At 70.3% G+C, this 447,323-nt stretch carries 463 protein-coding genes and 11 pseudogenes (2 of these 474 only partly in view); 275 read left to right on the top strand and 199 right to left on the bottom strand.

Annotated elements, in window-relative coordinates; all coding sequences use genetic code 11:
- On the top strand, positions 1–781 hold the 3' portion of the coding sequence (locus tag QRX50_RS04310) for a hypothetical protein (protein WP_285970675.1). 302 nt of this gene lie to the left of the window's left edge; only the last 781 of its 1,083 coding nucleotides appear in the window; the start codon falls outside the window, past its left edge; it ends in the stop codon at positions 779–781.
- A gap of 85 nt (positions 782–866) precedes the next feature.
- Here QRX50_RS04310 and QRX50_RS04305 read toward each other — a convergent pair whose 3' ends face one another.
- Positions 867–1,475 carry a chorismate mutase gene (locus QRX50_RS04305; protein WP_285970674.1) on the bottom strand — a complete coding sequence of 203 codons (609 nt, stop codon included), beginning with the start codon at positions 1,473–1,475 and terminating at the stop codon, positions 867–869.
- A gap of 721 nt (positions 1,476–2,196) precedes the next feature.
- On the opposite strand from QRX50_RS04305, the gene rpoB reads away from it, so the two are divergent.
- The 3 genes from rpoB to QRX50_RS04290 all read left to right on the top strand — a co-directional run bounded on the left by rpoB (position 2,197) and on the right by QRX50_RS04290 (position 10,510).
- A complete protein-coding gene (gene rpoB / locus QRX50_RS04300; RefSeq protein WP_285970673.1) occupies positions 2,197–5,700 on the top strand; it encodes a DNA-directed RNA polymerase subunit beta in 3,504 nt (1,167 codons plus the stop codon).
- 86 nt (positions 5,701–5,786) lie between these two features.
- Positions 5,787–9,698: a DNA-directed RNA polymerase subunit beta' gene (locus QRX50_RS04295; protein ID WP_285970672.1), complete on the top strand. Its 3,912-nt coding sequence runs from the start codon at positions 5,787–5,789 to the stop codon at positions 9,696–9,698.
- A 173-nt stretch (positions 9,699–9,871) separates the two neighbouring features.
- Complete coding sequence (locus QRX50_RS04290) at positions 9,872–10,510, top strand: zinc ribbon domain-containing protein (RefSeq protein ID WP_285970671.1); 639 nt, start codon at positions 9,872–9,874, stop codon at positions 10,508–10,510.
- Positions 10,511–10,519: 9 nt separating this feature from the next.
- Here the strand turns inward: QRX50_RS04290 and QRX50_RS04285 are convergent, their stop codons facing one another.
- The 4 genes from QRX50_RS04285 to QRX50_RS04265 all read right to left on the bottom strand — a co-directional run bounded on the left by QRX50_RS04285 (position 10,520) and on the right by QRX50_RS04265 (position 14,750).
- Entirely contained in the window at positions 10,520–12,016 is a 1,497-nt protein-coding gene (locus tag QRX50_RS04285) for a hypothetical protein (protein WP_285970670.1), read from the bottom strand.
- Positions 12,017–13,174, bottom strand: a complete 1,158-nt coding sequence (locus tag QRX50_RS04280) for a hypothetical protein (RefSeq protein ID WP_285970669.1) — start codon at positions 13,172–13,174, stop codon at positions 12,017–12,019.
- A 16-nt stretch (positions 13,175–13,190) separates the two neighbouring features.
- Positions 13,191–14,078 (bottom strand): YbaB/EbfC family nucleoid-associated protein, encoded by an 888-nt coding sequence (locus QRX50_RS49385; protein ID WP_353074085.1) that lies wholly within the window; start codon positions 14,076–14,078, stop codon positions 13,191–13,193.
- Between the two features lie 183 nt (positions 14,079–14,261).
- Positions 14,262–14,750, bottom strand: coding sequence for a GNAT family N-acetyltransferase (locus QRX50_RS04265; protein ID WP_285970667.1), 489 nt, complete (start codon positions 14,748–14,750; stop codon positions 14,262–14,264).
- Between the two features lie 141 nt (positions 14,751–14,891).
- On the opposite strand from QRX50_RS04265, the gene QRX50_RS04260 reads away from it, so the two are divergent.
- The 40 genes from QRX50_RS04260 (at position 14,892) to QRX50_RS04065 (ending at position 39,853) form a co-directional block, all read left to right on the top strand.
- Positions 14,892–15,050, top strand: a complete 159-nt coding sequence (locus QRX50_RS04260; protein ID WP_220246074.1) for a hypothetical protein — start codon at positions 14,892–14,894, stop codon at positions 15,048–15,050.
- Between the two features lie 383 nt (positions 15,051–15,433).
- Positions 15,434–15,808, top strand: coding sequence for a 30S ribosomal protein S12 (rpsL, locus tag QRX50_RS04255; RefSeq protein ID WP_003102113.1), 375 nt, complete (start codon positions 15,434–15,436; stop codon positions 15,806–15,808).
- Complete coding sequence (gene rpsG, locus QRX50_RS04250; RefSeq protein WP_007031033.1) at positions 15,808–16,278, top strand: 30S ribosomal protein S7; 471 nt, start codon at positions 15,808–15,810, stop codon at positions 16,276–16,278. The genes rpsL and rpsG overlap by 1 nt, the downstream gene beginning before the upstream one ends.
- A gap of 63 nt (positions 16,279–16,341) precedes the next feature.
- Positions 16,342–18,441: an elongation factor G gene (gene fusA / locus QRX50_RS04245; protein WP_285970666.1), complete on the top strand. Its 2,100-nt coding sequence runs from the start codon at positions 16,342–16,344 to the stop codon at positions 18,439–18,441.
- Positions 18,442–18,567: 126 nt separating this feature from the next.
- Positions 18,568–19,761: an elongation factor Tu gene (tuf, locus tag QRX50_RS04240; RefSeq protein ID WP_086675505.1), complete on the top strand. Its 1,194-nt coding sequence runs from the start codon at positions 18,568–18,570 to the stop codon at positions 19,759–19,761.
- Positions 19,762–20,171: 410 nt separating this feature from the next.
- Positions 20,172–20,477: a 30S ribosomal protein S10 gene (gene rpsJ, locus QRX50_RS04235; RefSeq protein WP_003102098.1), complete on the top strand. Its 306-nt coding sequence runs from the start codon at positions 20,172–20,174 to the stop codon at positions 20,475–20,477.
- 31 nt (positions 20,478–20,508) lie between these two features.
- Complete coding sequence (gene rplC / locus QRX50_RS04230; protein WP_285970665.1) at positions 20,509–21,165, top strand: 50S ribosomal protein L3; 657 nt, start codon at positions 20,509–20,511, stop codon at positions 21,163–21,165.
- Positions 21,162–21,851 (top strand): 50S ribosomal protein L4, encoded by a 690-nt coding sequence (rplD, locus tag QRX50_RS04225; RefSeq protein ID WP_285970664.1) that lies wholly within the window; start codon positions 21,162–21,164, stop codon positions 21,849–21,851. The genes rplC and rplD overlap by 4 nt, the downstream gene beginning before the upstream one ends.
- Complete coding sequence (rplW, locus tag QRX50_RS04220; RefSeq protein ID WP_220246080.1) at positions 21,848–22,159, top strand: 50S ribosomal protein L23; 312 nt, start codon at positions 21,848–21,850, stop codon at positions 22,157–22,159. Before rplD ends, rplW begins: the two co-directional genes overlap by 4 nt.
- 15 nt (positions 22,160–22,174) lie before the next feature.
- Entirely contained in the window at positions 22,175–23,011 is an 837-nt protein-coding gene (gene rplB, locus QRX50_RS04215) for a 50S ribosomal protein L2 (RefSeq protein WP_285970663.1), read from the top strand.
- A gap of 18 nt (positions 23,012–23,029) precedes the next feature.
- Positions 23,030–23,311 (top strand): 30S ribosomal protein S19, encoded by a 282-nt coding sequence (rpsS, locus tag QRX50_RS04210; protein WP_153035997.1) that lies wholly within the window; start codon positions 23,030–23,032, stop codon positions 23,309–23,311.
- 31 nt (positions 23,312–23,342) lie between these two features.
- Positions 23,343–23,762, top strand: a complete 420-nt coding sequence (rplV, locus tag QRX50_RS04205) for a 50S ribosomal protein L22 (protein WP_220246082.1) — start codon at positions 23,343–23,345, stop codon at positions 23,760–23,762.
- Entirely contained in the window at positions 23,762–24,616 is an 855-nt protein-coding gene (gene rpsC, locus QRX50_RS04200; RefSeq protein WP_285970662.1) for a 30S ribosomal protein S3, read from the top strand. The genes rplV and rpsC overlap by 1 nt, the downstream gene beginning before the upstream one ends.
- Before the next feature lie 3 nt (positions 24,617–24,619).
- A complete protein-coding gene (rplP, locus tag QRX50_RS04195; RefSeq protein ID WP_091618501.1) occupies positions 24,620–25,039 on the top strand; it encodes a 50S ribosomal protein L16 in 420 nt (139 codons plus the stop codon).
- The gene (rpmC, locus tag QRX50_RS04190; RefSeq protein WP_220246084.1) at positions 25,039–25,284 is read left to right on the top strand and encodes a 50S ribosomal protein L29; all 246 of its coding nucleotides are present in this window, start codon (positions 25,039–25,041) and stop codon (positions 25,282–25,284) included. Before rplP ends, rpmC begins: the two co-directional genes overlap by 1 nt.
- Complete coding sequence (gene rpsQ, locus QRX50_RS04185; RefSeq protein ID WP_220246085.1) at positions 25,281–25,559, top strand: 30S ribosomal protein S17; 279 nt, start codon at positions 25,281–25,283, stop codon at positions 25,557–25,559. The genes rpmC and rpsQ overlap by 4 nt, the downstream gene beginning before the upstream one ends.
- A 73-nt stretch (positions 25,560–25,632) precedes the next feature.
- Positions 25,633–26,001, top strand: a complete 369-nt coding sequence (gene rplN, locus QRX50_RS04180; protein WP_004558867.1) for a 50S ribosomal protein L14 — start codon at positions 25,633–25,635, stop codon at positions 25,999–26,001.
- A 3-nt stretch (positions 26,002–26,004) separates the two neighbouring features.
- Entirely contained in the window at positions 26,005–26,319 is a 315-nt protein-coding gene (rplX, locus tag QRX50_RS04175) for a 50S ribosomal protein L24 (RefSeq protein ID WP_204091700.1), read from the top strand.
- 1 nt (position 26,320) lies between these two features.
- Positions 26,321–26,884 (top strand): 50S ribosomal protein L5, encoded by a 564-nt coding sequence (gene rplE, locus QRX50_RS04170; RefSeq protein ID WP_285970661.1) that lies wholly within the window; start codon positions 26,321–26,323, stop codon positions 26,882–26,884.
- A 4-nt stretch (positions 26,885–26,888) separates the two neighbouring features.
- Entirely contained in the window at positions 26,889–27,074 is a 186-nt protein-coding gene (locus QRX50_RS04165; RefSeq protein ID WP_220246087.1) for a type Z 30S ribosomal protein S14, read from the top strand.
- Between the two features lie 110 nt (positions 27,075–27,184).
- The gene (rpsH, locus tag QRX50_RS04160; RefSeq protein ID WP_220246088.1) at positions 27,185–27,583 is read left to right on the top strand and encodes a 30S ribosomal protein S8; all 399 of its coding nucleotides are present in this window, start codon (positions 27,185–27,187) and stop codon (positions 27,581–27,583) included.
- A 16-nt stretch (positions 27,584–27,599) separates the two neighbouring features.
- Entirely contained in the window at positions 27,600–28,139 is a 540-nt protein-coding gene (gene rplF / locus QRX50_RS04155) for a 50S ribosomal protein L6 (protein WP_285970660.1), read from the top strand.
- Positions 28,136–28,543, top strand: a complete 408-nt coding sequence (gene rplR / locus QRX50_RS04150; RefSeq protein WP_285970659.1) for a 50S ribosomal protein L18 — start codon at positions 28,136–28,138, stop codon at positions 28,541–28,543. The genes rplF and rplR overlap by 4 nt, the downstream gene beginning before the upstream one ends.
- Positions 28,544–28,574: 31 nt before the next feature.
- On the top strand, positions 28,575–29,222 hold the full coding sequence (gene rpsE, locus QRX50_RS04145; RefSeq protein ID WP_155548876.1) for a 30S ribosomal protein S5: 648 nt from the start codon (positions 28,575–28,577) through the stop codon (positions 29,220–29,222).
- 1 nt (position 29,223) lies between these two features.
- Entirely contained in the window at positions 29,224–29,409 is a 186-nt protein-coding gene (gene rpmD / locus QRX50_RS04140; RefSeq protein ID WP_020643215.1) for a 50S ribosomal protein L30, read from the top strand.
- Positions 29,406–29,852: a 50S ribosomal protein L15 gene (rplO, locus tag QRX50_RS04135; protein WP_285970658.1), complete on the top strand. Its 447-nt coding sequence runs from the start codon at positions 29,406–29,408 to the stop codon at positions 29,850–29,852. Before rpmD ends, rplO begins: the two co-directional genes overlap by 4 nt.
- Before the next feature lie 649 nt (positions 29,853–30,501).
- Positions 30,502–31,809: a preprotein translocase subunit SecY gene (gene secY, locus QRX50_RS04130; RefSeq protein WP_285974356.1), complete on the top strand. Its 1,308-nt coding sequence runs from the start codon at positions 30,502–30,504 to the stop codon at positions 31,807–31,809.
- A complete protein-coding gene (locus QRX50_RS04125) occupies positions 31,806–32,360 on the top strand; it encodes an adenylate kinase (protein ID WP_285970657.1) in 555 nt (184 codons plus the stop codon). Before secY ends, QRX50_RS04125 begins: the two co-directional genes overlap by 4 nt.
- 44 nt (positions 32,361–32,404) lie before the next feature.
- Positions 32,405–33,181 (top strand): type I methionyl aminopeptidase, encoded by a 777-nt coding sequence (map, locus tag QRX50_RS04120; RefSeq protein WP_285970656.1) that lies wholly within the window; start codon positions 32,405–32,407, stop codon positions 33,179–33,181.
- Between the two features lie 319 nt (positions 33,182–33,500).
- The gene (gene infA / locus QRX50_RS04115) at positions 33,501–33,722 is read left to right on the top strand and encodes a translation initiation factor IF-1 (RefSeq protein ID WP_004558881.1); all 222 of its coding nucleotides are present in this window, start codon (positions 33,501–33,503) and stop codon (positions 33,720–33,722) included.
- A gap of 37 nt (positions 33,723–33,759) precedes the next feature.
- Entirely contained in the window at positions 33,760–33,873 is a 114-nt protein-coding gene (gene rpmJ, locus QRX50_RS04110; RefSeq protein WP_004558882.1) for a 50S ribosomal protein L36, read from the top strand.
- A gap of 204 nt (positions 33,874–34,077) precedes the next feature.
- Positions 34,078–34,458 (top strand): 30S ribosomal protein S13, encoded by a 381-nt coding sequence (gene rpsM / locus QRX50_RS04105; RefSeq protein ID WP_285970655.1) that lies wholly within the window; start codon positions 34,078–34,080, stop codon positions 34,456–34,458.
- On the top strand, positions 34,455–34,640 hold the full coding sequence (locus tag QRX50_RS04100; RefSeq protein ID WP_285970654.1) for a hypothetical protein: 186 nt from the start codon (positions 34,455–34,457) through the stop codon (positions 34,638–34,640). The genes rpsM and QRX50_RS04100 overlap by 4 nt, the downstream gene beginning before the upstream one ends.
- A gap of 18 nt (positions 34,641–34,658) precedes the next feature.
- Positions 34,659–35,066, top strand: a complete 408-nt coding sequence (gene rpsK, locus QRX50_RS04095) for a 30S ribosomal protein S11 (RefSeq protein ID WP_004558885.1) — start codon at positions 34,659–34,661, stop codon at positions 35,064–35,066.
- 23 nt (positions 35,067–35,089) lie between these two features.
- Positions 35,090–35,695 carry a 30S ribosomal protein S4 gene (rpsD, locus tag QRX50_RS04090; RefSeq protein ID WP_285970653.1) on the top strand — a complete coding sequence of 202 codons (606 nt, stop codon included), beginning with the start codon at positions 35,090–35,092 and terminating at the stop codon, positions 35,693–35,695.
- 118 nt (positions 35,696–35,813) lie between these two features.
- Positions 35,814–36,887 (top strand): DNA-directed RNA polymerase subunit alpha, encoded by a 1,074-nt coding sequence (locus QRX50_RS04085; RefSeq protein ID WP_285970652.1) that lies wholly within the window; start codon positions 35,814–35,816, stop codon positions 36,885–36,887.
- A 43-nt stretch (positions 36,888–36,930) separates the two neighbouring features.
- On the top strand, positions 36,931–37,497 hold the full coding sequence (rplQ, locus tag QRX50_RS04080; protein ID WP_285970651.1) for a 50S ribosomal protein L17: 567 nt from the start codon (positions 36,931–36,933) through the stop codon (positions 37,495–37,497).
- A gap of 73 nt (positions 37,498–37,570) precedes the next feature.
- Complete coding sequence (gene truA / locus QRX50_RS04075; protein WP_285974355.1) at positions 37,571–38,407, top strand: tRNA pseudouridine(38-40) synthase TruA; 837 nt, start codon at positions 37,571–37,573, stop codon at positions 38,405–38,407.
- A gap of 11 nt (positions 38,408–38,418) precedes the next feature.
- Positions 38,419–39,057, top strand: coding sequence for a class I SAM-dependent methyltransferase (locus QRX50_RS04070; RefSeq protein WP_285970650.1), 639 nt, complete (start codon positions 38,419–38,421; stop codon positions 39,055–39,057).
- 121 nt (positions 39,058–39,178) lie between these two features.
- Positions 39,179–39,853: an alpha/beta fold hydrolase gene (locus QRX50_RS04065; RefSeq protein WP_285970649.1), complete on the top strand. Its 675-nt coding sequence runs from the start codon at positions 39,179–39,181 to the stop codon at positions 39,851–39,853.
- 58 nt (positions 39,854–39,911) lie between these two features.
- On the opposite strand, the gene QRX50_RS04060 is transcribed toward QRX50_RS04065, so the two are convergent.
- Together QRX50_RS04060 and eccE are read right to left on the bottom strand one after the other, a co-directional pair.
- Positions 39,912–40,631, bottom strand: coding sequence for a hypothetical protein (locus QRX50_RS04060; RefSeq protein WP_220246102.1), 720 nt, complete (start codon positions 40,629–40,631; stop codon positions 39,912–39,914).
- On the bottom strand, positions 40,628–41,866 hold the full coding sequence (gene eccE / locus QRX50_RS04055) for a type VII secretion protein EccE (protein WP_285970648.1): 1,239 nt from the start codon (positions 41,864–41,866) through the stop codon (positions 40,628–40,630). Before eccE ends, QRX50_RS04060 begins: the two co-directional genes overlap by 4 nt.
- Positions 41,867–42,460: 594 nt before the next feature.
- On the opposite strand from eccE, the gene eccB reads away from it, so the two are divergent.
- The 3 genes from eccB to QRX50_RS04040 are packed head-to-tail and all read left to right on the top strand — an operon-like array spanning position 42,461 to position 45,551.
- Entirely contained in the window at positions 42,461–44,044 is a 1,584-nt protein-coding gene (eccB, locus tag QRX50_RS04050) for a type VII secretion protein EccB (RefSeq protein ID WP_285974354.1), read from the top strand.
- Positions 44,045–44,097: 53 nt separating this feature from the next.
- A complete protein-coding gene (locus QRX50_RS04045) occupies positions 44,098–44,427 on the top strand; it encodes a hypothetical protein (RefSeq protein ID WP_285970647.1) in 330 nt (109 codons plus the stop codon).
- Entirely contained in the window at positions 44,424–45,551 is a 1,128-nt protein-coding gene (locus tag QRX50_RS04040) for a WXG100 family type VII secretion target (protein WP_285970646.1), read from the top strand. The genes QRX50_RS04045 and QRX50_RS04040 overlap by 4 nt, the downstream gene beginning before the upstream one ends.
- 67 nt (positions 45,552–45,618) lie before the next feature.
- On the opposite strand, the gene QRX50_RS04035 is transcribed toward QRX50_RS04040, so the two are convergent.
- Both QRX50_RS04035 and eccD read right to left on the bottom strand, forming a co-directional pair.
- On the bottom strand, positions 45,619–47,253 hold the full coding sequence (locus tag QRX50_RS04035) for a S8 family serine peptidase (protein WP_285970645.1): 1,635 nt from the start codon (positions 47,251–47,253) through the stop codon (positions 45,619–45,621).
- Between the two features lie 8 nt (positions 47,254–47,261).
- Positions 47,262–48,629, bottom strand: a complete 1,368-nt coding sequence (gene eccD / locus QRX50_RS04030; protein ID WP_285970644.1) for a type VII secretion integral membrane protein EccD — start codon at positions 48,627–48,629, stop codon at positions 47,262–47,264.
- Between the two features lie 404 nt (positions 48,630–49,033).
- Here eccD and eccCa point away from each other — a divergent pair, with 404 nt between their 5' ends.
- The 5 genes from eccCa (at position 49,034) to QRX50_RS04005 (ending at position 56,453) form a co-directional block, all read left to right on the top strand.
- Entirely contained in the window at positions 49,034–53,044 is a 4,011-nt protein-coding gene (gene eccCa / locus QRX50_RS04025) for a type VII secretion protein EccCa (RefSeq protein ID WP_285970643.1), read from the top strand.
- A 58-nt stretch (positions 53,045–53,102) separates the two neighbouring features.
- The gene (locus QRX50_RS04020) at positions 53,103–55,166 is read left to right on the top strand and encodes a type VII secretion-associated protein (RefSeq protein ID WP_285970642.1); all 2,064 of its coding nucleotides are present in this window, start codon (positions 53,103–53,105) and stop codon (positions 55,164–55,166) included.
- Positions 55,167–55,176: 10 nt separating this feature from the next.
- Entirely contained in the window at positions 55,177–55,542 is a 366-nt protein-coding gene (locus QRX50_RS04015) for a hypothetical protein (protein ID WP_285970641.1), read from the top strand.
- A 244-nt stretch (positions 55,543–55,786) separates the two neighbouring features.
- Positions 55,787–56,110: a WXG100 family type VII secretion target gene (locus QRX50_RS04010; protein WP_220246110.1), complete on the top strand. Its 324-nt coding sequence runs from the start codon at positions 55,787–55,789 to the stop codon at positions 56,108–56,110.
- A 58-nt stretch (positions 56,111–56,168) separates the two neighbouring features.
- A complete protein-coding gene (locus QRX50_RS04005; RefSeq protein ID WP_220246111.1) occupies positions 56,169–56,453 on the top strand; it encodes a WXG100 family type VII secretion target in 285 nt (94 codons plus the stop codon).
- Positions 56,454–56,584: 131 nt separating this feature from the next.
- Here QRX50_RS04005 and QRX50_RS04000 read toward each other — a convergent pair whose 3' ends face one another.
- Entirely contained in the window at positions 56,585–57,385 is an 801-nt protein-coding gene (locus QRX50_RS04000) for a DUF4333 domain-containing protein (RefSeq protein WP_285970640.1), read from the bottom strand.
- Between the two features lie 22 nt (positions 57,386–57,407).
- Positions 57,408–58,298, bottom strand: coding sequence for a hypothetical protein (locus QRX50_RS03995; protein ID WP_285970639.1), 891 nt, complete (start codon positions 58,296–58,298; stop codon positions 57,408–57,410).
- A gap of 277 nt (positions 58,299–58,575) precedes the next feature.
- On the opposite strand from QRX50_RS03995, the gene rplM reads away from it, so the two are divergent.
- From rplM to QRX50_RS03950, 9 genes are all read left to right on the top strand, one after another.
- The gene (gene rplM, locus QRX50_RS03990; protein WP_220246114.1) at positions 58,576–59,028 is read left to right on the top strand and encodes a 50S ribosomal protein L13; all 453 of its coding nucleotides are present in this window, start codon (positions 58,576–58,578) and stop codon (positions 59,026–59,028) included.
- Between the two features lie 14 nt (positions 59,029–59,042).
- The gene (rpsI, locus tag QRX50_RS03985; RefSeq protein ID WP_434533237.1) at positions 59,043–59,564 is read left to right on the top strand and encodes a 30S ribosomal protein S9; all 522 of its coding nucleotides are present in this window, start codon (positions 59,043–59,045) and stop codon (positions 59,562–59,564) included.
- A 259-nt stretch (positions 59,565–59,823) separates the two neighbouring features.
- Positions 59,824–61,161, top strand: coding sequence for a phosphoglucosamine mutase (gene glmM, locus QRX50_RS03980; protein WP_285970638.1), 1,338 nt, complete (start codon positions 59,824–59,826; stop codon positions 61,159–61,161).
- Positions 61,162–61,295: 134 nt separating this feature from the next.
- Positions 61,296–61,607, top strand: a complete 312-nt coding sequence (locus QRX50_RS03975) for a hypothetical protein (protein WP_285970637.1) — start codon at positions 61,296–61,298, stop codon at positions 61,605–61,607.
- Positions 61,604–64,225 (top strand): hypothetical protein, encoded by a 2,622-nt coding sequence (locus QRX50_RS03970; protein ID WP_285970636.1) that lies wholly within the window; start codon positions 61,604–61,606, stop codon positions 64,223–64,225. Before QRX50_RS03975 ends, QRX50_RS03970 begins: the two co-directional genes overlap by 4 nt.
- Before the next feature lie 23 nt (positions 64,226–64,248).
- On the top strand, positions 64,249–64,707 hold the full coding sequence (locus tag QRX50_RS03965; protein ID WP_285970635.1) for a hypothetical protein: 459 nt from the start codon (positions 64,249–64,251) through the stop codon (positions 64,705–64,707).
- Positions 64,708–64,816: 109 nt separating this feature from the next.
- Positions 64,817–65,122: a hypothetical protein gene (locus tag QRX50_RS03960; protein ID WP_285970634.1), complete on the top strand. Its 306-nt coding sequence runs from the start codon at positions 64,817–64,819 to the stop codon at positions 65,120–65,122.
- Positions 65,119–66,465 (top strand): hypothetical protein, encoded by a 1,347-nt coding sequence (locus tag QRX50_RS03955; RefSeq protein WP_285970633.1) that lies wholly within the window; start codon positions 65,119–65,121, stop codon positions 66,463–66,465. Before QRX50_RS03960 ends, QRX50_RS03955 begins: the two co-directional genes overlap by 4 nt.
- A complete protein-coding gene (locus QRX50_RS03950) occupies positions 66,452–66,856 on the top strand; it encodes a hypothetical protein (protein ID WP_285970632.1) in 405 nt (134 codons plus the stop codon). Before QRX50_RS03955 ends, QRX50_RS03950 begins: the two co-directional genes overlap by 14 nt.
- A gap of 534 nt (positions 66,857–67,390) precedes the next feature.
- On the opposite strand, the gene QRX50_RS03945 is transcribed toward QRX50_RS03950, so the two are convergent.
- Positions 67,391–68,221 (bottom strand): dienelactone hydrolase family protein, encoded by an 831-nt coding sequence (locus tag QRX50_RS03945; RefSeq protein WP_285970631.1) that lies wholly within the window; start codon positions 68,219–68,221, stop codon positions 67,391–67,393.
- A gap of 56 nt (positions 68,222–68,277) precedes the next feature.
- Positions 68,278–68,862 (bottom strand): dihydrofolate reductase family protein, encoded by a 585-nt coding sequence (locus QRX50_RS03940; protein WP_285970630.1) that lies wholly within the window; start codon positions 68,860–68,862, stop codon positions 68,278–68,280.
- A gap of 210 nt (positions 68,863–69,072) precedes the next feature.
- On the opposite strand from QRX50_RS03940, the gene glmS reads away from it, so the two are divergent.
- From glmS to tsaE, 8 genes are all read left to right on the top strand, one after another.
- On the top strand, positions 69,073–70,935 hold the full coding sequence (gene glmS, locus QRX50_RS03935) for a glutamine--fructose-6-phosphate transaminase (isomerizing) (protein ID WP_285970629.1): 1,863 nt from the start codon (positions 69,073–69,075) through the stop codon (positions 70,933–70,935).
- A 13-nt stretch (positions 70,936–70,948) separates the two neighbouring features.
- Complete coding sequence (locus QRX50_RS03930) at positions 70,949–72,430, top strand: NAD(P)H-hydrate dehydratase (RefSeq protein WP_285970628.1); 1,482 nt, start codon at positions 70,949–70,951, stop codon at positions 72,428–72,430.
- An 85-nt stretch (positions 72,431–72,515) separates the two neighbouring features.
- Positions 72,516–73,319: a DeoR/GlpR family DNA-binding transcription regulator gene (locus QRX50_RS03925; RefSeq protein WP_285970627.1), complete on the top strand. Its 804-nt coding sequence runs from the start codon at positions 72,516–72,518 to the stop codon at positions 73,317–73,319.
- Positions 73,309–74,772 carry a xylulokinase gene (xylB, locus tag QRX50_RS03920; RefSeq protein ID WP_285970626.1) on the top strand — a complete coding sequence of 488 codons (1,464 nt, stop codon included), beginning with the start codon at positions 73,309–73,311 and terminating at the stop codon, positions 74,770–74,772. Before QRX50_RS03925 ends, xylB begins: the two co-directional genes overlap by 11 nt.
- Positions 74,773–74,775: 3 nt before the next feature.
- Complete coding sequence (locus tag QRX50_RS03915; RefSeq protein ID WP_285970625.1) at positions 74,776–75,879, top strand: ABC transporter ATP-binding protein; 1,104 nt, start codon at positions 74,776–74,778, stop codon at positions 75,877–75,879.
- Between the two features lie 42 nt (positions 75,880–75,921).
- Entirely contained in the window at positions 75,922–77,040 is a 1,119-nt protein-coding gene (gene alr, locus QRX50_RS03910) for an alanine racemase (RefSeq protein WP_285970624.1), read from the top strand.
- Positions 77,037–78,128: an alpha/beta fold hydrolase gene (locus tag QRX50_RS03905; protein ID WP_285970623.1), complete on the top strand. Its 1,092-nt coding sequence runs from the start codon at positions 77,037–77,039 to the stop codon at positions 78,126–78,128. Before alr ends, QRX50_RS03905 begins: the two co-directional genes overlap by 4 nt.
- Before the next feature lie 29 nt (positions 78,129–78,157).
- A complete protein-coding gene (gene tsaE / locus QRX50_RS03900; protein ID WP_285974352.1) occupies positions 78,158–78,586 on the top strand; it encodes a tRNA (adenosine(37)-N6)-threonylcarbamoyltransferase complex ATPase subunit type 1 TsaE in 429 nt (142 codons plus the stop codon).
- Between the two features lie 429 nt (positions 78,587–79,015).
- Here tsaE and QRX50_RS03895 read toward each other — a convergent pair whose 3' ends face one another.
- The 3 genes from QRX50_RS03895 to QRX50_RS03885 are packed head-to-tail and all read right to left on the bottom strand — an operon-like array spanning position 79,016 to position 82,370.
- Positions 79,016–79,603, bottom strand: coding sequence for a short chain dehydrogenase (locus QRX50_RS03895; protein WP_285970622.1), 588 nt, complete (start codon positions 79,601–79,603; stop codon positions 79,016–79,018).
- Positions 79,604–79,635: 32 nt separating this feature from the next.
- Positions 79,636–80,952, bottom strand: coding sequence for a carboxyl transferase domain-containing protein (locus tag QRX50_RS03890; RefSeq protein WP_285970621.1), 1,317 nt, complete (start codon positions 80,950–80,952; stop codon positions 79,636–79,638).
- Complete coding sequence (locus QRX50_RS03885) at positions 80,949–82,370, bottom strand: acyl-CoA synthetase (RefSeq protein ID WP_285974351.1); 1,422 nt, start codon at positions 82,368–82,370, stop codon at positions 80,949–80,951. Before QRX50_RS03885 ends, QRX50_RS03890 begins: the two co-directional genes overlap by 4 nt.
- A gap of 156 nt (positions 82,371–82,526) precedes the next feature.
- Between QRX50_RS03885 and tsaB the strand changes: the two genes are divergently transcribed.
- Genes tsaB through tsaD form a run of 3 tightly spaced genes read left to right on the top strand, consistent with a single transcriptional unit; the run spans position 82,527 to position 84,717 of the window.
- Positions 82,527–83,192, top strand: coding sequence for a tRNA (adenosine(37)-N6)-threonylcarbamoyltransferase complex dimerization subunit type 1 TsaB (tsaB, locus tag QRX50_RS03880; protein ID WP_285970620.1), 666 nt, complete (start codon positions 82,527–82,529; stop codon positions 83,190–83,192).
- The gene (gene rimI / locus QRX50_RS03875) at positions 83,189–83,671 is read left to right on the top strand and encodes a ribosomal protein S18-alanine N-acetyltransferase (protein ID WP_285970619.1); all 483 of its coding nucleotides are present in this window, start codon (positions 83,189–83,191) and stop codon (positions 83,669–83,671) included. Before tsaB ends, rimI begins: the two co-directional genes overlap by 4 nt.
- Positions 83,671–84,717, top strand: a complete 1,047-nt coding sequence (gene tsaD, locus QRX50_RS03870; RefSeq protein WP_285970618.1) for a tRNA (adenosine(37)-N6)-threonylcarbamoyltransferase complex transferase subunit TsaD — start codon at positions 83,671–83,673, stop codon at positions 84,715–84,717. The genes rimI and tsaD overlap by 1 nt, the downstream gene beginning before the upstream one ends.
- Positions 84,718–84,741: 24 nt before the next feature.
- Here tsaD and wecB read toward each other — a convergent pair whose 3' ends face one another.
- The 3 genes from wecB to QRX50_RS03855 all read right to left on the bottom strand — a co-directional run bounded on the left by wecB (position 84,742) and on the right by QRX50_RS03855 (position 87,476).
- A complete protein-coding gene (gene wecB / locus QRX50_RS03865) occupies positions 84,742–85,887 on the bottom strand; it encodes a non-hydrolyzing UDP-N-acetylglucosamine 2-epimerase (protein WP_285974350.1) in 1,146 nt (381 codons plus the stop codon).
- 630 nt (positions 85,888–86,517) lie between these two features.
- Positions 86,518–86,691: an LAXTG motif-containing small protein gene (locus tag QRX50_RS03860; RefSeq protein ID WP_285970617.1), complete on the bottom strand. Its 174-nt coding sequence runs from the start codon at positions 86,689–86,691 to the stop codon at positions 86,518–86,520.
- Positions 86,692–86,711: 20 nt separating this feature from the next.
- Positions 86,712–87,476: a choice-of-anchor protein CoaP gene (locus tag QRX50_RS03855; RefSeq protein ID WP_285970616.1), complete on the bottom strand. Its 765-nt coding sequence runs from the start codon at positions 87,474–87,476 to the stop codon at positions 86,712–86,714.
- Between the two features lie 374 nt (positions 87,477–87,850).
- Here QRX50_RS03855 and xrtP point away from each other — a divergent pair, with 374 nt between their 5' ends.
- Both xrtP and QRX50_RS03845 read left to right on the top strand, forming a co-directional pair.
- Positions 87,851–88,363 carry an exosortase P gene (xrtP, locus tag QRX50_RS03850; RefSeq protein WP_285970615.1) on the top strand — a complete coding sequence of 171 codons (513 nt, stop codon included), beginning with the start codon at positions 87,851–87,853 and terminating at the stop codon, positions 88,361–88,363.
- Positions 88,364–88,416: 53 nt separating this feature from the next.
- A complete protein-coding gene (locus QRX50_RS03845; protein WP_285974349.1) occupies positions 88,417–89,745 on the top strand; it encodes an XrtP-associated glycosyltransferase in 1,329 nt (442 codons plus the stop codon).
- A gap of 48 nt (positions 89,746–89,793) precedes the next feature.
- On the opposite strand, the gene QRX50_RS03840 is transcribed toward QRX50_RS03845, so the two are convergent.
- From QRX50_RS03840 to QRX50_RS03815, 7 genes and pseudogenes are all read right to left on the bottom strand, one after another.
- Positions 89,794–91,713: an N-acetylmuramoyl-L-alanine amidase gene (locus QRX50_RS03840; protein ID WP_285970614.1), complete on the bottom strand. Its 1,920-nt coding sequence runs from the start codon at positions 91,711–91,713 to the stop codon at positions 89,794–89,796.
- A gap of 406 nt (positions 91,714–92,119) precedes the next feature.
- On the bottom strand, positions 92,120–92,269 hold the full coding sequence (locus tag QRX50_RS03835) for a hypothetical protein (RefSeq protein ID WP_285970613.1): 150 nt from the start codon (positions 92,267–92,269) through the stop codon (positions 92,120–92,122).
- Between the two features lie 262 nt (positions 92,270–92,531).
- Positions 92,532–92,897 carry a class I SAM-dependent methyltransferase gene (locus tag QRX50_RS03830; RefSeq protein WP_285970612.1) on the bottom strand — a complete coding sequence of 122 codons (366 nt, stop codon included), beginning with the start codon at positions 92,895–92,897 and terminating at the stop codon, positions 92,532–92,534.
- A 350-nt stretch (positions 92,898–93,247) separates the two neighbouring features.
- A pseudogene (locus QRX50_RS03825) lies at positions 93,248–93,586 on the bottom strand (arsenate reductase/protein-tyrosine-phosphatase family protein); the annotation flags it as partial.
- A gap of 301 nt (positions 93,587–93,887) precedes the next feature.
- Positions 93,888–94,118 (bottom strand): annotated as a pseudogene (locus QRX50_RS49380) (hypothetical protein); the annotation flags it as partial.
- Positions 94,084–94,323 carry a hypothetical protein gene (locus QRX50_RS03820; protein WP_285970611.1) on the bottom strand — a complete coding sequence of 80 codons (240 nt, stop codon included), beginning with the start codon at positions 94,321–94,323 and terminating at the stop codon, positions 94,084–94,086. The gene QRX50_RS03820 and the pseudogene QRX50_RS49380, both read right to left, overlap by 35 nt.
- On the bottom strand, positions 94,320–94,670 hold the full coding sequence (locus QRX50_RS03815) for an ArsR/SmtB family transcription factor (RefSeq protein ID WP_285970610.1): 351 nt from the start codon (positions 94,668–94,670) through the stop codon (positions 94,320–94,322). Before QRX50_RS03815 ends, QRX50_RS03820 begins: the two co-directional genes overlap by 4 nt.
- A gap of 85 nt (positions 94,671–94,755) precedes the next feature.
- Here QRX50_RS03815 and arsM point away from each other — a divergent pair, with 85 nt between their 5' ends.
- The 4 genes from arsM to groL all read left to right on the top strand — a co-directional run bounded on the left by arsM (position 94,756) and on the right by groL (position 98,319).
- The gene (gene arsM / locus QRX50_RS03810; protein ID WP_285970609.1) at positions 94,756–95,487 is read left to right on the top strand and encodes an arsenite methyltransferase; all 732 of its coding nucleotides are present in this window, start codon (positions 94,756–94,758) and stop codon (positions 95,485–95,487) included.
- 26 nt (positions 95,488–95,513) lie between these two features.
- A complete protein-coding gene (locus tag QRX50_RS03805; RefSeq protein WP_285970608.1) occupies positions 95,514–96,095 on the top strand; it encodes a cadmium resistance transporter in 582 nt (193 codons plus the stop codon).
- Positions 96,096–96,308: 213 nt separating this feature from the next.
- A complete protein-coding gene (groES, locus tag QRX50_RS03800; protein ID WP_009072407.1) occupies positions 96,309–96,602 on the top strand; it encodes a co-chaperone GroES in 294 nt (97 codons plus the stop codon).
- Positions 96,603–96,699: 97 nt separating this feature from the next.
- Positions 96,700–98,319 (top strand): chaperonin GroEL, encoded by a 1,620-nt coding sequence (gene groL, locus QRX50_RS03795; RefSeq protein WP_285970607.1) that lies wholly within the window; start codon positions 96,700–96,702, stop codon positions 98,317–98,319.
- A gap of 81 nt (positions 98,320–98,400) precedes the next feature.
- Here groL and QRX50_RS03790 read toward each other — a convergent pair.
- Positions 98,401–99,115 (bottom strand): annotated as a pseudogene (locus QRX50_RS03790) (SDR family NAD(P)-dependent oxidoreductase).
- Between the two features lie 163 nt (positions 99,116–99,278).
- Here QRX50_RS03790 and QRX50_RS03785 point away from each other — a divergent pair.
- Genes QRX50_RS03785 through QRX50_RS03775 form a run of 3 tightly spaced genes read left to right on the top strand, consistent with a single transcriptional unit; the run spans position 99,279 to position 100,349 of the window.
- Positions 99,279–99,536 (top strand): hypothetical protein, encoded by a 258-nt coding sequence (locus QRX50_RS03785; RefSeq protein WP_285970606.1) that lies wholly within the window; start codon positions 99,279–99,281, stop codon positions 99,534–99,536.
- A complete protein-coding gene (locus tag QRX50_RS03780) occupies positions 99,503–99,949 on the top strand; it encodes a nucleotidyltransferase family protein (RefSeq protein ID WP_285970605.1) in 447 nt (148 codons plus the stop codon). Before QRX50_RS03785 ends, QRX50_RS03780 begins: the two co-directional genes overlap by 34 nt.
- Positions 99,950–99,986: 37 nt before the next feature.
- On the top strand, positions 99,987–100,349 hold the full coding sequence (locus tag QRX50_RS03775; protein ID WP_285970604.1) for a PadR family transcriptional regulator: 363 nt from the start codon (positions 99,987–99,989) through the stop codon (positions 100,347–100,349).
- Positions 100,350–100,506: 157 nt separating this feature from the next.
- Here the strand turns inward: QRX50_RS03775 and QRX50_RS03770 are convergent, their stop codons facing one another.
- Entirely contained in the window at positions 100,507–101,247 is a 741-nt protein-coding gene (locus QRX50_RS03770) for an SDR family NAD(P)-dependent oxidoreductase (protein ID WP_285970603.1), read from the bottom strand.
- Positions 101,248–101,339: 92 nt separating this feature from the next.
- On the opposite strand from QRX50_RS03770, the gene QRX50_RS03765 reads away from it, so the two are divergent.
- A complete protein-coding gene (locus QRX50_RS03765; protein ID WP_285970602.1) occupies positions 101,340–101,996 on the top strand; it encodes a TetR/AcrR family transcriptional regulator in 657 nt (218 codons plus the stop codon).
- A 6-nt stretch (positions 101,997–102,002) separates the two neighbouring features.
- Here the strand turns inward: QRX50_RS03765 and QRX50_RS03760 are convergent, their stop codons facing one another.
- The gene (locus QRX50_RS03760) at positions 102,003–102,323 is read right to left on the bottom strand and encodes a WhiB family transcriptional regulator (RefSeq protein ID WP_220246148.1); all 321 of its coding nucleotides are present in this window, start codon (positions 102,321–102,323) and stop codon (positions 102,003–102,005) included.
- Positions 102,324–102,552: 229 nt separating this feature from the next.
- Between QRX50_RS03760 and QRX50_RS03755 the strand changes: the two genes are divergently transcribed.
- The 5 genes from QRX50_RS03755 (at position 102,553) to QRX50_RS03735 (ending at position 107,046) form a co-directional block, all read left to right on the top strand.
- Positions 102,553–103,455 (top strand): MerR family transcriptional regulator, encoded by a 903-nt coding sequence (locus QRX50_RS03755; protein ID WP_285970601.1) that lies wholly within the window; start codon positions 102,553–102,555, stop codon positions 103,453–103,455.
- Positions 103,456–103,464: 9 nt separating this feature from the next.
- Complete coding sequence (locus QRX50_RS03750; protein ID WP_285970600.1) at positions 103,465–104,322, top strand: hypothetical protein; 858 nt, start codon at positions 103,465–103,467, stop codon at positions 104,320–104,322.
- 131 nt (positions 104,323–104,453) lie between these two features.
- Positions 104,454–105,050 (top strand): response regulator transcription factor, encoded by a 597-nt coding sequence (locus tag QRX50_RS03745; RefSeq protein WP_020662719.1) that lies wholly within the window; start codon positions 104,454–104,456, stop codon positions 105,048–105,050.
- A gap of 433 nt (positions 105,051–105,483) precedes the next feature.
- Positions 105,484–106,056, top strand: coding sequence for a sigma-70 family RNA polymerase sigma factor (locus QRX50_RS03740; RefSeq protein WP_220247347.1), 573 nt, complete (start codon positions 105,484–105,486; stop codon positions 106,054–106,056).
- Entirely contained in the window at positions 106,057–107,046 is a 990-nt protein-coding gene (locus tag QRX50_RS03735; RefSeq protein WP_285970599.1) for an anti-sigma-D factor RsdA, read from the top strand.
- Between the two features lie 369 nt (positions 107,047–107,415).
- Here QRX50_RS03735 and QRX50_RS03730 read toward each other — a convergent pair whose 3' ends face one another.
- Positions 107,416–107,811: a DUF5319 domain-containing protein gene (locus QRX50_RS03730; RefSeq protein ID WP_285970598.1), complete on the bottom strand. Its 396-nt coding sequence runs from the start codon at positions 107,809–107,811 to the stop codon at positions 107,416–107,418.
- 129 nt (positions 107,812–107,940) lie between these two features.
- Between QRX50_RS03730 and guaB the strand changes: the two genes are divergently transcribed.
- Positions 107,941–109,452: an IMP dehydrogenase gene (guaB, locus tag QRX50_RS03725; protein WP_285970597.1), complete on the top strand. Its 1,512-nt coding sequence runs from the start codon at positions 107,941–107,943 to the stop codon at positions 109,450–109,452.
- A 208-nt stretch (positions 109,453–109,660) separates the two neighbouring features.
- Positions 109,661–110,158: a hypothetical protein gene (locus tag QRX50_RS03720; protein WP_285970596.1), complete on the top strand. Its 498-nt coding sequence runs from the start codon at positions 109,661–109,663 to the stop codon at positions 110,156–110,158.
- On the opposite strand, the gene QRX50_RS03715 is transcribed toward QRX50_RS03720, so the two are convergent.
- Complete coding sequence (locus QRX50_RS03715) at positions 110,061–111,338, bottom strand: MFS transporter (protein ID WP_285970595.1); 1,278 nt, start codon at positions 111,336–111,338, stop codon at positions 110,061–110,063. The two genes, QRX50_RS03720 and QRX50_RS03715, sit on opposite strands and share 98 nt — an antisense overlap.
- A 181-nt stretch (positions 111,339–111,519) precedes the next feature.
- Here QRX50_RS03715 and QRX50_RS03710 point away from each other — a divergent pair, with 181 nt between their 5' ends.
- Positions 111,520–112,659: a GuaB3 family IMP dehydrogenase-related protein gene (locus tag QRX50_RS03710; protein WP_285970594.1), complete on the top strand. Its 1,140-nt coding sequence runs from the start codon at positions 111,520–111,522 to the stop codon at positions 112,657–112,659.
- Between the two features lie 63 nt (positions 112,660–112,722).
- Here QRX50_RS03710 and QRX50_RS03705 read toward each other — a convergent pair whose 3' ends face one another.
- On the bottom strand, positions 112,723–113,373 hold the full coding sequence (locus QRX50_RS03705) for a GNAT family N-acetyltransferase (protein ID WP_434533236.1): 651 nt from the start codon (positions 113,371–113,373) through the stop codon (positions 112,723–112,725).
- Positions 113,374–113,482: 109 nt separating this feature from the next.
- On the opposite strand from QRX50_RS03705, the gene QRX50_RS03700 reads away from it, so the two are divergent.
- Genes QRX50_RS03700 through QRX50_RS03685 form a run of 4 tightly spaced genes read left to right on the top strand, consistent with a single transcriptional unit; the run spans position 113,483 to position 118,028 of the window.
- Positions 113,483–115,189, top strand: coding sequence for a GMC family oxidoreductase (locus tag QRX50_RS03700; protein WP_285970593.1), 1,707 nt, complete (start codon positions 113,483–113,485; stop codon positions 115,187–115,189).
- 16 nt (positions 115,190–115,205) lie between these two features.
- A complete protein-coding gene (locus QRX50_RS03695; protein WP_285970592.1) occupies positions 115,206–115,898 on the top strand; it encodes a maleylpyruvate isomerase N-terminal domain-containing protein in 693 nt (230 codons plus the stop codon).
- A gap of 56 nt (positions 115,899–115,954) precedes the next feature.
- A complete protein-coding gene (locus QRX50_RS03690; RefSeq protein ID WP_285970591.1) occupies positions 115,955–116,515 on the top strand; it encodes a hypothetical protein in 561 nt (186 codons plus the stop codon).
- Positions 116,516–116,570: 55 nt separating this feature from the next.
- Positions 116,571–118,028 (top strand): FAD-binding oxidoreductase, encoded by a 1,458-nt coding sequence (locus QRX50_RS03685; protein ID WP_285970590.1) that lies wholly within the window; start codon positions 116,571–116,573, stop codon positions 118,026–118,028.
- A gap of 15 nt (positions 118,029–118,043) precedes the next feature.
- On the opposite strand, the gene QRX50_RS03680 is transcribed toward QRX50_RS03685, so the two are convergent.
- The gene (locus QRX50_RS03680) at positions 118,044–118,412 is read right to left on the bottom strand and encodes a MarR family winged helix-turn-helix transcriptional regulator (RefSeq protein WP_285970589.1); all 369 of its coding nucleotides are present in this window, start codon (positions 118,410–118,412) and stop codon (positions 118,044–118,046) included.
- A 50-nt stretch (positions 118,413–118,462) separates the two neighbouring features.
- On the opposite strand from QRX50_RS03680, the gene QRX50_RS03675 reads away from it, so the two are divergent.
- From QRX50_RS03675 to QRX50_RS03665, 3 genes are all read left to right on the top strand, one after another.
- Positions 118,463–118,603, top strand: a complete 141-nt coding sequence (locus QRX50_RS03675; RefSeq protein ID WP_285970588.1) for a hypothetical protein — start codon at positions 118,463–118,465, stop codon at positions 118,601–118,603.
- Positions 118,604–118,729: 126 nt separating this feature from the next.
- Positions 118,730–119,362, top strand: coding sequence for a hypothetical protein (locus QRX50_RS03670; protein WP_285970587.1), 633 nt, complete (start codon positions 118,730–118,732; stop codon positions 119,360–119,362).
- Complete coding sequence (locus QRX50_RS03665; protein ID WP_285970586.1) at positions 119,359–119,742, top strand: MFS transporter; 384 nt, start codon at positions 119,359–119,361, stop codon at positions 119,740–119,742. Before QRX50_RS03670 ends, QRX50_RS03665 begins: the two co-directional genes overlap by 4 nt.
- Here QRX50_RS03665 and QRX50_RS03660 read toward each other — a convergent pair.
- Together QRX50_RS03660 and QRX50_RS03655 are read right to left on the bottom strand one after the other, a co-directional pair.
- A complete protein-coding gene (locus QRX50_RS03660) occupies positions 119,723–121,168 on the bottom strand; it encodes an aldehyde dehydrogenase family protein (RefSeq protein WP_285970585.1) in 1,446 nt (481 codons plus the stop codon). The two genes, QRX50_RS03665 and QRX50_RS03660, sit on opposite strands and share 20 nt — an antisense overlap.
- A 74-nt stretch (positions 121,169–121,242) precedes the next feature.
- Complete coding sequence (locus QRX50_RS03655; RefSeq protein WP_285970584.1) at positions 121,243–122,277, bottom strand: zinc-dependent alcohol dehydrogenase family protein; 1,035 nt, start codon at positions 122,275–122,277, stop codon at positions 121,243–121,245.
- A 136-nt stretch (positions 122,278–122,413) separates the two neighbouring features.
- Between QRX50_RS03655 and QRX50_RS03650 the strand changes: the two genes are divergently transcribed.
- Positions 122,414–123,025, top strand: coding sequence for a rhomboid family intramembrane serine protease (locus QRX50_RS03650; protein ID WP_285970583.1), 612 nt, complete (start codon positions 122,414–122,416; stop codon positions 123,023–123,025).
- A gap of 55 nt (positions 123,026–123,080) precedes the next feature.
- On the opposite strand, the gene QRX50_RS03645 is transcribed toward QRX50_RS03650, so the two are convergent.
- Positions 123,081–123,629: a DinB family protein gene (locus tag QRX50_RS03645; protein ID WP_285970582.1), complete on the bottom strand. Its 549-nt coding sequence runs from the start codon at positions 123,627–123,629 to the stop codon at positions 123,081–123,083.
- A gap of 130 nt (positions 123,630–123,759) precedes the next feature.
- Here QRX50_RS03645 and guaA point away from each other — a divergent pair, with 130 nt between their 5' ends.
- Entirely contained in the window at positions 123,760–125,316 is a 1,557-nt protein-coding gene (gene guaA, locus QRX50_RS03640; protein WP_285970581.1) for a glutamine-hydrolyzing GMP synthase, read from the top strand.
- A 63-nt stretch (positions 125,317–125,379) separates the two neighbouring features.
- On the opposite strand, the gene QRX50_RS03635 is transcribed toward guaA, so the two are convergent.
- On the bottom strand, positions 125,380–125,592 hold the full coding sequence (locus QRX50_RS03635) for a hypothetical protein (RefSeq protein WP_285970580.1): 213 nt from the start codon (positions 125,590–125,592) through the stop codon (positions 125,380–125,382).
- Entirely contained in the window at positions 125,585–126,892 is a 1,308-nt protein-coding gene (locus tag QRX50_RS03630) for a PspC domain-containing protein (protein ID WP_285970579.1), read from the bottom strand. Before QRX50_RS03630 ends, QRX50_RS03635 begins: the two co-directional genes overlap by 8 nt.
- Before the next feature lie 125 nt (positions 126,893–127,017).
- On the opposite strand from QRX50_RS03630, the gene QRX50_RS03625 reads away from it, so the two are divergent.
- Both QRX50_RS03625 and QRX50_RS03620 read left to right on the top strand, forming a co-directional pair.
- Complete coding sequence (locus QRX50_RS03625; protein WP_434533235.1) at positions 127,018–128,430, top strand: ATP-binding protein; 1,413 nt, start codon at positions 127,018–127,020, stop codon at positions 128,428–128,430.
- A gap of 7 nt (positions 128,431–128,437) precedes the next feature.
- Positions 128,438–129,145 carry a response regulator gene (locus QRX50_RS03620; protein ID WP_285970578.1) on the top strand — a complete coding sequence of 236 codons (708 nt, stop codon included), beginning with the start codon at positions 128,438–128,440 and terminating at the stop codon, positions 129,143–129,145.
- Positions 129,146–129,158: 13 nt separating this feature from the next.
- On the opposite strand, the gene QRX50_RS03615 is transcribed toward QRX50_RS03620, so the two are convergent.
- Positions 129,159–130,073 (bottom strand): DMT family transporter, encoded by a 915-nt coding sequence (locus QRX50_RS03615; protein ID WP_285970577.1) that lies wholly within the window; start codon positions 130,071–130,073, stop codon positions 129,159–129,161.
- A 104-nt stretch (positions 130,074–130,177) separates the two neighbouring features.
- On the opposite strand from QRX50_RS03615, the gene QRX50_RS03610 reads away from it, so the two are divergent.
- Positions 130,178–131,080 (top strand): LysR family transcriptional regulator, encoded by a 903-nt coding sequence (locus QRX50_RS03610; protein ID WP_285970576.1) that lies wholly within the window; start codon positions 130,178–130,180, stop codon positions 131,078–131,080.
- Positions 131,081–131,093: 13 nt separating this feature from the next.
- On the opposite strand, the gene QRX50_RS03605 is transcribed toward QRX50_RS03610, so the two are convergent.
- The 7 genes from QRX50_RS03605 to QRX50_RS03575 form a co-directional block, all read right to left on the bottom strand.
- Complete coding sequence (locus tag QRX50_RS03605) at positions 131,094–132,224, bottom strand: serine/threonine-protein kinase (RefSeq protein ID WP_285970575.1); 1,131 nt, start codon at positions 132,222–132,224, stop codon at positions 131,094–131,096.
- Between the two features lie 13 nt (positions 132,225–132,237).
- Positions 132,238–133,875 (bottom strand): serine/threonine-protein kinase, encoded by a 1,638-nt coding sequence (locus tag QRX50_RS03600; protein ID WP_285970574.1) that lies wholly within the window; start codon positions 133,873–133,875, stop codon positions 132,238–132,240.
- Positions 133,876–134,087: 212 nt separating this feature from the next.
- Positions 134,088–134,744 carry a mucin-associated surface protein gene (locus QRX50_RS03595; protein WP_285970573.1) on the bottom strand — a complete coding sequence of 219 codons (657 nt, stop codon included), beginning with the start codon at positions 134,742–134,744 and terminating at the stop codon, positions 134,088–134,090.
- A 529-nt stretch (positions 134,745–135,273) separates the two neighbouring features.
- Positions 135,274–137,502, bottom strand: coding sequence for a hypothetical protein (locus QRX50_RS03590; RefSeq protein WP_285970572.1), 2,229 nt, complete (start codon positions 137,500–137,502; stop codon positions 135,274–135,276).
- Positions 137,503–137,838: 336 nt separating this feature from the next.
- A complete protein-coding gene (locus tag QRX50_RS03585) occupies positions 137,839–138,144 on the bottom strand; it encodes a hypothetical protein (protein WP_285970571.1) in 306 nt (101 codons plus the stop codon).
- Positions 138,145–138,207: 63 nt separating this feature from the next.
- Positions 138,208–138,504, bottom strand: coding sequence for a chorismate mutase (locus QRX50_RS03580; RefSeq protein ID WP_220246175.1), 297 nt, complete (start codon positions 138,502–138,504; stop codon positions 138,208–138,210).
- A gap of 164 nt (positions 138,505–138,668) precedes the next feature.
- Positions 138,669–139,103, bottom strand: coding sequence for a DUF1707 SHOCT-like domain-containing protein (locus QRX50_RS03575; protein WP_285970570.1), 435 nt, complete (start codon positions 139,101–139,103; stop codon positions 138,669–138,671).
- Positions 139,104–139,228: 125 nt separating this feature from the next.
- Here QRX50_RS03575 and pcrA point away from each other — a divergent pair, with 125 nt between their 5' ends.
- Positions 139,229–141,649, top strand: a complete 2,421-nt coding sequence (gene pcrA, locus QRX50_RS03570) for a DNA helicase PcrA (RefSeq protein WP_285970569.1) — start codon at positions 139,229–139,231, stop codon at positions 141,647–141,649.
- Positions 141,650–142,327: 678 nt separating this feature from the next.
- Here the strand turns inward: pcrA and QRX50_RS03565 are convergent.
- A complete protein-coding gene (locus QRX50_RS03565) occupies positions 142,328–143,011 on the bottom strand; it encodes a M23 family metallopeptidase (RefSeq protein WP_285974346.1) in 684 nt (227 codons plus the stop codon).
- Between the two features lie 1,077 nt (positions 143,012–144,088).
- On the opposite strand from QRX50_RS03565, the gene QRX50_RS03560 reads away from it, so the two are divergent.
- From QRX50_RS03560 to purH, 7 genes are all read left to right on the top strand, one after another.
- Positions 144,089–146,404 (top strand): hypothetical protein, encoded by a 2,316-nt coding sequence (locus QRX50_RS03560; protein ID WP_285970568.1) that lies wholly within the window; start codon positions 144,089–144,091, stop codon positions 146,402–146,404.
- Between the two features lie 117 nt (positions 146,405–146,521).
- The gene (gene sucC, locus QRX50_RS03555; protein ID WP_285970567.1) at positions 146,522–147,691 is read left to right on the top strand and encodes an ADP-forming succinate--CoA ligase subunit beta; all 1,170 of its coding nucleotides are present in this window, start codon (positions 146,522–146,524) and stop codon (positions 147,689–147,691) included.
- A 1-nt stretch (position 147,692) separates the two neighbouring features.
- A complete protein-coding gene (sucD, locus tag QRX50_RS03550) occupies positions 147,693–148,580 on the top strand; it encodes a succinate--CoA ligase subunit alpha (protein WP_285970566.1) in 888 nt (295 codons plus the stop codon).
- Positions 148,581–148,790: 210 nt separating this feature from the next.
- Complete coding sequence (locus tag QRX50_RS03545) at positions 148,791–149,492, top strand: DUF5336 domain-containing protein (protein WP_285970565.1); 702 nt, start codon at positions 148,791–148,793, stop codon at positions 149,490–149,492.
- Between the two features lie 315 nt (positions 149,493–149,807).
- A complete protein-coding gene (locus QRX50_RS03540) occupies positions 149,808–151,490 on the top strand; it encodes a cell division protein PerM (protein ID WP_285970564.1) in 1,683 nt (560 codons plus the stop codon).
- Positions 151,491–151,567: 77 nt separating this feature from the next.
- A complete protein-coding gene (purN, locus tag QRX50_RS03535) occupies positions 151,568–152,185 on the top strand; it encodes a phosphoribosylglycinamide formyltransferase (RefSeq protein WP_285970563.1) in 618 nt (205 codons plus the stop codon).
- Positions 152,182–153,744: a bifunctional phosphoribosylaminoimidazolecarboxamide formyltransferase/IMP cyclohydrolase gene (purH, locus tag QRX50_RS03530; protein WP_285970562.1), complete on the top strand. Its 1,563-nt coding sequence runs from the start codon at positions 152,182–152,184 to the stop codon at positions 153,742–153,744. The genes purN and purH overlap by 4 nt, the downstream gene beginning before the upstream one ends.
- Before the next feature lie 40 nt (positions 153,745–153,784).
- On the opposite strand, the gene QRX50_RS03525 is transcribed toward purH, so the two are convergent.
- Together QRX50_RS03525 and QRX50_RS03520 are read right to left on the bottom strand one after the other, a co-directional pair.
- A complete protein-coding gene (locus QRX50_RS03525; protein ID WP_285970561.1) occupies positions 153,785–154,291 on the bottom strand; it encodes a GNAT family N-acetyltransferase in 507 nt (168 codons plus the stop codon).
- 117 nt (positions 154,292–154,408) lie between these two features.
- Positions 154,409–155,566, bottom strand: coding sequence for an epoxide hydrolase family protein (locus tag QRX50_RS03520; protein WP_285970560.1), 1,158 nt, complete (start codon positions 155,564–155,566; stop codon positions 154,409–154,411).
- A 254-nt stretch (positions 155,567–155,820) separates the two neighbouring features.
- Between QRX50_RS03520 and imuA' the strand changes: the two genes are divergently transcribed.
- The 4 genes from imuA' (at position 155,821) to QRX50_RS03500 (ending at position 162,515) form a co-directional block, all read left to right on the top strand.
- Positions 155,821–156,543 carry a DnaE2-dependent mutagenesis accessory factor ImuA' gene (gene imuA', locus QRX50_RS03515; RefSeq protein WP_285970559.1) on the top strand — a complete coding sequence of 241 codons (723 nt, stop codon included), beginning with the start codon at positions 155,821–155,823 and terminating at the stop codon, positions 156,541–156,543.
- A 331-nt stretch (positions 156,544–156,874) separates the two neighbouring features.
- A complete protein-coding gene (locus tag QRX50_RS03510) occupies positions 156,875–158,443 on the top strand; it encodes a DNA polymerase Y family protein (protein WP_285974345.1) in 1,569 nt (522 codons plus the stop codon).
- 83 nt (positions 158,444–158,526) lie between these two features.
- Positions 158,527–161,862: an error-prone DNA polymerase gene (locus tag QRX50_RS03505; RefSeq protein WP_285970558.1), complete on the top strand. Its 3,336-nt coding sequence runs from the start codon at positions 158,527–158,529 to the stop codon at positions 161,860–161,862.
- Between the two features lie 65 nt (positions 161,863–161,927).
- Complete coding sequence (locus tag QRX50_RS03500; RefSeq protein WP_285970557.1) at positions 161,928–162,515, top strand: pentapeptide repeat-containing protein; 588 nt, start codon at positions 161,928–161,930, stop codon at positions 162,513–162,515.
- 188 nt (positions 162,516–162,703) lie between these two features.
- On the opposite strand, the gene QRX50_RS03495 is transcribed toward QRX50_RS03500, so the two are convergent.
- Entirely contained in the window at positions 162,704–165,907 is a 3,204-nt protein-coding gene (locus QRX50_RS03495; RefSeq protein WP_285970556.1) for a glycohydrolase toxin TNT-related protein, read from the bottom strand.
- Positions 165,908–166,141: 234 nt separating this feature from the next.
- Here QRX50_RS03495 and QRX50_RS03490 point away from each other — a divergent pair, with 234 nt between their 5' ends.
- Both QRX50_RS03490 and QRX50_RS03485 read left to right on the top strand, forming a co-directional pair.
- Positions 166,142–166,999, top strand: a complete 858-nt coding sequence (locus QRX50_RS03490) for a bifunctional methylenetetrahydrofolate dehydrogenase/methenyltetrahydrofolate cyclohydrolase (protein WP_255638649.1) — start codon at positions 166,142–166,144, stop codon at positions 166,997–166,999.
- A gap of 2 nt (positions 167,000–167,001) precedes the next feature.
- The gene (locus QRX50_RS03485) at positions 167,002–167,307 is read left to right on the top strand and encodes a DUF3017 domain-containing protein (protein ID WP_285970555.1); all 306 of its coding nucleotides are present in this window, start codon (positions 167,002–167,004) and stop codon (positions 167,305–167,307) included.
- 67 nt (positions 167,308–167,374) lie between these two features.
- On the opposite strand, the gene QRX50_RS03480 is transcribed toward QRX50_RS03485, so the two are convergent.
- Both QRX50_RS03480 and QRX50_RS03475 read right to left on the bottom strand, forming a co-directional pair.
- On the bottom strand, positions 167,375–168,559 hold the full coding sequence (locus QRX50_RS03480) for an MFS transporter (RefSeq protein WP_285970554.1): 1,185 nt from the start codon (positions 168,557–168,559) through the stop codon (positions 167,375–167,377).
- Positions 168,560–168,752: 193 nt separating this feature from the next.
- Positions 168,753–169,076 carry an ArsR/SmtB family transcription factor gene (locus tag QRX50_RS03475; RefSeq protein WP_285970553.1) on the bottom strand — a complete coding sequence of 108 codons (324 nt, stop codon included), beginning with the start codon at positions 169,074–169,076 and terminating at the stop codon, positions 168,753–168,755.
- A gap of 108 nt (positions 169,077–169,184) precedes the next feature.
- Between QRX50_RS03475 and QRX50_RS03470 the strand changes: the two genes are divergently transcribed.
- Positions 169,185–170,384 carry an MFS transporter gene (locus tag QRX50_RS03470; protein ID WP_285970552.1) on the top strand — a complete coding sequence of 400 codons (1,200 nt, stop codon included), beginning with the start codon at positions 169,185–169,187 and terminating at the stop codon, positions 170,382–170,384.
- Here the strand turns inward: QRX50_RS03470 and QRX50_RS03465 are convergent.
- The gene (locus QRX50_RS03465) at positions 170,381–170,563 is read right to left on the bottom strand and encodes a DUF1918 domain-containing protein (protein ID WP_285970551.1); all 183 of its coding nucleotides are present in this window, start codon (positions 170,561–170,563) and stop codon (positions 170,381–170,383) included. The two genes, QRX50_RS03470 and QRX50_RS03465, sit on opposite strands and share 4 nt — an antisense overlap.
- A gap of 74 nt (positions 170,564–170,637) precedes the next feature.
- Between QRX50_RS03465 and QRX50_RS03460 the strand changes: the two genes are divergently transcribed.
- The 4 genes from QRX50_RS03460 to QRX50_RS03445 all read left to right on the top strand — a co-directional run bounded on the left by QRX50_RS03460 (position 170,638) and on the right by QRX50_RS03445 (position 173,110).
- Positions 170,638–171,282 carry a spermine/spermidine synthase domain-containing protein gene (locus QRX50_RS03460; protein WP_285970550.1) on the top strand — a complete coding sequence of 215 codons (645 nt, stop codon included), beginning with the start codon at positions 170,638–170,640 and terminating at the stop codon, positions 171,280–171,282.
- Entirely contained in the window at positions 171,276–171,842 is a 567-nt protein-coding gene (locus QRX50_RS03455; RefSeq protein WP_285970549.1) for a hypothetical protein, read from the top strand. The genes QRX50_RS03460 and QRX50_RS03455 overlap by 7 nt, the downstream gene beginning before the upstream one ends.
- Positions 171,832–172,410, top strand: a complete 579-nt coding sequence (locus QRX50_RS03450) for an HhH-GPD-type base excision DNA repair protein (protein ID WP_285970548.1) — start codon at positions 171,832–171,834, stop codon at positions 172,408–172,410. The genes QRX50_RS03455 and QRX50_RS03450 overlap by 11 nt, the downstream gene beginning before the upstream one ends.
- 175 nt (positions 172,411–172,585) lie before the next feature.
- Positions 172,586–173,110, top strand: coding sequence for a hypothetical protein (locus QRX50_RS03445; protein WP_285970547.1), 525 nt, complete (start codon positions 172,586–172,588; stop codon positions 173,108–173,110).
- Here the strand turns inward: QRX50_RS03445 and QRX50_RS03440 are convergent.
- Genes QRX50_RS03440 through QRX50_RS03430 form a run of 3 tightly spaced genes read right to left on the bottom strand, consistent with a single transcriptional unit; the run spans position 173,107 to position 174,620 of the window.
- Complete coding sequence (locus QRX50_RS03440; protein WP_285970546.1) at positions 173,107–173,706, bottom strand: class I SAM-dependent methyltransferase; 600 nt, start codon at positions 173,704–173,706, stop codon at positions 173,107–173,109. The two genes, QRX50_RS03445 and QRX50_RS03440, sit on opposite strands and share 4 nt — an antisense overlap.
- Positions 173,707–173,738: 32 nt before the next feature.
- Positions 173,739–174,101: a DUF2203 domain-containing protein gene (locus tag QRX50_RS03435; protein ID WP_285970545.1), complete on the bottom strand. Its 363-nt coding sequence runs from the start codon at positions 174,099–174,101 to the stop codon at positions 173,739–173,741.
- Positions 174,102–174,134: 33 nt separating this feature from the next.
- The gene (locus QRX50_RS03430) at positions 174,135–174,620 is read right to left on the bottom strand and encodes a hypothetical protein (RefSeq protein WP_285970544.1); all 486 of its coding nucleotides are present in this window, start codon (positions 174,618–174,620) and stop codon (positions 174,135–174,137) included.
- Positions 174,621–174,849: 229 nt separating this feature from the next.
- Between QRX50_RS03430 and QRX50_RS03425 the strand changes: the two genes are divergently transcribed.
- Together QRX50_RS03425 and QRX50_RS03420 are read left to right on the top strand one after the other, a co-directional pair.
- Positions 174,850–176,073, top strand: a complete 1,224-nt coding sequence (locus QRX50_RS03425; RefSeq protein WP_285970543.1) for an NADP-dependent isocitrate dehydrogenase — start codon at positions 174,850–174,852, stop codon at positions 176,071–176,073.
- A 236-nt stretch (positions 176,074–176,309) separates the two neighbouring features.
- On the top strand, positions 176,310–176,624 hold the full coding sequence (locus QRX50_RS03420) for an SH3 domain-containing protein (RefSeq protein WP_285970542.1): 315 nt from the start codon (positions 176,310–176,312) through the stop codon (positions 176,622–176,624).
- Positions 176,625–176,654: 30 nt separating this feature from the next.
- On the opposite strand, the gene QRX50_RS03415 is transcribed toward QRX50_RS03420, so the two are convergent.
- The 3 genes from QRX50_RS03415 to QRX50_RS03405 form a co-directional block, all read right to left on the bottom strand.
- Positions 176,655–177,212, bottom strand: coding sequence for a permease (locus tag QRX50_RS03415; protein ID WP_285970541.1), 558 nt, complete (start codon positions 177,210–177,212; stop codon positions 176,655–176,657).
- A gap of 115 nt (positions 177,213–177,327) precedes the next feature.
- Positions 177,328–177,897 (bottom strand): TetR/AcrR family transcriptional regulator, encoded by a 570-nt coding sequence (locus tag QRX50_RS03410; protein WP_285970540.1) that lies wholly within the window; start codon positions 177,895–177,897, stop codon positions 177,328–177,330.
- 42 nt (positions 177,898–177,939) lie between these two features.
- Positions 177,940–178,680 carry an MBL fold metallo-hydrolase gene (locus tag QRX50_RS03405; RefSeq protein WP_285970539.1) on the bottom strand — a complete coding sequence of 247 codons (741 nt, stop codon included), beginning with the start codon at positions 178,678–178,680 and terminating at the stop codon, positions 177,940–177,942.
- A gap of 41 nt (positions 178,681–178,721) precedes the next feature.
- Between QRX50_RS03405 and QRX50_RS03400 the strand changes: the two genes are divergently transcribed.
- Positions 178,722–179,537 carry an exodeoxyribonuclease III gene (locus tag QRX50_RS03400; protein WP_285970538.1) on the top strand — a complete coding sequence of 272 codons (816 nt, stop codon included), beginning with the start codon at positions 178,722–178,724 and terminating at the stop codon, positions 179,535–179,537.
- A gap of 118 nt (positions 179,538–179,655) precedes the next feature.
- On the opposite strand, the gene QRX50_RS03395 is transcribed toward QRX50_RS03400, so the two are convergent.
- Positions 179,656–180,375: a chitinase gene (locus tag QRX50_RS03395; protein WP_285970537.1), complete on the bottom strand. Its 720-nt coding sequence runs from the start codon at positions 180,373–180,375 to the stop codon at positions 179,656–179,658.
- 177 nt (positions 180,376–180,552) lie between these two features.
- On the bottom strand, positions 180,553–180,690 hold the full coding sequence (locus QRX50_RS03390; RefSeq protein WP_285970536.1) for a hypothetical protein: 138 nt from the start codon (positions 180,688–180,690) through the stop codon (positions 180,553–180,555).
- Between the two features lie 147 nt (positions 180,691–180,837).
- Between QRX50_RS03390 and QRX50_RS03385 the strand changes: the two genes are divergently transcribed.
- The 7 genes from QRX50_RS03385 to yhjD all read left to right on the top strand — a co-directional run bounded on the left by QRX50_RS03385 (position 180,838) and on the right by yhjD (position 184,561).
- Positions 180,838–181,167 carry a hypothetical protein gene (locus QRX50_RS03385; protein WP_285970535.1) on the top strand — a complete coding sequence of 110 codons (330 nt, stop codon included), beginning with the start codon at positions 180,838–180,840 and terminating at the stop codon, positions 181,165–181,167.
- 116 nt (positions 181,168–181,283) lie between these two features.
- Positions 181,284–182,306 carry a tryptophan--tRNA ligase gene (gene trpS, locus QRX50_RS03380; RefSeq protein WP_285970534.1) on the top strand — a complete coding sequence of 341 codons (1,023 nt, stop codon included), beginning with the start codon at positions 181,284–181,286 and terminating at the stop codon, positions 182,304–182,306.
- A gap of 43 nt (positions 182,307–182,349) precedes the next feature.
- Positions 182,350–182,484, top strand: a complete 135-nt coding sequence (locus tag QRX50_RS03375) for a hypothetical protein (protein WP_285970533.1) — start codon at positions 182,350–182,352, stop codon at positions 182,482–182,484.
- 23 nt (positions 182,485–182,507) lie between these two features.
- Positions 182,508–182,729 carry a hypothetical protein gene (locus tag QRX50_RS03370; RefSeq protein WP_285970532.1) on the top strand — a complete coding sequence of 74 codons (222 nt, stop codon included), beginning with the start codon at positions 182,508–182,510 and terminating at the stop codon, positions 182,727–182,729.
- A gap of 88 nt (positions 182,730–182,817) precedes the next feature.
- Entirely contained in the window at positions 182,818–182,979 is a 162-nt protein-coding gene (locus QRX50_RS03365) for a hypothetical protein (protein WP_285970531.1), read from the top strand.
- Positions 182,980–183,492 carry an AAA family ATPase gene (locus tag QRX50_RS03360; RefSeq protein WP_285970530.1) on the top strand — a complete coding sequence of 171 codons (513 nt, stop codon included), beginning with the start codon at positions 182,980–182,982 and terminating at the stop codon, positions 183,490–183,492.
- Between the two features lie 55 nt (positions 183,493–183,547).
- On the top strand, positions 183,548–184,561 hold the full coding sequence (gene yhjD / locus QRX50_RS03355) for an inner membrane protein YhjD (RefSeq protein WP_285970529.1): 1,014 nt from the start codon (positions 183,548–183,550) through the stop codon (positions 184,559–184,561).
- Between the two features lie 7 nt (positions 184,562–184,568).
- Here yhjD and QRX50_RS03350 read toward each other — a convergent pair whose 3' ends face one another.
- On the bottom strand, positions 184,569–185,792 hold the full coding sequence (locus QRX50_RS03350; RefSeq protein ID WP_285970528.1) for a D-alanyl-D-alanine carboxypeptidase family protein: 1,224 nt from the start codon (positions 185,790–185,792) through the stop codon (positions 184,569–184,571).
- Between the two features lie 43 nt (positions 185,793–185,835).
- Here QRX50_RS03350 and QRX50_RS03345 point away from each other — a divergent pair, with 43 nt between their 5' ends.
- Positions 185,836–186,090 (top strand): SCO4848 family membrane protein, encoded by a 255-nt coding sequence (locus QRX50_RS03345; RefSeq protein ID WP_285970527.1) that lies wholly within the window; start codon positions 185,836–185,838, stop codon positions 186,088–186,090.
- Between the two features lie 229 nt (positions 186,091–186,319).
- On the opposite strand, the gene QRX50_RS03340 is transcribed toward QRX50_RS03345, so the two are convergent.
- The 5 genes from QRX50_RS03340 to sdhC form a co-directional block, all read right to left on the bottom strand.
- Entirely contained in the window at positions 186,320–187,306 is a 987-nt protein-coding gene (locus QRX50_RS03340) for a hypothetical protein (protein WP_285970526.1), read from the bottom strand.
- A 112-nt stretch (positions 187,307–187,418) separates the two neighbouring features.
- On the bottom strand, positions 187,419–188,189 hold the full coding sequence (locus QRX50_RS03335) for a succinate dehydrogenase iron-sulfur subunit (RefSeq protein WP_285970525.1): 771 nt from the start codon (positions 188,187–188,189) through the stop codon (positions 187,419–187,421).
- Positions 188,189–189,943, bottom strand: coding sequence for a succinate dehydrogenase flavoprotein subunit (gene sdhA, locus QRX50_RS03330; RefSeq protein WP_285970524.1), 1,755 nt, complete (start codon positions 189,941–189,943; stop codon positions 188,189–188,191). The genes QRX50_RS03335 and sdhA overlap by 1 nt, the downstream gene beginning before the upstream one ends.
- 50 nt (positions 189,944–189,993) lie before the next feature.
- Positions 189,994–190,410 (bottom strand): succinate dehydrogenase hydrophobic membrane anchor subunit, encoded by a 417-nt coding sequence (locus QRX50_RS03325; RefSeq protein ID WP_220246220.1) that lies wholly within the window; start codon positions 190,408–190,410, stop codon positions 189,994–189,996.
- Between the two features lie 2 nt (positions 190,411–190,412).
- A complete protein-coding gene (gene sdhC / locus QRX50_RS03320; RefSeq protein WP_285970523.1) occupies positions 190,413–190,856 on the bottom strand; it encodes a succinate dehydrogenase, cytochrome b556 subunit in 444 nt (147 codons plus the stop codon).
- 692 nt (positions 190,857–191,548) lie between these two features.
- Here sdhC and QRX50_RS03315 point away from each other — a divergent pair.
- From QRX50_RS03315 to QRX50_RS03290, 6 genes are all read left to right on the top strand, one after another.
- Complete coding sequence (locus QRX50_RS03315) at positions 191,549–192,694, top strand: BMP family lipoprotein (RefSeq protein WP_285970522.1); 1,146 nt, start codon at positions 191,549–191,551, stop codon at positions 192,692–192,694.
- A gap of 78 nt (positions 192,695–192,772) precedes the next feature.
- Positions 192,773–194,338 (top strand): ABC transporter ATP-binding protein, encoded by a 1,566-nt coding sequence (locus tag QRX50_RS03310; RefSeq protein ID WP_285970521.1) that lies wholly within the window; start codon positions 192,773–192,775, stop codon positions 194,336–194,338.
- The gene (locus QRX50_RS03305) at positions 194,338–195,435 is read left to right on the top strand and encodes an ABC transporter permease (RefSeq protein ID WP_285970520.1); all 1,098 of its coding nucleotides are present in this window, start codon (positions 194,338–194,340) and stop codon (positions 195,433–195,435) included. The genes QRX50_RS03310 and QRX50_RS03305 overlap by 1 nt, the downstream gene beginning before the upstream one ends.
- A gap of 20 nt (positions 195,436–195,455) precedes the next feature.
- Positions 195,456–196,712: an ABC transporter permease gene (locus tag QRX50_RS03300; protein ID WP_285970519.1), complete on the top strand. Its 1,257-nt coding sequence runs from the start codon at positions 195,456–195,458 to the stop codon at positions 196,710–196,712.
- Positions 196,712–197,101 (top strand): cytidine deaminase, encoded by a 390-nt coding sequence (locus QRX50_RS03295; RefSeq protein WP_285970518.1) that lies wholly within the window; start codon positions 196,712–196,714, stop codon positions 197,099–197,101. Before QRX50_RS03300 ends, QRX50_RS03295 begins: the two co-directional genes overlap by 1 nt.
- Entirely contained in the window at positions 197,098–198,414 is a 1,317-nt protein-coding gene (locus tag QRX50_RS03290; protein ID WP_285970517.1) for a thymidine phosphorylase, read from the top strand. The genes QRX50_RS03295 and QRX50_RS03290 overlap by 4 nt, the downstream gene beginning before the upstream one ends.
- A 320-nt stretch (positions 198,415–198,734) precedes the next feature.
- Here the strand turns inward: QRX50_RS03290 and QRX50_RS03285 are convergent, their stop codons facing one another.
- Positions 198,735–199,862 carry a PA containing protein gene (locus QRX50_RS03285; RefSeq protein ID WP_285970516.1) on the bottom strand — a complete coding sequence of 376 codons (1,128 nt, stop codon included), beginning with the start codon at positions 199,860–199,862 and terminating at the stop codon, positions 198,735–198,737.
- Between the two features lie 211 nt (positions 199,863–200,073).
- On the opposite strand from QRX50_RS03285, the gene QRX50_RS03280 reads away from it, so the two are divergent.
- Positions 200,074–201,165, top strand: coding sequence for an adenosine deaminase (locus QRX50_RS03280; protein WP_285970515.1), 1,092 nt, complete (start codon positions 200,074–200,076; stop codon positions 201,163–201,165).
- Positions 201,166–201,277: 112 nt separating this feature from the next.
- Positions 201,278–202,492, top strand: coding sequence for an MFS transporter (locus tag QRX50_RS03275; RefSeq protein WP_285970514.1), 1,215 nt, complete (start codon positions 201,278–201,280; stop codon positions 202,490–202,492).
- A 195-nt stretch (positions 202,493–202,687) separates the two neighbouring features.
- Here the strand turns inward: QRX50_RS03275 and QRX50_RS03270 are convergent, their stop codons facing one another.
- Positions 202,688–203,935, bottom strand: a complete 1,248-nt coding sequence (locus QRX50_RS03270) for a SatS C-terminal domain-containing protein (RefSeq protein WP_285970513.1) — start codon at positions 203,933–203,935, stop codon at positions 202,688–202,690.
- Between the two features lie 155 nt (positions 203,936–204,090).
- On the opposite strand from QRX50_RS03270, the gene QRX50_RS03265 reads away from it, so the two are divergent.
- Both QRX50_RS03265 and QRX50_RS03260 read left to right on the top strand, forming a co-directional pair.
- Positions 204,091–206,595 (top strand): DEAD/DEAH box helicase, encoded by a 2,505-nt coding sequence (locus QRX50_RS03265; protein ID WP_285970512.1) that lies wholly within the window; start codon positions 204,091–204,093, stop codon positions 206,593–206,595.
- 93 nt (positions 206,596–206,688) lie between these two features.
- On the top strand, positions 206,689–206,820 hold the full coding sequence (locus tag QRX50_RS03260; protein ID WP_285970511.1) for a hypothetical protein: 132 nt from the start codon (positions 206,689–206,691) through the stop codon (positions 206,818–206,820).
- A 15-nt stretch (positions 206,821–206,835) separates the two neighbouring features.
- Here the strand turns inward: QRX50_RS03260 and QRX50_RS03255 are convergent, their stop codons facing one another.
- Both QRX50_RS03255 and QRX50_RS03250 read right to left on the bottom strand, forming a co-directional pair.
- Positions 206,836–207,462, bottom strand: a complete 627-nt coding sequence (locus QRX50_RS03255; RefSeq protein ID WP_285970510.1) for a hypothetical protein — start codon at positions 207,460–207,462, stop codon at positions 206,836–206,838.
- A gap of 55 nt (positions 207,463–207,517) precedes the next feature.
- Entirely contained in the window at positions 207,518–207,664 is a 147-nt protein-coding gene (locus QRX50_RS03250) for a hypothetical protein (RefSeq protein ID WP_434533234.1), read from the bottom strand.
- A 370-nt stretch (positions 207,665–208,034) separates the two neighbouring features.
- On the opposite strand from QRX50_RS03250, the gene QRX50_RS03245 reads away from it, so the two are divergent.
- Entirely contained in the window at positions 208,035–208,649 is a 615-nt protein-coding gene (locus QRX50_RS03245) for a LysE family translocator (protein ID WP_285970509.1), read from the top strand.
- Between the two features lie 217 nt (positions 208,650–208,866).
- On the opposite strand, the gene QRX50_RS03240 is transcribed toward QRX50_RS03245, so the two are convergent.
- Positions 208,867–209,850 carry a sugar-binding transcriptional regulator gene (locus tag QRX50_RS03240; RefSeq protein ID WP_285970508.1) on the bottom strand — a complete coding sequence of 328 codons (984 nt, stop codon included), beginning with the start codon at positions 209,848–209,850 and terminating at the stop codon, positions 208,867–208,869.
- 131 nt (positions 209,851–209,981) lie between these two features.
- On the opposite strand from QRX50_RS03240, the gene QRX50_RS03235 reads away from it, so the two are divergent.
- The 4 genes from QRX50_RS03235 to QRX50_RS03220 are packed head-to-tail and all read left to right on the top strand — an operon-like array spanning position 209,982 to position 214,087.
- Positions 209,982–210,986, top strand: coding sequence for a zinc-dependent alcohol dehydrogenase family protein (locus tag QRX50_RS03235; RefSeq protein WP_285970507.1), 1,005 nt, complete (start codon positions 209,982–209,984; stop codon positions 210,984–210,986).
- Positions 210,979–212,319 carry an ABC transporter substrate-binding protein gene (locus QRX50_RS03230; RefSeq protein ID WP_285970506.1) on the top strand — a complete coding sequence of 447 codons (1,341 nt, stop codon included), beginning with the start codon at positions 210,979–210,981 and terminating at the stop codon, positions 212,317–212,319. Before QRX50_RS03235 ends, QRX50_RS03230 begins: the two co-directional genes overlap by 8 nt.
- Positions 212,316–213,254: a carbohydrate ABC transporter permease gene (locus QRX50_RS03225; RefSeq protein WP_285970505.1), complete on the top strand. Its 939-nt coding sequence runs from the start codon at positions 212,316–212,318 to the stop codon at positions 213,252–213,254. The genes QRX50_RS03230 and QRX50_RS03225 overlap by 4 nt, the downstream gene beginning before the upstream one ends.
- Entirely contained in the window at positions 213,251–214,087 is an 837-nt protein-coding gene (locus QRX50_RS03220) for a carbohydrate ABC transporter permease (protein ID WP_285970504.1), read from the top strand. Before QRX50_RS03225 ends, QRX50_RS03220 begins: the two co-directional genes overlap by 4 nt.
- A 54-nt stretch (positions 214,088–214,141) precedes the next feature.
- Here QRX50_RS03220 and QRX50_RS03215 read toward each other — a convergent pair whose 3' ends face one another.
- On the bottom strand, positions 214,142–214,723 hold the full coding sequence (locus QRX50_RS03215) for a TetR/AcrR family transcriptional regulator (protein ID WP_285970503.1): 582 nt from the start codon (positions 214,721–214,723) through the stop codon (positions 214,142–214,144).
- Between the two features lie 47 nt (positions 214,724–214,770).
- Here QRX50_RS03215 and QRX50_RS03210 point away from each other — a divergent pair, with 47 nt between their 5' ends.
- On the top strand, positions 214,771–215,571 hold the full coding sequence (locus tag QRX50_RS03210) for a class I SAM-dependent methyltransferase (RefSeq protein ID WP_285970502.1): 801 nt from the start codon (positions 214,771–214,773) through the stop codon (positions 215,569–215,571).
- Position 215,572: 1 nt separating this feature from the next.
- On the opposite strand, the gene QRX50_RS03205 is transcribed toward QRX50_RS03210, so the two are convergent.
- From QRX50_RS03205 to QRX50_RS03190, 4 genes are all read right to left on the bottom strand, one after another.
- Positions 215,573–216,421: a 4Fe-4S domain-containing protein gene (locus tag QRX50_RS03205; protein ID WP_285970501.1), complete on the bottom strand. Its 849-nt coding sequence runs from the start codon at positions 216,419–216,421 to the stop codon at positions 215,573–215,575.
- 119 nt (positions 216,422–216,540) lie between these two features.
- Positions 216,541–217,746 (bottom strand): cytochrome P450, encoded by a 1,206-nt coding sequence (locus QRX50_RS03200; protein WP_285970500.1) that lies wholly within the window; start codon positions 217,744–217,746, stop codon positions 216,541–216,543.
- Between the two features lie 10 nt (positions 217,747–217,756).
- Positions 217,757–218,953, bottom strand: a complete 1,197-nt coding sequence (locus tag QRX50_RS03195; protein ID WP_285970499.1) for a cytochrome P450 — start codon at positions 218,951–218,953, stop codon at positions 217,757–217,759.
- 10 nt (positions 218,954–218,963) lie between these two features.
- Entirely contained in the window at positions 218,964–220,175 is a 1,212-nt protein-coding gene (locus QRX50_RS03190) for a cytochrome P450 (RefSeq protein ID WP_285970498.1), read from the bottom strand.
- A gap of 200 nt (positions 220,176–220,375) precedes the next feature.
- Here QRX50_RS03190 and QRX50_RS03185 point away from each other — a divergent pair, with 200 nt between their 5' ends.
- Together QRX50_RS03185 and QRX50_RS03180 are read left to right on the top strand one after the other, a co-directional pair.
- Positions 220,376–221,008 carry a TetR/AcrR family transcriptional regulator gene (locus tag QRX50_RS03185; RefSeq protein ID WP_285970497.1) on the top strand — a complete coding sequence of 211 codons (633 nt, stop codon included), beginning with the start codon at positions 220,376–220,378 and terminating at the stop codon, positions 221,006–221,008.
- A gap of 221 nt (positions 221,009–221,229) precedes the next feature.
- Positions 221,230–221,799: a DUF4232 domain-containing protein gene (locus QRX50_RS03180; protein ID WP_285970496.1), complete on the top strand. Its 570-nt coding sequence runs from the start codon at positions 221,230–221,232 to the stop codon at positions 221,797–221,799.
- A gap of 70 nt (positions 221,800–221,869) precedes the next feature.
- On the opposite strand, the gene QRX50_RS03175 is transcribed toward QRX50_RS03180, so the two are convergent.
- Genes QRX50_RS03175 through deoC form a run of 3 tightly spaced genes read right to left on the bottom strand, consistent with a single transcriptional unit; the run spans position 221,870 to position 225,157 of the window.
- Positions 221,870–222,718, bottom strand: a complete 849-nt coding sequence (locus QRX50_RS03175; protein ID WP_434533233.1) for an aldehyde dehydrogenase family protein — start codon at positions 222,716–222,718, stop codon at positions 221,870–221,872.
- A 28-nt stretch (positions 222,719–222,746) separates the two neighbouring features.
- Positions 222,747–224,180 carry an aldehyde dehydrogenase family protein gene (locus tag QRX50_RS03170; RefSeq protein WP_285970494.1) on the bottom strand — a complete coding sequence of 478 codons (1,434 nt, stop codon included), beginning with the start codon at positions 224,178–224,180 and terminating at the stop codon, positions 222,747–222,749.
- A 2-nt stretch (positions 224,181–224,182) separates the two neighbouring features.
- Positions 224,183–225,157: a deoxyribose-phosphate aldolase gene (gene deoC, locus QRX50_RS03165; RefSeq protein WP_285970493.1), complete on the bottom strand. Its 975-nt coding sequence runs from the start codon at positions 225,155–225,157 to the stop codon at positions 224,183–224,185.
- Between the two features lie 396 nt (positions 225,158–225,553).
- Here deoC and QRX50_RS03160 point away from each other — a divergent pair, with 396 nt between their 5' ends.
- Positions 225,554–226,876: an alpha/beta hydrolase gene (locus QRX50_RS03160; RefSeq protein WP_285970492.1), complete on the top strand. Its 1,323-nt coding sequence runs from the start codon at positions 225,554–225,556 to the stop codon at positions 226,874–226,876.
- Positions 226,877–226,984: 108 nt separating this feature from the next.
- Here QRX50_RS03160 and QRX50_RS03155 read toward each other — a convergent pair whose 3' ends face one another.
- Positions 226,985–227,611 (bottom strand): DUF1707 SHOCT-like domain-containing protein, encoded by a 627-nt coding sequence (locus QRX50_RS03155; RefSeq protein ID WP_285974344.1) that lies wholly within the window; start codon positions 227,609–227,611, stop codon positions 226,985–226,987.
- Positions 227,612–227,718: 107 nt separating this feature from the next.
- On the opposite strand from QRX50_RS03155, the gene QRX50_RS03150 reads away from it, so the two are divergent.
- Entirely contained in the window at positions 227,719–228,165 is a 447-nt protein-coding gene (locus tag QRX50_RS03150) for a protein-tyrosine phosphatase family protein (protein WP_285970491.1), read from the top strand.
- Here QRX50_RS03150 and QRX50_RS03145 read toward each other — a convergent pair.
- The gene (locus tag QRX50_RS03145) at positions 228,149–228,388 is read right to left on the bottom strand and encodes a DUF397 domain-containing protein (protein WP_285970490.1); all 240 of its coding nucleotides are present in this window, start codon (positions 228,386–228,388) and stop codon (positions 228,149–228,151) included. The two genes, QRX50_RS03150 and QRX50_RS03145, sit on opposite strands and share 17 nt — an antisense overlap.
- Complete coding sequence (locus QRX50_RS03140) at positions 228,385–229,254, bottom strand: helix-turn-helix domain-containing protein (protein ID WP_285970489.1); 870 nt, start codon at positions 229,252–229,254, stop codon at positions 228,385–228,387. The genes QRX50_RS03145 and QRX50_RS03140 overlap by 4 nt, the downstream gene beginning before the upstream one ends.
- Before the next feature lie 25 nt (positions 229,255–229,279).
- On the opposite strand from QRX50_RS03140, the gene QRX50_RS03135 reads away from it, so the two are divergent.
- The 4 genes from QRX50_RS03135 (at position 229,280) to QRX50_RS03120 (ending at position 232,101) form a co-directional block, all read left to right on the top strand.
- Entirely contained in the window at positions 229,280–229,573 is a 294-nt protein-coding gene (locus QRX50_RS03135) for a hypothetical protein (protein ID WP_285970488.1), read from the top strand.
- A 5-nt stretch (positions 229,574–229,578) separates the two neighbouring features.
- Entirely contained in the window at positions 229,579–230,202 is a 624-nt protein-coding gene (gene upp, locus QRX50_RS03130; protein ID WP_285970487.1) for a uracil phosphoribosyltransferase, read from the top strand.
- 103 nt (positions 230,203–230,305) lie between these two features.
- On the top strand, positions 230,306–230,866 hold the full coding sequence (locus tag QRX50_RS03125; RefSeq protein WP_285970486.1) for an RNA polymerase sigma factor: 561 nt from the start codon (positions 230,306–230,308) through the stop codon (positions 230,864–230,866).
- On the top strand, positions 230,863–232,101 hold the full coding sequence (locus QRX50_RS03120; protein ID WP_285970485.1) for a hypothetical protein: 1,239 nt from the start codon (positions 230,863–230,865) through the stop codon (positions 232,099–232,101). The genes QRX50_RS03125 and QRX50_RS03120 overlap by 4 nt, the downstream gene beginning before the upstream one ends.
- Here QRX50_RS03120 and QRX50_RS03115 read toward each other — a convergent pair.
- From QRX50_RS03115 to QRX50_RS03105, 5 genes and pseudogenes are all read right to left on the bottom strand, one after another.
- Positions 232,088–232,939 carry an SAM-dependent methyltransferase gene (locus QRX50_RS03115; RefSeq protein ID WP_285970484.1) on the bottom strand — a complete coding sequence of 284 codons (852 nt, stop codon included), beginning with the start codon at positions 232,937–232,939 and terminating at the stop codon, positions 232,088–232,090. The genes QRX50_RS03120 and QRX50_RS03115 overlap by 14 nt on opposite strands.
- Positions 232,940–232,950: 11 nt before the next feature.
- The gene (locus tag QRX50_RS03110) at positions 232,951–233,328 is read right to left on the bottom strand and encodes a class I SAM-dependent methyltransferase (RefSeq protein ID WP_285970483.1); all 378 of its coding nucleotides are present in this window, start codon (positions 233,326–233,328) and stop codon (positions 232,951–232,953) included.
- Between the two features lie 33 nt (positions 233,329–233,361).
- A pseudogene (locus QRX50_RS49375) lies at positions 233,362–233,517 on the bottom strand (hypothetical protein); the annotation flags it as partial.
- A gap of 70 nt (positions 233,518–233,587) precedes the next feature.
- A pseudogene (locus tag QRX50_RS49370) lies at positions 233,588–233,668 on the bottom strand (hypothetical protein); the annotation flags it as partial.
- 92 nt (positions 233,669–233,760) lie between these two features.
- Positions 233,761–234,384: a TetR/AcrR family transcriptional regulator gene (locus QRX50_RS03105; protein WP_285970482.1), complete on the bottom strand. Its 624-nt coding sequence runs from the start codon at positions 234,382–234,384 to the stop codon at positions 233,761–233,763.
- Positions 234,385–234,597: 213 nt separating this feature from the next.
- Between QRX50_RS03105 and QRX50_RS03100 the strand changes: the two genes are divergently transcribed.
- From QRX50_RS03100 to hisS, 12 genes are all read left to right on the top strand, one after another.
- Positions 234,598–234,999, top strand: coding sequence for a MerR family transcriptional regulator (locus tag QRX50_RS03100; protein ID WP_220246259.1), 402 nt, complete (start codon positions 234,598–234,600; stop codon positions 234,997–234,999).
- Positions 234,996–235,976, top strand: a complete 981-nt coding sequence (locus QRX50_RS03095; protein ID WP_285970481.1) for an aldo/keto reductase — start codon at positions 234,996–234,998, stop codon at positions 235,974–235,976. Before QRX50_RS03100 ends, QRX50_RS03095 begins: the two co-directional genes overlap by 4 nt.
- A gap of 80 nt (positions 235,977–236,056) precedes the next feature.
- On the top strand, positions 236,057–237,058 hold the full coding sequence (locus QRX50_RS03090; protein ID WP_285970480.1) for an aldo/keto reductase: 1,002 nt from the start codon (positions 236,057–236,059) through the stop codon (positions 237,056–237,058).
- Positions 237,059–237,215: 157 nt separating this feature from the next.
- Complete coding sequence (locus QRX50_RS03085) at positions 237,216–238,772, top strand: NAD(P)-binding domain-containing protein (protein ID WP_285970479.1); 1,557 nt, start codon at positions 237,216–237,218, stop codon at positions 238,770–238,772.
- 3 nt (positions 238,773–238,775) lie between these two features.
- On the top strand, positions 238,776–239,819 hold the full coding sequence (locus QRX50_RS03080; RefSeq protein WP_285970478.1) for an alpha-hydroxy acid oxidase: 1,044 nt from the start codon (positions 238,776–238,778) through the stop codon (positions 239,817–239,819).
- A gap of 5 nt (positions 239,820–239,824) precedes the next feature.
- Positions 239,825–241,228 (top strand): cytochrome P450, encoded by a 1,404-nt coding sequence (locus tag QRX50_RS03075; protein ID WP_434533319.1) that lies wholly within the window; start codon positions 239,825–239,827, stop codon positions 241,226–241,228.
- Positions 241,225–242,508: a cation:proton antiporter gene (locus tag QRX50_RS03070; protein WP_285970476.1), complete on the top strand. Its 1,284-nt coding sequence runs from the start codon at positions 241,225–241,227 to the stop codon at positions 242,506–242,508. Before QRX50_RS03075 ends, QRX50_RS03070 begins: the two co-directional genes overlap by 4 nt.
- An 87-nt stretch (positions 242,509–242,595) precedes the next feature.
- Positions 242,596–243,243 carry a response regulator transcription factor gene (locus QRX50_RS03065; protein ID WP_285970475.1) on the top strand — a complete coding sequence of 216 codons (648 nt, stop codon included), beginning with the start codon at positions 242,596–242,598 and terminating at the stop codon, positions 243,241–243,243.
- Between the two features lie 2 nt (positions 243,244–243,245).
- Entirely contained in the window at positions 243,246–244,424 is a 1,179-nt protein-coding gene (locus QRX50_RS03060) for a sensor histidine kinase (protein WP_285970474.1), read from the top strand.
- Between the two features lie 22 nt (positions 244,425–244,446).
- Entirely contained in the window at positions 244,447–244,848 is a 402-nt protein-coding gene (locus QRX50_RS03055) for an amidase family protein (RefSeq protein WP_285970473.1), read from the top strand.
- A gap of 56 nt (positions 244,849–244,904) precedes the next feature.
- Entirely contained in the window at positions 244,905–245,288 is a 384-nt protein-coding gene (locus tag QRX50_RS03050; protein WP_285970472.1) for a hypothetical protein, read from the top strand.
- A gap of 30 nt (positions 245,289–245,318) precedes the next feature.
- Entirely contained in the window at positions 245,319–246,614 is a 1,296-nt protein-coding gene (gene hisS, locus QRX50_RS03045; RefSeq protein ID WP_285970471.1) for a histidine--tRNA ligase, read from the top strand.
- A gap of 294 nt (positions 246,615–246,908) precedes the next feature.
- On the opposite strand, the gene QRX50_RS03040 is transcribed toward hisS, so the two are convergent.
- The 8 genes from QRX50_RS03040 to QRX50_RS03005 all read right to left on the bottom strand — a co-directional run bounded on the left by QRX50_RS03040 (position 246,909) and on the right by QRX50_RS03005 (position 254,042).
- Entirely contained in the window at positions 246,909–247,703 is a 795-nt protein-coding gene (locus QRX50_RS03040) for an alpha/beta fold hydrolase (RefSeq protein ID WP_285970470.1), read from the bottom strand.
- Positions 247,700–249,367 carry an FAD-binding dehydrogenase gene (locus tag QRX50_RS03035; protein WP_285970469.1) on the bottom strand — a complete coding sequence of 556 codons (1,668 nt, stop codon included), beginning with the start codon at positions 249,365–249,367 and terminating at the stop codon, positions 247,700–247,702. The genes QRX50_RS03040 and QRX50_RS03035 overlap by 4 nt, the downstream gene beginning before the upstream one ends.
- Complete coding sequence (locus QRX50_RS03030; protein ID WP_285970468.1) at positions 249,360–249,989, bottom strand: TetR/AcrR family transcriptional regulator; 630 nt, start codon at positions 249,987–249,989, stop codon at positions 249,360–249,362. The genes QRX50_RS03035 and QRX50_RS03030 overlap by 8 nt, the downstream gene beginning before the upstream one ends.
- A gap of 125 nt (positions 249,990–250,114) precedes the next feature.
- Entirely contained in the window at positions 250,115–251,263 is a 1,149-nt protein-coding gene (locus QRX50_RS03025) for an amidohydrolase family protein (protein ID WP_285970467.1), read from the bottom strand.
- 2 nt (positions 251,264–251,265) lie between these two features.
- The gene (locus tag QRX50_RS03020; RefSeq protein WP_285970466.1) at positions 251,266–252,369 is read right to left on the bottom strand and encodes an MAB_1171c family putative transporter; all 1,104 of its coding nucleotides are present in this window, start codon (positions 252,367–252,369) and stop codon (positions 251,266–251,268) included.
- Positions 252,366–252,890 carry a hypothetical protein gene (locus QRX50_RS03015; RefSeq protein ID WP_285970465.1) on the bottom strand — a complete coding sequence of 175 codons (525 nt, stop codon included), beginning with the start codon at positions 252,888–252,890 and terminating at the stop codon, positions 252,366–252,368. Before QRX50_RS03015 ends, QRX50_RS03020 begins: the two co-directional genes overlap by 4 nt.
- Positions 252,887–253,291, bottom strand: a complete 405-nt coding sequence (locus tag QRX50_RS03010; RefSeq protein WP_285970464.1) for a helix-turn-helix domain-containing protein — start codon at positions 253,289–253,291, stop codon at positions 252,887–252,889. Before QRX50_RS03010 ends, QRX50_RS03015 begins: the two co-directional genes overlap by 4 nt.
- A gap of 298 nt (positions 253,292–253,589) precedes the next feature.
- Positions 253,590–254,042: a flavodoxin family protein gene (locus tag QRX50_RS03005; RefSeq protein WP_285970463.1), complete on the bottom strand. Its 453-nt coding sequence runs from the start codon at positions 254,040–254,042 to the stop codon at positions 253,590–253,592.
- 52 nt (positions 254,043–254,094) lie between these two features.
- On the opposite strand from QRX50_RS03005, the gene QRX50_RS03000 reads away from it, so the two are divergent.
- The gene (locus QRX50_RS03000) at positions 254,095–254,451 is read left to right on the top strand and encodes a hypothetical protein (RefSeq protein WP_285970462.1); all 357 of its coding nucleotides are present in this window, start codon (positions 254,095–254,097) and stop codon (positions 254,449–254,451) included.
- Here QRX50_RS03000 and QRX50_RS02995 read toward each other — a convergent pair.
- Both QRX50_RS02995 and QRX50_RS02990 read right to left on the bottom strand, forming a co-directional pair.
- Complete coding sequence (locus tag QRX50_RS02995) at positions 254,411–256,042, bottom strand: phospho-sugar mutase (RefSeq protein WP_285970461.1); 1,632 nt, start codon at positions 256,040–256,042, stop codon at positions 254,411–254,413. The two genes, QRX50_RS03000 and QRX50_RS02995, sit on opposite strands and share 41 nt — an antisense overlap.
- A gap of 4 nt (positions 256,043–256,046) precedes the next feature.
- Entirely contained in the window at positions 256,047–256,586 is a 540-nt protein-coding gene (locus QRX50_RS02990; protein ID WP_285970460.1) for a TetR/AcrR family transcriptional regulator, read from the bottom strand.
- Positions 256,587–256,675: 89 nt separating this feature from the next.
- Between QRX50_RS02990 and QRX50_RS02985 the strand changes: the two genes are divergently transcribed.
- Both QRX50_RS02985 and QRX50_RS02980 read left to right on the top strand, forming a co-directional pair.
- Positions 256,676–257,608 carry a TIGR03564 family F420-dependent LLM class oxidoreductase gene (locus QRX50_RS02985; protein WP_285970459.1) on the top strand — a complete coding sequence of 311 codons (933 nt, stop codon included), beginning with the start codon at positions 256,676–256,678 and terminating at the stop codon, positions 257,606–257,608.
- Positions 257,599–258,744: a glycosyltransferase gene (locus QRX50_RS02980; RefSeq protein WP_285970458.1), complete on the top strand. Its 1,146-nt coding sequence runs from the start codon at positions 257,599–257,601 to the stop codon at positions 258,742–258,744. Before QRX50_RS02985 ends, QRX50_RS02980 begins: the two co-directional genes overlap by 10 nt.
- A gap of 41 nt (positions 258,745–258,785) precedes the next feature.
- On the opposite strand, the gene QRX50_RS02975 is transcribed toward QRX50_RS02980, so the two are convergent.
- From QRX50_RS02975 to QRX50_RS02965, 3 genes and pseudogenes are all read right to left on the bottom strand, one after another.
- Positions 258,786–259,571 carry a purine-nucleoside phosphorylase gene (locus tag QRX50_RS02975; protein WP_285974343.1) on the bottom strand — a complete coding sequence of 262 codons (786 nt, stop codon included), beginning with the start codon at positions 259,569–259,571 and terminating at the stop codon, positions 258,786–258,788.
- Positions 259,572–259,688: 117 nt separating this feature from the next.
- Positions 259,689–259,937, bottom strand: a pseudogene (locus QRX50_RS02970) (abscisic acid-deficient protein Aba4 family protein); the annotation flags it as partial.
- 495 nt (positions 259,938–260,432) lie between these two features.
- The gene (locus QRX50_RS02965) at positions 260,433–261,383 is read right to left on the bottom strand and encodes a hypothetical protein (RefSeq protein WP_285970457.1); all 951 of its coding nucleotides are present in this window, start codon (positions 261,381–261,383) and stop codon (positions 260,433–260,435) included.
- Positions 261,384–261,498: 115 nt separating this feature from the next.
- Here QRX50_RS02965 and QRX50_RS02960 point away from each other — a divergent pair, with 115 nt between their 5' ends.
- The gene (locus QRX50_RS02960; RefSeq protein WP_285974342.1) at positions 261,499–262,125 is read left to right on the top strand and encodes a MerR family transcriptional regulator; all 627 of its coding nucleotides are present in this window, start codon (positions 261,499–261,501) and stop codon (positions 262,123–262,125) included.
- Positions 262,126–262,129: 4 nt separating this feature from the next.
- Here QRX50_RS02960 and QRX50_RS02955 read toward each other — a convergent pair whose 3' ends face one another.
- Positions 262,130–263,854 (bottom strand): serine/threonine-protein kinase, encoded by a 1,725-nt coding sequence (locus QRX50_RS02955; protein ID WP_434533318.1) that lies wholly within the window; start codon positions 263,852–263,854, stop codon positions 262,130–262,132.
- 224 nt (positions 263,855–264,078) lie between these two features.
- Between QRX50_RS02955 and QRX50_RS02950 the strand changes: the two genes are divergently transcribed.
- The 5 genes from QRX50_RS02950 (at position 264,079) to QRX50_RS02930 (ending at position 271,474) form a co-directional block, all read left to right on the top strand.
- A complete protein-coding gene (locus tag QRX50_RS02950; RefSeq protein ID WP_285970456.1) occupies positions 264,079–265,944 on the top strand; it encodes a methylmalonyl-CoA mutase subunit beta in 1,866 nt (621 codons plus the stop codon).
- Between the two features lie 82 nt (positions 265,945–266,026).
- A complete protein-coding gene (gene scpA / locus QRX50_RS02945; RefSeq protein ID WP_285970455.1) occupies positions 266,027–268,195 on the top strand; it encodes a methylmalonyl-CoA mutase in 2,169 nt (722 codons plus the stop codon).
- A gap of 3 nt (positions 268,196–268,198) precedes the next feature.
- On the top strand, positions 268,199–269,203 hold the full coding sequence (gene meaB / locus QRX50_RS02940; RefSeq protein WP_285970454.1) for a methylmalonyl Co-A mutase-associated GTPase MeaB: 1,005 nt from the start codon (positions 268,199–268,201) through the stop codon (positions 269,201–269,203).
- Between the two features lie 460 nt (positions 269,204–269,663).
- Positions 269,664–269,978 carry a hypothetical protein gene (locus QRX50_RS02935; RefSeq protein WP_285970453.1) on the top strand — a complete coding sequence of 105 codons (315 nt, stop codon included), beginning with the start codon at positions 269,664–269,666 and terminating at the stop codon, positions 269,976–269,978.
- Between the two features lie 194 nt (positions 269,979–270,172).
- Positions 270,173–271,474, top strand: coding sequence for an amidohydrolase (locus QRX50_RS02930; RefSeq protein ID WP_285970452.1), 1,302 nt, complete (start codon positions 270,173–270,175; stop codon positions 271,472–271,474).
- 396 nt (positions 271,475–271,870) lie between these two features.
- Here the strand turns inward: QRX50_RS02930 and QRX50_RS02925 are convergent, their stop codons facing one another.
- Positions 271,871–272,323 (bottom strand): gamma-glutamylcyclotransferase family protein, encoded by a 453-nt coding sequence (locus QRX50_RS02925; RefSeq protein ID WP_285970451.1) that lies wholly within the window; start codon positions 272,321–272,323, stop codon positions 271,871–271,873.
- Between the two features lie 131 nt (positions 272,324–272,454).
- Here QRX50_RS02925 and QRX50_RS02920 point away from each other — a divergent pair, with 131 nt between their 5' ends.
- Positions 272,455–273,858, top strand: a complete 1,404-nt coding sequence (locus tag QRX50_RS02920; protein ID WP_285970450.1) for an NAD(P)H-quinone dehydrogenase — start codon at positions 272,455–272,457, stop codon at positions 273,856–273,858.
- 81 nt (positions 273,859–273,939) lie between these two features.
- A complete protein-coding gene (locus tag QRX50_RS02915) occupies positions 273,940–274,434 on the top strand; it encodes a hypothetical protein (protein ID WP_285970449.1) in 495 nt (164 codons plus the stop codon).
- Between the two features lie 209 nt (positions 274,435–274,643).
- Here the strand turns inward: QRX50_RS02915 and QRX50_RS02910 are convergent, their stop codons facing one another.
- Entirely contained in the window at positions 274,644–274,922 is a 279-nt protein-coding gene (locus QRX50_RS02910; protein ID WP_285970448.1) for a hypothetical protein, read from the bottom strand.
- Here QRX50_RS02910 and QRX50_RS02905 point away from each other — a divergent pair.
- The 3 genes from QRX50_RS02905 to QRX50_RS02895 all read left to right on the top strand — a co-directional run bounded on the left by QRX50_RS02905 (position 274,915) and on the right by QRX50_RS02895 (position 276,876).
- Complete coding sequence (locus tag QRX50_RS02905) at positions 274,915–275,280, top strand: hypothetical protein (protein ID WP_285970447.1); 366 nt, start codon at positions 274,915–274,917, stop codon at positions 275,278–275,280. The two genes, QRX50_RS02910 and QRX50_RS02905, sit on opposite strands and share 8 nt — an antisense overlap.
- A gap of 98 nt (positions 275,281–275,378) precedes the next feature.
- Positions 275,379–275,987, top strand: a complete 609-nt coding sequence (locus QRX50_RS02900) for a class F sortase (RefSeq protein ID WP_285970446.1) — start codon at positions 275,379–275,381, stop codon at positions 275,985–275,987.
- A gap of 94 nt (positions 275,988–276,081) precedes the next feature.
- A complete protein-coding gene (locus QRX50_RS02895; RefSeq protein ID WP_285970445.1) occupies positions 276,082–276,876 on the top strand; it encodes a VOC family protein in 795 nt (264 codons plus the stop codon).
- 92 nt (positions 276,877–276,968) lie between these two features.
- Here the strand turns inward: QRX50_RS02895 and glpK are convergent, their stop codons facing one another.
- Both glpK and QRX50_RS02885 read right to left on the bottom strand, forming a co-directional pair.
- Positions 276,969–278,474, bottom strand: a complete 1,506-nt coding sequence (gene glpK, locus QRX50_RS02890) for a glycerol kinase GlpK (RefSeq protein WP_285970444.1) — start codon at positions 278,472–278,474, stop codon at positions 276,969–276,971.
- A 49-nt stretch (positions 278,475–278,523) separates the two neighbouring features.
- Positions 278,524–279,474, bottom strand: coding sequence for an MIP/aquaporin family protein (locus tag QRX50_RS02885; RefSeq protein ID WP_285970443.1), 951 nt, complete (start codon positions 279,472–279,474; stop codon positions 278,524–278,526).
- Between the two features lie 155 nt (positions 279,475–279,629).
- On the opposite strand from QRX50_RS02885, the gene QRX50_RS02880 reads away from it, so the two are divergent.
- Entirely contained in the window at positions 279,630–281,342 is a 1,713-nt protein-coding gene (locus tag QRX50_RS02880) for a glycerol-3-phosphate dehydrogenase/oxidase (RefSeq protein ID WP_285970442.1), read from the top strand.
- Positions 281,343–281,419: 77 nt separating this feature from the next.
- Here the strand turns inward: QRX50_RS02880 and QRX50_RS02875 are convergent, their stop codons facing one another.
- From QRX50_RS02875 to QRX50_RS02845, 7 genes are all read right to left on the bottom strand, one after another.
- A complete protein-coding gene (locus tag QRX50_RS02875; RefSeq protein WP_285970441.1) occupies positions 281,420–281,950 on the bottom strand; it encodes a GNAT family N-acetyltransferase in 531 nt (176 codons plus the stop codon).
- A 100-nt stretch (positions 281,951–282,050) separates the two neighbouring features.
- The gene (locus QRX50_RS02870) at positions 282,051–282,668 is read right to left on the bottom strand and encodes a response regulator transcription factor (protein WP_285970440.1); all 618 of its coding nucleotides are present in this window, start codon (positions 282,666–282,668) and stop codon (positions 282,051–282,053) included.
- Positions 282,665–283,891, bottom strand: coding sequence for a sensor histidine kinase (locus QRX50_RS02865; RefSeq protein ID WP_285970439.1), 1,227 nt, complete (start codon positions 283,889–283,891; stop codon positions 282,665–282,667). Before QRX50_RS02865 ends, QRX50_RS02870 begins: the two co-directional genes overlap by 4 nt.
- Before the next feature lie 71 nt (positions 283,892–283,962).
- On the bottom strand, positions 283,963–284,349 hold the full coding sequence (locus QRX50_RS02860) for a DUF1707 SHOCT-like domain-containing protein (RefSeq protein ID WP_285974340.1): 387 nt from the start codon (positions 284,347–284,349) through the stop codon (positions 283,963–283,965).
- 19 nt (positions 284,350–284,368) lie between these two features.
- Complete coding sequence (locus QRX50_RS02855; RefSeq protein ID WP_285970438.1) at positions 284,369–284,965, bottom strand: DUF1707 SHOCT-like domain-containing protein; 597 nt, start codon at positions 284,963–284,965, stop codon at positions 284,369–284,371.
- 54 nt (positions 284,966–285,019) lie between these two features.
- Complete coding sequence (locus QRX50_RS02850; protein ID WP_285970437.1) at positions 285,020–286,819, bottom strand: acetyl/propionyl/methylcrotonyl-CoA carboxylase subunit alpha; 1,800 nt, start codon at positions 286,817–286,819, stop codon at positions 285,020–285,022.
- 93 nt (positions 286,820–286,912) lie between these two features.
- The gene (locus tag QRX50_RS02845; RefSeq protein ID WP_285970436.1) at positions 286,913–287,203 is read right to left on the bottom strand and encodes an SAV_915 family protein; all 291 of its coding nucleotides are present in this window, start codon (positions 287,201–287,203) and stop codon (positions 286,913–286,915) included.
- A 50-nt stretch (positions 287,204–287,253) separates the two neighbouring features.
- On the opposite strand from QRX50_RS02845, the gene QRX50_RS02840 reads away from it, so the two are divergent.
- Positions 287,254–287,991: a hypothetical protein gene (locus tag QRX50_RS02840; protein WP_285970435.1), complete on the top strand. Its 738-nt coding sequence runs from the start codon at positions 287,254–287,256 to the stop codon at positions 287,989–287,991.
- A gap of 78 nt (positions 287,992–288,069) precedes the next feature.
- On the opposite strand, the gene QRX50_RS02835 is transcribed toward QRX50_RS02840, so the two are convergent.
- The 5 genes from QRX50_RS02835 to QRX50_RS02815 form a co-directional block, all read right to left on the bottom strand.
- Positions 288,070–289,395 carry a dicarboxylate/amino acid:cation symporter gene (locus QRX50_RS02835; RefSeq protein ID WP_285970434.1) on the bottom strand — a complete coding sequence of 442 codons (1,326 nt, stop codon included), beginning with the start codon at positions 289,393–289,395 and terminating at the stop codon, positions 288,070–288,072.
- A 91-nt stretch (positions 289,396–289,486) separates the two neighbouring features.
- Positions 289,487–290,116 carry a Maf family protein gene (locus QRX50_RS02830; RefSeq protein ID WP_285970433.1) on the bottom strand — a complete coding sequence of 210 codons (630 nt, stop codon included), beginning with the start codon at positions 290,114–290,116 and terminating at the stop codon, positions 289,487–289,489.
- 495 nt (positions 290,117–290,611) lie between these two features.
- On the bottom strand, positions 290,612–292,237 hold the full coding sequence (locus tag QRX50_RS02825; protein ID WP_285970432.1) for a DHA2 family efflux MFS transporter permease subunit: 1,626 nt from the start codon (positions 292,235–292,237) through the stop codon (positions 290,612–290,614).
- Positions 292,218–292,838 (bottom strand): PadR family transcriptional regulator, encoded by a 621-nt coding sequence (locus tag QRX50_RS02820; RefSeq protein WP_285970431.1) that lies wholly within the window; start codon positions 292,836–292,838, stop codon positions 292,218–292,220. Before QRX50_RS02820 ends, QRX50_RS02825 begins: the two co-directional genes overlap by 20 nt.
- 271 nt (positions 292,839–293,109) lie before the next feature.
- Entirely contained in the window at positions 293,110–294,420 is a 1,311-nt protein-coding gene (locus tag QRX50_RS02815) for an MFS transporter (RefSeq protein ID WP_285970430.1), read from the bottom strand.
- A gap of 98 nt (positions 294,421–294,518) precedes the next feature.
- Here QRX50_RS02815 and QRX50_RS02810 point away from each other — a divergent pair, with 98 nt between their 5' ends.
- Positions 294,519–295,130: a TetR/AcrR family transcriptional regulator gene (locus QRX50_RS02810; RefSeq protein WP_285970429.1), complete on the top strand. Its 612-nt coding sequence runs from the start codon at positions 294,519–294,521 to the stop codon at positions 295,128–295,130.
- Positions 295,131–295,224: 94 nt separating this feature from the next.
- Here QRX50_RS02810 and QRX50_RS02805 read toward each other — a convergent pair whose 3' ends face one another.
- Both QRX50_RS02805 and QRX50_RS02800 read right to left on the bottom strand, forming a co-directional pair.
- Positions 295,225–295,440, bottom strand: coding sequence for an acyl-CoA carboxylase subunit epsilon (locus tag QRX50_RS02805; protein ID WP_285970428.1), 216 nt, complete (start codon positions 295,438–295,440; stop codon positions 295,225–295,227).
- Positions 295,441–295,448: 8 nt separating this feature from the next.
- Positions 295,449–297,083: an acyl-CoA carboxylase subunit beta gene (locus tag QRX50_RS02800; RefSeq protein WP_220246313.1), complete on the bottom strand. Its 1,635-nt coding sequence runs from the start codon at positions 297,081–297,083 to the stop codon at positions 295,449–295,451.
- Between the two features lie 70 nt (positions 297,084–297,153).
- On the opposite strand from QRX50_RS02800, the gene QRX50_RS02795 reads away from it, so the two are divergent.
- On the top strand, positions 297,154–297,960 hold the full coding sequence (locus QRX50_RS02795; protein ID WP_285970427.1) for a GNAT family N-acetyltransferase: 807 nt from the start codon (positions 297,154–297,156) through the stop codon (positions 297,958–297,960).
- A 21-nt stretch (positions 297,961–297,981) separates the two neighbouring features.
- On the opposite strand, the gene QRX50_RS02790 is transcribed toward QRX50_RS02795, so the two are convergent.
- On the bottom strand, positions 297,982–298,398 hold the full coding sequence (locus QRX50_RS02790; RefSeq protein ID WP_285970426.1) for a MarR family winged helix-turn-helix transcriptional regulator: 417 nt from the start codon (positions 298,396–298,398) through the stop codon (positions 297,982–297,984).
- 81 nt (positions 298,399–298,479) lie between these two features.
- Between QRX50_RS02790 and QRX50_RS02785 the strand changes: the two genes are divergently transcribed.
- Together QRX50_RS02785 and QRX50_RS02780 are read left to right on the top strand one after the other, a co-directional pair.
- Complete coding sequence (locus tag QRX50_RS02785) at positions 298,480–299,073, top strand: flavodoxin family protein (RefSeq protein ID WP_285970425.1); 594 nt, start codon at positions 298,480–298,482, stop codon at positions 299,071–299,073.
- A gap of 96 nt (positions 299,074–299,169) precedes the next feature.
- Positions 299,170–299,443 (top strand): annotated as a pseudogene (locus QRX50_RS02780) (imine reductase family protein).
- Here QRX50_RS02780 and QRX50_RS02775 read toward each other — a convergent pair.
- Positions 299,417–300,115, bottom strand: a complete 699-nt coding sequence (locus tag QRX50_RS02775; protein WP_285970423.1) for an NAD(P)H-dependent oxidoreductase — start codon at positions 300,113–300,115, stop codon at positions 299,417–299,419. The pseudogene QRX50_RS02780 and the gene QRX50_RS02775 overlap by 27 nt on opposite strands.
- A 70-nt stretch (positions 300,116–300,185) precedes the next feature.
- On the opposite strand from QRX50_RS02775, the gene QRX50_RS02770 reads away from it, so the two are divergent.
- Positions 300,186–301,169 (top strand): GlxA family transcriptional regulator, encoded by a 984-nt coding sequence (locus tag QRX50_RS02770; RefSeq protein WP_285970422.1) that lies wholly within the window; start codon positions 300,186–300,188, stop codon positions 301,167–301,169.
- Positions 301,170–301,330: 161 nt separating this feature from the next.
- Here the strand turns inward: QRX50_RS02770 and QRX50_RS02765 are convergent, their stop codons facing one another.
- From QRX50_RS02765 to QRX50_RS02730, 8 genes are all read right to left on the bottom strand, one after another.
- On the bottom strand, positions 301,331–302,203 hold the full coding sequence (locus tag QRX50_RS02765) for an NBR1-Ig-like domain-containing protein (RefSeq protein ID WP_285970421.1): 873 nt from the start codon (positions 302,201–302,203) through the stop codon (positions 301,331–301,333).
- Between the two features lie 68 nt (positions 302,204–302,271).
- Positions 302,272–303,249 (bottom strand): TolB family protein, encoded by a 978-nt coding sequence (locus QRX50_RS02760; protein ID WP_285970420.1) that lies wholly within the window; start codon positions 303,247–303,249, stop codon positions 302,272–302,274.
- Positions 303,246–304,475 (bottom strand): MFS transporter, encoded by a 1,230-nt coding sequence (locus QRX50_RS02755; RefSeq protein WP_285970419.1) that lies wholly within the window; start codon positions 304,473–304,475, stop codon positions 303,246–303,248. Before QRX50_RS02755 ends, QRX50_RS02760 begins: the two co-directional genes overlap by 4 nt.
- 66 nt (positions 304,476–304,541) lie before the next feature.
- Positions 304,542–305,408 carry an alkaline phosphatase family protein gene (locus QRX50_RS02750; RefSeq protein WP_285970418.1) on the bottom strand — a complete coding sequence of 289 codons (867 nt, stop codon included), beginning with the start codon at positions 305,406–305,408 and terminating at the stop codon, positions 304,542–304,544.
- Between the two features lie 149 nt (positions 305,409–305,557).
- Positions 305,558–306,295: a class I SAM-dependent methyltransferase gene (locus QRX50_RS02745; protein ID WP_353074084.1), complete on the bottom strand. Its 738-nt coding sequence runs from the start codon at positions 306,293–306,295 to the stop codon at positions 305,558–305,560.
- A 72-nt stretch (positions 306,296–306,367) separates the two neighbouring features.
- Complete coding sequence (locus tag QRX50_RS02740) at positions 306,368–306,694, bottom strand: VOC family protein (RefSeq protein WP_285970417.1); 327 nt, start codon at positions 306,692–306,694, stop codon at positions 306,368–306,370.
- Positions 306,691–306,840, bottom strand: coding sequence for a ribbon-helix-helix domain-containing protein (locus QRX50_RS02735; RefSeq protein WP_285970416.1), 150 nt, complete (start codon positions 306,838–306,840; stop codon positions 306,691–306,693). Before QRX50_RS02735 ends, QRX50_RS02740 begins: the two co-directional genes overlap by 4 nt.
- 42 nt (positions 306,841–306,882) lie before the next feature.
- A complete protein-coding gene (locus tag QRX50_RS02730) occupies positions 306,883–307,809 on the bottom strand; it encodes an AraC family transcriptional regulator (protein WP_285970415.1) in 927 nt (308 codons plus the stop codon).
- 82 nt (positions 307,810–307,891) lie between these two features.
- Here QRX50_RS02730 and QRX50_RS02725 point away from each other — a divergent pair, with 82 nt between their 5' ends.
- The 3 genes from QRX50_RS02725 (at position 307,892) to QRX50_RS02715 (ending at position 309,275) form a co-directional block, all read left to right on the top strand.
- Positions 307,892–308,602, top strand: a complete 711-nt coding sequence (locus tag QRX50_RS02725) for an SDR family NAD(P)-dependent oxidoreductase (RefSeq protein ID WP_285970414.1) — start codon at positions 307,892–307,894, stop codon at positions 308,600–308,602.
- An 80-nt stretch (positions 308,603–308,682) separates the two neighbouring features.
- Positions 308,683–309,009: a hypothetical protein gene (locus QRX50_RS02720; protein ID WP_285970413.1), complete on the top strand. Its 327-nt coding sequence runs from the start codon at positions 308,683–308,685 to the stop codon at positions 309,007–309,009.
- On the top strand, positions 309,006–309,275 hold the full coding sequence (locus QRX50_RS02715) for a hypothetical protein (protein ID WP_285970412.1): 270 nt from the start codon (positions 309,006–309,008) through the stop codon (positions 309,273–309,275). Before QRX50_RS02720 ends, QRX50_RS02715 begins: the two co-directional genes overlap by 4 nt.
- Before the next feature lie 19 nt (positions 309,276–309,294).
- On the opposite strand, the gene QRX50_RS02710 is transcribed toward QRX50_RS02715, so the two are convergent.
- Both QRX50_RS02710 and QRX50_RS02705 read right to left on the bottom strand, forming a co-directional pair.
- Positions 309,295–310,224 carry a hypothetical protein gene (locus QRX50_RS02710; RefSeq protein WP_285970411.1) on the bottom strand — a complete coding sequence of 310 codons (930 nt, stop codon included), beginning with the start codon at positions 310,222–310,224 and terminating at the stop codon, positions 309,295–309,297.
- A gap of 450 nt (positions 310,225–310,674) precedes the next feature.
- A complete protein-coding gene (locus QRX50_RS02705) occupies positions 310,675–311,751 on the bottom strand; it encodes a C40 family peptidase (RefSeq protein WP_285970410.1) in 1,077 nt (358 codons plus the stop codon).
- 164 nt (positions 311,752–311,915) lie between these two features.
- On the opposite strand from QRX50_RS02705, the gene QRX50_RS02700 reads away from it, so the two are divergent.
- The 6 genes from QRX50_RS02700 to QRX50_RS02675 all read left to right on the top strand — a co-directional run bounded on the left by QRX50_RS02700 (position 311,916) and on the right by QRX50_RS02675 (position 316,119).
- Positions 311,916–312,725, top strand: coding sequence for a biotin--[acetyl-CoA-carboxylase] ligase (locus QRX50_RS02700; RefSeq protein WP_285970409.1), 810 nt, complete (start codon positions 311,916–311,918; stop codon positions 312,723–312,725).
- Between the two features lie 89 nt (positions 312,726–312,814).
- A complete protein-coding gene (locus QRX50_RS02695) occupies positions 312,815–313,408 on the top strand; it encodes a PH domain-containing protein (RefSeq protein WP_285970408.1) in 594 nt (197 codons plus the stop codon).
- Between the two features lies 1 nt (position 313,409).
- Entirely contained in the window at positions 313,410–314,351 is a 942-nt protein-coding gene (locus QRX50_RS02690; RefSeq protein WP_285974339.1) for a hydroxymethylglutaryl-CoA lyase, read from the top strand.
- Positions 314,352–314,659: 308 nt separating this feature from the next.
- Positions 314,660–314,914 carry a GNAT family N-acetyltransferase gene (locus tag QRX50_RS02685; RefSeq protein ID WP_285970407.1) on the top strand — a complete coding sequence of 85 codons (255 nt, stop codon included), beginning with the start codon at positions 314,660–314,662 and terminating at the stop codon, positions 314,912–314,914.
- A 120-nt stretch (positions 314,915–315,034) separates the two neighbouring features.
- Entirely contained in the window at positions 315,035–315,862 is an 828-nt protein-coding gene (locus QRX50_RS02680) for a TNT domain-containing protein (RefSeq protein ID WP_285970406.1), read from the top strand.
- The gene (locus QRX50_RS02675) at positions 315,859–316,119 is read left to right on the top strand and encodes a hypothetical protein (RefSeq protein WP_220246333.1); all 261 of its coding nucleotides are present in this window, start codon (positions 315,859–315,861) and stop codon (positions 316,117–316,119) included. The genes QRX50_RS02680 and QRX50_RS02675 overlap by 4 nt, the downstream gene beginning before the upstream one ends.
- Before the next feature lie 69 nt (positions 316,120–316,188).
- Here the strand turns inward: QRX50_RS02675 and hisN are convergent, their stop codons facing one another.
- Entirely contained in the window at positions 316,189–316,977 is a 789-nt protein-coding gene (gene hisN, locus QRX50_RS02670; protein WP_285970405.1) for a histidinol-phosphatase, read from the bottom strand.
- A 42-nt stretch (positions 316,978–317,019) separates the two neighbouring features.
- Here hisN and QRX50_RS02665 point away from each other — a divergent pair, with 42 nt between their 5' ends.
- Both QRX50_RS02665 and QRX50_RS02660 read left to right on the top strand, forming a co-directional pair.
- On the top strand, positions 317,020–317,721 hold the full coding sequence (locus QRX50_RS02665; RefSeq protein ID WP_285974338.1) for a response regulator transcription factor: 702 nt from the start codon (positions 317,020–317,022) through the stop codon (positions 317,719–317,721).
- Between the two features lie 15 nt (positions 317,722–317,736).
- Positions 317,737–319,020, top strand: coding sequence for a sensor histidine kinase (locus tag QRX50_RS02660; protein ID WP_285974337.1), 1,284 nt, complete (start codon positions 317,737–317,739; stop codon positions 319,018–319,020).
- 217 nt (positions 319,021–319,237) lie between these two features.
- Here QRX50_RS02660 and QRX50_RS02655 read toward each other — a convergent pair whose 3' ends face one another.
- The 4 genes from QRX50_RS02655 to QRX50_RS02640 all read right to left on the bottom strand — a co-directional run bounded on the left by QRX50_RS02655 (position 319,238) and on the right by QRX50_RS02640 (position 323,626).
- Positions 319,238–320,071, bottom strand: a complete 834-nt coding sequence (locus QRX50_RS02655) for an NAD(P)H-binding protein (RefSeq protein ID WP_285970404.1) — start codon at positions 320,069–320,071, stop codon at positions 319,238–319,240.
- 220 nt (positions 320,072–320,291) lie between these two features.
- A complete protein-coding gene (locus tag QRX50_RS02650; RefSeq protein ID WP_285970403.1) occupies positions 320,292–320,816 on the bottom strand; it encodes a GtrA family protein in 525 nt (174 codons plus the stop codon).
- 37 nt (positions 320,817–320,853) lie between these two features.
- Positions 320,854–321,357 (bottom strand): GtrA family protein, encoded by a 504-nt coding sequence (locus QRX50_RS02645; RefSeq protein WP_285970402.1) that lies wholly within the window; start codon positions 321,355–321,357, stop codon positions 320,854–320,856.
- 10 nt (positions 321,358–321,367) lie between these two features.
- Complete coding sequence (locus tag QRX50_RS02640; protein ID WP_285970401.1) at positions 321,368–323,626, bottom strand: sigma-70 family RNA polymerase sigma factor; 2,259 nt, start codon at positions 323,624–323,626, stop codon at positions 321,368–321,370.
- Positions 323,627–323,892: 266 nt separating this feature from the next.
- On the opposite strand from QRX50_RS02640, the gene QRX50_RS02635 reads away from it, so the two are divergent.
- The 7 genes from QRX50_RS02635 to purE all read left to right on the top strand — a co-directional run bounded on the left by QRX50_RS02635 (position 323,893) and on the right by purE (position 332,055).
- Positions 323,893–324,735, top strand: coding sequence for a GGDEF domain-containing protein (locus QRX50_RS02635; RefSeq protein WP_285970400.1), 843 nt, complete (start codon positions 323,893–323,895; stop codon positions 324,733–324,735).
- Between the two features lie 104 nt (positions 324,736–324,839).
- The gene (locus tag QRX50_RS02630; protein WP_285970399.1) at positions 324,840–326,240 is read left to right on the top strand and encodes a glycosyltransferase 87 family protein; all 1,401 of its coding nucleotides are present in this window, start codon (positions 324,840–324,842) and stop codon (positions 326,238–326,240) included.
- Positions 326,215–327,378: a glycosyltransferase 87 family protein gene (locus QRX50_RS02625; protein ID WP_434533232.1), complete on the top strand. Its 1,164-nt coding sequence runs from the start codon at positions 326,215–326,217 to the stop codon at positions 327,376–327,378. The genes QRX50_RS02630 and QRX50_RS02625 overlap by 26 nt, the downstream gene beginning before the upstream one ends.
- A gap of 59 nt (positions 327,379–327,437) precedes the next feature.
- Entirely contained in the window at positions 327,438–329,057 is a 1,620-nt protein-coding gene (locus QRX50_RS02620) for a helix-turn-helix transcriptional regulator (protein WP_285970398.1), read from the top strand.
- A 102-nt stretch (positions 329,058–329,159) separates the two neighbouring features.
- Positions 329,160–330,302, top strand: a complete 1,143-nt coding sequence (locus tag QRX50_RS02615) for a flavin-containing monooxygenase (RefSeq protein WP_285970397.1) — start codon at positions 329,160–329,162, stop codon at positions 330,300–330,302.
- Positions 330,303–330,352: 50 nt separating this feature from the next.
- The gene (locus tag QRX50_RS02610; protein WP_285970396.1) at positions 330,353–331,537 is read left to right on the top strand and encodes a 5-(carboxyamino)imidazole ribonucleotide synthase; all 1,185 of its coding nucleotides are present in this window, start codon (positions 330,353–330,355) and stop codon (positions 331,535–331,537) included.
- Positions 331,538–331,557: 20 nt separating this feature from the next.
- Positions 331,558–332,055, top strand: coding sequence for a 5-(carboxyamino)imidazole ribonucleotide mutase (gene purE, locus QRX50_RS02605; RefSeq protein ID WP_285970395.1), 498 nt, complete (start codon positions 331,558–331,560; stop codon positions 332,053–332,055).
- 1 nt (position 332,056) lies between these two features.
- Here purE and QRX50_RS02600 read toward each other — a convergent pair whose 3' ends face one another.
- Positions 332,057–333,721 carry a class I adenylate-forming enzyme family protein gene (locus tag QRX50_RS02600; RefSeq protein ID WP_285970394.1) on the bottom strand — a complete coding sequence of 555 codons (1,665 nt, stop codon included), beginning with the start codon at positions 333,719–333,721 and terminating at the stop codon, positions 332,057–332,059.
- Between the two features lie 115 nt (positions 333,722–333,836).
- Here QRX50_RS02600 and QRX50_RS02595 point away from each other — a divergent pair, with 115 nt between their 5' ends.
- Entirely contained in the window at positions 333,837–334,994 is a 1,158-nt protein-coding gene (locus QRX50_RS02595) for an acyl-CoA dehydrogenase family protein (RefSeq protein WP_434533231.1), read from the top strand.
- Between the two features lie 47 nt (positions 334,995–335,041).
- Here the strand turns inward: QRX50_RS02595 and QRX50_RS02590 are convergent, their stop codons facing one another.
- A complete protein-coding gene (locus tag QRX50_RS02590) occupies positions 335,042–335,716 on the bottom strand; it encodes a helix-turn-helix domain-containing protein (RefSeq protein WP_285970392.1) in 675 nt (224 codons plus the stop codon).
- A gap of 132 nt (positions 335,717–335,848) precedes the next feature.
- Between QRX50_RS02590 and QRX50_RS02585 the strand changes: the two genes are divergently transcribed.
- Positions 335,849–336,160: a hypothetical protein gene (locus tag QRX50_RS02585; RefSeq protein WP_285970391.1), complete on the top strand. Its 312-nt coding sequence runs from the start codon at positions 335,849–335,851 to the stop codon at positions 336,158–336,160.
- 131 nt (positions 336,161–336,291) lie between these two features.
- The gene (locus QRX50_RS02580) at positions 336,292–336,981 is read left to right on the top strand and encodes a tetratricopeptide repeat protein (protein ID WP_285970390.1); all 690 of its coding nucleotides are present in this window, start codon (positions 336,292–336,294) and stop codon (positions 336,979–336,981) included.
- On the opposite strand, the gene QRX50_RS02575 is transcribed toward QRX50_RS02580, so the two are convergent.
- Positions 336,978–337,820: a helix-turn-helix domain-containing protein gene (locus QRX50_RS02575; protein ID WP_285970389.1), complete on the bottom strand. Its 843-nt coding sequence runs from the start codon at positions 337,818–337,820 to the stop codon at positions 336,978–336,980. The two genes, QRX50_RS02580 and QRX50_RS02575, sit on opposite strands and share 4 nt — an antisense overlap.
- Positions 337,821–337,924: 104 nt before the next feature.
- On the opposite strand from QRX50_RS02575, the gene QRX50_RS02570 reads away from it, so the two are divergent.
- Positions 337,925–338,941 (top strand): aldo/keto reductase, encoded by a 1,017-nt coding sequence (locus QRX50_RS02570; protein WP_285970388.1) that lies wholly within the window; start codon positions 337,925–337,927, stop codon positions 338,939–338,941.
- Between the two features lie 69 nt (positions 338,942–339,010).
- On the opposite strand, the gene QRX50_RS02565 is transcribed toward QRX50_RS02570, so the two are convergent.
- Positions 339,011–339,556 carry a QsdR family transcriptional regulator gene (locus QRX50_RS02565; protein ID WP_285970387.1) on the bottom strand — a complete coding sequence of 182 codons (546 nt, stop codon included), beginning with the start codon at positions 339,554–339,556 and terminating at the stop codon, positions 339,011–339,013.
- 83 nt (positions 339,557–339,639) lie between these two features.
- Between QRX50_RS02565 and QRX50_RS02560 the strand changes: the two genes are divergently transcribed.
- From QRX50_RS02560 to QRX50_RS02550, 3 genes are all read left to right on the top strand, one after another.
- A complete protein-coding gene (locus QRX50_RS02560) occupies positions 339,640–340,422 on the top strand; it encodes an alpha/beta fold hydrolase (protein WP_285970386.1) in 783 nt (260 codons plus the stop codon).
- A 125-nt stretch (positions 340,423–340,547) separates the two neighbouring features.
- Positions 340,548–341,336 (top strand): alpha/beta fold hydrolase, encoded by a 789-nt coding sequence (locus QRX50_RS02555; protein WP_285970385.1) that lies wholly within the window; start codon positions 340,548–340,550, stop codon positions 341,334–341,336.
- 145 nt (positions 341,337–341,481) lie between these two features.
- Complete coding sequence (locus QRX50_RS02550; RefSeq protein WP_285970384.1) at positions 341,482–342,357, top strand: esterase/lipase family protein; 876 nt, start codon at positions 341,482–341,484, stop codon at positions 342,355–342,357.
- Here the strand turns inward: QRX50_RS02550 and QRX50_RS02545 are convergent.
- The gene (locus QRX50_RS02545; RefSeq protein WP_285970383.1) at positions 342,350–342,841 is read right to left on the bottom strand and encodes a GNAT family N-acetyltransferase; all 492 of its coding nucleotides are present in this window, start codon (positions 342,839–342,841) and stop codon (positions 342,350–342,352) included. The two genes, QRX50_RS02550 and QRX50_RS02545, sit on opposite strands and share 8 nt — an antisense overlap.
- 100 nt (positions 342,842–342,941) lie before the next feature.
- On the opposite strand from QRX50_RS02545, the gene QRX50_RS02540 reads away from it, so the two are divergent.
- Both QRX50_RS02540 and QRX50_RS02535 read left to right on the top strand, forming a co-directional pair.
- Complete coding sequence (locus QRX50_RS02540) at positions 342,942–343,367, top strand: hypothetical protein (protein WP_285970382.1); 426 nt, start codon at positions 342,942–342,944, stop codon at positions 343,365–343,367.
- 115 nt (positions 343,368–343,482) lie between these two features.
- Entirely contained in the window at positions 343,483–344,322 is an 840-nt protein-coding gene (locus QRX50_RS02535) for a DUF1206 domain-containing protein (protein ID WP_434533230.1), read from the top strand.
- A gap of 3 nt (positions 344,323–344,325) precedes the next feature.
- On the opposite strand, the gene QRX50_RS02530 is transcribed toward QRX50_RS02535, so the two are convergent.
- Positions 344,326–346,182 (bottom strand): elongation factor G, encoded by a 1,857-nt coding sequence (locus QRX50_RS02530; RefSeq protein ID WP_285970381.1) that lies wholly within the window; start codon positions 346,180–346,182, stop codon positions 344,326–344,328.
- Positions 346,183–346,434: 252 nt separating this feature from the next.
- Here QRX50_RS02530 and QRX50_RS02525 point away from each other — a divergent pair, with 252 nt between their 5' ends.
- Entirely contained in the window at positions 346,435–346,875 is a 441-nt protein-coding gene (locus QRX50_RS02525; protein WP_285970380.1) for a DoxX family protein, read from the top strand.
- Positions 346,876–346,934: 59 nt separating this feature from the next.
- Here QRX50_RS02525 and QRX50_RS02520 read toward each other — a convergent pair whose 3' ends face one another.
- From QRX50_RS02520 to QRX50_RS02510, 3 genes are all read right to left on the bottom strand, one after another.
- Positions 346,935–347,636: a TIGR03089 family protein gene (locus tag QRX50_RS02520; protein WP_285970379.1), complete on the bottom strand. Its 702-nt coding sequence runs from the start codon at positions 347,634–347,636 to the stop codon at positions 346,935–346,937.
- Positions 347,637–347,658: 22 nt separating this feature from the next.
- Positions 347,659–349,002, bottom strand: coding sequence for an LCP family protein (locus QRX50_RS02515; RefSeq protein WP_434533229.1), 1,344 nt, complete (start codon positions 349,000–349,002; stop codon positions 347,659–347,661).
- Between the two features lie 64 nt (positions 349,003–349,066).
- On the bottom strand, positions 349,067–350,596 hold the full coding sequence (locus QRX50_RS02510) for an LCP family protein (RefSeq protein WP_285970378.1): 1,530 nt from the start codon (positions 350,594–350,596) through the stop codon (positions 349,067–349,069).
- Positions 350,597–350,734: 138 nt separating this feature from the next.
- Here QRX50_RS02510 and rfbB point away from each other — a divergent pair, with 138 nt between their 5' ends.
- Together rfbB and rfbD are read left to right on the top strand one after the other, a co-directional pair.
- On the top strand, positions 350,735–351,727 hold the full coding sequence (gene rfbB, locus QRX50_RS02505) for a dTDP-glucose 4,6-dehydratase (RefSeq protein ID WP_285970377.1): 993 nt from the start codon (positions 350,735–350,737) through the stop codon (positions 351,725–351,727).
- A 42-nt stretch (positions 351,728–351,769) separates the two neighbouring features.
- Positions 351,770–352,654: a dTDP-4-dehydrorhamnose reductase gene (gene rfbD / locus QRX50_RS02500; protein WP_285970376.1), complete on the top strand. Its 885-nt coding sequence runs from the start codon at positions 351,770–351,772 to the stop codon at positions 352,652–352,654.
- Between the two features lie 60 nt (positions 352,655–352,714).
- Here rfbD and QRX50_RS02495 read toward each other — a convergent pair whose 3' ends face one another.
- Genes QRX50_RS02495 through QRX50_RS02485 form a run of 3 tightly spaced genes read right to left on the bottom strand, consistent with a single transcriptional unit; the run spans position 352,715 to position 357,273 of the window.
- Positions 352,715–353,800, bottom strand: a complete 1,086-nt coding sequence (locus QRX50_RS02495; RefSeq protein ID WP_285970375.1) for a glycosyltransferase family 4 protein — start codon at positions 353,798–353,800, stop codon at positions 352,715–352,717.
- Complete coding sequence (locus tag QRX50_RS02490; protein WP_285970374.1) at positions 353,793–356,306, bottom strand: glycosyltransferase; 2,514 nt, start codon at positions 356,304–356,306, stop codon at positions 353,793–353,795. The genes QRX50_RS02495 and QRX50_RS02490 overlap by 8 nt, the downstream gene beginning before the upstream one ends.
- A 37-nt stretch (positions 356,307–356,343) precedes the next feature.
- Entirely contained in the window at positions 356,344–357,273 is a 930-nt protein-coding gene (locus tag QRX50_RS02485) for a glycosyltransferase family 2 protein (RefSeq protein WP_285970373.1), read from the bottom strand.
- Positions 357,274–357,291: 18 nt separating this feature from the next.
- On the opposite strand from QRX50_RS02485, the gene QRX50_RS02480 reads away from it, so the two are divergent.
- Together QRX50_RS02480 and QRX50_RS02475 are read left to right on the top strand one after the other, a co-directional pair.
- Positions 357,292–358,359 (top strand): glycosyltransferase family 4 protein, encoded by a 1,068-nt coding sequence (locus tag QRX50_RS02480; protein WP_285970372.1) that lies wholly within the window; start codon positions 357,292–357,294, stop codon positions 358,357–358,359.
- Between the two features lie 400 nt (positions 358,360–358,759).
- Entirely contained in the window at positions 358,760–359,890 is a 1,131-nt protein-coding gene (locus QRX50_RS02475; RefSeq protein ID WP_285974333.1) for a glycosyltransferase family 4 protein, read from the top strand.
- Between the two features lie 115 nt (positions 359,891–360,005).
- On the opposite strand, the gene QRX50_RS02470 is transcribed toward QRX50_RS02475, so the two are convergent.
- Complete coding sequence (locus QRX50_RS02470) at positions 360,006–360,539, bottom strand: hypothetical protein (protein WP_285970371.1); 534 nt, start codon at positions 360,537–360,539, stop codon at positions 360,006–360,008.
- A gap of 79 nt (positions 360,540–360,618) precedes the next feature.
- Between QRX50_RS02470 and QRX50_RS02465 the strand changes: the two genes are divergently transcribed.
- Positions 360,619–361,488 carry a glycosyltransferase family 2 protein gene (locus QRX50_RS02465; RefSeq protein ID WP_285974332.1) on the top strand — a complete coding sequence of 290 codons (870 nt, stop codon included), beginning with the start codon at positions 360,619–360,621 and terminating at the stop codon, positions 361,486–361,488.
- Here the strand turns inward: QRX50_RS02465 and QRX50_RS02460 are convergent, their stop codons facing one another.
- The gene (locus QRX50_RS02460) at positions 361,489–361,896 is read right to left on the bottom strand and encodes a hypothetical protein (protein ID WP_285970370.1); all 408 of its coding nucleotides are present in this window, start codon (positions 361,894–361,896) and stop codon (positions 361,489–361,491) included.
- Between the two features lie 140 nt (positions 361,897–362,036).
- Here QRX50_RS02460 and manB point away from each other — a divergent pair, with 140 nt between their 5' ends.
- Entirely contained in the window at positions 362,037–363,116 is a 1,080-nt protein-coding gene (gene manB / locus QRX50_RS02455) for a mannose-1-phosphate guanylyltransferase (RefSeq protein WP_285970369.1), read from the top strand.
- Positions 363,116–364,009: a DNA-3-methyladenine glycosylase family protein gene (locus tag QRX50_RS02450; protein WP_285974331.1), complete on the top strand. Its 894-nt coding sequence runs from the start codon at positions 363,116–363,118 to the stop codon at positions 364,007–364,009. The genes manB and QRX50_RS02450 overlap by 1 nt, the downstream gene beginning before the upstream one ends.
- 1 nt (position 364,010) lies before the next feature.
- Here QRX50_RS02450 and QRX50_RS02445 read toward each other — a convergent pair whose 3' ends face one another.
- The 8 genes from QRX50_RS02445 to QRX50_RS02410 form a co-directional block, all read right to left on the bottom strand.
- Positions 364,011–364,367 (bottom strand): hypothetical protein, encoded by a 357-nt coding sequence (locus QRX50_RS02445; RefSeq protein WP_285970368.1) that lies wholly within the window; start codon positions 364,365–364,367, stop codon positions 364,011–364,013.
- Between the two features lie 18 nt (positions 364,368–364,385).
- Complete coding sequence (locus tag QRX50_RS02440) at positions 364,386–364,718, bottom strand: hypothetical protein (protein ID WP_285970367.1); 333 nt, start codon at positions 364,716–364,718, stop codon at positions 364,386–364,388.
- A gap of 112 nt (positions 364,719–364,830) precedes the next feature.
- On the bottom strand, positions 364,831–365,184 hold the full coding sequence (locus tag QRX50_RS02435) for a GntR family transcriptional regulator (protein WP_285970366.1): 354 nt from the start codon (positions 365,182–365,184) through the stop codon (positions 364,831–364,833).
- A 13-nt stretch (positions 365,185–365,197) separates the two neighbouring features.
- The gene (locus QRX50_RS02430; protein ID WP_285970365.1) at positions 365,198–365,344 is read right to left on the bottom strand and encodes a hypothetical protein; all 147 of its coding nucleotides are present in this window, start codon (positions 365,342–365,344) and stop codon (positions 365,198–365,200) included.
- A 10-nt stretch (positions 365,345–365,354) separates the two neighbouring features.
- Entirely contained in the window at positions 365,355–365,891 is a 537-nt protein-coding gene (locus QRX50_RS02425) for an NUDIX hydrolase (RefSeq protein ID WP_285970364.1), read from the bottom strand.
- Positions 365,888–367,306 (bottom strand): coenzyme F420-0:L-glutamate ligase, encoded by a 1,419-nt coding sequence (locus QRX50_RS02420; RefSeq protein ID WP_434533228.1) that lies wholly within the window; start codon positions 367,304–367,306, stop codon positions 365,888–365,890. The genes QRX50_RS02425 and QRX50_RS02420 overlap by 4 nt, the downstream gene beginning before the upstream one ends.
- Complete coding sequence (gene cofD, locus QRX50_RS02415) at positions 367,242–368,240, bottom strand: 2-phospho-L-lactate transferase (RefSeq protein ID WP_285970362.1); 999 nt, start codon at positions 368,238–368,240, stop codon at positions 367,242–367,244. The genes QRX50_RS02420 and cofD overlap by 65 nt, the downstream gene beginning before the upstream one ends.
- Positions 368,237–368,986, bottom strand: a complete 750-nt coding sequence (locus QRX50_RS02410; RefSeq protein ID WP_285970361.1) for a GNAT family N-acetyltransferase — start codon at positions 368,984–368,986, stop codon at positions 368,237–368,239. Before QRX50_RS02410 ends, cofD begins: the two co-directional genes overlap by 4 nt.
- Before the next feature lie 48 nt (positions 368,987–369,034).
- Here QRX50_RS02410 and QRX50_RS02405 point away from each other — a divergent pair, with 48 nt between their 5' ends.
- From QRX50_RS02405 to dapC, 3 genes are all read left to right on the top strand, one after another.
- On the top strand, positions 369,035–369,211 hold the full coding sequence (locus tag QRX50_RS02405) for a hypothetical protein (RefSeq protein WP_285970360.1): 177 nt from the start codon (positions 369,035–369,037) through the stop codon (positions 369,209–369,211).
- A gap of 119 nt (positions 369,212–369,330) precedes the next feature.
- Entirely contained in the window at positions 369,331–369,651 is a 321-nt protein-coding gene (fdxA, locus tag QRX50_RS02400) for a ferredoxin (protein WP_285970359.1), read from the top strand.
- Positions 369,648–370,739 (top strand): succinyldiaminopimelate transaminase, encoded by a 1,092-nt coding sequence (gene dapC / locus QRX50_RS02395; protein ID WP_285970358.1) that lies wholly within the window; start codon positions 369,648–369,650, stop codon positions 370,737–370,739. Before fdxA ends, dapC begins: the two co-directional genes overlap by 4 nt.
- A gap of 31 nt (positions 370,740–370,770) precedes the next feature.
- Here the strand turns inward: dapC and QRX50_RS02390 are convergent, their stop codons facing one another.
- Entirely contained in the window at positions 370,771–371,391 is a 621-nt protein-coding gene (locus tag QRX50_RS02390) for a TetR/AcrR family transcriptional regulator (protein WP_285970357.1), read from the bottom strand.
- A gap of 81 nt (positions 371,392–371,472) precedes the next feature.
- Between QRX50_RS02390 and QRX50_RS02385 the strand changes: the two genes are divergently transcribed.
- Complete coding sequence (locus QRX50_RS02385) at positions 371,473–372,912, top strand: FAD-dependent monooxygenase (protein WP_285970356.1); 1,440 nt, start codon at positions 371,473–371,475, stop codon at positions 372,910–372,912.
- Positions 372,913–373,021: 109 nt separating this feature from the next.
- Here the strand turns inward: QRX50_RS02385 and QRX50_RS02380 are convergent.
- The 3 genes and pseudogenes from QRX50_RS02380 to QRX50_RS02370 form a co-directional block, all read right to left on the bottom strand.
- Positions 373,022–373,989: pseudogene (locus QRX50_RS02380) on the bottom strand (CHAD domain-containing protein).
- 121 nt (positions 373,990–374,110) lie between these two features.
- The gene (gene dapD / locus QRX50_RS02375) at positions 374,111–375,091 is read right to left on the bottom strand and encodes a 2,3,4,5-tetrahydropyridine-2,6-dicarboxylate N-succinyltransferase (RefSeq protein WP_285970355.1); all 981 of its coding nucleotides are present in this window, start codon (positions 375,089–375,091) and stop codon (positions 374,111–374,113) included.
- 28 nt (positions 375,092–375,119) lie between these two features.
- Complete coding sequence (locus QRX50_RS02370; protein WP_285970354.1) at positions 375,120–375,566, bottom strand: hypothetical protein; 447 nt, start codon at positions 375,564–375,566, stop codon at positions 375,120–375,122.
- A 43-nt stretch (positions 375,567–375,609) separates the two neighbouring features.
- On the opposite strand from QRX50_RS02370, the gene dapE reads away from it, so the two are divergent.
- A complete protein-coding gene (gene dapE / locus QRX50_RS02365) occupies positions 375,610–376,683 on the top strand; it encodes a succinyl-diaminopimelate desuccinylase (RefSeq protein WP_285970353.1) in 1,074 nt (357 codons plus the stop codon).
- Positions 376,684–376,873: 190 nt separating this feature from the next.
- Here dapE and QRX50_RS02360 read toward each other — a convergent pair whose 3' ends face one another.
- The 6 genes and pseudogenes from QRX50_RS02360 to QRX50_RS02340 all read right to left on the bottom strand — a co-directional run bounded on the left by QRX50_RS02360 (position 376,874) and on the right by QRX50_RS02340 (position 380,679).
- Positions 376,874–377,725 carry a YceI family protein gene (locus QRX50_RS02360; RefSeq protein ID WP_285970352.1) on the bottom strand — a complete coding sequence of 284 codons (852 nt, stop codon included), beginning with the start codon at positions 377,723–377,725 and terminating at the stop codon, positions 376,874–376,876.
- Positions 377,726–377,854: 129 nt separating this feature from the next.
- The gene (locus QRX50_RS02355) at positions 377,855–378,910 is read right to left on the bottom strand and encodes a chitinase (protein ID WP_285970351.1); all 1,056 of its coding nucleotides are present in this window, start codon (positions 378,908–378,910) and stop codon (positions 377,855–377,857) included.
- 166 nt (positions 378,911–379,076) lie between these two features.
- Positions 379,077–379,247, bottom strand: a complete 171-nt coding sequence (locus tag QRX50_RS02350) for a hypothetical protein (protein WP_285970350.1) — start codon at positions 379,245–379,247, stop codon at positions 379,077–379,079.
- A gap of 137 nt (positions 379,248–379,384) precedes the next feature.
- Positions 379,385–379,597 (bottom strand): annotated as a pseudogene (locus QRX50_RS50230) (proprotein convertase P-domain-containing protein); the annotation flags it as partial.
- Position 379,598: 1 nt separating this feature from the next.
- Positions 379,599–380,513 (bottom strand): annotated as a pseudogene (locus tag QRX50_RS02345) (M4 family metallopeptidase); the annotation flags it as partial.
- Entirely contained in the window at positions 380,470–380,679 is a 210-nt protein-coding gene (locus QRX50_RS02340; RefSeq protein WP_285970349.1) for a hypothetical protein, read from the bottom strand. The pseudogene QRX50_RS02345 and the gene QRX50_RS02340, both read right to left, overlap by 44 nt.
- A 306-nt stretch (positions 380,680–380,985) precedes the next feature.
- On the opposite strand from QRX50_RS02340, the gene QRX50_RS02335 reads away from it, so the two are divergent.
- Together QRX50_RS02335 and QRX50_RS02330 are read left to right on the top strand one after the other, a co-directional pair.
- Positions 380,986–381,771 carry an LOG family protein gene (locus QRX50_RS02335; protein ID WP_285970348.1) on the top strand — a complete coding sequence of 262 codons (786 nt, stop codon included), beginning with the start codon at positions 380,986–380,988 and terminating at the stop codon, positions 381,769–381,771.
- Positions 381,771–382,346, top strand: coding sequence for an LOG family protein (locus QRX50_RS02330; protein ID WP_285970347.1), 576 nt, complete (start codon positions 381,771–381,773; stop codon positions 382,344–382,346). Before QRX50_RS02335 ends, QRX50_RS02330 begins: the two co-directional genes overlap by 1 nt.
- Before the next feature lie 4 nt (positions 382,347–382,350).
- On the opposite strand, the gene QRX50_RS02325 is transcribed toward QRX50_RS02330, so the two are convergent.
- Positions 382,351–383,025: a lysophospholipid acyltransferase family protein gene (locus QRX50_RS02325; protein WP_285970346.1), complete on the bottom strand. Its 675-nt coding sequence runs from the start codon at positions 383,023–383,025 to the stop codon at positions 382,351–382,353.
- Between the two features lie 53 nt (positions 383,026–383,078).
- On the opposite strand from QRX50_RS02325, the gene QRX50_RS02320 reads away from it, so the two are divergent.
- On the top strand, positions 383,079–383,987 hold the full coding sequence (locus tag QRX50_RS02320) for a glucosyl-3-phosphoglycerate synthase (RefSeq protein WP_285970345.1): 909 nt from the start codon (positions 383,079–383,081) through the stop codon (positions 383,985–383,987).
- Here QRX50_RS02320 and cydC read toward each other — a convergent pair.
- From cydC to QRX50_RS02300, 4 genes are read right to left on the bottom strand one after another with little or no spacing between them, the layout of a single operon-like run.
- Positions 383,920–385,476, bottom strand: coding sequence for a thiol reductant ABC exporter subunit CydC (gene cydC, locus QRX50_RS02315; RefSeq protein ID WP_285970344.1), 1,557 nt, complete (start codon positions 385,474–385,476; stop codon positions 383,920–383,922). The two genes, QRX50_RS02320 and cydC, sit on opposite strands and share 68 nt — an antisense overlap.
- A complete protein-coding gene (gene cydD / locus QRX50_RS02310; protein WP_285970343.1) occupies positions 385,473–387,026 on the bottom strand; it encodes a thiol reductant ABC exporter subunit CydD in 1,554 nt (517 codons plus the stop codon). Before cydD ends, cydC begins: the two co-directional genes overlap by 4 nt.
- A gap of 11 nt (positions 387,027–387,037) precedes the next feature.
- Entirely contained in the window at positions 387,038–388,033 is a 996-nt protein-coding gene (locus tag QRX50_RS02305; protein WP_285970342.1) for a cytochrome d ubiquinol oxidase subunit II, read from the bottom strand.
- A gap of 2 nt (positions 388,034–388,035) precedes the next feature.
- Positions 388,036–389,202, bottom strand: a complete 1,167-nt coding sequence (locus tag QRX50_RS02300) for a cytochrome ubiquinol oxidase subunit I (protein ID WP_285970341.1) — start codon at positions 389,200–389,202, stop codon at positions 388,036–388,038.
- Between the two features lie 140 nt (positions 389,203–389,342).
- Here QRX50_RS02300 and QRX50_RS02295 point away from each other — a divergent pair, with 140 nt between their 5' ends.
- From QRX50_RS02295 to QRX50_RS02275, 5 genes are read left to right on the top strand one after another with little or no spacing between them, the layout of a single operon-like run.
- Positions 389,343–389,666, top strand: a complete 324-nt coding sequence (locus QRX50_RS02295; RefSeq protein WP_285970340.1) for a helix-turn-helix transcriptional regulator — start codon at positions 389,343–389,345, stop codon at positions 389,664–389,666.
- Between the two features lie 17 nt (positions 389,667–389,683).
- Positions 389,684–390,358 (top strand): permease prefix domain 1-containing protein, encoded by a 675-nt coding sequence (locus QRX50_RS02290; protein ID WP_285970339.1) that lies wholly within the window; start codon positions 389,684–389,686, stop codon positions 390,356–390,358.
- Positions 390,355–390,669 (top strand): DivIVA domain-containing protein, encoded by a 315-nt coding sequence (locus QRX50_RS02285; protein ID WP_285970338.1) that lies wholly within the window; start codon positions 390,355–390,357, stop codon positions 390,667–390,669. The genes QRX50_RS02290 and QRX50_RS02285 overlap by 4 nt, the downstream gene beginning before the upstream one ends.
- On the top strand, positions 390,662–391,129 hold the full coding sequence (locus QRX50_RS02280) for an SRPBCC family protein (protein ID WP_285970337.1): 468 nt from the start codon (positions 390,662–390,664) through the stop codon (positions 391,127–391,129). The genes QRX50_RS02285 and QRX50_RS02280 overlap by 8 nt, the downstream gene beginning before the upstream one ends.
- The gene (locus tag QRX50_RS02275; RefSeq protein ID WP_285970336.1) at positions 391,126–391,695 is read left to right on the top strand and encodes a DNA-3-methyladenine glycosylase I; all 570 of its coding nucleotides are present in this window, start codon (positions 391,126–391,128) and stop codon (positions 391,693–391,695) included. Before QRX50_RS02280 ends, QRX50_RS02275 begins: the two co-directional genes overlap by 4 nt.
- A gap of 43 nt (positions 391,696–391,738) precedes the next feature.
- Here QRX50_RS02275 and QRX50_RS02270 read toward each other — a convergent pair whose 3' ends face one another.
- Positions 391,739–392,533 carry an enoyl-CoA hydratase-related protein gene (locus QRX50_RS02270; protein WP_285970335.1) on the bottom strand — a complete coding sequence of 265 codons (795 nt, stop codon included), beginning with the start codon at positions 392,531–392,533 and terminating at the stop codon, positions 391,739–391,741.
- Positions 392,534–392,732: 199 nt separating this feature from the next.
- Between QRX50_RS02270 and QRX50_RS02265 the strand changes: the two genes are divergently transcribed.
- The 3 genes from QRX50_RS02265 (at position 392,733) to QRX50_RS02255 (ending at position 394,842) form a co-directional block, all read left to right on the top strand.
- The gene (locus QRX50_RS02265; RefSeq protein ID WP_005155393.1) at positions 392,733–392,900 is read left to right on the top strand and encodes a DUF3117 domain-containing protein; all 168 of its coding nucleotides are present in this window, start codon (positions 392,733–392,735) and stop codon (positions 392,898–392,900) included.
- 90 nt (positions 392,901–392,990) lie between these two features.
- Complete coding sequence (locus tag QRX50_RS02260) at positions 392,991–394,415, top strand: leucyl aminopeptidase family protein (protein WP_285970334.1); 1,425 nt, start codon at positions 392,991–392,993, stop codon at positions 394,413–394,415.
- Between the two features lie 175 nt (positions 394,416–394,590).
- A complete protein-coding gene (locus tag QRX50_RS02255) occupies positions 394,591–394,842 on the top strand; it encodes a hypothetical protein (protein ID WP_285970333.1) in 252 nt (83 codons plus the stop codon).
- Positions 394,843–395,252: 410 nt separating this feature from the next.
- Here the strand turns inward: QRX50_RS02255 and QRX50_RS02250 are convergent, their stop codons facing one another.
- Positions 395,253–396,146 carry a LysR family transcriptional regulator gene (locus QRX50_RS02250; protein WP_285970332.1) on the bottom strand — a complete coding sequence of 298 codons (894 nt, stop codon included), beginning with the start codon at positions 396,144–396,146 and terminating at the stop codon, positions 395,253–395,255.
- 64 nt (positions 396,147–396,210) lie between these two features.
- On the opposite strand from QRX50_RS02250, the gene QRX50_RS02245 reads away from it, so the two are divergent.
- Entirely contained in the window at positions 396,211–397,407 is a 1,197-nt protein-coding gene (locus tag QRX50_RS02245; protein ID WP_285970331.1) for an MFS transporter, read from the top strand.
- A 3-nt stretch (positions 397,408–397,410) separates the two neighbouring features.
- Here QRX50_RS02245 and QRX50_RS02240 read toward each other — a convergent pair whose 3' ends face one another.
- Positions 397,411–398,064 carry an O-methyltransferase gene (locus tag QRX50_RS02240; RefSeq protein ID WP_285970330.1) on the bottom strand — a complete coding sequence of 218 codons (654 nt, stop codon included), beginning with the start codon at positions 398,062–398,064 and terminating at the stop codon, positions 397,411–397,413.
- A 190-nt stretch (positions 398,065–398,254) separates the two neighbouring features.
- Here QRX50_RS02240 and sigE point away from each other — a divergent pair, with 190 nt between their 5' ends.
- From sigE to QRX50_RS02215, 5 genes are all read left to right on the top strand, one after another.
- Positions 398,255–398,869, top strand: a complete 615-nt coding sequence (gene sigE / locus QRX50_RS02235) for an RNA polymerase sigma factor SigE (protein ID WP_285970329.1) — start codon at positions 398,255–398,257, stop codon at positions 398,867–398,869.
- Entirely contained in the window at positions 398,866–399,549 is a 684-nt protein-coding gene (locus QRX50_RS02230; RefSeq protein WP_285970328.1) for a zf-HC2 domain-containing protein, read from the top strand. The genes sigE and QRX50_RS02230 overlap by 4 nt, the downstream gene beginning before the upstream one ends.
- A gap of 506 nt (positions 399,550–400,055) precedes the next feature.
- Complete coding sequence (locus tag QRX50_RS02225) at positions 400,056–401,579, top strand: S1C family serine protease (RefSeq protein ID WP_285974330.1); 1,524 nt, start codon at positions 400,056–400,058, stop codon at positions 401,577–401,579.
- A 103-nt stretch (positions 401,580–401,682) separates the two neighbouring features.
- A complete protein-coding gene (tatB, locus tag QRX50_RS02220) occupies positions 401,683–402,117 on the top strand; it encodes a Sec-independent protein translocase protein TatB (protein ID WP_285970327.1) in 435 nt (144 codons plus the stop codon).
- 198 nt (positions 402,118–402,315) lie between these two features.
- Positions 402,316–402,816, top strand: coding sequence for a hypothetical protein (locus QRX50_RS02215; RefSeq protein ID WP_285970326.1), 501 nt, complete (start codon positions 402,316–402,318; stop codon positions 402,814–402,816).
- A gap of 15 nt (positions 402,817–402,831) precedes the next feature.
- On the opposite strand, the gene QRX50_RS02210 is transcribed toward QRX50_RS02215, so the two are convergent.
- The 4 genes from QRX50_RS02210 to QRX50_RS02195 form a co-directional block, all read right to left on the bottom strand.
- Entirely contained in the window at positions 402,832–403,977 is a 1,146-nt protein-coding gene (locus QRX50_RS02210; protein ID WP_285970325.1) for an Mrp/NBP35 family ATP-binding protein, read from the bottom strand.
- Between the two features lie 10 nt (positions 403,978–403,987).
- The gene (locus QRX50_RS02205) at positions 403,988–404,512 is read right to left on the bottom strand and encodes a DUF1003 domain-containing protein (protein ID WP_285970324.1); all 525 of its coding nucleotides are present in this window, start codon (positions 404,510–404,512) and stop codon (positions 403,988–403,990) included.
- The gene (locus QRX50_RS02200; protein ID WP_285970323.1) at positions 404,505–405,836 is read right to left on the bottom strand and encodes a magnesium transporter MgtE N-terminal domain-containing protein; all 1,332 of its coding nucleotides are present in this window, start codon (positions 405,834–405,836) and stop codon (positions 404,505–404,507) included. Before QRX50_RS02200 ends, QRX50_RS02205 begins: the two co-directional genes overlap by 8 nt.
- A gap of 72 nt (positions 405,837–405,908) precedes the next feature.
- A complete protein-coding gene (locus QRX50_RS02195; RefSeq protein ID WP_285970322.1) occupies positions 405,909–406,808 on the bottom strand; it encodes an aminoglycoside phosphotransferase family protein in 900 nt (299 codons plus the stop codon).
- 95 nt (positions 406,809–406,903) lie between these two features.
- Between QRX50_RS02195 and QRX50_RS02190 the strand changes: the two genes are divergently transcribed.
- Positions 406,904–407,881 (top strand): slipin family protein, encoded by a 978-nt coding sequence (locus tag QRX50_RS02190; protein ID WP_285970321.1) that lies wholly within the window; start codon positions 406,904–406,906, stop codon positions 407,879–407,881.
- A gap of 10 nt (positions 407,882–407,891) precedes the next feature.
- Here QRX50_RS02190 and QRX50_RS02185 read toward each other — a convergent pair whose 3' ends face one another.
- Both QRX50_RS02185 and QRX50_RS02180 read right to left on the bottom strand, forming a co-directional pair.
- Positions 407,892–408,698, bottom strand: a complete 807-nt coding sequence (locus QRX50_RS02185) for a DUF4190 domain-containing protein (protein WP_285970320.1) — start codon at positions 408,696–408,698, stop codon at positions 407,892–407,894.
- A gap of 43 nt (positions 408,699–408,741) precedes the next feature.
- Positions 408,742–409,050 carry a DUF4190 domain-containing protein gene (locus QRX50_RS02180; protein ID WP_285970319.1) on the bottom strand — a complete coding sequence of 103 codons (309 nt, stop codon included), beginning with the start codon at positions 409,048–409,050 and terminating at the stop codon, positions 408,742–408,744.
- Positions 409,051–409,186: 136 nt separating this feature from the next.
- Here QRX50_RS02180 and QRX50_RS02175 point away from each other — a divergent pair, with 136 nt between their 5' ends.
- The 7 genes from QRX50_RS02175 to QRX50_RS02145 all read left to right on the top strand — a co-directional run bounded on the left by QRX50_RS02175 (position 409,187) and on the right by QRX50_RS02145 (position 416,317).
- Positions 409,187–410,383 (top strand): acyl-CoA dehydrogenase family protein, encoded by a 1,197-nt coding sequence (locus tag QRX50_RS02175; RefSeq protein ID WP_285970318.1) that lies wholly within the window; start codon positions 409,187–409,189, stop codon positions 410,381–410,383.
- 22 nt (positions 410,384–410,405) lie between these two features.
- Positions 410,406–410,870, top strand: a complete 465-nt coding sequence (locus QRX50_RS50225; RefSeq protein ID WP_285970317.1) for a hypothetical protein — start codon at positions 410,406–410,408, stop codon at positions 410,868–410,870.
- A gap of 222 nt (positions 410,871–411,092) precedes the next feature.
- Positions 411,093–411,614, top strand: coding sequence for a YflT domain-containing protein (locus QRX50_RS02165; protein WP_285974329.1), 522 nt, complete (start codon positions 411,093–411,095; stop codon positions 411,612–411,614).
- Between the two features lie 385 nt (positions 411,615–411,999).
- Complete coding sequence (locus QRX50_RS02160; RefSeq protein ID WP_285970316.1) at positions 412,000–413,316, top strand: ABC transporter substrate-binding protein; 1,317 nt, start codon at positions 412,000–412,002, stop codon at positions 413,314–413,316.
- Positions 413,317–413,378: 62 nt separating this feature from the next.
- Entirely contained in the window at positions 413,379–414,290 is a 912-nt protein-coding gene (locus QRX50_RS02155) for a carbohydrate ABC transporter permease (RefSeq protein WP_434533317.1), read from the top strand.
- Positions 414,290–415,132, top strand: coding sequence for a carbohydrate ABC transporter permease (locus QRX50_RS02150; protein ID WP_285970314.1), 843 nt, complete (start codon positions 414,290–414,292; stop codon positions 415,130–415,132). Before QRX50_RS02155 ends, QRX50_RS02150 begins: the two co-directional genes overlap by 1 nt.
- Before the next feature lie 3 nt (positions 415,133–415,135).
- Positions 415,136–416,317 (top strand): ABC transporter ATP-binding protein, encoded by a 1,182-nt coding sequence (locus QRX50_RS02145; RefSeq protein WP_285970313.1) that lies wholly within the window; start codon positions 415,136–415,138, stop codon positions 416,315–416,317.
- 56 nt (positions 416,318–416,373) lie between these two features.
- Here QRX50_RS02145 and QRX50_RS02140 read toward each other — a convergent pair whose 3' ends face one another.
- Positions 416,374–417,288 carry a hypothetical protein gene (locus tag QRX50_RS02140; RefSeq protein WP_285970312.1) on the bottom strand — a complete coding sequence of 305 codons (915 nt, stop codon included), beginning with the start codon at positions 417,286–417,288 and terminating at the stop codon, positions 416,374–416,376.
- Positions 417,289–417,512: 224 nt separating this feature from the next.
- Here QRX50_RS02140 and QRX50_RS02135 point away from each other — a divergent pair, with 224 nt between their 5' ends.
- The gene (locus tag QRX50_RS02135; protein ID WP_285970311.1) at positions 417,513–417,707 is read left to right on the top strand and encodes a PspC domain-containing protein; all 195 of its coding nucleotides are present in this window, start codon (positions 417,513–417,515) and stop codon (positions 417,705–417,707) included.
- 40 nt (positions 417,708–417,747) lie between these two features.
- On the opposite strand, the gene QRX50_RS02130 is transcribed toward QRX50_RS02135, so the two are convergent.
- Positions 417,748–418,461 (bottom strand): TetR/AcrR family transcriptional regulator, encoded by a 714-nt coding sequence (locus QRX50_RS02130; protein ID WP_285970310.1) that lies wholly within the window; start codon positions 418,459–418,461, stop codon positions 417,748–417,750.
- A gap of 120 nt (positions 418,462–418,581) precedes the next feature.
- Here QRX50_RS02130 and QRX50_RS02125 point away from each other — a divergent pair, with 120 nt between their 5' ends.
- The gene (locus QRX50_RS02125) at positions 418,582–420,087 is read left to right on the top strand and encodes an MFS transporter (protein ID WP_285970309.1); all 1,506 of its coding nucleotides are present in this window, start codon (positions 418,582–418,584) and stop codon (positions 420,085–420,087) included.
- A 103-nt stretch (positions 420,088–420,190) separates the two neighbouring features.
- Entirely contained in the window at positions 420,191–421,378 is a 1,188-nt protein-coding gene (locus tag QRX50_RS02120; RefSeq protein ID WP_285970308.1) for an alpha/beta hydrolase family protein, read from the top strand.
- A gap of 118 nt (positions 421,379–421,496) precedes the next feature.
- Here QRX50_RS02120 and QRX50_RS02115 read toward each other — a convergent pair whose 3' ends face one another.
- From QRX50_RS02115 to corA, 4 genes are all read right to left on the bottom strand, one after another.
- Positions 421,497–421,619, bottom strand: a complete 123-nt coding sequence (locus tag QRX50_RS02115; protein WP_285970307.1) for a hypothetical protein — start codon at positions 421,617–421,619, stop codon at positions 421,497–421,499.
- Between the two features lie 133 nt (positions 421,620–421,752).
- Positions 421,753–422,595 (bottom strand): chromosome partitioning protein ParB, encoded by an 843-nt coding sequence (locus QRX50_RS02110; RefSeq protein ID WP_285970306.1) that lies wholly within the window; start codon positions 422,593–422,595, stop codon positions 421,753–421,755.
- Entirely contained in the window at positions 422,592–423,242 is a 651-nt protein-coding gene (locus QRX50_RS02105; RefSeq protein WP_285970305.1) for a metallophosphoesterase family protein, read from the bottom strand. The genes QRX50_RS02110 and QRX50_RS02105 overlap by 4 nt, the downstream gene beginning before the upstream one ends.
- Before the next feature lie 194 nt (positions 423,243–423,436).
- Positions 423,437–424,525, bottom strand: a complete 1,089-nt coding sequence (corA, locus tag QRX50_RS02100; protein WP_285970304.1) for a magnesium/cobalt transporter CorA — start codon at positions 424,523–424,525, stop codon at positions 423,437–423,439.
- Between the two features lie 449 nt (positions 424,526–424,974).
- Between corA and QRX50_RS02095 the strand changes: the two genes are divergently transcribed.
- Positions 424,975–426,090, top strand: a complete 1,116-nt coding sequence (locus QRX50_RS02095) for a DUF2332 domain-containing protein (RefSeq protein WP_285970303.1) — start codon at positions 424,975–424,977, stop codon at positions 426,088–426,090.
- Between the two features lie 242 nt (positions 426,091–426,332).
- Here QRX50_RS02095 and QRX50_RS02090 read toward each other — a convergent pair whose 3' ends face one another.
- The gene (locus tag QRX50_RS02090) at positions 426,333–426,734 is read right to left on the bottom strand and encodes an NUDIX hydrolase (protein ID WP_285970302.1); all 402 of its coding nucleotides are present in this window, start codon (positions 426,732–426,734) and stop codon (positions 426,333–426,335) included.
- Between the two features lie 183 nt (positions 426,735–426,917).
- Here QRX50_RS02090 and QRX50_RS02085 point away from each other — a divergent pair, with 183 nt between their 5' ends.
- The 4 genes from QRX50_RS02085 to QRX50_RS02070 are packed head-to-tail and all read left to right on the top strand — an operon-like array spanning position 426,918 to position 429,221.
- Positions 426,918–427,082, top strand: coding sequence for a hypothetical protein (locus QRX50_RS02085; RefSeq protein WP_285970301.1), 165 nt, complete (start codon positions 426,918–426,920; stop codon positions 427,080–427,082).
- Positions 427,083–427,101: 19 nt separating this feature from the next.
- Positions 427,102–427,662 (top strand): PH domain-containing protein, encoded by a 561-nt coding sequence (locus QRX50_RS02080; RefSeq protein WP_220246440.1) that lies wholly within the window; start codon positions 427,102–427,104, stop codon positions 427,660–427,662.
- A gap of 55 nt (positions 427,663–427,717) precedes the next feature.
- Entirely contained in the window at positions 427,718–428,590 is an 873-nt protein-coding gene (locus tag QRX50_RS02075; RefSeq protein ID WP_285970300.1) for a PHP domain-containing protein, read from the top strand.
- A gap of 1 nt (position 428,591) precedes the next feature.
- A complete protein-coding gene (locus QRX50_RS02070; RefSeq protein WP_285970299.1) occupies positions 428,592–429,221 on the top strand; it encodes a MarC family protein in 630 nt (209 codons plus the stop codon).
- Here the strand turns inward: QRX50_RS02070 and QRX50_RS02065 are convergent, their stop codons facing one another.
- Positions 429,222–429,662, bottom strand: a complete 441-nt coding sequence (locus tag QRX50_RS02065; protein WP_285970298.1) for a MarR family winged helix-turn-helix transcriptional regulator — start codon at positions 429,660–429,662, stop codon at positions 429,222–429,224.
- An 87-nt stretch (positions 429,663–429,749) separates the two neighbouring features.
- Between QRX50_RS02065 and QRX50_RS02060 the strand changes: the two genes are divergently transcribed.
- The 4 genes from QRX50_RS02060 (at position 429,750) to QRX50_RS02045 (ending at position 432,902) form a co-directional block, all read left to right on the top strand.
- On the top strand, positions 429,750–430,589 hold the full coding sequence (locus QRX50_RS02060) for an NAD(P)H-binding protein (RefSeq protein ID WP_285970297.1): 840 nt from the start codon (positions 429,750–429,752) through the stop codon (positions 430,587–430,589).
- Positions 430,590–430,659: 70 nt separating this feature from the next.
- Positions 430,660–431,520, top strand: coding sequence for a RecB family exonuclease (locus QRX50_RS02055; RefSeq protein ID WP_285970296.1), 861 nt, complete (start codon positions 430,660–430,662; stop codon positions 431,518–431,520).
- A gap of 41 nt (positions 431,521–431,561) precedes the next feature.
- Entirely contained in the window at positions 431,562–432,107 is a 546-nt protein-coding gene (locus QRX50_RS02050) for a hypothetical protein (RefSeq protein WP_285970295.1), read from the top strand.
- A gap of 27 nt (positions 432,108–432,134) precedes the next feature.
- The gene (locus QRX50_RS02045) at positions 432,135–432,902 is read left to right on the top strand and encodes a class I SAM-dependent methyltransferase (protein ID WP_285970294.1); all 768 of its coding nucleotides are present in this window, start codon (positions 432,135–432,137) and stop codon (positions 432,900–432,902) included.
- Here the strand turns inward: QRX50_RS02045 and QRX50_RS02040 are convergent.
- Both QRX50_RS02040 and QRX50_RS02035 read right to left on the bottom strand, forming a co-directional pair.
- Entirely contained in the window at positions 432,841–434,055 is a 1,215-nt protein-coding gene (locus QRX50_RS02040) for an Rv3212 family protein (protein WP_285970293.1), read from the bottom strand. The genes QRX50_RS02045 and QRX50_RS02040 overlap by 62 nt on opposite strands.
- A 199-nt stretch (positions 434,056–434,254) precedes the next feature.
- Complete coding sequence (locus QRX50_RS02035) at positions 434,255–436,021, bottom strand: DEAD/DEAH box helicase (RefSeq protein WP_285970292.1); 1,767 nt, start codon at positions 436,019–436,021, stop codon at positions 434,255–434,257.
- 291 nt (positions 436,022–436,312) lie between these two features.
- Between QRX50_RS02035 and QRX50_RS02030 the strand changes: the two genes are divergently transcribed.
- Both QRX50_RS02030 and QRX50_RS02025 read left to right on the top strand, forming a co-directional pair.
- Positions 436,313–436,966, top strand: a complete 654-nt coding sequence (locus QRX50_RS02030) for a ferritin-like fold-containing protein (protein ID WP_285970291.1) — start codon at positions 436,313–436,315, stop codon at positions 436,964–436,966.
- Positions 436,967–437,063: 97 nt separating this feature from the next.
- Positions 437,064–437,294 (top strand): DUF3107 domain-containing protein, encoded by a 231-nt coding sequence (locus QRX50_RS02025; protein WP_220246448.1) that lies wholly within the window; start codon positions 437,064–437,066, stop codon positions 437,292–437,294.
- A gap of 287 nt (positions 437,295–437,581) precedes the next feature.
- Here the strand turns inward: QRX50_RS02025 and QRX50_RS02020 are convergent.
- Positions 437,582–437,801, bottom strand: a pseudogene (locus QRX50_RS02020) (transposase); the annotation flags it as partial.
- A 450-nt stretch (positions 437,802–438,251) separates the two neighbouring features.
- Here QRX50_RS02020 and QRX50_RS02015 point away from each other — a divergent pair.
- Positions 438,252–438,710: a pyridoxamine 5'-phosphate oxidase family protein gene (locus QRX50_RS02015; RefSeq protein WP_285970290.1), complete on the top strand. Its 459-nt coding sequence runs from the start codon at positions 438,252–438,254 to the stop codon at positions 438,708–438,710.
- Between the two features lie 89 nt (positions 438,711–438,799).
- Here the strand turns inward: QRX50_RS02015 and QRX50_RS02010 are convergent, their stop codons facing one another.
- Both QRX50_RS02010 and QRX50_RS02005 read right to left on the bottom strand, forming a co-directional pair.
- Positions 438,800–439,120: a DUF4873 domain-containing protein gene (locus QRX50_RS02010; RefSeq protein WP_285970289.1), complete on the bottom strand. Its 321-nt coding sequence runs from the start codon at positions 439,118–439,120 to the stop codon at positions 438,800–438,802.
- A 24-nt stretch (positions 439,121–439,144) separates the two neighbouring features.
- Positions 439,145–439,933 carry a TetR/AcrR family transcriptional regulator gene (locus QRX50_RS02005; RefSeq protein ID WP_285970288.1) on the bottom strand — a complete coding sequence of 263 codons (789 nt, stop codon included), beginning with the start codon at positions 439,931–439,933 and terminating at the stop codon, positions 439,145–439,147.
- A gap of 69 nt (positions 439,934–440,002) precedes the next feature.
- Between QRX50_RS02005 and QRX50_RS02000 the strand changes: the two genes are divergently transcribed.
- A complete protein-coding gene (locus QRX50_RS02000) occupies positions 440,003–440,911 on the top strand; it encodes an AurF N-oxygenase family protein (protein ID WP_285970287.1) in 909 nt (302 codons plus the stop codon).
- Positions 440,908–441,831: an alpha/beta fold hydrolase gene (locus QRX50_RS01995; RefSeq protein ID WP_285970286.1), complete on the top strand. Its 924-nt coding sequence runs from the start codon at positions 440,908–440,910 to the stop codon at positions 441,829–441,831. Before QRX50_RS02000 ends, QRX50_RS01995 begins: the two co-directional genes overlap by 4 nt.
- Here the strand turns inward: QRX50_RS01995 and QRX50_RS01990 are convergent.
- The gene (locus tag QRX50_RS01990) at positions 441,812–442,480 is read right to left on the bottom strand and encodes an alpha/beta fold hydrolase (protein WP_285974328.1); all 669 of its coding nucleotides are present in this window, start codon (positions 442,478–442,480) and stop codon (positions 441,812–441,814) included. The two genes, QRX50_RS01995 and QRX50_RS01990, sit on opposite strands and share 20 nt — an antisense overlap.
- A gap of 20 nt (positions 442,481–442,500) precedes the next feature.
- Positions 442,501–443,127, bottom strand: coding sequence for a TetR/AcrR family transcriptional regulator (locus QRX50_RS01985; RefSeq protein ID WP_285970285.1), 627 nt, complete (start codon positions 443,125–443,127; stop codon positions 442,501–442,503).
- Between the two features lie 105 nt (positions 443,128–443,232).
- On the opposite strand from QRX50_RS01985, the gene QRX50_RS01980 reads away from it, so the two are divergent.
- Positions 443,233–444,237, top strand: coding sequence for an alpha/beta fold hydrolase (locus QRX50_RS01980; RefSeq protein ID WP_434533227.1), 1,005 nt, complete (start codon positions 443,233–443,235; stop codon positions 444,235–444,237).
- Between the two features lie 31 nt (positions 444,238–444,268).
- Here QRX50_RS01980 and QRX50_RS01975 read toward each other — a convergent pair whose 3' ends face one another.
- Positions 444,269–444,484 carry a hypothetical protein gene (locus QRX50_RS01975; RefSeq protein ID WP_285970283.1) on the bottom strand — a complete coding sequence of 72 codons (216 nt, stop codon included), beginning with the start codon at positions 444,482–444,484 and terminating at the stop codon, positions 444,269–444,271.
- Between the two features lie 58 nt (positions 444,485–444,542).
- Here QRX50_RS01975 and QRX50_RS01970 point away from each other — a divergent pair, with 58 nt between their 5' ends.
- The 3 genes from QRX50_RS01970 to QRX50_RS01960 form a co-directional block, all read left to right on the top strand.
- Complete coding sequence (locus QRX50_RS01970) at positions 444,543–445,559, top strand: DUF3152 domain-containing protein (protein ID WP_285970282.1); 1,017 nt, start codon at positions 444,543–444,545, stop codon at positions 445,557–445,559.
- Positions 445,560–445,727: 168 nt separating this feature from the next.
- On the top strand, positions 445,728–446,909 hold the full coding sequence (gene moeZ / locus QRX50_RS01965; protein WP_285970281.1) for an adenylyltransferase/sulfurtransferase MoeZ: 1,182 nt from the start codon (positions 445,728–445,730) through the stop codon (positions 446,907–446,909).
- Between the two features lie 154 nt (positions 446,910–447,063).
- Positions 447,064–447,323 carry the 5' end (the start) of a TIGR02569 family protein gene (locus QRX50_RS01960; RefSeq protein ID WP_285970280.1) on the top strand. The gene runs 538 nt beyond the window's last position, so the window shows 260 of its 798 coding nt (coding positions 1–260); its start codon is at positions 447,064–447,066; its stop codon lies beyond the right edge, outside the window.

Here is a 447,323-nt window from a genome sequence, read left to right as displayed (position 1 = left end):
CGAGGACGAAGCCGAGGTCGACGCCCTCACCGGCGAGGCCGTGGACACCGAAGCTCCGGAGAAGACCGCGGGGCCGGCCCACGCCGCTCCCCGCCGCAAGCGTCGCGACTCGGGCCGTGCGAAGCCCGTGGACGTCGACGAGGCCGAGCAGGAGGCCGCCGGCGCTCCTGCCGCGCCGCCGCCGTGGGCGAGGCGGGAGCCGCGCCAGGACCGCTCGACCGCGCTGGTCGTGGTGCTGCTCGTGGTGGGCCTGGTGTTCGCCGGGGGCGCGGTGTTCTTCAAGCTGAAGTTCGACGACGTCTCCGACTCCACGAGCAATGCCGCACTGCTCGACGTCGCGAAGACGGCGCAGGTCAAGGACCAGGTCTCCAAGGCCACCGAGACCCTGTTCTCCTACGACTACAACAACATCAAGAAGACCGAGGACGCGGCCAACAGCCTGCTGGCCAACGACGACGTCAAGGCCAAGTACAACTCGCTCATGGGCGAGGTGAAGCGCCTCGCGCCGCAGCAGAAGATGGTGGTGACCTGCAAGGTCACCCGCAGCGCCGTGATCATGCTCAACGGCGACCTCGCGCGCGTGATGGTGTTCGTCGACCAGACCTCCACGCGCACCGACACCAAACAGACCACCGCCGGCTCGGCCCAGCTGCACGTCGACGCCCAGCTGCAGGGCGACACGTGGAAGATCACCGACCTCGACACGTACAAGGCCCCGGCGCCGCCCGCGGCCAAGGCGCCCGCCTCGTCGGCCCCGGCCTCGCCGCCGCCCTCGAAGTAAGTCGAAGCGAGGGACGCAGACGGCCCGGTGCCCGCTTGAGCGGGTGCCGGGCCTCCCTTGCTTTCGGCCCTCGGTGTTCGGGGCCTCAGCAGAGCGACTGAAGGGCCGTGCGCAGCGCCGTGCGGTGCAGCTCGTCGAGGTGGTCGACGACGTCGGCCGAGATCTGTGCCTCGAGCACGTCGACGCGGCACGGGGCGCCGGGCTCGCGGGCGTCGTTCGTGGCCGCCAGCTCGGTCAGCAGCGACGTCGTCAGCTCGTCCAGCTCGGCACGGATCTCGGTGAGGTCCGGGCGCGTGGTGGGCGCCTGCTCGGGGTGCGCGGTCCACCGGTCGAACAGCCCGCGCTGCACGACCTTGCTCGCGGTGATCTGGTCGGAGAAGAACGCGGCCGTGCGCTCGGGGTCCAACCCCAGCGCGAACGCGCGCGTGCGCACCGAGGCTAGCTCCTGTTCCTCGCGTGCCGGGTCGTCGATGGGCTTGTCGGTGCCGAACTTCGACGCCGCCACGCGATCGCCCACCCGTAGGCGCTCGACCACGAGGTCGCTGAGCGGCCCGAGCCGGCCGAACGCGTGGCCGGCAGTGTCCGTGACGGTCTTTTCGGATGCGGCCATGGCCTGAGTGCCTCCGACGGTGAGTGCGGCCAGCGGGACGGCGAGGATCACGGTGGAGCGGCGAGCAGTCTCGTTCCCGAACATGAGCACTCCGTCGTGGCCGGCGACCAGGATCGGATCCGATTTTAGCGGTGGGGAATTCACGAAACCCGGACAATCTCGCCGGATGGACACGCAATCGTGCCGATGTCCGATTTATCTGCCCGGACGTACCGCCGCACCCGGCTCCGCGAGCCACATACCAGCCCCGGCCCGCCGCGAGCAGCCCGCCGCCGGCCCCTCAACCGCGCGCCACACCACGCCCCCGGGCCGATTGGCCCACTCGCCCACGGCCCTGTTCGTGACGCAGGACACCGTTTGAACCCGCCCCGGAATCTCCCTCGGCCACGATTCCGCAGGTACCGGCGGGTAACCGGGATGATCATCCCGCTTGTCACCCTCCGCATGCCCCGGTCGACGCTGCGCCAACCGGTCGGACCCCCGAGTGGCATCTTGACTCGAAGGCGTCGTGGGTTCAGGCTTACTGCCAACGGTCACGGCCGGGAGCGCGAACCTTGCGGGAGGGACGCAGAACCCGGGCAGGCCGGAGGCATTGCTACAACGCCGCGAGGCAGGCTGGGCCCCATCAGGAGCGCCCCCTGGACAGACCGCGCCGTTCAAGCTAGACTGCCTCTTTGCGCTGCCCTCTTTCAGGCTGCCCGGAGCCGGTAGTTAGGATAGTGGGCACACGGCACCCCTGACAGTCGCAATGGCACCTGTTGCCATCACGGCTGCTCACCGCTCATTGTCCCCGGAAGGACGCATCTTGGCAGTCTCTCCCGCGAACCAGGCCACTGCTGCGACCACCTCGGCTGTATCCCGCTCGGAGTCCACGGGTATCCCCGGCGCGCCCAAGCGGGTCTCCTTCGCAAAGATTCGCGAGCCCCTTAACACCCCCAACCTGCTGGACGTGCAGCTCCAGTCGTTCCAGTGGTTCACCGGCGACGAGGCGTGGTTCGAGCGCCGCGTCAACGAAGGTGACGAGAACCCGGTCGGCGGCCTGGAAGAGGTCCTCAACGAGATCTCCCCGATCGAGGACTTCTCGGGTTCCATGTCGCTGTCCTTCTCCGCCCCGCGCTTCGACGAGGTCAAGGCCTCGATCGAGGAGTGCAAGGACAAGGACATGACCTACGCGGCCCCGCTGTTCGTCACGGCGGAGTTCGTCAACAACAACACCGGTGAGATCAAGAGCCAGACGGTCTTCCTCGGCGACTTCCCGGTGATGACGGACAAGGGCACCTTCATCATCAACGGCACGGAGCGGGTCGTCGTGTCCCAGCTCGTGCGTTCTCCGGGCGTGTACTTCGACAGCAGTGTCGACAAGACGACCGACAAGGACGTCTTCAGCGTGCGCGTGATCCCGAGCCGCGGCGCGTGGCTCGAGTTCGACGTCGACAAGCGCGACACCGTCGGTGTGCGCATCGACCGCAAGCGCCGCCAGCCGGTCACCGTGCTGCTGAAGGCGCTGGGCTGGACCACCGAGGCGATCCGCGAGCGCTTCTCCTTCTCGGAGACGCTGCTGGCCACCCTCGAGAAGGACCACACCGCCGGCACCGACGAGGCGCTGCTCGACATCTACCGCAAGCTCCGTCCGGGCGAGCCGCCCACGAAGGAGAGCGCGCAGACGCTGCTGGAGAACCTGTTCTTCAAGCCGAAGCGCTACGACCTGGCCAAGGTCGGCCGCTACAAGGTCAACAAGAAGCTCGGTCTCGACACCCCGTACGACACCGGCACGCTGACCGAAGAGGACATCGTCTCGGCCATCGAGTACCTGGTCCGGCTCCACGCCGGCGAGGACAAGATGACGAGCGTGTCGAACGTCGAGGTGCCGGTCGAGACCGACGACATCGACCACTTCGGCAACCGCCGCCTGCGCACGGTGGGCGAGCTGATCCAGAACCAGATCCGGGTCGGCCTCTCCCGCACCGAGCGTGTCGTGCGTGAGCGCATGACCACGCAGGACGTCGAGGCGATCACGCCGCAGACCCTGATCAACATCCGCCCCATCGGCGCGGCGATCAAGGAGTTCTTCGGCACCTCGCAGCTGTCGCAGTTCATGGACCAGAACAACCCGCTGTCGGGCCTGACCCACAAGCGCCGCCTCTCGGCGCTGGGCCCCGGTGGTCTGTCCCGTGAGCGCGCCGGCATGGAGGTCCGCGACGTCCACCCGTCGCACTACGGCCGCATGTGCCCGATCGAGACGCCGGAAGGCCCGAACATCGGCCTGATCGGTTCGCTCTGCTCCTACGCGCGGGTCAACCCGTTCGGTTTCATCGAGACGCCGTACCGCAAGGTCGTCGAGGGCCAGGTCACCGACCAGGTCGACTACCTCACGGCCGACGAGGAAGACCGCTTCGTCAAGGCGCAGGCCAACGCGCCGATCACCGACGACGGCCACTTCGTCGAGAACAAGGTCCTGGGTCGCCGCAAGGGCGGCGAGGTCGAGCTGATCGACCCGCTCGAGATCGACTACATGGACGTGTCGCCGCGGCAGATGGTCTCCGTCGCGACGGCGATGATCCCGTTCCTGGAGCACGACGACGCGAACCGCGCGCTGATGGGCGCGAACATGCAGCGCCAGGCCGTGCCGCTGCTGCGCAACCAGGCCCCGTACGTGGGCACGGGTGTGGAGCTGCGCGCCGCGGTCGACGCCGGTGACGTCCTCGTGGCCGAGCAGGCCGGCGTGGTCGAGGAGCTGTCCGCGGACATCATCACGATCATGCACGACGACGGCACGCGGAAGAGCTACGGACTGTACAAGTTCCGCCGCTCCAACCACGGCACGTGCTTCAACCACCGCCCGATCGTCGACGAGGGTGACCGCGTCGAGAAGGGCCAGGTCATCGCCGACGGCCCGTCCACCGAGAACGGTGAGATGGCGCTGGGCAAGAACCTGCTCGTGGCGGTCATGCCGTGGGAGGGCCACAACTACGAGGACGCGATCATCCTCTCCGAGCGCCTGGTGCAGGACGACGTGCTCACGTCGATCCACATCGAGGAGCACGAGATCGACGCCCGCGACACCAAGCTGGGCGCCGAGGAGATCACCCGGGACATCCCGAACGTCTCCGAGGAGGTGCTCGCCGACCTCGACGAGCGCGGCATCATCCGCATCGGCGCCGAGGTCCGCGACGGCGACATCCTGGTCGGCAAGGTCACGCCGAAGGGCGAGACCGAGCTGACGCCGGAAGAGCGCCTGCTCCGCGCGATCTTCGGTGAGAAGGCCCGCGAAGTCCGCGACACCTCGCTGAAGGTGCCGCACGGCGAGACCGGCAAGGTCATCGGCATCCGCGTGTTCTCTCGCGAGGACGACGACGAGCTGCCCCCGGGCGTCAACGAGCTGGTCCGCGTCTACGTGGCCCAGAAGCGCAAGATCCAGCCGGGCGACAAGCTCGCCGGCCGCCACGGCAACAAGGGCGTCATCGGCAAGATCCTGCCCGCCGAGGACATGCCCTTCATGGAGGACGGCACGCCGGTCGACATCATCCTGAACACCCACGGTGTTCCGCGACGGATGAACATCGGCCAGATCCTCGAGCTCCACCTGGGCTGGCTGGCCTCGCAGGGCTGGACGATCGAGGGCAACCCGGATTGGGCGAAGAACCTGTCCGAGGAGCTCTACGACGTCGCGCCGAACACGAACACCGCCACTCCGGTGTTCGACGGCGCGAAGGAAGAGGAGCTCACCGGGCTGCTCGGGGCGACCAAGCCGAACCGCGACGGCGAGCGCATGGTCAAGGAGAACGGCAAGGCGACCCTGCTGGACGGCCGCTCCGGCGAGCCGTACCCGTACCCGGTCGCGGTCGGCTACATGTACATCCTGAAGCTGCACCACCTGGTCGACGACAAGATCCACGCCCGCTCCACCGGCCCGTACTCGATGATCACGCAGCAGCCGCTGGGTGGTAAGGCGCAGTTCGGTGGCCAGCGCTTCGGTGAGATGGAGTGCTGGGCGATGCAGGCGTACGGCGCTGCCTACACGCTGCAGGAGCTGCTCACGATCAAGTCGGACGACGTGGTCGGCCGCGTGAAGGTGTACGAGGCCATCGTCAAGGGGGAGAACATCCCCGAGCCGGGTATCCCGGAGTCGTTCAAGGTGCTCCTGAAGGAGCTCCAGTCGCTGTGCCTGAACGTCGAGGTGCTCTCCAGCGACGGTGCGGCCATCGAGATGCGCGACTCCGACGACGAGGACCTCGAGCGCGCCGCGGCCAACCTCGGCATCAACCTGTCCCGCAACGAGTCGCCCAGCGTGGACGACGTCGTGCACTGACCGGTGTCGAGCGGGGACCTGCCTCCCGTGGGTCCCCGCTCCACCGCCGACCCCTCTAGCCGAAACAACCCCAAGGGGACTTAGACGTGCTGGACGTCAATTTCTTCGATGAGCTCCGCATTGGTCTCGCCACGGCTGACGACATCCGTCAGTGGTCTTACGGCGAGGTCAAGAAGCCGGAGACCATCAACTACCGGACGCTCAAGCCCGAGAAGGACGGCCTCTTCTGCGAGAAGATCTTCGGTCCGACCCGGGACTGGGAGTGCTACTGCGGCAAGTACAAGCGCGTCCGCTTCAAGGGCATCATCTGTGAGCGCTGCGGCGTCGAGGTGACTCGCGCCAAGGTGCGCCGTGAGCGGATGGGCCACATCGAGCTGGCCGCGCCCGTCACCCACATCTGGTACTTCAAGGGTGTTCCTTCCCGCCTGGGCTACCTGCTGGACCTGGCGCCGAAGGACCTCGAGAAGATCATCTACTTCGCCGCCTACGTCATCACGGGCGTGAACGCGGAGCTGCGCCACAACGACCTGCCGACCCTCGAGAACGAGATCGGCGTCGAGCGCAAGAACCTCGAGACGAAGCGTGACGCGGACATCGAGGCTCGCGCGCAGAAGCTGGAAGCCGACCTGGCCGAGCTGGAGGCGGAGGGCGCCAAGTCCGACGTGCGCCGCAAGGTCAAGGAAGGCGGCGAGCGCGAGATGCGTCAGCTGCGCGACCGCGCCGGCCGCGAGCTCGACCGCCTCGAGGAGGTCTGGACGACCTTCACGAAGCTCGACGCGCGTCAGCTGATCGCCGACGAGCTGCTCTACCGCGAGCTGGTCGACCGCTACGGCGAGTACTTCACCGGCGGCATGGGCGCGGAGGCCATCCAGAAGCTGGCCGCCGAGTTCGACGTCGCCGCCGAGGCCGACAACCTGCGCGACACCATCCGCAACGGCAAGGGCCAGAAGAAGCTGCGCGCGCTCAAGCGCCTCAAGGTCGTGGCCGCCTTCCAGGCGACCGGCAACGACCCGCGCGGCATGGTGCTCGACGCCGTGCCGGTCATCCCGCCGGACCTGCGCCCGATGGTGCAGCTCGACGGTGGCCGGTTCGCGACGTCGGACCTGAACGACCTGTACCGCCGCGTGATCAACCGCAACAACCGCCTCAAGCGGCTCATCGACCTCGGCGCGCCCGAGATCATCGTGAACAACGAGAAGCGGATGCTGCAGGAGGCCGTCGACGCGCTGTTCGACAACGGCCGCCGCGGCCGTCCCGTCACCGGCCCGGGCAACCGGCCGCTGAAGTCGCTGTCCGACCTGCTCAAGGGCAAGCAGGGCCGGTTCCGCCAGAACCTGCTCGGCAAGCGCGTGGACTACTCGGGCCGTTCGGTCATCATCGTCGGCCCGCAGCTGAAGCTGCACCAGTGCGGTCTGCCGAAGGACATGGCGCTCGAGCTGTTCAAGCCGTTCGTCATGAAGCGGCTGGTCGACCTGAACCACGCGCAGAACATCAAGTCCGCCAAGCGGATGGTGGAGCGCTCGCGCCCGCAGGTGTGGGACGTGCTCGAAGAGGTCATCACCGGCCACCCGGTGATGCTGAACCGCGCACCGACCCTGCACCGCCTCGGCATCCAGGCCTTCGAGCCGCAGCTGGTGGAAGGCAAGGCCATCCAGCTGCACCCGCTGGTCTGTGAGGCGTTCAACGCGGACTTCGACGGTGACCAGATGGCGGTGCACCTGCCGCTGTCGGCCGAGGCCCAGGCCGAGGCCCGCATCCTGATGCTGTCGGCGAACAACATCCTGTCGCCGGCGTCGGGCCGACCGCTCGCCATGCCGCGTCTGGACATGGTCACGGGCCTGTTCCACCTGACGCGTCTCAACGAGAAGGCCGACGGCGCGGGCAACGCGTACTCCTCGCCGGCCGAGGCCATCATGGCCTTCGACCTCAAGGCGCTGAGCCTGCACGCCCCGATCAAGATCCGCATCACCGACCGCCAGCCGGCCAAGGCCGACGAAGCTCGTCTCGCCGAGGCGGGCTGGGAGCCGGGCAAGATGTGGCTGGCCGAGACGACGCTGGGTCGCGTGCTGTTCAACGACCTGCTGCCGGCGGACTACCCGTTCATCAACGAGCCGATGCCGAAGAAGCGTCAGGCCGCGATCGTGAACGACCTCGCCGAGCGGTACTCGATGACGCAGGTGGCGCAGACGCTGGACAAGCTCAAGGACGCCGGTTTCTACTGGGCGACCCGCTCGGGCGTCACGGTGGCCATCTCCGACGTGCTCGTGCCCGAGGGCAAGAAGGCCATTCTCGACGAGTACGAGGGCAAGGCCGACCAGGTCGAGAAGCGGTACCAGCGTGGTCAGCTGTCCCACACCGAGCGCAACAACGAGCTCGTCAAGGTGTGGACGCAGGCCACCGAAGAGGTCCACAAGATCATGGAGACGGCGCTGCCGGACGACAACCCGATCGCGATGATCGTGAAGTCGGGCGCGGCGGGCAACATGACGCAGGTCCGGTCGCTGGCCGGTATGCGTGGTCTGGTGTCGAACCCGAAGGGTGAGTACATCCCGCGTCCGATCAAGGCCAACTTCCGTGAAGGCCTGTCGGTGGCGGAGTACTTCATCGCGACGCACGGTGCCCGGAAGGGTCTGGCGGACACGGCTCTCCGTACCGCCGACTCGGGTTACCTGACCCGTCGTCTGGTGGACGTCTCGCAGGACGTCATCGTCCGCGAGGTCGACTGCGGCACCACCCGCGGTATCTCCATGATCGTCGGCGAGGACGTCGGCGACGGCAAGGTGGTCCCCGACCAGCACGTGGAGACCAGCGTGTACGCGCGGAACCTCGCGACGGACGCGGTGGACGCCAAGGGCAACGTCGTGCTCAACGCGGGCGACGACGTGGGCGACCCGGCCATCGAGAAGCTGCTCTCCAGTGGCATCACGAAGGTCAAGGTCCGCTCGGTCCTGACGTGTGAGTCGGCGGTCGGTGTGTGCGCGACCTGCTACGGGCGTTCGATGGCGACGGGCGAGCTCGTCGACGTCGGCGAGGCTGTCGGCATCGTCGCCGCCCAGTCGATCGGTGAGCCGGGTACGCAGCTGACGATGCGTACGTTCCACCAGGGTGGTGTCGCCGGTGACGACATCACGACCGGTCTGCCCCGTGTCACCGAGCTCTTCGAAGCTCGCGTGCCGAAGGGCAAGGCGCCGATCGCGGACGTCGACGGCCGCGTGCGGATCGAGGAGAGCGAGCGGTTCTGGAAGATCACCCTGATCCCGGACGACGGGTCGGAGGAGATCGTCTTCGACAAGCTGTCCAAGCGGCAGCGGCTCGCCAACACCCCGAACGGCCCGCTGGGCGACGGTGACCACGTCAACGTCGGTCAGCAGCTGCTCGAGGGCACGCCCGACCCGCACGAGGTGCTCCGCGTGATGGGCCCGCGTGAGGCGCAGATGCACCTCACCGACGAGGTCCAGAAGGTGTACCGCGCGCAGGGTGTGTCGATCCACGACAAGCACATCGAGGTCATCGTCCGGCAGATGCTGCGCCGGGTGACGGTCATCGATTCGGGTGGCACGGACTTCCTGCCGGGCGAGCTGCCCGAGCGGACGAAGTTCGAGGCGCGCAACCGCTCGACGGTCTCCGAAGGCGGCGAGCCGGCTTCGGGTCGCCCGGTGCTGATGGGCATCACGAAGGCCTCGCTGACCACGGACTCGTGGCTGTCGGCGGCCTCGTTCCAGGAGACCACGCGAGTCCTGACCGACGCGGCCATCAACGGCCGCTCGGACCGGCTCGTGGGCCTCAAGGAGAACGTGATCATCGGTAAGCTGATCCCGGCCGGTACGGGCATCAACAAGTACCGGAACATCCAGGTGCAGCCGACCGAGGAGGCCCGGGTCGCGGCTTACGCGATCCCGTCCTACGACGACGGTTACTACACCCCGGACGTGTTCGGTTCGGGCACCGGTGCCGCTGTTCCGCTCGACGACTACGACTTCGGTCGCGACTTCCGCTGATCGTCTGAGTAGCTGAGAAGGCCCCCGTCCCGGGTTTCCGGGGCGGGGGCCTTTCTATTGGTGCCAGGTGCCTGCGCGGTCGACGTTAGCTGAGATGGATGCGTTGGGTAGTCGCATTGTTGTCGGCACTTCTACGGTCCCCGCGCCGGGGAAGCGCGCCTACCTTGGCAGCCGTGGCTGACGTCGTGCCGTTCACGGACAACTTCTCGGATATCTCCAACACCCAGGGCTACCAGTTCGAGTTCCGCTGTGAACGCTGCGGGAACGGCTACCGGTCGGCCTTCCAGCGCGACGCGGTCGAAACGGGCCGCGGTGTCCTGCGCGCGGTGGGCTCGTTCTTCGGCGGCAAGCTGCAGGACCTGAGCTATTCGGCCGACCAGTGGCGCTACGACCGCGCCACGAACTCCTCCGCGAAGGACCGCGCGCTCGCGGCCGCCGTGAAGGAGATCTCGCCGAGCTTCCGCCAGTGCCGGGGCTGCAGCGACTGGATGTGCGCGGACCAGTGCTGGAACACCGAGATCGGGCAGTGCCTGCGATGCTCGCCGAGCGTCGCGGAGGAGATCTCGCGCGCCCAGGCCTCCGCGCAACGCGACCAGATCTGGGACCGCGCCCGCGACCGCGACTGGACCCGCGACCTCGACCTCGACACCCGCGCCCACCTGACTTGCCCGAGCTGCGGCGTGAAAGCCGAGGGCGGCAAGTTCTGCGCCTCCTGCGGCTCGTCCCTGGCCCCCGCCGTCCACTGCACCGAATGCGGCAAGCCCTCCACCGCCGGCGCGATCTTCTGCGGCGACTGCGGCACCCGCCTGTAGCTGCTGTAGCTACGAGACGGTGGTTTCCTGCGCCCTGCGTAGCTTCCTGACGCGCCGGGGCGGCCTCGGCCGGTAAGTGGCCTTCGCGAGCAGCGCGCCCGCCAGAAGCGGCAACAGGCCGATGAGCAGGGTGACCACGGCGGCGAGGCTGCTCTCCAAGACCGGATGCCACCACAGCGGACCGATCTCCACGTCGACCACGGCGCCCTTGGCCGGCAGGGTGTCGATCCATTCGGTCGAGACGTCGTGGGTCTCGCCGTCGAGGACGTAGGTGCCGCGGACCCAGTCGTTGCTGCCGGTGCAGCTGCCGCGCCCTGGAGAGCAGCTGCCCGCAAAGCCTTCGTGGGCTTCGCGGACGGTCAGCTGTGTCTGGGGCGCCACGTTGGCGAGCGCGGACAGCGAGTTGACGATCGGCAGCAGCCCGATCACCGCCAGCGCCAGTGCGATCGTCGTGCGCGTGGTCAGCGACACCGAGGTGACCGGCTGCCGGTCCGCCGCCTCGCGGAAGCGGTTCACCGGCGTGCGCACGGCACCGCCGCGGCCGCCGTTCCAGGCGAGGTAGCTCGCGTCCGAGCCGGTGGTCACCGAAGCGAACCCGTGGTCACCGCCCCAGACCTCCCACACCGAGACCGGAACCGTGGCGGCCAGGATCGCGAGCCGGCGTGAGTTGCCGAACATGCGGTCCTCGGTCAGCCCACCCGACTCGCTCGTCCATACCGCGTCGCCGTGGAAGGCCACCGCGTGCACGCGGAACCACAGGTCGCCGAGGAGTAGCGCGCGGACCTCGTCGGTGAGCACGGCCGCGGCGAACTCGGGGTCCGAGGTGGTCACCGAGAACCGGCGGTCGAACTCGGCGTCGACCTCGAAGGAGTCCAGCGCCGTGTCGGGCCGCAGCCAGCCGAACGCGTTGCGGGTGATCCGGGCGTCTTCCAGCGGGGTGAAGTGCTCGGGTTCGAACGCCCCGGTCTTCGGCGAGATCGTCAGCGCCGGCACGGCGGGGATCCGCAGCTCGACCCCGGAGTAGATCGAGTCGATCTGCTCGGCGACCTTGGTGACCTCGGCGAACCGCTCGTCTTCGCGGCGCGGCGTGGTCGAGTACTCGATGCCCAGCACGCGGTGACCCTGCTGGTCGAACTCGACCGTGGTGCGCACCGGGTCGGGCTCCGGGTGGTCCAGCGGCACACCTCGGCCGAGGTGGGGGAGCACGCCGAACGTCTGGTGCCCGGTCGAGGCCGTGCGCGCGATCCACGTGCGCTGCCGCCAGCCCCGCCACGCCACGAGCGCGGCGAAGGCCACCGGGAACACGATCCACAGCAGCTGCGGCACGTTGCTTCCGGTGCCGGCGGAGAGCCAGTACAGCGACGTCTCCGAAAACGCCGCACCGCACAACACGAAACAGACCGTCGCTGCGACAGCGCTCCGCCGCTCGAACCAGTTTCCCAGCCACAGCAGGACGAACCCCAACGCGAAACCGCCGACGATGAACCACGGCTCGAACAGATCCATCTACTGGTCCATGTCCAGGTTCTCGCGGGTGTCCTCTTCGGAGTGGTAGCCGGCCGCGTCGCTGCCGCCGCGGGACTTCAGGATGTCGCGGGTGTTGTCGACCGCCTTGTTGGCGAAGTCGAAGCCGGCCTTGCCGCTGTAGGCCGAGCCCTTGTCGAGGTCGCCGATCTTGACCCCGGTCACGCCCTTGAGGGCCTCTTCGCCGCCGGCTTTGACCGACTCCTTCAGCGCCTCGACCGTCGCCATGCCGCGAGAGTTCGTCGCCGAGGCGAGCGCGCCGGTGGCGGCTTTCTCCATCCCGGGGGTCATGCCCGGGGCGCCCGACGGGGTGAGCTTGCGGCCCTGCTTGATCAGGTCGTCGGTCCACTTCGAGAGGAAGGTCATGAACTTCTGGAGCAGCTCGCCCAGTTTCCCCAGTTTCGAGGTGATCCTGGTGAACGCACTGGCCGCCTTGGCGATCGAGGCGGTCATCGCGGCGGCGACCGACGAGCCGAGGCTCACGATCGACGCGGCGAGCGCCGGCAACCAGATGTAGATCAGCCAGCTGACCAGCTCGCTGATGATCGCCTTCACGACCTCTTCGATGACGGTCATGACCATCGACCACATCTGGAGCGTCTCGCCGACCCCGCCGGTGGTCGAGCCGATGCCCTTGATGCCCTCGGAGAACTGGTCCAGCGAACTGCGGGCCGCGTTGCCGCCGTCGCCCTGCCAGGTCCGCAGCTCCTCCTTGCCCTTCTTGGCGAAGTCGTCGCCGAGCTTGACGAAGCCGACGCCGATCTCGCTGAAGTTGCCGGCCGCCTCCTTGAGCGCGGGGCCGTCGCCCGTCACGAAGTGCAGCGCGTCCTGCAACGGTGAGATCAGCTCCAGGAGCATGTTCAGGCCGTTGCTGACCAGCCAGCCGACGGGGTCGAGCGCGAAGCTCGCCACGTCCACCGCGGCGCCGGCGACGAAGCCGGCGCCGTCCTGGAGCATCTGCCCGGTGGCCGCCGCGAACTCGCCGGCGTCATCGGCTTCGCCGAAGCCCTTGATGCCTCGTTCGACGCCCTCGACGCCCTTGCCGATGATCGGCGCCTTCTTGGCGGCTTCGTTGGCGTCGTGGAGGAAACCCTCGCCCTCGTGTTCGAGCTTGACGCCGTCGGCGATGCTGTCGGCCATTTCGATCTCCCCCTGCTCAGAGCGGTCCGTCGATGTTCGCCTTGAACTTGCCGAAGGTCATGACGGTGTCCTTCTCGTGACCGTCGTAGATCTCCGCGGCCCGGTTCATCTTCCCGCCCAGCGTGTCGACGCCGGTTTTCATCAGGTCGAGCATCTGGCGGAGGTCTTCGAGCTTGCTCGTGTACGTCTGCTTCACCGCCAGCCCGATCAGGCCCCACGACTTGTCCGTGACGTCGGCCTGGCTGACGAGGTTGCCGAACTTCGTGGCCTCGTCCTTGTAATGCGGCAACGTGCCGGAGGCGTAGGTCTTCAGGATCTGGGGGTCTACGTCGTGGCTCATCGGTCCTCCTCGTGGTCCCACAGGCGCCGGACGCCGTCGTCGACGGGACGGGCTGGGGGAGGCGGCGGCGGGGCCGCGGCCGGGGGCTCGTCGCGGCGCAGGATGTCGCCGTGTTCGAGGTCCTCGTCCGTGAGCCGGCGGGGCCGGCTGCGCCTCTGCCGCTTTGGACTTCAGCTCTTCCGCCGTGGTTCCCATGGCTTCGGCCTGGGCCTCGAGGACCTGGCCGGAGACGTCGAGGCCGAAGGCGGCGCCCACGTGCGCGTCGACGATGCCGGCCTGCTGGACGGCCGCGTCGGCGACCGCGCGGTGCAGCGTCGACAGGATGGTCGAGGCCAGCTGCTGGGGCTGTTGCTTCAGGGCGTCGGCGGTGAGCCGGATGTCCTTCACGGAGCCGCCGGGGCCTGCGACGACGGTCACGGCGCGGTCGGGCGACACCGCCGTCGCCTCGAGCGCGACCACCTCGTCCTGCAGGTCGCCGACCTTCGCGAAGTTCGCCTCGGCCTGTTTGATCTTGCTCTGGAACTTCTCGAACTCGGCGACGAGCCGATCCATCTCAGCCGACACGGCGGCCCCCTCACGTGCGCATGCGGGTGTACGGACGTGCGGATTATGCCGCTTCTGTCGCGTTCGCGCTGCGAAGTCGTGAATCTTTTCCCGGAAGGGGCGGCGACGCGGCCGTGGTGGCCGGTCGTGCTCGAAAGTCCTTAGTGGACTTCACAAATCCGGTGTGGACAGTGTGGAACCGCCTCACCCGAGCGCTTTCGAGAACCAGTGCTCCGCGTACTTGTCGTCGTTGAACGGCTCGACCTCCGTGTACCCGGTCCGCGCGTACAGCGCCCGGGCCTCAACGAGGTCGTGGCGGGTGTCGAGCCGCAGCGTCTCGGCGCCCAGCGACCGCGCCGCCTCCTCGGCCGCCGCGACGAGGCGCGCGCCGCCGCCCTGGCCGCGGTGGGCGGGGCGCACGTACACCTTCGTGAGCTCGTTCACCCCGGGCCGCACCACCCGGGTGCCGGCGCAGCCGGTCACGGTGCCGTCGGGCAGGCGGGCGACGAGGAACGTGCCGGTCGGGACGACGAGGTCGTCGCCCGGCGCGTCGGCCAGGGCCTGGTCGACCTCCGTCTCCGTGGCCGGGCGGCGCCAGTAGCGGCTCGCGACGTCGGTGAGGTATTCGCGCAGGATCGCGCGCGCGTCAGGGTGATCGACGGGGATTGGCGTGATGCTCCAGTGACCGGTCACGAAATCATCGTGACCGGTTCGTCCACTGGTTAACGGATAAGTCGATCACCTGAGGAAAGCGACGTTCGATCCCCGTGTGTCACCCGTTCGTGGAAATGGGTAGCGTGCGAGCCGCAGGGAAACCGACTTGAGGAGTGCGTCATGGACGGCAACGGCACCGCCGACCGGCCTGAAGAGGGGCAGAAGGACACCAAGGGGAGCCACGCCGCGCCTGAGGGGGCCGGCGTCCACCCGCTGATCGACCTGTCGCGCGACCCCCACCCGGGGCGGCCCGACCACGCGAAGCCGGACGAGGAATAAGCGAGGAATAGCGGGGACGTCCGTCACGTTGTAAATGCCGGGACCCGCTTGGTGGGACTCAGCGCGGCTTTGGCCGCAGAGCCCTCATCTGGGGTTACGATGGGCGGTCACCGTCACTTCGGACCCCCCGCCCGGACCGGCCGTCAAGTGGCCGGGTATCTTTGGAGACCGTGCCCGGCAGGCGTCGGGCCGCTCCGCGTGCCGTACGGCATGAGCGGGGTGCTCGCGCACCCGGTTCACCGGCCTCGTCCACGTGGGGTTCCGACGGAAAACCCCTTCGGGAAAGTACCGGTCGAGAGACCGTGACGCGGGCCGACACGCCCGACCGCGGGGGCCGGTGAAGACACGAAGAAGCAGCAAGATCGCGACAGAAAGCTGGTCCATTGCCCACGATCCAGCAGCTGGTCCGCAAGGGCCGCCAGGACAAGGCTGCCAAGCAGAAGACCGCGGCCCTCAAGGGGAGCCCGCAGCGTCGTGGCGTGTGCACCCGCGTGTACACCACGACCCCGAAGAAGCCGAACTCGGCGCTGCGCAAGGTTGCGCGTGTGAAGCTGACGAGCGGCATCGAGGTCACGGCGTACATCCCCGGTGAGGGCCACAACCTGCAGGAGCACTCGATGGTGCTCGTGCGCGGTGGCCGGGTGAAGGACCTGCCGGGCGTTCGCTACAAGATCATCCGCGGTTCACTCGACACCCAGGGTGTGAAGAACCGCAAGCAGGCGCGCAGCCGCTACGGCGCGAAGAAGGAGAAGAGCTAATGCCCCGCAAGGGTCCGGCCCCGAAACGGCCGCTGATCTCCGACCCGGTCTACGCCTCCCCGCTGGTCACCCAGCTGGTGAACAAGGTGCTGAAGGACGGGAAGCGGTCGCTGGCCGAGCGCATCGTGTACGGCGCGCTGGAAGGTGCTCGCGAGAAGACCGGCACCGACCCGGTCGTCACGCTGAAGCGCGCGCTCGACAACGTGAAGCCCACCATCGAGGTGAAGAGCCGCCGTGTCGGTGGCGCCACCTACCAGGTGCCGATCGAGGTCAAGCCCGGGCGCTCCACCACGCTGGCGCTGCGCTGGCTGGTCTCCTTCTCGCAGGCTCGCCGCGAGAAGACCATGATCGAGCGGCTGCAGAACGAGCTGCTCGACGCGAGCAACGGTCTTGGCGCCAGCGTCAAGCGCCGTGAAGACACGCACAAGATGGCCGAGTCCAACAAGGCCTTCGCGCACTACCGCTGGTGATGACCGCCCGGCTGCCGATCCAAGCCATGCCGGGCCCCACGTTCGAGACAGGGGAACACTCTCGTGGCACGTGAAGTGCTGACCGACCTGAACAAGGTCCGCAACATCGGGATCATGGCGCACATCGACGCCGGTAAGACCACCACCACCGAGCGGATCCTGTTCTACACCGGGATCAACTACAAGATCGGCGAAGTCCACGACGGCGCCGCCACCATGGACTGGATGGAGGAGGAGCAGAAGCGGGGTATCACCATCACCTCGGCTGCCACCACCACGTTCTGGGCCGATCACCAGATCAACATCATCGACACCCCCGGGCACGTCGACTTCACCGTCGAGGTGGAGCGCTCGCTCCGCGTGCTCGACGGCGCCGTGGCCGTCTTCGACGGCAAGGAAGGCGTCGAGCCGCAGTCCGAGCAGGTCTGGCGGCAGGCGGACAAGTACGAAGTTCCGCGCATCTGCTTCGTCAACAAGATGGACAAGCTGGGTGCCGACTTCTACTTCACCGTGCGCACGATCGAGGAGCGCCTCGGGGCCCGGCCGCTGGTCATCCAGCTGCCGATCGGCGCCGAGAACGACTTCGAGGGTGTCATCGACCTGGTCCGCATGAAGGCGCTGACCTGGCGTGGCGAAGTGAGCAAGGGCGAGGACTACTCCGTCGAGGAGATCCCGGCCGAGCTCGCCGACCGCGCTGCCGAGTACCGCGAGAAGCTCGTCGAGGCCGTCGCCGAGACCGACGACGCCATGATGGAGAAGTTCCTCGAGGGCGAGGAGCTCTCGGAAGCCGAGATCAAGTCCGGCATCCGCAAGCTCACCGTCGCGCGCGAGGCGTACCCGGTGCTCACCGGCTCCGCGTTCAAGAACAAGGGCGTGCAGCCGATGCTGGACGCGGTCATCGACTACCTGCCGTCCCCGCTGGACGTGCCGGCCGTCGAGGGCACGCTGCCCGACGGTGAGACCCCGGCCCTGCGCAAGCCGTCTGTCGACGAGCCGTTCTCCGCGCTCGCCTTCAAGATCGCCGCGCACCCGTTCTTCGGCAAGCTGACCTACATCCGGGTCTACTCGGGCAAGGTCTCCGCGGGCACCCAGGTCGTCAACGCGACCAAGGAGCGCAAGGAGCGCATCGGGAAGCTCTTCCAGATGCACTCCAACAAGGAGAACCCGGTCGAGGAGGCCCAGGCCGGCCACATCTACGCGGTCATCGGCCTGAAGGACACCACGACCGGTGACACGCTGGCCGACCCGCAGAACCCGGTCGTCCTCGAGTCGATGACCTTCCCGGACCCGGTTATCCGGGTGGCCATCGAGCCGAAGACGAAGGCCGACCAGGAGAAGCTGTCGCTCGCGATCCAGAAGCTGGCCGAGGAGGACCCCACCTTCCAGGTCCAGCTCGACGAGGACACGGGCCAGACGATCATCGCGGGCATGGGCGAGCTGCACCTCGAGGTGCTGGTGAACCGCATGAAGTCCGACTACAAGGTCGAGGCGAACATCGGTAAGCCGCAGGTCGCCTACCGCGAGACGATCAAGAAGACGGTCGACAAGCTCGACTACGTGCACAAGAAGCAGACCGGTGGTTCCGGCCAGTTCGCGAAGGTCATCGTGAAGCTGGAGCCGCTGCAGACGACCGACGGTGCACTCTACGAGTTCGACAACAAGGTCTCCGGTGGCCGCGTGCCGCGGGAGTACATCCCGTCGGTCGACGCGGGCGCGCAGGACGCCATGCAGTACGGCGTGCTGGCCGGCTACCCGCTCGTCGGGTTGAAGTTCACCTTGTTGGATGGCGCGTACCACGAGGTCGACTCTTCGGAGATGGCGTTCAAGATCGCCGGTTCCATGGCGATGAAGGAAGCCGCGAAGAAGGCCGGCCCGGTCATCCTCGAACCGCTGATGGCCGTCGAGGTCACGACTCCCGAGGACTACATGGGTGACGTGATCGGTGACCTCAACTCCCGCCGTGGCCAGATCCAGGCCATGGAGGAGCGCGCCGGTACCCGTGTCGTGAAGGCACTGGTGCCGCTGTCGGAGATGTTCGGTTATGTCGGCGACCTGCGGTCTCGTACCCAGGGTCGCGCGAACTACTCCATGGTGTTCGACTCCTACGCCGAGGTTCCCGCGAACGTCGCGAAGGAAATCATCGCGAAGGCGACGGGGGAGTAGTTCCCCTTCGCTCGCGGGCATAAGGAACACTCCTGAACGTCCGCAGCACAGACGAGAAACCATCACCGGTTGGCAGCCACGCCGGCCAGTGAGCACAAAGCGAAATCAGTCCAGGAGGACATTCCAGTGGCGAAGGCGAAGTTCGAGCGGAGCAAGCCGCACGTCAACATCGGGACCATCGGTCACGTCGACCACGGTAAGACGACTCTGACCGCGGCGATCACCAAGGTTCTGCACGACAAGTACCCGGAGCTCAACGAGTCGCGTGCGTTCGACCAGATCGACAACGCGCCCGAAGAGCGCCAGCGCGGTATCACGATCAACATCTCGCACGTCGAGTACCAGACCGAGAAGCGCCACTACGCCCACGTGGACGCCCCCGGTCACGCGGACTACATCAAGAACATGATCACCGGTGCGGCCCAGATGGACGGTGCGATCCTCGTGGTCGCGGCGACCGACGGCCCGATGCCGCAGACCCGCGAGCACGTGCTGCTCGCCCGCCAGGTCGGCGTGCCCTACATCGTGGTCGCGCTGAACAAGGCCGACATGGTCGACGACGAGGAAATCCTCGAGCTCGTCGAGCTGGAGGTCCGCGAGCTGCTGTCCTCGCAGGAGTTCCCGGGCGACGACGCGCCGGTCGTGCGCGTGTCGGGCCTGAAGGCTCTCGAGGGTGACGAGAAGTGGGCCGAGGCTGTCCTCGAGCTCATGACCGCCGTCGACGACAACGTGCCGGACCCGGTGCGCGAGCTCGACAAGCCGTTCCTCATGCCGATCGAGGACGTCTTCACCATCACCGGTCGCGGCACCGTCGTCACCGGCCGCGTCGAGCGTGGCGTGGTCAACGTGAACGAAGAGGTCGAGATCGTCGGCATCAAGGAGAAGTCGACGAAGACGACTGTCACCGGTGTCGAGATGTTCCGCAAGCTGCTGGACCAGGGCCAGGCGGGCGACAACGTCGGCCTCCTCGTCCGCGGTATCAAGCGCGAGGACGTCGAGCGCGGCCAGGTTGTCGTGAAGCCGGGTACCACCACCCCGCACACCGACTTCGAGGGCCGGGTCTACATCCTGTCGAAGGACGAGGGTGGCCGTCACACCCCGTTCTTCAACAACTACCGCCCGCAGTTCTACTTCCGCACCACCGACGTGACCGGCGTCGTGACCCTCCCCGAGGGCACCGAGATGGTCATGCCGGGCGACAACACCGACATTTCGGTGGCGCTGATCCAGCCGGTCGCCATGGACGTGAACCTGCGTTTCGCCATCCGCGAGGGTGGTCGGACCGTGGGCGCCGGCCAGGTCACCAAGATCATCAAGTGATGTCGACGCCTCCGACCTGAGGGCACTACACCCCCGGGTCGGGGGCGTCAACTCACGTGTGCGACACTATTCAGGTTGCTCGTTCCGGGGCGGCCGAATCCCAGAGTTGCTCGATTGACTCAGCGGGTTCCGGCCGCCTCTGTACGAGCAGCCACGGTCCGTCCAGCTCTTCCTTCGGGGTGAGGCTAGCGGGCAAAGGCCAAGTGGCCGGCGGTTGTGCTTGCCGGCTCGCGGCCTCCTCACGTTGAGGAAGACCAGGCAGGACGATCCCACGGGATCCGTCTGTGCGTCGGGCGCGACACGCCCGACCGCGTGGACCGGGGACAGGGCCGTTGAACTGCTGAAACCGGGGCTCAGGCCCGGGTTGACGAGACAAGCGGCACGAGACGACGAAGGAACGAGCAGCCACCATGGCGGGACAGAAGATCCGCATCCGGCTCAAGGCCTACGACCACGAGGCGATCGACACCTCGGCGCGCAAGATCGTGGAGACGGTCACGCGTACCGGCGCCCGTGTTGTCGGGCCGGTGCCGCTGCCCACCGAGAAGAACGTTTACTGCGTCATCCGCTCGCCGCACAAGTACAAGGACTCGCGCGAGCACTTCGAGATGCGCACGCACAAGCGTCTGATCGACATCCTCGACCCGACGCCGAAGACGGTCGACGCGCTCATGCGCATCGACCTGCCGGCGAGCGTCGACGTCAACATCCAGTAGCGGCTGGCGAGCGGCGGAGAGTAAGAGACTCATGTCTGACAGGCAGATGAAGGGCATCCTGGGCACCAAGCTCGGCATGACCCAGGTCTTCGACGAGCAGAACCGGGTTGTCCCGGTCACCGTCGTGAAGGCCGGTCCGAACGTGGTCACCCAGGTTCGGACCCAGGACAAGGACGGCTACGTGGCCGTGCAGCTGGCGTTCGGCGCGGTCGACCCGCGCCGGGTGAACAAGCCGCGCACCGGTCACTTCGACAAGGCGGGCGTGACGCCGCGGCGCTTCCTCGCCGAGCTGCGTACCACCGACGCGGACACCTACGAGGTCGGTCAGGAGATCACCGCCGAGGTGTTCGCCGCCGGCGCCGAGGTCGACGTCACGGGTACCAGCAAGGGCAAGGGCTACGCCGGTGTCATGAAGCGCCACGGCTTCAAGGGCCAGGGCGCGAGCCACGGTGCCCAGGCCGTGCACCGCAAGCCGGGTTCCATCGGTGGCTGCGCCACCCCCGGTCGCGTCTTCAAGGGCCTGCGCATGGCGGGTCGTATGGGCTCGGACCGGGTCACCACGCAGGGCCTCACCGTGCACGCCGTGCGTGCCGAGGACGGCCTGCTGCTGATCAAGGGCGCCGTGCCCGGTCCCAAGGGCGGCCTGCTGTTCGTGCGCAGCGCCGCGAAGGGTGGTAACTCCGAATGACAAGCGTCGAGCTGAAGACCCCGGCCGGTAAAGCCGACGGCACCGTGGATCTCCCCGAGGAGATCTTCGACGTGCAGGCCAATGTCGCGCTGATGCACCAGGTGGTGGTGGGCCAGCTGGCCGCCGCGCGCCAGGGCACGCACGACACGAAGACCCGTGGTGAGGTCTCCGGTGGCGGCAAGAAGCCGTACCGGCAGAAGGGCACCGGTCGTGCCCGCCAGGGTTCGACCCGCGCGCCGCAGTTCGCCGGCGGTGGCGTCGTCCACGGCCCCACGCCGCGCGACTACACGCAGCGCACCCCGAAGAAGATGAAGGCCGCCGCTCTGCGTGGCGCCCTCTCGGACCGGGCCCGCGCCGGCCAGCTGCACGTCGTGACCGAACTGGTCTCCGGTGAGAAGCCGTCGACCAAGGCCGCCAAGACCGCGATCGCCGCTGTGACGCAGGCGAAGCGCGTTCTCGTGGTGCTGCACCGGGACGACGAGCTGTCCTGGGTTTCGCTGCGGAACCTGCCCGAGGTGCACATCCTCTGGGCGGACCAGCTCAACACCTACGACGTGCTGGTCAACGACGACGTCGTGTTCACCAAGGCCGCGTACGACGCGTTCGTCGCAGGCCCCGTCCGTGGCAAGGCCGTGAAGGCCTCCGCGCGGTCGGGCGAGGTTACGGAAGGGAGTGACGAGAAGTGAGCTCGGTCGCCATTCCGGACCACCGCGACATCCTGCTCGCGCCGGTCATCTCCGAGAAGTCCTACGGGCTGCTCGAGGACCACAAGTACACGTTCATCGTCCGCCCGGACGCCAACAAGACCCAGATCAAGATCGCGGTCGAGAAGGTGTTCGGTGTCAAGGTGGTCAGCGTCAACACGGCCAACCGTCAGGGCAAGCGGAAGCGGACTCGCGCAGGCTTCGGCAAGCGCAAGGACACCAAGCGCGCCATCGTGACTCTTTCGCCTGAGAGCAAGGCGATCGAGATCTTCGGCGGACCCACCGCGTAAAGGACTGAGCTGACAATGGGCATCCGCAAGTACAAGCCGACGACCCCGGGTCGTCGCGGTTCGAGCGTCTCGGACTTCGCCGAGATCACGCGCTCCACGCCGGAGAAGTCGCTGCTGCGTCCGCTGAGCGGTTCGGGCGGTCGTAACTCGTCGGGCAAGATCACCACCCGGCACAAGGGTGGTGGCCACAAGCGCGCCTACCGCGTCATCGACTTCCGTCGTAACGACAAGGACGGCGTGCCGGCCAAGGTCGCGCACATCGAGTACGACCCCAACCGCACCGCGCGTATCGCGCTGCTGCACTACGCCGACGGCGAGAAGCGCTACATCATCGCGCCGGAGAAGCTGAAGCAGGGCGACACCGTCGAGAACGGCCCGCGCGCCGACATCAAGCCCGGCAACAACCTGCCGCTGCGCAACATCCCGGTCGGCACCGTGGTCCACGCGATCGAGCTCCGCCCCGGTGGCGGCGCGAAGATGGCGCGCTCCGCCGGCGCCAAGGTGCAGCTGGTGGCCAAGGACGGGCCTTACGCCCAGCTCCGGCTGCCCTCGGGCGAGATCCGCAACGTCGACGTGCGCAACCGCGCGACCGTCGGCGAGGTGGGCAACTCCGAGCACGCCAACATCAACTGGGGCAAGGCGGGTCGTAACCGCTGGCGCGGCAAGCGCCCCACCGTCCGTGGTGTCGTCATGAACCCGGTCGACCACCCGCACGGTGGTGGTGAGGGCAAGACCTCCGGTGGTCGCCACCCGGTCAACCCGAACGGTAAGCCCGAGGGTCGCACCCGCCGCCGCAAGGCGAGCGACGCCATGATCGTCCGCCGCCGGCGTACCGGCAAGAACAAGCGCTGAGCAGGGAGGTAGAAGAACATGCCACGCAGCCTTAAGAAGGGGCCCTTCGTGGACGACCACCTGCTCAAGAAGGTGGACGCGCTCAACGAGGCCAACAAGAAGACCGTGATCAAGACCTGGTCGCGTCGCTCGACGATCATCCCGGATTTCCTGGGTCACACGATCGCCGTGCACGACGGCCGCAAGCACGTCCCGGTGTTCGTCACCGAGGCCATGGTGGGTCACAAGCTGGGCGAGTTCGCCCCGACGCGGACCTTCAAGGGTCACATCAAGGACGACCGCAAGTCGCGCCGCCGCTGAGCGGGCACGAAACAAGACAAGGGAAGTAGCGATGAACGCCCAGAACGACGCGACGGTCGAGGCTCTGCCTACGGCTTACGCGCGGGCTCGCTTCGTCCGGGACTCGCCGACCAAGGTGCGCCGGGTGATCGAGCTCATCAAGGGACGTAGCGCCGCCGACGCCTTGGCCGTGCTCCGGTTCGCCCCGCAGGCGGCCAGCGAGCCGGTCGCGAAGGTGCTTGCCAGCGCTGTGGCCAACGCCGAGAACAACCTTCAGCTGGACCCGGAGACGCTCTGGGTCAAGAACGCGTACGCCGACGAGGGCCCGACCCTCAAGCGCATCCGCCCGCGGGCCCAGGGCCGCGCGTACCGGATCCGCAAGCGGACGAGCCACATCACCGTCGAGGTGGAGTCGCGTCCGAAGGCCGACGTGAAGAAGGCTCAGAGCAAGAAGAAGGCAGGTGGCCGGTAGTGGGCCAGAAGATCAACCCGCACGGCTTCCGCCTGGGTATCACCACGGACTGGAAGTCGCGCTGGTACGCCGACAAGCAGTACTCGGAGTACGTGGCCGAGGACGTGAAGATCCGCAAGCTGCTGTCCACGGGCATGGAGCGCGCCGGCATCTCCAAGGTCGAGATCGAGCGCACCCGTGACCGCGTCCGCGTCGACATCCACACCGCCCGGCCGGGCATCGTCATCGGCCGTCGCGGCGCGGAGGCCGACCGGATCCGTGGCGCGCTGGAGAAGCTGACCGCCAAGCAGGTCCAGCTGAACATCCTCGAGGTCAAGAACCCCGAGTCCGACGCCCAGCTCGTTGCGCAGGGTGTCGCGGAGCAGCTGAGCAACCGCGTGGCGTTCCGCCGCGCGATGCGCAAGGCGATCCAGACCTCCATGCGCTCGCCGCAGGTCAAGGGCATTCGCGTGCAGTGCGGCGGTCGTCTCGGCGGTGCCGAGATGTCCCGCTCCGAGCACTACCGCGACGGCCGCGTCCCGCTGCACACGCTGCGCGCCGACATCGACTACGGCTTCTTCGAGGCCAAGACGACGTTCGGTCGCATCGGCGTGAAGGTGTGGATCTACAAGGGTGAGCTGGTCGGTGGCCTCAAGGCCCGCGAGGCGCGCGACGCCGCCGCGGCTGCCGAGCGGGCCCCGCGCCGCGACCGTGGCGACCGTCCGTCCCGTCCGCGCCGCTCCGGCGCCTCGGGCACGACGGCCACCTCGACCGAAGCCGGCCGTGCCGCCGCCGCCGCGAAGACCGAAGACGTGGCACCCGTGGCGACCGAAGCGGCCCCGGCTGCCGAGACCGCAGAAAAGACGGAGGGCTGAGACGTGCTCATCCCGCGCAGGGTCAAGCACCGGAAGCAGCACTCCCCGAAGCGCCACGGCGCCGCCAAGGGCGGTACGAAGGTCAGCTTCGGCGAGTTCGGCATCCAGGCGCTTGAGCACAGCTACGTGACTAACCGGCAGATCGAGTCCGCTCGTATCGCCATGACCCGTCACATCAAGCGTGGCGGCAAGGTGTGGACGACGATCTACCCGGACCGCCCGCTGACGAAGAAGCCGGCCGAAACCCGCATGGGTTCCGGTAAGGGTTCGCCCGAGTGGTGGATCGCCAACGTGAAGCCGGGTCGCGTGATGTTCGAGATCAGCTTCCCGAACGAGGAGACGGCCCGTGAGGCCCTCCGTCGCGCGATCCACAAGCTGCCCATGAAGTGCCGCATCGTGACCCGTGAAGGTGGTGAGTTCTGATGGCCAACGGCGCCGCCCAGGCTTCGGAGCTTCGTGAGCTCACCGCGGAAGAGCTCGTGCTGCGTCTGAAGGAATACAAGGAGGAGCTCTTCAACCTCCGCTTCCAGATGGCGACCGGGCAGCTGGACAACAACCGTCGGCTGCGCACCGTCCGCACGGACATCGCGCGGATCTACACGGTCATGCGTGAGCGCGAGCTCGGCCTGTCCGTGGCCCCCGACAGCGAGAGTGAAGGTGCCGCATGAGCGAGCCCACCACCGAGAAGCTCGCGCGCAACTATCGCAAGGTGCGCGAGGGCTACGTCGTCTCGGACAAGATGGACAAGACGATCGTGGTCGAGCTCGAGGACCGCAAGAAGCACCCGCGCTACTCGAAGGTTCTGCGCAGCACCACCAAGGTCAAGGTGCACGACGAGAACAACGAGGCGGGCGTGGGCGACCGGGTCACCCTGATGGAGACCCGGCCGCTGTCGGCGACGAAGCGCTGGCGCCTCGTGCAGGTCGTGGAGAAGGCCAAGTAAGCAGGGCTCTTCGGAGTCCTTGGTTCCGCAAGGCTCGCGCGAGCGAGAACCAGCGCGACATACAGGAGTTGACGTGATCCAGCAGGAGTCGCGGCTTCGGGTTGCCGACAACACCGGTGCGAAGGAGATCCTTTGCATCCGTGTTCTCGGTGGCTCCGGGCGGCGCTACGCGGGTATCGGCGACATCATCGTCGCCACCGTTAAGGACGCCATCCCGGCTGCCGGGGTGAAGAAGGGCGACGTCGTCAAGGCGGTCATCGTCCGCACGGTGAAGGAACGCCGGCGTCCGGACGGTTCCTACATCCGCTTCGACGAGAACGCCGCTGTGCTCATCAAGAACGACAACGAGCCCCGTGGCACCCGCATCTTCGGCCCGGTGGGCCGCGAGCTGCGCGACCGAAAGTTCATGAAGATCATTTCGCTCGCGCCGGAGGTGTTGTAAGCCATGAAGGTGAAGAAGGGCGACACGGTCGTCGTCATCGCCGGCAAGGACAAGGGCGCCAAGGGCAAGGTCATCCAGGCCTACCCGGAGCGGGACCGCGTGCTGGTCGAAGGCGTGAACCGGATCAAGAAGCACACCCGGATCACCCAGACCCAGCGTGGCGCGCAGTCCGGGGGCATCGTGACCCAGGAAGCGCCCATCCACGTGTCGAACGTGATGGTCGTGGATTCGGACGGCAAGCCGACCCGCGTGGGCTACCGCATCGGCGAGGACGGCAAGAAGGTCCGGGTCTCGCGCCGGAACGGCAAGGACATCTGACATGACCACCGCAGAGAAGATCGCGCCGCGTCTGAAGACCCGGTACCGCGAAGAGATCAAGGGCGAGCTCCAGAAGGAGTTCTCCATCCCCAACGTGCACCAGATTCCCGGCGTCGTGAAGGTCGTCGTGAACATGGGTGTGGGCGACGCGGCCCGCGACAGCAAGCTCATCGAGGGTGCTGTCCGCGACCTGTCGCTGATCACCGGCCAGAAGCCGGAGGTCCGCAAGGCCCGCAAGTCCATCGCGCAGTTCAAGCTGCGTGAGGGCCAGCCGATCGGTGCGCGCGTGACGCTGCGCGGCGACCGGATGTGGGAGTTCCTGGACCGGCTGCTCACCATCGCGCTGCCCCGTATCCGCGACTTCCGCGGTCTGTCCGGCAAGCAGTTCGACGGCAACGGCAACTACACGTTCGGTCTCAACGAGCAGTCGATGTTCCACGAGATCGACCCCGACGCCATCGACCGTCCGCGCGGCATGGACGTCACGGTCGTCACCACCGCCACCACCGACGACGAGGGCCGGGCGCTGCTGCGCAAGCTCGGTTTCCCGTTCAAGGAGAACTGAGCCGATGGCCAAGAAAGCGCTGGTCCACAAGGCCGCCAAGAAGCCGAAGTTCGCCGTGCGGGGTTACACCCGCTGCAACCGTTGTGGTCGGCCGCACTCGGTGTACCGCAAGTTCGGGCTCTGCCGGATCTGTCTCCGGGAGATGGCACACGCGGGCGAGCTGCCCGGTGTCCGCAAGTCCAGCTGGTAAGAGGCTCGAAACTATTTCCCAGTTCGCCACAGGCCCCGCCCACTGAGTTCTCCGGGATACCCGGACCCAGACAGGGCGGGGAACCAGGCGAGAAAGGTTGACAGGTCACCATGACGATGACCGACCCCATCGCAGACTTCTTGACGCGTCTGCGTAACGCGAACTCGGCGTACCACGACGAGGTCGTGCTTCCCCACTCGAAGATCAAGGCGAACATCGCCGAGATCCTCAAGCGCGAGGGCTACATCGCGGGCTACCGCGACGAGCCGGGCGAGAAGCACAAGAACCTCATCGTGGAGCTGAAGTACGGCCCCAACCGTGAGCGCAGCATCGCCGGCCTCCGGCGCGTGTCCAAGCCGGGTCTGCGGGTGTACGCAAAATCGACCGAACTGCCGTCCGTGCTGGGTGGCCTCGGCGTCGCGATCATCTCGACGTCCGGTGGCCTGCAGACCGACCGTCAGGCCAAGCGCAACAACGTGGGCGGCGAAGTCCTCGCCTACGTCTGGTAAGGAAGGGGGCACAGACATGTCACGCATCGGAAAGCTGCCGGTCGCCGTCCCTTCCGGGGTCGAGGTGACCATCAACGGTCAGCACATTCAGGTCAAGGGGCCCAAGGGCACCCTGGAGCACACCATCGCGGAGCCCATCGTCGTCGAGCGCGGTGACGAAGGCGCTCTGCTGGTGAAGCGTCCGGACGACGAGCGCACGAGCCGTGCCCTGCACGGTCTCACCCGTACACTGGTGAACAACCTCGTGGTGGGTGTGACCCAGGGCTACGAGAAGAAGATGGAAATCCACGGCGTCGGTTACCGCGTGCAGGCCAAGGGCTCGGACCTCGAGTTCGCCCTCGGCTACAGCCACCCGGTGAAGATCGAAGCCCCGGAGGGCATCACCTTCAAGGTGGAGACCCCCACGCGGTTCTCGGTGTCGGGCATCGACAAGCAGAAGGTCGGCCAGATCGCCGCGGTCATCCGCAAGCTGCGCCGTCCCGACCCGTACAAGGGCAAGGGCCTGCGCTACGAGGGTGAGAAGATCCGCCGCAAGGTCGGAAAGACGGGTAAGTGATCATGAGCGACACGACTACGACGAAGCGCAAGCCGGTCGGCAAGGACATCTCGACCCGCCGCCGCGTCGCGAAGGCCCGTCGGCACTTCCGCCTGCGCAAGAAGGTCAGTGGCACGCCGGTTCGTCCGCGGCTGGTCGTCAAGCGTTCCTCGCGGCACATCGCCGTGCAGGTGATCGACGACCTCGCCGGCCACACCCTGGTGTCGGCGTCCACCCTCGAGGCGGACGTCCGCGCGGCCGACGGCGACAAGAAGGCCAAGGCCGCGAAGGTCGGCGAACTCGTCGCCTCGCGCGCCAAGGCGGCCGGGATCTCGGCTGTGGTGTTCGACCGTGGCGGCAACGCCTACCACGGCCGCATCGCCGCGCTCGCCGACGCCGCCCGTGAGGCGGGGTTGGAGTTCTGATGCAGATGCTCGTTAATGGAAGGAATGCCTGATGCCGGGACGTACGCGGCAATTCGGCGGCGGCCAGGGCGGACCCGGCGGTCAGGGCGGCAACGACCGCAATGACCGTCGCGGTGGCGGCCGGGACCGGCGCGACAGCGGCCGTGGCGGGGCCGGCCAGGACAAGACCCCGCACCTCGAGAAGGTCGTGACGATCAACCGCGTCGCGAAGGTCGTGAAGGGTGGTCGTCGCTTCAGCTTCACCGCCCTCGTCGTCGTCGGCGACGGTGACGGCCAGGTCGGCGTCGGCTACGGCAAGGCCAAGGAAGTTCCCGCGGCCATCGCCAAGGGCGTCGAGGAAGCGAAGAAGAACTTCTTCCGCGTGCCTCGCGTCGGCGGCACGATTCCCCACCCGATCCAGGGTGAGGAAGCCGCCGGTGTCGTGCTGCTGCGTCCGGCTTCGGCCGGTACCGGTGTCATCGCCGGTGGCCCGGTGCGCGCGGTGCTGGAGTGCGCCGGTGTCCACGACGTGCTGTCGAAGTCGCTCGGCTCCGACAACGCGATCAACATCGTGCACGCGACCGTTGCGGCTCTGAAGGGTCTGCAGCGTCCCGAAGAGGTCGCGGCCCGCCGCGGTCTCCCGCTCGAGGACGTCGCTCCGGCCCGGATGCTGCGCCAGCGCGCGGGCCAGGGGGTCTGACATGACTCAGCTCAAGGTCACCCAGGTCAAGAGCAAGATCGGCACGAAGCACGCTCACCGCGAGTCGCTGCGCACCCTCGGGCTGCGCAAGATCCGCCAGAGCGTCGTGCGTGAAGACACCCCCCAGGTGCGCGGCCTGATCCACACCGTCCGCCACCTGGTGGAGGTCGAGGAGGTCCAGGCATGACGGCCATCAAGATCCACCACCTGCGCCCGGCTCCGGGCTCGAAGCGCGAGAAGATGCGCGTCGGTCGTGGTGAAGGTTCCAAGGGCAAGACCGCCGGTCGCGGTACGAAGGGCACCAAGGCCCGCAAGAACGTGCCCGCCGGCTTCGAGGGTGGGCAGATGCCCATCCACATGCGGCTGCCGAAGCTGCGTGGCTTCAAGAACCGCTTCCGCACCGAGTACCAGCCGGTGAACGTGGGCGACATCGCCCGCGTGTTCCCGGACGGCGGCAAGATCGGCGTCGAGGAGCTCGTCGCGGGCGGTCTCGTCCGCAAGGGCAGCCTCGTGAAGGTCCTCGGCAACGGCGACGTCAACGGCGTGAAGCTGGACGTCACCGCGGACGGTTTCTCCGGCTCTGCCAAGGAGAAGCTCGAAGCTGCCGGTGGTTCCGCCACCGCCAACTGAGGCAATCGCAGTACCTGACAACGACTCGGGCCCATCCAGCGCACAGCTGGGTGGGCCCGAGTCGTTTCTGCCGGGTGGCCCCGAGGGCTTGCATCCGCTGCGCGCCCACGGACGGGCTCTTGCTCCACACCCCCACGGCGGAGACAAACCCCCGCCCTCCCAGGGGGCGTCCCCGGTCCCATTCCATCGGAGAGCACCGACAAAGTCGGCCGGCCGCTGCAACTGTCCACAGGCGAGCCGAGTTGTGGACAACCGTCCTGCGCGACCCAAAGTCGATCAACATCCGGCGCGGTACCCAAGCCGGGGATCCGTTGCCCCGCAACGGAGCAACCCCCACCTTGCCCGTGCGTCCACCGTGTAGCGGCCATCGGGACACGACTGAAGACCGGGGCCGAACAGGTGATCATTTCGCCTGCGAACGGTCCAACCTGCGGCATCGCCCCAGACCTCTCGGGACCGACTGAGACGGAAAACGCACACGCGCTGCGGACGCCCCCTGTGAAGCTGTTAGAGTCGGCCACACGCTTCGGGACCAGTGTGCCCTGAGGCGTTCCTGGCTTGCCTGCCAGTGAGCTGTGTTCCCGCCGGCCTCGTGCCGGCCAAGCCGATCGTCGGTAGGACAGCCGACGACGCCGAGGAGGTCCCCCGCGTGCTCAGCGCCTTCCGCTCGGCTCTCGCGACGCCGGATCTACGCAAGAAGATCCTGTTCACGCTAGCCATCGTCGCGGTCTACCGGATCGGTGCCGCCATCCCGGCCCCGGGGATCTCGTTCTCCGCCGTGCAGGCCTGTAGCTCTCAGGCCGACCAGCAGGGCGTCTACCAGCTGCTGAACCTGTTCAGCGGTGGTGCGCTGCTCCAGCTGTCGCTGTTCTCGACCGGCATCATGCCGTACATCACGGCGAGCATCATCATCCAGCTGCTGACCGTGGTGATCCCGCGGTTCGAAGAGCTGAAGAAGGAAGGCCAGGCCGGCCAGAACAAGCTCACGCAGTACACCCGGTACCTCACGATCGCCCTGGCGATCCTGCAGGCCACCGGCGTTGTCGCGCTGGCCGACCGCGGCACCCTGTTCCAGGGCTGCCAGCAGCAGATCATCCCGGACAACAGCGTCTACTCGCTGGCCCTGATCGTCTGCACGATGACCGCGGGCACCGCGGTCATGATGTGGCTGGGTGAGCTCATCACCGAGCGCGGCGTCGGCAACGGCATGTCCGTCCTGATCTTCCTGAACATCGCGGCCCGCATCCCCACCGAGGGCGCCAACATCCTGAGCAACGGCGGCGGCATCGCCCTGGTCATGATCGTCATCTTCGGTTTGGTGATCATCGCGAGCGTCATCTTCGTGGAGCAGGGGCAGCGCCGGATCCCGGTGCAGTACGCCAAGCGCATGATCGGCCGCCGGATGTACGGCGGCACGTCGACGTACCTGCCGATCAAGGTGAACCAGGCCGGTGTCATCCCGGTCATCTTCGCGTCGTCGCTGCTGTACCTGCCGCAGCTGCTCAGCCAGCTCATCGGCGATCCGAACAGCAACTCCGGCTGGCAGTCCTTCATCCAGAACTACCTGGTCAACCAGAGCAGCTGGGTGCACATCCTGCTGTACTTCGCGTTGATCATCTTCTTCACGTACTTCTACATCACGATCACGTTCAACGTCGACGAGCGTGCGGACGAGATGAAGAAGTTCGGTGGCTTCATCCCGGGTATCCGCCCGGGCCGTCCCACCGCCGAATACCTGAGCTACGTCCTCGGCCGGATCACCCTGCCGGGCTCGCTGTACCTGGGCATCATCGCGATCCTCCCGAACTTCTTCCTGTCCCTCACCGGCAGCGGGAACAATCAGAACTTCCCGTTCGGTGGCACGGCTGTGCTGATCATGGTGGGTGTCGGGCTCGACACCGTGAAGCAGATCGAAAGCCAGCTGATGCAGCGCAACTACGAAGGGTTCTTGAAGTGACGCGAGTGGTTCTCGTCGGCCCGCCCGGCGCGGGTAAAGGTACGCAGGCGGTGGCCCTGTCGGAGCAGCTGCGGGTTCCGCACATCTCGACGGGCGACCTGTTCCGCGCGCACGTCGGTCAGGAGACGCCGCTCGGCCAGGAGGCCAAGCGCTACCTCGACTCGGGTGAGCTCGTCCCCGACTCGGTGACCAACGAGATGGTCCGCGAGCGGCTCGCCGAGCCCGACGCGAAGGCCGGCTTCCTGCTCGACGGCTTCCCCCGCAACACGAAGCAGGCCGAGGTCCTCGGCGAGATGCTGAAGGAAGCCGACTGCGCGCTCGAGTCGGTGATCCAGCTGCAGGTGCCCGAGGACGTGGTCGTGTCCCGGCTGATGGCCCGTGGTCGCGCCGACGACACCGAAGAGGTCATCCGCCGCCGCCAGCAGATCTACTGGTCCGAGACGGCTCCGCTGCTGGAGTACTACGCCGATATCCTGGTGGCTGTCGACGGCGTGGGCGATGTGCAGGAGATCTCGGACCGCGTGCTGGAAGCGCTGCGCGACCGCACGTGAATCTCGGAGGGTTGCGTGTTCTGCAAGTGCTCCGCCGTGGGCGCATGATCGAGGTCAAGACGTCAGGCGAGCTGCAGGCGATGCGGGCGGCCGGGCTGGTCGTCGCGAGGACGCTGGCCGCCGTGCGCGAGCGTGCGCAGGTGGGTGTCAGCACCGCCGAGCTCGACGAGCTGGCCGAGCAGACGATCCGCGACGCGGGGGCCGTGCCGTCCTTCAAGGGCTACCACGGTTTCCCCGCGTCGATCTGCGCGTCGGTGAACGAACAGATCGTCCACGGCATCCCGTCGAGCCGGCAGGTGCTGGCCGACGGTGACCTGATCTCGGTCGACTGCGGCGCCATCCTCGACGGCTGGCACGGCGACTCCGCCGTGACACTCGCGATCGGCGCCGTCAGCGAGAAGGACCTCGCGCTGTCCGCGGCCACGGAGAAGTCCATGTGGGCCGGCATCGAGGCCGTGCGCGCGGGCGGCCGGCTGACCGACATCTCGTTCGCGGTGCAGACGGCGGCCGAGAACGCGGGCCGCGACAACGGCGTCGAGTACGGGATGATCCTCGAGTACGGCGGCCACGGCATCGGCCGCCAGATGCACATGGACCCGTTCCTGCCGAACGTCGGCAAGCCCGGCAAGGGCCCGCGGCTCAAGGTCGGCATGGCGCTCGCGATCGAGCCCATGCTCACCGGCGGCGGCGGCGAGACCGTGGAGCTCGAGGACGGCTGGACCGTGGTCACGGCCGACGGCTCCCGCGCCTCGCACTGGGAGCACACCGTCGCCATCACCGAGGACGGTCCCTGGGTGCTCACCGCGCCCGAGCAGGACTGACACCGCCGCTCACCCCGCCGGCAATGTTCACCTGACCAGGCGATTCTCGCAGGTCGGCTCGTTTTCAGGCATACTGGAACCCTGGCGCCCCACCGTCGGCTTGTAGCACAGTTACCCCCCGTTTGGGGGTCGCGACACGAGTTGCGTACACTGTCAAGTCGGCGTACTCATCGCGCCGGTTCCTGCGCGCTCGTGAACTCTCGCGAACACTCGGAGTCGGGGTGGAGTGTGCCGGAGCAGCACCCCAGTAAGCAAGGGACTCGAGCTCAAACCGATCACGCTGTGTGCATCAAGCGTGCATTCAGGGATTGCGGAGGACATGGCTAAGAAAGACGGGGCCATCGAGGTCGAAGGCCGCGTGGTCGAGCCGCTCCCCAACGCGATGTTCCGCGTCGAGTTGGAGAACGGCCACAAAGTTCTTGCCCACATCAGCGGCAAGATGCGGCAGCACTACATCCGCATCCTGCCCGAGGACAGGGTCGTCGTGGAGCTTTCGCCCTACGACTTGTCTCGTGGTCGCATCGTCTACCGCTACAAGTGATCACGAAGAGCTGAGAAGAAGCAGGAGAGTCGGAGACGTGAAGGTCCAGCCGAGCGTCAAGAAGATCTGCGACAAGTGCAAGGTGATCCGCCGCCACGGCCGGATCATGGTGATCTGCGAGAACCTGCGTCACAAGCAGCGTCAGGGCTGAGCACCGCACTCCAGCAGAGTGGATTGACGGCTACACACCCTCCCCGCACCTGCCGGGCCGCGTGAGCGGTCCGGTTCACCCCCGGACTTCAGGCCGGGGCCGGGACACCCGCAGCGCAAGCCGCGGGCACGACAGGCGAGTCGGTTCCGGAACCGGACGGGGAGAAGACCTGAAGACGAAATCGAAGAAGGAGCTACAGCGCCCATGGCACGACTCGCTGGCGTAGACCTCCCCCGCGAAAAGCGGTTGGAGATCGCGCTGACCTACATCTACGGCATCGGCCGTACGCGCTCGAAGCAGATGATCGTTGCTGCCGAGCTCAACGCGGACACCCGCGTGAAGGACCTCAGCGATGAGGACCTCATCAAGCTTCGTGACTACATCGACGAGCACTTCAAGGTCGAGGGTGACCTGCGTCGCGAGGTGAACGCCGACATCCGTCGCAAGATCGAGATCGGCACCTACCAGGGCCTGCGCTGGCGTCGTGGTCTGCCCGTCCGCGGTCAGCGGACCAAGACCAACGCCCGCACCCGCAAGGGTCCGAAGAAGACGGTCGCCGGCAAGAAGAAGGCTGGCAAGAAGTGAGCGTCAAGGGCAAGAAGGTCGTGCAGATGGGCGGCGGGAACCGTCGCGGCACGGCTTGTGTCTCGCCCAAGGCGCTCTACGCCCGCCCGATGGCGCTGCGGAACCTGTACACCGACGCCGGATCGATCATCCGACGCGGTCAGGCCGAAGCGGTTGCCGCTCACCAAGAGAACGCGCGCTAACAGGAGAACCCTCAGAACATGCCACCGAAGTCTCGTACTGCGGCGGGGGCCAAGAAGGTCCGCCGCAAGGAAAAGAAGAACGTCGCGCACGGTCACGCGCACATCAAGAGCACGTTCAACAACACCATCGTCTCGATCACGGACCCCACGGGCGCCGTGATCGCGTGGGCGTCGAGTGGTCACGTGGGCTTCAAGGGCTCGCGTAAGTCCACCCCGTTCGCCGCGCAGATGGCCGCCGAGAACGCTGCCCGCAAGGCTGCCGAGCACGGCATGAAGAAGGTCGACGTCTTCGTGAAGGGCCCGGGTTCGGGCCGCGAGACGGCGATCCGCTCGCTGCAGGCCGCCGGTCTCGAGGTCGGCACCATCCAGGACGTGACCCCGCAGCCTCACAACGGCTGCCGCCCGCCCAAGCGGCGCCGGGTCTGAGGAACGGGGAGGAGTAAGAAGAAATGGCTCGTTACACCGGCCCCGCGACGCGTATTTCGCGTCGCCTCAAGGTTGACCTCATCGGCGGCGACCAGGCTTTCGAGCGTCGCCCCTACCCGCCGGGCCAGCACGGCCGCGGGCGCATCAAGGAGTCCGAGTACCTCCTGCAGTCGCAGGAGAAGCAGAAGGCTCGCTACACCTACGGCGTTCTCGAGCGCCAGTTCGTCCGGTACTACAAGGAAGCCGTGCGGCGTCCGGGTAAGACCGGTGAGAACCTGCTGCAGATCCTCGAGTCCCGGCTGGACAACGTGATCTACCGCGCCGGCATCGCCCGCACCCGCCGTCAGGCGCGTCAGCTGGTGAGCCACGGCCACTTCCTGGTCAACGGCGTCAAGGTCAACGTCCCGTCCTTCCAGGTCTCCAAGTGGGACATCATCGACGTGCGGCCGAAGTCGTTCGCGATGCTGCCCTTCGTGGTGGCGAAGGAGTCCTTCGGCGAGCGCCCCATCCCGGCGTGGCTGCAGGTCGTCCAGTCCAACCTCCGCGTGCTGGTCCACCAGCTGCCGGAGCGCGCGCAGATCGACGTTCCGGTCCAGGAACAGCTGATCGTCGAGCTCTACTCGAAGTAATCCGTGCCCAGGCCTCGTGCCTGGTCCGGATATGGGCGGCGGCGCAACAGGTGCGCCGCCGCCGCGCCATCCCTTCGACGTCATATGGCGGGCGTCGTCTGGAAAGGAATTAGGAAAAATGCTGATTTCCCAGCGGCCGGCTCTCGGCGAAGAGACGGTCAACGAGACCCGCTCCCGGTTCACCATCGAACCGCTGGAGCCCGGCTTCGGCTACACGCTCGGCAACTCGCTGCGGCGCACGCTGCTGTCGTCCATTCCGGGCGCGGCCGTGACGAGCATCCGCATCGACGGCGTGCTGCACGAGTTCACCACCGTTCCGGGGGTGAAGGAAGACGTCACCGACATCATCCTGAACCTCAAGGAGCTCGTGGTGTCCTCGGAAGAGGACGAGCCGGTCACCATGTACCTGCGCAAGCAGGGCCCCGGTGAGGTCACGGCTGCCGACATCGTGCCCCCGGCCGGCGTCACCGTGCACAACCCGGACCTTCACATCGCGGCCCTGAACGGCAAGGGCAAGCTCGAGATCGAGCTCGTCGTCGAGCGCGGCCGCGGTTACGTTCCGGCCCTGCAGAACAAGCAGGCCGGCGCCGAGATCGGCCGCATCCCGGTCGACTCGATCTACTCGCCGGTGCTGAAGGTGACGTACAAGGTCGAGGCCACTCGCGTCGAGCAGCGCACCGACTTCGACAAGCTGATCCTGGACGTCGAGACCAAGCCGTCGATCACGCCGCGCGACGCGGTCGCCTCGGCGGGCAAGACGCTGGTGGAGCTGTTCGGTCTCGCTCGCGAGCTGAACGTCGACGCCGAGGGCATCGAGATCGGCCCGTCGCCGCAGGAAGCGGACACCATCGCCGCCTACGCGATGCCGATCGAGGACCTGGACCTCACCGTCCGGTCGTACAACTGCCTGAAGCGCGAAGGCATCCACACGGTGGGCGAGCTCGTCTCGCGCAGCGAGGCGGACCTGCTCGACATCCGCAACTTCGGTGCGAAGTCGATCGACGAGGTCAAGCTGAAGCTGGTCGGTCTCGGCCTGGCGCTCAAGGACAGCCCGCCCGGGTTCGACCCGACCGCGGCTGCCTCCAGCTACGACGGTGAGGGCTGGTCGGGAAGCGTCGCCGGCATCGGTGGCGGGATTTCGGACGAGGGCCACGACGATGGCCAGGACTACGCAGAGACGGAGCAGCTGTAAGGCCGCGTAGGCCTGGAGCTGTGCAGCTGAACTAGGAGAACCAATGCCCACCCCTACCAAGGGAGCCCGGCTCGGCGGGTCGTCCGCGCACGAGCGGCTGATCCTGGCCAACCTGGCCACGCAGCTGTTCGAGCACGGCAAGATCACCACGACCGAGGCGAAGGCCCGCCGGGTGCGCCCGCTGGCCGAGAAGCTGATCACCAAGGCGAAGCGGGGCGACCTGCACAACCGTCGCCAGGTGCAGAAGGTCGTGCGTGACAAGGACGTCGTGCACAAGCTCTTCGCCGAGATCGGTCCGCACTTCGCGGAGCGCGCCGGCGGTTACACCCGCATCACCAAGACGATGCCGCGCAAGGGCGACAACGCCGCCATGGCCGTCATCGAACTGGTCGCGGAGAAGACCGTGACGTCGGAAGCCGAGCGGGCTCGCAACACGAAGTTCGCGAAGGACGAGAAGCCGGCTGAGACCGCCGTGGTCGAAGAGACCACTGCTGACGAAGCCGTCGCCGAAGAGGCCGCCACCGAGGCTCCGGCCGAGGAGACCGCCGAGACCGCTGAGGTCGCTGCGGACGAGGCTGCCGCCGACGACGCGGACGCCAAGAAGGACTGAAGTCCTGACGGCACAGTCGACACCGGACGAGCCCGCCACTCCCTCCGGGGAGGGCGGGCTCGTTCGTCTGCGTCTGGACGTCTCCTACGACGGCACGGACTTCTCGGGCTGGGCTCGTCAGCCGGGCCGGCGCACGGTGCAGGCCGAGCTGGAAGCGGCCCTGCAGCGTCAGCCACCGGGCGCGTCCGTGCCGAAGTCCGTGGTCGTCGCCGGCCGCACGGACGCCGGAGTGCACGCGACGGGTCAGGTCGTGCACGTCGACGTCGTCCCACTGGAGCCGAGCGCTCCCGGCCGTGTGCCGGTTGACGCGCACGGCATCCCGGACCTGACGCGCATGACGGGCCGCTGGAACAAGCTGATGCCCGCCGACGTGCGCGTGCTGGGTGCCCGTATCGCCCCGGCGGGCTTCGATGCCCGCTTCTCGGCCATCCGCCGCCACTACCGCTACCGCGTCTCGGATGCGCCGTGGGGCGTCGATCCGCTGCGCCGCAACGAAACCCTCGCCTGGGGTCGGCCACTGTCGACGGACGCCATGAACGAGGCCGCCGCGGACCTGCTGGGCCTGCAGGACTTCGCCGCTTACTGCAAGCAGCGCGAGGGCGGCACCACGATCCGCGAGCTGCAGCAGCTGGAGTGGACCCGGCTCGACGAGCACCTGCTGGAAGTCCGGGTGTCCGCCGACGCCTTCTGCCACTCCATGGTCCGCAGCCTCGTCGGCGTGCTGCTGATGGTCGGCGACGGCCGCCGCTCCCGCTCCTGGCCCGCCGAGGTCCTTTCCAGCGGCACGCGGGACAGCGCCGTCGCCCCGGCCCACGGCCTCACGCTCACCGCCGTGGACTACCCGCCGGACGCGGAACTCGCCGCGCGCGCCGAGCAGACGCGCAACGTCCGCTCCGCCGAGGACCTGTAGCTTCTCTCCGCGTGGGAGACACGGCAGAGCACCAGGACCAGACCAGGGCGGCCTACGACGGCGTCGTCGAGCTGTACGCGTCGCTCTTCGCCGACCGGCAGCTGGAGACGATGCCGTTCACTCGGACCATGGTCCGCACGTTCGCCGACCTGGTAGCCGCGACGGAGAATTCGCAGGTGGCCGACATCGGCTGCGGCCCCGGGCACATCACCGCGTTTCTGGCCGACCGGGGCCTGGCCGCCCGCGGCCTCGACCTTTCGCCGGGCATGGTCGAGCACGCCCGGAAGTCCTTCCCGGCCCTGCGCTTCGACGAGGCGCGCACGGAAGCCCTGCCGCTCGAGGACGGCTCCCTCGGCGGTGTGGTGGCCCACTACTCGCTGATCCACACCCCGCCGCCGGAACTGCCCGCGCTGCTCGCCGAGCTGACGCGCGTCCTGGCCCCCGGCGGCCTGGCGCTGGTCTCATTCTTCGCGACCGACGCCCCGGAGCCGGTCCGCTTCGACCACAAGGTCGCGCCCGCCTACAGCTGGCCGGTGGACCACTTCGCCGACCTGCTCACCACCGCCGGCCTCGCCGAGTCCGCCCGCCTCGTCCACGACCCGCGATCCGAGCGGGGTTTCCTCGACGCGCACCTGCTGGCCCGCCGCTAGCTGTAGCGCACGGCCGATGGCGGCGAACCGGCATCAAGGGGCGGCGTATCGGTGGTGAGCCACGCCGTGGGCGTGATGACCTGGTGTGGTCCTCCATCGCGAGCCGAGAAGGAGATTTGCCATGGCGACGTTCGTCCTCGTGCCCGGTGCGTGGCACGGTTCCTGGGCGTTCGAGTCGGTCATCCCGCTGCTGGAGCGGGCCGGTCACACCGTCCACGCCCTGACCCTCACGGGACTGCGGCCCAACGATGACGATGCGACGGTTGCGAGCGCCAACCTCGACACCCACGCCGACGACGTCGTGAGCCTCCTGGATCGCGCGCGGATCACCGACGCGACGCTGGTCGGCCACAGCTACGGCGGGATGGTGATCTCGGCCGCCGCAGACCGCGCGGGCGGCCGTGTCTCCCGTCTGGTTCACCTCGACGCGTACGTTCCGCGCGACGGCGAGTCGTGCTGGTCGTTGACCACCGAGGCGTACCGGCAGTCGTTCGTGGCCGGTGCGGCTGACACGGGCCGCGCCGTCCGGCCGCCGTCCCGCGGCCCGCACGGCGGCGATCCCCGCCGCCGTCCGCACCCCCTCGCCTCCCTGGTGCAAACGATCCGGCTCACCGGCGTCGTCGATCGGGTGCCCCGGCGCGATTTCGTGTACTGCTCAGGCTGGGAAGACCGCACTCCCTTCGCCGGACTCCGCGCGCGGCTCCAAGCCGATCCGGGCTGGCGCGTCCATGACCTCCCCACCGCCCACAATGCGATGCGGGAGGCCCCGGGCGCCGTCGCCGAGCTCCTGATCTGAAAACAGTGAAGGCCTCCTCGAAACCGTCGAGAAGGCCTTCACCCCAAGCGAAACCGGCTCAGTCGCCCCGGCGCACCGGGCCGAGCAGCTGCTGTTCCTTCTGCGTCGTCACCAGGCGCAGCGGGCGCCACAGGTTGCGGCCCAGGGCCACGACCTGGTCGTCCTTCAGGGTGGTCAGCTGGCGCATCATCTGCGGCGGCAGGCGCCAGATGCGGGCCGCCAGCTCGGCCTGGCCGGCGGGCAGGCGCTGCATCAGCACGAGGTCCGCGGCGTTGGCCGTCGCGCCGGCCTGCGGGTGCAGGTAGGGCAGGACGTAGACGGTCGTCTGCCACGGGGAACGCGGCGGGAAGAGGTCCTGCGGGGTCGGGCCGCCGTCGGTGACCACGAGCAGGGGCGCGTCCTCCGACGGGCGCGGCAGCTCGACCGGCGACAGGCGCCGGATCTGCACCAGGGGCGAGGGTCGCCCGTCGCGGTTGCCGGCGGCCTGGGAGAGCACCTGCCAGGCCGCGGGACGCCCGGTGGCCACCACCACCCACGCACCCACCGCCATCGCGCGCAGCGCCACCTGACGGGCCAGGTACAGCCCGCCCACGAGCACGATGCGCGTCGGCGTGGAGCGCAGGGCGGAGATGGTGAGCGGTTCGCCCTTCAGGCCCGAGCCGAGGACGATGCCGCCGCGGTCGCCGGAGGGGCTGATCGCGTCGAGCATCGCAGGGTCGACGGTGAACTCCGGGGCCACGCCGGGGTTCTGCCCGGCGTCGCGAAGGCGGGTGCTCATGCCGTACCTCCGATCGGCAGGGTGGCGGCGAACGCGGAGATCTGCAGGCCCCGCAACGGCGTCAGGTCGACGTCGAGCCGCTCCGAAATGGACTTGAGCCGCTGGTCGGCGGCTTCGAGCTCACGCGGGTTGCGGGCGCTCACGCGCACCACGCCGCGCAGGCCGATGCGGCCCTCGTCCGTGGCGGGCGAAATCGACATGGCGACCGTGGCCGACAGCGCGCGCACGCTCGTGAGCGCGTCGAGGCTGCCGGTGATCTTGCCCTTGGGCCAGCTCGTGATCGCGTAGCTGGAGTGCCCGATGCCGGCCGCCGTGACGCCCGTCCAGCTCTCCTGCAGCGCGACCTTCGTCGACGAGCCCGCAACGGCGGTGAGCTCCGCGGCGGAGATGCTGGCGCGCAGCAGCTCGTCCGGGTCCAGCGGCCGCGTCGGCACGCCCTGTGACTCCAGCGCGTTGCGCACGCGCGAGAGCGCACCGATCAGCGCGCGGTGGGCGCCGACGACGCCGCCACCGCGTTCCCGGATCGCCTCCGGGCAGCGGCGCGGGTCGAGACGGATCGCGATCCACGTGGTGCGCCGGGCCGCCGCGGGCAGTGGGCCGAGCACCTCCATGTACGAGCTGAGCGCCGGCGAGTCCGACGGCAGCGCCGCGGAACCCGGGTAGCTGTGCCAGATCATCTGGATCGAGTCGAGCACCACACCGCGGTCCTCGAGGCACGACGCGAGCGCCGACAGCGGCAGGCTCGGCGCGCCGCCGGCCTGGGTGATCAGCGCGGGCGTCGGCTCAACGAGGAGCACCGCCGTCCACGTGCCGTCGTTCCAGGCGAGGCCGACCTGCTGGCGCTCGTGGTCGACGCCGTGCGCCACCACGAGGTCCGGCACGGCCAGGCGCAGCAGGTTCACGCGCGCGTCGTCCGGACCCGTCACCGTGGTGTTCTCCGCGGCCAGCTCTTCGAGGCTGCTGGGCGGCGGCGGGGTCGCGACGCGGTCGTGCGAACGGAAGCGGTAGCGCAGCGTGAGGCCGAGCCACTGGGTGAACCAGCGCCCGCCCCAGCGCAGGAACGCGAAGATGAGGAAAACGGCCGCGACGCCGATGGCGATGTACTTCAGCTGCTCCATGTTGATGGCGAGCAGCACGAGCCCGATCGCGACACCCACCTCGAGGAGCACGAGGTTCGCCACGGGCAGCGGGCCGAGGTTGATGCCGCCGGACCGCTGACGTGAAGGCGGGGCCATGCGCGTCGCGGTCGCGGTGCCACCGCCCTGCGGCGAGCCACCGGAACCGGGGCCGTCAGGACCGGGACCGCCGGAACCGCCGCCAGGTCCACCAGGCCCGCCGGGTCCCCCCGGACCGCCAGGACCGCCAGGACCACCGGGTCCGCCAGGACCACCGGGTCCGCCCGGGCCGCCGCCACGGGGACCGGGACCACCGGGGCCGCTCGGACCACCGGGTCCACGCGGGACTCCGCCGGGGCCGCCAGGACCGCCCGGAACGCCACCAGGTCCACCCGGTCCGCCTGCTCTGCCCGGCCGCTGCGGCGGGCCCGGAGGACGTCCTCCGGGCGGCGGTGGCCCGGGGGGCCCTGGCGGACGTGGAGGCGTGGTGACGGACATCCGCGCGTTCTCTTCCCCTCGTGAGTGCTACGTTCCCGGAAAGCCGGTCCCGAGGTGTCCGACCCTAGCTTGAGTTGGTAGAAACCCCACACCAGACGGTCCCCGTACGGCTATCCTGCGGAACCGTACCGCGACGGGGAGGACTGTAGGTCGAGAATGCCATCAACACCCACGACTAAGTCACAGGTTCAGGCCTACAAGTTCGTCATGCGCCGGATGCAGTCGGCGCTCGTCCGCCGCGACGCGGTGATGCTTCACGACCCGATGCGCACGCACTCGCGGGCGACCGTCGTCGGAGTGATCCTCGGCGTGCTGGGTGCGGTCGTTTTTGTGTTGATCGCCCTGCTCAGCCCCGCTCCGGCGGTGCCCGCGTCGGGCGGCATCGTGATCGGTGAGCAGTCCGGCACCGTTTACGTGGTCACGGGCAATCCGCAGAAACTGATTCCGACGTTCAACCTCGCTTCCGCGCGCCTGATCCTGCTCGCGCAAACGCAGCAGGCGGCGCAAGGCGCACAAGGTGGCGCGCAGCCCGCGGGGAATGCGGCGCCGGCCGCGGCGGTGAATCCGACCGTCGTCTCCGATGAACAGCTCAAGAATATTCCGCGCGAGAAGCTGACCGGCATTCCCGATGGGCCGCAACTTCTGCCCAATAGGACCCAGCGCATAACCCCCAACTGGGCGGTCTGCGACCAGGTGGCGCTCGACACGCGGCTGCCGGATCCCGACAGCGTGAACCGCACCGACGCGACCGTGGTCGGTGGCGTTGCGAACGTCGGCACCGAACTCGACACGGGCCAGGCGCTGCTCGGCCGCGCGGACGACGGCAAGACCTACCTGATCTACCGCCTGCAGGCCACGCAGGCGCGGCCCGACGCCAACACCGTGCGCGCCGAGGTCGACCTCGGCGACAACGACCCCGTGCGGGCGGCACTGCAGTTGCCGGCCAAGGCGCGCAAGGCTTCCCAGGCGTTCCTCAACGCGATCCCCGACGTCGGCAAGCTGGTGCCGCCGGTCGTCCCGGGCGCCGGTGAGACGCCGCCGCAGGACTTCGACGGCCTCACCGTCGGCGACGTGTTCTCCACGACCCCGTCCGGTGCCCAGCCCGATTTCTGGCTGATCACCCAGACCGGCATCGAAAAGGTGTCCTCCGCGGTCGCGGACATCGTGCGCACGGCGAAGAACGGCAGCGGCAGCAGGATCACCGACCTCGGCCTGGCGAAGATCAACAACGTCAAGCTGCTGCAGCCGAACGACCCGGGCTTCGTGAACGTGGCCAACTACCCCGAGAAGGCCCCGACGGTGCTCGACGCCACGCAGGGCTCGCCGGTGGCGTGCCTGGGCTGGTCGTTCGACGTCAACAAGAAGACGGCCCACACGTCGGTGTACGTGAGCAAGGGCCTGCCGGCCGAGACGACGAACGCCGACGGCTCGAGCAAGGTCCAGAGCATCAGCAACACCGGCCCGAACGGCCTGCCGATCACCGGGTTCTACATGCCGCCGGGCTTCGGCGCCGTGGTGCAGTCGGCCACCGAGTCGAGCGCGACGTTCTTCAAGGGCCCGATCCAGCTGATCAGCGACCGCGGCCTCCGCTACGGCGTGCCGGACCAGGCGACGGCAGGCGCGCTCGGCCTGACCGACGCGCTGCCCGCGCCGGAGTCGATCATCGGCCTGCTGCCCACGGGTTCGTCGCTGAACACGCAGAACGTGATGAAGCAGTTCGACTCCGTGCCGATCGACCCGAACGCGGGTTCGTTCCAGTCGCCGCCCAACCAGCAGGCCGGGCAGCCCGCGGGGAACTGAAGCGGGCTCGCGTCCGTCACACTCGAAGACAGTCGGGTGAGCGGAGGGATGTCGTGGCAGCGGGGAACAACGCGCTGAACATCGACGGCGAAGTCGTCGGCGGCTACGCGGCCAAGGTGGCGCTGGCCGCCGACGAGCTGGACACAGCCGCGGGCGGCGTCGGTGCGGGAGCGACCACGGGCCAGGCGTACGGCGAGCTCGGTGGCCGGCTCGGTCTGGACCGGTCGTACGCGCGGGCGTCCGGTGCGTTGCGCCAGCAGCTGCAGGTGGGCGCGGCCGCGCTGCGTTCGGCCGCGGAGGCGCTGGACCAGCTCACCGCCGGCCACGCGCAGCGTGACGCCGACGCGGCGGAGCAGATCAAGCGAGCCGGGGGGCTGTCGTGACGGAGCCGTCGCTGACGTTCGTGTCCGAGCTTGCGGGTGAGCTCGGCGTGACCGACCCCGTCGAGACGTACTACCGGCCGCTCGTCGGCCGCTGGACCGAGCTCGACGAGGAAGCCCAACGCCTGCGCACCGCGGCGAAGACGGCCGGCGGCGTTTCCGCCGACCTGGCCGACGAGCTGGGCCGGCTCGACGCGTCGTGGTCCGGTGAGGACGCCGACGCGTTCGTCACCTACCTGGGTGAAATCCGGTCGGCGAGCGAAGGCGTCGAAGACGCGCTCGACGAGCTGGCGGGCGCGCTGGAGGAACTGGCCGGATCGCTGCGCAAGATCGTCGGCGATGCCACCGACGTGCTGGTGGACTCGGCCGACCTGCTGTCGGAGTCAGCGATGCTGCCCGTCGGTGGCGTCAGCCGCTCACGTACGCAGCTGCGCGAGACCGAGCAGTCGGTGAAGTCGTTGTACGACGCGGCGGAAGACGTGCTGCAGCATTTCGCCCAGCTCTGCGACGGCGTGGAGGCGCCGGCGGGGGAGCAGTCGAGCATCGCCGTGCGGCAGCACTACCCGCAGGAGCAGTTCCGGCTGCACGAAAGCGATTCCGCGTCGGTCCAGCAGCACTCAGCGGTCACCGCGGGGCCGTCCACATCGGAGCAGCCCGCGCACGAGGGCGCGGCTCAGCAGGCCGCGGTCCACACCGGTGCGGTTCAGACCGGCGCGGCTCACACCGAAGCCGCGACCGCGCCGGCCCACGCTGACGCCGACGCCACGACGCCGTCGGCCGACGACTCCGTTTCGGCATCCGCGGCCGAGGAACCCCACCAGGGCAAGCAAACCGGCTCCGACCCGCGCCTCGAACAGGGGCAGGCGGGCGTGCCGCCGATCGGGCTGCAAGAGCTCGCCCCGGCGCCCGCGCCGGCCGCACAGAACCAGTCCGGCGGCATGTCGATGATGCCCATGATGCCGATGGGCGGTATGGGCATGGGCGGCGGTGGCGGCGGCTCGCGTCAGGCCAAGAACCGCACGCCCGCCAAGCCTTCCGAGCTCCTCGGCGAACCCGCGCCGGTCACCCCACCCGTGATCGGGGAGGACCCTCAGAAGCCCGCCAAGGCCAAGAAACCCCAGAACTGACCGAAGGGGGCCGTACACCGCTTTTCCGCGGTGTACGGCCCCTTCAACGCCTTCGGGTGGGTACTGATCAGCTCGGCGGTCCGGTCGGACGGTTGCGCCGGATCGTGTGCATCACGAAGAGCGTGATCAGCAGCGCCACGACGCCACCGCCGGTGCCGGCGAGCGCGACGATCATCGGCGTCGAGCTCGTGGAGTCGGCGGGCGGCAGCACCGCCGTCTGCACCACGGGTTTCGGCTTCGCGAGCTCGCCGACGTCGTTCGGCAGGTTCGCGGTGAGCGCGGCCACGGGGTCGATCACGCCGTAGCCCACGAAGTCGTCGCGCCCGCCCGGTGCGGCCGGGTGCTGCGCGGTGGCCTCGATGCGCTGGATCACCTGGCGCGCGCTGAGCTGCGGGTACATCTGGCGCACGAGCGCGGCCACGCCGGCCACGTACGGCGAGGCGAAGCTCGTGCCCTGGATCGCCGACTGCTGGGTGCCGTCGATCGTGAGGTTCGCCAGGCCCGTGGAGCCCTGGGCCGGGTCGAGCGACACGATGTCGGTGCCCGGCGCGGCGACGCCGACCCACGGCCCGTGCACGCTGAACGAAGCGACGCCGCCGGTTTCGTCGATCGCGCCGACCGACAGCACGTCGTCGGCGAACCACGGCGGCGTGACGATCGAGCGCGGTTTGTTCGGGTCGGCCTGGTCGTTCTGCGGGCAGTCGTCGGAGACGTTGCCCGCGGCGGCGACGACCACCACGTTCTGATCGGCCGCGAACTTCACCGCGGCCTGCACTTCCTGCTCGCCCTCCTGGATGCTGCCGGTGCCGTCGGCCGCGCGGCAGTGGTCCACGGACATGTTGATGACGCTGGCTTCCTGGCGTTCCGCGATGCCGTGGATGATCTCGGCCAGCGTGTGCAGCGTGCCGGCGGTGCCTTCCTTCTGCAGCTGCCGGGTGTCGCCCTTGTCGTCCTGCTGAGGAGCGGTACCGCCGCCGACCTCGCCACCGCCGTTGCCTGGGAGCTGGCTGCCGTTCTGGCCGCTGGGCGGTGTGCCGGTGTTGCTCCCGGGCGGGCTGCTGGTGTTGCCGCCGGTGTCGCCGGTGCTGTTCTGGTCCTCGGCGTAGTTGGAGCTCAGCTGCCGGTAGGAACGGATCGTCGCGTCGGGCGCGACGCCGATGAAACCGACCTTCGGGTCCTGCGGATTGCCCGCGATGATGCCGGCGACCTCGGTGCCGTGGCCGTCGCAGTCCTGCAGGCCGTCCGGCTGGCCGTTGTCCGGCTTGGCGACGTAGTCACCGCCGCTTTCGACGCGGCCCTGGAACCACGGGTGTGGGGTGACGCCGGTGTCGACCACTGCGACGGTGATGCCCCCGCCGACCGTGCGCTTGGCGGAGCGCACGATCTGCTGCGCTTTGTCCAGCTGCAGGTAGCTCTGGCCCCACGGGATCGTTTTGATCTCGACGTTCTGTCCGAGGCTGCGCTGCACGCACTCGGTCTTCTTCTGGTAGTTCTTGTCCGGTTTGCGCTCGTCCGGAGGCAACACGGTGTCGTCCACCTGCGGCGGCGTCGCCCACGTGCCCGCGACGTCGGAGCCCTGCTGGGCCGACGCCGGCGAGACGAGCGCGAACGGTGACAGCACCCCGAGCCCGGCCGCGAGCAGGACCACGCCCGTGCGGCCACCGATCCCGAGCCGCCGGACGAACGGACGTCGTGCGCGCATCTGCTGCCTCACTTGAGGTTCAGGTGGCGCAGCGTCGTGTAGAGGTCCATCACGCCGAGCGCCAGCGGCAGCACGACCGCGATGCAGATCGCCTCGAGGATCTCCACGGTGCGCCGCAGCGGCGGCGAGAAGCGCTGGTTCGGGAAGATCACGCCGACCACGAGCGAGCCCGCGGCGACCACGATCAGGGCGCCGAACACGTACAGCAGGCGGAACTCCGCCGTGGTGGCGAAGAGCCAGCCGACGAGGATGCCGGCCGCGGACACCATGCCGGTGGTGAGCAGCGCGATGGCCTGCGCGCCGTTGGCGTACGCGCGGGCGCGCAGCAGCAGCACGAGCGTGGCGATCACACCGAGGATGACCCCGAAGTAGCCCGGCGCGGTCGCGGCGAGCACGGCGGAGACAGCCGTGGTGGCGCCACAGCCGATCATCAGGCCGGTCATGTAGTCGTGGGCGATCGCGGTGCGCTGCTCGATGGCCTGGTAGTCCGGGAAACCGGAGTCTTCCTTCAGCTCCTCCGCGGTGCTGGGCACGTGCGGCAGCGGGAGCTTGGCGAGCCAGATCGTGGCGCGCGGCAGGATCGAGATGCAGGCGAGCGCCACGGCGACCGCGCCGGCGCCCACCCCGGCCGTGGTGGCGCTGGGCACGAGCGTGGCGACGAGGAACGCGATCGCGCCGAACGCGCCGGCCGTGGCCGCGGCGATGAAGACGCGGATGCCGGCGCCGATGATGAGGATGCAGACCGCCGAGACGATCAGCACGAGCACCGCGCCCAGCAGCAGGTTCGCGCGCACCGAAAGGCCGGGCACGATGTAGAAGCCGCTCACGAACGCCAGCGGCAGACCGCCCGCGGCCGCGATCAGCACGCCCGTAGCTTCGGCCTGGTAGCCCTTCGCGAGCGTCGCGCCGACCGCCACACAGGCGATCGCGCCGAGGCCGCCGGCGATGGCCGCGCCGAGCGCGCTGCCACCGTAGAGCGAGCCGCTCATGAACAGCGCCAGCGCGGAGATGAAGAGTGCGAGGCCGCCGGCGACGTGGCCGAAGCGGCGCGCCGTCTCCTTGGTCCACGGGCGGAAGCTGTCGGGCGTCGACTCGGCGATGGCGTCGACGACGTCGTCGTACAGCGGCGGCGGCGGGTTCTCGTTGCGCTTGCGCAGCTGCAGCAGCTCGCCGTCCACGACGCCGAGCGAGGCCAGCGTGCGGCTCGGGTCGAGCGGGGCGTCGCCAAGTTTGGCCAGTGCCCAGCCGCCGTGGCGCGCGCCGCCGTCGGGCGAGGTCTCCTTGGCCATCTCCAGCAGCATCGGCAGCAGGTCGGCCACCGCGACGTCGGCCGGAAGCGCGACGTCGATCCGGGTGTTCGGTGCGACCACCGTCACCCTGCTGAATACCGTCGTGCCCGTTGCCACTAGATGCCCCCGCTCTGAAGAGTCAGCTCCCGGGGGAACTTATACCGAACCCCGGCGCCGGGATCATCGACTGTCCGAAAATCCTTGGCGAAAGTACACCGGCCGGACGACGGACGGGCGGCGCGACCAGGTGGGATCGGCCGATTCGGGTCCTCGCTGTCGGTGGTGGGTCGTACACTCCGGGGATCAGAGGAAACGGGTTCGCGGGCGAGATGCCGGACGTGCCGGTGTCCGCCGGTATCCGATGAGGGGGCAAGCGCGGTGCACTTCCGGGCGTTGGCCGGATTTCTCCGGCGACGTTCGATAGGTTGTCACGCGCGCCCGAGCGCAGGAGCCGGCCGGCAATCGTCGAGTTGGAATAGAGGGGTCCTTCGATGAGCACGCTTCAGTTCAAGAAGTCGCCGCGGCTGGCGGCGCCGCGCCCGCCGGGCGGCGAGGTGCATCTCGAGCCCCCACCCGAAGTACCCCGCACGATCCCGGGCAACATCGTCGCGAAGGCGATTCCGGGCGTCATGATCTTCGCGTCGCTCGGGATGATGGTCTTCATGTTCACGGCGGGTGGGAAGAACCCGACCACGATCATGATGAGCGGCATGATGCTGATGGGCACCGTCGGCATGCTCGCCGGCGGTGGCGGCCGGGGCGGTGGCCAGAAGAAGGCCGAAATGGACGAGGACCGCAAGGACTACCTGCGGTACCTGGGCCAGATGCGCGACCGTGCCCGCGAGGCGATGGTCGACCAGCGCGCCGCGCTCGAGTGGGTGCACCCCGACCCGCAGTCGCTGTGGTCGCTCGCCGCCAGCCGCCGCATGTGGGAACGCCGGCAGAACGACCAGGACTTCCTGCACCTGCGCGTCGGCCGCAGCTCCCACCGCCTCGCCACGCGGCTCGTGCCGCCGCAGACCGGCCCGGTCGACGAGCTGGAGCCGATCGCCACCCTCGCGCTGCGCCGGTTCGTGCGCGCGCACTCGATCGTGCCCGACCTGCCCACGCAGATCACCCTGCGCGGGTTCGCCGCCGTGAGCATGCAGGGCGAGCGCTCGCTCACGCGTGGCCTCACCCGCGCGATGCTCGCGCAGCTGGTCGCCTTCCACAGCCCCGACGACGTGATGATCGCGATCGCCACCGCGGGCCGGGCGAAGGAGGAGTGGGAGTGGGCGAAGTGGCTCCCGCACGTCCAGCACCCCACGATGTCCGACGGCATCGGCCAGCTCCGCATGATGGCCGGCTCGCTGGCCCAGATCGAGCAGTGGCTCGACGAGGAACTGCGCGACCGGCAGCGGTTCTCACGCAACGCCACGCCGGCGCCTGACCAGCCGCACGTCGTGATCATCATCGACGACGCCGAGGTCACGCGCGAAGAGCAGATCATCCTCGAGGAGGGCCTGGTCGGCGTCACGCTGGTCGACCTGTCCGACACCCTCGGGAACCTCTCGGCGCGCCGCGGCCTGCGGCTCGTGGCCGAGCCCGACCGCCTCGGCGCGCGCAGCGCCGGCGGCGTCGAGTGGTTCGGCCGGCCGGACACCCTGTCGGTGGTCGAGGCCGAGGCGCTCGCCCGCCTGATCGCGCCGTACCGCGTCGGAGGCGGTGGCGGCACGGAGGCGTCGGACGACGAGCCGTTGCTCTCCAACCCCACGCTGCTGGAGCTGCTCGGCATCCCGGGCGACCCGATGACGTTCGACGTGCAGGGCGCCTGGCGCCCGCGGCCGGTGCGCGACCGCTACCGCGTGCCGTTCGGTGTCGGCGAATACGGCCAGGCCGTCGAGCTGGACATCAAGGAAGCGGCGATGGAGGGCATGGGCCCCCACGGCCTGTGCATCGGGGCGACCGGTTCCGGTAAGTCGGAGTTCCTCCGCACGCTGGTGCTGGGCCTGCTCGCCACGCACTCGAGCACGTCGCTCAACATGATCCTCGTCGACTTCAAGGGTGGTGCGACGTTCCTCGGCCTGGACAAGGCCCCGCACGTCGCCGCCACGATCACCAACCTCGCGGGCGACCTCACGCTGGTCGACCGCATGAAGGACGCCATCGCGGGCGAGGTGTCCCGGCGCCAGGAAGTGCTGGCGAAGGGCAACTACAAGAACGTGTGGGACTACGAGAAGGCGCGCGAGAACGGCGCCGACCTCGACCCGCTGCCCGCGCTGTTCATCTGCATCGACGAGTTCTCCGAGATGCTGACGGCGAAGCCGGACTTCATCGACATCTTCCTCCAGATCGGCCGCGTCGGCCGGTCGCTGCAGATGCACATGCTGCTCGCGTCGCAGCGGCTGGAGGAGGGCAAGCTGCGTGGTCTGGACACGTACCTGTCCTACCGGATCGGCCTGAAGACCTTCTCGGCCGCGGAGTCGCGCGCCGCGATCGGCGTGCCGGACGCGTTCGAGCTGCCGTCGATCCCGGGTTCGGGCTACCTCAAGTACGACACCTCCACGATGGTGCGGTTCAAGGCGTCGTACGTCTCGGGCCCGTACCGCCCCGCCGGCATCAAGGCGGCCGGGCCGGTGGCCACGGTCGTGCGCGCGGACAAGCGCCCGCAGCTGTTCGTGCCCGACTTCGTCGAGCTGCCGCCCGAGCCGGAGCCGCAGTTCGAGCCGGTCGAAGAGGTGGCGAAGCCGAAGGAGCCGGAGGAGACCACCGAACCGAGCGAGCTCGAGGTGATGGTCGACCGGTTCATCGGCCAGGGCCCGCCCGCGCACGAGGTGTGGCTGCCGCCGTTGGACGAGTCCAACTCGCTCGACACGATGCTGCCGAACCTCAACCCCACCGACGACCGCGGCCTGTCCCCGGTCGGGTTCTTCGGCAACGGCCGGCTGCAGGTGCCGCTGGGCATCGTCGACCGGCCGTTCGAGCAGCGGCGCGACCTGCTGTGGGCCGACTTCTCCGGCGCCGCCGGCCACGCGGTGATCGCCGGTGGCCCGCAGGCCGGCAAGTCGACCATGCTCCGCACGCTGATCATGTCGATGGCGCTCACGCACACGCCCGAGGAAGTGCAGTTCTACGCCCTCGACCTCGGTGGTGGCACGCTCGCGGGCCTCGCCGACCTGCCGCACGTCGGTGGTGTGGCCGTGGCCCGGCGCGAGCCCGACAAGGCCCGCCGGATCGTGGCCGAGCTGACCACGCTCATGACCGAGCGCGAAGGCCGGTTCGGGGCGCTGGGCATCGACTCGATGACCGAGTTCCGCAACCGCAAGCGCCGCGGCGAGATCCCCGCCGAGCAGGACCCGTTCGGCGACGCGTTCCTGATCGTGGACAACTGGCGCGCCATCCGCGACGACTTCGACGAGCTCGAGGCGTCGATCACGCGGCTGGCCACGCAGGGTCTGTCGTACGGCATCCACGTGGTCATCTCCGCCAACCGGTGGGCCGACCTGCGCCCGGCGATCAAGGACATGCTGGGCACCCGGTTCGAGCTGCGCCTCGGTGACCCGACCGAGTCGGACATCGACCGCCGCATCGCGGTCAACATCCCGGCCGGGCGCCCCGGCCGTGGTCTGACCCGCGACAAGCTGCACATGCTCACGGGCCTGCCGCGCATCGACGGCTCCAGCGACGCCGAGTCGCTGGCCGCGGGTGTGGCCGACGCCGTCGCGAAGATCCGCGGCGCCTGGCGTGGCCGTTCCGCGCCGCAGGTCCGCCTGCTGCCGGAGATGATCACCTACGACGAAGTCCTCAAGATCGACTCCAAGCGCAACACGAAGCTGGTGCCCTTCGGCGTTAACGAGGACGACCTTTCGCCGGTCTACCTCGACTTCGACGCCGAGCCGCACTTCTTCGCGTTCGCCGACGGCGAGTCGGGCAAGACGAACCTGCTGCGCCAGATCGGCCGGGGGATCGCCGAGCGGTATTCGCCGCAGGAGGGCGTGATCCTCCTGGTCGACTACCGGCGCACGATGCTCGGCTTCCTCGAGGGCGACTCGCTGCTCGGGTACGCCGTGTCGTCGAACCAGCTGGACAGCATGGTCAAGGACGTGCACGGGTCGATGACCCGGCGCCTGCCGGGCCCGGACGTCACGCAGGACCAGCTGAGGAACCGGTCGTGGTGGACCGGGCCGGAGCTGTTCATTCTGGTCGACGACTACGACCTGGTGGCCACGCAGACGTCCAACCCGCTCAAGCCGTTGGCGGACTTCCTCGCCCAGGCGAAGGACGTCGGCCTGCACCTGATCATCGTGCGCCGCACCGGTGGTGCGTCGAGGGCCTCGTACGACCCGGTCATCGGCAAGCTCAAGGAGATCGCGGCGCCGGGCATGGTCATGAACGGCTCGAAGGACGAGGGCGTGCTGATCGGCAACATCCGGCCCGCCGCGATGCCGCCGGGCCGGGGTGTGATGCTCAGCCGCAAGAACGGCAGGCAGCTCGTGCAGGTGTCGTGGATCCAGCCCGACTGATTTCGGTGGCCGGCCGCGGCGTGCGCGGCCGGTGCCCGGGCGACGGCAGGAGTGACGGGTGACGGTGCGGGTCGCGGTGGACTTCGGGACCACCAGCACCTGCGTCGTCGCCTCCGTCAACGGCCGCGAGCCGCAGGTCGTGGTGATCGACGGTCAGCCGTTGATGTCGTCGGCGGTCTTCGCGGCCGCAGACGGCACCCTGTTCGTCGGCCAGGAGGCCGAGCGCCAGGCGGCTGTCGACCCGTCGCGCTACGAGCCGAACCCGAAGCGGCGCATCGACGAGGGTGACCTGCTGCTCGGTGACTCCGTGCTGCGGGTCACCGACGTCGTCCACGCCGTGCTGGGCCGGGCGGTGGCCGAGGCGCGCCGCATCGCGGGCGACGCCGAGGTCGACCTCCTCGTGCTCACGCATCCCGCCGACTGGGGTGCGATCCGCACCCGTCTGCTGCGCCAGGCCGCAGGCCGGCTGGCGCGCGAGGTCGCGCTGGTGCCCGAACCGGTGGCCGCGGCCGTGTACCACGCGGCCACCTTCGTGCCCGTCGCCCAGCCGGACGGGCGGACCGTGGAGTTCAGCGGCCGGCCCGGCGACGCGCTCGCGGTGCTCGATCTCGGGGGCGGCACGGTCGACGTCAGCGTCGTGCGGCGGCTGCCCGAGGCCGGGCGCGGGCCGGGCGCGCGTGGCGGGTTCCAGGTGCTCGCCACCCGCGGCGACCCCAGCTTCGGCGGCGCGGACATCGACCAGGCCCTGCTGGAGCACATCGGCTCGCTGGTGTCGGGCGCCGATCCGGACGCGTGGCGGCAGCTGGTCGCCGGCCGTGAGCTCGCCGCCCGGCGCCGTCGCCGCGTGCTGCGCCAGGACGTGCGCGGCGCCAAGGAGACGTTGTCGCGGCACGCTTACACCGACGTGCCGATGCCGCCGCCGTTCGCCGACGCGCACGTGACGCGTGAGGACCTCGAGAAGCTCATCGCGGCGCCGCTCGGGCGCACGGTGGAGCTGACCAGTGCGGCGATCGCCGACGCCGGGCTGCGGCCCAAGCAGCTCACCGCGATCTTCCTCGTCGGCGGCTCGAGCCGGATCCCGATGATCTCCCGTCTGGTCCACGAGCGCACGGGCGTGGTGCCCACGAGCCTCGACCAGCCGGAGACGGTGGTGGCGCGCGGCGCGCTGCGGGCGGTGCTTGTGGACCCGGACCGCACGGGCGCGCTGCCCGGCGCCTCGGCGGCGCGCTTGGCCGCTGCTCCCGGTGGTGTTCCGGCGGCCGAGCAGCGCACCGCCGTCGTGCGCCCCGGCGAGCCGCCGCGGCCGGGCGACGCGCAGGCCGAGAGTGACGGCCGCACCGAGCTGTTGTCGCGGCCCGCCGCGCCACGGGTTCAGCCGAGGCCCCAGTCAATGCCCCAGTCAATGCCCCAGCCAGTGCCGCAGTCGGTGCCCCAGCCGCCGTCCGGGCCGATCCCGGCGGTGCGCCCGGCGCCGGGCCGAGGCTTCGCGGGACCTGCGGCCGGCGGGCCGCGTCCCGCTCAGCCAGGTGGTCCAGGCCGCCCGCCGTGGCCGCCGGAGACCAGCGCCACCGGCAAGAGCCGGAAGCGGTTGTGGGGGATCGGCGCGGTCGTGGCGGTGGTCGTGGTCGTCACCGCGGCGGTGCTGTTCGTGGTCAACCGGGGCAGCGACGACCCGGCGGGGCTGCCGGGCAAGACGTTCGTCCAGTACGACTTCAGCGTCAGCGCGCCCCAGGACTGGGTCCAGACCTCCGACCAGGTCGCCGAGCGCCAGGTGATCCTGCACCCGCAGGACGCGTCGGCCGGCAACGACCTCGTGGTCGCCCAGGAGTTCGTGATGGACTACGACGCGACCGCCGACCGCGCGCAGCTCGTGAAGTCTTTGCAAGCGCAGGCGGCCAGAGATCCGAACTACAGCGCCTTCGATCCGAACCTGACGTACGGTGGCCGCACCGTGATCGGCTACCACCAGCGCAAGAGCGACCAGCTCACGGTGAACTGGTACGTGGTGGTGCAGGGGAAGATCCGGGTGCACGTGGGGTGCCAGTACGAAGCCCCCGCGTTGCGGCAACGCGTCGACACGGCCTGCGAGCAGGTCGTGCGGACGCTGAAGATCACCAGCTGAAGGAGTGCCCGTGCCGTCGGAACCCGAGTCCGCCGCGGCGGCTTTCACGCGAGCGGGGCAGGACGCGGTCACGCACGCGCGCCGGGTCGCCGGCACCGCGCTCGCCCGCAACGTCCGGCACCGCGAGGACAACCGGGAACTCTTGAAGGCCTACGCCCGCCACCGGCTCTCGGGCGGCGGGGCCGTCGAACCCACGCCGCGAGTGCTGCGCGGTGCCGCCGCCCGGTTCCGCGCGGCGTGCGGACTGCCGATGCCGCACCTGCCGACGGAGGCGGAATTGGTCCGGTCCGAGCCCGAAGTTCCGTCGCCGGCCGCACGAACGAGTGATGACGAAGAGGACTTTTCGCAGTTGCGAATCATGAGCCGGGAACCGTGAATCTCGTTCATTCCGGCTGTGCGTGTGCTAATTGCCCAGTAGGCCAAGGGTTTTGCGACTTTTCCCGCCGGCGTCACGCTCGGTTCGGCGGCGTCGGTTCCCTCGGGCGGCGTTCACGCAAGCAACTACTTGGGAAATCTCGCACCAAGGGTGAACCGAACCTGGCACTGTCTTCGTCGTAGGGGTGTACGGCGGAAACAGGACGCCGGTACGCACGACCAATGAGATGAAGGGGGTAGTTCCCATGGCGGCTGGCGGCTTTGAAGGAACTCCGGAAGAGTTCACCAACGCTGAGAACCAGGTCACCGACGTTCGCGTCGCGATGGACCAGCGGCTCTCCACGCTGCAGGGCGAGATCGAAGCCACCCGCGCGGGCTGGGACGGCGAGGCGGCTCAGGCGTTCAACAACGTCATGCAGCGCTTCGACGAGTCGGGCAAGAAGCTGAACCAGTCGCTCCAGCGCATTGCGGACCTGCTGCAGGAAGCTGGCTCCAAGTACCAGCGCACTGAAGCCGAGCAGAACGAAATCGTGAGCAGCTTCAACAAGGGCTTCGGCGTCCTCGGCTGAGTAGAGCGTCAACGTTCAGTTCATCCATTCCACACCCCGACTTTGACAGGAGTACGACATGGCACGCATCCTCGTTGACCCGGCCACGATTCACCGGGCGGCTGACGACTGCAACGCGACCACCAAGGACCTGAAGTCCTCGTTCGACCGGCTCAAGGAAGACCTGAGCAAGCTCACGAACACCTGGACCGGTGCGGCCAAGGACAACTACCTGAAGGCCCAGGCCGACTGGGACAACAGCTTCAACGACCTCACCCAGCTGCTGGCGCAGATCGCCATCGCGCTGCCGGAGATCGCCGACGGTTACACCAAGACCGACAAGGACGTCGAGAACCTCTTCTGATTCTCGGGTTCTGACGAAACCACGGCGGGCTCCGCACTTCGGTGCGGGCCCGCCGTTTTGTTGTGGCGCAGTCGGGTGCGGGGGCAAAGGGGATTCGCCGTGTCCGTTGTGGACTGGCGCGTTCCCGGCGGTCAGTGCGGCGCGCCGACCTCGTACTCGGGCTTGTTGTTGAGCACCCGCACCGTGACCTTGCGCGGCTGCCCGCCGAGCTGCAGCGTGCAGTCGAACGTGGTGCCGTTCTGAGTGGACTCACCCGAGGGGCACGCCACGTTCTTCACGTCGGGCTCGCCGTAGTTCTCCGCGAGCACGCGGGAAACGCCGTCCTGCAACGACTTCTGGTCGAGCGTGTCCCCTTGGAACGCGCCGAGCAGCCACGCCGCACCGCCGCCGATGAGCACCACGGCCACGGCGGCGCCGACGATCACCCACGGCCGCTTCGAGCGCGGGGCCTTCTTCACGGCTTCGGCGGAGAACGCGCCGAGCCCGCCGTACGTCGTCGGCTGGAACCCGCCGCCGAACGCCGCGCCCTGCTGCTGCGGCGGCACTCCCGGCACCTGCTGGGCCTGCTGCGCCTGCTGTCCGGTGGCGTAGGGCTGCTGGTGCGAGCCGGCGGCCGGGTTCGCGTACGGCTGCGGACCGCTCGCCGGATACTGCTGCGGCGCGGCGCCGGGGTACGGCTGCGGCCCGGATCCGGGGTTCGCGTACTGCTGCGGGTTGGCGTACTGCTGCCCGCCGGTGTTCGGGTACTGCGCCGGCGTTCCCTGTGACCACGGGTTTTGCTGCGGGTTTTGCGGTTGCTGCCACGCACCCTGCTGCGGCCCGCCCTGCTGCCACTGGCCCGGGTACTGGGTTTCCTGCGCGCCGGGACCGCCGGACGCGGGCGTCGCGGGTGGCTGCCACCACTGCTGCGGCTGCTCGGGCGGCTGGGTCATCGGAGGTCACCTCGGGTGCTCATCAGTTGCCCTGCAGCTGGGCGAGCCGGTTGTAGAAGTCCTGCTTCGCGGCGTCGTCCGGCAATGCGGTGATCTGGCTCGCGTCCGGCAGCTTCGGCAGGTCCTGCGCGGTCGCCTTCCCGATGAAGCGGAAGTCGTAGTTGAGCTCGATGTTGTGCCCGTCGCCGGAGAACTTGGCGGCCATCACGAACTCGCTGAGCGAACCGTCCGGCTTGAGCTTGATCGTGGTGGGGATCACGGACTTGTTCAGCTGCGGCCCCACCTCTTTGAGCAGCGAGTCGGGCAGCAATTCCACGCGCTTGTCGAGGAACTGCGAGAAGGGGACGTTCACGGTCAGCTCCGCCGAGCCGTCGGCCGAGCTCTTCGCGCCGCGCACGGCCTTCTTGTCAGCGTTGTACGAGTCGTCCACGGCGTTGGCCATCTTGCAGGCGGTGAGGACCCCGCCCCACGCGCACGGCTGGATGAGACCGGCCTCCGGCTTCGGCATCGACACCCACGCCGTCGGCTCGAGCGACTTGTACGTGGGGCCGAGGTAGACGTAGTCGAGCGTCCCGTCGGCGGGGGTGAACGTGTCGATGATCTCGTCGGGGTTCTTCTGCGACCGGTTGTGGACCACGCGGCTCTCGGGGCTGCCGGTGCGGGCCGAGGTGATCACGCTGTGGATCCACTTGTCGTCGAACTTGAAGTACGCGTCGGCGGAGTTGGTGACGTCGCGCGCGTCGAGGATGGAGTTCTCGAGCTTCGACATCGCCTTCTCGAACTTGGCGCCGACGTAGGCCGAGGCCTGGTCGCCGTTGGGCAGCGCGGTGCCGGCGCGGGCCTGCCCGCACGCGGTCGCGAGCACCAGCACGGCGCCCAGGGCGAGTGCCGCCCGGCTTGCCCGTTTCGTCATCGCTTTCCCCCGAGGTGTTCGGCTGTCCGCGCGGATCGTCTCATCTTGGCTTGTCCCGCCTGCCCGCGTGGGTGGTTCGGCGAGGTCGGCGGGTAGGGTGGGTGAGCGGTCCGAAGAGCTCGGTCACCGGAAGTATCGGTAGCCAGGCACTCCTGTTGCACCCCCGCTGCACGGTCGCGTGAGCAGGGGCGTATCTTCATATGTCGTTGTGCGTTGCGGCGCGTCAGCGCTAGGCCCGCACAGAACCCACACGCAATGTTGACGACGAGGTAGACCCTTGCCCACGTACAGCCCCAAGCCCGGCGACGTCACTCGTGCCTGGCACGTGATCGACGCCGAGGATGTCGTGCTCGGCCGGCTCGCGACCGAGGTCGCCACGCTGCTGCGCGGCAAGCACAAGCCGACTTATGCCCCACACGTGGACACCGGCGACTTCGTCGTCATCGTCAACGCCGAGAAGGTCGCGCTCACCGGTAACAAGCGCGACCAGAAGTTCGCGTACCGCCACAGTGGCTACCCCGGTGGTCTGCGCAAGCGTTCCTTCGGTGAGCTGCTCGACACCAAGCCCGAGCACCTTGTCGAAAAGGTCGTGAAGGGCATGCTGCCGAAGAACAAGCTCGGCCGCGCCATGGCCAAGAAGCTGAAGGTTTACGCCGGCCCGCAGCACCCGCACGCCGCGCAGCAGCCGCAGGCGCGCGAGATCACCAAGATCGCGCAGGTCGCGCAGTGAGTGAGGAACAGTCTGTGACCAGCACCGAGACCGAGGCCGCCGAGACCGTGGCCGCTGACGCCGTCGTGGCCACGTCGGAGACCCCCGCGGTCGGCGACGCTGTCGCGACCAGCGAGACCCCGGCTGCCCCGCGTCCGTCGCGGGCCGCGGGCGGCAACGCCCAGACCGTCGGCCGCCGCAAGGAGGCCGTGGTCCGCGTTCGCGTCGTTCCCGGCACCGGTGAGTTCAAGCTCAACGGCCGCAGCCTCGCGGAGTACTTCCCGAACAAGGTGCACCAGCAGCTCATCCGTGAGCCGCTCGTCACGGTCGACAAGCCCGACTCGTTCGACATCTTCGCCAACCTCCACGGCGGCGGCATCTCGGGCCAGGCCGGCGCTCTGCGCCTCGCCATCGCCCGCGCCCTGGTCGAGGTCGACGCCGACGACCGCCCGGCCCTGAAGAAGGCCGGCTTCCTGACCCGTGACGCGCGCGCCACGGAGCGGAAGAAGTACGGCCTCAAGAAGGCCCGTAAGGCTCCGCAGTACTCCAAGCGCTGAGTCGTGTGGGGGTTTCGTACCCCCGTGTCCCTGCCAAGGGGCAACCTCGGGAGCGCCCATCCGTCCATCGGATGGGCGCTCTCGTGTTTTCCGAGTGCTGTACTGAACGTGTTCTCTGGGACCTCATGTGTCCCATCTGCCCCACAGTGATGCATTTCGCGCGCGGTCCGCGACATTCCTGGGGTGGGGGCAGGGGCCCGGCCGGGTCGCAGCCGCCGCTAGGTTGTCGTGGTCGATTTGGACCTAGGAGGTCGTGGAGATGGCCCGACTGTTCGGCACCGACGGGGTACGAGGGCTGGCCAACGCCGAGCTGACCCCCGAGCTGGCGCTTTCGCTCGCGGCCAGCGCCGCGCGTGTGCTCGCCGCGCACGACCGTTCGCACCGCCCGGTGGCCGTGGTCGGCCGCGACCCGCGCGCCAGCGGCGAGATGCTGGAGGCCGCCGTGGTGGCGGGCCTCGCGTCCGCCGGCGCCGACGTGCTGCGCCTGGGCGTGCTGCCGACGCCCGCCGTCGCGTACCTCGTGGGTGCGCTGGAGGCCGATCTGGGCGTGATGATCTCGGCCTCGCACAACCCCATGCCGGACAACGGCATCAAGCTCTTCGCCGCGGGCGGGCACAAGCTCCCCGACAGCATCGAGGACGAGATCGAAGCCGGCCTGGGCGGCGCCGACGTCGTCCGCCCGACGGGCTCGGGCGTCGGCCGGGTGTCCGACGTTTCCGACGCGCTCGACCTTTACATCGCCCACCTGCTCTCGGCCACGCCGCACCGCCTCGACGGCCTGAAGGTCGTGGTGGACTGCGCCAACGGCGCGTCCGCCGTCGCCGCTCCCGAGGCCTACCGCCGCGCCGGCGCCGAGGTCGTCGCCCTCCACGCGGAGCCCGACGGCATCAACATCAACGAGCACTGCGGTTCGAACCACCCCGACCTGCTCCGCGCCGCCGTCGTCGAACACGGCGCCGACCTGGGCATCGCCCACGACGGCGACGCCGACCGCTGCGTCGCCGTGGACGCGTCCGGCGAGCTCGTGGACGGCGACCAGATCATGGCCGTGCTGGCCCTCGCGCTGGCCGAGGACGGCGAGCTGGTGAAGGACACGCTCGTCGCGACCGTGATGAGCAACCTGGGCCTGCACCTCGCGATGAAGGCCCACGGCATCACGGTCGTCACCACGTCCGTCGGCGACCGCTACGTGCTCGAAGAGCTGCGCGCCTCCGGCCTCGCCCTCGGCGGCGAACAGTCGGGCCACGTGGTCCTCCCCGCCCACGCCACCACCGGCGACGGCCTGCTGACCGCCCTGCGCCTCATGTCCCGCATGACCGCCACCGGCAAGAAGCTCGCCGAGCTGGCGTCCGTGATGAACCGCCTGCCCCAGGTCCTCGTCAACGTCCCCGTCGCGGACAAAGCGGCCGTCGCGGGCTCCTCCGAAGTCCGCGACGCCGTCGGCGAGGTCGAAGCCGAACTCGGCGAAGAGGGCCGCGTCCTCCTGCGCCCCTCGGGTACCGAACAGCTCGTCCGCGTCATGGTCGAGGCCCCGGCCCACTCCACGGCCCAAGCGGCGGCGGACCGACTGGCCGGTGTGGTGTCCGCGGTCTCCTGATCGTCCCGGATCGCCGAATCGCTGCGCCCGTCGTCACAGCCCGGGTACATTCCGTGTGCGAGTGCGATGGCACCGGGGACGGGTTCCGTGCGTCCTAGAGTGCTGGAACACAGGTGCTCTAGGGAGGGCGAGTGATGGCGGGCGGCCACAAGGTCGATACTGAGGCGCTGACGAGGGCCGCGAAAGCCGTGAGCGAAATGCCGCGGAACACGCTGCAGCAACCCCTCGCGGCGGTCAAAGACGTGCAGATCGTGGCCGCCGACTTCGGCGAAGCGCACGGCATGAACTTCGACCCGTACCACTCGGGTGTCCTCCGTCTGGCTGGAATGGCCGATGCGTACCTGAAGGCCTCCGACGCCTTCGCGCAAAAGCTCAACTCCGCAGGGGGTCACTACCAGGCGAACGAAGACGCTTCCGGCTCCGCGGTGAAGGCGGCGGGCAAGTGAGCGCCGGCGAGGGGGACGACGTCCCGTCCCGCCAAGAAGTCGAGGAGATCCTCTACGACAACGGCCTCGGTAAGACCCAGGCGGGGACCGACCTGGCGTGGAAGTACATCAAGTACCTCGAAGACAACGACCCGACGAAGTACGGGTTCAAGGACGAGCACGAGTTCGAGCAGTGGCGCGACCGGGTCAAGAACGACATGGCGCTCAGTGCCGATCCGCCCGAGGACGCTGACGACAACCACGACAACAACGACGTCTACGACGCCTATTCGCAGGCGAACGGCATCCACCAGAAGAACCAGGCGGACGCCCGCGCGGCCGACAAGAAGGCCGCGGACGACGCCAAGGGCAAGCTCGACGCGCAGGCAGGCAAAGCCTCGGCGACGAACGCCGGGGCGAACACGTCCGATGAGATCCTCGACCTGGGCTTGCCGGGGATGAAGACATTCGACATCTGGGTGCCTCTGTTCAACCGCGCCGTCGCCTTGGTCGGGACCTATCAACCCGCCAACAGGAACGATCTCTACAAGCTCTACGACGAACAGCGGAAGATCCCGTTCACCAAGTTCATGACGGGCGCCGATGAGTTCGCAGCGTTGAGCGGGGCCGTGGTCAACGCGTCGACCGATGTCGAAGGCCAGCTCTCGACCAACCTCGCCGACTGGCAAGGCAGCGCGGCCGACTCGGCGAACAACTTCCGGAAGAACTACACAGCCGACGCCAAGGTCGTGTCCGATGCCGCTACAAACGCGGCCGCAGCGATGAAGTCCGCGTGCGGTTCCGTCGGCAAGGCCTGCCGGGACAAGGCGAACTGGGTGATCAAGTACCGGGTCGATTCGCTCGGCCAAGTGACCGCCCCGGACCTGGACCGCATCATCCGGATCGCCGAGCTGCGCAGCAACGCCAGCCAGGACGACTTCAAACACTGCGCGAAGTTCCTGGACCAGGAATCGCAGCAGATGATCGACGACGACTCGTGCAACCTCAACGACGACACGATCAACCACATCGTCGACCAGTGCAACATCTACCTGAAGGACAACTTCGGGAAGTTCTTCGACGGGTACATCCGCGATTTCAAGACGATGTGCACCAACACCCACACCGTAGTCGACGGCTTCTGGCGTGCGCTCACCGACTTCTTCGGCCAGCTTCCGCAGGACCCGTTCTCGAACGTCGACCAGGCCGCGCCGCCGGACCCGGGCACCACCAAGCCGTCCAGCAGTAGCAGTAGCAGTGGCGGCGGTGGTGGCGGAGGCAACGGCGGTGGCGGGCTGCCCTCGGCCGGTGGCGGCGGTGGGACGCCGGCGATGCCGAAGGTCGACCTGCCGAAGACCCCGGACGCGACCGATCCGACCCTCAACCCGGTCACGCACCAGCCGCTCGAGACCGACCCCGCCACGGGCAAGCCGTATCCGATCGACCCGCGTACCGGCGAGGCGATCAAGACCGCCGAGCCCGAGACGATGACCGTCGAGCAGGGCGATCACAAGATCGCGATGACCGAGCCGGACTCCGACGGCCGCATGGGCATCACCGTCGACGACGGCACTGGGCACCCCAAGCAGTACAACCTCGACTTCGATGATCCGAAGGACGGTGCTGCTGCCGTTCCGGGGCAGCTTGGCCAGCCCGGCCAGCCGGGTCAGCCTGTCCACTCAGGACAGCCCGGGCAGCCGGGTCTTCCTGGCCAGCCCACTCCGCCTGGGCAAACCACCCCCGGCTTCGGCCCCCAGGGTCACGACGGGACCCAGTCCGCCGATCCGTCCGGCAAGACCTACGAGCCCGGCCCGGACGGCAAGATCCACATCGAGGACGGCGGCCTCAAGATCACCGCGGAACAGCCGTCGGGGCCGGACGGGCCGACCGTGGTGACCGTCGACGACGGTAGCGGCGAGCCCGTCAAGTACACCCTCGGCGACGATGACAAGCCGGACGCGCTCACGGGCACCGCTCCGACGGGCACCGACCCGACGGGCACCGCTCCGACGGGCACCACGGCGCAGCACGGGCTTCCGGACGTGCCGGGCGCCTCCCACTCGGGCGACCCGGGCGGCCCGCAGGACGGGCCCGGTCACACGGCCGGAACCGGCGGCGGGCCCGGCGGCCAAGACTTGCCGGCGCATTCGAGCGGGCAGGAATCCGTCCCGCTCCACGCGGCGGATGCCGGTCCCCAGCACGCCGCGGACGTGCCGCAGCCGGCCGGCTTCTCCGCCGACGCGGCGAGCCACGTCGGGCAGGACGGACCGGTGGCAGTCGACGACTCGACCACCGCCCAGTCGCTCACCAACCCGCTCGACAGCCACAGTGGTTTCGAGGCGCACGCGGACGACTCGCTCGGGACGAGCCCGGACGCGAGCGCGCCCCTGGGCGGTGGTGCGACCGACCCGTCGACGTCTCCGCTCGGCGCCGCGCCGACGATGGGCGACCACCAGGGCCAGCAGTCCTCCTCGATGGGGATGATGGGTGGCGGCATGATGGGCGGCGCGGGCGGAGGCGGCCAGGACCAGGAGCGGTCCTCGAGCGGGTACCGCGTCGACCGCGGACTGTTCGAATCGACGAAGTCGGGCAACCGCATCAGCGGTTCGCTCGACGATGACCCGGTGATGGGCCGCTAGCCGGAATCGGGAAGGGGAGTCCGATGAGTTCGCAGGACGCGTTGGCCGCGATGCGCGCCAAGCTCGCGACGCTGGAGGCCGAGAACAGCGCCCGGTCGGCCTTGCTCGACCGCAACCGGGCCGAGGCGGTGGCGGAGAGCAAGGAGAAGCTCGAGAAGCAGGGCAAGATTCAGGGCGAGGTGTTCGTCCGGCTGCAGGAGCGCAACCGTCGCGCGAAGGCGGCCGGCGGCTGGGCGACGGAGAAGACCGTCGGGAACCGGGGCGACGAAGACAACGACTACGGGTTCGAGGAAGACGAGGCCGAGAACGAGCGCCGCGCCGGGTTCCGCACCGTCGACGACCCCGAGGTCCGCTACGGCGGGCGGCCCGCCGCTCCAACGCCCGTGGAACAGCCGGCCGAACCGTCCGGGCGGCACCGGCGGGCGGCACACGCCGTCGACGACGACGCCGACTTCGCCGACACCAACTGGCTTGCGAACTGAGCTCTTTGTCGACTCAAGCGTTCTGACTCGCTAGATTTCCGGGGCACGGAACCGGCACCGGGCGCCGTCGGCGTGCGTCGGAGTGGGTGCGGGTCGGCGGAGTGAGGGGGTGGCCATGCCGGAGGGCAGCCACCGGGCGGATGCGGAGGCGATGCGCGCCGCGAAGGGCGTGCTCGAGGCTGCGGCCGGGCGGGTGTCCGGGGTGGCGTCGCAAGTCGCCGAGGCGGATTTCGGGCGGGGACATGGCGGGGCGTTTGCCGCGTATCGCAACGGGTTCGCCGCGCTGAGTGACGCCGTCCAGGCTTACGCCGGCGAGCTCGCGTCGTTCGGCAGCAGTCTCGACGTGGCGGCTGGGCGGTACGCGTCCGTCGAGGGCGAGCACGTCGACACCGCACGGAACACGGCGAACCGATGACCGACGCGCTGCGCGGCCCCGGGCCCGGCGGCGTCGGGGTGGCGACGTCCGACGAGGTGCTCGCGCTCGCGGCGCCCGCGCTGGACTTCTTCGCGCAGTGGGCCTCGGTCTGGAACACTTTCGCGGCCACGAAAATCGACGTCGAGCAGGACATCCGGCTGAAGTTCCAGGGCAGCGCCGGCCTCGATTTCCACAAGTTCCTCGCCGACGCCGACACGCTGGCCCACACGCGCGACACCCTCGACTCCACCCACACCGACGCGACCACCGCCACCACCGCCCTCTTCCGCGACTGGCAAAGCCCCGCCGCAACGGCTGCGCAGAGTGCGTACCGCCGCCTCCGCCCGGATGACTTGCTCGACCACCTCGCCGGCGCCGCCCAGCTCATCCCCGAGACGATGACCCACGTCTTCACCACCTTGAAGACCAAAGTGGACGAAGCGCTGAAACTTCGCACCGACTCCATCGCGGGCGCGCCTTTGCCGGTGGCGCAACGGATTGCCGCGGTGGCCCAAGGTCGCGCCGTCTCGAAGGACGAGCTGCTCGACCTCGCCGGCTGGCTCGACTCCGCCAGCCCCGGCAACGACCTCCACAACCGCCTACGCGACTGCGAACCCGGCGACAACTCCTACGCGGTCCGCGCCGCCCGGCAGTGGCTGAACGGTCCTTTCGCGACCGAGTTCAGCAGTCGCTACGCAGCGTTCCAGGGCCTCTGCGCCACGGCCGCCTCCACCATCGACGGCCATCTCCGTGCCCTGGCGGGGTTTCTGTCCGTTCCGACGGGAGCGTCTACAGTGGACTCTGCCGGTCCTGCTCTCGGCGCGCCTGCGGACTTGCCGACTCCCGCGCTGGGTGTCCCCGTCGGCTCGCCGACTCCCGGTGTCCCCGCTGACTCACCCGGTCCCGGCCTTGGCCTGCCCGTGGACTCACCGACTCCTGCGCTGGGCCTCCCCGTCGTTCCGGCCGACGTCGACCCGTCATCAGGCTCGACCTCGGGCGACCTGAACGTCCCGGACGACAGCACCACTGCCTCGGCGTCCCTGGCCGACCTGGGCGCCCACATCGTCGACCCGCCCCAAGACCAGCATCCCTCCGCGGAACTCGGCACGGCCCCTGGCGGCGACGTCACCTTCGACCCCCTCGGCCCAGGCCCCGAAACCCTCCCCGACGGCATGGACGGCTTCGGCGCCCTGTCCCTCCCCGGCCTCGGCGGCCTCGGCACCGCCCCCGGCGACCAGGCCCGCACCGCCGCCCGACTCGGCACGGACGTCTTCGACACCCGCGGCTCGGCCGGCCGCATCAGCGGCTCCCTCGACGACGGGCCCGGCGTTGACGGCCGCTGACCCGCCCGCCGCACGCAGTTTGACCGCCGCCGACCGCCTCGCCGCCGCCCGCGCGGCCCAGGACGCCGCCACCCGCGAGCACCAGGAACAACGCGCCCTCCGCGACCGCCACGTCAACTCGGCCACGGCCGACGCCACCGAGTCCCTCCACCGCGACGCCGCCACCCACGGCCGCTACCTCACCCGCGCCCAGGACCTCCAGCGCCGCCACCGCGAAGCCGGCGGCTGGCTCACCGAAAAAACCATGACCGATCGCACGCACACCATCGACCTCGCGCCGCCCGCCGACCCACCGCCCGACGAGCCCACCCCACCGACCCCGGGCCACCCCACCCGCCCCGGCCGCTTCGACGACCACGACTTCTCCAACAACACCTGGATGGTCGACTGACCCCACTCGGTCGCCGTATGAGGGCGTGAACGGTCCCTTCGTGCCCCTAGCGGCCGCGCGAGGTAGCTAACCGGCGGAAGGGTCCCCTCACGCCCCTCGGCGCTACCCGCCGTAATCAGCCGAGATGCGAGACCAGTTGCCCGTGGGCGCCACGTCGATCCGCCGGCTCGCGAACGGTCCCGTCGCGCGGCTGCCGGGTTCGCGGACGGTCCCTGTCACGCGGCTGCCGGGTTCGCGAACGGTCCCGTCGCGCGGCTGCCGGGTTCGCGGACGGTCCCTGTCACGCGGCTGCCGGGTTCGCGAACGGTCCCGTCGCGCGGCTGCCAGGTTCGCGGACGGTCCCTGTCACGCGGCTGCCGGGTTCGCGAACGGTCCCGTCGCGCGGCTGCCGGGTTCGCGGACGGTCCCTGTCACGCGGCTGCCGGGTTCGCGAACGGTCCCGTCGCGCGGCTGCCGGGTTCGCGGACGGTCCCTGTCACGCGGCTGCCGGGTTCGCGAGCGGTCCGTCACGCGGCGCCTGGCCGGGACCGACCGTCAGGCAGCCGGCTCTTCCGTCAGCTCGATCGGCGCCCGCTTCACGTCCGCGTCCAGCAGCGGCAAGTAGCGCTCCGTGCCGGTCAGGTGCGTCAGGAAGAACGCCGTGAACAGCGCCCGCGTCAGCTGTTGGGTGCGCCGGTGCGGTTTGCCGTGGAGCAGGAGCTGGCTCCAGTGCCGTCCCTCCGTCACGCCGAGGTGTGAGGACTTCCCCAGAGTGCGCAGCTGAACGGGCCCGGCCCACGCCGTGGCAATGGCTTCCGCGTGCGCCACGGCCGGCGCGACCAGGTCCTCCTCGGCCGCGAGATGCAGGCCGGGGGCGGTGATGAGCTGGGCGGCGGCCGAGGCTGACGGGAGGGTCTGGGCGGCGGTGATCGTCGCGACGGCGCGGATGCGCGGGCGCACCGAGTCGTCGGCCGCGGCGGCCTGGGCGGCGGCGAGGACGGCGGACCCACCGCCGGTGGAGTGGCCGGCGACGCCGAGCTTGGCGGGGTCGACGCTGATGCCGTCGGGGCCGAGGCGGACGGTGGTCACCACGTCGAGCGTCGTCAGCAGGTCGCTGGCCAGCAGGCGGTACGACGGCAGTGGCCCACCCTGCGTCGCGGGCGCGGCGGCGACCACGCCCCAGCTCGCGAGGTGGTGCAACAGGTGCCGGTACCGCGACGCGGGCTGCAGCCACCCGTGCCCGAACGCGATGGCCGGCAGCCCCAGCCCTTGACGGGGCGTGAACACGACGCCCGGCAGCCCGACCAGGGCCAGGTTGCCGCGCAGGACCTCGTGGGGCCCCGGGCGTGACAGCTCCGCGAGCAGTTGCTTGGGCTTGCTGGCCATGCGCGTGACCTTACTGCCCGCGCCCGGCCCCGGCCCGCCCGCCGCTCCGGGCCAGGTCACACACGCTCGTAGTACGCGATGAGCACGCCCTTCGTGGTCGCGACGCTGCGGGTGAGCGCGAACTCGGTCAGCGGAGCCGGGCCGTCGAACAGCCGCGCGCCGACGCCGAGGGTGAGCGGGTGGATCACCAGCGTGTAGCGGTCGACCAGGCCGGCCGCGTGCAGGCTGCGCACGAGCGCCGCGCTGCCGACGATCGCCAGGTCCCGGCCCGGCTCGGCCTTCAGCCGGGCGACGGACGAAACCGCGTCGCCAGGTAGGAGGATCGAGTTCTGCCACGCGTCGGCGTTCTCGAGAGTGGTCGAGGCCACGTACTTGGTGGCGGCGTCGAGGTGCGCGGTGAACGGGTTGCCGTCGTCGCGCCCCGCCCACGCGCCGATGAAGTCCTCCCACGTCCGGCGCCCGAACAGCATGTCGCCGGGCTGGTTCATCCCCCTGGCCATCTCGCGGCCGAGGACCTCGTCCTGGTACCGGTTGCCCCAGCCCCCGTGCGGGAACCCGCCGCGCGTGTCCTCGTCGGGCCGCCCGAGGCCCTGCACGGCCCCGTCGAGGGTGATGTTCATGGTGACGCTGACGGAACGCATGTTTTCTCCTCTCGGTTCACCCTCTACACGAGCGGGAACACCCCGATTCGACACAGCGCCGAAAAGCCCCGGAACCCCACGATCAGGGGCCGGCCCACCCCCACCCCACTCCCTACCGTCACCACTCGATATCCCCTGGTCAGGTGGGTTGAAAAGCCTCGGGAAGGTACCGGAGTAGGGGACTGGACATCCCTCGTTAGGCTTGTTCGCGTGTGTGGAATCGTGGGATATGTCGGACACCGGCCGGCGCTGGATGTGGTCCTCGGTGGCCTGCGGCGGATGGAGTACCGCGGCTACGACTCGGCCGGGGTGGCGGTGCTCGACGGCGCCGGCGCCCTGAGGGTCGAGCGCAAGGCAGGGCGGCTCGCCAACCTGGAGGCGCAGCTCGACGCCGTGGGCAGGGACGGCTTCACCGGCACAGCCGGCATGGGCCACACCCGCTGGGCGACGCACGGCGCGCCCGTCGATCGGAACTCGCACCCGCACCAGGACGCCTCGAAGAAGGTCGCCGTGGTGCACAACGGCATCATCGAGAACTTCGCCGCCCTGCGCGCCGAGCTCGAGGCCGACGGTGTCGAGATGGCGAGCGACACCGACACCGAGACCGCCGCGCACCTGGTCGCCCGCGCGTACAACAGCGGTGAGACCCAGGGCAACTTCGCCGCCAGCGTCGCGGCCGTGTGCCGACGGCTGGAGGGCGCGTTCACGCTGGTCGTGACGCACGCCGACGAGCCGGACACCATCGTGGCCGCCCGTCGCTCCTCGCCGCTGGTGGTCGGGGTCGGCGAAGGCGAGACGTTCGTCGCGTCCGACGTCGCCGCGTTCATCGAGCACACGCGCGAGGCCGTGGAGCTGGGGCAGGACCAGCTGGTCGTCATCACCCGCGACGGCTACGAGGTCACCGACTTCCACGGCGACGCCGCGCAGGCCAAGCCGTTCACCGTCGACTGGGACCTCTCCGCTGCCGAGAAGGGCGGCCACGAGTACTTCATGCTCAAGGAGATCGACGAGCAGCCCGAGGCACTGGCCAACACGCTGCGCGGCCACTTCGAGGCCGGCCGGATCATCCTCGACGAGCAGCGCATCTCCGACCAGGACCTGCGTGACGTCGACAAGGTCTTCGTCGTCGCCTGCGGTTCCGCCTACCACTCGGGCCTGGTCGCCAAGTACGCCATCGAGCACTGGACCCGGCTGCCCGTCGAGGTCGAGCTGGCGTCCGAGTTCCGTTACCGCGACCCGGTACTCGACCGCGACACACTCGTCGTCGCCGTGTCCCAGTCCGGCGAGACGGCCGACACGCTCGAGGCCGTGCGTCACGCCCGTGAGCAGAAGGCCCGCGTGCTCGCCGTCTGCAACACCAACGGCGCGCAGATCCCGCGTGAGTCCGACGCCGTGCTCTACACGCACGCCGGCCCCGAGATCGGGGTCGCGTCGACCAAGGCGTTCCTCGCGCAGATCGCCGCCAACTACCTTGTGGGCCTGGCCCTGGCGCAGGCGCGCGGCACGAAGTACCCCGACGAGGTCGCCCGCGAGTTCGCCGAGCTGGAGGCCATGCCGGCCGCCGTGCAGAAGGTCCTGTCCACTGTGGACCAGGTCCGCGATCTCGGTCGCCGGATCTCCGACTCCAAGGCGGTGCTGTTCCTCGGCCGTCACGTCGGGTTCCCGGTCGCCCTCGAAGGCGCGTTGAAGCTCAAGGAGCTCGCCTACATGCACGCCGAGGGCTTCGCCGCCGGCGAGCTCAAGCACGGCCCGATCGCGCTGGTCGAGGAAGGCCTGCCGATCGTCGTGATCATGCCGTCGCCCAAGGGCCGCGCGGTGCTGCACTCCAAGCTGGTCTCGAACATCAGCGAGATCCAGGCCCGCGGTGCCCGCACGATCGTGATCGCCGAGGAGGGCGACGAGGCGGTGCGGCCGTTCGCCGACGAGCTGATCGAGATCCCGGCGGTGCCGACGCTGCTGCAGCCGCTGGTGTCCACCGTGCCGCTGCAGGTGCTGGCCGCGGAGATCGCCCGCGCCCGCGGGTACGACGTCGACAAGCCGCGTAACCTGGCGAAGTCCGTCACCGTCGAATAGCGGAGGGCCCGCCGTGCAGGGAATCTGGACCACGGAACGGATTCGCGAGGCGGAGGGCAAGCTGTTCGCCGTCACGCCCGACGGCGAGCTGATGCGCCGGGCGTCGTTCGGCCTGGCCACGCACCTCGCGGGGTTCCTGGCCGAACGCACCGGCGGCGTCGCCGGGCGACGGGTCGTGCTGCTCGTCGGCTCCGGCGACAACGGCGGTGACGCCCTGTGGGCCGGCGCGTTCCTGCGCCGCCGCAGCGTCGCCGTCACGGCGGTGCTGTTGAAGCCGGAGAAGGCGCACGCCCGGGGCTTGGCCGCGTTACGCAAAGCCGGCGGCCGTGTGGTGTCCGTCGAGGACAGTCCACAATGGATCGACAAGGCGGACGTGGTGGTCGATGGCATCGTCGGCATCTCCGGCAAAGGCCCGCTCCGGCCCGACGCCGCTGAGCTGATCAAGCACGTCCGAGCGCCCATCGTCGCCGTAGACCTCCCCAGCGGCGTCGACCCCGACACCGGCGCCGTCGACGGCCCCTACGTCACCGCCACCCTCACCGTCACCTTCGGCGCCCCCAAACCCGTCCACGCGCTGGCGCCCCAGCAGTGCGGCGACATCGTGCTCGTCGACATCGGCCTGCGCCCCGAGCTCGGCGAACCCGACCTGCATCGCCTGGAGCTCACCGATCTGGCCGACCTCTGGCCCATCCCCGGCGCGGGCGACGACAAGTACACCCAGGGCGTCGTCGGCATCGCCGCCGGCTCGGCCACCTACCCGGGCGCGGCCGTGCTCGCCTCGGGTTCCGCCGTGCACGCCACCGCCGGCATGGTCCGCTACGCCGGCCCCGCGGCCGACGTGGTTCGTGGCCGCTGGCCCGAGATCGTCGCGACGGGCTCGATCACCGACGCCGGCCGCGTGCAGGCCTGGGTCGTCGGCCCAGGCATCGGCACCGGCTCGGAAGGCCGCGAAGTGCTGCGCCACATCCTCGGCCAGGGCGTGCCCGTCTGCGCCGACGCCGACGCCACCACGATCATCGCCCAGCACCCCGACGTCCTCGACGCCCGCGACCCCGACACCCCGCTCGTGCTCACACCCCACGCCGGCGAGTACGAACGCCTCATGGGCGCCCGTCCCGGCGCCGACCGGGTGAAGGCCGCCCGCGACGCCGCGAAGAAGTACAGCGCCGTCGTGCTCCTCAAGGGCCACTGCACCGTGATCGCCGCGCCGGACGGCCGCGTCGCCGTCAACACCCCGCGCGGCTCCTGGCTCGCGACGGCCGGCTCCGGCGACGTCCTCACCGGCCTCATCGGCTCACTCCTCGCCGCCGGCCTCGACCCGTGGCTGGCCGCGGCCGCGGGCGCGCAGGTGCACTCGCTCGCCGGCGCCCTCGCCGCGGACGGTGTGCCGACCTCCGCGTCCGGCCTGGTCGATGCCATCCCGGGAGCGCTCAAGCTCGTTCGGGACACCGCCGGCGACTCTGGCGTAGAAGTTATCGAGTTACCCGTTAACTAACGCGATAAAATCTGGTAAGAACGAGGTGTGAGCACTGGCGCCTCCGATCAGGTGACCCTCAACCGGGCCGACGGTGAGGTGTGCCGTGCCTAGGACCCGCCCCTCGGACGCGGCCGTGGAGCAGCGGCGCCACGACATCCTGGACCACGTCATCGAGCACGGCGAGGCGCGCATCGACGACCTCACCGCCCGCTTCGGCGTGAGCCTCATGACGATGCACCGTGACCTCGACGACCTGGCCGACCGCCGCCTCCTGCGCAAGCTGCGCGGCAAGGTCGAGGCCTACCCGGCGCTCACGATGGAGACCGCCAGCCGCTTCACGCTGCACTCCGCCGAGAAGGAAGCGCTCGCCGAGGCCGCGATCAAACACGTCGAACCCGGCCAGACGGTGTTCGTCGACGACTCCACCACGCTGTTCCCCCTGGTCGAGCGCCTCGCCGACCTCGACGGACTCACCGTGATCACCAACTCCCTGCGCGCCGCCAAGCTGCTGGGCGACGGCGTGACCGTCGTCGTCGCCGGCGGCCGCTACCACCCGGAATACGACTCCTGCTCCGGTCCCGACGTGCTGGCGCTGCTGGAACGCACCCGAGCCGACATCGCGTTCGTGTCCGTGAGCGCCGTCGCCGTCGGCCGGCTCTTCCACCCCGTGCAGGACTACGCCGAGCTCAAGAAGGCCGTGTTGCGCGCCGCGAACCGCAACGTGCTCGTGCTCGACCACTCGAAGTTCGGCCGAACCGCGACCTTCGCCCACGGCGACGTCGGCGACTACGACCTCCTGATCACCAGCGAGATCACCCCGACCGAGGAGATCGAGGCCGCGCTCAACGCCGGCACGGCCGTGGAGACCGTCGAGCACGTCGAGGAGGGGCAGCCCTATGACAGCTGAGCTGGTGGCCGGGATCGACTCGTCGACCCAGTCGACGAAGGTCGTGGTCTGCGACGCGCGCACGGGCGCCGTCGTGCGCACCGGCCGCGCGCCGCACCCCGACGGCACCGAGGTCGACCCCGCGGCCTGGTGGCAGGCCTTCGGCGAGGCCACCGACGGTGTGCTCGAGGGCGTGAAGGCCCTCGGCATCGGCGGTCAGCAGCACGGGATGGTCACCGTCGACGAGGCCGGCGAGGTGGTGCGCCCCGCTCTGCTCTGGAACGACACGCGCTCCGCGCAGGCCGCCCAGGACCTCACCGAGGAACTGGGCGGCGCCGGCGTCTGGGCCAAGTCCGTGGGGTCCGTGCCGGTCGCGAGCTTCACCGTCACCAAGCTGCGTTGGCTCGCCGAGCACGAGCCGGCCAACGCCGACCGCGTCGCGCGCGTGCTGCTGCCGCACGACTGGCTCACCTGGCGTCTGCTCGGCAAGCCCGGGCAGGCCGTGACCGACCGCGGCGACGCGTCCGGCACCGGCTACTTCTCGCCGACGGAGAACGCCTACCGCGTCGACGTGCTCGCCCACGCGTTCGGCGGCCGCACGCCCGAGCTGCCGACCGTGATCGGCCCGGCCGACAGTGCTGGTCATACAGCCGGCCACACTGAGTTCGATTTGCCAGACGGCGTGCTCGTCTCCGCCGGCACCGGCGACAACATGGCCGCGGCGCTGGCGCTGGAGCTCGCGCCCGGCGACGCCGTGATCTCCCTCGGCACCAGCGGCACCGTCTTCGGCGTGACCGAGACGGGTTCGGCCGACGCGAGCGGCCTGGTCGCCGGGTTCGCCGACGCCACCGGCCGCTTCCTCCCGCTCACCGCCGCTCTCAACGCCGCCCGCGTGCTCACCGCCGGCGCGACCATGCTCGGCGTCGACCTCGCCGAGTTCGATCGCTTCGCGCTCGCCGCCGAGCCGGGCGCGGGCGGGCTCACGCTCCTGCCGTACCTCGACGGTGAACGCACCCCGAACCTGCCTGACGCCACGGGCTCGCTCCACGGCTTGACCAGGGCGAACATGACGCCCGAGAACCTGGCCCGGGCCACCGTCGAGGGCATGCTGTGCGGCCTGGCCGCAGGCCTCGACGCCGTGCGCGCGCAGGGCATGGACGTCCGCCGCGTGCTGCTCATCGGCGGCGGCGCCCAGTCGGCGGCCGTGCGGGCCGTGGCGCCGATAGTGCTCGGTGTGCCCGTGGTGATCCCCGAGACGGGCGAGTACGTGGCCCTCGGAGCCGCGCGCCAGGCCGCGTGGGCGCTGGCCGGCACCGCCGAACCACCCGCGTGGGTGGCCGAAGGACCTGGAAACCGGCTCGTGCTGGACGAGCCGGCCGAGGCGCAACGCGCCGCGGGCAAGGAGATCCAGCGACGCCACCTCGAAGCGCGCGAAGCCGCGCACGGGGTTCCCGCGAAATTCGGAGAGGACTGACCGATGGCCACCATCACCTACGACAAGGCTTCCCGGCGCTACCCCGGCACCGAGCGGCCCGCCGTCGACGCACTCGAGCTGGAGATCTCCGACGGCGAGTTCCTCGTGCTGGTCGGCCCGTCGGGTTCGGGCAAGTCGACCGCGCTGCGCATGCTCGCGGGCCTCGAAGACGTCGACGAGGGCTCGATCTGGATCGGCGACCGCGACGTGACGCAGCTGCCGCCGCGTTCGCGCGACATCGCGATGGTGTTCCAGAACTACGCGCTGTACCCGCACATGACCGTCGCGCAGAACATGGGCTTCGCGCTGAAGATCGCGGGCCGCCCGGCGTCGGAGATCAAGCAGAAGGTGCTCGAGGCCGCGAAGCTGCTCGACATCGAGCAGTACCTCGACCGCAAGCCGAAGGCACTCTCCGGTGGTCAGCGCCAGCGGGTCGCGATGGGCCGCGCGATCGTGCGTGAGCCGCAGGTGTTCCTCATGGACGAGCCGCTGTCCAACCTGGACGCGAAGCTGCGTGTCTCCACGCGTACGCAGATCGCCGCGCTGCAGCGCCGCCTCGGCGTCACCACCGTGTACGTCACGCACGACCAGGTCGAGGCCATGACGATGGGTGACCGCGTGGCCGTGCTGTCCGACGGTCTGCTGCAGCAGTGCGACACCCCGCGCGCGCTGTACGACCACCCGGCCAACGTGTTCGTCGCCGGCTTCATCGGCTCGCCGGCCATGAACCTCGTCTCGGCGAAGCTCACGGCCGACGGTGCCGAGATCGGTGGCGCGAGCGTCCCGCTGGCGGCGTCGATCCGCTCGGCCGCCGACGGCGACACCGTGACCCTGGGCTTCCGCCCCGAGTCGCTCGAAGCCACCACCGACACCAACGGCACGCTGCCCATCAAGGTGGACCTGGTCGAAGAGCTGGGCTCCGACGCGTTCGTCTACGGCAAGCTCTCCGGCGCGCACCCCGAGATCACCGCCGAGGGCGCGTCGAAGAACGTCGTGGTCCGCGTCGACCCGCGGGCGACCCCGTCGATGGGCGACACGCTGCACCTGCGGATCCGTCCCGACGAGCTGCACGTGTTCTCCGGCACCACCGGTCTCCGCCTGCCCTGACGCACTGCCCTGTCGGACCCGCGTGGGAAACTGGTGGTCGTTATGACTGCCAGTTTCCCGCGGGCGGAGGTCGTGATCGACCTCGACGCCGTGCGCCACAACGTCGCCCTGCTGGCCGGCCGCGCCGCCGGCTCGGCCGTGATGGCCGTGGTCAAGGCCGACGCGTACGGCCACGGCGCGGTCCCCGTCGCGCGGGCCGCGGTGGAGGCGGGCGCCACCTGGCTGGGCACGTGCTCGCTCGGTGAGGCGCTGGACCTGCGCCGCGCCGGGCTGTCGGTGCGGCTGTTCAGCTGGCTCGACGTGCCGGAAGTCGACTTCGGGCCCGGCATTCTCGCCGACATCGACCTCGGGGTGAGCTCGGTCGACGAGCTGCGGCGGATCGCCACGGCGGCGCAGCAGGTGGGTCGCCGCGCTCGCGTGCACCTCAAGATCGACACGGGCTTGTCGCGCAACGGTTGCCAGCCCGCCGACTGGCCCGAGCTGGTCGCGGCCGCCGCGGCTTCGTCCGACGTGGACGTGGTCGCCGTCTGGTCGCACCTCGCGTGCGCCGACGAGCCGGGCCACCCGTCGATCGACATCCAAGCCAAGCGCTTCGCCGACGCGTACGACACCGCGCGCGCCGCCGGCCTGGACCCGCTGCGGCACCTGGCGAACTCCGCGGCCGTGCTCACCCGGCCCGACCTGCACTTCGACCTCGTGCGGCCCGGCATCGCGATGTACGGGCTGAACCCCGTGCCGCAGCACGAAGACCTGCGGCCGGCGATGACGTTCCGCGCGGCCGTGGCGCTCACGAAACGCCTGCCCGCCGGCGAGTCCGTCTCTTATGGACACACGTGGACGGCCGAGCGCGACACCACCGTGGCGCTCGTGCCCGCCGGGTACGCCGACGGGGTGCCGCGGTCGCTGTCGGGCCGCATGGACGTGTGGCTGGGCGGGCGGCGCCGGGCGGTCGTCGGGCGCGTGTGCATGGACCAGGTCGTGGTCGACTGCGGTGACGACACCCCGGCTGTCGGCGAAGAGGTGGTGCTGTTCGCCGACGGTCGCGCGGGTGAGCCGACCGCGCGCGAGTGGGCCGACAAGTTGGGCACGATCGACTACGAGATCGTCACTTCGATGTACCGGCCGCGCGTGCAGCGGCGGTACCTGGGGGAGAGGCCGTGAGCCCTTCGGCTCGGTTGTGGGCGATCGTCGGCGGTCTCGGCGCGGTGGCCACGGGCACGGCCGCCGCGGCCCTCGTCGCGGCGCAGCAACGCAGGCAGAGTGAGGACCAGTACGTGGACGAGCAGCTGGGCGAGCTGAAGCCCGACCGCACGTCCACGGTCGCGGCCGAGGACGGCACGCCCCTTTCGGTGGAGGAGATCGACCCCGAGGACGGCGGCGAGCCCGAGGTGACGCTGGTCGGCGTGCACGGATTCGCGTTGTCGCGCAAGTCCTGGCACTTCCAGCGCCGCGCCATCGCGTCGCTGCGGCTGCCGCGCGTGCGGCAGGTGTACTACGACCACCGCAGCCACGGCCTCTCCGGCGCGGCCACGGCCGAGACCAGCACCATCGAACAGCTGGCGCACGACCTCGACAGCGTGCTGCGCGTGATGGTGCCCAAGGGGCCGATCGTCCTCGTGGGACATTCCATGGGTGGCATGGTGATCATGGAGCTGGCCGCGGAGAACCCTTCGCTGTTCGAGGATCGGGTGTGCGGGGTCGCGTTCATCGCCACGGCCGCGGGCGAGGTGGGCGCGCGCGGGCTGCCGCGTTCGCTGCTGTCGAAGTACAACCCGTTGACGCGCGGCGTCGGCAATCTCGCGGGCTGGCAGCCGGGCCTGGTGGAGTTCGTGCGCGCGGCCGGCGGCCAACTGGAGCGGCAAGCCGTGCGGCGCCTGGCGTTCGGCAGCCGCGACGTCTCGCCGCGGCTGGTGGACTTCATGATTTCGATGCTCGCCGTGACTCCGGTGCGGGGCCTGGTGAACTTCGTCGACACGCTCGGCAGCCACAACCGCTACGCCGCCCTGGCGGGCCTCAAGCACACCCAGGTCCTCGTGATCGGCGGCGACTCCGACCGGTTCACGCCGTTCTCGCACGCCGAGCGCATCGCGGCCGAGCTGCCCGAGGCCGAGCTCGTCCGCGTGCGCGGCGCGGGCCACATGGTGCAGCTCGAACAGCCCGACCTCGTCACGGGCCGGCTCATCGATCTTCTGCAGCGCTGTTCCGGAAGCGCCGCAGCCAACCGGCGGAACTGGTGGTGGACACGGTGACGTTCCTTCTCGCGACCCCCGACGACACGATGGCCTTCGGCCGCTCGCTCGGCGCGTCCCTGCGCGCGGGCGACCTGGTGCTCCTGGCGGGCCCCCTTGGCGCCGGCAAGACCACCCTGACCCGCGGCATCGCCGACGGCTTGGGCGTTGGTGGCCGCGTCAGCTCGCCGACGTTCGTGCTGGCCCGCGTCCACGCCGCCGGTGCCGCGGGCGTGCCGCTCATCCACGTCGATGCTTATCGGCTGGGCGGCGACCTCGCCCAGCTCGACGACCTGGACCTCGACACGGACCTGGAGGGTTCGGCGGTCGTGGTGGAGTGGGGAGAGGGCTCGGCGGAACGGCTGTCTTCGGACTACCTGGTGGTGCGGATGTCCCGTCGGGACGACGATGTGCGCGAGGTTTCTCTTGAGCCGCACGGGTCTTGGGCGTCCCGGATGTCGGCGCTGCCGACGGCTTAGGTTCCGGCTCGCCCGGCCGCCGCGCCGGGCCCGCCTGACGCCGTCGCTCGCTCAGCGAAAGTGACAGGGCGGCGGCGGGCGCCTTGGTGGTTGGCAAGATGCCGAGTTCCGCGGCAACGCCGCCAATCGTGTGGCAAGGTCATGGCGCGAATGGCAAGCCTCACTGGTGATTGGCAAGTCTCGCCGGTGATCGACATTTCGCCGGGCCCGTGGCAAGCCCGCTGCATCCGTGCCGTGCCGTGCCGTGCCTTGGCGGGTGGCAAGGTGCCGAACTTTGCGGCAACGCCGCCAACCGTGTGGCAAGGCCAGCCCGCGAATGGCAACCCCTCACCCGTGTTCGGCAAGCCTCGCCAGCGAATGGCATCTTGCCGCGCCCGTGGCAAATCCGCTGCGATCGGCAACCAGCTCGAGCTCGCCGGGCGCCGGGCGTCAAGCGGTGATCGTCTGGCCGGAGGACGTCCCGCAAACGCACCCCACGTACCAGCGGGCGACCTCGGCGGCGGGAGTACCGACGGCGTCGCTGATACCCAGCGCAGCCAGGGTTTCGGACACCCAACCCGGGCTGACGACGTTGATCCGCAACCCCCGCGGCAGCTCTGCGGCGGCGTTGCGCACGAACCCCGCCAGACCGGCGTTGACGAGAGCACCGAGAGAACCACCGGCCAACGGAGCGGCGAACGTTCCCCCGGTGAGCGTGATGGACCCGTTGTCCCGCAAGCGGTGCAGCGCGTGCCGCGCCAACGCCACCTGCCCCGAGAGCTTGCCCCGCAACCCGTCCGCGAACTCCTCGTCACTGGCCGACGCCAGGTCCACCAGCGGCCCGCTCGCCGCGCAACAGACCACCGCGTCACCCTCAGGCACCGCGCGGAACAGCGCCTCGATCGACGACGTGTCCTCCAGATCCACCTGCACCGGCCCCCGCCGCGACGCCCGGACGACCTCGTGCCCGGCCGCTTCCAAAGCCGCGGAGACCGCGCCGCCGACGGTCCCGCTCGCCCCGACCACGATGATCTTCACGCCCCCATTCTCGCCGCGGACGCAACACCGTTTCAGGCCTCGACGATCCCCCGCGCCAAGCCGAGCTCGACCAGGTCCTGAGGCCGCAACCGCAGCTGGTCGGCCGTGGCCGGGACCTCCATCATCGGCCGCTTCAAGATCGCGGCGGCGGCCTCCGGCGAGGTGACCGAGAAGTACGCGTCCGGCGCGATCCACGTGTTGTCCGGCGCCGCGAAGGCCAGAGCGCCGCCGGAGCCGCCCTCGCCGATGACCAGGGTGGTGACGGGGACGGTCGCAGTGGCGATCGCGTCGAACAGCGAGGCGATGGCCGGGCCGGCGCCGCCCTCTTCGGCGGCGGCGTCGTTGGCGGCGCCGGGGGTGTCGACGAGCGTCAGGACCGGGATGCCGAGCCGCGAGGCCAGCCGGACGAGGCGCGTGGCCGTGCGGAAGCCCGCCGGGCGCGTCGCGGTGCCGCACTGGGCGGCGAAAGCGAGCGCACGGCCGTCGCGCCAGCCGAAGCCGCACAGGACGCCGTCGTCAACCGCGCCGGTGCGGTCGCCGCGGAGGAGTTCGTGCCAGTCGAAGTACGCGTCCACGTACTCGGCCGCGCGGGCGCGCCGGGAGGACCGGGCGGCGCGGACCGCGTCCCAGCCCGTCGAGGGCAACGACACGTCACGCAGAGCAGCCGGGGGAGGGGCCGGCGAGGAAGACCGCGAAGTCACCAGACGCAGCCACCGCTCCAGCACCGCCCCCAGCGAATCGGGGGAAACCAGCTGATCGACCTGCCCCCACTCGTACTTCGCCTCGACCGTGTAAGCCTCCGAAGGCGACGTCGCCGGCCGCACGCGCGAGCCCGCGAAACCCACCTGCGCCAGCGGGAAGCCGAGCACCACGTCGGCGCTCGCGCCCAGCGTCGCCCAGCCGCCGCCGGTCGTGGGGTCGCGCAGCACGGAGATCTGCGCGACGCCGTCCGTCCGCGCCGCCGCCGAAGCGCGCGCGATCCGCTGCAACTGGGACAACGCGCGCATGCCGTGCTGCATGCGGCTGCCGCCCGTCGCGATCAACGCCACCACGGGCAGTTTTCGCGACCGCGCCAAGGAAAACGCGGCCTCCACGCGGTCACCGGTCCGGCGCCCGATCGACCCGCCGAGGAACCCGAACTCCCACACCACCAGCACCGCGGGCGTCGCACCCACCAGCGCCTCGCCGACGACCACGGACTCCGTCTCGCCCGTCCACGCCGCGGCCGCCGCGTAGGCCTCACGGTAGCCGGGCCAGCCGAGGGGGTCGTCCACGCTGTTGTCCACATCGGACAGTTCGGTGAACCCCGTCGACACCTGCGCGATGACCTCGCGGGCGGAGGGCCTCACCCCAGCGCTCGCTTCAGGATCTTGCCCATGTCGTTGCGCGGCAGCGCATCCAGGTACCGCACGACCCGGGGCCGCTTGTGCGGCGCCAGCAGTTTCGCGACGTGATCCGCCAGCTCCGAAGCCGACGGCCGCGCACCGGCCGGCACCACCCACGCCACGATCCGCTCGCCGAGATCGTCGTCCGGCTCCCCCGTCACCGCCGCCTCGGCGACGCCCGGGTGCTCCAGCAGCGCGTTCTCGATCTCGCCGGCGCCGATCTTGTACCCGCCGCTCTTGATGAGATCGGTGGCCTTGCGCCCGACGATCTTCACGTAGCCGTCGGCGTCGCGCGTCGCCATGTCGCCGGTGCGGAACCAGCCGCCGGCGAGCGCGGCGGCCGTCGCGTCGGGGCGGTTGAGGTACTCGGTGAACAGGTTCGGCCCGCGCACGTGGATCTCGCCGACGGCCTCCAGTTCGGTGATCTCAGCACCGGATTCGTCCACCAGTCGCAGCTCGACGCCCGCCAGCGGCACGCCGACCGTGCCCGGCTTGCGCTCGCCGTCGGCGCGGACGCTGGTGTTCATCAGCGTCTCGGTCATCCCGTAGCGCTCCACGACCTGCTGCCCGGTCGCCGCCGTGATGCGCTGATGGTCGTGCACGGGCAGCGCCGCCGACCCGGACACCAGCAGCCGCGCGCGGCCCAGGGCCGAGGCCAGCTCGGCATCGTCGGCCACCGTCTCCGCGATCCGGTGGTACATCGTCGGGACGCCGAACATCATCGTCGCGCCGCTGGTCAGCTCTCGCGCGACACCCTCCGTCGAGAACCGCCCGAGGTGCCGCACCGAGCCACCCCGGCGCAGCGGGCCGAGGATCCCGAGGATCAACCCGTGCACGTGGAACAGCGGCAGCCCGTGCACCAGCACGTCGTCGCCGGTCCACGCCCAGGCGTCCTCCAGCGCGTCCAGCGTGGACGAGATCGCGCGGCGGGGGAGCACCACGCCCTTGGGCGGGCCGGTGGTGCCGGAGGTGTAGACGATGAACGCGGGCGCCTCGGCGCCCGGCTCGTCAGCCGGCACGGGCCCCGACCCGGTGAGCGGGATGTCCCGGCGTTCGAGCTCGGCCAGCCCCTCGGGAAGCGTGACGCCGGCCTCCGCCAGCACCAGCGCCGGCGTGCTGTCGGCCAGGATGTGAGCGAGCTCGCGTTCACCGATTTTCGGGTTCAGCGGCACCACGGGCACCCCCGCGAGCAGCGCGGCGACCACGGCGACGCTGGTGTGCAGCGTCGGCGTCGCCCACACCGCGACCCGGCCGGCGGGCAGCTCGCTCGCCAGGGAACCGGCGACCGCGCCCAGCTCGGCGTAGGTGAGCGCCTGGTCACCGAAGCGCAACGCCTCCTTGCCAGAGCCGGCGGTGATCGCGGGGAACAGCGGATCGGGCACGGTGAGGACCTCCTGCGGCGCGGCGTCGGCGGGCGTCTCACCGGCACCGTACCGCGCCGTGACCTCGGCCACCTGCGACGCGATTCACACGGACTCGGGGTTGCCCCTTCGGCCCGCCAGCCTGTCACTTCGAGACTGGACGTAAGCTGGGAAACCGTGCTGGTACTGGCGATCGACACCTCGACCCCGGCCGTGACCGCGGGCATCGTCGCCGTGGACGAGTCGGAACTGACCACCCGGGCCGACCGCGTCACGGTCGACCCGCGAGCCCACGGCGAGCTCATCACCCCCCACGCCCTCGCGGCGGCCGAGGCAGCGGGCGTGACCCTGCGCGACCTCGACGCGATCGTGTGCGGCGTCGGCCCCGGCCCGTTCACGGGCCTGCGCGCCGGCATGGCCACGGCCGCGGCGTACGGCCACGCGCTCGGCATCCCCGTCTACCCGGTGGGCAGCCTCGACGCGATCGCCGCCGAGGTGGTGCGCACCGACAAGCCGTTCCTCGTGCTCACCGACGCCCGCCGGCGCGAGGTGTACTGGGCCGAGTACGACGCGGCCGGCACGCGCGTGAGCGGTCCCCACGTGCAGCGGCCCGCCGAGGTCGAGACCACTTCCCGCGTGGCCGCGGGTGACGGTGCGCTGCAGTACGCCGACGCGATCGGTGTCGTGCCCATCGAGCCGCGGTTCCCGTCGCCGTCCGGGCTGGTCCGCGTCGCCCGCGAAGCGCTGTTGTCCGGCGCGACGCCCGAGCCGCTGACGCCGCTGTACCTGCGCCGCCCCGACGCCGTCGAGCCGACGGCCCGCAAGCGGGTGACCTCGCCGTGAAGCTCGACCGCCTGCGCCGCAGTGACACGAAGCGCTGCGCGGAGATCGAGCAGGTGCTCTTCCCCGGCGACGACCCGTGGAGTGCCCGCGCGTTCCACTCCGAGCTCGACCAGGGTCACTTCTACCTGGCCGCGCGCACGGACGACGGCACCGAGCTGCTCGGCTACGGCGGCCTCGCCGTGGTCGGCCGCCGCGGCGAGTACGAAGCGGAGATCCACACCATCGGCGTGGTGCCCGAGGCGCAGGGCCAGGGCATCGGCAAGGCCCTGCTGCGCGCGTTGCTCGAGCGCGCCGACGAGGTGTCGGCGCCGGTGTTCCTCGAGGTGCGCACCGACAACGACACGGCCGTCGGCCTCTACGAACGGCACGGTTTCGAGAAGCTCGGCATCCGGAAGCGCTACTACCAGCCCTCCGGCGCCGACGCGTTCACCATGGCCCGCCCGGCGCGGACCCCGGCACGAGATGAGGTGGCCGGCTGATGTCGCGCGTCATCATGGGTATCGAGAGCTCCTGCGACGAGACCGGCGTCGGCCTCGTCCGCCTGCACGACGACGGCGCGGTGGAACTGCTCGCCGACGAGGTCGCCTCCAGCGTTGAGCAGCACGCGCGCTTCGGCGGCGTGGTGCCCGAGGTCGCCAGCCGCGCGCACCTCGAAGCGATGGTTCCCACGGCCGAGCGGGCGTTCGCCACGGCCGGGCTGAAGCTGTCCGATGTGGACGCCATCGCCGTGACGGCCGGACCCGGGCTCGCCGGTGCGTTGCTGGTCGGCGTGTCGGCGGCGAAGGCCTACGCGTCGGCGCTCGACGTGCCGCTCTACGGCGTGAACCACCTGGCCGGGCACATCGCCGTGGATACGCTGCAGCACGGGCCGTTGCCCTCGCCGGTGCTCGCGCTGCTGGTGTCCGGCGGGCACACGCAGCTGCTGCGCGTGGACGACATCGCGTCGAAGATCACCGAGATCGGGTCCACTGTGGACGACGCCGCCGGTGAGGCCTACGACAAGGTCGCCCGCGTGCTGGACCTGCCTTATCCGGGTGGGCCGCCGATCGACAAGGCGGCTCGGCTGGGCAACGGCTCCGCCATCGCGTTCCCGCGCGGCATGACGGGTCCGCGCGACGCGAAGTTCGACTTCTCGTTCTCCGGCTTGAAGACCGCCGTGGCGCGGTGGGTGGAGAACGTCGAACGCGACGGCGGCGAGGTGCCGGTGAACGACGTCGCGGCTTCGTTCCAGGAGGCCGTGGCGGATGTGCTGACCGCGAAGGCCGTGAAGGCGGCGAAGGAGCAGGGGATCGGGACCATCGTGATCTCCGGCGGCGTCGCGGCGAACTCGCGGCTGTCGGAGCTGGCGGCCGAACGCTGCGCCGCGGCGGGCATCGAGCTGCGCGTGCCGCGGCCCCGGCTGTGCACGGACAACGGCGCGATGATCGCGGCGCTCGGCGCCCACGTCGTCGCGGCCGGGCGGCCGACGGCGCCGTGGGAGTTCTCGGCCAACCCCGGGCTTTCGGTGGAGGTCGTGTCGCTGTAGCTGCGGGCTTTGACGCAGGTCGATTCAGGAGTGGGCTTGCTCCAGCGTGGTTTTGACGCCGAGCAGGCGTTCGATCGCGATGGTCGCCTTCTCGGCGGCGTGCCCGTCGCCATAGGGGTTCGGCGTGGCCGCGGGACAGAGGCTTCCGGCCAGCAGCCGGGCGGCCGTGCCGGTGATCTTCGCCGGGTCGGTGCCCACCAGCCACGCACAACCTGCGTCGACGGCCTCGGCGCGTTCGGTGACTTCGCGCAGCACGAGCACGGGCGTGCCGAACGTCGGTGCTTCCTCCTGGATGCCCCCGGAATCGGTGAGCACGAGCGACGCCAGCCGCAGTGCGCGCACGAGGTCGGGGTACTCGAGCGGCTCGGTGATCGTCACGCGCTCGACGCCGCCGAGCGTCGCGGTCACCTGCGCCCGCACCGCCGGATTGGGGTGGACCGGGAACAACACCTGCACGTCCGGATGGGTCTCGACGATCCGCCGCACGGCGCTGAGCGTCTGGTTCAGCGGCTCACCCCAGGACTCGCGGCGGTGCGAGGTCACCAGCACCAGCCGTTCCCCGGCTTCCGCGATCTCCATCTCCAGCAACGCCAGCGCCGGATCGTGCGCAGGCAGGTCGCGCGCCGTGATCGCCAGCACCGCGTCGACCACCGTGTTCCCGGTCAGCACGATCTTTTCCTCGGGGATGCCCTCCGCACGCAACGCCTTCGCCGCCGCCTCGGTCGGCGCCAGGTGCAACGCCGCGATGCGCGCCACCATCTGCCGCGTGCCCTCCTCGGGGAACGGCGCGGCGAGGTCGTTCGTCCGCAGCCCGGCCTCCAGGTGCACCACCGGAATCCCCAGCCAGAACGCCGCGAGCGCCCCCGCCAGCCCCGTCGTGGTGTCGCCCTGGACGACCACCGCCGCCGGCATGAGGCTCCGCAGCTGCGCGTCCAACGCCGGCAACAGCCCGCCCACCAGCTCCGCCTGCGTCCCGCTCACTCGCGCCGGCACGTCCAGCCACGCGTCCACGCCCAGCCCGAACGGTACGAGCGCCTGCTCCACCATCCCCTGGTGCTGGCCGCTGTGCACCAACACGGGCCGCACCCCGTCGCGCCCCTCGAGCGCCACGACGAGCGGCGCCAGCTTCACCGCCTCCGGCCGCGTGCCGGCCAGCAACATCACGTCCACGTGTTCCACACTTTCGAGTGTCCCGGAAACCCCGGCCCACCGACGTTCGAGCGAACGGCCGGGTTTTTGCCGCGCCACGCACGAGGCCGCCGCGGGGTGCGGCTGCCGGGGGTCTTGAGGTGTTTGGTTGTGTGTCCTGCTTCCGCTCGCCTGGCGGCTCCGCGGTTGGCGCCGTTGCCGCGCGACCGGCGGGTGCCGGTCGCGCGAGTCCTGCCAGTTGCCTGTGCCCGCGCTGTTTGCAGCGACTGCGCCGGTGGTCGCCAAGGTGGCCTGGTTCCCCAGGTTCGTGTCCGGCCCGGGCGGTCGGCGCGGGTACCGGTGGTCCGGCACCCGGGCCACGCGCGACGCCGGTTGATGGCGGCTCCCGTTGCCATCATGTGCGCGCGCTCGTCTTGTCGTTGTCTTCCTCGGTTCATTGCTGTCGCATTGGCCCCGGAGGGCCGCTCGGGTGGCGCCGGTTCCTGCGCACAGCCGACGGTCGTGCCGCCGTTGCGGTCCGTTGTGGCCGGTCGCCCTTCACTCGTTGTTCGGTCGGTGAAGCGGTGCGCCGGGCTGCCTGCGGGAGGCGGGCAGCCCGGCGCACCGCGGCAACCGTGGGCCACCAGCTGGAGCCGGTGGCCCACGGGGCTGCTAACCGCGGGCGAGCCGCCGGTTGCGGCGGTAGGCGGCGATCACCGCGACGGTCCCGAGGACCACGAGGAGCGCGCCGATCGTGAGCCACCAGCCGACGTCGGCGCCGGTAGCGGCGAGGGTGCCCACGCCGCCACCGGCGACGCCGACGCCCGCACCTGGCATCTTGTACATCAGTCGATCACCCCGACCGCTCAGGCGACCGAGCGACGACGGGTGAACCGCAGGCCGACCGGCACGGCGACGGCTGCGAGCACGCCGAGGCCCACCCACAGGCCGGCACCCGACGCGAGCGGCATCGGCGGAGCGGCCGGGCCGCAGGTCGCCGACGACACGATGACGTCGCCGCTGCCGAGAGCGCCGACGACGCCGCCCAGCAGCTTCAGGTGCAAGGCGTTGACCGTGAGGCTGCCGTCCTTGTTCTTGATCTGCTCGTTGAGGATCAGCGTCGCCACGTTGACCGGGCCGAGGCCGACCTTGATCTGCGTGTTCGGCGCCGGGTTCGAATCGACGTCGCCGACGCTGCCCAGATCGGCCCCGACCAGCGTGGAGCTGCCCTTGACGCCTTCCTGGGTCGCGGTGCAGACGGCCTCCACGGCCTTGATCCCGACGTTGCCCAGCGCGGCCTTCAGCAGCGGCAGCCCGACGTCGGCGGTGCTCGCCTTCGCCGTGACCGCGCCCGAGTTGTCGTCCCGGACGGCCGAGGTGTTGATGACCCCGGCGGTGAGGATCCCGGCGGCGTTGGCACTGACCGTGCTGTTGCTCGTCGGACCGTCGGTGTTCGCCGCCGCCAGCGGGCCGAGCTTCACGGCGTCCGCGCCGAGCAGCTTCACGTCGACGTTCACGCCGTAGGCGGAGCCGTCACCGGGCGCCGCCGAGGCCGGAACTGCTCCGGCGAGGGCGATGCTCGCCACCACAGCGGCGAGCATCCCGCCTCGTCGCAAGAGGTGTTTCTTCACTGGTCCTCCGAATTTGTCAGAGCGAGCCGCTGCACGGACGAATCCCGCTGAACAAGAGTCGGCACGCTGATCGAATATCGGTGGCGTTGCCGGAAATGGCACACAATTCCGGGCGGACCACCGTATCGGGTGGTTTATCCGGGCCAATTCCCACGTCGGTGCGGGCATCACCCGAACAGCCTAGCAAGGTTCTCGCCATTCGTGCCGAAAGGCGCTGGGAGATCCCTGAGAAGGGGGATACCCGTCGAAAGTTCCGGCACCTGTGTCCTACGCTGGCGCCGGGGTTCGCCGTTCTTCCGAAGGTTTCCGGCTGAGAGGTCGTCGTGGCAGTAGCGAACACACCTGTGTCCCCCGTCTCCCGGTTTCCGCTGCGTATGGCGGTGCTCGGGGTGGTCGCGGTCGGCGTGGTCCTCGTGCTCGTGGAGCGGTCCTACCGCGAGCTGGAAGTGCAGCTCGCAGGCGCGATACTGAGGGTCATCACCTCATCGGGTGTTTATGTGGCCGGTAGTCGCGAATCCGTGTACTTCGGGTTGACTGGCGCTACTCCGTTCGGGTTGAGAATGACCCCGGAATGCTCTTCTGTATTCCTCTTGCTGCCACTTCTGCTCGTAACCGCGGTTCTCCTCTACTTCCGTCCGCAGAATGCACGCCGGCTGTTTCTCTCGCTGGGAATTGCCGCGATCGCCGTCATTCTCGTGAATCAGTTGCGCATTCTCACCATCGTCGGTCTGGTCCACGCACTGGGTACCGACGAGGGCTACTACTGGGGCCACACGCTGCTCGGCTCGATGGTCAGCGTGCTCGGCGGCGCGGTGTCGCTCGTGCTGTTCGTCTGGCTCGCGACCCGCAGGACGAAGGCCGAGAAGAACCAGGGCACGGCCGCGTGAACGACACCGGCTTCAAGGTCCTGCTCTCGATCACCCAGGCGTTCGCGCTGACGATGAGCGTCGCGTTCATCGTCTACGTCGCGATGATCGTGGTGCCCTACCTGCGCCGCAAACCCGCCCCTCTGGGCGACCCCGACGCGTTCGCCTGGCACTTCTTCGTGCCGTGCCGCGACGAGGAAGCCGTGATCCGCGAGACCGTGCGCTACCTGCGCACCACCTTCCGCCGCGCGCACGTGTGGGTGGTCGACGACGACTCCGACGACCGCACCGCCCGCGTCGTCCGCTCGGTGTGGCGGCGCAACGGCGGCTACGACCCCAACCTGCACCTGGTGGCGCGCAGGCGGCCCGAAGCCCGCACGGGCAAGGGCGACGCGCTCAACGCCGCCTACCACGCCCTCAACGAATGGCTCGAACCCGACACCGACCGCGACCGCGTGGTCGTGGTGGTCGTCGACGCGGACGGCCGCCCGGCCGCCAACTGCCTCGAGGTCTGCGCGGCCGAACACCTCTTCGGCGACGAGAAGATCGGCGCCGTGCAGCTCGACGTGCGCATGAGCAACGTCCGCACCCGCCCGCCGGGGCGCACCTGGTTCGCGCGCGCGTTCGGGCTGAAGCTGGCGCAGCTGCAGGACCTGGAGTTCCGCACGGCGATCGCCGCGATCCAGACCTCCCGCGGCTTCACCGGCACGATCTCCATGGGCGGCAACGGTCAGTTCACGCGGCTCGCCGCCCTCGACTCCATCGGCGGCGACGAGCACCAGCCCTGGCGCGGCTCCCTGCTGGAGGACTTCGAGCTCGGCGTCCACCTGCTGACGGCCGGCTGGCGCACAGGCTTCACCCCGGATTCCCACGTGGCGCAGGAAGGCCTGTACAGCCTGCGGCGCTTCCTCGTGCAGCGCACGCGCTGGGGCCAGGGCACGATGCAGTGTTCGCGGTACCTGCGCCGCATCTGGGACTCGCCGCACGTGTCCACTTTGGGCGCCGCGGAGATGATGTACTACCTGGCGCAGCCGTGGATGCAGCTGCTCGGCTCGCTGCTCTACCCGGTGCCCTTCATCCTCCTGCTGACCTCCACGGCCGGTGACCCGTCGCAGGTCTGGACCTGGTTCACCGGCGGCGCCTGGATCCTCTTCGCCATCTACGGCTCGTTCGGCCTGCTGCCGTTCGTGGTGTGGGGCCCGATCTACCAGATGAAATGCCTGGGCAGCAAGAACATCTTCCGCGGCCTCGGCATGGGCCTGCTGTACGCGGCCTACATCTACACCTTCTACCTCACGTCCTGGCGCGCTGTGATCCGCCTCGTGCGCCGCCGCAACGGCTGGTCCAAAACGCGGCGCAACACCGAGGTCACCAGCGGCGTGAAGGTGGCGCTGGACAGTTGAGACAGAGGAAGGGCCCCTCCGCGGAGGGGCCCTTCCTCTGTCTCAACCTCAGAAAGCCGGCTTCAGCACTACGTCATCGAGGTTCACGTACTCGACGCGGTGTCCGAACTGGACTTCCACGTACTTCATCTTCCCGCGCACCACCACGTGGTCCGACACGTCGAACGTCGTCGCCGAGTAGTACTCGGACGGAACGACGCCGCCGGCGGAGTACGTCTGGCCCGCGGCGAACGTGTACGGCATGGGGGCCAACGCTTGCGGCGCGATCCCGGCCGGGTAGGCCGAGGTCTCCGGATAAGCCCGCCCGTACACCGGAATCGTGGCCTTGCCGGGCTTCGGCGTGGCGACGAGACCGCTCGCCGGGACCACGGTGTTGCTGGGCAGCCAGCCCTTCTGGCCCAGGTACCAGATCGCGGTCCAGCTGCCCTGGCGCCCGGCCACGGCGTACTGCTGACCGGTGGCCACGCGGCTGCCGACGTCGGAAACGTCCATAGTGGACACTCCGGCGCCGTGCAGGCCGGCGTCGGACAGCAGGGGAGACGCGGCGTCCGGCGCGGTGTGCAGCACCACGGCCTCCGAACCGCGCGCGGCGCACGGGGTGCCGGAGCCGATCTTGTCGCAGCCGGTGAACACGGGCTGGTTGGCGGCGAACTTCGGCGCGATCGTCACCATCGACGAGCCGGCCCCGCCGGTGGCCTTGATCGGCGCGCCCAGCAGGTCGAAGTAGTGCGACCAATCCCAGTAGGGGCCCGGGTCCCAGTGCATGCCGGGGATCGTGGCGGGCGTGGTGCCCGGCACGTTGTCGTGGCCGATGATGTGCGCGCGGTCGAGCGGCACGCCGTAGCGCTTCGCCAGGTAGCCGACGAGCTTCGCCGACGACCGGTACATCGCCTCGGTGTACCAGGTGCCCTGCGCGGCGAAGCCCTCGTGCTCGACGCCGATGGACTTCGCGTTGACGTACCAGTTGCCCGCGTGCCAGCCGACGTCCTTGGTCGGCACGTGCTGCGCGATCAGGCCGTCCTGCGAGCGCACGGTGTAGTGCCACGCGAGGTAGGTCGGGTCCTGCGCCAGGGTGAGCGCGTCGTCCCAGTAGCCCTCGGTGTCGTGGATGACGATCGTGTCGATCTTCTGGCTCTGCGGCCGGTTCGCGATGTCGTGGTTGCCGTAGTCGCCGCCCGGCAGCTCCTGGTACGGCGCGGGCACGGACTCGCAGGCCACGGACTTCGGGCACTCGGTGGCGGGCGGGGCGTCGGTGCGCAGGCCCAGCCGCTCGGCCTGCGCCTTGTCGGGCGTGACGCCGGGGTTCGCGACGAGCGTGACGGCCTGGCCGTCGTCGGTCGTGCGCGTCTCGCCGGTGGCGATGGTGCCGTAGACCTCGTCGGCGAAAGTCTGGGCCGCCGTCACGTCCTCGGAGCCGCTGTACGCGGCGACGGCGCCGTACCAGTCCTTCGCATCTTCGCTGCGTACGCCGAGCTTGCGCTGGTCCTCGGCCAGCAGGGCCGCGCCGCCGCGGATGTTCTGCTCCGGGTCGGTGCGCAGCGTCGCCGCGTCCGTGTGCAGCAGCGCCGCGGCCTGGTCGACAGTCTGCAACCCGGGCGGGATCGCCGCCGGCTGCTGCGTCGGCTTCGGGTGCAGCGCCGGCCGGGCGTCGTCGCCGCGCGGGTCTTCGCCGTTCTGGTCGAACTCGCTGGTCACGACGCCGGCCGTGCGCAGGTCCGTGAGGTGCATCGGCCCGTAGCCGGCGGCGGTGCTGGGCGTGCCCGCGTTGTAGTCCCAGCGGGACTCCAGGTACGAGACGCCGAGCAGCACATCGAGCGGCACGCCGAATTCCTGCGCGGCGCTCACGAAGTCCTGCTGGCGCTGTTGGTTCGCCGGTTGGGCTTGAGCGGGTGCCGACGTCGCCAACGCGACCGCCAGCAACCCCGCCCCGCCCGCGACGGCCAGCCGCCGCGCAACGGAGTGGAACATCGGTGGGACCCCCAGGTGTCGGTGCTTTTCCGGCAAAACTTAACCAGAAACCGCGGCTCCCCGTAAGCCTCCGCGACGCCGCTTTCGCCCAGCGGTCGTCAGCGGCCGATCACGAGCATGAGGGAGCCGTCGAACGCGGGTTGGTCCTTGAGCGCGTGGTGTTTGGCGGCCCAGGCCGTCTCGGCGAGGTAATCCTTTTGACGACGAAACTCCGCGCTCGCTGCGTCTGCTCCGCGCCTGGCGGGGTCATGGCGTGCCGCCTCGCCGCCGACATGTGCTGCCGCCGCGCCCCACCCGTCGAGCTATCCCCAGGCTTTGGGGTTGTGGACAACCTCCGCTTCCCGACCTGCTCAGGCCCTTTTCGTCGGTGGTGGCCGATCTGCGACCCGCATTCGTTCAGCGGTCGTCAGCGGCCGATCACGAGCATGAGGGAGCCGTCGAACGCGGGTTGGTCCTTGAGCGCTTGGTGTTTGGCGGCCCAGGTCCCGTCCGCGAGATCCCGGGTGAGCTTCCGCGCGAAGCGCTTCACGGCCGCCTCGTCGACAAAGCTCCGCATCTGCTGCGTCTCCTTCGCGCCTGGCGGGGTCATGGCGTGCCGCCTCGCCGCCGACTTGTGCTGCCGCCGCGCCTCACCCGTCGAGCTATCCCCACGCTTTGGGGTTCTGGACAACCTCCGCTTCCCGACCTGCTCAGGCCCTTTTCGTCGGTGTTGGCCGATAAAATGGGACGGGGACGCCCCCTTGGGAGGGCGGGGGTTTTGCCCCGCGTGGCCGTTGGTCGGGCGACATGCGGGTTACGTCGCCCGACGGCGGCTCTTGTCAGCCGCAGTGGGATAGCCGGTTCAACCGGGGGCTGGCGGTTGGGAGCATGGAAACCGTCGCCATCGCCGCGTCGAAGCTGTTGTCCGCGAACGGAAGATCCTCCGCCGTCGCGTCCACCGCGGGCCGGTCCGCGGGCCGCAACGCCCGCATCGACGCGGACGGCTCCACCGCGGTCACTCGGCGGTCGACCGGCTCGTACGACCCCGCGCCGGCCCCGACGTTCAGCACGGTCTTCGCGTCCCCGAGCGCTTTGTCGACCGCCGCGGCGATGCGGGGGTCGGGGCTGCGGTAGCCGGTGTAGACCTTGCCGATCTCGGCGTAGTCCGCGTCGCCCGCGCTGCCGTCGGCCATCCTGCTGCTCACCCGCCGCGAGCCTAGCGATCTTCGGCTGTGCTCAGGCGGTATTCGTCCAGAAGCCCGAAAAACACGTCCAGCGGGTCCTCGGTGCCGGCGTGCCTCTCGATCGCCGCGGCCCAACCCAGCGACATCGACCAGCCGGTCCGCCCGCGCACCCACTCCGCGAACGGTCCCACCGGCTGCATCACGAACTCCTTTTCCACCCCGTGCACGTCCAGCGCCGCCCCATACCCGGCGAGGTAGGTCTGCAGCTCCCGCAACGACCCCTTCGGCACCCACATCCTCGGCCGCAGCCGGACCTGGTCGAGTAAGTCCTGCACGTCCCGGCACTCTTCGAGCAACCGCCCGCCGCCGTAGGAAAGTTCCCGGACGAGCGCCCGCACCCGGTTCCGGATCTCGTCCCGGATGACACGGACCTCGGCGAGGGTTTTGCCAGCCGGATCCTCGAGTTCCCAGTCGCGGTACGTCTTGCCGGGGAACACGGGGCAGGCGTCGCCGCAGCCCATGGTGATGACGAGGTCCGACGCTTCCACGGCGTCGATGGTGAGGATCTACGGCGTTTCCGCGGCGAGGTCGATGCCGGCCTCGGCCATCGCTTCGACCACGGCGGGGTTGAGGGCGTCGGCCGGTGCGGACCCGGCCGAGCGGACCTCGACGAGGTCGCCGCCGAGGCGCGCGAGGAACGCGGAGGCCATCTGCGACCGGCCCGCGTTGTGTACGCAGACGAACAGCACGGACCGGGTCACGGGCGAGCCTCCTGGAGTGTGCGGGGAACGCCGAACAGCAGCGCGACGAGCCCGAGGCCGACGGCGGCGCCGACGACCTGGGCGGCAACGAACGGACCGACCGAACCGGGCGAGATCCCGGCGAACGTGTGGTGAAGGCGCGTCCGACGGTCACCGTCGGGTCCGCGAACGAGGTGGACGAGGTGAACCAATAGGCGGCGCCGATGAACGACGCCACCGCCACCGGTGCGTGGTGTCCGCGTCCGGTGCGGTCGAGCCCGAAGAGCAGCACGAGCAGTCCCGCCGTCGCCACCACCTCGCCGAGCCACAGGTTTCCGGCGGCGCGGTCGTGACCGGACCACTGCGCGAGCGGGCGGGCGAAGATCGCGTTCGCCAGGACCGCGCCACCGATGCCGCCGGCGAATTGCGCGGGCACGTAGACGGCGAGATCGCGCAACGCGAACTCCTCACGACGGGTGAACCAGGCCGCCAGCGAGACCATCGGGTTGAAATGCGCCCCGGACACCGGCCCACAACACGATCAGCGCACCCAGCCCGAAAACGGTGGCCAGCGAGTTCGCCAGTAGCTGCACACCGACGTCGCGCGGCAGCTCGGCGGCCTGGGCGCCGGAGCCGACGACCACTGCCACCAGCGACACCGTCCCCACGGCCTCGGCGGCGGCCCGGCGGGCAAGCGACGTGGTCACCTTTGCGGCACGCGCAAAACAGCCGCGAGCCGCTCCATTGTGGACGGAAGCGCCCAGTAGTACACCCACGTCCCCCGGCGCTCGCAGTCGATCAAACCGGCCTGGCGCAACAGTTTCAGGTGGTGCGAGATCGTCGGCTGCGCGAGGTCGAAGGCCGGCGTCAGCTCGCACACGCACATCTCGCCGCCCTCGCGGGAGGCGATCATCGACAGCAGCCGCAGCCGCACCGGATCGCCCAGGGCCTTGAACACCCGGGCCAGCTCGGCGGCCTCAGCTTCGGCCAACGGCGCGGCGCTCAGCCCCGCGCAGCACCCCTCGCGCTGGTCGAGCAACTCCTGTATCGACATGATTCTATATTGACGTTCGCCGATCCAAGGCGCAAGGTTGTTTCCACAAACGTCGATACAAGCTGATCCAGCCAGGAGAAGCACAATGACCGACCTGCGTGAAACCGTGCGCCAGCGCTACGCCGCGGCCGCTCTCGAAGTCACCTCGGGCGGCACTGCGTGCTGCGGCCCGGCACCGGCCGAAGTCGACTTCGGCTCTGCCCTCTACGCCGCCGGCGAACGCGCCGAGCTGCCCGCCGACGCCATCGCCGCCTCCCTGGGCTGCGGCAACCCGACTGCCGTCGCCGATCTGCACCCCGGCGAGCACGTGCTGGATCTCGGCTCCGGCGGCGGCATCGACGTGCTGCTGTCCGCCCGCCGCGTCGGCCCCACCGGCAAGGCCTACGGGCTGGACATGACCGACGAGATGCTGGCGTTGGCCACCGCCAACGCCACCAAAGCCGGAGCCACGAACGTCGAGTTCCTGCGCGGCGCGATCGAAGCCATCCCGCTGCCCGCGGGCTCCGTCGACGTCGTCATCTCCAACTGCGTGATCAACCTGTCCACCGACAAACCCGCCGTCTTCGCGGAAACCTTCCGCGTCCTCAAGCCCGGCGGGCGGATCGGGGTCTCCGACGTCGTCGCCGACGACACCCTCACCCCGGCCCAGCGCGCCGAACGCGGCGACTACGTCGGCTGCATCGCGGGCGCCCTGTCCTTCGCCGAATACCGCGCCGGCCTCGAGACGGCCGGCTTTACCGACGTCCAGCTCACCCCCACTCACCCCGTCGCCGACGGCATGCACTCCGCGATCGTCCGCGCCACCAAACCCGCCTGACCGACCGGGCTGGCATCGTCGCGCGGGTGAACCCGAACGTCGTCGGCCAGGCCGTGGGCCTGTTCGCCGTGACCAACGTCGACGACATTCTCGTGCTGGCCCTGTTCTTCGCCCGCGGCGCCGGCCGGCCCGGCGCGACCCGGGCCGTCGTGACCGGCCAGTACCTCGGGTTCGCGGCGATCCTCGCCGTCGCCGTGGCGGCCGCGTTCGGGGTGAAGTTCCTGCCGGCCGGCTTCGTCCCGTACCTCGGCCTGCTGCCGATCGCCCTGGGGATCCGCGCCGCCGTCCAGGCCTGGCGCCACCGCGGCGACGACGGCGAACCCACCCGGTCCGGCGGCCCGCGGACCCTCGAAGTCGCCGCCGTCGCGCTCGCCAACGGCGGCGACAACATCGGCGTCTACGTCCCCGTTTTCGCCACCGCCGGCCCGGGCGGCACGAGCGTCTACGTCGTCGTGTTCCTCGTGCTGGTCGCCGCCTGGCTCGCCGCCGGCCGCCACCTCGCCGCGCGCCCCGCCGTCGCGCGGGCGCTCGCGCGCTGGGGCCACGTCGCCCTGCCCGTCGTGTTGATCGCCCTCGGCCTGCTCATCCTGACCGACGGCGCCTGGTGACGGGGTCCGAAACGCTCGTGGAACAAAACCCCCGGTCAGCCCGCTTCGTCGAGGATTCCCCCACGTCAGATGGACCCTCCTTGCAATGCTGGCACTCCCGTGGCTAGAGTGCTAATCGAACGGCCCGAACACGCCCGGCACCCGCGACGGCGGGGGTGGTAGGAGCCGTAAGTCATCCTGCCGACGCTTTCGACGACCGTGGAGGTCAACCCGGTGAGCGTGAACATCAAGCCGCTCGAGGACAAGATCGTTGTCCAGACGAGCGAGGCCGAGGAGACGACCGCTTCCGGCCTCGTCATCCCCGACACCGCCAAGGAAAAGCCCCAGGAGGGCAAGGTTCTGGCCGTGGGCCCGGGCCGGATCGACGACAAGGGCAACCGCGTGCCGCTCGACGTGGCCGTGGGCGACGTCGTGATCTACTCCAAGTACGGCGGTACCGAGGTCAAGTACAACGGCGAGGACTACCTCATCCTCTCCGCCCGCGACGTGCTGGCCGTCATCAACTGACGTCCGCTCGCAGCGCATGACGCCCCGGGCCCCGCACAAGCCGGGGGACGGGGCGTTCTTGCGTTCAAAAACCCCTGAAAGGTAAGCGGAACACGCTATGCCCAAGCAGATCAGTTTCGACGAGGACGCTCGTCGCGCGCTCGAGCGCGGGGTGAACAAGCTCGCCGACGCCGTCAAGGTGACCCTCGGCCCGCGTGGTCGCCACGTCGTTCTGGACAAGAAGTTCGGCGGCCCGACCATCACCCTCGACGGCGTGACCGTCGCCCGTGAGATCGAGCTCGACGACCCGTTCGAGAACCTCGGCGCGCAGCTGGCCAAGAACGTGGCCACGAAGACCAACGACGTCGCCGGTGACGGCACGACCACCGCCACGGTGCTGGCCCAGTCGCTGGTCAAGCACGGCCTGCGCAACGTCGCCGCCGGTGCCAACCCGACCTCGGTCGGCAAGGGCATCGAGGCCGCGGCCGAGAAGGTCATCGAGGTCCTCAAGTCCAGGGCCACCCCGGTCAAGGGCCGCGAGAACATCGCGCAGGTCGGCACCGTCACCTCCCGCGACGCCACGATCGGCCAGCTGCTCGGCGAGGCCGTCGAGCGCGTGGGCGAGGACGGCGTGATCACCATCGAGGAGTCGTCGACCCTGGCGACCGAGCTCGTGATCACCGAGGGCGTGCAGTTCGACAAGGGCTTCCTGTCGGCGCACTTCGCCACCAACCCCGAGGACCAGAAGGCGATCCTCGAGGACGCCTACATCCTGCTGTCCCGCGAGAAGATCTCGGCGCTGGCCGACCTGCTCCCGGTGCTGGAGAAGGTCGTCGAGGCCAAGAAGCCGCTGCTGATCATCGCCGAGGACGTCGACGGCGAGGCGCTGTCCACCCTCGTGGTGAACTCGCTGCGCAAGACGATCACGGCCGTCGCGGTCAAGGCGCCGTTCTTCGGCGACCGCCGCAAGGCGTTCCTGGACGACCTCGCGTTCGTCACCGGCGGCGAGGTCGTCTCCGCCGAGATCGGCGTGAAGCTCTCGGAGATCGACCTCAGCTCGCTGGGTCGCGCTCGCCGGATCGTCGTCACCAAGGACGACACCACGATCGTCGACGGCGGCGGCTCCAAGGACGCCATCGCCGGCCGCATCGCGCAGATCCGCAAGGAGATCGAGACCACCGACTCCGACTGGGACCGCGAGAAGCTGCAGGAGCGGCTCGCGAAGCTCGGCGGCGGCGTGGCCGTGATCAAGGTCGGCGCGGCCACCGAGACCGAGCTCAACGAGCGCAAGCACCGCATCGAAGACGCCGTGGCGTCGACGAAGGCGGCCGTCGAGGAGGGCATCCTCCCCGGTGGCGGCTCGGCGCTGGTCCACGCGGTCAAGGAATTGGCAGGGCTTGAGTCCGAGTTCTCCGGTGACGAGGCCACGGGCGTTCGCATCGTCCGTGACGCGCTCACCGCCCCGCTGTTCTGGATCGCGAGCAACGCGGGCCACGAGGGCGCGGTCATCGTGAACAAGGTCCAGGAGCAGAGCTGGGGCCAGGGCTTCAACGCCGCCACCGGCGAGCTCACCGACCTGATCGCGGCGGGCATCGTCGACCCGGTCAAGGTGACCCGCTCCGCGGTCGCCAACGCCGCGTCCATCGCCCGGCTCGTGCTCACCACGGAGAGCTCCGTGGTCGAGAAGCCGGTCGACGAGGAACCCGACGCCGGCCACGGCCACGGTCACTCGCACTAGTTCCACCAGCACGCCGAACCGGGGCGGTACTCCCTTCGAGGGGGTGCCGCCCCGGTTTCGTCCGGCAGGCCGGGCCTGGGCTCAGGCCGCCCAGCCGCCGTCCACATTGGTCGCCGTCCCGGTCACGAACTCGCCGTCCGGCCCCATCAGGAACGCCACCGCGCCCGCGATCTCGGCCGGCCGCGCGTAGGACCCGCGGGTGATGTGCGGCAGCTGCGCGGACGCGAACGTCGCGTCCTCGGGGTTCATGTCCGTGTCGGTCGAACCGACGTTGACCAGGGTCACGTTGATCCCGCGGTCCGCCAGATCACGCGCGAGCGCCCGGGTGAGCCCGACGAGCGCGCTCTTGGAACGGCACGCGGTCGGCGAGGGAGCTGCCCATCGACACCACCCGGCCACCACGCGACATGTGCCGGATCGCTGCCTGGGTCGTCACGATCACCGACCGCACGTTCACGCCCAGCAGGTGGTCGATGTCGTCGAGTGCCAGCTGGTCGATCGACCCGGTCACCAGCACGCCCGCGTTGTTGACCAGGATGTCCAGCCCGCCCAGCTCCTCGGCGACCCGGTCGACGGCGGCTGTCACAGCCACGGCGTCCACCGCGTCCGCCTGCACGGCCATCGCGCGCCGCCCCATCTCCTGAAGCGCGGCGACGAGCTTCTCCGCCTTGTCGCGCGACCGCTCGTACGTGATCGCGACGTCCGCACCTTCCGCCGCGAGGCGTCTGGCGATCGCTTCCCCGATGCCGCGGCTGCCGCCCGTCACGAGCGCGACTTTGCCGTCCAACGTTCCCATGTCTTCCCCTCCCCGGATTTCGCTCCACGGCCATCTGAAACGAGAAAGACGCCCGGGGGCAAGGAACGTCGGGCCGAGCGAGGGCGAACACGCTAGTGCCCGTGCCGATGTTGCCCATACTGTGGGAAATTTTCACTCCTGTCGCGCGCTCAAGGAAGCTGCCGTGAACCTCGACAACTCATTGCACCTGGACGGCGCCCGTGCGGCCTGCGAGGTCAGTACGAACGTCGAGCTCTATCGGGATCGCTTGGTTCACTTGGGTTTCGACCCCGCGGGCACCGACTGCTTCGTGCGCTGGCTGTCCGCAACCGGCGGCGTCCGGCGCACGCACGCGAACTTCGCGCGTCACCTCGAGGAAATGCTGCTGCAGAGCGCTCGTCGCGCCCGGTGCCGTGGGAGGACGCGCTGGAGGTCTTCCTGAGCCGCGTCGAAGGCAGCCGCCTGAGCTGGTTCCGCTACGGCTCCGGCGCCCTGGCCGTGCGCGGGATCGACGTCGACCCCGGCGATCTCGACTTCTCCGTCGACGACGCCCACCTCGCCGGCGAACTCTTCGAAGACCTGCTCGTCGAGCCCGTCTCCGAGTTCACGGGCTGGGTCGCCGACCGCGGCGGGCGGGCGTTCGCGGGGTGTGTCGTCGAATGGATCGCCGGCGTCCACGACACGGGCGAACCCCACGAGCAGAGCCGCACCGGCCGCCTCGACCACGTGCGCTGGCGCGGCCACGACGTGCCGGTCGCGCCGCTCGGCCTGCAGCTCGCCGTCAGCCGGCGCCGCGGCCTGGCCGATCGCGTGGGGAAGATCCTGGCGGCCGGTTTTCCCAGCGTCGTCCAGTAGTCGTCGAGTAGTCTCAGTGTGACTACTGGAGGCGCCGATGACTTCGGGAACGCGAGAGCTGTCCGTCACGGCCTACGTAATGCTCGGCATGGTCGCCCAGCTCGGCGTGACCACGCCGTACGCGGTGAAGCAGGCGTTGCGCCGCTCAATCGGGCAGTACTGGCCCATTCCGCACGCGCAGCTGTACGCGATTTCCGGCCAGCTGCAGGAACAAGGCCTGCTCGAAGGCGACCAAGAGAGCTCCGGCCGCCGCCGCAAGACCTATTACGTCACTGGAGCCGGCCGCCGCGCGTTGCGGCAGTGGCTGAGCCGCCCCGGCGCCGAGCCGGCCGAGATCCGCAGTGTGGCCTGGCTCAAGCTCGCCTTCAGTGACCTGGGCGACCCCGAGAGTCTTTCGTAGCTCGCGGTCGAACAGGTCGAGCAGAACCGCAGCCGTATCGCCCGCCACGGCGCCGCCGCCGCGTCCGACCTTGCCACGCAGCTGGGTCTCGAGCCGGACCGCGCCGCCCTCCGGTTCTGGACCGGTCTGGCGGCGCGGCCCCGGTGGCGCGGGCCGGTTACGCCGTGAAGCCGCCGTCGACGGTGATCGCGGTGCCGGTCAGGTAGCGGCCGTCCGGGCCCGCCACGTGGGACACGGTCGCGGCGACGTCCGCCGCGTCCGCGTAGTGGCCCAGTGCGATGTGCGGCACCTGGGCGGCGGAAGCGGGACCGTCGGCCGGGTTCATGTCGGTGTTCGTCGAGCCCGGGTGGACGACGGTGGCGGTGATGCCCCGCGGCCCGAGGTCGCGCGCCAGGCCGCGCGTGAAGCCGATCAGCGCCGCCTTGCTCGCCGAGTACAGGCTCATGCCCGCGAAAGGCACGCGTTCGGCCAGGTCGCTGCCGATCGAGACCACGCGGCCGCCGCGAGGGAGGTGCTTCAGCGCCGCCTGCGTGGCGACGAGCACGGCGCGCACGTTCACGGCGAGCGTGCGGTCGATGTCATCGAGCGAGAGCTCGTCGAGTGGCGCCGCGATGGAGATGCCGGCGTTGTTGACCAGGATGTCGAGCCCGCCGAGCTCCTCGGCGACGTGGTCGACGGCCGAGGTCACCGCCGCCGCGTCCGCGGAGTCGGCCTGCAACGCGAGGCCGCGCCGGCCCAGCTCCTCGATCCCGGCGACCACCTTGGCCGCCTTGTCCGCTGAGCGTTCGTACGTTATCGCGACGTCGGCGCCGTCCTCGGCCAGCCGCTTCGCGATCGCCGCGCCGATGCCCCGGCTACCGCCGGTGACCAGTGCGACCTTGCCGTCAAGCGATCCCATGTGAAAGCCTTTCTGTATCGATGGATACATAAAAGAGCCTGTACCGTGGGCTCGTCAAGTTTTTCTGTATCGCTCACTAAAGAAGGTGGTCCATGTCACCGCGAGGCCGGCCCCGCGCCTTCGACCGAGAGCACGCCCTCACCCAGGCGATGTTCGTGTTCTGGGAGCGCGGCTACGAGGGCACGTCGCTGGCCGACCTGACCGGCGCCATGGGCATCAACCCGCCGAGCCTGTACGCGGCCTTCGGCGGCAAGGAGGCGCTGTTCCGCGAAGCGGTGGAGCGCTACGGGGAGACGTACGGCAGCCACACACCCCGCGCGCTGCGCGAAGAGTCGACGGCGCGCGCGGCGATCGAGGCGATGCTTCGCGACAACGCCCGCTCGTACGTGGACCCCGCACACCCATCGGGCTGCATGGTCGTGCTCGCCGCCACGAACTGCTCGCCCGCGAACGGGGGCGTCTGCGCTCACCTCAGGGCGCAGCGCGAAGAGGTGCGTGACCTGGTCCGCGCCCGCCTGCGGCGTGGCGTCAAGGAGGGTGATCTCGCCGAATCCGTCGACATCGAAGCGCTCGGCGCGTACTACGCCACGATCCTGTTCGGCCTCTCGATGCAGGCCCGCGACGGCGTCGACCTGGCCGGGCTCACCGCGATCATCGACGCGGCGATGCTGTGCTGGCCCGGCACGGACCGGGAAAACGTGGCAGGGGCGGCGTCCGAAGTGGACACCGCCCCTGTCGCGAGTTCGTGAGCGCGCTCAGCCGCCGGACATGCTCAGCGCTCGTTTGTCCTGCTTGATCAGGTTCTCCCGCTCGGACTCCGACAGTCCGCCCCAGATCCCGTAGGGCTCGTGCACGGCCAGTGCGTGCCGCCGGCACATGTCCAGCACTGGGCAGGCCAGGCAGACCGCCTTCGCCCTGGCCTCGCGGCGCGCCCTAGCCGGCCCCCGCTCGCCGTCCGGGTGAAAGAACGCCGCGCTGTCCATCCCCCGACACGACCCCTCCAGCTGCCAGTCCCACATATCTGCGTTGGGACCGGGGAGCCTGCGCGTGTCTGCCATCCTGACCGCCTCCGTCATCCGGTCGATGCCATTAGCTGCTCTGCTGTGGTGCCGATACTCCATTCGGTGCAACGGCGGTAACGTTAGAAGCGCGCCAATAGTTGTTCAAGGGCTTCGGGATGATTCAGCCGTTAGGCATCCCCCGGAATGGTGAGCAGGGGTTTTGGCTCCGGTTGCCGTGACTGTCGCGGGCCTGGATATTGGCCGGGTGGGATCCGGAGCGCGTGAAGGAGAACCCACCCTGCCGGTGGCCTCGGTCGCTCGCCGGCTCGGGGTCGCCCCGTCGACCCTCCGTACCTGGGACCGCCGCTACGGGCTGGGCCCCAGCCGGCACACCGACGGCAGGCACCGCCGCTACGGCAGCTCCGACATCGACCGCCTCGAGCTCATGCAGCGCGCCCTCCTCCGCGGCGCCTCGACGGCCGAGGCCGCCCGCTACGCGCTGCAGCAGATGCCGCGCACGGAGATCGTCCCGCCCGCCGACGAACCCGCGACGCCGGCGCACGCCGCGCCGGCCGACGGTGAGGTCCCGTCGCGCCTGGCCCGCCGCCTGAGCACGGCCGCGCTGGCCATGGACGTCGGCGCCGTGCAGCGCATGCTCGCCGAGGCCCTCGACGAGCTCGGCGTGCTCGCCGCGTGGGCGGGGGTGGTCGAGCCGGTGCTCACGGCGCTCGGCGCGCGCTGGCGCGGGGTCAGCGCAGGCGCCGAGGTCGAGTACCTGCTGGCCGAATGCGTCTACGCGGCGCTCGTGCGCGCGACGCCCGTCCTCGACGTGCCCCGCAACCTGCGTCCGGTGCTGCTCGCCTGCGTGCCGGAGGAACGCGACACCATGCCCGTCTACGCGCTCGCGGCCGCCCTGGCCGGGCGGCGGATCGGCGCGCAGCTGTTCGGCGTGCCGCTGCCCGCGGAGGTCCTGGCGGTGGCCGTGCGACGCAGCGCGCCCGCCGCGGTGGTGCTGTGGGCGCACCGGCGTGCGGTGGCGGACCCGCGGCTGTTCGCGCGCGTGTCCCGCGGCCGCCAGCGCAGCCGGCTGTTCGCGTGCGGGCCCGGCTGGGACGTCGCCACGCTGCCCGACAAGGTCGAGCTGCTCGCCGACCTGCCGGCCGCCGCGGGCCGCGTCGAGCACGTTCTTGTCGGGGCGGGGCGCTAGAAAGGTCCCGTGCCCCGAAGCTTCCTCGCCGAGCTCGCGTTCGGCGATCTCGTGCCGCCGCCGGTGCCCGTCACCGCGCCGCGCTCCGCCGCGCCCCGGCAGCGGCTGCTGGCCGCCGTCGTGCTCGGCGCCCAGGGCCGCTACGCCGCCGCGGCCACGGCGCTGGCCGATCTGCGCCGGGGCGCCGACCCCGTGGTGGCCTCACTGGCCGCGACCACACTGGCGTCGCACCGGCGTCAGCTCGGCGGGCACGTCGCCGCGCGGGCGCTGGACGGGGAGGCGCTGGTGGCCCTGGACGGTGCCGGCGGGCAGACGGACCCGGACGGCCTCGACGCGGCCGGCGCGCAAGCCGATGCCCTGCTCGGCCTGGCCGCCGACAACCTCGCCCTGGGCCGGCTCGCCGCCGCCCGGCGCCTGGCCGCCGGCGCGGCGGAGGCCGACGACCGCTGGCGCGCGACCGTCCGCGGCGGCTGGGTCGGCGCCGAGATCGCGCTCGCCGCCGGCCGTCCGCGGGAAGCGCTCGCGCCTGCGCGGCGAGCTGCGGAAGCTGCGCGAGTGCGCGGCTCGCGCCGGCACGTCGTCAAATCCGACATCGTGCTCGGAGTCGCACTCGCGACGGCCGGGGAACCGGACCAACGCGCTACTGCACTCGACGTCGTCACAAATGCCGCCATGACCGCCGAGAAATACGAACTCTATTCACTTATTTGGGTGGCGACACGCGTGGCGGCCGATCTGGACCCCGGACACGCCGAGAAGTATCGATTCAGAAGCCGCGAAGTGTTGCACGCAGTGTTACGACACGCAGATCCTTGCGTGATGCGGATCGCAGAGGATTCACCGTGGGTACCTCGGGAGCCCGGTTGAGCCCTCTGGAAACGCCGTTCCGGCATCCGGGCTAAGAAACTTCAAAAAAAGCCACCGGATCGTGTCAAGGTTCGGGCTAAAGCGTCCGATAGGGGAAGTGGAATGTCACCCGGCTGCAGGAAGGAAACCCCGTGACGACGGTCTTGATCTGCGACGACCGACGCAGTGTCCGCGAAGGGCTCACCCGTGTGATGTCCGCGGTCCCAGGGGTCAGTCGCATCGACTGCGTAGCGCACGGTGACGAGCTGCTGGCCCGGTACACCCGTCAGCCGGTCGACGTCGTGCTGGTCGGGACGCAGCGCGCGGTCCCGACGGGCGTCGAAGCCACGCGGCGGCTCGTCTCCGCGAACCCCCAGGCGAACGTCATCGTCTTCGGTGCCCCCGACGACGCCGGCAGCATCGCCGCCGCCATCGCCGGCGGTGCCCGTGGCTACCTCCGCTGGGACGCCTCGCGCCCCGAGCTGGTCGCCGCACTGGCCCACACGCTCGCCAGCACCTCCGTGCCGGCGCCGCGCCAGCCGTCGGACCCCGGCGTGCAGCTCACCGAGCGCGAGCTGCAGGTGCTGCGCGGCATGAGCCAGGGCAAGAGCAACGGCCAGATCGGCCGTGAGCTGTACCTGTCCGAGGACACGGTGAAGACGCACGCGCGGCGGCTGTTCCGCAAGCTCGGCGTCCGCGACCGCGCCCAGGCCGTGGCCCACGGTTTCCGCCGTGGCCTCGTTTCCTGAAGCCGCATAACCGCCAAACCACGCTCCGCGTGACAGGTTGTCCGTTCTGACGCCACGGTGACGACGGGCCAGGGTTGCCGCCCTGGCCCGTACCTGTGTCCTCGGTCCCGGCTCTCCGGCCAGGACCTGTGGCATCGATATCAGATGTGTCACCTGTCACGTTCGTCGCCTTCGTCCCCACCGCTCGGGCAGGCTCCCAGCCGGCGCCACCCTCCCGGGCAGCAAGCCGTATCCCGCAGGTCAGCCGCTCGTTGGTCCTCTGATCGACGTGTGCGGTGCGGCCGGGTCCACGACGCGGCTCGCCGGTGACCACCTCTGGCGGTTGTCGGAGAGGTCGCCGACGGTACGGTAACTGTCACCGGCGGGCGGGAAACGATGACCACGCGCCGGATTCTTTGCACGCCTACACGTAACACTGGGACTGTTGTCTGCGATGGCCAATGTGGGGGATGGACTGGATGAGCCGGTCGCCGCTGCCGTAGAGGGAGATCCTCAGGCGGTGGACCGGCTACTGGCGGCCATCCGCCCCCTGGTAGTGCGGTATTGCCGTGCTCGGGTTGGCAGGCAGGAGCGTTCGTTCGCTTCGGCAGACGATGTTGCGCAGGAGGTGTGTCTCGCGGTGCTCACGGCATTGCCTTCGTACCGTGAACAGGGCCGCCCGTTCCTGGCTTTCGTCTACGGGATCGCCCAGCACAAGGTGGCCGACGCGCACCGCGCGGCGGCCCGCAACCGGGCTGAACCAGTGGCCGAGGTCCCCGACGAGGTCGAGGTCGGGGTCGGCCCGGAACAGCGCGCGTTGCAGGGTGAGCTGAACGAGCGGATGGCACAGCTGCTGCAGGTGCTCCCCGACAAACAGCGCGAGATCGTCGTGCTGCGTGTCGTGGTGGGCTTGTCGGCGGAAGAGACCGCGGAGGCCGTCGGGTCGACCCCGGGTGCCGTTCGAGTGGCCCAGCACCGAGCGCTTGCTCGCCTGCGTAAGGTGCTCGCCGCCGAGGAGGTGATCTGAGTGACCGATCACGACGACGATCGTGACCTGTCGCCGTCCGCGTTCACGAGCGGCATGACGGCCTACGACCCGGAAGCCGACGGTGACCTCACGGCCATCCAGGCCGACGACGCACTGCTCGACGCGCTCGGAGGCACGGACCCGGCCATCGCCGACGGGCTCGGCGACCAGGAGCTCAACGCGCTGCTGCTGGCCTGGCGCCGCGACATCGACAGCGAGCCGCTGGCCGAGCTGGTCGACGTCGACACCGCCGTCACCACCGTGAAGACGGCTTCGCTGGCTCGCAAACGCGCCGACCGCAGCCGCCGGCGCCGCATCCTGGTGCCGGTCGCCGCCGCGTGCGCCGCGGTGGCCATCGCGTTCGCCGGCACCGGCCTCGCCGCCCGCGACGCCCAGCCCGGCGACACGCTGTGGGGCCTGACCAAGGTCCTCTACACCGACCACGCCCACTCGGTCGAAGCCGCCGCCGCGGCGAAGCTCGACCTCGAGAAGGCCAACCTCGCCCTGGCCGACAACCGCCTCGCCGACGCCCGCAAAGCCCTCGACGACGCGCAGGCCGCCTTGAACCAGGTCACCGACGACGAGAACCGCGACCAGCTGCTCGAGCAGCACCGCCAGCTCGCCGCCCAGCTCGGTGGCCCGGTCACCCCCACCACGGGGGGCCAGAACTCGTCGAACAACCCGTCCACGCCGCCGCCGGTCAACAACCCGGCCAACACGGCGTCGCAGCAGTCGAGCGGCCAGCCGACGTCCCTGCCCGGCACCGGCAGCGGCAGCACCAACCCGCCGGACACGAGCAGCGTCACCCAGCCGCCGCCGCCTCCGCCGCCGCCGGACACCACCACCGTCACGCCGCCGCCGTCCACCACGCCCACCGATGTCACGGGCAACGACCCCGGCAGCGGCGGCGGTAGCCCGCGCAACGAGTCCAACGAGTCCTCGGAAAGCGGGGGCGTCGGCGGGCAGAACATCTCGCCGGAGAACCCGTAGGACCTCGCTTCGAAAACGCCCTGGCTCCGGCCGGGGCGTTTTTTCGTGCGCGGGTGTTGTCGGCTGAGTGCGGCGGCCGGTTGTCCACAGGGGTGCCGAGTTGTGGACAACTTCGCCTCGGGCATGGCGTGAACAGCGGTTTTGTCGGAGGTGGCCGATAGACTGGGCTGGGGATGGCCCCCTGGGGAGGGTGGGGTCCGCCTTGCCGCCCGCGTCTGGTCAGCAACCCGAGCCCCCACCTGCAGCGGCAAGCCCGAGAACCGCAAACGGCCCCGGCGATCCGAAGATCACCAGGGCAGTTCGGCCCACCCCACCGAGACGAAAACGGCCCTGGTGAGCAGTCTCACCAGGGCCGTTCAACCGTAAAACTCAGTACGCGCTCTCGTTCGCCGTCACGCCGTCGGCGAAGCCGCGGCAGTAGTCCCAGCTCACGTAGTCGCCGGGGTTCGGGTCGAAGGCCGGCTCGTGGGGGCGCATGCGGCCGTCCGCGAGGAGCTGTTCGAGGCTGGCGCGCAGGAGGTGCCAGTCGTGATAGTGGGGTTCGTCGCATTCGCCGCAGTCCACGACGATGCCGCGGACGCCGCGGGGCTCCAGGAGGGCCTGGTACACAGCCAGGTCGGAGAGGTCGGCCAGCAGCTCGGTGCGTTCGTCCGGGCTGATGGGCTCGTCCAGCTGGTCTTCGGGATCGAGGAACGCCCGGGCCGGATCGTCCGGGTCGTCCGCGAAGGGGTCGGGGGGCAACACGTCGTGCGGCACGGCGTGCACGGTACCCGCCGTGTGGCGCCCGTCCCCACCCGCCCGGGTCAGGGGCGGAGCCCGGATATCATGAGGGGAAGGCTCAGCCAGCCCCTCGGCCAGATCGCTCACCCCCGCCAGGAAGGCCCTTCGCCCGCTATGACCAGCGAAAGCATCACCGCCCCCGTGCCCAGCAAGTTCGCGATGCTGGGCCTGACCTTCGACGACGTGCTGCTGCTGCCGGCCGAATCCGACGTGGTGCCCAGCGGGGTCGACACCAGTACCCGCCTCACGCGCAACATCACCCTCAACGTCCCCCTGGTCTCCGCCGCCATGGACACCGTCACCGAAGCCCGCATGGCGATCGCCATGGCACGCCAGGGCGGCATCGGCGTGCTGCAGCGCAACCTGCCGATCGACGAACAGGCCGCCGCCGTCGAGGTGGTGAAGCGGTCCGAGGCCGGCATGGTCACCGACCCGGTCACCTGCTCGCCCGACGACACGCTGGCCGAGGTCGACGCCCTCTGCGCCCGCTTCCGCATCTCCGGCGTCCCGGTCACGGACGCGTCCGGCTCGCTCGTGGGCATCATCACCAACCGCGACATGCGGTTCGAGGTGGACTACACCCGGCTGGTCAGCGAAGTCATGACGAAGGCGCCGCTGATCACCGCGCAGGTCGGCGTCACGGCCGACGCCGCGCTCGGCCTCCTGCGCCGGCACAAGATCGAGAAGCTGCCGATCGTCGACGGCGCGGGCAAGCTCCGCGGCCTGATCACGGTCAAGGACTTCGTGAAGACCGAGCAGTACCCCAACGCCACCAAGGACACCGACGGCCGCCTGATCGTCGGCGCGGCCGTGGGCGTCGGCGCCGACGGCCACAAGCGCGCGATGACGCTGGCCGAGGCCGGCGTCGACGTGCTGATGGTCGACACCGCCCACGGTCACTCCCGCGCCGTGGTCGAGACCGTGAAGCTGCTGAAGAAGGAGCTCGGCGACACCGTCGACATCGTCGGCGGCAACGTCGCCACGCGCGCGGGCGCGCAGGCGCTCGTCGACGCCGGCGTGGACGGCGTGAAGGTCGGCGTCGGGCCGGGCTCGATCTGCACGACGCGCATCGTCGCCGGTGTCGGCGTGCCGCAGATCTCCGCGATCTACGAGGCCGACCAGGCCTGCCGCCCGGCCGGCATCCCGGTGATCGGCGACGGCGGCATCCAGTACTCCGGCGACATCGCCAAGGCCATCGCGGCCGGCGCGTCCACCGTGATGCTGGGCAGCCTGCTCGCCGGCACCGCCGAGTCGCCCGGCGACCTGATCCTCGTCGGCGGCAAGCAGTTCAAGGTCTACCGCGGCATGGGTTCCCTCGGTGCGATGCAGTCGCGCGGCCAGGGCAAGTCGTACTCCAAGGACCGCTACGCGCAGGACGACGTGCTCAACGAGGACAAGCTCGTCCCCGAGGGCATCGAAGGGCGCATCCCGTTCCGCGGTCCGCTCGCGAACGTCGTGCACCAGCTCGTCGGCGGCCTGCGCGCGGGCATGGGCTACGCGGGCGCCGAGACGATCCCTCAGCTGCAGGAGGCACAGCTCGTCCGCATCACCGCGGCCGGGTTGAAGGAGAGCCACCCGCACGACATCACGATGACCGTCGAGGCCCCGAACTACTCCGCGCGGTAAGTCCGGCAAGCCCGGGGAGTCCGCCCGTTCGGATCTTCCCGACATCCCGCCCGTACCACCACGCTTCGAGCAGGTCGTTGATCTTCTCGAAGGGACGGGCGGGATGTCGGTATCACGACGGGTGGCGCCTCCGCGGCGCGCGTCTCGTTTTGACCCGGCGGGCATTTGTCCCCTCGCGGCGACGGCCGCGGTGCGGCTGAGTGGTGCGGTGAAAGCGGATCGTCTCGCCGAGTTGTTCGTGGTCGTCGTCGGCTTCGCCATGCCGGCGGCCGTCGGGGCCGGCGTCGTGGTTCAGGTGGCCGGGCCGTCGCACGTCGAGGCGGCCCACGTCGTGAGCTGCGACGAGGTGCGCGACCCCGACAACCCGCCCACGCGCTACGTTCTGCGGTTCCTGACGTCGGGCGGCGAGAACGTCGACATGCTGAGTGTGGATCCGGCGCTCGACACCCGCGTGGGCACGGCCGTGGAGCTCACGCGCTCGAACCGGTCCGGCGCGGTGCGCGAGGTGCGCCGAGGCGACGAAGTGGTCGGGGTGCGCTCGTCTTCGCTGATCGGGCCCGTGTGGGGTGGCCTGGTCGGGGTGATCGTGCTGGCCTACGCGGTGTTCCTCATGGTGCGGGGCGGGAAGCGGGCGCTGCCGGTGTCGCTCGCGGTGGGCCTGATTTCCGCGGTCGCGGGGGCCGTGGCGGGCGCGACGTTGTTCTGACCCGCCACAGCAGCACGGGCGTGGCCAGCATCAGCAGCCCGGCCAGGCCGATCGCTTCGCGCGTGCCGAGCCAGGCGCCGAGCGCGCCCCACGCCAGTGTCAGCGCGGCCCGCGTCGCCCCGGCGGTGATGCCCCAAGCCGACAGCACGCGCGCGGCGCGCGAGGTCTCCGTCTCCTGCAGCCGGTAGGTGGCCGAGACGGGGCTGAAGATGCCGATCGTGAGGATCAGCCCGAACTCGACGAGCATCACGAACCCCAGCCCGGCCGGCCCGTGCGGGGTGAACGCGAGCGCCACCGGCCAGATCACGCGCAGCGTCCCCGTCACCAGCAGCACGCGCTCGGGGCCGAAGCGCGCGGTGATCCGGCGCGACAGCCGCGAGCCGAGCAGCCCGCCGAGGCACGGCGCGCCGAACGCCAGCCCGTACTGCCACGCCGCGAACCCGAGCTCGCGCAGCAGCAGGATCGCGAGCAGCGGGGCCGTCGCCATGATCAGGCCGTTCACCAGCGTCGTGTTGAGGAACAGCGCGCGCAGCCGCGGGTGGCCGAGAATGTAGTGCCAGCCGTCGAGCACGTCCCTGGTCCGGACCGTCGCCGGGCGCGCGGTGGGCGGCGGCTCGGGCGTGCGGATGGCGCCGATCGCGAGCGCGGACAGCAGGTAACTGACGCTGTCGAGCACCACCGTCGCGAGTGGTCCGAACACGCCGATCAGCGCGCCGCCCGACGGCGGGCCGACGGCGGTGGCGGTCCACTGCGTGGTCTCGAACCGGCCGTTGGCGACGAGCAGGTCCTCGCCCGTCGCCAGGCCTTTGAGGTATGCGCCACTGGCCGCCGTGAACACGATGTTCGCGGCCGCCACGACCACCGACACGGCCACGAGCTGCCCGAACGTGAGCCCGCCGAACGCGTAGCCGAGTGGCAGGGTCAGCAGTGCGACGAACCGCACGGCGTCCATCGCCACCAGCACGGGCCGTTTGCGGCGGAACTCCACCCACGGCCCCAGCGGCACCGCGATCAGCGCGCCCACGGCCAGGCCCGCCGCGGCCAGCACCGAGACCTCTGTGGTGCTGCTGTGGAGCACCGTCACGGCGATGAACGGGAACGCGTCGAGCGCGAGGAAAGTGCCCGCGGTGCTCGCCGCGTACGCCAGCCACAGCCGTCGAAAGTCCTGTCCCAGCGCCACTCTTGTCCCCCTGTCGTCGTCCGACGCATCCAACAGCGCGCGAAACGGCGGTGGCAAACAACCTCGTGACGCGGTGCACAACCTGCGGTTGTTCGCCCTCGAAACAGGCCCCGTGCGTTGGTCACCCACGCGGGCTAGCGACAATGGACAGCGTTGTCGTCGGTGCGAGAAGGGACATCACGTGCGGGATCTGGTCGAGATCGGGATGGGTCGCACCGCTCGGCGGGCGTATGACCTCGATGACGTGGAGATCGTGCCCTCGCGGCGCACGCGGTCGTCGTCGGTGGTGTCGACCTCGTGGCAGATCGACGCCTACCGCTTCGACCTGCCGCTGGTCACACACCCGACCGACGCCATCGTGTCGCCGGGCACGGCCGTCGCGATCGGCGAGCTGGGTGGCCTGGGCGTGCTCAACGCCGAGGGCCTGTGGGCGCGCCACGCCAACGTCGAGGACGCCATCTTCCGGCTGGTCCGGGCCGCGGAGGAGACCGAGGACCCCACGGCCGTCGTCCGTGAGCTGCAGGAGCTGCACGCCGCGCCGGTCCGGCTCGACCTGCTGAGCGAGGCGATCAAGACCGTCCGCGAGTCGGGCGTCACCGTGGCCGCGCGTGTGAGCCCGCAGCACGCCGCCGAGCTCACGCCCGACCTGCTGGCCGCCGGTGTCGAGATCCTCGTGGTGCAGGGCACGATCATCTCCGCCGAACACGTGGAGCGCGAAGCGGAACCGCTCAACCTCAAGGAGTTCATCGGCCGTCTCGACGTGCCCGTGATCGCCGGCGGCGTGAGCGACTACCGCACGGCCATGCACCTCATGCGCACCGGCGCGGCGGGCGTGATCGTCGGCCACGGCTACACCCCGGGCGTCACCAGCACCGACCGCGTGCTCGGCATCGGCGTCCCCATGGCCACCGCCGTCGTCGACGCCGCGGCCGCCCGCCGCGACTACCTCGACGAGACCGGCGGCCGCTACGTCCACGTCCTCGCAGACGGCGGCATGACCACCTCGGGCGACATCGCCAAGGCCATCGCCTGCGGCGCCGACGCCGTCATGCTCGGCGCGCCCCTGGCGACCGCCTCCGACGCCCCCGGCCAGGGCCTCTACTGGACCGCCGCCGCGGCCCACCCGTCGCTGCCGCGCTCGCGCGTCGTCGCCGGCCCGGACTCCGACTACGCGGTGGACCTGAAGACGCTGCTCTTCGGCCCTTCGTCGGACGCCGAGGGCGTGGTGAACCTCTTCGGCGCGTTGCGCCGCGCGATGGCGAAGACGGGGTACTCGGACCTGAAGGAGTTCCAGCGGGTCGGGCTGACCGTCCGCCGCTGATCGTTCGCTTGCCGAGGCCCCCGCGTCCTGGACGTGGGGGCCTCGTTCACGACTTCAGGACTTTCAGGAAGCGGTGCGGGACGCCCAGTGCCGGCCGCGCCGCGGGGTGCGCCAATGCCGTCCGCGCTCGGGACGCAGGGGAGCGCGCCCGGCCCGCTGGTGCGCGGCGAACCGGGCCGCGGTGAGTCCCATCAGGACGGGATACCGCACCTCCCCGTGCCGCAGCTCGGTGTCGCGCGGCCGGCCCTCCTCGCGGAAGCCGAGTTCTCCGTGCAGCGCAAGGGAAGCGAAGTTGGCGCCGTTCACGCTCACCACGCACTCGCGGTAGCCGCGCTGCTCGAACATGACCGTGAGCAACACGGTGACGGCGTCGGCGGCGTACCCGCAACGGCGGTGCTGCGGGCCGATCCCGATGCCGTAGCTGAAGCGGCGCGTCGCCGGATCGGCCTGGATCCACATGGACCCGACCACTGCCCGGCTGTGCCGCGCCTCGATGGCGAAGTGGAAGTCGTCGCCGGGATCGGCCGCCCGGCCGCGGTGCGCGGCCCAGTGCCGGTAGCCGCCGAGGCGCAGGTCGTGGCCGCGCGCCGCGTCGCGGTCGAACCCGGCGAGCACGCGGTGGTCGGCGGGGCGGATCTCGCGCAGGCGGACCGTCAAGCCGGTCTGGCTCGCCGCGCCGGCCCGTCGCCGGGCTCGGACCGAATTCACCGTCATCGGCGGGCATCGTATCGGTTGCCCGAGCTCGGCTTCCGCGGTTCGGTGATGTAACCGACGAGTAACTTACCTCTGGTCAGAAGGACATCCCCGGGTTACGCTCGGACCTGTGACTGCCAGTAACACCACCACAGCGCAGGGCGGGCCCGACTACGACGTCGTCGTGGTGGGGTCCGGGTTCGGGGGCAGCGTGGCGGCGCTGCGGCTCACCGAGAAGGGCTACCGGGTCGCCGTGGTGGAGGCGGGGCGGCGGTTCGCGGACGACGAGTTCGCGAAGACGTCGTGGGACCTCAAGCGGTACCTGTGGGCGCCGCAGCTCGGGTGTTACGGGATCCAGCGCATCCACATGCTCAACGACGTGATGGTGCTGGCCGGCGCGGGCGTCGGCGGTGGGTCGCTGGTGTACGCGAACACGTTGTACCGCCCGCTGAAGCCGTTCTACGCCGACCGCCAGTGGGCGCACATCACCGACTGGGAGGCGGAGCTCGCGCCGCACTACGACCAGGCGAGCCGGATGCTCGGAGTGGTCACGAACCCGACGCTGACGCCCTCGGACGTGGTGATGCGCGAGGTTGCCGAGGACATGGGTGTGGGCGAGTCGTTCCACCCGACGCCGGTGGGCGTGTACTTCGGCAAGCCCGGCGAGACCGCGCGCGACCCGTTCTTCGGCGGCGCCGGGCCCCACCGCGTCGGCTGCACCGAGTGCGGCGCCTGCATGACGGGCTGCCGCGTCGGGGCGAAGAACACGCTGGTCAAGAACTACCTCTACCTCGCCGAGCAGGACGGGGCGAAGGTCATCCCGCTGACGACCGTCGCGTCGGTCGAGCCGGCGGGCGACGGCTACCGCGTGACGCTGCAGAAGACCGGCACGCGCTCGAAGCGTTTCCGCACCACCGTGACCGCGGGCCAGGTCGTGTTCGCCGCGGGCACGTGGGGCACGCAGAACCTGTTGCACCGCATGAAGGACACGGGCGCGCTGCCTCGCCTGTCACGGCGCCTCGGCGAGCTGACGCGCACGAACTCCGAGGCGATCATCGGGGCCGCGCGCACCGCGGTGGACTCCGCGCGGGACTTCAGCCGCGGCGTCGCGATCACGTCGTCGATCCACCCCGACGAGAACACCCACATCGAGCCCGTGCGCTACGGCAAGGGCAGCAACGCGATGAGCCTGCTGCAGACCGTCGCCACCGACGGCGCGTCGCCGGTGCCGCGCTGGCGCCAGGCGCTGACGTTCCTGGTCAAGCACCCGCTGCAGTCCGCGAAGCTGCTCAACGGCTACCGCTGGAGCGAGCGCACCGTGATCCTGCTGGTGATGCAGAGCCTCGACAACTCCATCACCACATACACGCGGCCCGGCTTGTTCGGGCGGCGCAAGTACACGTCGAAGCAGGGCCACGGCGAGCCCAATCCGAGCTTCATCCCGGCCGGACACGAGGCCAACGTCCGCACGGCGGAGCACATCGGCGGGATGCCGGGCGGCACGTGGGGCGAGATCTTCGACATCCCGCTCACGGCCCACTTCATCGGCGGCGTGCCCATCGGGGACAGCGCGGAGTCGGGCGTGATCGACCCGTACCACCGGGTCTACGGCTACCCAGGACTGTCCGTTGTGGACGGTTCGGCGATCACGGCGAACCTCGGCGTGAACCCGTCGCTCACGATCACGGCGCAGGCCGAGCGGGCGTTCTCGTTCTGGCCCAACAAGGGCGAGGCAGACCAGCGTCCGGGGCAGGACACGGCGTACACGCGGCTGGACGCGGTGGCGCCGAAGAACCCCGCGGTTCCCTCCGACGCCCCTGCCGCACTCCGCCGATAGCTCCTACGATCACCGGGTGACGACAACGGCGTTGACCCGCGTGCGGGAACTGCAGGACGAGTGGGCCCTGGTCATCGGCTCCCTCGACGAGACGGCCCTGCGCGCACCGAGCGCGCTGCCCGGCTGGACGCGCGCGCACCTGCTCACCCACCTCGCCCGCAACGCCGACGCCGTCGGCAACCTCCTGACCTGGGCGGCCACCGGCGTCGAGCACCCCATGTACGGCCCCGGCACCGCCCGCGACGACGACATCGCCGCCGGCGCTTCCCGCGGTGCCGCCGAGATCCTCGCCGACGTGGTCGCATCGGGGGAGCGGCTCGTCGACCTGGCTGCTTCGCTGCCGGACCATGCCTGGACCGCGCCCGTCCGCGGCCGCGGCGGCCAGCCCATCACCGGCGCCGACGCCCTGACGCTGCGCCTCGCGGAGACCACCATCCACCTCGTCGACCTCGACGCCGGCCACGACTTCACCAGCGCGTGCTCGCTCCTGGGCGACTACGTGGACGACGTCGTGACCAACATGATCAACATGTACCTCGGTGACCTGCCCCCGATCCGCCTCACCGACGGCACCCACACGTGGACCATGGCTTCCGGTGCGGACGGCCTCGTCTCCGGCACCCCCGGTGCCGTGTTGGCGTGGCTCTCCGGCCGCGCCTCTGGTGAGGTGCTCCAGGGGCCGGTGCCGGAGTTCAAGTCCCTGGTGTGAAGCGGTTTTTCCCGTTGTGCTTGGCTTTTGGCGAGTACTGGGGAAGGGACGACTTCGTGCGCAGGTTTTCGGTGGTGGCTGCGCTGGCCGCGTTGACGGTCTCGGGCTGCTCGGCAAGCCCGCCGCCTGCTCCCGCGCCGTCCAAGTCAGCGGCTCCGATGTCGCTGACCGACACCTTGGCCTGGCACTGGGCGGGCGCGTTCTGCAGCACCCCCAGGCAGATCCTGACCGAGATCGGGAACCTGGGCGCCCACGCCGCGGACGACCGGATCGCCGGAACCAGCACTCCGGCGCACCGCAAGCAGTTCCAGCAGGAAGCCGTGCAGGACACCACCACCCTCGCGGGGCTCGTACACGACAACGCGGTCCAGGTCGCGGAAACCCCGCCGAGCGCCACGCGCGACCGGATCAACGCCGTCTACCGGCGCCTCGAAGCCGACCTCGCCCAGCTCCTCCGGCGCGCGGACCAACTGCCGACGGCCGACACGGCGACCTTCACCGACTCCGTCGTGGCGATCACGGACGACGTGCACGCCGCCATGGATCGGGCCAGGAAACTCTTCGCCGCCGACGCCGTCGTGGGGCACTACCTGCGGGGCTACTCACCCTGCTCGTGACACTCACTCGGGCGAACCGATGAACCCCACCGCTGTCCGGAACGTCTGAACAAACATGACTGTCGGGAGAAGGACGTTGCTGCGGGCCGCCGGGCTCGCCACCCTCGGTGCGGTGGCCGCCGCGTGTTCGCCGGACTCCGCGCCGCCGCAGCAGCCGCCCGGGAGCGCAACGCCGACGACGACAGCACCGCCGCCGTCGACGAAGCCGTCCGGGCCGCCGGACTGGAATGCGCTCAAGAGCAAGCTCAGCGGCGACCTCGTGCTCCCGGGAGACGGCGGGTTCGCCACCGCGAAGCGCGGTTTCAACCCGCTGTTCGACGGCCACACCCCGGCCGCCGTGGCGAAAGTGCGAAACCCCGAAGACGTGCAGGCCTGCTTCGAGACGGCCGCCCAACGGCTGCCGATCGCCGCGCGCAGCGGGGGACACAGCTACGCCGGCTACTCCGTGCCCGACGGCGGCCTGATCGTCGACGTCGGCAGCATGTCGAGCGTCCAGGTCCAGGGCGACCAGGTCGTGATCGGCGCCGGGGCGCGGCTGGGTGACGTCTACGCGGCACTTGCCAAGGCCGGCCGCTGCCTGCCCGCCGGCTCGTGCCCGACGGTCGGGATCGCCGGGCTCACGCTCGGCGGCGGCATCGGCGTCGTGGCGCGCAAGTACGGCCTCACCTGCGACCACCTCGTGTCCGCCCAGGTCGTGACGCCGGACGGCAAGCTGCGCACCGCCGGCGCCGACTCCGAGCCCGACCTGTTCTGGGCCCTGCGCGGCGGCGGGGGCGGCAACTTCGGCATCGTCACGTCGTTCACCTTCCGCACCGACCCCGCGCCCGGGATCACGGTGTTCTCGCTGCACTTCCCAGGCGGCTCGGCGGGCGACGTGCTCGACGCGTGGCAGCAGTGGCTCCCCACGACCCCGCCCGAGCTCTGGTCGAACCTCGTCGTGTCCGGCGGTTCGCCGGTGTCGTGCCGGGTCGGCGGCGCGTTCGTCGGCGGCACCGCCGAGCTCACCACGTTGCTGGGCAAGCTCAACGCGTCTCCGTCCAGCCGCACGATGAAGAGCCTCAGCTACGGCGGCGCCATGAACTACTTCTCCGGCAGCTCCGCGCGCCAGACGTTCGTGGCCTCGTCGCGGATCATCACCGACCCGGTGGCGGGCGCGAAGGTCAGCGACCTCGCCGCCGGCCACAAGGGCATGGACCTGCTCATCGACGGCCTCGGCGGTGCGGTCGCCGACGTCGCCCCGGCCGACACCGCGTTCCCGCACCGCAAGGCGCTCGCCAGCATCCAGGTCTACGCGCCCGCCACCACGGGCAACCACGCAGGCGTCGCCAAGTCCGTGTCCACTGTGGTCAGCGGCCTCGCCGACGCGGGCGCGAGCGGCGGCTACGTCAACTACCTCGACCCCGCCATGCCCGACTGGAAAACCGCCTACTACGGCGACAACGCGGCCAGGCTCGACCAGGTTGCCAAGACCTACGACCCGGACGGCGTCCTCAAGTTCGCGCAGAGCGCCTGACGGATCCCGAAGAAGCTAGCGACCGAGGAGCTTCTGCAACGCCGCGACGAGGCCGGCTCGCTCCTGCACGGTGAGCGGTTCCACGAGCTCGTTCTGGGCCACCGCCAACCGGGCCTGGATGAGCTCCAGGCGTTTACGGCCTCGCGCGGTCAGCCGCACGAGGTTGCGCCGCGGGTCGGCCGGATCCGCCCGGCGCTCGACGCAGCGTTCGTCCTCCAGCTCGACGACTCGCTGGGCCACGTCCTTCCGGTCCATGCGCAGCCGCCGGCCGATCTCGGCCTGGCTGCAGGGACCGAACTCCTCGACGGCGCAAAGGATCGCGTAGTGGTAGCGACCGGCTCCGACGGAGTCGAAGACCTCGCGGCTCAGCCGGCTCGCGCCCACCGCGATCTGGGTGAGCAGCCAGCTGGGCGTCTCCAGCAGCGACGATCCTGGTGCTGGCGATCCCCGGCATGGCGGCCGACCTGCACCCGTCCTCCGGAGCGCTGGCCTGGGTGATGGCCGGTTACGTCCTCGCCGGCGGCTCGCTCATGATCGCCGGCGGATCGCACAGGCTGCCGGCTAAACCCGCGTGATGAGCCTCGGCCTGGTCATCTTCGGCGTCGCTTCCGCGGTCGGCGGCGCGGCGGACGCGGGATGGGTGCTGATCAGCGCCCGGGTCGCCCAGGGAATCGGTGCGGCGGCCCTCACCCCCGGCCGCGATGGCGCGGCTTTCGGCCGCGTTTCCCGGGACGGGCCGCGAAAAGGCGTACGGCGTCTTCGGGATGATCATGGGCAGTGGCACGGCCATCGGCCTCGTGCTCGGCGGTGTGCCGACGCAACTCGCGAGCTGGCGTGCCTGCCTGGACATCAACGTCGTGTTCGTCGTGGTCGCGCTCGGCTTTTCGATTCTCGCCGGGGACCGGGTCGAGCGGTCACCCGGCCACAGGCTCGACTGGTGGCTCGGTGTCGTACTGGCTCTCGGCGCGGCTTTGATCATCCAGGCGCTCACGGTGGTGTACGCGCCGGGCCGGGCCGCCGGCTTCGGCCTCGCCGGCGTCGCGGTGCTCGCGGTGTTCGCCGCCCGCGACCGGAAGTCGCACGCTCCGCTCATCCCGGTCGTGCTGTTCCGTGATCCGACGCGTCGCCTACGTCGGACTCTTGCTGTGGGGTGTCGCCACGATCGCGACGTTCGTGGCGGCCAGCCGCGCGCTCCAGCAGGAACACCTCGCGCCGCTGGTGGTCGGCGTGCTCTTCCTCGGCTACCCGGCGACCATCCAGCTGCGCCTGTTCGTCTCCTCGTCGAGCCGGGGCCAGGCCACCGGCCTCGGCCATCGGCGTCGGGCTCGCCTTGATCGCGGCCGGACAGATCACGTTCGCGTTCTCGCCGGACGGGCTCGGCACCATTCTCGCCGCACTGGCCCTCATGGGCCTGGGCACCTCCCAGGTGATGCCGAACGCGAACAGCGCCATGAACCAGAACGCCGAGCCCCATGCGGGAGTGGCCGGCGCGGTCGGTCCCACGCTGCAACAGCTCGGCGGCAGCGTCGGGCTGGCCTTGCCGGTGGCCCTGGCCGCGGCCGGCTCGCACGCGACGAGCCTGGCGGTCGGCGTCACCGCCGTCGCGCTGCTGGCCGGGTCGGTCCTCGCCCTGCGACAGCCACGAGCCACGACCGACCGGCCTCCGGCCTCAAACACCGAGAGGTTCCCGGCGCCTACAGATCCACCCCGGTGAACACCGTCACCCGTTCCTCGGTCAGGTCGTTCATCGCCGCCAGCACGCCCTCGCGTCCGACGCCCGAGCCCTTCACGCCGCCGTAGGGCATCTGGTCCGCGCGGTACGACGGCACGTCGCCGATGATCACGCCGCCGACCTCAAGCTCGGCGGACGCGTGGAACGCCAGCTGCACGTCGGACGTGAACACGCCGGTCTGCAGCCCGTACGCCGAGTCGTTGACCGCCGCGAAGGCATCGTCGACACCGTCCACAACGGACACCGCCAGCACCGGTCCGAAGACCTCCTCCGACCACACGCGCGCGTCCGGCGGCACGTCCGTGAGCAGCGTCGGCGCGACCTGGGTGCCTTCGCGCGTGCCGCCCGTGAGCACCTTCGCGCCCGCGGCCACGGCCTCCTCGACCCACGCGATGATGCGCTCGGCCGCGGCCTCGTCGACGACCGGGCCGACGTCGGTGTTGCGGTCGTACGGGTCGCCCGTCTGCTGCGCCTCCACGGCCTCCACCAGCGCGGGCACGAACTCCTCGGCCACCGCCGCGTCGACGATCACGCGTTGCACCGAGATGCACGACTGCCCGGCCTGGTAGTTGCCGAACGTCGCGATGCGCTGCGCCGCGCCCTCGGGGTCGGGCCAGTCGCGCAGGACCACGGCCGCCGCGTTGCCGCCGAGCTCCAGGACCACGTGCTTGCGCGGTGCCGCGTCGGCGATCGACCAGCCGACGGGGCCGGAGCCGGTGAAGGACACCACGGGCAGCCGCGGGTCGGCCACCAGTGCCTGTGTCTCCGCGTTTCCCAGTGGCAGCACTGAAAACGCGCCGGGCGGCAGGTCCGTCTCGGCCAGTATCTCGCCGAGGATCAGCGCCGACAACGGCGTGCGCGGCGCCGGCTTCACGATGATCGGCGCGCCGACCGCCAACGCCGGCGCGACCTTGTGCGCCACCAGGTTCAGCGGGAAGTTGAACGGCGAGATGCCCAGCACCGGCCCGCGCGGCACCCGCCGCGTGAGCGCCAGCCGGGCGTCGCCCGACGGGTCGGCGTCGAGGCGCTGCACGTCACCGCTGAACCGCCGCGCCTCCTCGGACGCGATGCGGAACACCGAAACCGCGCGGCTCACCTCGGCTTCCGCCCACTTGAGCGGCTTGCCGTTCTCCGCGGTGATCACCTCGGCGATCTCCTCGGCCCGCATCCGCAACCCGCGCGAGACGTGCTCCAGCGCCGCCGCGCGCTCGTGCGCTGGGGAGCGGCGGAACTCCCGTGCGACGCCCGCGGCGGCGGCCACGGCGCGCTCCACCTGCTCGGCGCCGGGCACCGCCACGGTCGCCACTTCGCTGCCGTCGACCGGGTGCCGCACGACGAGGGTCTCCGCCCCCTGCTCCGCCCGTCCGGCGACCCACGCGGGCCGCGGCTCCGGGGTGATCATGTCCATGCGTACCAAGGTATGGGGGCGCGGTGTCCGCCGCGTGAACCCCCACCCTTACGGGGGTTCACGCGGCGCGTCGCTCAAGGCTTGATGAGCACCTTCAGCGCCTCGCGGTCGGCCATCGCCTGGTACCCCGCCGGCACATCGGAGAGGCCGATCGTGCGGTCGAAGACCCGGCCCGGCTGGTAGCGGCCCTCGAGCACGTCCGGGAGCAGCTCCGGAATGTAGTGCCGCGCCGGGGCGACGCCACCGGTGATGGTGACGTTGCGCATGAACACCTGACGCCCGATCGGCCCCTCCGGGTACTGCGGCACGCCCACGCGGCTCAGCGCGCCGCCCGCGCGCACCACACCGAGGCCCATCTCGAACGCAGGCTTCGTGCCCACGCACTCCAGCACGGTGTGCGTGCCGTGCCCGCCGGTGAGCTCGCGAACGCGCTCGATGCCTTCGTCGCCGCGCTCGGCGACCACTTCGGTCGCGCCGAACTCACGGCCCAGGTCGGTGCGGACCTGGTGCCGGCCCATCAGGACGATCCGCTCCGCGCCGAGGCGCTTCGCGGCCAGCACGGCGGACAGGCCCACCGCACCGTCGCCGATCACGGTCACCGTCTTGCCCTGCTTGACACCCGCGGTCACGGCCGCGTGGTGGCCGGTCGCGAACACGTCCGACAGCGTGAGCATCGAGGCCAGCAGGTCCTCGTCTTCCGTGTGTGGCAGCTTCACCAGCGTGCCGTCGGCCTGCGGCACGCGCACGGCCTCGCCCTGGCCGCCGTCCACGCCGTCGGCGCCCCAGCCGCCGCCGTGCAGGCACGAGGTCTGCAGTCCCTCGCGGCAGAACTCGCAGGTGTTGTCCGACCACACGAAGGGCGCCACGACCAGGTCGCCCTTGCGCACGCTGGTCACGTCGGCACCGGTTTCCTCCACGACACCGAGGAACTCGTGGCCGATCGGCCGGCCGTTCTCCTGCGCGGGCATGCCGCCGTACGGCCACAGGTCGCTGCCGCAGATGCAGGAGCGCACGACGCGGACCACGGCGTCCGTCGCCTGGGCCACCTTCGGGTCGGCCACCGTCTCCACTCGGACGTCGCCGGCGCCGTAGATGAGTGTCGCTCGCATAAAGATCCTTTCCGGGTTTTCGCGGTCATCTGTTCCGAGTCATCCGGGCCGGGATTCATTCCTCATGACGCATGCCCCGGCCGTGTCATGACAAATGTCCGGGGTGCCCAGGAGGGTCTCCCCTTAGGTTCAGAGCATGACCAACCCGACCTCGGAACGCTGGCACAGCAACCCGTTCGTGGCCGTCTTCGACCAGATCGGCCCGCGCCGGGCACCCGTGCTCACGGGCGCGGTGTTCCTCGTCACGGCGGCGGCGCTCATCGCTCAGCTTGCGGTGCCGGGGCTGCTGGAGCACGTCCGGCGCGACGGCGCGGCGATCGACGCCGGGCAGTGGTGGCGCTTGCTCACCGGCATGTTCTTCCAGGACGGCGGACTCGTCGGCGGCATCTTCAACCTGGTGATCCTGGCGATCTTCGGCACGCTGGCGGAAAGCTACTTCGGCCGCGCGCGCATGTTCGTCCTGTACTTCGGGTGCGGGCTGTTCGGCCAGTTCATGAGCTACGTCTGGCTGCAGCCCGTCGGCGCGGGCAACTCGATGTGCGTCGCGGGGCTCATCGGGGCGCTGGCCATGGCGCTGCTGCGGGCACCGGCGCGCTACGGCGTGAAGCTGCCGACGCAGGCGATCGTGGTGCCGATCCTCGTGGCACCGCTCGCGGTCGTCGACACGATCGCGCAGGACAACCACGGCCTGCCCGCGCTGCTGGGCATCGCGCTCGGGTTCCTGCTCATGCCGAAGGTGCGCGCCTAGCTCGGGGTGCTGGGGGTACGACGGCCCGGTCGGGGGACCGGGCCGTCGTTGTCGCTCAGCGGTTTCGGTAGAGATCGCGCAGCAGCAACACTTCCGCGCCGTGGTGGATGGTCTCGCGGCTGATGTGCAGCACGAGCGTGGCCATCGGCGAGGCCGCGTACGGCCCCTCCGCCTCGCCGACCGGCCGCGCGAGCGCCTCGGCGTCGAGCTTTTCGACGCCGCTGATCCAATTGCCGTACGCCGAGTCGAGCTGGTCGAGCGCCTCGGCCGCGGTGCCGGCGTAGGGGAAGGTCTCGTAGCTCATCGCCGGGCCGCCGAAGTGCGAAGCGGCCCGCATGCCGAGCACGCCGACGATGATGTGCGACAGGCGCCACGCGATGGTCGTGACGGGCGGCGGCACCGGCTCCGGGTACGCGAAGTCGACGGTGAAGTCCCCTGCGCCGGGCCCGTCCGGCTTCTCCGTGCGCGGGCGCACGGTCCAGCAGTTCGGGACGGGCTGCCAGAAGTACTCGTCGTCGGTGAGTCCGTCGAGGCGCGGGCGCAGGTGGTGCTGCCAGTACCAGTCGAGCTGGTCGTGCAGTTCGGTGGTCCATGCGACAGTCATGGGGGAACCGTAGGTCGCTTCGCGGACAGGTGCGGTCCTCATTCGGGGCCCAGTTCCGGGGTGCGGGCGGCGTGACCCAGCCCACCTGGGACGATGGAGGCAAAAGCGCTCATTCGCCTGGAGGTCGTAGGTGGCCAATCCCACCGGTCCGGTACTCGTCGTCGACTTCGGGGCGCAGTACGCGCAGCTGATCGCCCGCCGCGTGCGGGAGGCGCAGGTGTACTCCGAGGTCGTGCCGTCGAGCTCGACCGCCGAGGACCTGCTGGCCAAGAACCCGTCGGCGATCATCCTCTCGGGCGGCCCGTCGAGCGTCTACGTCGAGGGCGCCCCGGGCATGGACCCGAAGCTGGTCGAGGCGGGTGTGCCGATCCTCGGCATCTGCTACGGCCACCAGCTGCTCGCCCGCGCGCTCGGCGGTGTCGTCGAGCCGACCGGCGTGCGCGAGTTCGGCCGCACCGACGTGCGCGTGGTCGGCGAAGGCGGACGGCTGCACGCCGGTCTGCCGGGCCACCAGACCGCGTGGATGAGCCACAACGACAGCGTCACCAAGGCGCCCGAGGGCTCTGTTGTCACCGCCAGCTCCGACGGGGCGGCCGTGGCCGGCTTCGAGGACGTCGACCGCGGTTTCGCCGGCGTGCAGTACCACCCGGAGGTGGCGCACTCGCCCCACGGCCAGGAGGTGCTGCGCCGGTTCCTGTCCGACATCGCGGGCATCAAGCCGCAGTGGACCACCTCGTCCATTGTGGACGAACAGGTCACGCGCATCGCCGAGCAGATCGGTGACGGGCGGGCGATCTGCGGCCTGTCCGGCGGCGTCGACTCGGCCGTCGCGGCGGCGCTGGTGCAGCGCGCGATCGGCGAGCGGCTCACGTGCGTGTTCGTGGACCACGGCCTGCTGCGCGCGGGCGAGCGAACTCAGGTGGAGCAGGACTTCGTGGCGGCCACGGGCGTGAATCTCGTGACCATCGACGCGCGTGAGCGGTTCCTCGGGGCGCTCGCCGGCGTGACCGACCCGGAGCAGAAGCGCAAGATCATCGGACGCGAGTTCATCCGCGTGTTCGAGCAGGCCGAGCGCGATCTCAAGGCACAGGGCGACTACAAGTTCCTCGTGCAGGGCACGCTCTACCCCGACGTCGTCGAGTCCGGCGGCGGCGAGGGCACCGCGAACATCAAGAGCCACCACAACGTCGGCGGCCTGCCCGACGACCTGCAGTTCGAGCTCGTGGAGCCGCTGCGCCTGCTGTTCAAGGACGAGGTGCGCCGCGTGGGCCTCGAGCTGGGGCTGCCGGAGACGATCGTGCAGCGCCAGCCGTTCCCCGGCCCGGGCCTGGGCATCCGCATCATCGGCGAGGTCACGGCCGATCGGCTGGAGACGCTGCGGGCAGCCGACGCCGTCGCACGTGAGGAACTGACGTCCGCGGGCCTGGACCGGGAGATCTGGCAGTGCCCGGTGGTGCTGCTGGCTGACGTCCGCAGCGTCGGCGTGCAGGGCGACGGCCGCACCTACGGCCACCCGATCGTGCTGCGTCCGGTGTCGTCCGAGGACGCCATGACCGCCGACTGGACGCGGCTGCCGTACGAGGTGCTGGAACGCATCTCCACGCGCATCACCAACGAGGTGCCTGAGGTCAACCGCGTTGTCCTCGACGTGACGAGCAAGCCGCCGGGCACCATCGAGTGGGAATGAGCTTCAACGTGAAGGGCCCCGTCGGGATTCGCCGGGGCCCTTCGCGTTGAGTAGTGCTGGACGTCAGTACCGCTTGCGCCGCAAGGAAGCCGCCAGCAGCAGCACGCCGATGAACACCGCACCGCCCGCGACGACCCAGCGGAAGTCGAAGGTGGGCAGCCAGCTCGCGCCGTCGGAGAGCACGTAACCCGAGACCAGCAGGGTCGCGAGGCCGACGATCAGGGTGATCACGTCCACGCCGCGGCGGCGGGTCGGGATGTTCGAGTTGTCAGTCACGGAGCACCTCCACGCTGCCGGCACCGTTGGTCACGTTCAGGGTGATCTTCTGCCCGCCCACGCCGTCGTCTCCGAAGTCGGTGCCGGTGAGCGCGGGCTGGCCGACGCCGCTCGTCGAGCGGTCGAGGCACTCGACGTCGCCGGCGGAGTTCTCGCAGGTGTAGGTGACGTCGGCGCTTGCGGGCACGGTGACCCGGGTGTCGCCGGCGCCGTTGCTGACCGAGGTGGTGATCGGGTCACTGGCCGGCAGCTGCGTCAGGTCGAGGTCGATGTCGCCCGCCGCGTGCCGGTACACCGGCTGCAGCTCGGCCACCGAGTGCGGGGTCGCGTTGAGGTCGCCGACGCCGCCGCGCAGGTCGATGTTGTTGAACGCGCTGGTCGTCATGATCATGCCGACGATCGCGAGCGGCAACGCCACTGCGATGAGCCCGCGTGAGCCGCGGACGAACGCGCCGGCCACCATGCCGATGCCGAGTACGCCCAGCACCAGGCCGATGATGTGGCGCACCGAGAACCAGTCGACGCCGTTGAGGTTCAGGGCCACGCCCACGCCGGCCACGACCACGGCCGCCGCCATCGTCACCGAACCGATCTTCGACCGCGGCTGCCGCGGCTGCGGGGTCGGCTCGTCGGACTCGTAGCGGTAGGGGTTCTCCGGCGGCGTCGGACCCGCCGGGTCCGGCAAATCCCAGCCCGCCGGGTCGGCGGCCAGCGGGTCCCAGCCGGGAGCGGCGGCGCCCATGGGCTCCGTTGTGGTGTCCGTCATCGTGAAGGCTCCGGTTCCGGGCACGGCCTGGGCCGTCTCATACGCGGGGTACGCGACGACCGGCGCCGGGCGGTTGTCCTGCCCGCGGCTGCGGTGCAGGAGGTAGATGCTTGCCGACAGCAGCGCGAACCCGATGAGGCCACCACCGTCGAACCAGCCGTTGCCGAACGTCCACCCGACCGCCGGGATCAACGCCAGCGTCAGGACCACGGCGAACGCCTTCGACATCGTCGAGCGCCCGCGGCCGATCATCGCCTCGAAGCCCGAGGTCTCGTCGCCCTCGCTCGGGAACAGCAGCCAGCCGAGCAGGTAGAACACCAGCCCGAAGCCGCCGAACACCATCGCCGCGACCAGCGCCACCCGGATCACGACCGGGTCGATGCCGTACCGGTTCCCCAGCCCCGCCGCGACCCCCGCGACCTTGCGCCCCACGTGCGGCCGGCGCGGCCGGCTCACCCAGAAATCCTTCACCGTCTCCTCGAAGCCGTTGAAAGGATTCGACTTCGGGCTCGGCGCCTCGTTCGCACCACTCATACGGCAAAGCATGCGCGACCCGCGGCGGCGCCACATCGGGGACGTTCCCTGAGGTTTCCCCTGAGTGCCGCCCGTGCCCGGGTCGTGATCAGGGGCTTCCCCGATGCCGGAACTCCTCGTGGCGTGTGACGATGGACGGCGTGCAGGACTTCCTCGACCTCGGCGCCGCCGGGCAGGTGAGCGACCCGGCCCGGGGGCCGGTGCCGCTTGCCGTCATGACGGCCACCGCGACTTCCGGGACCCCTGGGGCTTCCGGGACTTCCGAGGTCGCGGGGCAGGCCGGGCGGCCGAAGATGCACCGGCGCCGCAGCGGGCGGGCCGTGGCCGGTGTCGCGGGTGGGCTCGCGGACCACCTCGGTGTGCCCGTGGTGTGGGTGCGTACGGCGTTCGCGCTGCTCGCGGCCCTCAACGGCGCCGGCCTGCTCGCCTACGGGCTGCTCTGGGTCTTCGTGCCGCAGCAGGCCGAGGACACCGCCGAGGTCGACAGCAAGAAGGCCACGAAGGAACGTCAGCAGGCGTTCGGCCTCATCGCGCTCGGCATCGGCCTCGCCATCGCGAGCGGCACGCTCAGCGGCACCATCCGCGGCTGGGTCGCCGTGCCGCTGGCCATCGCCATGCTCGGCGCGGCCGTGGTCTGGCGCGAGGCCGACGAATCGCAACGCCGGCGCTGGCGCACAGGGGCGCGCGACGGCGTCACGGGCGCGTTCGTGGGCGGCGGCGGCCGCAGCGCCGCGATCATCCGGATCCTCGCCGGTGTGGCTCTCGTGGCCACCGGCATCGGGGTCGTCGTCTTCCGCAGCGGCAGCTTCGACCAGGTCAAGTTCGCCCTCATCGCCGTGCTCGCCACGCTGGTCGGCGTGGCCGTGCTGACGATCCCGTTCTGGCTGCGGCTGGTCCGCGACCTCGGCGACGAGCGCCGCGCCCGCATCCGCACCGACGAGCGCGCCGAGATCGCCGCGCACCTGCACGACTCCGTGCTGCAGACCCTCGCCTTGATCCAGCGCCAGTCCGACCAGCCGCACGAGGTCGCGCGGCTGGCGCGCGGCCAGGAGCGAGAGCTGCGCGGCTGGCTCTACGGCCCCGGCGGCTACGGCAAGCCGAGCGACAAGAAGTCGAAGGAGCAGGAAGAGGGCGCCGTCCCGCTGTCCGAGGCGCTGGGCGCCGCGTGCGGCGAGGTCGAGGACACCTTCGCGATCTCCGTCAGCCAGGTCGTGGTCGGCGACGTCGAGATCGACGAACCCCTCACCGCCCTCGTCCAGGCGGCCCGCGAGGCGCTGGTCAACGCGGCCAAGCACGCCGGCGTCGACGAGGTCAGCGTGTACGCCGAGGTCGAACCCACCGAGGTCACCGTGTTCATCCGCGACCGCGGCAAGGGCTTCGACCCCGACGTGGTCCCCGCCGACCGCCACGGCCTCGCCGACTCGATCCGCGGCCGCATGGAACGCCACGGCGGCACGTGCAAGCTGCGCACCGCGCCGGGTGAAGGCACCGAAGTGCAGCTGGCCATGCCGCGCAAAGCGACCAAGGGCGCGGCGTGACGTCGCTATGCTCTGGCTGGGCGACAACGAGCGAGGGAGCAGCACGGTGACGGAGACCCAGCGCGAGCCGGTCAAGGTGTTCCTCGTGGACGACCACGCGCTCTTCCGCGCCGGGGTCCGCACGGAGCTCGACTCGATCACCGACGAGGTGCAGGTGGTCGGCGAGGCCGGCTCGGTGGCCGACGCCGTCGCCGGCATCGCGCGCACCAAACCACAGGTCGTGCTCCTCGACGTGCACATGCCCGACGGCGGTGGCGCCGAGGTGCTGCGCCGCGTGCGCCCGGAGCTGCCCGACGTCGTGTTCCTCGCGCTGTCGGTGTCCGACGCCGCCGAGGACGTGATCGCCGTGATCCGCGGCGGCGCGCGCGGCTACGTCACCAAGACCATCTCCTCGAAGGAGCTCGTGCGCGCCATCATCCGCGTGGCCGACGGCGACGCCGTGTTCTCCCCGCGCCTGGCCGGCTTCGTGCTCGACGCGTTCGCCGACCGCCCCGGCTCGGCGCCCATCAACGATCCCGAGCTCGACCTGCTCACCCCGCGCGAGCGCGACGTCCTGCGCCTGCTCGCGCGCGGCTATGCGTACAAGGAAATCGCGTCGGAGCTGTTCATCTCGGTCAAGACGGTGGAGACGCACGTGTCGAGCGTCCTGCGCAAGACCCAGCTGTCCAACCGCTACGAGCTCTCCCGCTGGGCCTCGGACCGCCGCCTCGTTTGAGGCACGGGCGGGGTCAGACTCGCTCGGGAGCGACCAGCGGCGCCGGCGCCACGACCTTCTTCCGCTGCACCCGCGTGAGCGCGACGCCGCCCAGCACCACGACCATGCCCGCGATCACGCGGAAGCTCAGCTGCTCGTGCAGGAAGATCGCGCCCAGCGCCACCGACACGATGGGCAGCAGGTACCCGACCACCGACGCCGCGACGGCGCCTTCGCTGGCCAGCAGCTGGTAGTTGAGGGCGAACGCGATCCCGGTCCCGCCGATGCCGAGGATCACCACGGCGAACGCGGCCAGCGGCGTCAGGTGCACCGGCGACAGCCCGCCGAACGGCACCACCAGCACGAGGAACCCGGCGGCGATCATCATCTGCCCGCCTGAGAGCGCGTAGGGCGAGTCGCCGGTGTCCGAGAGGTAGCGGCCCTCGTAGACGAACGCGAAGCCGTAGCTCGCCGCCGCCGCGAGGCAGGCCAGCGCGCCCCAGCTCAGCAGCCCCGACGCTTCCCACGGGGCGAAGATCAGCAGAATCCCCGCCAGGCCCACCACGAGACCGGCCGCGCGCATCGCCGTCATCCGGTGGCGGACCCCGAGAAACGGCGCCACCACGAGCACCCACAGCGGCGTCGTCGAGTTCAGCACGCCTGTGATGCCGGAGTCCACAGTGGTCTCACCGATCGCGAAGAGCAGGAACGGCAACGCGTTGTGGAAGAACGCGGCCACGGTGAGGTGGCGCCACGTGCGCTTGTCCGTCGGCAGCCGCCGGCGTCCGAGCCAGCACAGCGCCACGAGCACCACGGCGCCGAGCACCAGGCGCGCCAGCACCAGCTGCACCGGCGAGAACGCCGCGAGCCCCAGCTTGATCCAGAAGAAGCTCGAACCCCACATCAGTGCCAACGCGGCAATCCTGAGCAGGGTCTTCGTCTCGCCCACCCCAGTTCCTCCTTTACGGCCACGGTCCAGCGTGGTCCCGCCGAGACGTAAGGACAAGCGAAAATAACTGCAGGAACGCTTAAGCAGAGCTGTAGAATCCGGCCATGCTCGACGTGCGGCGAATGCAGGTGCTGCGCGCGGTGATCACCAGCGGGTCGATCACCGCCGCGGCGCGGAACCTCGGGTACACGCCGTCCGCGATCAGCCAGCAGCTCTCGGTTCTCGAACGCGAGGCGGGCACCGAGCTGCTCGAACGCGTCGGCCGCGGCATCCGCGCGACGCCCGCGGGCGTGCTGCTGTCGGAGCACGCGGAGACGCTGAGCGCGGAGCTGGCGCGCGCCGAAGCGGCGTTGACCGAGCTCAAGGAAGGTCGCACCGGCAAGCTGGCCATCCGCTACTTCGCCACGGCCGGCGCGTCGGTGATCCCGCACGCCGTGGCCGCCGTCCGGCGGGAGCACCCCGGCGTGTGGCTCGACCTCAAGCTCGTCGACCCCGACGACCCGATGCCCGAGGTGGAGGAGGGGCGCGCCGACGTCGCGATCGTCGTCTTCCCCCGCCCCGCGCCGCCGGCGAAGGGGATCGAGCTCGTGCACCTGCTCGACGATCCGTACCGCGCGGTACTGCCGCGCGCGCACCCGCTCGCGCGCAAGCGGGTGCTCGACCTGACCGACCTCGCCGACGAGCCGTGGGTAGGCGTGGACCCGATGCCCGGGATGTGCCGCGCGATCCTCGACGGCGCGTGCGCGTCGGCCGGGTTCGCGCCCAACATCGTGGTCGAGTCGGAGGACTACCTCACGGCGCAGGGCTTCATCGCGGCCGGGCTGGGCGTGGGGCTGGTGCCGGAGCTCGGCGTCGGGCCCGCGCACCCGGGCGTGGCCGTGCGGCGGATCCGCAACCCCGAGCCGTGCCGGATCATCCACGCGGCCATCGCCGCACGGGCCGTGGGAAACCCGGCCGTGCGGACGCTGATCGACGCGATGCGTGAGGCGACCGCGAAGGTCGCCTGACGGTTCCTCCGGCTCAGACGAAGAACAGCTCGGAAACGCCGATCCCGATCAGCACCGCGCACAGGATCGCGGCGACCGTGAGGATCAGCTTCCGGCGGGCGGCCGCCTTCTGCCGCACCTCCGCAGCCGACACCGCCTGCTGAGCCGCCGACGGCACGAACCGCGCGGACGGCGGCTGCACCGGCTGCTGCTGGGGCGGGATCTGCTGCGTGGGCTGGGCGACCATCGGCTGCTGCATGGGCTGCGGCGCGGCCGGCGCGTAGGGCACCTGCTGCACCGGCATCTGCATCAACGGCCCCGGCTGGCCCTGCTGCGGCGGGGGCAGCGGCCGAGACGCGGGCATGGTCGGCATCGCGGGCGCCGTGGGCGGGATGAACGCGGTTTGCTCGCGGCCCTCGGTGATGGCGCTGAGCGCGGCCACGGTGTCCGCCATCGTCGGACGCGCCGTCGGGTCCATCCGCAGCATCTTGCGCAGCGCACCGGCGAGCACCCCGGCGTTCTGCGGCGGCCGCTCGGACGCCTCGCCGTCATCACCGAACGGCGGCACGCCCTCCACGGCCGTGTACAGCGTGGCACCGAGCGAGAACACGTCGGCGGCCGGCGAGGCCGGAGCGCCGCGGGTGACCTCGGGCGCGCGGTAGGCCGGGTGCGCCCCGCCGCCGGTGATGCCGATGTCGGTGAGCTTCACGCCGCCGTCGTCGGCCAGCAGCACGGTGCCAGGTTCGAGCGTGCGGTGCACGATGCCGGCCGCGTGGATCGCCGCCATCGCGTCGCCCAGCATGATCCCGAGCGACGCCGCCTGCTCGGGCGTGAGCCGCCCGTGCTCGGCGAGGAACGACGCCATCCCGCGCGACGGGATGTACTCCATCACCAGCCAGACGTCGGGTCCGTCGGGCAGCACGTCGTACACGGTGATCGCGCACGCGTGGTCCACGCGCGCCGCGTCCTTGCCCTCCTGCATTACCGTGGCGCGCGCCTGCTCAGCGCGGTCCGGCGGCAGGCCGACGGGCAGGTACATGCGCTTCATCGCGACCGTGCGGAACAGCCGCGTGTCGAACGCCTGCCACACGATGCCCGCGCGGCCGCGGCCGATCGGCTGGTCGAGCCGGTACCGGCCGCCGACGATGGTGCCTTCTGAACTCAAATCTGATCCTGGATCAAGGGTTGTTCGACGCCGTCGGGCCGCCGGTGTCCGTGGGGTCGCCCGACGAGCTCGGAGGCGTGACGCTCTTCGAAGTCGGAGTGGTGGTCGGGGTGTCCTGCTCGGACGAAGTCTCCCGCGAAGGTGTGTTTCGAGGGGAGGTCCGGCGAGACGACGTCGTCTCACGTGAGGAGGACTCCTCCTGAGAGGACGTCTCTTCCTCGCTCGTGGTTGCTTCCTCGGTTGAAGGCGTCGTGCCTGTGGTCGGCACCACGTTCGACGACGTCGCCGGGGGAGCGGGCTGCTGCGATGCGTCCGGCGGGTTGTTCGAGCTCAGCAGCCACACGCCGAGCGCCACCAGGCCGACCACGACGATGGCGCCGATGATCGCCGGCTTCTTCCACGCGCCGGGCTTCCCGTCCTCGTCGTCGGTGGGGCTGGTCTGGCCGCGCGACGGGGGCGGCGGCTCGTGGTAGCCGTCGTCATACCCGTCGTCGTACTGGTCGTCGTCGTAGACGTCGTGCGTCGACACGGACCGGGTGGCGGCCAGGCCGTTGCGGCCCGGGTCGCCGTACAGCGGCGGCTCGCCCTGGTACTGCTGGTCGTAGTCGTTCTGCGGGTAGGCGGCGGCCGCGGGGTACCCGTCCTCGTCGTCGTAGTACTGCTGCGCCGGGCCGGGCGAGTCGAGCAGCGTGCCCGAGTGCGCGGCGTCGTCCAAGTCCTCTTCCGGGAACAGGTGCGTGGCGGCCGCGCCGACCACAGCGGCAGCGCCCAGCGTGCCGGCCGAGGCCACCATCACGGTCTCGCCGGCCGGTCCGCCCAGCGGCGTTTCGCCCCGCGCGACGGACGCCAGCAGCTCTTCGCACTCCTCGGCGGTGGGCCGGTGGTGGATGTCGGGGTGCAGCAGCACGGCGAGCACGCTCGCGAGCGGGCCCGACTGGCGCGGCGGGTTGATCTGCCCCGCGGCGACGGCGTGCAGCAGGCTCAGCGTGTTCTCCGACAGCCCGAACGGCGGCTGGCCTTCACACGCGGCGTACAGCGTGGAGCCGAGCGAGAACACGTCGGACTCGGGGCCGGGGTCACCGCCGATCGCGACCTCGGGCGCGAGGTAGGCGGGCGTGCCGGCGATCATCCCGGTCTTGGTGACCGTGACGTCGTCCTTGGCCCGCGAGATGCCGAAGTCGGTGATCTTCACGGTGCCGTTGCCGGCCAGCAGGATGTTGCCGGGCTTGATGTCGCGGTGGACGATGCCCACGGCGTGCGCCTCGCGCAGCGCGGCGGCCACCTGCGCGCCGATCCGCGCGACCTCCAGCGGCGGCAGCGTGCCGCGCTCCTGCAGGACCTGGGCCAGGCTCGTGGAGTTGAGGTACTCCATGATCAGGCACGGCTGACCGTTGTCGTCGGTGACGACGTCGAACACCGAGATCGCGTTGGGGTGGTGCAGGCGCGCCGCGATGCGGCCCTCGCGCATGGTGCGCTGCCGGGCGTCTTCGGCGTCGTGCTCATCGAGGCCCGGCTGCATCAGCAGCTGCTTGACGGCCACCGTGCGGCCCAGCACCTCGTCGTGTGCCTGCCAGACGGTACCCATCGCGCCCGTGCCGATCCGGCCGATGATGCGGTACCGGCCGGCGACCAGACGACCCTCGTCGCTCACGCGACCTCCCTTTGGGGCTCCGACTGCCCGGAGCGGGACGTGCCCACCCCGCAGATGCGACCTCGAACCGGCCGCAGCACCGCAGCGTAGGCACCTGTCGTGGGCCGTGTGCCGGTTTTCCCGAGACCGGCCCGTGGCAAGGCTAGGCGTTCACTCTGTGCACACACACTCGGCACGGTCTGATCGTCTACTCGGAACAGGATCGTCGCAGGTCACGAGAATGCGACGGCGGAGAGCAGTCGCGCTTCGGAGATGACGTCGCGCTCCACGACGTCGAACAGCTGCGTGACGCGGAGCAGTGTTCCGTCGGTCTGGTGCAGCACCGCGACGGCGACCACCGAGCCGTCGTCCTGCACGCGCGCGTCCTGGACGTCGATCGAGCGGGCCGCGCTCCACGCGCGGACCAGGCTGCCGGTTTCGCCCTGGGCGAGACCGGGGGCGAGCAGCGCCAGTGCGCTGTCGGGGTTCTTGTCGATCGAGGAGTAGAAGGCCTTCACGGCCTGCAGCTTGTCGGCGTCGGACGTGGTCTCCGCGCCCGTGGACTCGGACTGCTCCGACGGCGTCGTGGTGCTCGGTGCGCCCGTGCTGGGTGCGCCGGTCTGCTGCGTGGTGGAGCCGGTGTCGTGCGTCGGCTGCGTGGTGCCGGCGCCGGACTCGGCCGGCGTGCCCTCGCGGTGCCCGGACGTGGTGCCGCCGACCCCGTGCTCGCGCGGACCGGGCACGGCCTGGCCGCCGAGCGCGGCGGCGCCGCTGAAACCGGTGGGGATGGTGTCCTCGGCGACGGGCGTGGTCGGTCGGGGACCGCCGCTGAGCAGCGCGGCCGTGACCACGGCGCCCGCGACGAGCGCGCCGGCGCCGACGAGGCCCACCTGCTTGGCACCGGCGCGCGAAGCGGCTCTCGGGCTCTTCGGCCGGCTCGGCGGATCTGGCGGCCTCCGCGCGGTGCGACCGCGGCGGCAGGTACTTCTGCGGCTCGCGGAAGACCTGCTCGAGGTAGTCGCGGTCCGCGTCACCGACGCCGTCGAGCAGCTCGGGAGGGATCACGTCCTCAACGCGGACGGCAGTGACCTCGCGGGTCTCACGCCGTGTGCGCTGCCGATCAAGCACGAAAGTCCTCGCTCTGGGGTTCGGGGGGACGGCGGTACGGCCGTTCGGTCGTACGCCGCTGGTCCGGACGGCCGACTCGTGGTCGGTTCCCGGACCCGCTGTCGCCAGGTAACCCTGTGGCGACGGGCACCCGCCAGGCTCAGTCGCCGGAATGCCGTCGTCATACGACGAGCGGCAGCTTATGTCACCCACCCGGAGCAAGTTCAACCGCTTACCGCACCGCACGTGCATCGGAACGGGCAGTCTGCACCTGCACGAAACGTTGGGCCCGGGCCGGACGATCAGCCCTGGTCAGGCGCCGTCGTCGGCGATCTTCTCGTCGTCGCCGAAGGTGAGCGTGCGCTGCTCGACGGTCTTGGTGCCGTCGGTGTGGGTCACCTCGAGCGTGTTGACCGTGGTGTTGTTGTCCGGGTCGATCTCGACCTTTTTGACCTCGAAGTACGCGACGTTCGCGTAGTGCTGGCGCAGGCCCTGCGCGCCCTCCTGCTTGAGGTCCCCGGTGGTGACGGCCGCGGCCTCGTTCGGGTCGGTGGTCACGTTGTTGAAGAACTTCTCGGAGTTGTCCCCCATCGTTTTGGGGTCCTTGTCGGCGGCGTACCAGACGGTGGTCGGCGCGGTTTCGCGCGGCGCCGGGGTGATCGGCGGCTTCGCGGGCGGCCGGGACGGGGTCGACGTCGGCCCGGTGGTGACGGGGTCCGACGAGTCGCCGCTCGAAGCCGAGTCGGTCGGCGGCTGGTCTTCGCTGGTCTCGGAGCCGGCGGCGTTCTGCGGGTGCGTGTTCGGGTCGTCGTCCCGGGTGCCGGAGCGGCCGCCGCCGCCGGAGCGGCTGCGGTCGGGCGAGTCGCCGCCCGTGCCGCCCTGCTGGCCGAGCGACGGGTCCGGGAGGATCAGCGGGTTGCCGCCGTTCTGCCGGCCCGGCCAGCCGCCGCCGAGCGCGTCGGTGGTCGTGGTGGGTCCGCCGACGAGGAAGGTCCCGGCGAACAGCAGCCCGACCACCACCGCGCCCGACGCGCCGGTCGCGAACCACGCCGCCTTCCGCCACGTCTTGGGCGGGGTCACCGACGCGGGCACGGACCCGAGGTCGAACTTGCCGAGCCCGTCGAGCAGCGGAGCGGCGTACACGCGCACTTCGTCGTCTTCGTCGAGCGATGCCTCGTCGAACGGACCGCGCACCAGCGGCTTGGCCGGGCCCGCCCGCAGCGTGACCCGCTGGCGCCGCGGGGGCTCGGGCTTCGCCGGCTGCTCTGCGGCGGGCTCCGGCAGCGCGCTCAGCTGGGTGCCTTCATCCTCGTCAGGTTCGTCGTGCTCGCCGAGCTCCGGGGGCTGCGGCTGGGCCAGCGTGGCCGCCGTCGCCGCGACCCGCTCACGCCGGCTGCGCCGCACCTGCGGACGTCCGAGCCCGTCGTGCATCGGCACGTCGGCGAGCGACCGTGTGGTCCCCGGCGCGGCCCAGGCGCGGTCGATCTCGCTCACCGGCTGGGGATCAGGGACCACGGCCTGGCCGGTGGGAACGCGCCGTTCGTCCTGCGTGAACGCGGGTGTGAACTCCGGCCCCGCCATCTCGGCGAGGTCGCGGTGGTGTTGCTGCCTGGCTTGCGCGGTGAGCGTTCGTCGTTCGTCGTCCGCGAACTCGGGCCCGGCCGTCTCGGCGAGGTCGCGGGAGTGCGGCCGCACGGCCTGCCCCGCGGGCGCGCGCCGCTCGTCCTGCGGGTACGCCGGCGCGGTGGCCTCAGCGGGGTCGCGAGGCCGTGGTTGCCCGGCTTGCGCAGTGGGCGTTCGTCGCTCGTCGTGAGCGAACTCCGGTCCATCCGCGACGGCGCCGGTCTGTGGCCGCCCGGCCTGTCCAGCGGGCAAGCGCCGCTTGTCGTGCGCGAACTCCGGCGCGGCCTCGGCGAGGTCGCCGGACTGCGCCCCACTCCAGAGCTGCTCGGGCTCGGGCTCGGCCGCCGGCATCAGCGGGCCGCCGATCGGGCCGGGCTCGTCGAGGCGGCCGGCGGTGAAGCCCCGGTCGCCCTGGCCGGGCTGCGGCAACTCGGTGCGGCCTCGCGCCGGCGGGGCGTACGGGCCGCGGCCGTTCAGTGCGTGCTCGGGGAGCGCGTCGTAGGCGCGGTAGTCCTCGTGAAGGCGGTGCTGCTCGCGCGGCTCGTCGGGCCGGCGCGTCGGCTGCGGGAGCGGGATCGGGCGGCGCGGGTGGGTCTGCCGGGCCTGCTGGGGCTGCGGCAGGAGCACTCCTGGCCCCGGCGCGGGCAGAGTCCCGTGCGTCGGCGCGAACGTCGAACGTGGGTCGGCCGCCCGTCGGCGAGGCGGGGGCAACGGCAGGGCGCCGGCCGGTGCGTCGACGGGCTCGCCGCCGGGCCGGTGGCGGTGGTGACCGCCGCCGTGCGGCGGGACCACGGGCGTCCACGTGTCCGTGTCCTGAAGACTGCGAGCGCGGTGCCTGCCCGGCACCGTGACCTCCGCGGCCGTCACCGTGTCCGGGTGGCTCGAGCTTCTCGACCCACCCATCGCGTTTCCCGTCATGCCCGTCCGACCCCTCCCCGGTGTGGGCGTGACGGCACCGGCACTCCGATCAACCCGATCGGAGCAGAGGCGCGAACGGAGTCACTTGCGTCCACACTTGCGAACTCCCGCGCATCTGCACGCGCACGCGGCAGCGGGCGCGCGGAGCCGCAGCTCCCGCGCATCCTCCGGGCGTCGCCCGACCCAGACGCATGGGTCCTCACGAACCCAAGACTAGGAAACCGCCAGGCGAAAGTCTCGGGGCAACCTGCAACTTGCACAGGTTTCACTCTGTCGGGGGCGACCGAACGGGCGTGGGGTCACGCTACGCAGTGCAATCGCCGCAGGTAGGGCCAGTCACCCTCCGCTGCGGTACTTCTCCTGGGTCGACTTGAGTGCCTTCGTCGCCACAGCACCGCTACCGACGGCAACGATGATGGCGACGATGTCGGCCCCGGGTCCCCCTAACGTGAGCAGCCAGGCGAACAGTGATGCCGCGGTGGTACCACCGGCGATGACCCAGCGGCTGCGCACGTACTGCGAGACTGGTGCACCGCCGGCTCGCTTGCCCGCCGCGTTGTTGAGCAGCGCCAGGTAACCGACATGGCCCAGTGCCGCCAGCACACTCGCGATCGCGATGATGACGGCGATGACGTTAATCATGCGTCCAGTCTGCCCGTTTTCGCGGACCGGCGGATCGGGGAAGTCCCCGATGTGGCCGTAAGTTCATCGGCCGAGGCGGCCGCGGCCCAGATTGAGCAGCGCCATCGCGAGCTGGCGGCCTTCCGGACCGAGCTCGCGGTAGCGCGCGAGCACGTCCATTTCACGGTTGTAGACGATCCTCGTGCCGCCGGCGGCCATGCGGGCCGCGCCGATCGTCTGCGACACCTCCACGCGGCGTTTCACCAGCCGCAGGATTTCGGCGTCGAGCCAGTCGATCTCCTTGCGTAGCGAGGAGATGTCCTCGCCGGCGGCGGTGTTCTCGGCGGGCTGGCCGTCGGCGTTCTGAGTCTGCGCGTTCATCGGGACCTCTCTGAAGTCCGGACTCCCAGTGGCCCCTGGGACAGCGAAAGCCCCGGGTCCGTGGACTCCGGGGCTGCGGGTGATGGCGGGTGGGGCACTACGCGATCACGGGAGCCGGAGTCCGGGTCCCGTAGAAAAATCGCTCACTGCTGTGCCGCACGGGATCAGTATGGCACAGGAGTTTCACCGCGCCGCCGGAAACTCCGCACCCGCGCGTGCACCACGAGGGTGACGAACAGCCAGAACAACGGCATCGCGGGCCAGAAGAACCCGACGCCCAGCACCGCCCACCGCACGATCAGCAGCACCGCCAGCGCCACGACGATCACGGCGTGGATCCGCAGCGCCGGGTGCTCGCGCAACGCGGCGCGAGTGAGCGGCCAGCCGGATCCCGGCCGCCGCGCGACTTCGGGGCGCGGCAGGTCGGTGGTGAACGCGCCGAGCTCGTCGACGTAGCGCGTCGCGTAGACCGCGCCGAGCCGTTCTTCCACCTCTTCGAGGGTGAGCCGGCCTTCGGAACCGGCGGACTGGATGGTCGCGGCGACGCGTTCTCGGTCGCTGTCGGATGCCCTCAACCGGGCGGGGATCTTGTCGTCCATACCGTTTGATGCTCCGCGCGCGAACGCCCCGGCGCGTCGGACGGGAGGCGACACCGCGGCGTACGTCGACAGGCGCAGTTGCCTGTGCAGAACGTGTCGTACCCCAGGGGTAGCGTGGACAGGCGATGGACACCCTCTTCGATCTCCCCGCAGAAAAGCCCGCGCCTGCCCGGAAGGCCGCCGCCGAGCTGCTCGAGGACCTCAATCCCGCGCAGCGCGAAGCGGTCATGCACGCCGGCGGGCCGCTGCTCGTCGTCGCCGGCGCGGGGTCGGGCAAGACCCGCGTGCTCACGCGCCGCATCGCGTACCTGTTGGCGGAGCGGGGGGTGCACCCCGGCGAGATCATGGCGATCACGTTCACCAACAAGGCCGCGGCCGAGATGCGCGAGCGCGTCGCGTCGCTCGTCGGCCGCCGCGGCAACGCGATGTGGGTGTCCACGTTCCACTCGATGTGCGTGCGGATCCTGCGCCGCGAGGCGAAGACGCTGGACATGTCGTCGAGCTTCTCCATCTACGACTCGGACGACACGAAGCGGCTCATCACGCTCGTCGCGCGCGACCTCGACATCGACCCGAAGAAGTACGCCGCGCGCACGCTCGCGGTGCACATCTCGAACCTCAAGAACGAGCTGACGGACCCCGACGCGGCGGTGGCCAACGCCGCCAACGACCTGGAGCGCCGCGTCGCCGAGGTCTACGTCGAGTACCAGCGCCGGCTCGAAGCGGCCAACGCGTTCGACTTCGACGACCTGATCATGCGCACGGTCTCGCTGCTGCAGGCGTTCCCCGACGTCGCGGAGTACTACCGCCGCCGGTTCCGTCACATCCTGGTCGACGAGTACCAGGACACGAACCACGCGCAGTACACGCTGGTGCGCGTGCTCGCGGGCACCGAATCCGGCGCCGCCGACACCGGGATCGACCCGGCCGAGCTGGTCGTGGTGGGTGACGCGGACCAGTCGATCTACGCGTTCCGCGGCGCGACGATCCGCAACATCGAGGAATTCGAGCGCGATTTCCCCAACGCTCACACCATCCTCCTGGAGCAGAACTACCGCTCCACGCAGACGATCCTGTCGGCGGCCAACGCCGTGATCGAGCGCAACCCCAACCGGCGCGCGAAGCGGCTGTGGACGGATTCGGGCGACGGCGAGAAGATCGTCGGCTACGTGTCGGACAACGACCACGACGAGGCCGCGTTCGTCGCGGGCGAGATCGACGCGTTGGCGGAGAAGGGCGAGGCGGACTACTCCGACGTCGCCGTCTTCTACCGCACCAACAACCAGTCGCGGGTGTTCGAGGAAATCTTCATCCGGCTCGGCCTGCCGTACAAGGTCGTCGGCGGCGTGCGGTTCTACGAGCGGCGCGAGGTGCGCGACATGCTCGCCTACCTGCGCGTGCTGTCGAACCCGGATGACACGGTTTCCTTGCGCCGCATCCTCAACGTGCCCAAGCGCGGCATCGGTGACCGTGCGGAAGCGGTGGTGGCGACGCACGCGGAGCGCGAGCGCATCACCTTCGGGGCCGCGTTGCGCGATGCCGTCGAGGGCAAGGTGGCGCTGCTGAACCCGCGGTCGGCCAAGGCGATCACCGGGTTCGTGTCGCTGCTCGACGACCTGGGCGAGCTGGCGGCGTCCGGCTCGGAGGTGCACGACCTGCTGGAGGCCGTGCTGGAGCGCACCGGGTACCGCGCGGAGCTCGAGGAGTCGGACGACCCGCAGGACGCCTCCCGCGTGGAGAACCTCACGGAGCTCGTCACGGTGGCGCGCGAGTTCGCGGAGTTCACCGCCGAGGTCCAGCAGGACGAGAACGCCGAGCTGGTGCTCGACGACGGTGTGCCCGCGCCCGGTTCGCTCGCCGCGTTCCTGGAGCGCGTGTCCCTGGTCGCCGACGCCGACTCGATCCCGTCGCCCGACGGCGGCGACGAGGGCGACGGCGGCGCCGGGGTTGTCACGCTGATGACCGTGCACACCGCGAAGGGCCTCGAGTACCCGGTGGTGTTCTGCACGGGCTGGGAGGACGGCGTCTTCCCGCACATGCGCGCCCTGGGTGACCCGACGGAGCTCGCGGAGGAGCGCCGGCTCGCGTACGTGGCCATCACGCGCGCGCGGCAGCGGCTGTACGTCTCGCGCGCGCTGGTGCGGTCGGCGTGGGGCCAGCCGCAGATGAACCCGGCTTCGCGCTTCCTCGACGAGCTCCCCCCGGACCTCGTCGACTGGCGGCGCCTGGAGCCGTCTTCGCCGGGCTTCGGCAACTTCGGGTCTTCGTCGGGCTCGTCGTCCTCGGGCCCGCGCGCGGCCACGACCTGGGGCCGGCGAACGACCTCGTCGACTACTACTTCGTCGTCCCCGTTCGGCAAGGGCTGGAAGGACACGGTGGCCCTCAAGCTCGACATCGGCGACCGCGTCAGCCACGACAAGTACGGCCTCGGCACCGTCATCTCCTGCGACGGCGTCGGCCCCCGCGCCACGGCCACCATCGACTTCGGCGCGTCCGGCAAGGTCCGCCTCATGCTGATCGGCAGCGTGCCGATGGTGAAGCTCTGATTTTGTCGGACCCCCCGGTTAATCTCCCTCCAGTCGAACACAAGTTCGAACGAATGGGGTAGGCTGGTGCTCGTTCACCGGCCGCCTCGGGAGGGAGCACGAGGGTGTGGACGCGATCTTGTTTGGGGTCCTGGCCGCAGGGGTACAGGACTACTTACGGGGAGTTCTGGGGACGCCGGAACCTGCGGGGGTTTCCGGTGGTTCAGCCGGTTCGGGGTCCGGTTCGTCGGGGTCCGGTCCGGCCGGTTCTTCGGGACCCGGCCCGGGGTGTGCTTCGGGGGAAGCGCACCGCTTGGCCGCCGCGTGGCGCGCCCTGCTTCGCCACCACGACCTCGGGCCTGATGGCCACTGCCAGACCTGCCGTGCGCACCGCCTGGGCCGGTGGCCTGTCCGACGCCGCTCGGCCGGCCTCTGCACGGTCTGGCAGGTCGCTGTCGCGTACTTCATCCGCCGCTCGCCCACCGGGGAGCGCTAGAGCTGTCTGGGGCGCTCGCGAGGACGCACGGGCGCCGTAGCCGCTGCTTTGGGTGGGGGTGTGGAAAGGCCCGCGAAACGCACCTCAGTGAGACGCACACGGCCACGGAGAGCGCGAGGGCGCTGACCGTGGCCGGGTGGAACAGTGTTGAGCCGAAAACCGGGGTTGAAACCGAAGAACAGTAAGGAGAACCAGTCCCGAACTCAGACGACGATGCCGCGGGCGGCGAGCCACGGGCGCGGGTCGATCTTCTTCGTGCCGTTCTGCCAGACCTCGAAGTGCAGGTGCGGGCCGGTGCTCTCGCCGCGGTTGCCGATCTCGGCGATCTGCTCGCCGCACTTGACCTTCTGGCCTTCGTGGACCGAGAAGCTGTTCATGTGGCCGTAGACCTGGATGGTGCCGTCGTCGAGCTGGACGCGGACCCAGAGGCCGAAGCCACTGGCGGGGCCGGCCTGGATGACGGTGCCGTCGGAGGCGGCGTAGATCGGGGTGCCGATCGAGTTCGCGATGTCGATGCCGAGGTGGCTGCTGCCCCAGCGGGCGCCGAAGCCCGAGGTGAACGTGCCGTGGGCCGGCAGGCAGGTCTTGGGACGCTCGGCTTCTTCCTTGGCCTTCTGAGCGGCCGCGGCTTCGGCCTTCTCGCGGGCTTCGGTGACCTTCAGGCTGTCGGCCATGCGGGCGGCCTCGGCGGAGGCGTCCATCGAGTGGCCGGCGGGCAGCAGCTCGGGGGCTCCCCCTGAACCCGCGCTGCCGAGGGTGAACGAGGCGCTCGCGTCCTGGGCGTTGGCGAGCGGGGTGACGGCGGCGTCGGAGTCGGTCGTCACGGTCTTGAGGGTCTGGCCCGCGGCGGCAGCGGCGAACGCGCCGGCCGCGACAGCTGCGACCACGACCCGCCCACGCAGGGCGGAGGACGGCGGGGCGATGCGGTGCGAACCCCGCACGCGGATGACCGCACCGTCCAGTGCGTCCTTCAGCGCCGGGGAAGGAGCTTGGCCGCCGGGGGAGCGGTGTGAAGCCAAGACGGGGCCTTCCATCGTCGGGGAGCCGGGTCGTTGCGCGACTACGGGCGGGGGATCCCGTTGAGCCAACCTCGGGGGTGGTTCGCTCGGCGTTGCGCTTCGTGACCTGACTGTAATGGGGACCGTGGGACAGTAACGAAGGGGCACCGTTGTGAGCAAGGTGCGCCCGCCGTTTCGGCCGAACGGGCGGCAGCCATCACGCTGCTAGCTGTAGAGATTACCCAAAGTTAATCCGGAACTACTCCGATCAGTGTGATCTCTGTTACAGGACTTTCGGGCATTCGCGCCCCCGAACGGGCCCCTCGCACCCCGCCGAACGGCCCCACCGTTGAAATAAACGTTTGCGGCCCCGTGTTGAAGAAAATTCACGGCCGCAAGTGTGGCGCCGGTCACTCGCCTCCCCGGGTGATCACCCGATCGCCCGATCAATCCACCGACGTGCGCCGAGGCCTCGCCGACACCGGTTGCGGACCCCGCGAAGCCGTGCCCACCGCCACGGGCGGCCGGTCGCGCCCGCTTCCGCTGCGCGCGCCGCTCATGTCCGGTTCTTGAGCGCTGTCCGCTTCGAGCTGGCCGCCGTCCTGTGATCGGCAACGCGCACGGGGCCGCTCGCTCCGGCTCGCCGCAGCACCGGACTCTCGACACTCCGCCCGCGACCTGCGCTTGTTCCGGGCTGACACCCTGCGCCCGACCTGATCGCAATGGCCTGGCGGAGGCCAAGTTCTTGCTTCCTGCAGCCCGCCGGCCGGTGCCCTGTGTCGATTCGCCAGCCGCTGCAGCGGCGCCGCTGGGCGTCGAGCAGCTTTCGCTTCCTCTGGCCTCGGCCGGTGCCTGCTCCGCCAGCGCCCGTTCGGGCCCTCGCCCTGCCGGCCGCCCTTCGCCCTCCGGGTCCCTGCCTCCCACTGCGGAGGCCGCGCGATGTCCGACTTGCTAGCGTCGCGTCCGATGACTTCGTCCGAAGGACCCCACGACGGGGACTCCTCCCCGGCCCGTTCCGGTTCCGACCCGGACAGCCCCAGGCCGCCCGCCGGCCACCGACGGCCCAGCCTCGCCGAGCGCAAGGCCGCCGCCCGGGAGCGCGCCCGCGTCGAGACCCGCCGCGAGCGCCGGGCGAGCGGCCGCAAGCCCGCCGACGGCTCCGGCCCCGCGGCCGACCTCGATGCCGCCGGCGGTGTTTCGTCCCGCGCGAATGGCAACGCGCCCGCGAATGGCACGCCGACTGCTGAACCGCGCATCGCGCAGCGCGGCGCCGGCCTCGACCGCGGCGACACCGGCGAGAGTCGCGGTGCGAGTGGTGAGCACGCCCCCTCGAACACCTCGGCCGGCCGTGCCCGCGGTGCGGGCCACCGAGGAGCGAGCAGTGCGCACGGTGGAGGGGGCGCGAGTGGCGGCGGCCGTGACGAGACCGAAGCCGCGAGCCCGGCCCAGAGTGCAGCGGGCAGTGGTGGCGTCACCCGCACCAAGCCCACCGGTACCAACTCCGGCGCCGCAACCACCGACCCCGGCCAAACCCCCACCCCCCACTTCGACCCCGACCTCGAATACGCCGACCGCACCCCGTCCCCACAGCTCAAAACCGCCGTCGCGCTCCTCGTCATCGGTGCGCTTGCCCTGGCGGCCGGCGCGATTCTCCCCGTCTCGCCCGACTCGAACCCGGGTTACCTCGCATGGCCCCTCCTCGCCATTCTCGCCCTGGTGCCGGCCGGGATCGGCGCCGCGGCCGCGTACAGCGGCAGGCACGGGCTGGCCGCCGGGCTCACCGTGGGCCTGGCCGCGCTCGCCCCGGGCCGGCTGCTTCTCGATCTGCAGTTCTTCGCCAACGGCTCCAAAACCGTCCGCCCCGAGCTGTACCTCCCCGACCGCCTGCTGGACCGCAGTGCGGTCGGTGCCGGGTTCTGGCTGCTTGTCGCCGGCCATGTCCTCACGATCGCGGCCGGGATCGCGGCCGGGCAGGTGGCGCGGCAGCTCAACGAGGTCGCGGGCGACGACGGCGGGCGACGGCGCTGGCGGCTGGTCGTGCCGCTGCTCACGATCGCGGCCGGTGTCGGGCTGTTGATGGCGCCCGTGATCTCGGACAACCCGTTCTTCCCGGCGCACTCGGCGTTCGAAGGTCCCGGCCTTGCGCTCACCGGCTACGTCGTCATCGCGGGCGCGCTGCTGCTCGCCGTCGTGCTCGGGTTCGGCGCGGCGTCCGACGGCGTGGCGCGCGGGACGCTCGGCGGCGCGGCCGCGGCGACGTTCGCCGTGGCGCTTCCGCCGCTGGTCGGCGGGCTGGCGGTGGGCGGGCTGCACCTCGCGTGGGGACCGGTCGTCGCCGTCGTGGCGATGTTCCTCGTCCTTGTTCTCGCGCCCCTCGCGACGCCTCAGATCACCCAGGTCGAACGCACGGACCTCGCCGGTGAAGCGCGCGTCCCGAGTCTCACGTTGTGGCGCACCGCCACGGCCCTGCTCGCCTTGCTGACGGCGGTGGTCGGAGTCGTGGGCGCCCTCGCCCCGCAGCTCGACACAGCGACCGCGACCCAGAGCCCCGCCCGCTGGCTCCTGCTCACGGCCGCGATCCTCGTCGCCCTGCCCGCGCCGTTCCTGTTCGCGTACAAATCGGCCCGCGGCATCCTCGCCGTCATCTGGGCCGCTGTCGTCCTCGCCGGCACGGCCGTGCTCAGCACCGCCATCACGGCGTCACAAGCGACCGGGCTGACAGGGCTGGACGGCCTCGGCGGCACCATCAGCTACCACCTCGGCGCCGGCGCCGTGTTCACCACGATCGCGCTCGGCCTCGCCGGGCTCACGGCGCTCGCGGCCGCCGTCACCGGCGTCGTCGAGCGCGACGACGAAGGCACGGAAGGTCCGCGCCCCCGGGTGCTGCTGCCCGTCGCCGTGGCCGCGATCCTGTCCGTCCTCGCCTTCGGCACACCGGTGTTCGCCGCGCCCGGCTACTCGGCGCCCGGGCTCTGGTCCGATTTCGACACTCCGTCGTGGGGACTGCTCACCGCGCTCCTGGTCGTTCTCGGCGTGCTCGCCCTGAGCGTCCGCTCCCGGCCCGGCGCCGCCGCGGCCGCGCTCACCGGCGCGGTGCTCGTGCTGGCCGTCCACGTGGCACAGCTGCCGCTCGTCGGGATCGCCGGACGGACGCCCGCGCTCGGGTTCTGGTTCGGCCTCGCCGCGATCGTCGTCACGGCAACAGCCGCCGCGACGGCCGCCGCGGGGGGCGAAAAAACGGCCTCGGTGGGCGGACTCACACCCCCTGACCGCGCACGGTGACCGACTTCACCAGGTGCGGAGTCCCCTGCTTCTGCGCTGGTCGCTAACCTCGACTGGTCCGACAGCGCGGTTCGGTAACGGACCACCACAGTGGCGTGTCGTCAGGAGACTGGAGTAGTGGACCTCTACGAGTACCAGGCGAGGGATCTCTTCGCCGCCCACGGAGTACCGGTTCTGCCGGGCTCGGTGGCAAACACCCCCGAAGAAGCCAAGGCCGCCGCGGAGCAGATCGGCACCCAGGTCGTCGTCAAGGCGCAGGTGAAGGTCGGTGGCCGCGGCAAGGCCGGTGGCGTCAAGCTGGCCCAGACGCCGGACGAGGCCAAGGAGAAGGCGGAAGCCATCCTGGGTCTCGACATCAAGGGCCACATCACGCGCCGCGTGCTCGTGGCGGAAGCGTCGGACATCGCGTCCGAGTACTACTTCTCCTTCCTGCTGGACCGCGCGAACCGCACGTTCCTGGCGATGGCGTCCTCCGAGGGCGGCATGGAGATCGAGCAGCTCGCGGTGGAGCGCCCCGACGCGCTCGCGAAGATCCCGGTCGACGCGATCGCCGGTGTCGACAAGGCGAAGGCGCTCGAGATCCTGAAGGCCGGCAACTTCCCGGCCGACATCATCGACGAGGCCGCCGACGTGGTCGTGAAGCTCTGGGAGACCTTCGTCTCCGAGGACGCCACCCTCGTCGAGGTCAACCCGCTGGTGCGCGACCCCCAGGACAAGATCATCGCCCTCGACGGCAAGGTCACCCTGGACGAGAACGCGGACTTCCGTCAGCCGGGCCACGAGGCCCTGGTGGACAAGGACGCGGAGAACCCGCTCGAGGCGAAGGCGAAGGCCAAGAGCCTCAACTACGTCAAGCTCGACGGCGAGGTCGGCATCATCGGCAACGGCGCCGGGCTCGTCATGTCCACTTTGGACGTGGTGGCGTACGCGGGTGAGAAGCACGGCGGCGTGAAGCCCGCCAACTTCCTCGACATCGGCGGCGGCGCGTCGGCCGAGGTCATGGCGGCCGGTCTGGACGTCATCCTCAACGACACCGACGTGAAGAGCGTCTTCGTCAACGTCTTCGGCGGCATCACCGCGTGCGACGCGGTGGCCACCGGCATCGTCGAGGCGCTGAAGATCCTGGGCGACGAGGCCACCAAGCCGCTGGTCGTCCGTCTGGACGGCAACAACGTCGTCGAGGGTCGCCAGATCCTGGCCGACGCGAACCACCCGCTCGTCACCGTGGTGGACACAATGGACAACGCGGCCGACAAGGCTGCCGAGCTCGCCGCGGCAGGTGCGTGAGATGTCGATCTTCCTCAACGAGAACAGCAAGGTCATCGTCCAGGGGCTCACCGGCTCCGAGGGCATGAAGCACGCCACGAAGATGCTGAAGTCCGGCACGAACATCGTGGGTGGCGTCAACGCCCGCAAGGCCGGCCAGACCGTGAGCATCGAGGGCAAGGACCTCAAGGTCTTCGGCACCGTCGAAGAGGCGATCAAGGAGACCGGCGCCGACGTGTCGGTCATCTTCGTGCCGCCGAAGTTCGCCAAGGACGCGGTGCTCGAGGCCGTCGACGCCGAGATCCCGCTCGCCGTGGTGATCACCGAGGGCATTCCGGTGCACGACTCGGCCTACTTCTGGGCCCACGCCGTCGCCAAGGGCAACAAGACCCGCATCATCGGCCCGAACTGCCCGGGCGTGATCAGCCCCGGCAAGTCCAACGCCGGCATCATCCCCGCCGACATCTCGGGCCCGGGCCACATCGGCCTGGTCTCGAAGTCCGGCACGCTGACCTACCAGATGATGTACGAGCTGCGTGACATCGGCTTCTCCACCGCCGTCGGCATCGGCGGTGACCCCATCATCGGCACCACCCACATCGACGCCCTCGAGGCGTTCGAGAAGGACGCCGACACCAAGGTCATCGTGATGATCGGTGAAATCGGTGGCGACGCCGAGGAGCGGGCCGCGGCCTTCATCAAGGAGCACGTCACCAAGCCGGTGGTCGGCTACGTCGCGGGCTTCACCGCCCCCGAGGGCAAGACCATGGGCCACGCGGGTGCCATCGTGTCCGGTTCCTCCGGCACGGCGGCCGCGAAGAAGGAGGCCCTCGAGGCTGCCGGCGTGAAGGTCGGCAAGACCCCGAGCGAGACCGCCGTCCTCGCGCGCGAGCTGTATAACAACCTCTGACCTGCATAAACGCTGGTCACACGGGCCGGGCACCAGGATTGGTGCCCGGCCCGTGGCGTTTCCGGCCGCAACCGAACGGGCATCCCGTGCGTCCAACGGCCCGGACGGGGGACCCTCGGATGCGCTAGCGTTCGGCGACGCGGCCGTCACGTGATTCGTCCGGGTGCCACCTTCCCCCGGAGTTGCCGGCGAACGACAGGAGAGCTTCCGATGACCTTCCCCAGCGGCGGGCCTGGCTACCCCCAGCAGGGCGGTGGCCAGCAGCAGCCCCAACAGGGACCGCCCCCGTCCGGCGGGTTCCCGCAACAGCAGCCGCAGCAGGGACCGCCGTCCTCGGCCGGGCCGGTGCTGCCGCAGAACCTCCCGCTCGTGCTCGCGCTCGTGGTGACCGTGCTGGGCATCGTCCAGTACTTCATCGGCTTCTCCGACGAAGCGGGTGACGTCGGTCAGGAGACGATCTTCCTGCTCACCGGTGGCCTGCTCGCGGCGCTGCACGCGCTGCCGAAGGCGCCGCGGGTGCTGCCGTTCGCCGCGCTGTTCAGCGTGGTCGGCGCGCTCGGAGCACTCGACACGGTGGTGGCCGAGCGGAGCACGCCGGGCATTGTCACGGTGGTGCTGATCCTCGGCATCGTGCAGATGCTGGTCGCGGTGGCCGCGCTGCTGATGGAGTACGGCGTGCTCAAGCCGCCGGCGCCGAAGCCGGCCGCGCCGCACTACCAGCAGTACGGCCAGGCCGGCCCCTACCAGCCGCAGCAGCAGCCGGGCCAGTACCCGCAGCAGCCGGGCGCGACGCCGCCGGGCCAGCAGGCGACCACGTACGCGCCGCAGCAGGGCCAGTTCTTCCAGCAGCCGCAGGGGGAGCAGGGCAAGCCCCCGGGCACACCGCCGGGCGGCTTCGGCCAGCAGGGCTGATCGCCGGAGCCCGGCCCGACCCGCCCCAATGTGACGGGCCGGTGCTCCAGCCATGCCCCGCCGCAACCCTCAACGGAGGCGCTCAGCGCCCATGCCCTGTTCAGCGCACCGAACGCCACATTGGGTGCGTTGAGCGCAACCAACGCCGCGTTGGGGCGCTGTCACCTCGTGAAAACACCCGCTGTGACTCTCCGTGTCACAGCGGGTGTTTTTTGTTGTCCGGGTGCCCCCGACCGGGTGGGTTAGCTTGGCCATGCCTGCGGCGGGCGGCGTGCCTCACCCGGACGGCCCAGCACGGGTGTCAAGGTGCGAAGCATGCAGCAGCTCACCAGTTCTCCACGCCCGCCGGGCGGCGAGCCGGTGGGCGACACCGTCGAACTCGACGCCGAGGCCGCACCGGCCACCCGGGTGCGGGTGTTGCTCACCGCCGCCTTCGGTCCGCTGATCACGGAGTACGCCGTGGTCGCGACGCTGGTCGCGCTCGTCGCGCTGACCGCCGAACGCACCGCGTTCTCCGCCGCCGGCGTGCTGCTCTCGGCCGGCCCCGGCTGGCTCGCGGGGTTCCAGGTGCAGCTCGGCATCGGCGGCCACCTGCTGGGCGTGCTGCCGCTGCTGCCGACGATCGGCGCCGTGTTGCTCGTGGCTCGCGCCGCGTCCGGCGCCGCCCTGCGGCTGGGCTGCACGACGCTGCGGCAGACCGTCCCCCTGATCTCCGTGATCGGCGCCGCCCACGCGTTGTTCGGCCTCCTGATCGGGCTGCTCTCGCTCAGCGCGCCGGTGCGGGTGAACCCGCTGCTGGCGTTCGTGGTGCCCGGCGTGTTCGCCGTGGTGGCGGCCACGGGCGGTGCGGTGCGCCGCTGCGGTCTGCCCGCGGCGGTGGCCGAACGGCTCGACCCGGTGGCCGTGCGTGGCCTGCGGGCGGGCGCGCTGGGGCTCGCGGCGCTGCTGGCGGTGGGTGCGATCGTGTTCGCGGTCGCCACGGTGTTCTCGTGGTCCACTGTGGACGATCTGTTCGAGCCGTCGTTCGGCACCAGCTTCGGGCTGTTCGTGCTTTCGGTGGCCTACCTGCCCAACGCCGTGGTGGCGGCGCTGTCGTTCGTCAGCGGGCCCGGGTTCACGATCGGGTCGCTCGACGTCAGCCTCGTCGGCTACCGCGGTGGCTCCGTGCCCGCGGTGCCGCTGCTCGGCAGCATCCCCGAGCACACGGCTGCGTGGTGGCCCGTGCTGCTGGTGCTGCCGGCGGCCGTCGGCGCGCTGGTCGGCTGGTCGGTGCGCCACGCGGACGACGACCCGGCCGGCCGGATCCGGATCGTCGCCGTCGCGGGCGCCGTGGTCGGGTTCGGCTGCGTGGTGCTGGGGACACTCGCGGGCGGCCGCCTCGCCGACGGCCCGTTCGACCCGGTCAGCGTGCCGGTCGGGGTGGCGTCGATCGTGGCGGCCTGCTGGATCGTGATCCCGGGTGGGTTCGTGGCGTTCTTCGCCGGTGAGCACGCGCCGGCCGCGCCGCCGGACACGCTGGAGGTCGAGGAAGAGTTCGGCGACGAGGACCTGGCCGAAGACACCGAAGACACCGAAGACACCGAAGACACCGAAGACACCGAAGACACCGAAGACTCAGACGAGACCGACGAGCTCGAAGAGTCCGAAGAGGCCGAGGAGTCCGAAGAGGATACGGACGAACCGGGCGAGGAAGACGTCGACGAGCTCGATCCCGACGAGGTGCTCGAAGACGTCGACCCGGAGGAGCTGGACACCGACGAGTTCGAGGCCGAGTTCACCGAGCCGGAACCGGAGCTCGAAACCGCTCCCCAGCCCCGGCAGCCCGACTACGACGAGTACGACGCCGAAGCCGAGGCCGAACTGGGCCTCGAGCTGCCCGAAGACGTCCCGCTCGACCAGCGGGAAACCGGCCCGGAGCGTGCCTCCGACGGGCCCGGAGCTGTGACCGAGTCCACCGACGGCTCCGGTGAGGACGAGGGCCGCGAGCGCGACCGTTAGGGTTGGGGTGACCTGGTGAAGCGCGGTGCGCCCGAGGTGCGCCGCCGCCGTGCAAGGAGCCCGTTCTGGCCAGCCGCTTGGACCTGCCGACCCCGGTGAAGATCGTCGTGCTCGCGTCCGGTTCGGGCACGCTACTGCAGGCGGTGCTCGACGCCGTCGCGCGCCCCGCGTTCCCGGCGCAGGTCGTGGCCGTGGGCGCCGACCGCACGGGCATCGAGGCGCTGGCCCGCGCGGAGCGCGCGAGCGTGCCGTCGTTCACCGTCCGCGTCGCCGACCACTCCGACCGCGAGGCGTGGGACAAGGCGCTCACCGAGGCCGTCGCCGCGTACTCACCCGATCTCGTGGTGTCGGCGGGGTTCATGAAGATCCTCGGCGCGCAGTTCCTGTCCCGGTTCGCGAACCGGGTGATCAACACGCACCCGGCGCTGCTGCCGTCGTTCCCGGGAATGCACGCGGTCGCCGACGCACTGGCGGCCGGCGTGAAGGTGACCGGTTCGACCGTGCACTTCGTCGACGCGGGCGTGGACACCGGCCCCGTCATCGCCCAGGAGGCGGTGGTCGTGGAGGCCGACGACACCGAAGACGTCCTGCACGAACGGATCAAGGCCGTGGAACGCAGGCTGCTGGTTGAAACGATCGAGCGACTCGGCCGTGGTGGCTGCACCGTGGACGGACGAAAGGTGAGGTTTTCGTGAGCACTGCAGAGGGACGACGCCCGGTCCGGCGCGCGCTGATCGGCGTCTCGGACAAGGCCGGCCTGCTCGAGCTCGCGACCGGTCTGCACGCCGCGGGCGTGGAGATCGTGTCGACCGGCGGGACCGCGAAGGTCATCGCGAACGCCGGGGTCCCCGTCACGCCGGTCGAGCAGGTGACCGGGTTCCCGGAGTCGCTCGACGGCCGCGTGAAGACGCTGCACCCGCGCGTGCACGCGGGGCTGCTGGCCGACCAGGACAACCCCGACCACGTCGAGCAGCTGCGGAAGCTCGAGATCGCCGCGTTCGACCTGCTCGTGGTGAACCTGTACCCGTTCACGCAGACGGTCGCCTCCGGCGCGAGCCCCGAGGACTGCGTGGAGAACATCGACATCGGCGGCCCGGCGATGGTGCGCGCGGCCGCGAAGAACCACGGCAGCGTCGCGGTTGTCGTGGACCCGTCGCGCTACGCATGGGTGCTGGAGCAGGTCTCGGCGGGCGGCTTCGAGCTCGTCGACCGCAAGCGGCTCGCGGCGCAGGCGTACGCGCACACGGCGGCGTACGACTCGGCTGTCGCGTCGTGGTTCGCCAACGTGTACGCGCCGGCGGACGACTCCGGTTTCCCCGACTTCCTGGGCGCCACCTGGGACCGCGCCGATGTGCTGCGCTACGGCGAGAACCCGCACCAGAAGGCCGCGCTGTACCGCAGTGCGCAGCCGGGCCTCGCGCACGCGGAGCAGCTGCACGGCAAGGCCATGTCGTACAACAACTACGTCGACACCGACGCCGCTCGCCGGGCCGCGTTCGACTTCGCCGAGCCCGCTGTCGCGATCATCAAGCACGCCAACCCGTGCGGCATCGCGGTGGGCGCGGACATCGCCGAGGCACACCGCAAGGCGCACGCGTGCGACCCGGTTTCGGCCTACGGCGGCGTGATCGCCACGAACCGGCCGGTCACGGTCGACGCGGCGGAGCAGATCGCCGAGGTGTTCACCGAGGTCGTGCTGGCGCCCGACTTCGAGCCGGAAGCACTGGAGATCTTGCAGCGCAAGAAGAACGTGCGGCTGCTGAAGCTGCCCGTGATCGAGAACCCGGCGCCCGTCGAGCTGCGCCCGATCTCCGGCGGCGTGCTCGTGCAGACCGTCGACGCGATCGACGCGCCCGGCGACGACCCCGCCAACTGGCAGCTCGCCACCGGCACGCCGGCCGACTCGGCGACCCTGGCCGACCTCGCCTTCGCGTGGCGCGCGCTGCGCGCGGTGAAGTCCAACGCGATCCTGCTGGCCCACGACGGCGCGACCGTCGGCGTCGGCATGGGCCAGGTCAACCGCGTCGACTCGTCACGGCTGGCCGTCGCGCGCGCGGGCGACCGGGCGAAGGGTTCCGTCGGCGCGTCCGACGCGTTCTTCCCGTTCCCGGACGGGCTCGAGGTCCTGCTCGAAGCCGGCGTGCGCGCCGTCGTGCAGCCCGGCGGCTCCATCCGCGACGCCGAGGTGATCGCGGCGGCCGAGAAGGCGGGCGTCACCCTGTACCTGACGGGGACGCGCCACTTCGCGCACTGAGGTTTTCCCGGGGCCGGCTCTTTTTCGGGGCCGGCCCTTTTTATTCGCGAAGGCGCGCGTACACGACTTCGTCGCGGTAGGCGCCGTCTCGCCAGGTCACCTGGCACATCAGGCCTTCCCGGTGGAAGCCCGCCTTCTCCAGCACGCGCTGCTCGGCGAGGTTCTCGCTGTCGGTGAACGCCTCGAGCCGGTGGGCGCGCGTGAAGCGGAACAGGTGCTCGACCAGCAGCCGGTGGGCCTTCGTGCCGAGGCCGAGCCCGCGGTGGTCGGGCAGCAACGTCACCCCGATCTCGAAACAGCCACCCGCCGGCCCACCCCGATCGGCGGCCTCCCAGCTCGCCATCCCGGCCACCACGCCGTCCACAGTGACCGCGAGGGCCGTGGACTCGTCGCCGATGAACCCGTCTTCGGCGAACCGCCGCCGGCGGGCCTGCGTGTTGGTGAACCCGGCCCACTGGAACGCGCCCAGCACCTCGGGCTCCGCGGCGAACCGATCGAGCACCGGCAGGTCTTCCTCGGCGAAGGGCCGCAGGGTGAGGTGTTTCATGCTGTGTCTCCACCAGCTTCGCTCGGACGTGGTGCGGGCCGGTGGCCCCGCTAGTCCCAGTGTATCGCGGTCGCGGAGCGTGTTGTGGTTGTCGTGCTTCGGGTTCTGAAACTCTACTTAGGACGGTTGTGGGCGCAACGGGCGGAAGAACTCGCGGATCTCGGTGACGAGCTCGTCCGGCCGCTCCAGTGCCGCGAAGTGACCACCGTCGTCGAACCGGGTGAATCGTGTCAAGTTGTACGCGCGCCGCACCCACTCCTCGGGCGGCGTGAAGTTGTCCTTGGCGAAGGAGGCGAAGCCGGTGGGCGTGGCGACGTAACCGGGGGTGTTGCGGCCCAGCATGCCTTCGGTGTGCATGGTTTCGTAGTAGAGGCGGGCGGAGGTGGCGATGGTGCCGGTCAGCCAATAGAGGGTGATGTCGGTGAGGAGTTCGTCCTTGCTGAACACGGACTCGACGTCGCCGCCGCAGTCGCTCCACGCGCGGAACTTCTCGACGATCCACGCGGCCAGCCCGGCGGGAGAGTCCGACAGCCCCGCGGCGAGGGTGGCCGGCTTGGTGCCCTGGAGCTGGGCGTACGCGCCTTCGGCGGTGAAGAAGTGTTCGGCCTGGGCGAGGAACGTCTCTTCGGCGGGGGTGAGCGGGGTGCCGTCGAGCGCCGGCGTCGCGCCCATCAGGTTGAGGTGGATGCCGGTCAGGTGCTCGCCGTGGTCGCGCCCGAGGCGGCTGGTGATCTGCGCGCCGAAGTCGCCGCCCTGCGCGGCGTAGCGCGAATAGCCGAGGACGTCGGTCATGAGTCGGTCGAACAGGTTCGCGATGGTCGTCGGGTTCATCCCGGGTGTGCCGGGGTGCGGGGAGAACCCGAAGCCGGGCAGGCTCGGGGCGACGACGTCGAACGCGTCGGCCGAGTCGCCGCCGTGTGCCGCGGGGTCGGTGAGCGGGCCGATGATCTTGGTGACCTCGAAGAACGAGCCCGGCCAGCCGTGCGAGAACAGCAAGGGGAACGGCCGGGGCCCGGTTCCCTTGCTGTGGACGAAGTGCAGCGTGGTGCCGCCCACGTCGGCGACGAATTGGGGGAGCGCGTTGAGCCGGTTTTCGGCCGCGGGCCAGTCGAATTCGGTGTGCCAGTAGTCGACGAGCTCGGCCAGGTAACCCGGCGGTGTGCCGTGGGTCCAGTCGTGCCCGGACAGCGCGGGTGCGAAACGGGTTCGGGCCAGGCGGTCTTTCAGATCGATGAGCTGTGCTTCGGTGGTTTCGCTGCGGAACGGGCGTAGCACTCGGGGTCTCCTTCGCTGTGATCTCCCTTCGAGAATGCGGCCGCGGTGGGGACGAGGCTGGCAGGAACTCGACATCAGGCCCGGCTTGACACGGCTGCCGGATCCCGGTCTACTTGAGGCATCGAACAGGTGTTCGATGCAGGGTGTCGAGGGCCGCCTTCCCCGCGGTGCGTCGGTGCTCGTCCTGTGGGGCCCTGGCCTGGGCCTGCGGTGAGGGTGGGCGCCGGCGTGTGCGTGGAGGGGAGGGGTGTGCGGTGACGGCAGTGGTGGAGCCGGTGGCTCGGCTCGCTGCGCTGCCCGGCGTGAGCACGGCGAGCCGGGTCGCGGAGCAGGCCGAGCATGCCAGGGCGACGGGAAGGGTGCTCCCGGTGTCCCCGGCATTGGCCGGTCTGCTGCCCGACGCGGGGCTCCGGCGCGGGAGCACCGTGGCGGTCCACCGCTCCCCGTCGCTGCTCCTCGCCCTGCTCGCCGAGGCCACCGCCGCCGGGTCGTGGGCGGCGGTGGTCGGCGTGCCCTCCCTGGGCATCGCCGCGGCGGCGGAACACGGCGTCGAGGTGTCGCGCCTCGCTCTCGTGCCGCGCCCGGGCGCCGAGTACCCGGCAGTGGTCGCCGCACTCCTCGACGGTGTCGACCTCGTGGTCACCGAGCCCCGCTCCGTCCGCCCCGCGGTCGCGCGGCGCCTCTCCGCCCGCGCCCGCCATCGCGGCACCGTCCTGCTCACCCTTGGCCCCTGGCCCGCGGCCGACGTGGAACTCCACTGCGTCCCGGACGAGTGGACGGGGTTTCTCGGCTCCGGGGCGGGGTTCCTGCGCTCCCGGCCCGCCGAGGTGCACGCGCGCGGGCGGGGTTCCGCTGCCCGGCCCCGCTCGGTTTCCGTCGCGCTGCCCGGTCCCGACGGCCGGGCGCTTCCGGTGGAGCCGCTCGCGATGCCGGTGGGTCTCCCGCTGCAGCGTCTCGACGAGGAGGCCGTGGGATGACCGCCGCCTTCGCTCCGGACTTCACGCGGGATGGTCCTGAGAAGGTCGGCAACGGCCGTGGCGCCGAGCTGGAGATGACCGTCTGCGCGAGTTTCGCGCTCGCCGGTGTGCCGCGTGGGTCGACTGTGCGGCGCCGGCGTGCGCCCGGGTCGCGTGGCGCCGCTCGGGTGACCGCGGGAGCCGGGCCGTGCGGATTCGAAGCGTGGTCCACTGCAGCAGGTCCGGCGCAGAGCCGCGGGACTCGCGTGACTTCCGTCCACATCAGACACCCCGAGGCGGCCGGATGACCATCACCCACGAACCCCCCAGAACCACGGGCCTCCCCACCCGGATGCTCGTCCTCTGGTGCCCCGACTGGCCCGCCGTCGCGGCGGTGGCCGCGGCCGGCGCGCCGCTCACCAAGCCGGCCGCGGTGTTCCTCGCCAACCGGGTCGTGGCGTGTACCGCGGTGGCGCGCAAGAACGGCGTGCGGAGGGGGATGCGGCGGCGGGAGGCGGAGTCGAAGTGTCCCGAGCTGGGCGTGTTCGGCGTGGACGACGGGCGGGACGCGCGGCTGTTCGAGAACGTCGCGCGCGCCGTGGAGGAGCTGGTCGTCGGGCTGGAGGTGGTGCGGCCGGGGCTGATCGCGGTGCCCGTGGCGGGTGCGGCGGGCTACTTCGGCGGCGAGCACCCGCTCGCGGAGAAGCTGCTGGACCAGGTGGCCGCGGTGGCGGGCGTCGAATGCCAGGTCGGGGTGGCGGAGGGGCTGTTCGGGGCCACGATCGCGGCCCGGCACGGTGAGTTCGTGTCGCCTGGGGAAACCGCGCGATTCCTCGCGCCCCTGCGGGTCACCGAGCTGGACCAGCCCGACGTCGAGCGCAAGGAGCTCGTCGACCTGCTCACGCGCCTGGGCCTCAAGACACTCGGGGCGTTCGCGGAGCTGACCGAGCGCGACGTGATGTCCCGCTTCGCCCTCGACGGTGTGCTCGCCCACCGCCTGGCGCGCGGGCTGTCGGAGCGCCCTCCGCTGCGCCGCAAACCGCCGGCCGACCTCACGCTCACCGAGGAGTTCGACCCGGTGCTGGAGCGCATCGACGTCGCGGCGTTCCTCGCCAAGAACCTCGGCGCGCGGTTCCACGCGGCCCTCGCCGACCGCGGCCTGGCGTGCACGCGCCTCGGCATCTACGCCACCACCGAGGGCGGCGAGCAGCTCGGCCGTGTCTGGCGCTGCGCGGAACCCCTGACCCCCCAAGGGGTCGCCGACCGCGTGCGCTGGCAGTTCGAGGGCTGGCTGAAAGGCAAGCGGCCCACCTCGGGCGTCGCGCGACTGCGGCTGGAGCCGGAGGAAACGGTCGAGGGCAAGTCCCTGCAGCTCGGCCTCTGGCACGGCGGTAACCGTAGCGAGGACGATGAGCTCACCACCGAACGCGCCGCCCGCGCCTTCGTGCGCGTGCAGGGCCTGCTCGGCCCCGAAGGCGTCGTCACCCCGATCCTCGACGGCGGCCGCGACCCCGCCGGCCGCGTCCGCCTCATCCCGTGGGGCGACCCGCGCGAGCCCGTCTCGCCACCGGACGCCACGTGGCCGGGCCGCCTGCCGGCGCCGTCACCCGCGACGGTGCTCGAACAACCCGTGCCGGTGCGGATCGTCGACGAGCAGGGCGTGCCCGTGGGCATCACCAGCCGCAAGCAGCTCACGGCGCCGCCGTGCCGGCTGAGCGTGACGGGCGGCCCGCCGCGGACGGTCCTCGACTGGGCCGGCCCGTGGCCCGTCGCGGCCAGCCGTCGCGCGGCCACGCCGCAACAGGCCCGCCTGCAGCTGCTCCTGGCCGCCGCCGGACAAGACAACGCCGACGAAGCCGTGCTCGTCCTGTGCTCCGGCACCGAAAATCCTGTGTGGACAGTGGAAGGGATCTACGACTGATGGACGACGAAACCGAAACCACCTACGTGCGCCGCGAACCCCCGCTCATCCCGGGGCCCCGCAGTTCCCCCGAAAACGACTAGATGGGCTGGAACAACCCGCCCGTGCCCTGGCAGGACCTCGCGCGAGCCCTGTCCGGCGACGGTGGCGTGCCGCCCGGCGACCACGGCGACAGCCCGGCGTGGGGCCGAAAGCGCGACGTCTACCGCCGCCCCGCCGACGTGCCGCCGCCGCGTAGCGAGGTGGAGTCCGGGCCGCGCGTGCCCTACGCCGAGCTGCACTGCCACTCCAACTTCAGCTTCCTCGACGGCGCCAGCCACCCCGAGGAGCTCGTGGAGGAGGCCGCGCGGCTCGGCCTCGACGCCATCGCGCTCACCGACCACGACGGCATGTACGGCGTCGTCCGCTTCGCCGAAGCCGCGAAGGAGCTGGGCGTCGCCACAGTCTTCGGCACCGAGCTGAGCTTCGGCCTCTCCGCCCCGCAGAACGGCGTCGCCGACCCCGAAGGCGAGCACCTGCTCCTGCTCGCGCGCGGCGACGACGGCTACCGCAGCCTCTGCCGCGCCATCACCGCCGGCCAGCTGCGTGGTGACGACACCCCGGACCGGGAGCAGGCCGAAAAGGGCCGTCCCGTCTACGATCTGCGCGCCGTCGCCGAGGAAGTCACCGGCCAGTGCGCCGTGCTCACCGGCTGCCGCAAGGGCTCCGTCCGGCAAGCGCTGCTGAGCGAAGGCCCGGCCGCCGCGGCCACGCAGCTGAGAAAACTGGTGGAGCTCTTCGGCCGCGACAACGTCTACGTCGAGCTCTTCGACCACGGCCAGCCCCTCGACAGCACCCACAACGACCTCCTCGCCGACCTGGCGAACGACTTCGGCCTGCCCACCGTCGCCACCACCGCCGCGCACTACGCCCGCCCCGAACGCGGCCGCCTCGCCGACGCCGTCGCCGCGATCCGCGCGCGCCGCAGCATCGACGACCTCGAAGGCTGGCTGCCCAGCGACGGCGCCGCCTTCCTGCGTTCCGGCACGGAAATGGCCGAGCGTTTCCGGCGTTACCCCGGCGCAGTGCAGCGCTCGGCGCTGCTGGGCGTGGAATGCTCGTTCAAGCTGGAACTCCTCGCGCCCGAGCTGCCACCGTTCGACGTGCCCGAGGGCCACACCGAGACGACATATCTGCGCGAGCTCACGATGAAGGGCGCCGCAGAGCGATACCTCGGCAAGGAAGACGAAACCGCCGGGTACGCCCAGATCGAGCACGAGCTGAAGATCATCGAAGACCTGGGCTTCCCCGGTTACTTCCTGATCGTCTGGGACATCGTGCGCTTCTGCCGCGACAACACCATCCTCTGCCAGGGCCGGGGCTCGGCCGCCAACTCCGCCGTCTGCTACGCGCTGGGCATCACCAAGGTCGACCCGGTGAAGTACAAGCTGCTCTTCGAACGCTTCCTCGCCCCCGACCGCGACGGTTACCCCGACATCGACCTCGACATCGAGTCCGACCGCCGCGAAGAGGCCATCCAGTACGTCTTCGCCAAACACGGCCGCCTCAACACCGCACAGGTCGCCAACGTGATCACCTACCGCGCCCGCTCCGCGATCCGCGACGCCGCCCGCGCGCTCGGCTACTCACCCGGCCAGCAGGATGCGTGGAGCAAGCAGATCGACCGCTGGGGAGCGCTGCGCAGCACCGAAAAGGACCACGACCACGACATCCCCGACGACGTCGTGCAGCTCGCGTTCGCGCTCGAGGACTTTCCACGCCACCTCGGGATCCACTCCGGCGGCATGGTGATCTGCCAGGAGCCGGTGAGCCAGGTCGTGCCCGTGGAGTGGGCGCGGATGGAGAACCGCAGCGTGGTGCAGTGGGAGAAGGAGGACTGCGCCGCGGCCGGGCTGGTGAAGTTCGACCTGCTGGGCCTGGGCATGTTGTCGGCGCTGCACTACATGCTCGACCTCGTCGAGGAGTACAAGCACGAGAAGATCGACCTGGCCGACCTGGATCTGAAGGACCAGAACATCTACCGGATGCTCTGCCGCGCCGACGCGATCGGCGTGTTCCAGGTGGAGAGCCGCGCGCAGCTGGCCACGCTGCCGCGGCTGCGGCCGGAGGAGTTCTACGACCTGGCCGTGGAGGTCGCGCTCATCCGTCCCGGGCCGATCCAGGGCGGCTCCGTGCACCCGTACATCCGGCGCAAGCAGAAGCGCGAGGAGTGGGAGTACGACCACCCGCTGCTGAAGAACGCGTTGCACAAGACCAAAGGCGTGCCGCTGTTCCAGGAGCAGCTGATGCAGATCGCGCTCGACGTCGCGAACTTCACCGCGGCGGAGGCCGACCAGCTGCGCCACGCGATGGGGTCCAAGCGCTCCGAGCGGAAGATGGAGCTGCTGCGCCGGCGGTTCCTCGACGGCGCCACCGCCAACGGTCTGGAGCTGGAGCTCGCGGAGAAGATCTTCCTGAAGCTCAAGGCGTTCGCGAACTTCGGCTTCCCGGAGAGCCACGCGCTGAGCTTCGCGTACCTGGTGTTCGCGAGCGCGTATTTCAAGTACTACCACCCGGACGCGTTCTGCGCGGGGCTGCTGCGCGCGCAGCCGATGGGGTTCTACTCACCGCAGTCTTTGGTGGCCGACGCGCGGCGCCACGGCGTCACGGTGCTCGGCCCCGACATCAACCGCAGCGTGGCACACGCGACGCTGGAACCGTTGCCGGACAACGGAAAACTTCACGCGGTCCGCGGTGGCCTCGGCACCGTGCGGCTGATCGGCGACGAGTTGGCGGAGAAGATCGTGGCCGAGCGGTCACACGGGGAGTTCGCGAGCATGTCCGACCTCGCCCGCCGCGTGCGGCTCACCGCGCCGCAGCTGGAGGCCCTCGCCACCGCCGGCGCCTTCAGCTGCTTCGGCGGCGACCGCCGGCAGGCCCTGTGGTCCGCGGGCGCCGTCGCGCAGGACCGCCCGGAGAAGCTGCCCGGCACGGCGCCCGGCGTCGACGCCCCGACTCTGCCGGGCATGGACGAGCTCGACCTCGCCGCCGCCGACGTTTGGGCCACGGGCCTCTCGCCGGACAGCTACCCGACGGAGTTCGTGCGCGACCACCTCGACACCCTGGGCGTCGTCCCAGCCGCCCGCCTGCTCGACCAGCCCGACGGCGCCCGCGTCCTCGTCGGCGGTGCCGTCACGCACCGCCAGCGCCCCGCCACCGCCGGCGGCGTCACCTTCATCAACCTCGAAGACGAGACGGGCATGGTCAACGTCGTCTGCACCCTCGGCCTCTGGCAACGCTTCCACCGCGTCGCGCGCTCCAGCACCGCTCTGCTGGTCCGCGGCGTCGTCGAAAAGGCCGACGGCGTGGCGAGCGTGCGGGCTCAGAAGCTGGAGCCCCTGCCCCTGCGGATCAGGGCGAAGTCGCGGGACTTCCGGTGACCGCCGCGGGCCCGGCGCGGACGCCATGCGCCAGGCCCGCTGAAGCCGTGTGACATCCTGTCGAGGTGATCGAGACCGGTGAGGACTACCGCGACGCCGTACTTTCCGGGCAGTGGTGGGAAAAGCGCCAGTTCACGGGCTGCGACTTCACCGAGGCCGACCTGCGTGACCTGCGCACGCGCGGCTGCACGTTCGACAACTGCGACTTCACCAAGGCCGACCTCGCCGGCTCGCGCCACGACGCGTCGGCCTTCCGCAGCTGCACGTTCGACCGCGCGGTGCTCGCCGACAGCCGGTGGTCGTCGTGCTCGCTGCTCGGTTCGTCCTTTGTGGACTGCCGGTTCCTCGGCATCGCGCTCACGGAGTGCGACCTGTCGCTGGCCTCACTCGCCCGCGGCCGGCTGCGCAAGCTGCACCTGTCCGGCCTGCGCATGCGCGAGGTCAACCTCACCGAGGCCGACCTGACCGGCTCCGACCTGCGCGACTCCGACCTCACCGGCGCCCGCCTCCTCGGCGCCAAGCTCCCCGGTGCCGACCTGCGCGGCACCCGGCTCGACGCCAACGCCCTCGTGCAGGCCGACCTGCGCGGCGCCTACGTCGACGTCGAGACGGCCATCGGGTTCGCCGCCGCCCACGGCCTCATCGTCAAGTAAAACCGGTCACGAACCGGCCGCCTGCCCGCGCACCGGCACATGATGGTCGTGTGCAGCCCGACGACGAGGTTGTCCTGCGGCCGGCCGGCGATCCCGAGTACTTCCCGGTCGGCGTTAAGCACCCCGGCACCCGCGGCACGTGAGAAAGGGGGCGGGACCCGCAGGCCCCGCCCCCTTCGGCAAGCAACTCAGTCGATCGGCGGTTCGCCCGGCTCCAGTTCGAGCAGGTCGCCTTCGGCCAGCAGTTCCTCGATCGAGGCGGGCAGCAGGTACGCCGAACCCCCGCCGGGCTGGTTGAACCACGGGATCGCGACGCCGGCGAGCGTCTCGAGCGGGCGCTGCACGCGGTACACGTGATACGGCCGGTTCACCCACTCCGGTACCAGCGAACGCTCCTCGAACGGCGTGCCCGCGGCATAGGTCAGGTTGCCGTTCGGGCCGCCGAAGCGGTCGAGCTCGCTGCCCGCTGGCAGCTCCCGCATTTCCTTGCCGCGGAACAACGTCAGCGGCGGTTCACCCGACAACGGCCCGATCGGCCACTGGTTGTTGCCGCCACCACCGGAGGCGGCACGCGGCGCTCCGTTGGCCCGTCCCGGCTCTTCCCGACGCGGCGGCGCGACGGGCGCACCCGGTCCACCGGGCCCACCAGGACCGGTGGGGCCACCGAGCCCAAGACCGCCAGGCCCACCGGGCCCACCCGGTCCACCGACGGGAGCACCCGGCGGCACTCCGGGCCCGGTCGGCAGGCCCAGCCCACCACCCACGGGGGGCGCGGGCGGCATCGGCGGCTCCCGGCGCTGCAGCGGCTGAACCGGCGGGGTCACCTGAGTCGGCGGCTGCGGGGGCGGGGGGACCTGACGCTGCGGCGGCTCTTCGGCCTCGGGCTCGTCGCCCAGCAGCTCCTCGGCCGAGGTGAACGCCGTCTGCTCCTGCGGCGGCACGGCCTCGCGCGGGCGCACCGGGAACGAACCCGTGGCGACCTCCGGCGAAAGCGTCGCCACCACCGGCGGCTTCGGGGCTTCGGCCACGGGCTCTGCCGGCGGCGCGGGCGGCTGCTCCTCGGCGGGCTCGTGGCCGTCGGGGTGCAGCAGGACCTTGCCGAGCATGAACGCGGCGGCGTCGTCGGAGTCGCCGAACACGGCCGGGTTGATCAGCTCGCCGTCGTACCAGCCGACGCGCCAGCCCTCGTCCACCTGCTCCACGGTCCAGCCGCGTTCGGTCGGCGTGCCCAGCTGGTAGGCGGCGTCCGGCACGTCCAGCTCGTCGAGCCGCGTCTGCAGCTTCGCCAGCGCGGGTTCGGCCGGCAGCTCGCGGCGCGGCCGTCTCGGCGGCTGCTGGGGCTGCCGCTGCGGGGCCTGCCGTGCGGCGGCCGGTTCCGGCCGGACGCCGGCGCGCGGGGCCATCGGCAGCTCGGGCACCGGCAGGACACCCGGCACACCCTCGTCGGGCGTGATCATCGTGGTCGGCGGGCCCGAGTCGAAGTCCGGTTCCCGGCCGGCGGGGCCGCCGCTGTCGCGCGGCTGGTCGCCGTACTGGGACTCGCCGTACGGCTGCTCCTCGTAGTGCTCGTCGTCCTCGTACTGCTCGTCCTGGTACTGGCCCGCCTGGTCGTACTGGCCGGCTTCGAAGTGCTGACCGTTCTCGAACGACTGGCTGTTCTCGAACGTCTGCGTATTCTCGAGCGGCTGGCCACCCTCGAACGACTGCGCGTCCTCGAACGGCTCGGCGTTTTCGTACTGCTCGGTGTCTTCGTACTGCTCGGCGCCGCGGTCGGCCGGGGCGTACAGCGCGGTGTGCTGCTCGGCCGGCTCTTCATGGCGCGAAGGTTCATCAGTGTGGGTGAACAGCACCGGCTCTTCCTCGAGCGGCTGCTCGGCTCCGACGGCGTCGACGGGCGCGTACAGCGCGGTCTGCTCGGCGTCCTCCTCCGGCGGGGCGGAGTTCGGGTCGACCGGTGCGTACAGGGCCGTCCGCTGCTCGTCGTGCTGCTGCGGCGGAGCGGCGCTGGGGTCGACGGGCGCGTACATCGCCGTGCGTTGCTGCTCTTCGTGCGCCGGCGGTGCGGTGTTCGGGTCCACGGGCGCGTACATCGCGGTCCGCTCGGCCACCGGCGTCGGGTTGTCGGCCCCGGCCCCGTTCGGCACCGCGCCCGCGTTAGACCCGGCGCCGCTGGGCGCCTGGTCGTGGGCCGTCTCGAAGTCCGCGTGCTGCTGGTCCTCGAAGTGGTCCTCGCCGGCGAAGCGGTCGCCGAACTCGTCGTAGCGCTCGTCCTGGTACTGCTCGTTCTCGAAGCCCGGGCCGTCCTCGTGCTGCGGGCCGGGCCCGTCGAAGACCTGCTCGAACGGCGGTTCGGCCGGCGCATCCGGCTCGGCGGGGGGCGTGTGCACGGCGAGCGGCACGTCGACCGGCGCCGGCGCAGCGGCTTCGGGAGCCGGGGCCTGCGGCGCCTGCGCGGCCGGGGGAGCGGGCGGCATGGGCTGCTGCTGCGGTTGCTGCTGTTGCGGCGGCGGGCCCGGACGCTGCTGCTGGCTGCCCCGCGTGAGGTACGCGGCGGCGCCCTGCAGCGCGCCGTCGTCGACCTGCGGCAGCTGGAAGCCGTTGGACCGGATGTGCTCCACCAGGTCGGGCTCGGGCGAGACGCCGTACTGACGCAGGTAGAAGTTCACGGCCGCGGGCCAGATCCACTGCCCGTCGCTGTGGAAGGCCACGGGCACGGTCGCCTCGGGCGTCTGCGCGAGGCGGTCGATGTCGTAGCCGCGGTCCTGCACCACCACGGGCGCGTGATCGAGGTAGTCGAGCAGGCGGTCCTGCTCGGCGACGTCGAGGTCGGGCCGGTTGATGACCGGGCGCCCGGCGGGGCCGATCGTGTCGAAGATCCGCGCGATGCGGAAGTGCGGGCCGGGCTGCTCGGGGCCGAGGCCGGACAGGCGCCGGATCAGCCACTCCGGCACGTTCTCCTCTGTCCGGGGGAACATGCGCAGCTCGTCCTGGTACGCCTGGGGCGGCGGCGCAAGGTGCCACGTGGGCTCCTCGCGGTTGTACTCGAGGTTGTAGCTGGACGGGTGGTCGAGCTGGTAGCGCGCGTTGAACCACGTGCCGCGGCCGTCGCGGTACATGCCCGCGCGCAGCCGGCCGAAGAGCGTCGCGATGTCGTGGGTGGCGACCCACTCCTGCCCGGTGCCGTCTTCGGTGCGGATCTCGCCCGTCAGCTCGTGGTAGCGGCCGACGGCCCGATACTCCACCGTGACCTTGCGCCAGTCGCGTGGTGCTGCGCGCAGCAGGGCGAGTCCGATCTGCTTGACCAGTGTGTCCTGCTCGGTCGCGTTCAGCTGCGTCGTCGGTTGTGCCACGGGAACATTTTGACTGTTCGCGCGCGCGAACGCACCCCGCATAGGTCTTTTGCCACTCAGGGGCGGTCTGACCTCGGTCGACGCACGATGCTCAAGATCACACACCCGTGCGGGCTGGGACTGGGCTCCGGCGTTGGGGTGACCAGGAGTCTACGTCCGGTGGCCCTGCGCGTCCGGCCACGACGCGCCGGGCCGATCGGGTGGTGCGGCGAGCACGCTGCGTGTGCGCCCCGGGCGAGGTCCGGGTGTGGACGGTGCTTTGCGAGAATGGTCACCGTGACGGCGAAGATTCTGGACGGCAAGGCCACGAAGGACGCCATTTTCGCGGAGCTGCGCCCGCGGGTGGCGGCGCTCGCCGAGCGGGGTGTGGTCCCCGGGCTGGGCACGGTGCTGGTCGGTGACGACCCCGGCTCGCACTCGTACGTGAAGATGAAGCACGCGGACAGCGCGAAGATCGGCGTCAACTCGATCCGGCGCGACCTGCCCGCCGACATCTCGCAGGAGAAGCTCGAGGCCGTCATCGACGACCTCAACGCCGACCCGGCGTGCCACGGCTACATCGTGCAGCTGCCCCTGCCCAAGCACCTCGACGCCAACCGCGTCCTCGAGCGCATCGACCCCGACAAGGACGCCGACGGCCTCGCGCCCACGAGCCTCGGCCGCCTCGTCCTCGGCCAGCGCGGCCCCCTGCCGTGCACGCCGTACGGGATCATCGAGCTGCTCCGCCGCCACGGCGTGGTGCTGGACGGCGCCAACGTGACGGTGGTCGGCCGCGGCATCACCGTCGGCCGCACGATGGGCCTGCTGCTCACGCGCCGCAGCGAGAACTCCACCGTGACGCTGTGCCACACCGGCACCCGCGATCTCGCGGCCGAGGTCCGTCGCGCCGACATCGTCATCGCCGCCGCCGGCGTCCCCGGCATCATCAAGCCGGACATGGTGGCTCCCGGCGCGGCTGTGCTGGACGTCGGTGTCTCCCACGTCGACGGCAAGCTCACGGGCGACGTGGACCCGGGCGTGGCCGAGGTCGCGGGCTGGCTGTCCCCGAACCCGGGCGGTGTCGGCCCCATGACCCGCGCGATGCTCGTGTCCAACGTCGTCGAAGCCGCCGAGCGCGCGGTCGCGAGCCGGTGACCATGACCGCCGACCGGCCCCGCACGAAACGGTCGTGGACCGTCCACGTGCCGTTCGGGCTGGTCATCCTGCTGCTGCTCGCCGCGGCGCTGCGGATCCTGCAGTACCACTGGCGCGAGGGCGCGGTGCTGGTCGGCGCCGCCCTGTTCGTGGGTGGGCTGCTGCGGCTGCTGCTGCCGGAGGACCGCGTCGGCCTGCTGGCGATCCGCGGCAAGATCGTGGACGTCGTCACGTACGCGGCGCTGTGCGCTGCCGTGTTGTACATCGCCTTCACCATCACGGGCGGTCCGTTCGACACCACGTCCTGACGCTCCGTACACAGCGGCCCCGCACCGGGTAGGTGCGGGGCCGCTGTGTTTTCGGCTCTGGTCCGGATCACGAAGCCAGAGCGAGCTCCCGTTGCTCGGCCGCGCGGGCGTCGCGGCGGTCGAGCGAGCCGGAGACGGCGGCGATCGACAGGCCGAGCACGGCCAGCGTCGCGCCGACCCAGTTCGGCGCCACCAGGCCCAGACCACCGGCGATCACCAGCCCGCCGAGGTACGCGCCGATCGAGTTCGCGATGTTGAACGCCGACTGCACGGCCGCCGACACCAGCGACGGAGTGCCGCCGGCCTTCTGCATGATCCGCGTCTGCATCATCGGGCCGATCATGAAACCCGCGACACCGACGAAGAAGATCGTGATCGCCGCGCCGACCTTCGACTGCGCCGTCAGCGTGAAGATCCCCAGCACCACGGCCAGCGACAGCATCGCCGCGTACAGCGAAGGCATCAGCGCGCGGTCCGCGAGCCGGCCGCCGAGGTAGTTGCCGACGGTCATGCCGACCCCCGCCAGCGACAGCAGCAGCGTCACGTCCGCGGGCGAGTACCCGGCGACATCGGTGAGCATCGGCGCGATGTACGACATGCACGCGAACACCCCGCCGAGCCCGAACGTCACGATCGCCAGTGCCAGCCACACCTGCGGCCGCCGGAACGCGTCCAGCTCGCCACGCAGCGAAGCCTCGGCCGGGCGCCCCTGGTGCGGCACCAGCTTGGCGATCGCGGCGGCGGCGAACAGGCCGATCACCGCGACCACCCCGAACGTCGCCCGCCAGCCCACCTGCTGGCCCAGCAACGTCCCGAGCGGCACGCCGACCACGTTCGCCAGCGTGAGTCCCATGAACATCATCGACACGGCCTTCGCGCGGTCGCCCGGCTTCACCAGGCTCGACGCGACCACCGCGCCGGCGCCGAAGAACGCACCGTGCGGCAGGCCGGCCAGGAAGCGGAACGCGATGCCGAAACCCTGGTTCGGCGACAGCGCGAACAGGCCGTTGCCGAGGGTGAACAGGCCCATCATCGCGAGCAGCATGGTCTTGCGCGGCAGCCGCACGGCCACCGCGGTCAGCAGCGGGGCGCCGATCACGACGCCGAGCGCGTAGGCGGAGATGAAGTAGCCGGCGGTGGGGATGTCGATGTGGAAGTCCCCGGCGGCCTGGGGCAGCACACCCATCATCACGAACTCGGTGGTCCCGATGCCGAAGGCACCGATGGCGAGCGCGAGCAACGCGACGGGCACGGCTCTCCTTTCGTGAGAAATCGATTACTCAGCTCGGGGTGACCCCGTTCTGAAGCGCTTTAGACGAAGGGCAAAAAACAAGACAGCCGTGTGCGGCCCCGACGCCGTCGTGCTGTCTGCAACCCAGTTCAACCGATGGGGTGTGGGTTTGTCATCCCGGTATCCGGGTGAGGCTGTTCACGTAGCGCGACCGTCAGCGGCGCGCGGCGAGCACTCCGTCGAGGAGACCCGGGAACAACTCGTCAAGATCGTTGCGACGCAAGGAGTTGTACCGCGTGGTGCCTTCCTGGCGGCCGGCGAGCACGCCCGCGGCGCGCAGGATGCCGAGGTGGTGCGTGAGTGTGGACTTGGTCACCGGCACCTCGAGTCCGCCGCACGAGACCTCGGCCTCGGACCGGGCGAGCTGGCGCACGATCGCCAGGCGCACCGGGTCGGCGAGCGCGCGCAGCACTGCCTCGACGGTCATCTCGTCGCGCTCGGGGTGGACGAGCGGAGTCAGGTGCGTGGTGGCGGCCATGGGTCCATAGTACGACGTTCCTCGAAATTGTCAGGCCCACGGTGTACGGTCGACATCGAACTACGACGTCCGTCGAACCAATCCCGTTCACCTCTTGGGGGCACCACCATGTCCAGCGTCTCCACCACCGGGAGCTCGCGGAACGCCGTGCTGGCGTTCGGGGCCTTCGGGGTCGGCACCAGCGGCTACATCGTCGCCGGGCTGCTGCCGTCGCTCGTTTCGGAGCTGCACGTGTCGGCCACCGCCGCCGCGCAGCTCGTCACGTCGTTCGCCATCGCGTACGCGATCGGCTCGCCGCTGTTCGCCGCCGTCACCGGGCGCTGGGAGCGCCGGACGCTCCTGGTGGCCGCGCTGGTCGTCACCGGCCTCGGCAACCTGTTCGCCGCCGTCGCGCCCGGCTACACAACGCTGCTTCTTGCGCGGGTTGTCACGGCCGTCGGCGCCGCCGTCTTCACCCCGGCCGCCAGTGCCGTGGCCGCGGAGCTGACCACGCCGGAACGCCGCGGCCGCGCCGTCGCGATGGTGTTCGGCGGGCTCACAGTCGCGTTGATCTTCGGGGTGCCGCTCGGCAGCCTGGTCTCCCAGCAGTGGGACTACGAGGCCGCGTTCCTGCTCGTCGGCGTGCTGTCGCTGGCCGGCGCGGTCGCCGTGCGGCTCGTGCTGCCGCGGGTCGCGCCGCCGCCCGCGGTGCGGCTGGCCGAGCGCTTCGCGGTGGCGCGCGACAAGCGCGTGGTCGCGCTGCTCGTCACCACGGTGCTCGCGTGCCTCGGCGCGTTCATGGTCTACACGCTCTCGTCGCCGCTGCTCGCCGCGACGGCCGGCCTCACCGGCGGCACCGTCACGGTGCTGTTGTTCTGCTACGGCATCGGCGGCGCCCTGGGCAACTACCTCGGCGGCCGCGCCGCCGACCGGTGGGGCGCGCGCGTGCCGGTGCTCCTGGTGCTGGGCGCGATGACCGTCGTGCTGGCGCTGCTGCCGTTCACGTCGGTGACCGTGGCCGGCGCGGGCGTGACGTTCTTCGTGTGGGGCACGATCACGTGGGCGATCAACCCGCCGATGCAGCACCGGCTCATCGAGCTGTCGCCCGGGCACGCCGGACTGGCCCTCTCGCTCAACGCGTCGGCGATCTACCTCGGCGTCGGGCTCTCCGGCATCGTCGGCGGCGCGGTGCTGACGTCCGCCGGGCCGACGGTGCTGCCGGAGATCGCCGCGGTGCTGAGCGCCGTCGCGATCGCGGTGATGGTGTTCTTCTGGGAGACTCGCCGCACTCGTCGCGTGGCGGCCCGGGAAGAAGTGGCCGTCGGCTAGTCCGTGAGGATCTCGCAGTCGGGCCCGGGGTACAGCAGTGCTTCGTGTCCGTCGGCGAACCGGACGACATACGGTGGTGAGCCGTCCGGGCCGCGCACCTCGAGGATCTCGGCGCGCTGCTCGGCGGCCCCCACCGTGCGGCCGTGGACCTGGATCTCGTCTCCTACCGTCGCGTGCATGGGGTTTCACCTCCGTGGTTCAGGGTAGGAGCGCCTCGCGGCCGCGTACAGGGCAGTTGTGAAAAGCTGGCTCCGTGGCTGAGGTTCTGGACGTGGCCCACGGGTTGGGCGGTGAGCTCGTGCTCCGCCGTGAAGGCGCGGTGCTCGAGGTGATCGAGAACGGTGTGTTCCTGATGGACACCCGGAACGGGGAATCCGAACGGCTTCTCGTGACCGGCGCCGCCGACCTGCTCGCACCGGGCGCCCGCGTGCTCATCGGCGGACTCGGGGTGGGTTTTTCATTGCGGGCGGCGCTGGATCACCCGCACGTCGGGTCGGTTGTGGTGGTGGAGCGCGAACCGGCGGTGATCGCGTGGAACCGCACGGGCCCGCTTCGCGAGGTGCACGGTGCGGCACTGGAGAATCACCGGGTGTCGTTGGTGGAGGCGGATCTGGTGTCGTGGCTGCATTCCTCGGGGGAAACCTTCGACGCCCTGTGCCTCGACATCGACAATGGTCCCGAGTGGACGGTGACGGACGGGAACACCTCGTTGTACGGTGAGTCCGGAGTGGACGGTCTGGCCCGCCTGCTGCGCCCTGGCGGCGTGTTGGCGATTTGGAGCGCCGGCGCTTCTCCCGCGTTCACGGATCGGTTGCGGGGGCACTTCGCCGACGTACGCGTGGTCGAGGTCCCGGTGCCGCGCGGGGAACCGGACGTGCTGTGGTTCGCTCGTTGCTGAGGGCGGCCGTTTCGGAGAACGCGGCGTGGTGTGACGCTTTCTGCCGTATCAGCGGCGTTTCCGGCGTCTTCGGCCCGCACGCTTGGACGGCGCCCGCGCGCACGCCGAAGTTCTATCCCGACGCGGTCACCCTCACACAGGATGCGGTTGGCGCCGACGTCCTGCCGCTCGTGGACGCTTCCGCCGGCTGCTCGGTGAAGGACAGCTTCGCGTCCCTCGACCTGCCGGGCTTCGAGGTGCTGTTCTCGGCCACGTGGCTGCACTTTCCGGTGCTGTCGTCGTCGGGGTGGCCCTCGTCGGCGTCACCGGACCCGTCGTTCGTCCACCTCGACGGCCCGACCGTCGCCCACCGCGGCCCGGCTGCGGTCGGCCTGTGGAACGTCACCGGCGACGACTGGGCCGGCGCGGTCGCCGGCGCCGCCGCCGCGTTCCCGGGCCTGCCCATCGTCGGCTACGAACACGGCGACGCCCTGGCCTCGGCGCTGGCCTACGGCGCCACCCCACTCGGGGAGCTGCGTGTCTGGGCAGCGACCTGCCAAAATGGACCGCATGACGCGTGAAGTGCACCTGAGCGGCGACGCCGAGGCCGACAAGCTGCTGAGCGAGGACCCGGTCGCGCTGCTCGTCGGCATGCTCCTCGACCAGCAGATCTCCATGGAGGTCGCCTTCCTCGGCCCACGTAAGATCGCCGACCGCATGGGCGGCTTCGACGTGCGGCGCATCGCAGAGGCCGACACGGAGGCGTTCGTCGAGAAGTGCGTCACGCCCCCGGCCATCCACCGCTACGGCGGGTCGATGGCGCGCCGGGTGCAGGCGCTGTGCCAGTTCCTCATGGAGCACTACGACGGCAACGCCGAAGCGATCTGGACGGAGGGGCGGCCCAAGCCCGACGGTCCTGAGGTGCTGAAGCGGCTGAAGGCTCTGCCCGGGTACGGGGAGCAGAAAGCCAAGATCTTCCTCGCCCTGCTGGGCAAGCAATACGGCGTACAGCCCAAGGGCTGGCGCGAGGCGGCGGGTGCGTACGGGGATCGGGGTTCGCGGCGGTCCATCGCGGACGTCGTGAACGCCAAGACGCTGGCGGAGGTCCGCGCCTTCAAGAAGGAACAGAAGGCGGCGGCGAAGAAGTAGCTCTTCCTCCGGGCAGCGGCTCCGGCCGCCACACCGCTACGAACACACCCGTGGCGAAACACCCCCGATGTCCCGCTGATCGGGATCCGCCCAACGGCGGCTATCCGCGGCGGCCCTGGAATCGGAAGGATCTTCGCCGGGCTGCGGTCGCAGTCCGTCCAGGGGAGGAAAAGTCATGGTGTTGAGACGAGTGCTGGTTGTCGCGGCTGCGGCGTGCGTGGTGGGTACGACGGGCGTCGCCACGGCTCAAGCGGATCCGCAGGACGGCTTCACCTACACGTCGGAGGCCGGGGCGCACGCGTTCGTCGGCAGCGCCGCGTGGGGCGCGGACCAGCTGAGCGGCTGGGAGTACGACGGTGCCGTGAAGGTCGACGCCGACGGCGGCTGGGACTGGGCCCGCCTCGAGCTCAGCGCGCCGGCCGGCCAGCAACTGCACGAAGGCACCTACACCGGCGCCCGGTTCCGAGGCCAGACCGAGCCGCAGCTCACCACCGCGGGCTTCGCCGCCTTCCGCGGCACGCAGGCCGACGGCACCCAGGCGTGCGACGACGTCGCCGGCGACGCCACCGCCGACTTCACCGTCACGGACCTGGCCCGGGCAGCCGACGGCACCCTCACCGATCTCGACACGACCTTCGTCCTGCACTGCTCCGGCCCGGCCGGCCCCGCCACGACCGGCGAGGTCCACTTCCACCGCTAGCGCACCGCGCGCACCGCGAACACCAGCCGGTCGCGCCCGCCGAGGTGCGCGGTCACCGTCTGGGCCGTCGCCGAGTGGAAGCCCGCGTCCGTGGCCAACGCGGCGGCTTCGGCCTCAGATCCGGGAATCCGCAGGTCGTGCGCCATTACGTCGGACATCGAGCCGCACGGGTCGAAGCGCGCTGACGACGAGATGCTGAACGCCACGATCCCGCCCGGGCGGAGGACGCGCACCCAGTCGGCCAGTGCGGTGGCCCCCAGGAAGTGCAGAGCCGACGCGCAAACCACCGCGTCGGCGGTCGCGTCGGCAACGGGCAGCGGCACGGCCGGACCCACCTGCCAGGAAATCACCCCGGCCGGGTCCAGCGCGGGAGCCTTCGCGCGGGCCAGTGCCACCATGCCCTCGGAAATGTCCACCCCGACCACGACCGTGGGCGACAGCCGCAGTGAAGCGAACGCCGCGGCGCCCGTCCCGGTGGCCACGTCGAGCAGCAAGCCGGGGTGGGAGGGCAAGAAGGAGATCAAAGTGTCCGCCACCAACGGGTGGAAGGGATCGTCGTCGTAAGAAGCGGCCATTTCGTCGAAGATTGAACTCACCAAATCACCGTAGTGACCCTGACCAGCAAATTTCAGCTCAACCGCCGGCGCCCCGCGAAGCCGAGGTCGACGCGGTGGTACCAGGCCAGCTCGCGGTCGCCCTCGAGCCAGCAGAGCAGGACGTCGTCGCCGTCCAGCGATGCCGGGAAGTCGACCAGCAGGGGCGCGAAGCCCTTCAGTTCGGCGCCCGTGCGCTGGACGGTGGTCATCAGCTCGTCGAGGCGGGCCTGCGCGGCCTTCCACTCCGGCAGGCCGCCGAGGTCGGTGTCGCGGCCGCCCGGGCGCAGCGACGCGGCGAGCTCGGCGGCGTCGGCGCGCACACGGACGAGTTCGGCGAGGACCGGGAGCAGCCGGGAGAGCTCGGCGCGCGCCTCGGCCACGGTGAACAGACCCATGTGAGGATGTTCTCACCGCGCTCGAGTCGCGCGTCACCGAGCAGGCCGCCGCCGCGCCACTGTCGTCGCGAGACCCGTGCCCACCAGCAGGAACCCGGCGGCGAGCAGGGCGCCGGAGAACAGCCAGGTCGTCAGGCCGAACGACAGCCCGCCGTGCGGCAGCACGTCGAGCAGGTCGAAGCCCCATTCCGGCATGGCCAGCGCGACGACGCCGGGCAGCACGCCCCCCACGAGCCCGCCGAGCAGCGGACCCGACGAGGACCACGCTCCTAGCGCCGCCACCAGCAGCAGCAGGATCGCGCCACCGGCCAGGAGCGCGATGCCGAGCGCGTCGCGGCGCGTGCTCATCACCGCGATGAGCGTTTGCTGCCGGTAGCCGCCGGCAGCGAGCAGGCCGAGCGCCACGGGTGTGAGCACGAGGCCCAGCAGCCCGCTCAGCACCCTCGCCACGGCCCGGCTCGGCGGCGGCGGTTCGTGGACGGGCGTTTGAAAGGTGGCGTACGGGTCGGAATACGACATAGCGTGACCTCCCGGATGAGTGGCTCCCCGATGGGATGGTGGCCGACCTCACCCGGTTTCGCGACCGGTGAACGCGTGGTGTGCCCACCCGTCGGAGCCGCGAGCAAGGGGTGGAGACTTGATACCGACCACTTCTGGAACCATCCCGCTCCGGCAAGCAGTACGCTTGTACCGCTACCGACGAGTCGAAGAAGTAACGCGAAGATCCGCGGAAGGAGCACCGCTGCTCATGGCCAAGATCAAGGTCCAGGGCACCGTCGTCGAGCTCGACGGCGATGAGATGACCCGCATCATCTGGCAGTTCATCAAGGACAAGCTGATCCACCCGTACCTGGACGTCAACCTGGACTACTACGACCTGGGTATCGAGGAGCGGGACCGCACCGACGACCAGATCACCATCGACTCCGCCAACGCCATCAAGAAGCACGGCGTCGGCGTCAAGTGCGCCACGATCACGCCCGACGAGGCGCGCGTGGAGGAGTTCGGCCTCAAGAAGATGTGGCGGAGCCCCAACGGCACCATCCGCAACATCCTCGGCGGCGTGGTCTTCCGCGAGCCGATCATCATGCAGAACGTGCCGCGCCTGGTACCGGGCTGGACCAAGCCGATCATCATCGGCCGTCACGCCCACGGCGACCAGTACAAGGCCACCGACTTCAAGGTCCCCGGCCCCGGCAAGGTCACCATGACCTACACCCCGGCCGACGGCTCCCAGCCGATGGAGTTCGAGGTCACCAACTTCCCCGAGGGCGGCGGCGTCGCCATGGGGATGTACAACTACCGCAAGTCGATCGAGGACTTCGCGCGCGCGTCGCTGCAGTACGGCCTCGACCGCGGCTACCCGGTCTACCTCTCCACCAAGAACACGATCCTCAAGGCCTACGACGGCATGTTCAAGGACGTGTTCCAGGAGATCTTCGAGGCGGAGTACAAGGCCGACTTCGACGCCAAGGGCCTCACCTACGAGCACCGCCTCATCGACGACATGGTCGCCGCGGCGCTCAAGTGGGAGGGTGGCTACGTCTGGGCCACCAAGAACTACGACGGTGACGTGCAGTCCGACACCGTGGCCCAGGGCTTCGGCTCGCTCGGCCTGATGACGTCGGTGCTGCGCACGCCGGACGGCAAGACCGTCGAGGCCGAGGCCGCTCACGGCACGGTCACTCGCCACTACCGCCAGCACCAGCAGGGCAAGCCGACCTCCACGAACCCGATCGCGTCGATCTACGCGTGGACCCGGGGCCTGGAGCACCGAGGCAAGCTCGACGGCAACGCGGAGCTCATCGGCTTCTCGAACACCCTCGAGCGCGTGGTCATCGACACCGTCGAAGGCGGCAAGATGACGAAGGACCTGGCGCTGCTGGTCGGCAAGGACCAGGCGTGGCAGACCACCGAGGAGTTCCTCGGGACGCTCGACGAGAACCTGGCCAAGAAGATCGCCCAGGGCTGATCCGGAGACCACACCAGCCACCGGCTGAACTGCCTTTCCCGCCACCGCGAAGGGGCACCTCGGAGGAGTCTTCCGAGGTGCCCCTTCGTCGTGACTACCGGTTGTCACCAGAGGGTGACGCTGTTGGCGCCTCCGGGTGGTCTGCCAGGCCGGACCTGTCGGGCGGACCTACTCCGTGTCTACCCTGGTGAAGCTGGATTTTTCGCGACTGAGTTCTTGGTGACGGAGGAGCGGCCGTGATCCTGGGGTTGATACCGAAGAAGACCCTGATCGTCATCGGTGTGATCGTTGCCGTGATCGTGATCTACGTCCTGAACCAGAAGGGCCAAGCCGACGCCCAGGGTTCTCCGACCGGGTGCAAGGTCACGGTGACCGCCGACGTCCTCAACGCCCGCGAAACCCCGGACGGCAACGGCAAGATCGTCGGCAAGTACCTCAACGGCGCCGAGTTCGATGCGATGCCGGTGCAGCAGAACGGATTTCGCGAAGTCGCCAAGGACAAGTGGGTGGCGAGCAGCTTCGTGAAGCCGCTTGAGGGTTCGAAGTGCTGAGTGGGTTTCGGCGCTGACGCCTCTGAAGGCCTAGACGCCCGCGAAGTCCAGTGCCGCCGTGACCACGCCTGAAAGCGCCGCGATCAGCGCCAGCGTGCGCGCCTGGCGCCGGTCGCGCTTCGCCGCGGCCCGCCAGTAGAGGCCGATCCCGGCCACGAGCAGCAGGACTTCCACGGTCATCGACACCGTCGGCAGCCGCCACAGGCCGAAGCCGGACGTCGGCAGGTCGCCCGCGTTGCCCGGCAGGATCGGCAGGTCGGCGCGGTGCACGACGAGGTCGAGCAGCCAGTGCGAGAACGCGACCGCGCCGAGGGTGACGCCGGCGCTGCGGCCGAGCCACCGCGCCGCGCCCAGGCCGAAGAGGGCCGAGAGCACGAGCGCGCCGACGAGCGCGTGGGTGTAGTCGGGGTGGATCACGCCCTCGCCGTAGCCCGTTCCGCCCGACTGGTCGATGGTTTCGATGCCCGCCAGGTAGAGCGGGGTGAACACGACGTCGAGCCACGCGGTGGCCAGCATCAGCGTCCACACGGGAATGGCGGGCCGGCCGGCTTTCACGGCGGCGGCGAGCCCGAAGTGCCCGGCGATCATCTCGCGACCTCGCTCTCGACGGGCTTGGCCTTGGCCGGCCAGGGGAACCGCGCGTCGGGGATCCCGAGCGCGACGGTGAACAGCAGAACGGCGAGGACGAAGGACATGGTTCTCCTCAGCTGGCGTAGTCGGTGATGCCGCGGACGAGCATCGTTTTCAGGAGCGTGAAGCTGGCGTCGACGTCTTCGGGCCGGCCGAAGCCGCCGGAGGTTTCGAGGCTCGCGAAGCCGTGGACGGCCGCGCGCAGGCACCGCGTCGCGTGCACGGTCCTCGCGTAGTCGAAGCCGTACGGGCGAAGCACGGCGAAGGCGACTTCGGCGACGCCGTGGGTGGCTTTCGCGAGCTCCTCGTCGCCCTCGTCGGGCGCGGTTTCCAGCGCGGCGACGCGGTGGGGGTGGGTGCGCAGGTACGCACGGTAGGCGTCGGCGAGCGCCTCGATCGCGTCGTCACCGGAACGGCCGGTCGCGGCGGCGCGCAACGCTTCGGTCATCTCGGCGACCACGCGCAGGTCGACCAGTCGCCGCAGGGCGGCGAGGCCGCCGATGTGCTTGTACAGCGAGGGCGTGGCGACGCCCGCGCGTTCGGCGACCTTGGCGAGGCTGAGCGCGTCGGCGCCGTCGGCGTCCACCACCTCGAGGGCGAGGGTGACGACGGCGTCCGGCGTGAGGCCGGCTCTAGGGGACATCGGGCTGGCTAACTGTCATAGCTTAAAAGCTAATTGCATTAGCTAGTTGGCGTCAACCTCGATGGTCAGGCCTTCGTCGGCGACGAGTACCTCGCCGTCGAACTCCCGGCGGGCTTCCGCGGCGGACCCGGAACGGTCGGCGCCGGGCCAGAAGTGCGTCAGCAGCAAGGTCCGCACGCCCGCTTCGGCCGCCGTCCGCCCGGCCTCCGAGGCGGTGAGCAGGTGGCGCGGCTCGTCCGGCGGCTCGCCCTGGAGGGTGGCTTCGCAGATGAGCAGGTCGGCGTTGCGCGCCAGCTCCACGAGCAGCCGCGACGGGCCGGTGTCGCCGGAGTACACGACGGTGCCGTGCGGCGCGCTCAGCCGCACACCGTGGTTGGGCACGTGGTGGGGGAGCGGCGCGGAGGTGAGCTGCCAGGGGCCGATGGTTTCGGGCCGCGAGAAGGGGTGGATGTCGAAGATCGTCGCCGGGTGCGGGCGCGGCTCGGCGGCTTCGAGGCGGCGCAGCACGCCGGGGGTGCAGTGCAGCGGCAGGCGCCGGTCCTCGACGGTGTAGTGCCACGCGCGGCTGAGCGCCGTGAGGTCCGCCAGGTGGTCGGGGTGCTCGTGGGTGATCACGACGGCGTCGAGGTCTTTCGCGGCGACGTGCGTGAAGAGCCGGCTCGCCGCGCCGTACCCGAGATCGAGCACGACGTGGTGGTTTCCTTGTGAGAGAAGGAATCCCGCGCACGCGCGGCCGGGTTCGGGCCAGGCGCCGCAGCTGCCGAGCACGGTGAGTCGTGCCATGCGCGCAGTCTGGCACAGGATTGTCGGACCCGGCGGGTAGCGTGCGCGGGGTGCTGACCGTCTCCACCGTGAATGTCAACGGCCTGCGGGCCGCCGTGAAGAAGGGCTTCGTCGAGTGGCTCGCCACCACGAAGGCCGACGTCGTCGCCTGCCAGGAGGTGCGGGCCGAGGCCGCGCAGCTGCCCGCGCACGTCGTCGAACCCGAGGGCTGGTTCGCCGCCCACGCGCCCTCGGCTGCGAAGGGGCGAAACGGTGTCTCGCTCTACAGCCGCGTCGAGCCCGACGAGGTGCGCATCGGCTTCGGCGAGCCCGAATTCGAGGACAGCGGGCGCTACCTCGAGATGCACCTGCCGGGTGTCGTCGTGGCGAGCCTGTACCTGCCGAGCGGCGACGTCGGCACCGAGCGCCAGGACGAGAAGGAGCGCTTCATGGCGGCCTTCCTGCCCTACCTCGGCGAGCTGCGTGCGAAGTCCGCCGCGGCCGGGCGCGAGGTCGTGGTGGTGGGCGACTGGAACATCGCCTACGACACCGTCGACCTGAAGAACTGGAAGGGCAACCACAAGAACTCCGGCTTCCTGCCGGAAGAACGCGCCTGGCTCGGCCGCGTCTACGACGAAGCCGGCTACGTCGACGTCCAGCGCCGCCTGCACGAAGGCCCGGGCCCCTACACCTGGTGGTCCTACCGCGGCCAGGCCTTCGACAACGATTCCGGCTGGCGCATCGACTGCCAGCTCGCCACCCCGCCCCTGGCCGACGCGGTGCAGTCGGTGGTCGTCGAACGTGCCGCCACCTACGCCGAACGCTGGTCCGACCACGCCCCGGTCACGGCGACTTACGACGTGCCTTTCCCGCGCTGACCCGTCGAAGTGCGGCCCCGGCGCCGGTTGCGCCGACGCCGGGGCTGATTTCCTTACCTGCCAAGCAGAAGGGCCCCTCAGCCGCCACCGAGGGGCCCTGCCTGCTACCCCACCAGCGTCAGCAGCTGAGGTTGCCACCCGGGTCGACGCCCAGGATGCCGGTGATCTTCTGGTACGCGTCGATGCGGCTCTGGACCTGGGCGGGGTTGCCGCCGTTGCATTCGATGGAGCCGTTGATGCTGCGGATCGTCTCGCCGAAGCCGCGGCCGTTGACCATCGCGCCGTGCGGGGTCATGGTGCCGGGGCCGGACTGGGTGTTCCAGTACCAGAGGCCGGTTTTCCACGCGACGGCCGAGTCGTTCTGCACGAGGTTCGGGTTGTCGAGCAGGTCGATGCCGAGCGCGTCGCCCGCGGCTTTGTAGTTGAAGTTCCAGCTGAGCTGGATGGGGCCGCGCCCGTAGTACGCGGCGGTGCCCGCCGGGCAGCCGTACGACTGGCTGGTGTCGCAGTAGTGCGGGTAGTTCGCGGTGTTCTGCTCCACGATGTACACCAGGCCACCGGTTTCGTGGCTCACGTTCGCGAGGAACGCCGCGGCTTCCTGCTTCTTCACGGTGTCACTGCCGGAATTCGCGAAGCCCGGATACGCGCCGAGTGCGTCGGTCAGTCCACTGTAGCTGTAGAACGAGTTGCGCCCCGGGAACATCTGGTTGAATTGCGACACGCTGACGACGAAGCTCGCGGCCGGTGCGGCATTCGCGACCGTCGTGGCCGGCACGAGCACCGTGATCGCGGCCGCGGCGGCCATCCCGACGGCGGTGAGGATCCTTCGGAGAGACATGGGCTCACTCCTTTGTTCGCCCCTGAAGTGGTCTACACCACAGAGGTATAGACCAATCACCCGAGAGAAAACCAGAGCCCGACGTCTGGAGAAGGTCAAAAAGACGCGATCAGACCAACAGAGTTGGTGAATAACTTGCTTTCGGTAGTTCGTCGCCGCCGAACGGGTGAACGTTTTTCACGTTTTGCTCGCGCCGCGCGAGCGGAACCGGACCAAGCCGACAGTCGTGACGGCCGTTCGAGCGGCCTCGGCAGCCCGAAAAACCGGCAGTAGAGCGCTGACCACCAGTGACACCGTCAGCTCGGGGGTGGTCACCCGCACTCCCCGGTCGGGCGCTAGTCTCGGCGCCCGAGTTGATCAGAACCGACAGGTCTTGACACGCTCGGTAGTTTTCTCACTGTATGACTCATCCTTACGGGTGAGAGATCTCGCCAGGAACATCACTTCGCGGGAGGCACTCCGGTGCGCAACCCAGGTCATCTCCTGTTGCGGTCCACGCTGCGCTCGGCCCGGTCGGCGACGCTCGTCGTGCTGCCGGCCGTCCTGTTGCTCGCGGGCAGCGGCACGGCGCTCGCCGACGACGGCGTCGTCCGTGCGGAGACCCCCTCGGGCTTCGGCATCCTTGGCCCGGTCGGGCTGGTCGCCGTGGCCCTGGGCATCGTCGGCATGGCCCTCGGAGTGCTGCGCCAGCGTCGCAAGGCGCGCGCGGCGACCGCGACGGCACTGCCCACCCCAGAGCCGGCCGACACCGAGGAGCCCACCCGGCCCCTCGCGCCGGTCCAGCACCCCTAGAAGCGCCCCGGAAACGCCCGGTGACCCCGCCGGCAGCTCGGCCGAGAACCTCCGCCGAGCGCCTCAGGGAGACCTCCCTGTGACCCGCCTCTCCGGCTCCTGAAAGAATCGCTGACGTGTCCGACGAACAGAACGGGCGCCTGCGGGTGCTTTCCGGGATCCAGCCGACGGCCGACTCGTTCCACCTCGGCAACTACCTCGGCGCCCTGCGGCAGTGGGTGAAGCTGCAGGACACGCACGAGACCTTCTACTGCGTCGTCGACCTGCACGCCATCACGGTGGAGCAGGACCCGAAGGTGCTGTTGGAGCGCACGCGCCGCTCGGCCGCGCAGCTGCTCGCGATCGGCGTCGACCCTGACCGAAGTGCCCTGTTCGTCCAGAGCCACGTGCCCGAGCACGCGCAGCTCGGCTGGGTGCTCGAATGTCAGACCGGTTTCGGCGAGGCCGGCCGGATGACGCAGTTCAAGGACAAGTCGGCCAAACAGGGCGCCGACCGCGCCAGCGTGGGCCTGTTCACGTACCCGATCCTGCAGGCCGCCGACATCCTGCTCTACCAGGCCGACGCCGTGCCGGTGGGCGAGGACCAGCGCCAGCACCTGGAGCTCACGCGCAACCTCGCGCAGCGCTTCAACAACCGCCTCGGCAAGACGTTCACGGTGCCCGAGCCCTACATCGTCAAGGACACCGCGAAGATCTACGACCTGCAGGACCCGACAGCGAAGATGAGCAAGTCGGCGTCCGCGGCCAACGGTCTCGTCGAGCTGCTCGAAGACCCCAAGCGTTCGGCCAAGAAGATCCGCTCCGCCGTGACCGACACCGGCCGCGAGGTCAAGTTCGACGCGGAGAACAAGGCCGGCGTCTCCAACCTGCTGAGCATCTACTCGGCGCTGACCGAGCGCTCGATCGCCGACCTCGAAGAGGCCTACGAAGGCAAGGGCTACGGCGACCTGAAGAAGGACCTCGCCGAGGTGCTCGTCGAGTGGGTCACGCCGCTGCAGGTCAAGGTCCAGTCCTATTTGGACGACGTGGCCGAGCTCGACAAGGTTCTGGCGCGAGGGGCGCAACGCGCCCGGGAGGTGGCAGCGCCGACGCTCGCCACCGTATACGAGCGGTTGGGCTTCTTGCCCGCTGCTCGCTGAAAATCACTTGCCGGGGGGCAAAGTGAAGAAGCGTCTGTCCATCATGGCTGCCGTCCTGCCGCTCGCCGGTTGCGGTGAGTCCACTCCGGACAGCCAGAAAGCCATGGCCGTAGCCGACGGCCAGACCCGCAGCGGCCCGGCTACGAGGGCTCCGACTACCCGGATGCTGCGCCGCTGAAGGAAAAGCCGAACGCGCAGGCCGTGCAGGTCGGCGGGAAGCCGGTGATCCAGGCCTGCAACCTGCTGTCGCTCAACGACCTGAGGGACTTCGGCATCAAGGTCGGCTCACGGCCGGACCCGAACGTGGTCAACTTCAAGCGCGACTACCTGGTGGGCGACGGCAACGGTCCGCTCAAGACCTCGTTCCCCTCCTGCTCGCAGGCCGACGGCGAGGCGCCGACGCATCGGGACAGGCGACCGTGATCCTCGGCGACACCATCGCCGGCTTCGACTTCGATCTCAAGCGGCCGCGATCGGCGACGAGTCGCGGGTCCTCACCGACACGATGTCGGTGAGGACCCGGGGCGTGCTGATCTTCCGCAAGGGCCGCTTCGCCTTCGAGCTGTACCTGGCCGACCACGACGGCCACCCCAACGGCAGCACCCTCGCCGAGGCCAACAGCCTGCTGGTGCCGGCCGGGCAGAAGATCGCCCAGGCTTTTCAGGGGACGTAGGTGCGGCTGATCGTCCTCAACGGACCGCCCGCCATCGGCAAGTCGACGCTGGCGGAGCGGTTCGCGGAGGACCACCCGCCGACGCTGAACCTCGACGTCGACCGCGTGCGTTCGCTCGTCGGCGGCTGGCGCGCGCAGCCGAGCGAGTCCGGCTTGGCGGCGCGCGAGTTGGCCCTCGCGGCCGCCCGCGCGCACCTCGCGGCGGGCCACGACGTGGTCGTTCCGCAGCTGCTCGGGCGCCCGGATTTCCTTGTGCGGCTGGAAGAACTGGCTGACGACGTCGGCGCTTCCTTTCACGAGCTGATGCTCATGGACACCCGCGAAAGCGTCCTGACCCGCTTCGCCTCTCGCACGCCCGGGCCGCACCACCACGACACCACCGCGGCCGAGGTCGCCGCGTTCCACGACCGCCTTGAATTCCTCCTCGCCGACCGGCCGCGGGCGCGGGTCATCACGACGTCGGCCGGTCGGCTCGACGGCGCCTACCGAGCGGTGCTCGCCGCTCTGGACTGACCCTCGGGTACCCGCTCGCGTTGCGGCTCTCACCGACCGTGGTTAGCGTTTTACGGTGGCGAACAAGACTGGTGACCAGGAAAAGCTGCTGCCTCGGCTGCGGCGGAAGTACCCGTGGCTGGATCACCTGATCCGAGCCAACGAATCCTTCGGCGAGCACTACGGCAACCATTACGCCGCCGCGATCACGTATTTCAGCGTGCTGGCGGTGTTCCCGATCTTCATGGTCGCGTTCGCGATCGTGGGCATCGTCGTCGGCGGCGACCAGGCGGTGATCGACCAGATCACCAACGGCATCAAGAACTCCGTGCCCCCGGCGCTGCAGGACCTCGTGAACACGATCGTGGACGCGGCGATCAAGTCCGGCAGTGGCATCGGAATCTTTGGTCTGCTCCTGGCGCTCTATTCCGGCATCGGCTGGATGTCGAACCTGCGCGACGCGCTCACGGCGCAGTGGGGGCAGGAGAAGAAACAGCAGCCGATCGTGTCGACGACCATCAAGGACCTGCTGTCGCTCGTCGGGCTCGGTGTGGCGCTGATCGTGTCGTTCGCGGTGACCGCCGCGGGCGGCGGGGTGGGGCAGTACCTGCTCGAGCTCGTCGGCCTGGAGCACCAGACCTGGGCGGTGTGGGCACTGCGGGTGGCCACGATCATCCTCAGCCTGGCGGCCAACACACTCGTGTTCATCTGGGTCATCGCGCGCCTGCCGCGTGAGCACGTGGCCATGCGCAGCGCGGTGAAGGGCGCGATCGTCGCCGCGATCGGGTTCGTCATCCTGCAGCAGGTGGCATCGATCTACCTGGCGAGCGTGACGAAATCCCCGGCGGCGGCGATCTTCGGGCCGATCATCGGTCTGATGGTGTTCGCGAACCTCGTGTCGCGCTTCCTCCTCATGGTCACCGCGTGGACGGCGACCGCGAAGGAGAACCAGCGCAAGGTCGTGCGGCCCCCGGCGCCCGTGCTGCTGGAGCCGCGCGTGACCGTCCAGCACGGATTCGGCCTGGGCGCGGCCGCGGGTGTGTTCAGTGTGGGCGCGCTGCTCGGCTGGATGGGGCGACGGCGCGACTAGGCTTGATCTACTGCTGGGCCTGCTTCTTGCGCTGGTGGCCGATCACGAACCCGCCGATGATGATCAGGGCGACCACCAGCGTGAGGATCCAGCCCGTGGTGCCGAACGGGTCTTCCTTCGCAAGGGCGGCCGACGAAGCGGCGCCGGCCGCGACGTTCGCCGGGGGAGCGGGCGGGGCCGTGGCGACGAGGGCCTCGTACGCGATGCGCCCGACGGGCTCGGCGTGGTCGGCTTCGAGGGCGAAGCCGTAGTCGAGCAGCTTGCCCGCCTGGTCGACGACCTTCGTGGGCCGTTGCTCGGCGCGCATCATCACTACGGCGAGGCGGCGGCCGTCCTTCTCCGCGGCGCCGACGTAGGTGTGGCGGGCGTCGTCGGTGAAGCCCGTTTTGCCGCCGAGGAAGCCGGGGTAGGCGCCGAGGAGCTTGTTGTCGTTGTAGACCGGAATGGCGGGTTTGCCGCCCGCTGCCGGAATCGTGTACGACTTCGTGGCCACGGCCTGCGCGATCTCCTGCTGCTTCATCGCGTAGTGGAAGATCAGGCTCAGGTCGTAGGCCGAGGTGGACATCCCCGGCCCGTCGAGCCCCGACGGCGTCGCCGCGCGCGTGTCCGTGGCGCCGATGCGGTTGGCCAGCAGGTTCATCTTCGTGGTCGCGATGTCGACCCCGCCGAGCGCCGTGGCGAACGCGTGGGCGACGTCATTGCCAGAGTGCATCAGCAGCCCGTGCAGCAGCTGATCGACCGTGTAGGACGCGCCGGCGACGATGCCGACGCAGGTGCACTCCTGCTCGGCGTCCTCCTTGGTCGGCACCACGATCTGGTCGGGCTTCATCTCGCTGGTGACGACCAGCGCGAGCAACGTCTTGATCAGCGACGCCGGCCGCTCCCGCGCGTGCGGGTTCTTGGCCGCGATGACGTCACCGGTGTCGAGGTCCTGCACCACCCACGACGCGGCGGTGTTGCCGTCCGGCGGGTTGAGCGCGCCGTCGGGCAGGATCATCCCGCAGCCGCCCATGCGCAGCCCGCCGACGGGCTCCACGGGTACCGGCAACGGCGGCGGAGCCGGCTGCCCAGGCGCCGGCTTTTCGGACGTGTCCACCGGTGCCGGCGGCGCGGCCTGGTCCTGACAGGGCTGAGCCTGGGCGACGGCTGCCGTGGGACTTCCAGCGCCGAACAGCCCGAAGGCCACCACCGCGACGAGGACCGGGAGCGACCGGGAGAAAACGCTGTGCACCCACGCAATCTAGCGTCGAGAGCCCGGTTGCATACTCAGGGGCATGCGCATTTCGCGAGGTACTGCGGTCTTCCTGCTCTTGTTCGGCGTGTGGTCCTGGATCATCTGGATCACCTTCGCCAAGAACCTCTGGGCGAGCGATCAGTCCTGGTCAGTCGACGGTTCCCCCACGGCGTACTTCATCGTGCACGCGGTGCTCACGGTGGTGTCCTTCGTGCTGGGGACGATCATCGGCATCCTGGGCTGGCGCGCCCTGCGCTCCACCCGATCGAAGGAACGATCTTCGGACGATTCCTGATCCACGGGCAGGGTGGTTCGGCGTTCGCCGGATACGGCCGTCCGCCGGTATGACAGCCGAGCGCGAATGGAGTAGGGTCAGCGCTCTCGCGAGCCTCTCCAGCGCTGGCTCGCATTACCCGAATGGAATTCGTATGTCCGGCGGTTCCGAAACGGGTGGCAACTGATCGGTTGTTCCGATTGCACACCCAAAAAACCCGGAGTCCGCACTCCGGGTTTTTTTATGACCGTCACGAATCCGGTGAATAGTCGGCGATGAACCCCATGTACTGAGACATTTTCGGGTTCGCCGCGGAGAACTCCACGATCACGTCCTTGCCCTGGCGGAGCCGCCGCAGTCCTTGTGCGCCCTGGTTTCGCACGACGAAGGCCGAGTCGCGTTTGACGTTGCGGAAGATCACCCGGTGCTCGAACTTGCTGATTTCCTTGCGGAACATCACGTCGAACGATTCCGGCTCGGTGCCCGACATCAGGTCCACCGAGTATTTCGGCCACGTCCATTCCACGGTGACCACGTCGCCTTCCTGAACGATGGTGCCGAGGTGGATGTAGATGTCCAGTTTCGGTTTCCCGTTCGCGGACGTGGACCAGATCGAAGTCGCGTTGGCGCGGGTCTTCTGGTCGATGTCTTCGATTCCGGCGTGGAAAGCCTTGCACTGTACCAATCGGCGGGCCCGCTCGGTCATTGGCGTGGTGCCGTAGTAGACGAGGTTAACGGACAGATAACGCGGGATGTTGTCGTTCGCCTCGTGGAGCACGAGCACGCGGCGGCAGAACGCGTCGCCATTGTCCTCAATGGTCACTTCCTGCATCCACTCCTGCACGGCGATGGGCTTGCGCGTGCGCGAGGCGAGCGCGTCGGCGTACCGGTGCAGCAGCTCCTCGCTGTGCTGCGCCTGGGTGCGGAGTTTGTGGGTGCCGGCGAAGGAGATCGCGCTCGCGATCACGAACAACCCGCCCGCGATGCTGGCGAACGTCGTGCGCAACCACTCCATGCCGAGCACCTCGCCGAGCAGGCCCACGCTGCCGAGCGTGGCGACCGTCGCCGCGAACACCCGCAAGTAGCCATGTCGGAACACCAGTTCTTCGAGATCTGCGATGAACGGTGTCAAGTGTTGGGAAAGCACCTTCCGCAGTTCCGTACCAGCACTCATCTGTTCGTTCCCCGTCGCACGACCGTCCGAGTCATCGGTAACGGGTAAGAATAGCCCAGTCACGCAGGGTCGCGTTAGCGCCGAACAGGGGAGTTATGTCGGCTTTTGCGAGGCCCGGTACGCGGAGAGGCCCCCACCCGGCGTACAGGATGGGGGCCTCTCCGCAACGAAAATCTCAGACGCGCTTGAACAAAAGTGCGCGCTTCACTTCCTGAATCGCCTTCGTCACCTGGATCCCACGCGGGCACGCGTCCGTGCAGTTGAACGTCGTGCGGCAGCGCCAGACGCCCTCGGAGTCGTTGAGGATGTCCAGGCGCTCCTCGGCCGCGTCGTCGCGGGAGTCGAAGATGAAGCGGTGCGCGTTGACGATGGCGGCGGGGCCGAAGTACGAACCGTCGTTCCAGTAGACCGGGCAGGACGACGTGCAGCAGGCGCAGAGGATGCACTTGGTGGTGTCGTCGAAGCGGTCGCGGTCGGCCTGGGACTGGATGCGCTCGCGGGAGGGCTCGTGGCCGTAGTTGATGAGGTACGGCTTGACCGACCGGTAGGCCTCGAAGAACGGGTCCATGTCGACGTAGAGGTCCTTCAACGTCGTCAGGCCCTTGATCGGGGCGATGGTGATGACGGTCTTCTTGCCGTCCTTCTCGAGCAGGTCCTTCATGAGCACCTTGCAGGCCAGGCGGTTGATGCCGTTGATCTGCATGGCGTCCGAACCGCACACGCCGTGGGCGCACGAGCGGCGGAACGAGAACGTGCCGTCGACGTAGTCCTTGACGTAGAACAGCAGGTTGAGCAGCCGGTCGGTGCGCTGCGCCGGGACGTCGTAGGACTCCCAGTGCGGCTCGGTGTCGACCTCGGGGTTGAAGCGCAGGATCTTCAGCGTGACCGTGATCGGCGTGTGGTCCTGCGAGGCCGCGGGTGCGTCTTCGGTGGTTGCCGCAGTCATCAGTACTTCCGCTCCATCGGTTCGTAGCGCGTGAAGGTCACCGGCTTGTAGTCGAGCCGGATGTCGGCGGACAGCCCCTCGCCCTGCTTGTAGGCCATGGTGTGCCGCATGAAGTTCGTGTCGTCGCGGTTCGGGTAGTCCTCGCGGGCGTGGCCGCCGCGCGACTCCTTGCGCGCCAGGGCGCCCACGATCAGGACCTCGGCCAGCTCGAGCAGGAAGCCCAGCTCGACGGCCTCGAGCAGGTCGGTGTTGTACCGCTTGCCCTTGTCCGACACGGTGATCCGCGTGTACCGCTCCTTCAGCGCCTGGATGTCGGTCAGCGCCTGCTTGAGCGTGTCCTCGGTGCGGTACACCGAGGCGTGCGAGTCCATCGTCTGCTGCATTTCCTTGCGGATGTCGGCGACGCGCTCGTCACCGTGCTCCGACAGCAGGCCCGACAGCTGCTCCTCGACCAGCTTGGTCGGCAGCTCCGGCAGCTCGACGTGCTCGTGCGCCAGCGCGTACTCCGCGGCCGCGATGCCGGCGCGGCGGCCGAACACGTTGATGTCCAGCAGCGAGTTGGTGCCCAGGCGGTTCGAGCCGTGCACCGAGACGCATGCGACCTCGCCGGCCGCGTACAGGCCCGGGATCACGTTCTCGTTGTCGCGCAGCGCTTCGCCGTGGATGTTGGTCGGGATGCCGCCCATCACGTAGTGGCAGGTCGGGAACACCGGCACCGGTTCCTTCACCGGGTCGACACCGAGGTAGGTGCGCGAGAACTCGGTGATGTCCGGCAGCTTGGTCTCGAGGACCTCCACCGGCAGGTGCGTCACGTCGAGGACGACGTAGTCCTTGTTCGGGCCCATGCCGCGGCCCTGCAGCACCTCCTGGACCATCGAGCGGGCGACGATGTCACGCGGCGCGAGGTCCTTGATGGTGGGGGCGTAGCGCTCCATGAATCGCTCGCCCTCGGAGTTGCGCAGGATCCCACCCTCGCCGCGGACGGCTTCGGAGATCAGGATGCCCAGGCCCGCGAGGCCGGTCGGGTGGAACTGGAAGAACTCCATGTCCTCCAGCGGCAGGCCCTTGCGGAAGATGATGCCGAGGCCGTCACCGGTGAGGGTGTGCGCGTTCGACGTCGTCTTGAAGATCTTGCCCGCGCCGCCGGTGGCGAACACGATGGACTTGGCCTGGAACACGTGCAGCTCGCCGGTGGCCAGCTCGTAGGCCACGACGCCCGACGCGATCGGGTTGCCGTTCTCGTCCTCGCTGGTCACCAGGTCGAGCACGTAGAACTCGTTGAAGAACTCCGTGCCGTACTTGACGCAGTTTTGGTACAGCGTCTGCAGGATCATGTGGCCGGTGCGGTCCGCGGCGTAGCAGGCGCGGCGCACGGCCGCCTTGCCGTGGTCACGGGTGTGGCCGCCGAAACGGCGCTGGTCGATCTTGCCCTCGGGCGTGCGGTTGAACGGCAGGCCCATCTTCTCGAGGTCGAGGACCGCGTCAATGGCCTCCTTGGCCATGATCTCCGCGGCGTCCTGGTCGACGAGGTAGTCACCGCCCTTGACGGTGTCGAAGGTGTGCCACTCCCAGTTGTCCTCTTCGACGTTCGCCAGCGCGGCGCACATGCCGCCCTGGGCGGCGCCGGTGTGGGACCGCGTCGGGTACAGCTTCGTGAGGACCGCGGTGCGGGCGCGCTGGCCGGCCTCGATGGCCGCGCGCATGCCGGCGCCACCGGCGCCGACGATCACCACGTCGTACTTGTGGAACTGCATAGGGATTGCTCCGCTTATCAGGAATCGAGCACTGTGTGTGGTGGGTGCGCCTAGCTGGCGGGCATCTCGGGGTCGAACGTGAAGATCACCAGCGTGCCGACGGCCAGGATCAGGACCATCGAGACGTACAGCAGGATCTTCAGCCAGAACCGCGTGGAGTCCTTGCGGGCGTAGTCGTCGATGATCGTGCGCAGGCCGTTGCCGCCGTGGATCTCGGCGAGCCACAGCATCGCGAGGTCCCAGAACTGCCAGAACGGCGAAGCCCAGCGACCGGCGACGAAGCCCCAGTTGATGCGGTGCACACCGCCGTCGAGGATGTTCATGATCAGCAGGTGGCCCAGCACCAGGATGATCAGCGCGAGGCCCGAGATGCGCATGAACAGCCAGCTGTAGAGCTCGAAGTTGCTGCGGCGGGCCGCCGGGCGCTTCGGGGTGCGCGGCGATTCGATGACGAGCGAGTCGGCCATGGTCAGTTACCCCCGAAGAGCATCTCGGCCGTGCGCTTCAGCATGAAGAACGCACCGGGAATCATCACGACGACCCACACGACGCCGATCACCCACAGCATCGTCTTCTGGAACTTCGGGCCCTTGGACCAGAAGTCGACCAGCATGACTCGGATGCCGTTGAGTGCGTGGAAGAGGACCGCGCCGACCAAACCGACCTCGAGCAGGTTCACGAGCGGCGTCTTGTACGTGTCGATCACCTGGTCGTAGGTGTTCGGCGACACGCGGACGAGCGCGGTGTCGAGGACGTGCACGAACAGGAAGAAGAATGTCAGCACGCCGGTGATGCGGTGCAGCACCCAGGACCACATGCCGGGGTCGCCCCGGTAGAAGGTCCCCTGCCGGCGTGAGGCACCCGCCCGATCGCTCGCTCCCGCCTCAGTGGCAGGGCTCGCCGTGGTGGACATCGGTGAACGGCCTCCAACGTCATCTGTTGTGCCCGGCTGACCGGTGAGGTCCGCACCCGCTTCAGCGTCGGTCCACTGGGGACAACGCCGGCAGCGGTGCCGAGATCTAAGGCCATCGAGCGTGGATGAAAAGATGCTAGACCCGCCATCTGGACCCGGCTCACCTCCGGGTTCGTCTCTGTGATGGACCAGACACCCGGAGCGTCCCGCACCACTCGGACGTGTGGCGCCGGCCACGCGCCACGGGCGGTCCAGGGCGAATCCGACCTGCGGCTCCCGGCCCGGTCGATTCGATTCAGCAGACCGGAACCGGATCCGGCCGCGAGTGAAAAACAGGCCGGGCCCGAATGGTTTTCGTGATGTCCGCAACGTCCGTTCGGCCGGGGTCTTCGCCGGGCGGTCGACGAAGATCGTCCGGACGGGTTCCCGAACGCCACGGCGACGGGTCGCGGGGGCTCGCCGTGACAGCAGGTGAACACCATCCTGATCCAGTTGATCACCGTAAGTACACGATCGGTCGCGAATCAGACCGCTGAGTAAACGTTTGTGTTACGTAGCGTGCCTTTCCTATGGCGCTTGTCTGGCGGTTGGGTACGGTCTGGCGGTTGAACTCGGCATCGGGAGACACAGGGCCGAGTCCGCTTCCACTTAGTCCGCTGGATCAGCGGGGAGGGAGACACACGTTGCGTCGCATGCGTGGAACCGCGCTGGCCGCCGCGACCATGGCCGGGGTCCTCACCTTGGCAGGGTGCGCGAAGGACACGGGCGGGAGCAGCAACAACGACAGCGCTTCGGGCGGCAGCTCCGACACGAGCTGCGTCACCGCGCCGAAGCCGCCCGCGGCCCCGGCCGCCACGACGACCAGCAGCTCGTCGGGCGAGAAGGTGGACGGCAGCAAGCTCAAGGTCGGCCTGGCGTTCGACATCGGCGGCCGGGGTGACGCCTCCTTCAACGACGCGGCCGCGGCCGGTGTCGACAAGGCGAAGTCCGAGCTCGGCATCACGACCGTCAGCGAGAGCACGGCCAGCCCGAGCGAGAGCGAGTCGGCCAAGCAGCAGCGCCTCGAGCAGATGGCGTCGCAGGGCCTGAACCCGATCATCGCGGTCGGCTTCGCCTACGCGCCGTCGGTCGCCGCCGTCGCGCCGAAGCACCCGAACACCAGGTTCGCGATCGTCGACGACGACACCATCAAGCTCCCCAACGTGACGCCGCTGGTGTTCGCCGAGGAGCAGGGCTCGTTCCTGGCCGGCGTCGCCGCCGTCTACAAGAGCAAGAACTGCCACATCGGCTTCGTCGGTGGCGTGAACACGCCGCTGATCCAGAAGTTCGAGGCCGGCTACCTGCAGGGCGCGAAGGCCGCGTCGAACAAGGTCAAGATCGAGGACGAGTACCTCACGCCGGCCGGCGACTTCTCCGGTTTCCAGGACCCGGCCAAGGGCAACGTGAAGGCCGCCGCCGAGATCAACAACGGCGCGGACGTGATCTACCACGCCGCCGGTGCCTCCGGTAAGGGCGTGTTCGACGCCGCCAAGACGTCGGGCAAGGCGTTGGCCATCGGTGTCGACTCCGACCAGTACAACCAGGCCACGGTGGCCGCCGACAAGGACATCATCCTCACCTCGATGATGAAGCGCGTGGATGTCGCGGTGTTCGACTTCCTGCAGGCCGACGCGAAGGGTGACCTGAGCGTGCTGCCGCAGCGCTTCGACCTGAAGGTCGACGGCGTCGGCTACGCCACCTCCGGCGGCAAGGTCGACGACATCAAGGACGTGCTGGACGGTTACAAGGCCCAGATCATCTCGGGCGCCATCCAGGTTTCGGACAAGCCGGCCAAGTAGTACCCGCCACGTGCCAGGGCTCGGAAGGATCTTCCTTCCGAGCCCTCACGCGTTTCGACAGAACTGGATGCCCCAGCAATGAGCACTGCCGAGGCCGATGCCGTCCCCGACCGGGGCACGACGGCCGTCCAGCTGACCGGGATCACCAAACGCTTCCCGGGTGTGGTCGCCAACTCCGACGTCAACCTCACCGTGGCCGCGGGCGAGGTGCACGCCCTCTGTGGCGAGAACGGCGCGGGCAAGTCGACCCTGATGAAGATCCTCTACGGGATGCAGCAGCCCGACGAGGGAACCATCGCCATCAACGGCACCGAGATGAAGCTGCGCAACCCGCAGGACGCCATCGAGGCCGGGATCGGCATGGTGCACCAGCACTTCATGCTCGCCGACAACTTCACCGTCTCCGAGAACGTGTTCCTCGGCGCCGAGCCCCTGCACGGCATCGGCGGCAAAGCGCGGGCCCGGCTCAAGAAGCTCTCCGAGCAGACGGGCCTGCGCGCCAAGCCGGACGCGTTGCTGGAAGAGCTCGGCGTGGCCGACCGCCAGCGCGTTGAGATCGTGAAGGTGCTCTACCGCGGCGCGAAGATCATCATCCTGGACGAGCCCACCGCGGTGCTCGTGCCGCAGGAGGTCGACGCGCTGTTCGCCACGGTCCGCGAGATGCAGGCCGACGGCTACACCTTCCTCTTCATCTCCCACAAGCTCGACGAGGTGCGCGCGATCGCCGACACCGTCACGGTGATCCGGCGCGGCACCACCGTCGGCACGGTCGACCCGAAGTCCATCACCAGCCGTCAGCTGGCGGAGATGATGGTGGGCTCGGAGCTGCCGAGCCCGGAGACGCGCGAGTCGACGGTGACCGACCGCGACGTGCTGCGCCTGACCGGCCTGAGCCTCACGGCCGAGAACTCGTCGCTGAAGCTGCTCGACGACATCGAGTTCACCGTGCACGCGGGTGAGGTGCTCGGCATCGCGGGCGTCGAGGGCAACGGCCAGACCGAGCTCGTCGAGACGCTCATGGGCATGCGCAAGGCCAGCGGCGGGCACATCGAGCTCCTCGAGGCCGACGGCAAGACCCATGACCTGGTCAAACTGGGCACGCTCGCGCGGCGCGAGGCCGGCATCGGCTACATCGCCGAAGACCGCACGCGCCACAGCCTCCTGCTCACGCAACCGTTGTGGGTCAACCGGATCCTCGGCTACCAGACGCGCAAACCCGTCTCGAGTGGACAGTTGCTCGACATCGCCGGCGCGCGCCGCGACACCGAGCGCATCGTGCGGGAGTACGACGTGCGCACGCCGGGCATCGACGTGCCGGCCGCCGCGCTCTCGGGCGGCAACCAGCAGAAGCTGATCGTCGGGCGCGAGCTGTCGGGCAACCCCGTGCTGCTCATCGCTTCGCACCCGACGCGCGGTGTCGACGTCGGTGCGCAGGCCATGATCTGGGAGCAGATCCGGCAGGCGCGCGCCGACGGCCTGGCGGTGCTGCTGATCTCCGCCGACCTCGACGAGCTGATCGGGCTCTCCGACACGATCCGCGTGATGCTGCGCGGGCGCCTGGTGAGTGAGGCGAACCCCGCCACGGTGACCCCGCAGGAACTCGGCTCCGCCATGACCGGTGCCGAAGAAGGTGAAGAAGCGTAATGACTTCGTGGCGCACGCGGCTGCTGCCGCCCCTGCTCGCGATCGTGTTCGCCGTGCTGCTCTCGGCGATCGCGCTCGTCATTTCCGGCGCCAACCCGCTGGAGGCGTTCGGGACCATGGTGGGGCAGCTCTTCAAGGGCTCCACCGCCGTGGACACGGTGAACCTCGCGACGGTGTACTACCTGTCCGGGCTCGCGGTGGCCATCGGCTTCCAGATGAACCTGTTCAACATCGGTGTCGAGGGCCAGTACCGGTTCGCGGCCGTGGTCGCCGCCATCATCGGCGGCGCGCTGCAGCTGCCACCGGTCCTCCACACCATCGTGATCCTGCTGGTGGCGGTCGCCTCGGGCGCGCTCTACGCGACGATCCCCGCCGTGCTGAAGGTGACCCGCGGCGTCAGCGAGGTCATCTCGACGATCATGCTGAACTCGATCGTCGCCGGCATCATCGCGTTCCTCGTCAACGCCGACCAGTTCGGCGTGCAGACGGGCAACAACATCGGCACGCGCACGATCGCGCCGTCGGGCCGGATCCCGGGCGTCCCGCTCGGCTCGGGCGTGCTGTTCGGGTTCTTCTTCATCGCCATCGTGATCGGCGTCGCCTACTGGTTCATGCTCAACCGCACGCGGTTCGGCTTCGAGCTCAAGGCCAGCGGTGAGTCGTCGACAGCCGCGGCCGCCGGTGGCGTGAGCGCGAAGCGGATGACGCTGATCGCAATGCTGCTCTCCGGCGCGGTGGCGGGTCTCGTCGCCATGCCGGAGCTGCTCGGCCGCGACTACAGCTACGGCATCACGGCCACGCAGATGTACGGCTTCACCGGCATCGCCGTCGCGCTGCTGGGCCGCAACCACCCCGGCGGCATCGCGTTCGGCGCGCTGCTGTGGGCGTTCCTCGACACCTCGGCGGTGTCGCTGGAGCAGATCAACGTGTCCAAGGAGATCGCGACGATCATGCAGGGTGTCATCGTGCTGTCGGTTGTCGTCGCGTACGAGATCGTGCGCCGCGCCGACCTCGCGGCCGAACAACGCAGGGTGGGCCGGGCGCTCGCCGGCAACGGGCGCAAGCGTTCGTCCGTCGCGGAAGGCGGTGCGGTGTGAGCCAGGTGACGGAGTTCCCCATGTCGGAGCCCGCCTCCGGCATCACCGAGCCGATGAAGCGCCGGCCGCGGATCCCCGGCTGGCTGCGCGGTGTGATCTGGGCCGTCGTGGCGATCGCGGTCATGTCCACGGCGTCGTACTCGACCGGTGTTTCGGCGCTGACATCGAGCAACACGGCGTCGACAGCGCTGCGGCTCGCGCTGCCGATCCTGCTGTGCGCGCTCGGCGGCCTGTGGTCGGAGCGCGCGGGCGTGGTCAACATCGGCCTCGAGGGCATGATGATCCTCGGCACGTTCGGCGCGGCCTGGGGCGCGTACTACGGCGGCGTGTGGGTCGGCCTGATCTCGGCCATCGCGTTCGGCGCCATCGGCGGCCTGCTGCACGCGGTCGCGACGGTGACCTTCAACGTCAACCACATCGTCTCCGGTGTGGCGATCAACTTGCTGGGGTTGGGCGTCGCGAAATACCTGGCGAACCTGATCTTCGAGCCGATCTCGGGCAACCCGCGGCAGTCGCCGCCGGTGCCGAAGTTCGACACCTACTCCGCGTCGGGCCTGTCCGACTGGCTGGGCACGTTGGAGAACGAGCAGCGGGTGGGGATCTCCGACGTCGCCGGCATCCTGCGTGGTCTGGTCACCGGCATCGCGCCGCTGACGATGATCGCGATCCTGCTGGTGCCGGTGAGCTACTGGATCCTGTGGCGCACGCGATTCGGCCTGCGGCTGCGTTCGTGCGGTGAGAACCCGGTGGCCGCGGAGTCGCTGGGTGTCAACGTGTACCGCTACAAGTACCTCGGCGTGCTGATCTCCGGCGGCTTCGCCGGCATGGGTGGCGCTTCGCTGGTGCTGCTCAAGGGCGGCGCCGACTACCTGGAGAACCAGACCAACGGTCGCGGGTACATCGGTCTGGCCGCCATGATCTTCGGCAACTGGCGCCCGGGCGGCCTGCTCGGCGGTGCGGCGCTGTTCGGGTACGCCGACGGCCTGCAGCTCGCCGGCGGTGGCACAGCGGTGCTCGCGCTGCTGTACGGCGCGGTGATCCTCGTGGCGATCATCGTGATCGTGCAGCTGTTCCGGAAGCGCTGGCTCTCGGCCGCGCTCGGCGTGATCGCCGCCGGGGCGCTGTACGCGATCTACTGGACCAACGACACGCTGCCGAGTGACCTGATCCCGTACACGGCGCACTTCGTGACGCTGATCGTGCTGGCGGTGGCGTCTCAACGGCTCCGTCCACCGAAGGCCGACGGGGCACCGTATCGACGGGGGGAGGGGGACTGATGTCTTCGTTCGATTGGGACGCCCTGCGCGCGGCGGCGGTTTCCGCGGCGGCTTCGGCCTACGCCCCTTACTCCGGCCTTCACGTCGGCGTCGCGGGCATCGTGGACGACGGCCGGATGGTGACGGGCTGCAACGTCGAGAATGCTTCGTACGGCTTGGGTTTGTGCGCCGAGTGCACGATGGCGGGCCAGCTGCGGTTGTCCGGCGGCGGCCGGTTGGTGGCCGTCGCCTGCCGCAGCGGCGCGGGTGAGCTGCTCATGCCGTGCGGGCGGTGCCGGCAGATCCTGTTCGAGCTGGGCGGTTCGTCGTGCCTGGTCGACACGCCACGCGGGATCCTGCCGATGTCCGACGTGCTGCCCGACGCCTTCGGCCCCGAGGACCTTCCGTGACCTCCGCCGACGCACTCCCTCCCGCGGAGGCGGCATCGGATCCAGTGGCGGTCGACATCATCCGGGCCAAACGCGACGGCGGTGTTCTTTCGGACGCCCAGATCGACTGGGTCGTCGACGCCTACACCCACGGTGTCGTCGCCGAGGAGCAGATGGCCGCCCTGGCGATGGCCATCTTCCTGCGCGGGATGGTCCCTTCGGAGATCTTCCGCTGGACGGGCGCGATGATCGCGTCGGGCTCACGGTTGTCGCTGTCCGTCGGGCGCCCGACAGTCGACAAGCATTCGACGGGCGGCGTCGGCGACAAGATCACCTTGCCGCTGGCGCCGTTGGTCGCTGCTTGTGGTGCCGCTGTGCCTCAGCTGTCCGGCCGCGGCCTCGGCCACACGGGCGGGACCCTGGACAAACTGGAGTCCATCCCGGGCTGGCGCGCGGCTCTGTCGTTGGACGAGATCACGGCGCAGTTGTCTTCGGTGGGCGCGGTCGTGTGCGCGGCCACCGAGGGCTTGGCTCCGGCGGACAAGAAGCTGTACGCCCTGCGGGATGTCACTTCGACCGTGGAGTCGATCCCGCTGATCGCCTCGTCGATCATGTCGAAGAAGATCGCCGAGGGCGCTTCGGGCCTGGTCCTGGACGTGAAGGCGGGTTCGGGTGCCTTCATGAAGACGGTGGCCGACGCTCGAACTTTGGCTTCGACCTTGGTCTCGATCGGCTCAGCGCACGGTGTTCCCACTACCGCGTTGATCACGGACATGAACGTGCCGCTCGGCCGTGCGGTCGGCAATGCGGTGGAAGTCGCTGAGGCCGTGTCGGTTCTGCAGGGCGGCGGTCCTGCTGACGTGGTTTCCCTGACGGTTGCTCTGGCCCGCGAGATGCTCTCTTTGGCTGGCTTGTCCTCAGTGGACCCCGCGGCAGTGCTGGCTTCAGGTGAGGCTTACGAAACGTGGTCTCGCATGATCACCGCTCAGGGTGGCGATCCGTCGGCTCCGCTGCCCACGCCTGCGCACGTCCACGTGGTCCCGGCGCCGGCTTCCGGGGTCCTGTCTTCTCTGGACGCCTACGCGGTTGGCGTGGCGGCCTGGCGCCTGGGCGCGGGCCGGGCCCGCAAGGAAGACCCGGTGCAGGCCGCCGCCGGCGTGTTGTGCCTGGCCAAACCCGGCGACGCGGTTTCCGCGGGCGAGCCTTTGCTCGAACTGCACACGGATACACCCGACGCGGTGCCCGGCGCGTTGGCGGCTTTGGCGGCCGCCTTCACCGTGTCGGATACGGCTCCGGCTGTGGGGCCGATTGTCCTGGAGACCATTCGCTCCTGACTCGCGGCCGGGTTGTTCACACCATCCGTGAGTTGTGGACAACTCGGCCCCGCTCGCCTTGGCCACCGATGGCGCTTCACCTCATCGCCCTTGTCCGTGCGGGCGCGCGCTTCGACCACGGCCGGCTCGTCGACTACGCGGCTGACCGCCTCGACAGCTTCGACCACGACATCGGAGCAATCCTGACCTCCGGAGCGGGGTTTGTCCCAGCCCTGAACACAAGCGTGTCCCGCGGGAAGCCTGCGGGACACGTTCGTCAGGTGGTCCAGACGAAGAAAGCCCCCGCCGAGGCGGGGGCTTTCTTCAAGAGGACTCAGACCTCACTCACCAGCAGCGTCTTCCGGCTCGGACCCGTTCTTCGCCTTCGGGTCCACGGCCTTCGGCGACCGCCCGTTGCGCGAGCTGCGTCGGGGCTGCCGGGGCGCCGGGGCGGGCGGGGCGATCTGCTGCACGGCCGGTCCGCCGCCGAGCATGAGCTCGGCGAAGGTGGCCATGGCCTCGTCCAGCTGGCCGCCGATGCGCCGCACGGACTCGTCGTTCGAGCGGCGCACCAGGGAGTCGACGGAGTCGGTGTCGGGCTGCTTGGCGAGCGTGCCCTCGACCTTGGAGAGGCCGGTCTTGATGGAGCCGTCCAGGTCGCCCAGCTGGGAGACGAAGCCGTCTTCGACCTTGTCCAGGCGGTTGCCCAGGTCGTCGAGGCGCTGGGTGACCGTGTCGAGGCGGTTGACCAGACCTTCGAGGCGCTCGGAGGCGTCGACCATCTCGCCGGTCTCGGTGATGGCGGTGCGCAACGCGTCCGTGGTGCTGCCGAAGCGCTCGCGAGTGGCGCGATCGAGCTCGTCGACGCGGGTGCGCAGCTCGTGGTCGGCCGTCTCGATGCGTTCGCGCAGGCTCGCGTCCGCGATCTCGATGCGCTCGCGCAGCGTGGCCTCCGCCAGCTCGATGCGTTCGCGCACCGGGCCCTGCGTGGTCTGCGGGATCGAGTCGAGCTTCGCGTCCTGCTTGTCCAGGTGGCCACCCAGCTCGTCGAGCCGGCGGTGGATGTTCTGCAGCTTGTCCTCGAGCCCGTCCATCCGGCCGGCGACGCCCTCGAAGCGCGCGGCGACGCCGTCGAGCCGGCCGTCGAGCTGCGCGAACGGCTTGGCCAGCTTGTCGACGATGCTCTCGACCGCGTGGGTGATCGCGGCGATTGCGTTGTCCTGGGCCTCCAGGCGCGTCATGGCCTCGTCGAGGCGCTCCGCGATCACGCCGACCTCGGTGCGGTCGGGCATCTCGGACAGGCGCTTGCGCACGGCGCCCAGCGAGTCGACCGGGGCGAGGCGCGCGTAGATGTCGTCCAGCGCGTCGAAGATCTGCTGCTGTTCGCTCTCGCGCACTTCGGCCGCGCGCACCAGCATGTTGCGCATCCGGTCGAAGGACGGAGCGGCAATGTGGTTGTCAGTGGTCACTGCTGTGTCCTTCGTCGGCGGGGAAATGGAAGGGACGTGGCCCGAAGCTTATCTAGTGAAAAATTGCTGTGCGTGTGGGCCCCGCCAAGACGGGATAACGGCTGCGTTACCCGGATGGCCGATTCCTTCCTTGATCGTCAAAGCTCAGGGTTGCCTCGACGCTCAGAGTTACCGCCATGTAGGGGAATGACAACGAGACTACCGTTGGTGCATGTCAGACGTAACCCCGCTCGGCGCAGCGACCCTGCTCCGAGCCCCCAAGGTCCTGCTGCACGACCACCTGGACGGCGGCCTTCGCCCGGCCACCGTCGTCGAGCTCGCCGAAGCGACGGGCTACGACGCCCTGCCGACCACCGACGTCGAGGCCCTCGGCCGCTGGTTCCGCGAAGCCGCCGACTCCGGCTCGCTCGTGTCCTATCTCGAGACGTTCGCCCACACCTGCGGCGTTATGCAGACCGAGGAAGCGCTGGTCAGGGTCGCGGCGGAGGCCGTGGAAGACCTCGCGGCCGACGGCGTGGTCTACGCCGAGCTGCGCTACGCGCCCGAGCTGTTCGTCGAACGCGGGCTGTCACTCGATGCGGTGGTCGAAGCGGTCCAGACCGGCATCGATGAGGGAACACAGCGCGTGGCCGCCGCGGGCGGTGCGATCAAGGTCGGCACGCTGCTCTGCGCGATGCGCCAGCACGCCCGCGCCCTCGAGATCGCGGAGCTGGCCGTGCGCCACCGCGACGCCGGAGTGGCGGGCTTCGACATCGCCGGACCCGAAGACGGCTTTCCGCCGACCCGAAATCTCGACGCATTCGAATATCTGCGTCAGAACAACGCGCATTTCACGATTCACGCGGGCGAGGCATTCGGCTTGCCGTCCATTTGGGAGGCCATCCAGTATTGCGGCGCCGAACGGCTCGGCCACGGTGTCCGGATCGTCGAGGACATCAAGACCGATTCGGACGGAACGGTCCACCTTGGACGGTTGGCGAGCTACGTTCGCGACCGCCGCATACCCCTGGAGATCTGCCCGACGTCGAACGTCCAGACCGGCACCGTCGCCTCGTTCGCCGAGCACCCGATCGCGCAGCTGGCCCGGCTGCACTTCCGGGTCACGGTGAACACCGACAACCGGCTGATGAGCGGATGCACGATGACCAGTGAATTCACCGCTCTGGCGACCACGTTCGGGTTCGGTCTTGATGATCTTCGCTGGTTCACGATCAATGCCATGAAATCCGCGTTCCTCGATTTCGACGCCCGGTTGTCGCTGATCAACGACGTGATCAAGCCCGGGTACGCCGCTCTGGCCTGACCTCCCCGCGCTCCCGGACGCGGCCACCTCGTGGGTGGTTGCGTTCGTTAGCCTGCCCAACTAAAGTTCAGAATGTAGGAACAGATTCTCAATATGTGAGACGGTGAGAAGGATGTCGCAGGTCGCGGCCGGGGAGTCGATACGCGAAAAGCCCAGTTCTCGGCGGTGGCTCATCCTCGCGCTCGGCCTCGCCGCGCAGACCGCGAGCTGTTCCTTCCTCTATGGGCTGCCCTTCCTGGTCCCCGCGATGCGCGCCGCCGACGACCTGACGCTCGCCGAGGCCGGCACCGTCGTCGCCGCGCCGAGCATCGGCCTGCTGCTCACCCTGATCGTGTGGGGCGCGGCTGCGGACCGTTACGGAGAGCGCCTGATCATGGCCCTCGGACTGGGCGGTTCGGGGTTACTCCTGGTGTACGCCGCGCTGTGGCATCACCCGGTCGGGGTTCTCTTCGGCCTGTCCCTTGTTGCCGGAGCGTGCACGGCTTCGGTCAACGCGGCGAGCGGCCGGGTCGTGATGGGCTGGTTCTCGAAGTCCGAACGCGGCATGGCGATGGGCATCCGGCAGACGGCCCAGCCGCTGGGCGTCGGCGTGGCCGCGCTGGGCCTCCCGCCGCTGGCCGCACGCTGGGGTTTCCAGGCCGCGATGCTGCTGCCGGCCGTGCTGGCGATCCTGGTCGCGCTGCTGGTCGCGGTGTTCGTGGCCGACCCGCCGCGGCCGCCGCGCCCCGCGCGCGGTGCCGAGAAGCCGCCGTCGCCGTACCGCAAGCCGTGGCTCTGGCGCGTGCACGGCGCGAGCGCGCTGCTGGTCGTGCCGCAGTTCACGGTGTCGGCGTTCGCGCCCGTCTACCTCGTGTCGCAGCACCACTGGAGCCCGTCGGGCGCCGGCGTGTTCCTGGCGGTGGCCCAGGTCCTCGGCGCGGCAGGCCGGCTGGGGTCGGGCTACTGGTCCGACCGCGTCGGCAGCCGCCTGCGCCCGATGCGCCAGCTCGCGGTGGCCGGCGTGGTCGTGATGCTGCTCGTCGCCCTCGGCGACGTGACGTGGCTGTGGCTCGTGCTGATCGCCCTGGTCCTCGCCGCGATCATCACCGTCGCCGACAACGGCCTCGGCTTCACCGCCTCCGCCGAGCTCGCCGGCGTCGCCTGGTCGGGCCGCGCGATGGCCACCCAGAACACCGCGCAGAACATCGCCGGCGCCCTCACCCCACCGCTGCTCGGCCTGGTCATCGGCGACAGCCGGTACGCGCTGGCGTTCTGCCTGGTGGCCGTTTTTCCGGCGCTGGCGATCGCGATGGTGCCGGTCCGCGCGGAAGCGGAAGCGCACCACTGAGCGGGACTCGCCCTGATCGCCGCGGGCCGATCGGGCGGTGGCCACACCACCCCAATGTGGCGTTGGGTGCGTTGGCTGCACCCAATGTGGCGTTCGGTGCGCTCGACGCACCCAATGCCACATTGGGGCGGTCCGGACGCGCTGAAGGCCACCCGTCGGGACTTCCCGGGGTGGCCTTCAGTGTGTATGAGAGGTTCAGACCACCGTCAGGCGGTTCTCGAACGATTCCACCAGCTTGCGCCACGCGCTCTGCTCGGTGTCGAACGGCGCGCTCGGCTCGAGGCGCGTCGGGTCCGGGCGCAGCACGAAGGAAACCAGCCAGCCGAGGCTTTCGTTCTGGGACAGGGCCGTCTCGACCGAGTCGTCTTCGGCCCAGTCGGCGGCGTCGGTGATGAGCTCGACCGCCAGCTCCAGCTGGTTGGGGTCGATGGACTCGACGCCCGCGGCGATGTCGTCGTCGAGGCCGGTGAGTACGTAGGTGTTCTCGGCGTCGATCTCGACCTCGAGCTCGCCGGCCTTGGCCTTCTCGAGCACGTCGTCCCAAGTGGACACGTCGGCGAGGTCGGTGTCGGCCACGTCCTTGCCGTCCGTGAGGGCGGCGAGCAGGGCCTTCTCGGAGGAGAAGACGTCGATCTCGCCCTCGCTGCCGAGGAAGATCGGCTTGTCGTCGAGGTAGCAGCGCAGCGTGTAGTACTCGGCGCCGGCGGTGACGATCTTGATCGGGTCGATGCCGACCTCACCCCAGAAGCCGACCGGCTCGTCGTCCTCCTCCTCGTCGGAGTCGGGCGCGTCCACGGCTTCGAGGTCCTCCGGCTGCGCGGCCTCGGCCTCGGCCGACTCCTCGTGGAACGCCGCCAGCTCCTCGGCGGTCTGCTCCAGCACGGCGGCGTCGACGTCGGGCACGGTCACGAGGTTGTCGATCGCGTCGAGCACGATGTCCCACTTCTCGGACACGGCCTTCGACAGGTCGTTCCACAGGGCCTCGCCCTCGCGGCCGGTGAACGGCAGCCGGCCCTGCTCCAGGAGCGAGAAGCCCTCGTACGCGTCGAGGACCTCGTGCACCTCCTCGAGCTCGCAGACGTCCGCGAGCGACCGGACGATGCCGACGATCTCCGCGAGCTCCGCGATCGTCCACGAGTCGGGCTCCTCGGCGACCAGCTCCGGCACGCCGACGAGGTCGTAGGAGTGGTCGTCGTCCGGGATCAGCTCGGGCACGTTCAGTGCCGGCACCGCGTCCCACGCCGGGTGGTCGAGCAGGTCGTGCTGGTCGGACGTGCGCACGAAAGCGGCCAGGTGAGCAGCGTCGGGGAAGGCGTACAGGTCGTCCTCGTCGCCGAGGAACGCTTCCCACTCCTCGCCGTCCTCCCGCCACCGCGGAGCCCACAGGGTGACGACGTCGCCCTGCGGCAGCCCGAGCTCGATCGGGATGATGTCCTGTGCCATTCTGCGAACCCTCCGGAGTACCGCCCGTGTACGCGCGCCCGCCCGGAAGTATCCCCCGGTCGGTGCGCGGTACCGCGAAGCCTACGGGTTGGGGCAAGCAGCCGCGATCGCCCCTGGGGAACTGGCGGCCCGGGGATGGCACGATGGGCAGCGCGATGACACTCACAGACCTCCTGCCAGCGGATCCCGACGCCGACTCCCTGTTCGAAGCCTTCTCCACGTGGACGGCCGAGCGGGGCATCCAGCTGTACCCGGCCCAGGAGGAGGCGCTGATCGAGGTCGTCTCGGGCGCCAACGTGATCCTCTCGACGCCCACCGGCTCCGGGAAGAGCCTCGTGGCCGTCGGCGCCCACTTCACGGCGCTCGCCCACGGCCGCCGCAGCTACTACACCGCCCCGATCAAGGCGCTGGTCTCGGAGAAGTTCTTCCAGCTCATCGAGATCTTCGGCGCCGACAAGGTCGGCATGATGACCGGCGACTCCAGCGTGAACGCAGATGCGCCGATCATCTGCTGCACCGCGGAAATCTTGGCGAACATCGCGTTGCGCTTCGGTGCCGACGCGCCCGTGGGCCAGGTGATCGCCGACGAGTTCCACTTCTACTCCGAGCCCGACCGCGGGTGGGCCTGGCAGGTCCCGATCATCGAGCTGACGGGCGCGCAGTTCGTGCTCATGTCGGCCACCTTGGGCGACGTCTCGTTCTTCCAGAAGGACCTCACCCGGCGCACGGGCAACTCGACGGCCGTCGTGACGTCGGCGCAGCGGCCGGTGCCGCTGACGTTCCGGTATGCGCTCACGCCCATCCACGAGACCATGTCCGAGCTGCTCCACGGCGGCCAGGCACCCGTGTACGTGGTGCACTTCTCCCAGGCCGCGGCCATCGAGCGAGCGCAGACGTTGATGAGCATCAACGTGACGACGAAGGCCGAAAAGGACGCGATCGCCGACCTGATCGGCGACTTCCGGTTCTCCGCGGGCTTCGGCAAGACACTCTCGCGGCTCGTGCGCCACGGCATCGGCGTGCACCACGCCGGCATGCTGCCGAAGTACCGGCGCCTGGTCGAGACGCTCGCGCAGTCCGGGTTGCTGAAGGTGATCTGCGGGACGGACACGCTCGGCGTCGGCATCAACGTGCCCATCCGTACGGTCGTGTTCTCCGCCCTGACCAAGTACGACGGCGTGCGCCAGCGCCACCTCAAGGCGCGTGAGTTCCACCAGATCGCCGGTCGCGCGGGCCGCGCCGGGTACGACACCGACGGGTATGTGGTCGTCGAGGCGCCCGACCACGTCGTGGAGAACGCCAAGGCTCTGGAGAAGGCTGGCGACGACCCCAAGAAGCGGAAGAAGATCGTCCGGAAGAAGGCGCCGGAAGGCTTCGTCAACTGGACGGAGAGCACCTTCGACCGCCTGATCGCGGCCGATCCCGAGCCACTGACGTCCAGCTTCCGGGTGTCGCATTCGATGCTGCTGAACGTGATCTCCCGGCCGGGCAACGCGTTCGACCACATGCGCCACCTGCTGGAGGACAACCACTCCGACCGCCCGACGCAGCGCAAGCTCATCCTGCGGGCGATCGCGATCTACCGGGCGCTGCTCGCCGCGGGTGTCGTGGAGCGACTGTCCACTCCGGACGCCGACGGCCGGATCGTGCGGCTGACGGTGGACTTGCAGTTCGACTTCGCGCTGAACCAGCCGTTGTCGCCGTTCGCGTTGGCGGCGGTGGAGCTGCTGGATGTGGAATCGCCGTCGTACGCGCTTGATGTCGTAACCATTGTGGAATCCACTGTGGACGACCCGCGGCCGGTGCTGTCGCAGCAGCAGTTCAAGGCCCGCGGTGAGGCCGTGCAGGCGATGAAGGCCGAGGGCATCGAGTACGACGAGCGGATGGAGCTGCTCGAGGCGGTGACGTACCCGAAGCCGCTGGAGGAGCTGCTTTCCGCGGCGTACGCCAGCTACCGCCAGGGTCACCCGTGGGTCGCGGACTACGAGCTGTCCCCGAAGTCCGTGGTGCGCGATATGTACGAGCGCGCGATGAACTTCGTCGAGTACATCGGTTTCTACCAGCTGGCGCGCTCAGAGGGCCTGGTGCTGCGCTACCTGGCGGACACCTACGACGCGCTGCGCCACACCGTCCCGGACGAGGCGAAGACCGAGGCGCTGCAGGACCTCATCGAGTGGCTGGGCGAGCTGGTCCGCCAGGTCGACTCCAGCCTGCTGGACGAGTGGGAAGCCCTGCGGCACCCGTCTGCTGACGGTTCTCCTCTGGAGCGCCGGCCTTCCGAGCCACCCGCGGTCACCCGCAACGAACGCGCCTTCCGCGTCCTGGTGCGCAACGAGCTCTTCCGCCGCGTCGAACTCGCCGCCCGCCGCAACTACTACGCCCTGGGCGAGCTCGACACCGCCGCCGGCTGGGACGCCGACGCCTGGGAAGACGCCATCGAGGACTACTTCGACGAGCACGACTCCCTCGGCATCGGCCCCGACGCCCGCGGCCCCGCGTTGCTGCTCATCGAACAGGAACCCGACTTGTGGCGGGTGCGGCAGATCTTCGACGACCCCGCAGGCGACCACGACTGGGGCATCAGCGCGGAGGTGGACTTGCGCGCGTCGGACGAGGTGGGTTCGGCTGTGGTGCGGATCGTGGACGTCAATCAGCTCTGACGGCCGCGTCCGTTTGAGTGAGGTTTGTCCGAGCGGCCGTGGGGTCCCCTGGCACGCCCTAGCGTGGGGCGGGCCGAGAAGGAGGGGGGAACCATGGTGGAGGACAAGAACAACAGCGGTGGTGACGTCGAGGCGAAGCCGGCCAGCGGCGGGGACGTGGAAGCGAAGCCGGCGAGTGGCGGCGACATCGAGGCCAAGCCCGCGAGCGGTGGGGACATCGAGTGACGACCGGCGGCAGCGTCAGGCCACGGCCAGGCGCTGCCGCCGCCCGCTGAGCAGGACGATGAGCATCACCAGGGACAGCGCGGGCAGCGGGTAGCCCAGCACCAGCCCCACGGTGGTGTCGAGAGCCGGCGCGACGATCGCCGCCACGAACACCCACGTGGGCGCCGTCGCGGGTTTCGCGGTGGGGGACCAGGGTGTGCGGGACCATGGCTTCGCCACGGAGATCCACGCCTGCACGGCCAATCCACCCGCCATGAGGCCGGCGCCGGCGGCCTGCTGCCACGTCGGGTTGGCCGTGACGGCGGCGTTCTCCAGGGCGGGCGACAGCAGGAAGATCCCGGCGTAGAGCTGCACGAGCGTGAGCCCGAACTTCACCAGCACCCACCAGTACCGGAAGTAGCCCCACGCCGTCGCGCCCGCCAGGACCAGCCCGGTGAACGCGGCGGCGTTGGCCATGGGCGCCAGCAGCGCCGTGTCCAGGTGCCGCGCCATGTTCATCGCGGCGGCGCGAGTGTTCCCGTCGCCCTGCAGAGCCACGAGTGTCAGCGTCATGAGCCCGAACGCCTGGCTCATCCACGCGATCGACGACACCGCGTGCAGCCACACCACCGCCTGCCGCCACCGCGGCGAAACCCGGGTCACGCCAGTAACAATCGCTCGGACATCGGCGCGGGCACATCCGGTGAAGACCCTGAGATCACCCCGAGACGAAGGCCGCCCGAGCGTCGAACCCGGCGCGCCACAGGCCGATCGCGAACGCGGCGGTCGCCTCCAGTAAGGCGGCGCGCTCGAGGCCACCGGCGGGCAGGGGAGTGCAGCCGACGTCGCGGACGAGCTCCGACACCACGTCGACCGCCGCCGGAACGCGTGAGCTGACTCCAGCGACGTGGCCTGAGTTGCGGCTCTGCCTGCAAGTGCGATGAGCTGCGGCCCGCGTTGCGGCGGGAGCTGAGGTGCATCTAGGGGTGGGAACAGTCGGTAGGTGCTGTCCGACAGCCCGCCGGCTCGAGGGGGGATGCGCTGGTGAGCTGCGGCGAAAGTCGATGACCTCGGCGCGCGCGGTAAAACCAGGCTCAAACGTTCGGCTGGAAGCCGCCCGTGCGGTGACATCGACCGTTGGGAGGCGGCAATGCCTGAAGACTTCGTCACAAACCCCGCCACAGCCGGACAAACTCGGGTTACCGTCGCCGGAGGAAGTCCCGAGGAGGCGAGCCATGGTCGATTGGGCCGGATTTGTCCCCGCCGCCGTGTTGGTTTCGCTCATCCCGGGCGCCAACCAGCTGCTCGGCCTGCGCAACGCCGCCCGCTACGGCATCGGTTACGCCATGGCCGGTATCGGCGGCCGGTTCGCCGCGTTCGTGGTCCTGATCGGCCTCGTCGCGGCCGGTCTCGGAACGCTGCTGGCCGCGTCGGCCGAGCTGCTCACGATCCTGAAGTGGATCGGCGTCGCCTACCTGTTGTGGCTTGGGATCAGCAGCATCCTCAAGGCCCGCCGCGAGATGAGCCAGACGCAGGATCCGCCGAAGAGCAAGAACCTGCGAGCCGTGGTGGTCAACGAGTTCGCCGTCGCCATCAGCAACCCCAAGGCGCTGCTGCTTTTCGCCGCCCTCCTGCCGCAGTTCACCACGACCGGCAGCCCGACGGCGCTCGCCGAGCTGGGCGCCGCCTACCTCGGAGTGGAGCTCGTCGTCGGCCTCGCGTACGTGCTGGTCGGCCGGGCCATCGGCGTCGCCGGCGTGAAGGCCAGGACCCAACAGAAGGTCGACGCCGGCTCCGGCATCTGCTTCGTCATCCTCGCCGGCGTGCTCGCGGTCGACAGCTCGCTCTGACAGCGGTTCCGCCAGTTCCAGCAGTGGCACCGCAGCCGCGCCGCATGAATCAGCGCCGGCCCAATGCGATGCTGTCCCACTTCGCGCAGGTGCAGGCGACTCGGGGCTCGCTGAGCAGCGCCGGCCCGGGCGGTCGAGCGGCGTGCTCGCCGTTGATCGCTCACACTGGCAGCAGGCCCTCGTCGAGCCGGGCGCCACTTAGCTCGCGGTCGACGGCTCACTCTGACAGCGGCCGCTTCTCCGCCAGCTCCAGCAACGGCACCGCAGCCGCCGCGTCTGTGATGAGCGTCGACACCATGCCGGACCTCAGCACGGCATCCACGGCGGCCGCCTTCGGCGCGCTGTAGCCGATGGCGATCACCTCCGGTACTGCGAGCAGCTCTTCCGTGCTGATCGCCAGCACGTGGTGTGCCAAGCCGGTCGACAAAGCGTTGCCCGAGGCGTCGAACAGGCGCGCTGCGACTTCGGCCGTTGCGCCGCGGGCGGCGATGGCGGCGCGCTCGGCTTCGTCCAGGGCGTCGTAGACGGTGGACTCGCCGGGTAACCAGGCGCCGATGCTCACGACGGCCTTGGTCAGCTTGCCGAACTGCCCGAAAGTCTCCGCGATGCCGGGCTGGTGGCGCAGGATCTCCGTGGTCCGGCGGTCGGGGAGGACGAGGGGGCCGAAGATCGGATAAGCGTCGCCGCCGGAGACCGAGGTCACGCGGCTCACGGTTTCGACGGAGCGCCCGCGCATGTCCATGCCGGCCTGCACGCCGCACAACTGCACGATCGGGCAGCGCGGAAGTGTTCTGATGGCCTCGGTCATCGCGTTGACCGACCGGGCCCACGACAGCCCGATGACGTCTGTCGGGCGGGCGATCTCCTCGAGGAGGTGAGCGGCGAGGGTCCCGACCTTCTTGCGCACGACCTCGCGCGGCTCCTTCGCCGCCGCTCGTTCGAGCACCAGAGCGCGGCGCAGCCCGTAGGCGCGCCTGACCTCGTCGGACAGCTCCACGTCGAGCGGCGCGGGCAGGTCGAACTCCACCCTGACCAGGCCCGTCTCGCGGGCGGTGTCGAGCAGGCGCGCGACCTTGAACCGGCTGACGCCGAACTCCTCGGCGATCTCCAGCTTCGAACGACCCTGCACGTAGAAGCGGCGGGCCATGGTGGCCAGCTCCAAGCTCTCGGTCAGCAGTGGCCCGGCCTTCTTCCTGCTCATATGAGCACTATAGCGCAGAAACCCACCCAAAAGGTTGACGAAACCCCTAGAAAACACCTGTAATGCTTCCACCAATTAGCTGCGTCAATCGTTAATGCTGCTCAGATGAGCGCCTAGGAAGGGGATGAGGCATGCGTGCCGCGATCGTGGACCGGCCCGGGGAAATCCGGGTCGGCGACGTTCCCGATCCGAAGCCCGGAGAGCGCCAGGTCGTCGTGAAGGTCGGCGCCTGCGGGATCTGCGGGACCGACCTGCACATCGCCGACGGGCACTTCCCGCCGACGCCGTACCCCATCGTTCCCGGCCACGAGCTCGCCGGCGAGATCGTCGAGCGCGGCGCCGACGTGCCGGGCGAGTGGAAGATCGGCGACCGCGTGGCCGTCGACCCGTCGCTGTACTGCGGCTACTGCACGCCGTGCCGCTCCGGCCACGGCAACCTCTGCGCCAACTGGAACGCCACCGGCGACACCGTCAACGGCGCGTTCGCCGAGTACGTCGCCGTCCCGGCCGACACCTGCCACAAGATGCCCGACTCGATGACGTGGGAACAGGGCGCACTCGTCGAACCCGTCTCCTGCGCCGTGCACGGTGTGCGCCGCATCGGCGTCGAGGCGGGCGAACGCTTCCTCGTGGTCGGCGCCGGGACGATGGGCCTGATCATGCAGCAGCTGCTCCAGCGCGCGGGTGCCGAAGTCACCGTCGTCGACCGCAACGCCGGCCGCCTGCCGCGCGCCACCGGCCTCGGCGCCACCGCCGTGGCCGAGGACGTGTCCGCTTTGGACGGTGAGCTCTACGACGCCGCCGTCGACTGCACCGGCGCCGCCCCTGCCATCGAGTCGGCTTTCGACGCGCTGCGCCGCGGCGGCCGCCTGCTCGTGTTCGGCGTCGCGCCCGCCGAGGCCCGCGTCGCGCTGTCGCCCTTCCGCATCTACAACGACGAGATCACCATCGTCGGCTCCATGGCCGTGCTCAACAGCTACGGCAACGCCCTCGACCTCGTCAGCAAGGGCTTCATCGACACCGAAGCGCTGATCACCGACACCCTTCCGCTGGAGCAGTACCCCGACGCGCTGGCCAAGATGCGCAGCGGCTCCGGCCTCAAGATCCAGGTGCTCCCCGGAGGCGGCCGTGCGTAAACTCCTGTGCCTCCTTGCCGCAACAGCGTTGTTCGTCACGGGATGCGCCGGAGCCGGGTCGTTCGGCAACGGTGGGCGGACGCTCGTCATCGCGATCGACTCGAACCCCCAGATGAAGGACGCCATCTCGCTCTCGAGTGAGTTCGAGAAGGCGAACCCGGGCGTGCACCTCAAGTTCGTCTCGTTGCCGGAGAACGAGGCGCGCGCGAAGATCACCGCGTCCACCGCCACCCAGGGCGGCGAGTTCGACGTGGTGATGATCAGCAACTACGAGGCCCCGCAGTGGGCGGCCAACGGCTGGCTCGAGAACCTCGAACCGCACATGAAGGCCACCCCGGGCTACGACGAAAACGACTTCATCCCCAGCATCCGGCAGTCGCTGTCGTATGAGAACCAGATGTACGCGGTGCCGTTCTACGGGGAATCGTCCTTTGTGGTCTACCGCAAGGATCTGTTCGCCAACGCCGGGATCACGATGCCGGCGCACCCGACGTGGCAGCAGATCGCGGACTACGCGGCGAAGCTCGACGACAAGAACGCCGGCGTCGCGGGCATCTGCCTGCGCGGCAAGCCGGGCTGGGGCGAGAGCCTGGCGCCGTTCACCACCGTCGCCAACACCTTCGGCGCGCAGTGGTTCGACAAGGACTGGAACGCCAAGCTCACCAGCCCGGAGTTCACGCAGGCGGCCAACTTCTACGTGAACCTCGTGCGCGACCACGGTGAGGTCGGCGCCTCCAGCGCCGGGTTCTCCGAGTGCGGCACGCGCTACGCCCAGGGCCAGGCCGCGATGTGGTACGACGCCACGTCGATGACCGGCACCACCGAAGACCCCACCAGCAGCAAGGTCGTCGGCAAGAACGGCTACGCGCCGGCCCCGGTCGAGAAGACGCAGGCCAGCGGCTGGCTGTACACGTGGGCGCTCGGGATCCCGAAGGTCGCCAAGGACTCCGGCGACGCCTGGAAGTTCATGGCGTGGATGACCGACAAGGCGTATGCGAAGAAGGTCGGCGAGACCTACGGCTGGAACCGCGTGCCGCCGGGCACGCGCCAGTCGACGTATGAGATCCCGCAATACCGCGACGCGGCCAAGGCCTATGCCCAGCCGACGCTCGACGGGATCGCCGACGCCAACCAGCAGAAAGCCATGGTGAGCCCGGTGCCGTACCCGGGACTCCAATTCGTCGGGATCCCGGAGTTCCAGGACCTCGGCACGCGTGTGAGCCAGCAGTTGTCCGCGGCGATCGCGGGCCAGACGTCGGTGGCTGATGCGTTGGCGCAGTCGCAGAAGTACGCCGCAACAGTCGGTAAGTCGTACCAGGAGGTGCAGGGATGAGTACGATCTCGGTCCCCGCCGGCACGGCGCCGGCCACCACTCGCCCGGCGACCACGAAGAAGAAAGCCACCGGCACCGCCGGGAAGCGACGGCTGCCGCTGCTGCCCGCGTTGATCTTCGTGGTCGCGGTGACGCAGATTCCGTTCCTGCTCACCATCTACTACTCGTTCCAGTCGTGGAACCTGGTGCGGCCGGGTTCGTTCCACTTCGTCGGCTTCCAGAACTACGCCGACGTCTTCACCGACTCCACGTTCCTCGGCGCGCTGCTCAACACCGTGGTGCTCACGGTGGTGTGCGTGTTCCTGTCGCTTCTGCTCGGGCTCGGCCTGGCGATTCTGCTGGACCGCAAGTTCGTCGGCCGCGGTTTCGTGCGGACGCTGCTGATCACGCCGTTCCTCATCCTGCCGGCGGCCGGCGCGCTGCTGTGGAAGACCACGATGTTCGACCCGACCTACGGCCTGCTGCACTTCGTGTTCGGCACCGACGTCGACTGGCTTTCGCAGTTTCCGCTCGCCGCGGTGATGGCGCAGATCATCTGGCAGTGGACGCCGTTCATGATGCTGCTGACGCTCGCCGGCCTGCAGAGCCAGCCGAAGGACGTGCTGGAGGCCGCGTCGGTCGACGGCGCCGGCCGCTGGCGCACGTTCGTGTCGATCACGCTGCCGCACCTCTCGCGGTTCCTGCAGCTCGCGACGCTGCTCGGCGCGATCTACATCGTGAACAGCTTCGACGCGATCTTCCTCATGACGCAGGGCGGTCCGGGCACGGCGAGCACCAACCTGCCGTTCTACATCTACCAGCGCGCGTTCGAGGGCTTCGACATCGGCCAGTCGTCGGCGATGGGCGTGGTGGTCGTGATCATCACGATGATCGTGGCGACGTTCGCCCTGCGCCTGATGTTCCGGGCGTTCTCCGTGGACGGAGGGACGAAATGACCACGGCTGTTTCCGGGCGTAAGCGCCGCTTCGGGGCGGGCTCGCTCACCGTTGCCACGTGGATCCTCGCGATCCTCTTCGTGTTCCCACTGCTGTGGATGATCCTCACGGCGTTCAAGCAGGAATCCGACGCCTACACGGACCCGCCGAAGCTCTTCTTCAGCCCGACATTCGACCAGATCTCGGGTGTTCTCAAGGGCGGCTTCCTGCCGTACCTGGCGAACTCGGCGTTCGTCACTGTGGTGTCCACGCTGTTGGTGCTGCTGCTCGGCATCCCGGCGGCGTACGCGCTTTCGCTGGCGCCGGTGAAGAAGACGAAAAACGCTCTGAGCTTCTTCCTGTCCACCAAGATGCTGCCGATCGTCGCGGCCATCATCCCGCTGTACGTGATCTCCCAGAACACGAACCTGCTCGACACGGTGTGGGCGCTGATCATCCTGTACACGTCGATGAACCTGCCGCTCGCGATCTGGATGATGCGCTCGTTCTTCCTCGAGGTCCCCGGCGAGATGATCGAGGCGGCCCACATCGACGGCGCCAACCTCCCCACGCTGCTGCGCAAGATCATCATGCCGGTCGTCGCCCCTGGCGTCGCCGCGACCGCGCTGATCTGCGTGATCTTCTCGTGGACGGAGTTCTTCTACGCGGTGAACCTGACGGCCGCCCGTGCCGGGACGGTGCCGGTGTTCCTGGTCGGGTTCATCACCAGCGAAGGGTTGTATTGGGCGCAGTTGTCTGCGGCTGCGTTGCTGGCTTCGTTGCCGGTGATGATCGTGGGATGGTTCGCGCAGAACCATCTGGTGCGCGGGTTGTCGATGGGGGCGGTGAAGTAGGTTCTCGTTGGTTTCGGGTGGCCATCCTTGTTTTGTTGGGGGTGGCCACCTTTTTCATGCCAACACGCCCGACAGCACAGCCGCGACCATGGGGCGCAAGGACGACGCGTCAGCGGAGCGGTCGGCGAAGTGGAGGTGCCCGGCGCCCACCAGCGTGGGGGCGAGGGTGTCGACGTCGGCGTCCGGGGTGAGGCGGCCGAGGGTGCGTTCGGCGGTGAGGTAGCGGGCGAGCATGCGGGAGGCGTCGGAGGCGAGGGGGACGCCGATGCCGGGGCGGGCGGTGCGGAGGCGGGTGCGGAGTTCGTCGCGGAAGGTGATGAGGGCGACGATCGACACGGCGACCGAGGTGAACACGTCGTGCAGAGCGGAGCACACGTTGTCCACCACCGAGCCGGTGCCGGCGGCGGAGGCAAGGGCGTCGGAGCGGGACTCGACGGCAGTGATGCGGTCCAGCACGAGTTCGGTGAGGAAGCCGTCGAAGTCGGTGAAGTGTTTGTGCAGCACGCCCTTCGCGCAGCCGGCTTCGTCGGTGACGGCGCGGCTCGTCAGGGCGCTCGGGCCGCCCCGGAGCAGGACGCGTTCGGCGGCGTCGAAGAGCTGGGTGCGTACGTCGCGGAGGTGGACGCCGGTCGGCAAAGCGAACTCCGGTAGCTAAGTGGGCGAGTGCCCACTATGGTGGGCGCATGCCCACTTTACCGGAGCGCCAAGCAGAGTCCGCACCTGAGCCGCACGAGTTGAGGAAGACGGCCGAGTCGTTCGGGATCGATGCCGGGCGCTACGACCGTGCGCGGCCGGGGTATCCCGAAGCGCTGATCGCCGAGGTGATCAAGGGTGGCAAAGAGGTTCTCGACGTCGGCACCGGTACGGGCATCGTCGCGCGGCAACTCAAGGACAACGGCTGCCAGGTACTCGGAGTCGAGCCCGACGAGCGGATGGCCGAATTCGCCCGGACCACCGGGATCGACGTAGAGGTCGCCACCTTCGAGGAGTGGGATCCGAAGAACCGCACCTTCGACGTCCTCACCGCCGGTCAGGCCTGGCACTGGGTGGATCCTCAGCGAGGCGCCGAGAAAGCCGCCGAAGTCCTCAAACCACAGGGCATCTTCGCCGTGTTCTGGCACCTTTTCCTGCCGCCGGACGACATCGCCGAAGCCTTCGGCGAAGCGTTCCGCAAGGTGGCCCCGAACTTCCCCATCAAGGTCGACAGAACCCCGAGAAGCGACGCCTACAAACCGATCATCGACAAAACCGAAGAGGCCCTACGCAATACGGGCCTCCACAGCCCGCAAAGACACTTCTACACCTGGCAACACGACTACACCCGCGACGAGTACCTCGACCTGCTCCCCACCCAGGGCGGCCTCACCCGCGTCCCCCAGCCACAGCAGGACGAAGTGCTGACCGCCGTGGGCGCCGCTATCGACGCCCGCGGCGGTCAGTTCACCTGCGACTACACCACGGTGCTCTTCACCGCGGCGAAGTAGCTCACTCCTGCAACGAAAGCGCCTGGCTCGGGCAGACGTTCACGGCCTCGCGGGCCTTGTCCACGAGCTCGCCCTCGGGCGTCTCGTTGAGCACGATCACCGTGCCGTCGTCCTCGCTCTGGTCGAACAGGGCGGGCTCGGTGAGCACGCACTGGCCGGCGCCGACGCACTTGCCGGTGTCCGCGATGATCTTCATGGTTCCCTCTTCCTTGCTCGTGGTGGGAGCGTTGTGATGTTTACCAGCTGATGGGAAGGCTGTGCAGCCCGTACACACAGGCACTGGTGCGGCCCGAACCCGAAGGCGAAGCTCCTCGACCGCGGTCGGGGTCTCGGCTGTCATCAACTCGGGGTGTTCCGGTAGTGGGAGGACGCCGATCGAGATCATGTTCGCCGTCGACTCGTGCCCGGCCGCCAGCAACAGGAACGCGAGCCCGACCAGGTAAGCGTGGTCGTACGTGCCGGCCGCGCGGCTCTCGGTTATCTGGCGGCCGAGCAGGTCGTCGCCCGGCGCGGCTTCCTTGGCGGTGACCAGTTCGTCGAAGTAGCGGAACAGCCGCTCGTAGGTGGTGGCGGTTTCCTCCGGCGGAGCATCGCGGTCGAACAGCTTCGCGGAGTTCTCCTGGAAGAAGGCGTGATCGACGTAGGGCACACCGAGTTGTTCGCACAACAGCAGAGACGGCACCGGCAGTGCCGGCGACGTCACCAGGTCCGCCGGGCCACCGGCCGCGAGGAGATCGTCGATCGCGCCGTCGACGATCTCCTGGATCCGCGGGCGGAGCGCGTTCGCGCGCCGCAGTGTGAACGCGCCGAGCACGGCGCCGCGAGCCGCTCGATGCTCCTGGCCGTCCATCCCGAGCATGGTGCGGATGGGTTCTTCGCCGGTTGCGCGCGAATGGCGAGGAAACCCCGGTTGCTGATGCGGGCAGGTCCGCGCGACCGGGAGTTCAGGAGTGCCCATACTGATGATCTTTACCAGGTCACCGGCAGCCGGTAGAGCCCGTAGATCGACGCGTCCTCTTTGAACGGCAGGTCGTCCACGTCGACGGCCAGTCGCAGCGAAGGAATGCGACGGAACAGCGTGTCGAACACGATCTGCAGCTCGGCGCGCGCGAGGTTCTGGCCCAGGCATTGGTGCGGCCCGAACCCGAACGCGACGTGGTGACGCGCCCCGCGAGTGATGTCCAGCTTCGAAGGCTCGTCGAACACCGCCGGATCCCAGTTGGCGGTGTACCCGAGCGCGAGCACACCTTCACCCGACCGGATGGTGACGCCGTCGAGCTCAACGTCCTCCACGGCGACACGCGCGGTGGCCGTGTCGACGATCGTGAAGTAGCGCAGCAGCTCCTCCACCGCGTCGAGCGTCTTGCCCGGGTCGGCCTTGATCGTCTCCAGCTGCGAGGGGTTCTGCAGCAGGCCGACGGTGCCGAGCGAGATCATGTTCGCCGTGGTCTCGTGGCCCGCGACGAGCAGCAGGAACGACAAGCCCAGCACCGCGCCGTGCTCGTAGTTGCCTTCCTCGCGCAGCTTCACGATCTGGCGGCCCAGCAGGTCGTCGCCCGGGTCGGCTTCCTTCGTGGTGATCAGCTGGTCGAGGTAACCACGCACGCGCTCGAACGCCGCGCGCCGCTCCTCGAAGCTGACCGTGCGCTTCAGGATCTTCGCCGTGTTCTCCTGGAAGAAGTCGTGCTCGGAGTACGGCACGCCCAGCAGCTCGCAGATCACGAGCGACGGGACCGGCAGCGACAGTTTCTCGACCAGGTCCACCGGCTTGTCAGAGGCCAGGATCTCGTCGATCAACCCGTCCACGATCTCCTGGATCCGCGGCCGCATCGCGTTCACGCGTTTCACCGTGAACTCGCTCAGCACCGACTTGCGCGCGGGCCCGTGCTCCGGCGCGTCCATGGTGATCATCGTGCGCTCGGCGTTGGTCTGGCGGAAGACGTTGCCGCCCTTGACCAGGATCGGGAAGTTCGGGTTGAAACGGTCCGAGGAGAAACGGCGGTCGTTGAGCACCGTCCGCACGTCCTGGTGCCGCGAGACCACCCACGCTTCCTTGCCGTCGGGGATCTTCACGCGCGTGATCGGCTGTTCCTCGCGGATCTGCGTGTACTCCTCGGGCGGTGCGAACGGGCACTTTCGCGCCACCGGCAGTTCGAGTTCCTCGGCCGTGGTCATCGCTCCTCCTTCACCGGGTCACGGGCAGTTCGTAGAGGCCGTAGATGAGCGCGTCGTCCTTGAACGGCAGGTCGTCGACGTCCTTGGCGAGCTTCAGCGTGGGGATGCGGCGGAACAGCGTGTCGAACACGATCTGCAGCTCCGTCCGCGCGAGGTTCTGGCCGAGGCACTGGTGCGGCCCGAACCCGAACGCCACGTGGTGACGCGCCCCGCGTTCGATGTCGAACGCCGACGAGTCCTCGAACACCTCGGGGTCCCAGTTCGCCGCGTACGTCATCACCACCACGCCGTCGCCGGCGGGGATGGTGACGCCGCCGATCTCGACGTCCTCCTTCGCCATGCGCGTGGCGTTGTCCACAATGGAGAAGTAGCGCAGCAGCTCCTCGACGGCGGTGAGCGTCTTGGCCGGGTCGGCCTTGATCAGCGCCAGCTGCTCCGGGTTCCGCAGGAACGCGACGGTGCCGAGCGAGATCATGTTCGCCGTGGTCTCGTGCCCGGCCGCGAGCAGCAGGAACGCGAGGCTGACGAGCTTCGCCCGGTCGTATGTGCCGTCTTCGCGCCGCTTCGCGATCTGCCGGCTGATGAGGTCGTCACCAGGGTCGGCTTCCTTCTTCGCGATGAGCTCGCCCATGTACGCCTGCACGCGCTCGAACGCGGCGCGCCGGTCTTCCGCGTTGGTTGCGCGGTTGATCAGCTGTTTGGTGTTCTCCTGGAAGAAGTCGTGGTCTTCGTAGGGGACACCGAGCATTTCGCAGATCACGAGCGAGGGGACCGGCAGCGCGAGCTTTTCCACCAGGTCGACGGGTCCGTCGGCTTCGAGGATGTCGTCGATCAGGCCGTCGACGATCTCCTGGATCCGCGGCTTCAGCTCGGCGACGCGCTTGACGGTGAACTCCCCGAGCACCGCCTTGCGTTCCGGGCCGTGCTGCGGCGCGTCCATGGCCAGCATCGTGCGCTCGGCCTCGGTGCGGCGGATGACGTTGCCGCCCGGGACGAGCGTCGGGAAGTCGGGGTGGAGGCGGTCGGCGGAGAACCGCGGGTCGTTGAGCACGGCTCGCACGTCCTCGTGCCGCGAAACCGTCCAGGCTTGCTTGCCGTCCGGGATCTTCACCCGGTGCACGGGTGCCTCTTCGCGCGTGGCCGTGTACTCCTCCGGCGGCGCGAACGGGCACTTCCGGGCGACCGGGAGTTCCTCCATCGTGCTCATGCTTCCTCCCTCACCAGGTGACGGGCAGACAGTGGAGACCGAAGATCGCGGAATCGTGCTTGAACGGCAGCTGGTCGACCGGGGCGGCCAGCTTCAGGGTCGGGATGCGGCGGAACAGCGTGTCGAACACGATCTGCAGCTCCATGCGCGCGAGGTTCTGGCCGAGGCACTGGTGCGCGCCGAAGCCGAACGCCACGTGCTTGCGCCCGCCGCGGGTGATGTCGAGCTTTTCCGGCTCGGGGAAGGCATCGCCGTCGAAGTTGGCGGCGTAGCTCAGGCCCAGCACACCCTCGCCGGCCTTGATCGTGACGCCCGCGAGCTCCACGTCCTCCGTCGCGACGCGAGTGGTCGCGAACTCGGCGATGGTGAAGTAGCGCAGCAGCTCCTCCACCGCGTCGAGCGTCTTGCCCGGGTCGGCCTTGATCGCCTCGAGCTGCTCGGGGTTCTCCAGCAGCGCGACGGTGCCGAGCGAGATCATGTTCGCCGTGGTCTCATGGCCGGCGATGAGCAGCAGGAAGGCGAGCGACGTGAGGTCGTTGCGGTCGTACTCGCCTTCTTCGCGCTTCTTCGCGATCTGGCGGCCGAGCAGGTCGTCGGAGGGGTTCTCCTCCTTCTCCGCGACCAGCTTGTCGAGGTACTCCTCGAGCGCCACCACGGATTCGAGCCGCTCGTCGGAGGAGACCTCGCGGTTGAGGATGCGCGAGCTGTGCTGCTGGAAGAAGTCGTGGTCGGCGTAGGGGACGCCGAGCTGCTCGCAGATCACGAGCGACGGGACCGGCAGCGACAGCGCCGAGACCAGGTCGGCGGGCTGGTCACCGGCGAGGATCGCGTCGATGTGCTCGTCGACGATCTCCTGGATGCGCGGCTGAAGCGCCTTCATCCGCTTCACGGTGAACTCGCCGACGACCTCGCGGCGCGCGGGGCCGTGCTCCGGCGCGTCCATGTTGATCAGCGACGGGTTGAGCTTGCGCTCGCGCCGCGGCGCTCCGTCGCGGAACAGGACCGGGAAGCCGGGGTTGAAGCGGTTGGAGCTGAACCTGGGGTCGTTCAGCATCGCGCGCACGTCCTCGTGCTTTGACAGCACCCAGGCGCGCTGCCCGGAGTCGAGCTCGACGAGCTTCGCCCGCTCGTCCTCGAAACGCTTGTACTCCGGCGGCGGCGCGAACGGGCACGTGCGCGCCATCGGGAAGCTGGCGAGCTCGGGTTCGGCAACTTCTGTCATGGTGGGATCCCCTTTTGGTGGTTTTGAACCTTTACGCAATGTATGTGGAGGATTACATTCCGGTTCAAGACCCACGGTACCGAAGCGGAGGATCTTCGTCCACTAGCAAAGGGGTGACGGGTTGTGTTCGCAATGCGTGGAGCGCTGTCCATGCGAGAATTTGCGCGCGTAACGAGTTCCCGGCGAGCGGAAGGTGGGCCATGAGCGCGGATCCCCAGGTCCCCTTGCGTGCGGACGCGCGGCGCAACCGCGACCAGATCATCGCCGCGGCGCGCACGATCTTCGCGGAGTTCGGGCCCGAGGTGCCGATGGAGGAGATCGCCCGCGCGGCCGGCGTCGGTGTCGGCACGCTGTACCGGCGCTTCCCTGATCGCGAAGCGCTGATCCGGGCCGTGGCCGTCGACAATTTCTCGCGGGTGCTGGAAGACGCGCGTGAGGCGGCCGAGCAGGAGCCCACGGCTTGGTGCGCATTGGTGCGGCTGTTGCACCAGTCCGTTGAGCTGCACCTTTCCGTGCAGCTGGCGATGTTGTCGAAGAAGGCGCACGAGATCCTGAAGGAAGACCCGGTGATCGCGAGGTTGCGCGAAGAGCTGCTGGTGGAGCTGGAAGCGATGGTGCAGGGCGCGCAGGACGAGGGGACGTTGCGCCCGGACGTCGCCGAGGGCGACGTGGCCATGCTGTTCGCGCTGCTGCTGCGTCAGCTGGAGTCCCGTTCGCCGGAAATCGCCCGGATGTCCACCGAGCGCAGCATCGCGATCATGATCGACGGGCTGCAGGCCCGGCCGGGGACGCCGTTGCCGGGCCGGCCGCTGGGCCGGCGCGACATCAACTGAACCGCGCTGATCAGCTGAACCGCGCTCGCGCGCGTGTTCACTCTTTGTGACGCTTCGGGGTGGCTGGGGTTGCGTTCCTGCGGCTGATCCCACAGTCGGACATCCCGCGTGTGACGTGGACGTCTTTCCTGGTGAGAGCGACCGAGGGGAATGAATCACCAAACCGGTCGTTCTGCCGGGCGGAGAGGCTGCCCGGGGTTCGAACAAGGGGAGAGTCCGAAATGACCACACGCAAGACCATCAGCCGCGTTGTCGCCGCCGTCGCCGTGGCCGGGATCGCCGCCGGGGCGACGGCGCTGGCCGCCGGGACCGCGAGCGCCGCGCCTGCTTCATCTGGTTCGTCTGCGTCGTCTGTTCAGCCGTGCACGTCGAACCAGTTCACCTCGAAGCTGGTCTACGGCGGCGCGGGTGCGGGCAACCGCTACGGCGCCCTGCAGTTCACCGCCAACCCGGGCGAGCGCTGTTACCTGCCCGGCAATCTCCAGGTAGACCTCGTCGGCGCGCACAACGTGCTGATCAACAACGAGGCCCCGGCCGACGCGCCCGCCGTGGCGCTCGTCGACGGCTCCTCGGCCTACGTGCCGCTGCACTGGACCGGCATCGAGCCCTACGCCCAGCAGCAGACGCCCAACGGGCTCAACGTCGTGGCGCCGTCCGACTCCAACCAGCACGGTGACTACATCAACCCGAACATCACCGTGGACTGGACCCTCGGCGAGGTCGACGCCGACTCGGTCAGCCACACCATCGACGTCGGCGCGGTGACGCAAGGCCTCGCGCCGACCGAGTGACGGTTGTTGCTCCAGGGGCGGGCGGCACGCCAGGGTGTGCCGCCCGCCCCTTTCTGTCGGTTAGTGCGGGTCAGACGCCCAGCGGGTGCCAGACGGTCTTCGCCTCCAGGTACCGGCGCAGCCGCGAGAGGTCCGGAGTCAGCGTCCAGTCGGGTTCGGCGTCGGGGACCGTGAGCACGCGCTTGACCGTGCCCGCCGCCTCGCGCGCCAGCGTGATGCGGTCCTCCGGTGTGGCGCCCGTCGGGTCGAGGGCGTTGACGTCACCGTGCGAGGCCAGCCACGGGCCGAGTTCGGCCGCGCGACCGGTCAGCACGTTGGCGACGCCGCCCGGCAGGTCGGACGTCGCCAGGACCTCCGACAGCGTGATCGCCGGCAGCGGCCGCTCGGCGCTCGAGACGACGACGGCCGTGGAGCCACCGGCCAGCACCGGTGCCAGCACGCTCACCAGGCCGAGCAGCGACGACTCCTGCGGCGCGAGCACGCCGACCACGCCCGTCGGTTCGGGCACGGTGAACGAGAAGTACGGCCCCGCAACGGGATTCGCAGCGCCGAGCACCGACGCGATCTTGTCCGTCCACCCGGCGTACCAGACCCAGCGGTCGATGGCGGCGTCCACAAGGGACTCCGCCTGGCTCGGCGCGAGGCCTTCCGACGCGGCGACCTCGCTCACGAACTGCTCGCGCCGGCCCTCCAGCATCTCGGCGACGCGGTAGAGCACCTGGCCGCGGTTGTAGGCCGTGGCGCCCGACCAGCCGGGGAAGGCTTTGCGCGCAGCCACCACGGCGTCACGCACGTCCTTGCGCGACGCGTGCGCCGCGTTGGCCAGGAACTTCCCCTGCGGATCGGTGACGGGGTAGACCCGGCCCGACTCCGAGCGTGGGAAGGCCCCGCCGATGTAGAGCTTGTACGTCTTGGCCACTGATATACGCCGGTCAGACTGCGTTGAATCAGACACTGAGGTAAGCCTCCAGTCCTGTGCGCCCGCCCTCGCGGCCGAACCCGGACTCCTGGTAGCCGCCGAACGGCGCGGCGGGGTCGAAGCGGTTGAACGTGTTGGCCCAGACGACGCCGGCCCGGAGCTTGTTCGCCATCCAGAGGATGCGCGAACCCTTCTCGGTCCAGATGCCGGCCGACAGCCCGTACGGCGTGTTGTTGGCCTTCGCCACGGCCTCGTCCGGCGTGCGGAACGTGAGCACCGACAGCACCGGCCCGAAGATCTCTTCGCGCGCGATCCGCATCGACTGGTGCACGTCGGAGAACACCGTGGGAGCGAAGAAGAACCCGCGGTCGGGCACCGGGCACGGGCTGGTCCAGCGCTGCGCGCCCTCCGCGTCGCCGGATTCCACGAGCCCGCGGATCTTCGCCAGCTGCTCGGCGGAGTTGATGGCACCGATGTCGGTGTTCTTGTCGAGCGGATCGCCCATCCGCAGCGTCGAGACGCGGTAGCGCAGCTTTTCCATGACCTCCTCGGCCACGGACTCCTGCACCAGCAGCCGCGAACCCGCGCAGCAGACGTGGCCCTGGTTGAAGAAGATCCCGTTGACGATCCCCTCCACGGCCTGGTCGAGCGGCGCGTCGTCGAACACGACGTTGGCCGCCTTGCCGCCGAGCTCCAGCGTGAGCTTCTTGCGCGTGCCCGCCACCGTGCGCTGGATCAGCTTGCCGACCTCGGTCGAGCCGGTGAACGCGATCTTGTCGACGTCACCGTGTTCCACCACGGCCGCACCGATGTCCCCGGCGCCCGGCAGGATGTTCACGACACCCGGCGGGAGTTCGGCCTGCTGGCAGATCTCGGCGAACACCAGCGCCGTGAGCGGCGTGGTCTCCGCCGGCTTGAGCACGACGGTGTTGCCGGTGGCCAGCGCGGGCGCGATCTTCCACGCCAGCATCAGCAGCGGGAAGTTCCACGGGATCACCTGGCCCGCCACACCCAGCGGCTTGGGGTTCGGGCCGTAGCCCGCGTAGTCGAGCTTGTCGGCCCAGCCGGCGTGGTAGAAGAAGTGCGCGGCGGCCGTGGGGACGTCGGAATCGCGCGATTCCTTGATGGGCTTGCCGTTGTCGAGCGACTCCAGCACCGCCAGCTCGCGCGAGCGCTCCTGGATCAGGCGCGCGATGCGGAAGAGGTACTTCGCCCGCTCGCTGCCCGGCATCTTCGACCAGACGGTGTCGTAGGCTTTGCGCGCCGCGCGCACGGCGGTGTCCACATCGGACACCGACGCCGTGCCGACCTCCGCGAGGATCTCCTCGGTGGCCGGGTTCACGGTCTTGAGCGGCTCGCCCGAACCGTCGACGAACTCGCCGCCGATGAACGGCCGGTAGTGGTCCTTGAGGTTCGCGATGTCGCGCGACTCGGGCGCGGGGGCGTATTCGAAGATGCCCATGGTCAGTCCACCGTCACGTAGTCGGGGCCGCTGTAGTGGCCGTCCACCTGGGTGCGCCGCTGCAGCAGCAGGTCGTTGAGCAGGCTGGACGCGCCGAAACGGAACAGGTTCGGGGTCAGCCACTGCTCACCGGCCACCTCGTGCACGGCGACGAGGTACTTGATCGCGTCTTTCGCCGTGCGGATGCCGCCCGCGGGCTTCACTCCGCGCAGCTCGCCGGTCTGCTCGTGCCAGTCGTGCACCGCCTGCAGCATCACGTGCGTGACCGGTAGCGTCGCAGCGGGGGAGACCTTGCCGGTGGACGTCTTGATGAAGTCACCACCGGCCAGGAGCGCCAGCCACGACGCGCGGCGGACGTTGTCGTACGTCGCCAGTTCGCCGGTTTCCAGGATCACCTTCAGGTGTGCTTCGCCGCACGCCGCCTTGATCGCGCGGATCTCGTCGAAGACGTCCATGTAACGGCCTTCGAGGAACGCGCCGCGGTCGATCACCATGTCGACCTCGTCCGCGCCGTACTCCACGGCCAGGCGCGTGTCGGCCAGCTTCACCTCGCGGCTGGTGCGCCCGGACGGAAACCCGGTCGCGACGCTCGCCACGTGTACGGCACTGCCCTTGAGCGCGTCGACCGCGGCCTCGACCATGTCGGGGTACACGCACACGGCGGCCACGCGCGGGCAGTCCTGCCGCTCCGGGTCGGGGCGCAGGGCTTTCGCCGCGAGCCCGCGGACCTTGCCCCGCGTGTCGGCGCCCTCGAGCGTGGTCAGGTCGACCATCGAGATGGCGGTGTCGATCGCCCAGCGCTTGGCGTCTTTCTTGATGCTGCGTGTGCCCAAGGCCGCCGCTCGCTGCTCGACCCCGACCTGGTCGACGCCGGGCAGCCCGTGCAGGAACCGCCGCAGGCTCGCCTCGTCGCGAGTCACGTCCGCCAGCGGCGCCGGGGTGTCCGGCGCCGCGTTCGGGCTGGTGGTTGTGGTCATGCCTGTGAGTGTAGGTCGGCCACGTCCTGTGCCGGGTCACTCACGGGAATCTGTGGACAGGTGCGTTCGGGCCGCGAGTTGTCCACAGGTCGTGATCGTTTCCTTGCGCGTCGATGGACTGCGGATCAGGCTGAGCTGACGAGGACCGGACCACGGCCAACGCCAACGCCAACGCCGCCAGGCGTCGGGCGTCGGGCGCGAGCCCTGGCGAGGTGCGAGCAGAACATCCCGCCGTAGAAGATGACGAAATGATCTTGTACGGCTACGCTCCACTGCGTCGGTTTAATGTCGAGCTTCCACGGTGTCGGCCGGCCACCGCTTGCACACCTGGTGCCTCAGCGCCTCCACCGGTGTGGCCTCGCTGGCTTCCCGCTCGAGCACGCAAGGAGCTTCCGCATGCAGCAATCGCGACGAATGGGCCGGGCCGGAATCCCGCTTCTCGCGACGATCCTGGCCACGTCGGTTTTCGTGGCACCGGCCGGTGCCACGCCCGGCATCACCGAGTGCCGGAACGTCGTGGTCCCGGTGACCGTCGGCGGGGCGACCGGGCCGATCGCGGGGACGCTGTGCACTCCGCCCGGTGCGAAGGCGGTGCAGCTGCTGGTATCCGGCTGGACGTACAACCGGGGATACTTCGACTTCGGTTACCAGCCCGAGACGTACTCCTACGCGCAGGCCGCGAACCGGGACGGGTACGCGACACTGGCGATCGACCGGCTCGGCTCGGGTGCGTCGCTGCACCCGCTGAGCCTGTTCGACACCTTCGAGGCCGACGTGCGGACCGTCCACGAGGTCGTCTCCGCGCTGCGCGGGGGATCCCTGGGCACGGCGTTCTCGTCGGTGGCGACGGTGGGCCACAGCGTCGGGGCGGCGGTCGTGGCCACCGAAGCCGGCAAATACCATGACGTCGGCGCGCTCGTCACTACTGGGTTCAGCCACGCCTACAACTACGCGAACGGCTACGTGAGCGCCGTCGGCCGCGACGAACCCGCGGTTGGCGACCCGCGCTTCGCCGGGCTGGCGCTCGATCCGCTGTACGTCACCAGCGATCCGGGCACCGCGGGGCGCAGCGGCAGCCTGTACTACGCGCCGAACGCGGACCCGGCCGTGGTCGCCTACGACGACGAGCACTTGCGGGACACGGACAACCTCGTCGAGGGCGCGACGTTCTCCACCTACCCGGTCAACGACTCGACGCGCACGCTGGACGTCCCCGTGCTCGACGTGGCCGGCGACCACGACCCGCTCTTCTGCGGGCTCACCGGCGGTCCGTGCTCGTCGTCGGCCACGCTCGCCGAGTTCGAGAAGCGGTTCTACGCCCCGGGCGCACCAGTGGAGGCCTACGTTGTCCTACACACCGGCCACGATCTGACGCTGGAGAAGACGTCCCCAGAGTCGACTGCGCGGATCCTGGAGTTCGTCGACGCGCACCTCGGGCAGGGCCGCGGCGCGACCGAAACCACCCGGGGCCCTCGGCCGCCGCTGCCTCGGCCCGAACCCGCGCAGCCGTCGGCCCCGGCCACTCTCCTGAGCACCGCGTTCGTCACGGCCGTGCAGCCGCTCGCCGAGGCCTACGACAAGGCGGTACCTTCGGTTCCCGGCCTGGGCGATCAGACCAGCGTCTACAGCAACCCCGCCGCGGCGGCCATGCTTGCCGAGGTGAGCGGCCTCGTGGATCAGTTCGCCGGCGACGCCGTCCAGTCCAGCCTCGGCGGCTGAGCCATCACCGCTGGCCGGGTATCGCCCGGTGAAGCCATTTCCGGATGCCTGAACGACGCCGGGCGGCCCAGCGTCTCCAGGAACTCATGCGGCCCGCGGCGCAGGCGGTCAGCTTTCCAGTTGCGAGTTGTCCTTCTTCGCCTTCTTGCGGTAGACGACCACGCCGCCCCAGAAGGCGAGGCCGTTGATGGTCAGGGTGGGGGCCGTGGCAGGGGCGGGTGGGGCGCCGGACTTGTCTTCGAGGATGAAGCCGCCCATGAGGCCGAGGCCGGTGACGTCGACGTTGATGTCGTCGGGGACCGTGATCTCGATGCCGCCCATGATGGCGACGGCGGTGATGGTGGATTGTTTGTCGGCGAAGCGCGCGCTGCGGAGGTCGATCTCCGTGCCACCCCAGAAGGCGACGCTGGTGTGCTGCGGCGGGAGGACCCAGCTGCCCTTGCGGATGGCGCCGGAGAGGACGCCGATCGAGACGTTCGAGCCCGGGTGGCCGCCGATGCGGCTGTCGGGGAGGCCGAGGGCGCGGCTGGTGGCCGGCTGCAGAGCCGAAGAGGGCGTTGACGGCGTGGCGCCGATCGGCAGGTCGCGGGTCACGGGCTTCAGCTCGCCGATGGTCTTCGCCGCGTAGACGGTGGAGAGCCGCTCCTCGAGCTCGGTCATCGTGATGCGGCCCTCGGACAAGGCTTGGTGCAGAACCTGCGCGACCTGCTCGCGGTCGGCGTCGGAGGCCCGCATCTGGTCGGGGCTCGGAAGGGCTGCGTCGTCACTCACCCGGGGCAGCCTAGCCCGATCGGGGGTGGTCCGGGGTCCATCGAACGACGGATAAGGGCCAAGATGGGGCGATGGCATCTGCTCTGGTGGGGACCCTCGCACTGCCCGACGGCGCCGTCGTACGCGGACGCGGCCTCGGCCGGCCCGCGCCGGACGGCCCGGCTCCGACTTACGGCCTCTACCTGGGGTCGAACCGACTGCGCCGCAAACACGACGACAGTCTCACCTGGGACCACGACTGGATCCGCTGGCCGGACTTCCTGCTACCGCTGAACTGGGCCGACGCGCGGCGCAAGATCCTCGCGCTGCACGCCCGCGCGCTGGCGGGGGAATCGGTGGAGGTGGCCTGCTACGGAGGAGTCGGCCGCACCGGCACGGTCCTCGCCTGCCTTGCCACCATCGCCGGCTTGTCCCCGGACAACGCCATCACGTGGGTACGCGAGAACCACCACCACCGGGCCGTCGAAACGGCCTGGCAGCGGCGGTGGGTTCGCTGGTTCGCTAGCGCGCAGAGCTGAGGAAGGCGGTCCACGCGGTCGGCGACACGGTGAGGTGGCCGCCCGCGCGGTCCTTCGTGTCGCGGATCCCGATCTCGACCGGTGAGGTGGCGACCTCGACGCAGTTGGAGTCGTTGGTGCTGTAGGAGCTCTTGCGCCAGGCTGCGAACTCGACGCAGTTGGACTGGTCAGTCGTGTAGGAGCTCTTGCGCCACGCGGCCTGTGTGAAGCTTGGGGCGATCATGGTTCGTACTCCTCAGCTGGTGTCGGCTCGCCGATCATATCGGCAATCAGCCGGGCCGAGTCGCCATGTGACAGGGCTACCCGGCCAATGTCACTCCATGCTGCCTTGAGGCTGTGAACCTGATCGTCTTTTTCCAGGAAGCTACTGGTGCCTCGGCTCTCGACATGGGCCAAGGTCGGCTCCGCAGCGAATTCAAGTAACACAAATGGACCGCGCAGGCCCGGATGTGCACCCGCCTTGATTGGCACCACTTGAAGAGTCACGTTCGACCGCTGCCCGAGCTGGATGAGGTGTCGGAGCTGCGCATGCATAATCTCTTCACTACCGATCGGCCGCTGCAAGATCATCTCATCGACCATGAGCTGCACTCGGGGCGCGTTGTGCCGCCCGAGAATGAGCTGGCGAGTTACCCGTGCTGCGACAAGGTTCTCAAGTTCGGCTTCGGCGAGCTTGGCATCTCCTCCTCGCAGCAGTGCACGTGCATAATCGGGGGTCTGCGCGAGGCCTGGCAACACCAGCGATTCATAGTTGCGGATCGAGGTTGCTTCGTCTTCGAAGCGGATCAGGTCCTTCCACGAGGACGGTAGTTTCCCTGTCACTTCATGCCAGTTGCGCTCCTCGCCGCCCCTCACGAGCGCCATGAGCTCTTGCCGCAGATCCGACGGAGCCTGCAGGAAACCTAATATCGCGGCGACGTCGTCGGGGTACAGGCCGCGGTCGCCCGTTTCCATGCGGGTGATCTTGCTCTCCGAGAAGTCCACGCCTTCGGCTACCTGTTTGCAGGTCATCTTCCGCAGTAACCGCAGGCGGCGCAGTTCCCCGGAAACTCTCCGCTGCCGAACGGAGACCCCTTTGTTCTTCGTCATGGGCACACTTTGTCCTCTTGCCACGGTGGCACGAAAGATCGCTCACCTGAAGGAAGGTTGCGTGCGGTTCTGGCATCGGGAGAACGTTTGGCTCGTGTTCTCGCGGAGGAGGAAACCCATGCGCCAGTCTTGGAAGATCAGTGGATCCTACGCCAACTGGAGGATCATTGTCAGCATCGAGCCGCCGGATGATGCGAACGTCGCGGATGTGCCGGAGTGGCCGTACGACAAGCTGGCGCCTGTCGTCGGGCATTTCTTCGAGGCGGTGAACTACTACGAGATGAGCCGAGACGCGGACGACACCCGGCAGCTAAGTTAGGTGGCATGGATGTGCACGTCGTCGATCACCCGTTGGCCAAGGCCCGTCTGTCCACGATGCGTGACGCGCGGACGGACAGCGCCGCGTTCCGGGCCGCGCTGCACGAGCTGACCATGATGCTCGTGTACGAAGCCACCCGCGACGTGCCGGTGCGCACCGAGCGGATCCACACGCCCGTCGCGCGCACGGAGGCCTACCGGCTGGCCAGCCCGCCGCTGCTGGTCCCCGTGCTGCGCGCCGGCCTGGGCATGGCCGACGAGGCGCACAAGATGATCCCCGACGCGCAGATGGGGTTCGTCGGGCTCGCGCGCGACGAGGAAACCCTCAAGCCGACCCCCTACCTGGAGTCGCTGCCGGAATCGCTGGCCGACCGGCCCGTGATGGTGCTCGACCCGATGCTCGCCACCGGGGGCTCGATGGAGTACACCATCCGCCTGCTCACCGACCGGGGCGCCACGGACGTGACCGCCATTTGCGCGCTGGCCGCGCCCGAAGGTCTGGCGCACCTGGAGAAGACCGGGCTGCCGGTGCGCGTGGTCACCGCGAGCATCGACGAGCGGCTCAACGACTCCGGCTTCATCGTCCCCGGGCTCGGCGACGCGGGAGACCGCCAGTACGGCGCGGTCTGAACAAGCGGTCTGAACAACGGGTCTGAACAAGCGGTCTGAACCAGCAGCCGAAACCGAAGAACCAGATCCACAACAAACCCCGGGTACCCGGCCACTTCCCGGTGTGACCATCCAAGAGGTGCCCGTGGACGCCGAACTGTTCGGCCGCGCGGCAGGCGGGGACGAGAGGGCGTTCGGCGAGCTGTTCGAACGCCACGCGCAGGCGGTGTGGAACCACGCCTACCGGCTGACCGGGTCGTGGGCGCTCGCCGAAGACCTGACGTCGAACACGTTCCTCATCGCCTGGCGCAAGCGGGCCGAGCTGAAGCTGATCAGGGACAGCGCGCTGCCGTGGCTGTACACCGTCGCGGGCAACCTCGCCCGCACGGAACACCGCGGCGCGCACCGGCGGCTGCGGCTGCTGAGACGGATCCCCGAGCCGCCCACGGTGTCGGACCACGCCGGGACCGTCGCCGATCAGCTCGACGGCGAAGCGCGGCTGAAAGAAGTCGTCGAGGCCGTCTCCCGGTTGCCCAAGGCGCAGCGCCAGGTCGTGGAGCTGTGCCTGCTGGGCGACCTGCCGACCGTCGACGCGGCTGCGGTGCTCGAAGTCGCGGAGGTCACCGTCCGCTCGCACCTGTCCCGGGCACGAGCCCACCTGCGTGCCCTTCTGGAGGACAAATGATCGACAACCTCCCCCCGCGCCGCGAACTGCCGCCCGAGGTGCGCGACCGCATCCGGCTGCGCGTTCGGGCCGGGCTCGACGAGGCCACCCGGCCGGCTCACCGAAGGCGTTCCGTGTGGCTCGTGGCCGCGGCCGTCGTGGTGGTGGCCACCGGTGTGGTGTTCGCGACCGGCGTACCGCGAGGCGACTCGGCGGGACCACTCGCCCCCGCGGCGCCGCGCAACTCGGGCCAGGAGATGCTCGATCGCTGCTGGAACGCGATGAAGCCCTACTACCCCGAAATCGGCGATCCGCGCGGCTGGAACATCCCGTTCACCCTGGTTCACGGCGATGCGACGGTGACCGCGGCGATGATCGGCGACCAGCCGCTGTTCTGCGAGACAACCCTGACGACGGTGACCATCTCGGACCCCGACGCGCCCCCCGCACCCGTGCCCGGCACGAAGGCCAAGGTGTACCTGCGCACGGCCGACGGCCTGGTGGCGGGGTTGGCGGACCCGGCGTGGCGGGGCGTGCAGGCCGTCGCACCCGGCGTGACGCTGCAGCCGGACGGACCGCCGGCGTGGTGGCTCTCGTCGCTGTCGCACCAGTTCGCGGTGTTCACCGGCGCGGGCCCGGCGGTGCCGCTCGCCCTCGGGCCCGAGGGCGCAGAGGTGGACCCGTCCGCACTCGTCTCGGCCCCGGCCGCGCTCACCGTCAAGGTCGACCGGCCGGCGTCGGCGGAGCGCCGGTCCGAGGCCGGCATGTTCCTCGACGAATGTCTCGCGTCGTCTGCGCAACAGGTGCCCGACCGAGGCGCCTATGTCGCCGGGGCTTTCTTGAGCTGGAACAACCGCAAACTGATCGTCGCCCGGCTGGGCCAGCACGTGCTCACCTGCTCGGCGCGCCCGGATCCGGGGAAGCCGGGGGCGACCTACTACGCCGTGAACCCTTCCTCGGTGCAAGACCTGAAGCCGGGCGCGGGTGGTGGAGCGCTGGCCCCGGTGCTGGCGCCGGTGAAGGAAACGGGTGAGCCGGAGCGGCTGGTGTTCGCCGGGGGCGTACCGGAGAACGTGACGAGGGTTTCGGTCACCTACCCCGGCGGTCAGCCGAAGGACGCGGTGGTGGCGCACGGAACGTTCGCGATCTGGCACACCGACGCCGACAATTCGTCCATTGTGGACGGGAGGACGGATGTGAAGGCCTACGACGCCGCGGGCAACGTGGTGATCGAGGCTTCGCTCAAGCTGTTCTGAGCGGCTTCGACCCGATCACCCAGCGGATCTGGGTGATCGGGTCGACGACAGCGGGGTCGGGGCCCCGGCCGTAGCGGGTGGTGAAGTCGGCGACGGGGGCGCTGGTCACCGTCCAGCCGGCGGCGCGCAGGTTGGCGGCCGAGTCGGGGCGGGTGCCGTCGTCGAATAGGGCACCGATGTCGGTGCCTGTGCTCGTTCCGGTGGCGGTGTAGAGGTCGTGTGTGCGCAGGGACTCGGCTTCCTGGCCGAGCACGATCTCGTAGCCGAGTTCGCTGCCGGGCGCGGAGAGCCGGTGGATGTGCGCCATCAGCCGGGCCTCAGCGGCGCCGGAAAGATACGGCAGGACGCCTTCGACGAGCCACGCGGTCGGCTGAGCGGGGTCGAAACCCGCGTCGGTCAGGACCTTGGCCCAATCTTCGGCCAGGTCGGCGACCAGGAACTCATGCCGGGGCCGAGGTGCCGCGCCGGCGAGGACGCGGCGTTTGAAACCGAGGACGTCGGCGCGGTCGAGCTCGAAGAACTGCAGGTCGACGGGCAGGTCGAGGCGCCACGCGCGGGTGTCGAGGCCGGAGCCGAGCAGCGCGATCTGGTCGACTCGCGAAGAAGCGGCCAGCAGGAAGTCGTCGAACGCGCGGGTGCGCAGGCCGGAGTAGGCGCCGCCGCGGCCCCACACCGGGTCGGCGTCGCCGAGTTCGACGTCCTCGATGCGGGTCGGCAGCCGCAGATCGGGTTCGGCGGCGCGGACGAACCGCTCGGCCCACTCGTCGTGCACCAGGCCGTCGGGCCGGTTGGTCTCGATGGCGCGCGCCGCGGCGATCATGAGGGCCGTGGCGCTCACTCCGGAATCCATCACTTCAGCCGCCCGGAAGTGTTGTCGGGCATAGCTTCTTCGGATGCATCGGGCTCAGCTGACTTGCGGCCGAAGGTCCATCGGAAGCCCGCGATCGGGTCGTCGACCGCGGGGTCGGGACCGCGGCCGTATCCAGGGGTGAAGTCGACGCCGTGGTTGCCCGTGACCTGCCAGCCGGCGGCCCGGAGCGCGGACGCGGAATCGGGGCGGACGCCGGTGTCGAGCAAGCCGCCCACGTCGTCGCCCGCAGTACTCGCGGTTGCCGCGTACATCTCGGGCGAGCGCGCTTCGTCGTCTGGCCTGGGGAAGGTCTCGTAGGCGATCTCGCTGCCCGGCGCGGACAGTTCATCGACCGTCGTCATCAGCTTCGTCTCCACAGTGCCGGGCAGAGAGAACAGAACACCTTCGATCACCCACGCGGTCGGCAGGTCCGGAGAAAATCCGGCGTCGAGCAGCGCTCGGCCCCAGCCGTCGGCCAGGGCGGCGGCGAGGAGTGGTGCTCCAGCGGGCTCTCGTGGTTGAGCACGCGACGCTGCCGCCGCGGCACCAGAAGGGGTCGGCGTCACCGAGTTCGATGTCTTCGACGCGGGTGGGCAGCCCGTCGCCCGCTCTGGACGCGCGCACGAACCGTTCGGCCCACGGGTCGCGGATCAGGCCGTCGGGCCGATGGGTCTCGACGGCGCGCGCGGCCGCGATCAAAATGGCTGTCGCGCTCACACCTGCGGTCAGGTCGGTTTCGGGCGTCGCCGCCTCCCTTCGAGTGTTGTCTACCCGGATTCCCGATCGGTCGGGTAGGTGGCTGGCGAAGATCAACCCGAAAGGTCATCCCCCGAGGTCTGTTGGGCCGCCAGCCACCCGGAAGCGTTGGCGCGCAAGGCTTCTTCATACGCGCCGCTCACGCTGAACTCCGGCGGCAGGTTCCCCGACAGCTCCAGCGACACCAGTCCGTGGACGAGGCCCCACGAGCTCACGATGATCACCTCGGGCGCGACGTCCGCGAACTGCCCCGACGCGATCCCGCGCCGGATGGTGTCCTCGAGCGGCTCGAGGGTCGCGCGGGCGAGGCGGTCGGCCTCGGCGTTGGGCTCGAAGCCGGGCACGGACCGGGTGAACATGATCGCGTACAGGTGCGGATCCGCCTGCGCGCTGGCGCGATAGGCGACGCCGAGGCGCACCAGGTCCGCGACGGCGTCGCCGGTCCGCGCCACAGCGTTCAGCCGCTCGCCGAAGCGGCGGAAGCCCTCGACGTACAGTGCGTTGACCAGGTCGGGCTTGCTGCCGAACAGCGAGTACACGGCCGTGGTCGACGTCCCGGCGTCGGCGGCCAGCTTGCGCAGGGACAGGGCCTTCGGGCCGTCGGCGGAGATCAGCTCGCCGGCCCGGTCCAGCAGCTTCAGCCGGAGGGCTTCGTCGTGCGTACGGGGACGGGGCATGTGCTCAGGGTAACGCAACGGTGTTACGGTACGCGACCCTTGGCCGGTGATCTGGTACGCGACGAGCGGTTCCGGGACGGTAGCGCCTCGACTGATCCGCTTCACGGGGCGAGCATTGTGGCGCTGGTCGCCTGCTGACCTGCACAATCCAGGCATCACCCCACCCGGTCGGGATTTGACCTGGAGCGCACTCCAGGTCGTACTGTCGAGCGCATGAGCTACTCGATAGCGGAAGCCGCACGACGTAGCGGCCTGTCGATCGACACCCTTCGGTACTACGAGCGGATCAAGCTCCTGGACCCGCCGGCCCGCGACGCGGCGGGGCGGCGCGCGTATTCGGACGACGATCTGAACTGGCTCGGGTTCCTCACCAAGCTGCGGCTCACCGGCATGCCCATCAAGAGCATGCGCGAGTACGCGTCACTGCGGCGCCACGGCGTCGCGAGCGCCGGGCGCCGCAAGGCGATCCTCGTGGAGCAACGCCAGTCGGTCGCCGACCGGATCGCCGAGCTTCAGGGGTGCCTGGACATTCTGGACTACAAGATCAGCAACTACGACCAGGTGGAACGCAAGGTCCTCGGCCACGTGTCCGCCATGGAGGAAATCTCCGCGTGATCGCTACAAGGAAACTCGGTGAGCTGGAAGTAAGCGCCCAGGGGCTGGGCTGCATGGGGATGAGCCAGGCGTACGGGGTGCGCGACGACGACAGCGAGTCGATCGCCACCGTGCACCGCGCGCTGGAGCTGGGCGTGACGCTGCTGGACACGGCCAACGTGTACGGGTCGGGCGAGAACGAGAAGCTGGTCGGCCGTGCGATCGCGGACCGGCGCGACCAGGTGGTGCTCGCCACCAAGTTCGGCATCGTGTGGAAGGACGGCAGCATGAGCGCGCGCGGCGACGCCGCGTACGTGAAGCAGAGCTGCGACGAGTCGCTGCAGCGCCTGGGCGTCGACCACATCGACCTCTACTACCAGCACCGCGTGGACCCGGACACGCCCGTCGAGGAGACGTGGGGCGCGCTGGCCGAGCTGGTGGCTGCCGGAAAGATCCGCTACGCCGGGATTTCCGAGGCGAACGCCGACACGATCCGGCGCGCCCACGCGGTGCACCCGGTCACGGCGCTGCAGAGCGAGTGGTCGCTGTGGACGCGCGGCATCGAGGCCGAGATCCTCGCGACCTGCCGTGAGCTGGGCATCGGCGTGGTGCCGTTCTCGCCGCTGGGCCGCGGGTTCCTGACCGGCGCCGTGACGTCGGTCAAGGACCTGCCCGAGGACGACATGCGCCGCGGGATGCCGCGCTTCGCCGACGGGAACTTCGAGCAGAACATGGCCATTGTGGACGCTTTGCGCGCGCTGGCCGAGCGGAAGGGCGTGACCGCGGGTCAGCTCGCGCTCGCCTGGGTTCAGGCCCAAGGTGACGACGTGGTGCCGATCCCGGGGACGAAGCGGCGCAAGTACCTCGAAGAGAACGTCGCGGCGGCGCAGCTGGAACTGTCCGAAGAGGACATAGCCGCGATCGAGCAGGCGGCTCCGGCCGACGCCGTGGCCGGGGCTCGGTACCCCGAGCGGCTCGCACGCGCGGCCGGCAAGTAAATCCCTTCCGTGAAGGGCTCCAGGGACTCCTGGGGCCCTTCACCGACTGCACTTTCACCGACTGAACTCCGGGAGAAAACATGGCCGGATCGACGCTGCCCGCCCGCCGCCTCGGCGCGCTCGAAGTGAGCGCCCAGGGCCTCGGCTGCATGGGGATGAGCGAGTTCTACGGCGAGGGTGACGACACCGAGTCGATCGCCACCATCCACCGCGCGCTGGAGCTGGGCGTGACCCTGCTCGACACCGCCGACATGTACGGCATGGGGGCCAACGAAGAGCTCGTCGGCCGCGCGATCGCCGACCGGCGCGACCAGGTGGTGCTCGCCACGAAGTTCGGTTTCGTGCGCGACCGCGAAGACCCGAGCAAGCGCGGGGTGCGCGGCGACGCGGCGTACGTGCGCGAGGCCGTGGAGAACTCGTTGCGGCGCTTGGGGATCGACCACATCGATCTCTACTACCAGCACCGCGTGGACCCGGACGTGCCCATTGAGGAGACGGTCGGGGCCATGGCCGAGCTGGTGCAGCAGGGCAAGGTGCGCCACCTGGGCCTGTCCGAAGCGGGCGCCGAGACGATCCGCCGCGCCCACGCGGTGCACCCGATCTCGGCCGTGCAGACGGAGTGGTCGCTGTGGTCGCGCGACATCGAGGACGCGGTGGTGCCCGCGTGCCGTGAGCTCGGCATCGGTCTGGTGCCGTACTCGCCGCTGGGCCGCGGGTTCCTGACCGGCAAGTTCACCTCGGCCGCGGACTTCGGCGAGGACGACTTCCGTCGCCAGACGCAGCCGCGCTTCGCCGAGGGGAATCTCGAGAAGAACGTCGCGATGGTCGAGGCGCTGCGGGCGCTGGCCGAGCGGAAGGGCGTGACCGCGGGTCAGCTCGCGCTCGCCTGGGTTCAGGCCCAAGGTGACGACGTGGTGCCGATCCCGGGGACGAAGCGGCGCAAGTACCTCGAAGAGAACGTCGGCGCCGTCGCGCTCGAACTGTCCGAAGAGGACATCCGGGCGATCGAGACCGCCGTGCCCGCCGCCGAGGTCGCGGGCACGCGGTACGCCGAGGCGGCGATGAAGCTCCTGTCACGCTGAGCCACCTAACCGTGAAGGGCACCTTGAGGGACACTCCCTCAAGGTGCCCTTCACGGTTTCTCACCTACTCACCCGCTGATCGGGATCTCTGAGCCTTTTCTGAGATCTCGGGTTCAGGCTGTCGGCCGTCAGGCGAAGATCGAGGCTGGAGGCCGGTGTGGTGGACGACGTTCTGGACTATCTGGTGGTCGGCGCGGGGCCCGCGGGGCTGCAGCTCGGCCGGCAGCTCGAACAGGCGGGGCACCGCTACCTGTTGCTCGAAGCGGGCCCCACGCCGGCCACGTTCTTCACCAGGTTCCCGCGCCACCGCACGCTGATCTCGATCAACAAGAAGCACACGGGCTGGACCGACCCGGAGCTCAACCTGCGCGTCGACTGGAATTCACTCCTCGACGACGGCCCCGACCCCTTGCTGTTCACCGACTACAGCGCCGAGCTCTTCCCGCCGGCCGAGACGTTCGTGCGCTACAACGCCGACTACGCGGCGAAGCACAAGATCGCCATCCGCTACGACACCCGGGTGACGCGGATCAGTCGTGACAGCGAAAGCGCTCTCTTCACGCTCACCGACGGCGACGGGAACACCTACACCACGAAGCGCCTGATCATGGCTACCGGCGTGACGAAGCCGTACATCCCCGACGTTCCGGGCATGGAACTCGTCGACCAGTACGCCGACTTCGACACCGACCCCGCGCAGTTCACCAACAAGCGCGTGCTCATCCTCGGCAAGGCCAACTCGGCCTTCGAGACCGCCGACAGCATCAACGCGTATGCGGCCGTGCTGCACGTCGCGGGCCCGCGGCCGGTGAAGCTCGCCTGGCGCACGCACTTCGTCGGGCACCTGCGCGCGTTCAACGCCGGCGTGCTCGACATGTACCAGCTCAAGCTGCAGCACGCGATCCTCGACGGCGACGTGCGCGAGATCCGCAAGGACGAAGACGGCTACCACGTGAAGTTCGCCTTCGCCCGAGCCGACGAGGTGGTGAAGGAGATCCGCTACGACCGGGTTATCGCCGCCACCGGCTTCCGCTTCGACGCCTCGATGTTCGACGAGGACTGCCGCCCCGAGCTCGCGATCAACGACCGCTTCCCGGCGCAGACGTCGTCGTGGGAGTCGGTGAACGTGCCCGGCCTCTACTTCGCCGGCACGATCACGCAGGTCCGCGACTTCAAGAAGGCCACCAGTGGCTTCATCCACGGCTTCCGCTACGGCGTGCGCGCGCTGTCGAAGGTGCTCGAAGAGCGCTACCACGACAACGAGTGGCCGCAGACCGTGCTCAAGGCCGAGACCGGCGAGCTCGTGGACGCCGTGCTCAAGCGCATCAACCGCACGTCGGGGCTGTTCCAGCAGTTCGGTTTCCTCGCCGACATCCTCGTCGTCGAGGGCGGCCAGGCGCGTTACCTCGAAGAGATGCCGGTGGCCCGGTTCGCCGACACTCCGCTCAACGACGCCGAAGACGCGTTCCTCATCACGCTCGACTACGGCCCGGACCACGACAAGGTCGACCCGTTCGACTTCACCGTGAAGCGGGCGAGCCAGGACGTCGCCAACGACAGCGGCGAGGGCCACTACCTGCACCCGATCGTCCGTCACTACCGGCGCGGCGAGCTCGTGGCCACCCACCACGTGACGGAGAACCTCGAGAACGAATGGGACCGCCCCGTGCACGTGGAGGCGCTCACGAAGTTCTTCACCGACCAGCTGGCCTGACCCGTGCGCACGATCTCGGAGCTCGAGGCCGTGGCGCGCGAGCGGCTCGACCCGGTGCACTACGACTTCTACGCGGGTGCCGCCGGCGACGAGCTGACGCTGCGGGCCAACGAAGAGGCGTTCTCCCGGCGCGTGCTCGTGCCCCGCGTGCTGCGGGGCGCGGCCAAGCGCGACCTGGCGACGGAGCTGGTCGGCTCGCCGCTGTCGATGCCGGTGCTGGTGTCGCCGACCGCGTTCCACCGGCTCGCGCACCCCAAGGGTGAGCTGGCCACGGCGAAAGCGGTCGCGAAAGCCGGCACGGTGCTGGTGGTGAGCATGGCCGCGACCACGGCCGTGGAGGACATCGCCGACGCCGCGCGCCAGGCCGCGACCGACCCGGCGCTGTGGTTCCAGCTGTACCTGCAGCCGGACCCGGAGTTCACGGAGTCCGTGGTGCGCCGCGCCGAACGCGCGGGCGTGCGGGCGTTCGTGGTCACCGTCGACTCGCCGGTGTTCGGCCGGCGCGAACGCGACCACCGCAACGGCTTCCACGACCTGCCGCCCGGGCTGGTCGTGGAGAACCTGCGCGACGGCTTGGGCCGCGTGCGCGACATCGAGATGTCGGCCGGGTTCACGTGGGAGCACGTGGCCTGGCTGAAACGCACGACGGCGCTTCCCGTGCTGCTCAAGGGAGTGCTGCACCCGGAAGACGCCCGCCTCGCGGTTGGGGCGGGCGTCGACGGGCTCGTGGTGTCGAACCACGGCGGCCGTCAGCTCGACACTGCCGTGTCTACTGTGGACGCTCTGCCCGCGCTGGCCGAGGCCGTGGCGGGGGCCATCCCGCTCGTGCTCGACGGCGGCGTGCGGCGGGGCACCGACGTGGTGAAGGCGCTCGCGCTGGGCGCCACCGCGGTCGGCGTCGGCCGGCCCGTGGTGTGGGGCCTCGCCGCGGCGGGTGAGGAAGGGGTGACGGAAGTGCTGGAACGCCTCCGGGAAGAAACCGACCACACGCTCGCGCTGTGCGGGGCCGCCGCGCCCGGCGACTTGACCGCGGACCTCGTCCGATGAGGCGGCTGATCACGGCCGCGCTGGCCGCCGGGCTCGTCGGTTCGCTGCCGAAGTGGCTGCCCGGCCGCGTGGTCGCGTTGCGGGTGAAGATCTTCGCGCTGGTCAACGGCGACGAAGGCCTCCCGATCCCCGGGCCCCGCGTCGGGGTCAAGGACTTTCGCCGGGTGTACGCCGACCCGGCGGCCAACGGGCGCAGCAAGGGCGCGGCACTGTCGGACCTGTTCTGGTACTGGCTCGCGCCCGGCCCGGAAGTCCACCAGGAGCACCTGGAAGCGGGCCCGCGGTACGACGAGGTCGCCAAGACCACGCGCCACATCCTCGTGAAGACGCGCGCGGAGTCGGAAGAGCTCACGCGCCGCGTGACGGAGCACGTGCTCGACGGCCTGGAGGTCGGCGACGGGCGGCTGATCCGGCTGCGTGACGAGATGATGCCGATCTGGGCCGAGCTGTACTACGAGCTCGTGTTCGGCGAGCCGTGCCCGCCCGAGGCGCGCGATCTCATCGTGGGCCACGCCGACGACGTCGTCTCGGCCCTGAAGTGCGTGCGGCCCCGCAACATGCGCCGTCGCGCGAAGCTCACGAAGTACCTGCGGCGGCGCCTGGGCGACATCCCGCACGCGCTGCCGACGCGGCTTACGCGCGACGAGCAGGTGTTCTACCTGCAGGGCACCTTCTTCAACACGGCCGTGGTGCAGATGTCGGAGGCGATGGCGCACCTGCTGATGATCATCGCGCAACACCCGGACGTGCAGCGGCGGCTGGTCGCGAACCCGGACGACGACGAGTACCTCGACCGCGTGATCGACGAGGGCCTGCGCACCTACCCGCTCTTCGGCATCGCCCACCGCATCACCACCGGCGACATCGAGCTCGACGACACGACAATCGACGCGGGCACCGTGCTTCTCTTCAGCTACCCCGACTTCCACCACGCGGGGTTCGAGCGGCCCGACGAGTTCGACCCGTCCCGCTGGGAGCCGCCCGTCGGTTGCCCGGCGCACGCAGCAGTGCCCGACAAAGCAGTGCCCGACAAAGCAGTGCCCGACAAAGCGGTGTCGAAGAAGGACGCCAACTTCCTGCCTTTCGGCGTCGCGCAGAACCGCGCGTGCCCGGCCCGCGGACTCGCGCCGATCACGATGCGGGTGGTCACGCGGGAGTTCCTGCGCCGCTACGCCGTCGCGTCGAGCGCGGCCCACACCCGCTCGATCCCCAACCGCGGCCCGGTGTTCCTCACCCCGCGCGGCTCGGCGCGCTCGACCCGCGGCCCGCTGGCATACCTCGCCGTGCGCGACCGCTGGGAAGACGTGTGGCGCAGCCTCGCCCAGCTCGTGTTCGGCACCTACATGGTGCTGGACGCGCGGCAGAAGCGTTTGTGCGTGAACTACTTCGCGAACCACGGAGGCGAATGATGACCGCGTCAGAGGCGGCGCCCGCGTTTTTCCTCGCGGCGGTGGTGATCCTGGTGGTGGTGCGGCTCGTGACCATGCTCGCCGTGAAGCTCGGGCAGCCGCCTGTGGTCGGCGAGATGGTGTCGGGGGTGCTGCTCGGGCCGTCGCTGCTCGGGCTCCTGCTGCCCGGTGTCCAGTCCTACCTGTTCCCCGACACCGTGCGCACGCTCGTGTACCTGGGCGGGCAGATCGGGCTCGTGCTCTACATGTTCGGCGCGGGCTACGAGTTCCGCACCAAAACGGTGCGGGAGTCGTCGAAACTGGTGGCCGCCGTGTCGAGCGCCGGCACCGGGGTCCCGCTCGTGCTGGGGATCGGCGTCGCCGTGCTGGGCTCCAGCTGGGTGGGCATCACCAAGCCGGGCGTCTCGCCGGTGGTTTCGGCGGCATTCGTCGGGGTCGCGATCGCGATCACGGCGTTCCCGATGCTCGCGCGCATCATCACCGAACGCGGCCTCACGAAAACGCGCTTCGGCTCGCTCGCGCTGGCGTGCGGCGCGGTCGACGACGTGCTCGCGTGGATCCTGCTGGCGGTGGTCGTCGGCATGCACGCGGGCTCGGTCGGGCCGATCGCGCTGGCACTGGGCGGCGGCGTGGTCTTCGCGCTGTTCGTGTGGATCGTCGCGCGGCGAGTGTTCGCGAAGATGTTCGCCAGCCCGCGGATGTCGGTGGACCAGCGGCTGCTCGTCACCGCGATGATCCTGTTCGCCGCCGCGTGGTTCACCGACACTATCGGGCTGTACGCGGTGTTCGGCGCCTTCATCACCGGCATCGCGTTCCCTCGCGGCGAGGCGGCCGACGCGGTGGTCTCGAAGCTGCTGCCGGTGGGCAACATCGTGTTCCTGCCACTGTTTTTCACCTACTCCGGCTTGAACACGCGGTTCGCGCTGCTGGCCGACCCGAACCTGCTGCTGTTCGCACTGCTGTGCGTGGTGGTGGCGATCGTCGGGAAGCTCGGGGCGTCGTGGGGTGCGGCGCGGCTGGCCGGGGAACCGCAGCCGGTCGCGTTGCGGATCGGCGTGCTCGTGAACGCGCGGGGGCTGATGCAGCTCATCGCGCTGAACGTAGGGCTGCAGGCCGGAATCGTGTCGCCGGCGCTGTTCACGGTGCTGGTGCTCGTGGCGCTGGTGACCACGATCATGACGGCGCCGGTGCTGAGCTGGCTCGATCGCCGGGATCGGCGGAAGTACTCGGCCGATCAGCTGCCGGAGTTCCTCCTTTCGGCCCAACCGGCGGGCAAATGATCAAATCCCTACGAAAGTTGAGGGTTCAATCGGCGCTCTGACTGCGAGTATGAACACGTGCACGAAGAGGCAGGAACCGCAGCCCGAGTGCTCCTCGTGGAGGACGATCGTGAACTGGCCGGAATGCTCTCCGAGCTGCTCGCCGACGAGGGCTACGAGGTCGAGCTCGCCCACGACGGCCAGCGTGGTCTGCACCGCGGCCTCACCGGCCACCACGACGTGATCATCCTCGACCGGCGGCTGCCGGTGATGGACGGGTTGGAGGTGCTCGCCGGGCTGCGGCGCCGGGCCGTGACCGCGCGCGTGCTGGTGCTTTCGGCGCTGGGCGAGCTGACCGACCGCGTCCACGGCCTCGATGCGGGCGCCGACGACTACCTGGTGAAACCGTTCGAGACCGACGAGCTGCTGGCCCGGCTGCGCGCGTTGTGCCGGCGGGATCTCGACGGCGCCGAATGCCTGCCGCTGGGCACTGCGGCGCTCGACCTGCTGCGCCACGAGGTCGTGCTGTCGCGCGGTGAGCGCGTGACGCTGTCGGGCCGCGAGTTCGACCTGCTGCGCACGCTCGCGCAGCGGCCGAAGGCCATCCATCCGCGAGAGGCGCTGCGCACCCACGTGTTCGCCGACTCGACGGGGGAATCCATTGTGGACACCTATGTGTACTACCTGAGGCGCAAGCTGGGGCGCGAGGTGGTGAAGACCGTCCACGGCCTGGGTTACCAGATCGGGGCCATGTGACGGTGATCGTCGATCCCGACGCGCGGGCGCTGCGGCGCGCGCGGCGGACGATCGCGAGCCAGATCGCCGTGGTGATCACGCTGGTCGTGCTCGCCGCCGGCGCCATCGCGTACTGGGTGCTCGTGCACGGCCAGGGTGAGGAGGTCGACCGGCAGATCGACTACACGCTGGCCCAGGGCCTGTCGGCGACGCCGCCGGGCTGCGTGTTCCTGGTGACGCCTTCAGGCCACGTGCCCGCCGCGTTGCCGTTCGTGCCGCCGCCCGCGCCCGCCGTGCCGCCCGGCGGTTCCGTGACCGCGGAACGGGAACTGGCCGGCTCGACGTTCACGATCCGCGCGGTGGACCACGGCGGCCAGGTGTGGCAGGTCTTCGTCGACCAGCGCTACCAGACCGCCGACCGGCAGCAGCTGCTGATGGGCCTGGTGATCGCGGAACTGGTGGTGCTGCTGGTTTCCGTCTTCAGCGGCTACGTCCTGGCCGCGCGCGCGATCCGGCCGCTGGGCGAGGCGTTGCGGCGCCAGCGCACCTTCGTCGCCGACGCGTCGCACGAGCTGCGTGCGCCGCTCACCCGGCTTCACACGCGGGCGCAGCTGCTGGCGCGCCGGGCGCGGCTGGCACCGGTGCCGTCGGACGATTTCGATCTGCTGGTCTCCGGCACGCGCGAGCTGGGTGAGGTCGTGGAGGACCTGCTGCTGTCGACGCAGGCGTGCAACGAGCGGCCGTCGCTGGAGCCGGTGGAGCTGGGTTTGCTGGCCGAGCAGGCGGTGGAGGCCGAAGCGGTGCGCGCGGGGGATCGGCGCGTGCGGATCGAGGTGCGCCGTTCACCGGGCCTGGTCGATGTGGTGCCGGGCGTGCCGGCGGCGTTGCGACGGGTGCTGTCGGCGTTGCTGGACAACGCGATCGGCCACACCCCGCCGGGCGGGTCGATCGAGGTGACGCTCGAGAACCCGGACGACCGGCACGTCGAGATCCGCGTCGCCGACACCGGAGTCGGCTTCGCACAACGGGATGCGGAACGGCTGTTCGAGCGGTTCGCCCACGGTGGCCAGGGTGAGGGCCGCCGGTTCGGGCTCGGTTTGGCGCTGGTGCACGAAGTCGTGACGGGCCACGGCGGAACCATCGCGGCGGCCGGGGTTCCGGGTGTCGGGGCGACGTTCACGCTGAGGTTCACGCGGGCCTGAGCGCTCGTCTCACCATGAGACAGTGCGCCGACGTCGCCGAGATCGACCACGACATCAAGGGCCGGCGCGTCGCCTACTCACCCGATCTCGGCTACGCCCACGTCGACCCGGAGGTCGCCGAGATCTGCCGGACGGCGGTGGCGGCGTCGTCTGCCCGACGCTCACCGACGCCGCGTTCCCGCTCACGCAGTTCGCGCCCGACCGGCTGCTCGACGCGCCGCTGCGGCGCCAGACGCTGGAGTGGGTGCTGACCTTCCCGTTCAACATGCTCACGACACCGGCCATCTGCGTGCCCGCGGGCTTTACGTCCGACGGCCGCCCGGTCGGCCTGCAGATCACCGGACGGCAGCAGGCGGACGCCGCCGTGCCGCGGGCGGCGGCCGACTTCGAGCGGGCTCGGCCCTGGGCGCGGCATCGACCGTGACAGTGTTTTAAAACGGTGTTATGGTTACTTCCGGAACGCTCTGGGAGGAGAAAGCCATGCACGGACCGGTCCAGCTGTTCACCGTCATCGCCCTCGTGTCGCTGCCCACCGTCATGTACGGGGGTTACGCCCTGATGGGGCTGCTCAAGCGCGAGGTGCTCAACGACCAGCAGAAGAGCTTCTTCCGCGCCGGCCACGCGCACGCCGGGGTGCTGCTCGTGCTCGCGCTGGTGGCGTTGCAGGTGCTCGACCGCAGCGGGCTGGGGGACACCGGGCGGTGGGTCGCGTGCTTCCTGCTGCTGTTCGGCGTGCTGGCGCAGTCGGGCGGGTTTTTCCTGGCGATGCTGCGCACGCGCGTAGGCATGGCGATCACCACGGCCGGGGCCGTGCTGCTGGGTGCGGCGATGCTGCTCACCGCGTATGGGGTGGCGTTCCTTTAACGGTTGGGTGCGGTCGTTAAGCTGGATGACGTGCCTGAATACCTGTCGACCGCGCCTGTCAAGGGGACCCGAGACTTCGTCCCCGCCGAAATGTCCGTTCGCACGCAGGTGTTCGGCCATCTCTACGACGTCCTGGAGCGCTACGGCTTCCTCCGCTACGACGGTCCCGTGTTGGAGCCCGCCGAGATCTACGAGCGGAAGTCGGGCCAGGAGATCGCCGACCAGCAGCTCTACACGCTGACGACGAAGGGCGGCGAGCGCCTCGCGCTGCGCCCGGAGATGACGCCGTCGGTGGCGCGGATGATCGCCGGCAACGCGAAGTCGCTGTCGTTCCCCGTGCGCTGGTACAGCCACCCGAACTGCTTCCGCTACGAGCGCCCGCAGCGCGGCCGCGTGCGGGAGCACTGGCAGATCAACGCGGACATCTTCGGTTCCGAGAGCGCGAACTGCGAGATCGAGATGTTCGAGCTCATCCACGACCTCATGGAGTCGGTGGGCGCGTCTTCGGACATGTTCGCCGTGCGCGTGAACGACCGGAACCTGCTGACGTCGGCGCTCACCGACGTCGTGGGCGTCTCCCCGGAGCACCTGCCGGCCGTGTTCGGCTTGGTGGACCGCTGGGAAAAGACGTCGGCGGAGGAGCACGCCACGTCCGCCGAGGAGATCGGGCTCACGGACAAGCAGTTCGAGAAGCTCACCGAGGCCCTCGGCTCCGGCGCCGCGCTGCTCGACGAGCTGCCCGCGGAGGTCAAGGAGCAGTCCAACCTGGTGCGCGTGCTGTCCAGCTCGGCCGCGAGCCTGGTGAAGTTCGAGCCGATGATCGTGCGCGGGCTGGCCTACTACACGTCCACCGTGTTCGAGGTCTTCGACACCTCGCCGAAGAACCGCCGCGCCCTCTTCGGCGGCGGCCGCTACGCCGACCTCGCCTCGCTCTTCACCAAGGAACGCATCCCGGGCATCGGCTTCGGCATGGGCGACGTCACGCTCATCGACTTCCTCGACACCCACGGACTCACGCCCGCCCCGCGCAACGAGGTGGACGTGATGGTCATCCCGGTCACGGAGGAGCTCGCCGACGCCGCCCGGCAGGTCGCGACTTCCCTGCGCCGCGCCGGCCTCCGCACGTCGACTCCGATCGAGCACCGCAAGCTCGGCAAGGAACTCACCCGCGCCGACAAGGCGGGCGCGGCGGCTGTGGTGATCGTGGGCCAGGAGGACTGGGAGGCGGGGAACGTGACCGTCCGGAGTCTGGCTACGAGGGAACAGCAGCAGGTCGCGCTGGCCGAGGTGCCCTCGATCGTGGGTGGGCTGGTTACGCCGGCTTGAGTTTTTCCTGTAGATCATCGAAAACAGCCCCGCCGGCTCGACGCAGGCGGGGCTGTTTTCGGTCCGCTTCATCCCAGCGTGCCCGCGACCGCGCCCAGCTGGTCATCCTCGCGTACGAATCCGGCTTGGTCACCGGCCCGGCGGGGCCGACACAACGGTGAGCGCCGGTCAGACCCAGGAAGTGATCTTTCTCGACGACCTGGAGCCCAACCTCTTCGCGGGAGCACGTTCGGCCACGCTGTCGTCCACCCAAACCGAAACAGCCCCGACAGGCGAAAGCCCGGCGGGGCCGGGTCAGGCATCGAGGGAGAAGGAGGCGACCAAGGAGGCCACTTCCGCGGGCCGTTCGACGAACGGGGTGTGGCCAGCGTCGAGGAAGTGGACGCCGGCGCCGGCCGCGCGGTAGCGGGTGGCGCTCGCGGCGTGGTCGTACAGGCTGTCGCGGCGGCCGAGGATCGCGAGGGTGGGCAGGCCGAGGGCGGCGACCTGCGCGTCGAGCGGGTTGGTGGCCAGGACGTGGCGCCGTTCGGTGAGGACGGCGTGGGCCATGGCCGGGCTGGTGGCGGAGAAGTCGGCGTGGGCCTGGCGCAGCGGGGTGGGGCGCAACACAAAGCCGAGAGGGGCCAGCGAAACGGTGCGCTGCAGCAGCCGGCTGACGAACGGCCGCGCGAGCAAGCCGTTGCCCGGCGGGAAAGTGGCGTGGGTGTAGTCCGGCGCCTGTCCGATGAGGACGGTCCGGGTCACGGCCCCCGAAAGCGAAGCCAGCGCCAGGACCACGTCGGCGCCGAAGGAGTGGCCGACGGCGGTCACGTGGTCGGCGCCCACCAGCTTCAGCGCCCCGGCCAGGGTCGTGGCCTGGGAAACCGCGTCGAGGCCGGTGTGGCCGCCCGTGCAGCCGTGGCCGCGCAGGTCGGGGCGCAGCACGCGGAAGCGGTCGGCCAGCAGGGGCGCCAGGCGGTCGTAGGAGTGCAGCGAGCCGCTGAAGCCGTGCACCAGCAACACCACCGGTGCGTCGGTGGGGCCGTCCTCGCGCACGTGCAGGGCGACCCCGTCGACGTCCAGCACCGTGCCGGTCGGGCGGCGCGTCACTCCACCGCCCGGGCCATGGCTCGCCCGGCAGCGCGGCCGGAGAAGATGCAGCCGCCGAGGAAGGTGCCCTCCAGCGCGTTGTAGCCGTGCACGCCACCGCCGCCGAAGCCCGCGACCTCGCCCGCCGCGTACAGGCCGGGCAGCGGCGCGCCGTCGGCCCGCAGCACGCGCGAATCCAGGTCGGTCTGCACCCCGCCCAAGGTCTTGCGGGTGAGAATGTTCAGCCGCACGGCGATCAACGGCCCGTGCGCGGGGTCGAGGATGCGGTGCGGCTTCGCCACGCGCGCCACGCGGTCGCCGACGAACTTGCGCGCGTTGGCCACCGCCATCAGCTGCAGGTCCTTTGAGTACCGGTTGCCGACCTCCAGGTCCCGAGCCACGATCTGGCGTTCCAGCGTCGAAACGTCCAGCGCCGGCCCGCGCGCGATCTTGTTCATCCCGTCGACGAGCGTCGCCAGGTCGTCGGCCACCACGAAGTCGACGCCGTGGCGCTTGAACGCGTCCACCGGCCCCGGCGCGCCCTTCGCGGCGCGGCTGAGCAACGTCTGCTTCAGGTCCTTCCCCGTGATGTCCGGGTTCTGCTCGGAGCCCGAGAGCATGAACTCCTTTTCGAGGATCGACTGAGTGAGCACGAACCACGAGTAGTCGTACCCGGTCGACAGCACGGCCTTCAGCGTCTGCAGCGTGTCGAACCCCGGGAAGTTCGGCGCGGGCAGACGTTGCCCGTTGGCGTCGAACCACATCGACGACGGCCCGGGGATGATCCGGATCGCGTGGTCGGGCCAGATCGGGTCCCAGTTGTGGATGCCCTCCACGTAGTGCCACATCCGGTCGCGGTTCACCACGCGCGCGCCCGCGGCCTCGCTGATGCCGATCATGCGACCGTCCACATGGGCCGGAACGCCGGGGATCATCGTCTGCGGCGCCGGGCCCAGCCGGTCGACGGGCCAGTTCTGCCGCACCAGCTCGTGGTTGTGGCCGATGCCGCCGGAGCTCACCAGCACGGCCGACGCCGACAGCTCGAACTCACCGGCCGCGACGCGCGAAGACTTCTTGCCCCGCGGCAGGTCGCTCGGCTCCAGCACGGTCCCGCGCACACCCGTGACCACGCCGTCGGTCTCCACCAGCTCGTCGACCTGATGCCGGAACGCGAAACGCACCTGGCCGCGCTGCTCCGCCGCCAGCACCGGCTCGGCGAACACCCGCACCACTTCGGGCCCGGTGCCCCACGTCAGGTGGAACCGCGGCACGGAGTTGCCGTGCCCGCCGGCCTTGCCACCACCGCGCTCGGCCCAGCCGACCAGCGGCGTGACGCGCAAGCCCAGCTCGTGGAGGTAGTCGCGCTTCTCGTACGTGGCGAAGCGGACGTACGCCTCGGCCCACTTGCGCGCCCACAGGTCCTCGTCTTCGCGGTCGAAGCCGGCGGAATCGAGCCAGTCGCGCAACGCCAGCTCGTAGGAGTCCTTGATTCCCAGCCGGCGCTGCTCGGGGCTGTTCACGAACAGCAGCCCGCCCAGCGACCAGAACGCCTGCCCGCCGAGGTTCGCGCGGTTCTCCTGGTCCAGCACGAGCACGCGGCGCCCGGCCTTCACCAGCTCGTGGGTCGCGACGAGCCCGGCCAGGCCGGCGCCGACCACGATCGCGTCCGCTTCGAAGTCAGTCATCGTGATTCTCCTTGGTGTAAGCCGTGATGACCCGAACGAACAGGTCTTCGCGCCGTTGGCGCACGAGCGGGTTGGCGGGGTCGACGAGGCACTGCGCGCTCGTGCCGTCGTGCAGGGCGACGAGGGCCTGTCCCAGCGCCACGGGGTCGGGGATCGACCGGCCGGCGCGCGCGAGCAGGTCGACCATCAGCGGCATGAGCGCCTCGGCGATCGCGTCCTCGCGCGCGGTCATCACGCGCAGCAGGCTCGGGTTGCGCAGGGCGTGGGCGGTGAACTCGGCGCTCACGCGGAACCACGCGTCGTCCACGGGAATCGCGGGCAGCACGTGCTTCACGATCGCCCGCACATCGGGCAGGTCCGTCGCCGTGAGCTCGTCGAACGTCGCGCGTACCGCTTCGGTCATCGCTGCCGAGCGCCGTTCCCACATGGCGAGGAACAGCTCGTCGAGCGAGGCGAAGTTCGAGTAGAACGCCCCGCGGGTGTAGCCGGCGCGCTCGCAGATCTGTTCCACAGTGGACCGGCCGAAGCCTTCTTCGGCGAACACCGGGAGCGCGGCGTCGAGCAGGCGCCGCCGGGTCTCGGCGCGGCGGCGGGGCACACGCTCCGTCTTCGGTTCGGTCATCCGGTCTCCCTCGTTCGATACGTTAGTGTACTCAATACGCTGGCGTATCGAAAGCGGGCGTGATCAGAGTCAAGATCGACCCTGGTCAGGAACTCAGTACTTCAGTAAGTGAGTAGTTCAGTACCTCAGGAAGCGGCGACGCCCTGTGCCATCACCAGCAGCGGCTTGCCCAGCGCCGACAGCTCGGCCAGCGGATCACCGTCGACCACCAGCAGGTCCGCCGCCAGCCCGGGCTCCAACCGGCCCGTGACCGAGGCCAGGCCGAGGCCCGCCGCGCTGTCCTCGGTGGCGATCTCGAGGATCCGCCGCCGGGAGAAGCCGAGCCATTCGTAGAGCTCCAGCGCGCCCACGGGGTCGTCGAACGTCGAGCCGGGCAGGCCGGCGTCGGTGCCCGAGAGCAGGCGCACGCCGTGTTCCTCCAGCCACGGCAGCCGCCCGTAGACACGGCGCGCGAGGTCCTCGCCCATGCGCTCGACCATCATCCGCCAGTTGCGGCTGCTCGTGGAACACGCCGAGACGCCGCCCTTGGCCATGCGGCGCGCGACCTCCGGGCGCAGGTCAGTCTGCTGCGGACCGGTCATGAACGTGCAGTGCTCGATCGTCGACACACCGGCCTCGGCACAGTCGGCGATCGCGTCGGCCCCGTGGGCGTGCGCGGCGACCGGCAGCCCGCGCCGCGCGGCCTGGGAGACGACCACGCTCAGCTGCCGCGTGTCGAACTGCGACTCCCACATCTCCGCGCCACCGGGCGTGATCTGGCCGCCGCCGGCCATCACCTTGATCACGTCGGCGCCCGCGGCCGCGTTGGCGTCGATCCGCGCGCGGATCTCGGCGTCGGAGGTGACCACGCCGCCGAAGAAGTGGCAGTGTCCATCCGGGACGGTCAGCGGCGGCCCGGCCGCGAGCACCCGCGGTCCGCCGGCCGGCTTCACCACGGTGCGGCCGCCGAGGTCGCGCACGGTCGTGACGCCGGTGCGCAGCAGTTGGCCGAGCCGTTCCGCGGCGCCGGCTGAGATATCGGCGTCGTCGCTGGCGAGGAAGTTCGGCAGCATCTCGCGCGTGGCGTCGAAGCACAGGTGCACGTGGGAGTTGACCAGCCCCGCCAGCACCGTCGCGTCCGGGAAATCGCGCACCACGGGGTTCACGGCCGCCGCGGCCACCTCGTCGGGCCGGCCGACCGCGACGATCTCGCCGTCGCGCACCAGTACGGCGCCGCCGTCGATCGGGGTCGAGGGCCGGGGCAGCACCCGGGCCGCCGTGATCAGGGTGTCCACGTTCAGTTTTCCTTTCCCGCAAGCGTTGCCGACAGCGACAGCAGCGGCCGCACGTCCGATTCCAGGTCCGCGCCGCCGCCGGGCAGCACGAGCTTGGCCCGCCCGTCGCTCACCTCACCCGAGGCCTGCCGGGCCAGCGCGGCCCGCAGTGCCGCGGCCGCGGCGGACGGATCGTCGGCCGCGAGCGAGGCCAGGTCCGCCTCCAGGTACGGGCTCAGCTGCACCAGCCCGTCGCGGATCTCGATCACGCGCCGGTAGTAGCGGCGGTGCACGGCGAACCGGTCACGCAGGCCGTTGCCCGGCGGTGTGCGCAGCACGATGCTCGGGTACGCGGCCACGAGCATCGTCCACAGTGGAGCGAGGCGGTGGTGGTCGGCCCGGTGCCGGCGCCGCCGGACCACGGCCGCCAACCGAGCCCGCACACCGGGGTAGGTGATGCCCGCGAGGAACAGCACGCTGCCGAGGATCACCAGCGGCACCCCGAGCCACAGCAACGCCGGCACGGTCACGTCGAACACCCACGCCACCACCAGGTACAGCGCCCGGAACACGCTGCCGGCGGCCGCCGCGACGAGGCTGGCCGCACCGATGCGCAGGCCCGTGCGCAGGTGCGGGTCGGCCACGCGCTGGTAGCGCACGATCCACACCGCGCACGCGGTGATCGCGTAGACCAGGTACGCGCCACCAGCGAAGTAGAACAACGCGATCCCCGGCTCGTGCACGGTGTCCGGCCCGAGCGCTGCGCCCCGCAGCGGCACCGGCGTGATCGCCAGTGCCACGGTCAGCACGGCGATCGCGGCGGCCAGCGGCACGAGCTCCAGCGCGACGCGGCGGGCCTGACGCGGGCCGAGTGCGGAGCCGAGGAAGAAGATCAGCAGCGAGCAGACCCCGCACGAGAGCAGCCCGTTGTTCGCCAGCCGCGCGCCACCGGGCGCGGTCAGGCCGTCGAACCACGTGGTGACCCCGCGTTGCTGCGCGAGGAACGCCAGGGCGAACGCGGCGATGGTGACCGTGACGGCCCAGTTCGGCAGCCGCGGCGAGCGCACCAGCTGGTAGACGCGCCAAGCGAGCGCAGCGGTGAAGAGGACGAAAAACGCAGCGGTCACAGCCAGCCCTGGTGGTCGCCTAACGTGCCTTGGATGCGCCGCAGGCCGTGGTCGGCCGCGGCGCGCGGGATCGTGTAGTTCAGCACCGAAGCCCACTCGAGGATGATCGTGGCCACGGTCTCGGCCTCCCACTCGTGGGCCTCGTCGTAGGAGGTGCGGCGCAACGCGCGGCGCACGGCGTCCCCGTCGAGGCTTTCCACGGCCGGGCCCCGCAGGAAGTCGGCCGGCTCCGCGTCGCCGCCCGGCTCGTGGTCGGCGAGCAGGTGGCCGAGCTCGTGCAGGATGATGTGGTCCTGGTGGGCTTTTGTGGTTTCCTGCTGGAAGAAGATGTAGTCGGCGGTGGCGGTCGCGATCCAGCAGCCGAACGGCCCGGGCACCTCGAGCGGGTACGCCATGAGCCGGATCGGGCGGCCGCGGCGCTCGCCGAGGCGTTCGCAGAGCTGCCCGACGTCGAGCGGCGGGCTGATGTCGAGGTCCTTCAGCAGCCGCCGGCAGCGTTTGCGGAGTTCGCGTTCCTTCACGGTCCGCTGTGGCCTTCCCGTTCGGCGCGCTCGTAGCGCTCGACGAGGTCGAGCAGGTCCATCACCTGACGCCGGCCCTGCGGCGAGAGCTCCTGCGCGCGCATGGCCATCAGCTTGGCCTCGACGGCCGGCGCGTCACCGGAGGCGCGCTCGTCCTCGTCGTCGAAGAAGTAGGTGACCGGCACCCCGAACAGCTTCGCCAGCGCCTCGACGTAGTGGATCTTCGGGTTGATCCGCTTGCCGGTGGCCAGCTGCTGCAGGTACGCCGGCGACATCGCGGGCCCGCCCGAGCGCTCGATCGCCGCCGACATCTCCCGGTAGCTGTGCGGTGCGCGGCCGTCCGCCCGGGACGAGTCGATGAGCGTGCTCAGCTTCTCCGCGAAGGTGCGTTGCCGTGGCATCACCGCTCCCTTCTCCCTTGTCCGGATAGTAGCGCCGTATCCACCGTACGCACCTGTTGACACCACCTGTATGCAGTGGTTTACAGTGGCCGCGTCCCGCTCCGGACGTGTCCGCACTCTGGGGGTGTTCGGAACCCGGAGCGGGATCTTGTCCTGCGCCTGGCTCGCCGTGATCAGCCATTTGTAGTACGCTTGCTTGGTCAAGGTTGATCGCCTCGCAGCGAACCCTTGATCTGGCCTGTTGCCGGAGGTCGACCCCCAGGGCTTCCGGTGACAGGCCCCTTTATTTTCCGGCCGGTCAGGCCATGAGTGTTGCGGCCACCGTCGCGCCCAGCTCCTGCAACGCTTCCAGCGCCGCCTTGTCGGGTTCCCCCGTGAGCAGCACCGGGCCCGCGACCTGCGTCCAACCCAGCCCCGTGGTGATCGACGCGAGCTGGCGCGCGGTGCCGGCCGTGTCGTTGTTGCCGTGCACGTATGCGCCGAACGGACGGCCGCGCGTCGAGTCGAGGCACGGGTAGTAGACGGTGTCGAAGAAGTGTTTCAGGGCACCGCTCATGCTGCCGAGGTTCGCGGGGGTGCCGAGCAGGTAACCGTCGGCGGCCAGCACGTCGGCGGCGGTCGCGCCGAGCGCCGGGCGGCGGACGACGTCGACGCCTTCGATGTCCGGGTGCTTCGCGCCGGCGAGCACGGCTTCGAACATCGCCTGCATCGACGGCGAAGGGGTGTGGTGCACGAACAACAGCGTGGCCATGAGCGCAGCCTGCCACTTGTGCCCGTGCTCACGCGCGGGCAGGCTGGGTCCGGTGATGGGGGAGAGCCTGCGGCCCCGCCTTGCGGTGGCCGCACTCGTACTGCTCGGCGTGGCCGGGCTCGTCAGCGCGCTCTCGCTGGTCTTCGCCGCGTTCGCCGACGCGATCTTCGCGCCCCGCGACTGGACCAGAGAGGTCGACCGGCTGTGGCCGTGGATGGTGCCCGCGGTGGTCGGTTTGCTCGTCGCCATCGTCTTGCGGCGGCGGGAGTTCATCGCGGCGTTCGTGGTGCTGCTGCTGGTCGACGTCGTCGGCCTGCTCGGACCGAGCCTGCTCGGCCGCGACGTCGAACCCGGGATCCCGGTCCCGCTCAGCTCAGCAGTGTGCTTATGTCCGCCCGCACCGCGCTGAGCCGCGCGGACGCGGTTTCGCGCGCCACCGCGAGGTCACCGATCACCGGCGTGACCACCTGCAGGTAGGCCTTCAGCTTGGGCTCGGTGCCTGACGGGCGGATCACCACACGCAGGCCGTCGCCGCGCAGCCGCAGCACGTCGGCGTCGGGCAGGAGGTCTTCCTGCGTCACAGGTGTGCCGCCGAGTGTCACTGGCGGCTCGGCGCGCAGGCCCGCCATCAGCCGGCCGCGCACGGCGAGATCGGTGACGCGCAAGGAAACCTGGTCTGTCAGGTGCACGCCGTGGCGAGTGGCGATGTCGTCGAGCACATCCAGGGGCCCGCGGCCCGCGGCCTTCAGTGCCGCGGCGAACCCGGCGGCGAACACGGACGCGGCGATGCCGTCCTTGTCCCGCACGAAACCCGGGTTCACGCAGAGGCCGAGCGCCTCCTCGTAGGCGAAGATCAGGCCCTCGCCCGCGCGCACCAGCCACTTGAAGCCCGTGAGCGTCTCGGCGTAACGCGCGCCTTCGGCCTTCGCCAGCTCGCCGAGCAGCGAGGACGACACGATGGTGGTGGCCACGAGCGGGTCGGGACTGTCCGTTGTGGACAGCAGGTGTGAGCCGAGCAGCACACCCGTCTCGTCGCCGCGCAGCATGCGCCACTCGCCGTCGCGGCCGCGCACGCCGAGGGCGCAGCGGTCGGCGTCCGGGTCGAGCGCCACGGCGAGGTCGGCGTCCACTTCGGACGCGAGCGCCAGCAGCAGGTCGGTGGCGCCGGGTTCCTCGGGGTTGGGGAACGAGACGGTGGGGAAGTCGGCGTCGGGCCGCGACTGCTCGGCGACGAAGTGCACGTCGGTGAACCCGGCCTGGGTGAGCGCCGCTTCCAGCGTCGCCGCGCCGACCCCGTGCAGGGCGGTGGCGGCGATCCGCAGCTCGCGCTCCGGGCTTTGGGGCAGGTTCGCGACGTCGGCGAGGTACGCGGCTCGCGGGTCGACGACCTCCACGCCGGGCGCGCGCGGCACATCGACCGCGGCGGGCGCGGCCCGGATGGCGTGCTCGATCTCGCCGTCGGACGGCGGCACGATCTGGCCGCCGGTGCTGTCGTAAAGCTTGTACCCGTTGTCCGCGGGCGGGTTGTGCGACGCGGTGATCTGGATTCCGGCGATCGCGTCGTAGTGCTTCACCGAGTACGCGAGCAGGGGCGTCGGCAGCGGCAGCGGCATCGTCTTCACGGCGAAGCCCGCCGCGGTGAGCACCTCGGTGGCCGCCTGCGCGAACGCTTCCGACCCGTGCCGCGCGTCGCGCCCGACCACGACCACGCCGCCCGCGAGACCCTTTTCGGTGAGCCACTGCGCCACGCCCGCGGTAGTCCGCGTGACGACGGCGACGTTCATCCCGTTCGGCCCCGCCCGCACCGGACCGCGCAGCCCCGCGGTACCGAACTCGAGCGGTCCCGCCATCCGGTCGGCGACCTCGCCGGCCGCGGTGGCGTCGCCCGCGAGGGCGCGGTCGAGCACTTGGCGCAGCTCCTCGCGCGTCGACGGGTCGGGGTCTTCGGCGATCCACCGGTGGGCGGCGTCGCGCAGCTCGGGGGTAATCGTGTTCTGCACCGGGTCAGCCTACGGCTTTCGTGCGCCGGACCCCGGCCACGACGAGGGTGAGCAGGGCGTCGGCGCGGTCCGCGTCGTCCTCGGTGGCGAGCGAGATCGCGTTGACGAGCGGGAGCAGGTCGTCGATTCGTGCGGCCTCGTTCGCCTCGCCGGTCTGCTGCGCGCGGGTCAGGAGGCGGTGGCCGGCGTCGAGGACTTTCGCGTGGTACTCGCGGCCTTCTTTGGCGCCGAGCAGCAAGGCCGCGCCGAGCCCGCGGGCAGCGGAGGCGTGGGCGATCACTGCGCGGAGCCACGCGACCAGCGCGTCGCCGGGACTCGGGGCGGCGGCCAGCTCCGTGCCGAGGGCGCAGAGGTCTTCGACGCGTTCACGGAACACGGCTTCCAGCAGCGCGGCACGGCCGGGGAAGTGGCGGTGCAGCGTCGCGGAGCCGACGCCGGCGCGTCGAGCGATCTCTTCGAGGGAGGCGTCGGCGCCCTGCTCCGCGACGACCTCGACGGCGGTCGCGAGCAGCCGTTCGTAGTTGCGGCGGGCATCGGCGCGCATGGGCTGAAGACTCCTGCTTGCAGAAGTGGGGTGGGCCTCCGTATCGTACCGCTCTTGAAACGGGGTGATACCCCACTTAGGAGGATCAGGTGAAAATCGGGATCGCGATCGGGGACCTGCGGGGTCCGGCCAGTGCTGCGGAACTGGTCGGGCAGGCGCGGGCCGCGGCGGCCGCCGGGTTCTCGACGGCTTGGGTGAGCCAGGCGCTGGGCTGGGACGCGATGGTGGCGCTGGGCGCGCTCGGATCGGTTTCGGGGATCGCGCTCGGGACGGCCGTGGTGCCGGTGCCGCAACGGCATTCGCTGGTGCTGGCCGGGCAGGCGCTGAGCGTGCAGGCGGCGACGGGCAATCGGCTGACACTCGGCATCGGCGCGGGGATCGCGGCGATGGTCGGGCCGATGTTCGGGCTGCCGGTCGACCGCCCGGCGCGGCGGCTGCGGGAGTACCTGGAGGTGCTGATTCCGTTGCTGCGTGGGGAAAGTGTCGCGTTTTCCGGCGAGACGCTCACGGCTTTCGGATCTGTGGCCGTACCGGGGGCCCGGCCGCCTTCGGTGCTCGTGGCCGCGATGGGACCGGCGATGCTGCGCGTGGCGGGCGAGCTGGCCGACGGCACCGTGACGTGGCTGGCCGGGCCGAGGACGTTGGGGGAGCACGTCGTTCCGTCGATCACGACGGCGTCGACGCGATCGCCGCGGGTGGTCGCCGGGCTGCCGGTGTGCGTCACCGCCGACGAAAACGGTGTGCGGGCACGGATTTCGGCGGATTTCGCGTTGGCCGCGCAGTCACCGGAGTACCGGGCGGTGTTCGACCGCGAGGGCGTGACCGGCGCCGGCGACGTCGCGGTGGTGGGCGACGAGGACGCGGTCGCGTCGCAGCTCGGCCGGCTGCGCGACGCGGGGGTGACCGAATTCTTCTTTTCGCCCCAAGGATCCGTTGCCGAGCAACGAAGAACTGTCGAGGTCCTGTCGGAAACCGCCTCGCGGTCGCGGGAAAAGCCGTTACCCTCGGGAAAGTGCGATTGATCTTCACCTCCCTCGCGTCCTATGGCCACCTTTACCCGCTGCTCCCGCTCGCCGTCGCCGCCAGGAGTGCCGGGCACGACGTCGTGTTCGCGACGGCAGCCGACTTCCACCCGACGGTGGAGAAGGCCGGGCTGGAGCCCGTCGACGTCGGGCTCACGATCCAAGACGCCTTCATGGCGCAGTACGACGGCGACTTGCGCAAGCGCAACGAGGTGTCGCCCGCCGAGCTCGAGGCGACCATCGCCCGGGTGTTCAGCCGGGTGCTGCCCGATCGTTTCATCGCGGACCTCGACGCGGTGTTCGCGAAGCAGCTGCCCGACCTGGTGGTCTACGAGATCGGCAACCCCGGCGGCGCGTTCGCGGCGATGAAGGCCGGGATCCCGGCGATGGGCCATGGCTTCGGCCGGGTCGCGACGGGCGGGATCGCGGACGGGATCCGCAAGGCGGTCGAGGAACACGCCATCGAGCTGGGGATCACCGGCGAGGAGCGGTTCTCCTGGGGCAACCCGTTCGTGGACATCTGCCCGCCGTCGGTGCAGTCGCCGGAGTTCCTCGCGGGCGCGCGGCGGCTGCCGCTGCGGCCGGTCGGCTGGAGCGAGCCGGGCGACCTGCCGGCGGGGGTCGCGGGCCGGAGCCGTCCGCTGGTCTACCTCACGCTGGGGACCACGCCGATGAGCCAGGCCCACCTCCTCACCTCGGCGATCTCCGCGCTCGCGGCGCTGGACGCCGATGTGCTCGTGGCGACCGGACCGTCGGTCGACGTGGCCTCGCTCGGCGAGGTGCCGGCGAACGTCCGGCTGGAGGCGTGGGTGCCACAGTCGGAGCTGCTGCCGCACGTGGACCTCGTGGTGCACCACGGCGGCAGCGGTACGACGCTCGGCGCGTTCACCGCGGGGGTGCCTCAGCTCGTGCTGCCGCAGGGCGCGGACCAGTTCAGCAACGCCGAGGCGGTGGCCGCGGCGGGTGTGGGTGACCAGCTTGTGGGCGACGCGGTGACGACCGAGGCCGTGCGCGAGAAGGCCCAGCGGCTGTTGACGGACTCGGCCGTGGCCGACGCCGTGCGGGCGCTGGCGGCGGAGGTGGCGGCGATGCCGTCGCCGGACGAGGTTGCCGCGCAGCTGCCCGACTACGTCTGACGTGAAGGGCGCCTCGATTTCCTCGAGGCGCCGCCCTTGTGTCACACGCGGGCGATGAGGTCCTTGAGCAGCGAACCCATCCTCGTGGCCGCCTGACGGCCGGCTTCGAGGACCTCTTCGTGGTTGAGCGGCTCACCCGTCATGCCGGCGGCGAGGTTGGTGACGAGCGACAGCCCGAACACCTCGACCCCGGCGGCGCGGGCCGCGATGGCCTCCAGGACCGTCGACATGCCGACGAGGTCCGCGCCCATCGTGCGCAGCATGCGGATCTCGGCGGGCGTCTCGAAGTGAGGGCCGGTGAGGCCGGCGTAGACGCCTTCCTCCAGCGAACCGTCGATCTCCTTCGCGAGGCTGCGCAGGCGGGCGGAATAGAGGTCGGTGAGGTCCACGAAATTCGCGCCGACGATCGGCGAGCGGGCCGTGAGGTTGAGGTGGTCGGAGATCAGCACCGGCTGCCCGACGCTGAAGCCCTCGCGCAGGCCGCCGGCCGCATTGGTGAGCAGCACGGTGCGCGCGCCGGCCGCCGCGGCGGTGCGGACGTTGTGCACCACCGGGTCGATGCCCTTGCCCTCGTAGAAGTGCGTGCGGCCCAGCAGCACCAGCGCGCGCTTGTCGCCGATCTTCAGCGACCGGACGGTCCCGCCGTGCCCCACGGCGCCGGGAGTGGTGAAACCGGGCAGCTCGCCGAACGGGATCTCCGCCTCGGCCGTCCCGATCACGTCCGCGGCCGGGCGCCAGCCCGAGCCCAGCACCACGGCGATGTCGTGCTTCTCGACGCCGGTCCGCTCGGCGATGGCGGCCGCGGCCGCTTCCTCGTGGTTGGTCATGTCGCCGAGCGTATCCGGGCACTGCGCAGCGCCAGGAACACCACCAGCCCGAACGCCGGACAGGAAGATCGTCAGCATCAGCACCGGGCTGACCTGCCACCACGGGATCTTGAGCCGGCGAGCCTCGAAGAACATCCACCGCCCGAGAGACAAGTCGAACGCGACCAGCTGCGCCCAGACGAGCGCCGCCCCGGCCGGCGACCCCGCAAACGCTTGCACCAGGGAAAGGTCCGGCTGGCTCACCGCCTGCCACAACTGCCCGAAGTGCGGGATCGCGCTGGCGAAGTAACACACCAACGGCAGCAGAGGCACCCACGGCGACACCATGACCTGCCGCGTCCGCCGCCAGGTGGGGGCGAAGATCATCAGCAGCCAGAAGGGTGTGGCGAGGGGGGAGGTCCAGGTGAACACCTGCGGGGTCATCGCGGGAGCTCCCGGTGGGATGGGTGGGCGGCGGCCCGGCCCGCGCGCCGCCGCGGGGTGGCGAGCGGTCGCACGCCCCTACTGTCGACGGGGTCCCCGAGCGCGGTCATCGCACGAACTCCTGGATGGATTTGCGGACGGGCGCGCGGGAAGGCCTGCCGGCTGCGGACACGGTCCTCGCGCCGGTTCGTGTGGCGTGGCCAAGCCCGGCAGCGGCGAGCTGCGGGTGCTGCGACCAGAAACCGCGCGATCGGGCGGTCACCCTGGTCGCTGGCGGCCCGAGTGCCGAAAGTGAACACCTGCGGGGTCATCGCGGGAGCTCCCGGTGGGATGGGTGCGCGGCGGCCCGGCCCGCCGAGGCTCGGCCGGCGTGGCCGCGTGGGCCGCTGGCCACCGGGGGCAGCGTGCCACGTCCCGTGACGGTGAGCGCGAGCGCGGTCATCGCACGAGTTCGCGGGTCGGGCGGTACGCCGAGGCGCAGCCGGCCAGTGCGACCGCGGCGAGCAGCGCGCCGAAGGCGGCAAGGGTCGGGGCGCTCGGGTGGATCAGCGACTCGCCGCGCAGGGCCTGCCAGGTCACGAGGGCGACGAGGCCCGCGTAGCCGAGCGTGGCGACCCACACCAGGCGAACGCGGACCGCGCTGTCGCGAAGGCGCGGCATCCGCGACGCGAGCAGCTCTAGTCCGAGCGCCACGAGCGGCAGCAGCTGCAGGGCGTGCATCCCCGTGAAGTGCGGGATGCGCAGGTCGCCGCCGGTGGTGCTCCAGCCGAGGATGGGCAGGCCGGGGCCGCCGTCGGGGACGCCGACGCTGTGGGCGCCCACGAGGGCCGACACGCCGGTCGTGTTCAACGCCTGCTGCTGGGCGGCCGTGGGGCTCGTCATGAGGGCGCCGAGAGCGATGCCGATGAGCGAGATGACCGCGCCGGTGCGGACGGCCCAGTGGGTGGCGCGGTCTTCGAGGCGCGTGAACATCAGGAGCACGGTGAGCACGAGCGTCGCGATCCAGATGGCGGCGACCATGCCGCCCATGAGCTGGAACAGCGTGTTGTCCAGGGGTGTCGCGTTGTTGAAGTGGCTCGGCCGGCCGCGCACCGCCTGGAAGGCCATCACCACGTACTCGGCGGCGAACAGCACGATCACCACGTTCGTGGCGACGTGTGCGGTCCGGCGGAAACGGGGCAGCAGCGACACCAGCCAGCCCCACGTGAAGAAGTACAGCGCACCCGAAATGGCGAACTTCAGCAGCTTCGCCCACACCGGCGCGCCGAGCACCGTGCGCTGGTCCACCACCATCGCGACGACGCAGGCCAGCGCGGTGACGACGAGCCCCGCCGCGAAGAGCGTGGACGGTCGGTGCCAGGTGTTCATTCGGCTCGGAAGCAAGGTCATGGCGTCCCTCCCAGGATGGATAGTCATAGTATCCATTATGGGAAGCTAGACTATCCAAGCTGAGAAGCCCTCAGGGTTTTCCCCCGAGATCAAGGGAGTTGATGCGGCCGTGCGGATGGCCGAGCTGAGCGCCGAGTCCGGCATGCCGGTCGCGACGATCAAGTACTACCTGCGCGAAGGCCTGCTCCACCCAGGCGAGCGCACCAGCCCCAACCAGGCGCGCTACGGCGACGAGCACGTGCAGCGCCTCAAGCTCATCCGCGCCTTGCTCGACGTCGGCGGCCTGTCCGTGGCCACGGTCGGCGGCGTACTCGCGGCGATCGACGCGGGCGAGCCCACCAACGAGGTCCTCGGCGTCACTCAGCGCGCCCTCGTCGGCGGGGCGACCGACGTCGACGAGGAGGCCCGCGCGTGGGCGCTGGACCTGCTGGAAAAGCTGACCGCCGCCCACGGCTGGAAGTTCGCGCCCGAGCACCCGGCGGCGCCCGGGCTGATCACCACGCTGTGCACGATCCGCGCGCTCGGTCACCCCGCGCTGCTCGACCGCATCCAGGACTACGCCATGCTCGCCGACCGCATCGCCGAGGTCGACCTCGACACGCTGGCCGCGCATCCGTCGCTGGACCGGATCGTGGAGGCGGCCGTGGTCGGCACGGTTCTGGGCGACCGGCTGTTCGCGGGCCTGCGTCGCCTCGCGCAGGCGGCCGAGTCGGGCCGGCGCTACCCGGACGGCCTGGGCTGAACTCCTACTGCTCGCCCGGGAACGACAGCGTCGGCTCGATCTTGTCCCAGGTGGTGGCGCCGTCGCGCTCGATCTCCGACGGCACGGTGAGCGAGACGGCCCACAGCGCATCGCCCGAGGTCTTCAGCAGGGCGAAAGTCGTGCGGGTGATCGAGGAGTCGGCGCCGCTCTGCCCGGAATCCCGGACCGGTCCGGAACCACCGCGCTCCGCGGTGCGGTAGATCAGCTCGGTCCCGGCGGCCGTCGTGGCATCCTTGGCGATGAACGCGCCGTCGTCGGCCCCGGACCGCAGGCTCGCCTCGTAGTCGGAAACATCGTGCTTCTTGAAGAAACTCGGGAAGCGTTCGATGCGCAGCGACTGATGCCCGTCCGGCGAGACGTACTGCACGACCGTGGACGAGCCGACGATGCTCGCGGTCCGCGCGGCGATGAAGCGCTGCCAGCCGTCGGGCACCGAGACGACGTATGCGGTGTCGCGCGAGACATTGGCCGTTTCGCTCGCATTGCCGTGCTGCTCCACCAGCTTCAGGTTCTGCGGCGGCGCCGTCGTGCCGCCCGCGCCGGCGGAGGTCGCGCTGCCGGCGGGCGGGATCAGCGACTGCCCGCTGATCAGCCGCGCCAGCGCGAACCCGCCGACACCGGCGATGAGGAACAGCACCACCGCCGCCACGGCCAGCAACGCCGACGCTCGCGGACTGCGTCGCGGCGAAGCGGAAGCAACCGGCACAGCGACAGCAGGAGCCGGCGCCGCGCCCGGCCGCAGGAACGGCAACGGGCCCGGGTCCGCCGCCAGCGCGCCACTGGCCTCCGACTTCTTGTCGGTCGGCGCCACCGTCTCCAGCACCTGCGTGTCGGTCGCGTCGAGCTGCGCCGAAGTCTTCTTGCCGTCCGGCGTGCGGAACAGCTCCGGTCCGAACAGGTCCAGCGCCGTCTTGCCCTGCAAGGGGTACAGCCGGTGGCGCACCTCGCGCAGCGAGATCCGCTTCTCCGGCTCCTTCTTCATCAACGCGGCGATCACGTCGGCCAGCGGGCCCGGCTTCGGCTTGGGCACCGAGCCGTTCACGACCTTGCCGACTGTCTCCAGTGGATCGCCGTCCGCGTCGTACGGCGGGGCGCCCTCGACGGCGGCGAACAGCGTCGCGCCGAGCCCCCACAGGTCGGCCGCCGGCGTGACCGCGCCGCCCGAGGCGACCTCCGGGGCGATGTAGGCGGGCGAGCCGAGCATGATCCCGGTGCGTGTCATCGTGGCTTCGGAAACGTTGCGCGCGATGCCGAAGTCGGTGAGCTTGATCCGCCCGTCGCCGGCCACGAGCACGTTGCCCGGCTTCACGTCGCGGTGCGTGATGCCCGCGTCGTGCGCCGCTTCGAGCGCGGCGGCGACGGCGATGCCGACGGCGGCCGCCTGCTCCACGCTCAACGGCCCGTGGTCGCGCAGGATGTGCGCGAGGCTGCGCGAGGGCAGCAGCTCCATGACCACGAACGGCTCGTTGTTGTCGCGCGCGACGTCGTGAAGGATGATCACGTTCGGATGGGACAGCACGGCGATCGCGCGCGCCTCGCGCAGCGTCCGCTCACGCAGCTCGTCCGCCTGCGACGCCGGCACGCCCGGCGGCAGCTTCATCTCCTTGACGGCCACCGGCCGGTGGAGAAACTCGTCGTAGGCCGACCACACCGTGCCCATCGACCCCGAACCGAGCACGGATCGCAGCCGGTAGCGCCCGGCGACCACACGGGACTGCGGCTCGGCTGCACTCGACTCTGCCGGGTTCGGCTCTTTCGAGTTCGGCTCTTCCTTCGAGGAGGACACCCCCTGATTGTGTCGTAAGGCACCGACACTCTTCGACCCAGTGTGCAAGACCTGCCCACCCGTGTTCCACGAATACCCCTGAACACTCCGGTGGGGCGACTAGAGTCACAGGTGCCGGCACTGGCGTGCCTCTACCATCACTGGGTATGACGAACGTGGCTGGGCCGGAGTCGGTGCCGATCTCCGAACCCGAGCTCGCGCTGGCGGCCGAGTTTCCGGCCGCCGACCGGGCCCGGTGGCAGGAACTCGTGGCGGGAGTGCTGCGCAAGAGCGGCCGCCTGCCGGAGGACTTCGCGGGCGCGCCGGAGAGCAAACTCGTCACCCACACGTACGACGGCATCGACATCCAGCCGCTGTACACGCGCGAAGACGCCCTCGGCGAGCCCGGCTACCCGGGTCTGCCGCCGTTCGTCCGCGGCGCGCGGCCCCAAGGCGTGGTCGGCACCGGGTGGGACGTGCGCGTGCGCCACCTGCGGGCCGACGCCAAGGCCACCAACACCGCGATCCTCGCCGACCTCGAAGGCGGCGCCACGTCCGTGTGGCTGCGCGTCGGCGGCGAAGCGCTCCCGCTCGAAGCGCTGGCCGACGCGCTCAACGAGGTCTATCTCGACCTCGCGCCCGTGGTCCTCGACGCCGGCGCCGAGTACGCCGCCGCGGCCGAAGCGCTGCTGGACGTGTTGGCCGAGCGGGAAATTCCGCCCAGTGAGGCGGTCGCCGTGCTCGGCGCGGATCCGATCGGCGTCGGTGCGCGCACGGGCGAAGCGCTGCCCGTGACTCCGGCCGCCGAGCTGGCCGTGCGTGTCGCCGCGAAGTACCCGAAGGTGCGCACGCTCGTCGCCGACGGTCTGCCGTTCCACGAGGCCGGTGGTTCCGACGCGCAGGAGCTGGGCGCGACGATCGCCGTCGGCGTCGCGTACCTGCGGGCGCTGACCGAAGCCGGTCTGGACGTCTCCGACGCGGCCGCGCAGCTGGAGTTCCGCCTGGCCGCCACGGCCGACCAGTTCCTCACCATCGCCAAGTTCCGCGCCGCCCGCCGGCTGTGGGACCGCGTGCTCGAAGTTTCGGGTGCGCCCGCCGCTGCGCGTGGTATGCACCAGCACGGCGTGACCTCACCCGCGATGCTGACGCAGCGCGACCCGTGGGTGAACATGCTGCGCACCACCGTCGCGTGCTTCGCCGCGGGCGTCGGCGGTGCGGACGCCGTGACCGTGCTGCCCTTCGACGCCGCGATCGGCCTCCCCGACGCGTTCTCCGCGCGCATCGCCCGCAACACCAACGCGGTGCTGCTGGAGGAGTCGAAGCTGGGCAGCGTGATCGACCCGGCCGGCGGCTCCTGGTACGTCGAGCAGCTCACCGACGAGCTGGCGAAAGCCGCGTGGGCCGAGTTCACCGCGATCGAAGGCGCGGGCGGCGTCGAGGCCGAGCTGGCCTCGGGCGCGCTGGCCGGGCGGCTGGCCGCGACGTGGGACAAGCGCGCGAAGCGCCTGGCCACGCGCCGCGACCCGATCACGGGTGTGAGCGAGTTCCCGAACCTGGCCGAGAAACCCGTGACCAGGGAAGCTTTCGAGTCCCCTGTGGACGGTGGCCTGCCGCGCCACCGCTACGCCGAAGCGTTCGAACGGCTGCGCGACGCGTCGGACCAGTACCTGGCCGAGCACGGCGAACGGCCGAAGGTCTTCCTCGCCACGCTCGGTCCCGTCGCCGCGCACACCACGCGCGCCGGGTTCGCCGCGAACCTGTTCCAGGCCGGCGGCCTCGAGCCCGTGAACCCGGGCGCCACCGACGATCTGGCCGCCGCGTTCCGGGAAAGCGGTGCGCGCGTCGCGTGCCTCTGTGGCACCGACGCCGCGTACGAAGAGCAGGCGGCCGACGTCGCTGCCGCGCTCGGCGCCGAGACGGTGCTGCTCGCCGGCAAGGCGAGCTACCCGGGTGTGAGCGGCAATGTCTTCGCCGGCTGTGACGCGCTCGAAGTCCTGACCGGCATCCACGCACAGCTGGGAGTGACCGCATGAGCGCAGCTTGCAAGCGAATCATCGAAATTCATGCCGGCGCCTCCGGGCCAGCCGGCGTGAAACTCCTTATGGAGGCGTCGGCATGAGCATCCCGAATTTCGCCGACGTCCCGCTCGGCACTCCCGAGCCGGGGGACCGCGCCGCGTGGGCGCAGGCCGTGCAGGACGCCACCGGCAAGGGCCCCGACGCGCTGGCCTGGGAGACACCCGAGGGCATCGGCGTGAAGCCGGTGTACACGGCCGAGGATCTGTCCGATGTGGACTTCCTGGGCACGTACCCGGGCATCGCGCCGTTCCTGCGTGGGCCGTACCCGACGATGTACGTGAACCAGCCGTGGACGATCCGCCAGTACGCCGGGTTCTCCACCGCGCAGGAGTCCAACGCCTTCTACCGCCGCAACCTCGCGGCCGGGCAGAAGGGCCTGTCGGTCGCCTTCGACCTGGCCACCCACCGCGGCTACGACTCCGACCACCCGCGCGTGTCCGGCGACGTCGGCATGGCTGGCGTGGCGATCGACTCGATCTACGACATGCGCCAGCTCTTCGACGGCATTCCGCTCGACAAGATGAGCGTGTCCATGACCATGAACGGCGCCGTGCTGCCGGTGCTCGCGCTCTACGTGGTCGCGGCGGAGGAGCAGGGGGTGAAGCCGGAGCAGCTCGCGGGGACGATCCAGAACGACATCCTCAAGGAGTTCATGGTCCGCAACACCTACATCTACCCGCCGCAGCCCTCGATGCGGATCATCTCCGACATCTTCGCGTTCACCTCGCAGAACATGCCGAAGTACAACTCGATCTCGATCTCCGGCTACCACATGCAGGAAGCCGGGGCGACCGCCGACCTGGAGCTGGCGTACACGCTGGCCGACGGCGTCGAGTACCTCCGATCGGGTGTCGACGCCGGGCTGGACGTGGACAAGTTCGCGCCGCGGCTGTCGTTCTTCTGGGCGATCGGCATGAACTTCTTCATGGAGGTCGCGAAGCTGCGTGCGGCGCGGTTGCTGTGGGCGAAGCTGGTGAAGCAGTTCGACCCGAAGTCGGAGAAGTCGCTTTCGCTGCGCACGCACTCGCAGACGTCGGGCTGGTCGCTGACCGCGCAGGACGTGTACAACAACGTCGCGCGCACCTGCGTCGAGGCGATGGCCGCGACGCAGGGCCACACGCAGTCGCTGCACACCAACGCCCTCGACGAGGCGCTGGCGCTGCCCACTGACTTCTCCGCGCGCATCGCCCGCAACACGCAGCTGCTGCTGCAGCAGGAATCGGGCACCACGCGGGTGATCGACCCGTGGGGCGGCAGCGCGTTCGTCGAGAAGCTGACCTACGACCTCGCGCGCAAGGCGTGGGGCCACATCACGGAGGTCGAGAGCGCGGGCGGCATGGCGCGCGCGATCGACGAGGGCATCCCGAAGCTGCGCATCGAGGAGGCCGCCGCGCGCACGCAGGCGCGCATCGACTCCGGTCGCCAGCCCGTGATCGGCGTGAACAAGTACCAGGTCACCGACGACGAGCAGATCGACGTGCTCAAGGTCGACAACGCGGGCGTGCGCACCCAGCAGCTGGAGAAGCTGCGGCGGCTGCGCGCCGAGCGTGACCCGCAGGCCACCGAGGACGCGTTGCGGCGGCTGACCGAAGGTGCCCAGGGCGGCGGGAACCTGCTCGCGCTGGCCATCGACGCCGCGCGCGCGAAAGCCACCGTCGGCGAGATCTCCGACGCGCTGGAGAAGATCTGGGGCCGCCACTCCGGGCAGATCCGCACGATCTCCGGGGTGTACCGGGAAGAGGTGGGGAAGTCGGACAACGTCGAGAAGGCCCGTGCGCTCGTCGAGAAGTTCGCCGAGGACGAGGGGCGCCGCCCGCGCATCCTGATCGCGAAGATGGGCCAGGACGGCCACGACCGCGGCCAGAAGGTGATCGCCACCGGCTTCGCCGACCTCGGCTTCGACGTCGACGTCGGCCCGCTGTTCTCCACACCCGGTGAGGTCGCGCGCCAGGCTTCGGAAGCCGACGTGCACGTGATCGGCGTGTCTTCGCTGGCCGCCGGGCACCTGTCGCTCGTGCCGGCGCTGCGCCACGAGCTTGCCGAGCTGGGCCGGTCGGACATCATGGTCGTCGTGGGTGGCGTCATCCCGCCGCAGGACTACGACGAGCTGCGCACCGCCGGTGCCGCCGCCATCTTCGGGCCGGGCACGGTCATCGCCGACGCGGCGATCGGCCTGCTGGAGCAGCTCGCGCACCAGGAGTCCTGAGCCTTGCCGCGCAGGATCGACGTCGCCGCCTACGCGAAGGGCGTGCTCGCGGGCGACCGCGGCACCCTGTCCAAGGCGATCACGCTGGTCGAGTCGCACCGGGCGGACCACCGGGCGCAGGCCCAGGAGCTGCTCGTGGAACTGCTGCCGCACGCCGGGGGCGCCCAGCGGGTCGGCATCACGGGCGTACCCGGTGTCGGCAAGTCGACTTTCATCGACCAGCTGGGCACGGACCTCACGACGGCCGGCCACCGCGTCGCCGTGCTCGCCGTCGACCCCTCCTCCACCCGCACGGGCGGCTCCATCCTCGGCGACAAGACCCGGATGTCGCGGCTGGCCGTGGATCCCCGGGCCTTCATCCGCCCGTCTCCGACCTCGGGCACGTTGGGCGGGGTCGCGCGGGCGACCCGCGAGACGATCGTGCTGATGGAGGCGGCGGGCTTCGACGTGGTGCTGGTGGAGACCGTCGGTGTCGGGCAGTCCGAGGTCGCGGTGGCCAACATGGTCGACTCCTTCTTGTTCCTGACCTTGGCCCGCACGGGCGATCAGCTGCAGGGCATCAAGAAGGGCGTGCTCGAACTGGCCGACGTCATCGCCGTGAACAAGGCCGACGGCTCCCACGCGCGCGACGCCGCCCGCGCGGCCCGCGAGCTCTCGGGCGCGCTGCGGATGATCTACGGCAAGGACGCGCCGTGGACGCCGCCGGTGCTCACGTGCAGCGGCCTCGAGGGCTCCGGCCTCGAAGAGGTGTGGGCGACCATCGGCCGCCACCGCTCGCTGATGCAGGACACGGGCGAGCTCGACGCCCGCCGCCGGCAACAGCAGGTCGACTGGACCTGGTCCATGGTCCGCGAGCAGCTCCTCGACCGGCTGACCTCACACCCGTCTGTGCGCGCGCAGGTGCACGACGTCGAACGCGCGGTCCGCGACGGCGAACTCACGGCGACGCTGGCTGCGGAGCGGATCCTCACGGCGTTCGGCGAGCCGACCGACCCGACCGACGGCTGAAAGCACCCCAATGCGGCGTTGGTTGCGTTGAGCGCACCCAATGCGGCGTTCGGTGCGTTGAGCGCACCCAACGCCGCATTGGGGCGCGGAGTGCCATGTGGGCAGTCGAGGCTGCACGAGCGGGAGTAGAAGATGCCCGATATGTGACTACTGAAGGCGGTGGTGTTCACTTTCTCTCACTGCGCAGCGCGGCTCACGTTCGAGGCGGCGAGGCGGTGACCGGCCCGCTGAACCCACCCTCGGTGGCCCACCGGCCCCGTTCGGCTGATGAACGGTCCCCCGAAGTGACTACTTTGGTCTGACCTCACGACCGCTCCACGCTCCGTGACGACCGGTCACCGTGTGGAGATGCGGTCGGCGGGCGGTGGCGCGTGCTGAGCGGAGGGGCTCCACCGCGTGGCGGCTGACGTCGCGGCCGTTCGGCGGGCAGAATGCGACGCAGTGCCGTAGAAGGGATGTCATGGCGAAGGTGCGGGGACTGCTGGTGGTCGGCCTGCTGGGCGCGTTGTTGTACTGCGCGGCTCCGGCGCAGGCGGCCGTCGTCGAGGCGCCGGCTCAGGCTCGATCCCAGGTCCAGGTGCAGACGGCCGCACCTGCGGAAGCGCTGCTCCCGGCCCCGCGGCAGGCGGCGCCGGGTCCGGTGTTGGACCCGACGCAGACCGACAAGGCCAACGCGCAGAAGACGCGGAACAAGCTGATCGCGGGCGGGATCGCCGTCGTGCTGCTCGCCATCGTTTTCTTCGGGCGGCGGAAGCGCAAGAAGGGCAACGGCTGAACCCGCCCCGTTCACCCTGACCGAATTTCGTCGGGCCGTTCAACGCAGATCCGGTACCGGCCGTCTCGGGTCCGCCGTCGCGGCGCGCGGCTTGCCACCTGCATGGTGCACGATCATCTGCAAATGCGTACGACAGATCGAACGGCACGGTGCGGGTCCCCAGGCGCCACTCGTGTTGCGGGAGGAGGTGCGGCGTGACGGTGCTTGATTCACGTCCGGACGTTCCAGGTGATTCCGAGGGTCGCATGGCCAACCCGATCGAGGCGCCCACCGCGCTGATCACCGAAGCCGGCGTCAGCATGGCACCTGTGGAGGATCTCGGTGCGGGCCGCGGCCCGTTCTGGTTGGACGACTGGCTGCGGGCCAACGTCACCGACGTGCTCGCGTGGCGCCGGCACATCCACGCCCACCCGGAGCTGTCGCGGCACGAGTTCGCGACGACCGAGCTGGTCGTGTCGCTGCTGCGCGCCGTCGGCCTCAAGCCATGGGTGCTGCCCGGTGGCACCGGCGTGGTGTGCGACATCGGCCAGGGCGAGCGCTGCGTCGCGCTCCGGGCCGACATGGACGCGCTGCCGCTCACGGAGGACACGGGTCTGCCGTATGCCTCCACCACGGAGGGCGCGGCCCACATGTGCGGGCACGACGCCCACACCGCCATCCTGCTGGGCGCGGCCCGCGCGCTGGCCGGCGCTCCCGAGCTGCCCGGCCGTGTGCGCCTGATCTTCCAGGCCGCCGAGGAGGTCATGCCCGGCGGCGCGCTGGACATGATCGCGGCGGGCGCGCTCGAAGGCGTCGAGCGGATCTACGGCCTGCACTGCGACCCGCGGCTGGAGGTCGGCAAGATCGGCACCCGCGTGGGCGCGCTGACCTCGGCCGCCGACCTGATCGAGCTGCGCCTCACCTCGCCCGGCGGGCACACGTCGCGGCCGCACCTCACCGCGGACCTCGTGTACGCGCTGGGCACGGTCATCACGTCGCTGCCGTCGGTGCTGTCCCGCCGCGTCGACCCGCGCTCGGGCACGGTGCTCGTGTGGGGGGCGGTGCACGCGGGCCAGGCCGCCAACGCGGTCCCGCAGGACGGGGTGCTGCGCGGCACCCTGCGCACCGCCGACCACGAGGTGTGGACGGCGCTCGAACCGCTCGTCGCGTCGTCCGTGGAGTCGCTGCTCGCGCCGACCGGCGTCGGCTTCTCGCTCGACTACCGCCGCGGCGTGCCGCCGGTCGTCTCCGACCCGGAGTCCACGGCGCTGCTGCGCGCGGGCGTCGAAGCCGCTCTCGGCGAGCAGGGCCTGGCCGGCACGGAGCAGTCCTCCGGCGGCGAGGACTTCGGCTGGTACCTCGAGCACGTCCAGGGCGCGTTCGCCCGCCTCGGCGTGTGGGCCGGTCCGCCGGCGCCCCAGGCCGACATCCACCGCCCCACCTTTACGCTCGACGAGCGGGCGCTGATGGTCGGTGTCCGAACACTGGTCCACACCGCCCTGGCCGCTCTGGCCTGAGTTGTCCACAGCCTCACCCGCTTGAGTTATCCACAGCACAGCCGAGCTGTGGATAACTCAAGCGGGTGGTTTTTGCGTCTACGTAAAGCCCTGGGGACACCTATTTCACCCGGTCTCGTGAACCCTGAGTGAGCCGACGACCGGCGTATTCACAGCGGGTGATCAAAAGCCGCCGAGGCGCTTCCGCGCAAGTGCTTGAAACCAGCGTTTTTACTTACACCCCAACGGGTTCACGTCGCCGATAGGCACCTTTGACAACACGTGCGACGGCCGCGAAACAAAGCGTCGCAAGCAGGAAGCGTGAAGCGGTGTCAGAGCTTTACCGGCTGATGGTGAACACCGTTCATGATGCCCAGGTCGGCGCGTGAATCCGCCGAGTTGTCCACAGGCCTGTGGTCAGCCGGTGATCCCGGAGCACGGCCGGGTGCGCAGGTCATCCACATAGTCCGCAGGCGCTCCGGCGGCCTCGGCCGCGTCGGCGAGCACGCCCAGGTAGCGCGCGGAGGGCAGGCCGCCCTCGTACGCGTCGAGCACGTACAGCCAGGCGAGCACCGAGCCGTCCATGGTCTGGACCCGCAGGCGGATCTTGTTGTGCATGCCGAGCTCGCCGCCTTCCCAGCGGTCGAGGCCGGCCTCGTCGAGGGAGGTCACGTCGTAGAGCACCACGAAGACGCGGGAAGCCGGGTCCTCGACGATGGTCGCCAGCGCGCCTTCCCAGCCGAGGTCCTCGCCCCCGAAGGTCAGCCGCCAGCCCTCCAGCCAGCCGGTGCCGGCCATCGGTGCGTGCGGGGCGCGCTCCAGCATCTGGGCGGGCTCCATGTTCGATCCGTAAGCGGCATACAACGGCACGGGCGACAGCCTAGCGACCCGCTCCGCGCACAAGCGGATGCACATGCCGTGTCCGGCCACTTCGCTCGGCAAGAGACCCCTCCGCGTACCGTTGGACCCACCGGCCACACGCGTATCGAGGAGGACCTCAGGTGACCAGGATCGTGATCATGGGCGGGGGCCCGGCGGGTTACGAAGCCGCCTTGGTCGCCGCTCAGCACGGCGCCGACGTGACGATCGTCGAGCGTGACGGCCTGGGCGGCGCTTGTGTCCTCTACGACTGCGTTCCGTCGAAGACGTTCATCGCGTCGTCCGGCGCGCTGGCGAAGATGCACGACCTCGGTGAGCTGGGCATCAACACCGACCTGGCCGACACGAGCGTCGACCTGCCGACCGTCCACGGCCGGGTGAAGGGTCTCGCGCTCGCGCAGTCGGCCGACATCCGCGCCCGCGTGCAGCGCGAGGGCGTGCGGGTGGTCAACGGCACCGCCCGCTTCTGCGACGAGGAGCCGGGCCTGGCGACGCACAAGGTCGCCGTGACCCACGCCGACGGCACCACGGAGGCGCTGCAGGCCGACGTCGTGCTGATCGCCACCGGCGCCACCCCGCGCGTGCTGCCCGGCGCCGTGCCCGACGGTGAGCGCATCCTCGACTGGCGCCAGCTCTACGACCTCACCGAGCTGCCCGAGCACCTCGTCGTGATCGGTTCGGGTGTCACCGGCGCCGAGTTCGCGTCGGCCTACACCGAGATGGGCGTGAAGGTCACCGTGGTGTCCAGCCGCGACCGCGTGCTGCCCCACGAAGACGCCGACGCCGCCGCGGTGCTCGAGGAGGTCTTCTCGCAGCGTGGCACCACCGTCGCGAAGCACGCGCGCGCCGAGCGCGTGGAGCGCACGGAGAAGGGCGTGGCCGTGCACCTGGCCGACGGCCGCGTGATCGAGGCCAGCCACGCGCTGATGACCGTCGGGTCCATTCCGAACACCGCCGACGTCGGCCTCGACCGTGTGGGCATCGAGCCCGGCCCCGGTGGCTTCATCACCGTCGACCGCGTGTCGCGCACCAGCGTTCCCGGCATCTACGCCGCCGGTGACTGCACCGGCGTGCTGATGCTCGCGTCGGTCGCCAGCATGCAGGGCCGCATCGCGATGTGGCACGCGCTGGGCGAGGGCGTCGCGCCGATCAAGCTGAAGACCGTGGCCGCCAACGTGTTCACGCACCCGGAGATCGCGACCGTCGGCATCAGCCAGCACGCCATCGACTCCGGTGAGGTGCCCGCGCGCACGATCATGCTGCCGCTGGCCACCAACGCGCGGGCGAAGATGGAAGGTCTGCGCCGCGGTTTCGTGAAGCTCTTCTGCCGCCCCGCGACCGGTGTGGTGGTCGGTGGCGTGGTCGTGGCGCCGTCGGCGAGCGAGCTGATCCTGCCGATCGCGCTGGCCGTGCAGAACCAGCTGACGGTGGACCACCTGGCGCTGACGTTCTCGGTGTACCCGTCGCTGTCGGGCTCGATCACCGAGGCCGGGCGCCAGTTGATGCGCCACGACGACCTCGACTGACCCTGATCGATCTGGTTCGAAGGTTTTTCCGTTTCCGCGCAACCCCGCGTCGCTCGCCGCGTCTTGTGCGGTGACAGGCTGATGACTGAGCGGGACAAGGGGCCGAGGGTGCGCAAGAGGGCGGTTTTCGTTGCGGTGGTGGCGATCGGGACGGTCGCCGTGGCCGGCCAAGCGGTGGCGGCGACCGAAGGGCCTGCACTCGCGTCGGCGCCCGCGCCGGCCGTGACCGTGCAGCTGAACCAGGACACGGCGGCCTTGCGCGGGCTGGTGAACCATTTCCAGCGCGGCGAATCCAACGTCGCCCTCGCCGACTGCCCCGGCGCCAAAGCCGGCTCGACCACGTTCAGCTCGCCCGTGCTGAAGTTCACGAACTACGACTTCGGCCCCTTCATCGGCGTACACGCCACCGTCTCCGCCGACGCCGACCTCGCGCCCGGCACCGCCGCCGGCGACTACCCGCTCACCGTCGCGTGCGGCGGAAAGACCTACAGCACCACGTTTTCCGTGCCGGCCGCCCAGGTGACGAAGGTCCCCGCGGGCGCCGCGAAGGCGGGCGACGGCAGCCTCGCCGAATAGGTCGCCCTCGATCGAACAGCCGCCGGGAATTGTTCCCGGCGGCTTTTTCGTGCGCTGGAACGAGTTCCCGCCGTACCGCGATTGTTACCGCGTCTGACAACCCGGTGCAGGTCAGAGACGTCTTGGGAGTGTCGGAGCAACGCGCCCGCGTGGCAGGGGGAACTGTACGCGTGGGGTTGCGGAATCCGCTGTTCTCCACTGCGGAAAAATCACTCGAGGGGTAATTTCATGAAACGCATCGCGATTTTCTCATCGATTCTCGCGGCCGGCCTGCTCACGGGGGCGCCGGCGTTCGCGGCCGAGACCACCACACCGGACCGACCGCCGTCGAGCACGGTGACGCCGGCCCCGCCGACGTCGGACGCTCCCGCGCCGCCCAAGGCAAACCTGTCCGTGATGCCGAGAGCGGGCCGCGCGAGCGACACCGTGACCGTGCGTGCGGGCTGCGACCCGAAGACGAGCAGGAAGCTCTCGTCGCCGGTGGTCACCTTCGAAGAGCTGGGCCCGGTCGGTTCGCCGCAGCACCTCGATCCGGCGCCGGTGTACCAGACGGTCGGCACGGTGAACAAGGACGCGAAGCCGGGCACGTACGCGGTCACGTTCGTCTGCGGGGAGGTGACGGCTTCGCAGTCGTTCAAGGTCCTGCCGCCGGAGCCCGCCGCGCAGACGCCGCCGACGGCGCCGAAACAGGTCACCGAGATCCCGGTCGGCGCGCCGCAGACGGGCGGCACGGACGGTCCCGTCGACGGCTCGTCCTCCGGGCTCGCGATGGCCGCGGGCGCGATGGGCGTGCTCACGCTCGGCGGGGCCGCGGCGGTGCTGGTGCGGCGGCGTCCGCGCGGCTGAGGCGAGGACCGGCGCCGGAGCGAGCGGGGGCCCTCCGGCGACCCCGGTCCGTCACCTGGTTGGGTGGTCTGGTGTCACCCCTGACCCGAAGGGGAGTCGTGATCAGGAAGTCGTTCGCCGTCGTGGTGCTCGCCGCCGCGGCGGTGCTGGGTGGGTGCGCTGCTCCGGCCGGCGCGCCGAGTGCGCCGGTGTCGCCGCCGCATTCGATCGAGCTGCCGCCGCGGGCGCCCACGGCCGTGGTGCTGCCGAAGTCCGCACCGGTGTCGTTGGACATCCCGAAGATCGACGCGCACTCCACGCTCGTCCCGCTGGGACTCGACGCCGACAACACCGTGCAGGTACCGCCGGTGAGCACGCCGTTGCAGGCCGGCTGGTACGAGTACTCGCCGACGCCCGGCGAACGGGGCCCGGCGGTGGTGCTCGGGCACGTGGACGGCAACAAGCACGAGGGGATCTTCTTCCGCCTCAAGGAAATGGCGCCCGGGGACCAGGTGTCGATCAAGCGGGAAGACGGCAGCACGGCGCACTTCGAAGTGACCAAGGTGGACCAGGTGCCGAAGGACGTGTTCCCGAGCGACGCGGTGTACGGCGACACTCCCGACGCGCAGCTGCGGCTCATCACGTGCGGCGGCGCGTTCGACCGCGCAGCACACAACTACGAGGACAACGTGATCGTCTACGCGCGACTCGTCGCCGACGGTCACTGATCGCTGCTCGTTCGTGATGGTTTCCGGTTTTGTCGGTGAGCGGTGCAAGACTGTGGCCGCAGACACAATCCGCAACTGATCATGGGGAGTGCAGATGTTGTTCCGCGACGAACGCTGGCCCGACGGCACGCCGTGCTGGGTCGACCTGATGGTGCCCGACAGAACCGCGGCCGCGACGTTCTACGAGGGCCTGCTGGGCTGGAATGTCCAGTTCGGCGGCCCCGAAACGGGCTACTACGGCATGGCGCAGCTCGCCGGCCGTCCGGTGGCCGGGGTGGGGGAGATCCCGGCCGAGCAAGCCGGGATGCCGGCCGCGTGGACCACGTACCTGGCCGTGTCCGATGTGGACAAGGCCGTGGCCGCCATCACCGAGGCCGGCGGCCACGTCGTCGCCCCGCCGATGGACGTGATGACCCAGGGCCGCATGGCGATCGCGACGGACCCGACGGGTTCCGTCTTCGGCCTCTGGCAGGCCGGCCGGCACCACGGCACCGAGGTCACGCTCGCACCGGGCGCGCTCGCGTGGAACGAGAACATGTCCCGCGACTTCGCCGCCGCCAAGACCTTCTACGGCAACGTCTTCGGCTACTCGTTCAACGACATCTCCAACGACGAGTTCACCTACGCCACACTCGACGTCGACGGCCGCCCGACCGGCGGCCTCGGCCAGGCGAGCGGCGACTACGAACCGGGCTGGATGACCTACTTCTGGTCCGCCGACGTCGACGCCGCCGCGGCCAAGATCCCCGAGCTGGGCGGCACCGTGACCGAAAACCCGGTGGACACGCCGTTCGGACGGATGCTCATGGCCAAGGACAACCAGGGCGCGTCCTTCCAGCTCATGGCACCCAACGAGCAGTCCGGGACCCAAGAGGGCTGGGGAGCCTGACCGGACAACCGCCGTACGGCTGTAGCCAAAGAACGCGAACGGCCCCCGTTCGAACCCGGACGGGGGCCGTTCGCCGAACCAAACGCCTCAGGTCAGTCGACCCAGTCGAACGTCTTCGTCACGGCCTTCTTCCAGTTGCGGTACTCCGACTCGCGGCGCGACTCGTCCATCGACGGGTCCCACTGCTTGTCCTGCGCCCAGTTCGTGCGGATGTCGTCCTCCGACTCCCAGAACCCGACGGCCAGCCCGGCCGCGTAGGCCGCGCCCAGCGCGGTGGTCTCGGCCACCACCGGCCGGATCACGGGCACGCCGAGGATGTCGGCCTGGAACTGCATGAGCAGCTCGTTCACGACCATGCCGCCGTCGACTTTCAGCGACTTCAGCGGCACGCCGGAGTCGGCGTCCATCGCGTCGATGACCTCACGCGACTGGAACGCGGTCGCCTCGAGCACTGCCCGCGCGAGGTGACCCTTGTTGACGAACCGGGTGAGGCCGACGATCGCGCCGCGCGCGTCCGAGCGCCAGTACGGCGCGAACAGACCGGAGAACGCGGGCACGAAGTACGCGCCGCCGTTGTCCTCCACCGTGCGGGCGTGTTCTTCGATCTCTGCGGCCGAGGCGATCATGCCCAGGTTGTCGCGCAGCCACTGCACCAGCGAACCGGTGACGGCGATCGAACCCTCGAGCGCGTAGACCGTGTCGTTGGAGCCGATCTTGTAACAGACCGTGGTGAGCAGGCCGTTGTCCGACATGACTTTTTCAGTGCCGGTGTTGAGCAGCACGAAGTTGCCGGTGCCGTAGGTGTTCTTGGCCTCGCCGGGTGAAAGGCAGGCCTGGCCGAACGTCGCCGCCTGCTGGTCGCCCAGGATCCCGGCGATCGGTACACCCGCGAGCGCGCCCTTTTCGCGGACCTTGCCGTACTCCTCCGACGACGAGCGGATCTCCGGCAGCATCGAGAGCGGAATGCCCATCTCCGCGGCGATGTCCGCGTCCCACTGCAGCGTGTCGAGATCCATCAACAGCGTGCGCGACGCGTTGGTCGGATCGGTGACGTGGATGCCGCCGTCGACGCCGCCCGTCATGTTCCACAGCACCCAGGTGTCCATGTTGCCGAAGATCAGGTCACCGGCATCGGCTTTCGCGCGGGCACCCTCGACGTTGTCGAGGATCCACTTGACCTTCGGGCCGGAGAAGTACGTCGCGAGCGGGAGGCCGACCTTCTGCCGATAGCGTTCCTGGCCACCGCCCAGCGCACCGAGCTCGCCGACGATCTTGTCCGTGCGCGTGTCCTGCCAGACGATCGCGTTGTACACCGGCTTGCCCGTGTTCCGGTCCCACACCAGGGCCGTCTCGCGCTGGTTGGTGATGCCGACGGCGGCGATGTCCTTGGAGGTCAGGTCCGCCTTGGCGAGCGCGCCCGCGGCGACGGCGCGCGTGTTCTCCCAGATCTCCTCCGCGTTGTGCTCGACCCAGCCGGCCTTCGGGAAGATCTGCTCGTGCTCGCGCTGGTCGACGGCGACCACCCGGCCGGAGTGGTCGAAGATCATGCAGCGGGTCGACGTGGTGCCCTGGTCGATCGCGGCTACGTACGAAGTCATCGTTGCTCCCTCGCTCTGGCGAGCTCCATCGGAACGGTGATCTTGCCGATCATTCGGCACTCGTCCGCTGGCTCTCGGCCGATTGGTCGGCAGGGACGCGCCCCGGCTCAGGCAGGAACTCGCCGGGAGCCTTCTCCCGGGCCGTCAGGACCTGGCCGATGAGGAGGTCGTAGATCAGAATGCCGACCAAACCACCGACGAGTGGCCCGACGATCGGGATCCACCAGTAATTGCTGAACCAGTCACCGTTGCCGGGGAACGCCTTGTTCCCCCATCCTTCGAACAGGGTCAGCAGCCTCGGTCCGAAGTCACGCGCGGGGTTGATCGCGTAACCGGCGTTCGTGCCGAACGACAGCCCGATCCCCACGACCACGAAGCCGATCAGGGCCGGCCCCAAGTTACTCTCGGGGGCGTTGTTCCGGTTGTCGATCAACGCCGCGATGATCCCGACGAGGATCGCGGTGCCGACGATCTGATCGAGCAGCGGTCCCCACACCCCGTTGCCGAAGTACTCGGCCGGGAAGGTCGCGAAGATGGAGAACGTGCCCAATGAGTCCGGTCGCGACAGTGGTGGGTTCTGCGCGGCGTTGAAGGCGTCGATGGCATCGTGGTAGACGGCGTAGACCACTGCGGCGCCGGCCAGGGCCCCGAGCACCTGGGCCAACCAGAACGGCCCCACCTTGGCCCACGCGAACTTCCGCCGGACGGCGAAGGCCAGAGTCACCGCGGGGTTGAGGTGCGCGCCGCTGACGCCGGCGGTCATGTAGACCGCGAACATCACCGCGAAGCCCCAGCCGAACGCGATGATCAGCCAGTTGGACGCACCGAAATCGACCGACTGCCGACCGGATCCTGGGAGACCCACCACCGCGACCGCGACCGAGCCGCAGCCGAGCAGGATGATGACGGCTGTCCCGAGAAACTCGGCGAGCATTTCGCCGCCGATGTTCGAGCGTAGTCGGCTCCAAGCGTTTGACCTCTGAGAGATTTGCTCGCTCATCGCTTCCCCTCTCAAGTCGACGCCTCCTTGCGCCGAGACCTACCATGCTGCTCTGCCTCGCTGGAACGGACAAGTTTCCAGGCCGAGCGGTGCGCTCGGTAGTCGTGCAATGCTGGAGGGGTGCACAACAGCCAGTCGCGAGGAGGGCAGCCACGGTGACGGAAGCGAAGCTGGGACCGGCGGCGCGCGAGGAATCCTGGCAGCGCCTCGGCAAGGAGACCTTCGACCTGGTCGTGATCGGTGGCGGGGTCGTGGGTGCCGGGACAGCACTCGACGCGGCGACGCGCGGCCTGCGCGTGGCCCTCGTAGAGGCCCGTGACCTGGCATCCGGGACGTCCAGCCGGTCGAGCAAGCTCTTCCACGGTGGCCTGCGCTACCTGGAACAGCTGGAGTTCGGCCTGGTCCGCGAAGCGCTCCACGAGCGCGAGCTGATGCTGACCACGCTGGCCCCGCACCTGGTGAAGCCGGTGAGCTTCCTGTACCCGCTGACCCACCGCGGGTGGGAGCGGCCGTACACCGCCGCGGGCCTGTTGATGTACGACACGATGGGCGGCGCGCGGTCCGTTCCGGGGCAGAAGCACCTCACCCGCGCGGGTGCTTTGCGGATGGTTCCGGCGTTGAAAAGGTCGGCTCTGATCGGTGGCATCCGCTACTACGACGCGCAGTCCGACGACGCCCGCCACACCATGACCGTGGCCCGCACCGCCGCGCACTACGGCGCCGTGGTGCGCACGTCGACCCAGGTGGTGGGTTTCCTGCGCGAGGCCGACCGCATCTCGGGTGTCCGCGTGCGCGACGTCGAGGACGGCCGCGAGACGGAGATCCAGGCCGGCGCGGTCATCAACTGCACCGGGGTGTGGACCGACGAGCTGCAGCGGCTTTCGGGCGGGCGCGGGCGGTTCCGCGTGCGCGCGAGCAAGGGCGTGCACATCGTGGTGCCGCGCGACCGGATCGTCTCGGAGTCGGGACTGATCCTGCGCACTGAAAAATCTGTTCTGTTCGTCATCCCGTGGCGCAACCACTGGATCGTCGGGACCACGGACACCGACTGGCACCTCGACCTGGCGCACCCCGCGGCCACGAAGCACGACATCGACTACATCCTCGACCACGTGAACACGGTGCTGGCCACGCCGCTCACGCACGACGACATCGAGGGCGTGTACGCCGGCCTCCGTCCGCTGCTGGCGGGCGAAAGCGAGGAGACGTCGAAGCTTTCGCGTGAGCACGCCGTCGCGCGCGTGGCGCCGGGATTGGTCGCGATCGCGGGTGGCAAGTACACGACGTACCGCGTGATGGCGGCCGACGCGGTCGACGCGGCCGTGGTGGACCTGCCCGGCCGGCCGCCGTCGTCCATCACGGACAAGGTGCCGCTGGTCGGCGCCGACGGTTACCACGCGCTCGTGAACCAGGCCGATCACCTGGCCGCGCAGCACGGCCTGCACCCCTACCGCGTGCGGCACCTGCTCGACCGCTACGGCTCGCTGGTCCACGAGGTGCTCGCGCTGGCCGACGGCCGTCCCGAGCTGCTCAAGCCGATCGACTCCGCGCCCGACTACCTGGGTGTCGAGGTCGTCTACGCCGCCAGCCACGAAGGCGCGCTGCACCTGGAAGACGTGCTCGCGCGGCGCACCCGCATCTCCATCGAGTACGCCCACCGCGGCGCCGACTGCGCCGACCAGGTCGCGCGCCTCGTCGGCGAGGTCCTGGGCTGGTCCGCGGAGACGATCAAGCGCGAAGTCGACGTCTACACGGCCCGTGTGGAGGCCGAACGCGAATCGCAGTCGCAGCCGACGGACGAGTCGGCGGACGCGTTGCGGGCTTCGGCGCCGGAGGCTCGGTCGGGGATCATCGAGCCCGTGAGCTGAGGTTCCGCCGCTGCCGTGAGGGGCACCTTGAGGTGCCCCTCACGGCTTTTGCGCTTCGCTGAATTTTCACCGCTGCTTCAGGCCTGGCGGGTCCACTTGATCAACGGCTCGCCGGTCGGCGCCGGCGTCCGCTCCGGGCCCACACACGTGAACCCGCACTTCGCGGCGACCGACGCCGACACGACGTTGCTCTCCTCGTGCCGGTAACTGATCTCCTGCAGCCCGAGCCCGCCGAAGCCGTAGCGGAGAGCCGCGCTCAGGGCCGTGCTCGCGACGCCCTTGCCCCGCTCCGTGGGATGCGTCCAGACGGACGCTTCGGCCGTGTCGAACTTCAGGTCCAGGTCCCGCAACCCGACCTCACCGAGGAGCCGCCCGGTCGTCGGCTCCGCCACCGCCCACGAGCACCGCTCGTCGCACGACCACTGCGCCGTGCGCAGCGCGACGTACTCGGTCGCTTCGTCGAGCGTCCGCAGCCGGTAGTTCAGCACGTACCGCCGGTGCTCCGGATCGGCGAACGCCTCCATCAGTGCGGCCCGGTCGTCGAGGTGCCGGTCCGCCCGCAGCTGGCGCAGGTAGTACGCGCCCGCGTTGATCTCCACGGGTTCCACGCCACGAGGGTAACCAGAGTCGGGCGCTCAGCGCTCCCGGATGACGGGTGCGCCACCCTCGTCGAGCGGCGGGTTGGACACGATTCCCACGACGGTGAGGTCAGAGCAGCCCGCGCCGGTAAGCCTCGCCGACGGCGGCCGCGCGGTCGTTCACGCCGAGCTTGGCGTAGACGTGCAGCAGGTGGGTCTTGATGCTCGCCTCGCTGATGAACAGCTGGTTCGCCGCCGCGCGGTTGGTCGCGCCTGCCGCGACCAGGCGCAGGACGTCGAGCTCGCGGGCGGTCAGCGCGCCCGGCGTGGGACGGCGCAGCGGCGCCATCAGGCGGGCGGCCACGGCGGGCGCGAGCACGGACTCACCGCGGGCAGCGGCGCGGATGGCGTGCTGCAGGTCGGCCACGGGCGCGTCCTTCAGCAGGTAACCGGTGGCGCCCGCCTCGATGGCGGGCAGGACGTCGGCCTCGGAGTCGTACGTGGTGAGGACCAGGACGCGCACGGCCGGGTGCTCGGTGGCGAGCCGGCGGATCGCGCCGACGCCGTCGAGCTCGGGCATGCGCAGGTCCATGAGGACGACGTCGGGGTGGTGGCGCGCGACGAAGGCCAGGGCCTCGACGCCGGTGGCTGCCTCGCCGATCACCTCGATGTCGGGGCAACCCTCGAACGCGCCACGCAGGCCGTCGCGGACGACGGGGTGGTCGTCGGTGAGCAGGAGGCGGATCATCGGTCCGCCGGGATGGCCGGGAGCTGCACGTTGACCGCGGTGCCTTCCCCCGGTGCCGATTCGAGTGCGAACGTCCCCGCCACGCACCGCACGCGCTGGCGCATCGCCTGCAGGCCGAACCCGGTGCCGTCGCCACGCGCCGGCGAGGCGGGGTCGAAGCCGGTGCCGTCGTCGCGGACGTCGAGCAGGACCACTTCGCCGGCATAGGTCAACGAAACGGCGATCCGCGCAGCGCGGGCGTGTTTTTCCGCGTTGGCCAAGGCTTCCTGCGCCACGCGGTACAGCGTCACCTCCAGTTCCGGCAGCAGCGGCACGGGTTCGCCGCTCGTCTCCGCGGTCACGGCGACCCCCGACGTGTCGGTGACGCGCCGCGCCAGCTCCGCCAGCGCGTCGGGCAAGCGCGAGTCGGTGAGCGGCTCGGGTCGCAACGCCTGCACGGCGCGGCGGGCCTCCGTGAGGCTGTCCTTGGCGAGCGTGTGGACCTGGGTGAGGTGCCGGTGCCGGGACTCCGCGGACGAAGCCCGGTCCGCGGCTTGCAGCTGCGTGACGATGCCGGTGAGGCCCTGCGCGAGCGTGTCGTGGATTTCGCGGGCCATGCGCCGGCGTTCGTCGTGCACGCCGGCCTCGCGGGCCTGCGTGAGCAGCTGCGCGTGGAGCCCGGCGTTCTCCTCGAGCGCGGTTTCGAGGCGCGCGTTGGCCTCGGCGAGGGCCGCGTTGGCGCGTCGCCGCTTGTCGTTTTCGGCGCCGACGAACCACGCGGCGTACAGCATCGGCCCGACGACCGAGGCCACGTAGACCCATCCCGGCGCCGACGCATCCGTGCCCCAGATTCCCTTGGCCAGCAAGGGAATCACGGCCGTCGCGGTCACGGCGAAGACGCTCCAGCGGGCGGCGAACAACACGAAGGCGATGGGATAGGCGACCGAGGCGAAGGCCGTGTACGTGGTGCTGAGCGTCGCGAGCGCGGCCGCCCCGGCGAGCAATCCGGCGAAGAACCCGACCGCCAGCCACGGGTGCCGCGCTCGCCGAGGGAATAGCGGCACGAGCAGCAGCAGCCACGCTGCGGACAGGCCCGCGACGACGAGCGTCACCGCACCGACGTAGTCACCCGCCGCTGCCCAGATCGTGCACGCGACAAGCACCGCGATCCCGATCGCGGCGAACAGCGGCCCGGCCAGCCGCTCGCCGCGCGGGTTCACCGCACCCGGCACCACACCCATCATGGCGCGATTCTCGCAGCTCGACGCGCTCGCCGCGGTCCACCGTTTGACAGCGGCCTCCACCGATCGGTGGATCAGCGCCGGCGCCAGCCGGTGATCAGCAGGATGGCCAGCGGCAACGCGAAGACGAGGATGAGCCGCCCGCGCGAGAGCACGAACACCGCGATCGCCACCACCACGGCGATCGGCACGGCGAACCGCAGGGCGAAGCGCATCAACGCGCTGTCACCGGCGGGACTCGAGGCGGGCACAGCGGTGGCCCCGGCTCGTGGAATCGCCAGCAGCGCGCTCGGCCGGGGCGAGGGCAGGTCGTCGAAGAGGGGTTCCAGGTCGCTGACCCGCTTGGCGGCCGTGACCTTGGCCGAACGGGTGCCGTATTCGTCGACGTCCAGGCGGCCGGTGCGGACGTGCTCGGAAAGCACGTCGAGCGCGTCCTGGCGTTCCTCGTCGCTCAGCCGCATGTCGGTCACGGGGTGCGCCTTACCAGCGGTCGCGTCGTCGGCGATCGCGGAACTCGTCGCGCATCTCGCGGCGGGCCTCGATCTGGTCGCGGCGGAACTCGTCGCGCAGTTCACGACGGGCGTCGCGGTGGTCGAGCCGGTGGTCGCGCCGGTGCCGGTCGCCGTTGTGGTCCCAGCCGTGACCCCACAGCGCGCGACCGGCCGCCGTGAGCGCGATCGGCACGAAGATGATTCCCCAGCCCAGCGTGCTGGTGGCGATCAGGGCGATGGCCGCGATCCAGACCAGCGGCACCAGTGCGGCCGCCGCCCGCTGGCCACCGTTCCAGCCCTGCGGCCGGCCCACCGCCGTCTGCGGAGCGGGGGCGGGAACCGGAGGTGCGGCAGGTACCGGTGCCGGTGCGGGCTGTCCCGAGCCGTACACCGGGTGCGGATCGGGCAGGTCGTCGAACAGCCCTGCCAGCTCACCCCGCGTCTTGGCCGCGGTGATGCGCGCCGAGCGCTCGCCGTACTCGTCGATGTCGATCCGCCCCGCGCTCATGTGCTCACCGAGCGCATTCAGCGCGGATTCCCGTTCCTGGTCGCTGATCCGCAGCTGCGGAGACGGCACCTCTGTCACACCGACGATGGTATGCCGCCGCGGGCCTGCGGACCCACGACATTCGGCACAACTTCAGTCCTTGAGCTCCAGAAGTTGCGTGCCCTGGGTCACGGCGGCGCCGACCTCGACCGAAAGCCCCGTGACAGTGCCCGCTTTGTGCGCCGTGACCGGGTTTTCCATCTTCATCGCCTCGAGGACCACGATCAGCTCGCCCGCCTCGACGTGCTGGCCTTCCTCCACTGCGATCTTCACGATCGTGCCCTGCATCGGCGCCGTGACGGCGTCGCCACTCACCGCTGCCTTCGCGCCGCCAGAGCGCTTGCGCGGCTTGGCCTTCGTGGCCGTTGCCCCGCTGCCCGAGCCTTCGAGCGCGAAGCCGCCCGGCAGCGACACCTCGAGCCGCCGGCCGCCGACCTCGACCACCACGTTCTGCCGAGGCGCTTCTTCTTCGGAGTCGGGTACGGCGTTGTTGGCGAACGGCTCGATCTTGTTGTCGAACTCGGTCTCGATCCAGCGCGTGTGCACGGAGAAGCCGTTTTCGTCGCCGATGAACGCCGGGTCGTCCACGATCACGCGGTCGAACGGCAGCACGGTCGCCATACCCTCCACCACGAACTCGGCCAGCGCGCGCCGGCTGCGCTCGAGGGCGTTGTTGCGGTCGGAACCGGTGACGATCAGCTTCGCGAGCATCGAGTCGAACTGGCCGCCGATCACGCTGCCGGACTCCACACCGGAGTCGACGCGCACGCCGGGGCCGTTGGGCGAGATGAACTTCGTGACGGTGCCCGGCGCCGGCAGGAAGCCGCGGCCCGCGTCCTCGCCGTTGATGCGGAACTCGATCGAGTGCCCGCGGGGCTCGGGGTCTTCGGTGATGCGCAGCTTCTCGCCGCGCGCGATGCGGAACATCTCGCGCACGAGGTCGAGGCCCGTCGTCTCCTCGGACACGGGGTGCTCCACCTGCAGGCGGGTGTTCACCTCGAGGAAAGAGATGGTGCCGTCGGTGGCCACGAGGTACTCGACGGTGCCGGCGCCGTAGTAACCGGCTTCCTTGCAGATCGCCTTGGCCGATTCGTGGATGCGCCGGCGCTGGTCGTCGGACAGGAACGGTGCGGGCGCCTCTTCGACGAGCTTCTGGTGGCGGCGCTGCAGCGAGCAGTCGCGCGTGCCGACGACGATCGCGGTGCCGTGCTGGTCGGCCAGCACCTGCGCCTCGACGTGGCGCGGCTTGTCGAGGTAGCGCTCCACGAAGCACTCGCCACGACCGAACGCGGCCACCGCCTCGCGCGTCGCCGACTCGAACAGCTCGGGGATTTCCTCACGCGTACGGGCGACCTTGAGGCCGCGCCCGCCGCCGCCGAACGCCGCCTTGATCGCCACGGGCAGACCGTGCTCGTCGGCGAACGCGACGATCTCGTCCGCGTTCTTCACCGGCTCCTTGGTGCCGGGTACCAGCGGCGCGCCGGCGCGCGTGGCGATGTGCCGCGCGGTCACCTTGTCGCCGAGGTCGCGAATGGACTGTGGGCTCGGGCCGATCCACGTCAGCCCGGCATCCAGTACGGCCTGGGCGAAATCGGCGTTCTCCGACAGGAACCCGTATCCCGGGTGGACGGAGTCGGCGCCGGAACGCTTGGCCACGTCGAGGAGTTTGTCGATGGAGAGGTAGCTCTCGGCGGCGGTCGTGCCTCCCAGCGAGAACGCTTCGTCGGCCAGGCGCACATGGGGTGCGTCGCGGTCGGGATCGGCGTACACGGCCACACTTTCGAGACCCGCGTCCTTTGCCGCCCTGATCACGCGGACCGCGATCTCACCGCGGTTGGCGACGAGAATCTTGGTCACCGGACCACCCGTGCTCGCGACGTCCTGCTCGGTCACCCGGTACCTCCCGTGAGCTCCACTGCCTGGTGTCCCGGAGTCTACGGACCGCACTACCCGCTGGGATGAGAGCTGGACCACCCGGTGGTTTCGTTATACCCGCGCGGTGTGGCGCAGCTCGACCGGGAGTTCGGAGTCGAGCACGATCACGTCGTAGGGGTTGACCTGGTGGATCTTCGGCAGGTGCTCGGTGTTGATCATGATCCACGGCTGGTGCTCGCCGCAGCAGTCGATCAGCCGGTCGAGCGCGGTGAACGCGACCAGGGCCACGCGGCCGTCGGGGGTGCGGCGCAGCTCGATGTTGGCACCGGTGCCGCCGTCGGTGGTCCCGGAGACCGGTCCGGTCGGCAGGTACAGGGCCGGGGGGAGGTTGGGGTTCGTCACCGGAACAACATAGACGGCCACCGTCTGCAAGGTCGCCTACAGTCTCGGATATGCGGACTTCGCCGACCCGGACCCCACGGTCCGCGCTGCTCACGGCGGTGCTCGCCGCCGTGGTGACGGTGGCGGCGCTGGTGGTCGTCGTCGTGCTGCGCCCGAAACCCGACGGTGTGCCCGGCGTTCCGCCCGTGAGCCTGGAGCCGGCGGCGCCCACCACGGCGACCTGCGGCAGCGGCGCGTGCCGCCAGCTGGCCGCGATGACCGTGGGCGCCACTCCGGTCGTGCTGCTCTCCGACGCGTCCGGCGGCTGGGGGCGCGTGCGGGTGGGGCCGCAGCCGGGCACGGAGTTCGAGCTCGCGATCACCACGATGGGGGCGAAGCTCAACGCGCAGTCGTTGCGCTGCATCGCGGCGGAGACGTCGGCGTGCCTCGTGACCGGCGACGTCGGCGGGGGCGACGGTGCGGGCGGCGCCTACGGCGAGCTGCTCATCGGCTCGGACGGGGTGTGGCGCGACTTCGGGAAGCCCTACTTCGCCGACGCCGGCACGCTTTCGCTTTTCGACGTCAACACCGACGGCCGGCCCGACGTGATCGTCGTGCGGCACGAGTGTCCGGATGCGACACCGGGCACGCCCAAGTGCCAGGCCGCGCCGGTGCTCGCCGAGGTCTACCAGCTGAGCGGTAAGGAACTGGGCTGCACTCGGACGGTGGTGTCGCCGTCGGATCTGCGGGGGTGGCCGCAGGTCGAGGTGCGGGCCTCGGAGCTACGGCCGTGTGCGGACGGCGGCTGAGCTCGGCTGTTGCCGTTGCTGGTGCTGTTGCCCAGCCGCCGTCGGCTCGGCTCAGGCTGCTTGGTCAGGCTGCTCGGTTCAGGCGCTGACGGGTTCGGCCTGGGCCTTGGGGGCCGGGGCGTCGCGCACCGTGTCGTCGAGCAGGTCTTCGGCCCGGGCGACGATGGTCGGGACCACGATCTGGCCGGCGACGTTGGTGGCCGTGCGCATCATGTCCATGATCGGGTTTACGGAGTAGATGAGCGCGATGCCCAGTGCCACCTGCTTGGCGTCGAGGCCGATGAACGCGGTGGTGAGCGTGAGCGCGGTGAGCCAGCCCGTGGTGCCCGCGGTGGCGAGCGCGCCGAGCACGGCGACCACGACGATGCCGACGTACTGCCCGATGCTCAGCTGCACGCCGGACAGATTGGCGATGAAGATGGCTCCGATGGCCGGGAAAACGGCCGCGCAACCGTCCATTTTGGTCGCACTGGCGAGCGGGGTGGCGAAGGCGGCGTAGGACGGTTCGACACCCAGGTTCACCGCCGCCTGGCGGGTGAGCGGCAGCGTCGCGGCGGAGGACTGCGAGGCGAACGCGAACTGGATCGCCGTGCCCGCCTTGGCGAAGAACGTGGTCGGGCTGATCTTGGCGACGAACTTCAGCAGGATCGGGTAGACGACGAACAGCACCAGCAGGCAGCCGACGTAGACCGCGGCCGTGGTGGAGAGCAGCGGGCGGAAGAGGGCGTCGCCGTAGTTGGACACGGCGGCGCCGATCAGGCCGGCGATGCCGAGCGGGGCCAGGCGCACAATCCAGCCGAGGTAGCGCTGGATGATTTCGAAGACGCTCGTGGTGAAGTCGACGAACGGCTTCGCCTTGTCGCCAAGGCTGTAGGCCGCGGCGCCGATCACCACGGCGAGGAAAAGCACCTGCAGGGTGTTGCCTTCGGCGAAGGCGGAGAAGAAGTTCTGGGGGAGCAGGCCGTTGATGAAGGCGTCCCAGGAACCCCAGTCGCTCACGCTCTTGGCGGCCTTGTCGGCGTTCTTCGCCGTGGCCGCGATGCCCGCGCCGAGGCCGCCGGCGCCCGGGTTGAACAGCTTGCCGATCGCGATGCCGATGAGCGAGGCGATGAACGATGTGATGGCGAACCACAGCACCGTGCGGCCGCCGAGCCGCGCGGCCGTGCGCCCGCCGCCGAGGCCGCGCAGGCTCGTGATGCCGACCACGATCGCCGTGAAGACCAGCGGGATCACCGCGATCTGCAGCAGCGTCGTGAAGATCGAGCCGATCTGGTGCAGCACTTCGGTGAGCGTTGTCGCGCCGGTGCCCCTGGCGAGAATGCCGAGGAGCGCGCCGACGACGAGCGAGCCGATCACAGCGGCCGCGAAGACTCGAGGTTTGGTGTACGCGCGGAGGAAGGACACGAAGCCACCCCAGAGGTCGAAAGTTCCCGTTCAGGCCCGAACCGGGCCGAACATGAACTTTCTTCGATCACTCGGTGGAGTGAAAGTCTTCTCAGGATGTGGGACGCGTCCAGAGATCCACGACACTCACCCCGACCTCGGTCAGTAGGCGGCGAACGAGCGGCAGGCTCAGCCCGATGACACTCGAGGGGTCGCCCTCGATGCCCTCGACGAACCAGCCGCCGAGCCCGTCGAGGGTGAACGCGCCCGCCACCTGCAGTGGCTCGCCGGTGGCGATGTAGGCGTCGAGCTCCTCGGTGCTGGGCCGTCCGAAGTGGACGGTGGTGCGCTGCGTGCCGGCGGTTTCCTTGGTGCGGTGGCCGTTTTCCACGCGGATGATCGCGTGGCCGGTCAGCAGCTCGCCGGAGTTGCCGGCCATCACCTCCCACCGTCGCCGCGCGACCTCGGGCGTCCCGGGCTTGCCGACCATCTCACCGCCGATCGACAGCATCGAGTCGCACGCCACGATCACCGCGTCGGCGTGGATGCCGGCCACCTCGGCGAACACGGCGTTGCCTTTGGCCGCGGCGAGCGCCATCACCAGCTCGTCGGGCGCCGGATCGGTGAGCGCCGCCGCCACGGCGTCCTCGTCGACACCGGACACCACAACACTCGGCTCGAGCCCGGCGGCGCGCAGCAACGCGAGACGGGCGGGGGACTGGGAAGCAAGTACGAGACGCACAGGTGAAAGCTACCGCCCGTAGTGAGAGTTGCCGAATTGTGACCTGCAACACCCGGCCGTCGAGCTAGTTTGTTGTTGCTCACAACATATCGGGCTCAGCTCGCCTCGACGGTATCAAGCCAGATGCCGGGAAGGGACCACGGTGCCGCATGACGGTCCGGGTGACGGAATCCACGCCGCCGACCAGGCTGCGCTCGGCGTGGTGGGCGCGCCTGCGCGCGCCGAAACACCGCGACCCTGTTCGTGCTGGTGGTACTGAGACGCTGAAGAGCTCCCCGCCCCTGCGCGGGTGACTGCGCCGGCGACCGGCTGTCCGTGGCCGGCTCCACCTGCTGCTGCCCCTCGACTTTCTCTCCCGCGGTAAACGTGCCGCCCCTCGGCCCCGGCTCCCGCACCGGTGGCCGAGGTGCGGCACGTCTTTCTGTGCCGTCCCCGCCAAGCCTCGTGAGCGCGAGCCGAAGCCCGCGCCCGTCGAGGCCCGGCGTGCTTGCCGGGTCAGGCAGTGACCGGGGTTTCCGAGGTGGTCGGGGTGGTGGGCGTCGGGGCGGGGCGGGGGGTGACGCGGCGCAGGAAGGACGCCGAGAGGACGCCGAGGATCAGCACGGCGATCGGCAGGATCAGGGTGGCGCGGGCGGCGTCGGTGAGGCCGTTGTGCACGGCTTCGGAGGCGAGGCGGCCCGCTTGGGCGGCGATGTCGGCGGGGAGGCCCGGGATGGGCGCGGGACCCCCGGAGGAGCCGAACTCGCCCGTGGACGCCGCGGCGTGGGCGATGCCGTCGGCGAAGGGCTGGCGGTACTGCTCGGGCAGCTGCGCCGCGGCGGTGGTGGCCTCGTCGGCGATGGAGGCGCTGATGCGGGCCTGCAGGAGCACGCCGATGGCCGCGCTGCCGAGGACGCCGCCGACCTGGCGGGCGGTGTTGAAGATGCCCGACGCGGTGCCGGCGAGCTTGGGCTGCACCGAGGCCATGGTCAGGTTGCTCATCGGGGAGAAGATGCAGCCGATGCCGAGACCGCAGACGAGCAGCGCCGGGATCAGCGCCCACGGGCTGGTGTCCGGGCGGGCCTGCACGGCGATGATGCCGATGCCCAGCGCGAGCAGGGAAAGGCCGCCCATCACGAGGTACTTGCCGTTGATGCGGTCCGACGCGCGGCCCACGAACGGCGCGATGACGCCCGACAGCAGCGACATCGGCGCGGTCAGCGCGCCGGCGAGCGTGGGGCTCAGGCCGAGCACGGTCTGGATGTAGATGATCAGCGGCAGGAACATGCCGGTCATCGTGAAGCCGACGGTCGTGGCCGTGAGTGTGCCCGCGGAGAAGTTGCGGTTGGCGAACACGCCGAGCGGCACCAGCGGTTCGCGGCGGTTGTACTTCTGCCACAGCACGAACGCCACGAGCAGCACCACGCCGGCGCCGATGAACTCGAACACCGTGATGCCGGCGAAGACCGTGCCCCAGTCGTACTGCTGGCCGTTCTGCACGCCGAACACCACGCAGAACAGGCCCGCCGCCGACAGGAAGATGCCGATGAAGTCGAACGCGTGCGAGTTTTTCGGCTGCCAATCGGGCACGAGCAGCACCGTCAGGACGATGGCGATCACGCCGATCGGCACGTTGACGAAGAAGATCCACTCCCAGCCGAGGTGGTCGACCAGTACGCCGCCCAGCAGCGGGCCGGCGATGGTGGCCAGGCCGGCGACGCCGCCCCACGCGCCCATCGCGGGGCCGCGCTTGGCAGGCGGGAACAGGTGCGTGATGAACGCCAGCGTCTGCGGCGTCATCAGCGCGGCGCCGAGGCCCTGCACGGCGCGGGCCGCGATGAGCATCTCGACGCTGCCGGACAGGCCGCACCAGAGCGAGGCGCCGGTGAACACGATCAGGCCGGCGAGGAACACCCGCTTCGGCCCGAAACGGTCACCCAGGCGGCTGGTGAACAGCATCGGCACGGCGTAGGTCAGCAGGTAGACGCTGATCACCCACACCACGGAGTTCAAGCCCGTGTTGAGCTTGCTCAGCATGTTCGGCACGGCGATGGACACGATGGTGGTGTCCAGCAGGATCATGAAGAACCCCAGGCACAACGCGCTCAGCGCGGCCCACGGGTTAGCTTGTCTTGCGTTCATGGTCTTCCTTGGTGATGAGACTGAGGGAGGGCTTCTCGTCCTGGAACCGGATGCGCCCTGAGGCAAGGTCGGCGTACAGGCGTTCGCACCACTCGAGTTCAAAAGCCCGGTGGGCGGCGGCGTAGCGGAAGTCAAGCCAGTAGATCTCGGGGACCGCGTTGTCGCGCACGCGCTCGAACATGACCTGATCCGCCGCGACGCTCGCGCGCAGCAGCGTGAGGCGGTGCTCCAGCTCGGCCAGCGACATGTCCCGGCCGAGGTCGTCGATGACCGCCAGCCCGCTGAGGAACTCCGGGTACTCCTGGGCGACGTCGCCCAGCATCTCCCGCGCTCGCTGCTCGAACACGTCCTTGCCGGCTGCCGTCATCGCGTACACCGTCCGCTCGGGCCGCCGGCCGTCGCGCTGGGTGTCGACGATCTCGACGAAACCGTTGTGCTGCAACCGTTCCACGGTGTGGTAGAGCGACCCGGCCTTCAGCTTCACGCGCTGGTCCACGTACCGCTCGCGCATGAGCTGAGCCATCTCGTAGGGGTGCATCGGCTTCTCGTGGAGAAGCTCCAGCACGGCCACCCCCAGAGCGGTCAGCTTCGCCGCAACCATGGCTGTTGATCCCTTCGAGTGATCCGGCGTGGTTATTCCACGTGGACTATATGCGTGAAGACTGTACGGCTTCGAGTACGAACGGGTCCAGTGTGATTTGCGCTGGTGAGCGCGCTGTCGCGCACGGTGATGGCAAGGCTTGGACCCGATGCCGACACGGTAACCGGCGGCACCGACAAAAACCGCGATCGCTATGCGTGACCAGCGCAAACGACGACGACGCCCGCCGCCCCGGACAGGGGACGACGGGCGTCGAAAGGACTCCCGAACCTCAGTCGGCCACGTGCTGCAGCTGCTTGCGAGCCTCCCTCGCCCGCTTCCCCCACAGCGAGTACCAGCCGGATATCCCGGTGCCCACCGTCAGCGCGGCCGCGCTCAGGCCCAGGGACCAGTGCACCCCCACTGCCGCGCCGAGCAGGCCGACGGTGAACCCGCTGCCGGCGCGCAGGCCGTTGGCGGAGACGTTGTACACCCCGATCACCCGCCCGCGTTCGGCCGGTTTCGCCAGCAGCTGCACCACCGTCTGCCCGATCGACATCGACGCCAGGTTCGCGACCCCGCCGATCACCAGCAGTACCAAGGCGAGTGGATAACTGGCCGTCAGGGCGAAGAACAGGCTCGACAGCCCGTAGATCGCCGTGCTGACCACAGCCGCGAACACGCTCGGTTTGATCCGGCCCGTCGCCTCCAGCAGGATGCCGCCGAGGACGCCTCCGGCGCCGTTGGCGAACAGCAGCACGCCGTACGCGGTGCCGGCGCTGCCCGCGCCCAGGTCCTGGGCGAAGATCGGCATCGAGCTCTGCAGGGACGCACCGACGAAGAAGGCGCCGAGGCCGGCCAGGATGATCATCCCGACCATCGTCGGGTTCGCGCCGACCTCGCGCAGCACCCGCACCGAGTCGAACAGGCCCACGCGCGGGCGCGCCACGATGCCGCCGTCGCGGGTGTGGCCGGTGAACTTGGTGCGGAACAAGAAGATCGTGAGCGGCAGGTAGAACGCGACGTTCACGAAGATCCCCACCACCGGCCCCAGTCCGAGCAGTAGCGCCGACCCGACGACCGGGCCGAAGAGAATCCCCAGGCTGCGGAACGTCGCGTTGAGCCGCACCGCGCTCGGCAGCTCGGCCGGGCCGACGAAGTCGTGCAGCATCAGCTGTTCGCCCGGACCCCAGACCGCGCCCGCGACGCCGTGCAAGATCAGCAGCACGCACGCGCTCCAGACCTGCAGCGAGTCGGTGAGGATCAGCACGCCCCACAGTGCCGACACGAGCATGAACAACACCTGCGCGGCCTGGATGATCCGCCGGCAGTCGTGCCGGTCGGCCAGTCCGCCGAAGTACACCGAGAACAGCAGGAACGGCACCCAGTGGCTGATCACCTCGAAACCGGTGAGCGCGGGCGAGTGGAACTTCTCCCACAGCACCCAGTAGGTGATGACGTGCTCGATGTTGTCGGCCATCATCGCCAGCGCCGCGCCGAACAGGTACGGACGGCAGTCCTTGTTGTACAGCGCGGCGAACTTGCGCGGCGCGGTCGCGACCGCGCCGTCCTTGCCGCCTTCCTCCAGGACGTGCGTCGGCACGCCACACGCGGAACACATGTCGAGTGACCCCCTTTTTGCCGCGGCCTACGCTAGACGCGACGTTGCGTCTTGTCTAGAAGCCGATTAGGCTCGCCGAGGTGGGAAACACCACTGCACCGGACACGCGCCGGCACCACGGGAACCGCTACGGCCGCAGCGAGGACGCACGCCGCGCCGTGCTGGAGGCTGCCGACGACCTGCTGGTGGAACACGGTTTCGCCGGGCTCACGATCGAGCGGATCGCGGCCGCCGCGGGCGTGGCGAAGCAGACGATCTACCGCTGGTGGCCGTCCAAAGTGGACATTCTGCTGGACGCGCTCGGCGACGACCTCGCCGAGGAGCTCGTGCCGCCCGACCACGGCGACCTGCGCCGCGACCTGCGGGAGCACCTCGCGGCCGTCGCGACCTTCCTGACCACGGCCGACGCCGGCGCGGTGTTCCGTGCGCTCATCGGCCAGGCACAGCACGACCCGGAGCTGGCCGCGCGGCTGCGTGCGGAGCAGATCCACGGGCAGCACGAACGCGACCGGCTGCCGTTCGAACGCGCGGTCGCCCGCGGCGAGCTCCCCGCCGACACCGAGCTCGACAGCCTGGTGGAGCAGGCCATCGGGCCCGTCCACTACCGCGTACTGGTCACCGGCGCGCCCGTCACACGCGAGTTCACCGACGCCCTGGCCGACCGCGTCGTGAACGCCTGCGCCGGCATCTGACGCCTGCCCCAATGCGGCGTTGGTTGCGCTGAACGCACCGAACGCCGCATTGGGTGCGTTGGGCGCACCGAACGCCACATTGGGGCGGCTTGGGTCAGCGCGGCAGCGCCGAAGCCGGCCACGCGCCGTCGCCCGGGTGCGGCGTCGTGCTCAGCCGGGTCGCGCGGTCGTTCCACCACGACGTGCGGCGTTGGGGCGCGGGCGAGCCACCCGAAGCGGCCGCCACCGCTGCGACGACGGCGGTGAGGGCCGCGAGTTCGGCGTCGTCCGGGTTGCCGCGGACGACGCGGAGCAGAGGGCGATCGCTCACGGGAGACCTCACAGGGGGATGTTGCCGTGCTTCTTGGGTGGCAGCGTTTCGCGCTTGGTCTTCAGCAGCGCCAACGCCTTCGTGATGTGGCCGCGCGTGTGCGCCGGCACGATCACCGAGTCGACGTACCCGCGCTCGGCGGCGGCGTACGGGTTCAGCAGCGTGTCCTCGTACTCCTGGATCAGCTCGGCGCGCAGCGCGTCCACGTCGCGCCCCTCGGCCGCGGCGGCCGCGAGTGTCTTGCGGTGCACGATGTTCGCCGCGCCTTGGGCGCCCATCACCGCGACCTGCGCGGTCGGCCAGGCCAGGTTGACGTCGGCGCCGAGGTGCTTGGAGCCCATCACGTCGTACGCGCCGCCGTAGGCCTTGCGCGTGATCACCGTGACCAGCGGGACCGTGGCCTCCGCGTAGGCGTAGATCAGCTTCGCGCCGCGGCGGATGATGCCGTTCCACTCCTGGTCGGTGCCGGGCAGGAAACCGGGCACGTCCACGAAGGTGAGCACGGGGATGTTGAACGCGTCGCACGTGCGCACGAACCGCGCGGCTTTCTCCGACGCGGCGATGTCGAGGCAGCCGGCGAACTGCGTCGGCTGGTTCGCGACCACGCCCACGCTCTGCCCGTCGACGCGGCCGAAGCCCACGAGGATGTTGGGCGCGAAGAGCTCGTGGACCTCGAGGAATTCGCCGTCGTCGAGCACGCGGGTGACGACCTCGTGCATGTCGTACGGCGTGTTCGGCGAGTCGGGGATGATCGTGTCGAGCTCGCGGTCGGTGTCGGTCACGTCGTCGAAGAACCCGGCGGGCTCACCCGGCTCGAAGGCCGGCGGCTCGGAAAGGTTGTTCTGCGGCAGGTACGACAGCAGTTCCTTGACGTAGGCGATCGCGTCCTCGTCGTCGGAGCCCAGGTAGTGCGCGACGCCGGACTTGGTGTTGTGCGTGCGCGCGCCGCCGAGCTCCTCGAAGGTCACGTCCTCGCCCGTCACGGTCTTGACGACGTCCGGGCCGGTGATGAACATCTGCGACGTCTCGTCGACCATCACCACGAAGTCGGTGAGCGCGGGGGAGTAGACGTGCCCGCCGGCGTTGGCGCCCATGATCAGCGAGATCTGCGGGATCACGCCCGACGCATGGGTGTTGCGGCGGAAGATCTCGGCGTAGAGGCCGAGGGAGACCACGCCTTCCTGGATGCGCGCGCCACCGCCCTCGTTCATGCCGATGATCGGGCAGCCGGTTTTGATCGCGAGGTCCATGACCTTCACGATCTTCTCGCCGTAGACCTCGCCGAGCGCGCCGCCGAAGACCGTGACGTCCTGGGAGAACACGCACACGGGCCGCCCGTTGACGGTGCCGTAGCCCGACACCACGCCGTCGCCGTACGGGCGGTTCTTCTCCAGCCCGAAGTTCGTGGAGCGGTGGCGCGCCAGCTCGTCGAGCTCGACGAACGAACCCTCGTCGAGCAGCAGGTCGATGCGCTCGCGGGCCGTTTTCTTGCCCTTGGCGTGCTGCTTCTCGATGGCACGCTCGGATCCGGCGTGCACGGCCTCGTCGTAGCGGCGGTAGAGGTCCGCGAGCTTGCCGGCCGTGGTGTGGATGTCCGGTTCTTCCTCGGGTGGAGTCCCGAGCGGCTGCGTCGCACTGCTCATGAAGCGGAGCTTAGCTACCGTCAGGTCGCTTCGCGTGTGGCGTACGCCTCCCCGGGCATAGGCTGGCGGCGTGCTTCCCGTCCGCCCGCTCGGGCCCGTCGACCTGTCCGCCTGCCTCGACCTCGGAGCCGACCGCGACTGGCCGCGGGAGCACCGCAAGTGGTCGATCCTGCTCGACGTCGGCCAAGGCTTCGGCATCGACGCGCCCGACGGCGGGCTCGCCGCCACCTCGATCCTGGTCGAGACGGGACCGGTCGCGTCGATCTCCATGGTGGTGGTCGCTTCCCGGTACGAACGCCAGGGCCTGGGCAGCCGGGTGACCGCGCACGCGGTCGAGGCCGCCGGCGACGCCACGGTGTTCCTGCACGCGAGCGACTTCGGGCTACGGCTCTACGAGTCCCTCGGCTTCGTGGCCGACGGCGGCTGCGAAGGCCACATCGGCGTGCTCGCCGACGACGGTGGTCCGGCTTCGCGGCCGATCACTCCGTCCGACGTGGCCCGGGTGTATTCGCTCGACGCCGGCGCGCAGGGCTTCACCCGGGAGGCGCTGCTGGACCGGCTGCTGTTCGAGGCCGAGCACGTCCACGTGACCGACGACGGCTTCGCGTTCGGCACGGTGCTGGACGGGGTAACGGTGATCGGCCCGGTGGTCGCGCCGGACGAGGAGCAGGCCCGGGCGTTGATCCGCGGCATCGCGCGGGCGGCCGGCGGGCGGATCCGAGTGGACGTGGACCTCGCCCAGCCCGGCCTCTCCGAGTGGTGCCGCGCGTCGGGCCTGCTGCCGATCGGCCCGGCACCACGCCTGGTCCACGGCGGCCGGCCGCTGCCGGGCGAAGCGGCGCGGCGGTTCGCGCCGTACAACCGCGCGCTGGGCTGAGTTTCCCGAGGCGGGCCCGAGTCAGGCGGTTCGGACCGACGCGATCGCGGCCGCCAGCGCCGGGTCGGCGCCCGCCTTGTCGAGCGCGGCCGTGAGGGTGGTGCGGTAGGTCGTCTCGACCTCGGCGTGCCGAGCGCGGCCTGCCTCGGTGATCACGGAGTAGACGCCCCGGCGGTCGTCTTCGCAGAGATCGCGAACGCTCAGGCCCCGCTCCTCCAGCCGCGCGACCATGCGGCTCACCGAGCTCTGGTTCAGCCCTACAGCCTCGGCCAGCTCCTGCATCCGCAGCTCGCCCTTGGGCGCGGCCGCCAGCTTGCCAAGCGCGCGGTACTCGGACAACCCGATGCCGTGCTTGCGTTGCAAGGCTTTTGCCAGCTCCTGCTCGACCCGGGTGTGGAGCTGGAGCAGCCGGCCCCACGAGTCTTCGTCGTTGCTCATCGGTCCTCCCCTTGACGTCAGAGTACATGCAGTGACAACATTTGAATGCACATGCATATAACTGACTGGGGAGAGATCGTGATGGATCGGAGCTTCCTGTTCCTGGTGGCGGCCGCACGCGCCGGGGGCAACACCGAGATGCTGGCCCGACGCGCCGCGAGGGAGGTCCCCCGGCAGCACGAGCAAGTGTGGATCCGGCTGCCGGAGGTGCCGCTGCCCGCGTTCGAAGACCGGCGGCACGGCTTCGGCGAGCACCCGGAGCCGGCGGGCAACGAGAAGGTGCTGATGGACGCGACGTTCGCGGCCACGGACCTGGTGATCGCCTCGCCGGTGTACTGGTACTCGGTGGCGGCGAGCGTGAAGCTGTACCTGGACTACTGGTCGGGGTGGATGCGGGTGCCGGGGGCGGAGTTCAAGGCGCGGATGAAGGGCAAGACACTGTGGGGCGTCAGCGTGCTGAGTGAGGGGCGCGAGCAGGCCGACCCGCTGGTGGGCACGTTGGAGAAGACCGCCGCGTACCTGGGCATGCGCTGGGGCGGTGCGCTGATGGGCAACGGCAGCAGGCCCGGCGACGTACTCGCCGACGACGCGGCCATGAAGTCGGCCGAGGGGTTCTTCGCCCGCGTCGAGACCGCAGTTGTACCTGGACTTCGAGCAGCTCCCGGTGCGCCGTGAACGCGGTCTCGGCGCCGCCGAAAAGTAGCCGCGCCGACGTTCCTCGGCGCCGACGCCGGGCTACCCGCGGCCTACGATCTGGCGCTGCTCGGCATCATGTGGACCACCATGGCCGGTTACCTGCACGCGTTGGCGCTGGTCGGTGGCGAGGGCGGCGGGGGGCTACCGCACGGAAGTGTCCTCTGTGGACATCAATGCGCGCGGGCCGGCGCACCTCGTCGAGGCTTCACGGGGCCTCGACGCAACCGTGCCGGCGGCGGTGCGCGAGCTGTTCGACCGGGCGGTGGCCCGGGGACACGGGGCGCACGGCGTCGCCAGCGTCGTCGAGGTGATCCGGCAGCCCTCAGCCGAGGTGCACGTCCAGGCCTGAGCGGCCGGGTGCCACTTCGGGCCGAAGTACATGGTCACGGCCGTAGTCGCCGCCGTTCTGGGGGCGGAACGGCAACGGGGAAGCCGTCGCGAGATCCCGCAAGCGCGAGCGCAGCGCCGACGCGGCCGACGCGAAGGCGCACGGCGTCATCCGATCCGCGTCGTACACGGCGAAGGGCGGCAGCACCGACATGCCGGTGTAGAAGAGCGTGCCGTGCTGTAGCCCGAACAGCAGGTCGGGCAGCGGGCCGTTCACGCCACGCGGGCCCAGCGCCGGGGCGGGCGAGCCGGTGGTGACCACGACCAGCGCGCGTTTGCCGGCCAGCGCGCCTTCGCCGTAGCGGAGGGTGCGGCCGTCTTCGTCTCGGACGTCGTAGGCGTAGCCCTGCACGAAGACGCGGTCGAACCAGCCTTTCAGCATGGCGGGTGTGCCGTACCACCAGAGCGGGAACTGGAAGACCACGGCATCGGCCCAGGTCAGCTTGGCCTGTTCGGCGCGGACGTCGTCCGGGACCGCGGCGATCTCGTCGACGACCGGGTTCCAGTGCATGGCGTACAGGTCCGACTCGCGCACGTCGTGGCCGAGGGCGCGCAGCGTCGCCAGGCCCTCGTCGCGCAGCGCGCCGCCGAGGGAGTGCGAGTCGGGGTGGGCGAAGAGCCAGAGGACGTTCATGTCGCCAGGGTCGCGCGCGGGCCGACCCGGAAAAAGTGGCCCGATGGACAACCTGTGCAAGAATCGGGCCATGTCCGTTTTCCGGCACCCGGAAAGGCACCACGTGGCGGTGCTCGTGCGCCACGGCATGCTCGTGATGGAGCTCGGCATCGTGCACCGCCTGTTCGGCCAGGCGCGCTCGGCCGAGGGTGAGCCGCTCTACGAGGTGGTCACGTGCACGCCCGAGCCCGGCGACGTCCGCACCGACTCCGACATCGTCATCCCCGTCGCCGCGGGGCCGGAGGCGATCGCCGAGGCCGACACGGTGGTGGTCCCGGCGTCGTCGCTGGAGTACGAGCCCACCGGCCGCGAGTACCCGCCGGCGCTGGCCGGCGCCATCGACCGCATCCGCCCCGACGCTCGCATCGCGTCGATCTGCACCGGCGCCTTCGTGCTCGCGGCCGCGGGCCTGCTCGACGGCCGCCGCGCGACCACGCACTGGCGCTCGGCGTGCGAGTTCCAGCTGGAGTACCCGCGGGTGAAGCTGGACCCCGACGTGCTCTACACCGAGGACGGCAACGTCTTCACCTCCGCCGGCGTCGCATCCGGCATCGACCTCTGCCTGCACCTGATCCGGCGAGACTTCGGCGCGGCCGTGGCCAACGAGGTCGCGCGCGGCACCGTCGTGTCGCCGCACCGCGAGGGCGGGCAGGCGCAATTCATCCGCCGCCCGGTGCCCGAGCCGCAGACCGCGTCGACGGGTGCCGCGCGAGCGTGGGCGCTGGAGCACCTCGATCGGCCGCTGACGCTGCGCGACCTGGCGTCGAAGGAGGCGATGAGCGTGCGCACGTTCACGCGGCGCTTCCGCGAGGAGGTCGGGATCTCGGCGCTGCAGTGGCTCACGCAGCAGCGGGTGGAACGCGCGCGGCAGCTGCTGGAGGAGACGGACCTGCCGATCGACCGCATCGCGACCGACTGTGGCTTCGGCACGGCGGCTTCACTGCGCCAGCACCTGCAGAGCGCGCTCGGGGTGTCGCCCAGCGCCTACCGGAGCACGTTCCGCCGCACGGCGTGAAATCGGCGGTCCGTGGGGCACCCTTCGCCCGGGCCACCCCACGGACCGACCCCCAGAATCCGTCGAAGACGGGGGAGGGACGCCTTCGCTGCGATCCATTTTCCGGTGGGAGCGGGGGTGTTCGGTACCAACCCGACCAGGTCTTACAGAATCTGACAGCGTCAGGGGACGACGGTCACCAGCACGTACACCGGACGCTTCGTCGTGAAGAACTCCGTGCCCGCCGCGTCGACCATCTTCCAGCCGATCCAGCAGCGGCCCGGCGCGTCCGGCGCGCTCACCGGCACGCTGATCATCACGTGCTCGCCGGGCGCGGTGTCGCCGATCAGTACCCGGTCGGGCGTGCGGCAAGTGCCCGGCGCGGGCGGCAGGTCCATGCGCTGCAGGTAGCGCTGGTGCCACGGCACCGAACCCGCGTTCTCGACCTCCCACACCTTCTGCACGGTCACGCCGGCGTGCACCGGCGTGCCGTCCGGCACCGTGACGTCGGCGATGAACTTGGTGTTGTCGCCGGGGATACGGGCGCTCGCGTCGCCCGCCGGAGTGCCCAGCTTGCCGGGGATGACAAACGCGGCCACCGCGGCGAGCACGGCGACCACGGCAGCGCCGACGACCAGCGCGTTCCGCCGGGCCGAGCGCTTGCGCGGCGGCGGGGCGAGGCGGACACCTTCGACGCCCGGTTCGGCAGCATCCGGCTCGGTCGGACTCGCCTCAGCCGGAGTCGCCTCGGCCGGACCCGGCTCGGCCACCGCGTCGGGTTGAGCCACCGCGACGGGTTCCGGCACCGGTGGCACGCCCTTGAGCTCCACCCACCTCGCCCGCCACGGCTCTTCGTCCGCGCCGCACGCCTTCACGAACTCCCGAGTGGTCTCCCACGACGGGAACCGCGTGCCCTTCACCGCCTCGTGCAAGGTGGTGTGGGAGATGCAGCCGGAGCGCTCGGCCATCTTGCGGAACGACGGGTTGCCGGCGCTCGCGCGCAGCGCGGCCAGCTCCGCGGCAAGCACGTCGGCCGGGTCCGGCTCCGCGCTCATCGCTCTCCCTGGGTGTCAGATCCGCTGTGGGAGGACAAGTCTGACACTCGTCGGGGCCCCGGCGACGATCAGCCCAGCGCGGCCGGCGACTCCGCGTCCGGCACCAGCACGCGCGGCACGCCGCTGCCGTCGGCCGGCACCGTCCAGACGTCCGAGTGCTGAGTGCCGCGTGGGATCGCGTACGCGACCGAGTGCTCGTCGAGCCACGCGGCCTGATCGTCGACGCTGCGGCTCTCGGCCAGCGGCGTCACGCGGCCCGACGCGAGGTCGAGCACCGAGAGGCGCCAGCCCTTCGCCGGGTCGTCGTCGATGGCCGACTTGAACGCGATGCGCGTGCTGTCCGGCGACAGCGAGGGGCACTCCACGTTCTCCCGGATCGACCCGATCGTGTGCGCCCGGAAGTCGCCGCGGACCAGGTAGCGGTGTCCGGCGGTGGACATCGTGGCGTAGAAGGTGTGGTCGTCGCGGGTGAAGGTGACGCCCCAGAAGTTGAGGTCCACGGCCTGGTAGGGCTTGCCGTCGAGCGTCACCGCGAAGTCCTCCAGCGACGGCGCGAGCTCGCCCGTGCGCGTGTCGAGGATGCCGGCGCGGGTGGAGAACACGCCGCCGTTGTAGGAGTCGCCGGTGACGAACACCGTCCACGCCACCAAGTTGCCGCTCGGCGAGACGCGCGCGCGGTTGGGCAGGCCGACCAGCGGGATCTCGCGCTTCGACGTGAGCCCGGAGTCGAGCACGGCCAGCTGGTACGTGGTCAGGTCGCCGTCCTGGCGCAGACACAGGCCGGTGCCCGCGGCGGCGTAGACGCGCGCGCACGTCACCGGCGACACCGCGCGCGGGCCGCCCGGATCCGTCGAAGACACCGTGACGACGTGGCCGCGCGAGGCGTCGGCCGTGCTGCGCACCAGCAACCGCGGGCCGGGAGCCAGGGACACCGTGCCGGTGGCCGCGACGTCGCGGTTGCGCGCCGCCGCCATCCCGACGTACACCGCCGCCGCGGCGATCAGCACCACGACGCCCGCCACCGCCACCAAGATCCGCGTTTTCATCGCACCTTCCGAAGGAGTCCGAACGTCACCACGATCGCGAGCACGGCCGCGCCCGCCGCCACGGCCATCGACGGCCCGATGCCCCACACCTGCCACGCCAGCCCGAACAGCGCGGACGAGACGAAGTACGCCACGGCCTGGCCGGTCTGGATGAGCGAGATGCCCGTGGTGCGCAGGGCTTCCGGCAGCACCGGTCCCGCCAGTGCCATCAGCACGCCGTCGGTGGCCGCGTAGAACGCGCCGTAGAGCGCGAGCGACACCACCACGAGCGGCCAGCCCGACACGGGCCCGGCCAGCAGCAGATACACCACGACCAGCGCGCCGTAACCGCAGAGCACCACCGGCAGCCGCCCGAACCGGTCGGCCAGCGCGCCCAGCGGCGCCGCTAGCACGAGGTAGGCGAGGTTCGTGCCCACGGCCAGCAGCGGGAACCAGCCCGTGCCGATGTCCTCGCGGCGTTGCAGCAGCAGGTAGACGAAGCCGTCGCCGATGGTCGCCGTGCCGAGCACGCAGGCGGCGATCAGCAGCCGCCGCACCGGCGCGGACTTCAGCAACGCTGCCGCCGCACGAGGGGACACCGTGCCCGTGGCCGGGCGCGGCGTGCGGTGGTCCCGCACGAAGAGGATCAGCAGCAGCACGCCGATCGCCGCGATGCAGAAGCTGGTGACGAACACGGCGTCGAACGCGTCGGTGCTCGAAGCGCCGACCAGCGCGAGCACGCCCAGCGCCACGAGCGGTCCCGCGAACGCACCGGCGCTGTCCATCGCGCGGTGCACGCCGAACGCGCGCCCGAGCATGTCCTGCGGCGCCGACAAGGTGATCAGCGCGTCGCGCGGAGCCGTGCGCAGGCCCTTGCCGGTGCGGTCGGCGGTGATCACCGCGCCGATCGCACCCGCCGACGCGCCGGCCGCGACGAGGCCCAGCTTCGCGAGGGCCGAGATCGCGTAGCCGATCCCGGCGATGGTCTTGCGCCGGCTCACGCGGTCGGCGAGGTAGCCGCCGACGAGCCGCAACAGCGCCGTCGCGCCGGTGTAGAGGCCGTCGACGAGGCCGTAGATCGCGGGGCTCAGGTGCAGGCTGAGGACGAGGTAGATGGGCAGCACCGCCGTGACCATCTCCGAGGAGATGTCCGTGACGAGGCTGACGGTGCCGAGCGCGAGCACGTTCGCGGCGATCTTCCCTCGGGAGACCTTGTGCTCGCTGCGGCCGATGGTGGAGAGGTACACGCCACGCGCCCTTCTGGAGCCGCGGGCGCGCCCACTGTGTCTACAGTGGACGCGCCCGCGGAGGGATCACTGCCAGGCGTCGAGGATCGGCGACTTGCTCGCCGCGCCCGCGATCCCCGGCAGGCCGTAGGAGGCCTCGATGGTGCGCAGGACCGTGTAGTGGTTGATGGATTCGGAGTAGCTGCCCGGCTTCACGTGGGCACCGGTGAACGTGGTGTAGATCTGGTTGACCGAGGTGCCGCTGTCCTCGTCGAACGTGACGATCAGCAGGCTGTTGTGCGTCTTGGCCCACTGCGCGTACGAGTCGAGGTGGCTCTTGAGCCAGGTGTCACCCGTGCCGATCGAGCAGTCGTGCATGTCGCTGCACATGTTCGGCGTCACGAACGAAACGGTGGGCAGCTTCGTGTAGTCGGTGGGGAAGCTGGAGTAGCGGACGTTGCTGGCCGCCGGGACGTTCGAGAAGTCCACCCAGCTGTTGTGCTTGCGCTGGTAGTTGCCGCTGACGCAGCCGGTGTAGCCGTCGGACGGCATGGACTCCGAGTAACCCTTGAACGTCTTGCCGGCGCCGATCAGCTGCTGGCCGAGGTTGGCCTTGCTGCCGAGGTTGGCGGGGCAGGAGTCGCTCGTGACGCCCTGGGTGGCGCCGGAGAACAGGGCGACGTAGTTGGGCTGGCTCGGGTGGGTGATGGCGAAGGAGCTGGTGAACTTCGCGCCCTGGCTGGCCAGGGAAGTGAAGTACGGGGCGGCCGATGAGGTGATGGACGAGGCCTTCTTGTTCTCGAACATCACCAGCACGATGTGGTCGAACGCCGGCACGGCCGCGGCGGCGGGCGCCACGTCCGGTTCGGCGGTGTTCGTGACGGCAGCCGTCACCACGCCGGCTGCGGCCAGCGTCGCCGCGGCGAGCGCGGCCACGATCCGCTTGCGGATCATGAGTCCTCCTGGGTCGGGGGGAAGGGCGACTCATGATGGGGACGCCAGCGGGCCGGCACGTGCCCGGTTGGGGTCCGGTGTGTGGTCGGAAAATGAACAACAAGGGGGTGGAGTAGCGCATTCGTCCACTTGGCGCGCGGATGGCCGCTTCAGACCGTGGCGACCAGGAAGTCCTCTCCGGTGGACGGCCGCAAGCCGTCCGCGCGGCCGGCGAAGTACCGCTCGGCCAGGGCGGTTCCGGAGACGTGGCGGACGTCGGCGAACCCCGCGTCCCGGGCCGCCGCCAGCATTTCCTCCGGACGGTAGAAGCTGACGAACGGGGTGCCGGCGGCTTTCGCGCCGTCCTGGCTCGCGCGCAGGCCGGGACGGTCGGTGGTGTCGAGCAGCTCCGGGGGTAGGAGGAAGGTCATGGCCAGCGTCGTGCCCTTCGCCAGGCCGGCGACGGCGCGCAGGGTTTCTGTCGTGGTGGCCTTCGACAGGTACATGCTCACGCCCGTGGACGCGAACACCGCGGGTTGCGTCGAGTCGAAGCCGGCGGCCGTCAGCTCGGCGGGCCACGACCGGCCGGATTCGAAGTCGACGGGCACCAGCGTCGGCAGTGGGTAGCCGAGGGCTCGCAGGCGCTCGCGTTTCCACGCCTGGGTGCCGGGTTGGTCGATCTCGAAGACGGTGGTCTCCCCGGGGTGACGCTGGGCGAACGAGTCGAGGCCGGCACCGAGGATCACGTACTGGCTCGCGTTTCGTTCGAGCACCAGCTCCTCGACGAACCGGGCCCGCGCGACCATGCTCGCCCGGAACCCTTGTGTGGCAAAGGGGTCCATGTCCGGTCGTTGCCGCCAGCCCTCGTCGGGTGCCGCGAGCTCCAGGCCGACACGGTCCTTGAACACGTGCGGCGCGGCGTCCCACCTCGAGATGCAGAGCGCGCCACAACGCGGTGCGCAGCGCGGTGTTGTCGACACTCATGCTTGCAGCGTCCACAAGCGACCGTCGGGATCGCGCACGGTCATCTCTTCCGTGCCGTAGTGCGTGGGTTCGTACGGGGTCACGACCTCGACGTCCGGGCCCGGTTCGGCCGCGCCGGGCGCCTTGAGCACGAGCCGCGTGCGCGTCTCCTGCGTCTGCGCCACCTCGGCGATGAACACGGACGCCCCCTGCTTGCCGCGGAACTGCCCGGAGTGGTGGTCGGTCTCGAACTCCAGCTTGAACCCCAGCGACTGGAGGAACTTCGCGGCCTTGCCCCAGTTGTGCGTTTCGAGGAACACGGCCTCGATGCCTTCGGTGGTCATTCGCCCTCCTGTCCGAGGTATTCGCGCAGCGCTTCTGCGACCAGCGCGGACAGCGACGAGCCCGTCTCGATCGCGCGGATCTTCACCTGCTTGATCAGGCTGACCGGCAGGTACACGTTGAACTGCTTCACGTCCTCGTCGCTCACGCTCACGAAGCTAGCAAGCTAGCAAGCTAGCAAGCTAGCAAGCTAGCCGGCAACGGTTCGCCGCCAATCGGACGGGCTGACGCCACGGGCGCGCTTGAACGCCACGCTGAACGCGAACGCGTCGGTGTAACCGGTCTCGCGGGCGACTTGGGCAATGGGATTTTCCGTGTCCCGCAACAGATCCGCGGCCAGCGTCATGCGCCAGCCGGTGAGGTAGGTCAGCGGCGGCTCGCCGACGAGCGTCGCGAACCGAGCGGCGAACGCGGCTCTCGACAAGCCGACTTTGGCGGCCAGTTCACCGACCGTCCACCGGTGCGCTGGATCGCCGTGCAGCAGCCGCAGCGCTTCGCCGACGCCCGGGTCGGCCAGCGCGCGGTACCACGACGGCGGGGTCGGAGACTCGGCGCACCAGGCCCGCAATGCCTGCACCAGCACCAGATCCAGCAGCCGGTTGAGCGCGGCGTCCTGGCCCGGTTCGTCGCGGGAGACCTCGGCGGCGAGCAGGTCGAGCGTCGCGCCGGTGCGTGGTCCCGCCGGCACCACGGCCAGCTCCGGCAGGAGGGCGAGGAGCCGGTCGCTGACCTCGCCGTGGAGTTCGTAAGCGGCCCGGAGCATCACGGGCGCACCGGGCAGCCCGTCGCCATACGTGCGCGGGGCGAGAAACCAGTGCTCCGTCGTCGGTTCCCCGCTGGGCAGGTACTTGCGGTTGCCGCGGATCGTGACCTGCTCGGCCGTGCCCGGGTCGTCGGCGATCGTGTAGTCGCGGCTGGTGACCAGCGCGATGTCGCCGGCTTCGAGGCGCACCGGCTCGCGGCCGACCCGGATCGACGCGGGACCGCCGAGTGTGGCCATCACGGTGAGCGCGGGCGCTTCGGCGTAGGCGACCGACCACGGCGGGCGCTGGACCAGCTGGCGCACCAGCGCGGTCCTCGCGCGGGCGCGGTGCAGGAGGTCGGTGAGCACGTCCATGACCACGACGGTAGACGATCGCAAAGGAATCCTGGACCGTCGACCATGGATGGTCTGGCTTCGGGGGAGTTGGCTGGTCACCATGACCAAGTCGCTAGTCGTGTTCGGAGCCGGCCCGGGAGTCGGGCGCGCCATCGCCCGCCGCTACGGAAAGGCGGGTTACGACGTCGTCCTCATCGCGCGCCGCCGGACTCCGCTGGAGGAGTTCGCCGCCGTGCTGACGGCCGACGGCAGCACCGCCCACGTGCTCACCGCCGATCTGTCCGAAACCGCTTCGATCCCCGCTCTCGCCACGCGGATCCGCACGCTGGTCGGCGACCCCGACGTCGTCTACTACGCCCCTTCACCCGGCGACCCGGACTTCACCTCCGCGGCGTCCCTCACCTCCGCCCGGCTGCACGCCGTGCTGCCGCTGGCCCTCGACACCCTCATCGCCGTCGTCGCGGAGTTCCTCCCCGCCATGCTCGCTCGCGGCGACGGCGCGATCCTCACCGCACAGGGCGCCGCCGCCGTCCGCGGCCGGCCCCACATGAGCGGCTGGGGGCCACTGCTGGCCGCGCAACGCAACTACCTCCAGTCGCTGGCCGCGGAGGTCGCCGACCAGGGCGTGATCGTCGGTCAGCTCCACATCGGCGCCCGCATCACCGGCACGCCGTTCGACGACCGCTACCGCGCGTCGGGCCGGCCGGAAAACGCCTTCCCCGCCGCCGAGCCGGCCGACCTGGCGGAGCTGCTGTGGACCATGCACGCCGACCGCAAACCGCAGGAGCTGCTGGTCCCTTCCGACTGGTGACGCGGTTCCGGCCGCCGTAACTCGGTTGAGCGCCGTCGTACGGTGATCGGTGCCAGGGAAACTCGTCGAAGGAGCCGGACGTGCCATTCACCGATTCGACCGAACCGGTTCCCCCGGAGCTGAAGACCGACGAGTTCTTCTTGCGGCCGATCGTGGTCGGTGACACGGAGAAGGACTACGCCGCCGTGATGGAAACGCGGGAGCCCCTGCGGTTGTGGCGGCAGTCGACGTGGCCCGAGGACGAGTTCACGGTGGAGGAGAACCGGATAGACGTCGTCGACATGGAAGAACGCCATGCCGCGCACCGTGCGTTCAACTACACGGTGCTCGACCCGGCCGGCACCAGGTGCGTGGGCTGCGTCTACGTTTTCCCCCGACCGCCACGTTCCTCGCGAAGTCGACGGTGATTCCCGTCGGGGACGACGAGTGGGCGGACCTCGACGCGGTCGTCTTCTTCTGGGTCCGGCTGCCCGAAATGGAGAAGGGTATGGACGGACGCCTTCTCGCGGCGCTGCGCGCGTGGTTCAGGGACGAGTGGAAGCTCGAGAAGACCGGCTACGCCACGAGTGAGCCGTTCACCCAGCAAGTGGAGCTCCTGAGGCACACCGATCTGAGCCTGAAGTTCGAGCTGATCGAGCCCGGCAATCCGGGAAAGCGGCTCGTCTTCGGTTGAGCGGCCCCAAACCGGGTGCTCAGCCCAGTTCGGGGAACACGCGGCGGCGCAGGCGCAGGTCCTTCGCGTTCCCGGCGGCCGATCGGTCGGGCGGCGGCCCCTCGGCCTCCGGGCCGGGCACTCCCTGGGCGACGCGCCGGGTGTTCGGCGCCTTCTCCAGGGAGTGCGCGCGGTATCGCCACCGCTTGGCGCGGCGGGGCTGGACCCGGCCCGACAGTGCCGCGGGGGCCGGGAGCTCCGGGAACAGCCCGGCCAGGAACTCGACCTCCGCGTAGGGCCGGGAGCCCGTCGCGTCGACCGACCAGACGTACAAGGTCACCCACCGGTCGGCGGCGACCCGCATGGCGTACACGTCGCCCGCCGCGGCCGGTTCCGTGCCGACCGATCGCGCAACCGTGCCCGTGCGGGCCAGCTCCCGGACCCGTTTTCCGACGGCGGCTGCGATCGTCGAGCCCGCCGCCGGGCGCGGCGCGTCGAGATCCACGTCGCCGGTGTCGAAGTCCGCGAACACCTCGCGCACGACGTCCTCGCGCAGCCCCTCCGACGATCGCCACCACGCCAGCGGTCCCTGGACCTCGATCCGGTCGTTCGGCCGCTGGTCCCGCTCGACGTAGTCCGACCAGCGCCGCACCAACCCGGGGTGGTCCGCGGTGGCCACCACGCCGACGAGCGCGAGCTCCTCGAGCACGCTGCCGTAGGCGTGGACCGAGGTCGTGTCCAGCAGCCGGTGGCGCTTGAGCTCCGTGCGAGCAGCCCCGTAGCCCTTGCCGGCGGGCAAGGTCCGAAGCACGGTCAGCACCGCCCGCAGCAACCAGCGGTCGTGCTCGGACGGGACCGGACGCGGCTGCCCGGCCAGCTCTTCCAAAGCCAGAACGTGTCCTGGCACGTCCCCGTCGATCGGCGCGCCCTCGGTGTGCCGCCGGTACCAGGCGTCCGTCGGGGCGAGCACCGGCGACGCCTTCGTCCCGCACACGCGGCAGACGTCCGATCCCCGATACGAACGGACTCGTGCTCGGGCAGCTCGCGGGCGAGGAGGACCCCGGTCAGCGCCGGGCGCCACGCCCACGACGCTGACCACAGCCCGGTAACCCACACCGACGCGGCCCCACGGACGTCCCACGCGGCCCCGAGCTCCCGGAGAGTGGCGACCGCGTCGTCGTGGGTGGTCCGCCGCAGCGCGTCGTGCGGACGACCGGCGGCAGCCAGCACGTCCGCGTCGGGCCTCGTCGCGTCCGTCACCCTCGGCAGGGAAACTCCGGCGTCCTTCCGGAACGTCCGGTCCGCGCCCACCCGTGCGTAGCGCGCGAGCAGATCGACCAGCTGTTCACCGGATTCCTGGCTGTGCACGGCGAAAGGCTAACCGAGCTCACCGTCGCCAAGACGGTTGAAATAACGGTGATCAGGCCGGGCGGCCCGCGCCCGCGTAGTCGTCGCCGCGGGAGTGGTAGGTGTGGATCTGGATGGCCTGGCCCTCGGTGGGCGCGTTGATCATCAGGCCGTTGCCCAGGTACAGGCCGACGTGGTGGATGCGCGTGGCGGGGGAGCCGTAGAAGACGAGGTCGCCGAGCTGGGGTTCGCCGGTGACCGGGGGCAGGGCGCGGAACTGGCTGTCGGCCGTGCGGGGCAGCGCGACGCCGGCGCTGTCGTACGACGCCTTCGTCAGGCCGGAGCAGTCGAAGCCCGCGGCGCCGGCGTCGGGACCGTTGCCGCCCCAGACGTAGGGGAGGCCGAGCTGGCCGAGGGCGAAGCGGGTGGCGCGCACGGCCGGGCTGTTCGCCTTCGCAGGGTCGAGCGAGAGCGTGGCGTAGAGCTGCGCGTTGCCGAGCACGCGCTGGCGGAACAGCTCGGTGTCCTTGCTCGCGTACGAGGCGATCGACTTCCACCAGCCCGTGCCCGCGGACAGATCGGCGCCGCCGGCGCACAGGGCGCGGCCCGCGGCGACCGAAGCCGAGCTGGGGTCGGTCAGGGCGGGCTTGTCGATGCCGGGGATCTTCGCGCCGTACTTCTTCCACGCCGCCGGCGAGAGGCCCATCGGGTTGTCGCCGTGGCGGCCGTGGTCGGAGCCGGCCTCGCCGACGCCCGCGAGCGTCACCCACGACAGGTGGCAGCCTGGATCTTCGGAGCGCAGTGCGAGCTCGCCGTTGGCGTAGCCGATCAGCGCGTCGGCCGGGATGTCGAGGGGGCCGGCCAGCGACTCGGCCCACTGCTGCAACGGCGTCTTGCCGCCACCGCCGGAGGCGCCCTGCCCGGGTTCCTGCGCCGCGACGGGCGCGCTCACCTCGAGCACCGACGGTCCGGCCTGAGCCGTGGCGGCGGTCGCGACGGGAGTCTGCGGCGCGGGTTGGTCACGGTCGGCCACGAGCCAGCCCGCGGTGACGAGGCCGGCCACGAGCGGCAGCGCGACCAGTCCACGGTGGACCGCACCGCGCGCCCAGGACTTGCCCGCCCCCTTGCCGGCAGCGGGAGACGAGGGCACGGCACCTTCTTCCGGCACGGCGTTTGAATCGGGCACAGCAGTCGAGTCGAACACAGCGCTGTGCTCGGGGTCAGGCGGCGTCACGGCGTCCAATCTAGGAGAGCGCACCTCTACGTAACGAGCGAGTCGCTTGCACGTTAGGGGGACTCTCATATTCTGGGCACATGTCTGGCATGGACGCAGCGCGACTGCGCGAGGGACTCGGCGATCGGTACGCCCGGGTGGACGTGGTGGAGACCACCGGCTCCACCAACGCCGACCTGCGGGAAGCCCTGGAAAACGGGGATGCGGACCGCACGGTGCTGCTCGCCGATCAGCAGACCGCGGGCGTCGGCCGGCGGGCGCGTTCGTGGAGCTCGCCGAAGGGCGCCGGGCTGTACTTGAGCGTGGCGCTGCGGCCCGCGGGCGTGCCCTTCGCGGCGCTCGGCTCACTGTCGGTAGTGGCCGGCCTCGCCGTGCGCGGGGTTGCCGCCCAGTTGGGGGTCGACGCCGTTCTCAAATGGCCTAACGACGTGCTGGCCGGACCCGACCGCGCCAAGTGCGCGGGGATCCTGGCCGAGGCCGTGTCGGGCGGCGACCCGGCGGTCGTGCTCGGCATCGGGCTCAACGTGCTGCCGCTCGGCGAAGACGTGCCGGCCGGCCCCGGCGGCCTGCCCGCGACGTCGCTCGCCGAGCAGGGCGCCACCGACCCGGACCGCACCGAAGTCGCGCTCGCCCTGCTCACCCGCCTCGACGACCTCGAACGCCGCTGGCGCGCCACGTCCGGCGACCTCACCGCCGCGGGCCTGCTCGACGACTACCGCGCCCACTGCGCCACCCTCGGTCAGGAGGTGCGGGTCGAGCTGCCCGGCGGCCGCACCCTCACCGGCCGCGCCGCCGACCTCGACGCGACGGGCCAGCTGCTGGTCGACGCCACCGACGGCCGCCGCGTGACCGTGTCCGCCGGCGACGTGGTGCACGTTCGCCCAGCGTGATCTAAAACGCGGTGTGCGGGCGCCGCGAGCGCCCTCGCGCCGGTACGGTGAATCGACCAGCGCAGACACACACCAGGGGAGCGTCCGCCGTGGCCTATCCGGACGATTTGCTCAGCCAGAACGAGGAAGTGGTGGTGCACAGCCACCCGCATTTCAAGATGCTGATCTTCCCGTTCGTGGCCTTCGTGATCACGATCGCGGCCGCCGTCTGGCTCATCCTGCTCGTGCAGGACACGACGGCACCGTGGAACAATGTCGGGATGATCGCCATCGGCGTGGTGGCGCTCGTGCTCGTGGTGTGGCTGTTCCTCGCGCCGCTGGTGCGCTGGCGGACCACGCACTTCATCGTGACCACGGACCGGCTGATCGCGCGCGAGGGCGTGGTGAAGCGCACCGGCATCGACATTCCGATGTCGCGCATCAACAGCGTCCAGTTCGAGCACGGCCTGCTGGACCGGGTGTTCGGCTGCGGCACGCTGATCATCGAGTCGGCCTCGGACGAGCCGCTGAAGTTCGACGACATCCCCCACGTCGAGCGCGTGCACACGGTGATCTACCGCGAGGTCAACGACAACCCGTACGACGACTACCGGGGCGCACCCGGGCAGGCTGGTCCGGGTGGCGCTCAGTACACCGAGCCGCTGCCGCCCACGAACCACCCGCCACGTGGACGGCGGCGCTGACGTGGGCGCCCGCGAAGTCGGCCTGCCCGAACGGGTCCCCGCCGAAGGACTGCCCCGGCGCGTGACGATCTGGGAGGTCGGTCCGCGCGACGGCCTGCAGAACGAGTCCGCCATCGTCCCCGTCGAGGTGAAGCTGGAGTTCCTCGACCGCCTCGCCGCCGCCGGCCTCACCACGCTCGAGGCGACCAGCTTCGTGCACCCGAAGTGGGTGCCGCAGCTCGCCGACGCCGAACAGCTGCTCGCCGGCCTCGACCGCCGAGAAGGCGTGCGCTACCCGGTCCTCGTGCCCAACGAGCGCGGCCTCAACCGCGCGCTCGACGCCGGCGTCTCCGAGATCGCGATCTTCGCCAGCGCCACCGAGACGTTCGCGCAGAAGAACCTGAACTCCGCGCTCGACGAGCAGTTCGCCATGTTCGAGCCGGTCGTCACGCGGGCCCGCGCCGAGGGCCTGGACGTGCGCGGCTACCTGTCGATGTGCTTCGGCGACCCGTGGGAAGGCGTGGTGCCCGCCGAGCAGGTCGTGCGCGCGGGCAAGCGGCTGCTCGACTTCGGCTGTTCGCAGCTTTCGCTGGGCGACACCATCGGCGTCGCGACCACGGGCCAGGTCACGCGGCTGGTGCAGGAGTTCGAGAAGTCCGGAGTGGACGTTTCCGCGCTGGCCGTGCACTTCCACGACACCTACGGCCAGGCCCTGGCCAACACCGAAGCCGCCCTGCGCGCTGGCGTGTCCACTGTGGACTCCTCGGCCGGCGGCCTCGGCGGTTGCCCGTACGCGGAGTCGGCCACGGGCAATCTCGCCACCGAGGACCTGGTGTGGCTGCTGGAGGGCCTCGGCGTGGAGCACGGCGTGGACCTCGGCAAGCTCGTGGAGACGAGCGTGTGGATGGCCGGGCAGCTCGGCCGGCCGTCTCCGTCGCGGGTCGTGAACGCGCTCGCCGGCTGAGGTGCGCGAGTTCGTCCCGCTCGACGCGACGTCGTGGCCGCTGTTCGAGCGGCTCTTCGGGCCGGGCGGTGTGCAGGGCGGCTGCTGGTGCGCGTTCTTCCGCCTCACCGGTCCGGAGTTCAAGGCCGCGGGACGCGACGGGCGCAAGGCGCACGTGCGCGGCGAGGCCGGGTCCGGCGTGCCGCTGGGTCTGCTGGCCGTGGTCGACGGCGAGCCGCTCGGCTGGGTCGCCGTGTCGCCGAAACCGGACAACCCGCGGCTGGCGCGCTCTCCCGTGGCGGCTTCGGCCGAACCCGGGAACGTGGGCGGTGACGTATTTCTACGTCGACCGCCGCGGCCGTCGGCAAGGACTGGCGGCGGAGCTCCTGCACGCGGCCATCGCGTACGCGCCGGAGCACGGCGCCGACGCGGTCGAGGGCTACCCCGTGGCCATCGGCGACCGGCCGCCCATGGATCTTTACCACGGCACCGTGGGTCTGTTCACGCGCGCGGATTTCGAGGTCGTCGAACGACGCGGAGCGGCGCGGGCGTTGGTGAGGCGGAAGATCGCCCGCGCCGGATAAGGTGGAATCACCACCTTGTCCGGTGCCGCGCGGAAGTTCCCCCTATCGGGGAATTGTGTGGAACCGGCTGGCGCGGCGGAGGTCTTTCCTGAAGCCGGAGCAACCGAGAAGAGGGTGTCCGTGTCCGAACACGCCGAACCGGTCGACACCGACTTGGCCACCGGCCCCATCCGGCTGCCCGCGCAGTACGGCGGCTTGCTCGACGGCGGGTTCGACGACGTCCCGACGCCCCCGACCGGCACCCGTCTCCCGCCGGCGCAGCCGGCACCGCGGCTGCCGTTCGCCGGCCGGCCGCACAACCAGGTCTTCCGCGGGCCCGTGCCGTACCCGGCGCCGCCGCCCCCACCGCCGCCGATGGGCGCGCTGCGCACCGAGCGCGAGAGCGTGCTGGCGTTGTTCCTGGTCCACATGTTCCCCATCGGGCATCTGCCCGTGGCCGCCGACCGGCCCGCGCTGCAACTGCCGTTGCCGGACAACGGTTCCGGGCCGTTCGACCACCCGAAATCGGCGCTGCTCGACGACACCGCGACGCTCGAGTACGTCTCGCGCGGGCTCCGTCGCACCCCCGCTCCACCAGCCGACCCGCAGCCGCCCGCCGTGCTCTTCGAGGGCTACGAGCCGAGCGCCGGGGACCCCGCGTGGCCACCGGTTCAGGAAGAAAACGCCGTGGTACTCACGGAAAACACGCTGCTCGACCGGTTCGGCGACGAACACGGCCGCCTCTTCGCCGCCGACGGCACGCCGTTCGCGCAGCGCTCGCTGCCCGACTCCGCGCGCCACGCCGGCTACCGGCGCTACCGCGTGGTGAAGCCGGTGCCGATGTGGAGCTCGATCGCGCCGGAGTGGTTCGGACAGCCGGGCGGCGGGATCCGCTACCGTGCCGTGCTGGCCGCCGACGAGCTGGTCACCCTGGGGTTCCTGGCCGACGTCACGCGGGAGGCGCGATGAACACGCAGTCGATCCGGCGCTGGCTCGACCGGCTGGGCGTGCCCGCGGAGGTCGTCTCCGTCGGCACCGAGGCCGACAACGCGTGGTGCCTCATGCCCGCCGATGACGAGGGCTGGGAAGTCTTCTGGCGCGAGCAGGGCAACCGCTACGACTGGGCGCGCTTCACGTCCGAGCAGGTCGCCTGTCACTACCTCTTCGGCCGCCTCGCGTGGTCGCAGGTCGCGCGCGGCGCCGTCGGCGTGCTGCCCGGTCACTGAACCGTCCGCAGGTGGCGGGGCGAACCGCCACCCACGAGCCGGTCGGAGCAGATATAGGAGCAGGCCGGCTCAGCGCTTGAGCACGGCCAGCGCGGCGTCGTGCAGCGCGCCGTTGCTCGACAACGCCGAGCCGCCCTCGTAGGTCGCCGCGCCCGTCAGGTCGCTGAACCGCCCGCCGGCTTCCGTCACGAGGACCTGTGCGGCCGCGACGTCCCACGGGTTCACGATGCACTCGGCCGCCAGGTCCAGCGCGCCTTCCGCCACGAGGCAGTGCTGCCAGAAGTCGCCGAACGCGCGGCTCTCCCAGCACGCCTCCGTCAGGGCGAGGTACTTCTCGCGGGAGTGGTACTCGGTCCACGTGTTGAGGTCCGTCGTGGAGAGGTACGCGTCTTCCAGCGAAGCCACGGCCGACACCGCGAGCCGCCGCACGCCGGCCGTGTCGCTGCTGTACGCGCCATCGCCACGCGAAGCCCACCAGCGGCGGCCCAGCAGCGGCGCGGTGATCATGCCGACGACGGGCGAGCCGTCCTCGACCAGCGCGATCAGCGTCGCCCAGACCGGCACGCCGCGCAGGAAGTTCTTGGTCCCGTCGATCGGGTCGAGCACCCACGCGCGGCCGGTCGAGCCGGCCGTACCCCCGCGTTCTTCGCCCGCGACGGCGTCGCCGGGGCGCTCTGTGGCGAGGATCGCACGGATGGCGTCCTCGACGGCGGTGTCGGCGTCGGTCACCGGGGTGCGGTCGGGTTTGCGGGACACCGAGAGGTCGAGCGCGCGGAAACGCGCTGTGGTGATCGCGTCGGCGGCGTCAGCCAGCCGGGTGGCAAGGGGCAGATCATCCTCGTAGCCAGGCACGGTCACGATGGTTTCACGGGTGTTCGCCGTAAGGTTGGCGAGGTGAGCATGGTCCTACTTGCCGAAGACGACCCCACCATCGCCGAGCCGCTGTCCCGGGCGCTGCAGCGAGAGGGGTACGAGGTCGAGGTCGTCACCGACGGACCGGCGGTGCTCGGCGCCACCTCCGCCAACCGCGTCGACCTGCTCGTGCTCGACCTGGGGCTGCCCGGCATGGACGGGCTGGAGGTGTGCCGCAGACTGCGCGCCGGCGGCACCGAACTGCCGGTGCTGATGCTCACCGCTCGCACCGACGAGGTCGACTTCGTCGTCGGGCTCGACGCGGGGGCCGACGACTACGTGGCCAAACCGTTCCGCCTGGCGGAGCTGCTGGCCCGCATCCGCGCGCTCTTGCGCCGCCGGGTGCCGGAGGTGCTCGAGTCCGGGGGCGTCCGCATGGACCTCGGCGCGCGGCTCGTCACCGTCGACCTGCACGAGGTGCAGCTGGCGAACAAGGAGTTCGAGCTGCTGCGCGTGCTGATGAGCCGCGCGGGCCAGGTCGTGAGCCGCGACGAGATCCTCGCCGAGGTGTGGAACGACCTGGAGTCCAAGACGTCGAAAACGCTCGACATGCACATGTCCTGGCTGCGGCGCAAGCTCGCCGTCGCGGCCGACGAGGCGGCCGGTCGCCCCGCCAAGTCCACCCACTCCGACGGCGAACGGCGCATTGCGACCGTCCGAGGTGTCGGCTTCCGCTTCAACGTCGAATAGCGCCGCGCGATGAGCATGCGCCGCCGCATCCTGATGGCGATCCTGCTGGCCGTGCTCGTGACCGCGGCCGTGCTCGGCATCCCGCTCGGCGTCACGGCCTGGCGGCTGGTGGAGAACCTCAACCGGGAGAGCCTGGCCGAACGCGCGCGCGTGATCGCCGCGACCGTCGACACACAGGTCGCCAACGGCGACGACATCGACATCCAGCAGTTCCGGGTCGGCGTGCCGCACGGCGGGTTCCTGGAGGTCCGCGGCGACGGGCTGATCGAGAAGCACCTCGGCGTCAACCCCGGGCCCGACCCGGTCGTGGAGATCGTGCCGACGGCACGCCACGGCGAGGTGATCTTGTCGATCCCGCGAGGTCCCGTGCGCACGAAGCAGACGCAGGTGACGCTGCTGGTGGTGCTGCTGGTGGTGCTGTCCGTCGGTACCGGCGCGGTGGTGGCGACGGTGACGGCGCGCCGCCTGGCGAAACCGTTGCGGCACGTCGCGGACCGCGCGTCGCGCCTCGGCGGCGGCGACTTCCGGCCCGACCCCGGCCGGTACCGCGTGGCCGAGCTGGACATGGTCGCGGAGGCGCTGGACACGTCGGCCTCGGCGCTGGCGCAGCTCGTGCAGCGGGAGCGGCAGCTCGTCGGCGACGTCTCGCACCAGCTGCGCAGCCGGCTCACCGCGTTGCAGCTGAGGCTGGAACCGCTGACGATGCACGGCGATCCCGACGTCGTCGAGGAGTCGCGCGCCGCGCAGGAGCAAGCCGACCGGCTGGCCGAAGCCCTCGACGAACTGCTCGCCGCCGCCCGCGCGGCCCGCGAGGTGGACGCCGAGCCCGTCGACCTGCACGCGACGCTGCCCCAGGTCGCGGAGGAGTGGCGCCAGCTGCTGCGCGTCGAGGGCCGCAACCTGCGCCTGAAGATCGCCGACGGCCTCATGGCCCGCGCGACCCCCGGCCGCCTGCGCGAGGTCATCGGCGTCCTCCTGGACAACGCGCTGCGCCACGGCGCCGGCACCGTCACCCTCGCCGCCCGCCGCGGCGAGTCCGATGCCACCGTCGTCATCGAGGTCGGCGACACCGGCTCCGGCGTGCCCGACGAGCTCGCCCCGCACATCTTCGAACGCGGCTTCTCCGGCGGCGGCTCCACCGGCGTCGGCCTCGCCCTGGCCCGCGCCCTCGTCGAAGCCGACGGCGGCCGCCTCGAACTGTCCAACAAGCGCCCGGCGATCTTCAGCCTGTTCCTGAAGGTGCCCCGCCCGGACGACGTCGGCGAGGTCCGCTGGCCGGCGGAGCCGGTGCCGCGCTAAGCCGAGCGGCGAGCGCCGTGAAGTCGAACCAGAGCACGGCTGCGAGCCCGGCGAAGCCGGCCACCGTGGCCCACAGCGCGACCTGGGTCCGGCGCCGCCAGTGCCGGCCCGCCGTGCGGTGGACCGGAACCAGCGCACCGCCGGTTCCGCGTCCACCTCGCGCCCCCTTCCGGAGGCCGAGGCTGGGACCGCAGCCGGGGACCGGTTCTCGCCTTGGTCACCCGGCGGCTTCCCTGGCCCACTCGGCGAACGTCAGCGGTTTGCGGCCCAGCAACCGTTCCACCGTGTCGAACACGACGTCCTCCCGGCCGGCCGACTGGCGCTTCAGCTCGAACGTGCCGTCGATCGCCTGAGCCGGCCAGCCCAGGGCGAGCATACGGGCGCGGGCGGCGGGTTCGGGCTCTTCGACGTAGCGCACCGCCCGGCCCAGCGCGTCGCCGAGGATGGCGACCTGCTGAGCGGGTGTGAGGGCTTCGCCGCCGGTGAGCTCGTAGGTGGCGCCCTCGTGGCCGGGGGTGGTGAGCGCGAGCGTGGCGACGGCGGCGATGTCGCGCACGTGCACCAGGGCCGACGCGGGGTCGCCCTCGGGCACGTACACGGCGCCGTCCGTTCGGGCGGAGTGGAGCCAGAAGCGGCGGTTGTCCATGAACGCGCCGGGGCGCAGGATCGTCCACGCGGGGCCGGCTCCGCGGATCGCCTGCTCCGCGTGGGCGTGGGCGAGGGTGATCGGGTCTGTCTGTCCGAAGTGGACGCCCGTGGTGGACAGCTTCACGAGGTGGGCGACGCCGGCCCGGGCGGCCGCGGCGGCCAGCGCGGTTTCCCGCGCGGCCGAGTCACCGCCGTGGCCGGAGGTCAGCACGAACACGCGCGAAACGCCGGCCAGCGGCACGGAACCGACGTCGTCGAGATCGCCACGCACGACTTCGGCGCGGGGATCGATGCGGGCGCGGGCCGGGTCGCGCGTGAGGGCGCGGACGGGGGCACCGGCGTCCAGCAGTGCGGGAACGAGGGCGCGGCCGACCTTGCCGGTGGCGCCGAGAACGAGGATCACGAAAAGAACTCCTTGAGACAGAACGAAAAACGCACGAGGGCGTGCGAGGGCGCGAGACGGGAAAAGGTGCCAACCGGCACCCGTGAACGGGTGCGGTCCTCTTCGCGCTCGGCGACCACCTCGGATTCGTCCCACCGGCCCGGTCGACCCCGGGCGGCGTCTCAAGAAGGAACAACAACAAGCATGACTCTAGACAAGTACATGTCCGCGAGCAACCAAGTTACCGCGGCAAGCGCGTGACCTGCTCACGTCGACGTTCGCCCAGCTCGGCCGGGAAGACCCACTTCTTGAAACCCCAGTACCGGAACACCATCGCCAGCAGCATGCCGATGATCGAGCCGGTCGCGAAGTCGGCGATCTCCTGCACGAACCTCGAGACGAAGGGCTCTTCGAGGTGCAGCACGTATCGCGAGACGTAGAGCGGGATCAGGTTCACCACCACGGCCACACCGCTGATCGCGAAGAACAACGCGGCCTCGTGGGTCGTTCCGCGCCCGCCCCGGGTGCGGAAGGACCACTCGCGGTTGAGCACGTACGACACGATCGTGGCCACGATGATGGCGATGGCCTTCGCGGTCGTCGGCTTCGACTCGAGGACGCTGAGCTTGAGCAGGTACCAGATGCCGTTGTCGACCACGAAGGTCGTGCCGCCGACGATCGCGAACTTCAGCATCTCCCGGTGCTTGATGAGCACCGAGCGCAGTGGCTCCGGCGTGCGGGCCAGCACGGTCTCGACAACGGTCACGCCCGCCAGTTTAGAGAACCCGAGGTCACCGCGGGTCTCAGGCGGCCTTCCGGTCGGAAATGTCCGCATCGTCCGATGACCGGACCGCACGCAGGCGGGCACCCTCCGTGGGGAACACCCACTTCTTGAACGCCCACCAGCGGAACAGCGTGCCGAGCAGCGTCCCGAGGATCATGCCGCTCACGAAGTCGGCGACTTCCTGCCCGAGCAGCGTGAGGTGCGGCTGCTGCAGGTCGAGCACGTAGCGCGAGATCCACTGCGGCAACGCGTTGAGCCCCAGCGCGACGCCGCTGATGAGGAAGAACAGCGCGGCCTCGTGGGTGCGCTCGCGGCCACCGCGGGTGCGGAAGGACCACTCGCGGTTGGCGACGTAGGAGAAGATCGTGGCGATCAGCACGCCGATGATGAGCGCCGTGACGGGGTTGGCCCGCAGCACGGTGAACTTCAGGACATACGTGATCGCCGTGGTGATCAGGAAGCTGATCCCGCCGACCACGGCGAACCGCAGCAGCTCGCGGTGCTTCGCCAGGAACCCTCGCACCTGGGCGACGCTACCCCCTCAACCAGTCGAAAAAGCCGCGGGGCTCGATCGACGGCGGGGTCTCGCCGGGTTTGCCGGAGTTGCCGCTTCCCGGTGTCGGGGGCGCGCTCGTGGTGGTCGCCGGACTGCTCGGCGAGGTGGTGGTGACCGGGTCCGTCGGCTTCGCCGGCGGGGTGCTCGACGGCGTCGGCTTCCGGTGCGGCGGCTTCTTCGACAAGCTGGACGATTCGGGGGTTTCCGAGGTCGTCGTCGAGGAAGAAGACGGCGTCGGCGGGACTCCGGTCGTCGGGTACGGCACGTCGCAGATCCCGAGCCAGCAGCCGAACGACACCTTGGCTTGCTGCGCCGCCTTGCCGAGCGTCGCGGTCACGGTCACGGCCGCGTTGTGCGCCGGGCGGCCCTTGAGCCGCACCCACAGGTTCACGTGCTGGCCCGGCGCGAGCGCGCCGCGCGTGGTGCACGTGGCGCCCGTGTCGGTGGAGTCGCACGGGAAACTGCTGAGGCTCCACGACTGGTACAGCGAGTGGTCGAACGTGACCGTGACCGGCTTCGTGGTGTCGCCGGTGTTGCGGACGCGGACGTAGACGAGCGGGTTGCGCGTCCACGGGAACGCCGAGAGCCCGTCGGTGTCGGCCTGCAGCGCGAGCAGGTCGGGCGGCGACTTCACCGTGACCTTCACGCTCACGGCGACCTTGATCGTCGCGCCCGCCGTGACCGAACCCGTGACGGTGCCGCCCTGCGCGGAGTCGTCGGCTTGCAGGCGGAAGGTGAGCACGGCCGTCTGGCCAGGCTGCAGGCCGGAGCCCGTTTTGCACGTCACGGTGCCGGTGCCGCCGGGGCAGTCGACGCTGAGCTGGGTCGTCGCCGGCGTGTCGGCCTGGCGCGAAAACCCGCTCACGGCACCGCCGCCGCCACCCGCGGGCACGGCGGACACACCGGGCGGCAGGTTCAACGCGACCTGGACGGGATCGGACGGGCTGCCGCCGTCGTTGCGGACCGTGATCGGCAGGTTTACGGGCCCGGCGCCGGGCTGGAGTTCGAGGTCACCCGAAGGAGTGGTCGCCGACATCTTCGCCGCCGCGGGTGTCGCCGGCGGAGGCGGAGCCGCAGGTGGCGCGGCGGGCGGCGGCTGGACGGGTGGGGGCGCGGGGACCGCGGGCGGCGGCGCCTGCGGAGGTGCGGGTGGGGCCGGCGGTGCGGGCGGCGCGGGCTTGGCCGGCGGCGGCACCGCGGGCGCGGCGGCCGGCGGCGGGACCTGCGCGGCCACGGGGATCTCCTGCGGTGAGCCGGCCGCGGCCAGTGCGACCGCCACCGCCGCCACGATGGCGGCGCCCGAAGCCGCGACGCCCACGAACTGCCGGGGCGCGGAAGCGGCGGCCGCGGCGCCGGCCTTGGCGCCGCCCGCCGCGGCAGCGCCGGCACCGACGGCGGCACCCGCCGTGGCCGCTCCCGCCTTCGCGGCGCCGATCGTCGCGAGGTAACCCAGCGCGGCGCCGCCCAGCACGATCGGGGCGATGATCGCGCGCAGGCCACCGTTGACGTCGGCGAGCTCGGCGGCCAGGCCGCGGCAGTCCTCGCACTCGTCGAGGTGGCTCTCCACCTGGGCCCGCTCGCGTTTGGACAGTCCGTCGCGCGTCCACGCGCCGAGCCGCTCGGCCGTGGCGTGACAGCGTTCGGCGGCGGTTTCCTGCAGGTGGACCTGCAGGTACGCCTGGCGCAGGCCCTCGCGGGCGCGGTAGGCGAGGGCGGACACGCCGTTGGCGGTCAGGCCCAGCAGCGGCGCGACCTCGGCCGGGCTCTGCTGCTCGATCTCGGTGTGCCACAGCACGGCCTGCCAGCGTTCCGGCAGCCGCGCGAACGCCTTCGCGGCCAGCGTGCGCTCGAGCCCGGCCACGGCGGTGTCGGAGAACGGCACGGTGAGTGCCTCGCCGATGGCGCCGCCGGCGTCGCTCATGTCCTCGTTGAGGTCGACGCGGCGGTCGCGGCGGGTCTTGTCGTACGCGGTGTGGCGCAGTGCGGTGAGGAGGTACGCGCGGAACGCGGTGTCCGGACCTTTGCCGCCGCGCAGCGTCTCGAGGACCTTCGAGAACGCTTCGGACACGAGGTCGTCGGCCTCGGAGCTCGACCGCGCGAGCTGGCGAGCGAGGTTGTGGGCGGCGCCGCTGTGCCGTTCGTAAAGGGGCCCGTAGCTGGCGATGTTCCCTGAGCGGACCTCGGCGATCAGCTCGGCGTCGCTCTTACCGGACAGATCGGCGGGAACGGTGGACACAGGGCTCCTTCATCTGGCACACGCGGCCTGGCCAGCCACGATCTACCTCTCTAACGCGAGCACAAGTGTGACGGACGCGGCGATACGCGTCACCTCGTGGTCGGCGTGTTGACTCCGTCGGCGCAACAAGTTCACCCGGGCCTCGGGTGTGTCGCTGCGGCGGTCCTGCGAAAAAGACCCCGGAACGCCGTCACGCGGACGGCGGTGTCACGTCCCCTGAGTGGAGCAGGACAAGATCGACATCGACCGGGAAGGAGCGGCGGCCAGTGGACGTACCGGCGACTGGGGCACTGTCCGGTCCCGCCGGCGAGCCGGAGTCCCGCACCCGGTTCGACCGGGATCGGAACCTGCGCGCCCTGCGGGCCAGATGGCGCACCGCCAGTCTCACCGCGGGGTGGCGCTTCCCCAGCGACTGGGCACTGCCCGAAGTGGACGCCGTGTGCGCCGCCGTGGTCCGCCACGGCGCGACGGGCGCCGAGACGGCGCTGGCCGGCCTCGGCCGCGCCCGGGCCGCCGCCGGCGCGAACCTCGCGGAGACGCTGTCCGACCTGGCGGCGCTGCACGCCGTGCTCGCCGACCCGGACGCGGTCGACGGTTTCGTCTCACCGGACGTCGACGCGACACCTGCGCGGTTACTGCGCGTGACGGCGCTGGCTTGGGCGGACGTGGCGACGGATCAGCTGGTGCACACCGAGGTGACGGATCCGTTGACCGGATTGCCTTCCGCGGCTTACCTGCGGACGCGGCTGGCCGAGGTCTACCGGGCGAGCGCCGCGGAAGAGCACGTGCTGCTGGTGGTGGCGATGGACCTGACCACGGTGTCCGGCTGGCCCCGGCTCACGGGGATGATCTTGGTGGCCGACGCGTTGCGCGCGGTCTTCGACACCGGCGAGAGCCACGCGTCGTTGGGGCCGTCGGTGGTCGCGGTGCTGTGCCGCCGGGACGGCCGGCTGGCTTCGCGAGGCGTGGCCTTGCGCCGGGCCCTGAACGACCGGCTGTCGATCGACGCGCAGCTTCGCGAGGTCAACCGGCCGCGCGTCTCGGCGGTCCGCCTGCCCGCTTCGCACGACAGTGCGTGCGATTTGCTGTCCGACCTCGCGCGGGGCTGACGTTGTCCGGAGGTGAGCCGGATGTGGTTCTGATCTTGACGCGGTGAAGGCTCGCGGCCCCACCCATCGGGCCTGCTCCGGCGCGTTCATGATTTCCTGGTGTGGTGACCAGGACCGTTCCCTCCGCCGTCGACGGCGAAGTTCCGGTGAGCGCTGCCCCGCCTCGCCTGGCCCTGCGCAAGTCACTCGCCAGGCTGTCGATGCGGCCGCGGTCGATCCTGATTCTCTCGGTGATCCCGCTGGTCGCGATCGGTATGGGGATCTGGGGCTGGACGCACGAGTGGGGGCTGGGGGTCGACAGCGCGGTCTACCGCGGTGGCGCGCTCACCCTGCTGCACGGGGACTCGCTGTACGACACCAACACGCTGTCCACCGAACCGTTCTGGGCGCTGTTGCCGTTCACGTACCCGCCGACGGCCGCGTTGTTCTTCGTGCCGCTGGCGCTCGTGCCGACGCAGGTGGCGTGGGGGTTCCTGACGGCTGTATCGCTGGGCGCGCTCGCGCTGTCGGTGCGGATCTCGATCGGCGCGCTGCCGCGGCCGGAGGCGGGCGGACCGCGGTGGTGGGCCTCGCCCGCGCGGTCCACGATCGTGTTCTTCCTCGTGTTCCTCGGCTTGGAACCGGTGTGGCGCACGATTTTCCTCGGTCAGATCAACCTGATCCTGATGGCGCTGATCCTGCTCGACATGCTCGTGCTCGGCGCGCGCGGCAGCCGGTGGGGCGGGGTGCTGGTGGGCGTCGCGGCGGCGATCAAGCTGACGCCGCTGGTGTTCCTGGGGCACCTGTTCGTCACCGGCCGCCGCAAGGACGCGTTGCGGGGGCTCGCGACGTTCGTGGTCCTGCAGGGCCTGATGTTCGTGATCAACTCGCACGACGCGTTCAAGTACTGGACCTCGACGCTGCCCGACACCGGCCGGATCGGGCCGGTGCACTGGGCGGGCAACCAGTCGCTCAACGGGCTGATGAACCGGGCCACCGACCTCGCGCCGTGGGCGTCGAAGGCCGCCATGGGCATCGGACTGCTGCTCGCGATCCCGGCGCTGTGGCTGCTGATGCGCTTCCACCGCAAGGGCCAGGCGCTGGCCGCGGTGCTGGTCACGGCGTTCTGGACGCTCCTGATCTCGCCGATCTCGTGGTCGCACCACTGGGTGTGGGTCGCGCCGCTGATCGTGCTGCTCGTGTCGCGCCTGCCGAAGACGACGCCCGCCACGGCGTGGAAACGCTGGCTCGGCACGGGGCTGGTGGCGTTCGTGTTCGTCAGCTGTGTGCTGCTGATCCTGCCGAACGGGCGCAATGTGGAGCTGCACTGGAAGGTGTGGCAGAACGTCCTGGGTGACGCGTACATCCTGACGCCGGTGGTGCTGGGGATCGCGTTGATCCTGCGGTGGGGGCTGCAGCGGCGGGCACGAAATCGCGGTTCAGGGCCGGATTCGGAGCCGGGTTCGGGCTCTGGTTCGGGTTCAGGGGAGGCCGCGGACCGTGCCGACGCCACGCCGGCTCACTGACCCGCGTCTGCTGGCGCTGCCGTTCCTCACACTCGTCGTCGGAGTCGTCGTCTGGCTCACCCAGCGGCACCTCGGCGCCGACAGCGCCGTCTACCGCGCCGGCGCGCTGACCCTGCTCAAGGGCGAGCCGCTCTACACCACCGGCGACCTCACGACCCTGCCCGACTGGGTCCGGCTGCCGTTCACCTACACGCCCGCTGCGGCCGTGCTGTTCCTGCCGCTCGCCCTCGTGCCGGCCGGGCTGGTGTGGGGCGTGGTCGCGGTGCTGTCGGTGGTGTCACTGACCGTGGTGATCGCAGTCGTCGCGCGCCCCTCGCAGTGGTGGCTCTTCGGCGGCACCGTGGTGGCGCTGGGCTTGGAACCGGTGTGGAAAACGCTGTTCCTGGGCCAGATCAACCTGATCCTGATGGCTTTCGTCGTCGTCGACGTCCTGGTGCTCTCGCTGCGCGGCTCACGCTGGGCCGGTCTGCTGATCGGCGCCGCCGCGGCCATCAAGCTGACGCCCCTGATCTTCGTGCCGCACCTGTTCTTCACCGGCCGCTGGAAAGACGGCCTGCGCGCCCTGGCCACCTTCGTCGGCCTCGAGGCGATCATGTTCGCCGTCATCCCGCACGACGCGTGGTTCTTCTGGACGAAGTCCGCCACCGACCCCAGCCGCGTCGGCTCGGTCACGTGGATCTTCAACCAGTCGCTCAACGGGCTCGTCAACCGCGCCTCCGCCCTGGCCCCGTGGTCGCTCGCCGTGGCCGTCGCCGTCGGCGCGGTCCTCGCCGTGCCCGCCGTGTGGCTCGTGATCCGCCTGCACCGCCGCGGCGAACCGGTGGCCGCCCTGCTCGTGACGGCGTTCTACGGACTGCTGCTGTCACCCGTTTCCTGGTCGCACCACTGGGTGTGGGCCGTGCCGCTCATCGCCCTGCTCGTCACCACGGGCCGCCGCTGGTGGGCCCTCGCGGCCACCGCGCTGTTCGCCTCGCACATCGTCATGCTCGTCCCGAACGGCGCCGACGTCGAGCTCCGGTGGGGCCTGGGCTGGTCCATCCTCGGCAACGCCTACGTCGTGGCGGCGGCTTGCACGATCCTCGGCCTGACGGTCCGCGAGCTGCGGCTGAGCTCTCCGGCGGCGAGGCTGGCGAAGTAGCTTCGCGCCTCCCCATCGTCGAATCCGCGTCGTACAGTGGAACGACTGCCGGGAGGTGCATGGCGGTGGTGAACGGCGAGGCGGCCGAGCGGGCCTTCGCCGGACAGGCGTGGCGAGAGGTGTACGCGCGGCTCACCAGAGGTCGCGCGGCACTGACCGCGGACGATCTCGTACGCCTTTCGACGGCGGCTTACCTGCTCGGGCACGACGACGAGAGTTTCGAATCGCGGGAGCGCGCGTATCTCGAGTACGTGCGGGGCGCCTGCCCGGCCGATGCTGCCCGGTGCGCGTTCTTCCTGGCCCTGCCCTTGCTGTTGCGGGGTGAGCCGGCGCGGGCGAACGGCTGGCTGGCGCGGGCGCGGCGGCTGCTCGACGAGCACGGGCTGGACTGCGTCGAACGGGGTTACCTCCTGGTCCCGGTCGGCCTGCAGCGCATCCACGGCGGTGACACCCGGGGCGCGCACGACGCGTTCACCTCCGCGGTGGAGATCGCTGCCCGCTTCGGCGACGCGGACCTGCTGGCGCTGGGACGGCACGCGCAGGGCCGGGCACTGATCAAGCTGCACCGCACCGCCGAAGGACTGGCTCTGCTCGACGAGGCGATGGTCTCGGTGACCTCGGGCGAGGTGTCGCCAATCCCCGCCGGAGTGGTCTACTGCAGCGCGATCGAAGGCTGCCACGAGGTTTTCGACGTCATCCGGGCGCAGGAGTGGACGGCGTCACTGAGCGCGTGGTGCGCGGCGCAGCCGGACCTGGTGCTGTTCCGCGGCCAGTGCCTGGTGCACCGTTCGCAGGTGCTGCAGGCGCTCGGCGCGTGGCCGGAAGCCCTGGCGGAGGCTCGCCGCGCCGGTGAGCGGCTCTCCGGCCCACGCCGTCAGCCGGCGCTCGGCATGGCGCTGTACCAGGAAGCCGAGCTGCGCCGGCTGCGCGGCGAGCTCGCCGCGGCCGACGACGGTTACCGGCGAGCCGGCGAGTACGGCCATCCCACCCAGCCCGGCTGCGCGTTGCTGCGCCTGGCCCAGGGCCGGACGGCGGCGGCTGTCTCGGCGATCGGCCACGCCGTGGTCGAGGCGGCGGACGACCACCTCGTGCGCGCCCGGATGCTCGCGGCGCAGGTGGAGATCGTGCTGGCCGCCGGGGAACCGGGTGTCGCCCGCGGCGCGGCCGACGAGCTGTCGGCGATCGCCGCCGAGATCGCGATGCCGCTGCTGCGAGCGACGGCCGCGCACGCGCGGGGCTCGGTCCTGCTGGCGGAGGGCGATCCCTCGGCCGCGCTCGTCGAGCTGCGCGCCGCGTGCGAGAGGTGGGCCGAGCTGGACGCGCCGTACGACGGAGCCCGCACGCGCCTGCTCATCGCCCGGGCCCGGCAGCTGACAGGCGACGACGACGCGGCCGAGGTCGACTTCGCCACCGCGCGCGAGGTCCTGCAGCGACTCGGCGCGGACGTCAGCACTCCGCCGACCCCGCCGAGCACACGGCCGTCGCAGACTTCGCTGACCGAGCGGGAACTGCAGGTGCTGGCGCTGGTGGCCGAGGGGCTGTCGAACCGGCAGATCGCGGCGCGGCTGGTGATCAGCGAACACACCGTGCGCAGGCACCTGCAGAACGTGTTCGCGAAGCTCGGCGTGCCCTCGCGCGCCGCCGCGGCCACCCACGCGGTGCAGCAGCACCTCATCTGACCCGTGGTACGGACGGACCATCCCACCTCGGGCGAAGTGGTACGGCTGTTCGATGCCGCTCGCGCCACCGGCTCCTAACGTGCTGGTCAGGAGGTACGGCTGATGAACGAGCACGAGCACACCGAGACCGTGGTCATCGGGGCCGGACAGGCGGGGCTGTCGGCGGGATACCACCTCGCGCGGCGCGGCCGCGACTTCGTGATCCTCGACGGCAACGGCCGGATCGGGGACAACTGGCGCTGCCACTGGGACACGCTGCGGTTGTTCACCCCGGCCCTGGCGGCCGGGCTGCCCGGGATGGCGTACCCGGGCCCGCCGATGCACTACGCGACCAAGGACGAGATGGCCGACTACCTCGAGACCTACGCGCGCAGGTTCGCGCTGCCCGTGCGGGGTGGGCAGCGCGTGGCGCGGGTGTCGCGCGACGGGGCCGGTTTCGAGGTGACCACGGGGACCACGACCTTCACCTGCGACAACGTGGTGGTCGCGACGGGCACCTTCGGCCGCGCGCCGCGCGTCCCCGAGTTCGCCGGCCGGCTCGACGCCGGGATCCGGCAGTTGCACTCCAGCGAGTACCGCAACCCGGAGCAGCTGAAGCCGGGGCCGGTGCTGGTCGTCGGCGCGTCGCACTCGGGCGGCGACATCGCCTTCGAGGCCGCTCGGGCGGGTCATCCAGTGGTGCTCAGCGGGCCGATCCGCGGCGAGCTCCCGTTCGACATCAACCGGCGCCCGGCGCGCGTCCTCTTCCCGGTGCTGTTCTTCGTGGCCAAACACATCCTGACCATGCGGATGCCGTGGGGCCGGATGATGCGGGCCGAGATCCGGGTGCACGGCGGGCCGCTCATCCGGATCAAGCGCGCCGACCTGACCCGCGAGGGCGTCGAGCACGTCGCCGACCGCACGACCGGCGTCCGCGCCGGTGCGCCCGTCCTCGCCGACGGCCGGGCGCTCGACGTCGCCAACGTCGTGTGGTGCACCGGGTTCCGCCAGGACTTCTCCTGGATCGACCCGCCCGTCACGGACGAGTCCGGCTGGCCGCGCGAGGAGCGCGGTGTGGCGACCACGGCACCGGGCCTGTACTTCGTGGGGCTGTCGTTCCAGCGGGCGTTCTCGTCGATGCTCGTCGGTGGCGCCGGCCGCGATGCCGGGTACGTCGTGAAGCACTTGACCGCGCGCGCCGAGGCGGTCCGGCAGCGGATCGGACGCGTGCGGCTGGGCGCGGGCGCCGGTGGCGCAGCTCACTGAGCCGGTACCCGCAGCTCGGCCAGGTCTCGCCAAGTAATCTGATCGGCGCTATGGACAAACGAACCGGTCTTCCCGTGGTGGGCATGGTGGGCGGTGGGCAGCTGGCCCGCATGACGCACCAGGCGGCGATCTCCCTCGGTCAGTCGCTGAAGGTCTTGTCGGCGAGTGCGGACGATTCGGCCGCACTCGTCGCGTCCGACGTGGTCATCGGGCACCACACGGACCTCGAGGCGCTGCGGAAGTTCGCCCAGGGTGTCGACGTGCTCACGTTCGACCACGAGCACGTGCCGGGTGAGCACCTGCTGACGCTCGTGATGGAGGGTGTCGTGGTGCGGCCGGCGCCGTCGGCGCTCGGGTTCGCGCAGAACAAGCTCGTGATGCGCGAGATGATGGCCGGCATGGACGTGCCGGGGCCGGACTTCGCCGAGGTGTCCACTGTGGACGACGTGATCGCCTTCGGCGCGGCGCACCGGTGGCCGGTCGTCCTGAAGGCCGCCCGCGGCGGGTACGACGGCCGCGGTGTCTGGATGCTCGACACGGCGCGCCACGCGCGCGAGGTGGTGCCGCGGCTGCTCGACGCGAGCACGGCGCTGCTGGTCGAGGAGAAGGTCGAGATGAAGCGTGAGCTGGCGGCGCTGGTCGCCCGCTCGCCGTTCGGCCAGGGGGCCGCGTACCCGGTGGTCGAGACGGTGCAGGCCGGCGGCATCAACACCGAGGTGCTCGCTCCCGCGCCCGGCCTGTCCGAGGAGCGCGTGCACGAGGCGCAGGACCTCGCGTTGCGCATCGCGTCGATGCTGGACGTCACGGGGCTGCTGGCCGTGGAGCTGTTCGAGACGGAGCAGGGCCTGCTCGTGAACGAGTTGGCCATGCGCCCCCACAACTCCGGCCACTGGACGATGGACGGCGCGCGCACGTCGCAGTTCGAGCAGCACCTGCGCGGCGTGCTCGACTACCCGCTGGGCCGCACCGACCTCGTCGCGCCCGCGTGTGTGATGGCCAACGTGCTCGGCGCGGACGTCCCGCCGCAGATGAGCCCGGACGAGCGCGTCCACCACCTGTTCGCGCGCTACCCCGAGGTGAAGATCCACCTCTACGGCAAGCAGGAACGCCCCGGCCGCAAGCTCGGCCACGTCAACTTCGTCGGCGACAGCATGGACGACCTGCGCAACCGCGCGCTGCTCTCGGCCCACTGGCTGTCCCACGCCGTGTGGCTCGACGGCTACGAGATCCACTGAGATCACTGAAGGGAACACATATGGCGCCGCAGGTGGGCGTGATCATGGGCAGCGACTCCGACTGGCCCGTCATGGAGGCCGCCGGGCAGGCCCTGGCGGAGTTCGGCGTCGAGTACGAGGTCGGCGTCTACTCCGCCCACCGCACGCCGCAGCGCATGCTGGACTACGCCACGTCCGCCGCCTCCCGCGGCCTGCGCGCCATCATCGCCGGCGCCGGCGGTGCCGCCCACCTACCCGGCATGGTCGCCTCCGCCACCGTGCTGCCTGTCATCGGCGTCCCGGTGCCGCTGAAGTACCTCGACGGCCTCGACTCGCTGCTGTCGATCGTCCAGATGCCCGCCGGCATCCCCGTCGCCACGGTCTCCGTCGGCGGCGCGCGCAACGCCGGCCTCCTCGCCGTGCGCATCCTGGCGGCTTCGGACCTGCAGCTGCAGTCGAAGCTGGCGGAGTTCCGGTCGAGCCTGGAGACGCTGGTGCTGGAGAAGGACGCGGCACTGCGTGAGAAGGCCGGCCAGTAGGTCAGGGCAGCTGCTTGCGCAGCTCCCGCTTCAGCACCTTCCCCGCCGCCGACACCGGGATCTCGTCGACGAAGTACAGCTCCCGGATCCGCTTGTAGGGCACCACCTTCTCGTTCACCGCGGCGATCAGCCCCTCGGCATCGAGGTCGGCATCCGGCTGCCCCACCACGAACGCGACGGGCAGTTCGCCGACGTCGGCCTGCGGGCGGCCGACCACGGCGGCCGTCGCGACGCCCGGCATCGCGATGAGCAGCTCTTCCAGCTCACGCGGGAAGACGTTGTACCCCTTGTACAGCAGCATGTCCTTCTTGCGATCCACAATGGACAGATAACCGTCCGCGTCGAGCACGCCGATGTCGCCCGTGTGCAGCCAGCCGTCGACGAGCGCCGCGGCCGTTTCGTCCGGCCGGTTGCGGTAGCCGCGCATCATCTGCGGCCCCCGCAGGCACACTTCGCCCTCGGCGCCGGCGGGCAAGGGATCCTCGTCGAGACCGACGATCTTCACCTCCGTGTCGAAGATCGGCCCGCCGACGGAGCCCACCTTGCGCACGCCGGAGCGGTACGACGGCGAGATCACCGCGCCCATCGTCATCTCGGTCAGGCCGTAGCCCTCGGCGATCACAACGCCGGGGAAGCGCTCGTGGAGCGCGCGGATCATCTCGTGGTTCATCGGCGCCGCGCCGGAGCCGATGCTGCGCACGGACGACAGGTCGGCCGTGTGGAACGCGGGCGTCGCCAGCAGCGCGGCGAACAGCGCGGGCGCGCCGCCGAGAGAGGTGACACGCAGGCGTTCGGCGTCGGCGACGTACGCGGCCGGGTCGAAGCGCGCGTGCAGCACGGTCTGGGAGCCGCTGAGCAGCGCGGCGTTGAGGCCGGCGATCACGCCCATCGCGTGGAACCACGGCGTCAGGTTGATCGCGACGCCGGTGCCGAGGCGCCCGACCCACTCGTCCTCGCTGCCGATCTGGTCGAGGATCACGTCACCGTGCGTGTCCAGCTTCGGCACGGAGCCGCTGCTCCAGCACGCGCTTTGGAGCGTGTTGGCCACGATGTTGCGGTGCGTGAGCTCCACGCCCTTCGACCGGCCGGTCGTGCCGCCGGTGTAGGCGAGGTGGGCGAGGTCGTGGTGGACGTCGATGGCCACGTCGGGCCGGGTGGCCGGGGCTTCGGCGAAGAACTGCTTGAACTCCACGACGTCGTCGGACCAGGCCGGCGCGCTCGGCGCGACGACGATCGTCAGCCGGGCCGGGATCCGGTCCGCGACGGCCGCGACGGTGCCCGCCACCGGCCCGAACGTGACCACGGCGGCGGCCTCGCAGTCGGTGAGCTGGAAGGCCAGGTCGTCGGGCGGGAGCAGCGGGTTCGTCGGGCTGAAGGTCGCGCCGGCGAGCAGGGTGCCGTAGTAGGCGACGGGGTAGGCGAGGCAGTTGGGCAGGTGGATCGCGACGACGTCGCCGTGGCCGATGCCGCGGGCGAGCAGGGCGTTGGCGAACTTGCACGCGCCTGCGTACGTTTCGGTGAAGGTGAGGCTGTCGTCGCCCATGGCGAACGCGGTGCGATCACCGAAGCGGGCGGCGGCGCCGGCGAGTATCGAACCCACCGGAACTTCGGGGTAGGTGAGGGAAGCGGGCAATCCGGGCGGCGGCGTCGACGCGGTGATGGCCATCACCCGACCTTACGAAGAGTGCGGTCAAGGACACAAGAACGAACGGCGACGCCCGGCGTGAACGAGCGCTAACATCGACAAAACTCTCCCCAATGCTGCAGAGAAGGTGACGGAAGTGGCCGAGGGCCTGTACCAGCTTGCCGAGGAGCACGAGGAGCTGCGGGCCGCGGTCCGGGCTCTGGCCGAGAAGGAGATCGCGCCGTACGCGGCGGAGGTCGACGAGAACGAGCGGTTCCCGACCGAGGCACTGGAGGCGCTGACCAAGTCGGGCTTCAACGCCGTGCACATCGGCGAGGAGTACGACGGCCAGGGTGCCGACGCCATCGGCGCGTGCATCGTGATCGAGGAGGTCGCGCGGGTCGACGCGTCGGCGTCGCTGATCCCGGCGGTGAACAAGCTGGGCACGCAGCCGATCATCCTGTCGGCCTCGGAAGAGCTGAAGAAGATCGTGCTGCCGTCGATCGCGCGGGGCGAGGCGATGGCCTCGTACGCGCTGTCGGAGCGCGAAGCCGGCTCGGACACCGCGTCGATGCGTGCGCGGGCGAAGCTCGACGGTGATCACTGGGTGCTCAACGGCACCAAGGCGTGGATCACCAACGCGGGTGAATCTTCGTGGTACACGGTGATGGCTGTGAGTGATCCGGACGCGGAGAAGAAGTCCAACGGCATTTCCGCGTTCGTCGTGCACAAGGACGACCCGGGCTTCTCTGTGGGGCCGAAGGAGAAGAAGCTCGGTATCAAGGGCTCGCCGACGCGCGAGATCTACTTCGAGAACTGCACGATCCCGGCCGAGCGCATCATCGGCGAGCCGGGCACGGGGCTGAAGACCGCGCTGAAGACGCTCGACCACACCCGCCCGACCATCGGCGCGCAGGCGCTGGGCATCGCGCAGGGTGCGCTGGACGCCGCGATCGCGTACGTCAAGGACCGCAAGCAGTTCGGCAAGTCGATCTCCGAGTTCCAGGGCGTGCAGTTCATGCTCGCCGACATGGGTACGAAGATCGAGGCCGCCCGCCACCTCGTCTACGCCTCCGCCGCCGCCTCCGAGCGCGGCGACAAGCGCGCGGGTTTCATGGCGTCCGCCGCGAAGACCTACGCGTCCGACATCGCCATGTCCGTGACCACCGACGCTGTGCAACTCTTCGGCGGCGCCGGCTACACCCGTGACTTCCCGGTCGAGCGCATGATGCGCGACGCGAAGATCACGCAGATCTACGAAGGCACGAACCAGATCCAGCGCATGGTGATGGCGCGGGCTCTGCTCAAGGGCTGAGGTTCTCGGTTTTCGGCCCGCGCACCTTTCCGGGTGCGCGGGCTTTTTCATTGTCGTCGCCAGCCGGCGCGGATCTTGGCGGCGTCTTCGATGCGGTAGAGGACGTCGAGGCAGATCAGTTCTTTTTCTTCCAGTTGCAGCAGTCTTGACTCGGTTTCGGGGTCGGTCGCGTCGGCGTTCTTCGCCAGGTTGATCCGCTGTTGTTTGAACGATTCCCGCTGCTCGCTCCAGGTGTCGGCCAGGCGGTGCAGGTCACGCGCGGTGTAGCGCAGGATCTCTTGCAGGCTGGGGACTTCGCGTTCGACGAAGCGGCTTTGCAGGGTGCGGACTTTTTCCTCGGCGTCGTCGCGGTGGCGGTTGGCGGTGTCTGCGGCGTCGGTCGCGGATTCCAGTTCTTCCGCTGCGTGGCCCAATTGTTCGAACAGGCTCGACCGCGCGGGTAGGACCATGTTCGCGAGCGAAGTGTCGAGGACCTTCGCGATGGCGACGGCTTCACCGAGGCGAATTGTCCGGCCGGTGGTGCCGTCGGCGTGTTTTTCGATGCGGGTGATGGCTGTGCTGTCGAGTTGGATTCCTACTCGTTCCAGCTTTTTCGCGAGCCCGGCCTGGGACACGCCCAGTTCTTCTCGCAGCGCGCGCATGTTGAGCGCGAAGGTGCGCTCGGCTTGGGCGCCGATGGCGTCGCCGGGCGCTTCGCGCGGTGGTTCCGGGTGATCCTGCACGAGGAGCAGTGTAGTGCTTGACGCGCAGCGCCGCTTGAGGCACTCTGGGTGACAGTGGTGCTGATGGAGCACTGTGCTGCACGAGGAGCACTGGATGAGGAGTGGTGATGCCGAAGACGTGGTCGGTGGGGGATGGGCGGCTCGGTCGTATCGGGGCCTTATCGGCATGCGGAGTGGTGCCGGTACCAGGACGAGGAGCGGCATGCGTGCGACGCGGGTGCGCCGGATGTGTACGGGGTGGTGTCCGACGGAGCCGAGCCGCCGATCATCTCGGCGACGGCCTGGCGGACCGAGGCCACCGAGCGGCAGACGGTGCTGGTGCACGTGGAAAACCGAGACTGCTGGGCCGATGTCGAGGTCGACGGGGCCGGGGCGCGCGAGCTTGCCGCGCAGCTGGTTGCTGCGGCGGAGTTGATCGAGGTGCCGTTGCGGGGAGCGGCGTGACTGTGCGCTCCTTCGAGTGGAGGTTCCCGGTGGAGGCAGAAGAATCGAGGTGAGGGATGCCGAGGTAAGGGCCGAGCTGTGACCGCCGGGTGGTCTCCGGTGGGTTCGGCGCTGGGCCGGAAAGGAGTGGGATGGCGTTCGCGGAAGAGGCGTTCGCTGCGTTTCGGCGAGGTGAGACCGACGCTGTCGAGTGGCTGAGTCGCGCGGAGCTCGGGCGGGCGAAGGCCGCGGGTGACGCCGCCGGCGAGGTCGATGCGCTGTGCATGCTGGCCAGGGTCGCCGTGCGCGGTGGGGACTTGGCCGGGTGCCGGGAGCTGGCCGTAACGGCGCTCGAGGTTGCGCGCCGTGGCGGTGACTCGGCGCTGGAGCGGGGGCCGGTGCATGTGCTGGCGGCGGTGGCGCGGATGAGGGGCGACCTGACGGAAGCGAGGGCGTTGTTCGGCCGGAGCATCGAGTTGCGGCAGGAGGCGGGGCCGGTCGATCTCGTGGTCTGGGAGCAGCTGAATCTCGGGTACGTCGAGCTGGAGTCCGGCGACGTCGGGCGGGCCCGGGAGTTGTTCGAGGGAGTTCGGCGGTACGCGAGGGACCACAGCGTTGGTGACCTCGTGCCGTACGGCGTGCTCGCGAGCGCTGTGCTGGCGGAGAGGGACGGAGACACCGCGGGGGCCGTCCGGTTGCTGGCGGAGGCGGACAGGGCGTTGCGGGAGCGGGGTCAGGTGCTCGATCCCGATGACGCCGAGGTGCGGGAGGCGTTGCGAGCGCGTCTGGTCGCCACGCTGGGAGAGGAGGGGTTCGAGGCCGAGTTCGCGAGGGAGGGCTAACCATCCACTGTGGCCGGTGACGTCCAGCTTGCCAGGAGGTGCAGGCGTTCCTCGGAAGGGGAGCCCGGCTCGACGGTCGTGATGCCGAGGGTCTGCTCGGGGTCGTCGACGGGGGTCATGGCTTCGTAGCCGAGGGTCAGCTCGCCGACGAGCGGGTGGTGATACTGCTTGACGCCGTGGGTGCGTTCGAAGACGTCGTGGTCGGCCCACCAGCGGCGGAAGTCCTGGTCGCGCAGGGAGAGTTCGCCGATGAGCTCCGCGAGGGCGGGGTCGTGGGGGTAGCGGCCCGCGTACAGGTGGAGGGTGGCGACGACGCCGCGGGCGGCGCCTTCCCAGTCGGTGTAGAGGCCGCGGACGGTGTCGTCGAGGAAGATGAGCCGGGCCATGTTGCGGGAGCGAGGAGGGAGGGCGTCGAAGTCGGCGTAGAGGGCGCAGGCGAGGCGGTTGGCGGCGAGCACGTCCATGCGGCGGCCGAGGACGATGGCCGGCACGTGGTGGAGGCTGTCGAGCACGAGCTGCAGGCCCGGGCGCACGCGTTGGGGCGGCAGGGGCCGCGGCCGTGAGCGCGTGGGCTTGGCGAGGGTGAAGAGGTGGGTGCGCTCGAGGTCGTTGAGCTGCAGGGCTCGGGAGATGGCGTCGAGGACGGACTCGGAGACGTTGAGGTTGCGGCCGCGTTCGAGGCGGACGTAATAGTCCACGCTCACGCCCGCGAGCTGCGCGACCTCCTCGCGGCGGAGGCCGGGCACGCGCCGGGGGCCGGGGTGCGGGGTGAGGCCCGCGTCGGCCGGGGTGATCTTCGCTCGCCGCGAGCGCAGGAAGTCCCGGAGTTGCTCGCTCATGCAGTCCAGCGTAGGGCCGATCGCCGCCCCGAGAGGGGGTCTGCTGGACCCCCGGTGGAGGGAGTCCTCTCCGCTCGGGGGCGAACGGTGGTTGCGTGGGAACCATGAAACGACGCATTCTCGGCGGCACCGGCATCTCCGTGAGCGAATACGCGCTCGGCACGATGATGTTCGGCGCCATGGGCAACACCGACCACGGCGAGTCGGTCCGCATGATCCACGCGGCGATCGACGCCGGCATCAACTTCCTGGACACGGCCGACGTCTACTCGACCGGGGAGTCGGAGGAGATCGTCGGCAAGGCGCTCGCGGGGCGGCGCGACAGTGTGGTGCTGGCGACCAAGTTCGGCCTCCCCATGGGCGAGGACCCGAACCAGCGCGGCGGCTCACCGCGCTGGGTCAAACGGGCGCTGGAGAACAGCCTGCGCCGCCTCGGCACCGACTACCTGGACCTGTACCAAATGCACCGCCCCGACCCGGACACTGACATCGACGAGACGCTCGGCGCGCTGTCGGACCTCGTGCGCGAGGGCAAGGTGCGGGCGATCGGCAGCTCGTTCTTCTCGCCGGAGGAGACCGTGGAAGCGCAGTGGACGGCCGAACGCCGCGGCCACCACCGGTTCCGCACCGAGCAGCCGCCGTACTCGATCCTCACGCGTGGCATCGAGCAGCGCGTGCTGCCGACCGCGCAGCGCTACGGCATGGGTGTGCTCACCTTCGGTCCGCTCAACTCCGGCTGGCTCTCCGGCCGCGCCGACCCGACCGCCGGGCATCGCAACGCCGGCCGCGGCGCGCAGATGTTCGACCTCTCGCGGCCGGGCGTGCAGGCGAAGGCCGACGCCGTCGCGGAGCTGACCGAGCTCGCCGCCGACACGGGGATCTCCGTGCCGCACCTGGCGATCGCGTTCGTGCGCGCGCACCCGGCGGTCACGTCCGTGCTGATCGGCCCGCGCCGGCCCGAGCACCTCACCGACCTGCTGGCCGGCGCCGACCTGGAGCTGAGCGGAGACGTGCTCGACCGCATCGACGAGATCGGGCCGCCGGGGGTCGACGTGCACTCGGGCGACTTCTACATCAACCCCACGCCGGCGATCCTCGACAAGCGCCTGCGGCGGCGGTGAACCACCGGGGCGTGGCGAGTCACTTCGCGAAGTGCCTGCGCCGGCGTTGAACCACCGAGCCGCGTTGGGTCACTTCGCGGTGGCGAGGAGCAGCCCGATGACCTGCACGGCGTCGTCGAGCCGTGGTTCGCCGCCGAGGAGCTGGGAGTACATGAACGAGTCGCCGATGCGGATCACGGCCTGCGCGACGGCCGCCGTCGGGGCGTCGAAGTGCAGGCCGTTGCGGTCGAGCAGTTCGGTGAACAGCCGCGCCGCCCGGGACTCGACCTCGCCGGGCGACATGATCACCTTCGCGAACAGCGCGGGGTCACGCCGGGCGAGGTCCTTCAGCGGCGCGAGCGTGACGACGGTGCGCATGAACCGCTCGACCACCGCCAGCGTCCGGGCGAGGCCCGGGGGACCGGTCACGGCGGCCTCGATCGCGAGGTAGGTCCGTTCGGTGCTGTCGGCGAGCACGCGCCCGAGCAGCTGTTCGTGGTTGCCGACTCGGCGGTACAGCGTCGCGCGGCTCAAGCCGAGCTCGGTCGCGAGTGCCGACATGTCGATCGTCCGGCCGCGCAGGTACGCATCGGTCGCCGCGCGGACGACGTCGTCGGTGGAGGGTGGGCCGGCCATCCGCGCAGTATGGCCGAGTCCGCTTGCCAAAACACCCTGAACGTGAGACAAAACGTCTGTCTGTCTCAATGCGGAGGTGCGGTGTGGCCACGGTGACCGTGAACGGTGGGCAACAAGTCCACTACGTCGACCACGGTGGCGACGGCCCGGCCGTCGTCCTGCTGCACAGCTTCCTGATGGACGTCGACATGTGGCTCCCGCAGGTCGAGGCCTTCCGCGGCGACCACCGCCTGATCGCGATCGACGAGCGCGGCCACGGCGAGACCCCGGCGGACGGGCCCTTCGACTACTGGGACGTCGCCCGCGACGCGCTCGCGGTGCTCGACCACCTCGGCTTCGACCGCGCCGCCGTGATCGGCACCAGCCAGGGCGGGTTCGTCGGCCTGCGCATGGCGTTGCTTGCCCCCGAGCGCGTGACCGCGCTGGCCGTGCTCGGCACGTCGGCCGCCGCCGAGCCCGACGAGGTCGCGGCCGTCTACCGGCAGCTCGGCGACGTGTGGGCGCAGGACGGCCCCGACGGCGTGATCGACGGCGTCGCCGCCATCTGCTTCGGCGACACCTTCGACGCCACGGCGTGGAAGGCGAAGTGGCGTGAGCACTACCAGGGTGAGCACGCCCGCCTGCTCATCGGCGTCCTCGCCGGCCGCGACAGCCTCGTCGACCGCCTCGGCGAGATCCAGACCCCGGTGCTCGTGCTGCACGGCACGGCCGACCGCGCCTACCCCGTCGAGAAGGCCGAAGAACTCGTCGCCGGTCTCCCGAACGCGAAACCGCTGGTCACGATCGCGGACGGCGCGCACTTCCTCAGCCTCACCCACGCCGCCGACGTCAACCCGCACCTCAAGGGTTTCCTCGCCGCGCACTGACCCGCGCCGAACCGGCGAAAACCGCGGCAGAGACCGGGCATTCGGGTGAGGATTTCCCCGCCTCTTGCCCGATCCGGGCACATGTGAGACATGTGCCATGCTGATCCCCAACGCGGAGGTGTCGGATGGCTACGGTGACCGTCAACGGTGGGCAGCAGGTCCACTTCGTCGACTACGGCGGCGACGGCCCCGCTGTCCTGCTGCTGCACAGCTTCATGATGGACATCGACATGTGGGAGCCACAGGTCGAGTCCTTCGGCGCGGACTACCGGCTCATCGCGATCGACGAACGCGGCCACGGCGGCACCCCGGCCGACGACGACTTCGACTACTGGGACGTCGCCCGCGACGCGTTCGGCGTGCTGGACCACCTCGGCATCGAGCGCGCCGCCGTGATCGGCACCAGCCAAGGCGGGTTCATCGCCCTGCGCATGGCGTTGCTCGCCCCCGAGCGCGTGACCGCGCTGGCCGTGCTCGGCACGTCCGCCGAACGGGAAGCCGAAGGCACCGCCACCGTCTACCGGCACCTGATCGCCGCCTGGCTGGAAGCCGGGCCGGAGCCGCTGGTCGACGGCATCGCCACCTTCTGCCTGGGCGACTACGAAGCGTCGGCGTGGAAGACGAAGTGGCTCAAGCTCCCGGGGGAGAAGTTCCAGCGGATCATGGAGACGCTCGTCAGCCGCGACAGCGTGCTCGAACGTGCGGGCGAGATCCAGGTGCCGGCGCTCGTGCTGCACGGCAGTGGAGACAACGAGTACCCGATGGCCCGCGCCGAGTCGCTCGTGGCCGCGCTGCCCAACGCCGAACCGCTGGTCACGGTCGTGAGCGGTGCGCATTTCCTCAGCCTCACCCACGCGTCGGACGTGCAGCCGCACCTGAAGAAGTTCCTCGAAGCCCACGCTGCGGGTAAGTAACCCACTTGGAGGAGTTTCCGTTCCTCTCTCAACCCGTTAACTGATCAGGTGACTGGGGTCACCATCGGTTCACGGAGAGGCGGAGCGGATGGGTGTGCGCGCGTTCGGGCGTCGGGCAATGGTTCTCGTGGCGGCACTGGGAGCAGTGGCCCTGAGTACCGGCACCGCGGACGCGGCGGTGAAGGAGCCGACCGGTCCGGTCCAGCCGAACATCATCTCGGCCGCGCTGTACTCCGTGGTGCAGCCGACCATCGCGCCACCCGGCGCCAACGACTGGAACTGCGAACCGTCGGCCGAACACCCCAACCCGGTGCTGCTGTCGAACGGCACCACGGCCAACGCCTACGAGAACTGGGCCAACCTCTCGAAGGTGCTCGCCGACCACGGCTACTGCGTGTTCGCGGGCAACTTCGGCGGCTCGCCGGGCAGTTTCCTGCAGACCGTCGGCCCGGTCGCGGGCACGGCCGCACAGCTCGCGGCGTTCGGTGACAAGGTCCTCGCGGCCACGGGCGCGGCGAAGCTGGACATCGTCGGGCACTCGCAGGGCGGGATGAACCCGCGCTACTGGATCAAGTACCTCGGCGGCGCCTCGAAGATCGGCAAGCTCATCGGCCTCTCGCCGTCGAACTACGGCACGAGCCTGTTCGGGCTGCTCACCACGCTGCAGGCCATCCCGCCGGTGCGTGACCTCGTGGGCCTCGCGTGCGCGTCGTGCAACGAGCAGTCCGCCGGCTCGGCCTTCCTGACCGACCTCAACGCCGGCGGCGACACCGTGCCCGACATCGACTACACCGTGATCCAGACCAAGTACGACGACGTGGTCACGCCCTACACCAACGCGTTCCTCGAGGCGGCGCCGAACGTGAAGAACATCGTGCTGCAGGACGTCTGCCCGGCGGACTTCACCGATCACCTGGGGATCCCGTACGACCCGATCGCCGAGCGCGAGGTGCTCAACGCGCTCGACCCGGCGCACGCACAGACCCCGAAGTGCGTGTTCGTGCCCCCGGTGATCAGCTGAGCGACTGGTACATCACGTGCAGCCCGACGTACCCCCGCGCCGGGTGGTGGAAGGCTTCGGGCACCGTGCCGATCACGGTGAAGCCGAGTGACTTCCACAGGGCGACCGCGCGGGTGTTGGTCTCGACCACGGCGTTGAACTGCACCCCGCGGTAGCCCTCGGCGCGCGCCCACTCCAGCATGTCCGTGCCGAGCGCGCGGCCGGCGCCTTGCCCGGCGGAAGCGGGCGCCACCATGAAGCTCGCGGTCGCGATGTGCGAGCCCGGCCCTTCGCGGTTCGGACCCATCTTCGCCGAGCCGAGAATGTCACCAAAATTGTTAACAATTACTGTCGTATGCCAGGGTGGGGCCGGCAGCCAGTGGTCGCGCGCGGCCTGTTCGCCCAGGTCACGAGGCAGAGCGTAGGTCTCGCCGGCGGCGACGATGTCGTGCAGGAACGGCCAGATGGCGGGCCAGTCGTCGCCCATCGCGTCGCGGATCAGCACGTAACGAGGATTCCAGAAGTAGGTACAAACGCGAACTCTTTTCGTCCCGTTGTGCCATTCCGGTTGTGCAGGCCCGCGGCAGAGTGTCACAGTCGTCGACATGTTCTGGCCGGTCCCTGACACCTGGAAGCCGAGCGACGACGCCGAGCTGGTCGCCGGCTGGCGCTTGTGGCTCGAGCTGAGCGACCGCGCCTGGCCCACGGCCGAGTGGGATGGCACACCCGCCGACGCGGTCAAACAGCTGCGCGAACTGCTCGACGCGTGCGACGACATCGAGACCGTGTACCGCGAGACCTCCGCCGACCCGTCGGAGGAGTTCGTGCACGTCATCCAGGCTCTGGCGTTGTGCGCGAGCGCCGTGATCGGCCTGTGGTGGGACGACTTCGCGCCACTGGACTCCGACCGCGCGCCCAAGCTCCACGAAGACTTGCAGCGCTTCGCCGCGCACGCCGAACAAGTGCTGACGCTCCTGGCCACCCACGGTGGCTGGGCCGCGCTTGATTCCGCGCGCCGCGGCCCGGCCTGAGTCCACACGCGACAGTCCCGCGGTTGCGCCGAACGGCCCAATCGCCGGGCCCGTGCCCGTCCAGGCGGATAACCATCGGCGCGGGCGGGTAAGCCTCCGGCAACGGAGGTGCCCGATGACCGCTCCCCAGTCCGCCGCGCCCGCGGCGAGATCCCACGTCGAAAACCCGCGCCGCAGCAAGGCCACGCAAACGCTCGGCCGCGCCGGAATGGCTTGTTACGGCTTGGTGCACTTGATCGTCGCGTATCTCGCGCTGCGCATCGCCTTCGGCGGTGGCAGTGGTGAACCCGCGGACCAGACCGGCGCGCTGCAGGAGATCGGCTCGAACGCGTTCGGCACGGCAGTGCTGTGGGTGCTCTCGATCGGGCTGATCGCGTTCGGGTTGTGGCAGGTGCTCATGGCCGCGACCGGGTACGAGTGGGTGTCCGGCGGCAAACGGGTGCGCAAGCGCCTCGGTTCGGGTGGGCGCGCGATCGTGGTGTTCGCGCTGGGATACAGCGCGATCCGGATCGCCGCCGGCGCCGGTTCGTCTGCGGGCAACCAGAACCAGCAGGAGGCCACGGCGAAGCTCCTCGCGCTGCCCGCCGGGCCCGCGCTCGTCGTGGTCGCGGCGTGCTGCGTGGTCGCGGTGGCCGTCGCGTCCGGAGTGAAGGGCGTGCGGCGCTCGTTCCTCGAAGACCTCGACACCATCCAGCTGCCGCGGGCCACCCGGCGCTGGGTGGCCCGCCTCGGCACGGGCGGTTACCTGGCGAAAGGCGTGGTGTTCGCCCTGGTGGCCGCGCTCCTCGGGTACGCCGGCCTGCGTTCCGACGCGCGTGAGGCCGGTGGTCTCGACGCGGCGCTGCGGACGTTGGCCGGGCAGCCGTTCGGCACGGTGCTGCTCACGATCGTCGCATTGGGACTCGCGGCCTTCGGTGCGTACTGCTTCGGGGCCGCGTGGGCGCACAAGCGGTGACGCTCAGCGGGGCCGGTATTCGGCGAACTCACTGAAGAACACCCCCTCACCCTGCGAAAGCGCGGGCAACGCCTGCCCGAACTCCTGCACGGACGCGGCCGGGATCGTGCCGGTGACGGTGCAGCCGGCGGCGGTGACCGTCGGCTCGCCGGGCACCGCGCGCAGCTCCACGAGCTTGCGGAGCACGCCGCTCACCGCGCCGGCCGGGGCCTCGACTTCGAAGCTGTGCACGGGTTCGTGCACGCGGGTGCCGGCTCGCCGCAGGGCTTCGGTGAGCGCGAGGGAGGTCATGCCGCGGAAGTCGCCGGCCGTGGTGAGCGGCGGGAAGAACGCGGCTTCGGTCAGGGTCACCACGCAGTCGATGACCGGACGCTGGCGCAGCTGCTCGTGCACCGTGTCCTCGATTGCTTTGTGGAACGCCAGCGGCAGCGCGCCCAGCTCCACTTCCAGCCGGTACACAACGCCGGACGCGGGCGGGCCGGGCTCGACCCGCAGGCCGACCACGGCCCAGAAGTACACACGTTCCTCGGGCGTGCGGTGGCGGATCGCGCGGCCGGTACCGCACGGGCGCTCGACGAGCAGGATGCGCGACTCCTCGAACTTCGCGGCCAGCCCGAAGTCCTCAGCCAGCGTCGAACGGATCACCTCCTTCTGGACCTCGCCGTAGAGCCGCACGGAGACCTCGTGCTCGTGGCGGCGGACGCTGATGAACGGGTCCTGTTCGGACAGTCGTTCCAGTGCCGAGTACAGGGCCACGGCGTCGTCCGGGTCGACGGGCCGCACCACCGTCTCCAGGCTGGGCGGGGCGAAGAACCCAGGTGCGGCCGTGCCGTCCGGAATGCCCAGGTGGTCGCCGATCCGCACGTCCTTGAGGCCCCACACGCGGGCGACGTCGCCGGCGCACGCCGGGCCGTCGACCGGGGTGGCGCCGTGTTCGTAGACGCGCACGGCGGACGCTCGGCCGGTCAGCTCGGTGACCGTACCGTCGGTTTCGCGGCGGTGGAAGGGAAACGGCTTGCGCGGGCTGAGTGAGCCCGACCGCACGCGGACGTACGCGATCTTCTCCCCGGCGCGGCCGCGTTCGATCTTGAACACGGTGGCGGCCAGCTCCCCGGTCTCGGTGCGTTGCCTGGCCGGGAACAGCTCCCGGACGCGCGAGACGAGCGCGGCCACGCCCGAACCCGTGATCGCCGAGCCGAAAACCACCGGGTGCACGGCTCCGCGCGCGACCTGGCGGGCCAGGGCCGCGTGGTAGTCCGGTTCGCGTCCCTCCACATAGGACGCGAGGAACTCGTCGTCGTCCGCCACAGCTTCGGCCAGTTGTTCGCCGGGTGGCAGCGGCACGGGTTTCGCCTGCGGCGTCCCGAGCCCGGTCACCGTGTCGAGCGCGATGCAACGCGGGGAAAGCCTGGTGCGCAGCGCGTCGAGCAAGGCCGTTTCCTGCGCGCCCATCCGGTCGATCTTGTTCACGAACACGAGCACGGGGATGCCGAGGTGCGTGAGGGTCCGCATGAGCACGCGGGTCTGCGCCTGCACACCCTCCACTGCGGACACCACGAGCACGGCGCCGTCGAGCACACCGAGGGCGCGTTCGACCTCCGCGATGAAGTCGGAGTGGCCGGGGGTGTCCACGAGCGTGAGCCGGTGTTCGCCCGTGGTCATGGCGACCACCGCCGACTTGATCGTGATGCCGCGGCGGCGTTCGAGCTCCAGGGAGTCGGTCTGGGTGTCGCCGGAGTCGACGCTGCCGAGGTGGCCGATCACGCCGGTCTCGAAGAGCAGGCGCTCGGTCAGGCTGGTTTTACCGGCGTCGACGTGCGCGAGGATGCCAAGCGTGAGTGTCTTGAGTTGCGGGGTCATGGGCGGGTGAGGTCCTCATCGATGCGATGGACAGGCCGAACTGGGGTCGGTCGGACTGTCGGCGCATCGGGGTCTCCTCACCGTCTCGAACAGGGCGGTCGGCAGGATACCGCTCGGTGACGGGCGCGTACAGCGAGTATTTTTCGGTGCCTGTCGGTTTCCTGTCGATCACTCGCCGAAGCGGGGTTCGGTGGTGCGGCCCGACCTACTGTGGGCCGGGACAGTGGGAAGATCACCGATCGGGAGTATTCAATGTTCGCTCGAGTCAAGGACGTCGCACTGCTGCTCGGCCGCATCGGCGTGGCCGTGGTGTTCTTCGCCCACGGCCTGCACAAGTGGGGCAGCGGGGTCGGCGCCACCGCGGACTTCTTCGGCCAGGTGGGCGTGCCGCTGCCCACGATCGCGGCGGTCTTCGTGATCATCCTGGAGGTGCTCGGCTCGATCGCGTTCGTCGCCGGCTTCCTGCTGCCGCTGATCGCGGTCGGCTACGTCGTCGACATGGCGGGCGCGCTGCTCTCCGTCCACGCCCTCAACGGTCTCACCGGCACGGGCGGCTACGAGCTCGTCCTGGTGCTCGGCCTGGCCGCCCTCGCCCTCGGCTTCAACGGCGGGCGGCTGTCACTGGACCACGTCCTGTTCTGGCGCAAGCGCGCCGCCCGCGCGGCGCAGGTGGGCGAGCTGGAAACCGTCTGAGCCCAGCGTTTCCGTGCCGGGCACCTGCGGGGATCTTCCGAAGGTGCCCGGCACGGACGTCAGCCGAGGTCGGTGGTGGTGCGTTCGGCCTCGCGTTTGCGGTCGAGCTTCGCCGGGTCCGCGTGGGTGATCTGGACGAGGTGGGCGCTCGCGGCCAGGGGCACGAGGAAGCCGTCCAGGACGCCGTCGGGGATGGTCCAGTCCAGGGTCGACAGGGCGCGGTCGGCGGCGCTCAGGCCGAGCTTTTCGGCGCGCGCACGGGCTTCCGTGAGAATTTCGTCCACAGTGGACGATTCGAGTGCCGGAGTGTCGCCAGGGATGGGGGACAGTGGCGTGAACTGGTCGCCCGACATCCGCGCCTCGGTGAGGTAGTCGAGGGCGCCGCCCGGCGGGGGAGTGGACAGGCCGCGGCCCATCGGGTCGAGGGAGACCACGGCGACGGCCGGGGCGTCGACGGAAGCGTCCGGGCCGATGAACACCACGCGCGCGCCGGCGGAGGCGGGGACGACGCGGGCGCCGCACCACCAGGCGCCGAGCAGGATGCCGGCTGTCTGCCAGTGGGCGGGTAGCTGCACGGCGACCTCGTCGCCCGGCTCGACGTCGAACTCGTCGACGAGCCAGTTGGCCGTCTTCGCGGCCCAGTTCAGCGTGGTCGCCACCGACAGCTCGACTCGGCTGCCGAGCTGGTCGTCGTAGTGCGTGATCAGCGGTTTCGCGGGCGATGCCAGCAGGGGGCGCAGCAGCTGTTCGGTGAGACTCATGCCGTCCAGGCTAGCCGGGACCTCAGTCGACGCAGGGCACGCCGGGGAGGCCCGACTGCAGCTGCGGCGCGGGCGCGCCCGCCGCGGCCCCGCCGCCGCCCATCGGCGCGCGCCCGACCAGGCCGGCCACGAACTTGCGCACCGCCGCCGGGTCGATCTCGACGATGCTCTGCCCGTCGGCGCTGCGGCCGTTGGCCGTGATCACCGGCACGGTCGTGAAGTTCAGGTCGCCCGACGCCACGCCCTTCACCTGCTGCGCGAAGTCGAGCACGTCGAGGCCGTCGTCGAGCGTGATCGAGCGGTGCACGGCGTCCATGAGGCTGCTCATCGTCGACGGGCTGGTCAGTGTGCCCGCCGACAGCACCTGGTGCAGCGCCGAGGACAGGAACGCCTGCTGCCGCACGATCCGGTCGAGGTCGCCGTGGGGCAGGTTCTTGCGCTGGCGCACGAACGACAGCGCCTGGCCGCCCGACACCGTCTGCACGCCGCGGCGGAAGTCCGCGCCCGAGTCCTTGTCCGACGTCGAGTGGTTCAGGCAGACCTTCACACCGCCGAGGGCCTCGGTGAGCAGGTAGAAGCCAAGCAGGTTGACCTCGGCGTAGTGGTCCACGCGGATCTGCGTGAGATCCTGCACGGTCTGGACCAGTACGCGCCGGCCCTCCCCGTCGGAGTCGCGCTCGATCTTCGCCTGGTCGCGCTCGCCTTCGGCCCGCTCGGCGTCGGCGAACTTGGCCTTCGCCACCCCGTACGCCGAGTTGATCTTCGCCTGGCCGCGGCCCGGGATGTCGACCCAGCTGTCGCGCGGGATCGAGACGCCCGACGGCTTGCTGCCGTCCTTCGGGAAGCGCAGCAGGATGATCGTGTCGGTGTTGATGCCCGCCTTCTCCTCGGTACGCAGGTTCTTCAGCATGCTCGGCGGCAGCGGGTTGCCCTGCGCGTCGGTGCGCGCGTCGCTGCCGACGAGCAGGATGTCGGTGGCGCCGTCGTCGGCGGGCGGGGCCGGCGGTTCACCCACGCGGGGGGTGAGGACGTCGGTGGTGGGGACGTTGCTCTGCAGCTGGTCTTTCGTCACGTACGCGTAGCCAGTGGCGCCCAGCGCCAGCACCGAGACGAGCCCGAGCGCGATCCGCCGGGTGATCCGGCCGGCGCGGCCCGGACGGACACGCGGGGTCCGCACCGTCGGCTGCGGCAGGTCCAACCGGGGGTAAGGCGACGGCTTCCACTCGGAGGACTCCGCGGATTCGTCACTATCCGTGTCCGAATCCGGCGTCTCATCATCCGCGGCCGCCTCGACAGCCTCGTCCGACGACGGCACTGCCGGCTCCGCGCCCTCGGCCCGGTCCGGCTTGTCCTCGTTCTCGTCCACCCCACGTACCTCCCCATCGCCCAGCCTAGAGGCCGCCCCCGGCCGCCACGCTGAGTGCCCGACTCTAGTTGACGCAGGGCACTCCGCCGGCCGTAATCGGCGGAGCGGGTGGCACGGCCGGCGCGCTCGGCTTCGTCGGGGTGGTCGTGACCGTCGAACCCGACCCGGCGCCCGCACCGCGACGGTCTTTGCCCAGCAGCACGCGGACGTGCCCGGCGGTGACGTCGGAGTCGGGCTCGGCCTCGAGGTCGGCGCCGAGGGCCTGGCGGACCAGCGCGAGCGCGGCGTCGTCGGCCGGGTTGTAGCGGATCACCGTGCTCGCCCGGGTGGACAGCTTCGTGTCGCCGGTGAGCTGGAAGCCCTTGCCCTGCAACAGGGTGCGGGTCTGCGTGGCGACGTCGGCGCCGCTGCCGTCGAACAGCTCGACCGTCACGGCGCCGGCGCCGGGCAGCGTGGCGGGCGTCGAGGTGGGGGTGTCGGGCTTGCCGTCGGAGGTGAGCCGGTCGACCTCCGCCTGCACCTGGGCCGGGTCGACGCGCAGCACGTCGGCGCCGCCGATCACCGCGTTGCCCTGCGTGGGGATGGTGTGGAACTCGACGTTGCCGCCCGTCAGGCCGCGCATCTGCTCCGCGAACTCGGTGAGGTCCCAGCCCTCGGAAAGCACCACGGACTTCTTCACCGCCGCCACGAGCTGGGCGATCTTGCCGGGGTTGGTCAGCACGTCTCCGGAGAGGACCTTGTTGGCCAGCCCCGAGAGGAACGCCTGCTGGCGCGCGATGCGGTCGAGGTCGCCGTTGGGCAGGCCGTAACGCTGGCGCACGAACGCGAGCGCCTGCACGCCCGAGATGCTCTGGCGGCCCGCCGGCAGGTCCACGCCGGACTTCTTCTCCTTCACCGGCGCCTTCAGGCAGACGTCGACGCCGTCGATGGCCTTCGTGATCTCGTAGAAGCTCGCGAGGTTCACCTCGGCGTAGCGGTCGATCATGCCCGGCTTGCCGATGAACTTCTCCAGCGTGGCCACGAGGTTCTTGCGACCGGCCACCTTGGACTTCTGGTCGACGTCCTTGAGGTCGGTGTCACCCTGGTTCTGCAGCGTCTTGAACGTGTCGTTGTAGGCGTACACATACGCGCTGTTGAGCTTGTGCTTGCCGAAGCCGCCGGTGATCTCCACCCAAGAGTCGCGCGGGAACGAGATGGCGACCGCGTGCTCACCGTTCTGGGGGATGTGCACCAGGATCATCGTGTCGGTCTGCTTTTCACCGTCTGCGATGCCGGCGTGGAGCATGTCGAGCACCTCGCGCGGCAGCGGGTTGCCCTGCGCGTCGGTGCGGCTGTCCTGGCCCACGAGGAGGATGTCGATGGCGCCGTCGAGCGGTTTGGCGTGCGCCTCGGGCTGGTCGAAGATCTGCGTGGTCGTGAACCCGGTCTGCGGGTCGCCGATGAACTGCCAGCCGTACCAGGTCAGGGCCAGGATCACGATCGAGAGGATCGAGAGCACGACCTTGCCACCGCGGCGCAGCCCCACGAGCACGCCGCGGCCGCGCGCTGCCGGTATCCGCTGCGACGGCAGCGTCGACCCAGGCCACTCGGTCACGCGTTCCTCCCCCGCCCATGCCCCCGTGGGCACCGGAGTGCCTTCGGCAGACTCTACCGAGTCTCGTGTGAGTCATCCGTAGTCTGGTGGTCGGATTGCCCGGTCGGGCACGAGAAGCGGGCACGAAGGGTGGAGAAGATGCGAGTCCTGGTCACGGGCGGTGCGGGGTTCATCGGATCGCACTACGTCCGGCAGGTGGTTTCGGGTGCCTACCCGACGCTGCGTGACGCCGAGGTCGTGGTGCTGGACAAGCTCACCTACGCCGGCAACGAGGCGAACCTCGACCCGGTCGCCGACAGCCCCCGCCTGCGGTTCGTCCGCGGCGACATCTGCGACGCCCCCCTGGTCTCGGACCTGATGCGCGGCGTCGACCTGGTGGTGCACTTCGCGGCGGAGTCGCATGTGGACCGTTCGATCCTGGGCTCGGCCGACTTCGTGCTCACGAACGTGCTGGGCACCCAGACACTGCTGCAGGCCGCGCTGGAGGCGGGCGTCGGCAAGTTCGTGCACGTGTCCACCGACGAGGTCTACGGGTCCATCGCGGACGGTTCGTGGTCGGAAGACCACGTGCTGGAGCCGAATTCGCCGTACTCCGCGTCGAAGGCGTCCTCGGACCTGATCGCGCGCTCCTTCTTCCGTACCCACGGGCTGCCCGTGTGCGTCACACGGTGCTCGAACAACTACGGCCCGTACCAGTTCCCTGAAAAGGTCATCCCGCTCTTCACCACCAACCTCCTCGACGGGCTGAAAGTGCCCCTCTACGGCGACGGCCTGAACGTGCGCGACTGGCTCCACGTGGACGACCACTGCCACGGCATCCAGCTCGTCGCCGACGGCGGGCGCGCCGGCGAGATCTACAACATCGGCGGCGGCACGGAGCTCACCAACCGCGAGCTGACCGGGCGGCTGCTCGACGCGGTGGGCGTCGGCTGGGAGCGGGTGGAGCCCGTGGCGGACCGCAAGGGCCACGACCGGCGCTACAGCGTCGACATCACCAAGATCAGCTCCGAGCTCGGTTACGCTCCGCGGGTGTCCTTCGAGGACGGTCTTGCGGGTACGGTGCGCTGGTACGCCGACAACCGCGCGTGGTGGGAGCCGCTGAAGGGCCGCGCCGCGCTCGGCACGTCCTGAACATTTTCGTGCTGGTGAAGCTTTTCGTGTGGAGGTAAGACGGTGCGGCTCGCTCTGCTCGTCCCCGGCGGTTCCGGCCAGCTCGGCCGCGACCTGGCAGCGCTCGCGGGTCCCGAGGTGGAGGTGGTCGCGCCGGCTTCGGCGGAGCTGGATCTTCGCTCGGCGGGCGAGGTGGTCGCGGCGCTCGACGCGCTGGTTTCCCGCGCCGCCGCCGCGGGTGCGGCGCCGGTGGTCGTGAACGCGGCGGCCTACACGGCGGTCGACGCGGCCGAGCAGGACGAGGTCCGCGCGTTCGGGGTGAACGCCGACGGGCCGCGGGTGCTCGCCGCCGTGTGCTCGTCGCGGCGGGTGCCGCTGGTGCACGTGTCCACGGACTACGTGTTCCCAGGCGACGCTTCGCGGCCGTACGAGGTCACGGACGAGCTGGGGCCGAAGAGCGCGTACGGGCGGACCAAGGCCGCCGGCGAGGACGCGGTGCTCGGGTCCGGCGCTTCGGCCTGGGTGGTGCGCACGAGCTGGGTCTACGGCAAGAGCGGGGCCAACTTCGTCAAGACGATCCAGCGGCTCGAGGGCGAGAAGGACCAGCTGACCGTGGTGGACGACCAGGTCGGGTCGCCGACGTGGTCCGCGGACCTGGCCGCTGGGCTGGTGGAGCTGGCCGGGCGGATCGCGGCCGGCGAGGGTCCGTCGTCGCGGGTGCTGCACTGCACCGGCGAGGGCGAGGTGACGTGGAACGGCTTCGCTCGGGCGATCTTCGAGGAGATCGGCGCGGATCCCGAGCGGGTGCGGCCGTGCACGACCGAAGAGTTCCCTCGGCCGGCGCCGCGGCCCGCGTATTCGGTGCTGTCCAACGCATCGTGGCGCGAGGCGGGGTTGACGCCGTTGCGGCCGTGGCGTGAGGCGCTGGCCGCGTACTTCCGGAGCTGACTCGGGAGGGGCGCACACCTCCGTGTCCTTGTACGCGCCGCGTGCGCCCTCACGAGCGATTCAGCGGTTGGCCGCCCGGCGGTACGCCTCGACGGTCAGCGTCGCGCAGTTGCGCCAAGTGAAGCCGGCGGCGTGCGTGCGCCGCGCCGTCGACGTGGCCGTCGCGTGGGGATCCAGGACGGCTTGCCGCAGGGCCGTCGCCAGGCCGTCGACATCGTCGTAGGGCACGAGCGTCGCACACGGACCGGCGACTTCCCGCAGCGCCGCGATGTCGGTGCAGACCACGGGAACGTCGGACGCCATGGCCTCCAGCACTGGCAGCCCGAAGCCCTCGTCGCGCGACGGCAGCACCAACGCGGCAGCCCCCGCGACGACGGTCCTGAGGTCCACATCGGACAGATAACCCGTCTGTCCGGAGCGCGGCAGGCGCGGGAACGGACCCGGCCCGGCGAAGACCAGCGGCGGCAGATCCGGCGCGGACGCGTGTGTGCGGGCCAGCCAGTCGAGGCCCTTGCGCGGCCCGGCGGCGCCGGCGAACAGCAGGTACTTCTCGGGCAGGCGGAGCTTCGCGCGCTGGCCGTCGTCCGGCGGGCGGGCGGTGAACCACGCCGGGTTCACGCCGAGCGGGGTGACGACGATCTTGTCGCGGGAAACGTCCAGGCGTTCGGCGACCGAGTCGGCGACGGCCGAGGTGGGCGTGCAGATCACGTCGGCACGACGGGCGCCGCGGCGCACCAGCTCCGGCAGCGTCCGGTCGGACGGCGCGAGCTCGCCGGGTTCGTCGAGGAAAGCCAGGTCGTGGATGGTCAGCACACCGGCGGCGCGCAGCCGGCCGGGGAGGACGAAGTTGGTGCCGTGGACGACGTCGGTGGGGCCGGCGAACAGCTCGACCGGCGGCAGCTCGGACCGCAGCCACGCGCGGCGCAACAGTCGCGCGGGCACCGGCATCCCGCGAGCCCGCGCGCCGTGAGGCAGGACGCCGCGCAGCTTTCGCCAGCCCCGCAATGTGAACGCCACCGCGCGAGGGTCCACTTCGGACATCGACGCGAGCTCCTCGCTCAACGCCGCCGTGTAGCGGCCGATGCCCGTGCGGGACCCGAGCAGCGGGGTGCCGTCGAGCAGCACGCGCAACGGCCGGTCAGCCACGGCGCAACCGTTGCCGGGCGACCTTCACGACGCGGCCGCCGACGCGGCGGGCCAGCTCGCTCGGGCCGCCCTGCGAGAGGTACTCGCGGACGAGGTCGACGTCGCGGCGGACCAGCGCCGTGCCGCGGACGGGGGCGGTGGTCGTGAGGTCCGCGGTGCCCGGGAGCCGGTCGGCGGCCGGACGCGGGTTGCGGCAGAACTCCACCAGCGGCTTCAGCGCCTCCGGCCACGCGTAACGGCGCGCGACCTCGGCGATCCGCTCGACGCAGCCCGCCGCGAAGTCCTCGTCGTACAGGGACTTCTCCAGCGCGGCCGCCAGCGCCTCCGCGTCTTCGGCCGGCACGACGACCCCGAGCCGCTCGGTGCGGACGAGGTCGGCGAACGCGTCGCCGTCGGTGGTGACGATCGGCAGGCCCGCCCACAGGTAGTCGAGCACGCGCGTGCGGAAGGCGAACGTGGTCTCGACGTGCTCGTAGTGCGTGGTCACGCCGCAGTTGGCGTCGAGCAGCCAGTTTTGGCGCTCGCCGTAGGGCACCCACTGCTCGTTGAAGAACACGTGCTTGTCGGTGAGGCCCAGCGAATCGGCCAGGCGGATGGTGCGCGCGCCGATGTCCATCTCGGCGACCTCGGGGTTCGGGTGCTTCATGCCGAGGAACACGAGCCGCGCGTCGTCCCGGTTCTGGCGGAGCAGATCCATCGCGCTGATGAGCGTGAGCGGGTCGAACCAGCTGTACACGCCGCCGGCCCACAGCACCACGCGGTCGGACTCGCCGAGGCCCAGCGACGCGCGCAGGCCGGGGCCGGTGCGCACGGGTTCGTGCGGCGAAAGGCCGAACGGCACCACGGCCAGCAGCGACTGCGTGGTCGGGTCGGCGTCGTAGAGCCGCGGCGACAGCCGGCCCAGCGCGGCGAGGTGGCCCAGCCAGAAGTGGCGCTGCCGCTCGGAGGCGCAGAGGAAGAAGTCGGCGCGCTCCAGTTGTGCGTCGAGGACCTTCGTGACGCCCGCGAGGTCGAGCGCGCGCTGGTCGTCGGCCACGCCCTTGCCCTGCTCCAGCAGCTCCAGGTGCATGGGGTCGTAGACGTCGGCGACCACGATCTTGTTCGCGTGCTGCTTCTTCAGCGTCGGCGCGAGCTCCAGCACGTGGCCCTGCAGGATGATCACGTCGGCCCACTCGATGGGGGCGTCGAGGTCGCGGAACTTGCCCGAGCTGATCCGGAACGCCGCGGGCGGCGGCGAGAGCAGCGGGTTGGTGGTCATCAGGTGCACTTCGTGCTCGGCGGCGAGCGTCGAGGCGATGTTCCACGCGCGGATCGCCGGGCCGGCCATGCGCTCGGTGATCGAGTCGCCGGTGAGGACGAGGATCTTGCGGCGCCGGCCGAACACGGCCTCGATGCCGAAGGCCTCGACGAGGATGTCGTGGGCCCGCAGGTAGTCCGGGAGCGGGTACGCGGGCTCCAAAGCCTTGCGCAGCAAGGGAAGCAGGTCGGCGTCGGTGCGGACGCGAGCGGCCTGCTCCTCGGCGCGCGACTCGGCGAGCGAGGGCATCATCTCCACGAACCGGTCGATGGCCAGCACGCCCGCGACTGTCGTCCGCGGCACCGCGAGGTCACCCGTCTCGACCGGGCCGACGCCCTTTTCGAGGTTCAGCTGCTCGGGGTCCAGGCCGCCGCGGGCGGTGGCGCGCCGGACGGCCAGGGCCAGCGCCGCGGGCAGGGCCTTGGCCAGCGACTCGTCGGAGAGGTTCTTGTAAAGGGCGGCGAGCGCGTTGCGTTCCAGCAGGAAGGTCTCGCGGCCGGTCTCGGGCGCGTCGACGGCCGACATCGTGCCGTGGTGGCGGTGGTAGGCCAGCGATTCGGGCACGTAACGCACCCGCCAGCCGCGCAGGTTCAGCCGCCAGCCGAGGTCGACGTCCTCGTAGAACATGAAGAATCGTTCGTCGAAGCCGCCGAGCTCGGCGAACACCGAGGCGCGCACGAACATCGCCGAGCCGGTGCCGAAGAGCACGTCCTTGGCGACGTCGCGCTCGGCCTCGGGCACGTCGGCCAGCGGGCTGCCCGCGTGGCGCTTGTAGCCCATGCCGAACCAGGTCAGGCCCGCGTCGACGAAGTCGGTGCCCGTGCCGTCCCAGTCGACGACCTTGCTGGCCACCGCCGCGACGGTCGGCTGCGCCTGCAGCTCCGCGACGGCCGCGGAGACCCACGCGGGCGCCGGGCGGGCGTCGTTGTTGAGGAAAGCGAGGACGGTGCCTTCGGCGTGCTTCGCGCCGAGGTTGCAGCCCCCGGCGAAGCCGCTGTTCACGGGCGACTCGATCAGCTTCACGGCCGGCACGGCGGAGCGGATGCGCTCGGCGTCGTCGCCCCCGGAGGCGTTCTCGACGCAGATCAGCTCGCCGTGCTCGTAGTCCAGGTCGGCCGACAGTGCGCGAAGGCAGGTGATCGTGTCTTCGGCGCCGCGGTAGTTCACCACGATCACCGAGACGAGCGGTTGCGGTTCCCCCAGCGGCAAAACGAGCTCCTGTCCGTGATGTCGGGCCTGGCCCAGCTTAAAGGCCCGCCCAGGCGTCCCAGATCGCCCCTCGGCCGAGGGTGGTGATCTCGCCTGTGCGTCTGCGGGCGCGCAGCGTGGCGGGGAGTCTCATGACCACTTCGGCCAGCACCCGCGCGCGGAGGCCGACGTGGAAGTTGGCGGCGCCGGGCTTGTTCCGGCGGAGGGGGAGCAGGGCGGTGATCACGGCGAACCGGACGAGTTCGCGCACGGCGACCGCGGCCGGGGCGCATCTGAGAAGCATCAGCAGGCGGTTGCGTTCGTTCCAGCGGTGGAACAGGGGCGAGCCGGGTCTGGTGCTGGCGCCGTGGAGGTGGCGGACGCGGGCCTTCGGGGCCGAGACGACGTGCCAGCCGGCGAGGCGCAGGCGCCACGCGGTGTCGGTGTCCTCGTAGTAGCAGAAGAAGCTCGCGGGGACGCCGCCGACGGCGCGCACGGCGTCGGTTCGCAGGAGCGCGGCGCCGCCGCAGAAGCCGAAGACCTCGTCGACGGGTTCGGTGAGGTCGGCGCCGTGGCCGTCGGCGGTGAGGCGCACGCCGGTCGACTGGGTGGTGCCGTCGGCCAGCTCCAGGCGGCTCGTGACGGCGGCGGCGAGCGGCTGTTCGTCGAGGGTGTCTTCGAGCTCGGCGAGCCAGGTGGGCTCGGGGGCGGCGTCGTCGTTGAGCCAGGCGATCGCCGGCGTTGTCGTGTGTTCAAGGGCCACGGCCATCGCGCCCGCGTAGCCGGTGTTGCGCTTGAGGCGGATGATCTGCGGTTTCGACGGGTGGGCCTTGAGGAGGGCGGCGGTGCCGTCGTCGGAGGCGTTGTCGATCACGAGCGTCCGATGTGGACGCGTCTGCGCGGCGAGGGCTTCGAGGCAGGCCTCGACGTGAGCCGCGCCACGCCAGGTGACCACGACTACGGTGCTGCCGGTTTCCGCGCTGGTCACCTGGGTGAGAATAGCGGCGTGCCCGAACTGGTAGTGCTCGCCGAGCAGCTGCTCGCCCCCGTCCCGGGTGGTACGGGCCGGTACACCGCCGAACTGCTGCCCGCGCTGGCGCGCACCGCGCCGCCGGGCTGGACGGTGTCTAGTGTGGTCGCGCGCCACGCTGAGGTTTCTTCCGCTGTGGTCGATGGCGTCGAGGGGCCGCGCGTGCTCCCAGTGCCGCCGCGCGCCCTGGTCGGCCTGTGGCAGCTCGGCGTGCCCTGGTGGCCGGGCGGCGACGCGGTCCACGCGCCGACGCCCTTCGCGCCGCCGCGCCCGCCCGCGGGCAAGACGCTGACCGTGACCGTCCACGACACCGTGCCGTGGACCCACCCCGAGACCCTGACCGCCCGCGGCGTGAGCTGGCACCGGTCGATGATCGCGCGGGCCGCGCGCCGGGCGTCGACCTTGATCGTGCCGACGCGGGCGGTGGCCGACGAGCTGGCCGTGCTGGTGGACGTGACCGTGCCGGTGCGCGTGGTGCCCCACGGCGTGACGGTGCCCCAGGGTTCGGCGGTGCTGGACCTGCCTTCGAAGTACGTGCTCGCCGTGGGGACCATCGAGCCGCGCAAGGGCATCGACGTGCTGGTGGACGCCGTCGCCGCTGTTGGAGATGTGGCCTTGGTACTCGCCGGCCAGCCCGGCTGGGGCGGCATCGACCCGGTCGCGCTCGCCGCTTCACGCGGCCTGACCGACGTGCACGTGCTGGGCAAGGTGACGGACGCGGAACTGGCCACGGCTCTGCGCGGGGCGAGCGTGCTGGCCGTGCCCAGCCTGGCGGAGGGCTTCGGCCTGCCGGTGCTGGAGGCGATGGCTTCCGGGGTGCCCGTGGTGCACACCGACGTCCCGGCCCTGGTGGAGGTTGCCGGCGGCGCCGGGGTGGTCGTGCCGCGCGGCGACGCGGTGGCGTTGGCCGCGGGGCTGCGGGAGGTGCTCGGGTCGCCCGCGCGCGCGGCGGAACTGGTGCGGTTGGGCCGGGACCGCGCACGGGAGTTCACGTGGCGGGCCGCGGCGGAGGCGGTGTGGGCGGCGCACCGGAAGCGGACGTGATCACGGGTCGGGTCGCTGGAGTCGTCTGGTGCCGGCGCGGACTGTCGCTCTGAGTGAGCGCCGTTGAGTGAGCCGCAGCCGACCCGAGCGCAGGTTTGCCGCTAGTCCGCGTGGGTGCAGACGGCCGGCCGGGTGCGCGACCTCCCCATCGGCACCGCCTGAGCTTGGGCAGCGAACCTGAGCTGCACGCGAGATCGCGCCGGCTTCTGGACTGAGCGATTTCGCGCGGCCCCTGGGCCGCGCGAAATCGGGAGGGAAGAAGCCGGCTTGCGGCGATCTCGCCGCCTCGGCGGAGCCGAGGCAGACAACACCGCGCCGAGGCAGATCATGCAGTTCGTCGGTTCCTCACCTGCGCGCAGGGTGATCGCCGTACTCTGCTCACGTGACCGGTGATCCCCGTGTGCTGATCGACGCGACCGCGGTGCCCGCGGATCGGGGTGGCGTCGGCCGGTACGTGGACTCGCTCGTCGCGGCGCTGGACCAGGATGGTGCGCGGCTGACGGTCGTGTGCCAGCCCCGTGACCTGTCGCTGTACGACCGGCTCGCCCCCGGCGCGCGCGTGGTGCCTGCGTCTCCCGCGACGTCCACCCGTACGGCCCGCCTGACCTGGGAACAAGCGACGTTGCCACGGCTCGTGCGACGCCTGGTGGCCGACGTCGTCCACTCGCCGCACTACACGATGCCCCTTGCGAGCGGCGCGGCTTCGGTCGTGACGCTGCACGACGCGACGTTCTTCACCGACCCTGTGCTGCACTCGTCGGTGAAGGCGCGGTTCTTCCGCGCGTGGACCGTGGCCGCGCTGCGCCGCGCGACGCTGTGCGTCGTCCCGAGCCAGGCGACGGCGCTGGAGCTGGGCCGCGTGACCCCCGTGCGGCACGCGGAACTGGAAATCATCCACCACGGCGTGGACACGGAACGCTTTCACCCGCCGTCCCCCGAGGAGATCGCAGCGGCGCGCGCCGCCGTCGGGATCGGGCGGACGCCGTACATCGCGTTCCTCGGGGCGCTCGAGCCGCGCAAGAACGTGCCGGCCCTGATCCGCGGCTACGCCCGGGCCGTCGCGGGCCGGCCGGACGCGCCCGCGCTGGTCCTCGCCGGCCAGCCCGGCTGGGACACGCAGGTCGAACGCGCGCTGGACGGCGTGCCGCACCGCCTGCGCGTGATTCGCGCCGGCTACCTGCCCTTCGGGACTCTCGCGGGCTTTCTCGGCGGGGCCGAACTGGTGGCCTACCCGTCCCTCGGCGAGGGCTTCGGCCTGCCCGTGCTCGAGGCCATGGCCTGCGGCGCCGCCGTCCTGACCACCCGCCGCCTCTCCCTCCCGGAAGTCGGCGGCGACGCGGTCGCCTACTGCGGCGTCGGCGCGGGCGACGTGGCCGCCGCGATCACCGAACTCCTCGCCGACCCGTCCCGCCGCGCCTTCCTCTCCGCGGCCGCCCAGCAACGCGCCAAGGACTTCTCCTGGGCCACGACGGCGAAACGTCACCGCGAGGCGTATGCGAAAGCGTGGGACCGGCACCGCCGCATGCACTGACCGAGCGGCCATGTTCTGCCATGTTCTGCTACCATTATCGTGCGAGGTCCCCGTGGGGCCGAGTATGAGAGCCTGTGACGCGTCCGGACGGTCGTCTCGCAGGCTCTTCGCCTTTTCAGACCTTGATGTGCTCTGCGATCAGCCCCGAAGCGCGCTGTGCCCAAGTACCGCCCGCTCCAAAGCACCATGCGACGGCGTCGGACACCCACAGCAGAGGTTCCAGGTTCGAGTCGAGGTGCTCGTAGGTCAGCGCTGTTTTCGACGGTCGTTCGCCCAGCGCGTGCTGGAGCGTTCCCCGGTCGTGGGTGTCCCGGTGGCTGCGGCTGTCGAGGACGAGGCGGTGCGCACCCATCTCGAGCAAGTCCTCGACGGCCTGGATCAGACAGCGTTGCCGCGCTGCTTCTTCTGTTTTGGGCGCGCACGATGCCGTGTAGATCCGAGCTGAGATCGACAGCTTGGCCATCTGGTCGATGAGCTGTCGACGTCGCGGATCCTTCTCCTTCTTGAAATGCAGCTCTCTTGCGCCGCGCAGAAGCAACCCGGACAGGGCGCGCCGAGTCTGGTTGAGGTGTTTCGGCTCGACAAGCGTCATACACAGCAGGAACTGGCGGTTTCGAGCCGATTCGTCGACGAACGCGTGAACGGACATCCGGACATTCTCACCCGCCCTCCATCACCCTGGGTGACGGGGTCGATGCGTGGCCGTAGCCGTGCGTGAGCGGGGGACAATGGCGCGCGTGACCGAGCAGCAGCGCACCTACGGCGACAGCCTGGCCGTCGTGACCGTGACCTACTTTCCCGGCGACCTGCTCGAGAAGTTCCTCGACACGCTGGAAAAGGCGACTGACCGGGAGGTCCGCGTGGTGGTCGCGGACAACGCGTCCACGGATGGCGGGCCCGAGAAGGCGGCGGAGCGCGAGAACGTCCAGCTGGTCAGCATCGGCGAGAACGTCGGGTACGGCACGGCCGCCAACCGCGGCGTGGCGGCGCTCGACGACAGCTACGGGTGGGTCGTCGTGGTCAACCCCGACCTGGAGTGGGAGCCGGGGTCGCTGGACGCGCTGCTGGAAGTCGCGAAGCGGTGGCCGCGTGGGGGTGCGTTCGGGCCGTTGATCCACGACCTCGACGGGACCGTCTACCCGTCCGCGCGTCTGCTGCCGTCGTTCGGGCGGGGGATCGGGCACGCCGTGTTCTCGAAGGTCTGGCCGGGCAACCCGTGGACGCGCCAGTACCGGCAGGAGAACGCCACGCCACAGGAGCGCACGTCGGAGTGGCTCAGTGGCTCGTGCCAGCTGTTCCGGCGCGAGGCGTTCGACTCGGTGGGCGGCTTCGACACGCGCTACTTCATGTACTTCGAAGACGTCGACCTCGGCGACCGGCTGGCGAAGGCCGGCTGGCTGAACGTCTACGCGCCCTCGTCGAGCGTGATGCACATCGGTGGTGTGTCGACGGCGCGCGTGTCGAAGAAGATGCTGCGCGCGCACCACGCCAGCGCCTACCGCTACCTCGCAGACCGGCACCAGGGCGTGTTGTGGAAGCCCGTGCTGGCGGCGGTGAAGCTCGGGCTGGCCGTGCGCGTCAAGCTCGAAGGCGCGTGATCACAGCCCGTCGAGCCGCCGCGAGAGGTTCGACCGGCCGCTGCTCTGCTTGATCGTCGGCACCAGCCCGGTCAGCTCTTCCTCGGCGGGCTCCCGAAGGGGGCTCGGCACGGGCGCGGCTTGCGGACGCGGCACCAGCGGCGTGGTCACCTGCGCGGCCGGCACCTCCAGCGGCGTGGTCGTGCTCGGCTTCGCCAGCGGGTGCTCGTCGTTCTCCTCGATCAACGACGCCGGCAGCTGCGTCGTCGTGTCGGGATCTTGCTGGTCGAGCTCCGAGACCACGGATCTCGGGATCTGCTGCGTGTTGGAGGCGTCCATCGGCGACGTCATGTTGTCCGGCGTCACCACGAAGGCGCCGCGGGAACGTGCGCGTGCGAGCAAAGCGTCCGCGCGATCGCGGGGGTCCATCCCCTCGGCCTCCCGACTGACCCGGGGCCTCTGGGGAAAGGCCCACCTGTTTCCTGTCTAGGGTAGGCCCTCGGGGGCGCAGCCGTCAGCGTTTCCCACGGCTTGTCGCTCAGCGGTGCGTGATACAAGAGGAGTTTTCTGTGACGTCCGAGCTCGAGGTCGACGCCGTCGTGCTGGTCGGGGGCAAGGGCACCCGGCTGCGGCCGCTCACCCTGTCCGCGCCGAAGCCGATGTTGCCGACGGCCGGCACCCCCTACTTGAGTCACCTGTTCTCGCGAATTCGCGCGGCCGGGATCCGCCACGTCGTGCTCGGCACGTCCTACCGCGCTGAAGTCTTCGAGGAGTACTTCGGCGACGGGGCGGCCCTCGGCCTCGAGCTCGAGTACGTGGTCGAGGACGAGCCGCTCGACACCGGCGGCGCCATCCGCAATGTGTACGACAAGTTGCGCGCGGACCACGCGATCATCTTCAACGGCGACATCCTCTCCGGCGCCGACCTGCGCCACCAGCTCCAGACCCATGTGGACACCGGCGCCGACGTCACCCTCCACCTCCAGCGCGTGCCCGACCCCAGCCGCTTCGGCTCCGTCCCCACGGACGAGCACGGGCGTGTGCAGGCCTTCCTCGAGAAGACGCCCAACCCGCCGACGGACCAGATCAACGCCGGCTGCTACGTCTTTCGCCGCTCGGTGGTCGAGACCATCCCGGCGGGCCGGCGCGTGTCTGTGGAGCGCGAGACGTTCCCCGGGCTCCTCGAAGCCGGCGCGCACCTGCATGGCTTTGTCGACTCTTCGTACTGGCTCGACGTCGGCACGCCCCAGGCGTTCGTGCGCGGCAGTGCGGACCTCGTGCGCGGCATCGCGCCGACGTCCGCCTTGGCGGGCCCGACCGGCGAGTCGCTGGTGCTCGACGGTGCTTCCGTGGCTTCGTCGGCTCGGCTGACGGGCGGGACGACGGTCGGCGCGAAGGCCGTGATCGGCGACGGTGTGACGGTGGACGGTTCGGTCGTGTTCGACGAAGCCGTGGTCGAGGCCGGGGCCACTGTGGAGCGTTCGGTGCTGGGCCGCGGCGCGTTCGTCGGGGCCGGCGCAGTGCTGCGTGGCGTGGTCGTGGGCGACGGCGCGTCCGTCGGAGCGGGCTGCGAGCTCCTCGACGGCGCCCGCGTCTGGCCCGGCGTCACCCTGCCCGACGGCGGCATCCGGTTCTCGAGCGACGCATGATCGAGTGGCGACCGCCCTTCCCGCTGGACCTGGCCGCGGTGCTGGGCCCGCTCAGCCGTGGGCGCGGTTCGCTGAACTTCCGCAGCGAGCGTGGCGTCTGGTGGCTGGCCGCCAACACGCCGTCCGGCGAGGGCACGCTGGCTCTGCTGCGCCGGCCCGACGGCGTCGTCGAGGCCGACGCGTGGGGCCCTGGCGCGGAGTTCCTGCTCGACGGCGTGCCGGCGTTGCTGGGCGCCGAGGACGACGACACCGGCTTCGTCGCGCACCACCCGGTGGTCGCCCGCGCTCGCCACGACGCCCCCGGCCTGCGCCTCGGCTCGACGCGGCGCGTGTGGGACTCGCTCGTGCTCGCGGTGCTGGAGCAGAAGGTCACGGGCAAGGAGGCGATCCGGTCGTGGGCCGAGCTGTGCCGCTGGTTCGGCACGCCCGCGCCCGGCCCGGGGCCCGCTTCGCTGCGTGTGCCGCCGTCACCAGTCGCAATCCGGTCCATTGTGGACTGGAACTGGCACCGCATCGGCGTGGACCTCAAACGCCGGACGGCGCTGATCAACGCTGCCCGCGTTGCGCCGCGGCTGGAGGAAGCAGTGGCGCTGCGGGGTGCCTCCGGCCGGGCCCTGCTGCGCAAGGTCTCGGGCATCGGCGTGTGGACCGCCGCCGAAATCGCCCAACGCGCCTGGGGCGACCCGGACGCCGTCAGCTTCGGCGACTACAACATCCCCTCGATGGTCGGCCACACACTCCTCGGCCGCCGCATCGACGACGAGGCCATGGCGGAGTTGCTTGCGCCCTATGCTCCGCAACGCCAACGTGCCGTTCGGTACCTGGAAGTCGGCGGGGCCCGCGCGCCGCGTTTCGGGCCCCGCATCGAACTCCGCGACTACCGCGCGATGTGACCTACTGCGGCGGCTGCTGACCCTGGCCCGGCTGCTGGCTCGGGTATTGGTTCGGGTGCTGCTGACTCGGCTGGCCTGGCTGCTGCGGTGAGGGATAGGGCTGCCAGCCCGGCGCGGCCTGTTGGTTCGGCTGCTGCGCTGGATAACCCTGCTGCGGATATCGGCCCGGTTGTTGCCCGGGGTACCCGGGCTGCTGCGCGTACTGGCCCGGCTGCGGATACTGCTGCGGCGGATACGGTTGCTGAGGCGGGTACTGCGGACCTGGCTGCTGCTTCGGCTTCCGCCCCACGGTGAACTTCAGCACGAGGATCACCACCAGCAAAATCACCAGCAGCGCTGGGAGTGCAAAACGCAACACGGCGGCTGAGTCTCCTTTTCAGTTCCCGAATCCGGACGGCGGTTGCTGACCTGTCTGTTGCGGCGGGTACTGGCCGGGCGCCGGAGGTTGCTGTTGCGGAAAGCCGGGCTGGCTCGGCGGATATCCGGGTTGTTGCGGATATCCGGATTGCTGCCCCGGCTGTCCTGGCGGAAAGCCCGGTTGCTGCGGATAACCCGGATACCCCGCCTGCCCAGGCGGATAACCCGGGTGTCCCGGGTAACCCGGCGGCTGCATTCCCTGCCACGGCGGCGGAATCGGCGGCTGACGCCGCTTCTTCGAAGCCTTCACGCTCATCACGATGGCCATGACGATGCCCGCCAGCAGCAACAAGATGTGAGATGTAAAGGCTGAATGGCGTTCACGACAAGTCCCCTCTCCCCGGCCACGGGCCATCGCCATCGTAGGGGGACCGGGCGTCAGGGGCCGGACGAAACCGGGGCGGTCAGCGCAGCGCGGCCGTGACGATGGCCAGGGCCTCGTCCGTCGACAGCCCCAGCTGCCGAGTGACCGCTGCATAATCCGCGGCCGCCGCCAGAGCCCGCGAACGCGACTCATCCCCCGAAGCCCCCACGAAGCTCCCGGCTCGGCCGCGCGTTTCGATGAGGCCGGCTTCTTCGAGTTCCCGATAGGCGCGCGCCACGGTGTTCGGGGCGACGCCGAGGTCCGAGGCCAGCGCGCGCACGGTGGGGAGCTTGGTGCCGACCGCGAAGGTGCCGTCGTTGATCTGTGCGGCGATCGACGAGCGCACCTGCTCGAACGGCGGCACCGAAGAGGCGCTGTCGTAGCTCACGGTCACGGCCAAGACCCCCCTAACGCCGGCGCTTCCTGCGCAGGCTGACGATCACACCCACCACGACCAGCACGATCGCCACCCCGAACCCCACGGCCACGACCCAGCCGCTCACGAAACCGCCGTCGCCGGTGTGGATGTGCGGGTTCGCGGGCGCCAAGGGCATGAACGCCACCCTAGTGGGACGAAACGGCCGCGTTCACGAGTTCGGCCAGATCCTCCGACCCCGCGGGCAGGGCGTCGACCGGAAACCAGCGCAGGTCGTCGGACTCGTCGCTGCGGACGGGCAGCGCCCCCGCCGGCGCGCGGACCGCGTAGCGCACGTCGAAGTGCCGCGTCGGCACGCCGAGGGAGCACGTGATCGGGTGGACGTCGAGGTGCACCGGCGCCGCGCCGATCTCCAGTCCCGTCATGCCCGACTCCTCCGTCGCCTCGCGCAGAGCGGCGTCGGCGACCGACGCGTCCGAAGGCTCGCAATGCCCACCCAGCTGCAGCCAGCGGCCCACGCGCGGATGCAGTGTCAGCAGCACTTGCGTACCCGTCGAGTCCAGGACCACAGCCGACGCCGTGAGGTGCCCCGCCTCGCACGAGCGCTGCACGGTGTCGTCGCGCGTCGCCAGGAAACCCAGGAACGCCTGGCGCAGCGATTCCTGCGAGCCCAGAGAAGGGGCCCACGCCGAAAGAACAGTCACGGCGTCCGCATGCAGGTTCACAGTTCGACCAGCCCTTCGCCCGGCTCACCCAGCGAGCGCGCCGCAGGCGTTTCGAGCGGGTGCCCGATCGCGACGGCGCCCAGCGGCTCCCAGCGCGAATCCAGGCCCAGCGTCGAGCGCACGAGGTCGGCCGCGAAGATCGTCGACCCGATCCAGCACGAGCCCAGGTCCTCCGCCGCCAACGCGACCAGCAGACCCTGCACCGCGGCACCGGCGGCGACCGTGAACATCGTGTGCTCGCAGTCGTTGCGCCGCTGGTCGCGGTAGGTGTGGGCGCCCTCGGGCACCAGGAACGGGATCACGACCTCGGGCGCGCGGTAGAGAATGTCCCCGCGCGACAAGCGTTTCTCGATCTGCGAAGGCGTGAACTCGTCATTCGACAGGTCCGCTCGCCACGATTCGCGCATGGCGTCCAGCAGCTTCGCGCGCAGCCCGGCGTCGCGCAGCCACACGAACCGCACGGGGTGCGTGTGGTGCGGCGCGGGCGCGGTCAACGCCGCCGCGACCGCCCGCCGGACCACCGACGGGTCCACCGGTGCGTCGGAGAACGTGCGCACGGAACGCCGGTGCGGCACGGCTTCCCGCCGGCCCTGCGCCAGCGCTTCGTTGGTGCCCAAGCGGAACAGGTCCTCGTCGCCGGGCCGGACCAGATTCCGCGCGGTGGAGCCGTCGTCGGTCAGCTGCAGGCCGCGCACGACCGCCACCGGCAGCCCGCCGAGCTTGCCCTTCACCAGGTCCGCGGCGGCGGCGAGCTCGTCGGCCACCGCGATCTCCGTGACGGCCAGCTCGTTGCCCTGCGAGTCGATCTGCCCCGCGTACGCGTGCAGCACGCGCAGCCCCGAAGAGCCGATCGCCGCGTCGGTCTGCCCGACGCGCCACGCGCGGCCCATCGTGTCCGTGACGACCACGGCGACCTCGACACCCAGCCGTTCGCGCAGCCCGCCGCGCAGCGCGTGCGCCGACGCGTCCGGGTCCGAGGGCAGCAGCGCGACCTCGTCGCCCTGCACGTTCGACGCGTCGATCCCCGAAGCCGCCTGCACGATCCCCAGCGGGTTCTCCGTGATCACCGTGCGCGCCACCCGCGCGACGACCCGCACCGTCTCCTGGTCGATCAGCTCGCGCCGCGCCGCGTCACGGGCCTCGGGGTCGCTCGGCACGCGCACGAGCCGACCCTCGACCTTCGAGAACACCTTGCTCGTCACCACCACGACGTCGCCGGAGCGCAGCCACGGCGCGGCCGCAACGATGGCGCCGGTGAGGTCGTCGCCCGGACGGAACTCGGGCAGCCCGGCCACGGGCAGGATCTCGACCTTGGCCGAGGCGTGGTCCTCAAACTCAGGCTTGCCGAACTCAGACACCGGACACTCCCGCAACGTCGAAGGCCGCCCGCACCATCGCGGCGGTCGCGTCCACATCGGACATCAGCAGCGGCACCGCGCGCACGTCGACACCCGGCACCGTCACGTCGTGGTCCTCCTCGGCGACGAGCCAGCCGTCGAGCACCCCGCCGTCGGAGCGAGCGCCGTAGTGCCGGCCGACGGCCTCGGCGGAGGTCTCCACGCCGATCGCCGTGAGGCACGCGTCGGCCATGCCGCGCAGCGCCTTGCCGCCGATGATCGGCGAGATCCCCACGACTTTGGCCTTCGACTTGCGCAGCGCCTCGCGCACACCCGGCACCCCGAGTGTCGTCCCGACGCTCACCACCGGGTTCGACGGCGCGAACAGCACCAGGTCGGCCTCGCCCAGCGCCTCGAGCACGCCCGGGCCGGGCTTGGCCTCGTCGGCGCCGACCGAAACGATCGAGTGCGCCGGCCGGTCGGCCCGGTAGCGCACCCACCACTCCTGGAAGTGGATCGCCTTCTGCTGCTCCGGCTGTTCGGGGTCGTCGATCACCACGTGGGTCTCCACGCGGTCGTCCGACATCGGCAGCAGCCGCACGCCCGGACGCCAGCGGTCGCACAGCGCCTCGGTGACGGCCGAGAGCGGGTAGCCCGCGCGCAGCATCCGCGAGCGGATCAGGTGCGTCGCGATGTCCTTGTCGCCGAGCCCGAACCACGTCGGCTCGGCGCCGTACGCGGCGAGCTCCTCCTTGACGACCCACGTCTCACCCGCGTGGCCCCACCCGCGTTCGGTGTCGATGCCACCGCCGAGGGTGTACATGCAGGTGTCGAGGTCGGGGCAGATGCGCAGGCCGTGCATCCACACGTCGTCGCCGGTGTTCACCAGCGCCGTGACCTCGTGGGGAGACGGGCTCTCCGGCTCGCCGATCGCGGGCATCCCGAGTGCGGTCTTCACGCCGAGCAGGAAGCGCGCGCCACCGACTCCACCGACCAGTACGACGATCTTCACGACTGCGGATCCTCGCACGCGGGCGCACCTGGGCCCCAGTAGCGGTACCTGTGGTGCTCCGTACAGCCGAGCGCGGAATACAGCTTCAACGCGCCTTCGTTCTCCACGGCCACCTGCAACACCCACCTCTCCGCACCGTGCGCGCGACCCCAGCCGGCCAGCGCGAACATGAGCGCCGACGCGAGCCCACGCCGGCGGAACTCCGGCCGCACCGCCAGGCGCGACACGTGGAGCCACCCGTCCACGATGGCACCGCGTACGGCTCCGGCGGTCACGCCGTGCACGTCAACCACGCCGTAGCCCACCTTGCCCGTGCTCAGCACGTGGCGTTCGGCCGCGCCCGGCGACGGGTTGTCGGCCGCCAGCTCCCACCACGCCGGGGTCGGCTCGTCGAGGACCTCGGCACCCTGCACGGGCCCGGCCGGCAGCGGCCCGAAGAGCACGGACACCTGGTAGCCCGCGGCGTGTTCGGTCCATTCGCGCCAGCCGGCGGCGGCCACCTCACGCTCGGTGCCGCTGTCCTGGATCACCTGGACGACCGGCGGGATCCCCCGATCGTGGGCGAAGTCACAGACGGCCTTCAACGCGACCGCGACGCTCCGGCCGGGATCGCCCACGGCGAGTCCGCTGTTGGCGCGCCCGGTGAAGCCGTCGGCCCAGCGCAGGCGCCAGTCGCCGAGTGCCTCGTCGACCACCGGGGGCCAAGCCCGCGCACATACGATTTCGAGCATTTCCGAGTCGTTCACGGTTAGATTGTCCTTGAGGCGGCACGCCCATTTTCGCAGGGAGAACCGATGAGCTACGTGCGCAGGGACGACAAGCACAACGACGACCTGGTCGACGAGATCGCCGACGGTTTCGAACGCACCCTCAACGAGAAGCGCGAGGGCGACACCAAGCCCACCGGCCCGGGCTTCACCATCACCGGCGACGCGCGCAACACCCCGAAGCCCCGCCGCCGGGACCGCTGAGCGGGACATTCGGCCCCATACCAGAGGTATGGCTAAGGGTTGCCTAAGCACCACCGGTGCCTCGGGAAGCGCGTAATGTCCGCAGGGACTGGCTAAGCAGAGAAAAGCAGGAGTACGCAGTGACCTACGTGATCGCCGAGCCCTGCGTCGACGTGCTCGACAAGGCGTGTATCGACGAGTGCCCCGTGGACTGCATCTACGAGGGCGAGCGGATGCTGTACATCCACCCCGACGAGTGCGTCGACTGCGGCGCCTGCGAACCGGTCTGCCCGGTCGAGGCGATCTACTACGAGGACGACGTCCCGGACAGCTGGTCCGACTACACCAAGGCCAACGTCGACTTCTTCGACACACTGGGCTCGCCCGGCGGTGCCTCCAAGGTCGGCAAGACCAGCCACGACCCCGCCTTCATCAAGGCGCTGCCCCCGCAGGGCGAATGACGACCCGGCCACTGCCCGACTTCCCCTGGGATTCGCTCGCCGAGGTCAAGGCCCGCGCGCAGGCGCATCCCGGTGGGATCGTCGACCTCTCCGTCGGCACGCCCGTGGACCCGGTTCCGGCTGGAATCCGCGACGCGCTGGCGTCGGTCTCGGAGATCCCGGGCTACCCGGCCACCCACGGCACGCCCGCGCTGCGGACCACCGCGGTGGGGTCGCTGGGCCGGCGCTACGGCGTCGAGGGTCTGGAGCCCGACGCGGTGCTGCCGACGATCGGGTCCAAGGAAGCCGTGGCCTGGCTGCCGCGGCTGCTCGGCCTCGGCCAGGGCGACACCGTGGTGATCCCCGAGCTGGCGTACCCGACCTACGAGGTGGGCGCGCTGCTGGCGGGCGCCGACGTCATCCGCGCGGACGGGCTCACTCAGCTCGGGCCGCAGCGTCCGGCCATGATCTGGCTCAACTCGCCGTCGAACCCGACCGGCAAGGTGCTCGGGGTCGAGCACCTGCGCAAGGTCGTGGAGTGGGCGCGTGAGCGCGACGTGATCGTGGCGTCGGACGAGTGCTACCTCTCGCTCGGCTGGGACGCCGAGCCCGTGTCGGTGCTGCACCCCTCCGTCCACGGTGGACGGCTCGACGGGCTGCTGGCCGTGCACTCGCTGTCGAAGTCGGCGAACCTCGCGAGCTACCGCGCCGGGTTCATCGCCGGTGACCCGAAGCTGGTCAAGCAGCTGCTGGAGCTCCGCAAGCACGCCGGGATGATCGTGCCGCGTCCGGTGCAGGAGGCCATGGTGGCCGGCCTGACCGACGACGAGGCCGTCGCCGCGCAGCGCGAGCGTTACCTGCGCCGCCGGCTCGTGCTGCGGAAAGCGTTGCAGGACAACGGTTTCGAGATCTCCCACTCCGAAGCCGGGCTGTATCTCTGGTCCACGCGCGGCGAACCGGCGCTGGACACCGTCGCGTGGCTGGCCGAGCGCGGCATCCTCGTGGCGCCGGGCACGTTCTACGGTCCGGCCGGCGGTAACCACGTGCGCGTGGCCCTGACCGCCACGGACGAGCGCATCGACGCCGCCGCGGAGCGGTTGAACTCCTGATCGCCGAGCGGGCGCACTTCGGTGCGCCCGCTCAGAGATCGCGTCCCGTGAAGCCCCGGTAGACGAATCTCGTGAGCGCCTCGACGGCCTCGTCGTCGCTCGGCGCCGTCCAGCCCGTGGGCGCCGGGGCGGTCAGCCACATCTGCGCGAAGTTGTCGATCAGCTGGTACATCAGCAGGATGCTCAGCTGCGTCGACGCGGGCAGCTCGTAACCGGCGGCCGTGACGCGCTCGAGGTGCCCCGCGATGTCGGCCGCCTGCGTGACGCCGAAGCTCGCGAGTGTGCTCGCGAACCCGTCGTGGACCATCGACGCCTGGCGCAGCGCCTGCATCGTGGCCGCGTTCTCCTTGTAGAAATCCCAATACTGGCGCACGTGCCAGCGCACGGCCTCGGGTTCGCTGAAGTCCGACAGGTGGTCCTCGGAGGCGGCCTCCTCGTCGCCCGCCGCCGCCAGGTCGCCCAGGAGCGCTTCGAGCAGCTCCTCCTTGCCGGCGAAGTGGTTGTAGAACGAGCCCGCCGCTCGGCCGGCTTCCGCCGTGATGTCGGTGATCTTCGTGTTCAGGTAGCCCTTGCGCGCGAACACGCGCTTGGCGGCCTCCTTCAACGCGGTCTCCGTCTCGGCGGCCTTCTCCTTGCGGCTCGTCGCCGTCATCTCGGCACCTCCCTTGACAGGAACGCTAGCAGCGCGCATGGTGAATTCAGATTCACTGAATTCCAGTTCACTGGAGGGGACATGGACACCACGGTGCTGATCGCGGGAGCCGGCCCGACCGGCCTGACGCTGGCCATCGAACTGGCCCGGCGCGACGTCGCGGTCCGGCTCATCGACAAGGCTTCGGCGTTCTTCAACGGCTCGAGAGGCGACGGCCTGCAGCCCCGCACGCTGGAGGTTTTCGAGGACCTCGGCGTGCTCGACGCGGTGCTGGCCGCGGGCTCGCCGCAGTATCCGATCAAGGTCTACCTGGACGGCGAGTTCGTGCAGGAGCGCTGGATGAGCGACACCGTCGAGCCGACGCCCGCGGTGCCGTACCCGAACATCTGGTTCCTGGGGCAGTCGCAGACGGAGGGCATCCTGCGGGAGCGGCTGTCGTCGTTCGGGGTGCGGGTGGAGCTCGGGGTGGGGCTGGTGGGCTTCACTCAGTCTGCTTCGGGCGTGAGGGCTTCGCTGTCGACGGGGGAGACGGTGGAGGCTTCCTACCTGGTCGGCGCCGACGGTGGGAAGAGCTTCGTGCGCAAGGCGCTGGGGATTCCGTTCGAGGGCACGACTGACGAGTCGATCCGGATGTTGCTGGGGGACGTCCAGGCTTCGGGGCTCTCGCACGACTCGTCGTACTGGTTCGCGCCGGCCCATGAGCCGATGAGCGGGGTGGCGTTCACGCCTTTGGCCGGCACGCCGCACTTCCAGTTCGGGGCGCCGCTGGGGGACGGGGACCTGGCGGTGGAGACTTCGCTCCCGGCGCTGCAGGCTCGGCTGGACTCCGTGTCGGGCGGCGGGTTTCGCCTGTCCGACCTGGCGTGGTCGACGGTGTGGCGGCCGAACATCCGCCTGGCTGCGTCCTTCCGCGTCGGGCGCGTGTTCCTGGCGGGCGACGCCGCGCACGTGCACCCACCGACGGGCGGGCAGGGGCTGAACACCGGGGTCCAGGACGCGTACAACCTGGGCTGGAAGCTGGCTTCCGGGTCTGCCGAGTTGCTGGACACCTACGAACCCGAGCGGCGCGAGGTGGCGGCGCGGGTGCTGGGGGTTTCGACGGCCTTGATGGAGAAGTACGCCGAAGGGGCCGAGGACGCGCATCGGCGGGGGTCGGAGACGCAGCAGTTGGATGTCGGGTATCGGGGTGGGCCGTTGGCTGGTTCTTTGCCTGGCTCGGGTTCTGGCTTGCTTCGGGCGGGGGATCGGGCTCCGGATGCGCCGTTGGTGGATGCGAATGGGAAGCCGGTGCGGTTGTTCGAACTGTTCCGGGGACCGCATGCGACGGAGCTGGTTTTCGGTTCGGGGGCGATGGGTTCCTCGGAGGTTCCGGGGTACCGGATCTTGCCCGCCGGATCAGTGGCTTCGGGCTCGGATCTGGTGGACGTGGGCGGTCATGCGTATGCGGCTTACGAGGCCGCGGCGGGCTGCCGGGTGCTGATCCGGCCGGATGGCTACGTCTGGTCGATCACGGCTGAGTGACCTGGCGCCCGACCGGCTTGACCACCGGTTTTGTCGGAGGCGGCCGACAGAATGGACCTGGGAACGCCCCCTGGGGAGGGCGGGGGCTGTCCGTCGGCGGGGTGTTCGGTCAGAGAGCCGTGTCCGCCGCCTTGTTGATGCGGGCCCACACCGCCGGCCAAGCCGCGCGGGCCTCAGTGCGCTTCAGCAGTTCGTGCTCGGCGATACGGCCCGCGATGAAGCCGATCTCGCTATCAGCGCCGGGCAAGACCGACCGCACCTTCTCCGCCGCGATCACGGCGTCCTGGTGGTCGCCGAGGACCGTCTGGAGTTTGCGGGTGGCCTTGATGAGGTCGGCGAGCTGCGCGGCCTGCTTCTTCTTTGCCGCCGAACTGGCCAGCTCGACGGTGTAGCGCAGCTTCTTGCCGTGGATGCGGAGGGCGTGCAGGTCGTCGTCGGGCGGGTCGGCGGGAAGGGCACGCACGGCCTTGTCGAGGCGCTTGTACGGCTTGCGCACGTCAGCGGCCAAGCTGCCGGGCGCCGGCGGGGTGGGGTCGATCTCGTGGTCGGGCGTGCGCGTGAGCTGGGCGATTCTCTGCAACAGCGTGGCGTAGCGGGCGCTCGACAGGGCGCGCGTCAGGCGGCGGCGGGCGGCGCCGCGTTCGGTGACGAACTTCGAGACCAGGCGGCGGCCCGCGGGCTGGTCGCGGACCTCGAAGGTGGCGATCACCTCGCGCAGGTGGCCGATCAGCACGTCGTAGTCGCGGACCTCGCCGAGGGACTGGCCCAGCCAGCCCAGCTCGGCGCGCACGGGCTCGGCGGAGGCGCCGAGGAGGGTCCCGGAGGTCTTCAGCACACTGCGCATCCGCCGCAAGGCGACACGCATCTGGTGCAGGTCTTCGGGGTCCGCGCCGCTGCGGGTGCCGGGCTCGCGCGCCAGCAGCTCGCGCAGCTGCTGGTCCAGCGTGGCGCGGACGTGGGTGGCCGCCGGGTCCCGGGGCCGGCTTTCGCGGGCTCGTCGGGCAGGCCGAGCTCGGCCGGAGTCGTCGGCTCGGGTGCGCGGCGGCGGGTCGAGGAGGGCAACGATTCGGTGGTCACGACATGAATGGTAAGTGAACACGCAGGCAGAGCGGATATGACCCGTGACGAAAAAGCACGAAAAAGGGCGCGCCCCCGGTGGAGCGCGCCCCTTCTTTGCAAAAGGATCAGCGTAGAAGGATCAGTTCGCGTGCAGCGCTTCGTTCAGCTCGATCCCGACGCCGGTGCGCGACACGACCTCCACCGCACCCGTCGCCGAGTTCCGCCGGAAGAGCGCACCCGAAATACCCGAGATCTCCCGCGCCTTCACGGTCTTGCCGTCCACGATCACCTTCGTGCCGGCCGTGATGTAGAGCCCGGCCTCGACCACGGAGTCGTCGCCGAGGGAGATGCCCACGCCGCCGTTCGCGCCGATCAGGCAGCGCTCGCCGATCGCGATGACCTCCTTGCCGCCGCCCGAGAGGGTGCCCATGATCGAGGCGCCGCCGCCGACGTCGCTGCCGTCGCCCACGACCACGCCCGCCGAGATCCGGCCCTCGACCATGGACGCGCCGAGCGTGCCGGCGTTGAAGTTCACGAAGCCCTCGTGCATCACGGTCGTGCCGGAGGCGAGGTGCGCGCCCAGGCGCACGCGGTCGGCGTCGGCGATGCGCACACCCGTGGGCAGCACGTAGTCGACCATCCGCGGGAACTTGTCCACGCCGAACACGGCCACCGCGCCACGCGAGCGCAGCCGCAGGCGCGTCTGCTCGAAGCCGTCGACTGGGCACGGGCCGTGGCTCGTCCACACGACGTTGGCCAGCTTGCCGAAGATGCCGTCGAGGTTCTGCCCATGGGGCTGCACCAGCCGGTGCGACAACAGGTGCAGCCGCAGGTAGGCGTCGTGCGCGTCGGTGGGGGCGGTGGCCAGGCTGCCGATCGTCACGCGCACCGCGACGACCTCGACACCACGGTCGGTGTCGGGCCCGAGCAGCGCCGCCGCGGCGTCACCGAGCAGCTCGGTGGTCTCGGGGGCCGACAGCCTCTCGGTGCCACTGGCGCCGGTGCCGGTCAGCTTCGGGTGCGGGTACCAGGTGTCCAGCACCGTCCCGTCGGACGCGACGGTGGCCAGCCCGACGCCGACGGCGCCGGTCGTTTCGGGGTCAGGGGTCTGCTCGCTCACGCCGGTCACGGTAGTCGAGTGACGCGCCTCAACCCGTGGTGGCCTGCTGGTTCACGAGCTTCTTGACCGACGTGAGCGCGGCCGAGATGGTGATCAGCGCCTGCGTGCAGGGTCCGCCGGAGGTGGGCACGGTGGTGCAGCCCGCCCCGCGGAACGCGCTCACGCCCTGGTCGAGCGCGGCCGCCGCGTGGTCGAGCGCCACGTCGACGGTCTTGCCGGCCGCCGCGCGCTCGTGCACCGACGCGGCCGTGCCGCCGACCTCCGTGACGAACTTCTCGCAGCCCTTCGGCAGCTGCGTCTGCGGGCTCGTGTAGCAGGCGTCGGCGGACAGCGCGTCGAGCTTGATCGGCAGGGCGTCCGGGCCCGGCGAGCCGGGGTTCGGGCCGGGCGTGGGGCCCGCCTCGGAGCCGCAGCCGGTCAGGACCAGGGTCAGGAGGACGCCGCCGAGAGCGACCAGGGAGCTTCGCGTGCGCACGTCCCTCACGGTAGCCCTCGTGCCGGGTCGGTACGGTGCCGGTATGACCTCGCTGGACCTGCGCGCCGACCCCGCCGACCTCACCGCCGCCCTCGTCGACGCGTTCAGCGTCTCCGGCGAGGAGGCCCGGCTCGCCGACGCCGTGCAGGCCGCGCTCACCGAGCAGGCACCACACCTCGAGGTGGTTCGCAACGGCGACGCGGTGCTCGCGCGCACGAACCTCGGCCGCGGCTCGCGTGTGATCCTCGCCGGACACCTCGACACCGTGCCGGAAAACGCCAACCTCCCGTCGCACCGCACCGGTTCCGGCGACGAAGAGCTGCTCCACGGCCTCGGCTCCGTCGACATGAAGGGCGGCGACGCGGTGTTCCTGCACCTCGCCGCCACGCTGCCCGAGCCGAAGCACGACATCACCTTCGTCTTCTACGACAACGAAGAGGTCGAAGCGGTCAAGAACGGCCTCGGCCGCATCGAACGCGAGCTGCCGGAGTGGCTGGCGGGCGACCTGGCCGTGGTCGGCGAGCCGTCCAACGGCGTGATCGAGGCCGGTTGCCAGGGCACGCTGCGCGTCGAGATCCGCACGAGCGGGACCCGCGCGCACACCGCCCGCGCGTGGATGGGGGAGAACGCGATCCACGCGCTGGCCGAGCCCCTGCGCCGCCTCGCGGAGTACGCGCCGCGCGTGGTCGACATCGACGGCCTCACCTACCGCGAAGGACTGCAGGCCACGAAGATCTCCGGCGGCGTGGCCGGCAACGTCGTGCCCGACGCCGCCGTGCTCACGGTCAACTTCCGCTTCGCGCCGGACCGCAACCCCGCGCAGGCCGAGGCCCACGTGCGTGAGGTCTTCGACGGCTACGACGTCACGCTCACGGACCTCTCGCCGGGCGCGCTGCCTGGTCTTTCGGCCCCGGCGGCCGCCGAGCTCGTGGCCGCCGCCGGTGGCCGCGCCGCCGCGAAGCTGGGCTGGACCGACGTCGCGCGCTTTGCTGCGCTGGGCATGCCGGCCGTCAACTTCGGCCCCGGCAACCCGAGCCTCGCGCACACGCAGCAGGAACACGTGCACGTGGCGGAGATCCGCCAGGTGGCCGACGTCCTGCGCAAGTTCCTGGGCTGACGCCCGGCCGGCTCACCCAGGCCGGGCGGCACCACCGCACCCCAATGCGGCATTGGTTGCGCTCAACGCACCGAACGCCGCATTGGGTGCGCTGGGTGCACCGAACGCCACATTGGGTGCGCTGGGTGCACCGAACGCCACATTGGGGTGCTTGCAGCGACCCGGCGGGCGGGGGTGAGGGGCCAGGTGGTCAAGCGCGAACGGCCTGGATGTCGAGCTGGATCTGAATCGTCGAGCCGACCATCACCAGGCCTTTGGCGAGCGTCTGCTGCCAGTTGATCGTGAAGTCCTCGCGGTGCAGCTCGGTCGTGGCGACGGCGCCGAGCCGGTCGCCGTTCCACGTGCGCAGGCCCAGGTAGCCGGCGTCGAGCCGTACGCCGCGGCTGGCGCCGTGCAGGTTGAGCGTGCCGTCGATGCTCCAGCGGTCGCCGGGTGCGCGGCGGAACCGGTGGCCGTGGAAGCGGATCTGCGGGAAGCGGCGCACGTCGAGGAAGTCCGGGGAGCGCAGGTGGTCGTCGCGCTTGTCGGCGGAGGTGTCGATGCTCGCGGCGTCGATCACGACCTCGACGGTGGAGTCCTCGATCTGCTTGCCGACGACGATGCTGCCCTGGAAGCTGCGGAACCGGCCGTGGACCTCGCACAGCCCGATGTGCCGCGCGATGAACCGGATGGCCGTGTGGTCGGGGTCGAGCACCCATTCGCCCGGGTCGGGGAGCTGGCGGTTCTCGTCCGGCACGAGGCGCAGGTCATTGAGGGAGGTGTGATCGCCGCTCACGACCTCGACGGTGCTGTTCTGCGCCCGGTAGCCGCTCGCGCTCACGGACACCGCGTACGTCCCGGCCGACAAGGTGCTCACCGCCAGGCCGAACTCGTCCGCGACGACCTTCGTCTGCCGCTGGGTGCGCTTGTGCAGCATCACCATCTGCGTGCCCGGGAGCGGGCGGCCGTTCTCGTCGCCGACCCGCACGCTGAGGAGCCCGGCTTCGCCGTGGAACGTCACGGGTCCGCCACGCTGTCCGTTGCTTCGCTTGCGCCCGAACACGTCGTCTCCTCTGCTCGACCTTGTCGGGGCACGTTATCAGCGACGTCAACGACAAGCCCCGGGCCACAGCGGGATCCCGGCAACGGTTCCGGCGCCGGGGCCTGGTGTTCCGGGCCCCGGCGCCTGATTTCAGCGGCCTTCGAGCGAACGGACGTTGTCGCCGAACGTCCAGTTCTTCGAGCCGTCCCAGTTGATGGACCAGGTCATCAGGCCCTTCACGCCCGAAACGGCGCGGTAGGCCTGCGAGACGAGGCTCGGCGACAGGTACCCGCCGCCGGCGCCCTGCTGGGCCGGGAGGCCGGGCACCTGCTTGTCGAGCGGTACCTTCACCGTCGTGCCCTGCACGACCAGGCCCTTGGTGAGGCAGTCGGTCTGCGTGGTGAAGCCCTGCACGGTGCCGGCCTCGTACGAGTCGCCGGAGCAGCCGTACATGGAACCGTTGTAGTACTGCATGTTCAGCCACCACAGGCGGCCGTTGTCCGCGTACTTCTTGATGATCGGCAGGTACGAGCCCCAGATCGAGCCGTAGGTGACGCTGCCGCCGGTCACGTAAGCGGTTTCGGGCGCCATCGTGAGGCCGAAGTTCGACGGCATCTGCGCGAGCACGCCGTCGATGATGCGGATGAGGTTCGACTGCGAAGCCGAGAGCGAGTTGATGTTCCCGCTGCCGGTCAGGCCGGTCTCGATGTCGATGTCGATGCCGTCGAAGTTGTACTTCTTGAGGATCGGCACGATCGTGCTCACGACCTTGTCCGCCACCGTCGACGACGACAGGTCGATGCCCGCCGCCGCACCGCCGATGGACATCAGGATCGTGGCGCCCGAGGCCTTCGCGGCGCACATGTCGGCCGGGGTCGCCACCTTCACGCCGGCGTCCATGCCGTCTTTCCACAGCACCGTGCCGTCGGAGCGAATGACGGGGAAGGCCGCGTTGATCACGTTGTAGCCGTGGGAGGAGATGCGCGCGTCGGTGATCGGGACCCAGCCGAGCCCCGGGTGCACGCCGTTGGCGGCGCCGTCCCAGTTCTCCCAGTAGCCCTGCAGCACCTTCCCGGCGGGCTTCGACTTCACCGCGCACGTATCGGCCTGCACCGACGCGCCGGCGGTCCCCGTGAGCCCCGCCAACGGCAAGGCGAGCGCGGCGGCCACCACCGCGCCGAAGATCCGTGACTTGCGACCGAACATCCCGGCTCCCGTCTCGCGACAACGCTGTCCCAGCACGCGGCGTTCTGGCGAACGGTAGGCGGCGTGCGGAGCAGTTGACTACCTACGAACGGGTGGTCTAGACAAATGAGTACGTCTGGGCATAAAGGCCGAGGGTGACGCCGCGTCGCCACCCCCGGCCTTGTTCTCATGCGGTCGCGCTGACGCTGTCGAGGTGTGCGCCCAGTATGCGCACGCGGTTCGCGTCGCCCTTCGGCCACTCCGCGACGAGGTTCTGCGTGCGTCCGGCGCAGCTCGTGCACGTCCGGCGCGTCACGGTGCAGCCGGCGGCGCGCAGCTTACCCTCCACATAGGACACCGAAGCCGCGTAGCCGCCACCGGCCGACCGGTTGCCGCCGTTCTGGCGGGCGACGGTCTTGAGCCGGCCGAGATGCGTTTGATGTCCCCTTCCACAAGGGGAGGCCGCCGCCCGGGGAGCGGCGGCCTCCGGGCGGGCTAGACGGTCAGCGTCCAGGAGTCGATCCGGCCGGTGTCGGCGCGGGCGACGTCGCGGGCGCGCAGCTGCCAGGTGCCGTTGGCGGTTTCGGCGGACGTGTTCACGGTGTAGGCGGTGTTGATGTTGTCGGCGGAGTCGTTGCTGGAGTTCTTCAGGCGGTACGCGGTGCCGTCGGGGGCGACGAGGTCGAGGACGAGGTCACCGACGTAGGTGTCCCGCGGCGGCGTTCACCTCGGGCGGCAGCGACGTCGAGTAGCAGTTGGGGTCGCGCACCAGCGAGGGTTATACAGGTACCGGATCGGCCCTGGCCGTCGAGGTTTACGCCCTCGCCCACCTCGTAGTCGGGCCGGTCCTTCGAGTTGTTCGCATACGCCTCGGTGAGCGCGCCGAAGATGTCGCCGGTCGACTCGTTCAAACCGCCGTTCTCGGTGCTGGCGCCGGCGCCGCCCGGGGTCGTCTGGAAGGTGCCGTGGCCGAACTCGTGGCCGACGACGTCCATCGACGTGGCCTGGCGCTGGTTGTCCGACGAATGCCCGAAGTGCGGGGAGCGCCCGTCCCCGCCGGCGTTGACGTCGTCGAGCCCGACCGAGGCCGGGTAGCCGGCGCCGGTGCCCGTTGATGCCGACGCGGCCGAGCCAGTCGGGCAGCATGTTCCACTCGGTCTGCACGCTGTCGAGCACGTCGACGCACGCGGTTTCGAGGTCGGTGCCCGCTGCCGTTGCCCCAGCTGTCGTCGGAGCCGGTGGACACCGAGCCGCCCTCGCGTCCGCAGCTGATGCCGGGCCGGCCGGGGTCGCGCATCGAGAACGACGAGCCGGAGCCGGCGGTGTCGATGCTGACGGTGTCGGCGTAGAAGCTGTTGCCGGCGGCGAGCGGTGCTGCTGCGGTGGTGCCCGCTTCGCGGTCGCCGGTTTCCGACTTCCAGTCGTCACGCTGATCGAGCACAGCGCCGGTGGCCGCGTCGACGAACACGTGCAGGCTGCGCGGCACCTTCGCGGTGCGGCCGGTGACCACGAGCTTCGGCTGTTTCCCGGCCAGCACGACGAGGTCCGGCTTGGCCACACCGTCCACTGTGGGCAGTTGCTTACGGGCCGTGTCGGCGGCGCGCGTGGCGTCGAGCGGCGCTCGAACGCAGTGCGGAGAGGCTCGTGGCCTGGTCGGACGCGGTGGCCGCCAGGGCCAGTGGGTCGACAGGTGGAGGTGTGGCCGACGCGGGCGCCGCCTGGATGGTGAGTGCGGAAAGGGCGAGCCCGGCGGTGGCCAGGCTTGCGGTGATCCCTCTTCTGCCGGTCATCGGGTTCCCTTCGGGGACGGGGATGATCACCGTGAGTAAAGGAGTCGTCACAGGGTCGGTCAATGCTCCGAACGGCCCAGAAAAGCATTACCTGGGCATTAATCAACCGCGAAAGACCCTTGAACATCAGGGCGTTTACCGGTCCGCGGTACGCGGGGTTACGTTCGTCGGGACTTGCCGTGTACCGGCCGTTGGTAGGTGTGGACCGGTGGTCTACAAGGGACCGTTCACCTCGCGGTCACCGACGTCGCCCGATGGTGGCGACGCTGGGGTTCTGCCTGGCGGGAAGGCCCGTAGGCTGGGTCGGTGAGTGAACAGTCTGAGTTTCCGGACGGCCAGTACCCCGAGCGCCCGGTGGAGCGTCACAAGGGCCCGGTCGTGCTGCGGCGCGACCGTCGTGACCAGGGCAGCACCACCGACCAGCGGCTCCTGGACGCGCGCGGCCCGAGTGACTGGGTGCACACCGACCCGTGGCGGGTGCTGCGCATCCAGGCCGAGTTCGTGGAGGGCTTCGGCGCGCTCGCGGAGGTGCCGCGCGCGGTGACCGTGTTCGGCTCCGCGCGGACCAAGCGCGACGACCCCGAGTACGACCTGGGCCGCAAGATCGGCGGCGCGCTCGCCGAGGCCGGCTTTGCCGTGATCACCGGCGGCGGGCCGGGTGCGATGGAGGCCGTGAACCGCGGCGCGAACGAGGCCGGCGGCTTCTCCGTGGGCCTCGGCATCGAGCTGCCGTTCGAGCAGGGCCTGAACCCGTGGGTCGACCTGGGTGTGAACTTCCGCTACTTCTTCGCGCGCAAGACGATGTTCATCAAGTATTCGCAGGCCTTCATCTGCCTGCCCGGCGGCTTCGGCACGCTCGACGAGCTGTTCGAGGCGCTGGTGCTGGTCCAGACCAAGAAGGTGACGAAGTTCCCGGTGGTGCTGTTCGGCACCGAGTACTGGGGCGGGCTCTACGACTGGATCTCGAAGTCGGTGCTCGACGGCGGCAAGATCGGCGAGAAGGACCTCGAACTGCTGCACCTCACCGACGACATCGACGACGCCGTGCGCGTGGTCGAGGAGTCGTACCAGGCCTGGGAGGACACCCACTGATGAGCTCGTTGCGCCGGATCTGTGTCTTCTGCGGGTCCTCGATGGGCTTCTCCCCGGCGTACGCGGAGGCCGCCGCCGAACTGGGCAAGCTGCTGGCCCAGCGCGGTATCGGCCTGGTGTACGGCGGTGCGAGCGTCGGCACCATGGGCGTGGTCGCCGACTCCGCTCTGGCGGCGGGCGGTGAGGTGATCGGCGTGATCCCCGAGGCGCTGTCCAGCGTGGAGATCGCGCACGCGGGCCTCACCGAGCTGCACGTGGTCGCCGACATGCACCAGCGCAAGGCCAAGATGGCGGCGCTGTCCGACGGTTTCCTCACGCTGCCCGGCGGCGCCGGGACGTTGGAGGAGCTGTTCGAGGTGTGGACCTGGGCCCAGCTCGGCCTGCACTCGAAGCCCATCGGCCTCGTCGACGTGGGCGGGTACTACGGCCCGCTCGTGTCCTTCGCCGACCACATGGTCACCGAAGGGTTCCTCGGTGCCGGCTACCGCGACCTGCTGCTGGTCGACTCGGACGCGTCGGCACTGCTGGACCGCTTCGCCGACTACAGCCCGCCTACGCCCGCGAAGTGGGACTGACCGCTCAGGCAGCGCCCTCGCTCGGGCGCTTGTGGTAGGTGTCCACGTATTCCTGGCCGGACAGCTCGAGGATCGAGTACATGACCTCGTCGGTCACGGAGCGGCGGATGGCCGACGACGAGTCCTGGCCCTCGTAGCGCGAGAAGTCGAGCGGGGTGCCGAACTTGATCTTGATCTTGCACACGTGCGGGATCTTCGAGCCGTTCGGCTGGATGCCCTCGGTGCCCCACAGCGCGACGGGCACGACCTTCGCGCCGGTGGACAACGCGAGCGCCGCGACGCCCGTGTGGCCGCGGTGCAGGCGGCCGTCGAGCGAGCGCGTGCCCTCGGGGTAGATGGCGAACACGCCGCCGTCTTCGAGCACGCGCCGCCCGGCTTCCAGTGCGGCGAGGCCGGCCGAGGCGCTGCCGCGCTCGACGGGGATGTAGCCCAGCGCGTCGAGCGAGTTGGCGACGAAGCGGCCCTTCAGGCCCGTGCCGGTGAAGTATTCGGCCTTGCTGAGGAAACACACCTTGCGCGGCGTGGTGAAGGTGATCACGCCGGTGTCCAATGCCGCGCGGTGGTTGGCCGCGAGCAGCACCGGTCCGTCGGCCGGCACGTTCTCCACACCCTCGACCTCGGGGCGGTAGATCGTGCGGACCAGCGGGCCGAGCACGAAGCGGACGAGCAGGGGCAGCAAGGGGTCTCCCTCCGGCGGGCAGGTCGGTGGCACCAGCATGGCACGATCGGCCGATGAGCTGGTTCGAACGTCGCACCTGGCAGGAACCCGCGTGGACGCCCGCGGACATCCTGACGGCCAAGCGTGACCGCACGGTTTCCGTGGTGCTTCCGGCGCTGGACGAAGAGCGAACGGTCGGTGACGTCGTCGCGTCGGTGCGGCCACTGCTCGGCAACGTCGTCGACGAGCTCGTGGTTCTCGACTCCGGCTCCACCGACGCCACCGCCGAGGTCGCGGCCGCCGCCGGCGCGCGCGTGGTGCACCGCGAGGACGTGCTGCCCGACCTGCCGCCGCGACCCGGCAAGGGTGAGGTGCTGTGGCGGTCGCTGGCCGCGACGACCGGCGACTTCGTGGTCTTCCTCGACTCGGACCTCGTGGACCCGGACCCGGCGTTCGTGCCGGCGCTGCTCGGGCCGCTGCTCACCGAACCCGGCGTGCACCTGGTCAAGGGCTTCTACCGACGCCCGCTGCGGCTGGAGAGCACCGGCGGCGGCCGCGTCACCGAGCTGCTCGCCCGGCCCGTGCTGTCCGCGCTGCGCCCGGCGCTGGGCGAGCTCGTGCAGCCGCTCGGCGGCGAGTACGCGGGCACCCGCGAGTTCTTCGAGTCGGTGCCCTTCGCCGGCGGCTACGGCGTGGAGATCGGCCTGTTGCTCGACGCCGAGCAGCGCTACGGCCTCGACGGGCTCGCCCAGGTCAACCTCGGCGTCCGCAAACACCGCAACCGCTCGCTGCTGCAGCTGGGCGTGATGGCGCGGCAGATCCTCGGCACGGCCCTGGCGCGCTGCGGCGTGCCGACCGACGCCGACGCGCGGCTGACGCAGTTCGTGCAGGTGTCGGGGGAGTGGCTGCCCGACGTCAGCGAGATCCCCGTGCTGGACCGGCCGCCGATGGCGCAGGTGCGGGCCGCCCGTCTTCGAGGCTGAGCACGCGGTCGAAGCTGCCGAGGTGCGCAGGGCGGTGCGTCACGAGGACCACGGTGCCGTTCGCGTTCGCGAGGACGCGGGCGAGAACCTCGTCGCCGTGGGTTTCGTCGAGGCCTTCCACCGGCTCGTCGAGTACGAGGACCGCAGGGGAGGCGAGGATGGCGCGGGCGAGGATCAGCCGTTGGCGCTGGCCGCCGGACAGGGTGGTGGCATCGCGGTCGAGGGGGACGTCGAGGTCGGTGACGGCGCAGGCGGTGCGGAGGTCGACGTCGGTCGCTTTCGGCGAGGCGATGAGGAGGTTTTCGCGGACGGTGGTGGCGAAGACGTGGGCGTCGGCGAGGGCGCCGGAGACCACGTGGGGGCTGGGGCCCCGGACCGGGCGACCGTCCACTGTGGCCTGTCCGGACGTGGGTGTGGTGAAGCCGAGCAGGACGTGGAGCAAGGTGGTTTTGCCGGCGCCCGACGGGCCGAGCACGCCCACCCGGGTGCCTGGCGGGAGGTCGAGGTCGATGCCTTGGAGTGCAGGTTGTCGGCCCGGGTGGTGGACTGTCACGTTTTCCAGCTTCAGGTGACCTGGCCCGGTGTGTTCGGGAGTCCCCGGCGGGGTGGTCGTGAGCAGTTCACGCACTCGGCCCAGGGACGTTCGCAGTTCGGGGACGCGCTGGGCCGCGGCGGTCAGGGGGAGGACGATCTCGAACAGTGCCAGCACAACCAGGGTCAACGCGGCGGTCACCGGCAGGCTCGCGCCGGCCAGGAGCGCCACGGCCGCCGTTGTCGCGAGCTGGATGCAGGCGCCGGCCGCGGTCAGTACCGACAGCCGGGTTGAGACGCTGCGGGCCCGCGCGGAAATTCCGTCGATGACCGCACTGGCGGCCGCCATGGCCTGAGGTTCGGCGCCGTACGCCACCAGCTCGTGGCGGCCGGTCACCAGCTCGACCGTGCGTTCGGCCAGCTCTTGCCGGGCAGGCGAGGTGAGGGCCTGGCTCTTCGCCGTGACTCGCGCGGCCAGCCACGGCAGCAGCCCACCCGCGATGAGCAACCCGGCCACGAGCACCGCCGCGGCCGCGAGACTCACGAACGCCGTGACCGCAGCCACCGCCAAGCCCACGATCCCGGCCACCGCCGCCGGAAGGGCCAGCCGAAGTACGGCGTCCTGCGCCGCGTCCACATCGGACACCAGCCGCGTCACGAGGTCGGCGCCGGAGTGCTCGGCGACGCGCCTCGGCACGAGCGCCGCGTAGACCCGCGCTCGTAACGCGCCGAGGTACCGCAGCACGACCTCGTGCCCGGCCAGGCGCTCGGCGTACCGCAAACCACCGCGCGCCAAGGCGAACACGCGCACGGCCACGATCGCGACGGTCAGCGCGGCGAGCGGCGGACGTTCGGCCGCTCGCATGAGCAGCCACGCCGCCGTGCCGGTCAGCGCCAGCCCGGAGACCTCGGCGCCGGCCGCGAGCAACGCGGCCCGCAGCAGTCGTGCGACGTTCATCGGACCCCCGTCGGAACTCGGCCGCCCACGAGCGGGACGGAACGCGTGGCCATCGCGGCCAACGCGGGATGGTGCGCGACGAACAGCGCCGTGCGGCCGGGCAGCAACGCCTTCGTCCCGTCGAGCACCGCCTGTTCGGTGCCGCGGTCGAGGCGCGCGGTGGGTTCGTCGAGCAGCACCAGCCCGGCGTCGGTGCGGGCGAGCGCACGGGCGAGGCCGACGCGTTGCCGTTGTCCCGCCGACAATCCCGCGCCCAGCTCGCCGATGCGCGTCGCGTGACCCTCGGGCAGCTCGGCGACCACGTCGTCGAGTGCGGCCGCGCGGGCGGCGGCGGGTACGTCGGCGGACGAGCCCAGTGCGATGTTCTCCGCGACGGTGCCGCTGAACAACGTCGGCCGCTGTGGCAGCCACGCCGTGTCCCGCAGCCAGGCCGCGTGGTCGAGGGACCGCAGGTCGACGCCGTCCACGAGCACGCGGCCCGCCGTAGGCGTGACGAAACCCAGCAGTACGGCCAGCAGTGTCGACTTCCCGGAACCACTAGGCCCGGTGATGGCGACGTGTTCACCCCGCCTGATCACCAGGTCCACTTCGGACAATGCGGCGACCTCGCCGTAGTGCACGGAAACACCGTCGAACTCGATCTCCGGAGGTCCCGCCGGCCGGGTCACGGTGCCACCCTGTCGGGCTCGAACCGGCGGGGCCAGCGCTTCGCGCAGAGCCGTGAGCCCCTCGGCCGCTGCGTGGAACTTCGCGCCCGCCGCGCGCAGCGGCAGGTACGCCTCGGGCGCGAGCACCAGCACGAGCATGGCGGTGTGCGCGGTGAGGGAGCCTTCGAGCAGGCGGAAACCGATGGGCATGGCGATGAGCGCGATCGACAGCGTCGCCACCAGTTCCAGGACCAGTGACGACAGAAACGCGACGCGCAGCGTGCTCAGCGTCGCGTCGGCGTGCGCGTCGGCCATCGCGCGCACGTGCTGGGCTTGCGCGCGGGCGCGGCCGAACAGCTTCAATGTCGGCAGGCCGCGCACGGCGTCAAGGAAGTGCCCGCCCAGCCGCGTCAGCAGCGCCCACTGCCGTTCCGTTCGCGCCTTCGCGCGAGCCCCGACCAGCGCCGCGAACACCGGTATCAACGGCAGCGTGGCCACCACGATCAGCGCCGACGTGAGGTCCGTCGTGACCAGCCGCACCACCACTGCCACGGGCACGAGCACCGACAACACCAGCGCCGGCAGGTAGCCGGTGAGGTACGCCGTGGTGGCGTCGACGCCCTTCGTGACCTGCGTGGTGACCACGCCGGCGTCGTCCGTCGAACTGAGCAGCCGCCGGCGCAGTCCGGCCTGGGCGCCGGCCGCGAACCGGCCGGTGGCCACGTTTTGCCCCAGCGTGAGCAGCACGCGCGCACCCACGGCGACGAGGAACGTGACGCCAAGGCCGCCGCCGGTGAGCAGCGTCGCGAGGCCTTCGGCCTGCAGCAGGACCACTCCTGCGGTCAACGCGCCGAGGATTCCGAGCAGGACCAGGTACCGGCGCAGGCCGGGCAGTGACGGCATTTCGTTTCCCCCTAGAAGTGCAGCAACGACTGCCGGTCGACCGGCTCGCGGTTCGCCCGCCAGGTCAGCCATTGCACAACCACCAGCACCACGAGCACGGGCACCGCGAACCAGGCGAGCAGCCCCGCTGTCTCAGGTGCGGTGAAGGCGTCTGAGACGGTCAGCGCGTATCCGGGGTCCGAAGTGGACACCAGGATCGTCGGGAACCGCAGCGCACCGACCACCAACGCCGGGGTCGCCGACAGCAGCATCGCCGCGGGCAGCGCGAGGCGGTACCGCTTGGTCTGCAGTCCGAAGAGGACGGTTGCGAACGCGGCGAACGCGACCGCCGTCACCACGATCGCGGCCCACGAGATCCCCGACACGGCCAATGCGCCCCACGCCGTGGCCACCACCAGGAACGTGCCGACAGGCGTGGTGAACGTCTTCGCGAGCCGAGTCGCCCGGCCGGTGACCTCCGCCGGCCCGCGCACGGCGAGGAACACCGCCGCCTGCAGCCCGAACAGCGCCACGAACCCGAGCCCCCACAACACGGCGTACGGGTCGAACAGCGCGAGCACGTCGTCGACCGGGTTGCCCCGCGCGTCGACCGGCAGGCCGAGCAGGAGGTTGCCGAGGAACAGGCCCCACGCCACCGTGGTCACGAGCGCGCCCGCCGTGATGCCGAACGACCACGGCCCGCGGCGCGCGTCGGGCCGGCGGCTGCGCAGCTGCACCGACGCGGTGAACGTGACGAGCCCCAGCAGCAGCGCCACCACCAGCACGTACGCGCCGGCGAACACGCGGCCCTCCAGGTGCGGGAACACGCCGAACAGCACCCCGACCGCGGCGATCAGCCACACCTCGTTGGCCAGGAAAAACGGCCCGAGCGCACCCAGCGCCCGCCGTTGCTTCGCCTCGTCGCGGCTGAGGCCGGGCAGCAGGAAGCCCACGCCGTAGTCGTAGCCGGCCAGCGCGAAGTAGCCGCCGAGCAGCAGCCCGAGCACACCCCACCAGATGGTCGTCATCGTCAGACTCCGCTCAGTACGGGAAGTTCGGGTTCCGCGGGCGCCTCTTCCGGCTCGGGCCCGCGCCGCGCGACCCGCGACATCAGCACCCAGTCGGCCACGGCGAGCGCCGCGAACAGCACGCCGAACGCGATGAAAGAGAACAGGACCTGGCCACCGGGCACGTCGGCGACCGCGTCGGCCGTGCGCAGCTTCCCCCAGATCAACCACGGCTGGCGGCCGAGCTCCCGCACGAACCAGCCGCAGATCGCGGCGGCGAACGGCAGCGCGATCGCCGGGACCATCAGGTAGTGGAGGAACCGGGCGCGCATCAGCCAGTTGCGGATCAGCAAGATCGTGCCGGCCAGCGAGCACAGCAGCGCGACGAACCCGATCCCGATCATCGCGGCCAGCGGCACCCCGACGGCGCTCTCGCCGAGCTTGTCCGGCTGGTACTTCGCCAGCTCGCCGAACTGCTCGAAGCCCTGGTTGATCGTGACGATGCTGCCGATCAGCGCCGTGACCACACCGAACCGCATTGAACGGGAGAAGAAGTCGACTTCCGCGGTGCGCTTGAGGAAGTGGTACGCGCTCACGCCGGTCACGAAGAAGCCGCCGGTCATCAGCGCGCCGCCGATGACGTGCGGCAGCGACGCCACGAGGGCGGGGTTGGTGAGCAGCGCGCCGAAGTCGTCGAGGCGCAGAACACCGCCCTGAAGGTGGCTGCCGACCGGGTTCTGGAGGAACGAGTTGGCGACCATGATGAACAGCGCCGACGCGTACGCGGTGAGCGTGACCAGCCAGATCAGCGCCAGGTGCAGCCACTTGTTGAGCCGGCTCCAGCCGAAGATCCACAGCCCCAGGAAGGTGGACTCGAGGAAGAAAGCCACCAGCGTCTCGATCGCGAGCGGCGCGCCGAATACGTCACCGGCGAATGCGGAGAGCCCGGTCCAGGTGAGCCCGAACTGGAATTCCATCACGATTCCGGTCCCGATGCCAAGCGCGTAATTGATCACGTACAGCCGGCCCCAGAACCGGGTCATGCGGAGCAGCTGCGGGGTGCCGCTGATCGTCGCGCGCGTCTGCATGGCTGCGGTGACGGTCACCAGACCCAGTGTGAGCAGCACGAACAGGAAATGGAACGACGTCGTGGTCGCGAACTGGAGTCTCGCGATGGGTAGGGGGTCCATGGCGAGCGAGTGTATAGATAGTGTGGCTACATGTAGTAGAGAAATCTATGAGGTCAGGGTCATCTCAGGGTTATCCCCGGGTCCCCGGCGAGGAACGGGGGATTACGCTTCCGGAGACAACATGAGTAGACTGCCCACCTATGAAGGCGGACACGTTGCGCGGGCACCTCGACGCGCTGCTGCTGGCTGTGCTCGACGGCCGGAAGCTGCACGGTTACGCGATCATCGAGGCGCTCTCGCTGCGCAGCGACGGCGCGCTCGACCTGCCGACCGGGACCGTGTACCCGGCGCTGCGCAGGCTGGAGCGGGCCGGTTACCTGGCCAGCGAGTGGGACGTGGTGTCCGGCCGCAAGCGCCGCACCTACCGGCTCACCCGCCCCGGGCAGCAGGCGCTGGCCGCCGAGCGGGCCGAGTGGCGGGAGTTCACCACGGTGATCGGCGGCGTCCTGCGGGCGGAGGCATGACGGCGGGGGAGGTCCGCGTGAATGCGATCGAGGGGTACTTGACCGACCTCGACCGGCGGCTCGTCGGCTGCCGGTCGACGAAGGATGACCTGCTCGCCGAAGCGCGCGACGGCCTGCACGACGCGGCCGACGCGTACCGCGAAGGCGGCTGGCCGCACGAAGAAGCCGAGCGCCGCGCGGTGGCCGACTTCGGTGGCGTCGACGTGGTGGCCGGCGACTACCAGGCGGAGCTGTCCATGCACAGCGGCGTGCGCACGCTGTGGAAGCTCGTGCTCGGCGTGCCCGCGATGCAGCTTTCCTGGGACTTCGCCCGGATCCTCACCTTCGGCGACTGGACGCGCCTGTCGACCCCGACACCCGAGTGGTACCGCGTGGCCACGCACTTCTCCCACGGCGCGGTGTTCGTGGTCCCCGCCGTGGGACTCGTCGCGCTGGTCTGCGCGCGCTGGCTGAGCCGCCGCGTCGACGGCGTCCGCCTGGCGCGCACGTGCGGGTTCTTCATCGCCGGCGCCGTCGGAATCAACCTCGCTTCGGTGCTCACTCTCGTGGTGGCGACGGGTTTCGTGGACGTCTCGCGGCTGTTCCTGTCCGTTCCGTGCGTGTTGCTGATGGTGGCGTATGTACTGCTGTCGGTGCGTCTGGTCGTGCTCGCGCGACGTTCCTGGGGCCGGTGTGCCACGATCGTGGCGTGACGACCGCGCTGATCTACCTCGTAGTCATGCTGCTGGTGGCCGCCGTGGTGTTCCTGCTCGCCGCCGTGGTGTTCGGCCGGGGCGAGGAGCTGGCCCCGCTGCCGCCGGGCAGCTCGCCCACGCGCCTGCCCGCCGAGGACATCACCGGTGAGGACGTGCGTCACGTGCGCTACCAGCTCGTGCTGCGCGGGTACAAGATGTCCGAAGTGGACTGGGTGATGCGCCGGCTCGGCGTGGAGCTCGACGAGCTGCGCGGCCGCGTCGCGGAGCTCGAAGCGGCCCGGCCGGAGCCGAGGCCCGCAGGTGAGTAGTGACCTGATCCTGTCCGTCGAGGTCGAGGCACCGGCGGGCACGACGTGGCTGGCGCTCACCGACTGGCCGCGCCAGAGCGAGTGGGTGCTCGGCACCACCGTGCGCGTGCTCGAAGGCAACGGGCGCAGCGTCGGCTCGAAGATCGCGGCCACCACGGGGATCGCCGGCGTCGGGTTCACCGACACCATGGAGGTCACCGCGTGGGAGCCGCCGCTGCGGGTGACCATGCGCCACCTCGGCAGCTTCGTGCGCGGCACGGCGGCGTTCCAGGTCGTGGCCAACGGGCCGACGCGCTCCACGTTCGTCTGGGCCGAGCACCTCGACCTGCCGTTCGGGCTGCTCGGGCGCCTCGGCTGGCCCGCGGTGCGCCCGGCGTTCTCCCTCGGGGTGCACCAGTCGATGAAGCGGTTCGCGAAGTTCGTGCAGGACTATGCGGACTACACGGCGGGTGAGCAGTGACCGAGCTGCTCGGTCAGGACGGCGTCAAGCGCTGCTCCTGGGGGAACTCGACGCCGGACTACGCGGCCTACCACGACGAGGAGTGGGGCACGCCGCTGCACGGCGAGGCCGCGCTGTACGAGCGGCTGTCGCTCGAATCGTTCCAGTCGGGACTGTCGTGGATCACGATCCTGCGCAAACGGGAGAACTTCCGCAAAGCGTTCCGCAAGTTCCAGCCGGCGAAGGTCGCGCGCTTCGGCGACGCCGACATCGAGCGGCTGATGGCCGACGCCGGCATCGTGCGCAACCGCGCGAAGATCCTGGCGGCCATCAACAACGCGCGCGCGATTGCGGACCTGGACGTGCCGCTCGACGAGTTGCTGTGGTCGTTCGCCCCGGCGACGCACAAGCGGCCGCGGACGATGGCCGACGTGCCGGCCGTGACCGACGAGTCGAAGGCGATGGCGAAGGAGCTGAAGAAGCGCGGCTTCGCGTTCCTCGGCCCGACGACGTGTTACGCGCTGATGCAGGCGACCGGCATGGTCGACGACCACGTCTCGGGCTGCTTCCGGGCGAAGCGCTCGTAAGTGGTCCGTCCGGCCGGAAACCGGACGGACCATCTCTCGAGTCCTACTTGCCCTGGAAGCTCGGCTTGCGCTTGCCGACGAATGCCTCCACGGCCTCGGTGTGGTCGGCCGTGGCGCCGAGTGCGGTCTGGGCCTCGTCCTCGGCCGCGAGCGCTTCGTCCAGAGAGGACTGCGCGGAGACGGCCAGCACGTCCTTGATCTTCGAGTACGCCACCGTCGGGCCGGCGGCCAGCTTCGCGGCCACGGCCTGGGCGCGCGCGGCGAGCTCCTCGTCGGGCACGACCTCGCCGACCAGGCCGATGCGCTGAGCCTCGGCGGAGTCGACGGTGCGGGCCAGCAGCATCAGCTCGGCGGCGCGGCCGAGGCCGATGAGCCGCTGCAGCGTCCACGACGCGCCGGAGTCGGGGCCCAGTCCGACGTTCGCGAAAGCCATCAGGAACGACGACGACTCGGCGGCGATCCGCAGGTCGCTCGCGTAGGCGAAGGCGGCGCCCGCGCCCGCGGCCGTGCCGTTGACCGCGGCGATGACCGGCTTCGGCATGTCCACGATGGCCTTGACGATCGGGTTGTAGTGATCGCTCACCGTGTGCAGCGGGGCCGGGTCGTTCGCCTGCAGCAGCCCGACGTGTTCCTTCAGGTCCTGTCCCGCGCAGAACGCCTTGCCCGCACCGGTGAGCACGATCGCGCGCACGTCCGCGTCGTCGGCCGCCGCGCGCAGCTCGGCGAGCAGCCGTTCCTTGAGCTCGACGGTCAGCGAGTTGTACGCCTCCGGCCGGTTCAGGGTCAGGGTGCGCACGCCGTCGGCGTCGGCGGTCAGGAGGACGGCGGGTGTGGTCACTGTGGTGCTCCTCTTGGCGTAATCGTGGGTCTTCCGCCGAGTGTTTCAGCCCCGCGTGGCGCATACCAGCACCGATACGGCGGCAAATGATCGGTCCGCGTTCGCGCCCGGCCGCTGATGAGGGACAATGGGGGTCAAGACCCGGCTGGCATGGGAGTGCGCGACCCGGGCGCGCCGGTTGAGACGGAGGGAGCACGCTATGGCGGCCATGAAGCCCCGGACCGGAGATGGTCCCCTCGAAGTGACCAAGGAGGGGCGGGGCCTCGTGATGCGGGTGCCATTGGAAGGTGGCGGCCGTCTCGTCGTCGAGCTCTCCGCAGAAGAAGCGAAGGACCTCGGCGCAGCACTTCAGGAGGTCACCGGCTGATTCCGGCTCCCCTCCCCATCCACTCACCGAACCCCGGTCTCCTCAAGGAGGCCGGGGTCGCGGTTCATCTGCGCCCAAAGGTTGCTCACTGTGCGTAACTCACTACCGCCTGTCCCGACCAAGCTGCCCGAGATCGAGGTCGCCGACGCGTTCCGGCGCGGGGCCCCGCAAGTGGTGCTGGCGCTTTCGTCCGCCGAGGTGGAACTCGGCGGGGTGAAGGCGACCGGCAAGGCCGGTGACGTGCAGGAAGTCCCGGCCGACGGCGCGGTCCGCTGGGTCGCGGGCCTAGGCGAGGGCGAGCCGCGCGACTACCGCCGCGCGGGGGCGGCGTTGGCGCGCGCGGTGTCCTCCGTGGACCAGCCGGCTCGGACCGTCCAGGTGGCGCTGCCCGAGGACGTGACCGCCGCGCACGTCGGCGCCCTCGCGATGGGCTTGTTCCTGGGCGGCTACCGGTTCGTCGTGACCACAGAGGACCCGAAGCCGGCGGTTCAGACCGTCCGGCTGGTGAGCCCTTCGGCCGCGGCTTACGCGGACGAGGTCGCCCGCGTGCGTGAGCTGGCGGCCGCCGCCGCGCTGACGCGGGACCTGGCCAACGCGCCGTCGAACATCAAGAACCCGGCGTGGCTCGCGAACACCACCGCGAAGGTCGTCGGCTCGGCCGCGGTGACCGTGCACGTGCGCGACGAGAAGTGGCTCGCGGACAACGGCTTCGGCGGCGTGCTCGCCGTCGGCGGCGGCTCGGACTCCCCACCGCGCCTGATCGAGCTCGAATACCGTCCGCGCGGCGCGAAGACCCACTTGCTGTTCGTGGGCAAGGGCATCACGTTCGACACCGGCGGTCTGTCCGTGAAGCCCGCCGACGGCATGCACCTCATGCGCACCGACATGGCGGGCGGCGCGGCCGTGATCGCCTCCGTGCGCGCCATCGCCGCGCTGGGTCTTGCCGTGCGCGTGACGGCGTTGGTACCCGCCGCCGAGAACCACGTCTCCGGTGGTTCGTACCGCCCCGGTGACATCGTCCGCCACTACGGCGGCCGCACCACCGAGGTCGGCAACACCGACGCCGAGGGCCGCATGGTCATGGCCGACGCCCTGGCCTACGGGATCCAGACGTACAAGCCCGACCTCGTCGTGGACGCCGCCACCCTCACCGGCGCCATGAAGGTCTCCCTCGGCCTCCGCACCGGCGGCCTCTTCTCCACCGACGACGACCTGGCCGCCGCCGTGATCGCCGCGGGCACCCGCGCCGGCGAATCCTGGTGGCGCATGCCCCTGGTCGACGACTACGCCTCCGGCATCGAAGGCGAACTCGGCGACGTCCGCCAAGCCCCCGGCGGCCCCGGCGGCATCATGGCCGCCCTCTTCCTCCGCGAGTTCACGGCCGGCCTGCCCTGGGCCCACCTCGACATCGCCGGCCCCGCCCGCGCCGACAAAACCTACGACGACGTAGTCCCCGGCGCCTCCGGCTTCGCCGCCCGCACGCTGGTGGAACTCGCCGCCTCCTACTCGGCCTAGCCCCCAGCTCCACCCCGCGCCCCAATGCGGCGTTCGTTGCGCTCAACGCACCCAATGCGGCGTTCGTTGCGCTCAACGCACCGAACGCCACATTGGGGCGCTTCGGCGTCTCCACCCACCGCGCGCCCCAGGTGCCTAGGCTGGCCCGCAGCTCATATCCAGAACTGCCGGCCGCGTGACGCTGGACATGGACCTCACCGAATCCGAACGCCTGGGAGTGGCCCTGCGCGAAGGTCCCCTCACGCTGTCCCGCGCCGAATTCTTCATCCGCACCGGCGTCGCGGCAGAATCCGCCTGCTCCGTCGCCGACACCCTCCTCGACGCGAAGGACCTGACCGCCGCCCCGGTCGAAGTCCCCTTGCCGGCTGGCGATGAGGCAACAGAAAACCCCCGCCGCCCTCGCCCGCAACGCGACCCTCAGGCCTGAACCCCAGCCCCCGCTCCGCCGCAGCGAATGCCACCTGCGCCCGCCTCACCCCCAATGCGGCATTGGTTGCGCTGAACGCACCGAACGCCACATTGGGGCGCTTTGGCCCCCCACCCAACCGCCGGCCGTCTGCCCAACCCAACCGGGCACCCGGGCCGCGTCTGCCCTCCACACCGCCGCCCACCCACTTAGCGGCACCTGCACCCAGACCCGCCCCGGCACCCCGATCCGAAGCCTCCTTGCGGTCGGCTCACCGGCCGTCAACACAATCCAGCTTCGGGGTGCACGCCTGCCGCAACACGCCCTGCGAGGACCGAAACTCCAGCCGCCAGCGCCCCACCGCAACACGCCCTGCGAGGACCCGGAAACCCCCACCCCACACAACGCGCTCCCGCGAGAACCGCATCACCTCAACTCCGCCCCAACACGAAATCCCGAAAAACCCCCACCGCCCGGCTAACCGGCTCCCCCCGTCGCCAAGCCAGCCCGATCGTCCTCCCCACCGGCGGCTCGATCGGCACCTCCGCCACCCCCGCCGGCGCCCCCGGCTCGAAATGCGGCAACAGCGCCACCCCCAGCCCCGCCGCCACCAACCCCCGCACGGTGTCCGACTCCTGCCCCTCGAACGCGATCCTCGGCGAAAACCCCGCCTCCGCACACAACTCGTCCGTGATCCGCCTCAGCCCGTACCCGGGCTCCAGCATCACGAACTCCTCATCCGCCAGCTCCGTCATCCGCACCCCCACGCGCCCAGCCAACCGATGCCCCGAAGGCACCGACAACAAGATCGGCTGCGTCGCCAACACCGCCGTCTCGAACACCACATCCGACGGAACCGGCGCCAGCAACGCCAAATCCAGCTCGCCACCCGCCAACCGGTCGACCATCTCCTGCCGCGACCCCTGCACCAACGTGAACCGCGCCCCCGGCACCTGTGCCCGATACCCCCGCAGCAACGACGGCACCAACGACCTCCCCAGCAGGTGCAGGAACCCCAGCACCACCCGCCCGCTCTCCGGCTCGATCTCCTCCCGCGCCAACCGCGCCCCCGCGTCGACGGAAGCCAGCGCTCGTTCGGACGCCTCCGCCAACAGCTCCGCGGCCCGCGTCAGCCGGATCCCCCGCCCGTCCGGCACCGTCAGCGGCGCCCCCAGCGACTCCCCGAGCGCGGCCAGCCGCCGGCTCACCGTGGGCTGCGGCACACCCAGCAGCTCGGCCGCGCGTGTGACGTTCCTCGTGCTCCGCAGGGTCGCGAGGAGCAGCAGGTGGGGCGCGAGCTGGGAAGTCAGGTTTTCATGCGTCACAATATGGATTATCGCGCACAACCGTATTGGACGTATTGGTTAGCTCTCCTTACTTTCGGCGGATGTGACCACTACTGCCAGTACCACCGTCCGGGTCAAGGTCGCCGTCGCCGCTGCCGGGTTCACGTCGTTCGCGCTGCTCTACGCGCCGCAGCCGGTGCTGCCGCAGCTCGCGCAGCAGTACCACCTCGACCCCGGTGGCGCGTCGCTCGCGGTGAGTGTGGCGACGGGCGCGCTGGCGATTTCCGTGCTGCCCATCGCGGCACTGTCCGAAGTGGTCGGGCGCCGGTCGGTGATCATCGCGTCGGTGGTGATCTCGGCGGTGCTGGGGCTGCTGCTGCCGCTGGTGCCGTCGTACTCGGTGATGCTGGTGTTGCGTGCTGTCCAGGGTGTGGCGATCGCGGGCTTCCCCGGCGTCGCCACCGCGTACCTCGTCGAGCGGCTCGGCAAGGTCGGCGTCGCGGCGGCGGTGGGCGCGATGATCGCCGGCAACTCCATCGGCGGCATGACCGGCCGCCTCGCGACGGGTTTCACCGCGGGTCCGCTGGGCTGGCGCGGTGCGCTGTACGTCGTGGCCGGCATCTCGCTGGTGTGCGCGGTCGTCACCGTCGTCGTGCTGCCGAGGGGCCGGCAGCACCAGGAAGACCGGCAAACCCTGCGTGACGTCGGGATCGGCCTGCTCCACGCCGTGCGCAAACCCGTGCTGCTGGCCCAGTACGCCGTCGCGCTGCTGGCCATGGGCTCGTTCGTCGCGCTCTACAACGCCGCGGGCTTCCGGCTCACCGGCGAACTGCACCTGTCGGAAGCCATCGCCTCACTCGTCTTCCTCGCCTACGCGCTGGGCTCGGTCTCCTCCGCCACGGCCAACCGGCTGGCGACGAGGATCGGCCGCCGCCGCGCGATCATCGGCGCGTTGCTGCTCATGGCGGTCGGCGCGGCGCTCACGATCCCGGACTCCGTGGCCATGGTCGCGGTGGGCTTCGTAGTGCTGACCTGCTCGTTCTTCGCCGCCCACGCCATCGCCAACAGCTGGGCCGCTGCCGAGGCGCCCGAGAACGCCCGTGGCCAGACCGGCGGCTTCTACACGCTCATGTACTACCTCGGCAGCAGCGTCGGCGGCGCGGTCGGCGCGGTGATCTACGGCGAAGCCGGCTGGGCGTGGCTCATCGCCGCCGTGGCCGTGTGGCTCGTGCTCGCCGCGGCCGCCGTCGGGGTGGGCACCACGATGCAGGTCCGCACACGCGAGCTGGCGCACACGTAAAACTCAGCCGACCGCCGCCACCAGCAGCCCGCCGCCGACGGGCAACAGGGCCGGGACCAGGCGTTCGTCCTCCCGCATCGCCCGTGCGACCTCGCGCAGGGCGAGCGTCTCCGGGTCCCGCCGCGACGGGTCGGCCACGCGGCCGCCGGCCAGCACGTTGTGGAAGGCGATGATCCCGCCGCGGCGCAGCAGCGAGACGCCCTTCTCGTAGTAGTTCGGGAACTCGAGGCGCGCCGCGTCGATGAACACCAGGTCGTAGCCGCCGGGCGTGAGCCGGGGGAGCACGTCGAGGGCGCGGCCGACGATCAGCCGCGTGCGGCCGGGCGGGATGCCGGCTTCGAGGAACGTCTTGCGCGCCGCGCGCTGGTACTCCGGCTCGAGGTCGATCGACGTCAGCACGCCGTCCGGCGCCATCCCGCGCAGCAGGTGCAGGCCGCTCACGCCGACCCCCGTGCCGACTTCCACCACGGCCCGCGCGCCGAGCGTCGCGGCAAGGAAACGCAAGGTCGCGCCCGCCCCCGAGGCCAGTGGGGCGCAGCCGAGGTCGGCCGCGCGCACCCGCGCCGCGGCCAGTACGTCGTCGTCGGGAAGGTACCCGTCGACGTACTCGGCGCCGACCGGCTCGGCCGCCGAGGCCGCATGCGTCCCGGAACTCACGCGCGAAGGTTAGCGTTGCTTGTCGATAAATCAGCGAAGGCTCCCTGGTAAGCCCGCCGAAATAACTTCTCAGCCTGCTCTCAGTCCCGTCTCACTAGAACCATAAGGAGACCCGACAAACTCAATCTCGACCGCGCGGGAACACCGTGCCCGAGCGCAGCGTTGGCTGAGCAGAAGAGGAGAGTCGCAGATGGAGGTGCCTGCTCCCCTGATGCAGAACGCCGACAAGTCGGAACCCGAGCCGGTGACCGTGGACTCGGGCGAGGCCACCTGGACGCCCCCGTCCTGGGACGAGGTCGTGCGCGAACACGCCGACCGCGTCTACCGCCTGGCCTACCGCCTCACCGGTAACGCGCACGACGCCGAGGACCTCACGCAGGAGACGTTCATCCGCGTCTTCCGCTCGCTCGCGTCGTACAAGCCGGGCACCTTCGAGGGCTGGCTGCACCGCATCACCACGAACCTGTTCCTCGACATGGCGCGCCGTCGCTCGCGTGTGCGCATGGAGGGGCTGCCGGACGACACCGACCGCATCGTCGGCGACGACCCGAGCCCCGAGCAGGTCTACACCGACACGCACCTCGACCCCGACCTGCAGGAGGCGCTCGACGAGCTGCCCCCGGAGTTCCGGGCCGCCGTGGTGCTCTGCGACGTCGAAGGCCTCTCGTACGAGGAGATCGGCGCCACGCTGGGTGTCAAGCTCGGCACCGTCCGCAGCCGCATCCACCGCGGCCGGCAGGCGCTGCGTGCGTCGCTGGAGCGCCGCCGTGCGCTCCGGGGCGAGTCTGTGAAGGTGTCGGTATGACCGCTGCGCGAGGGTGGGGTCTCCCCGAGTCGCACTTGCTTCCCGATGTCGTGGTCGCCCTGGTCGACGGCGAGCTGTCCCTCGGCGCGCAGGACCGCGCGTCGGCCCACATCGCCCGTTGCCCGGGGTGCGCTGCCGAGGTCGCCGCCCAGCGGCAGGCCGTCGCGGCCGTGAAGGGCGCCGGCGAGCCGTCGATGTCGGCCGGGTTCCTCGCGAGCCTGCGGTCGATCCCGGACCACACCGAACTGCCCGGCTCTCCCGACAACCTGGCCATGACGGCCGACGGCCAGCTCGTCGCCATCCAGCGCCCGGACCGTGTCGCCGGCCTGCGTGACGCGGGGGTTCTCGGAGGTACTGCCCCGTTGGGCTCGTCCACGCCGCTCGGGCACTCGTCCCACGTGCTCGGCGGCGGCCGTTTCACCCTCACCCGTAAGCGCGCCGCCCAAGGCGCGGGCGTCGTCGTCTCCGGGCTGGTGCTGAGCGCCCTGGCCCTGGTCGGCACCACCGCCGACAGCGGCGAAGGCGCCCCGGACACCGGCGGCGTGCCCCAGCCCAACGCGAACCTGCTGCCCGCCCAGATGGCCGTACCCCGCTCCGAGCCGACGCTGCCACCCTTGTCCCCGACGTTGCCGACGGCCACGCCGGTGGTCGACCGGCTGACCCCGGTTCCGGCGCGCTGAGCCACCCGCACCGCTTCTCCAGGGGGAGGTAGCGGTGCGGGGCGACAGCCCGTGCCGGCGGTGTTTCGACCACTGCGCCGGTTGGCTGAGCAGTTGCCGGCCGTTGCGGTGCGCGGCCGGCTTTCCGCCACCGACCGCCACGTGGGCGGTCGTGTGGCCGGGCCCGAATCCGCTCGACGACCGACCCTGACCGCCGCGGCACATCGGCTGGCGAGCGCGGGGCAACAACAGCCATGCTGCTGGTGGTTCGGAAGCTGCGAGGGCTGAGTGGCCGCCCGCGTTCCAGCTCGCTGAGTCGACTCGCCGCAGCGAGCCCAAGCTGTCGCCGAGTACCACGTGGGCGGTCGCGTGGCCGGCCCGGATGGGCTCGACGAGCTACCGCGCCGCCGCAGCAGATCGTGTGGCGAGCGCGGGGCAACAGCCATTTCACCGTCGTCTGGGCAGACTCGGACGTCGAGGCTTGGGTATCGTCACGCCCAGCCACCTGATCTCAGCCCCGGGGAATGATGACCGAGCAGCCGAACGCGAACTCCGCCCAGCCGCCTGCCGCGGGCGACGACCGGCTGGGACCACGGCCGCTCGACCGCCCCGCCGTGGACCCGGCGCAGGAAGCGGTGTTCGGGCGGCCGCGCGGTGTCGACGGGGCGTTCGACAAGCTCTACACGCCCGCCATCAACGGCAAGGGCAACCTCGACCTGGCCCCGCCCACGCCCGAGTCGCTCGCGGAGGCGTTCCGCCGGCCGCCGGGGGCCGAAGGCGTGGTGCTGGAGCGCCCGCGGGAGGCGACCGGCGAGCAGCCCGCGCCCGAGGATCCCCTGTGGACGGACACGCGCGATCCGTGGCGTGATCCCGCGGCCGGCGCCGTGCTGGCCGGCCCGGCGATGCCCGCGGAAGAGGAAGAGAAGCCCCGCAAACGCCCGTCCGGCGCGCTGCTGAGCCTGCCCGAGGTGCTGTTCGGCCGTCGCGTGCAGCCGAAGGCGCTGGCGTTGCTCGGTGTGGTCGCGCTGCTCGTGGGTGCGGTCGGCGGGCTCGTCGGCTGGTGGATCGCCGACACGGGTTCGGCGCTCACCGGCAGCGCCACGATCTCCGAGGCCGAAGCGGCGAAGGAACGTCCGCCGGGGTCGATCGCCGACATCGCGAAGCGCGTCTCGCCCGCGGTCGTGTCGCTCGAGGTCTTCAAACCCGGCGCCGACTCCGGTGAGCAGGGCTCGGGCGTGATGATCGACCCGCAGGGCTACATCCTCACCAACGAGCACGTGGTCACCACCGCCGTCGCCGACTCGAGCGTGAAGATCACCGCGATCTTCAACGACGGCACGCGCACCGAAGCCAAGATCGTCGGCTCCGACCAGAAGACCGACCTCGCCGTGGTGAAGGTCAACGTGACCAACCCCGTGGTGATGCAGATCGGCAAGTCGGCCGACCTGCAGGTGGGTGACGCCGTGATCGCCGTCGGTTCGCCGCTGGCGCTGCAGAACTCCGTGACGTCCGGCATCGTCAGCGCGCTCGACCGGCCGATCACGGCCGGCGGCGACAGCGGCGAGCCGCCCGTGACCTATGAGGCCATCCAGACCGACGCCGCCATCAACCACGGCAACTCCGGTGGCGCGCTCGTCGACGCCACCGGTGCGCTCGTGGGCATCAACTCGTCGATCCGCTCGTCGAGCGCCGACGGCGGCAGCATCGGCATCGGCTTCGCCATCCCGAGCGACTACGCGATGAAGATCGCGAAGGCACTGATCAAGGACGGCAAGGTCGTCCACGCGGACATCGGCATCAACGCCTCCTCCACGGTCGCCGGCTCGTCGACGATGGGCGCGCAGGTGAAGAACGTGGAGCCGAACGGTCCCGCGGCCGCGGCCGGCATCAAGGAGGGCGACGTGATCACGAAGATCGGCGACCGCCTGGTGCGCGACTCGGCGGAGCTGACCGTGGCTGTCCGCAACCACGACGTCGGTGAGGTCGTGCCGGTGCAGCTCGCGCGCGCCGGCGCCGTGCTGGTTGTCGACGTGACTCTCGGGTCCGACTGATCGACGTCACATCGTCTTAAGCCCCGCTTCGTCCTTCGGGCCTGCCGGAACGCGGGGCGGCCCGGGTACTCTGACGGGGGAAGCACCGAGCGGAGGTTCACGGGTGTTCGACAGTGTCGGATGGGGCGAGATCCTCGTGCTCATCGTCGCCGGTCTCTTCATCCTCGGCCCGGAGCGCCTTCCGGAAGCCGCGTCGTGGATGGCGAAGAGCGTGCGCAAGGTCCGCGAGTTCGCCAACGGTGCGCGCGCGCAGCTGCGCGAGGAGATGGGACCGGAGTTCGACCAGCTCCGCAAGCCGCTCGAAGACCTGCGCGGGCTGCGCAACTTCGACCCCAAGCGGGTCGTGACCCAGCACCTGTTCGACGGGGACTCGGATCCGTTGGGGCTCAACAGCTTCGACTCCACGAACGGTTCGAACGGGACAAACGGGTCCAATGGCTCCAACGGTTCCCCCGCCGTGAAGCCGCAGAGCGCCACGTCGCAGGCCGAACCGCTCAAGCCGGGCGAGCGGCCTCCGGTCGACCCCGACGCCACCTGAGCGGCGGGCCGACTGACCTCGGCCGGACCGCGCGAGGTCGGGTGAGAGCCGACTTGCGGTGCTCGGAACGGACGAGTTGGCTGTGGCGGGTTGCCGGTGTGGCGGCCGGCCCGACGTGACCCGACCTCTCGCACGACGAAACGAACTTCCTGGGTAGCCTCGGGCAAACCGCCCATAACGACCCTGGAGGTCTCTGACATGTCACGCCGTGCGGGCGCCCTGGCCGCAATCATCGCCGCCGCGGGTGTCCTGGCCGCCGGGTGCACCGCGGACGACGAGCCCAGCACTCGGCCACCGGCCGCCTACACGTCGGTGCCCGCCCCCGCGACGACCGGTGGCCCGTTCGCCTCGCCGTCCCCGAGCAGCACGCTGAATGCCCCGGCCGGCGACCAGGCCTACGTGAAGCGCGGCGCCCAGACCGGCCTGCCCGACGTCGACGTCCTGATCACGCTCGACTGGGCCAAGGGCAAGATCAACCCGCCCGCCGGCACCGTCGATGTGCAGGTCGGCAACCGCGTCCGGGTCGTGCTCACCTCGGACCAGCAGGTCGACGTGAACGTCGACGGCCACCCCGAGGCCGCCACCGCCGTCGGCCCCGGCGACTCCGCGAACATCGACTGGGCCGTCACACAGCCCGGCGGCGTCGCGGTGACGCTGGGCGCCGACAAGACCCTCCTGACGACGGTCCGCGCCTCCTGAGTACCGGCGAACCGCTCAGCGGCCGGCGGGGCTGACGTTCAGCATCATCCCCGCCAGGCCGCGGGCCCGGACGGTGAGCTTCTTCGCCACCGCCTTGAGCACGAGCGACGCCGGCGCGTCCGGCTCCGCCAGCACGATCGGCGTGCCCTCGTCGCCCTGCTCACGCAGGCGCGGGTCGAGCGGCACCTGGCCCAGCAGCGGCACCTGCGAGCCCACGGACTTCGACAGCGAGTCGGCCACGGTCTGGCCGCCGCCGGAGCCGAAGATCTCCATGCGCTCGCCCGAAGGCGTCTCCAGCCACGACATGTTCTCGATGACGCCGGCCACGCGCTGGCGCGTCTGCATCGCGATCGCGCCCGCGCGCTCGGCCACCTCGGCGGCGGCCTGCTGCGGCGTGGTGACCACGAGGATCTCCGCGTTGGGAATCAGCTGCGCCACGGAGATCGCGATGTCACCGGTGCCCGGCGGCAGGTCGAGCAGCAGGATGTCGAGGTCGCCCCAGAACACGTCGGCGAGGAACTGCTGCAGTGCGCGGTGCAGCATCGGGCCGCGCCACACCACGGGCGCGTTGCCCGGCGTGAACATGCCGATGGAGATCACCTTCACGCCGTGCGACTGCGGCGGCATGATCATCGTTTCGACCTTGGTCGGCTTCTCGCGCGCGCCCAGCATGCGGGGGATCGAGTGGCCGTAGATGTCCGCGTCCACGACACCCACGGACAGGCCACGCTCGGCCATGGCGACGGCCAGGTTCACGGTGACCGACGACTTGCCGACCCCGCCCTTGCCCGAGGCCACGCAGTACACGCGGGTCATCGAGCCCGGCTGCGCGAACGGGATCACCGGCTCGGCGGAATCGCCGCGCAGCGACTTGCGCAGCTCGGTGCGCTGCTCGTCGCTCATCACGTCGAGCTCGACCCGCACGTCGGCGACGCCGGGCAGCTTCTTGACGGCCTTGGTGGTGTCCTCGGTCAGCGTCGCCTTGAGCGGGCAGCCCGCCACGGTGAGGTAGATGCCGACGGCGACCACGCCGTCTTCGCCGACCACGACATCCTTGACCATGCCGAGGTCGGTGATCGGCTTTTTGATTTCGGGGTCGTACACGTCCTTCAGCGCGGTGCGGACGTCTTCGACGCTGGGGAGCTGCTGTGTACTCGTCACCAGACCCATGTTACGTACCGGTCGGCACGTCCGATTTCGCCGCCTGCTTCGGCTTGCGTGACTTCGGGCTCATCACGAGGTCGTCGCGCAGCCGGTCGAGCTCGCTGCGCAGGTAGTCGCGGGTGGCGACCTCGCCGACGGCGAGCCGCAGCGCCGCCAGCTCGCGCGCCAGGTACTCGGTGTCGGCCTTGGTCTGCGCGGCGCGTGCGCGGTCTTCGTCGAGGGAGACGCGGTCGCGGTCGTCCTGCCGGTTCTGCGCGAGCAGGATGAGCGGCGCGGCGTACGCGGCCTGCGTGGAGAACGCCAGGTTGAGCAGGATGAACGGGTACGGGTCCCAGCGCAGCGACACCGCCACCAGGTTCAGCACGATCCAGACGATCACGATCACCGTCTGCCAGAACAGGTATTTCCCGGTGCCGAGGTTCCGGGCGATGCGTTCGGTGAAGCGGCCGAAAGTGTCCGGGTCGATGTTGAGCCGGAAACGCGCCTGGCTGCGCGGCTGGTCGAGCCGGCGGCCCGAGGTGAGTTCAGGCAAGGTCGGCCTCCTGGGTGTGGACTTCGGCCTGGTCGTGGACTTCGGCAGGCACGTCGGCGACGTCGTGCAGCCCGGTTTCGCGCCAGTCGTCGGGCAGCAGGTGGTCGAGCACGTCGTCGACGGTGACGGCGCCCAGCAGGTGCTCCTCGGCGTCGACCACGGGGCCGCACGCCAGGTTGTACGCGGCGAAGTAACGCGTGACCTCGGACAGCGACGCCTCGGGGCGCAGCGCCGTGAGGTCGGTGTCCACGGCGCTCGCCACGAGCTCCGCGGGCGGCTCGCGCAGCAGGCGCTGGAAGTGCACCACACCCACGAACCGGCCGGTCGGCGTCGCCGTCGGCGGGCGGCACACGAACACCATGGTGGCCAGCGCGGCGGGGAGGTCGGCGTTGCGGATGTGCGCGAGCGCCTCGGCCACGGTCGCGTCGGGCGTGAGCACCACCGGTTCCGGGGTCATCAGACCGCCGGCGGTGTCGGACGAGTAGGCCAGCAGCCGCTTGACCGGCGCCGACTCCTCGGGCTCCATCAGCGCCAGCAGCCGGCGCTGGTCGGCGGGCGCCAGCTCGGCCAGCAGGTCGGCGGCGTCGTCCGGGCTCATCGCCTCGAGGATGTCGGCCGCGCGCTCCTCCGACAGGTAGGCCAGCAGCTCCTTCTGGTCGTCGTCGGGCAGCTCTTCGAGGACGTCGGCGAGGCGTTCGTCGTCCATCGCGTCGGCGACCTCGTGCCGGCGTTTGAGCGGCAGATCGCGCACGGTGGCGGCGATGTCAACGGCCCGCATCGTGTCGAACAGCATCAGCAGCTGCCCGGCGCCTTGGGGTTCCTGCGCGGTCAGATCGGTGAGGCCGAGCCCGGCGACCTCGTTCCACGGCAGCACGTGCATGGCCGTGCGGCGGCGGGCGAGCCCGAGCCGGGTCTGGCGTTCGCGGATGGCGAGCCTCGCGAGCACCCAGTCGCGGGTGCGGGTGGGTTCCATCGCGGCGTCGACCACCGTCACGCGCGTTTCCGTGCCGGCGAGCGACGCGTGCGCGTCGAGCAGCTGCCCGCAGACGAGGACCTCGTTGGGGCGCTGGGTGAAGTGCCGCATGTTCACTGATCCGGTGGCCAGCGTCACAGCCGTCGGCTCGATCGTGGTGACGCGCAGCATCGGCACGAAAACGCGCCGCCGCGTCGCGAGCTCGACCACGAGGCCGAGGATGCGGGGCGGCTGCTGGTCGAGTCGCAGGCCCGCGACCACGTCGCGGACCTTGCCGATCGACTCGCCGTCGGGCCCGAACACCGGCAGACCCGCCAGCCGAGCCACGAAAACCCTGTTCACGGCAGCCATGAGGCAGACACTATCCGCAAGCAGGCCCCAGCGCCCGCGTCGCGTTGCCGTGTCTTGCCAGCGTCTTCTCAGCTAGGACTTGCAGGCCCAGGCGGCCAAAGCGGGCAGAGCGTCGTAAGCCGGCTGTTCGTCGCCGAGATCGGTGACGTCATGCAGATCCGACTCGAACCACAACCGGTTCTGCACCGCGCGCACGAGCGTCCACGCGCGGGCGCGATCGGCCTCGAGTCCGGTGGCAGCCAGTTTGGCGTCCACTGTGGATTCGCCGAACCGGTTCCACAGCAAGGAGAACACGCCGTACTCGAGGTCACCGGCGATCGGCTTGGGGTCGATCACGAGCCACGGTTCGCGCCGCGCGGCCAGCACGTTCTCGTAGTGCAGGTCCTCGTTCACGAGCAGCGCGCCCGCGGTGGGGCCGAGGTCGCGGCACACGGCGAGGGCCGCGTCGAGCTCGCGGCGGGGGAACGGGCCGCCGAGGTCGTGCCAGCTCTTCGGCAGCTCCTCCAGGAGGCGTTCGGCTTCGCCGGTCAACGTCCGCGACAACTCCGGTGGCGCCGGCACGGCGAGCCGGCGCGCGAGCTCGCTCATGATTTCCACGGCTTCGAGCACCGGCGCTGTCTGCAGTGTCCGCGTGTGATCGAGGCGCTCCAGCAGCTGCGCCCCTTCTTCACGCGCTGACTCCAGCAACAGCACGGAACCGCGACCGGCCCATGTGGACAGTGCCAGCGGCTCGTCGCGCGATTCCTCGTGCGGCCAGCCCAGTTTGAGCACGGCGGGCGTGCCGTCGGCCCGGCGCGCGGGCTGCACGACACCGACGAAACCGTGCATCGCCTCGCCTTCGAACTCCAGGTCCCACTCGCGGGCGAAGCGGTCGGCCAGGTCGGGCAGCGACGCCAGCCACGGCAGGCACTCGGGTCCGAGAACACGGGGTGCGCGGGCGGCGAACGCCGGCGGAATCACGAGTCGGGTCACATTCCCCATCGTGCTGGTCACGTCGAGTCATTTCCCTGGGCCCAAACCGCGCGTACAGTCAAAATCCAGGGGTTCTGCGATCCCGGGGAGCTGCCATGATCGTTGAAATTCTCAGCGCGGTGGTCGTCGTGGGCGGAGTCTGGCTCGCCTCCGGTGTGCGCGTGGTGAAGCAGTTCGAACGTGGCCTGGTGTTCCGCTTCGGGCGGGTGCGCCCGGAGGTGCGCGGGCCCGGCCTCACGCTGCTGGTACCGGTTGCGGACCGCATGCAGAAGGTCAACATGCAGATCGTCACCATGCCGGTCCCGGGGCAGGACGGCATCACGCGCGACAACGTGACGGTGCGCGTCGACGCCGTGGTGTACTTCAAAGTGATCGACCCGGTCTTGGCCGCGATCAACGTGCAGGACTACCGCGCGGCCGTCGGGCAGGTGGCCCAGACGTCGCTGCGGTCCATCATCGGCAAGAGTGACCTCGACGACCTGCTGTCGAACCGCGAGCGGCTGAACCAGGGCCTGGAGCTGATGATCGACAACCCCGCGCTCGACTGGGGCATCCACATCGACCGCGTCGAGATCAAGGACGTGGCCCTGCCGGAGACGATGAAGCGCTCGATGTCGCGCCAGGCCGAGGCCGAACGCGAGCGCCGTGCCCGCGTGATCTCGGCCGACGGCGAGCTGCAGGCGTCGCACAAGCTGGCCCAGGCCGCGGAGACGATGGCCCACGTCCCGTCGGCGCTGCAGCTGCGCCTGCTGGAGACCGTGGTGCAGGTGTCGGCGGAGAAGAACTCGACGTTGGTGCTGCCGTTCCCGGTGGAGCTGCTGCGCTTCCTCGACGCGAACACCCCGCAGGCCAAGGGGCCGGCGGCCGAGGAGCCGGCCGTCCCCGAGCCTCAGGCACCCGAAGCCCAGACACCCGAGCCCCAGCCGCCCGAACCCGAGCCACCCGAGCTCCAGGCACCCGAGCCCGAGCCGCCCGCGTTGGAGCGACCCGTGGCGCAGGTGACCTCGCCGGCGTCCAACGGGCACGCCGGCCCGCCGCAGCCGCGCCAGGAGGGTGACGCGCTGGCGGAGTGAACCGCGGTGGCTAGTTGTCCAGGTACCCGTTGGTTCCGAGGATCACGATCGTGACGAAGAAGCCCACGTACAGCGCCACGATCACGTAGCCGATGACTACGGCCGACAGCGCCATGCCGCGTCCGCCCGCTTCGCCGCGGTTGGCCTTCGCGAGTGCGATGTGCCCCATGACGATGCCGGGGATCGCGATCAGGCACGTGAGCAGGCCCAGCAGCGAGCAGACGAGCGCGCCGATGGCGAGGCCGTTGGACTGCTGCGGGCCGTACGGCGAGTACGGCTGACCGTAGGGCTGCTGCGGGTAGGGCCGGCCGTACGGCGCGGCGGCCGGCATGCCGGGGCCACCGTGCGCGCCCGGGTACGAGGCGGTCGGGCCCGGGTAGGGCTGGCCGGGGTAGGCCGGAGCCGCGTACGCACCGGACGGCTGGACGCCGGGGTACGCGGCGGGCTCGGGCTGTCCGGGCACGGCGAAGCCGCCGGAGGGCTGAGCGCCGGGCGGGGCGTAGGGAGACGGCTGCTCACCGGTCGTCGTGTTCCCCGGCGCCGCGTACGGCGACGCGGTCGGGGTCGAGCCCGGCGCGGCGAACGCGGTCTCGCTCGAGGACCCGGTGCTGCCCGGCGCGGCGAAGGCCGTCGGCTGGTCGCTCGCCGCGCTGACGCTGTCGGCCGAGCTGAACGCCGTCGCGTCGCCCGCGGGCGGGTCGTACGGCGCCGGGTCCGCGGTGGCCGGCGGGTCGTACGAGCCGGGGTCGGCGGTCGCCGGCGGCTCGTACGCCGTGGTCTCGTTCGGCCGGTCCTGCGGCTCGGACGGGTTGGTCATCGGGTTCCCCCTCGGTTCTGGTGGTCGCCCACCGCGAGCCTTCTCAGCCGAAGGCGCCGTACTTGTCGAGCTCGTGCAGCACGAGCGGGATCATGATCCCCCACACGGCCAGCGCCAGGTAACCGATCACGAAGCCGGCGATGGCCAGCGCGCCGCCGGTCGCCCGCCCGTGGCGCGAGCGGTAGTAGGCGATGTGCCCCATCACGACCCCGGCGATCGCGGCGGGCGCGCACACGATGAAGCCCGCGATCGAGCACACCAGCGACCCGATCGCCAGCCCCGCGCCGGGCGGCGGGCCCTGCGGCGGGTACGGCTGATGCTCGAACGACGGGTGTTCGTAGCTCTCGTTCATCACGCTCCCTCCCGGCCACAGGTTGCCCGGAACCGCACTTTAACGGGGCAAACGTGGCCACGGCGTGAGCACCCTCATAGGCGCGTACCTGCCCGGCCGTCCATACTCCGCGGTAACCCCGCGGAAGGAGCCCGTGATGGCCCGCCTCGCCCAGACCGCCGGCCTGTCCGATGTGCAGTCGGAGATTCTCGCGACGGTGCGTTCGTTCGTGGACAAGGAGGTGATTCCGCGTGCGCAGGAGTTGGAGCACGCGGACGTCTATCCGGTGGAGATCGTCGAGGGGATGAAGGCGCTGGGCTTGTTCGGGCTCACGATTCCCGAGGAGTACGGGGGTCTTGGTGAGTCGCTGCTGACGTATGCGTTGGTGGTGGAGGAGATCGCGCGGGGCTGGATGAGTGTGTCGGGTGTGATCAATACGCATTTCATCGTGGCGCACATGATTTCCCGGTATGGCACCGAAGAGCAGAAGCGGTATTTTCTGCCGCGGATGGCGACGGGGGAGGTGCGGGGTGCGTTTTCGATGTCGGAGCCGGATCTGGGTTCCGATGTCGCGGCGATCAAGACCCGTGCCCGTCGTGATGGTGAGGGTTATGTGATTGATGGCGCGAAGATGTGGCTGACCAACGGTGGCACGTCGAACCTCATCGCGTTGTTGGTGAGGACTGATGAGGGTGCGGAGAAGCCGCATCAGAACCTGACGGCGTTTCTGGTGGAGAAGCCTGAGGGGTATGGCGAGGTGGCGCCGGGTCTGACGATCCCGGGGAAGATCGAGAAGATGGGGTACAAGGGGGTCGATACGACGGAGGCGGTGTTCGACGGTTTCCGTATCGGTGCCGATCGGGTGCTTGGTGGTGCGCCGGGCGGGGGTTTCTCGTTCATGATGGACGGTGTCGAGGTCGGGCGGGTGAATGTGGCGGCGCGGGCGTGTGGGATCGCGATCCGGGCGTTTGAGCTGGCGGTGGAGTATGCGCAGCAGCGGCGGACGTTCGGGAAGCCGATCGCGCAGCATCAGGCGATCGCGTTCAAGCTGGCGGAGATGGCGACGAAGGTCGAGGCCGCGCACCTGATGATGGTGAACGCCGCGCGGTTGAAGGATTCCGGTGCCCGCAACGATGTCGGGGCGGGGATGGCGAAGTTGCTCGCGTCGGAGTTTTGCGCCGAGGTGACGCAGGACGCGTTCCGCATCCACGGCGGTTATGGCTATTCGAAGGAGTTCGAGATCGAGCGGTTGATGCGGGAGGCGCCGTTCCTGCTGATCGGTGAGGGCACCAGCGAGATCCAGAAGACGATCATCAGCCGCGGCCTGCTGCGCGAGTACAAGTCGAAATCCTGAGCAGTACCCGAGTTCATACCTGGTGCGCAACGTCTGCCGCGCGCGACTTCGGTCCACACGCGACATTCCCGTCGCCGACGGCTGGGACCTCACCGCGGCCACGCTCGCCACTCCCGAGCACCTGCTCGACGACCACGCGCTGCGCGACTGGGTCTGGCAGGCCGTCGGACAGCTCTCGCCGCCCGTGCGGACGGTGATGATCCCGGCACTTCTCGCTCGGCGGCACGTCGTACGAGCAGATCGCACGGGCGCTCGGTATCCCCGGCGGCACCGTGCGCAGCCGGCTGAACCAGGGCCTCGGCCGCTGGGGTACGCCGGTGAGCACCGGGTGAACTCACCGCGCTCGGCCGCAGCCAGGGTGTCCAGCGCGTCGACGGCGGGTACATCTGCGGCCGCGACGCCGACGGCACCCGAGCTGATCGACGACCGCCCGGTGCTGAACACGATCGGGTGCCGGCCCTCGTCCTCGTCGGCCGCTACGACGTGATCTGCGGGGAGCAGTGGGGCCGCGAGCTGCACGAGGGCATCCCGGGCTCGGCTCTTCGGCCACCTGGAGGAGCCCGCGCTGCTCGCCGACGCGGTGGTCGGTCTCGCCAAGGGGCTGGACCACTGACCCACCCCGGGTGAACGGCATTCACCAGTATGCGGTTCGCACGGTTCGCCGGTTCTTGACAAGATGGACCCCTCGGACCGGACGAGTACGCAGGTGATGATGGTGAGCAGTCCCTTTGGTGGTGGCCGGCCGGCCGGGCCGCCGCGGCTCCCGACGCCGCCCACCGGCTGGCCGATCGGGTCGTACGGCACCTACCAGGAAGCCCAGCGCGCGGTGGACTTCCTGGCGGAGAGCGAGTTCGCGGTCACCGACGTGACGATCGTCGGCGTGGACCTGATGCTCGTGGAGCGCGTGATCGGCAGGCTCACCTTGGGCCGGGTCCTGGGCGCGGGCGCGATGTCCGGCGCGTGGTTCGGGTTGTTCGCCGGGCTGTTGCTGGGCTTTTTCGTGAACCAGGGCTTCGCGTTGCAACTGCTCACCGGGCTCGTACTCGGCGTCCTTTCCGGTCTGCTGTTCGCCGGCATCAGCTACCGCGCCTCCCGCGGGCGTCGCGACTTCTCGTCGGCGAGCCAATTGGTGGCCGGCCGTTACGACGTGCTGTGCCAGCCTCGTTCGGCCGAACAGGGGCGGGAACTGCTCTCGAAGCTGGCGTTGAAGCCGCCACCCGCCACCGCCTGACACCTGTTCTCCACTGCCCGGCGCCGCATCCGGGTGGTGCCGGGCAGTGAAGAACACGGGTGGATTAGGGGATGCCCTAGGTCGAATTCGGGTTGTGCCGTTGGCGAATTCGTGCTGAGTCACCCGAATGGAAGCACGGTCGGTCCACAGTTCACCCCGGTTATTCCGGCGTTTCGCGCTGCGCAACCCTGAATCGTTACGGATACTGCTTGCGGGGTGTGATCGCCGGGCATAGGTTGTCCGACACCAGTCGGGCGGCCGCGTCCTCCAGCGCGACCGACCGAGCACTGGCACGTCGGGGTGCTGGCGCGACTCGCCTCATCGCGTCGTGATGCCTGGGGGCGTCACGGTAACCGGCGTGCGCGGGTGAGGAGGCTTTTGTTCGATGGGGAAGAAGAGGCTACGGGGTCGCTCGCCCGCCCGAACGGGCGCGCTGCTGGCCGCCGGATTGATGACCACGGGTCTGCTCGCCGCGTGTGGCACGGGCGGGGGACCGATGAAGATCAATGTGTACTACGCGCCTGAGGACAATTTCCAGACCGTTGTGGACAACTGCAACAAGGCCGCGAACGGGCGCTACGAAATCGTCTACAACAAACTCCAGCGCGGAGCCGACGACCAGCGAATCCAGATGGCTCGCCGGCTCGCCGCCGGGGACACCTCGATGGACATCCTCGGTCTCGACGTGACGTGGGTGTCGGAGTTCGCCGAGGCGGGCTGGTCCGAGGAGTGGACCGGGCAGAACAAGGCCGCCGCGTCCGACGGCGTGCTGCAGGGCCCGCTCGAGACGGCCACCTATGAGGGGAAGCTCTACGCCGCACCGAAGAACACCAACGTGCAGCTGCTCTGGTACGACGACCGCATCACCCCGAACCCGCCGAAGACGTGGGACGAGATGATGCAGATGTCGCAGCAGCTCAAGAAGGAAGGCAAGCCGTACAGCATCGTGTTCACCGGTGCGCAGTACGAAGGCCTGGTCGTCATCTACAACACGCTCGTCGAGTCCCTCGGCGGCCACATCCTGTCCGACGACGGCAAGTCCGTGGTGATGGACCAGGGGGCGGTGGACGCGCTGGCGCTGCTCAAGCAGGTCACGTCGTCGGGCATCACGGACCCGTCGCTGACCAACCAGAAGGAGGACGACGTCCGCCAGACGTTCCAGCGCGGCAATGCCGCGTTCGAGCTCAACTGGCCGTTCGTCTACGCCTCCTACGCCGAGGAGAAGCCGCAGGACCTGTCGCACTTCAAGTGGGCGGTGTACCCGGAGGCGAAGGCCGGCATGCCGGCGAAGACGACCATCGGTGGTTACGACCTCGCGGTGAGCACGTACTCGCAGCACAAGCCCGAGGCGTTCGAAGCCGCGTTGTGCTTGCGCAGTGCGGAGAACCAGAAGTTCTCGGCCATCAACGACGGCGTGCCGCCGACCATCGAATCGGTGTACCACAACGACGTTCCGCTCGACCCGTCGAAACCGGCGTCGAACGACAACCCGAACATGGCCATCAAGTACCCGATGCGCGACACCATCCTCGACGCGTTGAAGACCGCCGCGGTGCGCCCGCTTTCCCCGGCGTACCAGAACGCGTCCACGGTCATGTCGAAGATCCTGTCGCCGCCTTCGGAGATCGACCCGCCCGTGACGGCCCAGCAGCTGCGGGAACAACTCAGTGACGCGCTCCAGTCGAAGGGAGTGATCCCGTGACCGTCCAGGACCCCTCAACCGGCACCGCCGACCCCGTCGGCGTACCGGCTGCGCACGAGGCCGTGAGCCACCGCAAAGGAAAACCCGTTCTCAGTGAGGGGAAGAAGGCCGAACGGCGGCTGGGCCTGTGGCTCTGCGCGCCGGCCTTCATCGTGATGATCGCGGTGACGGGCTACCCGATCGTCTACTCGATCTGGCTTTCGCTGCAGCGCTACGACCTGAGGTTCCCGGCGCAGCAGGAGTTCATCGGGTTCGCGAACTACGGGGCCGTGCTCACCAGCTCCTACTGGTGGACGGCGTTCGGCACCACGATGTTCCTGACGGTGGTGTCGGTGGCGATCGAGTTCGTGCTGGGCATGGCGCTCGCGCTGATCATGCACCGCACGCTCGTGGGCCGCGGGCTCGTGCGCACCGTCGCGCTGATCCCGTACGGCATCGTCACGGTCGTGGCGGCGTTCTCGTGGTACTTCGCGTGGACGCCGGACACCGGCTACCTCGCGAACTCGCTGGCCTCCGGCGGGGCGCCGCTCACCGAGCAGTGGCCGTCGCTGTTCATCATCATCCTCGCCGAGGTGTGGAAGACCACGCCGTTCATGGCGCTGCTGCTGATGGCCGGTCTCGCGCTGGTGCCGGAGGACCTGCTGAAGGCCGCCGCGATGGACGGGGCCTCGGCGTGGCAGCGGTTCACCAAGGTGATGCTGCCGGTGATGAAGCCCGCGATCCTCGTCGCGCTGCTGTTCCGCACGCTCGACGCGTTCCGCATCTTCGACAACATCTACGTGCTCACGAACGGAGCGCAGGATACGGGGTCGGTGTCGATGATGACCTACGACAACCTGGTCAAGGGTCTCAACCTCGGCATCGGGTCCACGATGGCCGTGCTGATCTTCATCACGGTGGCGATCATCGCGTTCCTCTTCATCAAGGTGTTCGGCACCGCCGCACCAGGTACGGACGACGGGGGTAAACGCTGATGGCCATCGGTGGTGCGGTCACGACCGGCCGCAAAGTGCGCTGGGGCCTCGTCGACATCCTCGTCGTGGCCTTCGCGCTGATCCCCGTTCTGTGGATCATTTCGCTGTCCTTCAAGACGAAGGACACACTCAACGACGGCAGCTTCTGGCCCCAGGAGTGGACGCTCAAGAACTACGCCGACATCTTTCAGACGTCGGAGTTCCTGCGGGCACTGGTGAACTCGATCGGCATCGCGGTGATCTCCACGGTGATCGCCGTGGTGCTGGGCACGATGGCGGCCTACGCCATCGCGCGCCTCGAGTTCCCCGGGAAGCAGCTGCTCGTGGGGCTTTCGCTGCTGATCGCGATGTTCCCGCAGGTCTCGCTCGTTACGCCGCTGTTCAACATCGAGCGCAACCTCGGCCTGTTCGACACGTGGGCCGGGCTGATCCTGCCCTACATCACGTTCGCCCTGCCGCTTTCGATCTACACGCTCTCGGCGTTCTTCCGGGAGATCCCGTGGGAGCTCGAAAAAGCGGCGAAGATGGACGGCGCGACGCCGGCCCAGGCCTTCCGGAAGGTGATCGCGCCGCTGGCCGCGCCGGGCGTGTTCACCACGGCGATCCTGGTGTTCATCTTCTGCTGGAACGACTTCCTGTTCGCCATCTCGCTGACGTCCACCACGGCGTCGCGCACGGTGCCGGCCGCGTTGTCGTTCTTCACCGGGTCTTCGCAGTTCGAAGACCCGACGGGCCAGGTGAGCGCGGCCGCGGTCGTGATCACCATCCCGATCATCATTTTCGTGTTGTTCTTCCAGCGTCGCATCGTGGCGGGGCTGACGTCCGGTGCGGTGAAGGGCTGACCCATGGCTGAAATCGTCCTCGACAAAGTTTCGAAGCGTTACCCCGACGGCGCGCTCGCGGTGTCCGAAGTGGACATCACGATCGCGGACGGCGAGTTCATCATCCTCGTCGGCCCGTCCGGCTGCGGGAAGTCGACCACGCTCAACATGGTGGCCGGGCTGGAGGACATCTCGTCCGGTGAGCTGCGCATCGACGGCAAGCGCGTGAACGAGCGGGCGCCCAAGGATCGCGACATCGCGATGGTGTTCCAGTCCTACGCGCTCTACCCGCACATGAGCGTGCGTGAGAACATGGCGTTCCCGCTGCGGCTGGCCAAGGTGGCCGACGCGACGGTGAAGGCCAAGGTGGAGGAGGCCGCGGCGATCCTCGACCTCACCGCGCACCTGGACCGCAAGCCGTCGAACCTCTCCGGTGGCCAGCGCCAGCGTGTGGCGATGGGGCGCGCGATCGTGCGCAACCCGAAGGCGTTCCTGATGGACGAGCCACTGTCCAACCTGGACGCCAAGCTGCGTGGCCAGATGCGCACGTCGGTGTCGAAGATCCAGAAGCAGCTGGGCACGACCACGCTGTACGTGACCCACGACCAGACCGAGGCCATGACGCTGGGCGACCGCGTGGTGGTGCTGCGGGCCGGCTACGTGCAGCAGATCGGCTCGCCGCAGTTCCTCTACGACAACCCGGCGAACCTGTTCGTGGCCGGCTTCATCGGCTCGCCGTCGATGAACTTCGTCCCGGCGACGCTGGAGAACGGCGAGCTGCACAGCCCGCTGGGCACCACGCCGCTCACCGACCGCGTCCGCCGCATGGCCGAGGCCGCCAACGCCCCGCGCGAGGTGATCGCCGGCATCCGGCCGGAGAACTTCGAGGACGCGTCGCTCGTCGACACCGCCCAGCGCGGCACCGGTACCACGTTCACCGCGCGCATCGACGTGCTCGAGTCGATGGGCTCGGAGAAGTTCGCGCACTTCACCGTGGAAGGCGAGGTGGCCACGTCGGCCGAGCTCGCCGAGCTGGCCGCCGACAGCGGTTCCGCCGACGTACCGGGCGCGGCGTCCCTCATCGTGGCCCGGCTGTCGGCCGAGTCCCAGGCCGCGGAGAACGCGGACCTGGAGATCTGGTTCGACGCGGACAAGGTGAAGCTGTTCGACCCGAGCAACGGGCGGAACCTGACCTACCAGGAATAGGGTCCCGACGCGAAGGCCCCTTCCGCTCAAGCTGGCAGGAGGGGCCTTCGTCGTGCTCAGGGGATCTTCGCGAACACCAGCGTCGCGACCTGGCTCGCGAACGGGCACGCGGCCGCACCGCTCGAACCGCTCGTGTCCACCACGCTCACCACCGCCTGCTCGCCGCGCCCGGGGGTGTCCGGCGACGGCTGACTGGTCGTCAGGTGGCAGAACGCGCCGTCGGTGCTCTGGCGCGCCGTGCGGCCACCGAGTGTTTCGGTCGCGCCGGTGGGGGCTTGTTTCTGCACGGAGAACGCGATACTCACCGTGCCGCGGATGCAGGAGTGGCCCGACAACGCGGCCGAGGGCTGCGTGCCGGCGCCGGCGATCGCGTCGAGCTCGTGGACATTGAGCAGCGCGCACGGGTCCACGCGGCCCCACGAGCGGTCGGGGAACTGGTGGTGGCGCACCTTGCCGCCGCTCGCGGCGGCGAGGACCCCGCCCACCACGGCGTCGGCGTCGGAGCAGCGGTCGGCCGAAGCGCCGGCGCCCTCGGCGTCGGTCACGGCGACGTTGAGGCGGATGCCGTCGGCGAACGTCACCACGCGCGAGCACGTCTTGTCGGGCGTGAAGCCGGCCTGCTGCACGGCGACGCCGTCGGGGAGCGGGCCGGAGTATTCGTACGGCTTCACGTTCGGGTCGGCGTCAGCCGCCAGCGGGCCCACGCTCACCGTGTGCTGCCGGCCGCTGCGCACGTAGTCGGTCCGGCAGTCGGTGAACGACGAGTCGGGGTCGTCGGCCGTCGCGCCACGCAGGCGAGAGACGTCGAGCAGGCTGCAGTAGTCGAGCGTCGTGAAGTCGCCGAGCGCCACCACCGCCGTCATCGGCGAGGGGGCTTGCGAGACGGGCGCGGGGGCGGCCGCCGAGGAGCAGCCGGCGAGCAGGAGCGCGCCACCGAGCGCGACGACAACGGGTCCGAGGGGGGAGCGCACGGGGTGCAGTATCACCACGAATCGCGCGAAAATCAGCCCTGACAGGGAAATCCCATACAACACTGGGCTGTTCGCGCAGGTCAGTGCGGTCAAATCGGACGCCGGTGCGTGCGTGGCGGGAGGAACGGCTCGGGCCCTTAGGGGTCCGAATCGTCCCGGGGAGCGATGTGCTCGCGGCGCGATCCTGGTGTCCTGGAGCCATGAACCCAACGGGAGGGACCACGATGACCGCACCTGTCACGCAGAGGCTGAGCCGCCCGCGCAACGGCCGCATGATCGGCGGCGTGTGCGCCGGGCTGGCCCGTCGCTTCGGCACCACGCCAGGCACGATCCGCGCGCTCGCGTTGCTGTCCTGTCTGCTGCCCGGCCCGCAGTTCGTCGCTTACCTGATCCTCTGGGCCATCATGCCCAGCGAGTGACACTCGGCTTTTCCGGTGAAGGGCGCCCGCGCGGCGCCCTTCACTGCTTTTCGCGCGGAACCGGGGGAGTGACCGGGTGTGGGTGGCGGGGCTGGCGCCACGCGCACATCGCCTGGTCGATCTCGGCCTGGTCGAGCCCGGGGTGCGGCAGCTCCGTCGCGCGGCCCGGCTCGGCGCGCAGGCCGTCGAGGATGAGCGCGAGGCAGCGGCGCCACAGTTGCGGCTCCACGGCGCTGGTGTACTCGACCGCCGCGCCGACCATCTGGTGGATGAGCGGCAGGTCGGTGGGCACGAGGTCCGCCCGCAGCTGGCCGGACTCCTGCGCGCGCTCCACCAGCCGCGTGATGAGCGGCACCATGTGCGCCTTCACCTCGGCCACGTGCTCGTGGCCGAACGCCTTGGACAGCATGATCTCCCGCAGCCCGCGGTCGGCGGAGTGCAGCTCGACCGTGCGCCACATGAAGTCGACGAAACCGTCCCACGGGTCTTCGGCGCCCAGCGCCTGCTCCGCGAGGTCGGCGACCTCCTGCAGCTGCTCGACGAACATCGCCTCGACCAGGTGTTCCTTGCCGGGGAACCGCCGGTAGACGGTGCCGACGCCCAGGCCGGCGTGGTGCGCGACGTCGTCGAGCGTCGCCTCCAGCCCGCGTTTGCCGAAGACGGCGCGAGCGGATTCGAGGATGCGCCGGCGGTTGAGCTCGGCGTCACGCCGCAGCGGCCGCGCCGGTGCGGCGGGAGCAGCGTCCCGTGTCATGACGCCCAGGTTACCAAAAGAAGTCGAGACACCATCTCCGGTTTTTGGGTACCTTGGGCCGAGTAATGGGAGGGAGCTACTCCACATAGCGCCGTGATCACTACCCGTGAGGGAATCTGCATGCCTGACTCGACGGCCACGCTCGAGCGTCCGGGGGAGGACGCGCCGAGCCACGCCGACAACCCGCACCACTCCAGACGCTGGGCCATCCTGGTCGTGATCGGCCTGGCCCAGCTGATGGTGGTGCTCGACGCCACCGTCGTGAACATCGCCCTGCCCTCGGCGCAGGTCGACCTCGGCTTCTCCGACGACGCCCGCCAGTGGGTCGTCACCGCGTATGCGCTCGCCTTCGGCAGCCTGCTGCTGCTGGGCGGGCGGCTCGCGGACCTGTTCGGCCGCAAGAACGCGTTGCTCGTGGGCCTCGCGGGCTTCGCCGCGGTGTCCGCGATCGGTGGCGCGGCGAACAGCATCGAGATGCTGCTGATCGCCCGCGCGGCGCAGGGGGTGTTCGGCGCGCTGCTCGCGCCGGCCGCGCTTTCCTTGCTCACCACCACGTTCACCGACCCGAAGGAACGCGGCCGCGCGTTCGGCGTGTTCGGGGCGATCGGCGGCGGGGGTGCCGCGGTCGGCCTGCTGCTGGGCGGCGTGCTCACCGAGTACCTCGACTGGCGCTGGTGCATGTTCGTCAACATCGTGTTCGCGGTCGTCGCCTTCATCGGCGGCACGCTGCTGCTGCGCCGCCAGGAGCCCGACGGACCGCGCCCGAAGCTCGACCTGCCGGGCACGATCAGCGCGTCGGCCGGGCTCTTCGCGCTCGTCTGCGGCTTCTCCAACGCCGAGCACGAGTCGTGGGGCTCGGTTTCGGTGTGGGGCTTCCTCGCGGCCGGGCTGGCGCTGCTGGCGACGTTCGTCGTGCTGCAGCAGCGCGTGAAGCACCCGTTGCTGCCGATGCGCGTGCTGCTCGACCGGGACCGCGGCGGCTCGTACATCGCGATGTTCCTCATCGCGATCGGGATGTTCTCGATCTTCCTGTTCCTCACGTTCTACGTGCAGCAGAACCTGAAGTTCACGCCGATCCAGAGCGGCTTCGGCTTCCTGCCGATGGTCGCCACGCTGATGGCGGCCGCGACCACCGCGACGAGCGTGCTGCTGCCGCGCTTCGGGCCCAAGCCGCTCGTGCCCACGGGCATGCTGATCGCCGCCGGCGGTCTGCTGTGGCTGAGCGCGATCGACGTCAACAGCACGTACGTCGGGGGAGTGCTGGGACCGCTCATGGTGCTCGGCGTGGGCATCGGCCTGTCGATGGCGCCGGCGATGAGCGTCGCGACCTTCGGGGTCGAGCTGCACGACGCGGGCGTCGCGTCGGCCACGGTGAACACCATGCAGCAGGTCGGCGGCTCGATCGGCACCGCGCTGCTGAGCACCCTCGCGGGCAACGCGGCAACGTCCTTCCTGGCCGGGCGCGCGCCCACCCCACAGCTCGCCGCGGACGCGGCCGTGCACAGCTACACCACGGCGTTCACCTGGGCCGCGGTCATCTTCGCGGCCGGCGCGGTGATCACCGGGCTGCTGCTCCGCCCGGGCGCCCCGCGCGGCGCGGCGGTGGTGCCGGCCGTGCATGTCTAGCCACTGATCGGGGGTGAACGGTCCCTTCCCGGCTCGGCTGGGGAGGGACCGTTCCTTTTTCAACACCCGTAACCGTCGCCGCGGGCCGCCCGACTCATCGGGCATGACGGACCCGGCGAAGGTTTTCTTCCGCGACCCGAGTTACGACGGCCAGTTCACGCGCACGCTCAATGCCGCGGTGGTGCACGCGGCCGACCTCGGCGAGGCGTTCGCGACCGCGCGTGGCGTCGGCAAGCTCTCCGGCGGCGGGTGGTACGACGCGTGGTCGGCCACCGCGGACCGCGCTCGCGTGGCGGCGGACTCGGCGCTGGCCGCGGGAGACCGTGTCAGCGCGAGGCACGCGTTCCTGCGCGCGAGCGAGTACTTCCGGCAGGCGTACTTCTTCATCCGGTCCGATGTGGACGACCCGCGGCTGCAGACCGCGTACCGGGACCACGTCGAGGCCTTCGCGGAGGCCGTGAAGCTCCTCGAACACCCCGCTGAAGCGGTGCGGATCCCGTACGAGGACACGACCCTGCACGGCTACTTCTTCGCGCCGCACGCCTCCAGCACGCCGCGGCCCACCGTCGTGCTGCCGTGCGGCTACGACTCGACGGCCGAGTCGGGCTGGCTCGACGTGCCCGCCGCCGTCGACCGCGGCTACAACGTGCTCGTGTTCGACGGCCCCGGGCAAGGCGAGACGCTCTACGTCCAGCACCGGTACCTGCGCCACGACTTCGAAAACGTGCTCACCCCCGTGCTCGACTGGCTGCTCGACCGGCCGGAGGTCGACCCGGCGAAGGTGGTGCTCGTCGGCCGGTCGTTCGCCGGCTACCTCGCGCCGCGGGCCGCGACCGCCGAGCACCGGATCGCCGCGCTCGTCTGCGACCCGGCGCAGCCCGACCTCGGCGCGCGGGTGCCGTCCGGCCCGGCCGCGCTGGCGGCCGCGCCCGTGGTGCGGGTGCAGATGCGGCGCAACGCCGACCGCGCGGAGTTCTTCCGCGCCCGGATGGCGGCGCACGGCATCGACTCCGTCCGCGAGTACTTCGCGGAGCTGCGCCGGTTCACGATGCTGGCCGACGCCTCGCGCATCACCTGCCCGGCCCTGATGGTCGAGTCGGAACACGACTTCACCGCCGGCGGCGGACCGGCGCTGCGCGAAGCGCTCACGACGAAAGCCCAGGTCGTCCAGCTCACTGCGGCCGAGGGCGTCGACGGCCACTGCGCCGGCCTCGGCCAGCAGGTGTGGACGGGCACCGTCTACCCGTGGCTGCACCGAACCCTCGCGAGATCGGGCCGGCTTCTGGACTGAGCGATTTCCGCGCGGCCCCTGGGGCGCGCGGAAATCGGGAGGGAAGAAGCCGGCTTAAAGCGATCTCGCACGCCTCGGCGGAGCCGAGGCAGAAGATTCAGCCGGCTGAGAAGCGTTCTCAAGCCGACTGCCGCGTGACCCCGAGAGCCTCGCCGATGCGCGCCCACGCCACGCCGCGCGACCGCAGCAGATCCACCTGCGCCTGGATGCGCGCGTCGGCCTGGGCGCTGACCATGGCCATGCGGGATGCTCTGCAGGATCTCGTCGTCGGATTTCCGCTCCCACAGCGTGACTTCCGGAGTGGCCGGCTCGTGCTGCCCGGCGAGGATCTCACCGCACAGGCTCACGCACCCGTCGCAGAGTCCTGACAAAGCTCAGTGGCGACGGGAACGCAAAGCCTCGATCACGTCGTCGTCCCAGCGGTGAGTGCGGATGAGCCGGTAGCGCTCGGCGGCGACCCACAGGTAGGCCTCGGCGTCGGTGCGGTCGCCGACCAGGTCGGCCTGACGCAGCATGCCGGTGACGGGCGTGAACTCCTCGTCGAACCAGCGCTGCGCGAGTTTGGCGCGGTCGGTGAAGCGACCCTCGTCCTGCATCAGCCGGAAGCCCCACGCCTCCACGTGCTCGCCGAGCTGCGCGTAGTCCCACGGGTCCGACATGATCACCGACGCCCGCGCGTGTCCGGTCAGCGGCACGCGTTCGAGGAACAGGCGCCGGTAGTCCTTCACGATGAGGTCGCCGCGGTAGCGGATGCCGGTGGGGTTGAGCTTCGTGCGCACCACCGTGATCTGAGCCTCTATTGTGGACAGACCGTGCGCGTGCGCGACGGACACGCGGTGGTGGCCGTCGATGATGAAGTGCAGCTCGCCCACGCGGTACACCTCGATCGGCGGGATCGCCTCCCCGCGGCGGGCCGCGAGCGCGAGCCGTTCCCAGCGTTCGCGCACGCGCCCGGACGTCGGGCGGAAGCGGCGGTCGAAGTCGCGGCTGCGGTCCACCGTGCCCACGATCGAGTCCAACGTGATCACCCGCGGCCCGATGCGCGACTCGCCCGCGTAACCGAGCGCGTCGACGACTTCGTGGAACGGCAGCATGATGTTCACGTCGTCGGGTTCGCGGCGAAGCCAGGTGGACAGTCGCGAAAGGACCTGGCCGCGGCGGGCGCGCAGGAAGTCGTGCTCGGCGTCGGCGCGCGGGAAACCCGTGGGTCTGGTCATCGCGAGAACTCCATGATCCGGTGGCCCACCACGTTGCGCACGCGGGTGGTGCCGACCACGCGGTCGGGCACCGGTTCGCCGTGCGGGTGGATGTGGCCGTGCAGCAGCCAGCGCGGCCGCAGCGTGGCGATCGTGCGGTGCAGGCAGGCGAAACCGCGATGTGGTGGGTCTTCGCGGTCCCCGAGGTGCCGCGGAGGGGAGTGGGTGAGCAGCACGTCGATCTCGCGCCCGTCGCGGCGGCGCCACTTCGCGCGCCACTCGAGCCCGCGGGCCCGGCGCGACTGCTGGTGTTGCGTCCACTGGTTCGGGCCCTCGTTGTAGCGGATCGAGCCGCCGAGCCCGGCGAACCGGAGCCCGGCGACGTCGACCACGCGTCCGTCGGCGTTGATCCCGCCCGCCGGGCCGGGCCACTCGGTCGGGAAACCGTCCTTCATGGACAGTCCGCCGTAACGCGTGTAGCCGCTCAGGTCGGGATCGTGGTTGCCTGGCACGAACACGCACGGCACGTCGAGCGCGCCGGCGAGGAACTCGAGGTAGTCGTACGGCAGATCACCGGCGGCGACCACGAGGTCGACATCGAGCGAGCGGACCGCACCGGTCCACAGCCGCTCGTCGACCTCGTCCGCCACCACCAGCGCCTTGGGCATGCGCCCAGGGTAAGGCCTGGCGGCATCACTTCATGCCGTGAGAGAACCCCGGGTTGAGGCTGATCACGGTGATGATGCCGAGGATCCAGGCGATCCCGAGGGTCAGGGCCCAGAACTTGAGGTTGGTCAGCAAACGAGGCATGGGGGTGCTCCTGTAGCGCTACCGGGTGAAGGAACGGGGACCGCGTGGCGGCCTAGAGCCAGCCGTTCTTCCGGAATATTCGGTACAGGAGCAGGCAGATCGCGAAGATCACCGTGACCGCGATCGGGTAGCCGAACTTCCAGTGCAGCTCGGGCATGTAGTCGAAGTTCATGCCGTAGATCCCCGCGCCCATCGTGGGCACGGTGATGATCGCGGCCCACGCGGTGATCTTGCGCATGTCGGTGTTCTGCTGCAGCGAGATCTTCGCGACGGTGGCGTCGACCAGGGTGCTCAGCAGCTCGTCGAACGCGGCCACGCGCTCGGACACCGTCACGAGGTGGTCCGCGACGTCGCGGAAGTACGAACGCACCTCGTCGGGCACCAGCCGCGTGTAGCCCTCGGCCAGGCGCGAGACGGGCGTGGCGAGCGGCAGCACGGCGCGGCGCAGCTCCAGCACTTCCCGCTTCATCAGGTAGATCTGCTCGGCGCTCACCAGCGAACGCGGCGCGAAGACCTGCGCCTCGATCTCGTCGATGTCGGACTCGATGCGGCTGGAGACCTCGAGGTAGTGGTCCACCACGTGGTCGGCGATGGCGTGGACCACCGCGGCCGGGCCGAGGCTCAGGCGCTCCTGGTCGTCGTCCATGTCGCGGCGCAGCCGGGCGAGACCGGAGTGGTTGCCGTGGCGCACGGTGATCACGAAGTCGCGGCCCAGGAACACCATCAGCTCACCGGTCTCGACGATCTCGTTGGCCGTGGTCGGCGACTCGTGCTCCACGTAGCGGACGGTCTTGAGCACCAGGAAGAGCGTGTCGTCGTAGCGCTCGAGCTTCGGCCGCTGGTGGGCTTCGAGCGCGTCTTCCACGGCCAGCTCGTGGAGCCCGAAAGTGTCGGCGATGCCCTGGATCTGCTCTCCGTCCGGTTCGTGCAGTCCGATCCAGACGAACCCCGCGTGCCGCTTGCGCACCTCTTTGATGGCCTCGGAATGCGTCCAGCGGCCGGGCAAGCGCGCGCCGTCGACGTACACCGCGCAGTCGACGACATACGCCGACAAGGGCACGGGGATCGGCCGCTCGAGCATCGGCTTGGCGCGGCTGCCGCCGCGACCGCGAAGGCCTCCGAGGGAGGGGATGGCAGGCATGGGATCTCCTGGGCTGGCGTCGTGGTGGAACACGAAGACGACGGCCAGGCGGACTTCAGCGTCCGTCCGGCATCACCGGCGTTCCCTTTGCGCCGGACCTACCAGGAGAAAGATCGGCCGGCCGGCGAAGCGGGAACGCTGGGACTACTAGGGAGCGGACTATCGCCACTACTCATGGGGCGTTCCTCACCTCCTTCGGGCCGGCGCGATCGTGAGACGCGGAGAGTGGTGGGGCTCGCGTTGACGCACGAACACCAATGGTCGAGGGTACTCCTCACCACCGGTGAGTGTCGCAAGTGGCTCAGGCGGGGTTACTGATCCGGCCAAAAGCAGGCCGACCCCCACGCGGCAGGTAACCGTTGGGACGAAGCCATTCGGCCGTGACTGTGGTCGGATCGGTAACGATCGGCACAGTACCCCGGCACGGAGTTGTTCGAGGAGGAGCGCGGGTGGCCATCGCCCTGGAAGAGATCAAGCGCCGGTTGCGCACGTTCGCCGAAGTCGAGGCGCGCGGCGTTTCGCCGCTGTACGACCACCTCGCCACGCAGTCGGCCGAGGACGACGACATCGCCGGCCTGCTCACCGACGCCCGTGGCGACGAGGCGCGCGGCACCCTGCTGCTGGCCGCGGCCCACCGCCTCATCCAGGCCGACCCGATCCACCCGCTGTCGCGCTACTACCCGTCACTCGGCGGTTTCGACGGCGTGGACAACGAGACCTGGCCGCTGTTCCGCACCTTCCTGCTGGAACGCGCGGACAAGGCCCGCGAACTGATTTCGACGCGCTACACCCAGACCAACGAGGTCCGCCGCGCGGCGCTCGTCTACCCCGCGGTCGCGGCGGCGGCGAAGGAAGCGGGCGGCAAGATCGCGCTGCTCGAGGTGGGGTGCAGCGCGGGTTTGCTGCTCGGCCTGGACCGCTTCTCCTACCGCTACCAGTGCGACGGCGGTGAGCAGCTCGTCGCCGGCCCCGCCAAGGCCGCCGTCGGCCTGCACTGCGCCCTGGACCTCGCGCCCGGTGCCGTGCTGCCGAAGCTGCCGAAGAAGGTCTCCATCGCCGCGCGCGCCGGTCTGGACCGCGCCCCGGTCGACCTCGCCGACGAGGACGAGCTGGCTTGGCTGGAGGCCTGCGTCTGGGCCGACCAGCCGGACCGCATCCGTCTGTTGCGCACGGCCGCCGCGGAACAGCGCAAGCACGTGCCGACCCTGATCGCCGGCGACGGCGTGGACGACCTGGCCGCGGCCGCGGCGACGTTGCCGGCCGAGCTGCCGCTGGTGGTCCTGACCAGCCACGCGCTGGCCTACTTCGGCGACCGCCGGGCCGACTTCGTGGCCGAGCTGGCCGCGCTCGCGGCGACGCGTCCGCTCTGGTGGGTCACGGAAGGCTTCTACCAGGCCGGCCTCAAGCTCGTGCTGCCCGATCGCGCCGACCTGGACGCCCCGGCGCCCGGCTCGTCGGACTCCTGCGTGCTCGGCCTGGTCTCGTGGTCCGACGGCAAGCCCGTGGCCCGCGCGCTGGCCCGGACGACGCCGCGCGGGCAGCGCATGACCTGGCTGCCGGCCTGACGGCTCGCGCAGGTGTACCAGCTGCACGCTGTGTAACCTGCGTCACATTCACCCCATCAGTCACACCGGCGGACCGCGCGCCCCTGCGTCGTCACATGCAGATGCATTGATACGGAATTGCGCAACCCGCATTTCCCGTGCTCACCCGGCGGTCGGTGCGGGGACAACACCATTCACCGGCGTAGGAAACCCACGAACATTCGCGCAAGCAATCGCCGCGCCGCGGAATAACCCCGACCGAATCACGCGCGTGGCAACGCACCCCAGTCACGCAGGGTGATGAAAAGCAAGTCCACGAGCCGGCCCGAGGTGTCCAGCTCCACCAGTTCGGCCGAGTCGACCCAGCGGGCGTCGTCGGCGTCGTCGCCGGGTGTGAGGGTTCCGCCGGCGACGGTGCACTCGTAGTCCCGGATGTCGTAAGGGCCGCGCGCGACCATGCCCACGAATGTGTGCGGTGTCACGTCGAGTCCGGTCTCTTCGCGCAGCTCGCGGACGACGGCTTCGGTGTCCGTTTCGCCCTGTTCAACGCGGCCACCGGGCAGCGACCAGAGGCCTTTGCCCGGATCGTGACCACGCTCGATGAGCAGCAGCCTGCCCTGGTCGTCGAACACGATGCCGCCCACGCAGGGCACCCGGGTGTCCATGAGTGTCATCCCCACTGTGTCAATCCCAGAATGGTCACGCTGTACACGGAGAGTAGCCATACGGTACACTTCGGACGGCCTGCTGACCCATGCGCGGGACTTTCCTGCCGCGTGGGTGGTTGGTGCGGTACAACGTAGAAAGTCAGTTTTCCGGTGCCACGTTTAGAGACGGGATTGATCGCTGTGAACGCGAAGAAGCTTGCGGGTCTCGTGGGTATCGCGTTGGTGCTGTTCTTCGTGATCGCTCAGCCGAACCAGGCGGCGGGTCTCGTCGGCAACATCGTCGACTTCCTCCGTAGCTCGGCCGAATCGGTGGTCTCGTTCGTCAGCAACGTCTTCAACGGCTGACGGGGGATAACCTCGAGACATGTTCGCGCCACGCGACCCCGACGAGTACCTGCTCGACACCGAGCGGCGGGTCATCCGCATCCGCCGCCACTGGGCAGTGCTGCTCTGGGACACGTTCGAGGCGGCGGCTCTGCTCGCCGTCTGTGTGCTGGTCTCGTACCTGCTGCCACCGTCGTTGTGGGTGGTGCAGAACATTCTCTGGTACGTCGCGCTGCTGGTCGTGCTGCGGTTCGCCTACGCGGTGGTCCAGTGGTGGGTCGAGCGCCTCGTCGTCACGGACAAGCGGTTCGTGCTGACCAAGGGCGTCATCACCACGAAGGTGCTGATGATGCCCATCACGAAGGTCACCGACCTCACCTACGAGCGGCCCGGCTGGGGCCGGGTGCTCGGTTACGGGACGATGGTCGTCGAGTCCGCCGGTCAGATCCAGGCGCTGAACCGCATCGACTACCTGCCTCGGCCCGAGGAGTTCTACGACACGATCTCGGAGCTGGTGTTCGGCGACAAGCAGAAGCAGGCCGAGCGCTTCTCCATGATCAAGGCGCAGCGTGCCGCGAGGGGCAAGAAGCCCGTCGGCTGACCTGCGGGCGTTGTCCCAGGTACCGGGGTCGCTGTGACGCAGCGCATCGTCGAGAATGGTCACGATGCGCATCGACCTGCACGCCCACTCCACGGCCTCAGACGGCACCGACAGCCCTTCCGGGCTCGTCGAGGCCGCCGTCCAGGCCAGCCTCGACGTGGTCGCTATCACCGACCACGACACCACCGCCGGCTGGGCGCCGGCGGCGGAGGCCCTCCCGCCCGGGCTGACACTCGTTCCCGGCGCCGAGCTGTCCACCGTGTCCGTCGACCCGGAAACGGGCTGGCGAATCAGTGTGCACCTGCTCGCGTACCTCTTCGACCCGGCCGCGCCCGCGCTCGTCGCCGAGCAGACGCGCCTGCGGGCCGAACGCCGCACGCGGCTGCGCGCGATGGCGGACCGCATGTCCGCCGACGGCCTGCCGATCGACGCCGACGAGATCATGGGCCTGCTGCCCGCCGACTCGCCGGCCGGTCGCCCGCACCTCGCGCAGGCGCTCGTACGGGCCGGGCTGGTGTCGAGCGTCGACGAAGCCTTCGCGGAGTACCTCGGCAGCCGCCGCGGCTACTACGTGCCGCGCCACGACACCCCCGTCGAAGAAGCGATCGACATGATCGTCGCCGCGGGTGGCGTCACGGTGATCGCGCACCCGTTCGCCTACAGCCGCGGCGCGACGATCAGCGAGGACACCCTGCGTGACCTCGCCCGCCGCGGCCTGACCGGCGTCGAGGTGGACCATCCCAACCACGAGCCCGCCACGCGCGTCCGCACGCGTGAGCTCGCCGACGAGCTGGGGCTCATCCGCACCGGGTCGAGCGACTACCACGGCACGAACAAGACGATCAGCCTCGGCCAGGAGACGACCGACCCCGGTCAGTTCGAACAGCTCGTCGCACGCGCCACCGGGTCGCAGATCGTGAAGGGCTGAGATGGGCGTCGCGCAGTTCTTCGACGCGAAGCTGTTCATCAGTGCCACCATCACACTCATCGTGATCATGGACCCGCCGGGCACCGTGCCGGTGTTCCTGAGTCTCGTCGGCCGCAAGCCGATGGCCACGCGAGTGAAGGCGGCGCGCCAAGCCGTGCTGGTGTCGCTGCTGGTCATCACGCTGTTCGCCGTGGCCGGGCAGGCGATCCTCGCGTACCTCGGCATCGGCATCCCCGCGCTGCAGGGCGCCGGCGGCCTGCTGCTCCTGCTCATCGCGCTGCAGCTGCTCACGGGCAAGGGTGGCAACGAACCCGAAGCGGCCGACGACGTCAACGTCGCCCTCGTGCCTCTCGGCACGCCGCTGCTCGCCGGCCCGGGCGCCATCGCGGCGACGATCGTGTTCGTCCGCCAGGCCGACGGTCACCTCGGCGCCTACATCGCGCTGGGGTGCGCGATCATCGCCGTGCACTTCGTGATCTACACCTGCATGCGCTTCTCCGGCGTAGTGATCCGGCTGATCAAGGAAAGCGGCATCACGCTCGTCGCGAAGATCGCCGGTCTGCTGCTGGCGGCGATCGCCGTGGAGCTGGTGGCGAACTCCGTGAAGGGCTTCATCGCCGGGAACTTCTGATCAACCGAGCTTCCTGGGCTCGGCCAGCAGCTCACTCGCCGAGGAGTGGACCTGGGCGAGGAGGGCCTGCAGCTGGTCTCGCTGGGGTTCGGTGAGGCTCGCCGTGAGCTTGGCTTCCAGCTCGCGCCGCTCGGCCTCCACGGGCTCCTGAAGCGCGCGCCCGGCGTCGGTGAGCCACAGCCGGACGAGGCGGTTGTCCTTGTCGTCGCGGCGGCGCGTGAGCAGGCCGGCGGCGGTCATGCGGGTGGCCATCTTGACCACGGTGGGCGTGGTGACGCGCACCTGGGCGGCAATCTCGCCGGGGGTGGCGCCGTCGTCGGCCCAGAGCGCGGCGAGGAGCACGTTCTGGCCCTCGTGCAGGCCGTGGTCCCGCATCGCCGAGTCGGAGAGCGCGCGGACCGCCTTGTGCGTCTTGCTGAACAGGTCGAGGAACTCGGGCATCACGCCTCCTCAATCGATTGACGGCTAATCATTTACCGGCTAACGTTTTTCGTGAAGTCGTTAGACGGCAAACGATCTGGGGAACTCATGCTACTGGTCATCGGAGCCACCGGGAACATCGGCCGCGATCTCGTCCGTGAGCTGGTGGACGCGGGTGCGGACGTGCGCGCGCTGACCCGCGATCCCGCCCGCGCGGCGGACCTGCCCGCGCAGGTGGTCGTCGGCGATCTTGAGGAGCCATCGACACTGCCCGCGGCGTTCGCGGGGGTGGAGCGGTTTTTCCTGCTGACGCCCGGGTTGGGCACCACTGGCGTGGCCAACGCTGTTGCGGCGGCCCGCGAAGTCGGCGTGCGCCACGTCGTGCACCTGTCATCGAGCAACGGGCTCGGCGACCCGATGCCGAAGATGGGCCGCTGGCACCACGAGCGCGAGGAGCTCGTGCGGGCGTCGGGAATCCCGTTCACGATCCTGCGGCCGGGTGGATTCATGCGGAATGCGTTGGAGTGGCGGGAATCCGTGCGTGCCGGGTACGTGCTGGACGCCCTCGGGCCCGGCCGCCAGGCGCCGATCGACACCGCCGACATCGCGGCCGTCGCGGCGGTGGTCCTGACGTCGGACGGGCACGAGGGTGCGGAGTACGTGCTGGACGGAGGCGAACTGCTGACGGTGGCGGATCAGGTGGCGATCCTGTCCGCCGCGCTCGGGCGGGACATCGAGGTGCGGGAGCCGAGCTCGCCCGACGAGATCGTGCGGTCGCGCTTCCCGGCGGGCGCGCCGCCGGCGCTCGCCGAGGCCGTGCTGGAGGCCGCCGCGCTGATGCGAGCCGACGTCGAAGGTTCGCGCACCGACACGGTTTCGCGGTTGCTGGGCCGGGAGCCGAGGACGTTCGGCGCCTGGTGCGCGCGCAACGCGGCGGCGTTCGACTGAGGGCCGCCCCCGCGCCGAAAAGTGTCGGTGGTGGTGCGTAGCGTGGGCGCCGGAACCGAACGGGGGTCGAGTGAAGGAACAGCTGGGGTTCGATTTCGGCGTCGAGCAGCCGCAGCGGCTCACGAAGGTGTCGCCGGCGCGGCTGAGCACGTTCGAGGACTGCCCGCGCCGCTACCGCCTGAGCTACCTGCAACGGCCCACGCCGCAACGCACCGGCCCGTGGGCGCACAGCACGCTGGGCGCCGTGGTGCACAACGCGTTGCGGGCGTTGTTCGACCTGCCCGTCGCCAAGCGCACGGCGCAACGCGCGATGGCGCTCGTCGGCGAGTACTGGAAGGACGCGGGGTTCGAGGACGCCGAGCAGGCCGCGCGCTACCGGGCGCGGGCCAAGGGCTGGGTCGGGGAGTACGTGGAGGACCACGACGTCACCGAGGACCCGATCGGCCTCGAGCGCTGGGTGTCCGCACCGGTCAGCACCACCGGCGGCCGGCCCACGATGATCATCGAGGGCCGCGCCGACCGCATCGACCAGCGCGGCGGCGAACTGGTGATCGTCGACTACAAGACCGGCCGGCGCGCACCCGACGAGTACGAGGCCCGCGCGTCGCAGGCGTTGGCCATGTACGCGGTGGCTTCTTCGCGCACCCTTCGCCTGCCCTGCACCAAGGTCGAGCTCCACCACCTGCCCACCGGCACGATCGCCGCGGCCGAACACACGCCCGACTCCCTCAACCGCCACCTCCAACGCGCCGAAGAAACCGCGGGCGACTTGCGGCTGGCCACCGATACCCTCGACGCAGGCGCCGACGGCGACACCCTGTTCCCCGCCCGCCCCGACCGCCGCTGCTCCTGGTGCGACTTCCGCCCGAGCTGCGCGGAAGGCCAGCAGGCGGCGCCCGCGTCCCAGCCCTGGGACCTCCTGGCGCCTTGACCGCCCTCCCTTCGAGCCGACGATTGGACGGACTCCCCACCGTGGCCTCACCCGACACCGAGGAACTGACCACCGCCCCCTTGGCCGTGGCGGACGTCGCCGCCTGTGTTGCCCGTGGCGCCGAGGTGCCGGACGCTGCCCACGCCGCCTCGACCGAGGCTGACGAGCACGGTGAGCCGCCGGAACCTGTTTCGGAAGCGTCGGTCGAGCCGCCCGCCGTTGACGCCGAGCCCGACCCGACCACGGCGACGCATGCGGCTGCGTACGTGCCTGTCGCGGTGCCGCAGCGGATCGAGGCCGTCCGCGCCGGGAAGCCGCGCGGGCGGTGGTGGCGGGGATTCACCGGATCGATCGCCGCGGGGTTGGCCGTGCTGGCGGTGGGCGTGCTGGGTGTCGGCGCGGTCTGCCTCGCCACCGGGGCGCCGGGGCCGAGCGTGCTGTTGCTGGTGGGGCACCCCGTCGCGGCAGTGGCCGCGCTGGTGCTGCAGCGGGTCGCGGATCGGCGCTACGGCCGCGCCGCCGGCCTGGCGGGCTTCGGGGTGCTGGTGGTCGCCTTCGTGGCGCTCACCGTGTTCTGGTGGGCCTGACCCCCCCAGTGCTGTCCGACGGACCCAGTGCTGTCTGACGACGAGGCGGCGGAGCTCTACGACGTCCTCAACACTTGGGGCGACTTCCCCGCGGACCACTTCTACGATGCCCTCGTCGAGCGCGCGCCGAACGTCCTCGACGTCGGGTGCGGCACCGGCGGCATGCTGCACCACGCCCGCGACCGCGGCCACCGCGGCCGGCTCGTCGGCCTCGATCCCGATCGCGCGGCGCTCACCCGGGCCAGGCGGCGCACGGACGTCGAGTGGTGGGAAGGAACCGCCGCCGCGCTCAGCGCCGAGGCCGAGTTCGACCTCGTCACGATGACCGGCCACGCGTTCCAGTGCCTCACCGCCGACGAAGACCTGCGCTGCTCCCTCAGCGCCATCCGCCGGGCGCTACGGCCCGGCGGGCGGTTCGCGTTCGAGACGCGTCACCCACGGGCAAAGGCTTGGGAGGACTGGACTCCCGCTCATCCGGTCACGGTCTCGCGGCCGCGCCCCCTCCGCCTGTGGCACGAGGTCGAGTCGGTCGTCGGCGACGTGGTCAGCTTCACCGAGGCCGTCGCCGACCCCGAAGGCACCGTGCTCCGCGTCGACCGCGCGGCGCTGAGGTTTCTCGGCCCTGACGAGCTGGACGAGTTCCTCACCGTGGCGGGATTCGTCGTCGAGGAGCGGTTCGGCGACTGGGAACGCGGCCCCCTGACGGAACAGAGCCGCGAGATCGTCACGATCGCTAGCGCAGTGCGGCAACCACAGGACCGCGCTGCTCAAGCAGCACCGGCCCCAAAGCCGTGAGCCGGACAACGCCGTTGTAGCCGCCGCGGTCGACGCCGACGGTGCGGATCGTGGAGCCGTTGGATTCGTTCAGCACGGCCAGACCGCCGTTGATGGGGACGACGAGCTGGCGCGCGAAGGTGATGCCGGGACCGCGGGTGCTGTCGAGGGTCCAGCGGGGGGTGAGGTCGTCGCGGGAGAGGGCGACGGTCTTGGTGCCCGTGAACCAGTAGACGCCGCTGTCGGTGCGGGTGGTCTGTTCGACGCCGCCCGCAGGGTCGCCCGCCAGATCGCTGGCCGGGAGGTCCATCGGGTAGGCGGAGCGCTCGTTGCCGTCCGGGCCGTAGATGACCAGCAGCTTCTGGTCGGGCAGCAGTACGGCCGTGAAGTCGCCCGACATGGCGATCACGCGAGCGCGCGAGCCGGCCAGGATGGAGCTGAAGACGACCTGCGGCTCGTCCTCGTGTTCGGCGGTGGCTTTGTAGACGGTGAGGCGGTCGTGGGGATCGCCGGGGCAGCGCTCGATCACGCCGACCTTCTCGGCGGCCGCGGCGACCGTGCCGTAGGTGCAGCCCGTGCGCGGCTGCTTGTTCGGGTTGACCAGGAACGGGACCTGGCCGTACTCCATGCTCTTCACGAGGTCGTCGCGCCAGGTGTCGAGCAGGTGCTTGCCGGTGGTGGTCACGTGACTGCCGTCGCTGACGAGCTGGGTGCCGAGCTCCGCGTCGCCGTTGCGCTGAGCCGTGATCTGGCCGGTGGTGGGGTCGAGCTGCGTGACCTCGCTGCAGCCCATTGCCTTGTGGTACACCGCGTTCACGCGGCCCCACGCAGTGTCCACAGTGCACAGTTGCAGGTTCTCGCGCGTGTAGTGCCAGCGGATCTTGCCGGTGAGGGGGTCGCGGCCCGCGACCTCGCCGCCGTCGGCGGTGGTCACGGCGTCGCCCTCGCCGATCGGCACGGGCGTGGCCGAGCTGGGCGCCTGCCACAGCTGCGCCATCGAACCCGGGACGGCGGTGGGCGCCGGCGGCAACGTCGGCGGCGTCGAAGCGAGCGCGCGGCTCGTGTGCAGGTTGTCGCTGTTCAACGCGACAACCAGCGCCACGACCACCACGACCACGGCGATCAACGCCGCGATCACGCGATCCCGCCCGCGGTTCCACGGCGAACGCCGCACGCGAACGGGAGGCCCCGTCACAGAGCTCGGAAAGCTCTGCGGCGGGGGAGAACATCTTCGGTGCCGAGGGGGCGGTGCGAAACCACCCCGGAGTCCGAAGGCGGAACAAAAGCCGGAACGTCCGGTTCAGGCTGGTCCGGTGCGCCGTCTTCGTGGTCGCTCACGTACCTGACTCCCGCCGTCGGCTCCGCTGTTCCCCTCAGTCTGCCGACGCAGGTGTATCAGACGTCGCGGAGGGGCGGCGACGACGGCGCCGACGTGCCGGACGCTCGCCCGTTTCTCCGGTTTCTCCCGAAGCCGAGGCCGACGCGGTGGCCGCACCGGCGGGGCCGGTCGACTCGCCACCTCCGCCACCACGGGTGCGGCGACGCGAGCGCGTGCGCTCTTCGCCGGCCGGAGCGGCGTCGGAGGAAGCAGCAGCGGCGTCGGCGTTTTCGATCGCCTCGGCCGCCTTCGCGCCACCACGGGTGCGCTTGCGCGGAGTCCGCGTGCGCTTGCGCGGCGCGTCGTCCGAGGCAGCGGTGTCACTCCGGCCGCCACGGCCACGGCGTTTGCCGCCCAGGTCCTCTTCCTCCTCGGCGGCCAGCCCGGCGCGGGTCCGCTTCGCGAGCGGGAGCCGGCCGGTGGTGCCCTCCGGAATGCCGAGGTCGCTGTACAGGTGCGGCGACGACGAGTACGTCTCGACCGGCTCCGGCTTGTCCAGACCCAGCGTGTCGGAGATCAGCTTCCAGCGCGGCATCTCGTCCCAGTCGACGAGCGTGACCGCGACCCCCGTGCGCCCCGCGCGGCCGGTGCGGCCGATGCGGTGGACGTAGGTCTTCTCGTCGTCCGGGCACTGATAGTTGATCACGTGGGTGACGTCGTCGATGTCGATGCCGCGGGCCGCGACATCGGTCGCCACCAGCACGTCGACCTTGCCGGAACGGAACGCGCGCAGCGCCTGCTCACGCGCGCCCTGGCCCAGGTCGCCGTGCACGGCCGCCGCGGCGAACCCGCGCTCGACCAGGTCGTCGGCCACCTTCTGCGCGGTGCGCTTGGTGCGGCTGAAGATCATCGTGAGCCCACGGCCCTCGGCCTGTAGCACACGCGCGATGACCTCGGGCTTGTCCATCGAGTGCGCCCGGTAGACGAACTGCGTGGTGCGCTCGTGGATCGCGCTCGCGTCGTTTTCCTCGGCGCGGATGTGCGTGGGCTGCCTCAGGAACGTGCGTGCCAGCGTGATGATCGGGCCCGGCATCGTGGCGGAGAACAGCATCGTCTGCCGCTCGTCCGGCACCATGCGCAGGATGCGCTCGATGTCGGGCAGGAAGCCCAGGTCGAGCATCTCGTCGGCCTCGTCGAGCACGAGCCCGCGGACCTTGCCCAGCACCAGGTGCTGCTGCTCGGCCAGGTCGAGCAGGCGGCCCGGGGTGCCGATCACGACGTCGACGCCCTTGCGCAGCGCCTCGATCTGCGGCTCGTACGGACGGCCGCCGTAGATCGCCAGCGTGCGGATGCCGAGGTGCTTGCCGGCGCCCTTGAGGTCGTTGGCGACCTGGATGCACAGCTCGCGGGTCGGGACCACGACGAGCACCTGCGGGGTGCCGTCGCCGGGGACCTCGACGCGGTGCAGCAGCGGGACGCCGAAACCCAACGTCTTGCCCATGCCGGTGCGGGCCTGGCCGATGAGGTCGTCGCCGGCCATGGCCAGCGGCAGCGTGAGCGCCTGGATGGCGAACGTGCGCTCGATGCCGGCTTCGCCCAGCGCCTTCACGATCTCCGGCTTCACGCCGAACGAAGCGAACGTCGGCGCTTCCGGCTCGACCTCGACGCCCGCCTGAAGCGGGTGCGAGATGTCGAGCGCGGCCGGACCGGACTCGCTGTGTTCCAGCGCGACCGCGGGGGTGGTGGTTTCTTCGGTTGTGGACTGTTCTGCGGTCAGGGTGATCGCCTCTCTCGTGACCAGCGCGCACAGGCCGGTTGTCACTCGACACTCGACCGGGGGTCTGACGGGCACCGGAGTTACGCTCGGCGCCGCAGCCGCCCTCCCGGGAATGCCGCTGGAGGCGTGCACGCACAAATTGCGGCGAACCCCGGCAGCCCTGGTGGCGCCGGTCGCCCGCCTGTTTCCCGCAGCCAGAAGACGTGCGGAAGCGTTGTCTATCTCTCCCGCAGTGTACCTGGTCAGGAGTTTTTCAACACTACCGGGCGCGACGGCGCGGCGTGGGATCGGTCTCTTCACGGCGTCGACCACGGGTTCGGCGATACCCTCGTCGCCGTGACCGACCCGAAAGAGATCAGCGAAGGCGTCGTCGACCTGCTCGGCGTGATCGCCTATCTCGAGCTTTCCGCGTTCGACCGGATGGCCGAGGACGCCCGCACCGCGCCGACGCTCGCCGGCCGCGCCGCGCTCGCCTCCATGGCCGCGGCCGAGATCGGTCACTTCGACATGCTTTCGGCCCACCTCGCCGCCCACGGCGTGTCCGTCGACGACGCCATGCGCCCCTTCGTGGCCCAGGTCGACGCGTGGCACGCCTCCACGCGGCCCAAGTCGTGGCTGGAGTCGCTGGTCAAGGCCTACGTCGGCGACGGCCTCGCGGCGGATCTGTACCGCGAGATCGCCAGCTGGCTCGACCCGGAGACGAAGGACCTGGTGCTCACCGTCCTCGCCGACACGGGTCATTCCGCGTTCGCCGAGCGCGAAGTCGCCGCGGGCATCAAGGCCGACCCGAAGGCCCGCGACAAGCTCGCGCTGTGGGGCCGCCGGTTGCTCGGCGAGGCCCTCACCCAGGCCCAGTACGTGGTCGCCGAACGCGATGGCCTGGCCGAACTCATCGTCAGCGGCTCCGGCGACCTGTCGGGAATCGGCGGGTTGTTCCGCCGGTTGCAGCAGGGGCACACGAAGCGCATGCAGGCGCTCGGTCTGGGCTGAAGTGCCGGTTCACCACGCGGTGGCACGACACCGCAGCGCTGCGGTTGGGCTAGCCTTGCCAGGCGTAACGACAACGAATTTCCAGCGGAGGTCCCACGTGGAGGTCAAGATCGGCATCAAGGACACGCCGCGCGAGCTGGTGGTGTCCAGTGGCCAGACCGCCGACGAGGTGGAGAAGCTGGTCGCCGAGGCCCTGACGGCCGGTGACGGGCTCTTCCGCCTCAACGACGAGAAGGGCCGCAAGTACATCGTCCCGTCCGACCGCATCGCGTACGTCGAGATTGCCCCCTCGGACGTCCGCAAGGTCGGCTTCGGCGTCGGCGACTGAGGTTTCACGACGAAGCCGCTTCGGGCCTGCCCGGGGCGGCTTTTTCGTGCCCGGATTCCCCGGGGCGGGTGGTTGCTTCAGACGGGTTTTTTCGTGTCTTGGTGGGCTTGTGGTGAGTTGTTGTGGTCGGGCCGCGGGCGGAGGCGGGTTGGCTATGTGGCCCGGGCTTTTGCGGTTGCCTTCACTCGGTGGGGTTGTGGACAACTCGGCCCTCCGGCGGCTTGGCCAGGGGTTTTGTCGGTGGTGCCGATAGAATGGACTCGGGGACGCCCCCTGGGAGGCGGTTTCTAGGGGTGGTCGGAACACTGCCGCTGGTTGGTGGTGCGTGACCGCGTCATGCGTTCGGCGGAGCTGTCCAAGTCCAGAACCATGCGGGGCTGGTTGTTGAGCTCGAATGCGACCGCGTCCAGGTGCTCGGCGGGTGGACGGCCAGGTCGGTGCCCTGGGGAAGTATTGGCGCAACAGGCCGTTGGTGTTTTCGTTGCTGCCGCGCTGCCAAGCCGATCGGCCCAGCTCAGCTGCGATCGCCCGCAATGACACCCCAGGTTGACAGACCCGATCGGCGATCGCACCGAGCCGCTTTCCGACTCCCCGTCCCGCATCCACCAGCGCCGCACGCTCCACCGGGCCGGTGGGGCGGCAATTCGCGGGGAGCGCAGAGGCCGGCGGGTGCTGCAGCAGTGTGCGCAACGGCTCGTGCGTTCGAATTGGGTGGACGGGCCCAAGGCCAAATCCCCTTCCCGAAGTGCCCGCGCGCCCGTGTGGTCGGCGGCGGCGTTCACTGACGGCTCCGTCGCCAAGGCGGCAGGTGGGCGACGCGAACCGGACAACCCGGGCGGGTGGTTGCGTCACCGCATCGGTGGCAACGTTTGGTGTCTCGGGGCGGCGGTTCCTAGCTTCGGGCGCGAGCCGGTGTCCAGGGGGCATCGGGTGGACGCGAGAGGGAGCTGGCGAGAGATGACGACGGTAGAACCCACGGCGGAAGCGGTCGGGGATGTGGTGCGGGGGACGCTTTCGGCGCACAAGTCGATGTTCCTGGCGACGGCGGGGAGTGCCGGGCCGTGGGCGGGGGGTGCGTACTTCGCCGATACGGATCCGTTCACGCTGGGGCTGGTGGTGGAGCGGACCGGGCGGACGCTCGCCGCGATGCGGGAGAACCCGTTGGTCTCGGTGGTCGTGTCGACGGGGTCGCCGATGCAGCCGTTCTTGCAGGCGCAGGCCGACGCCGAGGTGGTGACCGGGGAGGTTGCCGAGCCGGTGCGGGAGACGCTGGTCGCGAAGGTGCCGGAGGTGCGGCCGTTCCTGGCGATTCCGGTGGAGACGGTGCGGCTGCACGTTCGCCGGTGGCGGGCCACCGACGTCGTGAACGGGTGGCTGCCGGGCCGCGAATTGCCTGGGCCGCGTCAGGGCAGCTGACGCCAGTGGGAGGCCGCTCCGGACCGGGGCGGCCTCCCACTGGCCGAGATCAGGCGAATGCGGGCCTGGCCAGGCGAATACCGGCCAGATCAGGCAGTCGCCGCTTCCACTTCTTCCAAGCTCGTCGGCACGGAGAACGGCGGAGTGGACGTCCCCATGATCCGGTACCGCCCCCACGGGTCCGGATCCGAAAGCTCGCCGGCAGCCGAACGGTCCCCGACCACGACCGTGCAGGCCTTCTTCCGGCCGCCCACCGCCGTGGTCAGCTCGGCGGAGGCGGAAACCCGTCCGTACCAGTGGTAGTACCCGTCGATCGGCTGGAAATAGCCGCGCAGATCGATCTGCACGGCCACTTCCACGCCGTCGACGACGAGACCGGCAGGGCCGGCGTAACCGTCTTCGTCGTTCATGACAAGCCTCCCAAGGAAACGAGCTCAGCCCGCGTCGCTGTCCGCCGGGGCGTCGGTCTTGGCGCGTCCGAGCTGGACGACCTTGTTCTCCTCCAGCGGCAGGTTCGGGTCGATCACCACGCCGTGCTGGCGGGTGAGCCCGTCGATGGCCGCCCAGATGATCTGCGTGAGGTACTCGACCACGGAGTCGCGGCTCATGGAGCGGCGGTCGAGCCACCACTCGCCGGTGCTCTGGACCATGCCGACGATCCCGTGCGCCCACGGTTCGGCCGCGCCGGAGTCCATGGAGAACATTCGCATGTAGTCGCCGAGCAGAGCGGTCAGCGCGGTGGCGATGACTTCCTTGTCCTCCGCGACGACGTCGGCGTCGCTCACCGTCTTCTCGTGCAGGCCGCCGCGGGCGAGGAGGCGGTAGAGGTTCGGGTGCTCCTCGATCACGGAGAAGAACGCGTCCAGCGCCATGCGGATGCGCGGCACGGGCGCGAGCTCCGCGTTGATCGCCGGGATCAGACGCTCGAAGAGGATCTCCGTGCCGCGTTGCCCGAGGGCCACGTACAGGTCGGCCTTGTCCTCGAAGTGCCGGTACAGCACGGGTTTCGTGACGCCGGCCTCGGCCGCGACATCCTCCATCCCCAGGTCCGGACCATGGCTGTCGAGCGCTCGCAGCGCGGCCTCCACGAACTCCGCCCGGCGCGCGATGCGGTGCTTGCGCCACCGGTCCCGCCGGGCGTCACCGGTCGCGGCCTCCCCCGAAGCCGGGTGCTTGCCGGGCTGCTTACTGGAGCGCTTGACACGTTCGATCACCCGGGTCATGCTACCAGAGGTAACTGTTACCTGAAGTTACAGTTATGAGAGATGCAGTTATAAGAGAAAGGGCACGCGATGACGCGGACGCTCAAGGAGACCGACCGGGAGAAGACCGCCGACCGGCTGCTGAAGTCTTCGGCGAACAAGTTCTACGACCCCGACGTCGACATCGACTGGGACGCACCGCTCGTCGACGGCAAGAACTTCATCCTCCCCGAGCGCTCGTCGCTCTACGGCACGAAGCTCTGGGACGAGCTCACCCCCGAGCAGCGCATCGAGCTCGGCAAACACGAGGTCGCGAGCGTCGCCACCACCGGCCTGTGGTTCGAGATCCTGCTGATGCAGATGCTGCTCAAGGAGGTCTACGACGAGGACCCCACGAGCTCCCACGCGCAGTTCGCCCTCACCGAGATCGCCGACGAGTGCCGCCACTCCACGATGTTCGCCCGCATGGCCGCGCGCATCGGCTGCCCCGCCTACGGCCCGGTGCCGGCGCTGCGCCAGTTCGCGAAGCTCATGCCCACGATCTCCTACGGCCCCGCCCGCTACGGCGCGATCCTCGTGGCCGAAGAGGTGCTCGACCGCCTGCAGCGCGAGCAGATGGTGGACGAGAACGTGCAGCCGCTGGTGCGCATGGTCAACCGCATCCACGTGCTCGAAGAAGCGCGCCACGTGACCTTCGCGCGCGAAGAGGTCACGCGCGGGATGGCGAAGCTGGGCAAGCACGAGATCGCCTACCAGCAGTTCATCATCGCGTTGATCTCGTACTTCGTCACGCGCGCGTTCATCAACCCCAACGTCTACAAGGCCGTCGGCATCCGCCCACGCGACGGCGTCGAAGCGGCGCTGAACAACCCGCACTGGCGCGGGACGATCGCGTGGGCCGGCGAGAAGATCATGCCGTTCCTGCAGGAATCGGGCCTGGTCGGCTTGCCGGGGCGCTACTTCTGGAAGAAGTCCTTCCTGCTGCCGGAGGGCAAGTGACCACGCTTGAACGGCTTCGCAACCCTTCGCGGGAGCACCGGTTCGTGACCGGTGACGGAGCCGCGCTGCACGTCGAGACGTCCGGTCCCGCCGAGGCACCGGTCACGCTCGTGCTGGTGCACGGCTGGACGCAGGACCACCGCACGTGGGACGGCGTCGTCGGGCACCTCGGACCTGCCACGCGGGTGGTGCGCTATGACCTGCGCGGCCACGGGGGGTCGTCGCCGGCTCGACGGGGGGCGGCGACGATCCCCCGGCTCGCGGACGACCTCGCCGAGCTGATCGCCGAACGCGTACCGAACGGACCGCTCGTGCTCGCGGGCCATTCGATGGGCGGCATGACGATCATGGCGCTCGCCCAACGTCATCCGGAGCTGGTGAAGGCCCGTGTGGCCGGCGTGGCGTTCGTGGCCACGTCGTCGGGCCAGATGGACCGCATCACGCTGGGGCTGCCGGGGCTGGCCGGGTCGATGTCGGCCAGGTTCGAGCGGCGGCTGGCCAAGACGCTGGCGCACCGCAAGGGCGACCGGCTGCCGTTGAGCCCGGCGATGGTGCGGTCCGGTGCGCGGTTCCTGGTGTTCGGCGACAAGCCGAAGCGCGGCGACGTGAACAGTGTCGTCGACCAGCTGCTGTGCGCGCATCCGGCGAGCCTGGGCGAGTTCCAGGACGCGATCTCCGTGCACGACTGCCGGGTGGCGTTGCGCGCGCTGCGGACCGTGCCCGCGGTGGTGCTGGCGGGGGAGAAGGACCGGCTGTGCCCGCTGCCGCACGCGAAGGTGATCGCCGACGAGCTGCCCGACGCCGAGTTCGTCCGCTACCCGGGCGCCGGCCACATGCTGCCGCAGGAGCGTGCGGCCGAAGTCGCCACGCGCGTCAAGGCCCTGCTGACCGCCGTGTCCGCTAGGCCCCTTGCCCCATAAGGGACTTCAACGCCTGAACCGTCGCGGGCACATCCTCGAAGACGGGGGTGTGCCCGGTGTCCACTGTGGTCAGTTCCGCGGTGGGCAGGTGCTCTGCCAGGTACTGCGCGTCCGCCACCGACCGGGCCCGGTCGTGGACGCCGTGCAGCACCCGCACCGGGCACCGGATCGTCGCGAGCTCCGGCGTCAGATCGAGATCGCGCTGGCTGGTCAGCACCTCCAACGCGGCCTCCTGCGGCACTTGTTCGGCATACGCGAGCAGGTCGTCCCGCAACTGCGTCGGCAATGGTGAAGCGAACGACCGGTCCAGCACCGCCGCGTGCAGCTGCGGCCCCCAAGCCTGCGAAATCGTCCGGAGGATCCCGTCGACGTCGCCGTGGCCCCGCATGTGCGCGCCGGTGTTGGCGAGCAGCAGCCCGGCCACCAGCTCGGGGTGCTTCGCCGTGAGCTGCAACGCGATGCAGCCGCCCGTCGAGTGCCCCACGAGCAGCACCGGCCGGTCGATCCGCGAAGCGATCCGCTCGGCCACGTCCTCGATCCGCCACGGCCCGGGCACCGACATCCAGTCCACGGCGTGCACGACACCCGGCCACGCCCGTGCGAGTGGACCGAAGACCGCCGGGCTGCAAAGCGTGCCCGGGACGGCCACCACAAGTGGCGCCAAGTGCGTCAGCCGTCCTTGAGCGGGAAGCCACCGCCGATGCCGCGCCACGCGAGGTTGGCCGTGAGCGCCACGGCTTCCTCCTGGGACATCGCCTGGTTGTGCTGCAGCCAGTAGCGTGCCGAGACCTGCGACATGCCCACGAGGCCGACGGCCAGCAGCCGGGCCTTGTGGTCGTCGAGGCCGGCGTCGGCGGTGATGGTCTCGGTGATGGCCTCGACACTCGCCGAAGTCGCGCGGTCCACCGCCTCCTGTACGGCCGGCTCGCCGCGCAGATCGCTTTCGAAGACCATCCGGAACGCGCCGGCGTCCTCACTCACGAAGTCGAAGAAGGCACCGACCGTGGCCGGCACGCGCTGGCGGTTGTCGGTCGTCGAGTCGAGCGCCCCCTTCACACGGCTCACCAGGTCGTCGACGTGGCTTTCGAGCAGCGCGATGTACAGGTCGAGCTTGCCGGGGAAGTGCTGGTACAGCACGGGCTTGCTGACACCCGCCTCCTCGGCGATCTCGTCCATGGCCGCGGCGTGGTAGCCGTTTTCGGCGAAGACGCGTTGCGCGGCCGTCAGCAGCTGGGCGCGGCGTTCGGTCCTTGGCAGCCGAACGCCTCGTTGCTGCAGTCGCGCCATTTCCGTCATTCTTCCTCCCGTCCACGGCTTCGCCGGGCAGTAGCACCACCGCGTGAAGCGGGTTTGAGATTACTCGCGGGTACGCCCGAAACGCCAAGTGTCGGGCATCCTGGGGTGGTGACCACATCCACGACGCGCCCGGCGACCGCGACGGCGGTGCGTCCGGCCGTGACCCACGTGCCGCTCTCCACGGCGCCGTTGCCCGCGCTCGAGCCGGTGCTGCCGCCCTGGCCCGGTGTTGTCGAGGACGTGGGCGGAGTTTCGCTGAACGTACGCCGCACCCCTGGACCCGACGGTACCGTCGCCGTCTACGTCCACGGGCTTGGCGGGTCGTCCAGCAACTGGACCGACCTCGCCGCCCTGCTCGCGCCTACCGCGAGCGGCCGCGCGATCGACCTGCCGGGCTTCGGCTTTTCGGAGCCCGCGCCCGGCTTCGACTTCAGCCTCGACGAGCACGCCGAGGTCGTCGCGCGCTACCTCGAGGGCCTCGACGCGGGCCCGGTGCACCTGGTCGGCAACTCGATGGGCGGCGCGATCGTGCTGCTCGTGGCGGCCGCGCGCCCCGAGCTGGTCCGCACGCTCACGTTGATCTCGCCGGCGATGCCCGACCGCCGCCCGGACCCGCGGCGGCTGTCGGACCCGATGATGGCGCTGGCGTACCTGCCGGTGGTCGGCGCGCGCGTGCGCCGCCGGCTGGCCTCGATGACGGCTCGCGAACGCGCGGCGCAGGTCATCAAGCTGTGCTTCTACGACCTGGCGAAGTTCCCCGAGCGGCGGCTCGACGAGCTGACCGAGGAGCACGGGGCCCGCGCCGCGCTGGCCTGGGCCGCGCCCGCGATGGCGCGCAGCACGTTCGGCATCTTCCGGCGGTGGACCGCGGTCGGCGAGGCGTCGCTGTGGTCCGTCGCGACGCGGGTGAGCATCCCCACACTCGTCGTCTGGGGCCTGCACGACCGGGTGATCTCGGTGCGACGCGCCCCGCGCACCGCGCGGCTGCTTCGACACGCCCGGCTGCTGGTTCTTCCCCGAACCGGGCACGTGGCTCAGATGGAACGACCGAATGTCGTAGCGCGGGCCGTTCTGGGGTTGTGGGAGGCCGCGGAGAAGGGCACCTGGTAGTCCGAACGAGTGACAGATCATCTCTCGGTCATCAGCCAGTCGCCGAGAGCATCACGGTTCGGATATGGCACCCTGGGGCGGTGGACCGGCCGAAGGACGCACGAGGAGACGACCGGCGAGCCTCGTACGCCGGTTCAGCCAGGCGTGCGACGTCGGCCTCGTCAAAGAATTCGTCAACGAGCTCGTCGAGCAGTTCGTCAGCCAGTTCGTCATCCGGCTCGAGGAGCTCCCGCAACTCACCGCTCACGGACACGGGCTCGCCGCGCGTCGGCCAGTTCCGGCCGTCGAAGCCGCCCGCCCAGCGCGTGGGCGAGGACCGCTACCGCCCCGGCTCCCGGCGCACCAGCGCGGAGCCGCTGAAGGCGTCGTGGCAGCCGAAGGGTGACGAGGAGAAGCCCGCCGCCCGCAGGCCGGCCGCGAAGAAGCGCGGCGTCGGCGGGTTCGTGAAGACCTACGGCTGGCGCGTGTACGCGCTGCCGATACTGGTCGTCATCACCGCGCTCGTCGTGGTGAACACGGCCACCAGCCCGGCCGAGCCCGGTTCGTCGACGACCGCGAGCAGCGGTGAGACGGCGGGGGGCAACGCGGCGGACGGCGCCATCGACGGCGGCCAGGCCATCCCGGAGAACCCCGCCAAACCGGTGGACGTGAACGTGCCGACGGCCGAGCTGCCGACCGGCGGCAACTACACCGAGAGCGGCAAGGGCACCTGGCACGTGGTGCCGGGCTCCGGCCCGGTCGTCGGCAAGAGCGGCAAGCTCTACACCTACACGGTCGACGTCGAAGACGGCATCGATCCCTCGAGCTACGCCGGCGACGACAGCTTCGCCACGGCCGTGCAGGGCATCCTGTCCGACTCGCGCAGCTGGACGTGGAACGGCAAGATCCGGCTGCAGCGCGTGGACTCGAGCTTCCCGGACCCGAGCTTCCACGTGAGCCTCACCACGCCGAACACCACGCACCGCGCCGACGCGTGCGGGTTCCAGATCAAGTTCGAGGCCTCCTGCTACCGCCGCAGCCTGGACCGTGTGCTCATCAACCTCGCCCGCTGGGTGCGCGGCGCGAAGGTCTACGGCGCGGACATGACGGGCTACCGGCAATACGCCATCAACCACGAGGTGGGCCACGCGCTCGGCAACAACCACGTCGGCTGCCCCGGCAACGGCCAGCCCGCGCCCGTGATGATGCAGCAGTCGTTCGGCGTGGCCGACGACTACGTGGCGATGCTCAACAACATCCCCGGCGGCGACAAGGGCAAAGTCGCGTCCGACCACCACGTGTGCGTGCCCAACGCCTGGCCGAACCCCACGCCGCCCGCGTAACGACCGCTGCGCGTTTTACAGAGACCGGGTCGACAGAACCGGCCCTGCAAAGACCGCGGTACAAAGCAACCCTCGTCCCACGATCCGGACGCCGGGAAGCCCACCTTGCTTGTGAGCGTTGTGGATACTGGGATTGACTACGCGATCCACGCGAGTATGGAGGACCCGATGTCAGACACGGCACTGCCGCCGCTCGTTGAGCCGGCTGCGGAGCTCACGAAGGAAGAGGTGGCCCGGTACAGCCGCCACCTCATCATCCCGGACGTCGGGGTGATCGGGCAGAAGCGGCTTAAGAACGCGAAGGTCCTGGTCATCGGTGCCGGCGGCCTCGGCAGTCCCGCGCTGCTGTACCTCGCCGCCGCGGGCGTCGGCACGCTGGGCATCATCGACTTCGACGTGGTCGACGAGTCCAACCTGCAGCGCCAGGTCATCCACGGCGTGTCCGACGTCGGCAAGCTCAAGGCCGCGTCGGCGCAGGAGTCGATCGCCGAGATCAACCCGCTCGTCAAGGTGCACCTGCACGTCGAGCGGCTGGAGTCGTCGAACGCGCTGGAGATCTTCCGCGACTACGACCTGATCCTCGACGGCACCGACAACTTCGCCACGCGTTACCTGGTCAACGACGCCGCCGTGCTGCTGGGCAAGCCGTACGTGTGGGGCTCGATCTTCCGTTTCGAGGGCCAGGTCAGCGTCTTCTGGGAAGACGCGCCCAACGGCAAGGGCCTGAACTACCGCGACCTCTACCCGGAGCCGCCGCCTCCCGGCATGGTCCCCTCCTGCGCCGAGGGTGGCGTGCTGGGCGTGCTGTGCGCGTCCATCGGCTCGATCATGGTGACCGAGGCGATCAAGCTCATCACCGGCATCGGTGAGCCCCTGCTCGGGCGGCTCATCAGCTACGACGCGCTGGAGATGAAGTATCGCGAGGTCAAGATCCGCAAGGACCCGGAGACCCCGAAGATCACCGAGCTGATCGACTACGAAGCCTTCTGCGGTGTCGTGTCCGACGAGGCCGCGCAGGCCGCGTCGGGCAGCACGATCACGCCGGCGGAGCTCAAGGCCAAGTTCGACAACGGCGAAGACTTCGCCCTCATCGACGTCCGCGAGCCCGGCGAATACGAGATCGTGAACATCAAGGGCGCCACGCTGATCCCGAAGGACCGCATCCTCTCGGGCGAGGCGCTGGCCGAGCTGCCGCAGGACAAGCCGATCGTGCTGCACTGCAAGTCGGGTGCGCGTTCGGCGGAGGCGCTGGCCGCGCTGCACGCGGCCGGGTTCAAGGACGCCACGCACCTCGGTGGCGGCATCCTGTCCTGGGCCAAGCAGATCGACCCGAGCCTGCCCACCTACTGACGGTTTCCGCCCACGATGGCCTTCCCGGTTCGCCCGGGGAGGCCATCCTGGCGTTTTGGGCCGGTGGCGGCGGCTGTGTCTGAAATATGAAAGCGGTCCGTGACCAGCGCGTCTTCTCGTTCGTGGGGCGCGAAGGCGGGTACCTTCGGTTCTCGTGCGGTCCACTCTCGAACGGCCACCCGAGCGGGTGTGCGCGGCCTTCGGCGGCGACATCGGCCTCGTTTCGGCGTTGCCGGACTCGACGGCCTGGCGCTGCGGCGACCTCGTGCTGAAGCCGGTTTCCGACCGTTCGCGCACACTGTGGACCGCCCGCGCGCTGGAGCACGCCGACGACCCGGGCCTGCGGATCGCGAAGCCGGTGCGCGCGAGTGACGGCCGCTGGATCGTCGGCGACTGGTCGGCCTGGCGCTACGT

Origin of the sequence: Amycolatopsis sp. 2-15 (genome assembly GCF_030285625.1) — a bacterium.
Classification (GTDB): domain Bacteria; phylum Actinomycetota; class Actinomycetes; order Mycobacteriales; family Pseudonocardiaceae; genus Amycolatopsis; species Amycolatopsis carbonis.
Note: the sequence above shows the minus strand (reverse complement) of the source record. Positions and strands in the feature narration are given on the sequence as shown.

What these genes read in the sequence shown, in the direction of transcription:
- QRX50_RS04305 (WP_285970674.1), bottom strand. Translation starts at nt 1,475, where the DNA reads ATGTTCGGGAACGAGACTGCTCGCCGCTCCACCGTGATCCTCGCCGTC.
- QRX50_RS04285 (WP_285970670.1), bottom strand. Translation starts at nt 12,016, where the DNA reads ATGGATCTGTTCGAGCCGTGGTTCATCGTCGGCGGTTTCGCGTTGGGG.
- QRX50_RS04280 (WP_285970669.1), bottom strand. Translation starts at nt 13,174, where the DNA reads ATGGCCGACAGCATCGCCGACGGCGTCAAGCTCGAACACGAGGGCGAG.
- QRX50_RS04260 (WP_220246074.1), top strand. Translation starts at nt 14,892, where the DNA reads ATGGACGGCAACGGCACCGCCGACCGGCCTGAAGAGGGGCAGAAGGAC.
- rpsG (WP_007031033.1), top strand. Translation starts at nt 15,808, where the DNA reads ATGCCCCGCAAGGGTCCGGCCCCGAAACGGCCGCTGATCTCCGACCCG.
- rpsJ (WP_003102098.1), top strand. Translation starts at nt 20,172, where the DNA reads ATGGCGGGACAGAAGATCCGCATCCGGCTCAAGGCCTACGACCACGAG.
- rplC (WP_285970665.1), top strand. Translation starts at nt 20,509, where the DNA reads ATGTCTGACAGGCAGATGAAGGGCATCCTGGGCACCAAGCTCGGCATG.
- rplD (WP_285970664.1), top strand. Translation starts at nt 21,162, where the DNA reads ATGACAAGCGTCGAGCTGAAGACCCCGGCCGGTAAAGCCGACGGCACC.
- rplB (WP_285970663.1), top strand. Translation starts at nt 22,175, where the DNA reads ATGGGCATCCGCAAGTACAAGCCGACGACCCCGGGTCGTCGCGGTTCG.
- rpsS (WP_153035997.1), top strand. Translation starts at nt 23,030, where the DNA reads ATGCCACGCAGCCTTAAGAAGGGGCCCTTCGTGGACGACCACCTGCTC.
- rplV (WP_220246082.1), top strand. Translation starts at nt 23,343, where the DNA reads ATGAACGCCCAGAACGACGCGACGGTCGAGGCTCTGCCTACGGCTTAC.
- rpmC (WP_220246084.1), top strand. Translation starts at nt 25,039, where the DNA reads ATGGCCAACGGCGCCGCCCAGGCTTCGGAGCTTCGTGAGCTCACCGCG.
- rpsQ (WP_220246085.1), top strand. Translation starts at nt 25,281, where the DNA reads ATGAGCGAGCCCACCACCGAGAAGCTCGCGCGCAACTATCGCAAGGTG.
- rplX (WP_204091700.1), top strand. Translation starts at nt 26,005, where the DNA reads ATGAAGGTGAAGAAGGGCGACACGGTCGTCGTCATCGCCGGCAAGGAC.
- rplE (WP_285970661.1), top strand. Translation starts at nt 26,321, where the DNA reads ATGACCACCGCAGAGAAGATCGCGCCGCGTCTGAAGACCCGGTACCGC.
- QRX50_RS04165 (WP_220246087.1), top strand. Translation starts at nt 26,889, where the DNA reads ATGGCCAAGAAAGCGCTGGTCCACAAGGCCGCCAAGAAGCCGAAGTTC.
- rpsH (WP_220246088.1), top strand. Translation starts at nt 27,185, where the DNA reads ATGACGATGACCGACCCCATCGCAGACTTCTTGACGCGTCTGCGTAAC.
- rplF (WP_285970660.1), top strand. Translation starts at nt 27,600, where the DNA reads ATGTCACGCATCGGAAAGCTGCCGGTCGCCGTCCCTTCCGGGGTCGAG.
- rpsE (WP_155548876.1), top strand. Translation starts at nt 28,575, where the DNA reads ATGCCGGGACGTACGCGGCAATTCGGCGGCGGCCAGGGCGGACCCGGC.
- rpmD (WP_020643215.1), top strand. Translation starts at nt 29,224, where the DNA reads ATGACTCAGCTCAAGGTCACCCAGGTCAAGAGCAAGATCGGCACGAAG.
- rplO (WP_285970658.1), top strand. Translation starts at nt 29,406, where the DNA reads ATGACGGCCATCAAGATCCACCACCTGCGCCCGGCTCCGGGCTCGAAG.
- map (WP_285970656.1), top strand. Translation starts at nt 32,405, where the DNA reads ATGATCGAGGTCAAGACGTCAGGCGAGCTGCAGGCGATGCGGGCGGCC.
- infA (WP_004558881.1), top strand. Translation starts at nt 33,501, where the DNA reads ATGGCTAAGAAAGACGGGGCCATCGAGGTCGAAGGCCGCGTGGTCGAG.
- rpsM (WP_285970655.1), top strand. Translation starts at nt 34,078, where the DNA reads ATGGCACGACTCGCTGGCGTAGACCTCCCCCGCGAAAAGCGGTTGGAG.
- rpsK (WP_004558885.1), top strand. Translation starts at nt 34,659, where the DNA reads ATGCCACCGAAGTCTCGTACTGCGGCGGGGGCCAAGAAGGTCCGCCGC.
- rpsD (WP_285970653.1), top strand. Translation starts at nt 35,090, where the DNA reads ATGGCTCGTTACACCGGCCCCGCGACGCGTATTTCGCGTCGCCTCAAG.
- QRX50_RS04085 (WP_285970652.1), top strand. Translation starts at nt 35,814, where the DNA reads ATGCTGATTTCCCAGCGGCCGGCTCTCGGCGAAGAGACGGTCAACGAG.
- rplQ (WP_285970651.1), top strand. Translation starts at nt 36,931, where the DNA reads ATGCCCACCCCTACCAAGGGAGCCCGGCTCGGCGGGTCGTCCGCGCAC.
- QRX50_RS04065 (WP_285970649.1), top strand. Translation starts at nt 39,179, where the DNA reads ATGGCGACGTTCGTCCTCGTGCCCGGTGCGTGGCACGGTTCCTGGGCG.
- QRX50_RS04060 (WP_220246102.1), bottom strand. Translation starts at nt 40,631, where the DNA reads ATGAGCACCCGCCTTCGCGACGCCGGGCAGAACCCCGGCGTGGCCCCG.
- eccE (WP_285970648.1), bottom strand. Translation starts at nt 41,866, where the DNA reads ATGGCCCCGCCTTCACGTCAGCGGTCCGGCGGCATCAACCTCGGCCCG.
- eccB (WP_285974354.1), top strand. Translation starts at nt 42,461, where the DNA reads ATGCAGTCGGCGCTCGTCCGCCGCGACGCGGTGATGCTTCACGACCCG.
- QRX50_RS04035 (WP_285970645.1), bottom strand. Translation starts at nt 47,253, where the DNA reads ATGCGCGCACGACGTCCGTTCGTCCGGCGGCTCGGGATCGGTGGCCGC.
- eccCa (WP_285970643.1), top strand. Translation starts at nt 49,034, where the DNA reads ATGAGCACGCTTCAGTTCAAGAAGTCGCCGCGGCTGGCGGCGCCGCGC.
- QRX50_RS04010 (WP_220246110.1), top strand. Translation starts at nt 55,787, where the DNA reads ATGGCGGCTGGCGGCTTTGAAGGAACTCCGGAAGAGTTCACCAACGCT.
- QRX50_RS04005 (WP_220246111.1), top strand. Translation starts at nt 56,169, where the DNA reads ATGGCACGCATCCTCGTTGACCCGGCCACGATTCACCGGGCGGCTGAC.
- QRX50_RS04000 (WP_285970640.1), bottom strand. Translation starts at nt 57,385, where the DNA reads ATGACCCAGCCGCCCGAGCAGCCGCAGCAGTGGTGGCAGCCACCCGCG.
- QRX50_RS03995 (WP_285970639.1), bottom strand. Translation starts at nt 58,298, where the DNA reads ATGACGAAACGGGCAAGCCGGGCGGCACTCGCCCTGGGCGCCGTGCTG.
- glmM (WP_285970638.1), top strand. Translation starts at nt 59,824, where the DNA reads ATGGCCCGACTGTTCGGCACCGACGGGGTACGAGGGCTGGCCAACGCC.
- QRX50_RS03975 (WP_285970637.1), top strand. Translation starts at nt 61,296, where the DNA reads ATGGCGGGCGGCCACAAGGTCGATACTGAGGCGCTGACGAGGGCCGCG.
- QRX50_RS03965 (WP_285970635.1), top strand. Translation starts at nt 64,249, where the DNA reads ATGAGTTCGCAGGACGCGTTGGCCGCGATGCGCGCCAAGCTCGCGACG.
- QRX50_RS03955 (WP_285970633.1), top strand. Translation starts at nt 65,119, where the DNA reads ATGACCGACGCGCTGCGCGGCCCCGGGCCCGGCGGCGTCGGGGTGGCG.
- QRX50_RS03945 (WP_285970631.1), bottom strand. Translation starts at nt 68,221, where the DNA reads ATGGCCAGCAAGCCCAAGCAACTGCTCGCGGAGCTGTCACGCCCGGGG.
- QRX50_RS03940 (WP_285970630.1), bottom strand. Translation starts at nt 68,862, where the DNA reads ATGCGTTCCGTCAGCGTCACCATGAACATCACCCTCGACGGGGCCGTG.
- xylB (WP_285970626.1), top strand. Translation starts at nt 73,309, where the DNA reads ATGACAGCTGAGCTGGTGGCCGGGATCGACTCGTCGACCCAGTCGACG.
- QRX50_RS03915 (WP_285970625.1), top strand. Translation starts at nt 74,776, where the DNA reads ATGGCCACCATCACCTACGACAAGGCTTCCCGGCGCTACCCCGGCACC.
- alr (WP_285970624.1), top strand. Translation starts at nt 75,922, where the DNA reads ATGACTGCCAGTTTCCCGCGGGCGGAGGTCGTGATCGACCTCGACGCC.
- tsaE (WP_285974352.1), top strand. Translation starts at nt 78,158, where the DNA reads ATGGCCTTCGGCCGCTCGCTCGGCGCGTCCCTGCGCGCGGGCGACCTG.
- tsaD (WP_285970618.1), top strand. Translation starts at nt 83,671, where the DNA reads ATGTCGCGCGTCATCATGGGTATCGAGAGCTCCTGCGACGAGACCGGC.
- QRX50_RS03860 (WP_285970617.1), bottom strand. Translation starts at nt 86,691, where the DNA reads ATGTACAAGATGCCAGGTGCGGGCGTCGGCGTCGCCGGTGGCGGCGTG.
- xrtP (WP_285970615.1), top strand. Translation starts at nt 87,851, where the DNA reads ATGGCGGTGCTCGGGGTGGTCGCGGTCGGCGTGGTCCTCGTGCTCGTG.
- QRX50_RS03845 (WP_285974349.1), top strand. Translation starts at nt 88,417, where the DNA reads ATGAGCGTCGCGTTCATCGTCTACGTCGCGATGATCGTGGTGCCCTAC.
- QRX50_RS03840 (WP_285970614.1), bottom strand. Translation starts at nt 91,713, where the DNA reads ATGTTCCACTCCGTTGCGCGGCGGCTGGCCGTCGCGGGCGGGGCGGGG.
- QRX50_RS03835 (WP_285970613.1), bottom strand. Translation starts at nt 92,269, where the DNA reads ATGCGGAGCTTTGTCGACGAGGCGGCCGTGAAGCGCTTCGCGCGGAAG.
- QRX50_RS03815 (WP_285970610.1), bottom strand. Translation starts at nt 94,670, where the DNA reads ATGTCGATACAGGAGTTGCTCGACCAGCGCGAGGGGTGCTGCGCGGGG.
- arsM (WP_285970609.1), top strand. Translation starts at nt 94,756, where the DNA reads ATGACCGACCTGCGTGAAACCGTGCGCCAGCGCTACGCCGCGGCCGCT.
- groL (WP_285970607.1), top strand. Translation starts at nt 96,700, where the DNA reads ATGCCCAAGCAGATCAGTTTCGACGAGGACGCTCGTCGCGCGCTCGAG.
- QRX50_RS03775 (WP_285970604.1), top strand. Translation starts at nt 99,987, where the DNA reads ATGACTTCGGGAACGCGAGAGCTGTCCGTCACGGCCTACGTAATGCTC.
- QRX50_RS03770 (WP_285970603.1), bottom strand. Translation starts at nt 101,247, where the DNA reads ATGGGATCGCTTGACGGCAAGGTCGCACTGGTCACCGGCGGTAGCCGG.
- QRX50_RS03765 (WP_285970602.1), top strand. Translation starts at nt 101,340, where the DNA reads ATGTCACCGCGAGGCCGGCCCCGCGCCTTCGACCGAGAGCACGCCCTC.
- QRX50_RS03760 (WP_220246148.1), bottom strand. Translation starts at nt 102,323, where the DNA reads ATGACGGAGGCGGTCAGGATGGCAGACACGCGCAGGCTCCCCGGTCCC.
- QRX50_RS03740 (WP_220247347.1), top strand. Translation starts at nt 105,484, where the DNA reads ATGGCCAATGTGGGGGATGGACTGGATGAGCCGGTCGCCGCTGCCGTA.
- guaB (WP_285970597.1), top strand. Translation starts at nt 107,941, where the DNA reads ATGACCAGCGAAAGCATCACCGCCCCCGTGCCCAGCAAGTTCGCGATG.
- QRX50_RS03705 (WP_434533236.1), bottom strand. Translation starts at nt 113,373, where the DNA reads ATGACGGTGAATTCGGTCCGAGCCCGGCGACGGGCCGGCGCGGCGAGC.
- QRX50_RS03685 (WP_285970590.1), top strand. Translation starts at nt 116,571, where the DNA reads ATGACTGTCGGGAGAAGGACGTTGCTGCGGGCCGCCGGGCTCGCCACC.
- QRX50_RS03670 (WP_285970587.1), top strand. Translation starts at nt 118,730, where the DNA reads ATGGCGCGGCTTTCGGCCGCGTTTCCCGGGACGGGCCGCGAAAAGGCG.
- QRX50_RS03660 (WP_285970585.1), bottom strand. Translation starts at nt 121,168, where the DNA reads ATGGACATGATCACCCCGGAGCCGCGGCCCGCGTGGGTCGCCGGACGG.
- QRX50_RS03655 (WP_285970584.1), bottom strand. Translation starts at nt 122,277, where the DNA reads ATGCGAGCGACACTCATCTACGGCGCCGGCGACGTCCGAGTGGAGACG.
- QRX50_RS03650 (WP_285970583.1), top strand. Translation starts at nt 122,414, where the DNA reads ATGACCAACCCGACCTCGGAACGCTGGCACAGCAACCCGTTCGTGGCC.
- QRX50_RS03645 (WP_285970582.1), bottom strand. Translation starts at nt 123,629, where the DNA reads ATGACTGTCGCATGGACCACCGAACTGCACGACCAGCTCGACTGGTAC.
- QRX50_RS03630 (WP_285970579.1), bottom strand. Translation starts at nt 126,892, where the DNA reads ATGAGTGGTGCGAACGAGGCGCCGAGCCCGAAGTCGAATCCTTTCAAC.
- QRX50_RS03620 (WP_285970578.1), top strand. Translation starts at nt 128,438, where the DNA reads ATGCTCTGGCTGGGCGACAACGAGCGAGGGAGCAGCACGGTGACGGAG.
- QRX50_RS03610 (WP_285970576.1), top strand. Translation starts at nt 130,178, where the DNA reads ATGCTCGACGTGCGGCGAATGCAGGTGCTGCGCGCGGTGATCACCAGC.
- QRX50_RS03590 (WP_285970572.1), bottom strand. Translation starts at nt 137,502, where the DNA reads ATGACGGGAAACGCGATGGGTGGGTCGAGAAGCTCGAGCCACCCGGAC.
- QRX50_RS03585 (WP_285970571.1), bottom strand. Translation starts at nt 138,144, where the DNA reads ATGATTAACGTCATCGCCGTCATCATCGCGATCGCGAGTGTGCTGGCG.
- QRX50_RS03580 (WP_220246175.1), bottom strand. Translation starts at nt 138,504, where the DNA reads ATGAACGCGCAGACTCAGAACGCCGACGGCCAGCCCGCCGAGAACACC.
- QRX50_RS03575 (WP_285970570.1), bottom strand. Translation starts at nt 139,103, where the DNA reads ATGGACGACAAGATCCCCGCCCGGTTGAGGGCATCCGACAGCGACCGA.
- pcrA (WP_285970569.1), top strand. Translation starts at nt 139,229, where the DNA reads ATGGACACCCTCTTCGATCTCCCCGCAGAAAAGCCCGCGCCTGCCCGG.
- QRX50_RS03560 (WP_285970568.1), top strand. Translation starts at nt 144,089, where the DNA reads ATGACTTCGTCCGAAGGACCCCACGACGGGGACTCCTCCCCGGCCCGT.
- sucD (WP_285970566.1), top strand. Translation starts at nt 147,693, where the DNA reads ATGTCGATCTTCCTCAACGAGAACAGCAAGGTCATCGTCCAGGGGCTC.
- QRX50_RS03545 (WP_285970565.1), top strand. Translation starts at nt 148,791, where the DNA reads ATGACCTTCCCCAGCGGCGGGCCTGGCTACCCCCAGCAGGGCGGTGGC.
- QRX50_RS03540 (WP_285970564.1), top strand. Translation starts at nt 149,808, where the DNA reads ATGCAGCAGCTCACCAGTTCTCCACGCCCGCCGGGCGGCGAGCCGGTG.
- QRX50_RS03525 (WP_285970561.1), bottom strand. Translation starts at nt 154,291, where the DNA reads ATGAAACACCTCACCCTGCGGCCCTTCGCCGAGGAAGACCTGCCGGTG.
- QRX50_RS03510 (WP_285974345.1), top strand. Translation starts at nt 156,875, where the DNA reads ATGCTCGTCCTCTGGTGCCCCGACTGGCCCGCCGTCGCGGCGGTGGCC.
- QRX50_RS03505 (WP_285970558.1), top strand. Translation starts at nt 158,527, where the DNA reads ATGGGCTGGAACAACCCGCCCGTGCCCTGGCAGGACCTCGCGCGAGCC.
- QRX50_RS03495 (WP_285970556.1), bottom strand. Translation starts at nt 165,907, where the DNA reads ATGCGGGGTGCGTTCGCGCGCGCGAACAGTCAAAATGTTCCCGTGGCA.
- QRX50_RS03485 (WP_285970555.1), top strand. Translation starts at nt 167,002, where the DNA reads ATGACCGCCGACCGGCCCCGCACGAAACGGTCGTGGACCGTCCACGTG.
- QRX50_RS03475 (WP_285970553.1), bottom strand. Translation starts at nt 169,076, where the DNA reads ATGGCCGCCACCACGCACCTGACTCCGCTCGTCCACCCCGAGCGCGAC.
- QRX50_RS03470 (WP_285970552.1), top strand. Translation starts at nt 169,185, where the DNA reads ATGTCCAGCGTCTCCACCACCGGGAGCTCGCGGAACGCCGTGCTGGCG.
- QRX50_RS03465 (WP_285970551.1), bottom strand. Translation starts at nt 170,563, where the DNA reads ATGCACGCGACGGTAGGAGACGAGATCCAGGTCCACGGCCGCACGGTG.
- QRX50_RS03450 (WP_285970548.1), top strand. Translation starts at nt 171,832, where the DNA reads ATGACGCGTGAAGTGCACCTGAGCGGCGACGCCGAGGCCGACAAGCTG.
- QRX50_RS03445 (WP_285970547.1), top strand. Translation starts at nt 172,586, where the DNA reads ATGGTGTTGAGACGAGTGCTGGTTGTCGCGGCTGCGGCGTGCGTGGTG.
- QRX50_RS03435 (WP_285970545.1), bottom strand. Translation starts at nt 174,101, where the DNA reads ATGGGTCTGTTCACCGTGGCCGAGGCGCGCGCCGAGCTCTCCCGGCTG.
- QRX50_RS03430 (WP_285970544.1), bottom strand. Translation starts at nt 174,620, where the DNA reads ATGTCGTATTCCGACCCGTACGCCACCTTTCAAACGCCCGTCCACGAA.
- QRX50_RS03425 (WP_285970543.1), top strand. Translation starts at nt 174,850, where the DNA reads ATGGCCAAGATCAAGGTCCAGGGCACCGTCGTCGAGCTCGACGGCGAT.
- QRX50_RS03415 (WP_285970541.1), bottom strand. Translation starts at nt 177,212, where the DNA reads ATGATCGCCGGGCACTTCGGGCTCGCCGCCGCCGTGAAAGCCGGCCGG.
- QRX50_RS03410 (WP_285970540.1), bottom strand. Translation starts at nt 177,897, where the DNA reads ATGTCCCCTAGAGCCGGCCTCACGCCGGACGCCGTCGTCACCCTCGCC.
- QRX50_RS03405 (WP_285970539.1), bottom strand. Translation starts at nt 178,680, where the DNA reads ATGGCACGACTCACCGTGCTCGGCAGCTGCGGCGCCTGGCCCGAACCC.
- QRX50_RS03395 (WP_285970537.1), bottom strand. Translation starts at nt 180,375, where the DNA reads ATGTCTCTCCGAAGGATCCTCACCGCCGTCGGGATGGCCGCCGCGGCC.
- QRX50_RS03375 (WP_285970533.1), top strand. Translation starts at nt 182,350, where the DNA reads ATGGCTGCCGTCCTGCCGCTCGCCGGTTGCGGTGAGTCCACTCCGGAC.
- QRX50_RS03345 (WP_285970527.1), top strand. Translation starts at nt 185,836, where the DNA reads ATGCGCATTTCGCGAGGTACTGCGGTCTTCCTGCTCTTGTTCGGCGTG.
- QRX50_RS03335 (WP_285970525.1), bottom strand. Translation starts at nt 188,189, where the DNA reads ATGACTGCGGCAACCACCGAAGACGCACCCGCGGCCTCGCAGGACCAC.
- sdhA (WP_285970524.1), bottom strand. Translation starts at nt 189,943, where the DNA reads ATGCAGTTCCACAAGTACGACGTGGTGATCGTCGGCGCCGGTGGCGCC.
- QRX50_RS03325 (WP_220246220.1), bottom strand. Translation starts at nt 190,410, where the DNA reads ATGGCCGACTCGCTCGTCATCGAATCGCCGCGCACCCCGAAGCGCCCG.
- sdhC (WP_285970523.1), bottom strand. Translation starts at nt 190,856, where the DNA reads ATGTCCACCACGGCGAGCCCTGCCACTGAGGCGGGAGCGAGCGATCGG.
- QRX50_RS03315 (WP_285970522.1), top strand. Translation starts at nt 191,549, where the DNA reads ATGCGTGGAACCGCGCTGGCCGCCGCGACCATGGCCGGGGTCCTCACC.
- QRX50_RS03310 (WP_285970521.1), top strand. Translation starts at nt 192,773, where the DNA reads ATGAGCACTGCCGAGGCCGATGCCGTCCCCGACCGGGGCACGACGGCC.
- QRX50_RS03305 (WP_285970520.1), top strand. Translation starts at nt 194,338, where the DNA reads ATGACTTCGTGGCGCACGCGGCTGCTGCCGCCCCTGCTCGCGATCGTG.
- QRX50_RS03300 (WP_285970519.1), top strand. Translation starts at nt 195,456, where the DNA reads ATGTCGGAGCCCGCCTCCGGCATCACCGAGCCGATGAAGCGCCGGCCG.
- QRX50_RS03295 (WP_285970518.1), top strand. Translation starts at nt 196,712, where the DNA reads ATGTCTTCGTTCGATTGGGACGCCCTGCGCGCGGCGGCGGTTTCCGCG.
- QRX50_RS03280 (WP_285970515.1), top strand. Translation starts at nt 200,074, where the DNA reads ATGTCAGACGTAACCCCGCTCGGCGCAGCGACCCTGCTCCGAGCCCCC.
- QRX50_RS03275 (WP_285970514.1), top strand. Translation starts at nt 201,278, where the DNA reads ATGTCGCAGGTCGCGGCCGGGGAGTCGATACGCGAAAAGCCCAGTTCT.
- QRX50_RS03270 (WP_285970513.1), bottom strand. Translation starts at nt 203,935, where the DNA reads ATGGCACAGGACATCATCCCGATCGAGCTCGGGCTGCCGCAGGGCGAC.
- QRX50_RS03265 (WP_285970512.1), top strand. Translation starts at nt 204,091, where the DNA reads ATGACACTCACAGACCTCCTGCCAGCGGATCCCGACGCCGACTCCCTG.
- QRX50_RS03260 (WP_285970511.1), top strand. Translation starts at nt 206,689, where the DNA reads ATGGTGGAGGACAAGAACAACAGCGGTGGTGACGTCGAGGCGAAGCCG.
- QRX50_RS03245 (WP_285970509.1), top strand. Translation starts at nt 208,035, where the DNA reads ATGGTCGATTGGGCCGGATTTGTCCCCGCCGCCGTGTTGGTTTCGCTC.
- QRX50_RS03240 (WP_285970508.1), bottom strand. Translation starts at nt 209,850, where the DNA reads ATGAGCAGGAAGAAGGCCGGGCCACTGCTGACCGAGAGCTTGGAGCTG.
- QRX50_RS03235 (WP_285970507.1), top strand. Translation starts at nt 209,982, where the DNA reads ATGCGTGCCGCGATCGTGGACCGGCCCGGGGAAATCCGGGTCGGCGAC.
- QRX50_RS03225 (WP_285970505.1), top strand. Translation starts at nt 212,316, where the DNA reads ATGAGTACGATCTCGGTCCCCGCCGGCACGGCGCCGGCCACCACTCGC.
- QRX50_RS03220 (WP_285970504.1), top strand. Translation starts at nt 213,251, where the DNA reads ATGACCACGGCTGTTTCCGGGCGTAAGCGCCGCTTCGGGGCGGGCTCG.
- QRX50_RS03210 (WP_285970502.1), top strand. Translation starts at nt 214,771, where the DNA reads ATGCCCACTTTACCGGAGCGCCAAGCAGAGTCCGCACCTGAGCCGCAC.
- QRX50_RS03205 (WP_285970501.1), bottom strand. Translation starts at nt 216,421, where the DNA reads ATGGACGGCCAGGAGCATCGAGCGGCTCGCGGCGCCGTGCTCGGCGCG.
- QRX50_RS03200 (WP_285970500.1), bottom strand. Translation starts at nt 217,746, where the DNA reads ATGACCACGGCCGAGGAACTCGAACTGCCGGTGGCGCGAAAGTGCCCG.
- QRX50_RS03195 (WP_285970499.1), bottom strand. Translation starts at nt 218,953, where the DNA reads ATGAGCACGATGGAGGAACTCCCGGTCGCCCGGAAGTGCCCGTTCGCG.
- QRX50_RS03190 (WP_285970498.1), bottom strand. Translation starts at nt 220,175, where the DNA reads ATGACAGAAGTTGCCGAACCCGAGCTCGCCAGCTTCCCGATGGCGCGC.
- QRX50_RS03185 (WP_285970497.1), top strand. Translation starts at nt 220,376, where the DNA reads ATGAGCGCGGATCCCCAGGTCCCCTTGCGTGCGGACGCGCGGCGCAAC.
- QRX50_RS03180 (WP_285970496.1), top strand. Translation starts at nt 221,230, where the DNA reads ATGACCACACGCAAGACCATCAGCCGCGTTGTCGCCGCCGTCGCCGTG.
- QRX50_RS03170 (WP_285970494.1), bottom strand. Translation starts at nt 224,180, where the DNA reads ATGGGCATCTTCGAATACGCCCCCGCGCCCGAGTCGCGCGACATCGCG.
- deoC (WP_285970493.1), bottom strand. Translation starts at nt 225,157, where the DNA reads ATGACCACAACCACCAGCCCGAACGCGGCGCCGGACACCCCGGCGCCG.
- QRX50_RS03160 (WP_285970492.1), top strand. Translation starts at nt 225,554, where the DNA reads ATGCAGCAATCGCGACGAATGGGCCGGGCCGGAATCCCGCTTCTCGCG.
- QRX50_RS03155 (WP_285974344.1), bottom strand. Translation starts at nt 227,611, where the DNA reads ATGCGGGCCTCCGACGCCGACCGCGAGCAGGTCGCGCAGGTTCTGCAC.
- QRX50_RS03150 (WP_285970491.1), top strand. Translation starts at nt 227,719, where the DNA reads ATGGCATCTGCTCTGGTGGGGACCCTCGCACTGCCCGACGGCGCCGTC.
- QRX50_RS03145 (WP_285970490.1), bottom strand. Translation starts at nt 228,388, where the DNA reads ATGATCGCCCCAAGCTTCACACAGGCCGCGTGGCGCAAGAGCTCCTAC.
- QRX50_RS03140 (WP_285970489.1), bottom strand. Translation starts at nt 229,254, where the DNA reads ATGACGAAGAACAAAGGGGTCTCCGTTCGGCAGCGGAGAGTTTCCGGG.
- upp (WP_285970487.1), top strand. Translation starts at nt 229,579, where the DNA reads ATGGATGTGCACGTCGTCGATCACCCGTTGGCCAAGGCCCGTCTGTCC.
- QRX50_RS03120 (WP_285970485.1), top strand. Translation starts at nt 230,863, where the DNA reads ATGATCGACAACCTCCCCCCGCGCCGCGAACTGCCGCCCGAGGTGCGC.
- QRX50_RS03105 (WP_285970482.1), bottom strand. Translation starts at nt 234,384, where the DNA reads ATGCCCCGTCCCCGTACGCACGACGAAGCCCTCCGGCTGAAGCTGCTG.
- QRX50_RS03100 (WP_220246259.1), top strand. Translation starts at nt 234,598, where the DNA reads ATGAGCTACTCGATAGCGGAAGCCGCACGACGTAGCGGCCTGTCGATC.
- QRX50_RS03090 (WP_285970480.1), top strand. Translation starts at nt 236,057, where the DNA reads ATGGCCGGATCGACGCTGCCCGCCCGCCGCCTCGGCGCGCTCGAAGTG.
- QRX50_RS03070 (WP_285970476.1), top strand. Translation starts at nt 241,225, where the DNA reads ATGATGACCGCGTCAGAGGCGGCGCCCGCGTTTTTCCTCGCGGCGGTG.
- QRX50_RS03050 (WP_285970472.1), top strand. Translation starts at nt 244,905, where the DNA reads ATGCACGGACCGGTCCAGCTGTTCACCGTCATCGCCCTCGTGTCGCTG.
- QRX50_RS03035 (WP_285970469.1), bottom strand. Translation starts at nt 249,367, where the DNA reads ATGACTGACTTCGAAGCGGACGCGATCGTGGTCGGCGCCGGCCTGGCC.
- QRX50_RS03030 (WP_285970468.1), bottom strand. Translation starts at nt 249,989, where the DNA reads ATGACCGAACCGAAGACGGAGCGTGTGCCCCGCCGCCGCGCCGAGACC.
- QRX50_RS03010 (WP_285970464.1), bottom strand. Translation starts at nt 253,291, where the DNA reads ATGCCACGGCAACGCACCTTCGCGGAGAAGCTGAGCACGCTCATCGAC.
- QRX50_RS03005 (WP_285970463.1), bottom strand. Translation starts at nt 254,042, where the DNA reads ATGGCCACGCTGTTGTTCGTGCACCACACCCCTTCGCCGTCGATGCAG.
- QRX50_RS02990 (WP_285970460.1), bottom strand. Translation starts at nt 256,586, where the DNA reads ATGCGCGCCGATGCCCGCCGCAACTACGAACGGCTGCTCGCGACCGCC.
- QRX50_RS02975 (WP_285974343.1), bottom strand. Translation starts at nt 259,571, where the DNA reads ATGACCAACCACGAGGAAGCGGCCGCGGCCGCCATCGCCGAGCGGACC.
- QRX50_RS02965 (WP_285970457.1), bottom strand. Translation starts at nt 261,383, where the DNA reads ATGACCTTGCTTCCGAGCCGAATGAACACCTGGCACCGACCGTCCACG.
- QRX50_RS02960 (WP_285974342.1), top strand. Translation starts at nt 261,499, where the DNA reads ATGGCCGAGCTGAGCGCCGAGTCCGGCATGCCGGTCGCGACGATCAAG.
- QRX50_RS02950 (WP_285970456.1), top strand. Translation starts at nt 264,079, where the DNA reads ATGACGAACGTGGCTGGGCCGGAGTCGGTGCCGATCTCCGAACCCGAG.
- scpA (WP_285970455.1), top strand. Translation starts at nt 266,027, where the DNA reads ATGAGCATCCCGAATTTCGCCGACGTCCCGCTCGGCACTCCCGAGCCG.
- QRX50_RS02935 (WP_285970453.1), top strand. Translation starts at nt 269,664, where the DNA reads ATGGCGAAGGTGCGGGGACTGCTGGTGGTCGGCCTGCTGGGCGCGTTG.
- QRX50_RS02915 (WP_285970449.1), top strand. Translation starts at nt 273,940, where the DNA reads ATGACTGAGCGGGACAAGGGGCCGAGGGTGCGCAAGAGGGCGGTTTTC.
- QRX50_RS02895 (WP_285970445.1), top strand. Translation starts at nt 276,082, where the DNA reads ATGTTGTTCCGCGACGAACGCTGGCCCGACGGCACGCCGTGCTGGGTC.
- glpK (WP_285970444.1), bottom strand. Translation starts at nt 278,474, where the DNA reads ATGACTTCGTACGTAGCCGCGATCGACCAGGGCACCACGTCGACCCGC.
- QRX50_RS02885 (WP_285970443.1), bottom strand. Translation starts at nt 279,474, where the DNA reads ATGAGCGAGCAAATCTCTCAGAGGTCAAACGCTTGGAGCCGACTACGC.
- QRX50_RS02870 (WP_285970440.1), bottom strand. Translation starts at nt 282,668, where the DNA reads ATGATCCGCCTCCTGCTCACCGACGACCACCCCGTCGTCCGCGACGGC.
- QRX50_RS02865 (WP_285970439.1), bottom strand. Translation starts at nt 283,891, where the DNA reads ATGATGGGTGTGGTGCCGGGTGCGGTGAACCCGCGCGGCGAGCGGCTG.
- QRX50_RS02860 (WP_285974340.1), bottom strand. Translation starts at nt 284,349, where the DNA reads ATGCGGCTGAGCGACGAGGAACGCCAGGACGCGCTCGACGTGCTTTCC.
- QRX50_RS02840 (WP_285970435.1), top strand. Translation starts at nt 287,254, where the DNA reads ATGCGGACTTCGCCGACCCGGACCCCACGGTCCGCGCTGCTCACGGCG.
- QRX50_RS02825 (WP_285970432.1), bottom strand. Translation starts at nt 292,237, where the DNA reads ATGAACGCAAGACAAGCTAACCCGTGGGCCGCGCTGAGCGCGTTGTGC.
- QRX50_RS02820 (WP_285970431.1), bottom strand. Translation starts at nt 292,838, where the DNA reads ATGGTTGCGGCGAAGCTGACCGCTCTGGGGGTGGCCGTGCTGGAGCTT.
- QRX50_RS02800 (WP_220246313.1), bottom strand. Translation starts at nt 297,083, where the DNA reads ATGAGCAGTGCGACGCAGCCGCTCGGGACTCCACCCGAGGAAGAACCG.
- QRX50_RS02790 (WP_285970426.1), bottom strand. Translation starts at nt 298,398, where the DNA reads ATGAGCAACGACGAAGACTCGTGGGGCCGGCTGCTCCAGCTCCACACC.
- QRX50_RS02785 (WP_285970425.1), top strand. Translation starts at nt 298,480, where the DNA reads ATGGATCGGAGCTTCCTGTTCCTGGTGGCGGCCGCACGCGCCGGGGGC.
- QRX50_RS02775 (WP_285970423.1), bottom strand. Translation starts at nt 300,115, where the DNA reads ATGAACGTCCTCTGGCTCTTCGCCCACCCCGACTCGCACTCCCTCGGC.
- QRX50_RS02770 (WP_285970422.1), top strand. Translation starts at nt 300,186, where the DNA reads ATGTCCGTTTTCCGGCACCCGGAAAGGCACCACGTGGCGGTGCTCGTG.
- QRX50_RS02765 (WP_285970421.1), bottom strand. Translation starts at nt 302,203, where the DNA reads ATGAGCGCGGAGCCGGACCCGGCCGACGTGCTTGCCGCGGAGCTGGCC.
- QRX50_RS02760 (WP_285970420.1), bottom strand. Translation starts at nt 303,249, where the DNA reads ATGAAAACGCGGATCTTGGTGGCGGTGGCGGGCGTCGTGGTGCTGATC.
- QRX50_RS02750 (WP_285970418.1), bottom strand. Translation starts at nt 305,408, where the DNA reads ATGATCCGCAAGCGGATCGTGGCCGCGCTCGCCGCGGCGACGCTGGCC.
- QRX50_RS02740 (WP_285970417.1), bottom strand. Translation starts at nt 306,694, where the DNA reads ATGACCACCGAAGGCATCGAGGCCGTGTTCCTCGAAACGCACAACTGG.
- QRX50_RS02730 (WP_285970415.1), bottom strand. Translation starts at nt 307,809, where the DNA reads ATGGACGTGCTCACCGACCTCCTGCACCGCGCCCGCGCGAGGACCGCG.
- QRX50_RS02725 (WP_285970414.1), top strand. Translation starts at nt 307,892, where the DNA reads ATGACCAAGTCGCTAGTCGTGTTCGGAGCCGGCCCGGGAGTCGGGCGC.
- QRX50_RS02700 (WP_285970409.1), top strand. Translation starts at nt 311,916, where the DNA reads ATGTCTGGCATGGACGCAGCGCGACTGCGCGAGGGACTCGGCGATCGG.
- QRX50_RS02675 (WP_220246333.1), top strand. Translation starts at nt 315,859, where the DNA reads ATGAACACGCAGTCGATCCGGCGCTGGCTCGACCGGCTGGGCGTGCCC.
- QRX50_RS02665 (WP_285974338.1), top strand. Translation starts at nt 317,020, where the DNA reads ATGGTCCTACTTGCCGAAGACGACCCCACCATCGCCGAGCCGCTGTCC.
- QRX50_RS02660 (WP_285974337.1), top strand. Translation starts at nt 317,737, where the DNA reads ATGCGCCGCCGCATCCTGATGGCGATCCTGCTGGCCGTGCTCGTGACC.
- QRX50_RS02620 (WP_285970398.1), top strand. Translation starts at nt 327,438, where the DNA reads ATGGCGGTGGTGAACGGCGAGGCGGCCGAGCGGGCCTTCGCCGGACAG.
- QRX50_RS02615 (WP_285970397.1), top strand. Translation starts at nt 329,160, where the DNA reads ATGAACGAGCACGAGCACACCGAGACCGTGGTCATCGGGGCCGGACAG.
- QRX50_RS02610 (WP_285970396.1), top strand. Translation starts at nt 330,353, where the DNA reads ATGGACAAACGAACCGGTCTTCCCGTGGTGGGCATGGTGGGCGGTGGG.
- purE (WP_285970395.1), top strand. Translation starts at nt 331,558, where the DNA reads ATGGCGCCGCAGGTGGGCGTGATCATGGGCAGCGACTCCGACTGGCCC.
- QRX50_RS02600 (WP_285970394.1), bottom strand. Translation starts at nt 333,721, where the DNA reads ATGGCCATCACCGCGTCGACGCCGCCGCCCGGATTGCCCGCTTCCCTC.
- QRX50_RS02585 (WP_285970391.1), top strand. Translation starts at nt 335,849, where the DNA reads ATGGGCGGCTCGGTCGTATCGGGGCCTTATCGGCATGCGGAGTGGTGC.
- QRX50_RS02580 (WP_285970390.1), top strand. Translation starts at nt 336,292, where the DNA reads ATGGCGTTCGCGGAAGAGGCGTTCGCTGCGTTTCGGCGAGGTGAGACC.
- QRX50_RS02575 (WP_285970389.1), bottom strand. Translation starts at nt 337,820, where the DNA reads ATGAGCGAGCAACTCCGGGACTTCCTGCGCTCGCGGCGAGCGAAGATC.
- QRX50_RS02570 (WP_285970388.1), top strand. Translation starts at nt 337,925, where the DNA reads ATGAAACGACGCATTCTCGGCGGCACCGGCATCTCCGTGAGCGAATAC.
- QRX50_RS02565 (WP_285970387.1), bottom strand. Translation starts at nt 339,556, where the DNA reads ATGGCCGGCCCACCCTCCACCGACGACGTCGTCCGCGCGGCGACCGAT.
- QRX50_RS02555 (WP_285970385.1), top strand. Translation starts at nt 340,548, where the DNA reads ATGGCTACGGTGACCGTCAACGGTGGGCAGCAGGTCCACTTCGTCGAC.
- QRX50_RS02540 (WP_285970382.1), top strand. Translation starts at nt 342,942, where the DNA reads ATGTTCTGGCCGGTCCCTGACACCTGGAAGCCGAGCGACGACGCCGAG.
- QRX50_RS02535 (WP_434533230.1), top strand. Translation starts at nt 343,483, where the DNA reads ATGACCGCTCCCCAGTCCGCCGCGCCCGCGGCGAGATCCCACGTCGAA.
- QRX50_RS02530 (WP_285970381.1), bottom strand. Translation starts at nt 346,182, where the DNA reads ATGACCCCGCAACTCAAGACACTCACGCTTGGCATCCTCGCGCACGTC.
- QRX50_RS02525 (WP_285970380.1), top strand. Translation starts at nt 346,435, where the DNA reads ATGTTCGCTCGAGTCAAGGACGTCGCACTGCTGCTCGGCCGCATCGGC.
- QRX50_RS02520 (WP_285970379.1), bottom strand. Translation starts at nt 347,636, where the DNA reads ATGAGTCTCACCGAACAGCTGCTGCGCCCCCTGCTGGCATCGCCCGCG.
- rfbB (WP_285970377.1), top strand. Translation starts at nt 350,735, where the DNA reads ATGCGAGTCCTGGTCACGGGCGGTGCGGGGTTCATCGGATCGCACTAC.
- QRX50_RS02470 (WP_285970371.1), bottom strand. Translation starts at nt 360,539, where the DNA reads ATGTCCGTTCACGCGTTCGTCGACGAATCGGCTCGAAACCGCCAGTTC.
- QRX50_RS02465 (WP_285974332.1), top strand. Translation starts at nt 360,619, where the DNA reads ATGGCGCGCGTGACCGAGCAGCAGCGCACCTACGGCGACAGCCTGGCC.
- QRX50_RS02460 (WP_285970370.1), bottom strand. Translation starts at nt 361,896, where the DNA reads ATGGACCCCCGCGATCGCGCGGACGCTTTGCTCGCACGCGCACGTTCC.
- QRX50_RS02430 (WP_285970365.1), bottom strand. Translation starts at nt 365,344, where the DNA reads ATGCCCTTGGCGCCCGCGAACCCGCACATCCACACCGGCGACGGCGGT.
- QRX50_RS02420 (WP_434533228.1), bottom strand. Translation starts at nt 367,306, where the DNA reads ATGTGGACGCGACCGCCGCGATGGTGCGGGCGGCCTTCGACGTTGCGG.
- QRX50_RS02405 (WP_285970360.1), top strand. Translation starts at nt 369,035, where the DNA reads ATGAGCTACGTGCGCAGGGACGACAAGCACAACGACGACCTGGTCGAC.
- dapC (WP_285970358.1), top strand. Translation starts at nt 369,648, where the DNA reads ATGACGACCCGGCCACTGCCCGACTTCCCCTGGGATTCGCTCGCCGAG.
- QRX50_RS02390 (WP_285970357.1), bottom strand. Translation starts at nt 371,391, where the DNA reads ATGACGGCGACGAGCCGCAAGGAGAAGGCCGCCGAGACGGAGACCGCG.
- QRX50_RS02385 (WP_285970356.1), top strand. Translation starts at nt 371,473, where the DNA reads ATGGACACCACGGTGCTGATCGCGGGAGCCGGCCCGACCGGCCTGACG.
- dapE (WP_285970353.1), top strand. Translation starts at nt 375,610, where the DNA reads ATGACCTCGCTGGACCTGCGCGCCGACCCCGCCGACCTCACCGCCGCC.
- QRX50_RS02355 (WP_285970351.1), bottom strand. Translation starts at nt 378,910, where the DNA reads ATGTTCGGTCGCAAGTCACGGATCTTCGGCGCGGTGGTGGCCGCCGCG.
- QRX50_RS02340 (WP_285970349.1), bottom strand. Translation starts at nt 380,679, where the DNA reads ATGACCGGCAGAAGAGGGATCACCGCAAGCCTGGCCACCGCCGGGCTC.
- QRX50_RS02330 (WP_285970347.1), top strand. Translation starts at nt 381,771, where the DNA reads ATGAGCTCGTTGCGCCGGATCTGTGTCTTCTGCGGGTCCTCGATGGGC.
- QRX50_RS02320 (WP_285970345.1), top strand. Translation starts at nt 383,079, where the DNA reads ATGAGCTGGTTCGAACGTCGCACCTGGCAGGAACCCGCGTGGACGCCC.
- cydC (WP_285970344.1), bottom strand. Translation starts at nt 385,476, where the DNA reads ATGAACGTCGCACGACTGCTGCGGGCCGCGTTGCTCGCGGCCGGCGCC.
- cydD (WP_285970343.1), bottom strand. Translation starts at nt 387,026, where the DNA reads ATGCCGTCACTGCCCGGCCTGCGCCGGTACCTGGTCCTGCTCGGAATC.
- QRX50_RS02305 (WP_285970342.1), bottom strand. Translation starts at nt 388,033, where the DNA reads ATGACGACCATCTGGTGGGGTGTGCTCGGGCTGCTGCTCGGCGGCTAC.
- QRX50_RS02300 (WP_285970341.1), bottom strand. Translation starts at nt 389,202, where the DNA reads ATGGACCCCCTACCCATCGCGAGACTCCAGTTCGCGACCACGACGTCG.
- QRX50_RS02295 (WP_285970340.1), top strand. Translation starts at nt 389,343, where the DNA reads ATGAAGGCGGACACGTTGCGCGGGCACCTCGACGCGCTGCTGCTGGCT.
- QRX50_RS02265 (WP_005155393.1), top strand. Translation starts at nt 392,733, where the DNA reads ATGGCGGCCATGAAGCCCCGGACCGGAGATGGTCCCCTCGAAGTGACC.
- sigE (WP_285970329.1), top strand. Translation starts at nt 398,255, where the DNA reads ATGGAGGTGCCTGCTCCCCTGATGCAGAACGCCGACAAGTCGGAACCC.
- QRX50_RS02230 (WP_285970328.1), top strand. Translation starts at nt 398,866, where the DNA reads ATGACCGCTGCGCGAGGGTGGGGTCTCCCCGAGTCGCACTTGCTTCCC.
- QRX50_RS02225 (WP_285974330.1), top strand. Translation starts at nt 400,056, where the DNA reads ATGACCGAGCAGCCGAACGCGAACTCCGCCCAGCCGCCTGCCGCGGGC.
- QRX50_RS02215 (WP_285970326.1), top strand. Translation starts at nt 402,316, where the DNA reads ATGTCACGCCGTGCGGGCGCCCTGGCCGCAATCATCGCCGCCGCGGGT.
- QRX50_RS02200 (WP_285970323.1), bottom strand. Translation starts at nt 405,836, where the DNA reads ATGGCTGCCGTGAACAGGGTTTTCGTGGCTCGGCTGGCGGGTCTGCCG.
- QRX50_RS02190 (WP_285970321.1), top strand. Translation starts at nt 406,904, where the DNA reads ATGATCGTTGAAATTCTCAGCGCGGTGGTCGTCGTGGGCGGAGTCTGG.
- QRX50_RS02185 (WP_285970320.1), bottom strand. Translation starts at nt 408,698, where the DNA reads ATGACCAACCCGTCCGAGCCGCAGGACCGGCCGAACGAGACCACGGCG.
- QRX50_RS02180 (WP_285970319.1), bottom strand. Translation starts at nt 409,050, where the DNA reads ATGAACGAGAGCTACGAACACCCGTCGTTCGAGCATCAGCCGTACCCG.
- QRX50_RS02175 (WP_285970318.1), top strand. Translation starts at nt 409,187, where the DNA reads ATGGCCCGCCTCGCCCAGACCGCCGGCCTGTCCGATGTGCAGTCGGAG.
- QRX50_RS02165 (WP_285974329.1), top strand. Translation starts at nt 411,093, where the DNA reads ATGATGGTGAGCAGTCCCTTTGGTGGTGGCCGGCCGGCCGGGCCGCCG.
- QRX50_RS02160 (WP_285970316.1), top strand. Translation starts at nt 412,000, where the DNA reads ATGGGGAAGAAGAGGCTACGGGGTCGCTCGCCCGCCCGAACGGGCGCG.
- QRX50_RS02150 (WP_285970314.1), top strand. Translation starts at nt 414,290, where the DNA reads ATGGCCATCGGTGGTGCGGTCACGACCGGCCGCAAAGTGCGCTGGGGC.
- QRX50_RS02145 (WP_285970313.1), top strand. Translation starts at nt 415,136, where the DNA reads ATGGCTGAAATCGTCCTCGACAAAGTTTCGAAGCGTTACCCCGACGGC.
- QRX50_RS02135 (WP_285970311.1), top strand. Translation starts at nt 417,513, where the DNA reads ATGACCGCACCTGTCACGCAGAGGCTGAGCCGCCCGCGCAACGGCCGC.
- QRX50_RS02130 (WP_285970310.1), bottom strand. Translation starts at nt 418,461, where the DNA reads ATGACACGGGACGCTGCTCCCGCCGCACCGGCGCGGCCGCTGCGGCGT.
- QRX50_RS02125 (WP_285970309.1), top strand. Translation starts at nt 418,582, where the DNA reads ATGCCTGACTCGACGGCCACGCTCGAGCGTCCGGGGGAGGACGCGCCG.
- QRX50_RS02120 (WP_285970308.1), top strand. Translation starts at nt 420,191, where the DNA reads ATGACGGACCCGGCGAAGGTTTTCTTCCGCGACCCGAGTTACGACGGC.
- QRX50_RS02115 (WP_285970307.1), bottom strand. Translation starts at nt 421,619, where the DNA reads ATGGCCATGGTCAGCGCCCAGGCCGACGCGCGCATCCAGGCGCAGGTG.
- QRX50_RS02110 (WP_285970306.1), bottom strand. Translation starts at nt 422,595, where the DNA reads ATGACCAGACCCACGGGTTTCCCGCGCGCCGACGCCGAGCACGACTTC.
- QRX50_RS02105 (WP_285970305.1), bottom strand. Translation starts at nt 423,242, where the DNA reads ATGCCCAAGGCGCTGGTGGTGGCGGACGAGGTCGACGAGCGGCTGTGG.
- corA (WP_285970304.1), bottom strand. Translation starts at nt 424,525, where the DNA reads ATGCCTGCCATCCCCTCCCTCGGAGGCCTTCGCGGTCGCGGCGGCAGC.
- QRX50_RS02090 (WP_285970302.1), bottom strand. Translation starts at nt 426,734, where the DNA reads ATGGACACCCGGGTGCCCTGCGTGGGCGGCATCGTGTTCGACGACCAG.
- QRX50_RS02080 (WP_220246440.1), top strand. Translation starts at nt 427,102, where the DNA reads ATGTTCGCGCCACGCGACCCCGACGAGTACCTGCTCGACACCGAGCGG.
- QRX50_RS02075 (WP_285970300.1), top strand. Translation starts at nt 427,718, where the DNA reads ATGGTCACGATGCGCATCGACCTGCACGCCCACTCCACGGCCTCAGAC.
- QRX50_RS02070 (WP_285970299.1), top strand. Translation starts at nt 428,592, where the DNA reads ATGGGCGTCGCGCAGTTCTTCGACGCGAAGCTGTTCATCAGTGCCACC.
- QRX50_RS02065 (WP_285970298.1), bottom strand. Translation starts at nt 429,662, where the DNA reads ATGCCCGAGTTCCTCGACCTGTTCAGCAAGACGCACAAGGCGGTCCGC.
- QRX50_RS02060 (WP_285970297.1), top strand. Translation starts at nt 429,750, where the DNA reads ATGCTACTGGTCATCGGAGCCACCGGGAACATCGGCCGCGATCTCGTC.
- QRX50_RS02015 (WP_285970290.1), top strand. Translation starts at nt 438,252, where the DNA reads ATGACGACGGTAGAACCCACGGCGGAAGCGGTCGGGGATGTGGTGCGG.
- QRX50_RS02010 (WP_285970289.1), bottom strand. Translation starts at nt 439,120, where the DNA reads ATGAACGACGAAGACGGTTACGCCGGCCCTGCCGGTCTCGTCGTCGAC.
- QRX50_RS02005 (WP_285970288.1), bottom strand. Translation starts at nt 439,933, where the DNA reads ATGACCCGGGTGATCGAACGTGTCAAGCGCTCCAGTAAGCAGCCCGGC.
- QRX50_RS02000 (WP_285970287.1), top strand. Translation starts at nt 440,003, where the DNA reads ATGACGCGGACGCTCAAGGAGACCGACCGGGAGAAGACCGCCGACCGG.
- QRX50_RS01985 (WP_285970285.1), bottom strand. Translation starts at nt 443,127, where the DNA reads ATGACGGAAATGGCGCGACTGCAGCAACGAGGCGTTCGGCTGCCAAGG.
- moeZ (WP_285970281.1), top strand. Translation starts at nt 445,728, where the DNA reads ATGTCAGACACGGCACTGCCGCCGCTCGTTGAGCCGGCTGCGGAGCTC.